The organism is Pseudomonas sp. SORGH_AS_0199 (assembly GCF_031453735.1).
GTDB classification, from domain to species: domain Bacteria; phylum Pseudomonadota; class Gammaproteobacteria; order Pseudomonadales; family Pseudomonadaceae; genus Chryseomonas; species Chryseomonas aestiva.
Genome location: NZ_JAVJAE010000001.1, coordinates 115,343 through 565,459 on the forward strand (window position 1 = coordinate 115,343; position 450,117 = coordinate 565,459).

General features: G+C 66.0%; 425 protein-coding genes, 3 tRNA genes and 8 pseudogenes (1 of these 436 running past the window's edge). 239 read left to right on the forward strand and 197 right to left on the reverse strand.

The window, feature by feature from the left end; genetic code table 11:
- The first annotated feature begins 40 nt into the window (after positions 1-40).
- Positions 41-232: a hypothetical protein gene (locus QE444_RS00530; protein WP_285389621.1), complete on the forward strand. Its 192-nt coding sequence runs from the start codon at positions 41-43 to the stop codon at positions 230-232.
- 200 nt (positions 233-432) lie between these two features.
- Complete coding sequence (locus tag QE444_RS00535; protein ID WP_133861932.1) at positions 433-1,692, forward strand: sodium:proton antiporter; 1,260 nt, start codon at positions 433-435, stop codon at positions 1,690-1,692.
- 54 nt (positions 1,693-1,746) lie between these two features.
- On the opposite strand, the gene speD is transcribed toward QE444_RS00535, so the two are convergent.
- Together speD and QE444_RS00545 are read right to left on the reverse strand one after the other, a co-directional pair.
- On the reverse strand, positions 1,747-2,541 hold the full coding sequence (gene speD / locus QE444_RS00540; RefSeq protein ID WP_007159721.1) for an adenosylmethionine decarboxylase: 795 nt from the start codon (positions 2,539-2,541) through the stop codon (positions 1,747-1,749).
- A gap of 265 nt (positions 2,542-2,806) precedes the next feature.
- Positions 2,807-3,229 (reverse strand): OsmC family protein, encoded by a 423-nt coding sequence (locus tag QE444_RS00545; RefSeq protein WP_158891526.1) that lies wholly within the window; start codon positions 3,227-3,229, stop codon positions 2,807-2,809.
- A 209-nt stretch (positions 3,230-3,438) separates the two neighbouring features.
- On the opposite strand from QE444_RS00545, the gene crp reads away from it, so the two are divergent.
- On the forward strand, positions 3,439-4,083 hold the full coding sequence (gene crp / locus QE444_RS00550; RefSeq protein WP_017640369.1) for a cAMP-activated global transcriptional regulator CRP: 645 nt from the start codon (positions 3,439-3,441) through the stop codon (positions 4,081-4,083).
- Positions 4,084-4,141: 58 nt separating this feature from the next.
- On the opposite strand, the gene QE444_RS00555 is transcribed toward crp, so the two are convergent.
- The 7 genes from QE444_RS00555 to rpe form a co-directional block, all read right to left on the reverse strand.
- Positions 4,142-5,923 carry a BCCT family transporter gene (locus tag QE444_RS00555; RefSeq protein ID WP_133861934.1) on the reverse strand — a complete coding sequence of 594 codons (1,782 nt, stop codon included), beginning with the start codon at positions 5,921-5,923 and terminating at the stop codon, positions 4,142-4,144.
- Positions 5,924-6,193: 270 nt separating this feature from the next.
- Positions 6,194-7,021: an indole-3-glycerol phosphate synthase TrpC gene (trpC, locus tag QE444_RS00560; protein WP_187980491.1), complete on the reverse strand. Its 828-nt coding sequence runs from the start codon at positions 7,019-7,021 to the stop codon at positions 6,194-6,196.
- On the reverse strand, positions 7,018-8,067 hold the full coding sequence (trpD, locus tag QE444_RS00565) for an anthranilate phosphoribosyltransferase (protein WP_017640366.1): 1,050 nt from the start codon (positions 8,065-8,067) through the stop codon (positions 7,018-7,020). Before trpD ends, trpC begins: the two co-directional genes overlap by 4 nt.
- Positions 8,068-8,661: an aminodeoxychorismate/anthranilate synthase component II gene (locus tag QE444_RS00570; protein ID WP_158891520.1), complete on the reverse strand. Its 594-nt coding sequence runs from the start codon at positions 8,659-8,661 to the stop codon at positions 8,068-8,070. It lies immediately after the preceding gene.
- A gap of 10 nt (positions 8,662-8,671) precedes the next feature.
- Positions 8,672-10,150: an anthranilate synthase component I gene (gene trpE, locus QE444_RS00575; RefSeq protein WP_273805779.1), complete on the reverse strand. Its 1,479-nt coding sequence runs from the start codon at positions 10,148-10,150 to the stop codon at positions 8,672-8,674.
- Positions 10,151-10,394: 244 nt separating this feature from the next.
- Positions 10,395-11,075 carry a phosphoglycolate phosphatase gene (locus tag QE444_RS00580; RefSeq protein ID WP_187980499.1) on the reverse strand — a complete coding sequence of 227 codons (681 nt, stop codon included), beginning with the start codon at positions 11,073-11,075 and terminating at the stop codon, positions 10,395-10,397.
- Positions 11,072-11,749, reverse strand: a complete 678-nt coding sequence (rpe, locus tag QE444_RS00585) for a ribulose-phosphate 3-epimerase (protein ID WP_187980500.1) — start codon at positions 11,747-11,749, stop codon at positions 11,072-11,074. Before rpe ends, QE444_RS00580 begins: the two co-directional genes overlap by 4 nt.
- Positions 11,750-11,886: 137 nt before the next feature.
- On the opposite strand from rpe, the gene QE444_RS00590 reads away from it, so the two are divergent.
- A complete protein-coding gene (locus tag QE444_RS00590) occupies positions 11,887-12,897 on the forward strand; it encodes a DUF3530 family protein (protein ID WP_280308411.1) in 1,011 nt (336 codons plus the stop codon).
- Here QE444_RS00590 and QE444_RS00595 read toward each other — a convergent pair.
- Genes QE444_RS00595 through QE444_RS00605 form a run of 3 tightly spaced genes read right to left on the reverse strand, consistent with a single transcriptional unit; the run spans position 12,872 to position 15,317 of the window.
- Positions 12,872-13,636 carry a DnaJ domain-containing protein gene (locus tag QE444_RS00595; RefSeq protein ID WP_273862366.1) on the reverse strand — a complete coding sequence of 255 codons (765 nt, stop codon included), beginning with the start codon at positions 13,634-13,636 and terminating at the stop codon, positions 12,872-12,874. The two genes, QE444_RS00590 and QE444_RS00595, sit on opposite strands and share 26 nt — an antisense overlap.
- On the reverse strand, positions 13,633-14,298 hold the full coding sequence (gene murU / locus QE444_RS00600) for an N-acetylmuramate alpha-1-phosphate uridylyltransferase MurU (RefSeq protein ID WP_285389636.1): 666 nt from the start codon (positions 14,296-14,298) through the stop codon (positions 13,633-13,635). Before murU ends, QE444_RS00595 begins: the two co-directional genes overlap by 4 nt.
- Entirely contained in the window at positions 14,295-15,317 is a 1,023-nt protein-coding gene (locus QE444_RS00605) for a phosphotransferase (protein ID WP_285389639.1), read from the reverse strand. The genes murU and QE444_RS00605 overlap by 4 nt, the downstream gene beginning before the upstream one ends.
- Before the next feature lie 119 nt (positions 15,318-15,436).
- Here QE444_RS00605 and QE444_RS00610 point away from each other — a divergent pair, with 119 nt between their 5' ends.
- The 11 genes from QE444_RS00610 (at position 15,437) to QE444_RS00660 (ending at position 29,559) form a co-directional block, all read left to right on the forward strand.
- Positions 15,437-18,241, forward strand: coding sequence for an LPS-assembly protein LptD (locus QE444_RS00610; protein WP_187980504.1), 2,805 nt, complete (start codon positions 15,437-15,439; stop codon positions 18,239-18,241).
- Positions 18,222-19,517 (forward strand): peptidylprolyl isomerase, encoded by a 1,296-nt coding sequence (locus QE444_RS00615; protein ID WP_187981267.1) that lies wholly within the window; start codon positions 18,222-18,224, stop codon positions 19,515-19,517. Before QE444_RS00610 ends, QE444_RS00615 begins: the two co-directional genes overlap by 20 nt.
- Before the next feature lie 50 nt (positions 19,518-19,567).
- Positions 19,568-20,563 (forward strand): 4-hydroxythreonine-4-phosphate dehydrogenase PdxA, encoded by a 996-nt coding sequence (pdxA, locus tag QE444_RS00620; protein WP_309737150.1) that lies wholly within the window; start codon positions 19,568-19,570, stop codon positions 20,561-20,563.
- A 278-nt stretch (positions 20,564-20,841) separates the two neighbouring features.
- Positions 20,842-21,633: a 16S rRNA (adenine(1518)-N(6)/adenine(1519)-N(6))-dimethyltransferase RsmA gene (rsmA, locus tag QE444_RS00625; protein ID WP_017640354.1), complete on the forward strand. Its 792-nt coding sequence runs from the start codon at positions 20,842-20,844 to the stop codon at positions 21,631-21,633.
- 34 nt (positions 21,634-21,667) lie between these two features.
- Complete coding sequence (apaG, locus tag QE444_RS00630; protein WP_280308395.1) at positions 21,668-22,054, forward strand: Co2+/Mg2+ efflux protein ApaG; 387 nt, start codon at positions 21,668-21,670, stop codon at positions 22,052-22,054.
- 8 nt (positions 22,055-22,062) lie between these two features.
- On the forward strand, positions 22,063-22,884 hold the full coding sequence (locus QE444_RS00635) for a symmetrical bis(5'-nucleosyl)-tetraphosphatase (RefSeq protein ID WP_280308393.1): 822 nt from the start codon (positions 22,063-22,065) through the stop codon (positions 22,882-22,884).
- Positions 22,881-23,210, forward strand: a complete 330-nt coding sequence (gene glpE / locus QE444_RS00640) for a thiosulfate sulfurtransferase GlpE (protein ID WP_187980508.1) — start codon at positions 22,881-22,883, stop codon at positions 23,208-23,210. Before QE444_RS00635 ends, glpE begins: the two co-directional genes overlap by 4 nt.
- Positions 23,211-23,570: 360 nt before the next feature.
- Complete coding sequence (locus QE444_RS00645) at positions 23,571-25,493, forward strand: PrkA family serine protein kinase (RefSeq protein WP_133861950.1); 1,923 nt, start codon at positions 23,571-23,573, stop codon at positions 25,491-25,493.
- A 76-nt stretch (positions 25,494-25,569) separates the two neighbouring features.
- Positions 25,570-26,841 carry a YeaH/YhbH family protein gene (locus QE444_RS00650; RefSeq protein WP_273862371.1) on the forward strand — a complete coding sequence of 424 codons (1,272 nt, stop codon included), beginning with the start codon at positions 25,570-25,572 and terminating at the stop codon, positions 26,839-26,841.
- Positions 26,838-28,379, forward strand: a complete 1,542-nt coding sequence (locus tag QE444_RS00655) for a SpoVR family protein (protein WP_133861952.1) — start codon at positions 26,838-26,840, stop codon at positions 28,377-28,379. Before QE444_RS00650 ends, QE444_RS00655 begins: the two co-directional genes overlap by 4 nt.
- Before the next feature lie 52 nt (positions 28,380-28,431).
- Positions 28,432-29,559, forward strand: coding sequence for a multifunctional CCA addition/repair protein (locus QE444_RS00660; RefSeq protein ID WP_280308385.1), 1,128 nt, complete (start codon positions 28,432-28,434; stop codon positions 29,557-29,559).
- A gap of 136 nt (positions 29,560-29,695) precedes the next feature.
- Here QE444_RS00660 and folK read toward each other — a convergent pair whose 3' ends face one another.
- Positions 29,696-30,229: a 2-amino-4-hydroxy-6-hydroxymethyldihydropteridine diphosphokinase gene (gene folK, locus QE444_RS00665; protein WP_187980510.1), complete on the reverse strand. Its 534-nt coding sequence runs from the start codon at positions 30,227-30,229 to the stop codon at positions 29,696-29,698.
- Positions 30,226-30,579 carry a dihydroneopterin aldolase gene (gene folB / locus QE444_RS00670; protein ID WP_187980511.1) on the reverse strand — a complete coding sequence of 118 codons (354 nt, stop codon included), beginning with the start codon at positions 30,577-30,579 and terminating at the stop codon, positions 30,226-30,228. Before folB ends, folK begins: the two co-directional genes overlap by 4 nt.
- Before the next feature lie 110 nt (positions 30,580-30,689).
- Here folB and plsY point away from each other — a divergent pair, with 110 nt between their 5' ends.
- Positions 30,690-31,259, forward strand: a complete 570-nt coding sequence (gene plsY / locus QE444_RS00675) for a glycerol-3-phosphate 1-O-acyltransferase PlsY (protein ID WP_309737151.1) — start codon at positions 30,690-30,692, stop codon at positions 31,257-31,259.
- Positions 31,260-31,304: 45 nt separating this feature from the next.
- Here plsY and tsaD read toward each other — a convergent pair whose 3' ends face one another.
- Positions 31,305-32,330, reverse strand: coding sequence for a tRNA (adenosine(37)-N6)-threonylcarbamoyltransferase complex transferase subunit TsaD (gene tsaD / locus QE444_RS00680; RefSeq protein WP_282286252.1), 1,026 nt, complete (start codon positions 32,328-32,330; stop codon positions 31,305-31,307).
- Between the two features lie 205 nt (positions 32,331-32,535).
- Here tsaD and rpsU point away from each other — a divergent pair, with 205 nt between their 5' ends.
- The 4 genes from rpsU (at position 32,536) to QE444_RS00700 (ending at position 37,084) form a co-directional block, all read left to right on the forward strand.
- Positions 32,536-32,751 (forward strand): 30S ribosomal protein S21, encoded by a 216-nt coding sequence (gene rpsU / locus QE444_RS00685; protein WP_007159750.1) that lies wholly within the window; start codon positions 32,536-32,538, stop codon positions 32,749-32,751.
- A gap of 313 nt (positions 32,752-33,064) precedes the next feature.
- Entirely contained in the window at positions 33,065-34,972 is a 1,908-nt protein-coding gene (gene dnaG / locus QE444_RS00690) for a DNA primase (protein WP_187980514.1), read from the forward strand.
- A 76-nt stretch (positions 34,973-35,048) separates the two neighbouring features.
- Positions 35,049-36,902 (forward strand): RNA polymerase sigma factor RpoD, encoded by a 1,854-nt coding sequence (gene rpoD / locus QE444_RS00695; RefSeq protein WP_309737152.1) that lies wholly within the window; start codon positions 35,049-35,051, stop codon positions 36,900-36,902.
- Positions 36,903-37,007: 105 nt separating this feature from the next.
- A tRNA-Ile gene (locus QE444_RS00700) sits at positions 37,008-37,084 on the forward strand.
- Positions 37,085-37,150: 66 nt separating this feature from the next.
- On the opposite strand, the gene QE444_RS00705 is transcribed toward QE444_RS00700, so the two are convergent.
- From QE444_RS00705 to QE444_RS00760, 12 genes are all read right to left on the reverse strand, one after another.
- The gene (locus tag QE444_RS00705) at positions 37,151-37,732 is read right to left on the reverse strand and encodes a DUF4337 domain-containing protein (protein WP_208693612.1); all 582 of its coding nucleotides are present in this window, start codon (positions 37,730-37,732) and stop codon (positions 37,151-37,153) included.
- A 64-nt stretch (positions 37,733-37,796) separates the two neighbouring features.
- The gene (locus QE444_RS00710) at positions 37,797-39,050 is read right to left on the reverse strand and encodes an acyltransferase (RefSeq protein ID WP_309737153.1); all 1,254 of its coding nucleotides are present in this window, start codon (positions 39,048-39,050) and stop codon (positions 37,797-37,799) included.
- Between the two features lie 161 nt (positions 39,051-39,211).
- On the reverse strand, positions 39,212-40,090 hold the full coding sequence (locus tag QE444_RS00715; RefSeq protein ID WP_309737154.1) for an SMP-30/gluconolactonase/LRE family protein: 879 nt from the start codon (positions 40,088-40,090) through the stop codon (positions 39,212-39,214).
- Between the two features lie 11 nt (positions 40,091-40,101).
- The gene (locus QE444_RS00720; RefSeq protein ID WP_309737156.1) at positions 40,102-40,920 is read right to left on the reverse strand and encodes an NAD(P)-dependent oxidoreductase; all 819 of its coding nucleotides are present in this window, start codon (positions 40,918-40,920) and stop codon (positions 40,102-40,104) included.
- Positions 40,921-41,016: 96 nt separating this feature from the next.
- Positions 41,017-42,213: a hybrid sensor histidine kinase/response regulator gene (locus tag QE444_RS00725; RefSeq protein ID WP_133861963.1), complete on the reverse strand. Its 1,197-nt coding sequence runs from the start codon at positions 42,211-42,213 to the stop codon at positions 41,017-41,019.
- Positions 42,206-42,793 (reverse strand): chemotaxis protein CheB, encoded by a 588-nt coding sequence (locus QE444_RS00730; RefSeq protein WP_187980521.1) that lies wholly within the window; start codon positions 42,791-42,793, stop codon positions 42,206-42,208. The genes QE444_RS00725 and QE444_RS00730 overlap by 8 nt, the downstream gene beginning before the upstream one ends.
- 1 nt (position 42,794) lies before the next feature.
- Positions 42,795-43,613 (reverse strand): protein-glutamate O-methyltransferase CheR, encoded by an 819-nt coding sequence (locus QE444_RS00735; RefSeq protein WP_133861965.1) that lies wholly within the window; start codon positions 43,611-43,613, stop codon positions 42,795-42,797.
- A 3-nt stretch (positions 43,614-43,616) separates the two neighbouring features.
- On the reverse strand, positions 43,617-47,153 hold the full coding sequence (locus QE444_RS00740) for a response regulator (RefSeq protein WP_187980522.1): 3,537 nt from the start codon (positions 47,151-47,153) through the stop codon (positions 43,617-43,619).
- A gap of 265 nt (positions 47,154-47,418) precedes the next feature.
- Positions 47,419-47,577, reverse strand: a complete 159-nt coding sequence (locus QE444_RS00745) for a YqaE/Pmp3 family membrane protein (protein ID WP_007159763.1) — start codon at positions 47,575-47,577, stop codon at positions 47,419-47,421.
- A gap of 359 nt (positions 47,578-47,936) precedes the next feature.
- A complete protein-coding gene (locus QE444_RS00750) occupies positions 47,937-49,706 on the reverse strand; it encodes an acyl-CoA dehydrogenase C-terminal domain-containing protein (RefSeq protein ID WP_187980523.1) in 1,770 nt (589 codons plus the stop codon).
- Between the two features lie 186 nt (positions 49,707-49,892).
- Positions 49,893-51,698, reverse strand: a complete 1,806-nt coding sequence (locus QE444_RS00755) for a phenylacyl-CoA dehydrogenase (RefSeq protein WP_285385619.1) — start codon at positions 51,696-51,698, stop codon at positions 49,893-49,895.
- Between the two features lie 145 nt (positions 51,699-51,843).
- Positions 51,844-52,167, reverse strand: coding sequence for a thioredoxin family protein (locus QE444_RS00760; RefSeq protein ID WP_285385621.1), 324 nt, complete (start codon positions 52,165-52,167; stop codon positions 51,844-51,846).
- A gap of 164 nt (positions 52,168-52,331) precedes the next feature.
- Between QE444_RS00760 and QE444_RS00765 the strand changes: the two genes are divergently transcribed.
- Both QE444_RS00765 and QE444_RS00770 read left to right on the forward strand, forming a co-directional pair.
- Positions 52,332-53,666 carry an MFS transporter gene (locus QE444_RS00765; RefSeq protein ID WP_158894358.1) on the forward strand — a complete coding sequence of 445 codons (1,335 nt, stop codon included), beginning with the start codon at positions 52,332-52,334 and terminating at the stop codon, positions 53,664-53,666.
- Positions 53,667-53,737: 71 nt separating this feature from the next.
- The gene (locus tag QE444_RS00770) at positions 53,738-54,160 is read left to right on the forward strand and encodes a DUF1810 domain-containing protein (RefSeq protein WP_285385623.1); all 423 of its coding nucleotides are present in this window, start codon (positions 53,738-53,740) and stop codon (positions 54,158-54,160) included.
- Here QE444_RS00770 and QE444_RS00775 read toward each other — a convergent pair.
- Together QE444_RS00775 and QE444_RS00780 are read right to left on the reverse strand one after the other, a co-directional pair.
- Positions 54,157-54,744 (reverse strand): cupin domain-containing protein, encoded by a 588-nt coding sequence (locus QE444_RS00775; protein WP_285385625.1) that lies wholly within the window; start codon positions 54,742-54,744, stop codon positions 54,157-54,159. The genes QE444_RS00770 and QE444_RS00775 overlap by 4 nt on opposite strands.
- A gap of 69 nt (positions 54,745-54,813) precedes the next feature.
- A complete protein-coding gene (locus tag QE444_RS00780; RefSeq protein ID WP_187980528.1) occupies positions 54,814-55,515 on the reverse strand; it encodes an alpha/beta fold hydrolase in 702 nt (233 codons plus the stop codon).
- A 112-nt stretch (positions 55,516-55,627) separates the two neighbouring features.
- Between QE444_RS00780 and QE444_RS00785 the strand changes: the two genes are divergently transcribed.
- The 5 genes from QE444_RS00785 to rarD all read left to right on the forward strand — a co-directional run bounded on the left by QE444_RS00785 (position 55,628) and on the right by rarD (position 61,081).
- Complete coding sequence (locus QE444_RS00785; RefSeq protein ID WP_133861974.1) at positions 55,628-55,924, forward strand: hypothetical protein; 297 nt, start codon at positions 55,628-55,630, stop codon at positions 55,922-55,924.
- A 58-nt stretch (positions 55,925-55,982) separates the two neighbouring features.
- Positions 55,983-56,720, forward strand: a complete 738-nt coding sequence (locus QE444_RS00790; RefSeq protein WP_285385626.1) for a ComF family protein — start codon at positions 55,983-55,985, stop codon at positions 56,718-56,720.
- 66 nt (positions 56,721-56,786) lie between these two features.
- On the forward strand, positions 56,787-58,676 hold the full coding sequence (locus tag QE444_RS00795) for a PhoX family phosphatase (RefSeq protein WP_285385628.1): 1,890 nt from the start codon (positions 56,787-56,789) through the stop codon (positions 58,674-58,676).
- A gap of 110 nt (positions 58,677-58,786) precedes the next feature.
- Complete coding sequence (locus QE444_RS00800) at positions 58,787-59,761, forward strand: serine/threonine protein kinase (protein WP_133861977.1); 975 nt, start codon at positions 58,787-58,789, stop codon at positions 59,759-59,761.
- 399 nt (positions 59,762-60,160) lie between these two features.
- The gene (gene rarD / locus QE444_RS00805; protein ID WP_273862391.1) at positions 60,161-61,081 is read left to right on the forward strand and encodes an EamA family transporter RarD; all 921 of its coding nucleotides are present in this window, start codon (positions 60,161-60,163) and stop codon (positions 61,079-61,081) included.
- A 75-nt stretch (positions 61,082-61,156) separates the two neighbouring features.
- Here rarD and secB read toward each other — a convergent pair whose 3' ends face one another.
- From secB to QE444_RS00820, 3 genes are read right to left on the reverse strand one after another with little or no spacing between them, the layout of a single operon-like run.
- Positions 61,157-61,621: a protein-export chaperone SecB gene (secB, locus tag QE444_RS00810; protein WP_007159775.1), complete on the reverse strand. Its 465-nt coding sequence runs from the start codon at positions 61,619-61,621 to the stop codon at positions 61,157-61,159.
- Positions 61,622-61,648: 27 nt separating this feature from the next.
- Complete coding sequence (grxC, locus tag QE444_RS00815; RefSeq protein WP_133861979.1) at positions 61,649-61,903, reverse strand: glutaredoxin 3; 255 nt, start codon at positions 61,901-61,903, stop codon at positions 61,649-61,651.
- 41 nt (positions 61,904-61,944) lie between these two features.
- Positions 61,945-62,364 carry a rhodanese-like domain-containing protein gene (locus QE444_RS00820; protein ID WP_133861980.1) on the reverse strand — a complete coding sequence of 140 codons (420 nt, stop codon included), beginning with the start codon at positions 62,362-62,364 and terminating at the stop codon, positions 61,945-61,947.
- Positions 62,365-62,546: 182 nt separating this feature from the next.
- Between QE444_RS00820 and QE444_RS00825 the strand changes: the two genes are divergently transcribed.
- The 4 genes from QE444_RS00825 to QE444_RS00840 all read left to right on the forward strand — a co-directional run bounded on the left by QE444_RS00825 (position 62,547) and on the right by QE444_RS00840 (position 66,706).
- The gene (locus QE444_RS00825) at positions 62,547-63,158 is read left to right on the forward strand and encodes an NAD(P)-dependent oxidoreductase (protein ID WP_187980532.1); all 612 of its coding nucleotides are present in this window, start codon (positions 62,547-62,549) and stop codon (positions 63,156-63,158) included.
- Positions 63,159-63,291: 133 nt separating this feature from the next.
- Entirely contained in the window at positions 63,292-64,575 is a 1,284-nt protein-coding gene (locus tag QE444_RS00830) for a murein hydrolase activator EnvC (protein ID WP_133861982.1), read from the forward strand.
- 29 nt (positions 64,576-64,604) lie between these two features.
- The gene (locus QE444_RS00835; protein WP_007159780.1) at positions 64,605-65,948 is read left to right on the forward strand and encodes a S41 family peptidase; all 1,344 of its coding nucleotides are present in this window, start codon (positions 64,605-64,607) and stop codon (positions 65,946-65,948) included.
- A complete protein-coding gene (locus QE444_RS00840; protein WP_133861984.1) occupies positions 65,945-66,706 on the forward strand; it encodes a divergent polysaccharide deacetylase family protein in 762 nt (253 codons plus the stop codon). Before QE444_RS00835 ends, QE444_RS00840 begins: the two co-directional genes overlap by 4 nt.
- Before the next feature lie 24 nt (positions 66,707-66,730).
- Here the strand turns inward: QE444_RS00840 and QE444_RS00845 are convergent, their stop codons facing one another.
- From QE444_RS00845 to QE444_RS00890, 10 genes are all read right to left on the reverse strand, one after another.
- Positions 66,731-67,492 (reverse strand): ABC transporter substrate-binding protein, encoded by a 762-nt coding sequence (locus tag QE444_RS00845; RefSeq protein WP_285385631.1) that lies wholly within the window; start codon positions 67,490-67,492, stop codon positions 66,731-66,733.
- Between the two features lie 225 nt (positions 67,493-67,717).
- Complete coding sequence (locus tag QE444_RS00850) at positions 67,718-68,479, reverse strand: ABC transporter substrate-binding protein (RefSeq protein WP_064306835.1); 762 nt, start codon at positions 68,477-68,479, stop codon at positions 67,718-67,720.
- Between the two features lie 49 nt (positions 68,480-68,528).
- Entirely contained in the window at positions 68,529-69,287 is a 759-nt protein-coding gene (locus QE444_RS00855) for an ABC transporter substrate-binding protein (protein WP_285385633.1), read from the reverse strand.
- 29 nt (positions 69,288-69,316) lie between these two features.
- Positions 69,317-70,099, reverse strand: a complete 783-nt coding sequence (gene hisF / locus QE444_RS00860) for an imidazole glycerol phosphate synthase subunit HisF (protein WP_007159785.1) — start codon at positions 70,097-70,099, stop codon at positions 69,317-69,319.
- A 21-nt stretch (positions 70,100-70,120) separates the two neighbouring features.
- Entirely contained in the window at positions 70,121-70,417 is a 297-nt protein-coding gene (locus tag QE444_RS00865; RefSeq protein WP_208693586.1) for a chorismate mutase, read from the reverse strand.
- A gap of 10 nt (positions 70,418-70,427) precedes the next feature.
- Positions 70,428-71,165 carry a 1-(5-phosphoribosyl)-5-[(5-phosphoribosylamino)methylideneamino]imidazole-4-carboxamide isomerase gene (gene hisA, locus QE444_RS00870; RefSeq protein WP_007159787.1) on the reverse strand — a complete coding sequence of 246 codons (738 nt, stop codon included), beginning with the start codon at positions 71,163-71,165 and terminating at the stop codon, positions 70,428-70,430.
- A 31-nt stretch (positions 71,166-71,196) separates the two neighbouring features.
- Positions 71,197-71,454 (reverse strand): DUF2164 domain-containing protein, encoded by a 258-nt coding sequence (locus QE444_RS00875; RefSeq protein ID WP_007159788.1) that lies wholly within the window; start codon positions 71,452-71,454, stop codon positions 71,197-71,199.
- Positions 71,454-72,092, reverse strand: a complete 639-nt coding sequence (hisH, locus tag QE444_RS00880) for an imidazole glycerol phosphate synthase subunit HisH (RefSeq protein WP_183632598.1) — start codon at positions 72,090-72,092, stop codon at positions 71,454-71,456. Before hisH ends, QE444_RS00875 begins: the two co-directional genes overlap by 1 nt.
- Complete coding sequence (gene hisB / locus QE444_RS00885; protein WP_058768514.1) at positions 72,092-72,685, reverse strand: imidazoleglycerol-phosphate dehydratase HisB; 594 nt, start codon at positions 72,683-72,685, stop codon at positions 72,092-72,094. The genes hisH and hisB overlap by 1 nt, the downstream gene beginning before the upstream one ends.
- 144 nt (positions 72,686-72,829) lie before the next feature.
- A complete protein-coding gene (locus QE444_RS00890; protein WP_133861991.1) occupies positions 72,830-74,494 on the reverse strand; it encodes an OFA family MFS transporter in 1,665 nt (554 codons plus the stop codon).
- A gap of 295 nt (positions 74,495-74,789) precedes the next feature.
- Between QE444_RS00890 and QE444_RS00895 the strand changes: the two genes are divergently transcribed.
- From QE444_RS00895 to QE444_RS00910, 4 genes are all read left to right on the forward strand, one after another.
- The gene (locus QE444_RS00895; protein ID WP_285385639.1) at positions 74,790-77,009 is read left to right on the forward strand and encodes an AsmA family protein; all 2,220 of its coding nucleotides are present in this window, start codon (positions 74,790-74,792) and stop codon (positions 77,007-77,009) included.
- On the forward strand, positions 77,006-78,070 hold the full coding sequence (gene mutY / locus QE444_RS00900; protein WP_133861993.1) for an A/G-specific adenine glycosylase: 1,065 nt from the start codon (positions 77,006-77,008) through the stop codon (positions 78,068-78,070). Before QE444_RS00895 ends, mutY begins: the two co-directional genes overlap by 4 nt.
- Complete coding sequence (locus QE444_RS00905; RefSeq protein WP_017639567.1) at positions 78,067-78,339, forward strand: oxidative damage protection protein; 273 nt, start codon at positions 78,067-78,069, stop codon at positions 78,337-78,339. The genes mutY and QE444_RS00905 overlap by 4 nt, the downstream gene beginning before the upstream one ends.
- Positions 78,340-78,426: 87 nt before the next feature.
- Positions 78,427-78,502, forward strand: a tRNA-Phe gene (locus QE444_RS00910).
- 184 nt (positions 78,503-78,686) lie between these two features.
- On the opposite strand, the gene QE444_RS00915 is transcribed toward QE444_RS00910, so the two are convergent.
- Positions 78,687-79,025, reverse strand: a complete 339-nt coding sequence (locus QE444_RS00915; RefSeq protein ID WP_187980536.1) for a cupin domain-containing protein — start codon at positions 79,023-79,025, stop codon at positions 78,687-78,689.
- Positions 79,026-79,332: 307 nt separating this feature from the next.
- Between QE444_RS00915 and QE444_RS00920 the strand changes: the two genes are divergently transcribed.
- Together QE444_RS00920 and QE444_RS00925 are read left to right on the forward strand one after the other, a co-directional pair.
- The gene (locus QE444_RS00920) at positions 79,333-79,545 is read left to right on the forward strand and encodes a hypothetical protein (RefSeq protein ID WP_133861995.1); all 213 of its coding nucleotides are present in this window, start codon (positions 79,333-79,335) and stop codon (positions 79,543-79,545) included.
- A gap of 212 nt (positions 79,546-79,757) precedes the next feature.
- Positions 79,758-80,093, forward strand: a complete 336-nt coding sequence (locus QE444_RS00925; protein ID WP_273862394.1) for a hypothetical protein — start codon at positions 79,758-79,760, stop codon at positions 80,091-80,093.
- A gap of 263 nt (positions 80,094-80,356) precedes the next feature.
- On the opposite strand, the gene sutA is transcribed toward QE444_RS00925, so the two are convergent.
- The 4 genes from sutA to glnK form a co-directional block, all read right to left on the reverse strand.
- Positions 80,357-80,689, reverse strand: a complete 333-nt coding sequence (sutA, locus tag QE444_RS00930) for a transcriptional regulator SutA (RefSeq protein ID WP_133861997.1) — start codon at positions 80,687-80,689, stop codon at positions 80,357-80,359.
- 71 nt (positions 80,690-80,760) lie between these two features.
- The gene (locus QE444_RS00935) at positions 80,761-81,180 is read right to left on the reverse strand and encodes a secondary thiamine-phosphate synthase enzyme YjbQ (protein WP_007159806.1); all 420 of its coding nucleotides are present in this window, start codon (positions 81,178-81,180) and stop codon (positions 80,761-80,763) included.
- 172 nt (positions 81,181-81,352) lie between these two features.
- Positions 81,353-82,693, reverse strand: a complete 1,341-nt coding sequence (locus QE444_RS00940; protein ID WP_285385640.1) for an ammonium transporter — start codon at positions 82,691-82,693, stop codon at positions 81,353-81,355.
- Positions 82,694-82,741: 48 nt separating this feature from the next.
- Entirely contained in the window at positions 82,742-83,080 is a 339-nt protein-coding gene (gene glnK / locus QE444_RS00945; protein ID WP_003096476.1) for a P-II family nitrogen regulator, read from the reverse strand.
- 394 nt (positions 83,081-83,474) lie between these two features.
- Between glnK and QE444_RS00950 the strand changes: the two genes are divergently transcribed.
- On the forward strand, positions 83,475-83,774 hold the full coding sequence (locus QE444_RS00950) for an accessory factor UbiK family protein (protein WP_285385643.1): 300 nt from the start codon (positions 83,475-83,477) through the stop codon (positions 83,772-83,774).
- A gap of 63 nt (positions 83,775-83,837) precedes the next feature.
- Positions 83,838-85,328 (forward strand): YifB family Mg chelatase-like AAA ATPase, encoded by a 1,491-nt coding sequence (locus QE444_RS00955; protein ID WP_285385644.1) that lies wholly within the window; start codon positions 83,838-83,840, stop codon positions 85,326-85,328.
- On the opposite strand, the gene QE444_RS00960 is transcribed toward QE444_RS00955, so the two are convergent.
- From QE444_RS00960 to QE444_RS00970, 3 genes are all read right to left on the reverse strand, one after another.
- Positions 85,325-85,516: a hypothetical protein gene (locus QE444_RS00960; protein WP_027597468.1), complete on the reverse strand. Its 192-nt coding sequence runs from the start codon at positions 85,514-85,516 to the stop codon at positions 85,325-85,327. The two genes, QE444_RS00955 and QE444_RS00960, sit on opposite strands and share 4 nt — an antisense overlap.
- 127 nt (positions 85,517-85,643) lie before the next feature.
- The gene (locus QE444_RS00965) at positions 85,644-87,614 is read right to left on the reverse strand and encodes a methyl-accepting chemotaxis protein (protein ID WP_285385646.1); all 1,971 of its coding nucleotides are present in this window, start codon (positions 87,612-87,614) and stop codon (positions 85,644-85,646) included.
- A gap of 160 nt (positions 87,615-87,774) precedes the next feature.
- Positions 87,775-88,704, reverse strand: a complete 930-nt coding sequence (locus QE444_RS00970; RefSeq protein WP_280308286.1) for a LysR substrate-binding domain-containing protein — start codon at positions 88,702-88,704, stop codon at positions 87,775-87,777.
- A 108-nt stretch (positions 88,705-88,812) separates the two neighbouring features.
- Here QE444_RS00970 and QE444_RS00975 point away from each other — a divergent pair, with 108 nt between their 5' ends.
- Positions 88,813-90,216 carry a NorM family multidrug efflux MATE transporter gene (locus tag QE444_RS00975; protein WP_285385648.1) on the forward strand — a complete coding sequence of 468 codons (1,404 nt, stop codon included), beginning with the start codon at positions 88,813-88,815 and terminating at the stop codon, positions 90,214-90,216.
- A gap of 118 nt (positions 90,217-90,334) precedes the next feature.
- Positions 90,335-90,976: a response regulator transcription factor gene (locus tag QE444_RS00980; RefSeq protein ID WP_133862003.1), complete on the forward strand. Its 642-nt coding sequence runs from the start codon at positions 90,335-90,337 to the stop codon at positions 90,974-90,976.
- On the opposite strand, the gene QE444_RS00985 is transcribed toward QE444_RS00980, so the two are convergent.
- Together QE444_RS00985 and QE444_RS00990 are read right to left on the reverse strand one after the other, a co-directional pair.
- A complete protein-coding gene (locus tag QE444_RS00985; protein ID WP_285385650.1) occupies positions 90,969-92,600 on the reverse strand; it encodes a hybrid sensor histidine kinase/response regulator in 1,632 nt (543 codons plus the stop codon). The two genes, QE444_RS00980 and QE444_RS00985, sit on opposite strands and share 8 nt — an antisense overlap.
- The gene (locus tag QE444_RS00990) at positions 92,597-93,274 is read right to left on the reverse strand and encodes a YoaK family protein (RefSeq protein WP_285385653.1); all 678 of its coding nucleotides are present in this window, start codon (positions 93,272-93,274) and stop codon (positions 92,597-92,599) included. The genes QE444_RS00985 and QE444_RS00990 overlap by 4 nt, the downstream gene beginning before the upstream one ends.
- Before the next feature lie 127 nt (positions 93,275-93,401).
- Here QE444_RS00990 and QE444_RS00995 point away from each other — a divergent pair, with 127 nt between their 5' ends.
- Both QE444_RS00995 and QE444_RS01000 read left to right on the forward strand, forming a co-directional pair.
- Positions 93,402-94,247, forward strand: a complete 846-nt coding sequence (locus QE444_RS00995; RefSeq protein WP_285385655.1) for an EamA family transporter — start codon at positions 93,402-93,404, stop codon at positions 94,245-94,247.
- A gap of 54 nt (positions 94,248-94,301) precedes the next feature.
- Entirely contained in the window at positions 94,302-95,351 is a 1,050-nt protein-coding gene (locus QE444_RS01000; RefSeq protein ID WP_273862402.1) for a serine endopeptidase, read from the forward strand.
- On the opposite strand, the gene QE444_RS01005 is transcribed toward QE444_RS01000, so the two are convergent.
- Together QE444_RS01005 and QE444_RS01010 are read right to left on the reverse strand one after the other, a co-directional pair.
- A complete protein-coding gene (locus QE444_RS01005) occupies positions 95,348-95,902 on the reverse strand; it encodes a GNAT family N-acetyltransferase (protein WP_273862403.1) in 555 nt (184 codons plus the stop codon). The genes QE444_RS01000 and QE444_RS01005 overlap by 4 nt on opposite strands.
- 42 nt (positions 95,903-95,944) lie before the next feature.
- The gene (locus QE444_RS01010) at positions 95,945-96,739 is read right to left on the reverse strand and encodes an OBAP family protein (RefSeq protein ID WP_285385657.1); all 795 of its coding nucleotides are present in this window, start codon (positions 96,737-96,739) and stop codon (positions 95,945-95,947) included.
- 231 nt (positions 96,740-96,970) lie between these two features.
- Between QE444_RS01010 and QE444_RS01015 the strand changes: the two genes are divergently transcribed.
- From QE444_RS01015 to QE444_RS01035, 5 genes are all read left to right on the forward strand, one after another.
- Entirely contained in the window at positions 96,971-97,729 is a 759-nt protein-coding gene (locus tag QE444_RS01015; protein WP_285386026.1) for a ParA family protein, read from the forward strand.
- A gap of 83 nt (positions 97,730-97,812) precedes the next feature.
- Positions 97,813-98,505, forward strand: coding sequence for an AzlC family ABC transporter permease (locus QE444_RS01020; RefSeq protein ID WP_273862405.1), 693 nt, complete (start codon positions 97,813-97,815; stop codon positions 98,503-98,505).
- The gene (locus QE444_RS01025) at positions 98,502-98,813 is read left to right on the forward strand and encodes an AzlD domain-containing protein (protein WP_133862009.1); all 312 of its coding nucleotides are present in this window, start codon (positions 98,502-98,504) and stop codon (positions 98,811-98,813) included. The genes QE444_RS01020 and QE444_RS01025 overlap by 4 nt, the downstream gene beginning before the upstream one ends.
- A gap of 36 nt (positions 98,814-98,849) precedes the next feature.
- Complete coding sequence (locus QE444_RS01030; protein WP_273862406.1) at positions 98,850-99,677, forward strand: AraC family transcriptional regulator; 828 nt, start codon at positions 98,850-98,852, stop codon at positions 99,675-99,677.
- A 174-nt stretch (positions 99,678-99,851) separates the two neighbouring features.
- On the forward strand, positions 99,852-100,076 hold the full coding sequence (locus QE444_RS01035; protein ID WP_007159825.1) for a DUF2934 domain-containing protein: 225 nt from the start codon (positions 99,852-99,854) through the stop codon (positions 100,074-100,076).
- Positions 100,077-100,088: 12 nt separating this feature from the next.
- Here QE444_RS01035 and QE444_RS01040 read toward each other — a convergent pair whose 3' ends face one another.
- The 3 genes from QE444_RS01040 to QE444_RS01050 form a co-directional block, all read right to left on the reverse strand.
- Positions 100,089-101,402, reverse strand: coding sequence for a PAS domain-containing methyl-accepting chemotaxis protein (locus QE444_RS01040; protein WP_285385658.1), 1,314 nt, complete (start codon positions 101,400-101,402; stop codon positions 100,089-100,091).
- Positions 101,403-101,530: 128 nt separating this feature from the next.
- Positions 101,531-102,472, reverse strand: a complete 942-nt coding sequence (locus tag QE444_RS01045; protein WP_187980550.1) for a GNAT family N-acetyltransferase — start codon at positions 102,470-102,472, stop codon at positions 101,531-101,533.
- A gap of 70 nt (positions 102,473-102,542) precedes the next feature.
- Positions 102,543-103,862, reverse strand: a complete 1,320-nt coding sequence (locus QE444_RS01050; protein WP_285386028.1) for a Na+/H+ antiporter NhaC family protein — start codon at positions 103,860-103,862, stop codon at positions 102,543-102,545.
- Between the two features lie 301 nt (positions 103,863-104,163).
- On the opposite strand from QE444_RS01050, the gene QE444_RS01055 reads away from it, so the two are divergent.
- On the forward strand, positions 104,164-104,448 hold the full coding sequence (locus QE444_RS01055) for a hypothetical protein (protein WP_133862013.1): 285 nt from the start codon (positions 104,164-104,166) through the stop codon (positions 104,446-104,448).
- Positions 104,449-104,780: 332 nt separating this feature from the next.
- Here the strand turns inward: QE444_RS01055 and QE444_RS01060 are convergent, their stop codons facing one another.
- From QE444_RS01060 to xylA, 4 genes are all read right to left on the reverse strand, one after another.
- A complete protein-coding gene (locus tag QE444_RS01060) occupies positions 104,781-105,917 on the reverse strand; it encodes a sugar ABC transporter permease (RefSeq protein ID WP_059313241.1) in 1,137 nt (378 codons plus the stop codon).
- Complete coding sequence (gene xylG, locus QE444_RS01065; RefSeq protein ID WP_133862014.1) at positions 105,917-107,473, reverse strand: D-xylose ABC transporter ATP-binding protein; 1,557 nt, start codon at positions 107,471-107,473, stop codon at positions 105,917-105,919. Before xylG ends, QE444_RS01060 begins: the two co-directional genes overlap by 1 nt.
- Positions 107,474-107,536: 63 nt before the next feature.
- Positions 107,537-108,538 carry a D-xylose ABC transporter substrate-binding protein gene (gene xylF / locus QE444_RS01070; RefSeq protein ID WP_059229005.1) on the reverse strand — a complete coding sequence of 334 codons (1,002 nt, stop codon included), beginning with the start codon at positions 108,536-108,538 and terminating at the stop codon, positions 107,537-107,539.
- A gap of 115 nt (positions 108,539-108,653) precedes the next feature.
- Positions 108,654-109,970 (reverse strand): xylose isomerase, encoded by a 1,317-nt coding sequence (gene xylA / locus QE444_RS01075; RefSeq protein ID WP_187980552.1) that lies wholly within the window; start codon positions 109,968-109,970, stop codon positions 108,654-108,656.
- 184 nt (positions 109,971-110,154) lie between these two features.
- Here xylA and QE444_RS01080 point away from each other — a divergent pair, with 184 nt between their 5' ends.
- Positions 110,155-111,408, forward strand: coding sequence for a DNA-binding transcriptional regulator (locus tag QE444_RS01080; protein ID WP_285385661.1), 1,254 nt, complete (start codon positions 110,155-110,157; stop codon positions 111,406-111,408).
- Here QE444_RS01080 and QE444_RS01085 read toward each other — a convergent pair.
- Complete coding sequence (locus QE444_RS01085) at positions 111,390-111,920, reverse strand: Dps family protein (RefSeq protein WP_059228999.1); 531 nt, start codon at positions 111,918-111,920, stop codon at positions 111,390-111,392. The genes QE444_RS01080 and QE444_RS01085 overlap by 19 nt on opposite strands.
- Before the next feature lie 373 nt (positions 111,921-112,293).
- On the opposite strand from QE444_RS01085, the gene QE444_RS01090 reads away from it, so the two are divergent.
- From QE444_RS01090 to QE444_RS01100, 3 genes are read left to right on the forward strand one after another with little or no spacing between them, the layout of a single operon-like run.
- Positions 112,294-113,007 carry a hypothetical protein gene (locus QE444_RS01090; RefSeq protein ID WP_285385664.1) on the forward strand — a complete coding sequence of 238 codons (714 nt, stop codon included), beginning with the start codon at positions 112,294-112,296 and terminating at the stop codon, positions 113,005-113,007.
- Positions 113,004-113,417, forward strand: coding sequence for a phage holin family protein (locus QE444_RS01095; RefSeq protein WP_133862017.1), 414 nt, complete (start codon positions 113,004-113,006; stop codon positions 113,415-113,417). The genes QE444_RS01090 and QE444_RS01095 overlap by 4 nt, the downstream gene beginning before the upstream one ends.
- Positions 113,414-114,388: a DUF3618 domain-containing protein gene (locus QE444_RS01100; protein WP_285385665.1), complete on the forward strand. Its 975-nt coding sequence runs from the start codon at positions 113,414-113,416 to the stop codon at positions 114,386-114,388. Before QE444_RS01095 ends, QE444_RS01100 begins: the two co-directional genes overlap by 4 nt.
- A gap of 94 nt (positions 114,389-114,482) precedes the next feature.
- On the opposite strand, the gene QE444_RS01105 is transcribed toward QE444_RS01100, so the two are convergent.
- Positions 114,483-114,635, reverse strand: coding sequence for a hypothetical protein (locus QE444_RS01105; protein WP_017639863.1), 153 nt, complete (start codon positions 114,633-114,635; stop codon positions 114,483-114,485).
- A gap of 69 nt (positions 114,636-114,704) precedes the next feature.
- Positions 114,705-115,685 (reverse strand): aldo/keto reductase, encoded by a 981-nt coding sequence (locus tag QE444_RS01110; protein WP_133862019.1) that lies wholly within the window; start codon positions 115,683-115,685, stop codon positions 114,705-114,707.
- 288 nt (positions 115,686-115,973) lie between these two features.
- Here QE444_RS01110 and QE444_RS01115 point away from each other — a divergent pair, with 288 nt between their 5' ends.
- From QE444_RS01115 to QE444_RS01140, 6 genes and pseudogenes are all read left to right on the forward strand, one after another.
- A complete protein-coding gene (locus QE444_RS01115; RefSeq protein ID WP_285385667.1) occupies positions 115,974-116,924 on the forward strand; it encodes a LysR family transcriptional regulator in 951 nt (316 codons plus the stop codon).
- A gap of 33 nt (positions 116,925-116,957) precedes the next feature.
- A complete protein-coding gene (locus tag QE444_RS01120) occupies positions 116,958-118,697 on the forward strand; it encodes an OPT family oligopeptide transporter (RefSeq protein ID WP_285385669.1) in 1,740 nt (579 codons plus the stop codon).
- 219 nt (positions 118,698-118,916) lie between these two features.
- Entirely contained in the window at positions 118,917-120,197 is a 1,281-nt protein-coding gene (locus QE444_RS01125) for an MFS transporter (protein ID WP_133862022.1), read from the forward strand.
- A gap of 136 nt (positions 120,198-120,333) precedes the next feature.
- A pseudogene (locus QE444_RS01130) lies at positions 120,334-121,393 on the forward strand (haloacid dehalogenase-like hydrolase).
- 59 nt (positions 121,394-121,452) lie between these two features.
- The gene (locus QE444_RS01135) at positions 121,453-121,977 is read left to right on the forward strand and encodes a glycine cleavage system protein R (RefSeq protein WP_133862024.1); all 525 of its coding nucleotides are present in this window, start codon (positions 121,453-121,455) and stop codon (positions 121,975-121,977) included.
- Positions 121,978-122,063: 86 nt separating this feature from the next.
- The gene (locus QE444_RS01140; protein WP_133862025.1) at positions 122,064-123,221 is read left to right on the forward strand and encodes an ATP-binding protein; all 1,158 of its coding nucleotides are present in this window, start codon (positions 122,064-122,066) and stop codon (positions 123,219-123,221) included.
- Positions 123,222-123,251: 30 nt separating this feature from the next.
- On the opposite strand, the gene QE444_RS01145 is transcribed toward QE444_RS01140, so the two are convergent.
- The 3 genes from QE444_RS01145 to QE444_RS01155 all read right to left on the reverse strand — a co-directional run bounded on the left by QE444_RS01145 (position 123,252) and on the right by QE444_RS01155 (position 126,408).
- Positions 123,252-123,740: a UPF0158 family protein gene (locus QE444_RS01145; RefSeq protein WP_285385674.1), complete on the reverse strand. Its 489-nt coding sequence runs from the start codon at positions 123,738-123,740 to the stop codon at positions 123,252-123,254.
- A gap of 78 nt (positions 123,741-123,818) precedes the next feature.
- A complete protein-coding gene (locus QE444_RS01150) occupies positions 123,819-125,222 on the reverse strand; it encodes a sugar porter family MFS transporter (RefSeq protein WP_309737164.1) in 1,404 nt (467 codons plus the stop codon).
- 202 nt (positions 125,223-125,424) lie between these two features.
- Positions 125,425-126,408, reverse strand: a complete 984-nt coding sequence (locus tag QE444_RS01155; protein WP_187980562.1) for a LysR family transcriptional regulator — start codon at positions 126,406-126,408, stop codon at positions 125,425-125,427.
- A 92-nt stretch (positions 126,409-126,500) separates the two neighbouring features.
- Between QE444_RS01155 and QE444_RS01160 the strand changes: the two genes are divergently transcribed.
- The 6 genes and pseudogenes from QE444_RS01160 (at position 126,501) to QE444_RS23460 (ending at position 130,992) form a co-directional block, all read left to right on the forward strand.
- Entirely contained in the window at positions 126,501-127,139 is a 639-nt protein-coding gene (locus QE444_RS01160) for an alanyl-tRNA editing protein (protein WP_187980563.1), read from the forward strand.
- 35 nt (positions 127,140-127,174) lie between these two features.
- Complete coding sequence (locus QE444_RS01165; RefSeq protein WP_187980564.1) at positions 127,175-127,945, forward strand: 2OG-Fe(II) oxygenase; 771 nt, start codon at positions 127,175-127,177, stop codon at positions 127,943-127,945.
- A gap of 1 nt (position 127,946) precedes the next feature.
- On the forward strand, positions 127,947-128,588 hold the full coding sequence (locus tag QE444_RS01170) for a LysE family translocator (RefSeq protein ID WP_158893854.1): 642 nt from the start codon (positions 127,947-127,949) through the stop codon (positions 128,586-128,588).
- Positions 128,589-128,617: 29 nt separating this feature from the next.
- On the forward strand, positions 128,618-128,947 hold the full coding sequence (locus QE444_RS01175; protein ID WP_285385676.1) for an Arc family DNA-binding protein: 330 nt from the start codon (positions 128,618-128,620) through the stop codon (positions 128,945-128,947).
- Positions 128,948-129,147: 200 nt separating this feature from the next.
- Positions 129,148-130,293, forward strand: a pseudogene (locus QE444_RS23455) (methyl-accepting chemotaxis protein); the annotation flags it as partial.
- Positions 130,267-130,992: a methyl-accepting chemotaxis protein gene (locus tag QE444_RS23460; RefSeq protein WP_405046453.1), complete on the forward strand. Its 726-nt coding sequence runs from the start codon at positions 130,267-130,269 to the stop codon at positions 130,990-130,992. The pseudogene QE444_RS23455 and the gene QE444_RS23460, both read left to right, overlap by 27 nt.
- Before the next feature lie 39 nt (positions 130,993-131,031).
- Here the strand turns inward: QE444_RS23460 and QE444_RS01185 are convergent, their stop codons facing one another.
- Positions 131,032-131,616 (reverse strand): flavin reductase family protein, encoded by a 585-nt coding sequence (locus QE444_RS01185; protein WP_285385679.1) that lies wholly within the window; start codon positions 131,614-131,616, stop codon positions 131,032-131,034.
- Between the two features lie 173 nt (positions 131,617-131,789).
- Here QE444_RS01185 and QE444_RS01190 point away from each other — a divergent pair, with 173 nt between their 5' ends.
- Positions 131,790-132,482, forward strand: coding sequence for a hypothetical protein (locus QE444_RS01190; protein WP_133862035.1), 693 nt, complete (start codon positions 131,790-131,792; stop codon positions 132,480-132,482).
- 59 nt (positions 132,483-132,541) lie between these two features.
- The gene (gene rep / locus QE444_RS01195; protein WP_285385681.1) at positions 132,542-134,554 is read left to right on the forward strand and encodes a DNA helicase Rep; all 2,013 of its coding nucleotides are present in this window, start codon (positions 132,542-132,544) and stop codon (positions 134,552-134,554) included.
- A 402-nt stretch (positions 134,555-134,956) separates the two neighbouring features.
- On the opposite strand, the gene QE444_RS01200 is transcribed toward rep, so the two are convergent.
- Complete coding sequence (locus QE444_RS01200; RefSeq protein WP_285385682.1) at positions 134,957-137,557, reverse strand: cellulase family glycosylhydrolase; 2,601 nt, start codon at positions 137,555-137,557, stop codon at positions 134,957-134,959.
- Positions 137,558-137,841: 284 nt separating this feature from the next.
- Complete coding sequence (locus QE444_RS01205; protein ID WP_285385683.1) at positions 137,842-138,819, reverse strand: hypothetical protein; 978 nt, start codon at positions 138,817-138,819, stop codon at positions 137,842-137,844.
- Positions 138,820-138,937: 118 nt separating this feature from the next.
- On the opposite strand from QE444_RS01205, the gene QE444_RS01210 reads away from it, so the two are divergent.
- On the forward strand, positions 138,938-139,519 hold the full coding sequence (locus tag QE444_RS01210; protein WP_285385685.1) for a DinB family protein: 582 nt from the start codon (positions 138,938-138,940) through the stop codon (positions 139,517-139,519).
- A gap of 227 nt (positions 139,520-139,746) precedes the next feature.
- On the opposite strand, the gene QE444_RS01215 is transcribed toward QE444_RS01210, so the two are convergent.
- The 4 genes from QE444_RS01215 to dadA all read right to left on the reverse strand — a co-directional run bounded on the left by QE444_RS01215 (position 139,747) and on the right by dadA (position 143,277).
- On the reverse strand, positions 139,747-140,301 hold the full coding sequence (locus QE444_RS01215) for a cupin domain-containing protein (protein ID WP_007159860.1): 555 nt from the start codon (positions 140,299-140,301) through the stop codon (positions 139,747-139,749).
- A 182-nt stretch (positions 140,302-140,483) separates the two neighbouring features.
- Positions 140,484-141,554: an alanine racemase gene (alr, locus tag QE444_RS01220; protein WP_187980571.1), complete on the reverse strand. Its 1,071-nt coding sequence runs from the start codon at positions 141,552-141,554 to the stop codon at positions 140,484-140,486.
- Positions 141,555-141,647: 93 nt separating this feature from the next.
- Positions 141,648-142,004: a RidA family protein gene (locus tag QE444_RS01225; RefSeq protein ID WP_285385687.1), complete on the reverse strand. Its 357-nt coding sequence runs from the start codon at positions 142,002-142,004 to the stop codon at positions 141,648-141,650.
- Positions 141,979-143,277, reverse strand: coding sequence for a D-amino acid dehydrogenase (gene dadA, locus QE444_RS01230; RefSeq protein WP_108581632.1), 1,299 nt, complete (start codon positions 143,275-143,277; stop codon positions 141,979-141,981). The genes QE444_RS01225 and dadA overlap by 26 nt, the downstream gene beginning before the upstream one ends.
- A 157-nt stretch (positions 143,278-143,434) precedes the next feature.
- Here dadA and QE444_RS01235 point away from each other — a divergent pair, with 157 nt between their 5' ends.
- The 11 genes from QE444_RS01235 (at position 143,435) to QE444_RS01285 (ending at position 153,980) form a co-directional block, all read left to right on the forward strand.
- Positions 143,435-143,923, forward strand: coding sequence for an Lrp/AsnC ligand binding domain-containing protein (locus tag QE444_RS01235; RefSeq protein WP_007159864.1), 489 nt, complete (start codon positions 143,435-143,437; stop codon positions 143,921-143,923).
- 72 nt (positions 143,924-143,995) lie between these two features.
- On the forward strand, positions 143,996-144,805 hold the full coding sequence (locus QE444_RS01240; RefSeq protein ID WP_285385691.1) for a class I SAM-dependent methyltransferase: 810 nt from the start codon (positions 143,996-143,998) through the stop codon (positions 144,803-144,805).
- Between the two features lie 34 nt (positions 144,806-144,839).
- Positions 144,840-146,120: an FAD-binding oxidoreductase gene (locus QE444_RS01245; RefSeq protein ID WP_273862425.1), complete on the forward strand. Its 1,281-nt coding sequence runs from the start codon at positions 144,840-144,842 to the stop codon at positions 146,118-146,120.
- On the forward strand, positions 146,117-147,667 hold the full coding sequence (locus tag QE444_RS01250) for a phospholipase D family protein (protein WP_285385693.1): 1,551 nt from the start codon (positions 146,117-146,119) through the stop codon (positions 147,665-147,667). Before QE444_RS01245 ends, QE444_RS01250 begins: the two co-directional genes overlap by 4 nt.
- A gap of 278 nt (positions 147,668-147,945) precedes the next feature.
- Entirely contained in the window at positions 147,946-148,995 is a 1,050-nt protein-coding gene (bioB, locus tag QE444_RS01255) for a biotin synthase BioB (RefSeq protein WP_133862046.1), read from the forward strand.
- Between the two features lie 82 nt (positions 148,996-149,077).
- Entirely contained in the window at positions 149,078-150,253 is a 1,176-nt protein-coding gene (gene bioF / locus QE444_RS01260; RefSeq protein ID WP_309737169.1) for an 8-amino-7-oxononanoate synthase, read from the forward strand.
- A gap of 7 nt (positions 150,254-150,260) precedes the next feature.
- A complete protein-coding gene (locus QE444_RS01265) occupies positions 150,261-150,986 on the forward strand; it encodes an alpha/beta fold hydrolase (RefSeq protein WP_285385695.1) in 726 nt (241 codons plus the stop codon).
- On the forward strand, positions 150,979-151,764 hold the full coding sequence (bioC, locus tag QE444_RS01270; protein ID WP_405046395.1) for a malonyl-ACP O-methyltransferase BioC: 786 nt from the start codon (positions 150,979-150,981) through the stop codon (positions 151,762-151,764). The genes QE444_RS01265 and bioC overlap by 8 nt, the downstream gene beginning before the upstream one ends.
- 5 nt (positions 151,765-151,769) lie before the next feature.
- Complete coding sequence (gene bioD, locus QE444_RS01275) at positions 151,770-152,441, forward strand: dethiobiotin synthase (protein WP_273862431.1); 672 nt, start codon at positions 151,770-151,772, stop codon at positions 152,439-152,441.
- 76 nt (positions 152,442-152,517) lie between these two features.
- Positions 152,518-153,624, forward strand: coding sequence for a hypothetical protein (locus tag QE444_RS01280; RefSeq protein WP_309737170.1), 1,107 nt, complete (start codon positions 152,518-152,520; stop codon positions 153,622-153,624).
- Positions 153,625-153,713: 89 nt separating this feature from the next.
- On the forward strand, positions 153,714-153,980 hold the full coding sequence (locus tag QE444_RS01285) for a hypothetical protein (RefSeq protein ID WP_058791715.1): 267 nt from the start codon (positions 153,714-153,716) through the stop codon (positions 153,978-153,980).
- 52 nt (positions 153,981-154,032) lie between these two features.
- Here the strand turns inward: QE444_RS01285 and QE444_RS01290 are convergent, their stop codons facing one another.
- Positions 154,033-156,090: a methyl-accepting chemotaxis protein gene (locus QE444_RS01290; protein ID WP_133862052.1), complete on the reverse strand. Its 2,058-nt coding sequence runs from the start codon at positions 156,088-156,090 to the stop codon at positions 154,033-154,035.
- A gap of 180 nt (positions 156,091-156,270) precedes the next feature.
- On the opposite strand from QE444_RS01290, the gene QE444_RS01295 reads away from it, so the two are divergent.
- Together QE444_RS01295 and QE444_RS01300 are read left to right on the forward strand one after the other, a co-directional pair.
- Entirely contained in the window at positions 156,271-156,843 is a 573-nt protein-coding gene (locus QE444_RS01295) for a xanthine phosphoribosyltransferase (RefSeq protein WP_007159876.1), read from the forward strand.
- A 3-nt stretch (positions 156,844-156,846) separates the two neighbouring features.
- Positions 156,847-157,251, forward strand: coding sequence for a YkgJ family cysteine cluster protein (locus QE444_RS01300; RefSeq protein ID WP_093255091.1), 405 nt, complete (start codon positions 156,847-156,849; stop codon positions 157,249-157,251).
- A gap of 149 nt (positions 157,252-157,400) precedes the next feature.
- Here QE444_RS01300 and QE444_RS01305 read toward each other — a convergent pair whose 3' ends face one another.
- Entirely contained in the window at positions 157,401-157,715 is a 315-nt protein-coding gene (locus QE444_RS01305) for a YkgJ family cysteine cluster protein (protein WP_133862053.1), read from the reverse strand.
- 129 nt (positions 157,716-157,844) lie between these two features.
- Here QE444_RS01305 and QE444_RS01310 point away from each other — a divergent pair, with 129 nt between their 5' ends.
- Complete coding sequence (locus tag QE444_RS01310; RefSeq protein ID WP_133862054.1) at positions 157,845-159,548, forward strand: penicillin-binding protein 2; 1,704 nt, start codon at positions 157,845-157,847, stop codon at positions 159,546-159,548.
- A gap of 62 nt (positions 159,549-159,610) precedes the next feature.
- On the opposite strand, the gene QE444_RS01315 is transcribed toward QE444_RS01310, so the two are convergent.
- The 4 genes from QE444_RS01315 to znuA all read right to left on the reverse strand — a co-directional run bounded on the left by QE444_RS01315 (position 159,611) and on the right by znuA (position 163,704).
- On the reverse strand, positions 159,611-160,063 hold the full coding sequence (locus QE444_RS01315; protein ID WP_133860001.1) for a thioesterase domain-containing protein: 453 nt from the start codon (positions 160,061-160,063) through the stop codon (positions 159,611-159,613).
- 61 nt (positions 160,064-160,124) lie between these two features.
- Positions 160,125-161,519, reverse strand: coding sequence for an ATP-binding protein (locus QE444_RS01320; protein ID WP_133860002.1), 1,395 nt, complete (start codon positions 161,517-161,519; stop codon positions 160,125-160,127).
- The gene (locus tag QE444_RS01325; protein ID WP_007159882.1) at positions 161,516-162,193 is read right to left on the reverse strand and encodes a response regulator transcription factor; all 678 of its coding nucleotides are present in this window, start codon (positions 162,191-162,193) and stop codon (positions 161,516-161,518) included. The genes QE444_RS01320 and QE444_RS01325 overlap by 4 nt, the downstream gene beginning before the upstream one ends.
- A 518-nt stretch (positions 162,194-162,711) precedes the next feature.
- Positions 162,712-163,704: a zinc ABC transporter substrate-binding protein ZnuA gene (gene znuA / locus QE444_RS01330; protein ID WP_309737172.1), complete on the reverse strand. Its 993-nt coding sequence runs from the start codon at positions 163,702-163,704 to the stop codon at positions 162,712-162,714.
- 65 nt (positions 163,705-163,769) lie between these two features.
- On the opposite strand from znuA, the gene QE444_RS01335 reads away from it, so the two are divergent.
- From QE444_RS01335 to znuB, 3 genes are read left to right on the forward strand one after another with little or no spacing between them, the layout of a single operon-like run.
- Complete coding sequence (locus QE444_RS01335; protein ID WP_133860004.1) at positions 163,770-164,255, forward strand: Fur family transcriptional regulator; 486 nt, start codon at positions 163,770-163,772, stop codon at positions 164,253-164,255.
- A complete protein-coding gene (gene znuC, locus QE444_RS01340) occupies positions 164,252-165,022 on the forward strand; it encodes a zinc ABC transporter ATP-binding protein ZnuC (protein ID WP_133860005.1) in 771 nt (256 codons plus the stop codon). The genes QE444_RS01335 and znuC overlap by 4 nt, the downstream gene beginning before the upstream one ends.
- A complete protein-coding gene (gene znuB / locus QE444_RS01345; protein WP_133860006.1) occupies positions 165,015-165,800 on the forward strand; it encodes a zinc ABC transporter permease subunit ZnuB in 786 nt (261 codons plus the stop codon). The genes znuC and znuB overlap by 8 nt, the downstream gene beginning before the upstream one ends.
- Positions 165,801-165,817: 17 nt before the next feature.
- On the opposite strand, the gene QE444_RS01350 is transcribed toward znuB, so the two are convergent.
- Positions 165,818-166,771 (reverse strand): sulfonate ABC transporter substrate-binding protein, encoded by a 954-nt coding sequence (locus tag QE444_RS01350; RefSeq protein ID WP_133860007.1) that lies wholly within the window; start codon positions 166,769-166,771, stop codon positions 165,818-165,820.
- A gap of 197 nt (positions 166,772-166,968) precedes the next feature.
- On the opposite strand from QE444_RS01350, the gene QE444_RS01355 reads away from it, so the two are divergent.
- On the forward strand, positions 166,969-167,265 hold the full coding sequence (locus tag QE444_RS01355) for a YciI family protein (RefSeq protein ID WP_007159888.1): 297 nt from the start codon (positions 166,969-166,971) through the stop codon (positions 167,263-167,265).
- A 303-nt stretch (positions 167,266-167,568) separates the two neighbouring features.
- Entirely contained in the window at positions 167,569-168,630 is a 1,062-nt protein-coding gene (locus QE444_RS01360) for an acyltransferase family protein (RefSeq protein ID WP_133860008.1), read from the forward strand.
- A 57-nt stretch (positions 168,631-168,687) separates the two neighbouring features.
- Here QE444_RS01360 and QE444_RS01365 read toward each other — a convergent pair whose 3' ends face one another.
- The gene (locus QE444_RS01365) at positions 168,688-169,704 is read right to left on the reverse strand and encodes a zinc-dependent alcohol dehydrogenase family protein (RefSeq protein WP_133860009.1); all 1,017 of its coding nucleotides are present in this window, start codon (positions 169,702-169,704) and stop codon (positions 168,688-168,690) included.
- Between the two features lie 149 nt (positions 169,705-169,853).
- Here QE444_RS01365 and QE444_RS01370 point away from each other — a divergent pair, with 149 nt between their 5' ends.
- From QE444_RS01370 to QE444_RS01415, 10 genes are all read left to right on the forward strand, one after another.
- Positions 169,854-170,774, forward strand: coding sequence for a LysR family transcriptional regulator (locus tag QE444_RS01370; protein WP_027597405.1), 921 nt, complete (start codon positions 169,854-169,856; stop codon positions 170,772-170,774).
- A 196-nt stretch (positions 170,775-170,970) separates the two neighbouring features.
- Entirely contained in the window at positions 170,971-172,188 is a 1,218-nt protein-coding gene (locus QE444_RS01375) for an efflux RND transporter periplasmic adaptor subunit (RefSeq protein WP_133860010.1), read from the forward strand.
- A 159-nt stretch (positions 172,189-172,347) separates the two neighbouring features.
- Complete coding sequence (locus QE444_RS01380; RefSeq protein WP_263258652.1) at positions 172,348-175,524, forward strand: efflux RND transporter permease subunit; 3,177 nt, start codon at positions 172,348-172,350, stop codon at positions 175,522-175,524.
- Positions 175,521-176,954: an efflux transporter outer membrane subunit gene (locus QE444_RS01385; protein ID WP_133860012.1), complete on the forward strand. Its 1,434-nt coding sequence runs from the start codon at positions 175,521-175,523 to the stop codon at positions 176,952-176,954. The genes QE444_RS01380 and QE444_RS01385 overlap by 4 nt, the downstream gene beginning before the upstream one ends.
- 431 nt (positions 176,955-177,385) lie before the next feature.
- Entirely contained in the window at positions 177,386-180,193 is a 2,808-nt protein-coding gene (locus QE444_RS01390) for a monovalent cation/H+ antiporter subunit A (protein WP_133860013.1), read from the forward strand.
- A gap of 1 nt (position 180,194) precedes the next feature.
- Positions 180,195-180,524: a Na+/H+ antiporter subunit C gene (locus QE444_RS01395; protein WP_017642337.1), complete on the forward strand. Its 330-nt coding sequence runs from the start codon at positions 180,195-180,197 to the stop codon at positions 180,522-180,524.
- On the forward strand, positions 180,521-182,020 hold the full coding sequence (locus QE444_RS01400; protein ID WP_309737174.1) for a monovalent cation/H+ antiporter subunit D: 1,500 nt from the start codon (positions 180,521-180,523) through the stop codon (positions 182,018-182,020). Before QE444_RS01395 ends, QE444_RS01400 begins: the two co-directional genes overlap by 4 nt.
- Entirely contained in the window at positions 182,017-182,520 is a 504-nt protein-coding gene (locus QE444_RS01405) for a Na+/H+ antiporter subunit E (protein WP_133860015.1), read from the forward strand. The genes QE444_RS01400 and QE444_RS01405 overlap by 4 nt, the downstream gene beginning before the upstream one ends.
- A complete protein-coding gene (locus QE444_RS01410) occupies positions 182,505-182,774 on the forward strand; it encodes a K+/H+ antiporter subunit F (protein WP_133860016.1) in 270 nt (89 codons plus the stop codon). Before QE444_RS01405 ends, QE444_RS01410 begins: the two co-directional genes overlap by 16 nt.
- A 171-nt stretch (positions 182,775-182,945) precedes the next feature.
- On the forward strand, positions 182,946-183,275 hold the full coding sequence (locus tag QE444_RS01415; protein WP_133860017.1) for a Na+/H+ antiporter subunit G: 330 nt from the start codon (positions 182,946-182,948) through the stop codon (positions 183,273-183,275).
- Between the two features lie 51 nt (positions 183,276-183,326).
- Here QE444_RS01415 and QE444_RS01420 read toward each other — a convergent pair whose 3' ends face one another.
- Entirely contained in the window at positions 183,327-184,904 is a 1,578-nt protein-coding gene (locus QE444_RS01420; protein WP_263258649.1) for an ABC transporter substrate-binding protein, read from the reverse strand.
- Between the two features lie 391 nt (positions 184,905-185,295).
- Here QE444_RS01420 and rpmB point away from each other — a divergent pair, with 391 nt between their 5' ends.
- On the forward strand, positions 185,296-185,532 hold the full coding sequence (rpmB, locus tag QE444_RS01425; RefSeq protein WP_007159903.1) for a 50S ribosomal protein L28: 237 nt from the start codon (positions 185,296-185,298) through the stop codon (positions 185,530-185,532).
- Positions 185,533-185,543: 11 nt separating this feature from the next.
- On the forward strand, positions 185,544-185,699 hold the full coding sequence (rpmG, locus tag QE444_RS01430) for a 50S ribosomal protein L33 (RefSeq protein ID WP_007159904.1): 156 nt from the start codon (positions 185,544-185,546) through the stop codon (positions 185,697-185,699).
- A gap of 95 nt (positions 185,700-185,794) precedes the next feature.
- Here the strand turns inward: rpmG and QE444_RS01435 are convergent, their stop codons facing one another.
- From QE444_RS01435 to QE444_RS01445, 3 genes are all read right to left on the reverse strand, one after another.
- Entirely contained in the window at positions 185,795-187,189 is a 1,395-nt protein-coding gene (locus tag QE444_RS01435) for an aminoacyl-tRNA deacylase and HDOD domain-containing protein (RefSeq protein WP_133860019.1), read from the reverse strand.
- Positions 187,190-187,264: 75 nt separating this feature from the next.
- Entirely contained in the window at positions 187,265-189,340 is a 2,076-nt protein-coding gene (gene recG, locus QE444_RS01440) for an ATP-dependent DNA helicase RecG (RefSeq protein ID WP_309737176.1), read from the reverse strand.
- Positions 189,337-190,269: a hydrogen peroxide-inducible genes activator gene (locus QE444_RS01445; protein ID WP_133860021.1), complete on the reverse strand. Its 933-nt coding sequence runs from the start codon at positions 190,267-190,269 to the stop codon at positions 189,337-189,339. Before QE444_RS01445 ends, recG begins: the two co-directional genes overlap by 4 nt.
- Before the next feature lie 151 nt (positions 190,270-190,420).
- On the opposite strand from QE444_RS01445, the gene QE444_RS01450 reads away from it, so the two are divergent.
- Positions 190,421-191,266, forward strand: a complete 846-nt coding sequence (locus QE444_RS01450) for an NAD-dependent epimerase/dehydratase family protein (RefSeq protein WP_133860022.1) — start codon at positions 190,421-190,423, stop codon at positions 191,264-191,266.
- Between the two features lie 51 nt (positions 191,267-191,317).
- Here QE444_RS01450 and gltP read toward each other — a convergent pair whose 3' ends face one another.
- From gltP to QE444_RS01475, 5 genes are all read right to left on the reverse strand, one after another.
- Entirely contained in the window at positions 191,318-192,667 is a 1,350-nt protein-coding gene (gltP, locus tag QE444_RS01455) for a glutamate/aspartate:proton symporter GltP (protein WP_133860023.1), read from the reverse strand.
- Positions 192,668-192,978: 311 nt separating this feature from the next.
- Positions 192,979-193,809, reverse strand: coding sequence for an aldo/keto reductase (locus tag QE444_RS01460; protein WP_133860024.1), 831 nt, complete (start codon positions 193,807-193,809; stop codon positions 192,979-192,981).
- A 67-nt stretch (positions 193,810-193,876) separates the two neighbouring features.
- A complete protein-coding gene (locus QE444_RS01465) occupies positions 193,877-194,239 on the reverse strand; it encodes a hypothetical protein (protein ID WP_133860025.1) in 363 nt (120 codons plus the stop codon).
- 143 nt (positions 194,240-194,382) lie between these two features.
- Positions 194,383-195,582 carry a formaldehyde dehydrogenase, glutathione-independent gene (fdhA, locus tag QE444_RS01470; RefSeq protein WP_133860026.1) on the reverse strand — a complete coding sequence of 400 codons (1,200 nt, stop codon included), beginning with the start codon at positions 195,580-195,582 and terminating at the stop codon, positions 194,383-194,385.
- Positions 195,583-195,749: 167 nt separating this feature from the next.
- Entirely contained in the window at positions 195,750-197,063 is a 1,314-nt protein-coding gene (locus tag QE444_RS01475) for an MFS transporter (RefSeq protein WP_133860027.1), read from the reverse strand.
- A gap of 480 nt (positions 197,064-197,543) precedes the next feature.
- Between QE444_RS01475 and QE444_RS01480 the strand changes: the two genes are divergently transcribed.
- On the forward strand, positions 197,544-197,945 hold the full coding sequence (locus QE444_RS01480; RefSeq protein WP_026083995.1) for an acyl-CoA thioesterase: 402 nt from the start codon (positions 197,544-197,546) through the stop codon (positions 197,943-197,945).
- Between the two features lie 8 nt (positions 197,946-197,953).
- On the opposite strand, the gene QE444_RS01485 is transcribed toward QE444_RS01480, so the two are convergent.
- Positions 197,954-199,162, reverse strand: coding sequence for an aldose 1-epimerase family protein (locus QE444_RS01485; RefSeq protein WP_309737178.1), 1,209 nt, complete (start codon positions 199,160-199,162; stop codon positions 197,954-197,956).
- Positions 199,163-199,394: 232 nt separating this feature from the next.
- Between QE444_RS01485 and QE444_RS01490 the strand changes: the two genes are divergently transcribed.
- Positions 199,395-199,832 carry a hypothetical protein gene (locus QE444_RS01490; protein ID WP_133860028.1) on the forward strand — a complete coding sequence of 146 codons (438 nt, stop codon included), beginning with the start codon at positions 199,395-199,397 and terminating at the stop codon, positions 199,830-199,832.
- 44 nt (positions 199,833-199,876) lie between these two features.
- Here the strand turns inward: QE444_RS01490 and QE444_RS01495 are convergent, their stop codons facing one another.
- The 7 genes from QE444_RS01495 to QE444_RS01525 all read right to left on the reverse strand — a co-directional run bounded on the left by QE444_RS01495 (position 199,877) and on the right by QE444_RS01525 (position 207,975).
- Positions 199,877-201,277, reverse strand: coding sequence for a sugar porter family MFS transporter (locus QE444_RS01495; protein WP_133860029.1), 1,401 nt, complete (start codon positions 201,275-201,277; stop codon positions 199,877-199,879).
- 109 nt (positions 201,278-201,386) lie between these two features.
- On the reverse strand, positions 201,387-202,439 hold the full coding sequence (locus QE444_RS01500) for an SMP-30/gluconolactonase/LRE family protein (RefSeq protein WP_133860030.1): 1,053 nt from the start codon (positions 202,437-202,439) through the stop codon (positions 201,387-201,389).
- A gap of 104 nt (positions 202,440-202,543) precedes the next feature.
- A complete protein-coding gene (locus tag QE444_RS01505) occupies positions 202,544-203,869 on the reverse strand; it encodes an MFS transporter (RefSeq protein ID WP_309737179.1) in 1,326 nt (441 codons plus the stop codon).
- A gap of 473 nt (positions 203,870-204,342) precedes the next feature.
- Positions 204,343-205,491, reverse strand: coding sequence for a galactonate dehydratase (dgoD, locus tag QE444_RS01510; protein WP_017642356.1), 1,149 nt, complete (start codon positions 205,489-205,491; stop codon positions 204,343-204,345).
- Positions 205,492-205,611: 120 nt separating this feature from the next.
- Complete coding sequence (locus QE444_RS01515) at positions 205,612-206,238, reverse strand: 2-dehydro-3-deoxy-6-phosphogalactonate aldolase (protein WP_309737181.1); 627 nt, start codon at positions 206,236-206,238, stop codon at positions 205,612-205,614.
- Positions 206,231-207,184 carry a 2-dehydro-3-deoxygalactonokinase gene (locus QE444_RS01520; protein ID WP_309737182.1) on the reverse strand — a complete coding sequence of 318 codons (954 nt, stop codon included), beginning with the start codon at positions 207,182-207,184 and terminating at the stop codon, positions 206,231-206,233. Before QE444_RS01520 ends, QE444_RS01515 begins: the two co-directional genes overlap by 8 nt.
- On the reverse strand, positions 207,181-207,975 hold the full coding sequence (locus QE444_RS01525; protein WP_309737184.1) for an IclR family transcriptional regulator: 795 nt from the start codon (positions 207,973-207,975) through the stop codon (positions 207,181-207,183). Before QE444_RS01525 ends, QE444_RS01520 begins: the two co-directional genes overlap by 4 nt.
- Positions 207,976-208,134: 159 nt before the next feature.
- On the opposite strand from QE444_RS01525, the gene phoB reads away from it, so the two are divergent.
- The 3 genes and pseudogenes from phoB to QE444_RS01540 all read left to right on the forward strand — a co-directional run bounded on the left by phoB (position 208,135) and on the right by QE444_RS01540 (position 211,964).
- Complete coding sequence (gene phoB, locus QE444_RS01530) at positions 208,135-208,824, forward strand: phosphate regulon transcriptional regulator PhoB (protein WP_133860036.1); 690 nt, start codon at positions 208,135-208,137, stop codon at positions 208,822-208,824.
- Positions 208,825-208,842: 18 nt separating this feature from the next.
- A pseudogene (phoR, locus tag QE444_RS01535) lies at positions 208,843-210,157 on the forward strand (phosphate regulon sensor histidine kinase PhoR).
- A 55-nt stretch (positions 210,158-210,212) separates the two neighbouring features.
- Positions 210,213-211,964, forward strand: coding sequence for an ATP-binding protein (locus tag QE444_RS01540; protein WP_309737185.1), 1,752 nt, complete (start codon positions 210,213-210,215; stop codon positions 211,962-211,964).
- Here QE444_RS01540 and QE444_RS01545 read toward each other — a convergent pair.
- Positions 211,961-212,182, reverse strand: a complete 222-nt coding sequence (locus tag QE444_RS01545; RefSeq protein WP_309737186.1) for a hypothetical protein — start codon at positions 212,180-212,182, stop codon at positions 211,961-211,963. The genes QE444_RS01540 and QE444_RS01545 overlap by 4 nt on opposite strands.
- A 131-nt stretch (positions 212,183-212,313) precedes the next feature.
- On the opposite strand from QE444_RS01545, the gene QE444_RS01550 reads away from it, so the two are divergent.
- The 10 genes from QE444_RS01550 (at position 212,314) to QE444_RS01595 (ending at position 221,967) form a co-directional block, all read left to right on the forward strand.
- Entirely contained in the window at positions 212,314-212,988 is a 675-nt protein-coding gene (locus QE444_RS01550) for a thermostable hemolysin (RefSeq protein WP_309737187.1), read from the forward strand.
- Entirely contained in the window at positions 212,978-214,456 is a 1,479-nt protein-coding gene (locus QE444_RS01555; RefSeq protein ID WP_309737188.1) for an AMP-binding protein, read from the forward strand. Before QE444_RS01550 ends, QE444_RS01555 begins: the two co-directional genes overlap by 11 nt.
- Positions 214,453-215,136, forward strand: coding sequence for a TenA family transcriptional regulator (locus tag QE444_RS01560; RefSeq protein ID WP_208693487.1), 684 nt, complete (start codon positions 214,453-214,455; stop codon positions 215,134-215,136). Before QE444_RS01555 ends, QE444_RS01560 begins: the two co-directional genes overlap by 4 nt.
- Positions 215,123-215,932, forward strand: a complete 810-nt coding sequence (locus QE444_RS01565) for an SDR family oxidoreductase (RefSeq protein ID WP_309737189.1) — start codon at positions 215,123-215,125, stop codon at positions 215,930-215,932. The genes QE444_RS01560 and QE444_RS01565 overlap by 14 nt, the downstream gene beginning before the upstream one ends.
- Entirely contained in the window at positions 215,929-216,576 is a 648-nt protein-coding gene (locus tag QE444_RS01570) for a tetratricopeptide repeat protein (protein WP_309737190.1), read from the forward strand. The genes QE444_RS01565 and QE444_RS01570 overlap by 4 nt, the downstream gene beginning before the upstream one ends.
- Before the next feature lie 10 nt (positions 216,577-216,586).
- Positions 216,587-217,246, forward strand: a complete 660-nt coding sequence (locus tag QE444_RS01575; RefSeq protein WP_309737191.1) for a response regulator transcription factor — start codon at positions 216,587-216,589, stop codon at positions 217,244-217,246.
- Positions 217,243-218,616, forward strand: a complete 1,374-nt coding sequence (locus QE444_RS01580; RefSeq protein WP_309737192.1) for an ATP-binding protein — start codon at positions 217,243-217,245, stop codon at positions 218,614-218,616. The genes QE444_RS01575 and QE444_RS01580 overlap by 4 nt, the downstream gene beginning before the upstream one ends.
- A gap of 64 nt (positions 218,617-218,680) precedes the next feature.
- Complete coding sequence (locus tag QE444_RS01585) at positions 218,681-220,006, forward strand: sigma-54 dependent transcriptional regulator (RefSeq protein ID WP_309737194.1); 1,326 nt, start codon at positions 218,681-218,683, stop codon at positions 220,004-220,006.
- 169 nt (positions 220,007-220,175) lie between these two features.
- Positions 220,176-221,483, forward strand: coding sequence for an MFS transporter (locus QE444_RS01590; protein WP_007159929.1), 1,308 nt, complete (start codon positions 220,176-220,178; stop codon positions 221,481-221,483).
- Between the two features lie 175 nt (positions 221,484-221,658).
- Positions 221,659-221,967: a hypothetical protein gene (locus tag QE444_RS01595; protein ID WP_158895215.1), complete on the forward strand. Its 309-nt coding sequence runs from the start codon at positions 221,659-221,661 to the stop codon at positions 221,965-221,967.
- A 188-nt stretch (positions 221,968-222,155) separates the two neighbouring features.
- On the opposite strand, the gene QE444_RS01600 is transcribed toward QE444_RS01595, so the two are convergent.
- Positions 222,156-224,114 carry a DNA topoisomerase III gene (locus tag QE444_RS01600; RefSeq protein ID WP_309737195.1) on the reverse strand — a complete coding sequence of 653 codons (1,959 nt, stop codon included), beginning with the start codon at positions 224,112-224,114 and terminating at the stop codon, positions 222,156-222,158.
- 243 nt (positions 224,115-224,357) lie between these two features.
- Here QE444_RS01600 and QE444_RS01605 point away from each other — a divergent pair, with 243 nt between their 5' ends.
- Positions 224,358-224,549 carry a hypothetical protein gene (locus tag QE444_RS01605; RefSeq protein ID WP_309737196.1) on the forward strand — a complete coding sequence of 64 codons (192 nt, stop codon included), beginning with the start codon at positions 224,358-224,360 and terminating at the stop codon, positions 224,547-224,549.
- Between the two features lie 18 nt (positions 224,550-224,567).
- Here QE444_RS01605 and QE444_RS01610 read toward each other — a convergent pair whose 3' ends face one another.
- Positions 224,568-225,473, reverse strand: coding sequence for a LysR substrate-binding domain-containing protein (locus QE444_RS01610; RefSeq protein WP_309737197.1), 906 nt, complete (start codon positions 225,471-225,473; stop codon positions 224,568-224,570).
- Between the two features lie 155 nt (positions 225,474-225,628).
- On the opposite strand from QE444_RS01610, the gene QE444_RS01615 reads away from it, so the two are divergent.
- Entirely contained in the window at positions 225,629-226,243 is a 615-nt protein-coding gene (locus tag QE444_RS01615; protein ID WP_309737198.1) for a glutathione S-transferase, read from the forward strand.
- 88 nt (positions 226,244-226,331) lie between these two features.
- On the opposite strand, the gene gcvT is transcribed toward QE444_RS01615, so the two are convergent.
- The 5 genes from gcvT to vapB form a co-directional block, all read right to left on the reverse strand.
- Positions 226,332-227,441: a glycine cleavage system aminomethyltransferase GcvT gene (gcvT, locus tag QE444_RS01620; RefSeq protein WP_309737199.1), complete on the reverse strand. Its 1,110-nt coding sequence runs from the start codon at positions 227,439-227,441 to the stop codon at positions 226,332-226,334.
- A 144-nt stretch (positions 227,442-227,585) separates the two neighbouring features.
- Positions 227,586-230,441 carry an aminomethyl-transferring glycine dehydrogenase gene (gene gcvP / locus QE444_RS01625; RefSeq protein ID WP_309737200.1) on the reverse strand — a complete coding sequence of 952 codons (2,856 nt, stop codon included), beginning with the start codon at positions 230,439-230,441 and terminating at the stop codon, positions 227,586-227,588.
- Positions 230,442-230,454: 13 nt separating this feature from the next.
- Positions 230,455-230,817, reverse strand: a complete 363-nt coding sequence (gcvH, locus tag QE444_RS01630; RefSeq protein ID WP_309737201.1) for a glycine cleavage system protein GcvH — start codon at positions 230,815-230,817, stop codon at positions 230,455-230,457.
- A 299-nt stretch (positions 230,818-231,116) separates the two neighbouring features.
- On the reverse strand, positions 231,117-231,530 hold the full coding sequence (gene vapC, locus QE444_RS01635) for a tRNA(fMet)-specific endonuclease VapC (protein ID WP_309737202.1): 414 nt from the start codon (positions 231,528-231,530) through the stop codon (positions 231,117-231,119).
- Positions 231,530-231,760: a type II toxin-antitoxin system VapB family antitoxin gene (gene vapB, locus QE444_RS01640; RefSeq protein ID WP_280308017.1), complete on the reverse strand. Its 231-nt coding sequence runs from the start codon at positions 231,758-231,760 to the stop codon at positions 231,530-231,532. Before vapB ends, vapC begins: the two co-directional genes overlap by 1 nt.
- Before the next feature lie 296 nt (positions 231,761-232,056).
- On the opposite strand from vapB, the gene poxB reads away from it, so the two are divergent.
- The gene (gene poxB, locus QE444_RS01645) at positions 232,057-233,781 is read left to right on the forward strand and encodes a ubiquinone-dependent pyruvate dehydrogenase (protein ID WP_309737203.1); all 1,725 of its coding nucleotides are present in this window, start codon (positions 232,057-232,059) and stop codon (positions 233,779-233,781) included.
- A gap of 18 nt (positions 233,782-233,799) precedes the next feature.
- Here the strand turns inward: poxB and QE444_RS01650 are convergent, their stop codons facing one another.
- Complete coding sequence (locus QE444_RS01650; protein ID WP_309737204.1) at positions 233,800-235,317, reverse strand: sigma-54-dependent transcriptional regulator; 1,518 nt, start codon at positions 235,315-235,317, stop codon at positions 233,800-233,802.
- Positions 235,318-235,405: 88 nt separating this feature from the next.
- Between QE444_RS01650 and QE444_RS01655 the strand changes: the two genes are divergently transcribed.
- From QE444_RS01655 to QE444_RS01665, 3 genes are all read left to right on the forward strand, one after another.
- Entirely contained in the window at positions 235,406-235,840 is a 435-nt protein-coding gene (locus QE444_RS01655; protein ID WP_309737205.1) for a MarR family transcriptional regulator, read from the forward strand.
- 150 nt (positions 235,841-235,990) lie between these two features.
- Positions 235,991-236,407 (forward strand): organic hydroperoxide resistance protein, encoded by a 417-nt coding sequence (locus QE444_RS01660; RefSeq protein ID WP_064309165.1) that lies wholly within the window; start codon positions 235,991-235,993, stop codon positions 236,405-236,407.
- A gap of 67 nt (positions 236,408-236,474) precedes the next feature.
- On the forward strand, positions 236,475-237,500 hold the full coding sequence (locus QE444_RS01665) for an alpha/beta hydrolase (RefSeq protein ID WP_309737206.1): 1,026 nt from the start codon (positions 236,475-236,477) through the stop codon (positions 237,498-237,500).
- Between the two features lie 57 nt (positions 237,501-237,557).
- Here QE444_RS01665 and QE444_RS01670 read toward each other — a convergent pair whose 3' ends face one another.
- Positions 237,558-238,466, reverse strand: a complete 909-nt coding sequence (locus tag QE444_RS01670; RefSeq protein WP_309737207.1) for a LysR substrate-binding domain-containing protein — start codon at positions 238,464-238,466, stop codon at positions 237,558-237,560.
- A 104-nt stretch (positions 238,467-238,570) separates the two neighbouring features.
- Between QE444_RS01670 and QE444_RS01675 the strand changes: the two genes are divergently transcribed.
- The 3 genes from QE444_RS01675 to nfsB are packed head-to-tail and all read left to right on the forward strand — an operon-like array spanning position 238,571 to position 241,392.
- A complete protein-coding gene (locus tag QE444_RS01675; protein WP_309737208.1) occupies positions 238,571-239,578 on the forward strand; it encodes a zinc-binding alcohol dehydrogenase family protein in 1,008 nt (335 codons plus the stop codon).
- The gene (locus QE444_RS01680; RefSeq protein WP_309737209.1) at positions 239,578-240,726 is read left to right on the forward strand and encodes an L-dopachrome tautomerase-related protein; all 1,149 of its coding nucleotides are present in this window, start codon (positions 239,578-239,580) and stop codon (positions 240,724-240,726) included. The genes QE444_RS01675 and QE444_RS01680 overlap by 1 nt, the downstream gene beginning before the upstream one ends.
- A gap of 18 nt (positions 240,727-240,744) precedes the next feature.
- Positions 240,745-241,392 (forward strand): oxygen-insensitive NAD(P)H nitroreductase, encoded by a 648-nt coding sequence (gene nfsB, locus QE444_RS01685; protein ID WP_309737210.1) that lies wholly within the window; start codon positions 240,745-240,747, stop codon positions 241,390-241,392.
- A 224-nt stretch (positions 241,393-241,616) separates the two neighbouring features.
- Here the strand turns inward: nfsB and QE444_RS01690 are convergent, their stop codons facing one another.
- Both QE444_RS01690 and QE444_RS01695 read right to left on the reverse strand, forming a co-directional pair.
- On the reverse strand, positions 241,617-242,618 hold the full coding sequence (locus tag QE444_RS01690) for an LLM class flavin-dependent oxidoreductase (protein ID WP_183632426.1): 1,002 nt from the start codon (positions 242,616-242,618) through the stop codon (positions 241,617-241,619).
- On the reverse strand, positions 242,602-243,012 hold the full coding sequence (locus QE444_RS01695) for a helix-turn-helix domain-containing protein (RefSeq protein ID WP_133860060.1): 411 nt from the start codon (positions 243,010-243,012) through the stop codon (positions 242,602-242,604). Before QE444_RS01695 ends, QE444_RS01690 begins: the two co-directional genes overlap by 17 nt.
- A gap of 195 nt (positions 243,013-243,207) precedes the next feature.
- Here QE444_RS01695 and betI point away from each other — a divergent pair, with 195 nt between their 5' ends.
- The 3 genes from betI to betA all read left to right on the forward strand — a co-directional run bounded on the left by betI (position 243,208) and on the right by betA (position 247,362).
- Positions 243,208-243,795, forward strand: coding sequence for a transcriptional regulator BetI (gene betI, locus QE444_RS01700; RefSeq protein ID WP_183632425.1), 588 nt, complete (start codon positions 243,208-243,210; stop codon positions 243,793-243,795).
- A 261-nt stretch (positions 243,796-244,056) separates the two neighbouring features.
- The gene (gene betB / locus QE444_RS01705; RefSeq protein ID WP_309737213.1) at positions 244,057-245,529 is read left to right on the forward strand and encodes a betaine-aldehyde dehydrogenase; all 1,473 of its coding nucleotides are present in this window, start codon (positions 244,057-244,059) and stop codon (positions 245,527-245,529) included.
- Between the two features lie 90 nt (positions 245,530-245,619).
- On the forward strand, positions 245,620-247,362 hold the full coding sequence (gene betA / locus QE444_RS01710) for a choline dehydrogenase (RefSeq protein ID WP_309737214.1): 1,743 nt from the start codon (positions 245,620-245,622) through the stop codon (positions 247,360-247,362).
- A gap of 141 nt (positions 247,363-247,503) precedes the next feature.
- Here the strand turns inward: betA and QE444_RS01715 are convergent, their stop codons facing one another.
- Positions 247,504-247,851: a hypothetical protein gene (locus QE444_RS01715; protein ID WP_208693460.1), complete on the reverse strand. Its 348-nt coding sequence runs from the start codon at positions 247,849-247,851 to the stop codon at positions 247,504-247,506.
- Positions 247,852-247,969: 118 nt separating this feature from the next.
- On the opposite strand from QE444_RS01715, the gene QE444_RS01720 reads away from it, so the two are divergent.
- The 3 genes from QE444_RS01720 (at position 247,970) to QE444_RS01730 (ending at position 249,119) form a co-directional block, all read left to right on the forward strand.
- Positions 247,970-248,045 (forward strand) — tRNA-Thr (locus QE444_RS01720).
- 247 nt (positions 248,046-248,292) lie between these two features.
- Positions 248,293-248,580: a hypothetical protein gene (locus QE444_RS01725; RefSeq protein ID WP_263258630.1), complete on the forward strand. Its 288-nt coding sequence runs from the start codon at positions 248,293-248,295 to the stop codon at positions 248,578-248,580.
- A gap of 167 nt (positions 248,581-248,747) precedes the next feature.
- Positions 248,748-249,119: a hypothetical protein gene (locus tag QE444_RS01730; protein WP_309737217.1), complete on the forward strand. Its 372-nt coding sequence runs from the start codon at positions 248,748-248,750 to the stop codon at positions 249,117-249,119.
- Positions 249,120-249,781: 662 nt separating this feature from the next.
- On the opposite strand, the gene QE444_RS01735 is transcribed toward QE444_RS01730, so the two are convergent.
- The 7 genes from QE444_RS01735 to QE444_RS01765 all read right to left on the reverse strand — a co-directional run bounded on the left by QE444_RS01735 (position 249,782) and on the right by QE444_RS01765 (position 256,760).
- Complete coding sequence (locus QE444_RS01735; RefSeq protein ID WP_309737218.1) at positions 249,782-249,943, reverse strand: hypothetical protein; 162 nt, start codon at positions 249,941-249,943, stop codon at positions 249,782-249,784.
- Positions 249,895-250,062 (reverse strand): hypothetical protein, encoded by a 168-nt coding sequence (locus QE444_RS01740; RefSeq protein ID WP_309742053.1) that lies wholly within the window; start codon positions 250,060-250,062, stop codon positions 249,895-249,897. Before QE444_RS01740 ends, QE444_RS01735 begins: the two co-directional genes overlap by 49 nt.
- 9 nt (positions 250,063-250,071) lie before the next feature.
- On the reverse strand, positions 250,072-250,353 hold the full coding sequence (locus tag QE444_RS01745) for a type II toxin-antitoxin system RelE/ParE family toxin (RefSeq protein WP_405046396.1): 282 nt from the start codon (positions 250,351-250,353) through the stop codon (positions 250,072-250,074).
- 404 nt (positions 250,354-250,757) lie between these two features.
- Positions 250,758-252,152: a TolC family outer membrane protein gene (locus tag QE444_RS01750; RefSeq protein ID WP_309737219.1), complete on the reverse strand. Its 1,395-nt coding sequence runs from the start codon at positions 252,150-252,152 to the stop codon at positions 250,758-250,760.
- A 4-nt stretch (positions 252,153-252,156) separates the two neighbouring features.
- On the reverse strand, positions 252,157-253,479 hold the full coding sequence (locus tag QE444_RS01755; protein ID WP_309737220.1) for an HlyD family type I secretion periplasmic adaptor subunit: 1,323 nt from the start codon (positions 253,477-253,479) through the stop codon (positions 252,157-252,159).
- Positions 253,479-255,242 (reverse strand): type I secretion system permease/ATPase, encoded by a 1,764-nt coding sequence (locus QE444_RS01760; RefSeq protein WP_309737221.1) that lies wholly within the window; start codon positions 255,240-255,242, stop codon positions 253,479-253,481. The genes QE444_RS01755 and QE444_RS01760 overlap by 1 nt, the downstream gene beginning before the upstream one ends.
- A 123-nt stretch (positions 255,243-255,365) precedes the next feature.
- The gene (locus QE444_RS01765) at positions 255,366-256,760 is read right to left on the reverse strand and encodes a glycosyltransferase family 1 protein (protein WP_309737222.1); all 1,395 of its coding nucleotides are present in this window, start codon (positions 256,758-256,760) and stop codon (positions 255,366-255,368) included.
- A gap of 377 nt (positions 256,761-257,137) precedes the next feature.
- Between QE444_RS01765 and QE444_RS01770 the strand changes: the two genes are divergently transcribed.
- A complete protein-coding gene (locus QE444_RS01770) occupies positions 257,138-258,313 on the forward strand; it encodes a glycosyltransferase family 1 protein (protein ID WP_309737223.1) in 1,176 nt (391 codons plus the stop codon).
- A gap of 16 nt (positions 258,314-258,329) precedes the next feature.
- Here the strand turns inward: QE444_RS01770 and QE444_RS01775 are convergent, their stop codons facing one another.
- Positions 258,330-259,277 carry a hypothetical protein gene (locus QE444_RS01775; protein WP_309737224.1) on the reverse strand — a complete coding sequence of 316 codons (948 nt, stop codon included), beginning with the start codon at positions 259,275-259,277 and terminating at the stop codon, positions 258,330-258,332.
- A gap of 45 nt (positions 259,278-259,322) precedes the next feature.
- Positions 259,323-260,714 (reverse strand): MBOAT family O-acyltransferase, encoded by a 1,392-nt coding sequence (locus QE444_RS01780; RefSeq protein WP_309737225.1) that lies wholly within the window; start codon positions 260,712-260,714, stop codon positions 259,323-259,325.
- Positions 260,715-260,871: 157 nt separating this feature from the next.
- Between QE444_RS01780 and QE444_RS01785 the strand changes: the two genes are divergently transcribed.
- Entirely contained in the window at positions 260,872-261,990 is a 1,119-nt protein-coding gene (locus QE444_RS01785; protein WP_309737226.1) for a glycosyltransferase, read from the forward strand.
- A 29-nt stretch (positions 261,991-262,019) separates the two neighbouring features.
- On the opposite strand, the gene QE444_RS01790 is transcribed toward QE444_RS01785, so the two are convergent.
- The 6 genes from QE444_RS01790 to QE444_RS01815 form a co-directional block, all read right to left on the reverse strand.
- A complete protein-coding gene (locus QE444_RS01790; protein WP_309737227.1) occupies positions 262,020-264,101 on the reverse strand; it encodes a DUF6311 domain-containing protein in 2,082 nt (693 codons plus the stop codon).
- Positions 264,102-264,407: 306 nt separating this feature from the next.
- Complete coding sequence (locus QE444_RS01795) at positions 264,408-264,746, reverse strand: hypothetical protein (RefSeq protein WP_064309143.1); 339 nt, start codon at positions 264,744-264,746, stop codon at positions 264,408-264,410.
- Positions 264,743-265,666 (reverse strand): glycosyltransferase family 2 protein, encoded by a 924-nt coding sequence (locus QE444_RS01800; RefSeq protein WP_183632408.1) that lies wholly within the window; start codon positions 265,664-265,666, stop codon positions 264,743-264,745. Before QE444_RS01800 ends, QE444_RS01795 begins: the two co-directional genes overlap by 4 nt.
- Positions 265,667-265,812: 146 nt before the next feature.
- Positions 265,813-267,462, reverse strand: a complete 1,650-nt coding sequence (locus QE444_RS01805; protein WP_309737228.1) for a DUF6311 domain-containing protein — start codon at positions 267,460-267,462, stop codon at positions 265,813-265,815.
- 42 nt (positions 267,463-267,504) lie between these two features.
- The gene (locus tag QE444_RS01810; RefSeq protein WP_309737229.1) at positions 267,505-270,096 is read right to left on the reverse strand and encodes a glycosyltransferase; all 2,592 of its coding nucleotides are present in this window, start codon (positions 270,094-270,096) and stop codon (positions 267,505-267,507) included.
- A 653-nt stretch (positions 270,097-270,749) separates the two neighbouring features.
- Positions 270,750-272,099, reverse strand: a complete 1,350-nt coding sequence (locus QE444_RS01815; RefSeq protein ID WP_309737230.1) for a methionine biosynthesis protein MetW — start codon at positions 272,097-272,099, stop codon at positions 270,750-270,752.
- A gap of 328 nt (positions 272,100-272,427) precedes the next feature.
- Between QE444_RS01815 and QE444_RS01820 the strand changes: the two genes are divergently transcribed.
- Entirely contained in the window at positions 272,428-273,918 is a 1,491-nt protein-coding gene (locus QE444_RS01820; RefSeq protein WP_309737231.1) for a cellulase family glycosylhydrolase, read from the forward strand.
- A 33-nt stretch (positions 273,919-273,951) separates the two neighbouring features.
- Here the strand turns inward: QE444_RS01820 and QE444_RS01825 are convergent, their stop codons facing one another.
- The 6 genes from QE444_RS01825 to QE444_RS01850 form a co-directional block, all read right to left on the reverse strand.
- Positions 273,952-275,292 (reverse strand): IS4 family transposase, encoded by a 1,341-nt coding sequence (locus QE444_RS01825; protein WP_263259874.1) that lies wholly within the window; start codon positions 275,290-275,292, stop codon positions 273,952-273,954.
- A 635-nt stretch (positions 275,293-275,927) separates the two neighbouring features.
- A complete protein-coding gene (locus tag QE444_RS01830; protein ID WP_309737232.1) occupies positions 275,928-277,565 on the reverse strand; it encodes a DUF4214 domain-containing protein in 1,638 nt (545 codons plus the stop codon).
- Positions 277,566-278,217: 652 nt separating this feature from the next.
- Positions 278,218-279,423, reverse strand: a complete 1,206-nt coding sequence (locus QE444_RS01835; RefSeq protein ID WP_309737233.1) for an ABC transporter ATP-binding protein — start codon at positions 279,421-279,423, stop codon at positions 278,218-278,220.
- A gap of 12 nt (positions 279,424-279,435) precedes the next feature.
- Positions 279,436-280,215 (reverse strand): ABC transporter permease, encoded by a 780-nt coding sequence (locus QE444_RS01840; protein ID WP_309737234.1) that lies wholly within the window; start codon positions 280,213-280,215, stop codon positions 279,436-279,438.
- A gap of 9 nt (positions 280,216-280,224) precedes the next feature.
- Positions 280,225-281,196: a GDP-mannose 4,6-dehydratase gene (locus tag QE444_RS01845; RefSeq protein ID WP_309737235.1), complete on the reverse strand. Its 972-nt coding sequence runs from the start codon at positions 281,194-281,196 to the stop codon at positions 280,225-280,227.
- Entirely contained in the window at positions 281,189-282,178 is a 990-nt protein-coding gene (locus QE444_RS01850) for a GDP-mannose 4,6-dehydratase (protein ID WP_017641611.1), read from the reverse strand. The genes QE444_RS01845 and QE444_RS01850 overlap by 8 nt, the downstream gene beginning before the upstream one ends.
- A gap of 222 nt (positions 282,179-282,400) precedes the next feature.
- Between QE444_RS01850 and QE444_RS01855 the strand changes: the two genes are divergently transcribed.
- From QE444_RS01855 to QE444_RS01865, 3 genes are all read left to right on the forward strand, one after another.
- Positions 282,401-283,732, forward strand: a complete 1,332-nt coding sequence (locus QE444_RS01855; RefSeq protein ID WP_309737236.1) for a DUF4214 domain-containing protein — start codon at positions 282,401-282,403, stop codon at positions 283,730-283,732.
- 223 nt (positions 283,733-283,955) lie between these two features.
- Positions 283,956-286,178, forward strand: a complete 2,223-nt coding sequence (locus QE444_RS01860; protein ID WP_309737237.1) for a DUF4214 domain-containing protein — start codon at positions 283,956-283,958, stop codon at positions 286,176-286,178.
- A gap of 2 nt (positions 286,179-286,180) precedes the next feature.
- Complete coding sequence (locus QE444_RS01865; RefSeq protein ID WP_309737238.1) at positions 286,181-286,618, forward strand: hypothetical protein; 438 nt, start codon at positions 286,181-286,183, stop codon at positions 286,616-286,618.
- Positions 286,619-287,595: 977 nt separating this feature from the next.
- Here the strand turns inward: QE444_RS01865 and QE444_RS01870 are convergent.
- The gene (locus QE444_RS01870) at positions 287,596-288,450 is read right to left on the reverse strand and encodes a helix-turn-helix transcriptional regulator (protein WP_309737239.1); all 855 of its coding nucleotides are present in this window, start codon (positions 288,448-288,450) and stop codon (positions 287,596-287,598) included.
- 153 nt (positions 288,451-288,603) lie between these two features.
- Between QE444_RS01870 and hemA the strand changes: the two genes are divergently transcribed.
- The 9 genes and pseudogenes from hemA to QE444_RS01915 all read left to right on the forward strand — a co-directional run bounded on the left by hemA (position 288,604) and on the right by QE444_RS01915 (position 298,168).
- Positions 288,604-289,836 (forward strand): 5-aminolevulinate synthase, encoded by a 1,233-nt coding sequence (gene hemA / locus QE444_RS01875; RefSeq protein ID WP_309737240.1) that lies wholly within the window; start codon positions 288,604-288,606, stop codon positions 289,834-289,836.
- Complete coding sequence (locus QE444_RS01880) at positions 289,836-290,336, forward strand: GNAT family N-acetyltransferase (protein WP_309737241.1); 501 nt, start codon at positions 289,836-289,838, stop codon at positions 290,334-290,336. Before hemA ends, QE444_RS01880 begins: the two co-directional genes overlap by 1 nt.
- Complete coding sequence (locus QE444_RS01885; RefSeq protein WP_309737242.1) at positions 290,333-291,403, forward strand: Gfo/Idh/MocA family oxidoreductase; 1,071 nt, start codon at positions 290,333-290,335, stop codon at positions 291,401-291,403. The genes QE444_RS01880 and QE444_RS01885 overlap by 4 nt, the downstream gene beginning before the upstream one ends.
- An 18-nt stretch (positions 291,404-291,421) precedes the next feature.
- Entirely contained in the window at positions 291,422-293,278 is a 1,857-nt protein-coding gene (asnB, locus tag QE444_RS01890; protein WP_309737244.1) for an asparagine synthase (glutamine-hydrolyzing), read from the forward strand.
- 69 nt (positions 293,279-293,347) lie between these two features.
- A complete protein-coding gene (locus tag QE444_RS01895; protein WP_309737245.1) occupies positions 293,348-294,547 on the forward strand; it encodes an MFS transporter in 1,200 nt (399 codons plus the stop codon).
- Positions 294,548-294,561: 14 nt separating this feature from the next.
- Positions 294,562-294,651, forward strand: a pseudogene (locus QE444_RS01900) (LysR family transcriptional regulator); the annotation flags it as partial.
- Positions 294,652-294,798: 147 nt separating this feature from the next.
- Positions 294,799-295,863, forward strand: a pseudogene (locus tag QE444_RS01905) (ParB family protein); the annotation flags it as partial.
- 533 nt (positions 295,864-296,396) lie between these two features.
- A complete protein-coding gene (locus QE444_RS01910; protein WP_042134775.1) occupies positions 296,397-296,948 on the forward strand; it encodes a DUF2857 domain-containing protein in 552 nt (183 codons plus the stop codon).
- A gap of 11 nt (positions 296,949-296,959) precedes the next feature.
- Entirely contained in the window at positions 296,960-298,168 is a 1,209-nt protein-coding gene (locus tag QE444_RS01915) for an STY4528 family pathogenicity island replication protein (RefSeq protein WP_309737247.1), read from the forward strand.
- Positions 298,169-298,400: 232 nt separating this feature from the next.
- On the opposite strand, the pseudogene QE444_RS01920 reads toward QE444_RS01915, so the two are convergent.
- Positions 298,401-298,708: pseudogene (locus QE444_RS01920) on the reverse strand (Txe/YoeB family addiction module toxin).
- Positions 298,683-298,958, reverse strand: coding sequence for a type II toxin-antitoxin system Phd/YefM family antitoxin (locus QE444_RS01925; RefSeq protein WP_007159983.1), 276 nt, complete (start codon positions 298,956-298,958; stop codon positions 298,683-298,685). The pseudogene QE444_RS01920 and the gene QE444_RS01925 overlap by 26 nt, the downstream one beginning before the upstream one ends.
- A gap of 608 nt (positions 298,959-299,566) precedes the next feature.
- Here QE444_RS01925 and QE444_RS01930 point away from each other — a divergent pair.
- From QE444_RS01930 to QE444_RS01960, 7 genes are all read left to right on the forward strand, one after another.
- The gene (locus QE444_RS01930) at positions 299,567-299,923 is read left to right on the forward strand and encodes a PilL N-terminal domain-containing protein (RefSeq protein ID WP_405046397.1); all 357 of its coding nucleotides are present in this window, start codon (positions 299,567-299,569) and stop codon (positions 299,921-299,923) included.
- Positions 299,924-299,970: 47 nt separating this feature from the next.
- Positions 299,971-300,591, forward strand: coding sequence for a hypothetical protein (locus QE444_RS01935; RefSeq protein WP_309737249.1), 621 nt, complete (start codon positions 299,971-299,973; stop codon positions 300,589-300,591).
- Complete coding sequence (locus tag QE444_RS01940) at positions 300,588-301,301, forward strand: TIGR03759 family integrating conjugative element protein (protein WP_309737250.1); 714 nt, start codon at positions 300,588-300,590, stop codon at positions 301,299-301,301. Before QE444_RS01935 ends, QE444_RS01940 begins: the two co-directional genes overlap by 4 nt.
- A complete protein-coding gene (locus QE444_RS01945) occupies positions 301,286-301,885 on the forward strand; it encodes a transglycosylase SLT domain-containing protein (RefSeq protein WP_309737251.1) in 600 nt (199 codons plus the stop codon). The genes QE444_RS01940 and QE444_RS01945 overlap by 16 nt, the downstream gene beginning before the upstream one ends.
- A 62-nt stretch (positions 301,886-301,947) precedes the next feature.
- The gene (locus tag QE444_RS01950; protein ID WP_309737252.1) at positions 301,948-302,406 is read left to right on the forward strand and encodes an integrating conjugative element protein; all 459 of its coding nucleotides are present in this window, start codon (positions 301,948-301,950) and stop codon (positions 302,404-302,406) included.
- Between the two features lie 8 nt (positions 302,407-302,414).
- Positions 302,415-304,472, forward strand: coding sequence for a type IV conjugative transfer system coupling protein TraD (traD, locus tag QE444_RS01955; RefSeq protein WP_309737253.1), 2,058 nt, complete (start codon positions 302,415-302,417; stop codon positions 304,470-304,472).
- A gap of 24 nt (positions 304,473-304,496) precedes the next feature.
- Entirely contained in the window at positions 304,497-305,219 is a 723-nt protein-coding gene (locus tag QE444_RS01960; protein ID WP_309737254.1) for a DUF4400 domain-containing protein, read from the forward strand.
- 259 nt (positions 305,220-305,478) lie between these two features.
- Here the strand turns inward: QE444_RS01960 and QE444_RS01965 are convergent, their stop codons facing one another.
- On the reverse strand, positions 305,479-305,922 hold the full coding sequence (locus QE444_RS01965; protein WP_309737255.1) for an Rrf2 family transcriptional regulator: 444 nt from the start codon (positions 305,920-305,922) through the stop codon (positions 305,479-305,481).
- Between the two features lie 118 nt (positions 305,923-306,040).
- Between QE444_RS01965 and QE444_RS01970 the strand changes: the two genes are divergently transcribed.
- A complete protein-coding gene (locus QE444_RS01970; RefSeq protein ID WP_309737256.1) occupies positions 306,041-306,928 on the forward strand; it encodes an NAD(P)/FAD-dependent oxidoreductase in 888 nt (295 codons plus the stop codon).
- 134 nt (positions 306,929-307,062) lie between these two features.
- Here QE444_RS01970 and QE444_RS01975 read toward each other — a convergent pair whose 3' ends face one another.
- A complete protein-coding gene (locus tag QE444_RS01975) occupies positions 307,063-307,320 on the reverse strand; it encodes a hypothetical protein (protein WP_309737257.1) in 258 nt (85 codons plus the stop codon).
- 1,322 nt (positions 307,321-308,642) lie between these two features.
- On the opposite strand from QE444_RS01975, the gene QE444_RS01980 reads away from it, so the two are divergent.
- From QE444_RS01980 to QE444_RS02020, 10 genes and pseudogenes are all read left to right on the forward strand, one after another.
- On the forward strand, positions 308,643-309,002 hold the full coding sequence (locus tag QE444_RS01980; RefSeq protein ID WP_309737258.1) for an RAQPRD family integrative conjugative element protein: 360 nt from the start codon (positions 308,643-308,645) through the stop codon (positions 309,000-309,002).
- Positions 308,999-309,238, forward strand: coding sequence for a TIGR03758 family integrating conjugative element protein (locus tag QE444_RS01985; protein ID WP_007160000.1), 240 nt, complete (start codon positions 308,999-309,001; stop codon positions 309,236-309,238). The genes QE444_RS01980 and QE444_RS01985 overlap by 4 nt, the downstream gene beginning before the upstream one ends.
- 12 nt (positions 309,239-309,250) lie before the next feature.
- Complete coding sequence (locus tag QE444_RS01990; RefSeq protein WP_374941196.1) at positions 309,251-309,622, forward strand: TIGR03745 family integrating conjugative element membrane protein; 372 nt, start codon at positions 309,251-309,253, stop codon at positions 309,620-309,622.
- 21 nt (positions 309,623-309,643) lie between these two features.
- A pseudogene (locus QE444_RS23465) lies at positions 309,644-309,752 on the forward strand (DUF3487 family protein); the annotation flags it as partial.
- On the forward strand, positions 309,725-310,063 hold the full coding sequence (locus QE444_RS01995) for a TIGR03750 family conjugal transfer protein (RefSeq protein WP_405046454.1): 339 nt from the start codon (positions 309,725-309,727) through the stop codon (positions 310,061-310,063). The pseudogene QE444_RS23465 and the gene QE444_RS01995, both read left to right, overlap by 28 nt.
- The gene (locus tag QE444_RS02000) at positions 310,060-310,728 is read left to right on the forward strand and encodes a PFL_4703 family integrating conjugative element protein (protein ID WP_309737260.1); all 669 of its coding nucleotides are present in this window, start codon (positions 310,060-310,062) and stop codon (positions 310,726-310,728) included. Before QE444_RS01995 ends, QE444_RS02000 begins: the two co-directional genes overlap by 4 nt.
- Entirely contained in the window at positions 310,725-311,615 is an 891-nt protein-coding gene (locus tag QE444_RS02005) for a TIGR03749 family integrating conjugative element protein (protein WP_309737261.1), read from the forward strand. The genes QE444_RS02000 and QE444_RS02005 overlap by 4 nt, the downstream gene beginning before the upstream one ends.
- Complete coding sequence (locus QE444_RS02010; RefSeq protein WP_309737262.1) at positions 311,602-312,996, forward strand: TIGR03752 family integrating conjugative element protein; 1,395 nt, start codon at positions 311,602-311,604, stop codon at positions 312,994-312,996. The genes QE444_RS02005 and QE444_RS02010 overlap by 14 nt, the downstream gene beginning before the upstream one ends.
- Complete coding sequence (locus tag QE444_RS02015; protein ID WP_133860114.1) at positions 312,977-313,405, forward strand: TIGR03751 family conjugal transfer lipoprotein; 429 nt, start codon at positions 312,977-312,979, stop codon at positions 313,403-313,405. The genes QE444_RS02010 and QE444_RS02015 overlap by 20 nt, the downstream gene beginning before the upstream one ends.
- Positions 313,405-316,254, forward strand: coding sequence for a conjugative transfer ATPase (locus QE444_RS02020; protein ID WP_309737263.1), 2,850 nt, complete (start codon positions 313,405-313,407; stop codon positions 316,252-316,254). Before QE444_RS02015 ends, QE444_RS02020 begins: the two co-directional genes overlap by 1 nt.
- Positions 316,255-316,541: 287 nt before the next feature.
- On the opposite strand, the gene QE444_RS02025 is transcribed toward QE444_RS02020, so the two are convergent.
- Positions 316,542-317,045: an RES family NAD+ phosphorylase gene (locus QE444_RS02025; RefSeq protein ID WP_133860116.1), complete on the reverse strand. Its 504-nt coding sequence runs from the start codon at positions 317,043-317,045 to the stop codon at positions 316,542-316,544.
- A complete protein-coding gene (locus QE444_RS02030) occupies positions 317,042-317,512 on the reverse strand; it encodes an antitoxin Xre/MbcA/ParS toxin-binding domain-containing protein (protein WP_166655875.1) in 471 nt (156 codons plus the stop codon). Before QE444_RS02030 ends, QE444_RS02025 begins: the two co-directional genes overlap by 4 nt.
- A gap of 333 nt (positions 317,513-317,845) precedes the next feature.
- Between QE444_RS02030 and QE444_RS02035 the strand changes: the two genes are divergently transcribed.
- The 6 genes from QE444_RS02035 (at position 317,846) to QE444_RS02060 (ending at position 323,296) form a co-directional block, all read left to right on the forward strand.
- A complete protein-coding gene (locus QE444_RS02035; RefSeq protein ID WP_133860118.1) occupies positions 317,846-318,268 on the forward strand; it encodes a TIGR03757 family integrating conjugative element protein in 423 nt (140 codons plus the stop codon).
- Complete coding sequence (locus QE444_RS02040; RefSeq protein ID WP_133860119.1) at positions 318,265-319,200, forward strand: TIGR03756 family integrating conjugative element protein; 936 nt, start codon at positions 318,265-318,267, stop codon at positions 319,198-319,200. The genes QE444_RS02035 and QE444_RS02040 overlap by 4 nt, the downstream gene beginning before the upstream one ends.
- 20 nt (positions 319,201-319,220) lie before the next feature.
- Positions 319,221-320,609 (forward strand): integrating conjugative element protein, encoded by a 1,389-nt coding sequence (locus QE444_RS02045; protein ID WP_405046398.1) that lies wholly within the window; start codon positions 319,221-319,223, stop codon positions 320,607-320,609.
- Between the two features lie 155 nt (positions 320,610-320,764).
- On the forward strand, positions 320,765-320,950 hold the full coding sequence (locus tag QE444_RS02050; protein ID WP_309737264.1) for a hypothetical protein: 186 nt from the start codon (positions 320,765-320,767) through the stop codon (positions 320,948-320,950).
- A gap of 15 nt (positions 320,951-320,965) precedes the next feature.
- Positions 320,966-322,483, forward strand: coding sequence for a conjugal transfer protein TraG N-terminal domain-containing protein (locus QE444_RS02055; protein ID WP_309737266.1), 1,518 nt, complete (start codon positions 320,966-320,968; stop codon positions 322,481-322,483).
- Between the two features lie 153 nt (positions 322,484-322,636).
- Positions 322,637-323,296, forward strand: a complete 660-nt coding sequence (locus QE444_RS02060; protein ID WP_309737267.1) for a TraI domain-containing protein — start codon at positions 322,637-322,639, stop codon at positions 323,294-323,296.
- Positions 323,297-323,503: 207 nt separating this feature from the next.
- Here the strand turns inward: QE444_RS02060 and QE444_RS02065 are convergent, their stop codons facing one another.
- The 4 genes from QE444_RS02065 to QE444_RS02080 all read right to left on the reverse strand — a co-directional run bounded on the left by QE444_RS02065 (position 323,504) and on the right by QE444_RS02080 (position 325,974).
- Positions 323,504-323,953, reverse strand: a complete 450-nt coding sequence (locus QE444_RS02065) for an Lrp/AsnC family transcriptional regulator (protein ID WP_280307753.1) — start codon at positions 323,951-323,953, stop codon at positions 323,504-323,506.
- A gap of 61 nt (positions 323,954-324,014) precedes the next feature.
- Complete coding sequence (locus tag QE444_RS02070; protein WP_309737268.1) at positions 324,015-325,346, reverse strand: VOC family protein; 1,332 nt, start codon at positions 325,344-325,346, stop codon at positions 324,015-324,017.
- Between the two features lie 108 nt (positions 325,347-325,454).
- Complete coding sequence (locus tag QE444_RS02075) at positions 325,455-325,703, reverse strand: hypothetical protein (protein ID WP_208693436.1); 249 nt, start codon at positions 325,701-325,703, stop codon at positions 325,455-325,457.
- 70 nt (positions 325,704-325,773) lie between these two features.
- Positions 325,774-325,974, reverse strand: a complete 201-nt coding sequence (locus tag QE444_RS02080; protein ID WP_187980662.1) for a hypothetical protein — start codon at positions 325,972-325,974, stop codon at positions 325,774-325,776.
- 199 nt (positions 325,975-326,173) lie between these two features.
- Here QE444_RS02080 and QE444_RS02085 point away from each other — a divergent pair, with 199 nt between their 5' ends.
- The 10 genes from QE444_RS02085 (at position 326,174) to QE444_RS02130 (ending at position 334,866) form a co-directional block, all read left to right on the forward strand.
- Positions 326,174-327,988 (forward strand): ATP-binding protein, encoded by a 1,815-nt coding sequence (locus QE444_RS02085; RefSeq protein WP_133860335.1) that lies wholly within the window; start codon positions 326,174-326,176, stop codon positions 327,986-327,988.
- 29 nt (positions 327,989-328,017) lie between these two features.
- A complete protein-coding gene (locus QE444_RS02090) occupies positions 328,018-329,454 on the forward strand; it encodes a sigma-54 dependent transcriptional regulator (protein ID WP_280310327.1) in 1,437 nt (478 codons plus the stop codon).
- 86 nt (positions 329,455-329,540) lie between these two features.
- Positions 329,541-330,551 carry an SIS domain-containing protein gene (locus QE444_RS02095; RefSeq protein WP_309741898.1) on the forward strand — a complete coding sequence of 337 codons (1,011 nt, stop codon included), beginning with the start codon at positions 329,541-329,543 and terminating at the stop codon, positions 330,549-330,551.
- A 227-nt stretch (positions 330,552-330,778) separates the two neighbouring features.
- Complete coding sequence (locus QE444_RS02100) at positions 330,779-331,399, forward strand: response regulator transcription factor (RefSeq protein ID WP_309737269.1); 621 nt, start codon at positions 330,779-330,781, stop codon at positions 331,397-331,399.
- A complete protein-coding gene (gene csgE / locus QE444_RS02105; RefSeq protein ID WP_133860331.1) occupies positions 331,396-331,779 on the forward strand; it encodes a curli production assembly/transport protein CsgE in 384 nt (127 codons plus the stop codon). The genes QE444_RS02100 and csgE overlap by 4 nt, the downstream gene beginning before the upstream one ends.
- Positions 331,776-332,183, forward strand: a complete 408-nt coding sequence (locus tag QE444_RS02110) for a curli assembly protein CsgF (RefSeq protein WP_208693433.1) — start codon at positions 331,776-331,778, stop codon at positions 332,181-332,183. The genes csgE and QE444_RS02110 overlap by 4 nt, the downstream gene beginning before the upstream one ends.
- Positions 332,184-332,198: 15 nt before the next feature.
- Positions 332,199-333,038, forward strand: a complete 840-nt coding sequence (locus QE444_RS02115; protein WP_017641598.1) for a CsgG/HfaB family protein — start codon at positions 332,199-332,201, stop codon at positions 333,036-333,038.
- Positions 333,039-333,146: 108 nt separating this feature from the next.
- Entirely contained in the window at positions 333,147-333,593 is a 447-nt protein-coding gene (locus QE444_RS02120; protein ID WP_252977224.1) for a curli fiber surface-exposed nucleator CsgB, read from the forward strand.
- A gap of 23 nt (positions 333,594-333,616) precedes the next feature.
- Entirely contained in the window at positions 333,617-334,537 is a 921-nt protein-coding gene (locus tag QE444_RS02125; RefSeq protein ID WP_309737272.1) for a hypothetical protein, read from the forward strand.
- Positions 334,534-334,866 (forward strand): hypothetical protein, encoded by a 333-nt coding sequence (locus QE444_RS02130; RefSeq protein ID WP_280310319.1) that lies wholly within the window; start codon positions 334,534-334,536, stop codon positions 334,864-334,866. Before QE444_RS02125 ends, QE444_RS02130 begins: the two co-directional genes overlap by 4 nt.
- A gap of 31 nt (positions 334,867-334,897) precedes the next feature.
- On the opposite strand, the gene QE444_RS02135 is transcribed toward QE444_RS02130, so the two are convergent.
- Positions 334,898-335,851 (reverse strand): homoserine kinase, encoded by a 954-nt coding sequence (locus tag QE444_RS02135; RefSeq protein WP_280310317.1) that lies wholly within the window; start codon positions 335,849-335,851, stop codon positions 334,898-334,900.
- 62 nt (positions 335,852-335,913) lie between these two features.
- On the reverse strand, positions 335,914-336,204 hold the full coding sequence (locus QE444_RS02140) for a DUF2782 domain-containing protein (protein ID WP_027597317.1): 291 nt from the start codon (positions 336,202-336,204) through the stop codon (positions 335,914-335,916).
- 111 nt (positions 336,205-336,315) lie between these two features.
- Between QE444_RS02140 and polA the strand changes: the two genes are divergently transcribed.
- Positions 336,316-339,063: a DNA polymerase I gene (polA, locus tag QE444_RS02145; protein WP_309737274.1), complete on the forward strand. Its 2,748-nt coding sequence runs from the start codon at positions 336,316-336,318 to the stop codon at positions 339,061-339,063.
- Between the two features lie 186 nt (positions 339,064-339,249).
- Here polA and QE444_RS02150 read toward each other — a convergent pair whose 3' ends face one another.
- From QE444_RS02150 to QE444_RS02190, 9 genes are all read right to left on the reverse strand, one after another.
- Positions 339,250-339,669: a type II toxin-antitoxin system VapC family toxin gene (locus tag QE444_RS02150; protein WP_280310310.1), complete on the reverse strand. Its 420-nt coding sequence runs from the start codon at positions 339,667-339,669 to the stop codon at positions 339,250-339,252.
- Entirely contained in the window at positions 339,666-339,920 is a 255-nt protein-coding gene (locus QE444_RS02155) for a FitA-like ribbon-helix-helix domain-containing protein (protein WP_280310309.1), read from the reverse strand. The genes QE444_RS02150 and QE444_RS02155 overlap by 4 nt, the downstream gene beginning before the upstream one ends.
- 190 nt (positions 339,921-340,110) lie before the next feature.
- Positions 340,111-340,884 (reverse strand): electron transfer flavoprotein subunit beta, encoded by a 774-nt coding sequence (locus QE444_RS02160; RefSeq protein ID WP_309741899.1) that lies wholly within the window; start codon positions 340,882-340,884, stop codon positions 340,111-340,113.
- Positions 340,885-340,900: 16 nt separating this feature from the next.
- Entirely contained in the window at positions 340,901-342,136 is a 1,236-nt protein-coding gene (locus QE444_RS02165) for an electron transfer flavoprotein subunit alpha/FixB family protein (RefSeq protein ID WP_282280827.1), read from the reverse strand.
- Positions 342,137-342,311: 175 nt separating this feature from the next.
- A complete protein-coding gene (gene dgcB / locus QE444_RS02170) occupies positions 342,312-344,303 on the reverse strand; it encodes a dimethylglycine demethylation protein DgcB (RefSeq protein ID WP_187980670.1) in 1,992 nt (663 codons plus the stop codon).
- Between the two features lie 184 nt (positions 344,304-344,487).
- Positions 344,488-346,548, reverse strand: a complete 2,061-nt coding sequence (gene dgcA / locus QE444_RS02175; protein WP_187980671.1) for a dimethylglycine demethylation protein DgcA — start codon at positions 346,546-346,548, stop codon at positions 344,488-344,490.
- A 105-nt stretch (positions 346,549-346,653) separates the two neighbouring features.
- Positions 346,654-347,184: a DUF5943 domain-containing protein gene (locus tag QE444_RS02180; RefSeq protein WP_007160248.1), complete on the reverse strand. Its 531-nt coding sequence runs from the start codon at positions 347,182-347,184 to the stop codon at positions 346,654-346,656.
- 188 nt (positions 347,185-347,372) lie between these two features.
- Positions 347,373-348,350, reverse strand: a complete 978-nt coding sequence (locus QE444_RS02185; RefSeq protein WP_017641587.1) for a dipeptidase — start codon at positions 348,348-348,350, stop codon at positions 347,373-347,375.
- A gap of 131 nt (positions 348,351-348,481) precedes the next feature.
- The gene (locus QE444_RS02190) at positions 348,482-349,468 is read right to left on the reverse strand and encodes a GlxA family transcriptional regulator (RefSeq protein WP_309737275.1); all 987 of its coding nucleotides are present in this window, start codon (positions 349,466-349,468) and stop codon (positions 348,482-348,484) included.
- Between the two features lie 155 nt (positions 349,469-349,623).
- On the opposite strand from QE444_RS02190, the gene choX reads away from it, so the two are divergent.
- From choX to QE444_RS02220, 6 genes and pseudogenes are all read left to right on the forward strand, one after another.
- On the forward strand, positions 349,624-350,556 hold the full coding sequence (gene choX / locus QE444_RS02195; protein ID WP_280310296.1) for a choline ABC transporter substrate-binding protein: 933 nt from the start codon (positions 349,624-349,626) through the stop codon (positions 350,554-350,556).
- A gap of 19 nt (positions 350,557-350,575) precedes the next feature.
- A complete protein-coding gene (locus QE444_RS02200) occupies positions 350,576-351,463 on the forward strand; it encodes a 3-keto-5-aminohexanoate cleavage protein (RefSeq protein ID WP_058791816.1) in 888 nt (295 codons plus the stop codon).
- Positions 351,460-352,404 carry an L-carnitine dehydrogenase gene (locus tag QE444_RS02205; protein WP_280310292.1) on the forward strand — a complete coding sequence of 315 codons (945 nt, stop codon included), beginning with the start codon at positions 351,460-351,462 and terminating at the stop codon, positions 352,402-352,404. The genes QE444_RS02200 and QE444_RS02205 overlap by 4 nt, the downstream gene beginning before the upstream one ends.
- An 8-nt stretch (positions 352,405-352,412) precedes the next feature.
- Positions 352,413-352,884 (forward strand): annotated as a pseudogene (locus QE444_RS02210) (thioesterase family protein).
- The gene (locus QE444_RS02215; RefSeq protein ID WP_405046399.1) at positions 352,881-353,870 is read left to right on the forward strand and encodes an alpha/beta hydrolase; all 990 of its coding nucleotides are present in this window, start codon (positions 352,881-352,883) and stop codon (positions 353,868-353,870) included. Before QE444_RS02210 ends, QE444_RS02215 begins: the two are co-directional and overlap by 4 nt.
- A gap of 267 nt (positions 353,871-354,137) precedes the next feature.
- Positions 354,138-354,389, forward strand: coding sequence for a hypothetical protein (locus QE444_RS02220; protein WP_064309107.1), 252 nt, complete (start codon positions 354,138-354,140; stop codon positions 354,387-354,389).
- Between the two features lie 6 nt (positions 354,390-354,395).
- On the opposite strand, the gene QE444_RS02225 is transcribed toward QE444_RS02220, so the two are convergent.
- The 3 genes from QE444_RS02225 to QE444_RS02235 all read right to left on the reverse strand — a co-directional run bounded on the left by QE444_RS02225 (position 354,396) and on the right by QE444_RS02235 (position 357,257).
- Complete coding sequence (locus QE444_RS02225; RefSeq protein WP_280310283.1) at positions 354,396-355,187, reverse strand: phosphatase PAP2 family protein; 792 nt, start codon at positions 355,185-355,187, stop codon at positions 354,396-354,398.
- A gap of 104 nt (positions 355,188-355,291) precedes the next feature.
- Positions 355,292-356,170, reverse strand: a complete 879-nt coding sequence (locus QE444_RS02230) for an alpha/beta fold hydrolase (protein ID WP_282280820.1) — start codon at positions 356,168-356,170, stop codon at positions 355,292-355,294.
- 1 nt (position 356,171) lies between these two features.
- On the reverse strand, positions 356,172-357,257 hold the full coding sequence (locus QE444_RS02235) for a tartrate dehydrogenase (protein WP_282280819.1): 1,086 nt from the start codon (positions 357,255-357,257) through the stop codon (positions 356,172-356,174).
- Positions 357,258-357,362: 105 nt separating this feature from the next.
- Here QE444_RS02235 and QE444_RS02240 point away from each other — a divergent pair, with 105 nt between their 5' ends.
- The 3 genes from QE444_RS02240 to QE444_RS02250 all read left to right on the forward strand — a co-directional run bounded on the left by QE444_RS02240 (position 357,363) and on the right by QE444_RS02250 (position 359,983).
- Positions 357,363-358,259: a LysR family transcriptional regulator gene (locus QE444_RS02240; RefSeq protein ID WP_263258534.1), complete on the forward strand. Its 897-nt coding sequence runs from the start codon at positions 357,363-357,365 to the stop codon at positions 358,257-358,259.
- A 252-nt stretch (positions 358,260-358,511) separates the two neighbouring features.
- On the forward strand, positions 358,512-359,351 hold the full coding sequence (locus QE444_RS02245; RefSeq protein ID WP_282280818.1) for an AraC family transcriptional regulator: 840 nt from the start codon (positions 358,512-358,514) through the stop codon (positions 359,349-359,351).
- A 47-nt stretch (positions 359,352-359,398) separates the two neighbouring features.
- Entirely contained in the window at positions 359,399-359,983 is a 585-nt protein-coding gene (locus tag QE444_RS02250; protein WP_309737276.1) for a LysE family translocator, read from the forward strand.
- On the opposite strand, the gene QE444_RS02255 is transcribed toward QE444_RS02250, so the two are convergent.
- Positions 359,980-360,888, reverse strand: coding sequence for a LysR family transcriptional regulator (locus QE444_RS02255; protein WP_282280817.1), 909 nt, complete (start codon positions 360,886-360,888; stop codon positions 359,980-359,982). The genes QE444_RS02250 and QE444_RS02255 overlap by 4 nt on opposite strands.
- 110 nt (positions 360,889-360,998) lie before the next feature.
- On the opposite strand from QE444_RS02255, the gene QE444_RS02260 reads away from it, so the two are divergent.
- Positions 360,999-361,601 carry an FMN-dependent NADH-azoreductase gene (locus QE444_RS02260; RefSeq protein WP_280310269.1) on the forward strand — a complete coding sequence of 201 codons (603 nt, stop codon included), beginning with the start codon at positions 360,999-361,001 and terminating at the stop codon, positions 361,599-361,601.
- A 218-nt stretch (positions 361,602-361,819) separates the two neighbouring features.
- Here the strand turns inward: QE444_RS02260 and QE444_RS02265 are convergent, their stop codons facing one another.
- On the reverse strand, positions 361,820-362,800 hold the full coding sequence (locus tag QE444_RS02265) for an aldo/keto reductase (RefSeq protein ID WP_208693412.1): 981 nt from the start codon (positions 362,798-362,800) through the stop codon (positions 361,820-361,822).
- A gap of 119 nt (positions 362,801-362,919) precedes the next feature.
- Here QE444_RS02265 and QE444_RS02270 point away from each other — a divergent pair, with 119 nt between their 5' ends.
- On the forward strand, positions 362,920-363,348 hold the full coding sequence (locus tag QE444_RS02270) for an OsmC family protein (protein ID WP_309737277.1): 429 nt from the start codon (positions 362,920-362,922) through the stop codon (positions 363,346-363,348).
- 116 nt (positions 363,349-363,464) lie between these two features.
- The gene (locus tag QE444_RS02275; RefSeq protein WP_260175707.1) at positions 363,465-363,593 is read left to right on the forward strand and encodes a hypothetical protein; all 129 of its coding nucleotides are present in this window, start codon (positions 363,465-363,467) and stop codon (positions 363,591-363,593) included.
- On the opposite strand, the gene QE444_RS02280 is transcribed toward QE444_RS02275, so the two are convergent.
- From QE444_RS02280 to QE444_RS02290, 3 genes are all read right to left on the reverse strand, one after another.
- Entirely contained in the window at positions 363,590-363,862 is a 273-nt protein-coding gene (locus QE444_RS02280) for a cupin (RefSeq protein ID WP_309737278.1), read from the reverse strand. The genes QE444_RS02275 and QE444_RS02280 overlap by 4 nt on opposite strands.
- Positions 363,863-364,021: 159 nt before the next feature.
- A complete protein-coding gene (locus QE444_RS02285; RefSeq protein WP_187980687.1) occupies positions 364,022-364,255 on the reverse strand; it encodes a hypothetical protein in 234 nt (77 codons plus the stop codon).
- A 65-nt stretch (positions 364,256-364,320) separates the two neighbouring features.
- Entirely contained in the window at positions 364,321-364,737 is a 417-nt protein-coding gene (locus tag QE444_RS02290; RefSeq protein WP_044341206.1) for a MarR family winged helix-turn-helix transcriptional regulator, read from the reverse strand.
- Positions 364,738-364,791: 54 nt separating this feature from the next.
- Here QE444_RS02290 and QE444_RS02295 point away from each other — a divergent pair, with 54 nt between their 5' ends.
- Together QE444_RS02295 and QE444_RS02300 are read left to right on the forward strand one after the other, a co-directional pair.
- The gene (locus QE444_RS02295; protein WP_309737281.1) at positions 364,792-365,586 is read left to right on the forward strand and encodes a siderophore-interacting protein; all 795 of its coding nucleotides are present in this window, start codon (positions 364,792-364,794) and stop codon (positions 365,584-365,586) included.
- Positions 365,583-366,929 (forward strand): MFS transporter, encoded by a 1,347-nt coding sequence (locus tag QE444_RS02300; protein WP_208693409.1) that lies wholly within the window; start codon positions 365,583-365,585, stop codon positions 366,927-366,929. The genes QE444_RS02295 and QE444_RS02300 overlap by 4 nt, the downstream gene beginning before the upstream one ends.
- Here the strand turns inward: QE444_RS02300 and QE444_RS02305 are convergent.
- Entirely contained in the window at positions 366,926-368,044 is a 1,119-nt protein-coding gene (locus QE444_RS02305) for an aminopeptidase (protein WP_309737282.1), read from the reverse strand. The two genes, QE444_RS02300 and QE444_RS02305, sit on opposite strands and share 4 nt — an antisense overlap.
- Here QE444_RS02305 and QE444_RS02310 point away from each other — a divergent pair.
- Both QE444_RS02310 and QE444_RS02315 read left to right on the forward strand, forming a co-directional pair.
- Positions 368,043-368,465, forward strand: coding sequence for a hypothetical protein (locus QE444_RS02310; protein ID WP_309737283.1), 423 nt, complete (start codon positions 368,043-368,045; stop codon positions 368,463-368,465). The genes QE444_RS02305 and QE444_RS02310 overlap by 2 nt on opposite strands.
- Positions 368,466-368,499: 34 nt before the next feature.
- Positions 368,500-368,934, forward strand: coding sequence for a hypothetical protein (locus QE444_RS02315; RefSeq protein ID WP_187980692.1), 435 nt, complete (start codon positions 368,500-368,502; stop codon positions 368,932-368,934).
- A 43-nt stretch (positions 368,935-368,977) separates the two neighbouring features.
- Here QE444_RS02315 and QE444_RS02320 read toward each other — a convergent pair whose 3' ends face one another.
- Positions 368,978-369,154: a hypothetical protein gene (locus QE444_RS02320; protein ID WP_166655878.1), complete on the reverse strand. Its 177-nt coding sequence runs from the start codon at positions 369,152-369,154 to the stop codon at positions 368,978-368,980.
- A 103-nt stretch (positions 369,155-369,257) separates the two neighbouring features.
- The gene (locus QE444_RS02325; RefSeq protein ID WP_133860294.1) at positions 369,258-369,488 is read right to left on the reverse strand and encodes a DUF1161 domain-containing protein; all 231 of its coding nucleotides are present in this window, start codon (positions 369,486-369,488) and stop codon (positions 369,258-369,260) included.
- A gap of 147 nt (positions 369,489-369,635) precedes the next feature.
- Between QE444_RS02325 and QE444_RS02330 the strand changes: the two genes are divergently transcribed.
- On the forward strand, positions 369,636-370,304 hold the full coding sequence (locus tag QE444_RS02330; RefSeq protein ID WP_133860293.1) for a hypothetical protein: 669 nt from the start codon (positions 369,636-369,638) through the stop codon (positions 370,302-370,304).
- Here the strand turns inward: QE444_RS02330 and QE444_RS02335 are convergent.
- Positions 370,286-371,515: a nucleoside recognition domain-containing protein gene (locus QE444_RS02335; RefSeq protein WP_208693405.1), complete on the reverse strand. Its 1,230-nt coding sequence runs from the start codon at positions 371,513-371,515 to the stop codon at positions 370,286-370,288. The genes QE444_RS02330 and QE444_RS02335 overlap by 19 nt on opposite strands.
- A 127-nt stretch (positions 371,516-371,642) precedes the next feature.
- Between QE444_RS02335 and QE444_RS02340 the strand changes: the two genes are divergently transcribed.
- From QE444_RS02340 to ubiA, 3 genes are all read left to right on the forward strand, one after another.
- Entirely contained in the window at positions 371,643-372,212 is a 570-nt protein-coding gene (locus QE444_RS02340) for a DUF2780 domain-containing protein (RefSeq protein WP_133860291.1), read from the forward strand.
- Entirely contained in the window at positions 372,196-372,753 is a 558-nt protein-coding gene (locus QE444_RS02345; protein ID WP_285385915.1) for a chorismate lyase, read from the forward strand. Before QE444_RS02340 ends, QE444_RS02345 begins: the two co-directional genes overlap by 17 nt.
- Before the next feature lie 75 nt (positions 372,754-372,828).
- On the forward strand, positions 372,829-373,776 hold the full coding sequence (gene ubiA / locus QE444_RS02350; RefSeq protein WP_273861034.1) for a 4-hydroxybenzoate octaprenyltransferase: 948 nt from the start codon (positions 372,829-372,831) through the stop codon (positions 373,774-373,776).
- Here the strand turns inward: ubiA and QE444_RS02355 are convergent.
- Both QE444_RS02355 and QE444_RS02360 read right to left on the reverse strand, forming a co-directional pair.
- Positions 373,761-374,750: a DMT family transporter gene (locus QE444_RS02355; protein WP_133860289.1), complete on the reverse strand. Its 990-nt coding sequence runs from the start codon at positions 374,748-374,750 to the stop codon at positions 373,761-373,763. The two genes, ubiA and QE444_RS02355, sit on opposite strands and share 16 nt — an antisense overlap.
- Positions 374,751-374,993: 243 nt before the next feature.
- Positions 374,994-375,947: a LysR family transcriptional regulator gene (locus QE444_RS02360; protein ID WP_133860288.1), complete on the reverse strand. Its 954-nt coding sequence runs from the start codon at positions 375,945-375,947 to the stop codon at positions 374,994-374,996.
- A 256-nt stretch (positions 375,948-376,203) separates the two neighbouring features.
- Between QE444_RS02360 and QE444_RS02365 the strand changes: the two genes are divergently transcribed.
- Genes QE444_RS02365 through QE444_RS02380 form a run of 4 tightly spaced genes read left to right on the forward strand, consistent with a single transcriptional unit; the run spans position 376,204 to position 380,959 of the window.
- On the forward strand, positions 376,204-377,706 hold the full coding sequence (locus QE444_RS02365; RefSeq protein WP_285385918.1) for an efflux transporter outer membrane subunit: 1,503 nt from the start codon (positions 376,204-376,206) through the stop codon (positions 377,704-377,706).
- Entirely contained in the window at positions 377,703-379,859 is a 2,157-nt protein-coding gene (locus tag QE444_RS02370) for an FUSC family protein (protein ID WP_282280811.1), read from the forward strand. Before QE444_RS02365 ends, QE444_RS02370 begins: the two co-directional genes overlap by 4 nt.
- Positions 379,849-380,049 (forward strand): DUF1656 domain-containing protein, encoded by a 201-nt coding sequence (locus QE444_RS02375; RefSeq protein WP_007160208.1) that lies wholly within the window; start codon positions 379,849-379,851, stop codon positions 380,047-380,049. Before QE444_RS02370 ends, QE444_RS02375 begins: the two co-directional genes overlap by 11 nt.
- 10 nt (positions 380,050-380,059) lie before the next feature.
- The gene (locus tag QE444_RS02380; RefSeq protein WP_309737284.1) at positions 380,060-380,959 is read left to right on the forward strand and encodes an HlyD family secretion protein; all 900 of its coding nucleotides are present in this window, start codon (positions 380,060-380,062) and stop codon (positions 380,957-380,959) included.
- Positions 380,960-381,275: 316 nt separating this feature from the next.
- Here QE444_RS02380 and QE444_RS02385 read toward each other — a convergent pair whose 3' ends face one another.
- The 3 genes from QE444_RS02385 to QE444_RS02395 are packed head-to-tail and all read right to left on the reverse strand — an operon-like array spanning position 381,276 to position 381,953.
- Positions 381,276-381,437 (reverse strand): DUF1328 domain-containing protein, encoded by a 162-nt coding sequence (locus tag QE444_RS02385; protein WP_007160206.1) that lies wholly within the window; start codon positions 381,435-381,437, stop codon positions 381,276-381,278.
- A gap of 29 nt (positions 381,438-381,466) precedes the next feature.
- Positions 381,467-381,679, reverse strand: coding sequence for a hypothetical protein (locus tag QE444_RS02390; RefSeq protein ID WP_309737285.1), 213 nt, complete (start codon positions 381,677-381,679; stop codon positions 381,467-381,469).
- A 19-nt stretch (positions 381,680-381,698) separates the two neighbouring features.
- Positions 381,699-381,953, reverse strand: coding sequence for a hypothetical protein (locus tag QE444_RS02395; protein ID WP_007160204.1), 255 nt, complete (start codon positions 381,951-381,953; stop codon positions 381,699-381,701).
- Between the two features lie 441 nt (positions 381,954-382,394).
- Here QE444_RS02395 and algB point away from each other — a divergent pair, with 441 nt between their 5' ends.
- Both algB and QE444_RS02405 read left to right on the forward strand, forming a co-directional pair.
- Positions 382,395-383,744 (forward strand): sigma-54-dependent response regulator transcription factor AlgB, encoded by a 1,350-nt coding sequence (gene algB, locus QE444_RS02400; RefSeq protein ID WP_309737286.1) that lies wholly within the window; start codon positions 382,395-382,397, stop codon positions 383,742-383,744.
- Complete coding sequence (locus tag QE444_RS02405; RefSeq protein ID WP_133860283.1) at positions 383,741-385,531, forward strand: ATP-binding protein; 1,791 nt, start codon at positions 383,741-383,743, stop codon at positions 385,529-385,531. Before algB ends, QE444_RS02405 begins: the two co-directional genes overlap by 4 nt.
- A gap of 266 nt (positions 385,532-385,797) precedes the next feature.
- Here the strand turns inward: QE444_RS02405 and QE444_RS02410 are convergent, their stop codons facing one another.
- From QE444_RS02410 to QE444_RS02420, 3 genes are read right to left on the reverse strand one after another with little or no spacing between them, the layout of a single operon-like run.
- Complete coding sequence (locus QE444_RS02410; protein ID WP_282280809.1) at positions 385,798-387,270, reverse strand: FGGY family carbohydrate kinase; 1,473 nt, start codon at positions 387,268-387,270, stop codon at positions 385,798-385,800.
- Positions 387,271-387,310: 40 nt separating this feature from the next.
- Positions 387,311-388,267, reverse strand: a complete 957-nt coding sequence (locus QE444_RS02415) for a transketolase family protein (protein ID WP_187980700.1) — start codon at positions 388,265-388,267, stop codon at positions 387,311-387,313.
- Positions 388,257-389,093, reverse strand: a complete 837-nt coding sequence (locus tag QE444_RS02420) for a transketolase (protein WP_133860280.1) — start codon at positions 389,091-389,093, stop codon at positions 388,257-388,259. Before QE444_RS02420 ends, QE444_RS02415 begins: the two co-directional genes overlap by 11 nt.
- 337 nt (positions 389,094-389,430) lie before the next feature.
- Between QE444_RS02420 and QE444_RS02425 the strand changes: the two genes are divergently transcribed.
- The 7 genes from QE444_RS02425 to QE444_RS02455 all read left to right on the forward strand — a co-directional run bounded on the left by QE444_RS02425 (position 389,431) and on the right by QE444_RS02455 (position 397,591).
- Positions 389,431-390,426 carry an ABC transporter permease gene (locus QE444_RS02425; RefSeq protein ID WP_133860279.1) on the forward strand — a complete coding sequence of 332 codons (996 nt, stop codon included), beginning with the start codon at positions 389,431-389,433 and terminating at the stop codon, positions 390,424-390,426.
- Positions 390,427-390,482: 56 nt separating this feature from the next.
- Positions 390,483-391,415, forward strand: a complete 933-nt coding sequence (locus tag QE444_RS02430) for a sugar ABC transporter substrate-binding protein (protein WP_027597270.1) — start codon at positions 390,483-390,485, stop codon at positions 391,413-391,415.
- Positions 391,416-391,634: 219 nt separating this feature from the next.
- Positions 391,635-393,140 carry a sugar ABC transporter ATP-binding protein gene (locus QE444_RS02435; protein WP_309737287.1) on the forward strand — a complete coding sequence of 502 codons (1,506 nt, stop codon included), beginning with the start codon at positions 391,635-391,637 and terminating at the stop codon, positions 393,138-393,140.
- A 14-nt stretch (positions 393,141-393,154) separates the two neighbouring features.
- On the forward strand, positions 393,155-393,919 hold the full coding sequence (locus QE444_RS02440; protein WP_133860277.1) for an SDR family oxidoreductase: 765 nt from the start codon (positions 393,155-393,157) through the stop codon (positions 393,917-393,919).
- Positions 393,920-393,972: 53 nt separating this feature from the next.
- Positions 393,973-394,773 carry an SDR family oxidoreductase gene (locus tag QE444_RS02445; RefSeq protein WP_280310225.1) on the forward strand — a complete coding sequence of 267 codons (801 nt, stop codon included), beginning with the start codon at positions 393,973-393,975 and terminating at the stop codon, positions 394,771-394,773.
- A gap of 309 nt (positions 394,774-395,082) precedes the next feature.
- A complete protein-coding gene (locus tag QE444_RS02450; protein ID WP_027600541.1) occupies positions 395,083-396,033 on the forward strand; it encodes a sugar-binding transcriptional regulator in 951 nt (316 codons plus the stop codon).
- A 139-nt stretch (positions 396,034-396,172) separates the two neighbouring features.
- Positions 396,173-397,591: an MFS transporter gene (locus QE444_RS02455; RefSeq protein ID WP_280310223.1), complete on the forward strand. Its 1,419-nt coding sequence runs from the start codon at positions 396,173-396,175 to the stop codon at positions 397,589-397,591.
- Positions 397,592-397,603: 12 nt separating this feature from the next.
- Here QE444_RS02455 and QE444_RS02460 read toward each other — a convergent pair whose 3' ends face one another.
- Positions 397,604-399,235, reverse strand: a complete 1,632-nt coding sequence (locus QE444_RS02460; RefSeq protein ID WP_309737290.1) for a methyl-accepting chemotaxis protein — start codon at positions 399,233-399,235, stop codon at positions 397,604-397,606.
- Positions 399,236-399,329: 94 nt separating this feature from the next.
- Positions 399,330-402,800: an acyl-[ACP]--phospholipid O-acyltransferase gene (locus QE444_RS02465; protein ID WP_285385946.1), complete on the reverse strand. Its 3,471-nt coding sequence runs from the start codon at positions 402,798-402,800 to the stop codon at positions 399,330-399,332.
- A gap of 268 nt (positions 402,801-403,068) precedes the next feature.
- Here QE444_RS02465 and QE444_RS02470 point away from each other — a divergent pair, with 268 nt between their 5' ends.
- Complete coding sequence (locus QE444_RS02470; protein WP_007160189.1) at positions 403,069-403,278, forward strand: cold-shock protein; 210 nt, start codon at positions 403,069-403,071, stop codon at positions 403,276-403,278.
- A gap of 404 nt (positions 403,279-403,682) precedes the next feature.
- Here QE444_RS02470 and pap read toward each other — a convergent pair whose 3' ends face one another.
- Complete coding sequence (gene pap, locus QE444_RS02475; protein WP_282280806.1) at positions 403,683-405,167, reverse strand: polyphosphate:AMP phosphotransferase; 1,485 nt, start codon at positions 405,165-405,167, stop codon at positions 403,683-403,685.
- Positions 405,168-405,363: 196 nt separating this feature from the next.
- Between pap and QE444_RS02480 the strand changes: the two genes are divergently transcribed.
- The 8 genes from QE444_RS02480 to QE444_RS02515 all read left to right on the forward strand — a co-directional run bounded on the left by QE444_RS02480 (position 405,364) and on the right by QE444_RS02515 (position 412,245).
- Positions 405,364-406,329, forward strand: a complete 966-nt coding sequence (locus QE444_RS02480; protein WP_282280805.1) for a CHAD domain-containing protein — start codon at positions 405,364-405,366, stop codon at positions 406,327-406,329.
- A 75-nt stretch (positions 406,330-406,404) separates the two neighbouring features.
- A complete protein-coding gene (locus tag QE444_RS02485; RefSeq protein WP_059313049.1) occupies positions 406,405-406,668 on the forward strand; it encodes a PepSY domain-containing protein in 264 nt (87 codons plus the stop codon).
- Positions 406,669-406,779: 111 nt separating this feature from the next.
- Positions 406,780-407,619: an STAS domain-containing protein gene (locus QE444_RS02490; protein WP_280310211.1), complete on the forward strand. Its 840-nt coding sequence runs from the start codon at positions 406,780-406,782 to the stop codon at positions 407,617-407,619.
- Positions 407,620-407,629: 10 nt separating this feature from the next.
- Positions 407,630-408,055, forward strand: a complete 426-nt coding sequence (locus QE444_RS02495) for an STAS domain-containing protein (RefSeq protein ID WP_133860268.1) — start codon at positions 407,630-407,632, stop codon at positions 408,053-408,055.
- A gap of 4 nt (positions 408,056-408,059) precedes the next feature.
- Complete coding sequence (locus QE444_RS02500) at positions 408,060-408,413, forward strand: ATP-binding protein (protein ID WP_007160183.1); 354 nt, start codon at positions 408,060-408,062, stop codon at positions 408,411-408,413.
- On the forward strand, positions 408,410-409,390 hold the full coding sequence (locus QE444_RS02505; RefSeq protein WP_309737291.1) for a SpoIIE family protein phosphatase: 981 nt from the start codon (positions 408,410-408,412) through the stop codon (positions 409,388-409,390). The genes QE444_RS02500 and QE444_RS02505 overlap by 4 nt, the downstream gene beginning before the upstream one ends.
- Complete coding sequence (locus tag QE444_RS02510) at positions 409,383-411,140, forward strand: ATP-binding protein (protein WP_309737292.1); 1,758 nt, start codon at positions 409,383-409,385, stop codon at positions 411,138-411,140. Before QE444_RS02505 ends, QE444_RS02510 begins: the two co-directional genes overlap by 8 nt.
- On the forward strand, positions 411,133-412,245 hold the full coding sequence (locus QE444_RS02515) for a response regulator (protein WP_309737293.1): 1,113 nt from the start codon (positions 411,133-411,135) through the stop codon (positions 412,243-412,245). Before QE444_RS02510 ends, QE444_RS02515 begins: the two co-directional genes overlap by 8 nt.
- 187 nt (positions 412,246-412,432) lie before the next feature.
- On the opposite strand, the gene QE444_RS02520 is transcribed toward QE444_RS02515, so the two are convergent.
- From QE444_RS02520 to QE444_RS02570, 11 genes are all read right to left on the reverse strand, one after another.
- A complete protein-coding gene (locus QE444_RS02520; protein ID WP_187980712.1) occupies positions 412,433-412,981 on the reverse strand; it encodes a DUF3299 domain-containing protein in 549 nt (182 codons plus the stop codon).
- Positions 412,982-413,151: 170 nt separating this feature from the next.
- A complete protein-coding gene (locus QE444_RS02525) occupies positions 413,152-413,400 on the reverse strand; it encodes a GlsB/YeaQ/YmgE family stress response membrane protein (protein WP_007160058.1) in 249 nt (82 codons plus the stop codon).
- A 128-nt stretch (positions 413,401-413,528) separates the two neighbouring features.
- Positions 413,529-414,611, reverse strand: a complete 1,083-nt coding sequence (locus tag QE444_RS02530) for a 5-(carboxyamino)imidazole ribonucleotide synthase (protein ID WP_208693383.1) — start codon at positions 414,609-414,611, stop codon at positions 413,529-413,531.
- Positions 414,608-415,102: a 5-(carboxyamino)imidazole ribonucleotide mutase gene (gene purE, locus QE444_RS02535; RefSeq protein ID WP_059316745.1), complete on the reverse strand. Its 495-nt coding sequence runs from the start codon at positions 415,100-415,102 to the stop codon at positions 414,608-414,610. Before purE ends, QE444_RS02530 begins: the two co-directional genes overlap by 4 nt.
- A 457-nt stretch (positions 415,103-415,559) precedes the next feature.
- The gene (locus tag QE444_RS02540; protein WP_187980714.1) at positions 415,560-416,480 is read right to left on the reverse strand and encodes a dihydrodipicolinate synthase family protein; all 921 of its coding nucleotides are present in this window, start codon (positions 416,478-416,480) and stop codon (positions 415,560-415,562) included.
- Positions 416,477-417,268: an AraC family transcriptional regulator gene (locus QE444_RS02545; protein ID WP_133860158.1), complete on the reverse strand. Its 792-nt coding sequence runs from the start codon at positions 417,266-417,268 to the stop codon at positions 416,477-416,479. Before QE444_RS02545 ends, QE444_RS02540 begins: the two co-directional genes overlap by 4 nt.
- Positions 417,265-418,500 (reverse strand): FAD/NAD(P)-binding oxidoreductase, encoded by a 1,236-nt coding sequence (locus tag QE444_RS02550; protein WP_309737294.1) that lies wholly within the window; start codon positions 418,498-418,500, stop codon positions 417,265-417,267. The genes QE444_RS02545 and QE444_RS02550 overlap by 4 nt, the downstream gene beginning before the upstream one ends.
- Positions 418,497-418,733, reverse strand: coding sequence for a (2Fe-2S)-binding protein (locus QE444_RS02555; protein ID WP_027600458.1), 237 nt, complete (start codon positions 418,731-418,733; stop codon positions 418,497-418,499). The genes QE444_RS02550 and QE444_RS02555 overlap by 4 nt, the downstream gene beginning before the upstream one ends.
- A complete protein-coding gene (locus tag QE444_RS02560) occupies positions 418,727-419,842 on the reverse strand; it encodes an FAD-binding oxidoreductase (protein WP_280310196.1) in 1,116 nt (371 codons plus the stop codon). Before QE444_RS02560 ends, QE444_RS02555 begins: the two co-directional genes overlap by 7 nt.
- A complete protein-coding gene (locus QE444_RS02565; protein ID WP_273861017.1) occupies positions 419,839-420,777 on the reverse strand; it encodes a 4-hydroxyproline epimerase in 939 nt (312 codons plus the stop codon). Before QE444_RS02565 ends, QE444_RS02560 begins: the two co-directional genes overlap by 4 nt.
- A gap of 106 nt (positions 420,778-420,883) precedes the next feature.
- Positions 420,884-421,789: a LysR substrate-binding domain-containing protein gene (locus tag QE444_RS02570; protein ID WP_187980717.1), complete on the reverse strand. Its 906-nt coding sequence runs from the start codon at positions 421,787-421,789 to the stop codon at positions 420,884-420,886.
- 154 nt (positions 421,790-421,943) lie between these two features.
- Between QE444_RS02570 and aspA the strand changes: the two genes are divergently transcribed.
- The 6 genes from aspA to QE444_RS02600 all read left to right on the forward strand — a co-directional run bounded on the left by aspA (position 421,944) and on the right by QE444_RS02600 (position 428,504).
- Complete coding sequence (gene aspA, locus QE444_RS02575; protein WP_133860164.1) at positions 421,944-423,377, forward strand: aspartate ammonia-lyase; 1,434 nt, start codon at positions 421,944-421,946, stop codon at positions 423,375-423,377.
- Between the two features lie 99 nt (positions 423,378-423,476).
- Complete coding sequence (locus tag QE444_RS02580) at positions 423,477-424,478, forward strand: AraC family transcriptional regulator (RefSeq protein WP_273861016.1); 1,002 nt, start codon at positions 423,477-423,479, stop codon at positions 424,476-424,478.
- A 46-nt stretch (positions 424,479-424,524) separates the two neighbouring features.
- Positions 424,525-424,884, forward strand: coding sequence for a cupin domain-containing protein (locus tag QE444_RS02585; RefSeq protein WP_285385965.1), 360 nt, complete (start codon positions 424,525-424,527; stop codon positions 424,882-424,884).
- A gap of 114 nt (positions 424,885-424,998) precedes the next feature.
- A complete protein-coding gene (locus QE444_RS02590; protein WP_309737295.1) occupies positions 424,999-426,030 on the forward strand; it encodes a histone deacetylase family protein in 1,032 nt (343 codons plus the stop codon).
- A gap of 23 nt (positions 426,031-426,053) precedes the next feature.
- A complete protein-coding gene (locus QE444_RS02595; protein ID WP_309737296.1) occupies positions 426,054-427,154 on the forward strand; it encodes a polyamine ABC transporter substrate-binding protein in 1,101 nt (366 codons plus the stop codon).
- A 144-nt stretch (positions 427,155-427,298) separates the two neighbouring features.
- A complete protein-coding gene (locus tag QE444_RS02600) occupies positions 427,299-428,504 on the forward strand; it encodes a GGDEF domain-containing protein (protein WP_309737297.1) in 1,206 nt (401 codons plus the stop codon).
- Here the strand turns inward: QE444_RS02600 and QE444_RS02605 are convergent.
- Entirely contained in the window at positions 428,501-429,289 is a 789-nt protein-coding gene (locus QE444_RS02605; RefSeq protein ID WP_183632252.1) for a helix-turn-helix transcriptional regulator, read from the reverse strand. The two genes, QE444_RS02600 and QE444_RS02605, sit on opposite strands and share 4 nt — an antisense overlap.
- Positions 429,290-429,560: 271 nt before the next feature.
- Between QE444_RS02605 and QE444_RS02610 the strand changes: the two genes are divergently transcribed.
- Both QE444_RS02610 and QE444_RS02615 read left to right on the forward strand, forming a co-directional pair.
- On the forward strand, positions 429,561-431,015 hold the full coding sequence (locus tag QE444_RS02610) for a sodium:alanine symporter family protein (protein ID WP_158890251.1): 1,455 nt from the start codon (positions 429,561-429,563) through the stop codon (positions 431,013-431,015).
- A gap of 87 nt (positions 431,016-431,102) precedes the next feature.
- Positions 431,103-432,086, forward strand: a complete 984-nt coding sequence (locus tag QE444_RS02615; protein ID WP_309737298.1) for an asparaginase — start codon at positions 431,103-431,105, stop codon at positions 432,084-432,086.
- A gap of 339 nt (positions 432,087-432,425) precedes the next feature.
- Here QE444_RS02615 and QE444_RS02620 read toward each other — a convergent pair whose 3' ends face one another.
- Complete coding sequence (locus tag QE444_RS02620) at positions 432,426-433,328, reverse strand: D-hexose-6-phosphate mutarotase (protein ID WP_309737299.1); 903 nt, start codon at positions 433,326-433,328, stop codon at positions 432,426-432,428.
- Positions 433,329-433,499: 171 nt separating this feature from the next.
- Here QE444_RS02620 and ampC point away from each other — a divergent pair, with 171 nt between their 5' ends.
- Positions 433,500-434,654, forward strand: a complete 1,155-nt coding sequence (gene ampC, locus QE444_RS02625; protein WP_309737300.1) for a class C beta-lactamase — start codon at positions 433,500-433,502, stop codon at positions 434,652-434,654.
- A gap of 301 nt (positions 434,655-434,955) precedes the next feature.
- Here ampC and QE444_RS02630 read toward each other — a convergent pair whose 3' ends face one another.
- The 4 genes from QE444_RS02630 to QE444_RS02645 form a co-directional block, all read right to left on the reverse strand.
- Positions 434,956-436,626, reverse strand: coding sequence for a Na/Pi cotransporter family protein (locus QE444_RS02630; protein WP_285385976.1), 1,671 nt, complete (start codon positions 436,624-436,626; stop codon positions 434,956-434,958).
- A 164-nt stretch (positions 436,627-436,790) separates the two neighbouring features.
- Positions 436,791-437,543, reverse strand: a complete 753-nt coding sequence (locus QE444_RS02635) for a TerC family protein (protein WP_133860176.1) — start codon at positions 437,541-437,543, stop codon at positions 436,791-436,793.
- Between the two features lie 116 nt (positions 437,544-437,659).
- Positions 437,660-438,994, reverse strand: a complete 1,335-nt coding sequence (locus QE444_RS02640; protein WP_273861008.1) for a CitMHS family transporter — start codon at positions 438,992-438,994, stop codon at positions 437,660-437,662.
- A 242-nt stretch (positions 438,995-439,236) separates the two neighbouring features.
- On the reverse strand, positions 439,237-440,166 hold the full coding sequence (locus QE444_RS02645) for a LysR family transcriptional regulator (RefSeq protein WP_285385978.1): 930 nt from the start codon (positions 440,164-440,166) through the stop codon (positions 439,237-439,239).
- A 100-nt stretch (positions 440,167-440,266) separates the two neighbouring features.
- Between QE444_RS02645 and QE444_RS02650 the strand changes: the two genes are divergently transcribed.
- The gene (locus tag QE444_RS02650) at positions 440,267-441,019 is read left to right on the forward strand and encodes an SDR family oxidoreductase (protein WP_133860179.1); all 753 of its coding nucleotides are present in this window, start codon (positions 440,267-440,269) and stop codon (positions 441,017-441,019) included.
- A gap of 77 nt (positions 441,020-441,096) precedes the next feature.
- On the opposite strand, the gene QE444_RS02655 is transcribed toward QE444_RS02650, so the two are convergent.
- The gene (locus tag QE444_RS02655) at positions 441,097-441,999 is read right to left on the reverse strand and encodes a homocysteine S-methyltransferase family protein (protein ID WP_309737302.1); all 903 of its coding nucleotides are present in this window, start codon (positions 441,997-441,999) and stop codon (positions 441,097-441,099) included.
- A gap of 99 nt (positions 442,000-442,098) precedes the next feature.
- Between QE444_RS02655 and QE444_RS02660 the strand changes: the two genes are divergently transcribed.
- From QE444_RS02660 to QE444_RS02680, 5 genes are all read left to right on the forward strand, one after another.
- Positions 442,099-442,920 carry a transporter substrate-binding domain-containing protein gene (locus QE444_RS02660; protein WP_309737303.1) on the forward strand — a complete coding sequence of 274 codons (822 nt, stop codon included), beginning with the start codon at positions 442,099-442,101 and terminating at the stop codon, positions 442,918-442,920.
- Positions 442,917-443,723 carry an amino acid ABC transporter permease gene (locus QE444_RS02665; RefSeq protein ID WP_017639191.1) on the forward strand — a complete coding sequence of 269 codons (807 nt, stop codon included), beginning with the start codon at positions 442,917-442,919 and terminating at the stop codon, positions 443,721-443,723. The genes QE444_RS02660 and QE444_RS02665 overlap by 4 nt, the downstream gene beginning before the upstream one ends.
- Before the next feature lie 136 nt (positions 443,724-443,859).
- Entirely contained in the window at positions 443,860-444,750 is an 891-nt protein-coding gene (locus QE444_RS02670) for an SH3 domain-containing protein (RefSeq protein ID WP_285385981.1), read from the forward strand.
- A gap of 12 nt (positions 444,751-444,762) precedes the next feature.
- Positions 444,763-446,586 (forward strand): hypothetical protein, encoded by a 1,824-nt coding sequence (locus QE444_RS02675; protein ID WP_285385982.1) that lies wholly within the window; start codon positions 444,763-444,765, stop codon positions 446,584-446,586.
- On the forward strand, positions 446,586-447,593 hold the full coding sequence (locus QE444_RS02680; RefSeq protein WP_187980731.1) for a hypothetical protein: 1,008 nt from the start codon (positions 446,586-446,588) through the stop codon (positions 447,591-447,593). The genes QE444_RS02675 and QE444_RS02680 overlap by 1 nt, the downstream gene beginning before the upstream one ends.
- 9 nt (positions 447,594-447,602) lie before the next feature.
- Here the strand turns inward: QE444_RS02680 and QE444_RS02685 are convergent, their stop codons facing one another.
- The gene (locus QE444_RS02685) at positions 447,603-449,018 is read right to left on the reverse strand and encodes a PLP-dependent aminotransferase family protein (RefSeq protein WP_187980732.1); all 1,416 of its coding nucleotides are present in this window, start codon (positions 449,016-449,018) and stop codon (positions 447,603-447,605) included.
- A 90-nt stretch (positions 449,019-449,108) separates the two neighbouring features.
- On the opposite strand from QE444_RS02685, the gene QE444_RS02690 reads away from it, so the two are divergent.
- Positions 449,109-449,741 carry an FMN-binding negative transcriptional regulator gene (locus QE444_RS02690; protein WP_273860998.1) on the forward strand — a complete coding sequence of 211 codons (633 nt, stop codon included), beginning with the start codon at positions 449,109-449,111 and terminating at the stop codon, positions 449,739-449,741.
- A 14-nt stretch (positions 449,742-449,755) separates the two neighbouring features.
- Positions 449,756-450,117 carry the 5' portion of a GNAT family N-acetyltransferase gene (locus QE444_RS02695; RefSeq protein ID WP_178083879.1) on the forward strand. 88 nt of this gene lie beyond the right edge of the window, so the window shows 362 of its 450 coding nt (coding positions 1-362); its start codon is at positions 449,756-449,758; the stop codon falls past the right edge of the window.

Consider the following 450,117-nt stretch of genomic DNA (forward strand, 5'->3'; position numbering starts at 1 on the left):
CTCGGGTTTCCACTTTCCGTCTGTCCCCGAGGGTACCAGCATGAAGATCGTGGTTCGTCCCCTGCGCAAGTCCACCACCAGTGCCTGGCAGGTCTGCATCGACAAGCAGGCCATCACCTTCCTCAGCGAAGCCGATGCCCGCAGCTACGTGGCCACGCTGGAGGCGCGCATCGCCGCCCCCCATCCGTTGCCGCTGCGCGAAGCGACCACGGCAATGACCGCGCCGCTCTAGGCCGGCAGCACCCTGACCGTTCGTCTTCTGGATCACCCTGGCGCCGCCCGTTCAGCGACGGCCCAGGGCGGTTCACGGCTGTTCTTCGGCGAACGATTGGCTAGCCAGCTATCGAAAATGTAACTTTTGCGGCGTACGCCCCATCCTACCCCTAGGCCCTGCGTTCGCAGGGGCTCGCTGTCTGATGGATCTGGAACGCCATGCTTGAACTCGCTGCTGCCTTCATCTGCTTCACCTCACTGCTCACCTACCTCAACTATCGCTTCGTCGGCCTGCCGCCCACCATCGGCGTCATGGTCATCGCGCTGATCTTCTCGGTCGGCCTGCAAAGTCTTTCCTGGCTCGGCTTTCCCGGCCTGGAACACCGCATCGGCGAATTGCTCGGGCAGATCGACTTCAACGACCTGCTGATGAACTGGATGCTCGGCTTCCTGCTGTTCGCCGGCGCCCTGCACGTCAATCTCAAGGACCTGCGCGACTACAAATGGGCCATCGGCGGCCTGGCGACCCTCGGGGTGATCATCTCGACGGTGCTGATCGGCTATCTCAGCCACTGGATCTTCGGCTGGCTGGGCTGGCACGTCGACATCCTCTACTGCCTGATCTTCGGTGCCCTGATCTCTCCGACCGATCCCATCGCCGTACTCGGCATCCTGCGCTCGGCCGGCGCGCCCAAGTCGCTGGAAACCACCATCGTCGGGGAGGCGCTGTTCAATGACGGCGTGGCCGTGGTGGTCTATTCGGTGCTGCTGGGGGTGATCCAGCTGGGCGAGGCGCCCACGGTCAACGCGGCGCTCTGGCTGTTTCTCGAAGAAGCCGGTGGCGGCATCCTGTTCGGCCTGCTGATCGGCTTCGCCTGCTACTGGCTGATGCTGAGTATCGAGCAGCATCAGATCGAGGTGATGCTGTCGCTGGCCCTGGTGATCGGCGGCTCGACGCTGGCCAGCCACCTGCACGTCTCGGGTCCCATCGCCATGGTGGTGGCCGGACTGATCATCGGCAACCTGGGACGAACCAAGGCAATGAGCGACTTCACCCGGCGTTACCTGGACGGCTTCTGGGAGTTGATCGACGAGATCCTCAACGCCCTGCTGTTCGCCCTGATCGGCATGGAGCTGCTGGTACTGCCGTTCAGCTGGGCTCACCTGGGCGCGGCGCTGCTGGTGACCCTGGCGATCCTCTTCGCCCGCTGGATCAGCGTGGCACCGGTGGTGCTGCTCAGCCCGCACTGGCGCAACATGACCCGTGGCACGGCGCGCATCCTCACCTGGGGCGCCCTGCGCGGCGGGGTCTCCGTGGCCCTGGCGCTGAGTCTGCCGGCCGGTCCGGAACGGGATCTGATCCTCGCCCTGACCTACATCGTGGTGCTGGTTTCCATCCTCGGCCAGGGCCTGACCATCGGCCGGGTGGTCAAGAGCGTCACCGGTGGCGCCCCGGTCGCGCGCGACGAGCATCACTGATCGCCGGAAACGAGAAACCCCCGCCATGGCGGGGGTTTCTGGGTACCCGAGCGATCAGCGCGGCAGGTTGCGGCCGGAGAATATCTCGCGCATCTCGTGCTTGAGGCGCTGGGTGATCTGCTGACGCTGTTCGGACGAGAGGCTGCGCGAGGCGTCGCCGAACAGATAGTTGTCCAGCTCGAATTCCTTGAGCAGCATCTTGGTGTGGAACAGGTTGTCCTGATACACGTTCACGTCGGTCATCTGGTAGGCCGCGCGAGTGTCCTCGGACAGGTAGTTCTGGATCGAATTGATCTCGTGGTCGATGAAGTGCTTGCGCCCTTCGATGTCGCGGGTGAAACCGCGCACCCGATAGTCCACGGTGACGATATCCGAGTCGAACTGGTGGATCAGGTAGTTCAGGGCCTTGAGCGGGGAGATCACGCCACAGGTGGAAACGTCGATGTCGACGCGGAAGGTGGCGATGCCGTCGTCCGGATGGATCTCCGGATAGGTGTGCACCGTGATGTGGCTCTTGTCCAGATGGCCGAGAATGGTCTCGCGCAGCGGACCGGGCGACTCCTCGATCTGGCTCTCGGTCGGCTCGACCGGTTGCTCGGAGATCAGGATGGTCACGCTGGCGCCCTGGGGATCGTAATCCTGGCGGGCGATATTGAGGATGTTGGCCCCGATGATATCGACCACGTCGGTCAGGATCTGGGTCAGACGCTCGGCGTCGTATTCCTCGTCGATGTACTGGACATAGGCCTGTTGATCTTCCGACGTCTCGGCGTAGCAGATGTCGTAGATGTTGAAGCTCAAGGTCTTGGTCAGGTTGTTGAAACCATGAAGCCTGAGTTTGCTTTTCACGGTGGTAAAGCTCCCGTCGTGCGGTCTCTGACCGCGGTCCTGAGTGCCCGTCAGTTGCGGATTGCGCAAGCTGCGTAGGGCGGCGAACACCTCTTCGCGATGGCGATTGGCTGTACTTGTCGGGGGCTTGCCCCTTAAGAGCGGCGCATTATGCAGATCGGCAGCGGCTGGGGCCAGAGTCTGCCGGGCCCAGGTGATGAATTGATGTCGGCGGGAAGGGGTGACGCGGAGGGCGACGCCTGGACGGGCGTCGCCTGCAAGAGCATCAGGCGAGTTCGACGAGTTCGTAGCTGTGCGTGATCTCGACGCCGGCCCGACCGAGCATGATGGACGCCGAGCAGTACTTTTCCGCCGACAGCTCGATGGCGCGCTTGACCTGGGCTTCCTTGAGACCACGGCCCTTGACCACGAACTTCAGGTGGATACGGGTGAACACCTTGGGCTCGGTGTCGGCGCGGTCGGCTTCGAGGAAGGCTTCGCAGCTTTCCACCGGTTGCCGCGCCTTGCGCAGGATGCTGACCACGTCGTAGCTGGCGCAGCCGCCCAGGCCGATCAGCACGGTTTCCATCGGCCGCACGCCGAGGTTGCGACCACCGCTTTCCGGCGGGCCGTCCATGACTACCACGTGGCCACTGCCGGATTCACCGAGGAACATGGCCTCGCCTGCCCACTGGATGCGCGCTTTCATCGCTTTCGTCCTACTTATATATGCAAATGGTGATCAGCTTAACATGCTGGATGGCGTAAACTGGGGCGCAGTGAAGGGTTATTCAGCTCGCATTTAAGCTGCGCATGTTCTTATCCGGTCTTTGGATTGGAACCGGCGCAGCCTGTGCATGCACCGGTTCGGACCTCGGTGCCCCCGACTCAGGTTAGCTTTCAACCTCAGGAATCAGCATGGCCGCTATCATCCCACCCGCGAAGTTACAGCACATCGACAAGCTGCTAGCGCACTGCTCGCGTCGCCGCTATACCGCAAAAACCACCATCATCTACGCTGGCGACAACAGCGAAAGCCTATTCTTCATCCTCAAGGGTTCGGTGACCATCCTCATCGAAGACGATGAAGGCCGCGAAATGATCATCGCCTATCTCAATGCCGGGGACTTCTTCGGCGAGATGGGGCTGTTCTCCAAGGAAGGCAGCGAGCCCGAGCGCAGTGCCTGGGTGCGTGCCCGTACCGAGTGCGAAGTCGCCGAGATCAGCTACGGTCAGTTCCGCGAACTGAGCCAGCACGATCCGGACATGCTGTTCTCCCTCGGTCGCCAGATGGCCGAGCGCCTGCGCCAGACTACCCGTAAGGTCGGCGACCTGGCCTTCCTCGACGTCACCGGTCGCGTGGCCCGTACCCTGCTTGACCTGTGCAAGCAGCCCGACGCCATGACCCACCCGGATGGCATGCAGATCAAGATCACCCGTCAGGAAATCGGCCGCATCGTCGGTTGCTCCCGCGAGATGGTCGGTCGCGTGTTGAAGTCCCTCGAAGAACAGGGTCTGGTCCACGTCAAGGGCAAGACCATGGTGGTGTTCGGCACCCGCTGAGCCCGCTTAGCGTGCCCCTGCCAGCAGGCGGGGGCCGCTCTCCCCGCCCATCCTGGCTTCAGTTCTCGACCTGCGGCTGGACCTTCGCGACCCGCACCGTGGCTTTCTCGTCGACGGTCTTCTCGTCATTACCCTTGGCTTTGGGCTCGCCCACGACGAAGTGGAATTCTTCGCCGTGCTTGACCGCGCCATAGAGCACCGCCTTCTCGATCAGCTCGGTACCGCGCAGATGCCGCAGCATCAGTGGATCGCAACGCAGATCGCGATAGAGCGCCAGGCACAGCAGCGCCATCACCACCACGAAGGGTAGCGCGACCACAATAGTCAGATTCTGCAGGCCGTTGAGCGCCGCACCCGGGTTGCCCGGGTCACCGATGGCCAGCATGATCGCCGCCACCGCGCCGGTGAGGGCGCCCCAGAAGATCACCGTTCGCCGCGAAGGCTCGGTAGTGCCACGCTCGGACAGGGTGCCCATCACCAGGGACGCGGCGTCGGCGCCGGACACGAAGAAGATCGCCACCAGCACCATCACCAGCACCGAGGTCACCGAGACCCAGGGATAGCTGGCCAGCAGGTCGTAGAGGGCGAAGTTGCTGTTCACCGCGCCGTCGACCAGGGTGAAGGCACCCAGGCGCATGGCGTCGATGGCCGCGCCGCCGAAGATGACGAACCAGACCACGCTGACCAGACTCGGCACCAGCAGCACGCCGGTGACGAACTGGCGGATGGTGCGACCGCGACTGATGCGGGCGATGAACATGCCGACAAAGGGCGTCCAGGAAATCCACCAGGCCCAGTAGAACACCGTCCAGCTGGACAGCCAGTTGCCCATGGCCTCGCCACCGCTTGCGCTGGTGCGCGCCATCATCTCCGGCAGGAGGTCGATGTAGTCGCCGATGGCGGTGGGCAGCAGATTGAGCATCAGCAGGGTCGGACCGGCGACGAAGACGAACAGCGCCAGGGCCACCGCCAGCACCATGTTGGTGTTGGACAGCCACTGGATGCCCTTCTCGACCCCGGACACCGCGGAGATGACGAAGGCCACCGTCAGCACCGTGATGATGCTGATGTAGAGCATTTTTCCGGGTTGCTCGATCCAGCCATTGTGTTCGAGTCCGCCGGCGATCTGCAGGGCGCCCAGACCGAGGGAGGCCGCCGAGCCGAACAGGGTGGCGAAGATCGCCATCATGTCGATGACGCGACCGACGGGGCCATTGGCGTGTTCGCCGATCAGGGGGCGAAAGGCCACCGAGATCAGCTGGCTGCGACCGCGCCGATAGGTGCCATAGGCGATGGCCAGTCCGACCACGGCATAGATGGCCCAGGGATGCAGGGTCCAGTGGAACAGCGTGGTCGCCATGGCCACCTGCAGGGCGGCGCTGCTCTGCCCCGCGGCGCCACCGGGCGGCGGATTGAGATAGTGCGACAGCGGTTCGGCGACGCCAAAGAACATCAGGCCGATCCCCATGCCGGCGCTGAACATCATCGCCACCCAGGAGAGGGTGCGGAATTCCGGCTGCTCGTCGTCGCGCCCCAGGGGGATCCGCCCATAGCGACTGGCGGCCAGCCAGATGACGAAGACCACGAAGCCGGTGGAAGTGAGCACGAACAGCCAGCCGAAGTGGGTGATCACCCAGCCCTGGGCGGTGGAGGCGCTGCTGGCCAGGCTGGCCTGGCTGACGAAGCCCCAGATCACGAAGGCCAGCGCGGCGATGCTGGTGACGCCGAAGACTACCCAGTCGGTGGTGCCGGCGAGTCGCCGATCCCGGCGCGACTCCTCGGTCCGGGAGGGATCGGTGACGCTGATATCAAGTGTTTCGCTTTTTTCTTCCGTTGCCATGGTGCTTGCTTGCCCTGGTTATGGATGGCCTGGTGCGGCGGAGCGCTGTCTTGTCCTGCGACAGCCAGCCGTCTCCGCGCCTCGCCACGGTTCAGCGAGTCGGAGGCCATTAACCGGGTTTATTCCGATGGAAACAAAGCCCTGCGTCGGCAGCGGGCACACGGAGGTCGTTCCCGCCACCCGGGGTGGGCGCGAGTCGACATGGATCACCCTGCGGAAAGAAAAAAGCCCCGGGGTTATCCCCGGGGCCTTGTGCGAACGACCGGCGCCTCAGGCGTCTCTGAGCGGGAACCGGCGATCCGGGAAGAACAGACGCTGCAGCTCCTGACCCGGCTCGTCGGCGCGCATGAAGGCTTCGCCGACCAGGAAGGCGCGTACCTCGTTGATCTCCATCAGCTCCACGTCGGCGCGATTGAGGATGCCGCTCTCGGTGATCACCAGGCGATCCTGGGGGATACGCGGCAAGAGATCGAGGGTGGCTTCCAGGCTGACCTCGAAGGTGTGCAGGTTGCGGTTGTTGACCCCCACCAGTGGGGTGTCCAGTACCGTCAGGGCGCGCTCCAGCTCGGCGCCGTCATGCACCTCGACCAGTACGTCCAGGCCGACGTCCTTGGCCGTGGCGGCCAGTTCGCCCATCAGGCCGTCGTCCAGCGCGGCGACGATCAGCAGGATGCAGTCGGCGCCGATGGCCCGGGCTTCCACCACCTGGATGGGGTCGACGAGGAAGTCCTTGCGGATCACCGGTAGCTGGCAGGCGGCGCGCGCCTGCTGCAGATAGGCGTTGCCACCCTGGAAGAAGTCCACGTCGGTGAGCACGCTCAGGCAGGTGGCCCCGCCCAGGGCGTAACTGTGGGCGATCTCGGCCGGCACGAAGTGTTCACGGATCACACCCTTGCTCGGCGAGGCCTTCTTCACCTCGGCGATGATCGCTGCCTCCTTGCGCGCCACCTGGGCCTGCAGGGCGCGGGCGAAGCCACGCGGGGCGTCGGCGGCACGGGCCTGGGCCTCGAGTTCGGCCAGGCTGGTCCGAGCCTTGAGCTGGGCGATCTCCTCGGCCTTGCGGGCCAGGATCTTCTGCAACACGGTTGGCACACTCACGGGCGACCCTCCTCGCGATAGACGGATGTGAAATGGGCGAGCTCGTCCAGCTTTTCCCGGGCCAGGCCGCTGTAGAGCGCGTCGTGGGCCAAGAGTACCCCTTCATGCAGGCTGTGGGCGAGATCCGCGGCGTAGAGCGCCGCGCCGGCGTTGAGCACGATCATGTCGGCGGCCTTTTGCCCGGCCTCGGTCTTGCGTCGGCCGAGGGCGTCACGGATCAGCGCCAGGGAGGCCTCGGGGCCGTCCACGGTGAGGCCGACCAGGGTCTGGCTCTTGATGCCCAGATCCTCCGGCAGCACCTGGTATTCGCTGATGCTGCCGTCCTTGAGTTCGGCGACCTGGGTCGCCGCGGCCAGGCTGAATTCGTCCAGGCCGTCGCGGGAATGCACCACCAGCACGTGGTGGCTGCCCAGGCGCTGCAGCACCTCGGCCAGCGGCCGGCACAGCGCGGCGCTGAACACCCCGACCACCTGGTGCCGGACACCGGCCGGATTGGTCAGGGGACCGAGCATGTTGAACAGGGTGCGCAGCCCCAGCGAGCGGCGCGGCCCGGCGGCGTGACGCATGGCGCTGTGGTGCGACTGGGCGAACATGAAGCCGACGCCCACCTGCTCGACGCAGCGGGCGATCTGCGCCGGAGTCAGCTCCAGGTAGATGCCGGCGGCCTCCAGCAGATCGGCGCTGCCGCTCTTGCCGGACACCGCGCGATTGCCGTGCTTGGCGACCTTGCCGCCCGCCGCCGCGACCACGAACACCGAGGCCGAGGAGACGTTGAAGATATTGGCGCCATCGCCACCGGTACCCACCACGTCGACCACGTGGTCGAGGCTCGGCAGCACCACCGGGGTGGCCAGCTCGCGCATCACGCTGACCGCGCCGCAGATCTCGTCGATGGTCTCGCTCTTGATGCGCATACCCATGAGGAAGGCACCGATTTGCGCCTCGTCGGCGCCACCGGTCATGATCTGGCGCATCACCGCCTGCATCTCGGCGACGTTGAGGTCGAGTTGTCCGCTGATGCGATTCAGGGCCTGCTTGATGTCCATCTAGCGCCGCCCTCCCTGCTGCTGGAGAAAGTTGGCCAGCAGATCATGGCCATGTTCGGTAAGGATGGATTCGGGATGGAACTGCACCCCCTCGATCATGAATTCGCGGTGCCGCAGGCCCATGATCTCGTCCATGCTGCCGTCCGGATGCTGGGTCCAGGCGGTGATCTCCAGGCACTCGGGCAGGGTCTCGCGCTTGACCACCAGCGAATGGTAGCGGGTCACGGTAACGGGATTGGGCAGGCCGGCGAAGACGCCTTCGCCGTTGTGGTAGACCGGGCTGGTCTTGCCGTGCATCGGCTCGCGGGCCCGGACCACCTCACCGCCAAAGGCCTGGCCCAGGCTCTGGTGCCCCAGGCAGACGCCCAGCACCGGCAACTTGCCGGCGAAGCGCTCCAGGGTGGCCAGGGAGATGCCCGCCTCGTTGGGCGTGCAGGGACCGGGAGAGACGACGATGCGCTCCGGCGCCAGGTCTTCGAGTGCCTCGACCGGCATCTCGTCGTTGCGCACCACCTTGACCTCGGCGCCCAGCTCGCCCAGGTACTGCACCAGGTTGTAGGTGAAGGAATCGTAGTTATCGAGCATCAGCAGCATGGCGGATTCCTCAGACGGACTGTTCGGCAAGGGTGACGGCGCGGAACATGGCGCGACGCTTGTTGAGGGTCTCTTCCCACTCCAGCGCCGGCACCGAGTCGGCGACGATCCCTGCCCCGGCCTGCACGTGCAGCTCGCCGTCCTTGATCACCGCGGTGCGGATGGCGATGGCGGTGTCCATGTTGCCGTTCCAGGCCAGGTAACCCACGGCGCCGCCGTAGATGCCCCGCTTGACCGGCTCCAGTTCGTCGATGATCTCCATGGCGCGGATCTTCGGCGCGCCGGACAGGGTGCCGGCCGGCAGGATGGCGCGCAGGGCGTCCATGGCGCTCAGCTCGGGCTTGAGCCGACCGGTCACGTTGCTGACGATGTGCATCACGTTGGAATAACGCTCGATGACCATCTTCTCGGTCAAGGTCACGCTGCCGGTGGTGGAGACCCGGCCCACGTCGTTGCGCCCCAGGTCGATCAGCATCAGGTGCTCGGCCAGCTCCTTGGCATCGGCCAGCAGATCGCGCTCCAAGGCCAGATCGGCTTCTTCGGTGGCGCCACGCGGACGGGTCCCGGCGATGGGACGCACGGTGATCTCGCCGTCCTCCACCCGCACCAGGACCTCGGGCGAACTGCCCACCACATGGAAGTCGCCGAAGTTGAAGAAATACATGTAGGGCGTGGGGTTGAAGCAGCGCAGCGCCCGATAGAGGTCGATGGGCGCCGCCTGGAAGGCGATGGACATGCGCTGCGAGGGCACCACCTGCATGCAGTCGCCGGCCAGGATGTAGTCCTTGATGCGCTGCACCGCGCCTTCGAAATCCTCGCGGCTGAAGCTGGAACGAAAGCTCGGCTCCGGACCGGCCGGGGCGGCGAGATCCAGGCCGCGGCGCGGCACGATGGGCTGGCGCAGGCGGTCGAGGATGTCGGCCAGACGCGCCTGGGCGGCGTCGAAGGCGTCGGCCTCGTCCGGATCGGCCAGCACGATCGCGTGGATCTTGCCCGCCAGGTTGTCGAACACCACCACGGCATCGGACACCATCAGCAGGATGTCGGGCGTACCCAGCGGATCGGGATTGGGGCAGGCCGCCAGGCGCCGCTCGACGTAGCGCACGCTGTCGTAGCCGAAGTAGCCCACCAGGCCACCGTTGAAGCGTGGCAGGCCGTCCAGCGTCGGCACGCGATAGCGCGCCTTGAAGGCTTCGACGAAGGCCAGGGGATCGTCGCAGTGCTCGATCACCTCGACCTCGCGACCGGCATCGCTGACCACCACGCGATGACCATGGACGCGCAGGACACGGCTGCACGGCAGGCCGATGATGGAGTAACGCCCCCATTTCTCGCCGCCCTGCACCGATTCCAGCAGATAGGAATTGGGGCCGTCGGCCAGCTTCAGGTAGATGGACAGCGGGGTGTCGAAGTCGGCCAGGGTTTCGAAGGCCAGGGGAATGCGGTTATAGCCTTGAGCGGCCAGGCGCAGGAAATCGTCGCGGGTCATGATCAGGCCTCGTGGCGAGGAAAACGAAAGGTCGGGTGCACAGCGCGCCGGTCAGATACCGGCCAGGACGAAATCAGGCGCGCCAGCGCCAACGGGCCAGGGCCTTGATGACTTTCATCCATGCTCGCGAAAAGCCTGTGCGGGTGACCACCACGATGCGATCTCTTGCTCTTGAGGCGGGGGGTTGAAGGGCCACGTTAGCCTAGCCGGCGCAGCATGGCAACCGGCCGGCCACCTCGGCGTGCTAGATGAACAGCTCGCGCAGATCGTCGACGACCAGATCCGGCTGCTCCAGGGCGATGGACTCGCCATGGTTGTAGCCATAGCTCAGGGCCACGCAGCGCACCCCCGCGGCACGGGCGGCGCGGATGTCGTTGCGCGAATCGCCGATGAACAGGGCCTGGCCGGCCACCACGCCGGCCTGCTGCATGACCCACAGCAAGCCGGCCGGGTCCGGCTTCTGCTGCGGCAGGGTATCGCCGCCGACGATCCAGTCGAAGTCACCCAGGCCCATGTCGGCCAGGAGCGGCGCGACGAAGCGCTCCGGCTTGTTGGTGATCACCGCCAGGCGCACGCCCAGGGTGCGCAGCAGCGCCAGGCTGTCCAGCACCCCCGGATAGACGCGGGTCAGGGCGTGGCTGCCGCCATAGAGCTCCATGAACAGCGCCAGGGCCTCGTCGGCGGCGGCAGCGTCCACGGCGTCGTGCTGCATGTCATCGGCCAGGGCGCGACGCACCAGCACCCGGGCGCCGTTGCCGATCCACAGCCGCACCTTGTCCAGCCCCGCCGGCGCGCGGTCCAGGCGTTCGAGCATGGCGTCCACCGCGGCGGCCAGGTCCGGTGCCGAATCCAGCAGGGTGCCGTCGAGGTCGAACATCACCAGGGCCGGCGGATGCCCGCCACCGAGCCGCACCAGGGCGCTCATACCGAGCGGGCCTTGGCCAGCTCGGCGCGCATCGCCTGGATCACCGCGGCGTAGTCCGCCTGGCCGAAGATGGCCGAGCCGGCGACGAAGGTGTCGGCACCCGCGCGCGCGATCTCGCCGATATTCTTGACGTTGACCCCGCCATCGATCTCGAGCCGGATCGGCCGGCCGGAGGCATCGATCAGGGCGCGCGCCTCGCGCAACTTGTCCAGGGTGCCGGGAATGAATTTCTGGCCGCCAAAGCCGGGGTTGACGCTCATCAGCAGCACCATGTCGATCTTGTCCATCACGTACTTGAGCACGTCCAGCGAGGTGGCCGGATTGAACACCAGGCCGGCCCGGCAGCCGCCATCCTTAATCAGCTGCAGCGAGCGATCGATGTGCTCGGAGGCCTCGGGATGGAAGGTGATGTCGGTGGCGCCGGCCTCGATGAAGTCGCCGATGATGCGATCCACCGGCTTGACCATCAGGTGCACGTCGATGGGCGCGGTGACCCCGTAGTTGCGCAACGCCTTGCAGACCATCGGGCCGATGGTGAGGTTGGGCACATAGTGGTTGTCCATCACGTCGAAATGGACCATGTCGGCACCGGCGGCGAGGACCTTGTCGACTTCCTCGCCCAGGCGGGCGAAATCGGCGGACAGGATCGAGGGGGCGATGGCGAAGGGTTGCATGGGATAGCCTCGGCGAAGGTTGAGGACGGCATTGTAACGGAGATCCGTGTGCGGCTCGGGCGTTCCCGCTGCCCCGACGGGGCGAACGGCGGTACGCTCGCCAGGGTCAACCGTGCCCCTGTCGAGGATTCCCGTCGATGTCGTCGCCCGCCCTGCTGCCGCTCTGCCTCCTTCTGCTTGGCCTCGCCGCCCCGGTGCGTGCCGAAGAAGCGCCCACCCCGGCGCCGGAACCGCCTGCGGCTCCCACAGCCCTGGCGCCAGCATTGACGCGAAGTCAGGAGCAGCAGCAGGCGCTGATGCGGCAGCTGCCCGCCGAGCAGCAGAAGACCCTGCAGGCCGGCGACGAGTCCTTTCTTGCCCTGCTGGTGCCCGCCGCCCGGGCCAAGGCCAGCGGGACGGTAGTGCTGGTGCCGGGCGACGGCGAATCGGCCGACTGGCCCAATGTGATAGCCCCCGTACGCCAGGAGCTACCCACTTACGGTTGGCAGACCATCAGCCTGAGCCTGCCCGACCCCTATGACCCGGTGGTGGCGATCGAACGCGATACCGCCCCGGCGGACACCGACGCCCAGGTCAACAGCGAGCAGACGGCACCGCCGGTGACCGGTGGCAGCGGCACGGCGCCCGCCGCCCCGACCCAGGCCGAAGCCGGCAGCGGCGAACCGGCCCAGGCGGCGGTCGCGCCGGTCGATCCCGAAGCCGCGGCCAATGCCCAGGCCACCCGGGTGCTGGCCCGCATAGCCGCTGGCATCGACCTGGCACTGCAACAGGGCGCCAACCCCATCGTACTGGTCGGCCACGGCACCGGCGCCTATTGGGCCGCGCGCTATCTGGCGGAAAAGGAACCGGCCGAGGTCAAGCAACTGGTGCTCATCGATGGTCGTGAGCCCCAGGGGCTGCCGCCGCGGCTGGACGCCACCATGGGCAAGACCGATCTGCAGATCGCCGACCTGGTACATGCACCCGGACCGGCCGCCCAACGGCGCAAGGAGCGCGCGGCGCAAAAGGCCAACAAGGGCTATCGGCAGATCGACCTGCCGGTGATTCCCGGCGACCGCGCCGCGGAGCAGGAGCAGACCGTTCGCCGGCTGCGCGCCTGGCTGGATCGCCTGCCACCGGCCGCTAGCGGAAGCCCCGCCGCCTCTTGATCAGCTGATAGGCGGCATGCAGCTCGGCGGTGCGCTGGGCAGCGGCATAGACCGCCGACTGGCCCGCTCCGGCACCGGCCTTCTTGTCGGGGTGGTGGCGGGAGAGCAGCCGCCGATAGGCCTGCTTGACCGTGGCGGCGTCGGCGTCATCGGTAACGCCGAGCAATTGCAGCGCCTTGCGATACCTCTCCTCGCTGCCGGGCTGGCGCGGCGCCGCCTGCACCGGTGGCTGCAGGGCCAGCACCTGGGCTTCGGCCAGACCCATCGCCTGCCCCCAACCGAGGATCTCGTCGCGGTCCCCAGGGCGCACGCTGCCGCTGATCCAGACCATGCGCCAGCAGGCGCGCAGGATGCCCTCGCTGCGCTCGCTGAGACGCTGCAGGTCGGCCGTCGACGGCAGGGTGCCGCCCTTGCCCTGCTCGAAGGCGGCGATGGCCTTCTTGCGGTCGTCGGCGCCGAGCCCCAGACGCTCGATCTCGCCTTCGGCCTGGCGGATGTGGGCCGTCAGCACCCGACCGCCGCGCTTGGCCAGACGACCGAGCATCTGGAATTGCGCCTGATGTTCGAAGCGCCCGGGGCGCCCCTGCCAGCGTGCCTTCCAGCCCGCCAGGGAAGTCAGCCCCAGCTGGCGTTCGCCGGCATGGGCGAGCAGCGCCACCAGCAGGGCGCCGGGAATGCTGGCCACGGCCCAGCCGGCCAGGAAGCCCAGCACCGTCAGCGGCCAGAACCAGACCTTCAAGAAGCCGTCCCGAACAGCCGCTCCGCTTCCGCCAGCCGCTCCAGGGTGCCCACGTCCACCCAGCGACCGTCCAGCCGCTGGCCCGAGACCTGTCCGGCGGCAATGGCGGGTCGCAACACGTCCACCAGCTTGAAGGCCCCGGCCGTGCGCTCGGCGAACAGCTGCGGATGCAGCACGGCGATGCCGCTGTAGGTGAGCTTTTCCGGGGCATCCAGGGTGATCCCCCCGTCCACCAGACCGAAGTCGCCGGCCGGGTGATGCGGCGGGTTGTCGACCAGCACCAGGTGCGCCAGGCGACCGGCTGGCAAGGCCAGGGTGCCGAAGGCGAAATCGGTGCGGATATCGCCGTTGACCAGCACGAAGGGCGCACTGCCCAGCAGCGGCAGCGCGCGGAAGATGCCGCCCCCGGTCTCCAGCGGCTCACCCTCGGCAGAGAAGCGGATGGTGACCCCTAGTTGGCTGCCATCGCCCAGGGCGGCTTCCAGCTGGGCGCCCAGCCAGGCGTGATTGATCACCAGCTCGGAAATGCCTGCCGCGGCCAGTGCCCGGATGTGATGCTCGATCAGCGGCCGGCCGTTCACCTCGATCAGCGGCTTGGGCAGGCTCAGCGTCAACGGTCGCATCCGCTCGCCCTTGCCCGCCGCCAGGATCATGGCCTTCATGCGTCGACCCGCGCGGCGTGCAGCTCGTCGAGCAAGGCGCCGAGATCGGCCAGCTCCTGTCGCCGCGCCACCACGGTACGGATGTAGGCGAGAAAGCGCGGGGTGTCGGCGACGTAGCGCGGCTTGCCGTCGCGATGCCAGATGCGGGCGAAGATGCCCATCACCTTGAGATGGCGCTGCACGCCCATCAGATCCGAGGCGCGCTGGAAGTCGGCGAAGTCGGGCTGCACCGGGATGCCGACGGCACGCGCCTGCTCCCAGTAGCCTAGCAGCCAGCGCTGCACCAGCGGCTCGGGCCAGCTGAGGAAGGCATCCTTGAACAGGCTGGTGATGTCATAGGTCACCGGCCCGATGACCGCATCCTGGAAGTCCAGCACGCCCGGATTGGGCGTGCTCAGCATCAGGTTGCGCGGCATGAAGTCCCGGTGGACCAGCACCTGGGGTTGCGCCAGGGCGCTGTCGATCAATCGGTCGCAGACGGCCTGCCAGCGTTCGAGCTGACTCGCGCTGAAGGTCATGTCCAGTTCGCGACCCACGTACCACTCTGGAAACAGACTCAACTCGCGGGCGAGCAGAGCCCTGTCGTAGAGCGGCAGGCTGCCGTTCGTCGGCTGCTTGCCCTGGAAAGCCAGCAGGGCATCGATGGCCGCCTGGAAATAATCGTCGGCATTGGCCGCATTGATCACCTCCAGATAGGTCAGGGTGCCGAGATCGCTCAGCAGCAGGAATCCCCGCTCCAGATCCTGAGCCAGGATGCGCGGTACATGGACCTCGGCCTCGGCCAGCAGCGCGGCCACCTGGACGAACGGACGGCAGTCCTCCTGCGGCGGCGGCGCATCCATCACGATCAGGCTGCGGCCCTCGCCCGCCCAGCGGAAATAACGGCGAAAACTGGCATCACTGCTGGCCGCGGTCAGGCTACCCTTGGGCACCTCGCCCCAGGCCTGTTCCCGGAAAATTTCCGGTAGAACGGTGGTCAGCCAGTCTTCTATCTGGTTTAAGCGAACATCTTCAGTCATTTACAGCGGATCCCTCGGCCCTAGCCGATGTGCAGGTCATGTTTTATTATCCGCTATCTTTTTGAGCCCATCGAGAGGCCGCGGCCCCTTAATGGCCGGCGTGCAGGACGACTTTAAGGATGGCCGTGAAAACCCCCGCGTTTCGCAGAAAATTTCCCCTCTTGGTAACCGGCAGCCTGCTCGCCATGCAGCCCGTCACCGCCCTTATCGCCGCCCCCGCCGAGCAGTTCAGCTGTAACGCCGGAGCCGGCGGCGGCTGGTCGTGCAACACCCAGGCACCCACCGCGGCCATTCCGCCCCGCCCTAGCAAGGGCGAGACCCAGGGCGTCGCGGCGGAGCCCGCCGCGCGCAAGGGCGATGCTGCCGTGCTGGTCACCGAGAGCAAGGGCCGCGCCCTCAAGTCCCGCAGCGCCGACTACAGCCACCTGGACTGGGTCCCGCGCGATCAGCTGACCCCGGCCCAGTTGGCCGAGACCGGTCCCTACTGCAGCGGTGCCTATGTCGAGCCGCAGCGTCCGGGCATGTACGACGACACCCCGACCGCCAAGGCCCCGACCTATATCTCCGCCAAGGCCTCGCGCTACGAGCAGGAACAGCAGGTCGCCACCCTGGCCGGTGACGTGGTGCTGCGCCAGGGCGGCATGCAGGTGGAATCCCAGGAAGCCAACCTGCACCAGCTGGAGAATCGCGGCGAGCTCAAGGGCAACGTCAAATTCCGCGACAACGGCCTGCTGATGGTCGGCGACAAGGCCGACATGCAGCTGGACAACGGCCAGGTCCAGGTCGACAACGCCGAATTCGTCATGCACCAGAGCCGCGCCCGTGGCAGCGCGCTCTACGCCAAGCGTGGCGACGACGCCATCATCCGCCTCAAGGATGGCACCTACACCACCTGCGAACCGGGCAGCAACGCCTGGCAGGTCAAGGGCAACACCGTCACCCTGAATCCGGCCACCGGCCTCGGCTACGCGACTAACGCCACGCTGCGAGTCAAGGACATTCCGGTCCTCTATACGCCCTTCATCTACTTCCCGATCGACGACCGTCGGCAGTCCGGTTTCCTGGCGCCCTCGATCAGCACTTCCAGCGACACCGGCTTCGCGATCACCACGCCTTACTACTTCAACCTGGCGCCCAACTATGACGCCACCCTCTATCCGCGCTACATGGCCAAGCACGGCCTGCAGACCGAGGGCGACTTCCGCTACCTGACCCGCAGCAGCGAAGGCGAGGTCTACGGCTCCTACCTCAAGGACACCGACCCGGAGCACGAGGGCGAACCGGAAGCCACCGACAACCGCTGGCTGTACGGCTGGAAGAATCGCAGTGGCCTGGATTCGCGCCTGATGGCCGAGGTGGACTACACCCGCATCAGCGATCCCTACTACTTCCAGGATCTGGACACCGACCTCGGCATCAACAAGCCGACCTACGTCAACCAGCAGGGTCGCCTGACCTACCGCGGCGACACCTTCGTCGCCGGCCTCAACGCCCAGGCCTACCAGCTGGCTACCGTCTCCGACGTGACGCCCTATAACCGCCTGCCGCAGCTGACCCTGAGCGGCGCCCTGCCCTACAACCCGGGCGGTCTGGACTTCACCTACGACACCGAGGCGGTGCGCTTCACCCGCAGCTTCGACGACAACACCTACTTCGACCTGGACGACAACGGCAACCGCACCAACGTGCGCAACCGCCCGGACGTCAACCTGTTCGGCCTGACCCGCGCCGAAGGCAATCGCTACCACGTCGAGCCGGGCATTGCCCGCCCGATGACCGCGTCCTGGGGCTTCCTGACGCCGTCGCTGCGCTATGCCTATACCCGCTACGACCTGGATCTGGACAGCACCGGCCAGAACGACCTGAACTCGCCGCTGGTTGGCGGTAGCCGTCGTGCCGCGGCCGGTTCCAGCGTGACCAGCTTCAACGACAGCCCGACCCGCTCGGTGCCGATCTTCAGCCTCGACAGCGGCCTCTATTTCGACCGCACCTCGAATCTGTTCGGCGAAGGCGGCAAGCAGACCCTGGAACCCCGCGCCAAGTACCTCTACGTACCCAACCGCGACCAGGACGATCTGCCGGTGTTCGATACCGGCGAATACACCTTCAGCTACAGCTCGCTGTGGCGCGACAACCGCTTCACCGGTCGCGACCGCATCGGCGACGCCAACCAGCTGGCCCTGGGTGCCACCAGCCGCTTCATCGAGCCCAACGGCTTCGAGCGCGCCAACGTGAGCTTCGGTCAGCTGTTCTACTTCCGCGACCGCGAAGTGCAGCTGCCCGGCCTGACCAAGGACGACCTGGCCTACGCCCGCAGCCTGGGGCAGAACATCGACAATCCCCAGGCCACCACCTCGCGCTCGCCCTATGCCCTGGCCGGCATGTATCGCTTCAATCGCGACTGGCGCGTGAATGGCGAATTCAACTGGGATCCGACCCTGCACCAGACGGACTCCGGCAGCGTCATGTTCCACTACCAGCCGGAAGCCGAGCCGGGCAAGATCCTCAACGTTGGCTATCGCTATCGTGACAACGTCCGGGTGTTCGATCCGAACTTCGGCCGCTTCACCTACAACAGCGACGACTACAAGGTCGACCAGCACGACATCTCCTTCATCTGGCCGATCGTGCCCCAGTGGTCCGCGATTGCCCGCTGGCAGTTCGACTACAACAAGAGCCGTACCCTCGAAGCCTTCGGTGGCTTCGAATACGACAACTGCTGCTGGAAGCTGCGCCTGATCAGCCGCTACTGGCTCAAGAGCGAAGACGACGTCTTCTACACCGCCCAGAGTTCCGAAGCCGATCGCGGGATCTTCCTGCAGATCGTGCTCAAGGGACTTGGCAACGTCTTCGGCGGCAAGACCGAAGGCTTCCTGGACAGAGGCATTCAAGGCTATCGTGAACGTGAAGACCAAGCTATGTAACGCCCTGCGCCCGCTCGCCCTGGGCGCGGCGCTCGCTCTCTCCCCTCTGGCTCAGGCTGCCGTGGTTCCGCTGGACAAGGTCGTGGCCATCGTCGACAACGACGTGGTCATGCAGAGCCAGCTCGATCAGCGACTCAACGAGGTCAAGCAGAACATCACCCGCCGCGGCGCCGCGGCGCCGCCGGAAAGCGAGCTGCGTCAGCAGGTGCTCGAACGGCTGATCCTGGAAGACATCCAGATGCAGCTGGCCGGGCGCATGGGCGTCAAGATCTCCGACGAGGAGCTCAACCAGGCCGTGGCCACCATCGCCCAGCGCAATGGCCTGAGCGTGGCCGACTTCCGCAAGGCCCTGGCCCGCGACGGTCTCTCCTACGACGCCGCCCGCGAGCAGGTCCGCCGCGAGATGATGATCAGCCGGGTGCGTCAGCGTCAGGTCGGTCAGCGCGTGCAGGTCACCCAGCAGGAGGTGCAGAACTTCCTCGCCTCGGACCTGGGCAAGCTGCAGCTGTCCGAAGAGTATCGCCTGGCCAACATCCTGATCCCGGCAGCGGACAACGCCGGCACCGCCGGTCTCGACGCCGCCGCGCGCCAGGCCCAGGACACCTACAACCAGCTGCGTCAGGGCGCCGACTTCAACCAGCTGGCCATCGCCCGCTCGGCCGGTGACAACGCCCTCGACGGCGGCGAGATCGGCTGGCGCAAGGCCGCCCAGTTGCCCCCGCCCTTCGATCGCCTGATCGGCAGTGTCGGCGTCGGCGGCATCACCCAGCCGGTGCGCGTGCCCGGCGGCTTCGTGATCCTCAAGGTGGAAGAGAAGCGCGGAGGCGAGGCCAGCATCGTCGACGAGGTGCACGTCCGGCACATCCTGCTCAAGCCCAATGCCGTGCGCAGCGATGCCGAGACCCAGCGCCTGGCGGCGCGCCTGCGCGAGCGCATCCAGAACGGCGAGAGCTTCGCCACCCTGGCCAAGAGCTTCTCGGAAGATCCGGGCTCGGCGCTCAATGGCGGCGACCTGGGCTGGATCAATCCGGAATCCCTGGTCCCGGAATTCCGCGAGGTGATGAACAACTCGCCGGTCAACCAGCTCTCGCAGCCGTTCCGCACCGCCTTCGGCTGGCACATTCTGGAAGTCCTGGGCCGTCGGGCCACCGACAACACCCAGCAGGCGCGCGAGCAACAGGCGTTGAATCTCCTGCGTAGCCGCAAGTACGACCAGGAACTGCAGACTTGGTTGCGCCAGATCCGCGACGAAGCCTACGTCGAGATCAAGCAGTAACCCCAAGGCCGCAGGCACTCCCTGCGGCCTTCTTGTTTCCGGAGCCCGCCATGGCCCTGCGCTTCGCCCTGACCCCCGGTGAGCCCGCCGGTATCGGTCCCGACCTCTGCCTGCTGCTGGCCCGCGTGGCCCAGCCCCACGCCCTGATCGCCATCGCCAGCCGCGACCTCCTGGCCGCTCGCGCGATCGAGCTGGGACTCGCCATCGAGCTCATCGAGGTCGCTCCCACGGCCTGGCCTGACCGCCCGGCACCCGCCGGTGCGCTCTATGTCTGGGATACCCCGCTGGGTGCCCCGGTGGTGACCGGCCAGCTCGATACCGCCAATGCCGCCTATGTCCTGGACACCCTGACCCGCGCCGGCCAGGGCTGTCTCGACGGCACCTTTGCCGGGATGATCACCGCGCCGGTGCACAAGGGCGTGATCAACGACGGCGGCGTGGCCTTTTCCGGCCACACCGAATTTCTCGCCGAGCTGACCCAAACCCCCCAGGTGGTGATGCTGCTGGCAACGGCCGGCCTGAGAGTGGCCCTGGTCACCACCCATCTGCCACTGCGCGAGGTGGCCGATGCCATCGATCGCCAGACACTGCTGGACGTGACCCGCATCCTGCATGGCGATCTGCAGCGCTATTTCGGTGTGGCGCGGCCGCGCATCCTGGTCTGCGGTCTCAATCCCCATGCCGGCGAAGGCGGTCACCTGGGCCGTGAGGAGATCGAGATCATCGAGCCGGCGCTGGACAGCCTGCGCGCCGAAGGCCTCGACCTCATCGGGCCGCTGCCCGCCGACACCCTCTTCACGCCCAAGCACCTCGAGCACTGCGATGCGGTCCTGGCCATGTATCACGACCAGGGCCTGCCGGTGCTCAAGCACAAGGGTTTCGGCGCCGCGGTCAACGTGACCCTGGGCCTGCCGATCATCCGCACCTCGGTCGACCATGGCACCGCCCTCGACCTGGCCGGCAGCGGACGCATCGATACCGGCAGTCTGAAGGTCGCCCTGGAGACCGCCTACAGCATGGCGGCGCATCACCGTTCGGTGACTTAAGAGGCTGTTCATAACCTCGCGAGTTAGAGACAAACAAGGCCTGGGCGGCCCCGCAAAAAGCCCTGAGGAAGCGGATCGGACTCGCGGGCGAGTTTACGAAGGGTAAAAGAGCATCTCCGACGGAGCTGGCCTTCCAGGGTCTTTTCAACGCAGTTTGGCCGACGCGCAGCAGGTTATGAACAGGCTCTGAGCGCTCCGGTGACGGTCAAGGGTCTGCTAAACTGGTGGGTCTTTGCCGTCTTGAAATCGCAGGCCCGCTGCCTGCGCCGGAGCACCTGATGACCGAGCTCTACCAACACCGCGCCCGCAAGAGGTTCGGCCAGAACTTCCTGCACGACGCCGGAGTGATCCATCGCATCCTGCGCGCCATCCACGGTCGACCCGGCGAACGCCTGCTGGAAATCGGCCCGGGCCAGGGCGCCCTCACCGAAGGCCTGCTCGGCAGTGGCGCCCGGCTCGACGTCATCGAGCTGGACCAGGACCTGATTCCCCTGCTCCGACTCAAGTTCGGCCTCAATCCGCTGTTCACCCTGCACCAGGGTGACGCCATGAAGTACGACCTCTCCAGCATCGCCGCCGGCGATCGGCTGCGGGTGGTGGGCAACCTGCCCTACAACATCTCCACACCGCTGATCTTCCACCTGCTCAGCTTCGCCGACATCATCGCCGACATGCACTTCATGCTGCAGAAAGAAGTGGTGGAACGGCTGGCCGCGGTGCCCGGCAACGGCGACTGGGGTCGGCTGTCGATCATGGTGCAGTACCACTGCCGTGTGGAACACCTGTTCAACGTCGGTCCGGGTGCCTTCAATCCGCCGCCCAAGGTGGATTCGGCCATCGTGCGCCTGGTGCCCCACACCGAGCGCCCCCACGTGGCGCGCGATCCGGTCCTTCTGGAGCGCGTCGTCCGCGAGGCCTTCGGCCAGCGGCGCAAGACCCTCAGGAACACCCTCAAGGGCACCCTGGACAGCGCCGCCATCGAAGCCGCTGATGTCGACCCGGGGCTGCGCCCCGAACAGCTGGACCTGGCCGCTTATGTACGCCTGGCCAACCAGCTGGCGTCCAGCTGAAGCCCCTCCATCCGTATCTGCCGAGAATCCTCTTGTGACCGAGCCCGATCCGCGCTACCTCATCACCGTGCAGGTCACCACCCGCTACCTGCCCGAACAATCCAGCGCCAGCCAGGAGCGCTACGCCTTCGCCTACGACGTGAGCATCCGCAATGACGGCCAGCTGCCGGCGCAGCTGCTCAGCCGCCACTGGATCATCACCGACGGCAATGGCGAGGCGCAGGAAGTGCGCGGCCCGGGCGTGGTGGGCGAGCAGCCGCTGATCGCGCCGGGCGAAACCCACAGCTATTCCAGCGGCACCCTGATGCCGACCCAGGTGGGCAGCATGAGGGGCAGCTACCAGATGGTCGCCAGCGATGGCCATACCTTCGAGGCCACCATCCCCACCTTCCGCCTGGCCGTACCCGGCTCGCTGCACTAGGAGTCCCGATGACGCTGTACGCCGTTGGCGACCTGCAAGGTTGCCTCGACCCGCTCAAATGCCTCCTCGACGAGGTCCGCTTCGATCCCGCGCAGGACCGTCTCTGGCTGGTGGGTGATCTGGTCAATCGCGGAACTCAATCTCTGGAAACCCTGAGATACCTGTACGGGATGCGCGATTCGCTGGTCAGCGTCCTGGGCAATCACGACCTGCACCTGCTGGCGGTGGCCCTTGGCGGCGCCAGGCTGAAGAAGCAGGACACCCTGAGCGACATCCTCGCCGCCCCCGACCGCGACGAGTTGCTGCATTGGCTGCGCCACCTGCCGCTGATGCAGCACGATGCCGGGCGCAACTGCGTGCTGGTCCACGCCGGTCTGCCGCCGCAATGGACGCTGGCCCAGGCCCTGAGCCTGGCCGGCGAAGTGGAAGCCGTATTGCGCGATGACCAGGCCCATGTGCCCTTTCTCGAGCAGATGTATGGCAACGAGCCGGCGCTCTGGCAAGATGAGCTGCAGGGCCAGGAGCGCCTGCGCCTGATCACCAACTACCTGACGCGGATGAGATTCTGCAGTCCGGAAGGTCGCCTGGAATTCAAGAGCAAGGAAGGCCTGGACAGCGCGCCGGCCGGTTTCGCCCCCTGGTTCAGCCACGATCACCGGCTGACCCGGGACGTGCGCATCCTGTTCGGCCACTGGGCCGCGCTCAAGGGTCGCTGCGCGGCGCCCAATGTCGAGGCGCTCGACAGCGGCTGTGTCTGGGGCGGCGACATGACCCTGCTCGACGTCGACGGCAACCGCCGTCATCTCTGCAGTTGCAAGGAGAAGAAATGAGCGAATTCACCTGTATCTCCCCGGAACGGGCGCTGGAACTGCGCAGCGAGGGCGCGCGGATCGTCGACATCCGTGACCCGCACAGCTATGCCACCCTGCACGTCGCCGGCGCCCAGCGTCTCGACAACCAGAACATCCACGACTTCATCGCGGCCGCCGATCTCGACGCGCCGCTGCTGGTGTTCTGCTACCACGGCCACTCCAGTCAGAGCGCGGCGGCCTTTCTGGCCGGCCAGGGCTTCAGCCAGGTCTACAGTGTCGACGGCGGCTTCGAAAACTGGCGTACCCGCTATCCCGAACAGACCGAAAGTGGCGAGGCCCTTTAACACAATGGCTTGACGCTGTGGTTACAAGAATAAACCGAATTGGCTCTTCCACATCTCGCAGATAGGACTATTCTGGAATCAGGCCCTCCGGAAACGGCGGGTTCGATAACCGGCTTTGGACCATCGGTGTAACCACTGGAGATTCGGGGGAATTCCAGGGGGACCGTCTCCATCGGTCTCCTTCGTGCGTCTCTCGAAACCCAACCCTACTTCTGCAGGCGGATCGATTAGGCAAGACGACAACGAAGGTATTAGGGACGTTATCTTTCGTCGCCCGGCATGACCGCTCCCCACCGGCAGCAAGGCAAGGCTCCAGGCATCGATTCCAAGCTGGTCCAGGGTATCCAGCGAGGAGACGTCATGAGCATTTTCAGTCACTTCCAGGGGCGTTTTGAAGCGACTCGCCAGGAAGAGTATTCCCTTCAGGAATACCTTGAGATCTGCAAGAAGGATCGTACCGCCTTTGCCAGTGCCGCCGAGCGCATGCTCATGGCCATCGGCGAACCCGAACTGGTGGACACCACCAGCGACTCACGCCTGTCCCGCATCTTTTCCAACAAGGTCATCCGCCGCTACCCTGCCTTTGCCGACTTCCATGGCATGGAAGACTGCATCGAGCAGATCGTGTCCTATTTCCGCCATGCGGCGCAGGGCCTGGAAGAGAAGAAGCAGATCCTCTATCTGCTCGGCCCGGTAGGTGGCGGTAAATCGTCCCTCGCGGAAAAACTCAAGCACCTGATCGAGAAGGTCCCCTTCTACGCCATCAAGGGCTCGCCGGTGTTCGAATCGCCCCTGGGGCTGTTCAATCCCGACGAGGACGGCCAGATCCTCGAAGAGGACTACGGCATTCCCCGCCACTACCTGCGCAGCATCATGTCGCCCTGGGCCGCCAAGCGGCTGCAGGAATTCGGCGGCGACATCAGCAAGTTCCGGGTGGTCAAGCTCTACCCCTCCATCCTCAATCAGATCGCCATCGCCAAGACCGAGCCGGGCGACGAGAACAACCAGGACATCTCCGCCCTGGTGGGCAAGGTGGACATTCGCAAGCTGGAAGAATACCCGCAGAACGATGCGGATGCCTACAGCTACTCCGGCGCCCTGTGCCGCGCCAACCAGGGCCTGATGGAATTCGTGGAGATGTTCAAGGCCCCGATCAAGGTCCTGCACCCCCTGCTGACCGCGACCCAGGAAGGCAACTACAACAGCACCGAGGGCCTCGGCGCGCTGCCCTACAGCGGCATCATCCTGGCCCACTCCAACGAATCCGAGTGGCACACCTTCCGCAACAACAAGAACAACGAGGCCTTCATCGACCGGATCTACATCGTCAAGGTGCCTTACTGCCTGCGCGTCTCCGACGAGATCCACATCTACGACAAGCTGCTGGTCAACAGCTCCCTGGCCAACGCCCATTGCGCGCCGGACACCCTGAAGATGCTGGCCCAGTTCTCGGTGCTCTCGCGCCTCAAGGAACCGGAAAATTCCAACATCTATTCGAAGATGCGCGTCTACGACGGCGAAAACCTCAAGGACACCGATCCCAAGGCCAAGTCGATCCAGGAATACCGCGACAGCGCCGGTGTCGACGAGGGCATGAACGGGCTCTCCACGCGCTTCGCCTTCAAGATCCTCTCGCGGGTGTTCAACTTCGACGCCAACGAGATCGCGGCCAACCCGGTGCACCTGCTTTATGTGCTGGAGCAGCAGATCGAAGCCGAGCAGTTCCCGGCCGAGACCCGCGAGCGCTACATGAGATTCATCAAGGAATACCTGGCGCCGCGCTACGTGGAATTCATCGGCAAGGAGATCCAGACCGCCTACCTCGAGTCCTACAGCGAATACGGCCAGAACATCTTCGACCGCTACGTGCTCTACGCGGATTTCTGGATCCAGGATCAGGAATACCGCGATCCGGAAACCGGCGAGATCCTCAACCGCGCCTCGCTCAACGAGGAATTGGAGAAGATCGAGAAACCGGCCGGCATCAGCAATCCGAAGGATTTCCGCAACGAAATCGTCAACTTCGTGTTGCGCGCCCGTGCCAACAATAACGGCAAGAATCCGAGCTGGCTGTCCTACGAGAAGCTGCGCGCGGTGATCGAGAAGAAGATGTTCTCCAACACCGAGGAGCTCCTGCCGGTCATCAGCTTCAATGCCAAGGCCAGCAAGGAAGACCAGCAGAAGCACAGCGACTTCGTGACCCGCATGGTAGAGCGCGGGTACACCGAGAAGCAGGTACGACTGTTGTCCGAGTGGTATTCACGGGTACGCAAGTCGCAGTAAGGCAGCCTGAGGCTGAGCCCGCGACGACGCGCCAGCCGCGTCGTCGTGGTGTCCTGCAATAGCCCGGAGGGCCTGTATGAGCTATGTCATCGACCGGCGTCTAAACGGCAAGAACAAAAGCACGGTGAACCGCACGCGTTTCCTGCGGCGTTATCGTGAGCACATCAAGAAGGCGGTCGAGGAAGCCGTGAGCCGGCGCTCCATCACCGACATGGAACACGGCGAGCAGATCAGCATTCCTGCCCGCGATATCGACGAACCCGCCCTCTATCAGGGCAAGGGCGGCCGCCAAACCATCGTCCACCCGGGCAACAAGGAATTCGTCAGCGGCGAACGCATCCCGCGCCCCCAGGGCGGCGGCGGCGGTCAGGGCCAGGGCAAGGCCAGCAACAGTGGCGAAGGCATGGACGAATTCGCCTTCCAGATCACCCAGGATGAATTCCTCGACTTCATGTTCGAGGACCTTGAACTGCCCAATCTGGTCAAGAAGCAGCTGACCGGCACCGACACCTTCAAGACGGTCCGCGCGGGCATCAGCAACGAGGGCAATCCTGCACGCATCAACATCATCCGCACCCTGCGCGCCTCCCATGCGCGGCGCATCGCCCTCTCCGGCGGCAGTCGCAACAAGCTGCGCGAAGCCAGGGCGGAGCTGGCGCGGCTGCGGGTGGAGGAACCCGACAACCTGGGCGACATCCAGGCGCTGGAGGCCGAGATCGAGCGGCTGCGCGCGCGCATCGACAAGGTGCCTTTCCTCGACACCTTCGACCTCAAGTACAACCTGCTGTCCAAGCAGCCCAGCCCCAGCTCCAAAGCGGTGATGTTCTGCCTGATGGACGTCTCCGGCTCCATGACCCAGGCCACCAAGGACATCGCCAAGCGCTTCTACATCCTGCTCTACCTGTTTCTCAAGCGGAACTACGAACGCATTGAGGTGGTGTTCATCCGGCACCACACCAGCGCCAAGGAAGTGGATGAGGAGGAATTCTTCTACTCCCGGGAAACCGGCGGCACCATCGTCTCCAGCGCCCTCAAGCTGATGCAGGAGGTCATGGCCGAGCGCTATCCGGTCAACGAGTGGAATCTCTATGCCGCCCAGGCCTCCGACGGCGACAACTGGAATGACGACTCGCCCATCTGCCGGGAGATCCTGACCAAGCAGATCCTGCCGTTCATGCAGTACTACACCTATGTGGAGATCACCCCGCGCGAGCACCAGGCGCTGTGGTACGAATACGAGAACGTTCGCGGCGCCTTCCCGGATTCCTTCTCGCAGCAGCAGATCGTCTCGGCGGGGGATATCTATCCCGTGTTCCGCGAACTGTTCCAGCGGAGACTCGTGTCATGAAACGTGAGCCCATCTCCACCGGCTCGGAATGGACCTTCGAGCTGATCCAGACCTACGACCGGGAGATCGCCCGGATCGCCAAGCGCTATGCGCTGGACACCTACCCCAACCAGATCGAGGTGATCACCGCCGAGCAGATGATGGATGCCTATGCCTCCGTCGGCATGCCCATCGGCTACAACCACTGGTCCTACGGCAAGCACTTTCTGCACACCGAGAAGCACTACAGCCGCGGCCAGATGGGCCTGGCCTACGAGATCGTGATCAATTCCGATCCCTGCATCGCCTACCTCATGGAAGAGAACACCATGACCATGCAGGCGCTGGTGATCGCCCATGCCTGTTATGGTCACAACAGCTTCTTCAAGGGCAACTACCTGTTCCGCACCTGGACCGACGCCAGCTCCATCATCGACTACCTGGTGTTCGCCAAGCAGTACATCACCCAGTGCGAGGAACGCCATGGCATCGATGCCGTGGAAGAACTGCTGGATTCCTGCCATGCGCTGATGAACTACGGGGTGGATCGCTACAAGCGGCCCTACCCCATCTCCGCCGCCGAAGAACGCCAGCGGCAGAAGGAGCGCGAAGAGCAGTTGCAGCGGCAGGTCAACGACCTCTGGCGGACCATTCCCAAGATGGCCGGCAAGGAGTCGCATGACGAAGGGGCGCGCTTCCCCAGCGAACCCCAGGAAAACATCCTCTATTTCGTGGAAAAGCACGCGCCGCTGCTGGAGCCCTGGCAGCGCGAGGTGATCCGCATCGTGCGCAAGATCGCCCAGTACTTCTATCCCCAGCGCCAGACCCAGGTGATGAACGAAGGCTGGGCCACCTTCTGGCACTACACCCTGCTCAACGATCTCTACGACGAGGGCCTGGTCACCGAAGGCTTCATGTTCGAATTCCTGCAATCCCACGCCGGGGTGATCTACCAGCCGGGCTTCGACAGTCCCTACTACAGTGGCATCAACCCCTACACCCTGGGGTTCGCCATGTTCCGCGACATCCGGCGCATCTGCGAGGACCCCACGGAGGAAGACCGCCGCTGGTTCCCCGACATCGCCGGCAGCGACTGGCTGGCAACCGTCACCTTCGCCATGAAGAGCTTCAAGGACGAAAGCTTCATCCTGCAGTACCTCTCGCCCAAGGTGATCCGCGACCTCAAGCTGTTCAGCATCCTCGATGACGACCAGCGCGACGAACTGGAGGTGGCGGCCATCCACGACGACGGCGGCTATCGTCTGATCCGCGAGCAACTCGCCGCCCAGTACAACCTGGGCAATCGCGAGCCCAATGTGCAGATCTGGAACGTGGACCGGCGTGGCGATCGTTCGCTCACCCTTCGCCACTTCCAGCATGACCGCAAGCCGCTGGGCAACTCCACGGACGAGGTGCTCAAGCACCTGCACCGGCTCTGGGGGTTCGACATCCGCCTGGAAAGCATGAGGGGCGAAGATGTCACCCATAGCTTCCAGGTTCCGCCCCGCCACGAGAGCCGCGACCATGACCGGCGTCTGGATCTGGCTTCGCCGATCTGAGCCGAGTCAGGCTTTCGGGCTATCCTAGACCTCCGCAAGGAGGTCTTTTTCTATGCAAATCTACAAGGTGGGCGGCGCCGTGCGCGATCGCCTGCTCGGCCGACCGGTGACCGAAGTCGACTGGGTCGTGGTGGGCGCCACTGCCGAAGCCCTCGCCGCCCAGGGTTATCGTCCCGTGGGCGCCGATTTCCCGGTGTTCCTGCATCCCCGGACCGGCGAGGAATACGCCCTCGCCCGCACCGAACGCAAGAGCGGGCGCGGCTATGGTGGCTTCACCTTCCACGCCGCACCTGACGTCACCCTGGAACAGGATCTGATCCGCCGCGACCTGACCGTCAATGCCATGGCCGAAGACGACGATGGCCAGGTCATCGACCCCTATGGCGGGCGCGCGGATCTTCAGGCGCGCCTGTTGCGTCACGTCTCGCCTGCCTTCGCCGAAGATCCATTGCGCGTGCTGCGCGTCGCCCGTTTCGCCGCCCGCTATTGCAGCCTGGGTTTCCAGGTGGCGCCCGAAACGCTGCTGCTGATGCAGGAGATGGTCGCCAGCGGCGAGCTGGATGCCCTGACCGCCGAGCGGTTGTGGAAGGAAATTTCGCGCGCCCTGCTCGAAGAGCGGCCCGATGTCTTCATCCGGGTGCTGCACGATTGCGGCGCCCTGACTGCGCTGTTGCCGGAGGTGGCTGCCGGGTTCGCTGGCGAGCAGCCCGAGCCGGGCGCCCGGGTCTCTGCCACCCTGCGCCAAAGCGCCGAGGTCCAGGCCTCGCTGAGCGTACGCTGGGCCTGCCTGTTGCTGGACGTACCGGAAGAGAAGCACGCGGCCATCAACGCCCGCCTCAAGGTCCCGCGTGATCCCGCCGAGCTGGCATTGCTGCTGGCACGTCATTGGCCCACGGCCCTGCGGGCCCGGCAGCTGACGCCGGAGGCCTGGTTCGAGCTGCTGCAGGGTTTCGATGTGCTGCGCCGCCCGGCGCGCTTCGAGGAATTCCTCCAGGCCTGTGCCTGTGCGGCGGCAGTCAGGACCGAAGAAGGCGAGCCACCGCTGGCCTTGCTGCGTCAAGCGGCCGAGGTGTTGCGTGGAGTCGAGGTCCAACCCCTGGTCGCCCAGGGCTTCAAGGGCGCGGCTCTGGGCGAGGCGCTCAAACAGGCCCGCATCGACGCCCTGGCCCAGCTTTCGTAGGTTGGGTTGAGCACAGCGAAGCCCAACACCCCAACCACGGAGCACCGTTGGGCTTCGACGATGGGGCTGTCTCAACCCAACCTACGGCAGTCCTCGTAGGTTGGGTTGAGCACAGCGAAGCCCAACGACCGCTGCGCTATACCCGATCGGCGCTCAGCAAGGCGTCGGGCGTCAACTCCAGCCCCTTCCAGCTGAAAGCCACCGGCCGCAGCACCTGGGTAGTCTGGCCGCGCATTTCTTGCCACAGCTCATCGAGCCGGCGGCCGTTGTCCGGATGCCGCCGCTCGCCGGCCAGCAGGGCCAGCGGCCAGAGCACGAAGGCGTTGCGCAGGATCTCGGCGCGCGGCAGGGTCTGGCCGGCGAACTCGCCGGCCAGGTCGCCATGCAGCAGGATGTCAATGTCCAGCGGCAGGCCCTGGCGATCCGGCGCATAGCGACCGCTGCGGGTTTCGATGGCCTTGAGTCTCTGACTCAGGGCCGCCGGGTCGAGCGCCGTGTCACCCGCCACCACCAGATTGAAGAAGGGCGCACTGCGGATACCCACCGCTTCGCTCTCGAACACCGGCGAGCACTGCATGGCGGTCAGCAGCGTCGCGAGCTCGTCCAGGGCCATGCCCAGATGCTGCTCGCGCTGGATATTGCTGCCCAGCCCCAGATAGACCCGGGTCACGCCTGCCCCCGCTCGATCTCCACGCCCACGCCGCGGGCGGTCGGCACCGCGCCGGGCTTGGTGATGCGCAGGCGCAGCCAGGGCAGCTTGAATTCCGCCTGCAACAGGGCAGCCAGACGCTCGGCAAAGGTCTCCACCAGCTCGAAGGTGGTCTCGTGGGCGAAGGCGGTGATGCGCTCGGCCACCGCCGCATAGTTCAGGGTGTGTTCGAGTTCGTCGTTCGCCGCCGCCGTGCGGATATCCCAGCCCATGGTGAGATCGATGCGCAGGCACTGGCGGATGTCACGCTCCCAGTCATACACCCCTATCACGGTGTCGACCTCGAGTCCCTCGATGAAAACCTTGTCCACTGCCTTTGCCTCGCACCTTTGCCGTGCTCTGTGTGATCGTCGCCGCCGGCCTATCGTCGGGCGGCGGGCTGTCGGTAGAATCGAGCCTTCTCCTGGCGCGGAACCCTACCATGTTCTGGCTGCTGCTCCTGCTGGCCTATCTGCTGGGCTCGCTGTCCTTCGCCGTGCTGCTCAGTCGCCTGTTCGGCACCCGCGACCCGCGTCACGACGGCTCCGGCAATCCCGGTGCCAGCAACATGCTGCGCCTGGCCGGGCGCAAGCTGGCGCTGCTGACCCTCGCCGGAGACCTGAGCAAGAGTCTGATTCCCGTGCTCATCGCCCAGCAGTTGGGACTGTCACCCCTGCAGCAGGCCTGGATCGGGCTGGCCGCCGTGGTCGGCCATCTCTATCCGCTGTACTTCCATTTCCGCGGTGGCAAGGGCGTCGCCACGGCGGCCGGGCTGCTGGTCGGCCTCTATCCGCCGGCGGCCCTGCTGGGGCTGGTGCTCTGGGCTGCGGTGTTCGCCAGCCTGCGGATCGCCTCCCTGGCATCGCTGGTCGCCGTGCTCGGCATCCTGCCGCTGTTCGCCTGGCAACGTGCGGATCTGCTGGCGCCCATGCTGCTGCTCGCCCTGCTCATCCTGATTCGCCACCGACACAATCTGCGCGCCCTGCGCCAGGGCACCGAGCGTCATTTTTGACCCTGGCGCCGCCCGGGGATTACCCGGCGACGCCCTCCGCCCGTCTCAGAGCGCCGCCAGCTGCTCCATGGGCCAGCGTGCCTTGACGGCGATGGCCGGACCTTCCTGCTGGCCGGCCAGCAGGCGCTGGCAACCGGCGTAGGCGATCATGGCGCCGTTGTCGGTGCAGAAGCGCGGCCGCGCATAGAAAACCTGGCCGCCCAGCTCGCCGAGCATCTGCTCCAGGTTCTGCCGCAGCGCCCGGTTGGCACTGACGCCACCGGCGATCACCAGCGACTTGAGCCCGGTCTGCTTCAGCGCGCGCTTGCACTTGATCGCCAGGGTCTCGACCACCGCCGTCTGGAAGGCCAGGGCGATGTCGCACCGGGTCTGCTCGCTGTCGTCACCGGCCGCCCGGCAGCGCTGCCAGGTGGTGAGGGTAAAGGTCTTGAGGCCGCTGAAGCTGAAGTCCAGACCAGGCCGATCGGTCATGGGCCGCGGAAAGACGAAACGCCCCACGACGCCACGCTCGGCCAGACGGGCGATCTCCGGTCCACCGGGATAGCTCAGGCCCAGCAGCTTGGCGGTCTTGTCGAAGGCCTCGCCGGCAGCATCGTCCAGAGACTCGCCCAGCACGCTGTAGCGGCCGATGCCATCGACCCGCACCAGCTGGGTATGGCCACCGGACACCAGCAGGGCGACGAAGGGAAATTGCGGCGGCTGCTCTTCGAGCATGGGCGCCAGCAGATGACCTTCCATATGGTGGACGCCCAGGGCAGGCACGCCCCAGGCCAGCGCCAGCGCCTGGGCGCAGGCCGCACCCACCAGCAGGGCGCCGACCAGGCCGGGGCCGGCGGTATAGGCGATGGCGTCCACATCGGCGGGACGGCTGCCCGCTTCTTCCAGCACTTCGCGGATCAGCGGCAGCATGCGCTTGACGTGATCGCGCGAGGCCAGCTCCGGTACCACGCCACCGTAGACGCGATGCAGATCGATCTGGCTGAACAGCGCATCGGCCAGCAGGCCGCGCTCGCTGTCGTAGAGGGCGACGCCGGTTTCATCGCAGGACGTTTCCAGTCCCAGAACACGCATGGAGATAAGCCTTCGAGGGTATAGAATGTCAGGCTGCGCATGATAAGCGCCGCTTCCAGCACCGGCCAGCGCTTTTCGTCCGCCGGGGGTTGGCAGCGGGGCAGTTGAAGCGTTACTATCCGCAACCCTTAAAAACCGACGCTTCCCGTGCCCTTTTGCCGCTAGCGTTGGATTAAACCTCGGTAAATTTGAAGGTACGACCTGGATGCCCAACGTCAAAGTCAAAGAAAACGAACCCTTCGACGTAGCGCTGCGTCGTTTCAAGCGTTCCTGCGAGAAGGCCGGTGTACTGGCCGAAGTTCGTAGCCGCGAGTTCTACGAAAAGCCCACCGCCGAGCGCAAGCGTAAAGCTGCCGCCGCGGTCAAGCGCCACGCCAAGAAAGTACAGCGCGAGCAGCGCCGTCGCGAGCGTCTGTACTGAGTTACAGCGCTTCTCTGGCGTCATCAAACAACCCGACCTCTGGTCGGGTTGTCTGTTTCTGGCCTTCCCGCTTCGCCCTGGCGTCCTCTGGCGCAGTGCGGTGCCTCAGAAGTTCGCGCAAGATTTGGCGAGTGATTTTTTGGCCTGGGCAAGGCGCTGCGACGAGTCATAGCAGGGCTATGGCGCGGAGTAGCAACGCCTTCCAGGACGAAAAAGCGCCGCCAAAATTGTGTAGATAACTTCTGAGGCACCGCACTAGACTGCCCTCCTCGCTTCACCCTCCGCTCTTCGCTCCTCTATCCAGACGCTGACCATGGCCGGACTCATCCCGCAAGGCTTCATCGACGACCTGCTCAACCGCACCGACATCGTCGAGGTGGTGGGCGCACGGGTGAAGCTCAAGAAGGCCGGCAAGAACTGGATGGCCTGTTGCCCCTTCCATAACGAGAAGACACCCTCCTTCAGCGTCAGCCCCGACAAGCAGTTCTACTACTGCTTCGGCTGCGGCGCCGGCGGCAACGCCCTGGGCTTCATCATGGACCACGACAACCTCGAATTTCCCGAGGCGGTCGAGGAACTGGCCAAGAAGGCCGGCGTGGACGTGCCACGCGAAGAGAGCGGCGGGCGGCGCAAGCCGCGGCAGCCCACCGACTCGCCGCTCTATCCGCTGCTGGCCGCGGCCGCCGAATTCTATCGCCTGGCGCTGCGCAACCATCCCAAGCGCCAGGCGGCGGTGGACTACCTGAAGAAGCGCGGCCTCACCGGCGAGATCGCCCGGGACTTCGGCCTGGGCTTCGCCCCGCCGGGCTGGGACAACCTGGGCAAGCACCTGGGTGGCGACGACCTGCAGCAGAAGGCCATGCTCGACGCCGGCCTGCTGGTGGAGAACGCCGAGAGCGGCAAGCGCTACGATCGTTTTCGCGACCGGGTGATCTTCCCGATCCGCGACAGCCGGGGCCGGGTGATCGCCTTTGGTGGTCGGGTGCTGGGCGACGACAAGCCCAAGTACCTCAACTCGCCGGAAACCCCGGTGTTCCACAAGGGCCAGGAGCTCTACGGCCTGTTCGAGGCACGCAAGCACAACCGCGACCTGGACGAGATCCTCGTCGTGGAAGGCTACATGGACGTCATCGCCCTGGCCCAGCAGGGCATCCGCAATGCCGTGGCCACCCTGGGCACCGCCACCAGCGAAGAGCACATCAAGCGGCTGTTCCGCATCGTGCCGAGCATCCTGTTCTGCTTCGACGGCGACCAGGCCGGCCGCAGCGCCGCCTGGCGCGCCCTGGAATCGGCCCTGCCAGTGCTCAAGGACGGCTTCCGGGTGCGCTTCCTGTTCCTGCCCGAAGGCGAGGACCCCGACACCCTGGTGCGCGCCGAGGGGGCGGATGCCTTCCAGGCGCGCTTCGTCCAGCAGGCCCAGCCCCTGGCCGAGTATTTCTTCCAGCAACTGATGATCGAAGCGGACCCGGCCACCCTGGAAGGCAAGGCGCACCTGGCCACCCTGGCGGCGCCGCTGATCGAGAAGATTCCCGGCAACAACCTGCGCCTGCTGATGCGCCAGCGCCTGAGCGAACTCACCGGTCTCGGCAACGACGCCCTGAGCCAGCTGGCACCGTCCGCACCGGCGCAGGATGCGCCACCCATGGACTATGGCGACTACGCCTACGCCCATGCCGAGGAAGCGCCGGCGCAGCAGCAGTGGACGCCACGCCGCGAGGGCAAGGGCGGGCGCGACGGCAAGGGCTGGAAAAAGGATTTCAACGGCAAGGGCGGCGGCGAGCGCATCCCGCGCCAGCCACCGGTCAAGGTGGAGACCCCGGTGCTGGCCGCGCTACGCAGCCTGCTGCATCACCCGACGCTGGCCCAGGCGGTGCAGGACGCCCGCGACCTGGCCGAGGAAAGCGATCAGTACGCCCAGCTGCTGGTCGCCCTGGTCGAGGCGCTGCAGAAGAAGCCGGGACAGAGCACCCTGGCGCTCATCGCCCGCTGGCATGGCACCGAACAGGGGCGACTGCTGCGCGCCCTGGCGGAAAAAGAGTGGCTGATTGCCGGCGACAACCTTGAACAACAGTTTTTCGACACCATAACGAGGTTAGCCGCCAGCCAGCGTGATCGCTCGCTGGAGCAACTCCTACGCAAGGCGCGACAGAGCGAACTGAGCTCCGAAGACAAGGACCGCCTACGCGAACTCCTCAGCCGTCCAGCGGGGTCCGTGACCTAACTGGCACGACCACCGTCTAACCGGCTATAATGTTCAGCTATTTTTGCCCGCCTAAGCCTTCAGTGGAAGGGTACCTATGTCCGGAAAAGCGCAACAGCAATCCCGTCTGAAAGAATTGATCGCCCGCGGTCGTGAGCAGGGTTACCTGACTTACGCGGAGGTCAATGACCACCTACCGGAGGATATTTCAGATCCGGAACAGGTGGAAGACATCATCCGCATGATCAATGACATGGGGATCAACGTATTCGAGACCGCGCCGGACGCTGATGCCCTGCTGCTGGCGGAAACCGATACCGACGAAGCCGCCGCCGAAGAAGCCGCCGCCGCCCTGGCCGCGGTGGAAAGCGATGTCGGCCGCACCACCGACCCGGTGCGCATGTACATGCGTGAAATGGGTACCGTGGAGCTGCTGACCCGCGAAGGCGAGATCGAGATCGCCAAGCGCATCGAGGAAGGCATCCGCGAAGTCATGGGCGCCATCGCCCAGTTCCCGGGTACCGTCGACTACATCCTCAGCGAATACACCCGCGTCACCACCGAAGGCGGTCGCCTGTCCGACGTCCTCGCCGGCTACATCGATCCCGACGACGGCGGCCTGCCGAACGAGAGCGAGGTCCTGCCCGTCCCGAACAAGGCCGCCGATGCCAAGGCCGTGGACGACGAGAAGGACGACGAGGAAGAGAGCGACGACGCCGACGAGGAAGAAGGCGACGGCGGTCCGGATCCGGAAGAGGCTCGCCTGCGTTTCGGCGCGGTCGCCGAGCAGCTGGAAAAGACCAAGAAGGTGCTGAAGAAGCACGGCCGCGACAACGACCACGCTGTGGAAGAATTCGTCGCCCTGGCTCTGCTGTTCTCGCCGATCAAGCTGGTGCCCAAGCAGTACGAAGCCCTGGTGATCCGCGTGCGCGAATCTCTGGAGCGGGTGCGTGGCCTCGAGCGCGCCATCATGCAGCTCGCCGTGCGCGATGCGCGCATGCCGCGTGCCGACTTCCTGCGCCACTTCCCCGGCAACGAGACCAACACCGAATGGACCGCCGGCCTGCTCAAGGGCAAGCCCAAGTACGCCGAAGGTCTCGAGCGCTTCCAGGCCGACATCAAGGCCAAGCAGGCCCAGCTGGCCGAGCTGGAGCGTGACTACGAGCTGAAAGTCTCGCAGATCAAGGACATCAACCGCGCCATGTCCATCGGCGAGGCCAAGGCCCGCCGCGCCAAGAAGGAAATGGTCGAGGCGAACCTGCGCCTGGTGATCTCCATCGCCAAGAAGTACACCAACCGTGGTCTGCAATTCCTCGATCTGATCCAGGAAGGCAACATCGGCCTGATGAAGGCGGTGGACAAGTTCGAATACCGCCGTGGCTACAAGTTCTCCACCTATGCCACCTGGTGGATTCGCCAGGCCATCACCCGCTCCATCGCCGACCAGGCGCGCACCATCCGGATTCCGGTGCACATGATCGAGACGATCAACAAGCTGAACCGGATCTCCCGCCAGATGCTGCAGGAGATGGGGCGTGAGCCGACCCCGGAAGAGCTGGGCGAGCGCATGGAGATGCCCGAGGACAAGATCCGCAAGGTGCTCAAGATCGCCAAGGAGCCGATCTCCATGGAGACGCCCATCGGCGACGACGAGGATTCGCACCTGGGCGATTTCATCGAGGACAGCTCCATGCAGTCCCCGATCGAAGTGGCTACCAGCGAAAGCCTCAAGGAAGCCACCCGCGACGTGCTCTCCGGTCTCACCGCCCGTGAAGCTAAGGTCCTGCGCATGCGTTTCGGCATCGACATGAACACCGACCACACCCTCGAGGAAGTGGGCAAGCAGTTCGACGTCACCCGCGAGCGTATCCGCCAGATCGAAGCCAAGGCCCTGCGCAAGCTGCGCCACCCGTCCCGCAGCGAGCACCTGCGCTCCTTCCTCGACGAGTAAGACGTAGCCGCTGCACCAGAAAACCGGAGCCCAGGCTCCGGTTTTTTTATGCCCGACAAGGGTTTGGCGATCCCCGCCACCCCCGGTATACTCCACCGCGCTATAGGGCCTATAGCTCAGTTGGTTAGAGCAGAGGACTCATAATCCTTTGGTCCACGGTTCGAGTCCGTGTGGGCCCACCAGCTTTCAGGAGCCGCGCGTTGCGCGGCTTTTTTGTGTCTGCAAATCGCTCTTCACGCTTTGGGCACTCAGACGTGCAAAAGCGCCAGTATCCCAACCGCCACCCCTCCCCCTGCCACCCCATACACCGCGGCCTGCAACCAGCGCCGTCGCGTCAGCAGGGTGATGGCGGCCAGGGAGATGGCGACCTGCATCAGCATGGTGGCCTGGGCCCAGCGGTGATGGCGGTGGAGCTGGGTTTCGCTCAGGGCTTCGTTGGCCATGACCTTTTCCTCCAGTGCTTCGGCCTTGGTACGGATCTCGGCCTTTTGCTGAGCGTAGCGCTGGCTGTCCTGGGTGAAGCGTTGGGCGGTGTCGGGGTTGGTCGCGAGGGCAGCGCCCAAGTCGGCGAGGTTCTGCTTTTCGCCCTTGGCCTGGTAGTAGCCCCACTGGTTGGCGGCTTCTGTCTTGGCGATGGCTTCTTCGTTCTTGTAGTAGAGCGCCAGGCTCTCGGCGTTGCCGCCCTGGTAGGCGCAGAGGGCGCCTAGCGTCGCCAGGATGGCGGTGGTGACGGCGATACGGCCGGTGAGGCTGTCGCGGCGATGGGCGCCGTGGGCGGCGTGTTCCACCTCGTGGTCGTGGGGGCCGTGGACTTCGTATTCGCTGGACAAGACTCAGCTCCGCTGCGGATTCCTGCGGCGAGGCTAGCCCAGTCGGCTTAAGGCCTTCTTAAGACTAGGGCAGCCGCGCCTGCAGCCAGCGGCGCAGCGGACCGGCCACCCAGCGCTGCATGGCCAGGCCGAGCAGGACGATGAGCACCAGGTGCAGCGGCAGCATCCAGCCGGGAATAGGGATAGGCAGCGCCAGCACCTCGCCGACGTCTTCGGCCAGGTCTTCGAGGCTGTCGCCGGCCAGGTGCATCCAGCCCAGCAGGGTGCGGGTCCAGGGTTCGAGCACGCCGATCAGCGGGGTGTGGACGGCGAAGATGCACAGCGAGGCCTCGCCGAGGCGCTGGGCCAGGCGGCGCACGCCGGCGCGACCGGGTTCGCCGAAGGTGGCGCAGGCCAGCAGCACCGCGGCCTGGAAGGGCGTCAGCAGGCCATTGTGCACCAGGTAGAACCAGCGGCGGCCATCGCCTTCCAGCAGCAGGGCGCCCAGCCACAGGCCGGTCAGGCCGAACAGCAGCAGCGGCACGCGCAGGCGCTGGGTCGTCTCGGCCACCCAGGGCTCCTGCACGGCGCGATAGAGCAGGATGCCGAGCAGGAATTCCGGCAGGCGGATCAGCGGATTGCGGTGGATGACGCCCACGGTGACGGTATCGAAGGCCTGAGCCCAGGTGGCCACCAGCGGGCCGAGCAGATAGAGCCCCCAGAGCACGACGGCAGCCAGGGCCCAGCGCCGCAGGCGCATCAGTCGCGGGCCGAGCAGCGGAAACAGCAGGTAGAAGAACAGCAGCGCCGAGATCGACCAAGCGGCGCCGTTGAGCCAGAGAAAGCGCGGTTCCCAGGATTGCAGCAGGAGCAGTTGCAGGAGCACGTGGGTAGTGGCGGCCAGCCAGGACAGCGGCAGCATCTCGTCCAGCGTGCTGCCCTCCTCCAGCTGCAGATAGGGGTGCTGGTTGTAGTAGACCGGCACCCCGTGTTCCAGCCAGGAATCCTGGGACAGCCAGTAGGACAGCCCTAGCGCGACCAGCAGGGTCAGCAGGTGGATGGGATAGAGGTTGCACAGCCGCCGCAGGACGAAGCCACGGGAGCTGCCCTTGAGCGCGCCCTGGCGATCCAGGCTGACGTGGGCCAGCAGGAAACCGGAGAGCAGGAAGAAGGTGCTGGTGGCGAAGAAGCCCATGCCGGCCAGGCGGCGGAAGGCATCCGGCAGATCGCTGTAGAGCCCGCCCAGGTGGTAGACGACCATGTACAGCGCCATGAGGAATCTCAGCCATTCCAGGCCGTAGTAACGGGCAGTGGGGCGGCTTGCGGTTGAAGAGGTCATGGCGGCGGTTTACGGCGAATAAGACCTGATTATAAGCCGCCTGGACGGGAGCCCTGCCGATGTTCATGACAAAAGCATGACAACCGATTTCCCAAGGTTGCCATGCACCGCTCAGGACGCCGCAGTTCGAAAGTCCTGCCGTGTCTTAAACCGGGACCGCTTCAGCCGGCGAAGGCAGGCTCCGGCAACCCCTGCACGCCGGGGTCCAGGGCGAACAGACCACCCGCCAGCGGCTGATCGCTCAGATCGCCACCCGGACGGATGGAGGTCACGAATAGGGTGTCCAGGTTGCGTCCGCCAAAGGCGCACATGGCCGGCTTCTTGACGGGCACGGCCAGGGAGCGATCGAGGCGGCCGTCGGGCGTGAAGCGATGGATCAGGCCGGCATCGTTGCCGCAGATCCAGTAGCAGCCGTCAACATCCACCGCGGCGCCATCGGGCCGGCCGGGATGGGCGTTCATGTCGACGAACAGCCGCTGGTTGCTGGGTGTGCCCGAGTCGGGATCGTAGTCGAACGCCCAGATCAGCTGGCGGCTGGGATGGGAGTCGGACAGGTAGAGGGTGCGACCATCGGGGCTCAGGGCCAGGCCGTTGGGCACGATGAGGTCGTCCAATAGCAGCCGGGCGCCGTCGCCGGCCGTATGGCTGTAGAGGCGCCCAGCCGGGGCGCCCTGCGCCATGTCCTGCACCATGGTGCCCACCAGGAAGCGGCCCTGGCGATCGCAGCGACCGTCGTTGCATCGCATCGCCGGCTGGGCATGGTCGAGAGCGATCAGGCGCTCGCCACTGAGTTGGCCGGACGCCTTGGCCTGCAGGGCGAAGAGGCCGCTTTCCAGGCCGGCGAGCCAGCCGCCGCCTGCACGGGCGGCGATGCAGGCGAGCATTTCCGGCGCGCTCCAGCTGTCCAGCACATCTGTCGGGGTCCAGCGATGCAGCCGTTTGGCCGGGATATCGACCCAGTAGAGCGCCTGATCGGCAACGTGCCAGACCGGGCACTCCCCTGTGGCGTTGCGGGCATCGACGAGCAATTCGGCAGTCATGGCGGCCCTCCTCAGTCGTCGAAGGGACCGGTGGCGACGAAGGCACCACCCTGGTAGACCATCGACGGATCGTCCGCCGCCGGCATGGGCTGGGCCTCGACCTTGGCGCGGAATTGCTCGGAGTTGTCCTTGGGCTGGAAGCCCAGATGCGCGGCCAGGCGGTTGTCCCACCAGCTGTCGCGGTTGTTGGAGGCGCCATAGACGATGGTGTGGCCGACGTCGGGGGTGGTCAGGCTGCGCAGGATGAGATCGGTCAGGTCTTCGTAGCTCAGCCAGGTGGCGAGCATGCGGCGATTCTGCGCCTCGGGGAAGGAGGAGCCGATGCGGATGCTCACCGTCTCGATGCCATAGCGATCGAAATAGAAGGTCGCCAGGTCTTCGCCGAAGGCCTTGGACAGGCCGTAGTAGCTGTCCGGACGCTGGGGCACGTTGGCGTCGATGCGCTGGTCCTGGCGATAGAAGCCGATGACATGGTTGGAGCTGGCGAAGACGATGCGCCTCACCCCATGGCGCCGCGCGGCCTCATAGAGATTGAAGGTGCCGCGGATATTGGCTTCGAGGATGGGCTCGAAGGCGTGCTCGGTGGAGATGCCGCCGAAATGCAGGATGGCATCGACGCCTTCCACCAGGGCATGGACGCCAGCCTTGTCCGCCAGGTCGCAGGTCACCACCTCTTCCGCTGGTCCCTGGGCCGCATCCATCGGCGCGATGTCGGACAGCCGCAGGATCTCGGCATGGGGCTTGAGCCGCTGGCGCAGCTCCTTGCCCAGGCCGCCGGCAGCGCCGGTCAGCAACAGACGGTGGAAAGGTGACGAGGAGACTTCGGACATGAGCGGGCGCCTTCTTATGGAGTTATCTGGCAAGAGGTACGACATCCCACCTCTTTTCGCGATTCTCGCGGGCGCCTGGGGTCCTGTCAATGCTGCCTAGGTCGGCAGGCAGGGCAGTCGCAGGCGGAAGGTCGCGCCCTGCCCGGCGATGCTTTCCACGTGCAGGCTGCCATGGTGCGCCTTGACGATCTGGTCGGCGATATAGAGGCCCAGGCCCAGGCCGGCGATGTTCTCGGTGCCGCTGGCGCGCTCGAACTGGCGGAAGATCAGCGCCTGGTGCTCCACCGGGATGCCGATGCCATGGTCCTTGACGCTCAACTCCACGTCGGCACCATCGCTGCGCAGGGAAATCTCCACCGGACGCCCGGCGCCGTATCTCATGGCGTTGGTCAGCAGGTTGGTGATCACCTGCTCGATGCGGAATTCATCCCAGTAGCCGGGCGCCGGGCCTTCCGCGTGCAGCTCAACCGGGCAACCGGCGGCGGCGAATTGCGAGGCGAAGCTGTCGACCACGGTGTTGACCAGGGCGGCGAGATCGCATTGCGAGGGGCGGATGGACAACTTGCCGGTGCGGATCCGCGAGATGTCGAGCATGTCGTCGATCAGGTGCACCAGGCGCTGGATCTGCCGCTCGTCGCGCTCGGCCATGCCGGCCAGCTTGTCGGGGGTGAAGGCCTCCAGCTTGCCCTTGTCCAGGTACATGCGGCGCAGCTGGGCTTCGAGCATCAGGGTGTTGAGCGGCGTCTTGAGTTCGTGGGAGACCATGGACATGAAGTCGTCACGGGTGCGCACCGCCTGCTGCAGCTCGACCTGGGTCTGGCGCAATTCGGCGAGCAGGATCTCCTGCTCCTGGCGACTCTGCTCCAGGGCCACCAATTGCTCGGCCAGGCGCTTGCGGTGCCAGTAGAGGTCGACAAAGACCCGGGTCTTGCTCTTGACCGCATGGACATCGAGGGGCTTGTGCAGGAAGTCCACCGCACCGCTCTCGTAGCCCTTGAAGGCGTAGTTGAGGTCGCGGCCGGCGGCGCTGACGAAGACGATGGGGATGTGCCGGGTCTTTTCCAGGCCGCGCATCATCTCCGCCAGTTCGAAGCCGTTCATGCCCGGCATCTGCACATCGAGGATCGCCAGGGCGAATTCGTGCATCAGCAGGAGCTCCAGCGCGGCCTCGGCGGAGCTGGCCTGGAAGATCTCCAGCGCCTCGCTGCGCAGCAGGGCTTCCAGTGCCAGGAGATTTTCCGGCAGGTCGTCTACGAGCAGGAGCTTCGCCTGTTCGACGGGTACTTCAGCCATGGTCGCGTTCCAGCTCGATGAGCAATAGATGGATGCCCGGCACATCCAGCACGAAATCCGGGTGGAATCTCTTCAGCGCCGCCTCGGGCATGGTCGGTACCTCGGCCGACTGCGGCGACTGGACGACGGTGACCGCTCCATTCTGAGCCAGGGCGTGCAGGCCGCTGGCGCCGTCTTGGTTGGCGCCGGTGAGCAGGATGCCGCAGACCTGCTCGCCCAGGGCATCGGCCGCGCTTTCGAACAAGACATCGATGGACGGCCGGGAAAACTGCACCGGCTCGTCGCGTGACAGCGACAGGGTGAAGTCGTCCTCCACCAGCAGGTGATAACCCGGCGGCGCGAAATACAGGCTGCCCGGCAGTATAGCGTCCTTGTCCTCGGCTTCGCGTACCCGCAAGGCCAGTCGCTGCTGAAACAGCTCGGCCAGGCGCGAATTGCGATCGTCCGGCAGATGGAGCACCACCGCCAGCGGCAGGCGAAAACTGGCCGGCAGGGTCGAAAGCAGGCGCAGCAGCACCTGCAGCCCGCCGGCAGAGGCTCCGATGACGATGAGGCGCAACGGCTTCAGGGGCGGGAACATGCTAGAGCCTGCGGAACAGCCGTTCCTGCTTCACCACCGGCTCGAAGTGGCTGGCGTAGGCGGAGAAGTCCAGCGACTCCTTGCTGCCCAGGCCGAGAAAGCCGCGGTGGCTCAGGGACTCGTGAAACAGGCCGAGCGCCCGATTCTGCAGATTCTTGTTGAAGTAGATGAGCACGTTGCGGCAGGACACCAGCTGCGTCTCGGAAAAGACGCTGTCGGTGGCCAGGCTGTGGTCGGCGAAGGTCACGTTGGCGATCAGCGACTTGTCGAACAGGGCGCCGTCGTAGGCCGCGGTGTAATAGTCGGAAAACGCTCGGGTGCCGCCGGCCTTCTGGTAGCTGGCGGTGTAGGCGCGCATCCGCTCCAGCGGAAAGATGCCCTGGCGGGCCTTTTCCATGGAGCGCGGATTGATGTCGGTGGCATAGAAGAGCGTACGGTCGAGCAGCCCTTCCTCTTGGAACAGGATGGCCATGGAGAAGACTTCCTCGCCGGTGCTGCAGCCGGCGATCCATACCTTGAGCGAGGGATAGGTACGCAAGACCGGCACCACCTGCTGGCGCAGGGCGAGGAAGTAGCCTGGATCGCGAAACATCTCGCTCACCGGGATGGTGATGAATTGCAGCAGCTCGGCGAACAGCGCCGGATCACGCAGGACCCGCTCCTGCAGCATAGAGATGCTCGGGCAGTCGAAGCGCGTCAGCGCCTGCAGCACCCGCCGCTTGAGCGAGGCCTTGGAGTAATTGCGGAAGTCGTGGCTGTATCTCAGGAAGATGCCTTCCAGCAGCAACCTCAGCTCGATGTCCTGCAGCCGTTCGCTCATGACCTACAGCCGCTCCAGCGACGGCATCCAGACACGGATCAGCGAGAACAGCCGGTCCAGGTCGATGGGCTTGGCCAGGTAGTCGCTGGCACCGGCGGCGAGGCAGCGCTCCTGGTCATCCTTCATGGCCTTGGCGGTGATGGCGATGATCGGCAGCTTCTTCATGTGCGGCCGCTTGCGGATCTCGCGCATGGCTTCGTAGCCGTCCATCATCGGCATCATGATGTCCATCAGCACCAGGTCGATGGTGTCGCTGTTGTCGAGCTTCTCCAGCGCTTCCAGGCCGTTGCGGGCGATCTCCACCTTGGCGCCCTTCTGCTCCAGGGCACTGGTGAGGGCGAAGATGTTGCGAACGTCGTCATCCACCAGCAGCAGGGTGCGGCCATCGAAGGCCTTTTCGCGGCTGCGGGCGCTTTCCAGCATGCGCTGGCGATCGAGCGGCATGTCGGCCTCGATCTTGTGCAGGAACAGGGTCACCTCGTCGAGCAGTCGCTCCGGCGAGCGCGCACCCTTGATGATGATGGAACGCGAATACTTGAGCAGCGCCGCTTCTTCGTCGCGGGTCAGGCTGCGACCGGTGTAGACGATCACCGGTGGGAAGGAGCAGATGTCTTCGCTGGCCATGCGCTGCAGCAGCTCACCCCCTTCCATGTCGGGCAGCTTGAGGTCGATGACCATGCAGTCGTAGACCTCGTCGCGCAGCAGTTCCAGGGCCTGGCTGCCCATCTCCACGGCGGTGATCTCCACATCCACGTCGCCGATCAGCTTGGCGATGCTGTCGCGCTGCAGGGCATCGTCTTCCACCAGCAGCACCCGCTTGATGCCGGCGGCGAACTTGGCTTCCAGCCGGGTGAAGGCCTCACGCAATTCGTCGCGAGTGGTGGGCTTGATGGCGTAGCCGACCGCGCCCATGTGCATGGCCGTCTCGATGCGATCCGAGGCTGAGACCACGTGCACCGGGATGTGCCGGGTCAGGGGATTTTCCTTGAGGCGCTCCAGCACCGTGAGGCCGGAATGATCCGGCAGTCCCATGTCCAGCAGGATGGCGTCGGGGCGGTACTCCAGCGCCGCGGCGAAGCCTTCCTCGGCGCGATGGGCGATCAGGCAGCTGTACTTCAGCTCGTGGGCCAGATCGAAGAGGATCTGCGCGAAGGGCACCTCGTCCTCGATCACCAGCACTCGACGATCCGGATAGGGCCAGCTGTCCCGATCGTCAGCGAAGGCAGCTGCCACAGGCGCCGCTGCCTCGGTGACCGGCGGCGCTGCGGGCGGACGCGGGGTAGCGGCCAGGGTGGCGAGAGGCGCAGGTGCTGCAACCGGCATGGTGGCCTGCGCCGGGGCCATGACCGGCGTCACCGGCAGACCGGGCGCGGCGGCTTCCTGATACTCCAGCGGCAGGCGCAGGGTGAAGGTACTACCCTCGCCCGGCTGGCTGATGACGCCCAGGGCGCCACCCAGCAGCAGCGCCAAGTCGCGGGAGATCGACAGCCCCAGGCCGGTGCCGCCGTAGCGACGGGTAATGGCGCCGTCCGCCTGGCGGAAGGCCTCGAAGATCAGCTCCTGCTGCTCGGCGGCGATGCCGATGCCGGTATCGCTCACGGCGAAGCTGGGCTGGCCGTCTTCCAGCGACAGGCGCAGGGTCACCTGGCCGTGCTCGGTGAACTTGAAGGCGTTGGACAGCAGGTTCTTGAGGATCTGCTCGACCCGCTGGCGATCGCTGAAGAAGGTCGACGGCATCTGCTCGTCCAGCTCCACCACGAAGGCGACGCCCTTGTTCTGGGCCACCGGCTCGAAGGCGGTCTTCAGGGCTTCCACCAGGCGGCGCACGGACATCTGCTCCGGGCGGATCTCCAGCATGCCGGCCTCGACCTTGGAGATGTCGAGGATGTCGTTGATCAGGGTGAGCAGGTCGTTGCCCGCCGAATAGATGGATTCGGCGTAGCGCACCTGCTCGGCACTCAGGTTGCCCACCGGGTTGTCCGCCAGCAGCTTGGACAGGATCAGCGAGCTGTTTAGCGGCGTACGCAATTCGTGGGACATGTTCGCCAGGAATTCGGACTTGTACTGGCTGGCGCGTTCCAGCTCGCGCGCCCGGTCTTCCAGCAGTTGCTGGGCTTCGTTGAGGCGATTGTTGCGGTCGTCCAGCACGTCGCGCTGCTGCAGCAGTTCCTGGGCCTGCTCGGAGAGTTGCTCGTTGGTCTGCTCCAGTTCGGCCTGCTGCTGCTCCAGATGAACCTGGGATTCCTTGAGCGCCTGGGACTGTTCTTCCAGCTCTTCGTTGGCGGTGCGCAGCTCTTCCTGCTGTACCTGGAGCTCTTCGTTGAGTTGCTGGGTTTCCGCCAGCACCTGCTGCAGCCGCTGGCGATAGCGCGCGGCTTCCACCGAGGAACCGATGGAGTCGGCGATCAGGGTCAGCAATTCTTCGTCCTGCGGACGCAGGGCGCGCAGGAAGCCCAGTTCGACCACACCATTCACCCGGCCATCGTTCTCGATGGGCACGATGAGCGCCGCGCTGGCCTGGCGCTCGCCCAGCGCCGAATTGACCTTGAGGTAGTCGAGGGGCAACTGGTCGAGCGCCATTAGGCGACCGTCCAGCACGGCTTGCCCGGCCAGACCCTCGCCCGGAGAAAGGCGCTGGCGCCGGCGACGACCCTCGTCGTCGAGGGCGTAGTCGGCGACGCGCTCCAGGCTGCCGTCGTCGAGCCGTACATAGAGGGCACCGGCCGCGGCACCGAGATAGCGCGCCAGGAATTGCAGGATGCTTTGCCCCAGCGGCGCCAGCGTCGCCTGACCGATGACCGCTTCCGACAGCTGATTCTGGCCGGAGCGGAACCAGCTCTGTCGCTCAAGATTATCGGTGTGCTCGGCCTGTTGATCGAGCAGCCGGGTGTAGGTCGCGGAAAGCCGCATGAGTTCGCGGCGACCAAAGAAGGCCATGATGCCCGACAGCAGCAGGCTGACGACGAGGAAGGCCGCCACGAACACCACCGTCATGCGGCTGGCCGTCGCGGTACGCTCGGCGCGCATCTGCTCTTCGTAGGCGATGAAGTCGGTGTAGTCGCGGCGGATGCTGTCGATGCGATTCTTGCCCTGGCCATCGCTCAGGGGGGTCTGGAAATCCCCCCCGGTGCGGCGCGCCTCGATCACCTGGCTGGCGTATTGGCGCCACTCTCGGTGTACCGCTTCGATCCGCTCCAGTCGGCGGATCTGCACGGCGCTGTCGCTGACCAGATTCTTCAACTCATCCAGTTGCGGCTCGACATTGGGCAGGGCGCGCTCATAGGGCTGCAGGAACGCGGTATTGCCGCTCAGCAGATAGCCGCGCATCCCGGTTTCCAGATCGACCACCAGGCGGAAGTTGGCGTTGGCCTCGCTGATGACACGGTCGGTGTGCTCGACCCACTGGGTGACCTTCAGCAGGTAATAGATGATGGCGATGAAGAAGATCGCGCTGAAGACACCGATGCTCAGCGGCAGGGAAAGATTGCGCTTGAGGATCTGGCTGAAGTGCTTCTGATCGAGGGGCGACTCGCGATTCATGGGGTCTGAAAGCCTTGTACGGGACAAAACGGTCGGCGACGGCAAAGCCTCGGCCTGCGGGGGGGTGTCGTCACTGACCGTGGCGCAACCGACGGTCGATCAAGGATATCGACACGGGCTGGCCGAAAGGCCTCGAACAGGACCATGGAAGGCGCATCCGCCTAGCACGGACGTCTTGCCCTCCGGCCCCTTTCGCTCCGGTCGGCGCTGACCCCTCGGGTCAACCAGGCGATCGCGGCATTCGGGTCTCGATCAGGCCGCTGGTTCAGCGACGGGCAATCACCCAGACGGCATGAATGATACCCGGAATGTAACCCAGCAGCGTCAGCAGGATGTTCAGCCAGAAGGCGCCGCCGAAGCCGACCTGGAGGAAGACGCCCACGGGCGGCAGGATGATGGCGAAGATAAGGCGGATGAGGTCCATTTCAGGCTCCAGTAGTGGGCAGGCAAGAAGATGCCTCTAAGACTGGCAGGGCCTGAATCAGGTTCCGGCAGGCAATAAAAAACCCCGCCGAAGCGGGGTTTCGCAGACTTAACCCGACATCCTTGTCAGGCCGCCAATCCTTGGCCATCTATCCCTGTAAGTCTCTGCCCGACATCCGTGCCGGGGGGCCATCCTGGCCATATTTCCTTGAAATCATCTGGAGCGCTGGGTACATCCTGCACCGCGATCCGATGGGTGTAGATTACGCAGCTATCAGAGACTAGGCGATGGCTTATCGCGGCGACGTGGTGTAAGCCAAAGCTTACACGACATGGCTTTTTACCTTGCTGGTCAACAGCTTAGAACGCCTCCTCGGCCAGGGCGTAGAGCGGCTGGGCGCCACTGCGCACGGCCGCAGCCAGGCTCAGGGTGCGCGGTAGCAGACGAGCGAAATAGAAACGCGCAGTGGCCAGCTTGGCTTCGGCGAAGGTCGCCTCCTGATCCGCCGCAGCGGCCGCCGCCCGGGCCCAGAGGTAACCATAGGCGACATAGCCGAACAGGTGCAGGTAGTCCACCGAGGCTGCCCCCAGTTCGTGGGGATCGCTGGCGCCGGCCTGCAGCAGCCATTCGGTCGCCCCGTCCAGCTGTTCCAGCGCTTGGCGCAGGGGTGCGGCGAATTCATTGTCCGCCGGCAGACCGCCCAGATAGCCATGGACCTCTTCGCTGAAGGGCCGATAGAGAGTACCGCGGCTGCCGGCCAGCTTGCGGCCGACCAAATCGAGGGCCTGGATGCCGTTGGTGCCTTCGTAGATCTGGGTGATGCGCACGTCGCGCACCAGCTGCTCCTGGCCCCATTCACGGATGTAGCCATGACCGCCGAACACCTGCTGACCGGCGACGCAGAGTTCCAGGCCGAGATCGGTGAGGAAGCCCTTGGCCACCGGGGTGAGCAGCGCCACCAGGGCCTCGGCGCGTTCGCGCTCGACGGGCTCAGGGCTGTACTTGGCGGTGTCGAGCTGCAGGGCGACATAGCTGGAGAACAACCGGCCGCCTTCGTTCAGGGCCTTCATGGTCAGCAGCATGCGCCGCACATCGGGATGGACGATGATGGGATCGGCGTTCTTGGCGGCCTGCTGGATGCCGGCCGGCGACCGACTCTGCAGGCGCTCGCGGGCGTAGGCCAGGGCATTCTGGTAGGAGCGCTCGCTCGAACCCAGGCCCTGGATGCCGACGCCCAGGCGCTCGTAGTTCATCATGGTGAACATGGCGGCCAGGCCCTTGTTGACCTCGCCCACCAGGTAGCCGACCGCGCCGTCGAAGTTCATCACGCAGGTGGCGGCACCCTTGATGCCCATCTTGTGTTCCAGCGAGCCACAGGCCACGGCGTTGCGCGCGCCCAGGGCACCCGCCTCGTCCACCAGGATCTTGGGCACCAGGAACAGCGAGATGCCCCGGGAGCCGGCCGGCGCATCGGGCAGCTTGGCCAGCACCAGATGGATGATGTTCTCGGTGAGGTCGTGCTCGCCGGCGGTGATGAAGATCTTGGTGCCGGTGACCCGGTAGCTGCCGTCGAACTGGGGCTCGGCGCGGGTGCGGATCAGCCCCAGGTCGGTACCGGCATGGGGCTCGGTCAGGCACATGGAGCCGGCCCACTGGCCGCTGTAGAGGTTGGGCAGATAGGCCTGCTTCAGTTCTGCGCTGCCATGGGCGTGCAGGGCCAGGCAGGCACCGGCGCTGAGCATCGGATAGAGGCCGAAGGCCAGGCAGCTGGCGTGCATCATTTCCTCGACCTGGGCAGTGAGCACCTTGGGCATGCCCATGCCGCCGTATTCGGGATCGCCACCGACCCCGACCCAGCCGCCTTCGGCAAAGGCCTGGTAAGCCTGGCGGAAGCCCTGGGGCGTGGTCACTTCGCCGTTTTGCCAGTGGCAGCCTTCCTCATCGGAATTGCGATTGAGGGGCGCCAGTTCCTGGGCGCACAGCTTGCCGGCTTCTTCGAGGATGGCATCGGCGGTCTCGCCGTCCACCACTTCGGCCAGGGCAGGCCACTGACTCCAGCGGTCCCTGACCTTGAGGACGGCATCCAGCACGAAACGGATATCGCGAAGCGGCGGGGTGTAGTCAGCCATGTCGAGTCTCCTCGGAAGGTGTTCTTGTCGGTATGACCCGAGTGTAAGACCGAACCGGAAGGGAGACATAGGTTCATGATCTGACCTGGCGGTCAGCCGATCGGAGGTTCGCGCTGCTGGCTTCTTCGCATGCGTGAAAAAGCGAAAACCCCGCCGGAGCGGGGTTTTCAGTAGAGCGGCGACGGCTTAGTAGCCGAGGGCGAAGTCTTCCTCGGCCAGGGCCATCAGGCTGCCGGCGCCGGCCAGCAGCGCCTCGGCGTGGGCGCGGGTACGGGGCAGCAGGCGCTCGTAGTAGAAGCGCGCGGTGGCCAGCTTGGCCTGGTAGAAGGCGGCCTCGTCGGTGCCGGCGGCCAGCTTCTCGGCCGCGACCCGGGCCATGTCGGCCCAGAAGTAGGCCAGGCAGACATAGCCGGAGTACATCAGGTAGTCGACGGCGGCGGCACCCACCTCCTCGCGATCCTTCATGGCGGCCATGCCGACCTTGAGGGTGAGTTCGCCCCACTCCTTGTTCAGCTTGGCCAGCGGCTCGACGAAGGCCTTGAGTTCGGCGTTTTCGGCGTTGGCCTGACAGAACTTGTGCACCACCTTGGTGAAGGCCTTGAGCGATTCACCCTGGGTCATCAGCACCTTACGACCCAGCAGGTCGATGGCCTGGATGCCGGTGGTGCCCTCGTAGAGCATGGCGATACGCGCATCGCGCAGGTTCTGCTCCATGCCCCACTCGGCGATGTAGCCGTGGCCGCCATAGATCTGCACGCCGTGGCTGGCCGCCTCGAAACCCACCTCGGTCATGAAGGCCTTGGCGATGGGGGTGAGGAAGGCCATCTGGGTCTCGACCTGCTGCTTCTGCTCCTCGTCCTGGCTGTACTTGAGGATATCCACCAGCTTGGCGGTGTAGTAGATCATCGCCCGGCTGCCCTCGGCGAAGGCCTTCATGGTCAGCAGCATGCGGCGCACGTCGGGGTGCACGATGATGGGATCGGCGGGCTTCTCGGGGGCCTTGGGACCGGTCAGGGATCTCATCTGCAGCCGCTCGCGGGCGTACTTCAGACCGCCCTGGAAGGCCACCTCGGCGTGGGCCAGGCCCTGCAGGGCGGTGCCGATGCGGGCGAAGTTCATGAAGGTGAACATGCAGTTCAGACCGCGATTCGGCGGGCCGATCAGGAAGCCGGTAGCGCCATCGAAGTTCATCACGCAGGTGGCGTTGCCGTGGATGCCCATCTTGTGTTCGAGGGAACCGCAGTGCACGGCGTTGCGCTCGCCGGCCGCGCCGCTGGCGACGGGCAGGCGCTTGGGCACGATGAACAGCGAGATGCCCTTGGTGCCGGCGGGGGCGTCGGGCAGGCGGGCCAGCACGATGTGGACGATGTTCTCGGCCATGTCGTGTTCACCGGCGGAGATGAAGATCTTGGTGCCGGTGATGGCGTAGCTGCCGTCCGCGCGCGGCTCGGCCTTGGTACGCAGCATGCCCAGGTCGGAACCGCAGTGGGGTTCGGTCAGGCACATGGTGCCGGTCCATTCGCCGGTCACCAGCTTTTCCAGGTAGGTGTGCTTCTGCTCGTCGGTGCCGTGCTGCTCCAGGGTGTTCATGGCGCCGTGGGACAGGCCGGGGTACATGCCCCAGGACCAGTTGGCCTGGCCGACCATTTCCGACAGGGAGATGCCGAGTGACTCGGGCAGGCCCTGGCCACCGTGGGCCGGGTTGTGCGCCAGGCTCGGCCAGCCGCCCTCGACGAACTGGGCATAGGCTTCCTTGAAGCCATCGGGGGTCTTCACCCCCTCTTCGCTCCAGGTGCAGCCCTGCTGGTCGCCGATGCGATTGAGCGGCGCCAGCACCTGTTCGCAGAACTTGGCACCTTCTTCGAGGATGGCGGAGACCATGTCGGGAGTGGCGTCGCCGCAACCGGGCAGGCTCTGGTAGTGCGCGTCATAGCCCAGGAGTTCGTCGCGAACGAAGCGGATGTCCCGCAGGGGGGCTTTGTAATCGGGCATGACTGTTACCTCTTTGCGAATGCTTGTTGTCGAGGGTGGCGGCAGCGTCGCTGCAGACCTTCCGCCAGGGCGTTTAAACAGTTGTTTGAAACTAATGTTCCAGGCCTGCCCTGTCAAGCGTGGCGAGGACGAGTGGAACGACCGGTCAGTCCGCTTCGGCCAGGGCTTCGCGCAGGGCTGCCGCCGCCGTCGGGCGCACCAGCCGCGCCAGTTCCTGGCCGTCCTTGAAGATGATCAGCGTAGGCCAGAGCTTGACGCGAAAGGAGCGTCCCAGGCGGCGGCCGGGGCCGTCCTCGATCTTGAGATGACGCACGCCGAGGTAGTCGGCGAGCGCCGTGGCCAGCAGCGGCTGGGCGGCACGACAGTGGCCGCACCAGGGTGCGCCGAACTCCAGCAGGGTGACACCCGGCAGGGCGTCGACATCGGTGCGGGCGGGCTCCTTTTCCGCATAGGTGGTCGTCATGGTCATGGCGGGGCTCCTGAAGTCGGTTCCAACGGTGGACAAGTCGCTGGCGGGACTGCTCGGTCACGGGAAAAGGATTAGGGTCGAAGCTGCGGTACGCCCCGATCTCTCGACAATAAAACAAGGCGCTCCATTTCTGCCTCCGTCTCCGCCCTTTCCCGAGGCCCGCCATGAGCCAGACAGCGACTTCCGTTTCACCCGCCACCCTGCGCAAGGTCATCTCCGCCGCGTCCATCGGCAATTTCGTCGAATGGTTCGATTTCGCCCTTTATGGCTTTCTCGCCACCCTGATCGCCGCGCACTTCTTCCCCAGTGGCGATGCCACCGCCGGGCTGCTTAAGACCTTTGCCGTCTTCGCCGTGGCCTTCGCCTTCCGGCCGCTGGGCGGTATCGTCTTCGGCCTGCTGGGTGACCGTATCGGCCGTAAACGGGTCCTGGCGCTGACCATCCTGATCATGGCCGGCGCCACGGCCCTGATCGGCATCCTGCCCAGCTACGCCACCATCGGCATCTGGGCACCCATCCTGCTGACGCTGATCCGTTGCGCTCAGGGCTTTTCCGCCGGCGGCGAATACGCGGGTGCCTGCGCCTACGTGATGGAGCATTCGCCGCGCGATAGACGCGGGCGCTATGGCAGCTTCGTGCCGGTCTCGACCTTTCTCGCCTTCGCCAGCGCGGCCCTGACCGCCTGGGGCCTGGAGCGGCTGCTGGGCGCCGCTACCATGGCCGACTGGGGCTGGCGCATTCCCTTCCTGGCCGCCGCGCCGCTGGGTCTGATTGGCCTCTACCTGCGGCTAAAGCTGGACGAGACCCCGGCCTTCCAGGCCCTGGAAGCCGACCATGAGGTCAGCCATTCGCCGCTGGGCGAGACGCTCAGGCTGCAGGGCCGTTCCATCCTGCGCCTGGGCGCCTTCATTTCGCTGACGGCGCTGTCCTTCTATATGTTCACTACCTACTTCTCCACCTACCTGCAGCTGGCTGGCGGCTTCGACCGGGCCGCGGCGCTGGCCATCAGCCTGATCACCCTGTTCGCCGCCGCAGCCGCCTGCCCGGTGCTGGGACGTGTCACCGACCGCATCGGTCGGCGCATGACCACGGTGCTGGCCAGCCTGGTCCTGGCGGTGGGCGTCTATCCGGCGCTGCTGCTGGCCAGCAGTGGCCAGTTCGGCAGCGCCCTGCTGGGTTCGCTGCTGCTGGGCGCCGGAGCGGTACTGTGCAACGTGGTGACGGCGCCGCTGCTCAGCGAGGTCTTCCCGACCCGCACGCGCTACACCGCCGGCGCCATCACCTACAACCTGGCCTACACCATCTTCGGCGGCACCGCCCCGCTGATGGCGACCTGGCTGATCGGCGCCACCGGCAGCAACCTCTCGCCAGCGCTCTACCTGATCCTGATCGCCCTGCTGGGCCTGGTCGGTGGCCTGAGCCTGCCGGAGACCTCCCGGATCGATTTGGACGACGTCAGCGAAGGCGGCGAGGTCAGCTATCGCGCGGTGCGCAGCTAGACCGCTCGTCTCGTGACCGGCACTTCCTCCGGGTCCGTCTGCCGATAGGCAAAAGGCCCGGAGTTTCCCCCATGCCCGCCACTCACGATCTGCAACGCTTCCTCGACGCCCAGGCCGACACCTATGCCACCGCCCTGGCGGAGATCCGCGCCGGGCGCAAGCGCAGCCACTGGATGTGGTTCATCTTTCCGCATATCCAGGGACTGGGTCGTAGCGAAACGGCACGCCACTACGCCATCGCCTCCCGCGACGAGGCCAGTGCCTACCTCGCACATCCGCTGCTGGGATCGCGCCTGCGGGAGATCACCGCGGCAGCGCTGGAGCATCCGGGGCTGTCCGCCACCGCGCTGTTCGGGCAGCCGGACGATCTCAAGTTCCACTCCAGCCTCACCCTCTTCGCTGCCGTGGCCGAAGATCCCGAACCCTTTCGCCAGGCGCTGAAGACCTTTTTCGCCGGTCAGCCCGACGAGGCCACCCTGACCCGCCTCTGCTAGCGCCAGAGTGCCGGCAGTGCGCCCTTGCGCCCGGTCACCGGATCGCTTGCCGGCAAGGGCACCCCGGCGATCAGTCCGACCGAGCGGGCGTGGGCGGCCGGATCGGCACGCTGGGTGATGAAGTCCTGCTGATCGGGCGGATAGGCGCCCACCACCAGGAAATTTGCACTGGACTGCAGGTTGCGGTGGCCGGTGCCCGCCGGTAGCACCACCACATCACCTGCAGTCACCTCCACATCCTGCCCCTGCTCGCCACCCAGGCGCAGGGTAGCCCGACCGCGCGCCACGCCCAGCACTTCATGGGCATTGGGATGATAGTGATGGTAGCTATAGACGCCGTAGCGCCATTGCGGCGGCCAGGCGTTGTCGGCGAACAGTCGCTCCAGCGCCGCCGCGCAGTCGGTCCCTTCCAGAGGAACCTGGCGATAGAGCAGCACGGGCAGGCGGCTATTGGGAATGACGCCGTCGTCGGCGAAATGCAGCTGCTCGGGCTGACCGGCCCCCACTGGCGCGGCCAGGGCCACGGTGGTGGGGGCGAGCCCCAGCACCAGGGAGAGGATGGACAGTGATGGGCGATGCGCCATGCGGGACTCCAGGGGGCTTTGCCAATGGAGGCCCGCCTGCCGCCGGGGTTCAGCGTCCGCGACGAGGGGTCAGGCCAGCCACTCCCGCAACAGTGCCGTGGTCCGTTCCGGCAGCTCCAGTGGCGGCAGGTGGCCGCAGTCGTCCAGCACCACCAGATGCGAGCCCTGGATGCCGGCCGCCATGAGTTCGGCTTCGGCAGGCGGGGTGAGTTGATCCTGGGCGCCGACCACGATGAGGGTGGGCACTTGGACCTGGGCCAGGGTCGGCCGCGAATCGGGGCGGTCGATGATCGACTGCTGCTGGCGCAGGAAGGCCTCCTTGCCCACCGCCTTGCCCATGGCCAGCACGGTATCGGCCACCGGCGTGCCCAGGCGCGAGGCATGGATCAGGCGTGGCAGCAGTTGCGGACTGATGCCGAGAAAGCGACCGCGCTCAGCCAGGTCGAGCATGGCGCGACGCTGGGTGGCACGCTCGGGGGTATCCGGGCTGGCCATGGTGTCGAACAACGCCAGTCGCACTACCCGCTCCGGCGCCTGGCGCAGGATCTCGAAGGCCACATAGCCGCCCATGGACAGGGCGCCCAGGGCGAAACGCGGTGGCGCCTCGGCCAGGACCCGGCGGGCCAGCGCGGCGATGCCAACGTCGCGTGTGAGGTCGGGGATGGACACCGGGCAGGTGTCGGCCAGGTCGGCAGCCTGGGTGGCCCAGAGGCGCTGGTCACAGAGCAGGCCGGGAAGCAGGATCAGGGGTAGCGCGTCGGTAGCTGTCATCACTAAGAACTTGAGAGACACTGCGGAAAACGCGCAGTGTAGCGCGGATCACCAGCGAACCCGGCGGGCTTCGCGGGTTCCAAGGGACATTGCCAAGGATCTGGAAACATCCATGCGTACTGAAGGCTTCTTCGACTGGCTCGGCGCGGCGCTCGGCCAAGTCATCCGTTTTATCATCGACCTGTTCGGCTCGGTCCTGGGCGGCATCGCCGATGCCGTGCACGACTTTCTCCATGGCATGGCGCGCTCCATCGGCATGGACGACTCCTATATCAGCTTCGTGGTCCTGGCCATCGGCCTGCTGCTGCTCTACGCCGCGGTACGGGCCTTCATGGCTCGCTCGATAGTGGGCGGCGTCATCTGGCTGATCCTGGGCCTGATGGTGATGGGCTGGCTGATTCGCGGCTGACTGGTGGCCAGGCCGGCGGCCTGGCACAGTAGGGCTCTCGCTCGGCACGGATGCCGTCATGACCCTACCGTTCTCCTCTGTATTAAAGCGCCACTGGCAACGCCTGCGGCCCGGGACCCACTGCGCCCTCTGCGCCACCTGGCTTCCGCCCGGAATGCCGCTGTGCGAAGGCTGCGACAACGAACTGCCCTGGCTCGGGCCACACTGCCAATGCTGCGCCTTGCCCCTACCGGTAGACGGCCTCCTTTGTGGCAGCTGCCTGGTCAGGCCGCCGGCCTTCGACCAGGTACTGGCGCCCTGGCGCTATGCCTTTCCGGTCGACACTCTGATCAACAGATTCAAGCACCGTGACCAGGGCAGTCTCGGTCGCCTGGCCGGGGCGCTGCTGGCGCGGCATCTGCAGCATCTGTTCGACGAAGGCCAGCCACGCCCGGACCTGCTGCTGCCGGTTCCCCTCTCACCCTTGCGCCTGCGCCAACGCGGCTTCAACCAGGCCGCCCTGCTGGCCAGCTGGCTCGGCAAGACGCTGCAACTGCCGGTGGATGGCAGGTTATTGCAGCGGGTACAGGAGCAACAGAGCCAGCAGGGTCTGAGCGCCAACCAGCGGCGGCGCAATCTCAAGCAGGCCTTCGCCCTGGTGAAGGACGCCCAGCTGCAAGGTCGCCACCTGGCCCTGGTGGACGATGTCCTCACCACCGGCGCCACCGCCGACAGCCTGGCGCGCTTGCTCAAGCGCGCCGGCGCCGGGCGGGTCGACGTCTATTGCCTGGCGCGGACGCCACCACCCGGCGACTAGCCGCTGTCACCAAAACGTCATTTAGTCTGACTAGCCTCGCCTGCACACCGTGAGGGAGCCATGAGCATGCACAACGACCAGACCGATCTCGAACGCCTCGTCCACTTCAGCCGCCGCCGCTTCATCGGCGCCGGCGCCCTGGCCAGCGCGGCCCTGTTCCTGGGCGGTGGCCTGCTCGGTCGCAGCGCCCTGGCCGACGCTGTCAGCGAGGCCACGGGCAATCCCCTGATCGGCTTCGCCAACATCCCGGCCTCCACCGCCGACACCCTGGTGGTGCCGCCCGGCTATCGCGCCAGCGTGCTCATCAGCTGGGGCCAGCCACTGCACACCGATGGCCCGGCCTTCCGCCCCGATGGCAGCCCCAGCGCCGCCGACCAGGCGGTGCAATTCGGCGACAACAACGACGGCATGGCCTTCTATCCCTTCCCGGACGATCCGGATCGGGCACTGATGGCGATCAACAACGAATACACCAACTACCGCTACCTGCTCAGCCACGGCACGCCGCCCAAGTCTCTGGAAGACACCCGCAAGGCTCAGGCCGCCGAGGGCGTCTCGGTGATCGAGGTGAAGCGCGTGGACGGCCAATGGCACTTCGTCCAGGGCTCGCCCTACAACCGCCGGGTACACGGCAACACGCCCATCGCCGTCAGCGGTCCGGCTGCCGGCCACGACCTGCTCAAGACCGCCGCCGACCCGGCCGGACGGGAGGTGCTGGGTACCTTCCAGAATTGCTCCAGCGGTGCCACGCCCTGGCATACCTACCTGACCTGCGAAGAGAACTTCACCGACGTCTTCGGCAGTCGCGACGCCAACCTGAAGTTCGATGCCGCCCAGAAGCGCTACAGCGTCAAGCATGTCGGTGTGGAGAACGACTGGCACCTGCACGACGACCGTTTCGACCTGGCGCAGAATCCCAACGAATTGAACCGCCACGGCTGGATCACCGAGATCGATCCCTTCGATCCCCAGGCCAAGCCGGTCAAGCGCACCGCCCTGGGTCGTTTCAAGCACGAGAACGCCGCCCTTACCCGCACCCGCGATGGCCGCGTAGTGGTCTACATGGGTGACGACGAGCGCGGCGAATTCATCTACAAGTTCGTCAGCCGCGATCGCCTGCAGGACGATCCCAAGGCCAATCGCGAGCTGCTCGATCATGGCACCCTCTATGTCGCCCGCTTCGACGAAGGCGACCGTGATCCGAACCGCCCCAAGGGCCGCGGCCAGTGGCTGCCGCTGGTGCATGGCGAGAACGGCCTCACCGCCGCCAACGGCTTCGCCAGCCAGGCCGAGGTGCTCATCCACGCCCGCCAGGCCGGCACCCAGGTCGGCGCCACGCGCATGGACCGTCCGGAGTGGATCGCCGTCAGCCCCAAGGACGGCCAGGTCTATTGCACCCTGACCAACAACACCAAGCGCGGTGAAGACGGCATGCCAGTGGGCGGCCCCAATCCCCGCGCCAACAACCTCTACGGCCAGATCGTGCGCTGGCGCGAGAGCGACGACGATGCCGCGGCCCTGAGCTTCGACTGGGATCTGTTCGTCATCGCCGGCAATCCCAAGGTACACCCGGGCAAGCCGGAAGCAGGCTCGCAGCAGATCAATGCCGAGAACATGTTCAACAGTCCCGACGGCCTGGGCTTCGACGCTGCCGGCCGTTTGTGGGTGCTCACCGACGGCAAGTACAGCAACAAAGGCGACTACGAGGGCATGGGCAACAACCAGATGCTCTGCGCCGATCCGCGCAGCGGCGAGATGCGCCGCTTCCTGGTCGGCCCGGTCGGTTGCGAGGTCACCGGCCTGGCCTTCTCGCCGGACTACCGGACGATGTTCGTCGGCATCCAGCACCCCGGCGAGGAAGGCGGCTCCCAATTCCCGGAGCAACAAGCGGATGGTCAGCCCCGTTCCTCGGTGATGGTCATCAGCCGCGAAGACGGCGGTGTGATCGGCGCCTGACCGGCGAGCGGATAGCGCTCGAGCCTTCGCCATGGGGCTCGGGCATGCGCTAGCATCTCCCGGATGCAGGGTGGCAATCGCCATCGTCCCCCGTGACCGAGGAGCGCGCCATGTCTCATCCGTTCGAAAATCTGAGTCCCGACCTGGTCATCGACGCCATCGAAAGCCTGGGCTATCTCAGCGATGCCCGGGTACTGGCGCTCAACAGCTACGAGAATCGCGTCTATCAGATCGGCATCGAAGCCGAGACCCCGCTGATCGCCAAGTTCTATCGGCCGGATCGCTGGACCGATGCGGCCATTCTGGAAGAGCACGCCTTTTCCGCCGAACTGGAAGAGCGCGAGGTGCCCGTGGTCGCACCCTTGCAGCGCGATGGCCAGACTTTGTTTACCCATGCCGGCTTTCGCTTCGCGCTCTTTCCTCGCCGTGGCGGTCGCGCGCCGGAGCCAGGCGATCTCAACCAGTTGCATCGCCTCGGCCAATTGCTCGGTCGCCTGCATGCGGTGGGCGCCAGCCGACCCTTCCAGCACCGCGAGACGCTGGACGTCCAGGGCTACGGCCATGCCTCTCTGGACACCCTGCTCACCGGCAATTTCATTCCCAAGAGCCTGCTGCCCGCCTATGAATCCGTGGCGCGCGACTTGCTCCTGCGCCTCGACGAACTCTTCGAGAGTGTCAGCTACGACGTCATCCGCCTGCACGGCGACTGCCATCCGGGCAACCTGCTCTGTCGCGATGACGCCTACCATATGGTCGACCTCGACGATTGCCGCCACGGCCCGGCCATGCAGGATCTCTGGATGCTGCTGGCCGGCGATCGCCAGGAGCGGCTGACGCAGTTGTCCGAGCTGATGGACGGCTACGAGGAATTCCACGACTTCCAGCCGCGCGAGCTGGCCCTGATCGAGGGACTGCGCACCCTGCGGCTGATGCACTACAGCGCCTGGCTGGCGCGCCGCTGGGACGATCCGGCCTTTCCCAAGAGCTTTCCCTGGTTTGGCAGCGAACGCTACTGGGGCGACCAGATCCTCACCCTGCGCGAACAGCGCGCTGCGCTGGACGAGGCGCCGTTGCGACTGTTCTAGCCTTTGTGAGACTCAGTGGAAAAGGCTGCGCCGTTTTCCACGCTACAGGCGCCAATGCTCCCTCTCCCCTTGGGAGAGGGCCGGGTGAGGGTAGGCCCTGCGATGAACTCTTCAATGGAAAAGACTGTGCCGTTTTCCAGGCTACAGCACTGATCGCGGCCATGGGCCGCTCCTACCGGAACCTGACCCCCAGGAGCGGCCGCATTGGCGGACCACCATGGCCGCGATCAGACAATGCCTGCGGCCTACGCAGCGGTGGCAGCGGCGCACTACCATGGCCGCGCGTGCGAGATGCCAGCCTGCCAGGGCTGACGACAGGAAGCCCCACCCATTCCGACATCCCGCAGCCCCTTGAGCTATCCTGCCCGGACAAGAAAGTTGCCTGCCTAAGGATCCCTCATGTCTGCCTTGCGCCAGGGTTACGCCCTGGGCCTTACCGCCTATGGGCTGTGGGGCTTGTTTCCGCTGTTCTTCAAACTGCTGGCGGCCCTGCCGGCGACCGAGATCCTGTTCCAGCGCATCCTCTGGTCCGCCCTGTTCAGCGCCCTCCTGCTGCTCGTCTGGCGCCATCGCGGCTGGTGGGCGGAGTTGCGCGCCCACCCGCGACGGCTGCTCTGGCTGGCGGTGTCCGGCGCGTTGGTGGCCTGCAACTGGCTGGTCTATATCTGGGCGGTCAACAACGCCCACGTGGTCGAGGCCAGCCTGGGCTACTACATCAACCCGCTGGTCAACATCCTGCTCGCCCTGGTGATTCTCGGCGAGCGCCTGCGCCCGCTGCAGTGGATCGCCGTGGGCCTGGCGGTGCTGGGCGTGGCCCAGCAGCTGTGGACCCTGGGGCAACTGCCCTGGGTCTCCCTGGCGCTGGCCCTGAGCTTCGCCTTCTATGGCTTGGTGCGGCGGCAGACGCCGGTGGCCGCCCTGCCGGGCATGGTGGTGGAGAGCTGGATGCTGGTGCCGATCGCCCTGGTCGCGCTGCCACTGCTGACCCCGGGGGTGAGCCTGGAGGCCGAGACCTGGCAGTCCTCGCTGGGCCTGCTGATCGTGCTGGCCGGTCCGGTCACCCTGATTCCCCTGCTGTGCTTCAACGCCGCGGCGCGCAAGCTGCCCTATTCGACGCTGGGCTTCCTGCAGTACCTGGCACCGACCCTGGTGCTGATCCAGGCGGTCTGGCTCTATGGCGAGCCCTTCCCGCGCGAGCGACTGTTCGCCTTCAGCTGCATCTGGACGGGCCTGGCCGTGTTCAGCTTCGATCTCTGGCGCGCCAGCCGCAAGCTCAGAGCGGGCGCAAAGGCGCGGGAGCCAGAGGCAGACAGGGCCTAGGCACTTCCCAAGAAAGCCGGGACCGGACAGCAGAACGCCCCTCGCAAGGGGCGTCCGGTACCGCAGCAGCGCCGATCAGGCTTCGCCAGCGGTCTGCATGCGGGCCAGTTCCTGGGCGTAGAGGGCGTCGAAATTCACCGGCTGCAGCATCAGCGCGGGGAAGGAGCCACGCACCACCATGTTGTCCAGCGCCTCACGGGCGTAGGGGAACAGGATGTTGGGGCAGAAGGCGCCCAGGGCATGGGCCATGGAGGCGGCGTCCAGGCCCTTGATCAGGAAGATGCCACCCTGCTGCACTTCGGCGATGAAGGCGGTCTCTTCGTTGTTCTTGACGGTGACGGTCAGGGTCAGCACCACTTCGTGGAAGTCGTCGCCCAGGGTCTTCTGGCGGGTGGCCAGGTCCAGGTTGACGTTGGGCTGCCAGTCCTGACGGAAGATCTCGGGGCTCTTGGGCGCCTCGAAGGACAGGTCGCGGATGTAGATGCGCTGCAGGGAGAACTGAGCGCCGTCTTCCTGGGCGCCATTGGCTTGGTCGGTCATGGTAGGGCCTTGAGTTGTGAGTGTTGGTCAGGCGGACAGCAGCGGATCGAGACGTCCGCTTCGGTCTAGGGCATAGAGCTCGTCGCAACCGCCGACGTGGGTGCTGCCGACCCAGATCTGCGGCACGCTGGTGCGACCGGCCTTGCGGGCCATCTCGCTGCGCAGCGCCGGCTGGCCGTCGACGGAGACTTCCCGGTAGGCCACGTTCTTGCGATCGAGCAGGTGCTTGGCTCGATGGCAATAGGGACACCAGGCACTGGTATAGATGACGACGTCAGACATGCGCGGTCTCCAGTGGCCGATGGGGCGGCCACGCTAGGGGTTCACTTCACCAGGGGCAGATTCTCTGCACGCCAGGTGGCGATGCCGCCGTTCAGCCGGGCGGCGGTGAAGCCGGCCTTCTGCAGATCGCCGCACACGGCGCCGGCTTGCTGGCCGGCGCTGTCCACCACGATCAGGGTTTTGGCCTTGTGCTTCTCCAGTAGAGACAGGCTGCTGGCGACTTTCTCCTGAGCGATGTTCAGCGCGCCGACGATATGCCCGGCGGCGAAGTCCTTGCTCGGACGGATATCGAGGACCACGCCCTGCTCGCGGTTGAGCAGGTTGGTGAGTTCGCCGGTGGACAGGCTGCGCCCGCCACGACGGGTCTCGTTGAACAGCATCAGGGCGACGATGGCGAGGAAGGCGGCGACGAGAAGCGGATGATGGGTGGCGAATTCAACCGCCCGACCGATAAATTCCATAATGAAAGAGCTATCCAAGGAGGGCTAAAAATGCTGGCCAGTATACACAGCCCCCCGATGGCGCCATACCCTCGCCGGGCCCGGGTTATCCGCAGGTAACCAGCTCATCTCGAACTGCCTCCTTGGCGGCTTCCGCGGCTCTGCCTAGGCTTGGCTTCCCTTCACTTCCGAGGAATCCAGCCATGACCTCCATCGCCCTGCTCGGCGCCACCGGCAACGTCGGCAGCCGCCTGCTCGACGAAGCCCTCTCCCGCGGCCACCGGGTCACCGCCCTGGTACGGAATCCCGCGCGCCTGGCGGCGCGGCCCGACCTGACGGTGGTCGCCGGTGATGTCACCGATCTGCAGGCCGCCCCGGCCCTGGCCGGTCATGAGGTGCTGATCAGCAGCCTGAGATTCGCCGACCTCGCGCCGAGCGCCCTGGTCGACTTCGCCCGCGCCACCGGCATTCCGCGGCTGCTGATCGTTGGCGGCGCCGCCAGCCTGAATCTGCCGGACGGCTCGCGGCTGTTCGATGCGCCGGCCTTTCCCGCTGAATACCGCAGCGAAGCCGGAGCCGGCATCGCCACCCTGGACACCTTGCGCACGGTGAGCGACCTCGACTGGGTCTTCGTCAGCCCGCAGATGGTCTTCGCGCCCGGCACCCGTACCGGGCGGTTCCGCCTGGACGACGATGCCCTGCTGTTCGACGCGGCCGGCGACAGTCATATCTCCTACGAGGACTTCGCCGTGGCCCTGCTGGACGAGGTCGAACGGCCCGCTCATCACCGCACCCGCTTCACCGTCGGCTATTGAAGTAGAAATGCCCTCTCGTTCGCAGCCTGGCCGCCTGGTCGGGCTGTGAACGCTGAACGGCGTACCTTGCCGTTTTTTTTGCCGGATGTGACGGGCATACTAGGCGCTTCGCCCTAGAAACGTACGACCTCGCATGCGCCGTGTTCTCGCCCTTCTCCTGCTTGCCAGCGTTCTCGCTCCCGCCCTGGCCGACGACCGCGCCGATACCCAGCGGCAGATCGAGCAGACCCGCCGGGAAATCCAGGAGATGCAGAAGGTCCTCAAGCAGGTGCAGGCCGAAAAGTCCGGCGTGCAGAAGCAGCTGCAGGGCACCGAGACCCAGATGGGCGAGCTGGAAAAGCAGGTCGACTCGCTGCAGAAGCAGCTGGAGAACGGCGAAAAAAAGCTGCAAGAGCTGGACGGGCGCAAGAAGAAGCTCGACCAGTCTCGCGCTGAGCAACAACAGCTGATCGCCGTGCAGGTGCGCGCCGCCTACCAGAGCGGCCGCCAGGAATACCTCAAGCTGCTGCTCAACCAGGAGCATCCGGAAAAGGTCAGCCGCACCCTCACCTACTACAACTACCTGAATCGCACCCGCCTGGATCAGCTCGCCAGCTTCAACGACACCCTGCGCGAGTTGCGCGAGGTGGAACAGGGCATCCAGCAGGAACAGGGCGACCTGGTCGCCCGCCGCGAAGACCTGGAAAAGCGGCAGGCGGAGCTCGCCGAGGTGCGCAAGGAGCGCCAGGCGGCGCTGGCCAAGATCAACGCGGACTACCGCGACAAGAGTCGCGAGATCGAGAATCGCGAGCAGGATCAGGCAGCGCTGAACAAGGTGCTCAAGACCATCGAGGAAACCCTCGCGCGCCAGGCCCGCGAAGCCGAGGAAGCCCGGCAGCGACAACTGGCCGAAGCCCGCGCCGCCCAGGCGCGGGAAGCGGCACGGCGCCAGGCGCAAAGCGAGCCGAAAGCCCCGCGCCCCTCGAACGCCCCGGAGCTGGCGGTGTCTAGTGCAGCACCTGCCTATGGCGGCGCCTTCGCCAATGCCCGCGGCAAGCTGCCCTGGCCGGTCGATGGCCGTCTGGTGGCCCGCTTCGGCAGTGCCCGCGGTGACGACCCCCGCGCGAAATGGGACGGTGTCCTGATCGCGGCCGGGGCCGGCACCCGGGTCAAGGCGGTGCACGACGGCCGAGTGGTCTTCGCCGACTGGCTAAGAGGCGCCGGCCAGCTGGTTATCATCGATCATGGGAATGGCTATCTCAGCCTGTACGGACATAATCAGAGCCTGCTCAAGTCTGCGGGTGACGTGGTCAAGGCCGGGGATGCCATCGCGACCGTCGGCGCCAGCGGCGGTCAGGAAGCCTCCGCCTTGTACTTCGCCATCCGCCAACAGGGCCGCCCGACGGACCCGGTCATCTGGTGCCGTGCTCAGGGATAGTGCGACACACCTCGGTTTAGGAGCTGCACATGCCGCATCGCTTTCGTCCCACCGTCCTGGTCCTCGCCCTGCTGTTCAGCGGCGTCGGAGTCGTCCAGGCGCAATCGCCGCAGAGCACGCCGGCTGCGGTGACGCCGGTCGCACCGGGCGCCGCGCCCGCGGCCCCGGCTAGCGCTCCGCTGCCGCTGGACGAGCTGCGCACCTTTGCCGAGGTGTTCGACCGCATCAAGGCGGCCTATGTGGAGCCGGTGTCGGACAAGGTCCTGCTGGAAAACGCCATCAAGGGCATGCTCAGCAACCTGGATCCGCATTCCGCCTATCTGGAACCCAAAGACTTCGCCGAACTGCAGGAAACTACCAGCGGTGAATTCGGCGGTCTGGGCCTGGAAGTCGGCCAGGAGAACGGCTTCATCAAGGTGGTCTCGCCCATCGACGACACCCCGGCGGCCAAGGCGCGCCTGCAACCGGGCGATCTGATCGTCAAGATCGACGGCCAGCCGACCAAGGGCCAGGCCATCAACGAAGCGGTCGACAAGATGCGCGGCAAGCCGGGCAGCCCCATCGTGCTGACCATCGTCCGCGGTGGCGGCCAGCCATTCGACGTCAAGCTGGCGCGGGCGGTGATCAAGGTCAACAGCGTCAAGAGCCAGCTGCTCGAATCCGGCTACGGCCTGCTGCGCATCTCGCAGTTCCAGGTGAATACCGGCGAAGAGACGGTCAAGGCTCTCGCCAAGCTGCGTCAGGAAAACAAGGGCAAGCTCAAGGGCCTGATCCTCGACCTGAGAAACAACCCGGGCGGGGTGCTGCAGTCGGCGGTCGAGGTGGCCGATGCCTTCATGACCCACGGCCTGATCGTCTACACCAAGGGCCGCCTGCCCAATTCCGAATTGCGCTTCTCGGCCGATGCCGCCGATCCCAGCGAGAAGGTGCCCCTGGTGGTGCTGATCAACGGCGGCAGCGCCTCGGCCGCCGAGATCGTCGCCGGCGCCCTGCAGGATTCCAAGCGCGGCATCCTCATGGGCACCGACAGCTTCGGCAAGGGTTCGGTGCAGACGGTGCTGCCGCTCAACAACGACCGGGCGCTCAAGCTCACCACGGCGCTCTACTACACGCCAAGCGGCCGCTCCATCCAGGCCCAGGGCATCACTCCGGACATCGCCGTGGCGCCGGCCAAGGTCACCCCGCAGAGCGGTGGCGACGAATACTTCCGCGAAGCCGATCTGGCCGGTCACCTGGGCAATGGCAATGGCGGCGCCGATCGGCCTACCGGCAGCAAGGCGCCGAACCAGAGTCCACGGCCGCAGGATGACGACTTCCAGCTCTCCCAGGCGCTGTCGCTGCTCAAGGGACTCAACGTCACCCATACCCCGTGAGGGCTGGACGCTGGCTACTGGCCGGGGCGCTCGCCCTGGTCGGCACGCTTGCCCAGGCCGCCACCGCGCAGCTGACCATCGTCATCGACGACCTCGGGCAGAATCCGGCCCGGGATCGTCAGGTCCTGGCACTGCCCGCGCCGGTGGTCCTGGCGATCATCCCCGAGACCCGCTACGCCGCCGAACTGGCCGCCGCCGCCCACCGTGCCGGACGCACCGTACTGCTGCACCTGCCCATGGACCCGGCCGGCGGTCCCTATGCCTGGCATCCGGAGATGTCTTCGGCCGAACGCCTGCAACGCCTGGACCGTGCGCTGGAGCGGGTACCCGAGGCGGATGGGGTGAACAATCACGAAGGCAGTCGCATGACCGCGGACCGACCGGCCATGGCCGAGTTGATGCAGGTCCTGCAGGAGCGTCACCTGCTGTTTCTCGACAGCCGCACCAGCGCTGCCACCGTGGCTGCGGCGGAAGCCCAGAAGATCGGCCTGGCCAGCGTCTCGCGCGATGTCTTTCTCGACAACGACGCCACTCCGGCGGCGGTGGCGGCCCAGCTGGCCGAAGGCGTGCGGCTGGCCCAGCGCCAGGGCAGCGCGGTGCTGATCGGCCATCCGCACCCGGCAACCCTGGCGGTGCTGGCCCAGCAGTTGCCCCTGCTCAAGGCCCAGGGCGTGGAAGTCATCGACCTGCCGCAGATGATCGCCCTGCGCGCCAACCAGGCCATGCCCGGGCACGGCCGCAGCGGTCGCTATCGCTAGCGACCGGCGGACGGCTTCCAGGCATCAGAGGTAGTTGTTGGTGATGCTGTCGATCACCCCTTCCCTGCGCATCTGTTCCAGGGCCGCCTTGAGGCGTGTCACCACTTCGTCAGGCGTGTCCTTGTTCAGCGCCAGATACTGATCCACCTCGTTGAAGCGAAGCAGCGTCTGCAAGCCGGTCACCCCCTGCTGCTTGGCGAGATAGCGGCCGACGGGATCGGCGGTAGCCCAGATATCGATCTGGCCTTTCACCAGTTTGTCGACGTTTTCCTGATCACGCAGGGCGTCGATGACCGGAATGCCCTGGGCGGTCAGCGTCTTGCTGATCACATCGTTGCGATAGGCACCGATGCGATAGCGGGCGGCGTCCTTGAGCGTCTTGATGTCCAGCTTGCTGCCCGGCAGCGCCTGCAGGGTCCAGCTCGAACGGCCGAAGGGTCCCACCCATTTGAACTGATCCTTGCGCGCCTCGGTGTAGGCGACGGAGAAGAGTCCGTAGTTGGGCGTCTCCTGGGTCAGCCGATAGATGCGATCCCAGGGGAAGCGCAGCGAAAGGCTGTACTTGATGCCCGCACGCCTGAACATCTCGCGGACGACATCGGTGGCGATACCGTCGATGGCGTCATCGCGGGCGAAGTTCTTGTCATCGACCGACATGTTGAAGGGAGGGTAATTCTCGGTCAGGAGCACGACCTGATAGTAATCCGGCAGCTCGGCACGGGCCTGGGTCAAGCCCAGCATGCAACCCAGCAGTACCCCTGCAAGACGCAACCACAGCTTTTGCATTACAACTCCCTGGCGACGCAAGGCCGCATTTTCGAGGTTTCGTTGAGTATCCCTTTACAACGTTCAGCGCTCACTGCGGCTGACCTCACCGCGATCCTCAAGGCTTCGCGGCCCCGTCCAGCTGCCGGGGCCATGCGGAATCCCTGGTACCTCGCGTCCAGACAGGACGCTGGCGAATGCTTACCTCCAGCGCAACTCGCCAGGCGCCCGCCACGCGGCGGCGCACTAGAGATAGTTGTTGGTGATGCTGTCGACCAGGCCTTCGCGGCGCATGGCATCCAGGGCCTGCTGCAGGCGGGTCACCACCTCGTCGGGGGTGTCCTTGTTCAGGGCCAGGTAGAGGTCGGATTCCTGGAAGCTGAGCAGGGTCTGCAGGTTGCTGACGCCCTGCTGCTTGGCCAGGTAGCGGGCGACCACGTCGGTGGTGGCCCAGACGTCGATCTCGCCCTTCTGCAACTTGGCGATGTTCTCCTGATCACGCAGGGCGTCGATGGGGACGATGCCCTTTTCCTGAATCATCAGGCTCACGGCGGAATTCTTGTAGGCACCGACGCGCAGCCGGGCTGCCGTGGCCAGGTCTGGCACCTTGAGGGTGCTGCCGGACAGCGCCATGAACACCTTGCGGGTCTTGCCCAACGGGCCGACCCACTTGAACAGCGGCAGCCTGGACTCGGTGCGCGACACGGAGAACAGCGCGTAGTTGGGGCTTTCCAGGGTCAGGTTGTAGATGCGATCCCAGGGAAAGCGCAGCGAGAGGTTGTAGTCGATCCCGGCGCGCTTGAACATCTCGCGCACCAGATCGGCGCTGATGCCGTCGATGGCGTCGTCACGCGCGAAGTTCTTGTCGTCCACCGCCATGTTGAAGGGCGGGAAGTTCTCGGTCAGCAGCACCACGCGATAGCCCGCTGGCAATTCCGCCCGGGCTGTCCCCAGGCCGAGGGTGCAACTCAATAGCACGGCGGCGATGGCCAACCAGGACTTGCGCATAGCTCTCTCCTCAGGCGACCGTCCGCGCCGATCGCTCGGCCCGCCGGGATCACAGGTATCGATTGAAGATGGTCTGAACCGCGCCGCTCTGGCGCATGTCGTCAAGGGCCTTCTGCAGCTTCTGTACCACCTCGTCGGGGGTCTGCTTGTTCAGCGCCAGGAACAGCTCGCCGCTGTTGAAGCGCAACAGCATCTTGAGTCCGGTCACGTCTTCCTGGCGGGCCAGGTAGCGACCGGCGGGATCACCGGTGGCCCAGACATCGATCTGTCCCTTGACCAGGCGCTGCACGTTTTCCTGATCGCGCAGCGCAAGATCCGGCTGGAAGTCCTGCTGGACGAGACTCTCGGCTATGGCGTCGCCCTTGTAGGCGCCGATCTTGAGCTGCTGCTTGCGGACGTCGTCGAGGCTGCGCAGCTGCAGGTGGCTGTCGGCGCGACCGAGCAGGACCCAGTCGTCCGGGCCGATGGGACCAACCCATTTGAACAGGCCCTCGCGCTCCGGCAGCCGGGCGGTGACGAAGACACCGTGGTCGGGCTGATCCAGGGCCATGCCGTAGATCCGCTCCCAGGGAAATCTCAGGGTGAGGTTGTAGGAGATGCCGGCCCGCTTGCACATCTCGCGGACCATGTCGACGGCGATGCCCTTGAGCTCGCCCTCGCGGGCGAAGTTCTTGCCATCGACGGAGAAGTTGTAGGGCGGGAAGTTTTCCGTCAGCAGCGTCAGCTGATAACCCGCCGGAAGCTCCGCCCTGACCGCGGTGGATACCAGCAGCAAACCGGCCAAGCAGGCCCAGATTCCCTTGCGCACGCCCCTCTCCCTGCCGGCACCGCCGGTGCTTAAGATTTTGTGGAGCGTATCACAATCCCTTTTTCGGCCAGGTACCGTTTAGCCTCGGGAATGGTGCATTCGCCGAAATGGAAGATGCTCGCGGCCAGCACCGCAGAGGCCTTGCCTTCGAGAATGCCGTCGGCCAGGTGCTGCAGATTGCCGACGCCGCCGGAGGCGATCACCGGGATGCCCACCGCCTCGCTGACGGCGCGGGTCACCCCCAGGTCGAAGCCGTTCTTCATGCCGTCCTGGTCCATGCTGGTGAGCAGGATCTCGCCGGCGCCCAGGCCTTCCATTTTCTGCGCCCAGGCCACGGCGTCGAGGCCGGTGGGCTTGCGCCCGCCATGGGTGAAGATCTCCCAGCGCGGGGTTTCGCCGGGGCCGCTGACGCGCTTGGCGTCGATGGCCACCACGATGCACTGGGAACCGAAGCGTGCCGCGGCTTCACCGACGAACTCCGGGGTGAAGACCGCCGCGGTGTTGATCGAGACCTTGTCGGCACCGGCGTTGAGCAGGTTGCGGATGTCCTGCACGGTACGCACGCCACCGCCCACGGTCAGCGGGATGAACACCTGGCTGGCCATGCGCTCCACGGTGTGCAGGGTGGTATCGCGGCCCTGGTGGCTGGCGGTGATGTCGAGAAAGGTGATCTCGTCGGCGCCCTGCTCGTTGTAGCGGCGGGCGATCTCCACCGGATCGCCGGCATCGCGGATGTTCTCGAACTTGACGCCCTTGACCACGCGGCCATTGTCCACGTCCAGGCAGGGGATGATGCGTTTGGCCAGCGCCATGTTTCTCTCCAGAAGACGAAGTCAGGTACGTTGCTGCAGGGTGGCGTGTTCCGCCAACTCAGCGTCGATGAATGCGGCGATCATCGCCCGATAGACCCGCTCGACCACGACAGGTGACGCGTCAGCCTCGACGGCCAGCGCCTTGACCTTGGCGATGACCTGCTCGACCCGTTGTGGCGCACGCACTGCAGCATCGTCCTTCTTGAAACGGGCGGCCTGGCTGACATAGGCGCCACGCGCCGCCAGCAGCTGAACGATCTGCTGATCGAGTCCGTCGATCGCGGCGCGGACCTCATCGAGAGAAGAGCATTCGATCACTGCCGAGTCCTCAGACCTTGAAGTTGTCGCACAGCGCCTGGGCTTCGGCGACGTCGAGGGTGCCCTCGTAGATCGCGCGGCCGGTGATGGCACCGATAATGCCCGGGCTGCGGGCGTCGAGCAGGTTCTGGATGTCACCCAGGTTGTGGATGCCGCCGGAGGCGATCACCGGGATGCTGGTGGCTTCGGCCAGGGCGCGGGTGGCCGGCACGTTGCAGCCCTGCATCATGCCGTCGCGGGCGATGTCGGTGTAGACGATGGCGCTGACGCCGTCGGCTTCGAAGCGACGGGCCAGGTCGGTGACCTGCAGCTCGCTGACCTCGGCCCAGCCGTCGGTGGCGACGAAGCCGTCCTTGGCATCCAGGCCGACGATGACCTTGCCGGGGAAGGCGCGGCAGGCTTCGGCGACGAATTCCGGCTGCTTGACCGCCTTGGTGCCGATGATCACGTAGCTGACGCCGGCACGCACATAGTGCTCGATGGTCTCCAGCGAGCGGATGCCGCCGCCGATCTGGATCGGCAGGCCGGGATAGCGCCTGGCGATGGCGGTGACCACCTCGCCATTGACCGGCTGGCCTTCGAAGGCGCCGTTGAGATCCACCAGGTGCAGCCGGCGGCAGCCGCCGTCGACCCACTGGGCGGCCATGGCCACGGGATCGTCGGAGAACACGGTGGAATCTTCCATGCGCCCCTGGCGCAGGCGGACACAGGCACCGTCCTTGAGGTCGATGGCGGGGATGATCAGCATGGCAATACCTTGGCTCGGGGGTGAGGGCGATCTAGGGCTTTTCCAGCGCCCAGATGTCGCTTTCCAGGCTGTCGACACGCTCCCTGAGCAGGGTCTGCACGTCGGCAACCGCCTTGTTGTAGTACAGCGGCCCGCACTCGCGGGCGAAGAAATCCAGCAATTCCTCGACTTCGAACCGTCCCAGGCGGACCTCGAAGCGATCGTCCAGCAGGGTCTGCAAGGCAGTGACCAGGCGCTGGCTCTGCTCGGGCTCGAGCGTCACCAGCGGCGCGGGCGGCTTGCGCGCCATTACCAGCGGCCGTCCCAGGCGAGGAAGTTGGCATAGAGCTGCAGACCGCAGTCGGCGCTCTTCTCGGGGTGGAACTGGGTGGCGAAGCGCGAGCCGTCGGCCAGCGCCGCGGCGAAGTCCAGGCCGTAATGGCCGCGACCGACCACCTGGCGCGGATTGCCGGCCTCGACATAGAAGCTGTGCACGAAATAGAAGCGGGCGCGATCAGGGATGCTGTGCCAGAGCGGATGGTCGAGCACATGGCTGACCTCGTTCCAGCCCATGTGCGGCACCTTGAGGGTCTCGCCCTCTTCCTGCATGCCGCCCGGGAAGCGGCGTACGGCGCCGGGGAACAGGCCGATGCAGTCCACGCCGCCGTTCTCTTCGCTGCGCTGCATCAGCGCCTGCATGCCGACGCAGACGCCGAGGAAGGGACGGTCCTGGCTGACTTCGCGTACCAGTTCATCGATGCCCTGGCGGCGGATCTCGGCCATGCAGTCGCGGATGGCGCCGACGCCGGGCAGCACGATGCGGTCCGCCTCGCGGATCACCGCGGGATCGCCGGTCACCAGCACCTGGTGGCTACCGGCGTGCTCCAGGGCCTTGGCCACGGAGTGCAGGTTGCCCATGCCATAGTCGATGACGGCTACCGTCTGCATCACAGGCACCCCTTGGTGGAGGGCATGACACCGGCCATGCGCGGATCTTCACTGAGGGCCATGCGCAGGGCGCGGCCAAAGGCCTTGAACACTGTCTCGATCTGGTGGTGGCTGTTGACGCCGCGCAGGTTGTCGACGTGCAGGGTCACCTGGGCGTGATTGGTGAAGCCCTGGAAGAATTCGAGGAACAAGTCGACGTCCATGCGCCCCACGGTGGCGCGGGTGAAGGGCACGTTCCAGTGCAGTCCGGGTCGGCCGGAGAAGTCGATGACCACCCGCGACAGGGCCTCGTCCAGGGGCACATAGGCATGGCCGTAGCGCTGGATGCCCTTCTTGTCGCCGACGGCCTTGGCGAAGGCCTGGCCGAGGGTGATGCCGATGTCTTCCACCGTGTGGTGGTCGTCGATGTGCAGGTCGCCGCGGCAGTGGATATCGAGGTCGATCAGCCCATGGCGGGCGATCTGGTCGAGCATGTGCTCGAGGAAGGGGACCCCGGTGTCGAAGCGCGCTGCGCCCGTGCCGTCCAGATCCAGGGATACCTTGACCTGGGTTTCCAGGGTGTTGCGCTCGACGGTTGCCTTGCGTTCGGCCATAGCCTGCTCCGCGAAAATCGGTGGGCGAAAGGGCCGATATTATAGGGGCGCGGGGGCTGGATCGAAAGCGCGGCGGGACGAGGCGTCCCGCCGCGAGGGGCGCCCGCCTGGGGACGCCCGGTTACCGTCCGGTTCGGCTGCGACTCAGCTGAACAGGGCGGCGGTCTTTTGCAGGGTGATCCAGATGCCCCAGGCCAGCGGGATGCCCACGGCCAGCCAAGCGGCGATGGCCAGCGGCTTGGTCTTGGGATCGGCGCTCCACTCCAGCACCTGAGCGCTGCCGGCGTTGCTGTCATGGCCATTGGCGCGCTCGACGGCGAGTTCGGCCTCGGTCATGAAGTGCTTGTCGGCGACCGGACGCACCAGCAGGTTGCAGATGAAGCCCAGCACCAGCAGACCGGCCAGGATGTACAGGGTGATGTCGTACACCTGGGCGCGGGGGATGCCCATGCTCAGCTGGTACTCGCGCAGGTAGTTGACCAGCACCGGACCGAAGACGCCGGCGGCAGCCCAGGCGGTGAGCAGGCGACCGTGAATGGCACCGACCATCTGGGTACCGAACAGGTCGGCCAGGTAGGCCGGCACGGTGGCGAAACCGCCGCCGTACATGGACAGGATCAGGCAGAAGGCGAAGACGAACAACGCCACGCTGCCCAGGTGACCGGTCCAGGGCACGATGGCATAGAGCACGAAGCCCAGGGTGAAGAAGACGAAATAGGTCATCTTGCGGCCGATGTAATCGGAGAAGGATGCCCAGAAGAAGCGACCGCCGATGTTGAACAGGCTCAGCAGGCCGGTGAAGCCGGCGGCGATGGCGGCGATCTGCTTGAGCTGATCGGCGCTGAGCTCACCGTAGGCCAGGCCATTGCCCAGCAGACGGCCACCGAAGACTTCCTGCAGCAGCGGCGAGGCCATGCCGATGATGCCGATGCCGGCGGTCACGTTCAGGCAGAGCACGGCCCAGACCAGCCAGAATTGCGGGATGCCCCAGATCTTGCTCACGTGGACGTGGCGATTGGTGATCATGTTGCTGCCGGCCTTCTTGGTGGACGGCGTCCAGCCCGCGGGCTTCCAGCCGGTCGGCGGTACGCGGTAGCCCAGGGCACCGCTCAGCATGAACACGAAGTAGATCACCGCCATGACCAGGAAGGTCTGCCAGACACCGATTTCGGTGGCCGACGCGAAGTGACGCATCAGGGCGTCGGCCAGGGGTGCACCCACCATGGCGCCGCCACCGAAGCCCATGATGGCCATGCCGGTCGCCATGCCGCGCTTGTCCGGGAACCACTTGATCAGGGTCGACACTGGCGAGATGTAGCCAAGGCCCAGACCGATACCGCCGATCACGCCCGAACCCAGCCACAGCATCCAGATCTGGTGGGTATAGATGCCCAGCGCGGAGATCAGCAGACCACCGCACCAGCACAGGGCCGAGACGACCCCGGCCTTGCGCGGACCGGCGTGTTCCAGCCAGCCACCGAACAGGGCGGCCGAGCAGCCGAGGAAGATGAAGAACAGGGTATAGATCCAGCCGAGCTGGGAGATCTTCCAGTCACAGGTGGCACTGAAGATCTGCTCGAAGAAGCCCATCTCGACCGGGCAGGCCACGGCGGCGGTGATGCCGATTGCCTTGGACAGCGGCAGCCAGAAGACCGAGAAGCCGTAGGCCATGCCGATGCACAGGTGGATGGCCAGGGCGGCCGGCGGGACCAGCCAGCGGTTGAAACCGGGCCGGGCGACGATGCGCTCCTTGGAAAGGAAAGCCGGACGTGCCGAAGCGACACCGCCAGCAGTGAGAGTAGTGCTCATGGGTTCAGCCCTTTTCTAGTGTATTGCGTCCAGGCCGGTGGACATTCCCTGCACGCTTCCCCGTAAACGAGTCAAAGAAACGGCGCCAACCGACCAGAGGTGCGCGACATTAAAGCGCACCCTAGCCAACTGCCAGCCCTGCTCATTTGCCAGGGTACGGGCGGCATCAGCCATCCGACGAAACGGGCGAGTACCACGGCTGTCACAGCGCCGACACCTCGATGTCATCGGGCGCGACCGAGCCCCTATACTGGCCAGTCGCGCCATCGCCCGTCGGAACAGGAATTTCCTCGTCATGAAAGCTTTCGCCAAAGTGCTGGGTATCGTCCTCGTCGGCCTGCTGCTCCTGCTGGTCGCCGTAGGCTTCGCCCTCACCCACCTGGTCGATCCCAACGACTACAAGGACGAGATCCGCCAGCTGGCGCGCGACAAGGCCAACGTCGACCTGCAGCTCAAGGGGGATATCGGCTGGAGTCTGTTCCCCTGGCTGGGCGTCGAACTGCACGATGCCACCCTGGCCAGCGTCGCCACCCCCGATCGCCAGCTGGCGCAGGTGCAGCGGCTGATCCTCTCGGTCCGCCTGCTGCCGCTGCTGCTGCGCCGCGACCTGGAGATGAGCGACATCAAGATCGACGGTCTGGACCTCACCGCCAGCCGCGATGACCAGGGTCGCACCAACTGGGCCGAGATCGGCCGCCCGGCGCCCAAGGCGGACCCGGGCGCCGCGCCGGCTGATACCGCCACGGGTACCTCGGGCGAGTCGACCACGGGACGCCAGCCGCTCAAGCTCAATGTCGAGAGCCTGACCGTGCGCAATTCCCGGATCGAATACAGCGATGCCCGCAACGGCGCCCGCTATGCCTTCGAGGGTATCGACCTGGAGACCGGGGCCATCTACGCCGGCACGCCCATTCCCATCAAGCTGGCCGGCACCGCCAGCACCACCCAGCCGCCGGTCAACGCCACCGTGCTGCTCAATGGCAAATTCCGCTTCGATCCGGCCAGCCAGCAGTACGCCCTGGATGATCTCCAGCTGACCGGCGACGCCAGTGGCGAGCCCTTCAACGGCAAGCTGGTCAACTATTCCGCCAGCGGCCAGCTGGCCGTCGACCGCCGCGCCCAGACCGCCGAGTGGACCAGCCTCAAGCTCACCGCCAACGACCTCAAGGCCCTCGGTGATCTCAAGCTGACCGGCCTGGAGAGCGATCCACAGCTGGCCGGGCGTGTCTCCATCGCCCGCCTGGACCTGCGCGCCTTCCTCGACAGTATCGGCGTCGAATTGCCGGCCATGGCCGATACCAAGACCCTGCAGCGCTTCGAGATGAATGCCCAGGTGCAGGCCAGCCGCAACGCCCTGGCGCTGGACGACTTCAACTTCCAGCTGGACGACAGCACCCTCAAGGGCCGCGTCGCCATCGCCGACATCGCCCGCCGCGCCTTGCGCATCCAGCTCAGCGGCGATCGCCTGGACCTGGATCGCTACCTGCCGGCCAAGGCCGCCGCGGCGCGCCAGGCCAATGGCGCGCGCCAGGAAGAGGTCGCCCAGGTCGATGCCATCGCCACCCAGGGCAACTCGCCGCTGCCCGAGGCGCCGACCCAGCACGCCTGGAGTCAGGAAACCCTGCTGCCGGTGGAGCGCCTGCGCAGCCTGGACGCCGAGGTCGACCTCGGCCTGCAGCACCTGATCCTCAATCGCCTGCCCTTCGAAGGCGCCAGTCTCAAGGCCAGGGCCGCTGACGGCCAACTGCAACTCAGTGCCCTGGAAGGCGAGCTGTTCGGCGGTCGCTTCGAAGCCAACGGCGCCCTCGACGTGCGCGGCGCCCAGCCGCAACTGACCGCCCGCGAGCGCATCAAGGGCGTACCGGTGGAGCGCATTCTCCAGGCCCAGGGCCAGAAGCCGCCGGTGGAAGGCCAGCTCGATCTGGACGCCGACCTGCGCAGCTCGGGCGCCAGCCAACGCACCCTGATCGACAACCTGGGCGGTACCGCGCGCTTCGCCCTGCGCAACGGCCAGCTGATCGACGCCAATGTCGAAAGCCAGCTGTGCCAGGGCATCGCCCTGCTCAACCGCAAGCCGCTGGAGCTGCCCCATGGCGGCCAGAACACCCCCTTCCGCCAGTTGAGCGGCAGCCTCAGCATCGTCAACGGCGTGGCCCGCAACCAGGACCTCAGCGTCAGCGTGCCCGGCCTTGCGGTGAAGGGCGCGGGCGACATCGACCTGCGCACCCTCGGCCTGGACTACCGGCTGGGCATCACCGTGCAGGGCGACACCAACGCCGCTTCCGACCCTGGCTGCCAAGTCGGCGAGCGCTATGCGGATATCGAGTGGCCCCTGCAGTGCCGCGGCCCCCTGGAGCTGGGCGCCAAGGCCTGCCGCCTGGATCGCGAGGCCATGGGCCAGATCGTCGCCCGCGCCGCCGGCAATCGTCTGAACGAAAAAATCGAAGAGAAGCTCGGTGATAAGATCAGCCCCGACATCCAGAATGCCATCCGAGGGCTGCTGCAACGTCGATGACTGATGACGACTTTGGTACCGCCGTGCTGGCCTGGTACGACCTGCACGGTCGCAAGGACCTGCCCTGGCAACAGGGCGTGACGCCCTATCGCGTCTGGGTCTCGGAGATCATGCTCCAGCAGACCCAGGTCGCCACCGTCCTGGGCTATTTCGATCGCTTCATGCAGGCGCTGCCCACCGTCGAGGCCCTGGCCGCGGCTGCGGAAGACGAGGTCCTGCATCTCTGGACCGGGCTCGGCTACTACAGCCGCGCGCGCAACCTGCACAAGGCCGCCAAGACCGTGGTGGAGCGTCATGGCGGCGAATTCCCCCGTAGCGTCGAAGCCCTGGCCGAATTGCCCGGCATCGGCCGCTCCACCGCCGGCGCCATCGCCAGTCTGAGCATGGACATCCGCGCCCCGATCCTCGACGGCAACGTCAAACGCGTCCTGGCCCGCTACACCGCCACCGCCGGCTATCCCGGCGAACCCGCCGTGGCCCGCCGCCTGTGGGAAGTGGCCGATCGCCTGATGCCCCACGAGCGGGTCGGCCCCTACACCCAGGCGATGATGGACCTGGGCGCCACCCTCTGCACCCGCAGCAAGCCCAGTTGCCTGCTGTGTCCGGTCAAGCCGGGCTGCCGCGCCCATCTGCTGGGCCAGGAAACCGCCTTTCCCACGCCCAAGCCGCGCAAGACCCTGCCACAACGACAGACGCTGATGCCGCTGTTCGTCAACGACGCCAATGCCGTGCTCCTGCAGCGTCGCCCCTCGACCGGTCTCTGGGGCGGTCTCTGGGGACCGCCGGAAGTGGCCGATGCGGCCGAGCTCGAAGCCCTCGCCGAACGCCAGGGCCTGGTCATCGACGAACGTCAGGCGCTGCCCGGCCTGGTGCACACCTTCAGCCACTTCCAGCTGGCCATCGAACCCTGGCTGGTACAGGTGGACCACCGCCAGCACCGCGTGGCCGAGGGCGACTGGCTTTGGTATAACCTCGCCTCCCCGCCGCGCCTGGGCCTTGCCGCCCCGGTGCAGAAACTGCTCAAGCGCGCCGAGCAGGCGCTCAAAGGAGAACCCGCATGACCCGCACCGTGATGTGCCGCAAGCACAAGCAGGAGCTGCCCGCCCTCGATCGCCCGCCCTATCCCGGCGCCAAGGGCGAAGACATCTATCAGCACGTCTCCAAGCAGGCCTGGGAAGAGTGGCAGAAGCACCAGACCATGCTCATCAACGAGCGCCGGCTGAACATGATGAACGCCGAGGATCGCAAGTTCCTGCAGGCCGAGATGGACAAGTTCCTGTCCGGTGAAGACTACGCCCAGGCCGAGGGTTACGTACCTCCCAGCGCCTGAGTCGACGGCTAAGCGCCCGAAAAATCTAAATATTTTTTGGGCTCACTGTTGACACAAGGTCGAGAAACGCTTTTAATGCGCCCCGTTGCCCAGGTAGCTCAGTTGGTAGAGCAGGGGATTGAAAATCCCCGTGTCGGCGGTTCGATTCCGTCCCTGGGCACCAAGACAAGCTTCCGGATCCTGCGGGATCCGGAAATCAGAGAAACCGGCCTAGCGCCGGTTTTTTTGTGTCTGCGATTCTTACCCGCTTGCATCCAAAGGCCGAGCGCGCCCTTCACCTGCCGCTCAGGACGCCTTTGCAGCGACCCGAGCCGTTGGTGCCTGGCCGGAAGAGTCCGAGTGTCGCTTCAGGTGGGTGCTGGAGCCCCGTCCACCGCACCGAGATGGATCGCCAGCCACACCGTAGCGATCGCGGGATCGGTGTAGGTCACCCAGTGCTCGGTATCAGCCGGGATAAACAACGTACTGCCCGGTTCGAGCACCACCTCCCGCCCCTCCAGGGCGATCCGTGCAGCGCCCTTCAGCAGCAGCACCCATTCCTCATGGGCCTGCCGCCAGGGCGCCTCCGCCGGCGTCGTCTGGCCCTGGGAGACGATCCGCTCGATGCGGCAGCCAGGTCGCTCCAGCAGGGAGGTGAACACCTCCGCCGCGGAGGCATCGGGCAGGTCGCGAAACAGATTGAGCATGAAGTTTTCTCGCTGGGCCTCGCGCCAGGGCGCGCTAAGGTCGTCCAGACTGCGCCGGTCCGATCAGGCGCTCAAGTCTCGCAGGGATCTGCGTCCCCCAGGAGTCGCCATCGTGGCCTCAGGTGCTCTGCCATTTGCGGTAAAGAGTGCGATCCGCCCGACCTTTTCACGAGGTCGTCCCCCGGCGGTAGAGGATTTCGGCGATGATCGAGCGCAGAAGTGGCAGCCTGTTCAGGACGCCGCTCGACCTTGGCTGGCCATCGGGCGCAGCCAGACCTCGCATAAGGCGCACGGAGGCGCTCACTGCATGCCCATCCCCTCGATTCCCCTTGTCGCTCCCACCCTGCCCGGCGTTCTCGCTCAGGAAGCCGTCGCTCAGCCCGGTCCGCTTGCCGTCGAGCCCACCGCACCCTTCTGGCTCAGACTCCTGAACGGCGTCAGCCTCTGGCTGAACCGGTTGTTTCTCGGCCTGGTCATGGCGCTCATCGGTTTTACCTTATGGCACTGGTGGCAGGGATGAAGCGGCGTCTGGATCAGCTGGAGCTGACCATCCTGATGTGCGGCATCGGTCTCTTGGCCATGGCACTCATCGTCGCCGTGGGCATGCAGGGCCTGGACTGGGCCTGAGCCGGGCGGGGCGGCCTTACCGGACCTTTACCTGGCCTGACGTCCGCTGACCGCCAAAGGTGTTTCATGGTGACGCGGCCTATCGAGCGCCGCGAGGAGAGCACCATGGCATCGCGAGCGTCGCTGATTCTGCTGTTGACCGCCACCCTGACCGCCAGCAGCCTGGCTGCCGCCTACGAAGGTCCTGACCAGGGGCAACCCTGGGCAAACCACCCCGCGGTGGTCGCCGAGGGCGGCGAATTCCTGCCGGCAGGCGAATTTCGACGGCATCACCGGCATCACCCCTATTACCGCAGGGATCGCTATCCCTACAGCTATTACCAGCCCTACCCACAACCGGGTTATGGCGCCCCCCACTGGCGACCGGTACCGCGGGGCTACTACCCCTACCAGCCGGCCTATGAACCCCGACCCTATTACGGTCCGCCCCGCCATTGGTGAACTGCTTGGCATCACGGCGGCGAGATGATGGCCTTTTGCGATGAGCCACACAGGGAGATGTTTGCCATAGGAGCAGAATGCCATCACCCATTAGGCTTTAGGGCGCTGCCAACATGTATGAGAGAGATGATGTAATCTGCATGGCTTGCCTTGCGACCATGGCTGCGGCCTTCACCGGCTTCATCATGGTGATGGTCCTGCTGTAATCGTCAGATAGACGAAACCCCGCCGAGGCGGGGTTTCGAAGGCGGTATGGCAAGGTCCTAGATAGGACGACTGCCATATTTGCTGTCAGGCTTCTTGGGCGGATCGGCGACTACATTGGCGTCGATCTCCTGAACCCTGCCACCACGGGCCAGGAAGTCCTGCATGGCCTTTTCCAACGCATCCCGCTCGCGCTGCTTGGCTTCCACCGAAGGCAGTTCCTCGGGCTCGACTTCACGCTTCTTCTTGGCCTTGCTCCCGGACGCGGGCGCTTCGCTTTCCCCGCTCTCCTCTTGCTCGGCGTCGTCGGTTGCGGCAGCGAAGTCTTCGTTATCGCCCTCTTCTTCCGCGCCTGTCTCCAGGTCGTCCTGCTCCATATCTTCGTCGCTCATAAACCGCCTCCACAGACTTTGGCAAAATCGGACCGCGCGTTTTGACGCGGCCTCCTAAAAAAAATTCCTGGCTATTCGCCTTGCAGTGTCGCGATCAGGCGCCGTGCGCCACCCTGGTCGCGATGCTCGCCCAGATAGATGCCCTGCCAGGTTCCCAAGGCCAGGCGCCCTGCCTGGACCGGTAGACTCAGGCTGCAGCCGAGCAGACTGCTCTTGAAATGCGCGGGCAGGTCGTCCGGCCCTTCGTAGTCGTGTTCATAACCGGCCTGCCCCTGGGGCACCAGCTGATTGAAGAACCGCTCGAAGTCGCGCCGCACCGCTCCATCGGCATTCTCATTGATGGTCAGCGAGGCCGAGGTGTGCTGCAGCCAGAGGTGCAGCAGGCCGATCCGGCACTCGCCAAGCTCGGGCAGTTGCTCCAGCACCTCAGCGGTGACGAGATGGAAACCACGCGCGCGCGCGCGCAGGGAAAAGCTCCGCTGCAGCCACATGAACAACCCCCGCCGACTGACTGGGCGCGCATTCTAGCGCGACGATCGGAAAAGCAAAGCGGTGATTGCACACCGCTGGCGTGCAGTCTAGACACAGCAGGATGGCGGTTGTTCCAGCCGTATGGCGGACATGAAAAAGGCGCCTCGCGGCGCCTTTTTCCAGAGCGGCGGCTTACAGGTTGTAGCCACGCTCGTTGTGCAGGGTGAGGTCCAGACCCACGGTTTCCTCTTCCTCGTTGACTCTCAGACCCATGACCACGTCCAGCACCTTGAGGATCACGAAGGTGACGATACCGGTGTAGACGATGGTGAAGGCCACGCCCTTGAACTGGATGAACAGCTGGGCGCCGATATCGGTGACGGTGCCGAAGCCACCCAGGGACGGGGCGGCGAAGACACCGGTCAGCAGGGCGCCGACGATGCCGCCGATGCCGTGCACGCCGAAGGCGTCCAGGGAGTCGTCGTAGCCAAGCTTGCGCTTGAGGCTGGTGGCGGTGAAGAAGCAGATCACGCCAGCGGCCAGGCCGATGATCAGGGCGCCCATGGGACCGGCGGTACCGGCGGCCGGGGTGATGGCGACCAGACCGGCGACCACGCCGGAGGCGATGCCCAGGGCGCTCGGCTTACCGTGGGTGATCCACTCGGCGAACATCCAGCCCAGGGCGGCAGCGGCGGTGGCGATCTGGGTGGTCAGCATGGCCATGCCGGCGGTGCCGTTGGCAGCGGCGGCGGAACCGGCATTGAAGCCGAACCAGCCGACCCACAGCATGGCGGCACCGACCAGGGTATAGCCCAGGTTGTGCGGAGCCATGGGAGTGGTGGGATAGCCCTTGCGCTTGCCCAGGACCAGGGCCGCGACCAGACCGGCCACACCGGCGTTGATGTGCACCACGGTGCCGCCAGCGAAGTCCAGTACGCCCCAGTCCCACATCAGGCCGCCGTCACCGCTCCAGACCATGTGGGCGATAGGCGCGTAGACGAAGGTGAACCACAGGCCGGTGAAGACCAGCATGGCGGAGAACTTCATGCGCTCGGCGAAGGCACCGACGATCAGCGCCGGGGTGATGATGGCGAAGGTCATCTGGAAGGTGACGAAGACGCTTTCCGGGAACAGGGCGGTGGCCGAGGTCACGGCATCATGCTGCAGATTGGACAGGAAGGCCTTGCCCAGACCGCCGATGAAGGAATTGAAGTTGGTGACGCCTTTCTCCATGCCGGTGGTGTCGAAGGCCAGGCTGTAGCCGTAGACCATCCACAGGATGCTGATGAGACCGGTGATGGCGAAGCACTGCATCATCACCGAGAGGACGTTCTTGGCACGCACCATGCCGCCATAGAACAGCGCGAGACCCGGGATGGTCATGAACAGCACCAGGGCTGTCGAGACCAGCATCCAGGCCGTATCCCCGCTGTTGATGGCTGGTGCCGCAGCCGCTTCCTGGGCCATGGCCAGGCCCGGCAGCGCTACGAAAGACATGAGGGCTCCTAGCCCTGCGTAGGTGCGCAGAGTCATCGTTGTTTCTCCTGGGGCTCGTGTGGGGTTGGGCGGTCGGTTAGCGCGTCAGATGGCGTCTGTGTCGGTTTCGCCGGTGCGGATGCGGATGGCCTGCTCGAGATTCACCACGAAGATCTTGCCGTCACCGATCTTGCCGGTGTTGGCGGCCTTGGTGATGGCCTCGATGACGCGGTCGAGCTGATCGTCGGCGATGGCGACGTCGATCTTGACCTTGGGCAGGAAGTCGACGACGTATTCGGCGCCGCGATAGAGCTCGGTGTGGCCCTTCTGACGGCCAAAGCCCTTGACCTCGGTAACGGTGATGCCTTGCACACCGATCTCGGACAGCGACTCACGCACGTCGTCGAGCTTGAACGGCTTGATGATGGCGGTGACTAGTTTCATGAACTTCTCCCGATTGAGTTGACTGGCCCCAGGAAAACAAACCCCGGCCCAAGTCTAGCGCAGTGACCGTCTGTTTAACCGTTGGCGTGGTAATCGCCGTGGTTACGGCAGAAGCGGCCAGAGCGCGCCTCTACCCCAGGCGCCCTCTGACGCCCGTCTCTGCATCGGCAGTAGCAGAAAGCTTGCCAGGTTTGTGAAGGCGTACGGATTTCGGGCGCCAGCCCGCCTGGCGCGCCTCCTGAAGGGGCAACGCTCGGCCCGGCGGGCAGGACTTTGCACCAACAGCGAACAGCTCTGGGACGGGTCTGGCACCAAAGCGGTGCAGAGGCACTTCCCAGGGTGGCACATCCCGCTGTGCTACACTCGCGCCTTGATCCATTGCAGGGGATAAACCATGTCCACGACCCGTTCGCTGTTCGATTCCCTGACTCAGCAGGCCAGCCGGCTGTTCGGTCAGGACTCGCCGCTACCCAAGGCCGAGATCGAGAGCCAGTTCAAGGCCCTGCTGCAAGGTGCTCTGAGCAAGCTCGATGTGGTCAGCCGTGATGAATTCGATGCCCAGATGGCCGTTCTGGCCCGCACCCGTGCGCGCCTGGAGGCCCTCGAGGCACGCCTGACCGAGCTGGAAAAGCCGCTGACCGCCGAGGTCAAGCCGCCGGTCACCCCGGCCACGGACGTCGCGCCCGCCGATTGATCCCCAAGGGCGCGCCAGGATGGTGCAGCCCTGAGTTTGGCGAATCACGATCAAGGAGAGATCATGTCGCTTGCCCTCGTTCATACCCGCGCCCAGGTGGGCGTGGAAGCGCCGCCGGTATTGGTCGAGGCGCACCTGGCCAATGGCCTGCCCGCCCTCACCCTGGTCGGCCTGCCGGAAACCGCCGTCCGCGAAGCCAAGGATCGGGTGCGCAGCGCCATCCTCAATGCCGGCTTCGAATTCCCCAGTCGCCGCATCACCCTCAATCTCGCGCCCGCCGACCTGCCCAAGGACGGCGGCCGCTTCGACCTCGCCCTGGCCATCGGCATCCTCGCCGCCAGCGGACAGCTACCGACGCCGGGCCTCGACGGCTATGAATGCCTGGGTGAGCTGGCCCTGTCGGGCGCGGTGCGGGCGGTGCGCGGCGTGCTGCCTGCAGCGCTGGCGGCCCGAGCCGCCGGCCGCATCCTGGTGGTGCCCCGCGCCAACGCCGAGGAAGCCTGCCTGGCCAGTGGCCTCAGGGTGCTGGCGGTCGATCACCTGCTGGAGTTCGCCGGTCACCTGAGTGGCCAGGCCGTGCTGGCCCCCTATCAGCCCAGCGGCCTGCTGCGGACCCCATTGCCCTATCCCGATCTCGCCGAGGTGCAGGGCCAGCAGGCGGCCAAGCGCGCCCTGGTGGTGGCCGCGGCGGGTGCCCACAATCTCCTGCTGGCCGGTCCACCGGGAACCGGCAAGACCCTGCTCGCCAGTCGCCTGCCAGGGCTGCTGCCGCCCCTGGATGAAGAAGAGGCGCTGCAGGTGGCCGCCATCCATTCGGTGGCCGGCCCCGAGCCGCTGGAACACTGGCCGCAGCGACCCTTTCGCCAGCCGCATCATTCGGCGTCCGGTCCGGCGCTGGTGGGCGGCGGCAGCCGACCCGGTCCAGGCGAGATCACCCTGGCCCACCGCGGCGTGCTGTTTCTCGACGAATTGCCGGAATTCGATCGCAAGGTGCTGGAGGTGCTGCGCGAGCCCCTGGAGAGCGGCGAAATCGTCATCGCCCGGGCGCGGGAACGGGTACGCTTTCCGGCCCGCTTCCAGCTGGTGGCGGCGATGAATCCCTGTCCCTGCGGCTACCTGGGTGACCCCAGCGGCCGCTGCCGCTGCAGCCCGGAGCAGATTCAGCGCTATCGCGGCAAGCTGTCCGGTCCGCTGCTGGACCGTATCGACCTGCACCTGACGGTAGCCCGCGAGCACCTGCGGCTGGGCGCCTCAGCGGCCAGTGAGCTCACCACGGCGGAGGCCGCGCGCCAGGTGGCCGACGCCCGGACCATTCAGCTGGCGCGCCAGGGGCGACCCAACGCCCTGCTCGGTCTCGATCAACTGCACCAGGTCTGCGCCCTGAGCGAGGCCGATCAGCGTTGGCTGGAGGGCGCGGGCGAACGCCTGAATCTGTCCCTGCGCGCCCTGCACCGGGTGGTCAAGGTGGCCCGCACCCTGGCCGATCTCGCCGGCCAGGCCGAAATCCAGCGGCCACAGCTGGCGGAAGCGCTGCAGTATCGGGCGAGTCACTAGGCGCCGGCAGGCGGGCCGTAGTGTCGCGGCGGCTCCTGCAGGCGATCTCGCAGCGCCTGGTTTTCCTGGGCCAGCTCGAAGCACATGGCCCGCCACTGGTGGGCCAGCTCGCGATAATCGTCCCGCTCCGCCCGCAGCGTGGTCAGCATGCGTTCGACGGCCTGCACTGCCTCGTTGGATACGCCCATGACACCCTCCTCTTGTACTGTATTTGCATACAGTAGTCAGAGTATTGCAGCCAGGCAAGGGCCAAGGTACGCAGGAATGAAAAAGGGAGGCCTGAGCCTCCCTTTCGCTGCTGCCGGAACGCGCCGGTCAGTTGAACCGACCGACCTCGGCACTCAGGTCTTCCGCCAGATGACGCAGCTCGCCAGCGGTACCGGCCAGCACCTCGGCGGCATCGCGCTGGGCGGCGTTGTCCACGGCGATCGCCTGGATGTTGCGACTCAGGGCGGTGGCGGTGGTGCTCTGCTCGGCGGTGGCCTGGGCGATGCCGGAGAATTGCTCCACCGCCTCGGCGACCTGCTGGTCGATGCTGCGCAGCGCCTGGGCCACGTCGGCGTTGCGCGCCAGGCCCTGTTCCATCAGGCGATTGCCTTCGTCGATGGCGCCCATGGCACGCTGGGTCTCGCCCTGCACCGCGCCGATCATCTGCGAGATCTCGCGGGTGGCCTCGCTGGTGCGACCGGCCAATTGCCGGACTTCATCGGCGACCACGGCGAAGCCGCGGCCCTGCTCGCCGGCCCGGGCCGCTTCGATGGCGGCGTTGAGCGCCAGCAGGTTGGTCTGCTCGGCGATCCCGCTGATGACGCCGATGATGCCGCCAATCTGCTGGGAGCGGTCGTCCAGGCCCTTGATGAGTTCGGCGGTGCTGGCCAGGGAATCGGCGATCTGCTCCAGGGCACCCGAGGCGCCCTGCATGGCCTGAGTCCCGGTGCGGGTCTGCTGGGCGTTTTCCTGCACCAGGCGTTCGGTGCGCTGCATGCCGTCGGCGATGTTCTGGGCGGTGGCGCTGAATTCCTCCACGGCGCTGGCCATGCTGTCGATCTGGCTGGACTGCTCGGCAGAGCGTCTCAGGGTCTGGTCGGAAAGCTGGCTCAGTTGCTGGGAACGCTCGGTGACCGCGCGCGAAGAGCCACGGACCTGCTCAACGGTGGAGGCCAAGGCATCGGCCATCTGGTTGAAGCTCTGGGCGAGTTCGCCGATCTCGTCCTGGCTGCGCGCCTCGACGCGCACGCTGAGCTGACCGCGACCCAGGGCCTGGGCCCGCTCCACCAGTTGGCCCAGCGGCTTCAGCTTGTGGCGCAGCAGGACGACCGAGGCGACCACCGCCAGCACCAGGGCGATCAGGCTGCCGATGGCCAGGCGCAGGCCGACGGCGTGCACCGGGGCGTCCAGCTCGGCCTTGGGCAGGGTGGCGACCACGGTCCAGCCTTCGCCGGCGACCGGCGCGCTGACGCTGAGGAAGTCTTCATTGCCGTCCTGCCAGGTGTGTTCGCGCTGCTTGGGGTCGCTCTTGAGCGCGGCGAGCAGTTCGTCATTCTTTTTCGCATTGGCCGGCGGCACCAGCCAGTTGCCCTGCTCGTCGAGCAGGGCCAGGGAGCCGGTCTCGCCGATGCGCAGCTGGGTCAGCTGGGCCAGCTGCTGGGCCTGGGCGTCGGTGTAGTCGAAGCCGACGAAGAGCACGGCGATGACCTTGCCGCCGCCGTCGCGGACCGGGGTGTACTGGGTCATGTAGGAGCGTCCGAACAGCTGGGCGCGCCCGACGTAGTTCTGACCCTGCAGCAATCCGGCATAGGCCGGGTGCTTGCGATCGAGCTGGGTACCGATGGCGCGGCTGCCGTCCTGCTTCTTCAGCGAGGTGGTGATACGGGTAAAGTCGTCGCCATCGCGGACGAAGATGGTGGCGACGCCACCGGTCAGCCGGGTGAAGTCGTCGACCTGGCTGAAGTCGCTGTTCAGCGCCTGACCGGCGAACAGCAGGGCGGGGGCCGTGGCGCTGCCCAGGGGCAGTCGCTCGCCGGCCAGGCTCAGGCCGCCATCGAAGCGGCGCTCGAACAGGTTGGCCAGCCGTTGGGTGCTGATCTTCAGGGTGCTGAGAAAGGTCTGCTGCTGATCGGAGAGCAGCCGGGCCTCGCTACCCAGGTGCTTGCGCTGGGTGCCTTCGATGGACACGCTCAAGGCATGCAGGGCGAACAGACAGCTGCCGGCGATCACGACAATCAGTACCAGACTGAGGGCCAAGGCAAGTTGTCGGGCGATACTACGACGCGGGGAAATGACCATAGGGGGCTCCAAAGCGCCTACATCCCTGTAGGGCAGTACGAATTTGAGGGCAAGGGCGGTATCAGGGACCGACCGCTCTAGGGCGGTCTTCTTGGCGGTTAACTTTTATTTTATCGGCAGAGGTACGATGAACTAAAGCGAATGACAGCAGTCTGGCGCCTTATTTATGGCGAACGACCTCTGGAAGGCTTTGGGATGCCACTTCCCGTTGCAGGAAATCAGCCAGCTGGCGAAGGCGCGCCTGCCCCCGGCGATTGCGCGGCCAGACCAGGTAATAGGCATCACCGCTGGCCACCGCCTCGGGCCAGGGCAAGGCAATGAGTCCGGCCGCCACGTCTTCGGCGAGCATCACCAGATCGCCGATGGAAACCCCGTAGCCACGCGCGGCAGCGGCCATGCCCAGCTCCAGGGTGTCGAACACCTGGCCACCACTCAGGGGCACCGCCTGGGTCAGGCCCATGGCCTGCAGCCAGCGGCGCCAGTCGCGGCGGTCGAAGGTGGGATGCAGCAGTTCTTCCCCCTGCAGCCGCGCCAGGTCCCAGGCGCCCTCCCGGGCGGCAGCCGGCGAGCAGACCGGCACCAGCCACTCCTCGAACAGCGGCACCACCTCCCAGTCCACCGGGAAGCGGCCGTCGCCGAGCAGTACCGCGCAATCGAAGGGCTCATGGACGAAGTCGACCCGGTCGCTGGCCATCCAGACGCTGGTGAGCTGGATGTCCAGTTGCGGACTGAGCTGGCGAAAGCGCGCCAGCCGCGCCAGCAGCCAGCGCAGCGACAGGGTGGTGGGCGCCTTGAGTCTCAGGGTGCCCTCGGCCACGGCAAGATTGCCACAGGCCCGCGCCAGCGCCTCGAAGCCCTCGCTCAGCCCCGGCAAGAGCAGCTTGCCGGGCTCGGTCAGCGCCAGCTGACGCCCGGCGCGCTCGAACAGGCGGCAGCCAAAGGTCTCTTCCAGCGTCCGCACATGGCGACTGACCGCACTCTGGGTCAGCGACAACTCCTGGGCCGCGCGGGTGAAGGAGCCGTGGCGAGCGGCGGCCTCGAAGGCGCGCAGGGCATACAGCGGCGGCAGACGCGAGGGGTGCTCGGGCATGACTCAGACTCATGGATGGCATGGTTATTTTCCAATTGTGGGCGGCGCGCCCGCATCCAACAATGAGTTCTTGTCAAACGTCGGCCACCTGCTCAGCGAGATCCACCCATGTCTCTGCCGCGTCTCGAACTGCTCGCGCTGTTGCGTCTCGCCCTGCCCCTGATCGGTGCGCAGCTGGCCTATGTGGCCATGGTCTTCACCGACACCCTGATGATGGGCCGCCTGGGCCCGGCAGCCCTGGCCGGTGGCGGCCTGGGAGCGGCGGTCTACTCCTTCGTCTCGGTGATCTGCGTGGGCGTGATCACCGCGGTGGCCAATCTGGCGGCACTGCGCCGGGGTGCGGGGGATACCGAAGGGGTGGCGGCGGTCACTGCGGCCGGGATCTGGATCGCCGGGGTGCTGGCGCTGCTGGCCGGTACCCTGCTGTGGCATATCGAACCCCTGCTGGCCCTGGCCGGCCAGCCCGAAGAGAGTCGTCAGGCGGCCGGCGTCTTCCTGCGCTGCCTGGCCTTCGCCCTGCCCGGCCATCTGCTGTTCATGACCCTGCGCGGCTTCACCAGTGCTCTGGACCGCCCCGGACCGGTGCTGACCATCGTGCTCGGCGCGGCGCTGCTCAATGCCCTGTTCAATCTGGCGCTGCTGCACGGCTGGGGCGGCCTGCCGCAACCCGGGCTGCCGGGCATCGGCGCGGTGACTGCGGTGGTGATGAATGGCGCGGCCCTGGGCTTGGCGTTGTATATCGCCCGCCATCCGGCCTATGCCGCCTATCCTCTGGGTCGCTATCTGCGCCGTCCGGATCGCCGTGCCCTCGCCGACACCCTCGGCCAGGGCCTGGCTATCAGTGGCACCTATGCGGTGGAAGCCTGCCTGTTCCTGTCGGCGGCGCTGTGCATGGGCGCCCTGGGCGCCACGGCGCTGGCGGCCCATCAGATCGCCAACCAGCTGGTGTACCTGGTGTTCATGTTGCCCGCCGGACTCTCCTATGCCACCAGCATCCGCATCGGCCAGCACCAGGGCGCCGGGCGGCCGCGCGAGGCCCTGCTGGTGGGGCGACTGGCCATCGGCGGCGGCGCCCTGGTGATGCTGGGCATCGCCCTGCTGTTCTGGAGCTTTCCCGGCTGGCTGGTGAGGCTGTTCCTGGCGGATACGCAGAGCCCGGTGGCGGAGCTGGCACGCCAGCTGGTGCTGATCGCGGCGGTGTTCGTCATCTTCGACGGTACCCAGAGCATCGCCCAGGGTGCGCTGCGGGGTATCCGCCAGGCACGCCTGGGCTTCTACGGCGGATTGCTCTGCTACTGCCTGATCGGCGCCAGCGGTGCCTGGCTGCTGGGCGTCCAGCTGGGTATCGGCCCCCATGGCGTCTGGTGGGGCCTGGCATTCGGACTGGCCTGTGCGGCGCTGCTGCTGACCGGCGCCTTCGAGTGGCTGATGCGGCGGCAGCTGGGCGCGGGCGCTGCGGAGGCTGCGCCGGAGCCGCTGGCCGCGCCGCGCGGCCTGGCGCAAAACGGCTGAGCGCCGCGGCGGCCCAAGCGTTTTACCAAGTGGTCCACTTCTGACCGCTGCGCTAGACTAAAGGCTTTGGGCCACCCCGGCGTTGCGACCGGTGTTCCGGGCCCCAGGATAGCCAGAGATGCAACGTTTCATCGTCGCCGACGACCATCCGCTGTTTCGTGAAGGCCTGGTGCGCATTCTGCGCCAGCTGCAGCCACAGGCGCAGGTGGATCAGGCCGACAGCCTGCAACAGGTCCTGGAACTGGCGCGCCAGGGTGAGCCGCCCAGCGGGCTGCTGCTGGACCTGCTCTATCCTGGCCAGGACCTGAGCTTTTCGCTGCGCGCCCTGCGCCAGGAATTCAAGCGCAGCACCCTGATCGTGGTCTCGATGCTGGAAGACGCCACGGTGATCGAACATATCCTGGCAGCCGGTGTGGACGGCTTCATCGGCAAGGCGCTACCGCCGGCGGCCATGGCCGAGGCGATCGCCGACTGCCTCGCCGGACAACCTGTGGTGCGCTATGCCATGCCGAGCCTGGCCCCGGTCAACCTGACGCCTGATAACCGGGTGCAGGCGCTGACGCCGCGGCAACTGGAGGTGCTCGGCCTGATCACCCAGGGCCTGAGCAACAAGGAGATCGCCCGGATCCTGGCCATCTCGCCCTTTACCGTGCGCATCCATGTCTCCGCTCTGCTGCGTACCCTGGGCGTCAGCAGCCGCGCAGCGGCGGCCGCCTTCGGCGCCAAGGCCGGCCTTGGCTCCCAGCGCTCACTCAGCTAGCCGCGACGCGAAAGGCCAGCAGCAGGGCGCGCAATTCCGCCGGTCGCACCGGCTTGGCCAGCACCGGGATCTCGGCGTCGCCCAGCGCCTGCTGGACCTGGGGAATGTCATGGCCGGTCACCACGATGGCCGGGATGCGCCGACCCTGCAGCCGATTGAGATAGGCGATGCAATCGGCACCCGAGGCGCTGCGATCCAGATCGAAATCGGTGATCACCAAGTCGCAACTCACGGCGCCGGAGGGAATGCTGGTGGCAGTGGTGACCTCGCAGCCCCAGCTGCGCAACAGGGTCGCGGTGGCCAGCAGCACGTTGGCGTCGTCTTCGATGAGCAGGATCCGCCAGCCGGCGAGCAGGTGCTGGGGGCCGCTCACCGGCCGTGGGCGCGCCTCCAGCGGCAGGGTGGCCAGCGGCAGGCCCTGGAGCGCGACCGCGGTACCGCGGCCGGGGTGCGAACGGATGGTCAGTCGCAACTCGAGCAGGGTGGCGATGCGTTGCACGATGGACAACCCCAAGCCGACGCCCTCGATGTCGCGATCGCGCGTCTCGCGCACCCGATAGAATTCCTCGCACAGGTGCGGCAGGTGCTCGGCGGCGATGCCCGGCCCCTGGTCGTAGACCACCAGGGCGAGCTGGCCCTGGTGGAGGCGCACCGCCAGCAGCAGGGGCTTGCCGGGCGCGTACTTGAGGGCGTTGGACAGCAGATTCTGCAGCGAGGTGAGCAGCAGCGCCGGGTCGCTGTAGACCTGCAGGCCACAGGCGCGCCAGCGGATCTCCACCCCGGCCCAGCGCGCCGCCTCCGCGTTCTGCCGCACCAGGTCGCCGAACAGGGTATCCAGATCGACCACCGTGCGTCGCGGACTGACCTGCTTCTGATCGAGGGTGTAGATGTCCAGCAGCGAACGGAACAGCTGCTCGACGCCGAGCAGCGAGCGGTCGATGTTGTCGACCAGCCGCTCCTGATCGGCGCTCAGCTGGCCATCGCGCAGGCAGGCGGTGAACAGGCCGATGGAGTGGATCGGCTGGCGCAGATCGTGGCTGGCCTGGGCCAGGAAGCGCGCCTTGGCCAGGTTGGCCGCCTGGGTCTCGTGCAGCGAATCCTGAATGCGGGTCAGCAGGAAATGCACGTAGCCGGGCACCAGCAGCGCGGTCACCAGCATCATCAGGGCCACCGTGGGATAGCGCTGCAGGAAGGGCATCCCGGCGATGATGGCGGTCAGGGCGGTCAGCGATAGCCCGGTGGCCAGCAGCAGGTAGCCGCGCCCATAGCGCAGGCCGTTGCCCACCGTGACCCAGAGCAGCACGCCGAACAGTGGCAGCAGGGCCTCGCCGCTGGTGATGGAGGAAAAGGTGATGGCGCTGAAGTCCAGGCTCATGGCCAGCAGGCGCCGCCAGGGCTTCACTCCCGGCCGCCGGCGGATCTCGAAGAACAGGCCGACGGCCAGCACGGCGAACAGGGCGTAGCACAGCAGGTTGGCCAGCAGGATGGCGGTATCGAACAGCCCCCAGGCCCAGGCGCCGGTGATGTAGGCCGAGGCCGGCAGGATGAAGGCCAAACGGACCTTGGCCTGGCCGAGTTCGGGATCGCGGGGGCGGACGCCCAGGGTCTGGGTCGCTGCGTTCATGAGGCCAGATAACCCAGTTGCCAGGCTCGCGGGATCAGGCGAAAGATCACCGCCAGGATGGCGGCCAGGGCCGCGCTGGCGTACCAGGCCGCCAGGCCCAGTCCCGCCTCCAGGGCAGCGCCCAGCACCCCGCCGAGCAGCATGCCCAGCCAGGGCACCAGCTGGATGCGCCAGCCGCGGCGGCGTTCGCCCAGCAGCCAGTGACCCAGGCCGCGTCCGAAACGCGACAGGGCGCCGGTGACATAGGTGAGGCCGATGGGCAGGCCGTAGACCTGCTCCACCACCGCATTGACCATGCCCATGGCGAACACCCCGGTCAGCAGCGCCAGGTGGCCCAGGGGCAGGCTGGCCGCCAGCGCCAGCAGCAGGGCCAGCAGGCCGAGCAGCAGGCAGGCGCGCTGGCGGGTCAGCCGCTGCAGCAGCACACCGCCGGCATTGCCCAACACGAAGGTGCCGATGGCCAGCGCCAGGTGCCCCGCGGCAGTCCAGCGGCCTGCCGCCACATCGGCAGCAAGACGGGTGGTATTGCCGCTCATGAAGGAGACGAAGTCGCCGGTGGCGAGAAAGCCGATGGCATCGGTCATGCCGGCCAGCAGCGACAGACCGGCGACCAGCGCCAGGCCGACCGCGCCATGCCGTGGTGTCACGGGCGGAAGAGAAGTAGAGGGATTCATGGCAGCCATCCTGGCGCGGCAGCGAAACACGGCTGCCAGTGTGGAACGTCCAGGGTTCCGGCGCCATGGGCGGCCTCTTGGAAGGCGCCCTGGGCTAGACTGATGGACCCGCCTGGCCGGAGGCCTCGTGACCACGCCCCTGTTCGCCCTGGTATTGCTCGCCGCCCTTTTGCACGCCGGCTGGAACGCCCTGCTCAAGATCGGCCTCGACCGCTTTCTCACCGCCAGTCTGATCCAGATCGGCGCCGGCCTTGCCGCGCTGCTGGCGCTGCCCTTCGTCGTCCTGCCGCCCGCGGCGGCCTGGCCCTGGATCGCCCTCTCCGCCCTGCTGCACATCGGCTACAACGCCTTTCTCGCCCGCGCCTATCGCTATGGCGATCTCGGCCAGGTCTATCCCCTCTCCCGCGGCAGCGCGCCGTTGCTGGTCAGCCTGGTGGCCTTTCTCGCCCTCGGCGAAAGGCTTTCGCCACCCGCCCTGCTCGGCCTCGGCCTGCTGGTGACCGGGCTCGCCCTGATGGCGCTGCTCGGCGCTCGGCGCGGCACGCCACCCAGCCTGGCGCTGCTGGTCTGCGCCTTCACCACCGGCAGCTTCATCGCCGCCTACACCCTGGCCGATGCCCTCGGCGCCCGCGCCAGTGGCAATGCCGTGGCCTATGCCCTCTGGCTGTTCGCGGTCAACGGCGTGGTGGCGGCGCTGGTCCTGCGGCTGAGCCGCGGCGCCGCGGCCTTCGCCGGGCTCGGTCCGCACTGGCGCGCCGGGCTGGCGGGCGGGGTCATGTCGATGCTGGCCTACAGCCTGGTGATCGTCGCCACCACCCAGGCGCCCATCGGCCTGGTCTCGGCGCTGCGAGAGACCAGCGTGCTGTTCGCCCTGCTGATCGGGGTCTTCTGGCTGCACGAAAGCCTGCCGCTGGGCCGCATCTGCGCCGGCCTGGCCATCTTCGCCGGGGTGGTGGCGATCAAGCTGGCCTGAACGGAGCGCCGCGGGAGCGGCTAAGCTGAGCCTTCTTTCGACCAGGACGGACCCATGGGCAAATCGCTGCGACTCTCGGAAAAATGGTTCAACCGCGGCCTCTGGCTGCTGGCGCTGGTATTCGCCGGCTTTCTCATCGGCCTGGGCGGCACCCTGGTCGGCGATCTGCCCCAGGTGGAGCAGCAGCAGCGTCTGGAAGACTTCATGGACCCCGCCGCCACCGCCGCGGCCCGGGAAGATCAGCGCCAGGCCCAGCTGGCCAGCCGTCAGGCCAGCGACGCCCTGGAACAGGCGCAATTGCGGCAGACCGCGGCCGCGAGCAGCTACCAGGCCAATCGCGAGACCTTCGACAACTGGCTGGCGACCCGTCAGACCACCCAGCGCCCCGAGCAGGATGCCGAACTGATCGCCCGCAGCCGCGTCCTGGACGAACTCAAGGCCGGCGAGCGGGTGGCGGAGCAGGAGGTGGAACGCCAGCAGCAGGCGCTGCTGGATGCCGAGCAGCGCGCCGACAATGCGCAGCGCAGCCTGGCCACCCTCGGTGAGTCGGCGCAGTCGGCCTGGCTGGAGGCGCGCCAGCAGGCCGAGCTGCGGGTCTTCCTCTATCGCCTGGCGCTGACCCTGCCCCTGCTGGCGGTGGCGGCCTGGCTGTTCGTCCGCCAGCGCAAGAGCACCTGGTGGCCCTTCGTCTGGGGCTTCATCTTCTTCGCGCTGTTCGCCTTCTTCGTCGAGCTGGTGCCCTATCTACCCAGCTATGGCGGCTATGTGCGCTATCTGGTGGGCATCCTGCTGACCGTCCTGGGCGGACGCTACGCCATCCGTGCCCTGCAGGACTATCGCGCCCGCCTGGCGCTCAAGGAAGCCCAGCCGGACACCGTCAGGCGCGAAGAGCTGCACTACGACACCGCCCTGGCGCGGCTGGCCAAGGGCGTCTGTCCCGGTTGCGAGCGGCCGGTGGACCTCAAGGACCCGGGGATCGACTTCTGCCCCCATTGCGGCATCGGCCTGCACGACCACTGCGGCGCCTGCCAGACCCGCAAGAGCGCCTTCGCGCATTTCTGCCACGCCTGTGGGACGGCGGCGCGTGGAGGGCCAGGCGCCTAATCCCGGTTCTTTTGCGTCAGCAACCAGGTCTCCCTACTCAGCTCCCACAACTCCGAGGGCAATTTGCCGCAAACATAGTCGGATTCCTCTTTTGCTATGAGGCGCATCCCCTCGCGGTGCGATAAACGCCGCGACCCGTCGTTTAAGGCTGCCTTGGGCACACGCATACACGGGCGCCGCAGGTCCTCGAACCAAAAGGTATTCACCGCAGCGCAGGCCTCGCTCATGAGCCCCTGTTGCCAAAAAGCTGGAGAAAGCCAGAAACCGCGGTTGTTATCTGGCTCGTCATGCAGGCTGATGACGCCGATCAGGACTTCTGGATCGCTACGTAGGCGCAGTGACCAGTGCCATTCAATACCCCGCGCCATGGCCGGCAAAGCGATGTCCTGCAAGAAACGCCGAGCGCCATCTTCCGGGTAAGGCCAGGGAATATGCGCGGTCATGTACCGCACGATCTCCCATTGCGGAAAGATCCGCTGGATCGCTTCTGCATCCTCTAGTTGCAAGGGGCGTAGCAGCAGGCGGGGCGTCTGCAGCATGGGCAACGGCATGGCGGACTCCGGTCAGGTTCCCGACCGGAGCCTAACCTACCTTCAGGGCTTGTTCGAACTGGCGTTGACGCCCTTCTCGGTGTGCTCGCCGGCGTGCTTGTGCAGCTGGCCGGTGGGGTCCTGCAGCTGGATGACCCTGCCCTGCTGCCAGGCATCGGCGCCGGGGACGACCGTGGGCGTGGGCAGATCGGCGCGGGCGGCCTTGGTCTCGGTGGAGGAGACGCCCAGGCGGCGGTCACGCTCGGCGAGCAGCTTGGGATCGAGCTGGCCATCGGCGGTGAAGCCCATCATCAGCTGGGGCACGCCCAGCGGCAGCTGCAGGTCCTGATCGGTATGCCAGGTGTGCCAGGTCTTGCCGTAGGTATGCACCAGCTTGTCCATCAGCCGGTGCTCGGCCACCTGGGGCACGCCGGGCGCGACCAGCTGACCCGACTTCACCTCGTGCACATGGCTGTGCCAGAGCGCCTGCTCGGCCGCGGGCAGGGTCTTGAACAGCCGCTCGCTGATGATGTACTCGACGCCCATCAGCTTGGCATCGGTGACATTGCCGTCGTAGATCACGCACTGGAACATCTCTTCGCCCAGGACGCTGCAATAGTGGTGAGCTTCCATCTGGCTAGCGGGGTGGCCGTTGTAGAAATGGAAGCCGTCCAGATAGGTGTTGAGGGCGGCGATGGGCGGCTTGCGCTGCAGCACGTCGGCGCCGGCTTCGAGCACTCGGGTATCGGTCTGGGCGGGGGTACCCGGCACCGGTACCGGCGACTGGGTATCATTGGCGGCCTGGGTCAGAGGGGCGCAGGCGAGCAGCAGCAAGGCAGGGAGTCGGCGGGTATTCATGGCGGATTCTCGACGGGAGCTTGCCGAGTTCGAAGGCCGGGCAGACGCCAAGGTTCCACCGCTGCGCTAGGCTCGTCATATGAATGTCATGCAACGGCCATAAATTCGTCATCGTCTGCGCCTGGCCTTTCGGTATAAGCGAAACGCCACCGCCACACCTTTGCACCTCTGGCCTCTTCTCTCTGTCGGGACGACTCAATGAACGCACACAGCTCTCCCTCTGGTCATGCCCTGCGCCGCGTGGTCTTCAACAAGAAGGGCGGTGTCGGCAAGTCCAGCATCGCCTGCAACCTGGCGGCCATCAGCGCCCACGAAGGCTATCGCACCCTGCTGGTGGATCTCGATCCCCAGGCCAACTCCAGCCAGTACCTCACCGGCCAGGTGGGCGACGACCTGCCCCACGGCATCGCCGACTTCTTCAAGCAGACCCTAAGCGGCGGCAAGAAGGCCCAGGCCAACATCCATGCCACCGCCTGGCCGAATCTGGATCTGATCGCCGCCTCGGGCGAGCTGAGCGAGCTGCAGTTCAAGCTCGAAGCCAAGTACAAGATCCAGAAGCTCGCCAAGTACCTCGACAAGCTTGGCGAAGACTATGACCGCATCTACCTGGATACCCCGCCGGCGCTGAACTTCTACAGCATCTCGGCGCTGATCGCCGCCGACCGCTGCCTGATCCCCTTCGACTGCGATGTCTTCGCCCAGCAGGCGCTGTACGACCTGATCGAAGAGCTGGAGGAGATCCGCGAGGACTACAACGAGAAGCTCGCGGTCGAGGGCATCATCATCAACCAGTACCACGCCCAGGCCAGCACCCCGCGCCAGCTGATCGAGGAGCTCCAGGCGCGTGATCTGCCGGTACTGGCGGCGCCGCTGATGTCGTCGGTGAAGATGCGCGAATCCCACCAGCAGCATCGCCCGCTGATCCACCTGGACCCAGGCCATAAGCTGACCCGGCAGTACCTGGAGCTGTTCGCCCTGCTGGAAGGCTGAGGGCGCCACAGCGCAAGAACGTTCAAGACGGCGGCGACGCGGTGCGGCACCCTGGGCATCCCCTGCCTTCCGGAGCCCTGCCGATGACCGCTTCCCGCCGCCGCGCCTTCCTCCAGGGTGCCTGGCAGATCATGCCGCTGTCGCTGGCCTGCGCGCCCTGGGGCATCCTGGTCGGCGCCCTGGCCATCGAAACCGGCCTCAGCGTGCTGGAAGGCCAGGCCTTTTCCCTGCTGGTGTTCGCCGGGGCGGCGCAACTGGTGGCCCTGGGCATGCTCAAGGCCGGCGCGGGCCTCGCCGCCATCCTGCTGACCACTTTGCTGCTGACCTCCCAGCACCTGCTCTATGGCCTGCACATGAGACGCGTCCTGGCGCCCCAGCCGCTGCCCTGGCGGCTGGGTTTCGGCTTTCTGCTCACCGACGAATTCTTCGCCCTGAACCATGCCGAGCAACCGGCCGGCTTCGACCGCTGGCGCGCCCTGGGCATGGGTCTGAGTTTCTATCTGCTGTGGAATCTCTTCACCCTGGCCGGGCTGCTGCTGGGGCGGGTGCTGCCCAATCTGGGCGCCCTGGGCCTGGACTTTTCCATCGCCGCCACCTTCATCGCCCTGGTGGTGCCCCTGGTACGCGACCTGGCCACCGTGGCCTGCGTGCTCACCGCGCTGCTGGTGTCGGTGTGGCTGCATCACCTGCAATGGCAGGGCGCCCTGGTGCTGGGCGGCCTGGCGGGGATGAGCGCGGGCTTCGGGGTGCGCCGCCTGCGGGAGCGCCTGCAATGATCCTTGCCACCGTGCTCGGCATGGCCGTCCTGGTCTTCTGCAATCGCTATCTCTTTCTCGAACCGCGCCTGCCGCTGCGCCTGGGACGCAATCTGCGCACCTTCCTGGAATTCGCCGTGCCCGGGATGCTCACCGCCATCTGCGGCCCCATCCTGTTCTCCGGCGAAAGGACGCTGGCCGCGACCCTGGTCGACCCTTACCTGCTGGCGGCCCTGACCGCGGTGGGGCTGATGCTCTGGACGCGGCGGGTGCTGACCACGGTGATCCTCAGCATGGGCGTGTTCTACCTGCTACGCTGGCTCCTCTAGCGCCAGGATGGAACCGATCGGTGCCACGAGAGAGCCATGAACGGACAACAGGAAAACGCCCGCCTCTGGTCGGCCCGCGGGCTGGGCGGCGTCGAGCTGCTGCACGCCCGCTATCGCCGCCAGCGCTTCGCCCCCCATGTGCACGAAGGCTATGTGCTCACCGTGATCGAGCGCGGCGCCCAGCGCTTTAGCCACCGCGGCGCCGAGCACCTGGCCGCGGCCGGCAGCATGGTGCTGATCAACCCGGACGAGTTGCACACCGGTGCGACAGCGGTCGAGGAAGGCTGGCAGTACCGCGGCTTCTATCCGACGCTGGCGCAGCTGATGCCGGTCTTCGCCGAACTGGGATGCCCGATGGACGCCACCCCGGCCTTCGCCACCAGCGTGCTGCACGATCCCCAGGTGAGTGCGGCCTTCAGCCAGCTGCATCGGTTGGCCGACCATGGCGCCGAGGCGCTGGAGCAGCAGACCGCCTGGCGTGAGGCGCTGCTGTTGCTGTTCGGCCGCCACGCCTGCCTGGGCACTATCCCGCAGCCGGGTCGAGAACCCCTGGCGGTGCAGCGCGCCCGCGAATTGCTCGGCCAGCGGTTGCAGCAACCGCCCAGCCTCGAAGAGCTGGCCCAGGCCGTGGGGCTGTCGCCCTTTCATTTCCTGCGGGTGTTCCGCCGGGCGACGGGCCTGCCGCCCCACGCCTGGCTCAAGCAGCAGCGCCTGACCCGCGCCCAGGGCCTGCTGCGGGCCGGCTGGGCGCCCCTGGACGTGGCCCTGCAACTGGGCTTCGCCGACCAGAGTCATCTCACTCGCCAGTTCAAGCAGGCCTACGGGGTGGCACCGGGCGCCTATCGCCGCGCCTGGCACGGCTAGCCGGACACCGACGAACGGTCCTGGCCGCTGAAGCGGCGTGCCAGAGCCCTGCAAGCGGTAACGAGGCCTGGCTGACCGGAGCGCCGGAGAAACTTTTCGTGGTCGCCTCGGGCCTAGTCAGGAAGGGCGCCGGAGCTGCCGGCCGCTCTCCCCTGCCCCTTTGGAGTTACCGGTATGACACTGGAAGAACGCATCCGCCAGCGCGCCTATGAAATCTGGGAACGCGAAGGTCGTCCCCATGGCCAGGATTTCGAGCACTGGTTTCAGGCCAACCGCGAACTGGAAGACCAGCCCGACGACAACCTGACTCAGGTCGGCGGCATCCAGAGCAGCGTCGCCCCGCCGGCACCCAAGCCGCGCAGCCGGTCGCGAAAGAAGGCGACCGCGGGCGACGCCTGAAGCCAGGCGCCCTTACTTGCGGATCATGTCGGCCGCCCGCTGGGTGGCCTCCGAGGTGCGCGTGGCCAGCTTGCGTACCTCGTCCGCCACCACGGCGAAGCCACGGCCGGCTTCACCGGCGCGGGCGGCCTCGATGGCGGCATTGAGCGCCAGCAGGTTGGTCTGGGCAGCGATGCCCTGGATGGAGCCGACGATCTCGGTCACCTTCTGCAGGTTCTCTTCCATGGTGCGGTGCTGGTCTTCCTGGTTGCCGCGCAAGGATTCCTGCTCGTGCAGGGCATGGACATCGGCCAGCGCGCCCACCACCCGCAACGGCGTGCCATCGGCGGTGCGCCGGGTCTGACCACGGGCGCGGAACCAGCGCACCTCGTTGTTCTTCAGCACCAGGCGATAGGTGATGTCGAAGCCGGTGCGGCCGCTGCGGTCATTGATGTGCGCACCGAAGGCCTCCAGTACCCGCTCGCGATCGTCCGGGTAGAGGCGCGAGGCCCAGCTGTCCAGCACATCGGGAAACTCCTGGACGGTCTCGTAACCGAGCAGGTGGCGAAATTGCGGCGACCACCAGAAGGGATTCCTGGGATTGAGCGGATCGCCGGCGATCACCTCCATGTCCCAGAGGCCGTCGTTGAGCATCTCCCGCGCCAACTCGAAACGGGTCAGGGTGACGTCCAGTTCCTGATCGCGCAGGCGCTGGTCATGGATGTCGCGCAGGGAGCCAGCCACCCGCAGCGGTACGCCGCGCTCGTCACGCAGGGTGGCGCCGGTGGCGCGCATCCAGCGGTATTCGCCGGACTTCAGGGCGATGCGATACTGGACATCGAAGGGGGTCTGACCGCTGCGATCCTTCATGTGGGCGGCGAAGGCGTCCAGCACCCAGGCGCTGTCTTCCGGATGCAGGCGCTTGGCCCAGCTGCCGAGTTCGCTGGGAAAATCGCGTTCATCGCGAAAGCCGAGCATGGCGCGGAACTGATCAGACCACCAGAAGGCGTTGCGCGGATTGACCGGATCGCCGGCCACCACCTCCATGTCCCAGAGGCCTTCGCTGGAACCCTGGCTGACCAGCTCGAAGCGGGTCCCCAGGCGCCTGGCCAGCGTCTCGCTTTCGGCCATGCGCGCCGTCAGGGTGGCATTGTCCTGACTCAGCGTCTGCACCTGCTGCTGCAATTCCCGCTGCTGTACCAGCAGCGCCTGCAGCCCCTTGGTCAGGCGTGCCAGGGCAGGATCGCCCTGGAAGCTGCCGCTCTCGGCCAGGGGGGTGACGGTCTCCGTCGCCGCGGCCAGGATATCCAGCGCGCGCATGATCGAGTAGTGCTTGAGCAAGGCCATGATCGAATCCTTAGAGGGAGCAGCCGCGGCAAGGGCTGCGCGCGATCCGAGTCCCTGTATCGGCCTCGCCGCTTCGCTCTTTAGCCCGTTCCAGAGCCTTTTTTCCCTGTCGCTGCTCTGCCGGTCGGCTAGCGCCAGTCGTCCAGCAGCCAGACCTCGGGATGATCGTAATGGGCTTCGCCCCGGTGCAGGGTGATGCCCAGGATCTCGCTGCGAAACCCTTCCGCCAGCAGCCAGCGGTAGGCCCCCAGGCGGGCGGTGTTGACGCCGGCCAGCAGGCGCTGCTGGCCATGGTCCCGGGCCAGGCCATCGCAGGCGGCGATCAGCCGGGCGAAGCGCGCCTCGGCCCCCGTACCGGGCAGGACCGCCGCGCACTTCACATAGCAGACCCCGGTGCCCGCCTCGCTGTGGGGCCCGAAATGGCAGACGGCGAAGCCCTCCGCCCGGCCCTGCGCGTCCTGCAGCAGCAGACTCTCGCCGAGTTGCTGTTCACGTACCGCGGCCATCTCGGCGGAGACGTCCAGCCCTGGCGCATTGGCCCGGCCCAGTTCGGCGCAGGACGCCAGCAGCCGGTCGGGCTCGGCCGCCAGGGAAAAGCGCAGCGCCGGCGGCGCCGCCTGTGTTTGCAGCGGACGCGCCATCACCGCGGTCAGGGTACGCGGCCAGAAGCCGAAGCCCTGGTAGAGCCCCAGGTGCCGCGGACTGTCGGGAAAGGTGAAGAGTCCGGCATGCACCAGCTGCCAGGCGTCGAGCTGCTCGACCGCGGCGCCCATCAGCGCCTTGGCCACCTTGGCGTCCCAGTAGTCCGGGTGCACCGCCAGCGGGCCGAGGATGCCGTGGCGCCCCCAGCGGGTGACGCAGACGGCGCCGACCAGGCGCTCGCCGTCGAGGGCCTTGAACCAAGCGGTGTGGGGCGCGGCGAAGCGACTGCGCACATAGTCGCGGTCATTCCAGAATTCGCCCGGCTCGGCGGCGCCCATCCAGGTGGCGAACGCCAGGCGCACCACTTCGGTGGTGGCCGGCAGGTCGGCGGCGGTGAGGGGTTCGACACTGAAGGTAGGGCTGGACATGGGGCGGCTCCTGGGCTGTAGGCCTTGGACCCGCCCAGCCGGGGCTTTGCGCCCGGCCGGCAATCGCCGGTTACAGCAGCAGCACCGCCGCCCAGCCGAACAGCAGCATCGGCAGGCTGAAATGCAGGAAGGACGGCACCACGGTGTCCCAGATATGGCTGTGCTGGCCGTCCACATTGAGACCCGAGGTGGGGCCCAGGGTGGAATCCGAGGCTGGCGAACCCGAGTCGCCCAGGGCGCCGGCGGTGCCGATCAGGCAGACGATGGCCAGCGGCGAAAAGCCCAGGTGCAGGCACAGCGGCCCCAGGATGGCGGCGAGGATGGGCACGCTGGAAAAGGACGAGCCGATGCCCAGGGTCACCAGCATGCCCAGCAGCAGGAGCAGCAGCGCGCCCAGGGCGCGGTTGTCACCGATCAGGCCGGCAGCGGTGGCGGCCAGGTCCTTGATCTGGCCGGTGGCGGTCAGCACCTCGGCGAAGCCGCCGGCGGTGAGCATGATGAAGCCGATCACCGCCATCATCTTCGCGCCCTCGCTGAACAGGTCGTCCGCCTCGCGCCAGCGCACCACGCCGGTGGCGGTGAAGACCACGAAGCCGACCAGCGCACCGAGGATCATGGAGTCCAGCCAGAGCTGCACACCAAAGGCGGCGATCACGGCGATCAGCGCCACCAGCAGGGTGCGGCCGTTGTAGGGGCGGTCGGCCCGCTCGGTGCGCGCCACCAGACTGAGGTCGTACTGTCGCGGCCGGCGATAGCTGACGAAGACAGCCAGCAGCAGGCCGACCACCATGCCCAGGGCCGGCAGCAGCATGGCGCGACTGGGGTCCACGCCGCTGACGTCCACGCCGGCGCGGGCCACGCTGGCCAGCAGGATGTCGTGCAGATAGAGGCTGCCGAAGCCCACCGGCAGGAACATGTAGGGGGCGATCAGGCCGAAGGTCATGACGCAGGACAGCCGCCGGCGATCCAGCTCCAGGCGCGTCAGCACATAGAGCAGCGGCGGCACCAGCAGCGGGATGAAGGCGATGTGGATGGGCAGGATGTTCTGCGAGGCGATGGATACCGCCAGCAGCAGACCGAGCAGCGCCCAGCGCAGCGAACGTCCGCCCTGGCTGGCCTGCCGCTCCATCAGCGCCAGGGCGCGATCAGCCAGCATGTGCGCCAGCCCGGACTGGCTGATGGCCACGGCGAAGGCGCCCAGCAACGCATAGGAGAGCGCCACCTTGGCGCCATTGCCCAGGCCGGCGTTGAAGGCCAGCAGGGTGCCTTCCAGGCCCAGGCCGCCGACCAGACCACCGGCCACCGCCCCGGCGATCATCGCCACCACCACATGCACCCGGGCCAGACTCAGCATCAGCATGAGTCCTACCGCCACCACCACCGCATTCATCGCCGACTCCGCACCACCAAAAGGGCGCGCACTCTGCCGCAGCCCGGCGCGGGCGTCAAAGGCGCGGGATGGATGGCGCGGCGTCCCGCGTGTCCACAGCAGCCGGGCCGGGCTGCGCATGGAACCCTCCCGGTGGGGACTGCCGGTCGCGGCCGAGGAACAGCCGGCAGGCGTTCCGCCGCCGAGCGATCCCGCGCGCAGGAAAGCTTCCTGCCCACGCCAGCGCTCTGGAATGAACCTTTCAGCGCCTGGGGGCGTCTGACGCGGACGCTTCCCCGGTCACGCCAAGGATGAACGGCCCATGCAAGACGCCATCGACATGTTGATCACCGCCTTCAGTCCGCACTCCTGCCTGGCCGTCCCGCGGCGCGCCGATCGCACCCTGCTGTTCACCGTCACCGACACGGCCCGCGCGGTCACGGTCACCAAGGCGATTCCCCTGTGCAGCCTGGAATGCACGGCCACCCTGGCCACGGTGATCAAGGATCTGCAGCGCGATCTCGACCGGGCGCTCGGCACCCTGAGCCCGGCAAGCCTCGCCGACCTGCGCCAGCGTGGTCCGCGGGTGCAGCGGTTCGAGAGCTGAGAGGAGTTGGCCGGGGGGATTGAGCGTTGGCTGAGTCGCCCTCACCCCAGCCCTCTCCCTGAGGGGGAGGGGGCGCTACGGCGTGAGAGGTAGCTCTACCGTAGGGTGGATGACGGCGCAGCCTCATCCACCGCAGATCCCGAGAGCCAGCCAGTGGAAAAGGCTTGGCGGTTTTCCACGCTACGGACGGAGCTTGCCGGAAAGCGTGAGTGTTGGTTGCGTGCCCTCACCCCGGCCCTCTCCCAGGGGGAGAGGGGGTCACTCGGAGTAAGGTGGGGGATCTGGCGCAGGGTGGATGACGGCGCAGCCTCATCCACCCCTGGCCATGCCGCTCAGCGCCGGCTGGTGCGGGTGCTGACGTCGACCCAGACCGCCAGGACCAGGATGCTGCCCTTGACGATCATCTGCCAGTAGCTGTCCACGTCGAGCATGGACATACCATTGTCCAGACTGGCGATCACCAGGGCGCCGAGCAGGGCGCCGTAGACGGTGCCCGAGCCGCCGCGCATGGAGGTGCCGCCGATGAAGCAGGCGGCGATGGCGTCCAGTTCGCCCATGGTGCCGGCCGAGGGCGAGCCGGCGGCCAGGCGGGCGGTGTTGACCAGACCGGCCAGGGCGCACATCACGCCCATCAGGCCGAAGATGCCGAGCTTGATCGCCTGGACGTTGATGCCCGACAGCCGCGTGGCTTCCAGGTTGCTGCCCACCGCATAGATGCGCCGGCCAAATACCGTCTGGCTGGTGATGTAGCTGAACACCCCGAGCAGCACCAGCAGGATCAGCACCGGCACCGGGATGCCGTCATAGCGGTTGAGGGTCTGGATGAAGGCCACCAGCACCACGCCGATCACCACCACCCGCAGCACGTCGCGCCACAGCGGCGCGAGGGCGAGGCCGAGGGTCTTGCGCTTGCTGCGCTGGCGCCAGGTCAGCACCACGGCCACCGCGAACAGCAGCACGCCCAGGACGCTGCCCACCACCGGCGGCAGATAGCCCTGGCCGAGGTAGACCAGTTCCGGCGACACCGGGGCGACGGTGACGCCGCCGGTGAGACCGAGCAGCACCCCGCGAAAGGCCAGCATGCCGCCGAGGCCGACGATGAACGACGGTATCCCCCGATAGGCGCTCAGGTAGCCGTTGATCAGGCCGATCAGCAGACCGCCGGCGGCCACCGCCAGCAGGGTGATCGGCAGGGGCACGTGGTAGGTGACGTCGAGTATCGCCGCCACCCCGCCGAGCAGGCCGAGTTGCGAGCCCACCGACAGGTCGATCTCGCCGGCGATGATCACCAGCACCATGCCGCAGGCGAGGATGCCGGTGATGGACATCTGCCGCAGCAGGTTCGAGAGGTTGCGCGGGGTAACGAAGCCGCCTTCGGTCTGCCAGCTGAAGAACAGCCAGATCAGGGCCACGGCGATCAGCAGGGCGAGCATCTTGTAACGGGTGAACAGCTGTTTCACGGCGTGCATCAGAAGTGCTCCCGGGCTTGGGCGACCGCCCGTTCGGTGGTACCCAGGGCCGCGGCCAGTACCCGCTCCTGGGTCAGATTCTCATTGGGGAAATCGCCGCGCAGCCGGCCTTCGCCGAGCACCAGTACCCGGTCGGAGACGCCGAGCACCTCGGCCAACTCCGAGGAGACCATGACGATGGCCACGCCCTCCGCCGCGAGCAGGCCGATCAGCCGGTAGATCTCGAACTTGGCGCCGACGTCGACGCCGCGGGTGGGCTCGTCGAGGATCAGCACCTTGGGCCGCGCCAGCAGCATCTTGGCGAGCACCGCCTTCTGCTGGTTGCCGCCGGAGAGGCCGGTGATGGGCAGGAAGGGGCTGCTGGTCTTTAGCTGTAGCCGGGCGATCTCGGTGTCGATGCAGGACAGTTCCGCCTCGCTGTCGATGCGACTCAGGTGGGCGAATCTGTCCAGCACCGTGAGGGTGATGTTCGAGCCCACGCCCAGGTCGGGAATGATGCCCTGGCGCTTGCGATCCTCCGGTACCAGGCAGAGGCCGGCGCGGATGGATTTCAGCGGGGTGCGGGTATCGATGCGCTGGCCATTGAGCCAGACCTCGCCTTCGTAACGGCCGTCGTAGGCACCGAAGATGGCCGAGACCAGTTCGGTGCGCCCGGCGCCCACCAGCCCGGCGATGCCGAGGATCTCGCCGGCGCGCACGGCGAAGGAGACGTCGTCGACGCGCTTGCGCTGGGGATTGTCGACGTCCAGGCAGGTGAAGTGACGCGCCTCGAAGATCACCTCGCCGATCTGGTGGGGGATCTGTGGATAGAGGTTGGTCATGGCGCGGCCGACCATCTGGGTGATGATGCGGTCGATGTCCATCTCGGCCATGGGCGTGGTGGCGATGTGCTTGCCGTCGCGGATCACCGTGATGGTGTCGCAGATGGCCGCCACCTCGTCGAGCTTGTGCGAGATGTAGACGCAGGCCACGCCCTGGGCCTTGAGGTCGCGGATGATGTCCAGCAGCACGGCGATCTCGGAGGTGGTGAGCGCCGAGGTCGGCTCGTCCAGGATCAACAGCCGGGCGTTCTTGTTCAGCGCCTTGGCGATCTCCACCAGTTGCTGCAGACCGCCGCCGTACTGGGACACCGGCAGGGCCACGTTCATGTCCGGCACCTTGAGCCGGCGCATCAGCTCGGCCGAGCGCTGCAGCATGGTCGGGTAGTCCAGCCGCCCGCCGAAGCGACGCGGCTCGTGGCCCATGAAGATGTTCTCGGCCACGGACAGATCGGGTACCAGGGTCAGTTCCTGGTGGATGATGACGATGCCGGCCGCCTCGGATTCGGCGATGGACTGGGCTTCCAGCGGACGCCCGTCCCAGCGGATCTCGCCTTCCCAGGTGCCGTGGGGATAGACCGCCGACAGGACCTTCATCAGGGTGGACTTGCCGGCGCCGTTCTCGCCGCACAGCCCTACGCATTCGCCCGGACGCACCTTGAGATCGATGCCGTCCAGCGCCCGCACCCCGCCAAAGCTCTTGGCGATGCCGTGCATTTCCAGCAGATAGTCGGCCATGGCCGCTCCTTGCCCAGGGGCCGTCCGACGCCAGGCGTCAGACGGCCAGCCGGTGGCCAGTGGTTATTTGCCGTCGATCTGGGCCTGGGTGTAGAAGCCGTCCTTGACCAGCAGGTCGACGTTGGCCTTGGTCAGCTCGGTGGGGGTGAGCAGCAGGGTGTCGACCTTCTTGGTGCCGTTGTCGTAGCTGGAGTTGAAGGCCGGCTTCTCGTTGCGCACCAGTTGCACCGACAGCTTGGCCGCCTCGGAGGCGATCAGCTTGAGCGGCTTGTAGACGGTCATGGTCTGGGTCCCGGCGATCACCCGCTTGATGGCGGCGAGGTCGGCGTCCTGACCGGACACGGCGACCTTGCCGGCCAGCTTCTGCGCGGCCAGGGCCTGGATGGCACCGCCGGCGGTGGCGTCGTTGGAGGCGACGATGCCGTCGATCTTGTTGTCGTTGGCGGTCAGGGCGTTCTCGACGATGGCCAGGGCCTCGGTCGGGTTCCACTCCTTGACCCACTGCTGGCCGACGATCTTGACGTCGCCCTTGTCGATGGCCGGCTGCAGGACCTTCATCTGGCCCTGGCGGAGGATCTTGGCGTTGTTGTCGGTGGGCGCGCCGCCGAGCAGGAAGAAGTTGCCCTTGGGCTGGGCCTTGAGCACGCCACCGGCCTGCATCTCGCCGACCTTCTCGTTATCGAAGGAGATGTAGGCGTCGATGTCGGCGTTGAGGATCAGACGATCATAGGAGATCACCTTGACCCCGGCCTTCTTGGCCTCGGCCACCACGTTGTTCAGCACCGTGGCGTTGAACGGCACGATGACGATGGCATCCACGCCGCGGGAGATCAGGTTCTCGATCTGCGACAGCTGGCGCTGCTCGTTGGCGTCGGCGGATTGCACATAGACCTTGGCGCCGAGTTGCTCGGCGGCGGCGACAAAGTAGTCGCGGTCACGGGCCCAGCGCTCCAGGCGCAGGTCGTCGATGGAGAAACCGATCTTGGGATGCTGGGCGTCGGCCTGGGCGAAACCGGTGGTGCACAGCGCGAGCAGACCGGCGAGCAGGGTCGTCTTGAAATTCATGGTGGCGTCCTTGGTTATTGTTGTTGTGGAGCGAGAGAACGGATTTGAGTGTAACGATTCAGCGCACTTGCACAAGCGGGTCAGGCAGGCTTTTCTGCCGACCCGCTCGCGATCGCTAGCGGTACAGGTAACGGTTGACCACGCCTTCGAGCAGCTCCTGGCGACCGCTCACCGGCTGGGGCGCGAGGCCCTGGCTGAAGGTGTGCTCGGCCAGTTGTTCCAGGCTCAGCTGGCCACCGAGGATGCGCTGACCGAGGGTCTGATCCCAGCCGGCATAACGCTCGGCCTTGAACTTGCCCAGGGGATCGTCCTGCAGGAGCGCCGCGGCGCGCTCCAGCGACAGCGCCAGGGTGTCCATGGCCGCCACGTGGCCATGGAACAGGTCGACGTCGTCCAGGCTCTGGCGCCGCACCTTGGCGTCGAAGTTGAAGCCGCCGCGGGTGAAGCCGCCGCCCTTGAGGATCTCGTAGATCGCCAGGGTCATTTCCTCGACGCTGTTGGGGAACTGGTCGGTGTCCCAGCCGTTCTGCGGATCGCCGCGGTTGGCGTCGATGCTGCCGAACACGCCGAGGGCCACGGCGCTGGCGATCTCGTGCTGGAAGCTGTGCCCGGCGAGGGTCGCGTGGTTGGCCTCGATGTTGACCTTGATCTCCTTCTCCAGCCCGAACTGCTGCAGGAAGCCGAAGACGGTGGCCACGTCATAGTCGTACTGGTGCTTGGTGGGCTCCTGGGGCTTGGGCTCGATCAGCAGATCGCCCTGGAAGCCGATGCGGTGCTTGTGCTCCACCACCATGCGCATGAAGCGGCCGAGTTGCTCGCGCTCGCGCTTAAGGTCGGTGTTGAGCAGGGTCTCGTAGCCTTCGCGGCCACCCCACAGCACATAGTTCTCGCCGCCCAGGCGGTGGGTGGCGTTCATCGCCGTGCAGACCTGGGTGGCGGCGCAGGCGAAGACTTCCGGATCGGGGTTGCTGGCGGCGCCGGCGGCATAGCGCGGGTGGCTGAAGCAGTTGGCGGTGCCCCACAGCAGCTTGAGGCCGGACTCGCTCTGGTGGCGCTCCAAATCGTCCACCAGGCGGGCGAAGTTCTCGCGGTACTCGGTGAAATTGGCGCCTTCGGGGGCGACGTCGGTGTCGTGGAAGCAGTAGTAGTCCACGCCCAGCTTGCTGAAGAATTCGAAGGCGGCGGTGGCCTTGGCGCGGGCCTGCTCCAGGGGCGAACCTGCTGCCTGCCAGGGCCGCTGGAAGGTGCCCTGACCGAAGACATCGCTACCCGGCCAGACAAAGGTGTGCCAGTAGCAGACCGCCATGCGCAGGTGCTCGCGCATGGGCTTGCCCATGACCAGGCGGTCGGCTTCGTAGTGGCGGAAGGCAAGCGGAGAATCGCTGTCGGGCCCGGCGTAGCGGACTTTCTCGACATTGGGGAAATAAGCCATGGCGTTGTCCTTGTTCTTATCTGTCGCACCCGATACGGCGTACCGGTTTGCGTCGATGGTAGCGCCGCCACCCGGGCTGCCTATTGTGAAAATCACCAGAGCCAGGTGCGATTTTGCCGCTTGAGAGGTGGGCTCGCCGGTCGTAGTCTGGAGCCCCGCCCGCGCCTCCTGCCGGAACCCCGCCATGCCCAGCCAGCCGCCCGTCCACCGCGTCGCCCTGCTGTTCAACGGCAGCAAGATCTACGACAGAGGCATCCTCACCGGCATCGGCAACTACCTGAGCGGCACCCGGGCGCGCTGGGATCTGTTCCTCGAAGAGGACTTCCTCTGCCGGCTCAAGGGCATCGAGCGCTGGCAGGGCGACGGCATCATCGCCGACTTCGACGACCCGGCGGTGAGCGCCGCCCTGGCCCACAGCGCGCTGCCGGTGGTGGCCGTCGGCGGCTCCTACGCGGCCCCGACCGACTACCCGCCCGGCATCCCCTACGTGGCCACCGACAATGCCGCCCTGGTGCGCCTGGCCTATGACCACCTGATCGAATCCGGGCTGACCCGCTTCGCCTGCTTCAGCCTGCCCGCCGCCGACACCAATCGCTGGGCCGGCGAGCGCGAGGCAGCCTTTGCCGCCCTGCTCCGCCGCGACGGCCTGCCGGTGGAGATCTATCGCGGTCTGGAGACCAGCGCACCGCTGTGGGATACGGCGGTGGAACAGCTGATCGCCTGGCTGGAAGCCCTACCCAAGCCAGTGGGCATCCTCGCCGTCACCGACGCCCGGGCGCGGCAACTCCTGCAGGCCTGTTTCACGGCCGGCATCCCGGTGCCGGAACAGGTGGCACTGGTAGGCATCGACAACGATCCGCTGGCGCGCACCCTGACCCGCGTGCCCCTGACCTCGGTGATCCAGGGGACCGAGGCCATCGGCCGGGAAGCGGCGCGACTCCTGCACCAGCGCCTGCACGGCGTCGAACTGGGGGCGCCAAGGGTGCTGATCCCGCCGGAGGGCATCAACGTCCAGGCCTCCAGTCGCCACCAGCCGGTGCGGCATCCCCAGGTGATGCGCGCCCTGCACTTCATCCGCCAGTACGCCTGCCAGGGCATCAAGACCGAGCAGGTGGCCAGCTATGTCGGCATCTCCCGCTCGGCCCTGGAGACGTCCTTTCGCCGCGAACTAGGGCGCAGCGTCCACGACGAGATTCTCGGCTTCAAGCTGGCCGCTGCGGCCGTGGCGCTGCAGGAAGAGGCCCCGAGTCTGGCCGAGGTCGCCCGGCGTTGCGGTTTCACCTCGGCGCAGTACCTGCACGCGGTGTTTCGCCGGGAGTTCGGCTGTACCCCGCGGCAGTACCAGTCGAATCCCAAACCCCTGGCGAGCGCCCATGAAAAAGCCCGTCCGGAGACGGGCTTTCAGGTAACTACCGCGGCTTATTTGCCGACGGTCTGACCCAGGAACCAGGCGCGTTCTTCGGCCTGGTCGATCCACTCTTCCAGCAGGCTGGTGGTGGAGACGTCATTGGCGTCGTCGGTCAGGGTGTGGGTGGTACGCATGTAGGCGGCCAGCGACTGGTTGTCGTCGTGCAGCTCGGTCAGCATCTGGTCCGCCGACAGATCGGTGGCATCGCTGCTGGCCAGGCGCTTGAGTTGCACCATCTGCTCCAGGGAGCGCACGGTGGGCTGGCCGATCTTGCGAGCGCGCTCGGCGATCAGGTCGGTTATGCCGTACAGCTGGGTAGCCTGCTCGTCCAGCAGCAGGTGGTAGTCGCGGAAGTGCGAGCCCTTCATGTGCCAGTGGTAGTTCTTGGTCTTGATGTACAGCGCGAAGACATCGGACAGCAGCACGGCCAGGGCTTCACCTACGGCCTGCTGGTTCTGCAGGGTGGCGTCTTCGCCCTGATGGGCCTTCTGCTTGACGCTGGAAACGGTCTTGAGTTCTTGCTTGGCATTGGCAACGGCCATGAGAGATCTCCTGTCAGGACGTGAAGAGAAAGAGGGGTTCGCCTGGTTGGCGCGAACATCAACGTCTGCAGAAATCGACCGCACCAGACGAAAAATCGTTCATCGAATTTGCATATCGCCACCATGGGCATGACGAATGGTTGCCCCTGTTGCGACTGCGTTTCATTGCCCGCCCCAGAGGCCTTCTCCTGCCACGGCCGTTGCGCTTGTAGCTACTTCTGTAGGTAAAACCGTTTGTCTACTTTGCCGCCAAACCGACGCCGCGCGAGAACTGCTGCTCATTGCGCCCGGTCACCTAAAAGGCAAGGCACACGAACGGTCGCCGAGAACTCTCTGCCGGCCACGACAAGGTTCTGCACACAGGTACCCGCGCATGACGACGCCCCTCAATCCCGCTCAGGGACAACCCTCGCAGACCAAGGACGGTGCTACGGCAGAGGCCCATCTGCACGACCTCAAGGAGGTCGCCCGAGACACGGTGCAGGATGCCAAACAGGAAGGTGCTGCCCAGTACGAACACTATCGGGACACCGCTGCCGACCAGCTCGGTGCCCTTGCGCAAAGCGCCCAGGCGGCCGCTGACGAACTGGAAGACAAGGATACCCTGGGCCTGGCGCACTATGTCAGCGACATGGCGCAAAGCCTGACCGGCCTGGCCGAGGATCTGCGTGGCAAGAGCGCCGAGCAGTTGCTGCACCAGGCCGGAACCCTGGCGCGCGACAATCCGGCACTGTTCCTGACCAGCAGCATCGCCATCGGCTTCGGCCTGTCGCGTTTTCTCAAGGCCTCCAGCCAGCGGGACACCGGCAGCAGTTCGCGCGTCAGCGGGCCGGACGAGGTGCCCTCGCTGACCACGCCCGCGGTCGCCGCAGAAAACGAACTGGTGGAGCCAGCGGCCGGTGCCGATGTCATCCACACCAACAACATTCCCAAGGGTCCCGACCTCCATGCGCCGACCACCACCGGCAGCGGCGACCCCCTCGGCGGTGCGGCGATCAATCCGGCGCGTACCGGCAGCAGCCTGAACAGCGGCACCTCATCCAGCCACCTGGATCGTCCCACCCTGAGCGGAGACAAGCAGCCATGATCAACGAGAATCCCACTCCGCGCTCCACCGAAGGCGATACCTCGGTCGTCGGCCTGGTCAAGCAGCTGGTCCACGAGGTACCGGCGCTGTTCACCAAGGAACTGGCACTGGCCAAGGCCGAGCTGGGCGAGTCGCTGCGCACCACCAAGGCCGGTGTGGCCGGGGTCGCGGCCGGCGCCATCGTGCTGCTGGCCGGCTTCATCGTGCTGCTCATGGGCATCGTCTACTTTCTCTCCCAGTACCTCACGCCCTGGGCCGCTGCCCTGCTGGTGGGCGCCGTGGTCATGGTGATCGGTTTCATCATGCTGCAGTCGGGCAAGAAGCAGTTCGAGCCGTCCCACTTCACCCCTGATCGCACCGTCAACAGCCTGCAGAAGGACAAGGACGCCGTACGGAGGGCCGCACAATGAGCATAACCGACCAGATCGATCAGGAATCAAGAAAGAATCCCGAGGAACTCGAACGCGAAATCGACCAGAAGCGCGGGCACATCGAGGACCTGGTGTGCGCGTTGGAAAGCCGCCTGTCCCCAGGCCAGCTGTTCGACCAGGCGCTGTCCTACACCAAGGGCCATGGCGGTGAATTCGCCCATAACCTGGGCAACACCCTCAAGGCCAATCCAGTGCCGGCCGTACTGACCTCGGTGGGTCTGCTGTGGCTGGCGCTGGGGCAGAATCGCACGCCGGCGCCGGCCACCACAGGCACCCCGCTCAAGGACAGGTTGTCCGGTGCGCTGGACTCGGTCGCCGACAGCGCAGGCCATACCCGTGATTCCCTGAACCGTGGCAGTCACGACGTGCGCGACAAGGTCACCGGGCTAGGCGAGAGCGTATCGGTCAAGGCGTCCGAGACCGGGGAGCGGCTGAGCGATAGCGCGGCTCACGCCAAGGACGCCCTGGCCGACCAGGCGCAACAGCTCAAGGGTACCTTCGAGACCCTGCTACGCGAACAGCCACTGGTGGTCGGTGCGCTGGGCATCGCCCTTGGCGCCCTGCTGGGGGCCTCGCTGCCGCGTACCGAGACCGAGGATCGCGCCCTGGGCAAGCATAGCGACAAGCTCACCACCAAGGCCAAGCAGGCGGCCACCAGTGGCTACGAGCAGGTCAAGGCGGCGGGACAGGACGTGGCGAAGGAAGCGCGCCAGGCCAGTCCTGACAGGCGCCAGCAAGGCGGTGCAGGGGTTTCGTCCAGCAACCTGGGTAACGATCCCGATGCGGGGGTCGAGTCGATGGCCGGCTCACCCGCCGCAGGCACTGGCAGTACCCTGGGGTCCACCCAGGCGACCGCAGGCATGAATGTCGGTCGTACCGCGGCCACAGGCAGCACCCCTGGAATGGTAGGCGACGAGAGCGGCATGGCAACCCCACCACGCAGCTTCTGACCGGCAAGACTGCCGGGGTCATCCGATGACCCCAGCCATAGACAGCAAAGGCGCCCGGGTCTGCACCCGGGCGCCTTTGCTTTTTGTGCCCCTGTCAGTAACCCGGATCCGGGTTTTCCTTGGGCTGCTCGGGGCGCTTGTCGTTCTGCGGGCGCTGTTCTTCACCGCCCTGATTGAGTTCCTTGTGGGTCTCGCCGACCTTGCCGGCGTTTTCCGGCTTGTGGTCGAGATCGTCGCGCTTGGCCATGATGCTCACCTCTTGTGGCTGAGTACATTGGGCAACGGGGCGGGGCCAGGGTGCCCCGCTCCCGGCAGATCAACGTAAGGGGGGCGCCATGAACTCCGGCCCCACCGGGTCCTTGACGTGCTCGGCGAGGATGGCGTCGATGGCGGTCAGGTCCTCGGCGGACAGCTGCCAACCGAAGGCTTCGTCAAGGCCCTGCAGTTGCTCAGGCTTACGCGCGCCCCAGAGGGCGATGGTCGGTCCCTGGTCGAGGATCCAGCGCACCGCCAGGGCCAGCATAGACTTGCCATGGCGCTCGCGGGCAAAGGCGGTCAGGGCCTCCACCGCGGCCAGATACTGGGCGAAGCGCGGGGCCTGGAACTTGGGATCGCCCTGGCGCAGGTCGTCGCCATCGAATTGCGTCTGGGCATTCATGCGCCCGGACAGCAGGCCGCGGCACAGCGCGCCATAGGCCAGCACCACCAGGCCATGGCGCTGGGCGTAGGGCAGCACGTCGGCCTCGATGGCGCGTTCGAAGAGGTTGTAGGGCGGCTGCACCGTGGAGGGGTTGGCGAACTGGCGGAAGGCCTCCAGTTGCTCGGGCGAATAATTGCTCACACCGATGGCGAGGATCTTGCCCGCCTGCCGCAGGCGCTCCAGTTCGCGCGCGGTTTCCTCGTGGGGGACCTGGGGATCGGGCCAGTGCACCTGGTAGAGATCGATGCGATCGGTACGCAGACGCCGCAGGGAGTCTTCCACCTCCTGGCGAATGCGCGCGGCGCTGGCGTTGCGGCGCACCTCTTCGTTGGGCCATTCCAGGGCCACCTTGGTGGCGATCACCGCCTGGTCACGGATGCCCTCCAGGGCCTTGCCGACGATTTCCTCGGAACGGCCAAAGCCGTACACCGGCGCGGTGTCGATTAGGTTGATGCCGCCCTGCACGGCGCCACGGATGGTCTCGATGGAGCGGGCTTCGTCGGTACCGCCCCACATCCAGCCACCGATGGCCCAGGTGCCGAGGGCGATGCGGGAAACGGGGGTATCGATACCCGGGATGCGTAGGGTTTCAGTCATGGGAAGCTCCAGGCGGGAACGCCAAGTCGGAAGGATCAGCCTTGTGAGGCTAATTCAAAAGGCGTTGAATAGGGCTCAACGAACGCTTGACCCTTAGAGCCTGTTCAAAGGCTCGCGAGCTAGAGACAAACAAGGCGAAAATGCCTGAGGAAGCGGATCGGACTCGCGTTCGAGTTTACGAATGGTAAATGAGCATTCCGACGGGGCTGGCCTTCCAGGGCATTTTCAACGCTGTTTGGCCGACGCGCAGCAGACTTTGAACAGGCTCTTATCGCGCGAGGATTGTACATGCCTACCCTGAATCGCGGCGAACTGGCCGATCTCAATGTCTTCGTCGCCCTGGTCCGGCGGCGCAGCTTCCGCCAGGCCGCCATCGAACTGGGCGTCACCACCTCGGCGCTGAGCCATGCCCTGCGCCAGCTGGAGACCCGGCTGGGGGTCAAGCTGCTCAATCGCACCAGTCGCTCGGTGGTGCCGACCCTGGCCGGCGCGGCGCTGGCGGAAAAGCTTGAACAGGGCTTCGCCCTCATCGGCGAGGCCCTGGGCGAGCTGGACCAGCACCGCGACGCCCCGGTCGGGCGCCTGCGCCTGAGCGTGCCGCGCGATGCGGCGCGGCTGCTGGTGACCCCGACCCTGCCCCGGCTGCTGGCCGCCTATCCGCAGTTGCAACTGGACATCAGCGTCGAGGATCGCCCGGTGGACATCGTTGCCGACGGCCTCGACGCCGGCATCCGCTATGGCGACACCGTGCCCCAGGACATGGTCGCCCTGCCGCTCACCGACGAGTTGCGCTGGATCGTGGTGGGCGCCCCCGCCTACCTCAACCGTCACGGCCGACCGCAGCAGCCGGAGGAGCTTGCCGAGCATCGCTGCGTGCGCCTGCGGCTGGGCAACGGCGCCCTCTATCGCTGGGAGCTGGGCGGAGGCGCCACCACGCGGACGATCGACGTGCCCGGCCCGCTTACGGTCAACGAGACCGAGACCTCGATCCAGGTCGCCCTCGACGGCCTGGCCCTGGCCTATTGCCTGGAGTGGCGGGTGGCCGACGAATTGCGCGACGGACGCCTGGAGCAGGTGCTGCCCGACTGGGCCTCGCCCGGCGCGCCGCTGTGCATCTACTACCCGAGTCGGCGCCAGCCGCCACCCGGCCTGCGCCAGTTGATCGAGGCCCTGCGCCAGACCTGGACCGGGCGCCACCCTGAGGGCGCGAACCAACCGCCGCGCCCTGGGGTCCCCTGACCACGCCCTGATCGCCTGACCGAGGAGGCCCTCTTGCCCACTGCCAACGCCGCCGCAACCGACCTGCCGCTGCCGCTGCCGGTGGAGCGTGAACTCAGCCCCCGGGCGCTGCTCACCGGGGCGTTGCTGGGCATCCTGCTGACCCCGGCCAATGTCTATGCCGGCCTCAAGATCGGCTGGTCGTTCAACATGTCGATCATCGCCCTGCTGGTGAGCTACGGCCTCTGGCACCGCCTGGGTCGCCGCCTGCAGCAACCGGGCTGGACGCTGCACGAGAGCAACATCAACCAGACCGTGGCCTCGGCGGCCGCCAGCATCGTCTCCGGCGGTCTGGTCGCGCCCATTCCGGCCTACACCCTGCTGACCGGCCAGCAATTGCCGACCCTGCCGCTGATGGGCTGGGTGTTCGCGGTGAGCTTTCTCGGCATCTGGGTGGCCTGGTATCTGCGGCCCCTGCTGCTGGCCGATGCCAGCCTGAAATTCCCCGAGGGCCTGGCCACCCTGGAAGCTCTGCGCCAGGTCTATGCCAGCGGTGCCGAAGCCCTGGCCCGGCTGCGGGTGCTGCTGGGCGCCCTGGCGCTCTCGGCGGCGGTCAAGCTGGTGGACAGCTTCGCCTGGACGCTGCCGCGAGTCGCGCCCTCGCCGGCCCTGGAACGCCTGACCTTCAGCTTCGATCCCTCGCTGCTGCTGCTCGGCTTTGGCGGCATCATCGGTCTGAGGGTCGGACTGTCACTGCTGCTCGGCACCCTGCTGGCCTGGGGCGGTGTCGCGCCCTGGCTGCTGGCCAGTGGTGTCGCCGCGCTGCCGGCGGAGGCCAGCGGTCCGCAATACGCCTTCCTGGTGCAATGGCTGCTCTGGCCCGGGGTGAGCCTGATGGTCAGCGCCACCCTGGCTGCGCTGGCCGTGCGGCTGATCACCCTGCCCCGCGCCGAACGCCGTCGCCAGGGCTGGCAACGGCCGCGCGCCTGGCCGCTGGCGCTGCTGCTGGTGGCGGCTCTGCTGGTGGTGCTGCTGCAGGTGCAGCTGTTCGGCATCGACCCCGGGCTGGCCCTGCTGGCCCTGCCCCTGGCGCTGTTTCTCGCCGCCATGGCCGCGCGGGTGGTCGGCGCCACCGGCATTCCGCCCATTGGCGCCATCGGCCAGCTGTCGCAGCTGACCTTCGGCCTGGCGGCCCCCGGGCAGGTCAACATCAACCTCATGGGCGCCAACACCGCGGGCGGCGCGGCGGGTCAGAGCACCGACCTGATGAACGACTTCAAGGTCGGCCAGGCCATCGGCGCCACCCCGGCCAAGCAGGTGGTCGCCCAGTGCCTGGGCATCGCCCTGGGCGCGGTGACCGGGGTGCTCACCTACCGCCTGCTGATTCCCGATCCCCAGGCACTGCTGCTCAGCGCCGCCTGGCCGGCACCGGCGGTGGCCCAGTGGAAGGCGGTGGCGGAGACCCTGACCCAGGGCCTGGGTGCCCTCGATGGCGCCATGCGCCTGGGTATCGTCCTGGGTGCCCTGGTCGGCTTGCTGCTGGGCCTGGCCGAAGCCCTGCTGCCCGACCGCCGCGCGCACTGGCTACCCAGCTCGGCGGCCCTGGGGCTGGCCTTCATCCTGCCGGCTTCGGTGGCGCTGATGATGACCCTGGGCGCCCTGCTCACCGCCCTGGTGCGCTGGCGGGCGCCGGGCCTGGCCGAGCGCTTCGCCCTGGCCGCCGCGGCCGGCCTCATCGCCGGGGAAAGTCTGGCCGGAGTCGGGGCGGCGTTCTGGCAAATGCTTGCCACCTGACTGCGACAACGTGTCAACTGGACAATAATTTCCAGACGTAATGTCGCGAAGCTTTCAATAACCTTTCAAACCCATGAAATTCGGGGGTTCCGGTCCGATTCAGCTTGCCAGCGCGCTTTTGCAACACATAAGGTTACAAATAGCGCGACCCACCCGCGAGAGGTCTGGGCGCCCTGCGCGAGCTGTCTCCTATAACAAACTCAATCCGAGCTAGCAGTCATGGCCACCACCTCGAAAGCCAAATCCGTCTTCCGCGTCGTCAGCGGAAACTTCCTCGAAATGTACGACTTCATGGTCTATGGCTTCTATGCCACGGCCATCGCCAAGACGTTCTTCCCCGGCGACAACGAACTCGCCTCCCTGATGCTGTCGCTGGCCACCTTCGGCGCCGGCTTCCTGATGCGCCCCCTGGGGGCCATCTTCCTCGGCGCCTACATCGACCGCCACGGGCGTCGCCACGGCCTGATCGTCACCCTGGCGCTGATGGCCCTGGGCACCCTGCTGATCGCCGTGGTGCCGGGCTACGCCACCCTGGGCGTCGCCGCACCGCTGCTGGTACTGCTCGGCCGCCTGCTGCAGGGCTTCTCCGCCGGCGTCGAACTGGGCGGCGTGTCCGTCTACCTGTCGGAAATCGCCACCCCCGGGCGCAAGGGCTTCTTCGTTTCCTGGCAGTCCGCCAGTCAGCAGGTCGCTGTGGTCTTCGCCGGCGTGCTGGGCGCCCTGCTGAACCACTGGCTGTCGCCCGCCGAAATGGGTGAGTGGGGCTGGCGCATTCCCTTCCTGATCGGCTGCCTGATCGTGCCCTTCCTGTTCATCATCCGTCGTTCCCTGGAAGAGAGCCCCGAGTTCGAGGCGCGCAAGCATCGGCCGACCTTCGGCGAGACCATGACCTCCATCGGCCAGAACTTCGGCGTGGTGCTGGCGGGCGTGGCCATGGTCTCCATGACCACCGCCTCCTTCTACCTGATCACTGCCTACACCCCGACCTTCGGCCGTCACGAGCTGCACCTGACCGATCTGGACAGTCTGATCGTCACGGCCTGCGTGGGCATCTCCAACTTCATCTGGCTGCCGGTGATGGGCGCCCTGAGCGATCGCGTCGGCCGTCGTCCGCTGCTGATCTTCGCCACCGTGCTGGCCATCCTCACCGCCTACCCGGCGATGATCTGGCTGACCCATGCCCCTGGCTTCTCGCGCCTGCTGATGGTCGAGCTGTGGCTGTCCTTCCTCTATGGCACCTACAACGGTGGCATGGTGGTGGCCCTGACCGAGGTGATGCCGGCCCATGTGCGCACCACCGGCTTCTCCCTGGCCTACAGCCTGGCCACCGCGACCTTCGGCGGTTTCACCCCAATGGTCTGCACCTGGCTGATCCAGGAGACTGGCAACAAGGCCGCCCCCGGCATGTGGCTGACCCTGGCCGCCGTGCTCGGCCTGGTCGCGACCCTGACCCTGTTCAAGGGCAACGCCCAGCCGCGCTTCAAGACCGTAACCGCCTGACAGGGCTGTCGCAGAGCGGCAGGCCCTGCCGCTCTCGCGCCCACCCAGGTCGCTCCGCGCATCGAACTGTCATGACCTTTTGCTATGGTCTAGACCAGATGACCGCATACCGCGGTCGCCGTGCCGGAGCCCGCCGATGCCCACCCTCCCCCGCCTTCTCGCCGGCCTGGCCGGCGGTCTGCTCAGCCTCACCGCTGCCGCCACCGAGCTGACCCACTGGCCGGCCGACGCCGCCCGCCAGCTCGACGCCCTGATCGCCGCCAATGCCAATCAGGGCAACTACGCGGTGTTCGACATGGACAACACCAGCTATCGCTACGACCTAGAAGAGGCCCTGCTGCCCTTCCTGGAGATGAAGGGCGTGCTGACCCGCGACACCCTGGATCCCTCGCTCAAGCTGATCCCCTTCAAGGACGTCGGTGGCCACAAGGAAAGCCTCAACAGCTACTACTACCGGCTGTGCGAGGTCGACGACCTGGTCTGCTACCCCTGGGTCGCCCAGGTGTTCTCCGGCTTCACCCTGCAGCAGCTCAAGGGCTACGTCGACGAACTGATGGCCTACGGCAAGCCGATCCCCGCCACCTACTACGGCAAGGACGACAAGGTGGAGACGGTGGAGATCAACCCGCCCAAGCCCTTCACCGGCCAGCAGGAGCTCTATCGCAAGCTGATGGAGAACGGCATCGAGGTCTATGTGATCAGCGCCGCCCACGAGGAGCTGGTGCGCATGGTGGCCGCCGACCCGCGCTATGGCTATGGCGTGAAACCGGAAAACGTCATCGGCGTCACCACCCTGCTCAAGGACCCGGCCACCGGCGCCCTGACCACCGCCCGCAAGCAGATCGCCGAAGGCAAGTACGATCCCCAGGCCAACCTGAAGCTGCAGGTCACGCCGTATCTCTGGACTCCGGCCACCTGGTTCGCCGGCAAGTACGCAGCCATCCTCACCTATATAGATCCCCTGGAAGAAACCCATCCTGGTCGGCGGCGACACCCCGGTCAGCGACGGCACCATGCTGTTCCAGGGCGTGGACGCCGCCAAGAACGGCATCCATCTGTGGATCGACCGCAAGTCCAAGTACCGCACCCAGATCGAGGCGATGATGAAGAGCAACGCCGAAGGCCAGGCCAAGGCCGGCGTGGCGGTGAACGCGGACCAGCACTGGGTGATCGTCAAACCCGAAGACATCCAGTAGGCCGGCGGCGATCGGGCGGGCTAGACTGGAGACTCCTTCTGCCCGCCCTGGAGCCCGCCATGGAACACCTGGTCCTGACCGTCATCGCCCCCGATCGCCCCGGTCTGGTGGAAGCCCTGGCCGACTGCGTGGCCGCCCAGGGCGGCAACTGGCTGGAGAGCCGCATGGCCCACCTGGCCGGCCAGTTCGCCGGCATCCTCTCGGTGGAAGTGGAGCCGGAATTGCGCAACGGCCTGGTGGAGACGTTGCAGCAGCTGGCCATTCCCGGCCTGCGCATCCTGGTCGGCGAACCCGGCCAGCCGGCTGCGGTGGGTGCGCCGCTGGTGCAGCTCGACCTGCTGGGCAACGACCGCGTCGGCATCGTCCGCGACATCACCCGGGCGCTGCATCAGGTAGGCGTCAACGTCGAGCGCCTGTCCACCGAGACCCGCCCGGCACCCATGAGCAGCGAGGCGCTGTTCCACGCCACCGCCCTGCTGGCGCTTCCGGCGGACCTCGAACTCGAGGCCCTGCAGGCCCACCTGGAAACCCTCACCGACGACCTGATGGTGGAGCTTAAGCTCTATCGGCACGGGCATGACTAGCGTTGCACAGACATCAGGGCGACGATCTATAAAGATCTATAAAGATCTATAATCGACTTTAATCGCCTTTAAATAGGGACTTGTCGATGTCTGAGCGCTTCTATCACCGCCACGCCATGGCCACTACCTATGCCGCCAAGATCATGGCAGACCCTCTGCATCCTGGTCTTTTTTTGGCGGCACCACGGCGCACCGGCAAGACCACCTTCATGCGTGAAGATCTGGCGCCGGCACTTCAGCTCGCAGGGGCCGAGGTGATCTACGTCGATCTCTGGTCGAATCGACAAGCTGATCCGGCTGAGTTGATCAACCAGGCGGTTCAGGTTGCCATCGAACGCAATCTTGGTCTGATCGCCAAGCTGACCAAGCAAAGTGGCGTGGTGAAACTCAAGGTGGGTGGGGTCGAGATAGATACCGGCAGCATCGGCAAAGCCAAGGGCGTCACCCTGGCCGCTGCGCTCGCCGCGCTTTCCGACAGCCTGGGCAAACCCATAGCCTTGATCATCGACGAAGCCCAGCATGCGGTAACCACAGCCGCCGGCAGCAATACGCTCTTCGCCCTCAAGGCTGCCCGCGACGAATTGAATGGCTCGCACCACCACGGCCTGAGACTCATCTGCACCGGCTCTAGCCGGGACAAGCTGGCCATGCTTAGAAACAGTCGCGACCAGGCTTTCTTCAATGCGCCCCTGGTCAACTTTCCCCATCTCGACAGAGGCTATGTGGACTGGTTCTGTGCGCAGTCCAAACTTGAATTCCCGCTGGATCCAGAAGTGGTCTGGAACAAGTTCGTCGCAGCGGGCTATCGCCCCGAGGCGCTGCAGGCAGCCCGTGAGGTGCTCGAGTACTCGATGATCGTCGATGCCACCGAGGGCAATGTCGCCTTCGCCCAGGCCGTCGACGAGCATGTGCGAGAAATGTCCGAGAGCGCCCTATCGGTGATTCGCAGCCTCACACCCATTCAGGCAGCGGTGTTGAAGGTCATGGCGATCCAGGGCAAGGATTACGCCCCTTTCGAATTGGCCACTCTCGGCAAATATGCCGAGATGCTGCAGTTGGCCGGCATGCCCGAAGCCCAGGCTCAGGAGGCAGCCTATGCGCAGAATGTGCAGCAGGCGTTGTCTGCCTTACAGGAGAAGGCCCTTATCTGGAAAGCTGAGCGCGGCGTCTATGCCATCGAAGAACAAGGACTGCCTGACCTCATGCGCAGTGCCAGCATGCTACCGACCGCCTTGGCGACCTGAAGCGATCAGCGAATTTAAGGATGATGGGCTTCAAGGCTCCCGCCCCTTCTCCAGTCGCCGCCGGATGCCCTCGGGGACATCGTCCGGCAGCGGCATCCGCCCATCCGCCGGCAGGGCTTCCAGACCGGCTTCGTCCAGCAGTACCAGCACTTCTTCCTTGAGACGACTCAGGGCAAAGGCCTGCCAGGCCTCGCGTACCGAGGGGAAGAGGTCCAGTTCGTAGTCGAAGGTCCGGATCGGCCGCCGGCTCTCCAGCGCGGCCCGCAAGAGCGGCTGGGCGTGGGGGTGGCGCAACTGGTGCAGAAAGGCTTCGCGCAGTTCCAGGCGATCGTCCTGGGTCAGGCGCGGCAGTGGCAGGTAGCGTTCGGGATCTTCCAGTTCCTCGCGCTCTTCCAGACTGAGGTCGTCCGGATCGAGCAGGCGCAGGGCGCCGCTGGCAAGGTCGAGGAAGTGGGTGCCTCGCTCCCGGCTGTCGAGGGCGGCAGCCAGCAGATCGAGGTCGAGGGTGAGGGGGCGCATGGCAGGACTCCGGCACAGGCGAACAGGAGCGGAGCTCTATCTCCGCTCCTGTTGCGACCCTGGCACCGGAGCTCGCGTTCAGCCCTTCCGCTGATAGGGAAAGAAGCGCCGCTCGCGCAGGTCGTGCTCGATCTGCTCCAGGCTCTTGCCCTTGGTCTCCGGCACCAGGCGCCAGATGAACAGCAGCGCCACCAGGGAAATCCCGGCATAGAGCCAGAAGGTGTGGGCGGCGCCCAGCTTGGTCACCAGACTCAGGGTGGTGAGGGTCACCAGCAGGTCGAAGCCCCAGTGGCTGAAGGCACCGACGCTGGCGCCCTTGCCGCGCACGAACAGCGGATAGACCTCGGCGTTGATCAGCCAGATGCAGACGCCGAAGCCGCCGCAGTTGAGCATCAGGTAGGCGGCCAGGCAGGCCACCACCGTCCAGCGCTCGACATCGGTCTGGGGACCGGCGCCCTGGAACAGGTAGCCCATGATCGCCAGGGCGACGATGGAGCCGGGAATCAGCGTCAGCAGATAGCGGCGGCGACCGATGCGATCCACCAGGAAGCTGCCGACCACAGTCATGATCACCACCAGGATGGTGCTGCAGCCGGTGGCCAGCACCGCGGTCTGATCGGAGAAGCCGGCCTGGGTGAGGATGGTCGGCGCATAGTAGATCAGCGCGTTGTTGCCGGTGATCTGCGAGAACATGGCGATGCCGGCGCCCACCAGCAGGGCCGGTCGGACCCACGGCGAGAACAGGTCGCTCCAGTTGCCTTCCGGCGCGTTGCTCACGGTCTTGATCTCGGCCAGTTCGGCCTCGGCCGCGGCCTTGCCGCCGCGGACCCGCTCCAGCACCGCCAGGGCGTCAGCCTCGCGGCCCTTGACCAGCAGCCAGCGCGGGCTTTCCGGCAGCACCGTCATGCCGGCCAGCAGGGGGATCAGCGCCGGCACCAGGCCGAGGCCGAACATCCAGCGCCAGTGCTCGTCCAGGGCGAAGCCGGTGAAGTAGGCCACTGTGATGCCGAACACCACCATGAACTGGAACAGCACCACCAGCTTGCCGCGGTGCTCCGGCGGCGCCACCTCGGCGATGTACACCGGAATGATCTGGGTGGAGCTGCCGGCCGACAGGCCGAGCAGGAAACGCGACAGGATCAGCAGGGTGACGTTGGGCGACAGTGCCGAAAGCACCGAGCCCAGGGCGAACACCAGGGCCACGCCGATGATGGTCTTGCGCCGGCCGAGGCGGTCGGAGATCGGGCCGGTACCGAGGCAGCCGAACAGAGCACCAAAGATGATGGCGCCGGTCACCAGCTGCTTGACGGTGTCGTCCATGGCGAATTCGCGGCCGAGGCCGAGCAGGGCGACGCCGATGATGCCGGTGTCGTAGCCGAACAGCAGGCCACCGAGGGCGGCGATCACGGCGATGAGCACGACCAGCCCCTTGCGCGGGGTGGCCGCCACGGGTGCGGCGAGCGAGGGTGAAGAAGCGAGCATGGGGGAAATCCTTTCTTGTTTTGCCAGGGCAAGGATCGCGGTGGCAACCCGATCCACCCGCGCAGGCGGGCCGTGGGGGAGCATGGCCCAGAGAAAAGCGCGATGCGGCAGGCAGAGAAACGTTAGGTGAATCGTTTCACCTAATGCTGCCAGTTGTAACAGGACTTGTGAAAAGCATCACGAAAGACGCATTGGCAGTGGCCTAGCTGCCAATGGTCAGTTCCTGGAAGCGCTGCTCGGGCAGCGCGGCGGCACCCTGGCCGGGACGCAGCGCCTGGTCGCCCAGGCGCTCGACCAGAAAGTCGATGAACACCTTGAGCTTGGGTGGCAGGTGGCGCGTCGCCGGATAGAGCAGCCAGGCGCCGCCGTGGTAATGCGGCAGAAAGGACCACTCCGGCAGCACCTGGACGATCTCGCCGCGGGCCAGGGCCGCCTGGGCGGTGAACAGTGGCAGGCTGCCGATGCCGATGTGGTTGAGCACCGCGTCCAGCCGCACCCCGGTGTGGTTGGCGGCATAGCGCCCACGCACGTTGACGTGGACCACCTTGGCGCCCTGGCGGAATTTCCAGCGCGAATCGGCCGGCTCTTCCGCCAGGTAGATGCAGCTGTGCCCGGCCAGATCGCGGGGATGGGCGGGCTGACCGTGCGCGGCCAGGTACTGCGGCGTGGCGCAGAGCAGGTGCTCGATGGTCAGCAACTGGCGGCCCACCAGTCCGGGCGGTGGCCGATCGGTGATGCGGATGGCCAGGTCGACGTTCTCGTCGATCAGATCGACATAGCGGTCCTCCAGCAGCAACTGCACGTCCACCGCCGGGTAGCGCCGCAGGAAATCGGCCATGTGCGGATGGATCACCGTGCTGCCTACCGCCTTGGGCACCGACAGCCGGACGATGCCGGCCGGCGCCTGGTTGAACTGGCCACTGACCTCCAGCACCGCCCGCGCGGCGCCGACCATGTCGCTGCAGCGCCGAAAGACCTCCTCCCCCGCCTCCGACAGCCGCAGCTTGCGCGTACTGCGATTGAGCAAGCGTGTGCCCAGGGCCTTCTCCAGGCGTGCCACGCTGCGACTGGTGGAAGACGGGGTCAGACCGAGCTGACGGGCCGCCGCAGAGAAGCTGCCGCTCTCCACCACCCGCACGAAAATGGCCATCTCGCTGAGCAGCGGCAGGGGAAGATTTATGCTCACAGCGCAAAATTCCTTTGGAGAGAGGGTGGATTATCACCCTTGCGTGCGATCTTTAGAATGAGGATGTTTCTCGTTTTCTAGGTAGTAGACGTATGACCGAGCGCCTGTATTTTCTGAGCGACAGCCTGATCGCCGAGGTCGAGGTCCACGCCTGTAGCGCCGCCGAGGACGGTTATATCGTCGAACTGCTGGCCACGCCCTTCCATCCCCAGGGCGGTGGGCAGCCCAGCGACACCGGCTGGATCGGTACCGCCGAGGTGACCCGGGTGGTCCAGGACGGCGACCGCATCCTGCACCACACCACCCGCCCCCTGGCGCCCGGTCGCGTGCTGGCCCGGGTCGACGAAGATCGGCGCCAGCTGCATTCGCGGCTGCATTCGGCCGGGCATCTGCTCGGCCACATCGGCGAGATCCATGGCTGGATACCGGTCAAGGCCCATCACTGGCCGGGCGAAGGCCGCATCGAATTCGTCCCCGGCGAGGATACCGTAGCCTTGGACGTTGAATCCTGGCAGGGCTTCTTCGACGCCCTGGTGGAAGAAGACCTGCCGCTGCACGTCGAGGTGCAGGCCGGTGGCCAGCGCCAGGTGCGCTTTGGCGAGGACGTGGCGCGCTATGCCTGCGGCGGGACCCACGTGCGCTCCCTGCGCGCGGTCGGCGCCCTGAGCGCCCTGGGCGTCAAGGAAAAGAAGGGACGCCTGCTGGTGAGCTACGACATGGCTGGCGCCTGATCAACCGCTCACCTCACCCGCAGAAAGGAAGCGCCATGCTGCTCGAACTCGACGCTCTCGACACCGAGAGCCTGCTCCGTCTCACCGAAGAACGCCTGCTGGCGGTGCGGGTGCGCCGCTTCGTGCCGCGCCCGCTGGCCGACGACCTCGGCCAGCAGATCCTCGGCAACGGCTTCGCCACCTACACCAATGCCCCCAGCATCGGCCGCATCGGCATGGCCTTCTACGAGGCGGAACACCAGCGCGCGCAGATGGACGACTATTTCGCCAGCGTCGCCAGCAACCTGGAAGAATTGCGCCGGCGCTGCCGCCCCTATCTCAATCCCATCGACCTGGTGCGCTGCACCCTCGACGAGGTCTGGCCCGCCGGCGCCCGCCTGCAGACCCTCTGGGGTCGCAAGATGTACGTCGGCCTGTCGCGGGTGGTGAAGCCCGGGGTGCGCTTTCTCGCCCACCACGACATCTTCGCCAAGGACGCGCCGGGCAGCGAGGAAGCCGAAAGCCTGGTCACCCAGCTGGCCTGCAACGTCTACCTGACCATGCCCAGCCGGGGCGGCGAACTGCAGCTCTGGTCACGCGAGCTGGCGCCGGAGGCCTTCGACGCCCTGCGCGGCGACAGCTACGGCATCGAGCCCGACCGGCTCGGTCCGCCCTGCCTGACCATCCGCCCGGAACCGGGCGACCTGATTCTCTTCAATTCCCGCCGCATGCACGCCGTGACGCCAGGCAACGACCAGCCACGGCTGTCGCTGTCGTGCTTCGTGGGCTATCGCGGGGCGGCCGAACCCCTCACGTACTGGAGCTGACATGTCCCCCTACCTGAGCGAATTCCTCGCCCTGGCGACCATCCACTTCCTCGCCGTGCTCGCGCCCGGCCCGGATTTCGCCGTGACCGTGCGGCAGAGCGTGAGATACGGGCGGCTGATCGGCCTGTGCACCGCCCTGGGCATCGGCGCCGGGATCTCGGTCCACGTGCTCTACACCCTGCTCGGCATCGGCGCCCTGATGCACGCCACGCCCTGGCTGCTGGGGGTCGCCAAGGTCGTCGGCGGCGCCTACATCCTCTGGCTGGGCTTCAACCTGATCCGCAGCAAGCCCACCGCCGCGCCGCTGGACGACAGCCAGTGGCAGCAGGCCGACCTGCAGCGGCAGTCGCCCGGCAAGGCCTTCCTCACCGGCTTCCTGACCAACGCCACCAACCCCAAGGCCACCCTGTTCTTCCTGGCCATCTTCACCACCGTGGTCAGCGGCAGTACGCCGCTGACCGTCCAGGGCCTCTATGGCCTGTGGATGTGCGCGGTCAACGCCGGCTGGTTCGCCCTGGTCAGCCTGCTGTTTTCCAGTCCGCGCGTTCGCCAGACCTTTCTGCGCCTGGGCCACTGGTTCGAGCGAACCATGGGCCTGGTGCTGGTTTTCTTCGCCGGTCGACTGCTGTTGTCGGCGCTTTGACGTCAGTCCATTCGTATTGGAGGTCCTCCATGCCCTACGTCCACCGCGCTCCCGCTGGTATTCCCACGGAAAAGTTCGTCGTCCGCCTGCCCGACGGGATGCGTGAACGCATCGCCGCCGTGGCCCGCTCCCATCGGCACAGCATGAACACCGAGATCGTCGCCTGGCTGGAGCGTAGCCTGGTACAGGACGGGGTGCTGGAGCAGCCGCAGGTCGAAGCGGACGACGAGCTGCTCAATGCCAGCGAGCAACTGCTGCTGCAGCGCTTTCGCCAGCTCAACGAGCGTCAGCAGAATGCGCTGATCTCGGTGCTGGAGCTGGAGTTGCCCGTTCCCATGCACAGCCGCGAAACCGCCTGAAGCCATCCGGCACCACCGCGGACGGCGCCCGCCGTCCGCGGCGGCCCTGACGTGCGGCTTTCAAGTATCGATCGGGACGGCCGATGAAGGGGGTCTTCGTACTTTCTTCCGGAATTCCCATGTCTGTATCCAAAGCCTCCTGGCTGAGCAATCTCGGCATTTCCAAGAAGCTGGCGCTGGGCTTCGGTGCCCTGCTGGTCATGGTGACGGTGGTGGCGCTGTTCGGCTATTTCACCGCCAACACCCTGCTCGAGCGCATCAACAAGACGCGCTACAGCGGTCAGCTCAAGGCCGACGTGCTCGACGTCAGGATCGACGAAAAGGCCTATCTGCTCGATCCCAGCGCCGCCAACGGCACCCGGCAACAGGCCACCCTGGCCAGGGTGACGGCAGACATCGGCAAGGGCCTCACCCTGCTGACCAACCCGGCCAACGTCGCCATCCTGGGCAGCATCCAGCAGGAGATGAAGACCTATCAGGAGCGCTTCGCTGCCCTGCAACAGGCCAACCAGACCAGCGCCGACGCGCAAAAGGAACTGACCCGGGTCTCCGACACCGTTACCGAGACCCTCGACCAGCTGTTCGAATTGGTCTTTGCTCCGGGTGGCAGCTACAGCACCGCCGACCTCAAGGCCTTGGCCGAGATGAAGGCGCAGATGGTCGGGGTGCGCCTGGCCATCCGCCGCTTCCTCGGCACCCCCGATGACAGCAAGTCCCAGGCGACCCTCAAGGTCATCGACGAGCTGCTCAAGACCCTGGCCAGCGCCCAGAAGCAGATCGACGGCGATACCGCCGCGCGCCTCTACAGCGCCACCCAGGACGTGACCCGCTATCGCGCCTTCTTCGAATCCATCGTCGCCCAGAATCGCCAGGCCCAGGCCGCCGTTGCCAGCCTCCAGGAGCAGGGCAACAAGCTGGTGCAGCTGCTGGACCAACTGGGCGAAGGCCAGCTCAAGTCCGCTGCGGCCGAGCGCCAGGCCGCCCTGCTCAAGCTGCTGCTGAGTAGCCTGATCGCCCTGCTGATCGGCATCGCCGCCGCCTGGCTGATCACCCGCCAGATCACCCAGCCGCTGGCGACCGCCATGGCCATGCTCAAGCGCGTCGCCGCCGGCGATCTGACCCAGCGCAGCGAGATCAATCGGCGTGACGAGCTGGGCGAATTGCAACGCACCACCCAGGCCATGGCCGATGACCTGCGCCAGCTGGTCGGTGGCATCGCCAGCGGCGTGGGACAGCTCAGCAGCGCGGCCGACGAACTCTCGGCCTTTGGCGTCCAGACCAGCCGTGGCGCCACCCAGCAGCGCGACGAGATGCATCAGGTGGCCACCGCCATGAACGAGATGGCGGCCACGGTGCATAACGTCGCGCAAAACACCGCCAACGCCTCCAGCGCCGCGCAGAACGCCGACAGCATGGCCCGCGAAGGCAGTCGCACGGTCAAGCGCGCGGCCCAGGAAATCACCCTGGCCGCCGAAGAGGTGCAGGGCCTGGGCGCTGCCATGGAGCGCCTGGACACCGCCAGCGGTCGCATCGGCAGCGTCATCGACGTGATCAAGGCGATCGCCGAGCAGACCAACCTGCTGGCGCTCAACGCCGCGATCGAAGCCGCCCGCGCCGGCGAACAGGGCCGTGGCTTTGCCGTGGTGGCCGACGAGGTCCGCTCCCTGGCCCAGCGGACCCAGGAGTCCACCCAGGAAATCGGCGAACTCATCGCCACCCTGCAGCAGGGCACCACCGAAGCCAGTGCACGGATGCAGGCCAGTCGCGACCGTACCCTGGGTACCGTGACCCTGGCCCAGGACGCCGAGCGCGCCCTGGAGGTCATCTACCAGGCGGTAGCGGAGATCCAAGGTCTCAACCAGCAGATCGCCACCGCGGTGGAGGAGCAGAGCCTGGTGGCCGAGGAGATCAACGGCAACGTGGTCAAGGTCAGCGGCCTGGCCGAGGAATCGGCCACTGCCAACGCCCACGCCGCGGCATCGGTCAACGAACTGGCCCGCCTGGGCGGCGATCTGCAGCAGATGGTCGCGCGCTTCCGCGTCTGACCCCGGCCGCGCCGGCGCCAGGCACTGGCGTCGGCGGTCTCAGGCTTTCGGCGTCAGCATCTGCCCCTGGATGCCGTCGCCGATCACTAGGAAGTGACCGCCGGCGACGTGGTGCAGGGTGCGCAGGCCATCCTGGCCGCGAAAATCCCAGCGGCCTTCGCGAAACACCCGGGTATCGGCCCGGGCGGCGAGCACCTCACCGAGAAACAGGTCGTAGCCCTGCTGGTTGTGTGCCTCGGGCAGCACACGGCATTCCAGCCAGGCCACGCAGTCGGCGATCAACGGCGCGCTGACCTGTTCGCCCGCCAGCGTCTCGATGCCGTAGGCGGCGAACTTGTCCAGCTCGCGACCGCTGGTGTTGCCTACCGTCTGCACCAGATCCACCTGGGCGGCGCAGGGCACGCTGAGCACGAAGCTGCCCTCGGCTTCCAGCAATTCGCGGGTCCAGGTCTGCTTGTCGAGCACCACCGCCACCTTGCCCGGCTCGAAATCCACCGCCATGGCCCAGGCCGCGGCCATGACGTTGCGCCGACCGGCGTGGGTGGCGCTGACCAGCACCGTGGGACCGTGGTTGAGCAGCCGATAGGCCTTGGCCAGGGGGACGGCGGCGAGGATCGAATGCATGGCTGGACTTCCGTGGGAAAAGCCCCAGGTTAACGCAGCCCTTGCCGTTCGGCGCCGCGCGGGTAAAAAATTGCCGCTTTGCGCCACGCTCGCCAAACGCCGGAGGACATCAGGGGTCTATCGCCCACTCCCGGTATGGGACCGACAAGAAACCTGCGTTAAGGATGACCTCTATGCCCACTCGCCTGGCTCTCTCCGCCCTGCTGTTCTGCGCCTGCTGTCTCGGCCTGCCGCTGGCCCAAGCACAGACCGCCAGCCCATCGCACGAGACTTCCGCTCCCCAGCCACTCCTCTCCAGCTCCATCAACGACTTCAGCAACGAAGACTGGGATCGTGGCGTCCTGCGCCGGGTGGCCGGCGTGACCATTCCGGCGACCCCGGCCAACGTCGAGGGCTTCATCAGCGGGCGGCAGGTCCAGCTGGGCGACGGCGAGTGGCGCGCCATCACCGAGGTCCAGCGGGTCGGCGACAACCTGGCCGTGTTCGTCGAGGGCAAGCCGCTGGATGCCGAGGCCGTGGGTTATCCCCGGCGCCTGGTGGTGGACGACGCCCCCGGTACCGGACGCCATCTGCAGCGCCTGCCGGGGCGCTTCAACACCCCGATCAACGACTTCACCAACCAGGACTGGCTCAAGGGCATCTACCGCAAGGCCGCCGGCATTTCCATCCCGGTGACCGAGCGCAATCGCGAGGAATTCAAGCCGGGCGCCATCGTCCGTCTGGCCGACGGCCAGGACTATGCCGTCACCCACGTCAGCGAATTCGGCCGCAGCATGGGCGTGTTCCTCGACAGTCCGGTACTGCCCGGCGAGAAGTACGGCTATCCGCGCCAGCTGACCTTCGTCGCGCCACCGCCCAAGCCCTGAGACCGGGGCTGACCGGCGCTGGTAGAATCCCCCGCCCAGCGTCGTCACCCCGGTCCGCCATGTCCAAGCTCAATCCCCGCCAGGCCGAAGCCGTGGCCTACATCAGCGGTCCCCTGCTGGTGCTGGCCGGTGCCGGCTCCGGCAAGACCAGCGTCATCACCCGCAAGATCGCCTACCTGGTGCAGCAGTGTGGCGTCCGCGCCCAGTACATCTGCGCCGTGACCTTTACCAACAAGGCGGCGCGCGAGATGAAGGCGCGGGTGGCCAGCCTGCTGAAAGCCGGCGAAGGCCGCGGCCTGACCGTCTCGACCTTCCACAACCTCGGGCTGAACATCATCCGCCGCGAGTACGTGCACCTGGGCTACAAGCCGGGCTTCTCGATCTTCGACGAGGGCGACATCAAGGCGCTGCTCACCGACATCATGCAGAAGGAATACCAGGGCGACGACGGCCTGGACGAGATCAAGAACTACATCGGCAACTGGAAGAACGACCTCATCCTGCCGGAGGAGGCCCTGGAAAAGGCGCGCACACCCAAGGAGCAGACCGCCGCGGTGGTCTACCTGCACTACCAGCGCACCCTCAAGGCCTATAACGCGGTCGACTTCGACGACCTCATCCTGATGCCGGTGAAGCTGTTCCAGGAGCATCCCGAGGTGCTGGAGCGCTGGCGCAACCGCATCCGCTACATGCTGGTGGACGAATACCAGGACACCAACACCAGCCAGTACCTGCTGGTAAAGATGCTGGTGCAGGAGCGCGCCCAGTTCACCGTGGTGGGCGACGACGACCAGTCTATCTACGCCTGGCGCGGCGCGCGACCGGAAAACCTGATGCAGCTCAAGGACGACTTTCCCTCGCTCAAGGTGGTGATGCTGGAGCAGAACTACCGCTCCACCAGCCGCATCCTCAGGTGCGCCAACGTGCTCATCGCCAACAACCCCCACGTGTTCGAGAAGCAGCTGTGGAGCGAGATGGGCCACGGCGATCCGATCCGGGTATTGCGCTGCAAGAACGAGGATGGCGAGGCCGAGCGCATCGCCCTGGAGATCCTCACACTGCACCTCAAGACCCAGCGGCCCTACGCGGATTTCGCCATTCTCTATCGCGGCAACCACCAGGCCAAGCTGATGGAGCTCAAGCTCCAGCACCACCAGATTCCCTACCGGCTCTCCGGCGGCACCAGCTTCTTCGCCCGCCAGGAGGTCAAGGACGTGATGTCCTATCTGCGCCTGCTGGTGAATCCGGACGACGACAACGCCTTCCTGCGGGTCATCAATGTGCCGCGCCGGGAGATCGGCTCCACCACCCTGGAAAAGCTCGGCAACTATGCCGGCAGCCGGGATCGCTCGATGTACGCCGCCGCCGACGAGATCGGCCTGGGCGAGCACCTGGACGCCCGCTTCACCGAGCGCCTGTCGCGCTTCAAGCGCTGGATGGACGGGGTCCGCAAGAACTGCGCGGGCGAGGATCCCATCGGCGCCCTGCGCAGCATGGTGATGGACATCGACTACGAGAACTGGATTCGCCAGAACGCCAGCTCCGACAAGGTCGCCGACTTCCGCATGGGCAACGTCTGGTTCCTACTGGATGCCTTGAAGAACATCCTAGAAAAGGATGAAGACGGCCAGATGACCATCGAGGATGCCATCGCCAAGCTGGTCCTGCGCGACATGCTCGAACGCCAGCAGGAAGAAGAGGAAGGTGCCGACGGGGTGCAGATGATGACCCTGCACGCCTCCAAGGGCCTGGAATTCCCCTATGTGTTCATCATGGGCATGGAAGAGGAAATCCTGCCGCACCGCTCCAGCATCGAGGCCGACACCATCGAGGAGGAGCGCCGCCTAGCCTACGTGGGCATCACCCGCGCGCGCCAGACCCTGGCCTTCACCTACGCCACCCGGCGCAAGCAGTACGGCGAGCTGATCGACTGCACCCCCAGTCGCTTCCTCGACGAACTGCCACCCGAGGACCTGCAGTGGGAAGGCCTGGAAGAAGCGCCCCAGGAACAGAAGGCCGCCCGCGGCAACGACGCCCTGGCGGCGATGCGGGCGATGCTGAAGAAGGGCTGAGGATCTCTGCCGGCGCTTACCCTCACCCCAACCCTCTCCCGGAGGGAGAGGGGGTATCCGAAGTCACCCCGGGATTCGCCCCACGCCGAGCAATCCCCTCTCCCCCAGGGAGAGGGTTAGGGTGAGGGCCCGCCCCACGCCAAGCTGACACCCTCACTCCAGCCCTCTCCCGGAGGGAGAGGAGGCTAATGCGTGCTGCTTCGAGCTTCGGCACGCTACCCCAGGCCCAGGCGCTACACCCAACTATTCCCAGCACTGGAGTAATCCCCTCTCCCCCTGGGAGAGGGTTAGGGTGAGGGCCGCACCACGCCGGACTGACACCCCCTCCTTTCCTCCCCCCAAAACGACACCGCCCCCGCTACCGGTCAGGCAGCGGGGACGGTGGTCTGGCCGCGCCGGGTCCTACTTGGCGAAGCTGGTCACCATGTCGAAGATCGGCTTGGGACGCTTGAGGTCATACATCATCCCGAAGTGGCGCTCGTGGACCACCGAGAGGGTCGGCTCGTCGAGCAGTTCGTAGACGTTGATCTCGGCCACCACGTCCCTGTAGCTGGTGTTGAGCACCGTGAGCATCTGCTTGACGCTGTCGTAGCAGGCCCGATCGCCGTCACGGCCGCCGTCAGTGTTGCCCTGGTAGACGTTGCCGCAGTTCATCTCGTTGAAGAACACCTTGGTCTTGTACTTGTTGGCCATGGCGCGTATCTGGCCCAGGTACATGTCCATCCAGTAGCCCTTGTCGTCGACATAGGGGTAGTAGTGGAAGCTGATGTAGTCGAAGTTGAAGCCCGACGCCTTGGCCTGGTCGAGGAACCACATGGCCCCATTGCGATCACCCGGGCAACGCGAGGTGGTGGTGCGATCATCCGAGTTGCACGCCATCACGTTGATGGTGGTCTTGAGGTTGGCGCCCAGCTCGTCCGAGGCCTGCTTGATGCCGCGATAGATGCCGACCAGGGTGTTGATGCGATCCTGCGCACCCGCCTTGGCGTAGTCCTGCTCGTTGCCGATCTCCCAGATCTTGATGTCGTTCGCGTAGCGCTTGGCCAGGGTATAGGCCTGCGCCTGGGTCAGCTTGTGGGTGATCACCGGCCGCAGGGTGATGTTGTACTTGCGGGCCAGGGACACCAGCCGATCCAGCTCGGGCAGGTTGGTCACCAGATACTCGCCGGAGCGATAGGTGCGCAGATTGCGCGCCGCCAGTAGCTGCAGGCGGGCCTCCATCTCGGCAGGCGGATAGGCGGCGCTGTTGTCGTGCCCGACCACCCCCAGGGGGATGTTCCTGTAGCCGGTCAACGGCGCCGAGGAGACGCTGCCACTGGCGACCGGCAGGACCACGTTCTGCACCGGTTGCACGCTGGCCGCGGGGGTCGGCGTGGTCGTGGTGGTGCCCTGGGCCAGCGCGGTGCTCACCTTCTTGTCGAAGGCGGTCTTGTCGTCGCCCGCAGCGCCACGCATGACCTCCAGTGGCAGGTTGGCGCGCGAGGTGACGCCGTTGGCCAGGCGACTGGTCCAGTAGGCGCTGCCGCTGCTGTCGGCGCTACGGCCATAGAGGTTCTGGTAGACCTGATTGACCAGGGCCGCACCGCTCAGCGAGCCATAGAGGGCGGTCGATTCGCCGTTGCCGGCGAAGTTGGCCGCCAGTTGCTCGACGCTCATGTCGCCGGCCAGGCGCGAGGCCCAGTAGTTGAGGCCGCCGGCATCGGCGGCCCGGCCATAGTAGGCCAGGTAGAGCTGCTCGACAGTGGTCAGCTTGGACGAGGTCGCGGTATTGGCGGTGGTGCCGGTGACGGCGCCAGCCATGGGCGTGCTGCCTGCGGTGGTGCCCGTGGTGCTGGTACCCGTCGCCGGCGCGGCGCCGGTGGTGGTGCCGGTGGTCGCTCCGGTCGTGCCGGTAGCCCCGGTCCCGCCGGTGGTGCCCGCGGTCGCGCCGCCCGTGGCGGTCTCGGTCTTGGCTGGCGTGGCGGCAGTCGGGGTCACCTGCGGACCGATACCGGCGCAGCTGTCCTTGTCCAGGTACTTGGCCAGCACCGCCCACTGCGGACGCTCCTTGCCATTGATCGGCTCGACCGCCTGGTTGTAGGTGCCCCAGCCCGGGCCGGCGGCCCAGTAGGTGGCCGGAATGCAGTTCTGCTTCAGATAGGCCAGCATGCCGTCGAGAATGGGCAACCAGCGCGCATCCGTGTCAGGTACGCCGAAGCCGCCGATGAAGCCGCGCTTGTTGTTGGCCTTGAGCCAGGTGACGAAGGGCTTGAGGCGCTCGACGCCATAGCTGGGCGAGAGGGTCGCCACGTTCAGGCTGGTGTCGAAGAAGGCCTGGGCCATGAAGATCAGGTTGTTGGCCGGGTCCTTGAGCTTGAGCAGCGTATCGTTCCACTGCGGCCAGCGGGTGGTGTCGGCCCAGCCGTTGCCTTCGATGAAGATCGGGTGGGTCGAATCGACCGCGCGCACGCCATCGATGCCGTACTGGGCAGCGGTCGGCCAGTTGCTCACGGCGTCGTGGGGCTCGTTCATGATGTCGTAGCCATAGAGCGCCGCATGGGTGCCCCAGCGCTGAGCGACACGAGTCATGAGATTCTGGAAGGCCTCGTAGGGGATTTCGCCCGCGCCGATGACCTTGCCCTGATAGCGGGCGTAGTTGTGCAGATCGAGGATGACCTTGACGCCGTACTTCTGGGCGTAGCCCAGGGTGCGATCGATCAGGCCGGCGTAGGTGGGATCGAGATTGGCCCCCATGGACGATTGCAGGCGCTCCCAGAGGATGGGGAAGCGCACCAGCTTCACGCCCTTGGCGCTCCACTGCTGGAAATGGCTCTCGGCCGGGAAGATGAAGTTGCGGTCGTTGACACCGGGCAGTACCTGGGCGGCGAAGGTGGCGCCGGAGAAGTTGAGACCGACCAGGTCAACGGCCTGGGCGGAGGTGGCAAGCGAAGCGGTGGCGAACAGGGCAGGCAAGAGCAGCGCCTGACGCGGCAGGCGGCGGGAGATGGAGCTAAGGATTGTCATCAAGAAGGAACCAGATAGGCCGAGGTGCGCGATTCGATCCGTGCATCCCACCTCGGTACAGCAGGAAAACTGCCGGGGAAGATCGTTTCCCTAGCACCTGCAAAGCCTAGTGCAAGCGCTAGACCAATAAGAACCCGTGCCATCACGAAGCAGGGGTAAACGCAGCGTTTTGCCAGATGTACGGTGCCGATGATGGCACTTTGTCTACCGTTCGTCGGTGACCGTTCGGTCACCCATGAGACCTGTTTTCGCGTTGAAGTCAGGTTTGTCCGCTTTCTGACGGCTCAGGGCTTGCCGGCATAGCGGCGGATCAGTTCCATGACCGGTTTTGGGCGGTCCAGGTCGTACATCAGCCCGAAGTGACGCTCATGGGCAATCGGATGGGTCGGCTCGTCGAGCAATTCGTAGACGTTGATCTCGCGAACGATGTCGCGATAGCGCCCATTGAGTTCGGAAAGGATGGCTTCGAGGCTGTCATGGCAGCCCTGATCGCCCGGCCGGCCGCCATCGGTGGCGCCCTGGTAGATCTCGCCGCAATTGACCTCGTTGAAGAAGATCCGCGTCCGGTACTTTTCCGCCATGGCGCGCATCTGCCCCAGGTAGAGATCCATCCAGCGGCCGCGGTCGCGGTAGTGCGGGTAGTAGTGGAAGCTGATGTGGTCGAATGCGAACCCGGCGGCCCGGGCCTGATCGAGAAACCACATGGACCCCAGGCGATCGCCCGGGCAACGGGCCTTGGGGCCCCGGTCGCCGGGGTTGCAGGACATCACGTTGATGGTGGTCTCGAGGCCGGCGTCCAGTTCGTCGGAGGCCCGGCGGATGCCGCGATAGATGTCCACCAGTCGACTGATGCGGATGCCGGCGCCGACTCGCGAATAGTCCTGCTCGTTGCCGATCTCCCAGATCTTGATGTCCTTGGCGTAGCGCTTGGCCAGGGCATAGGCCTGGGCCTGGGTCAGTTGCTGGGTGATCACCGGTCGCAGGGTGATGCGGTACTGGCGGGCCAGGGCCACCAGGCGATCCAGGCGGGGCAGATCCAGCAGCAGGAATTCACCCGAGCGATAGCTGCGCAGGTTGTAGCGGTCGAGCAACTGCAGGCGCCTTTCCATCTGCGCATCGGGATAGGCGGCGTTGTTGTCGTGGCCCACCACGCCCAGGGGGATGTAGGGCAGGTCGGGCAGGGCGACGGAGTCGGCGGCCCGGACCGGGGCACCCAGGCACAGGGCGGCGACCAGGCCGAACCAGGGCGAAATTCTAGGCATCAGGCGCATCCTTGCAGATAGAGAGCAGAGCCGCGGAGCATGGCAAAGTGCCGGCAGCGGCTCAATGCCAAGGGGGCCCAGGCTGCGACCTCCGCCACACCGCCGCAGGTTACAGTAGGTGTCCGCGCGCCGTGCCGAGGACCTGCCCATGACCACCACCCTGCTGCTGGCCCAGGCCTGCAACAATCGCTGGTCGAACCACCGCCTGCTGGCGGCCTGCGCCCTGCTGCCGGTCGCCGCCCTGCGGGCGCCCCAACCCGCCGCCTTCTTCGGCTCGCTCTGGGCCCTGCTCGGCCATCTGCTCGATGTCGATCGCTTCTATCTCGATGCCCTGCACGACCAGCCCCGGCCCTACCAGGATACCGCCTGGCCTGACCTGGCGACGCTGCGTGCGGCCCAGAGCGCCAGTGACCTGCGCCTCATCGCCCTGTGCCGCAACCTTGGTCCGCAGCAACTGACCCCGCTCATCACCCTGCCCCGCGCCAGCGGCCCGGTACGGGAACAGCGCCTGCGCACCCTGCAGCACCTCTTCGTGCACCAGCTGCACCACCGCGGCCAGGCCCACGCCCTGCTCCTGGCCAGCGGCGTGGCGCCGCCGCAACTGGACGAATTCTTTCTCGCCCAGGACGAACCGCTACGCCGGGCGGAGCTGGCGGCCCTGGGGATCGATGAAGGGGAGTTATGGGGGATTGGCTCGTAGGTTGGGTTGAGCGCAGCAAAGCCCAACAGGCCTTACCTCGGCGTGGCGGCGATGTTGGGCTTCGACGATGAAACTGTCTCAGCCCAACCTACGGTTTGCCCACGAATCTACCCGGCCAGCCCCCTCTCCCTCCGGGAGAGGGTTGGGGTGAGGGCCGCTCCCGCACCGGCCTCCAGGTGGAAAAGACTGCGCCGTTTTCCACCCTACAGCCGCCTTGCCGCGGGTGCTCAGAAATTCGCCGGCGTGGTCGCGCTGATCAGCCGGGCGGGGGCTTCGAAGGGATTGCGGAAGCGATGCGGGCGGCTGCTTTCGAAGTAATAGCTGTCGCCGGGTTCGAGGATGTGCACCTCGCCGCCCACGGTCAGCTCCAGGCGGCCTTCCACCACCAGGCCGGCCTCTTCGCCTTCATGGGCGTACATCTCTTCGCCGGTGTCGGCGCCGGGCGGATAGGTCTCGTCGAGAAAGGCCAGGGCGCGACTGGGATGGGCCCGACCGACCAGGCGCATGCGCACGGTGTGGGCGCCACTGGAGATGTCGATGAGCTCATTGGCGCGATAGACCACCTGGGTCGGCGTGTCCTGCTCCAGGTCCAGGGAAAAGAATTCCACCAGGGACATGGGGATGCCGGCCAGCACCTTTTTCAGCGAGCTGATGGAGGGACTGACGCTGTTCTTCTCGATCATCGAGATGGTGCTATTGGTCACCCCGGCACGCTTGGCGAGTTCGCGCTGGGAGAGGCCCTTGAGGGTACGGATGGTTTGCAGGCGGGCACCGACGTCCAAGGTGGGAAAGACTCCTCGAGCAGGCGGGTGAGACGTGGCCAGGCCACGCGCTGAAGGCGTGCCGCGGCACGGTGTTCGGCATCATGGCAACGCTGTTCGAGATTTACAACACCACGACGGACGTGCGGCCCCCGCAAGGCGTTCGCCTGGCGGCGGCAGCGCCCGGAGGCCCTGCCCAGGGCCTAGTCGCGATAGCTGCGCGCCACCCGCTTGAGATTGCACAGCAGCTGGTAGGGGATGGTGTCGCAGCGTTCCGCCAGGTCCGCCACCGACACCTGGCGGCCCCAGAATTCCACCTCGCTGCCCACCCCGGCCTGGGGATGATCGGTGAGGTCGACGGTGAGCATGTCCATGGATACCCGGCCGATCAGTTGGCCGGGACGGCCTTCGATGGCCACCGGGGTGCCATTGGGCGCGTGGCGCGGATAGCCGTCGGCATAGCCCAGGGCGACCACGCCGACCCGGGTGGGCCCGGCGGTAACGAAGCGCGCGCCATAGCCCACCGGCTCGCCGGCTGGCAGTTCGCGTACGGCGATCACCCGCGAGGTCAGGGTCATCACCGGTTGCAGTCGTTCGGCGGCAGCCTGGGGCGTAGCGAAGGGCGAGACGCCATAGAGCATCAGCCCCGGGCGCACCCAGTCACCGGCCGCCTGGGGCCAGCCCAGGGTCGCCGGCGAATTGCGCAGGCTGGTAGGTCCGGGCAGGCCCTCGGTGGCCGCGCGAAAGGTGGCGATCTGCGTCGCGGTGGCCGGGCTGTCCGGCTCGTCGGCGCGGGCGAAGTGGGTCAGCTTGACGATGCCGCTGACCTTGCCGCTGGCCAGCAGTCGCCGGTAGGCGGCGGCGTAGTCCTGGGGAAAGAAGCCGACCCGGTGCATGCCGGAATCCAGCTTCAGCCAGACCTGCAGCGGCCGCGCCAGGGTGGCCCGCTCCACCGCCTGGAGTTGCCAGTCGGCATGGATCACCGTCCAGAGCTCGTGCTCGGCAATCAGCGGCAATTCGTCGACGCCGAAGAAGCCTTCCAGCAACAGGATGGGCGCACGGATCCCGGCGGCGCGCAGCTCCAGGGCCTCCTCGATGCAAGCCACGGCGAAGCCGTCGGCTTCCTTGGCCAGGGCGCTGGCCACCGCCACGGCGCCATGGCCATAGGCATCGGCCTTGATCACCGCCAGGGCGCGGGCATCGGAGAGTTCAAGTGCCAGGCGATAGTTCTGGCGCAGGGCGGCAAGGTCGATGACGGCGCGGGCGGGACGCATGGGAGGTCTCGGCAAAGGAAGCGTGAGGGAAAGGAGGGCTGGACAGCGCCCTCACCCCGGCCCTCTCCCAGGGGGAGAGGGGGAACAGCGGTCTTAGGCCTTGACGGCGGCGATGACGTTCATTTCCACCAGGATGTCCGGCTTGGCCAGCTTGGCTTCGACGGTGGTGCGACCCGGGGTGGCGCCCTGGGCGGCCCATTCGTCCCAGGCGCGATTCATGCCCTCGAAGTGCAGGGCGATGTCGCGCAGGAAGATGGTCACCACCAAGATGTGCTGCTTGTCGCTGCCGGCCTCGGCGAGGAATTTGTCGATGTTGGCCAGGGTCTCGCGGGTCTGCTGGTAGATGTCGCCGGAAAGGTCGTCGGCCAGCTGGCCGGCCAGGTAGACGGTGCCGTTGTGGATATTGATTTCGCTGAGGCGGCGATCAGTGTGCAGACGCTGTACGGGCATTGCGCGGGGACTCCTGGGTAGCGGAATAACGGGAGATGTCGAGACCCTCGGCGCTGATCTGCGGCTGCTTGCGGGCGATCAGATCGGCCAGTAGGCGACCGGAGCCGCAGGCCATGGTCCAGCCCAGCGTCCCGTGCCCGGTATTGAGGAACAGGTTGCGATAGCGGGTGGCACCGACGATGGGGGTCCCGTCCGGGGTGGCGGGTCGCAGACCGGTCCAGAAGCTGGCCCGGGCGAGGTCGCCGCCGCGAGGATAGAGGTCGCCGGTGATCATTTCCAGGGTCGCGCGGCGGCGCGGATCCAGGTTCAGGTCGAAGCCGCAGATCTCGGCCATGCCGCCGACGCGGATGCGATCGTCGAAGCGGGTGATGGCGACCTTGTAGGTCTCGTCGAGGATGGTCGAGGTCGGCGCCATGGCGGCATCGACGATGGGCACCGTCAGCGAATAGCCCTTGAGCGGATAGACCGGCGCGCGAATGCCCAGGGGCGCCAGCAGCTGCGGCGAATAGCTGCCTAAGGCCAGGACGTAGTGATCGGCGGTGAGCAGTTCGCCATCGACCCTGACGCCGTCGATGCGATCGCCATTGGCGCTGAGTTGCTGGATCTCGGCGCCGAAGCGGAACTCCACGCCCAGGCGGCGGGCTTCCTCGGCCAGGCGATTGGTGAACAGGAAGCAGTCGCCGGTCTGGTCGTTGGGCAGGCGCAGGCCGCCGGCCAGCTTGTGCTTGACCGCCGCCAGCGCCGGTTCGACCCGGGCCACACCGTCGCGGTCGAGCAGCTCGAAGGGCACGCCGGAGCGCTCCAGCACGGCGATGTCCTTGGCCGCGGCCTCCACCTGCTGCTGGGTGCGGAAGATCTGGGTGGTGCCCAGCTGGCGGCCTTCGTAGGCAATGCCGGTGTCCTGGCGCAACTCGTCGAGGCAGTCGCGGCTGTATTCGGACAGCCGCACCATGCGTTCCTTGTTGACCGCATAGCGGGCCGCGGTGCAGTTGCGCAGCATCTGCGCCATCCACAGGTACTGGCTGCTGTCGCCGGTCAGGCGGATGGCCAGAGGCGCGTGCTTCTGGAACAGCCACTTCAGCGCCTTGAGCGGTACGCCGGGCGCGGCCCAGGGCGAGGCATAGCCAGGCGAGACCTGACCGGCGTTGGCATGGCTGGTCTCCAGCGCGGGACCGGCCTGGCGATCGACCACGACCACCTCGAAACCCTGACGGGCCAGATAGTAGGCGCTGGTCGTGCCGATGACGCCGCTACCCAAAACCAGTACACGCATCGCTAGCTCCTGGCCGGCGAGAGGATTTCGCCGGCTTTCGTCGGAATGAAGGCAGATACGGCAAGTATAGAAAGCCGCTCGCAGTGCTAATCACTGAAGAATTGCCTATATTCGGAGTAATTTTCCGGTAAAGACCCCTTTGGCAGAGACCCCCGCGATGCGTACCCATCACCAGGCCAGACGCGAGCTGGACAAGATCGACCGCAACATCCTGCGCATCCTCCAGGACGATGGCCGCATCTCCTTCACCGAGCTGGGCGAACGGGTGGGGCTGTCCACCACGCCCTGCACCGAGCGCGTCCGTCGCCTGGAGCGCGAGGGCATCATCCAGGGCTACAACGCCCGCCTCAATCCGCAGCACCTCAAGGCCGGGCTGCTGGTGTTCGTCGAGCTGAGCCTGGACTACAAGTCCGGCGACACCTTCGAGGAATTCCGCCGCGCCGTGCTCAAGCTGCCCCAGGTGCTGGAATGCCATCTGGTCTCCGGCGAATTCGACTACCTGGTCAAGGCGCGCATCTCCGAGATGGCCTCCTATCGCAAGCTGCTCGGCGACATCCTGCTCAAGCTGCCCCATGTGCGCGAATCCAAGAGCTACATCGTGATGGAAGAGATCAAGGAGACCCTGAGTCTGCCGGTGCCGGATTAGCGCGCGCTTGGCGATCCCGGCGCCGGGCGTCTAGGCTGCGCTCTTTCGTCAGATCGCCAAGCAGGCCACGCCATGGATCCCCGCCAACGCCAATTCATCACCGCCGCCAATCGCCAGGCCTGGGAGCTGTCGGCGCCGCTCCATGCCCGGGGCGAGGACTGGGAGACTCTGCTGAAACAGGTCCGGCAACCCGGCTTCTCGGTCCTGGATGACTGCCTGACCGCCACCCTCACCGCACTGGACATCCGCGGCCTGAGTTGCGCCCAGGTCGGCTGCAACAACGCCCGCGAATTGCTCTCCCTGGCCAGCCTTGGCGGCCGTCCCGCGCTGGGCATAGACCAGTCGCCGGCCTTTCTCGCCCAGGGCGAGCAGCTGGCCGCGGCGGCGGGCCTGGCGCCGCGACTGGTGGCGGCCGACATCTATGCCCTGCCCGCCGGGCTCGGCCAGCACGACCTGGTGCTGATCACCATTGGCGTATTGAACTGGATGCCGGACCTGCCGGCCTTCTTCGCCGCGGTGCAAGGCCTGCTGGCCCCGGGTGGGCGCCTGGTGATCTACGAGACCCATCCCTTCCTGGAAGTCTTCGAGCCCCAGGCGGACCAGCCGCTGGTGCCGCGCTACAGCTACTTCCGCCGCGAGCCGCTGGTGAGCGACCACCTCATCGCCTACGACGGCGTGGATCACGGCCAGGGCGCGCCGAGCTACTGGCACATCCACACCCTGGGCGCCATCGTCACCGCCTGCCTGGATGCCGGCCTAAGGTTGCAACGGCTGGAAGAGCATCCACACTCCAATCGCGAGGTCGACTACGACCTCTATCAAAACCAGGACGCCCAGTTGCCGATGAGTTTCACCTTGGTAGCCGGGCGCCCCGCGGCTTAGGATTGCGCCTTCGCCAGGTCAGCCAGACGTCGCCATGCAGCCCCACGCGCCTTCCTACTACGCCGCCACCGCCAATCTGGAACTGGACTTTCCGCCCCTGGAGGGCGAGGTCCAAACGGATGTCTGCGTGGTCGGCGGTGGCTTTTCCGGGCTCAATACCGCCCTGGAACTGGCCGAGCGCGGCGCCCGGGTGGTGCTGCTGGAAGCCCGCCGCATCGGCTGGGGCGCCAGCGGCCGCAACGGCGGCCAACTGATCCGCGGCGTCGGCCATGACGTCGAGCAATTCGAACCAGTCATCGGCACCGAGGGGGTGCGCGAACTCAAGCGCCTGGGCTTCGAGGCGGTGGACCTGGTGCGTCAGCGCATCGCCCGCCATGGCATCGACTGCGCTCTCACCTGGGGCTTCGCCGACCTGGCCAACAAGCCGCGCCACTGGCAGCACCTGCAGGAAGAGCATGCCGCGCTGCGGGCCCTGGGCTATCCCCATCCGCTGCGCCTGGTGCCCAAGGCCCGGCTGGCCGAGGTGGTCGGCTCCGACCGCTACCAGGGCGCTATGGTGGACGAGGGCTCCGGCCACCTGCATCCGCTCAATCTGGCTCTCGGCGAAGCTGCCGCGGCCCGGGCGCTGGGCGTGCAACTGCACGAAGACAGCCAGGTCACCCGCCTGGAATACGGCCCCCGGGTGCGCGTCCACACCGCCCGCGGCCGGGTCTCGGCCGATACCCTGGTGCTCTGCTGCAACGCCTATATCGACGACCTGCAACCCGATCTCGCCGCCCAGGTCCTGCCGGCCGGCAGCTATGTGATCGCCACCGAGCCGCTGTCCGCCGAACGCGCCGCGCGCCTGCTGCCAGGCAATCGCGCGGTCTGCGACCAGAACGTGGCGGTGGACTACTTCCGCCTTTCCGCCGACCGCCGCCTGCTGTTCGGCGGCGCCTGCCACTATTCCGGACGCGATCCCAGGGACATCGCCGGCTACATGCGGCCGAAGATGCTGGAGGTCTTCCCCGAACTCGCGGACGTGCGGGTGGACTACGCCTGGGGCGGCATGATCGGCATCGGCGCCAATCGCCTGCCGCAGATCGGCCGGCTGCGCGAGCACCCCAATGTCTTCCATGCCCAGGCCTATGCCGGTCATGGGGTCAACGCTACCCACCTGGCCGGTCACCTGCTGGCCGAGGCGATCCTCGCCCAGTCGGCCGGTTTCGACCTGTTCGCCCGGGTGCCCCATGCGCGCTTTCCCGGCGGTCGCCACCTGAGGTCGCCGCTGCTGGCCCTGGGCATGCTCTGGTATCGCCTCAAGGACAGCCTGTGATCCGCCTGGTCGTGCCCCTGCTGCTGGCGCTGCTGGCCGGCTGCGCCACGCCGATTCCGCGCCACGCCTCTCAGGTCCTGCCGGTCGCCGGCACCGCCCTGGACAGCCAGGTGCGCATGGCCGGCGCCACCCATCCGGGCCTGTCGGGTCTGCGTCTGCTGGAAACCAGCACCGACGCCTTCACCGCTCGCGCCGAGCTGATCCGCAAGGCTCAGCGCAGCCTGGACATCCAGTACTACATCGTCCACGACGGCCTGACCACGCGGCTGCTGGTCAACGAACTGCTCAAGGCGGCGGATCGCGGCGTGCGCATCCGCTTTCTCATCGACGACACCAGCAGCGACGGCAACGACTACCAGATCGCCGTGCTGGCGGCCCATCCCAATGTGCAGATCCGCGTCTTCAATCCGCTGCACCTGGGCCGCAGCACCGGTCCGACCCGGGCCCTGGGCCGCCTGGTGGATCTCAACCATCAGCACCGCCGCATGCACAACAAGCTGTGGCTGGCCGACGACAGCGTGGCCATCGTCGGCGGCCGCAACCTGGGCGACGAGTACTTCGATGCCCGCCCGGAGATGAACTTCACCGATCTCGACCTGCTCGCCGCCGGCCCGGTGGCACGCCAGCTGGGCACCAGCTTCGACCAGTACTGGAACAGTCCGCTGAGCCAGCCGGCCCGGCGGCTGCGCTGGTTCGTCCCCTCGCCCACCGCCCTGATGCGGCTGCGCGCGCGGCTGCATCACTACCTCGACAGCGAACGCACCCGCGACCTGGCGCTGTACAACCGCCTGCGCCGCTACGCCACCGCGCCCCAGCTCGACGGCTGGCTGCGGGAGCTGACCTGGGCCCACGCCCACGCGTTCTGGGATGCGCCGCGCAAGGTGCTGGCCGAGGACGAACCGGACTGGCAACTGCTGCTCACCCATCAGCTGCAACCGACCCTGGACGGCGCCCAGCGCGAACTGCTGCTGGTCTCCTCCTACTTCGTGCCGATGAATCAGGGGGTCGCCTACCTGGGTGGCCTGGCCGCCCGCGGCGTCGATGTCCGGGTGCTGACCAACGCCCTGGAAGCCACCGACGTACCCGCCGTGCACGCCGGCTATGCGCCCTATCGCGCGGCCCTGCTGGCCCAGGGGGTCAGGCTCTATGAGTTGCGCGCCCGCCCGGACCAGAAACGCTCCGCCCTGCCCTACAGCTTTGGCGAATCCGAATCCAGTCTGCACAGCAAGGCCATGGCCATCGACGGGCGCTGGTCCTTCATCGGCTCCTTCAATTTCGATCCGCGCTCGGTGCTGTGGAACACCGAGGTCGGCATCCTGGTGGACAGCCCGGCCCTCACCGGTCGCCTGCGCCAGCTGATGCTGCAGGGCATGGACCCGAGCGTCTCCTATGCGGTCAAGCGTGTCGAGGATCGCGGGCAGGTGCGGCTGGAGTGGGTCAGCGAGCGCGACGGCCAGCCCCGGGTGCTGCACCACGAACCGGGCAGCGCCTGGCGGCGCTTCAACGCCTGGGTGGTCAAGGCGGTGGGGCTGGAGCGGATGCTCTAGGCTTCGCCCTCACCCCAACCTTCGCCCAAAGGGAGAGGGGATTAGCGCGTAGGTTGGGTTGGGACAGCTGCACCGTCGAAGCCCAACAACCAGCACCGTGCCAGCCCTGTTGGGCTTCACTAGCGCTCAACCCAACCTACGACTCCATCAATCTCCCTGCAAAAAATCCGGCAATTGCTCATTTTATGAGCAGTAGTCAACCCGGACTTCCGCTAAGGTCGACCGCATTCATCGGCCCTGCTCCGGCACCTGGCCGCCCCCTGCATCGAGGATCTCCCATGAGCGCTACCGCCCTGCGTCACGACTGGACTCTCGCCGAAGTCCGCGCCCTGTTCCAGCAGCCCTTCAACGACCTGCTGTTCCAGGCCCAGGGCGTGCATCGCCAGCACTTCGATCCCAATCGCGTGCAGGTCTCCACCCTGCTGTCGATCAAGACCGGCGCCTGCCCGGAAGACTGCAAGTACTGCCCCCAGTCCGGCCACTACAACACCGGCCTGGAAAAGGAAAAGCTGATGGAGGTGCAGAAGGTGCTGGAGGCGGCCGCCGAGGCCAAGGCCATCGGCTCGACCCGCTTCTGCATGGGCGCTGCCTGGAAACACCCGTCCGCCAAGGACATGCCCTATGTCCTGCAGATGGTGCAAGGCGTCAAGGCGCTGGGCCTGGAGACCTGCATGACCCTCGGCCGCCTGGACCAGGAGCAGACCCGCGCCCTGGCCGACGCCGGCCTGGACTACTACAACCACAACCTGGACACCTCGCCGGAGTTCTACGGCAGCATCATCACCACCCGCACCTACGGCGAGCGCCTGCAGACCCTGGCCTACGTCCGCGAAGCCGGGATGAAGATCTGCTCCGGCGGCATCCTCGGCATGGGCGAGTCGGTGGACGACCGCGCCGGCCTGCTGATCCAGCTGGCCAACCTGCCTGAGCATCCCGAGTCGGTGCCGATCAACATGCTGGTCAAGGTCCAGGGCACCCCGCTGGCCGACGAGAAGGACGTCGATCCCTTCGACTTCATCCGCACCCTGGCGGTGGCACGCATCCTCATGCCCAAGTCCCATGTGCGCCTGTCCGCCGGTCGCGAGCAGATGAACGAGCAGATGCAGTCCCTGGCCTTCCTGGCCGGCGCCAACTCCATCTTCTACGGCGAAAAGCTGCTGACCACAGGCAACCCCCAGGCCGACAAGGACATGCAGCTGTTCGCCCGCCTGGGCATCCAGCCCGAAGCCCGCGAAGAGCACGCCGACGAGGTGCACCAGGCCGCCATCGAGCAGGCCCTGGTGGAACAGCGCAACGGCGAACTCTTCTACGACGCCGCCACTGCCTGACCCCGCGCTCCCTCCTGCTCTTCCCCCTCTCCCCCTGGGAGAGGGCTGGGGTGAGGGGCCTTGCCACCTGATCGAGAACCCCATGGCCTTCGACCTCGCCGCCCGCCTGGCCCAGCGTCACGCCGAGCACCTCTATCGGCGCCGCCCGCTGCTGGAAGCGCCCCAGGGCCCCGAGGTGGTGGTGGATGGCGAACACCTGCTGGCCTTCTGCAGCAATGACTACCTGGGCCTGGCCAATCACCCCCAGGTGATCGCCGCCCTGCGCGCGGGCGCCGAGCGCTGGGGGGTGGGGGGTGGCGCCTCGCACCTGGTGATCGGCCACAGCGGTCCGCACCACCAGGTCGAAGAGGCCCTGGCCGAACTCACCGGGCGGCCGCGCGCCCTGCTGTTCTCCACCGGCTACATGGCCAACCTGGCGGCGGTCACCGCCCTGGTCGGGCGTGGCGACACGGTGCTGGAGGACCGCCTCAACCACGCCTCCCTGCTCGATGCCGGCCTGCTCAGCGGCGCGCGATTCGGCCGCTATCTGCACAACGATCCCGCTAGCCTGGCCACGCGCCTGGCCAAGGCCGAAGGCGACACCCTGGTGGTCACCGACGGGGTCTTCAGCATGGATGGCGATCTGGCCGCCCTGCCCGAACTCTGCCAGGTCGCCCAGCGTCACGGCGCCTGGACCCTGGTGGACGATGCCCACGGCATCGGCACCCTGGGCGCCAGCGGTGGCGGCATCGTCGAGCATTTCGGCCTGGACCAGAGTCAGGTCCCGGTGCTGGTCGGCACGCTGGGCAAGGCCTGCGGCACCGCCGGGGCCTTTGTCGCCGGCAACGAAGCGCTGATCGAGACCCTGATCCAGTTCGCTCGGCCCTACATCTACACCACCAGCCAGCCGCCGGCGGTAGCCTGCGCCACCCTCGCCGCCCTGCAGCTCGTCCGTGAGGAAGGCTGGCGCCGTGAGCTTCTGCACACTTTGATCCAGAGATTCCGCAGGGGCGCGACGGCTCTCGGCCTGGACCTTATGCTCAGCGCCACGCCGATCCAGCCCATCCTGGTCGGCGACAGCGCGCGCGCCCTCGCACTCTCCGCCGCCCTGCGCCGACGCGGGATCCTGGTCACCGCCATCCGACCGCCCACCGTACCGGCCGGCAGTGCCCGCCTGCGGGTAACCCTGACGGCGGCCCATCGCGAAGCGCACGTGGACCTCTTGCTCGACGCTCTGGCCCAGGCCATGGCCGAATTACCGCCTGACGCGGATAAGTGACCGACCCATGCGCGATACCCTGATCTTGCTGCCCGGCTGGGGCCTGGGCAACGCTCCGCTGGAGCCCCTGCGTGACGAACTCGTCGAGCAGGCACCCTTTCTCGACGTGCTGATCGAACCGCTGCCGACCCTGACCGACACCCAGGCCTGGTTCACCGACCTGGAAGCCCGCATCGCCGAGGGCGGCTGGCTGGCCGGCTGGTCGCTGGGCGGCATGCTCGCCAGCGAATTCACCCTGCGCCGCCCCCAGGGCGTGCACGGCCTCATCACCCTGGCCAGCAATCCCTGCTTCGTCGCCCGCGCCGGCTGGCAGACCGCCATGGCGCGCAGCGTCTTCACCGATTTCTTCGAGGCCTGCTCGCTGGACGCCGACCAGACCCTCAGGCGTTTCACCCTGCTGGTGGCCCAGGGCGCGCGCGACAGCCGCACCCTTGCCCGCCAGTTGCAGGTGACCCTGCCCGAGATCGACCCCGAGGTGGTCATCGCCGGTCTGGAGCTGCTCGCGCGCCTGGACACCCGCGCCGCCCTGCAGGCCTTCAGCGGTCCCCAGCTGCACCTGTTCGGCGCCCATGACGCTCTGGTCCCGGCGACGGCTGCCCAGGCCCTGCGCGAAGAGCTGCCCAACGCCCAGGTCGAGGTCCTGGAGCACGCCAGCCATGGCCTGCCCCTGGAACGCCCGGACGAGGTGGCCAACCGTATCCGTGAATTCATCTATGCAGGACGCGATGGCTGACGTATTGCCCGACAAGCGCCAGGTGGCGCTGTCCTTTTCCCGCGCCGCCGCGCAGTACGACGGCGCCGCCCTGCTGCAACGCCGGGTCGCCGACGGCCTGCTCGCCCGGCTACCCGTTCTGCATCCGCAACGCTGGCTGGATCTGGGCAGTGGCACCGGCTATTGCAGCCGCGTCCTGGCCCAGCGCCATCCGCAGGCCCAAAGCCTGGCCCTGGACCTAGCGCCCGGCATGCTCCGCCATGCCCGTGCCCAGGGCGCCGGTGCCGGCCACTACCTGACCGCCGACGCCGAACGCCTGCCGCTGCGCGACGCCTGCTGCGATCTCGTCCTCTCCAGTCTGGCCCTGCAATGGTGCCCGGACCTGCCCGCCGTGCTCGCCGAGGCGCGCCGCATCCTGCGGCCAGGCGGTGTGCTGGCCTTCAGCAGCCTGGTCGCCGGCACCCTCGACGAACTGCGCCAGAGCTGGGCCCGGGTGGACGACCAGGTGCACGTCAATCGCTTCCGTCAGCAGGCGGCCTATGCCGCAGCCGCCCAGGCCAGCGGCCTGCAGGTGCTGACGCTGGAGGTCGCACCCGAGCGGCTGCACTTCCCCGATCTGCGCGCCCTGACCCAGCACCTCAAGGCCATCGGCGCCCACAACCTCAACCAGGGGCGCCCCCAGGGCCTCACCGGGCGCCAGCGCCTGGCCGCCTTCACCCAGGCTTACGAGGGCCTGCGCGAGCCCGCTGGCCTGCCCGCCACCTACCAAGTGATCCACGTCCTGCTGCGCAAGGAATGACCGCCATGCCCGCCTATTTCGTCACCGGCACCGACACCGAGATCGGCAAGACCACCATCGCCGCCGGGCTGCTGCACCGAGCCCGGCTGCAGGGCCTCGCCACCGCCGGGATCAAGCCGGTGGCCTCCGGGTGCGAGCGCACCGCCGAGGGACTGCGCAACGGCGATGCCCTGGCGCTGCTCGGCGAGACCTCGCTACCGCTCGGCTACAGCGACATCAATCCCATCGCCCTGGAACCCGCCATCGCCCCGCACCTGGCGGCCCGCGAAGCCGGCATCGACCTCAGCGTCGCCGCCCTGGCTGCACCGGTGCGGCGGATACTGGCGCTGCAGGCCGATTTCAGCCTGGTGGAAGGCGCCGGTGGCTGGCGCGTGCCCCTGGCCGGCCGCGAGTCCCTGTCCGATCTGGCCCGCGAGCTGGGTCTGCCGGTGATCCTGGTGGTGGGAGTACGCCTGGGCTGCATCAACCACGCCCTGCTCAGCGCCGAGGCCATCCTCGCCGACGGCCTGCCACTGGCCGGCTGGGTGGCCAATCTGGTGGCCCCGGCCACCCTGCGTCTGGACGACAACCTCGCCACCCTGCACGAACGCCTGCCGGCGCCCTGCCTGGGCACGGTGCCGCACCTGGCCGCGGCCACCCCTGCCGCAGTCGCCGCGCACCTGCGCCTGCCGGGCTGATATCAGTCTTTCGGGCGATGGCCGCAGGGCCAGGCCGGCGGCAGACTGCCCTGTCTACCGCTGCCGGATCGCCCCAGTGCCTACCTTCAAATTCCTGACCTGCCTGGGCCTGCTCGGCCTGACCAGCCATGCCTGGGCGCTGGACAACCAGACCCTCGTGGAGCAGCGCGGCGAGCGCCTCGGCGCCTTCCTGACCCAGGAACCCGATACCCGCCAGGGCACCCTGGAGGTCAGCCAGAGCGGTCGTGCCAGCCAGGCCTATCTCACCCAGAGCGCCTCCCAGGGCGACCGCACCCGCGTCGAGCAGGGCGGCGTCGGCAACTTCACCAATGTCACCCAGGCGGCCGGAGGTGCGCGCGAGGTCCTCATCGACCAGCGCGAGGCCAGCCAGAGCCACGCCTATGTCTATCAGGGCCATGGCCAGCGCAACACGGTGGACATCGTCCAGCGCGGCCTGCTCGACGAAGCCCTGGTACGCCAGGGCGGTGACGATCAGCGGCTGCGCATCGAGCAACAGGGCGAGCGCAACGAACTGAATCTGTTCCAGGATGGTCGCGACAGCGCCGCGCGACTCAGGCAGGTGGGCGACGATCATGTCCAGGACGTACTGAGCCTGGGCGCGCGCAACGAGGTCGAGCTGCTGCAGGGCGGCGGTGCCAATCGGGCGGTGGTCGAGCAGCGGGGTGACGACAACCGGGCGACGATTCGCCAGAGCACGCGACAGCAGGACGCGGAGCTGGTCCAGATCGGCCAGCGCAACAGCGCGGCGGTGCAGCAGAACAGCCGCGCCGATCGCCCCCAGAGCGTCAGCGTGCGCCAGCTGGGCGACGACAACGCGGTCCAGGCGAGCGTGACCGGCAATGGCAATCGCCTCGAACTGCAACAGCAGGGCCAGCGCAACAGCGCCGGCGTCCTGATCGGCGGTAACGATTCCCACCTGACCCTGGCTGCCCATGGCAACGACAACGAGATCAGTGCGGTCTGGGTCGGCGACAACGTCGAACTCGGCGTCGAGCAGGTGGGCGACGGCCATCTCCTGCAGGCGGGGCTGGCCAGCGATGCCCGGGTCAGCGCCAGCCAGCAGGGCGCTGGCCAGTACGCCTCGATCAGTCAGGCAAGCCCAGGCAACGGCCTCGATCTGCGCCAGAGCGGCCAGGGCAACCGGGCGACCATCCGGCAATAGCCGGACACAGGCGGCGACACGGACTGCTGGTTCTTTGGCGTCAAAGCTGCTTCAATAGCCCTTTGACATCACCGTCGAGGACCCTGTCCATGAACGTGACATCAAGCAATTCGCTCTATGCCGGGGTGCAGGCCTACCAGAACGGTAGCCGTACGGTCGAAAAGGCCGGTGCCGCCCTCGCCTCCCAGACGGCGCGCAACGAGCAGCAAGCCCTGGGCGCGACCACCAACAGCCAGGCCGATCTGGCCAGCGAACTGGTCAATCTGGATGTCGGCAAGTACCAGGCGCTGGCCGGTACCAAGGTCATGCAGGCCTCGCAGGAAACCCTGGGCCGGCTGCTCGATACCCGCGCCTGATCAGCCATTCCGTGAGTGGAAGGGGCGCCCTGAGAGGCGCCCCTTCTGCGCTCTAGCCCAGGCGGAAACGGGTGGTGTTGGCTGTCAGGGTGCGACTGCCCGCCTCCAGACCCACCGCCGTACTCTGCACCGTGCGCGCGTTGCCGAGCAGATCGGCCGCGGCCCCATCGACCTGCTGGATGTTGCCACTGACCTGATCGGCGGTGACCGCCTGCTGCTCGGCGGCGGTGGCTATCTGCACCAGGGTGTCGGAGACGCCCTGTACCGACTCGGCGATCTCTTCCAGTCGCCGTCCCAGCCCGGTGATCGACTGGGCGTCGCTGGCGGCCTGGCCACAGGCATCCTGCATCAGGGACACGGCCTGGGCCACGGTGCCGCTCAGGCTGCCGACGGTCCCGGCGATCTGCGCCGTGGAGGCCTGGGTACGCTGCGACAGCGAACGCACCTCGTCGGCGACCACTGCAAAACCCCTTCCCTGATCACCCGCCCGGGCCGCCTCGATGGCGGCGTTGAGCGCCAGCAGGTTGGTCTGTTCGGCGATGCCGCGGATGACGTCCACCACCTGCTGGATCTGCCCGGCCTGGGCATTGACCTGGGCCATGGCCCCAGCCGTCTCGTCCAGGCGCTGGTTGAGGCGCTGAATGTTGGCCGTGGTCTGGCGACTGTCGCTCTGGCTGGCCTCAGCGATGCCGCGCATCTGCTCGGCGCGGCCGGCGGCCTCTTCGCAACTCCGCGCCACGCCTTGGGCGGTCGCGGCCAGTTCGGTGGCCGCGGTGGCGATCTGGGTGATCTGCTGGCGTTGGGCTTCGACAGCGCCCAGCGCCGCCTCGGCCTGTTGACCCAGTTCGCCGGAAGCCGTGCCCACCTGGCGACTCTCCTGCTCGACCGCCTGCAGGCTGCCGCGCAGCTGCACCACGGCCAGGTCCAGAGCGCGCCCGATCTCGGCCAATTCGTCCTCGCCACTCACCTGCGCCGAGCGGGTCAGATCGCCATCGCGCAGGCCTTCGGCCAGGGTGGTGATGCGCCGCGCACTGCCGCGAATGGCAGCCTGCATGCACAGCAGCAGATAGCAGGTCACCACCAGCAGCAGACCGAAGCCGGCGGCGATGGCGCCAAAGCTGCGCACGGCATCGGCGCCATAGTATTGCAGCCGTTGATCCAGGTTCTTCAGGGTCTGCTGGCGGAAGGTCTGCAGACCCTGAAGAACCCCGTCCAGGGTGGCTTCGAACTGCTCCGGCTTGAGCGTGATCTCGCCGCCGAACACCCCCTGATCGAGGGTCTTGAGACTGGCGTCCAGCTGGCTGCTGACCTTCTGGTAGTCGTCCTTCCAGCCGGCCATGTCGGCGGGCAGCTTGTTGCCGAGCAAGACAGCGACCTTGGCCAGGCTCTCGCTGGAGTCACCGACACGCGCGCGCAGGTCGCGCAGCTGCAGGCGGCTCTGCAGGCTGAACTGGCCGGAGACCACGCTGGCCTGGCCGACGCTGGCCAGGCGGCCGAGGCGTTCGTACAACTCGACCGACTGGGTGGTGCCGATCTGCATCAGCAGATAGGTTTCCAGCCAGGGATCGAGGATGAGGCCACTGTCCAGGGCAATTTCCTCGCGCAGCGCCTGGACGGCGCCTAGGGCGGCGGTGAATCTGTCGTAGCCGTCCGGCCACCAGCCCAGGCCGCGCAGATCCGCGACCTCGAGCCCGGCGAGCGCCTGCTGTAGGGTTTTGAAGCGGGCCTGCACATCCGCGCCAGCCCCTTCGATCTCCAGTTGCTGTCCGAGCCGGGCGAGCCGCTCGCGACGACTATCGTTGCGACTCTCCAGGGCGGCGATGGCGGCCTGCACGGCCGGCGTCTCCTGGCGACTGGTGTCGATCGCCTTCCAGCGCGCGGTCAGGTTGCGCCGGAGGGTGAGTTCTTCTTCCACGGCGTCGAGCCGTTGCAGCAGCCGCACACCACTGTGCTCGCCACTGACGGTGGCCAGCTTGGCCTGGAAATCGGCGCCCAGCAGCCAGAGACTGACCGCCAGGGGCAGGATGAACAGCACGAGTAGCAGGGCGAACTTGCGGGCAAAGCCGAACTGGCTCAATACGCGAATCCCCGGTGACAACAAAACACCCATGTTCGACCACTCCTGTGCCAGCCACCGGCAAGCGTTCGCTATCCGTTGCGGATAGCTATAAGACGATTTGTCGGCAAACTAACGACTTTCTTGAAAGATAGGGCACAATCGCCGCCCTCCCGTATTCCCAGACCCGGTCCTGTACTCAGGCCCGGGCGTTGCCGTTAAAGGACCGTCCGCGTGGAACGCCTCAAAGCCAAGATTCGCAGCGAAGGCCAAGTACTCTCCGAGCAGGTGCTCAAGGTCGATGCCTTCCTCAACCACCAGATCGATCCGGCGCTGATGCGCGACATCGGTCAGGAGTTCGCCCGCCGCTTCGCCGACGCCGGCATCACCAAGATCGTGACCATCGAAGCCTCGGGGATCGCCCCGGCGGTGCTGACCGGACTGGAGCTGGGCGTGCCGGTGATCTTTGCCCGCAAGCACCAGTCACTGACCCTGACCGACAACCTGCTGGTGGCTAGCGTCTACTCCTTTACCAAGCAGACGGAAAGTACGATCGCCGTCTCTACCATGCACCTTTCGTCCGACGATCGGGTGCTGATCATCGACGACTTCCTCGCCAACGGCAAGGCGGCCAAGGCGCTGATCTCCATCATCGGTCAGGCCGGGGCCCAGGTCGTAGGTCTGGGCATCGTCATCGAGAAGTCCTTCCAAGTCGGTCGCGCCGAACTGGATGCCCAGGGCTATCGCGTCGAATCCCTAGCCCGTGTCGCCTCCCTGGCCGATGGTCAGGTCACCTTCGCCGAGTAAGCCATGGCTCAGATACTGCGCATTCTCGGTGCCGATCTCGATCGCACCGAAACCTGGATCCGTTACGACAAGGCCATGTGCCTGGACTGCGTGTCCAGCTGCTGCACCCTGCCGGTGGAAGCCCGCCTGTCCGATCTGATCCGCATGGGCGTGGTGGATGAGTTCGAGAAGGGCGAGCCGCTCAAGGACATCGCCAAGCGGCTCAAGAAGGACGGCGTGGTCGAACGCCTCAACGCCAAGACCGGGTTGTTCACCCTGGTGCGGTTGTCCAACAACGACTGCATCTATCTGCATCCCAAGACGCGGCTGTGCACCATATACGACCAGCGTCCGGAAACCTGCCGCAACCACCCAAGGGTCGGTCCGCGTCCGAACTATTGCGCCTACAAGCCGCAAAAGCTGCGTTGAGGCTCTGATCGCGGCCATGGGCCCACGATCAGCCCTGTAGCGTGGAAAACCGCGCAACGTTTTTTTCCACAGGCCGCTCGCCAATACCAAGTGGATAAGGCTGGCGCCGTTATCCACCCTGTACACACCTGATCACGGCCAGGGCGACGCTAGAATTCGCCGCTCTCCATCGCCCTTTTCATGTCCGCCCGTTCTTCCAGGCATTCCGGACCGGCCATGTCGAAGATCCGGCAGACCCAGGGGCGTACCTCGTAGATGCTGCAGTTCATCTGCTCACGATCCAGGGCCGCGCACCAGCCGTCGTCGAGACGCCTCATGCGGGTGCCGGTCCAGTCCTCCTCGATGTAGCGGGCAGGCACGCCGACATCGTCGAACAGCAGGACTTCCTGGCGGCAGCACCAGGCCTGACAGCTCTCGCAGGTCACAATAGGGGTGGAAAGGTCGTGCAGGGGGATGTCGCTCATGTACGCAGTGTACCGCCCTTGACCGCCCAGCGGTTTCCGGCCGATGGCTGGACCAGTTACCATGCGCGTCCCTGACGGTTGTAACCAGTTGTGACCATGCCCAAGCCCTCTTCTCGCGCAGGAGCCGCCATGACGGCCGCACCCCGCTATCGCTTCTATGTCGTGGTCGCCGTGCTGATCCTGCTGACCTGCGTGGTCGCCGGCCGCATCACCTACCTCAAGCTGATCGACGCCGCCTTCCTCGGCGACCAGGGCGACCGCCGCTCGGTGCGCCACATTCCCATTCCGGTCACCCGCGGCATGATCACCGACCGCAACGGTGCGCCTCTAGCGGTTTCCACCGAGGTGGTGACCATCTGGTGCAATCCAGCCGAGATGCAGGACAGCGCCGACCAGTTGGGTCGCCTGGCCCAGGCCATCCACAAGCCCGAAGCCGAGTTGCGCAACCTGATCCTCGGCCATCCGGAAAAGCACTTCCTCTACCTGGCCCGGGCGCTGTCGCCCATCGATGGCGAGAACATCATGGCCCTTGGCGTGCCCGGGGTACGCCAGATCAAGGAATACAAGCGCTATTACCCCAGCTCCGACCTGGTAGCCCAGGTGATCGGCATGGTCAACATCGACGGCCATGGCCAGGAGGGACTGGAACTCGGCTTCGAGGACTGGCTGGCTGGCAAGGGCGGCGTGCGCGAGGTGCTGATCAATCCGCGTGGCTCGGTGGTCAAGAACATCCGCGTAGTGCGCCAGCCGCAACCGAGCAAAGACGTCGCCCTGTCCATCGACCTACGCCTGCAATTCATTGCCTATCGCGCCCTGCAGACCGCGGTGGAGAAGTTCGGCGCCCAGTCCGGGTCGGCGGTGCTGGTCAATCCCAAGACCGGCCAGATCCTGGCGATGACCAACTTCCCCTCCTACAACCCCAACAACCGCGCAACCCTGCAGATCCCCAACATGCGCAACCGCACCCTGACCGACGCCTTCGAGCCCGGTTCGGTGATCAAGCCGTTCAGCATGTCGGTGGCCCTTGCCTCGGGCAAGTTCAACGAGAACAGCACCGTGGACGTGGCGCCGGGCTGGATGACCATCGACGGTCATACCATCCACGACGTGGCCAAGCGCGGCGTACTGACCATGACCGGCGTGCTGCTCAACTCCTCCAACATCGGCATGAGCAAGGTGGCCCTGCAGATCGGGCCGCTGCCCATCTACGAACAGCTCAGCCGGGTCGGCTTCGGCAACCCCCTGGCACTGGGCTTCCCGGGCGAGAACGCCGGCTACCTGCCCGGCCACACCAAGTGGTCGCAGATCGCCACGGCCAGTATGTCCTTTGGCTACAGCCTGGCGGTCAACGTCGCCGAACTGGCCCAGGCCTATTCGGTGATCGCCAACGACGGCCAGCTGACGCCCCTGACCCTGCTCAAGGACCAGAAGCAGCAGAGCGTCCAGGCCATGGACCCGACCATCGCCCGGCGCATTCGCATGATGCTCAACCATGTGGTGGAAGACGACGGTGGCGTGATCCGCGCCCGGGTGCCCGGCTATCACGTGGCCGGCAAGTCGGGTACCGCGCGTAAGGCCGGCTCCGGCAGCTACACCGAGCATGCCTATCGTTCGATGTTCGTCGGCATGGCACCGGCGGCCGATCCCAAGCTGGTGCTGGCGGTGATGCTGGATACCCCGACCAAGGAAGGCTACTTCGGCGGCCTGGTTTCGGCGCCGACCTTCAGCGAGATCATGTCCGGCGCCCTGCGGGCCCTGGCCGTGCCGCCGGACAACCTGCCCGACACCAATACCGCCCAGCAGGCGAAGTCCGAGCCGCACCCCCACGGCTAGTCGGGGAACGGCCACAAAAAAGGGCGACCCCAGGGTCGCCCTTTTGCATGCCGCGCCCGCTGTCAGCGGTGCAGCACGTACTGACCGATAAAGCGCACCCCATCCTCACCGCTCTCCGTGACGATGCGCGACTGCAGGGTGATGCGCGCGCGACCGCGGCGACGGAAGGTGGTCTCGAAGCGCTCCCAGGCGCGGGCTTCGGGCGGTTCGCCATAGGCCAGGGCGTCGGCGGTGATGGGCCGTGGATAGCTGATCTGGCCTTCCTGGATGAGGATGTGGCCTTCTTCGATGCCGGCTTCGCGCAGACGCAGGTACAGCCAGCCCCAGCCGGCCAGTACGGCCACGCAATAGAGACTGCCGCCGAACATGGTGCTGGCGTGGTTGATGTTGGCATCCAGCGGAGCATGCAGCTGCAGGCGCTGCTCGCTCCAGTCGCGGACTTCCAGGCCCAGGGCCTTGGTGATGGGAATATCGTGGTGCAACAGGGATTCGAGGTGACGGCAGTCGCGGCTCATGCCGGGGTCCTTACAGACAGAATTTCACTATCAGGAGCAGACGCAAGCCATGACCCATGGGTCACGTCCTGGCGCCATTGTGCACCAAGGAAGGCCGCTCCGGGGAAATCGCCGCCGGCAGGCGGAAGCGGATACGGGCGCCGCCCAGACTCGACTCGTCGATGGTCAGGCTGCTGCGATAGCCTTCGAGGATGTCCTGGACCACCGCCAGGCCGATACCCTGTCCCGGGTGCCGGCTGTCCATGCGCATGCCGCGGCGCAGCACGCTTTCGCGCCGTTCGGCTGGGATGCCCGGGCCGTCGTCCTCGATGTCGAGCACCCAGTGCTCGGTATGGCGGCGGGCGCTGACCCGCACCTGGGTCAGGCAGAGCCGATAGGCGTTTTCCAGGAGATTGCCGAACACCTCCAGCATGGCGGCTTCCTCGGCCTGCACCCGCAGATTCGGCGGCAGGTCCATTTCGGCCTGAACGCGTTTCTCGGCATAGACCTTGTCCAGGGTGCTGAACAGGGAGTCCAGCAGCGGCGCCAGTTCCAGCGGCCGGCTGAGCACCGCGCCGCCCTGGCGGGTGGCCCGCTGCAACTGGTACATCACCTGCTGGTTCATGCGCTCGATCTGGGTCTGCAGGGTGCCGACCTCCTGATCCAGCTGCGGCTGCCGGCGCAACTCTTCGGTCACCCCCTGCAACACCGCCAAGGGGGTCTTCAGGCTGTGGGCCAGATCACCCAGGGTGTCGCGGTAGCGCTCGCGTTGCAGCCGTTCGTGATCGAGCAGGCGGTTGAGCGAGCGGATCAGGCGGCTGATCTCGCTGGGCACGTTCTTTTCGTCGAGCAGCTCACGCTGGTCGGTTTCCACGGCGTCCAGCTGCTGGCTGAGGCGGCGCAGCGGTCTCAGGCTCCACTGCATGACCAGGGCCAGCAATACCAGCAGCGCACCCAGCACCCCGACCAGCCAGAGAATCACCTGATGCACGAAGGTCGCGCGCAGCCGTTCGTATTCCTCGGCCGGCTGCATGGTGACCACGCTGAAGCCGGCCACCGGCGGATTGCCCAGCAGCACCTCGCGATCGAAGACGAAGAAGCCCTGGCCCTGGTCATCGGTGGCCTTGACCAGCTTGACCCCGCCGCCGTCGAAGGTCGGCCGGTAGTTGGGCCGCTCCTTGATCGCCGAGCGCGAGCGCCAGAGCAGGCGACCGTTCTGGTCGTAGACATAGCCGAGGATCGGCGAACCGGGTCGGTCGAAGACCTCCTCGGCGATCATCTCCGGCATCGCCAGGCGCCCGTCGATGGCTCGCGCCGCGCCGATCAGGGTGTTGGCGTTGGCCTCCAGCCGCGCGGCGACGAAGTTTTCCACGGTACGGTCGAAGGCATTGCGGATCGCCGGCACGATCAGCGCCAGGCAGACGATCACCAGCAGCGCCGCGCTGAGCAGCAGCCGCACGCGAAAGGAACGGATCACTGGCAGCGCTCGGTGAACAGGTAGCCGCGGCCCCGGACCGTTTCGATGGGTTGCATCTGGCAGCTGGCTTCCAGCTTGCGCCGCAGGCGGCCGACCAGCACCTCGATGACGTTGCTGTCATGCTCGCCGTCATCGTCGTAGAGCTGCTCCATGAGCCGCTCCTTGGTGATCACCTGCTGGTGGTTGCGCATCAGGTATTCCAGCAGCCGGTATTCGTAGGCGGTCAGCTGCAGCGGCTGTTCTTCGTTGAAGGCCTGCTGGCGGCCCAGATCCAGCTTCAGCGAGCCGGCGCGGATGCTCGGCTGGACGAAACCCGCTGAGCGGCGCAGCAGCACATTGAGGCGCGCCTCCAGCTCTTCGAACTGGAAGGGCTTGACCACGTAGTCGTCCGCCCCGGCACCGAGGCCCTCGACCTTGTCCTGCCAGCTGCCGCGGGCCGTAAGGATGAGGATCGGCAGGGTGGCACCCTGGTTGCGCAGCTGACGGATCAGATCGAGGCCGCTCATGCCGGGCAGGCCCAGGTCGATGATGGCGAGATCGTGGTGGAATTCGCGGGCGCTGTAGAGCGCTTCTTCCGCATCGGCCACGGCATTGACGACATGACCGGCTTCACCCAGACGCACCTTGAGGTGGTGGCGCAGCAGGTTTTCGTCTTCGACGACGAGGATCTTCATGCAGACTCCTGAACAGCTAACGAGACTCTCTGTGGCTGCGACCGCACGTAGCTCACGCTGCGCGCAGCGACGCCCCGGCACCGATTATGGCGGCTTTGGCGGGCTGACGGCGAGCGCGGGGAATATATGGACGGCGTCACTCACTTTATTCCAGGCAAAAAAAACCTCTCCAGTTGGAGAGGTAAGGAGCACTTCATGGGGATCGGAAACTGCCGTTGGGGGACGGCTCCGTCGCGAGACGGCTACAGGGGACCAGAGCTGACTTGGTGACCCTGCAGTGGAGTTACAAGGATGAACATCGCCAGGTCGGGTCGAAGTGTCCAGACGATCTGCCGTAGCGGGAGCTGCGCTAGGGTGAACATGTCCGGGCGACCTCGGCGTTGCTGATCTGACAGTTGCAGATTAGGCCAATGGCCCTGAACGCTGCCTGAACTCGTCCTGAACGCAAGCTGAACGGCCGCGAAGTGGCCCGAGAGCGACGGATGGCAGCGGTTACCGATCCGTCGCCCGGCGGAGGGTCAGGGCAGCTTGCCCAGGCAGCCGCCCAGGGTGTCGGCCACGTTCTGCAGGACCTGGACATAGCCTTCAGCGCCGGCCGGAATGTGCGCGCCGAGGGGATCGAGCTCCACCAGGGTCACCGGCAGACCGCTGCTCAGAGTGGTGGCGATCTTTGGCTGCAGCGGCGGCTCGGTGAAGACGCAGGTCGGGCCGGCGGCCTTGAGTTCTTCGCGCATGGCGGCTACGTGACGGGCACCGGGCTGGACGTCGGCGCCCAAGGCGAAGACGCCGCGATGGCTCAGGCCATAGGCTTCCTCGAAATAGTCGAACGCCTCGTGAAAGACGAAATAGGGCTTGCCGGCCAGCGGCGCCAATTGGGTGCGCAAGCTCTGATCCTTGGCGGCCAGTGCGCTTTCGAAGGTCTTGAGGTTGGCTGCGTAGCGTTGCGCATTGGCCGGATCGGCCTGGCTCAGGTCGGCGGCCAGCCGGGTGGCGATCACCCGGGCATTGGCCGGGCTCAGCCAGAGATGGGCATCCAGGCTGCCCGGACGATGGTCGTGGTCGTGGGCGTATTCCGGTTCGCCGCCCTGTTCATCACCGTGCGCATGCCCGTGCTCGTGCTCGTGCTCGTGCTCATCGCCGTGATCGTCGTCATGGGCGTTCGCATGCTCTGCGCCGAAGCGGCGCAGATGCAGGCCGGGCAATTCCTGGATGGCCAGGCTGGGACCCTGGCGTTCCTTAAGCACCGCCGGCAGGAAGGTCTCCAGATCCGGGCCGATCCAGTAGACCAGGTTGGCCTCGCGCACCTGGCGCAGGTCCGAGGGCCGCAGGGCGTAATGGTGCGGCGAGGCGCCCGGTGGCAGCAGCACAGCCGGCTGACCGGCGCCGTCCTGGATGGCCGCGGCGATCAGTTGCAGGGGTTTGATGCTGGTCAGCACCTTCACCTCGGCCTGGGCGGGCAGCAGGGTGCAGGCGAGCAGCAGGGAGGCGACGAGGGGTAGGAGGCGCGGCACGTGAAAATCCCGATTCTTAAGAGAGGTGCAATATAATAACGTCCTGGCTCTCAAGGTACTGTTTCATGTCCGACGCCCCCCTGGCCTTTCGGCCCCACGATCATTCGCGCTGCGTCGCCCACGCGCTGGCCGAGGCCGACACACTCTGCAGCCGCGCCGGCGTGCGCCTCACCGACCTGCGCAAGCGGGTGCTGGAGCTGGTCTGGCAAAGCCACAAGCCGCTTGGCGCCTACGACATCCTGGCCGTGCTCAGCGAGCAGGACGGCCGCCGAGCCGCGCCACCCACCGTCTACCGGGCGCTGGATTTCCTGGTCGAGAACGGCCTGGTGCACCGCATCGCCTCGCTCAACGCCTTCGTCGGCTGCAACCATCCCGGCGAAGCCCACCAGGGCCAGTTCCTGATCTGCCGCAGCTGTCAGGTGAGCATCGAGCTGGAACAGCCGGCGGTGCACCAGGCCATCCTCGACGGCGCCAGCGCCGTGGGCTTCCAGGTGGAAGGCCAGACCGTGGAAGTGGTCGGTCAGTGCGCCGCCTGCCGGAAGCAGGCATGAGCGAGGCGCTGATCCGGCTGCAGGATGTCGGCGTGACCTTTGCCGGGCAGGCGGTGCTCGACCAGGTCAGCCTGACCCTGGACCCCGGCCGCATCGTCACCCTCATCGGCCCCAATGGCGCCGGCAAGACCACCCTAGTGCGCAGCGTGCTCGGCCTGCTCACGCCCGATCGCGGCAGTGTCTGGCGTCGCCCGCGGCTGCGCATTGGCTACATGCCGCAGAAGCTGCAGGTGGATGCCACCCTGCCACTGTCGGTGCTGCGTTTCCTGCGCCTGGTGCCGGGCGTGAATCGCGCCAGTGCCCTGGCCGCCCTGGGTGAGGTAGGCGCCGAGGGCGTCATCGACAGTCCCCTGCAGAGCATTTCCGGCGGCGAGCTGCAGCGGGTGCTGCTGGCCCGCGCGCTGCTTCGCCAGCCCGAACTGCTGGTGCTCGACGAGCCCGTGCAGGGCGTCGACATCAACGGCCAGAGCGAGCTGTACCGACTGATCGGCCAGTTGCGCGAGCGCCATGGCTGCGGCGTGCTGATGGTCTCCCACGACCTGCATCTGGTGATGGGCGCCACCGACCAGGTGATCTGCCTGAATCGCCACATTTGCTGCTCCGGCCATCCCGAGCAGGTCAGCGGCGATCCGGCCTATCAGGCGCTGTTCGGCCAGAGTGCGCGCAACCTCGCCGTCTATCACCATCACCACGATCACGCCCACGACCTGCATGGCAGCGTGGTCAAGACCCCGCATGTCCATGGAGCCCACTGCAAGCATGGCTGATTTCCTGCTGTATGCCCTGCTCGCTGGTCTCGCCCTCGCCCTCGTTGCCGGTCCCCTCGGCTCCTTCGTGGTCTGGCGGCGCATGGCCTATTTCGGCGACACCCTGTCCCACGCCGCCCTGCTCGGGGTCGCCGTGGGCTTCCTGCTGGATGTCAGTCCGACCCTGACCGTCACCGTCGGCTGCCTGGCATTGGCCGTGGTGCTGGTGGTGCTGCAGCGCCGCCGCGGCCTGGCCGCCGACACCCTGCTGGGCATCCTTGCCCACAGCACCTTGTCGCTGGGGCTGGTGGCGCTGTCGTTCATGCACGAGGTGCGCATCGACCTGATGAGCTACCTGTTCGGCGATCTGCTGGCGGTGGGCCCGGCCGATCTGCGCTGGATCCTTGGCGGCAGCGCCGTGGTGCTGGTGGCCCTGGCCTGCCTGTGGCGTCCGCTGCTGGCCATCACCGTGCACGAGGAGCTGGCCCAGGTCGAAGGCCTGCCGGTGACCTGGATCCGCCTGGCGCTGATGCTGCTGGTGGCCATCGTCATCGCCGTGGCCATGAAGATCGTCGGGGTGCTGCTGATCACCTCGCTGCTGATCATTCCCGCCGCCACCGCCCAGCGCCATGCCCGCAGCCCCGAGCAGATGGCCTGTGGCGCCAGCCTGCTGGGCATGGCCGCGGTCTGCCTGGGCCTGACCCTGTCCTGGTACCAGGACACGCCGGCCGGCCCCTCGGTGGTGGTGGCCGCCGCCGGGATGTTCCTGCTGGGCTACCTCCTGCCCCGCCGCGCCTAGAGACCACTCAAAGTCTGCTAGGGCGCCCGCCAAACCGCCTGGCTGACGTCCACCGCCCGGGGGATCAGCCCCTGGGCCTTGAAGATGTCGGCGGTCTGCTGCTGGGTGGCGATGATCTCCGGCGTCAGCGCCGTCGCGCCATAACCGGTACGCGCCTGCCAGGTGGCGATCACCGCTTCCGGCAGTCCGATCTGCTCGGCCAGGATGCGCGTCACCTCCGGCTTGTGGGCATTGGCCCAGGCGCCGGCCCTGGCCAGTTCCGCCAGCAGCAGGCGGATCGCCTCGGGATGGGCGTCGGCGAAGCGGCGCGACCCTTCATAGAAGCTGTTGGCATGCAACAGCCCTTTGTAGTCGGCCAGCACCCGCACCGGCTGGCTCTGCTGGATGGCCGCGAGATAAGGGTCCCAGACCACCCAGGCATCCACCGAGCCGTTGGCGAAGGCGGCGCGGGCATCGGCGGGCGGCAGATAGACCGGCTGGATGTCCTTGAAGCTCAGCCCGGCCTTTTCCAGGGCGGCGACCAGCAGGAAGTTGGCGCTCGAGCCCTTCTGCACCGCCACCTTCCTGCCTTTGAGCCCAGCCACGTCGCGGATCGGCGAGGCGGTCGGCACCAGGATGGCCTCAACCGCCTCGCTGGCCGGTTCCGCGCCCAGGTAGACTAGGTCGATCCCGGCCGCCTGGGCGAAGATCGGCGGCGGTGAACCGGTGTAGCCGACGTCGATGCTGCCGGCGTTGAGGGCCTCCAGCAACTGGGGGCCGGCCTGGAATTCGCGCCAGCTCACCTGATAGCCCTGGGCGCCCAGGGCCTGCTCCAGAGTGCCCTGGGCCTTGAGCACCGCCAGCAGACCGCCGCCCTTCTGATAGCCGATGCGCAGGACCTGGTCGGCGGCCTGGGCCGGGGCGAGCATCCCAAGTGCCAGTAGCAGAACGGCGCCCTGCGCCAGCCAGCGTCGGAGAGGGGAGCGAAACATGGCGACCTTCCTGATATTCCATTTGGAAAGGTAAGCCTGGCCTACCTAGACCAAGATGTTTAATACGTTTCTCTGCTAAGGCTATGCCCGGGCCGGGCAGGGAGAGCAGGCCAAGGTCCGATTGACGCTGACACTAGGATCGCGCCACCCTGCGCCAGCGGCGGCCACCGGGGCCGTCGACCCTATCGGAGCCTGCCATGCCTTTTCTGATCGAGACCTTCGACAAGCCGGACAGCCTGGCCCTGCGCCAGCAGCATCGCCCGGCCCACCTGGATTTCCTGCGCGAGAACGCCGCTGCCCTGCTGGCCTGCGGCGCCAAACTCAGTGACGATGGCGAGACCGCCAGCGGCAGCGTCTACATCGTCGATGTGGAAACCCGCGCCGAGGCGGAAGCCTTTATCGCCCGCGATCCCTTCACCAGCGCCGGTCTGCCGGGCGAGGTGCGCATCACCCGCTGGCGCAAGGCGATTCTGGACGGCAAGGCGTTCGTCTAGGTGCTCTCTAGGGCGGCCTGACCGGCCGCCTCCGCCCTACCGCGGATTGGCTTAAGAACAGCTTAAGCCTGGCACAATGCCACCTTAATCAACGCCGTTCGCAGCCGTTGCAAGTTCACACTTCCAGGAATCGATTCACAGAAAAGTGATGCAGCGCAAGAAAAGCCGGACTTTTCCCGTCCTTACCGCAAGGAAGCTAACGAACTAGCCTAAGCTCACCGGGCTCAGATGATCTGATGCGCCGACATCCTTTCCCACTCCCGTGGAAACGCTGTCTCGCTTAGCTAGTACAGAGGACTCAGCATGACCAAGACCACGCCTGAAAAGGATCTGCGCATCGAGACGATTCGCGGATTGGCGCTGTTTCTGATGGTAGCGGGCCATGTCATCGGCAGTTCGTCGACCCTGGGCATGAAGGTGCCGGACGAATCGGTGCTGCGCTATCTCTACGATTCCCTCGTCTATGTCCGGATGCCGCTGTTCACCGCCATCTCCGGCTACGTCTATGCGCTGCGCCCGGTGAATACCGGCAGCGATCTGTCTCGCTTCTACCAGGGCAAGTTCAAACGCATCGGCATTCCCCTGCTGGTGGTGTCCACGCTGTTCTTCGCCTTGCAGATGGCGGTGCCCAACACCAACTACAAGCCGCAGCTGACCGACATTTTCAGCATCTACTTCTTCAGCTACGCGCACTTCTGGTTCCTGCAGTCGATCTTCTGCATCTTCGTGGTGATCGCCCTGCTGGAGAAAGCCGGCCTGCTGCTGACCCTGCGCAACTTCGGCCTGGTGTTCGCCGTGGCCCTGGCGGCGTCCTTCGCCTGGGAGAGCTTCCCGGACCTGTTCAGCCTCTACAAGGCGGTGCAGCTGTTCCCCTTCTTCCTCTTGGGCCTGGGTCTCTACCGCTTCGGCGCGCAGCTCATCACCCAACGCAATGTCGTGACCATGGCCGTGGCCCTGGTGATCCTGGTGGCTATCGACCAGGCCTACCTGTTCGAGCTGGTCGATCTCGACGAAGGCGACATGGCCGTGGTGGGCACTGCCCTGGGGCTCGCCGCCATCAGCCTGCTGATCGCCCGCCGCTTCTATTTCAAGCCGCTGGCCTGGCTGGGGTACTTCTCCTTCGAGATCTACCTGTTCCACGTCTTCGGCACCGCGGGTGCGCGCATCGTGCTGAACAAGCTGCAGGTGCACGACGTCTGGGTGGTCTTTACCGTCAGCATGGTCATGGGCCTGTTCCTGCCGGTGGCGCTTAAACTGGTGCTGGAACGGATCAGTCCGCTGCACTTCCTCAGCGTGGCCTTCTTCGGCGCCAAGACGCGGGTCAACCGCGCCACGCCGCCGCTGCAGAAGAAAGCCGCCGCCTAGGCCGAGCGGCCATGAAAAAAACCCACGCCCAGGCGTGGGTTTTTTATTATCGGCACATCACTCGACGCTGAGGACGACGCGGCCCCGGGTGGGGCACTGCTCCATGCAGCGGTGGGCCTCGACGAACTGCTCGAAGGGAAACACCTGCTTGATCTGCGCCTTGAGCAGGCGATCGCGGGTCAGCTGGTCGATGTGCTGCAGGGCTTCGCGCACCGCAGCGCAATCGGCTTCCAGGCCCATCTCCGGCTGGCCGGTGAAGTCCTGCACGCAGTGGATGTAGAGCTTGAATTTCTTCTTGAAGGCCGCGCAGGCCGGCAGAGGGGTCTGGTTGCCCCCGTTGAGGCCGTAGAGCAGCAGCCGGCCGCGGGGCGCCATGGCCTCGCCGAGCAGCGCCAGTTGCGGACCGCCCAGGGCATCCAGGGCGACGTGCACGCCGACGCCGTCGGTGATGCTGGCGATACGGCTGACCAGATCCTCTTCCTCGGCGGCGATGACCCTTTCCGCACCCAGCTCCCGCAGGTAGTCACGGTCGCCGGCATCGTGGGTACTGGCGATGACCCGGGCACCCAGGGCCTTGGCCAGCTGGATGGACGCCGGGCCGCAGCAGCGACTGGCATCGGTGATCAGCACCCATTCGCCCGGTTGCAGCCGGGCCTGGTGCATCAGCGCGGTGTAGACGGTGAGCAGCGGGTTGTAGTGCACCGCGGCTTCCACCGGGCTGAGCACGTCCGGGTAGCGCACCAGGGAGGTGGCCGGATAGACCAGGTCGTCGCCATAGGCCGGGTAGCGATTGATGTCGTGCCCCAGGAAACTGGCCACGCGATCACCCACCGCCAGGTCGGCCACGCCCTCGCCCAGGGCGGTGACCACCCCGGCCAGCTCGCAGCCGAGACCGGCCGGCGGCACGGCCTGCTCGGGCGCCAGATTCTGCCGCCAGAGCACGTCGTACCAGCTCACGCCGATGGCTGCTACCCGCACCAGCACCTCGCCTGGACCCGCCACGGGCGTGGGCCGGTCGATGCAGGCGAGCACCTCCGGCGGGCCGAATTCGGTGAACTGGATCAGGCGGGACATGGCATTACCTCGCGTTGATGCCAACCCCGGGACGTTTGCCGAGGCGGACTGCTATGACTAGGACTCTAACCAGCCTTCCCTTAGGATTCTATGCATCCCCATCGATAATGGACATCGGGGGTATCGATCCACTCCCTGCCGGGGCCTGAATGAACCGTACCGATCTGCGTCGCGTCGACCTCAACCTGCTCATCGTGTTCGAGACCCTGATGCTCGAGCGCAGCGTCACCCGTGCCGCGGAAAAGCTGTTTCTCGGCCAGCCGGCGATCAGCGCGGCCCTGGCGCGGCTGCGCACCCTGTTCGACGATCCGCTGTTCGTCCGCACCGGGCGCAGCATGGAACCCACCCCGCGGGCCCAGGAGATCGCCGCCCTGCTGTCGCCGGCACTGGACCAGATCTCCAGCGCGGTGAGCCGCACCCAGAGTTTCGAGCCGGCCAGCGCCGACCGGGTGTTTCGCGTCGGCCTGTCCGACGACGTCGAATTCGCCCTGCTGCCGCCGCTGCTCAGGCGCATCCGCATCGAGGCACCCGGCACCACCCTGGTGGTGCGGCGGATGAACTACCTGACCGCCGCTGGCATGCTGGCCTCCGGCGAGATCACCGTGGCGGTGGGCTATACCGAGGAGTTGCCGGCCAATGCCAAGCGCCGGCCGGTACGCCGCTTCGGCTTCAAGGTGCTGCGCGCCGACAGCAAGCCCGGACGCCTGACCCTGGACGAATACTGCGCCCGCCCCCATGCCCTGGTGTCCTATGCCGGCGATCTCACCGGCTATATCGACGAGTTGCTCGACAAGCTCGGTCGCCAGCGCCGGGTGGTGCTGGCGGTGCCCCAGTTCAACGGCCTGGGTTCGCTGCTGGCGGAAACCGATCTGCTGGTGATGGTGCCGGACTACACCGCGCGCCTGCTGGCCAGCACCGGTGGCCTGAGGTACGAGGACCCGCCGGAAGAGCTGCGCGACGGCAGCCATGAATTGCCCATGGCCTGGAGCGGCGCCCAGGATCACGATCCCGGCGAACGCTGGCTGAGGTCGCGCATCCAGATGTTCATTGGCGATCCGGACAGTCTTTGAGGCACAGAGCCACCCCTGTTCCGGCAGAACGGCTCAACGACGGCCCTTTCCAGCAAGGGCCATCACCGCCAGCGATACCTTCAACAAAACCATCATCGCCATCGATAAATAAGTTCGAGCCCTTCGATTCGTCGCTGCCCGCGCGCGGCGGCAGACTCGCCTCCCTGACCTCTTTCCACCTCGGGCGGACTCGAACATGGATCTCTTCGCGAAAACCCTCGGCCCCCTGGCCCTGACTTCAACGCTGTTCCTGGCCGCCTGCGGCGATTCCCATCCCCAGGCCAGCGCCGCACCGCCCGCGCCCAAGGTGAGCGCCGCCGAGGTGCTGCGCCAGCCGGTGGTGGAATGGGACGAGGTGACCGGCCGCCTGGAAGCGCCCGAGTCCGTGGTGGTGCGTCCGCGCGTCTCCGGCTACGTCGACCGCGTGCTCTTCCACGAAGGTGCCCGGGTCAAGCGTGGCGACTTGCTGCTGCAGATCGATCCGCGCCCCTTCCAGGCCGAGGTCAAGCGCCTCGAAGCCGAGCTGCAACAGGCCCGCGCCAGCGCCAGTCGCACCGCCGACGAAGCTGCCCGCGGCGAACGTCTGCGCAGCAGCAACGCCATCTCCGCGGAAATCGTCGAGGCTCGCCGCAGCGCCGCCCAGGAAGCCAAGGCCAGCGTAGCCGCGGCCCAGGCACAACTGGATGCCGCGCGCCTGAATCTGGGCTTCACCGAGGTCCGCGCCGCCATCGACGGGCGCGTCGGCCGCGCCGAGGTGACCGCCGGCAACCTGGTCAACGCCGGCGACACCCGCCTCACCACCCTGGTCTCCACCGACAAGGTCTATGCCTATTTCGACGCCGACGAGCGTGTCTTCCTCAAGCAGCAGGCCCTGGCTCGCCAGGGTCAGCGCGGCACGGCCAGCCCGGTCTACATGGCGCTGTCCAACGAGGACGACTTTTCCCATGAAGGCCACATGGACTTCATGGACAACCAGCTCGATCCGCGCACCGGCACCATCCATGGTCGCGCCGTGTTCGACAACGCCGACGGTCGCTTCACCCCGGGGCTCTATGCCCGGCTGCGCCTGGTGGGCAGCGGCACCTACGACGGTACCCTGATCCAGGACGCCGCCGTGGGCACCGACCTGGGCAAGAAATTCGTGCTGGTGGTGGATGGCCAGAGCAAGACGGCCTATCGCACCGTCGACCTGGGTCCGCGCCTGGAAGGCCTGCGCATCGTGCGCAAGGGGCTGGAAGCCGGCGATCGCATCGTGGTCAACGGCCTGCAGCGGGTGCGCCCGGGCATGACCGTCGACGCCCAGTCGGTGCCCATGGCCGATGCCACCACCCTGGCTGCCCTCAAGCGTCAGCGCGACGCGGTCCTCGCCAGCCTGCCGGCGCCTACCCAGCCGCTCAAGGTAGGTAGTCGCTAGACCCCAGGCTCCACCCCGTCCCGTTTCAGACTTTCTCCCGTCCAGGCATCGCGGTATCGCGGTCATGGACCGCTCCTACGATGGCGTCCGTGCCGGTAGGAGCGGCCCATGGCCGGGATGGCTGCGCCTCTGCACGCCTTTCGCTCAAGGACTGCTCCGATGAACTTCTCCCAGTTCTTCATCCGCCGGCCGATCTTCGCCGCCGTGCTCTCGCTGATCATCCTGATCGGCGGGGCCATCTCGCTGTTCCAGTTGCCGATCAGCGAATACCCCGAGGTGGTCCCGCCCACCGTGGTGGTGCGCGCCACCTTCCCCGGCGCCAACCCCAAGGTGATCGGCGAGACCGTCGCCGCGCCCCTGGAGCAGGCCATGAACGGCGTGGAGCACATGCTCTACCTGTCGTCCCAGTCGACCGCCGACGGCAAGCTGACCCTGACCATCACCTTCGCCCTGGGCACCAACCTGGATACCGCCCAGGTGCAGGTGCAGAATCGCGTCACCCGCACCCTGCCCAAGCTGCCGGAAGAGGTGCAGCGCCTCGGCGTGACCGCCGACAAGGCCTCGCCGGACCTGGCGATGGTGGTGCACCTGACCTCGCCGGATCAGCGCTACGACATGCTCTATCTGTCCAACTACGCCCTGATCAACGTCAAGGACGAACTGGCGCGACTGGACGGCGTGGGCGATGTCCAGCTGTTCGGCATGGGCGACTATTCCCTGCGCGTCTGGCTCGATCCGGACAAGGTCGCCTCGCGCGGCCTGACCGCCAGCGACGTGGTCACCGCCATCCGCGAGCAGAATCGCCAGGTCGCCGCCGGTGCCCTCGGCGCGCCGCCGGCCCCCGGCAGCACCAGCTTCCAGCTGGCCATCAACACCCAGGGCCGCCTGGTGGATGAGGAGGAATTCGCCAACATCATCGTGCGCGCCGGCAGCGACGGCCAGATCACCCGGCTGCGCGACATCGCCCGCATCGAACTGGGCTCCAACCAGTACGCCCTGAGATCCCTGCTGAACAACCAGCCGGCGGTGGCCATCCCGATCTTCCAGCGCCCCGGCAGCAATGCCATCGACTTGTCCAACCAGGTGCGCGCCAAGATGGCCGAGCTCAAGCAGGGCTTCCCCCAGGGCATGGACTACGAGATCGTCTACGATCCGACCATCTTCGTGCGCGGCTCCATCGAGGCCGTGGTGCACACCCTGTTCGAAGCCATCATCCTGGTGGTACTGGTGGTGATCCTGTTCCTGCAGACCTGGCGCGCCTCGATCATTCCGCTGGCGGCGGTGCCGGTGTCGCTGATCGGCACCTTCGCGGTGATGCACGCCTTCGGCTTCTCGCTCAATGCGCTGTCGCTGTTCGGCCTGGTGCTGGCCATCGGCATCGTGGTGGACGACGCCATCGTGGTGGTGGAAAACGTCGAACGGAACATCGGCCTCGGCCTCGATCCGGTGGCCGCCACCCGGCGCGCCATGGGCGAGGTGACCGGGCCCATCATCGCCACCGCCCTGGTGCTCTGCGCGGTGTTCGTGCCGACCGCCTTCATCTCCGGTCTCACCGGGCAGTTCTATCGCCAGTTCGCCCTGACCATCGCCATCTCCACGGTGATCTCGGCCTTCAACTCCCTGACCCTGTCGCCGGCCCTGGCCGCGGTACTGCTCAAGGGCCACGACGCGCCCAAGGACCGCTTCTCGCGCCTGCTCGACCGGCTGTTCGGTGGCTGGCTGTTCGCCCCCTTCAACCGCTTCTTCGACAAGGCCAGCCACGGCTATGTCGGCGCCGTGCGCCGGGTGCTGCGCGGTGGCTCCATCGTGCTGGTGCTCTATGTGATCCTCCTGGGCCTGACCGGCCTGGGGCTGGTGAAGACGCCGACCGGCTTCGTGCCGCCCCAGGACAAGCAGTACCTGGTGGCCTTCGCCCAGCTGCCCGACGCCGCCACCCTGGATCGCAGCGAAGAGGTCATCCGCCGCATGTCGGCCATCGCCCTCAAGCACCCCGGCGTGGAAAGCACCGTAGCCTTCCCCGGCCTGTCCATCAACGGCTTCACCAACAGCCCCAACAGCGGCATCGTCTTCGTGACCCTCAAGCCCTTCGAGGAGCGCCGTGATCCCTCGCTGTCGGCTGGCGCCATCGCCGCCCAACTGAACGGCGAATTCGCCGCCATCCAGGAGTCCATCATCGCCATCTTCCCGCCGCCACCGGTGCAGGGGCTGGGCAGCATCGGCGGCTTCCGCCTGCAGGTGGAGGACCGCGGCAACCTGGGCTACGAGGAGCTCTACGCCCAGACCCAGAGCGTGCTGGCCAAGGCGCGGCAGCTGCCGGAACTGGCGCCGGAGTCGCTGTTCACCAGCTACCAGGTCAACGTGCCGCAGATCGATGCCCACATCGATCGCGAGAAGGCCAAGACCCACGGCGTGCCCATCGACGCCATCTTCGACACCCTGCAGGCCTACCTGGGCTCGGTCTACGCCAACGACTTCAACCGCTTCGGCCGTACCTTCCAGGTCAACGTCCAGGCCGACCAGCGCTTCCGCCTGGAGCCCGAGCAGATCGGCCAGCTCAAGGTGCGCAACGACCGCGGCGAGATGGTGCCCCTGTCCACCTTCGTCAAGATCAGCGACACCGCCGGCCCCGATCGGGTGATGCACTACAACGGCTTCCTGACCGCCGAGATCAACGGCGCGCCGGCCCCGGGCTACAGCTCCGGCCAGGCCCAGGCGGCCATCGAGGGGCTGCTCAAGCAGGAGCTGCCCAACGGCATGACCTTCGAATGGACCGAGCTGACCTACCAGCAGATCCTCTCCGGCAATACCGCCCTGCTGGTGTTCCCGCTCTGCGTGCTGCTGGCCTTCCTGGTGCTGGCCGCCCAGTACGAGAGCTGGAGTCTGCCGCTGGCGGTGATCCTGATCGTGCCCATGACCCTGCTCTCGGCCATCACCGGAGTGATCCTGGCCGGCAGCGACAACAACATCTTCACCCAGATCGGCCTGATCGTATTGGTGGGCCTGGCGTGCAAGAACGCCATCCTCATCGTCGAGTTCGCCAAGGACCAGCAGGCCACCGGCAAGGACCGCGTCGCCGCGGTGCTGGAGGCCTGCCGCCTGCGCCTGAGACCCATCCTGATGACCAGCTTCGCCTTCATCATGGGCGTGGTGCCCCTGGTGACCTCGACCGGTGCCGGCGCCGAGATGCGCCATGCCATGGGCGTCGCCGTGTTCTCCGGAATGCTCGGGGTGACCTTCTTCGGCCTGCTACTCACACCGCTGTTCTATGTGCTGGTACGCGCCTTCGTGGAGCGTCGCCAGGCCCGCTCCGCCGTTGCCCAGGAGGCCCAGGCATGAAGGCTTTCGCTCCCCTGCTGCTGGCGCTGGCGGTCTCCGCCTGCGCCGTCGGTCCGCACTACCAGGCGCCCGAGCAGGCGCCCGCGCAACTCCAGGCCAGCCAGCAGCCCGCCGTCTACGACCAGGGCCGCTTCGAGACACTCTGGTGGCGCCAGTTCGAGGACCCGGCCCTCAACGCCCTGGTCGCCAGTAGCCTAGATGGCAACCGCGAATTGCGCGCGGCCTTCGCTCGGCTGCGTGCCGCTCGCGCGCTGCGGGACGACGACGCCAATGATCTCTATCCTACGGTCACTAGCCGCGCCAGCAGCCAGCTCGGCAAGGCCCAGCAACCCGGCTTCACCGAGGAGCGGGTCAACAGCGACCGCTATGACCTGGGTCTGGACATGGCCTGGGAGCTGGATCTGTTCGGTCGCGTGCGCCATACCCTGGAAGCCAGCGACGCCCGCGCCGAAGCTGCAGCCTCCGACCTCGCCGGCCTACAGGTCAGCCTAATCGCCGAACTAGTGGACGCCTATGGCGACCTGCGCGGCGCCCAGCTGCGCGAACGCATTGCCCGCGACAACCTCGGCAACCAGCGCGAAGCGCGCCGTCTGACCGTGACCCTCAGAGATGAAGGCATGGGCAGCGACCTGGACGTGCAGCGCAGCGAAGCGCGCCTGGCCGCCACCGAAGCCAGCCTGCCGGAATTCCAGGCCCAGGCCACCCGCGCGCGCAACCGCATCGCCACGCTGCTCGGCCAGCGCCCGGATGCCCTCAGCGTGGATCTCGCACCCAAGGCCCTGCCGGCCATCGCCAAGCGCCTGCCCATCGGCGATCCCGGCGAGCTGCTGCGCCGCCGGCCGGACGTGGCGGCCGCCGAACGCCGGCTGGCCGCCGCCACCGCCGACGTTGGCGTGGCCACCGCCGACCTCTTCCCGCGGGTCAGTCTCTCGGGCTTTCTCGGCTTTACCGCCGGACGCGGCTCGCAGATCGGCAGCAGTGCCGCCCGCGCCTGGGGCCTTGGCCCGAGCATCAGCTGGGCGGCCTTCGACCTGGGCAGCGTCCGCGCCCGCTTGCGCGGCGCCCGCGCCGGCTCCGAAGAGGCCCTGGCCAACTACGAGCAGCAGGTGCTGACCGCCCTGGAAGAGAGTGCCAACGCCTTTAGCGACTATGGCCGTCGCCAGGAGCGCCTGCAGGCGCTGATCCGCCAGTCGGTGGCCAGCCGCGCCGCCGCCGACCAGGCCGAGATCCGCTACCGCGAGGGGGGTACCGACTTCCTGGTGCTGCTGGACGCCCAGCGCGAACGCCTGGCCGCCGAGGACCAGCAGGCCCAGGGCGAAATCGAGCTCTATCGCGGCATCGTCGCCCTCTACAAGGCCCTGGGTGGCGGCTGGGACGTGCAACCCACCCGTCTCGCCCAGGGCAACGCTTCCCCCGCGCCGGCGCGCTAACCGCCGGCGCTTACCCCCGACACGCGTGTTCTCTTGCTCCTTTGGCGTGTCGGGTTTTTTCTTCCGCTACCCGGTGCGGTGCCTTGGGCACCGCACCGGGTAGCCCTCCTCCGCGCAGATCTGAGCAAAATCCCGTCCCAGAGGTCTCAGTGAGACCCGAATAGCGCCCGTCGGGCGTTTGCGTCCTGTGCTGGACGCTGCCTGGCTGTTTCCTAATATTTTGTAAGGGAGACGGGGCTAGGATTTTGTGGTCTCTCTTTTATTATCACCTTAGGTTATTAAACCTTCTGTTCTTGTACGAAACTCGAACATCGATTTCTCCGCCTTTCGCCATTCTGGCGATCGCCGCGTGGAGGGATCGAATGCCGCTCGAGGTCTGAGGGAGCCCCATCTACCAACCGCCGTGAGGCGCTCAGCTAAAGGATGCAGGCATGGTATTGGCGCTGATCATCGCGTTGCCCTTCCTGGGAACACTGCTGTCGCTGGCGACCGATCGCTTCGGCCGGCGCGCCTGCGCCCTGGGCACCGCCGTGGCCCCGGCCCTGGCCCTGGCCCTGCTGGCGACGCAACTGCCCGCGGTCCTGGATGGCGCCGTGCTGCTGCAGCGGGTCGACTGGTTGCCGGCGCTGGGGCTGAACCTCAGCCTGCGCCTGGACGGCCTGGGGCTGATGTTCGCGTTGATGATCCTGGTCATGGGCCTGCTGGTGATCCTCTATGCCACCTATTACCTGAGCAAGGATGAAAAGGTCGGGCGCTTCTTCGCCTACCTGCTGCTGTTCATGGGCGCCATGCTGGGCGTGGTGCTGGCGGAGAATCTGCTGCTGTTGCTGGTGTTCTGGGAGCTGACCAGCCTGTCGTCCTTCCTCTTGATCGGCTTCTGGAGCCACAGCAAGGAAGCCCGCCAGGGCGCGCGCATGGCGCTGACCGTCACCGGCGGCGGCGGCCTGGCCCTGCTCGCCGGCATCCTCCTGCTCGGCCATATCGTCGGCAGCTTCGAGCTCACCGACGTCCTCGCCGCCGGCCCGCTGATCACCGGCCATGCCCTCTATCCGCTGGCGCTGATCCTGGTGCTGCTCGGCGTCTTCACCAAGTCCGCGCAATTCCCCTTCCATTTCTGGCTGCCCCAGGCCATGGCCGCGCCGACGCCGGTCTCGGCCTACCTGCACTCGGCGACCATGGTCAAGGCCGGAGTCTTCCTGCTGGCGCGGCTCTATCCGGCACTGGCCGATTCGGAATGGTGGTTCTACATCGTCACCCTCACCGGCCTCACCACCCTGGTGGTGGGCGCCATCCTGGCGCTGTTCCAGCACGACCTCAAAGGCCTGCTGGCCTACTCCACCATCAGCCACCTGGGCCTGATCACCCTGCTGTTCGGCCTCGACACCCAGCTGTCCACCGTGGCGGCGGTGTTTCACATCCTCAACCACGCCACCTTCAAGGCCTCGCTGTTCATGGCCGCCGGCATCATCGACCACGAGACCGGCAGCCGCGACATGCGCCGCCTGGCCGGACTCTGGCGCTACATGCCGCACACCGCGGTGCTGGCCATGGTCGCTGCCGCGGCCATGGGCGGGGTGCCGCTGCTCAACGGCTTCCTGAGCAAGGAGATGTTCTTCAACGAGACCCTCAACCACGGCCTGTTCGGCAGCTTCAGCTGGATCGTGCCGGCGGTGGCGGTGCTCTACGGGGTCTTCTCGGTGGCCTATTCGCTGCGCTTCATCCACGACGTCTTCTTCAACGGCGAACCGCGCGACCTGCCCCACTATCCGCCCCACGAGCCGCCGCGCTACATGAAGATCCCGGTGGAGATTCTGGTGCTGCTCTGCCTGCTGGTGGGCGTGGTGCCGGGCTACACCGTGGCGCCGCTGCTGGCCGCCGGGGCCAGCGCCGCCCTCGGCGGCAGCCTGCCCGACTACAGCCTGTCCATCTGGCACGGCTTCAACACCGCCCTGGTGATGAGCCTCGTCGCCATGGTCGGCGGCGTGCTGGTCTATGCCTTCCGCCAGCCGCTGTTCCGCTGGCAGCAGGGCCTGCCCGACATCGATGCCCTCCAGGTCTTCGAGAAGAGCATGAGTCGGCTGACTGGCTTCGCCCAGCGCCTGACCCTCGGCCTGGAAAGCGGCTCGCTGCAGGGCTATATCGCGCTGATGCTGGCTGCCACCCTGGTGCTGCTGGTGGCGGCGCTGTCCGGCCTGGACAGCCTTCACGGCCCGGTGGCCCTGTCGCCCTTCGATCCACTCACCGCCCTGGGCCTGGGCATCCTGATGCTGACCGCGGTGCTGACGGTGTTCTTCCACCGCAATAGACTCAAGGCGCTGATGACCCTGAGCACCGTGGGGCTGATCGTCTCGCTGCTGTTCGCCCGCTATTCGGCGCCCGACCTGGCGCTGACCCAGTTGTCGGTGGAGGTGGTGACCATCATCCTGCTGGTACTGGCGCTGTTCTTCATGCCCGATCGCACCCCCATCGAATCCAGCAGCCTGCGCGGCCTGCGCGACGTCCTGCTGGCCGGCGGCCTGGGGCTGCTGGTAGCGCTGCTGGCCTATGCCGTGCTCACCCGGCCCTATACCGGCATTGGCGACTTCTTCCTGGCCAACTCGGTGTCCGGTGGCGGTGGCTACAACGTGGTCAACGTCATCCTGGTGGACTTTCGCGGCTTCGACACCCTCGGCGAGATCACCGTGCTGGCCATCGCCGCGGCGGGCGTCTATGGCCTGCTCAAGCACCTGCACCTGCCGCATCCGCTGGTCGACCCCAAGGGCACGCCCTGGTCGCGCGACAGCCATCCGATGATCCTCAACAACGTGGCCCGGGTGCTCCTGCCGCTGGCGCTGCTGGTGTCGGCCTTCATCTTCGTGCGTGGCCACAACCTGCCCGGTGGCGGCTTCATCGCCGGCCTGATCACCGCCATCGCCCTGATCCTGCAATACGTGGCCCATGGCGTGACCTGGACCCAGCGGCGCCTGCCGATCAGCTACCACGCCCTCTGCGGCCTCGGGGTGCTGATCGCCGCCCTCACCGGGCTGGGCTCGCTGGCGTTCGGCCGGCCCTTCCTGACCACCGCCTTCGACTACTTCGCCATCCCCCTGATCGGCAAGACCGAACTGGCCACCGCGCTGATCTTCGATCTCGGGGTCTACCTCGCCGTCGTCGGCGCCACCCTCCTGATCCTCTCCAACCTGGGCCACGTCAGCCGGGACGAGAAGGACACGGACGGCTCCAGCCAGGAGGTGCTCTAGCATGGAGATCCTGTTCTGCACGGCCCTCGGGGTGCTCACCGCCAGCGGCGTGTACCTGCTGCTCAGGGCGCGCCTCTATCCGGTGGTGCTCGGCCTCACCCTGCTCTCCTACGCGGTCAACCTCTTCCTGTTCGCCATGGGCCGCTTGCGCACCGGCGTGCCGGCGGTGATCGGCAAGGCCGCCGAGCAGGCCGATCCGGTGCCCCAGGCGCTGGTGCTCACCGCCATCGTCATCGGCTTCGCCATGACCGCCTTCGTGGTCGCCCTGTCGCTGCGTGCCCTGGGCGAATTGCGCACCGACCACGTGGATGGCGAGGAGCCGCGCCGATGAAGCACCTGATCATCCTGCCGATCCTCGTGCCGCTGTTCATGGGCGCCCTCCTGCTCATGCGCCCGCGGCTGTCCGCCCGTACCGCGCGCCGGCTATCGCTGCTCGCCACCGCGACCCTGCTGCCACTGGCGCTGCTGCTCCTGCAGCGGGCCGGCAGCGGCCAACTGGAGGTCTATGCCCTCGGCGACTGGCCGGCGCCCTTCGGCATCGTCCTGCTGCTGGATCGCCTGGCCGCGCTGATGCTGGCTACCGTGGCCGTACTGGCCGCGGGCGCGGCGCTCTACGCCTGCCGCGGCGACGACGCGCGCGGTCCGGATTTCCACGCGCTGTTCCAGTTCCAGTTGCTGGGTATCAACGGCGCCTTCCTCACCGGCGACCTGTTCAATCTCTTCGTCTTCTTCGAGATCCTGCTGATCGCTTCCTATGCCCTGCTGGTGCACGGCGCCGGCCCCGCGCGGGTACGCGCCGGCCTGCACTACGTGGTGCTCAACCTGGTGGGCTCGGCGCTGTTCCTGATCGGCATCGGCCTGCTCTACGGCCTGCTCGGTACCCTGAACCTGGCCGACCTCGGCCTGAGGGTCGCCAGCGCCGACCCCGAGCGCGCGCCCCTGTTGGCCGCCGCGGGCTTCCTGCTGCTGGTGGTATTCGGCCTCAAGGGCGCCATCCTGCCGCTGTACTTCTGGCTGCCCAGCGCCTATTCGGCGGCCAGTGCGCCGGTCGCCGCCCTGTTCGCCATCATGACCAAGGTCGGGCTCTACGCCATCGTCCGCGTCTTCCTGCTGGTGTTCGGCGCGGCCGCCGGGCCCCTGGCCCACTACGTGCTGCCCTGGCTCTGGCCACTGGCGGCGATCACCCTGGCCGCCGGGGTATTCGGTGCCCTGGCCGCCCACCATCTCAAGGCCCTGCTCGGCTACCTGGTGGTCATCTCGGTGGGGATGCTGCTGACCGGCGTGGCCCTGGGCAGCGTCTCCGGCCTGGCCGCCACGCTGTTCTATCTGGTCCACAGCACCTGGATCGCCGGCGCCCTGTTCCTGCTGGCGGATCTCATCGCCCAGCAGCGTGGCGGGCAAGGCGACCTGCTCAAGAGCGGTCCGCCGTTGCGTCACCCACGGTTGCTCGGCGGCCTGTTCTTTCTCGGGGCGATCTCCGTTGCCGGCCTGCCGCCCTTCCCCGGCTTTCTCGGCAAGGTGATGCTTTTGCAGGCCACCGGTACCGCCTGGCCGGCACTGATCATCTGGCCGGTGGTGCTGCTCGGCGGGCTGGGCATGCTCATCGCCCTGTCTCGTGCCGGGACCACGCTGTTCTGGCGCGGCAAGGGCGCGACCCTGGAGGTGCGCCTCGATCCCGTCCAGCTCGCCGCCACCCTCGGCCTGCTGCTGGGCAGCCCGCTGCTGATGGCGCTGGCGTCGCCGCTGCATGGCTATGTCCTAGAGACCGCCCGGCAACTGCTGGACGTCGCACCCTACTTCGACATCGTCCGGGGGGTTGACCCATGAAGCGCTGGCGCCTGCTGCCACACCCGCTGCTCACCGTCCTGCTGACCCTGACCTGGCTGCTGCTCAACAACAGCCTGAGTCCCGGCCAGCTGCTGCTGGGCCTGCTGCTCGGCTGGGGCATCCCGTTGCTCTGCCAGGACTTCCTGCTGCACGCCCCTCGCTTGCGCCGTCCCCTGCTCCTGCTGCGCTACATGCTGATGGTGCTGTACGACATCATCGTCGCCAATCTGCACGTCGCGCGACTGGTGCTGGGCCGGACCGAGGCGCTCAAGCCGGCGTTCATCGAGGTCCCCATCGACATCGAGGACGAATTCCTGCTCACCCTGCTCGCCTGCGTGGTGTCCCTCACCCCCGGCACCGTTTCGTCCGGCCTCAGCGGCGATCGCAAGACCCTGCTGCTGCACGGTCTCGATGTCGCGGACAAGGACGAGGTGATCCGCCAGGTCAAGACGCGCTATGAAGCCCCGCTCAAGGAGATCTTCGAATGCTCACCTACGTGACCCTGCTGTGTATGGGGATGATGGGCGTAGCCGCCGTGCTCAACGTCTATCGCCTGGTGAAGGGACCGGACATCCCGGATCGGGTGCTGGCGCTGGATACGCTCTATATCAATGTCCTGGCGATCATCATCCTGTTCGGCATCTGGCTGGCCACCGACGTCTTCTTCGAAGCGGCGCTGCTCATCGCCGTGACCGGCTTCGTCGGCACCGTGGCGCTGGGCAAGCACATGCTGCATGGCGAAATCATCGACTGAGAACCTATCCCTGATCAGCTGCGCGTCGGCCAAGCGGCGTTGAAAAGACTTTCGGAATGCTCATTTACCATTCGTAAACTCGGGCGCGAGTCCGATCCGCTTCCTCAAGTCTTTTCGCCTTGCTTGGCTCTAGCTCGCAAGATCATGAACAGCTTCTAGAGAGGAAAATCCATGCCCTTCTGGCTCGAACTCCTGATCTGCGCCCTGCTGCTCATCGGCAGCAGCTTCGCCCTTATCGGCGCCATCGGCCTGTACCGGCTGCCGGACTTCTTCATGCGCCTGCACGGTCCGACCAAGGCCACCACCCTGGGCGTGGGCAGCACCATCGTCGCCTCGATGCTGTTCTTCAGCGTCCAGGGCGAGGGCCTCAGCCTGCACGAACTGCTGATCGCCCTGTTCATCTTCATCACCGCGCCGGTCAGCGCCCACATGCTGGCGCGCGCCGCCATCCAGCAGAAGGTCAGGCAGGTCGAGCGTACCGACGGCCGGCCCTGGCGCTAGGTCTGGCTACGGCCCGCTCATCGCGCCCGGGCGGTCGGGCTACAGGCGGTCCTAGCGACCGCCGCTGACCTTGCTGAAGTCCTGGCGGCCGAAGGGATTGGGCTGGTAGCCCTCGACGCCTTTATTCGCCAGTACCGTCACCGTCGGGTGCGCCAGCGGCAGCCACAGCGCCTGGTCGTGGATGATGCGCTGCGCCTGGTGATACACCGTGGCGCGTGCCATCTGGTCGGACAGGGTCTTGCCCTTGCTGATGGCGCCATCCAGGGTCTTGTCGCAATAACGGGCGAAATTCAGCCCCGACTGTACCGAGGCGCAGGAGAATTGCGGCGTCAGGTAGTTGTCCGGATCACCGTTGTCGCCGGCCCAGCCCATGAACAGCAGGTCGTGCTCGCCGGTCTTGGCGCGGCGGATCAGTTCACCCCACTCGATCACCTGGATCTGCGCATCGACGCCGATCTTCTTCAGGTCGGCTTGCAGCATCTGGGCACCCAGTTGCGGATTGGGATTGAGCAGGCTGCCGCTGGGGCGCGTCCAGATGGTGGTCTTGAAGCCGTCCTTGAGGCCCGCCTGGGCCAGCAGCGTCTTGGCCTTGGCCGGGTCATAGGGGTAGGCCGGCACGTCCTTGGCATAGCCCCAGGTGGTGGGCGGATAGACGTTGTCGGCGGCCACCGCGGTGTCCTGGAACACCGCCTTCAGATAGCTCTGCTTGTCGAACGCCAGGTTGATGGCCTGGCGCACCTTGATGTTGTCCAGCGGCGGATGGCTGGTGTTGATGCCGACGAAGGCGGTCATGAAGGCCGGCGTCTGCAGCACCTGCAGGCTCTTGTCCTCCTGGGCGCTCTGCAGATCCTGGGGCTTGGGCGACAGGGCGATCTGGCACTCGCCGCGCTTGAGTCGCTGCAGGCGCACCGCCGAATCCGGGGTGATGGCATAGATCAGCCCATCCAGCTTGGGCTTGCCGGCAAAGTAGTCCGGATTGGCCGCGTAGCGCACCGCGGCATCCTTCTGGTAGCGCTTGAAGACGAAGGGACCGGTGCCTATGGGTTCGTCATTGAGTTGGGCGGTCTTGCCGGCCTTGAGCAACTGCTCGGCGTATTCGGCGGAATAGATGGAGGCGAAGCCCATGCTCAGGGTCGGCAGGAAGGTGGCGTCCGGGCTGTTGAGCACGATGCGCACGCCAAGGTCACTGGTCTTTTCCACGCTCTTGATCAGCTTGGGCCACTGCATCGACTGGGCATGGGGATAGCCGCTCTTGGCCACCGCGTGCCAGGGGTGATCCTTGTCCAGCATGCGCTGGAAGCTGAACACCACGTCGTCGGCGGTCAGGGTACGGCTGGGGGTGAAGTAGTCGGTGTGGTGAAACTTCACGTCCGGCCGCAGGGCGAAATCATAGGTCAGGCCGTCGCTCGATACCGTCCAGCTCTGCGCCAGGCTCGGCACCAGCTTGGCTTCGCTGGCGTCGTATTCCACCAGGCGATTCATCAGCACGTCGGCCGAGGCATTGGTGGTGGTCAGGGAGTTGTACTGCACCACGTCGAATCCATCCGGACTGGCTTCGGTACAGACGCTGAGCGTGGCGGCCTGCGCCAGCAGGGGCGCGAAGAGCAGAGGCAAGGCGGCGAGACGCATAGAACGATTCCTTGTGGATCCGAAGTGGGCAGACGGCGCCCAGGTGGCTGGCAACGGCTGACGGGCGCCGCGGGCGGTCGTCTGACGGACGTGGATTGAAAATGGCAGTCGCTCTAAACTAGACCACCCGTCCGTCCGTCACAATGCTTCTGACCGACGAACGGTTGGCATTCCGGCCGGGCTCGCATAGCGCCCGGTGCGCGGGCATTTCATCCGTCGCCCTACCTTGTTATGCCAGAGTACTTCTGGTATAAAACAGCGCTCTTTTTTCGGGGTATGGCCGCTTCAGGTCCCCGGCATTTGCCGGCTCTCCCCGTCAAAACAGGAATCAATACAGTTACAAGCGGCCAACCCATGCCGGGTTTGGCATGAGGTTTATGAGGGCTGAGCCATGTCGAGAGTTTGCCAAGTAACCGGTAAGGGTCCGATTACTGGGAACAACGTTTCCCACGCTAACAACAAAACCCGTCGTCGTTTCCTGCCGAATCTGCAGCACCACCGTTTCTGGGTAGAATCCGAGAAGCGCTTCGTGCGTCTGCGCGTTTCTGCCAAGGGCATGCGTATCATCGACAAGCGCGGTATCGAAACCGTACTGTCCGAGCTGCGTAGCCGCGGCGAAAAATTCTAAGGGGATTCGTCATGCGTGAATTGATCCGTTTGATTTCCAGTGCCGGTACCGGCCACTTCTACACCACTGACAAGAACAAGCGCACCAAGCCCGAAAAGATCGAAATCAAGAAATTCGATCCGGTCGTGCGCAAGCATGTCATGTACAAGGAAGGCAAGATCAAGTAATTGATCGCCCCTTGAACAGGAAACCCGCCTCGGCGGGTTTTTTGTTGTCTGGCGTCTGGCCCGGCGGCGGGCGCCGCCGAGGCCCGATCAGCGGCTTACTTGAACTGGCCGGTCAGCTCGCGCAGGGCGGCTTCGGCGCCAAGGATCTTCTGCATGCATTCCCGCGCCTTGGTCGGATCGATGCTCAGGCGCGCATAGAGCTCGTCGGGAATCGGCTGGGCCGGGCCGTTGCCGATGCCCTCGGCACGCAGCAGCTGCACGGCGAGGAAGATCAGGTTGGGATAGACCGCCTGCTCGCCCTGGTAGCCCGGATCGCCCTGGAAGCGCAGCGCCGTCACCACCTCTTCGGGCATCTCCCAGCAGCGCATCAGGGCCGCGCCGATCTGCTCGCGGGTGATGCCCAGCAGGTGGTGCTCGACCACCTGGTGATCGAGCTGGCGGTTGGCCTCCAGATGGCGGCAGATCAGCGAGAAGTGCGGCGGAAAGACGTGGGCCAGCACCAGATAGCCGAAGTTGTGCAGCAGGCCGCCGAGATAGGCCAGGCCCATCTCCGGTCGCTCCGCACGCGGCATGGCGCGCGCCAGGCCCTCGATCAGGGCGGCGGTGTAGATGGCCTGCTTCCAGTAGGGCGTCTCGTTCTGTGCCTGGTCGCTGGGCAGGCTCAGGGTCTTGCCCAGGGCCAGGCCCAGGGCCAGGTTGATCACTAGGTCGAAGCCCAGCACCCGCACGATGGCATCTTCCACCGAGCGGATCTTGCCAGGCGCGGCATAGTAGGGCGAGGCGGCCCAGCTGATCACCTGGGCCGCCAGCGCCGGATCGGTCTCCACCACATTGGCCAGGTCGTCCACCGTGGCGTCGGGGTCGACCCGCAGCTTGATGACCTTTTCCGCGGTCTTGGACAGTGGCGGGATTTCCAGCGTCTCTTCCAGGCGCTGGCGGATGCGTCGCGCGGTGAAGGCGGTGGCGGCATGGAGAATTTCCGCCTCGTCGCGCTCCGGTTGCCGCAGATTGGGCTGGATACCGGCCGCCGGGATGCCGAAGCTGCCGGCGGTGGCCTGATTCAGCAGGCGCCTATAGTCAGATGTTTCAACTTCCAGTAGCAGCGAGCGCTCACCGGATTCCAGCAGCAGCCGGGGCGCATCCAGCAGGCGCTCGTCATACAGGCAGGGGGAATTGGTCAGCGACGGCAGCCCCGGCAGGACATCCAGTTCGTAGCGCTCGAGGGTGCGCATCAGCCGCTCCGGCGCCACCACCGCCAGCTGCCGCCCGGTGAATTCCACCAGCCGGCGCAGATCCAGCAACTGATCCTCGGGCAGCAGCACCAGCAGCATGCCGACGCTGTCGCTCAGGAGCACCGTATGCACCCGATTCGCCTGCGGCTGGCGCGTCGTCGCCGGGGTGGGTCGGTAGGCCAGGTTCAACTGGGCAAGCAACTGCTGGATCGAAGGGGGGACTTCAGGGAGGGGCGAAGCGAGCGCTACATCGGTCATGGCATTTTCTTCCTCACGTACACCCTGGAGTATAACCATTCGGCTCCGCAGGTAGCGTCGTCTGTATAAGCTTTGTCAAACCTGGCCGTATTGCTGCCCGTGGTGCAACCAGCGTTCCAGCAGCGGACCGGCATGACTCGGCCAGCGCGCCAGCAATTCCTGGGCGGCATCCCGGACCGCCGGCAGCCAGTGGGCGTCGCGCATCAGGTCGGCCACCTTGAACTGCAGCAGACCGGTCTGGCGGGTCCCCAGCATCTCGCCCGGGCCGCGCAATTCCAGGTCCTTCTCGGCGATAATGAAGCCGTCGTTGGTCTCGCGCATGATAGCCAGCCGCTCGCGACCGATCTGCGACAGCGGCGGATGGAACAGCAGCACGCAATAGCTCACGGCGCTACCCCGTCCGACGCGCCCGCGCAACTGGTGCAGCTGGGCCAGACCCAGGCGTTCGGGATTCTCGATGATCATCAGACTGGCATTGGGCACATCCACCCCGACCTCGATCACCGTGGTGGCCACCAGCAGTTGCAGATTGCCGGCCTTGAACTCGGCCATTACCGCGGCCTTTTCCGCCGGCTTCATGCGCCCGTGGATCAGCCCGACGTGCAATTCGGCCAGGGCCAGCTGCAATTCTTCGTAGGTGGTCTCGGCCGCCTGGCAGGTGAGTTCCTCGGATTCCTCGATCAGGGTGCAGACCCAGTAGGCCTGACGCCCTTCGTGACAGGCGGCGCGGACCCGCTCCACCACCTCCTCGCGACGGCTGTCGGTGACGCTCACGGTATTGACCGGCGTTCGTCCCGGCGGCAGTTCGTCCAGCACCGAGGTGTCCAGGTCGGCATAGGCGCTCATGGCCAGGGTGCGCGGGATGGGGGTGGCGGTCATGATCAGCTGGTGCGGCGCCAGGCGGCCGTCGACGCCCTTCTGGCGCAGGGCCAGGCGCTGCTGCACGCCGAAGCGGTGCTGTTCGTCGATCACCACCAGGGCCAGGCGGGCGAAGCGTACCTCGTCCTGGAACAGCGCATGGGTGCCCACCACCATGGGCGCCCCGGCGGCGATGCGCTCCAGGGAGCTGGCACGGGCCTTGCCCTTGAGCTTGCCGGCCAGCCAGGCCACCTCGATGTCCAGAGCGGCGAACCAGCGCTGGAAGTTGAGGAAGTGCTGCTCGGCGAGGATCTCGGTGGGCGCCATCAGCGCCACCTGGTAGCCGGCCTCTATAGCCTGCAGGGCGGCCAGTGCGGCGACCACCGTCTTGCCCGCGCCCACGTCGCCCTGCACCAGCCGCAGCATGGGCTCGGGCTGAGCCAGGTCATGGGCGATCTCGCGGCCGACGCGCTGCTGGGCACCGGTGGGGGTGAAGCCGAGGTTGTCCAGATACAGCTGCGGCAGCCGGCGAGCGGCCGGCAGGGGCACCGCGCGCTGGGCGCGCAGGGTTTCGCGCAGGCGCTGCAGGGACAGCTGGTGGGTCAGCAATTCTTCGAAGACCAACCGTTCCTGGGCCCAGTGGCGACCCTCGGCCAACTCTTCCAGGTCCGCATCCGGCGGCGGTCGGTGCAGATAGCGCAGGGCATCGGCCAGCGGTCCCAGGCGATAGTGCTCGGCCATCTCCGGCGGCAGCCAGTCGGGCAGGGATTCGGGCCCGAGCCGCTCCAGCGTCTGGGCGCTGAGCTGGCGCAGGCGCAGCTGGGTGAGGCCTTCGGTGGTCGGGTAGATGGGCGTCAGCGTCTGCTCGACCGGCGCCGGGGCGTTCTCGTCCTGGGCGCGGTATTCGGGGTGGTAGATCTCCAGGCCCGAGGCGCCGGGGCGCACCTCGCCATAGCAGCGCAGCAGGGTGCCGCGCTTGAGGCCGTCCTTTTGCGCCTGGCTGAAGTGGAAGAATCTCAGCGACAGGGTGCCGCTGCCGTCCTGCAAGCGCACCAGCAGGCTGCGCCGACGGCCCATGAGCACCTCGGCGGAGGCGACCATGCCCTCCACCACGGCGTCCTGGCCGGGCCGCAGGGCGCCGATGGGCACGATGCGGGTGCGGTCCTGGTAGCGCAGCGGCAGGTGGAAGAGCACGTCCTGCAGGGTTTCCAGGCCGACCCGCGCGAGTTTCTCCTGCAGAGCGGCGCCGACCCCCTTGAGGGCGGTGACCGGCGTCGCGGCCAGTTCACTCATGCTGGCTGCACGACGCCCTTGGCTTCAGGCCGTGCCACCGAGCACAGGCGGACCGAGTCGGCCAGCACCTCGATGGCCTTGGGCCGCGGAAAGCTGGCGCGCCAGGCGATGGCCACGGTGCGGTAGGGCACCGGCCGCTCGAAGGGCCGTACCTCGATGATCCCCGGCGCATAGTGATGACTCTCCACCGCCGAGAACGGCAACACCGAGACACCCAGGCCCGAGGCCACCATGTGGCGAATGGTTTCCAGCGAAGACGACTCCACCGTGGAATTCTTGTTTTCCTCGTGCTTGCGCACGGTCGGACAGGCTTCCAGGACCTGGTCGCGGAAGCAGTGGCCTTCGCCCAGCAGCAGCAGGCTCTTGTCGCTCAGCTGGTTCTGCGGAATGGTCTTGAGCTTGGTCCAGGGGTGCCGCGCCGGCATCATCACGTAGAAGGGCTCGTCGTACAGCGGCAGGGTCAGGACGTCCGGCTCGTTGAACGGCAGGGCGAGAATGACGGCATCCAGCTCACCGGTGCGCAGCTTGTCGCGCAGCAGGTGGGTGAAGTTTTCCTCGATGTACAGCGGCATCTCCGGCGCCACGCGGTTGAGCTGCGGGATGAGGTGCGGAAAGAGATAGGGCCCGATGGTATAGATGGCGCCGATCTTCAGCGGCGCGGTGAGCTGGTTCTTGCCGGCCTGGGCCAGTTCGCGGATACCCTGGGCCTGCTCCAGCACCTTCTGCGCCTGGGCGACGATGCCCTCGCCGGTGGGGGTGAGACGCACGGCACTCTTGCTGCGCTCGAAGATCAGAATGCCCAGCTCGTCCTCGAGCTTCTTGACGCCCACCGACAGCGTCGGCTGGCTGACGTGGCAACGCTCGGCAGCTCGGCCAAAGTGCTGTTCCTGGGCGAGCGTGACGATATAGCGCAGTTCAGTCAGGGTCATAGTCAAATTCCATGGGGTGCCGGCCAATCTTAGCGGCTGTCTCTATCAACGGCCAAGCGCGACGGGCAGCTGCCTGTTCTCCCGGGTTGGACCACAGCCGGGCGCAGGCTACCCTGGCCGTCTGTCCAGGCCTTTGCAGAAGGAAACACCGATGAGCACCATCCTGATCGCCGGTTGCGGCGATGTCGGCAGCCGTCTTGGTCTGCAACTGGTCGCCCAGGGCCATCGCGTCTTCGGCCTCAGACGCAACGTCGCCGCCCTCCCCGCCGAGTTGCTGCCGGTCGCGGGCGATCTGGCCTCCCCCACGCCACCGGCCGCCTGGCCGCGGGAGCCCCTTGACCAGGTGGTCTATGCCACCGCCGCGACCCACCATGACGAAGCCGGCTATCGCGCCGCCTATGTCGATGGCCTGCGCCACCTGCTGGGTTGGCTGGCCGCCTGCGACCAGCATCCGCAACGCCTGCTGTTCGTCTCCAGCAGCGGCGTCTATGCCCAGGGCGATGGCGCCTGGGTCGACGAGACCGCCCCCGCCGAACCCGAGCGCTTTTCCGGGCGCATCCTGCGCGAGGCGGAGGATTTGGCGCTGGGCAGCGGCCTGCCCGCCAGCGTGGTCCGCCTGACCGGCATTTATGGCCCGGGCCGCGAGGCGCTGCTGCGCCAGGTGCGCGAGGGCTCCCGGGTGACCCGCGAACCGCCGTTGTATGGCAATCGCATCCACGTCGAGGACGCCGCCGGCCTGCTGGCGCTGCTGCTGCAGCGGGATCGCGAAGGCGTCGCCCTGGACGCTCTCTATCTGGGCGTGGACGACGATCCGGCGCCGCTGGACGAGGTGGTGGACTGGCTGCGGGCGCGCCTGGGCATCACCTTCTGGTCCGACGAAGCCCAGCTGCGCCGCGCCGGCAGCAAGAGGTGCAGCAACGCCCGCGCCCGGGCGCTGGGCTGGACGCCCCGCTACCCCAGCTATCGCGAAGGCTACGCGGCCATTCTCGACCGCTGAAACGACGGAGCCCGGCACAAGGCCGGGCTCCGTTCTCAGCTAGCTAGCCACTCAATCACGCAGGGCTTCACCGCGGGTGGCCTGAGGACGCTCCTCGACCTTGGCGGTGCTCTTCAGGTGCGGCAGGGCTGCCCAGTAGGCGGCGCCCTTCTCGGCGTCGTAGAGGCCCTCCCACTTGGCGATGACCAGCGCAGCCAGGGCGTTGCCGATCACGTTCAGGGCGGTGCGCGCCATGTCCATGATTCGATCCACCCCGGCGATGAAGGCCAGGCCTTCCAGCGGGATGCCAACGCTGCCCAAGGTGGCCAGGAGCACCACGAAGGAGACGCCCGGTACGCCGGCGATGCCCTTGGAGGTGACCATCAGGGTCAGCACCAGCAGCAGTTGCTGGCTCAGCGACAGGTCGATGCCATAGAGCTGGGCGATGAACAGCGCCGCGATGCTCTGGTAGAGGGTGGAGCCGTCGAGGTTGAAGGAGTAGCCGGTGGGCACCACGAAGCTGGTGATGGCCTTGGGCGCGCCATAGGCCTCCATCTTCTCGATGATGCGCGGCAGCACGGTTTCCGAACTGGCGGTGGAATAGGCCAGGATCAGCTCGTCCTTGAGGATGCGGATGATGCGGAAGATCGAGAAGCCGAACAGCTTGGCCACCAGACCCAGCACGCCGAGGGCGAAGAAGCCGATGGCGACGTAGACCAGCACCACCAGCTTGGCCAGCGGCAGCAGGGAGGCGAAGCCGAAGTTGGCCACGGTCACCGCGATCAGTGCGAAGACGCCGATGGGGGCGTAGTTCATGATCATGTGGGTGACCTTGAACATGGCCTCGGAAATACCCTGGAAGACCCGCACCACCGGCTCGCGGGTGGCTTCCGGCAGGGCGCCCAGGCCCAGGCCGAACATCACCGCGAAGAAGATGATCGGCAGCATCTCGCCACGGGCGACGGCGGCGAAGACGTTGGACGGGATCAGGTTGAGGATGGTCGCGATGAAGGCGTGGTCATGCTGCACTTCCGCGGTGGTCTTCTGGTACTGAGAGATGTCGGTGGTGCCCAGGGTGCTCATGTCGATGCCGGCACCGGGTTGCACGCTGTCGGCGAAGAACAGGCCGACGACGATGGCCAGGGTGGTGACGATCTCGAAGTAGAGGATGGTCTTGAGGCCGATGCGACCGAGCTTCTTGGAGTCGCCGACGCCGGCGATGCCGACCACCAGGGTGGCGATGACGATGGGCACCACGATCATCTTGATCAGCCGGATGAAGATGTCGCCGGCCGGCTTGAGGACGTTCGAGATCCACCAGGCCTTCTCGGCGCTGAAGTGATTGAGCAGTGCGCCGACGGCGATCCCCAGCACGAGGCCGATAAGGATCTGCCACGCGAGGCTGAGTTTGGGCTTGGTCATGTACCGACACCTTTGTTCTATTTGGATGGAGTTCGGGACGAACGTCACCGTGCCGGGTCGTGATGCGCAAAGCGCATGCAACGCCAACGTGGAGGGTGCGTTCAGGCTGCGGAAACGGTGCTCGAAAAGGACGAGGAGCACCAAGGCGTCACACTTTTGCCAGAGGGTAACGGGGTATGTCTAATGCCGCTGTCGCCTGCCCTATGCCGATCCGGCATGAGGTGTCCCGAAAGGGCCGCGCAGCATACAGGCACTGGCGCCTTGCACGCCAGGCATACAGAGGCGCCGCTCATCGCGGCGCCCCAGGCACGTCAGCCGTTGAAGGTGGCGGGATCGGGACCGAGGCGCTTGTCCTGATTCAGCCCGGCGATCTGCCGCAGGTCCTCGTCGTCCAGGGTGAAGTCGAAGATCTGCATGTTCTCTTCGATGCGCTTGGGCGTCTTGGATTTGGGGAAGATGATATTGCCGAGCTGGATATGCCAGCGCAGCACCACCTGGGCCGGTGTCTTGCCGTGCTTGGCGGCCAGTTGCTGCAGCACCGGGCTGCCGAGCAGCTCGCCACCCTGGGCCAGCGGACTCCAGGCCTCGGTGGCGATGCCCTTGTAGGTGTTGAAGTCGCGCAACTCCTGCTGCTGCAGCAGCGGATGGCACTCGATCTGGTTGACCACCGGCACCACGCCGGTCTCGGTCAGCAGGGTCTCGATATCGGCCTGACGGAAGTTGGATACGCCGATGGACTTCACCCGACCCTGGTTGCGCAATTCGATCAGCGCCTTCCAGCTGTCGAGGAACAGGCCCTTTTCCGGCAGTGGCCAGTGGATCAGGTAGAGGTCGACATGCTCCAGGCCCAGCTTGGCCAGGCTGGTGTCGAAGGCGCGCAGGGCGCTGTCGTAGCCCTGGTCGGCATTCCACAGCTTGGTGGTGACGAACAGCTCGTCACGCGGCAGACCGGCCTGGGCGATGGCCTTGCCGACACCCTCTTCGTTGCCGTAGATGGCGGCGGTATCTATGTGTCGGTAGCCCAGGTCGAGGGCCGTCTTGACCACCTGGGCGGTCTCTTCGGCCGGGGTCTGCCAGACCCCCAGACCGAATTGCGGAATGTGGTGACCGTCGTTGAGCTGAAGACGGGTGATCGCGGACATGCGTCGCTCCTCTGGAATGAGTGGGATACCAGAGGTGTGACTGGTGGCGGTGGCCTTTTGCTCCCGATCAGTCGAGGCGCATGGCTTCGGGCACGCTGTAACTTTCCACCCAGCCCAGCACGGTACGGCCATCCTGCTGCAGCTCGATGCGCTTCCAGCGCTGGAAGGAGCGGGTCTCGATCACCCGCACCTGCGTATCGCCGTCCAGCCGTACCAGGGTGTTGCGCACGCGTTCACGGCTGCGGTCATAGACGAAGGGCCACTTGAGGACATCGACCGGGCCGCGCAGCATCCAGCCCTGCCCTTCTTCGGCAAAGCGAAAGGACACACCGCCCTCGGCACGGGCCAGGTTGCTGCCCAGCAGCAGCACGGACGCCACGAGCAGTGAGGGGAGGATACGGCGAAGGGTCGAAAGGACATGCGGGGTCATACTGGCCTCGTCTGTAGCACCAAAAAAACAGCGCCCGAATCGGACGCTGCGAGGGTAGACCCTTTGGTGTGGCAAACGACTGCAGGCTTTGCCCGAGAATGCCAAATGGCCAGCATTCCCGGACAAAACCCTCGGCGCGATGGTCAGGCCGCGCTGAACAGCTTGTGCGGATCGATGACGAATTTCTTCGGTACGCCCGCATCGAACTCGCTGTAGCCGCGCGGGGCCTCGTCCAGGGTGATCACCTGCACGCCGACGATGTCGGCGATCTTGATGCGATCCCACATGATGGCCTGCATCAGCTGGCGGTTGTACTTCATCACCGGGGTCTGGCCGGTGTGGAAGCTGTGGGACTTGGCCCAGCCCAGACCGAAGCGGATGCTCAGGGCACCCTGCTTGGCGGCGGCGTCGACCGCGCCCGGATCGTCGGTGACGTACAGACCGGGGATGCCGATCTTGCCGGCCACCCGCACGATGCCCATCAGCGAGTTCAGCACCGTGGCCGGAGCCTCGCTCTTGGCGCCTTCGTGACCATGGCCACGGGCTTCGAAGCCGACGGCATCCACGGCGCAATCCACTTCCGGCGTGCCCAGCAGCGCGGCGATCTGCTCGTGCAGCGGAGTATCCAGGGACAGGTCGGCGATCTCGAAGCCCTGGGCCTTGGCGTGAGCCAGGCGCACCGGATTGACGTCGCCGACGATGACGACGGCGGCGCCCAGCAGGCGGGCCGAGGCGGCAGCGGCCAGGCCCACGGGGCCGGCACCGGCCACATAGACACTGGTGCCCGGGCCGACGCCGGCGGTGACGGCGCCGTGGTAGCCGGTGGGCAGGATGTCGGACAGGCAGGTCAGGTCACGGATCTTTTCCATGGCCGCATCGCGATTCGGCAGCTTGAGCAGGTTGAAGTCGGCATAGGGGACCAGCACGTATTCGGCCTGGCCGCCGACCCAGCCGCCCATGTCGACGTAGCCATAGGCACCGCCGGCGCGCGAGGGATTGACGGTCAGGCAGACGCCGGTGTCCTGCTCCTTGCAGGTACGGCAGCGACCGCAGGCGACGTTGAAGGGCACCGAAACCAGATCGCCGACCTTGAGGGTCTCGACGTCACGGCCCGCTTCGATGACCTCACCGGTGATCTCGTGGCCGAGCACCAGGCCTTCGGGCGCGGTGGTCCGGCCACGCACCATGTGCTGGTCGGAACCACAGATATTGGTGGAGACCACGCGCAGGATGACGCCGTGGTCGATACGCTTGCCCTGCGGGGTTTCCATCTTCGGGTAGGGGATGGTCTGCACCTCGACCTTGCCCGCGCCCAGATAGACGACGCCACGATTACCGGACATGTTGCACCTCGCTGTTGTTGTTGGACTGGCTCTAGCGGTTCGAGCCTAGTCCTCGCGAAGCACGGCGTCTGTGGGGATGGCGTTTTTGGCCATGCCGAGGTCGCCCTGGCGGGTCGGCCTGGCGAACCCGTTCACGCCGCCGGTGCGGGCGGCGTGAACGGTCGGGGTCAGGCGGGCGCCAGGGCGGCGGCGCGGCGCTCGCGGCTGAGCAGGTAGCAGCCGATACCCACGCCCAGCAGGGCCAGCCCCATGACGTACCAGGCCGGGCCCAGCGGATGCTCCTTGAGCATCAGGGTGACGACCATGGGCGTCAGGCCGCCGAAGATGGCGTAGGCAACGTTGTAGGAGAACGACAGCCCCGAGAAGCGCACCTTGGGCGGAAAGGCCAGCACCATCACCCGCGGCACGCCGCCGATGACGCCGACCGCCGCACCGGCAAAGGCGTAGAGCGGGAACAGCCATTCCGGATGGACCTTCAGACCGGCATAGAGCGACCAGCTGGCCAGCGCCAGGATCAGGCCGCCGACGATGAACACCGGACCGCTGCCGAAGCGATCGGACAGGGCGCCGGAAACGATGCAGCCCAGGGTCAGGAAAACGATGGCCAGACTGTTGGCCTTGAGCGCCATGGCGGCGGAGAAGCCGTACTGGGTCTGCAGCAGGGTCGGGGTCATGAGGATGACCACCACGATGCCGGCGGTGAGCATCCAGGTCAGCAGCATGGACAGGATCACGCTGCTGCGATGGTCGCGCAGCACCGCCTTGAGCGGCACTTCCTCGGCCAGCGACTTGTGGATCGCCAGTTCGGCGAACACCGGCGTCTCGTGCAGCCAGCGGCGCAGGTAGACCGAGAACAGGCCGAAGACACCGCCGATGATGAAGGGGAAGCGCCAGGCGTAGTCGGTCACCTCCAGCGGAGTGAAGACGGTATTGATCAGGGTCGCCATCAGCGAGCCGAGCAGGATGCCGAAGGTGAGGCCGGCGGTCAGGGTGCCGCAGGCATAGCCGACGTGCTTGCCGGGGACGTGTTCGGAGACGAACACCCAGGCACCGGGCACCTCGCCGCCGATGGCCGCGCCCTGGATGATGCGCAGCACCAGCAGCAGGATCGGCGCGGCCACGCCGATCTGGGCGTAGGTGGGCATCAGGCCCATGCCCAGGGTCGGCAGCGCCATCATGAAGATGCTCAGGGTGAACATCTTCTTGCGCCCGAGCAGGTCACCGAAGTGGGCCATGATGATGCCGCCCAGCGGGCGTGCCAGGTAACCCGCGGCGAAGATGCCGAAGGTCTGCATCTGCCGCAGCCAGTCGGGCATGTCGGCGGGAAAGAACAGCTTCCCCACCACGGCGGCGAAGAAGACGAAGATGACGAAGTCGTAGAACTCCAGCGCACCGCCCAGGGCGGACAGCGAGAGGGTCTTATAGTCGTTGCGGCCCAGAGGGCGCGACGTGAGTGGCGCGGAGGCAGATTGCAGTTTCATCGAGGATCCCGGACAAGAGAGGAGCGCAAAGGAAATTCGGCCTCTGGCATCCCTCCGGGTGTAGCGGACAAGACGCGGCCCCGAGTGACCGTCCGCCTGGGCGGCTGGCAGGGATCGGGCGGGTCGCCGGATGGGCGCCGGACCTGCACCGCGCCGCCTGCGCTCTTGTGGAGCACGGCAGCAGCAGGTCTACCGATCATTACCTGATCATCGGACGTGCACGACCCTCTGGATTGCCTGGCCGTGCACGGTCTCCACGATAGCAAATCTGCAAGGAATTTCCGCTATTCATTCAGTGCCCATTCAGGGCTCATCTGCCGAGCTATGACTGTTCCATGCTGGTGCAAAAGCGGTCGAGCCGCCCTGCCCCAGGCGTTATACTGTAGCCCCCTAACGATCTCCCCAGAGAGATTGGCAGCATTCTTGCGTGCAGATGCTGAACGTTACCTACCTATCCGGGCTCCCGAGGGCCCTGTCATGATCGAAGAGCTCGAACAAGAAGATCCCATCCCCCAGGGCGACCTGGCCATGCAGATCACCGCTCTGCCCCGCGAGACCAACGGCTTCGGCGACATCTACGGCGGCTGGCTGGTGGCCCAGATGGACCTGGCCGGCAGCGCCATGGCCAGTCGCCTGGCGGCTGGCCGCGTGGCCACGGTGGCCATCGACCGCATGGCCTTCATGACGCCGGTGCCCGTGGGCGCACAGCTCTCCTTCTATACCAACACCCTGGAGGTGGGCCGTAGCTCCATCCAGATCCTCATCGAGGTCTGGAGCGATGATCCCCTGTCCAGCGAATGGAGCAAGGTGACCGAGGCGGTGTTCGTCTTTGTCGCCATTGATGGCAGCGGTCGCACCCGGCCGTTGCCCGCGCGGCGCTAGCCCGACCGCTAGGGCTCCTGAGCCAGCGGCGCCTCTCGGACCTTGGTCGGCCGTCCGTGGCGAATGCCTTCGACCTGCGCCAGCGCCTGCCGGACTTCGGCGGCGGTGGCCAGCAACCGATAATCGAGGGTGAAGTCACGTGTGCCGCCGGCTTCGATCCGCGGCACCAGCCCCAGCGCCCGCTGCTGGCTGCGGTTGTAGGAAAAGCTGGTGCCCGGTTCCAGGCCGGTGACATAGCCCTGGGCCTTGGCATCGGTGTTCTTCCACAGGGTGAAGACTGGCAGCTCCCGCACATTGAAGGCCAGCGCCACGCCCTGGTGGGCGCTGTGATCGTGCAGTACCGCCAGGCTGCGCCCCTGATCGTCGCCCCAGGGGTAGAGGTTGTAGACCGTCTCGCCATAGCCCGGCATAGGCGCGCGATAGGCCTGCCATTCCCCCAGCTCCTGGCGTGCCCGCGCATCGAAGGGTGACACCTCCCGCACCGGAGCGGCGAACCGGGAGCCCTCGCCGAGCAGCGGCGGACCGAAGTTGCTGTGATAGAGCACCTGGTACTCGGCGGTATGTGCCCCCTGGTTGGTCAGGCGGTCGTGCAGGGTGAAGCCGGTGGCCCCGGCCTGGGTCACCAGTTCGGTGTCGATGCGGAAGTTGGCCTGCTTGAAGGCCTCTTCGTGCAGCACGCCCCTGAGGCTGATGCGGTGTGGTGGCTGTTCGTCGATGGTCAGCACCACCTGGCTGGCCGGCAGGTAGCTGGCCCGGCCATGCAGGGTCAGCAGCTGCCCCCTGTCCATGCCCGGATGGCCGACCCACTCGAAGCCGGCGCGCGCCACCAGTTCGTTGAAGCCTTCCAGCCAGCCCAGACCATTGCGGCTTTCCAGGTTGACGAAGGCCGGATTGACCACCTCGCGTACCGGGGAATCCCAGCCCAGTCGCAGGGTGCCGGCCTGGGCGCGCAGGACGTTCATGCCGCGGGTCGCCACCACGGTGAGTTGCATAGCGCCGGTATCGATCTCGATCAGCACCGAGCCCTCCTGGCGCCCGCCACTCAGGCGGTGCACGCCGACGGCAAAGGCCAGGCCATCGCGCAGACCCAGGCGATCGCTGCTGATGCTCCAGTTCTGCACCGGCTTATCGGAAGCGATGAGGGTGTATTCCCAGGCCGAAGCGCTGGCACTGGCAAGGAACAGGAGACAGCCAGACAACAGACAAGCACGGATCATGGAGTCCCCTTGGCAGCGCGATCGCCTTGAGTCTAGACCAGACTGGGCCAGGCTGCAGACCCTGTTCCAGACACGTTCAGCGGCGCGAGACTTATTATTCCCGTATAGGTTTGTTCAAGGAAATCAAAGTAATGGGTAAAGACAACCTTTACCATTCAAACGATCGTTCGGTACTTGCCAGGGCAGCGATTTTTGCCGAGGATCGACTCGTCTCTACCACGGAGTGGACTCCATGAAACCTTCAGCCCTGTTCTTGTTGCTTGCCCTGGCGGGCGTTGCCCCAGCTTATGCGGGCAATACCGAAGCCGGACTCGGCGGCGCCGTAGGTGGTGTGCTCGGTACTCTGGTCGGCCAGCAGGTCGGCGGTAGCACCGGTGCGGCCATCGGTGCCGGCGTGGGAGGTGCAGCAGGTGGTGTACTGGGCGCGGACCGTCGCAATCGTACCGAGGCCGCCCTTGGCGGTGGCCTTGGCGCCGCTGGCGGTAACGTGATCGGCAATCGTGTCGGTGGCAGCACCGGCGGCCTGGTTGGCGCCGCCCTGGGTGGCGGTGCTGGCAGCGCCCTGGGCAACAACCTAGGCGACAGCGGCCGGGACGACCGCCGCTATCGCGACCATCCCGGCAGGGGCTGGAAGCATGCCAAGCACCGACATAGAGGTTGGGACCGCTAACTAAAACGCCCGGCATTGCCGGGCGTTTTCTTGTGCGCTCGAACCTACTGACCGAGATCGCGCAAGCGCTTGCCCTGCATCAGATTGCGCTCGATGCGCTCTAGGGTGACACCCTTGGTTTCCGGTACCAGCAGGAACACCAGGAAGATGAACACCACGTTCAGTCCGGCATAGATCCAGAAGGTAGTGCCCTGCCCCAAGGTGCCCAGCATGGTCAGGAAGGTGGCGCCGACGATCATGTTGGCGATCCAGTTGGTGAAGGTGGAGCAGCCGATACCGAAGTCGCGACCCTTGAGCGGCTGGACTTCCGAGCACAGGGTCCAGATCAGCGGACCGGCCGACATGGCGAAGCCGACGATGAAGATCAGCAGCATGATCACGGTAAAGGTCTGCTGACCATGGCTCAGGTTGCCCATGCCGAGCATGGTGCCGACCACGCCCAGACCCACGGCCATGACCACAAAGCCAGTGTAGAGGATGGGTTTGCGGCCCCACTTGTCGACCAGGAAGATGGCGATGAAGGTGGCCAGCACGTTGGTCAGACCTACCGCGGCGGTAAACCACATCTGGGCGGCGGTGTCGTAGCCCATGCCTTCGAAGATGCGCGGCGCGTAGTACATCACCACGTTCATGCCGGTGAACTGCTGCACCACCTGCAGGAGCACGCCCAGGCCCACCGAGCGGCGGAAGTTGGGATTCTCCTTGAACAGCGACCAGCCCTTTTGCGGGACCTTGAGCTGCTCTTCGATCTCGGCGACCTCTTGCTGGATGACCTTTTCGTCACCGCGCAGCCGGTGCAGGACCTTGATCGCTTCCTCGCGGCGACCCGCCATGATCAGCCAGCGCGGGCTGTCGGGCAGGGCGAAGACGCCGATCAGGAACAGCACCCCGGGGATGGCGATGATGCCGAGCATCCAGCGCCAGGCTTCGTAGTAGCTGAAGGCAGTGTTGGAGAGGAAAGCAATCAGGATGCCGGCGGTGATCATCAGCTGGTACAGCGAGATCATTGAGCCGCGGATGTTTTCCGGAGCGACCTCGGCCAGGTACAGCGGCGCGGTGAAGGACGCGATGCCGATGGCCAGGCCGAGTAGGAAGCGGGCGAAGATCAGCATGGTCGGCGAGGTGGCCAGACCACAGAGGATCGAGCCGATCACGAACAGCACGGCGCCGAGCATCAGCGACTTCTTGCGACCCAGCTTGGCCGACAGCGAGCCGGCACCGAGGGCGCCCAGGGCAGCACCGGCCATCATGCTGGACACGATCCATTCGATCACCTGATCGGAGATCTGGAATTCCTGCTGGATGAATTTGGTGGCGCCGGAAATGACGCCGATGTCGAGACCGAACATCAGACCAGCCAGGGCGGCCATCAGGCAGGCGAAGATCGCCTTAGGCTGGGCCTTTTCGGTGACGTGACCATCGGCGTTGGTAGTGGTGTTGCTCATGACAGAGGCTCCTCGCTCGCCTTGTGGGCGATCTTGTTGTCGCGGGTCGTTCCGTATCCGTTTGTTACAGACCTGTCTGACGACCCTTGGTTCGGCCGGTAAGAGGCCCTTACCAGAGCCGCGCGGGCTGGGCGTTCACATAGGTGGCATAGAGCGAACCGCCGCCGGTGATGAACAGGCGATTGCCCTTGAGGCCGCCGAATTCGACGTTGGAGACGGTTTCCGGCAGGTGCAGGGTGGCCAGCGGCTGACCGCTCGGATTGAAGACCCGCACGCTGTTCTGCTCGGCCGAACCGGCCCAACTGCACCAGAGATTGCCGTCGCTGTCGACGCGGAAACCGTCGATCACGCCCTGCTCCTTGGCGTCGATCAGCACCTCGCCACCACTCAGAGTGCCGTCATCCTTCAGCGTGAAGGCGCGCAGGTGGTTGGGCTTGCCGGGATTGCCGCCGCCAGCGGTGTCGCTGATATAGAGCCGCTTGCCATCAGGCGCGAAGGCCAGGCCGTTGGGGCGGCCGAAATCCCCCGCCGCCACCGTGGCCTTGCCCTGGGGATCGATGCGATAGACGTTGGTGGGCAGCTCGAATTCGGCCTTGTGGCCCTCGTAGGCGCCGAGGATGCCGTAGCCCGGATCGGTGAACCAGATGGCGCCATCGGCGCCGACCACCACGTCGTTGGGCGCGTTCAGTGGTTTGCCGTCGAAGCGGTCGAGCAGCACCGTGACGCTGCCGTTCAACTCGCGGCGGGTGACGCGGCGGCTGTCGTGCTCGCAGCTGATCAGCCGGCCCTCGCGATCACGGGTGTGGCCGTTGGCGTTGTGGGACTGGTCGTCATAGACGCTGACGTGACCGTCGTCGGCGCTCCAGCGCATCACCCGGGCATTGGGGATGTCGCTGAACAGCAGGCAGCGCCAGTCGGCCATCCACACCGGCCCTTCGGTCCAGAGGCCACCGGACCAGAGGCGCTCGACGAAGGCATTGCCCAGGCGGCCCTTGAAGGCCTGGTCGTGGATCTCCCAGGCGGGATCGGGCATGACGATGGGCGGCTTGCCTTCCCAGTTGCGGGTGAGACCAAACTTGTCGTCGGCCAGGGCGCGACTGGCGACCAGACCGGCCGAGGCGGCCAGGGACACGCCAAGAAAGGTGCGGCGGGCGAGAGGCATGAGGAGACTCCTTTGTTGTCGTTATGGGTCCGGCAAGGCCGGTGGCAGAGCGCCTCCGCATCCAGGACGGGAGGCGCCTCCTGCGAGCGCTTCTTTAGTCGCCCTTATTCGGGCAGACGTTCCACCTTGCCTACCACCAGGCCATAGCAGAGGGCACCGATCAGCGCGGTCACGCCGATGAAGGCGATGGCCGGGGCGAAACTGCCGTCCTTGACCAAGAAGCCGATGACGATGGGCACGCAGATGGCCGAGAGGTTGCCGATGAAGTTGAACATCCCGCCGGTGAGGCCGATCAGTCGCTCCGGCGCCATGGCCGAAACCATCGACCAAGTGATGGAGGCCAGGCCGTTACCAAAGAAGGCCAGCGCCAGACAGGCGATGATCAGGGCGGGCGAGTCGACGAAGTTGGCGCCGACGATGCTGGTGGAGATCAGCAGGCCGCCAATGATCGGCAGTTTGCGCGCCAGACCCACGGAGGTGCCGCGGCGGACCAACCAGTCCGACAGCAGGCCCGAGCAGATCACGCCGAGGAAGGCAGCCAGAAACGGCAGCGAGGCGAGAAAGCCGGCCTTGATGAAGTCCATACCGCGGTATTTCACCAGGTAGGTGGGGAACCAGGTCAGGAAGAACCAGAGGGTGGAGTTGAGGCAGAACTGGCCGATGTAGATGCCCCAGAGCTTGCGCTTGTTGAGCACGCTCCAGAGGTCACGCCATTGGAAGGCGGCGCGGCTGCGATTCTTCTGCTCCAGATCGACCAGACCGCCACCTTCCTGGATCAGCGTGACCTCGGCGGCGTTGGCGCCGCGGAAATCCTTGGGTTCGCGATAGATCCCGTACCAGATGACCGCCCAGAGGAGGCCGACGCCACCGGTGACGACGAAGACCATGTGCCAGCCAAAGGTCTGCTGCAGGTAGATCAGCACCGGGGTGAGGAAGGCCAGGCCGACGAACTGGCCGGAGGTGTAGAAGCCGATGGCGGTGGCCCGCTCGCGCTCGGGAAACCAGGTGGTGACCACCCGGTTGTTGATCGGATAGGCCGGTGCCTCCAGGGCGCCCACGGCGAGCCGCAGGATGATCAGGCCGATGAAGCTGCCGACGAAACCCAGGCCGATGGTGGCCAGCGACCAGAGCGCGATCGCCACCGGATAGAGGATGCGCGGGGCGATCTTGTCCACCAGCCAGCCGCCGGGGATCTGCATGGCGGCGTAGGTCCAGCCGAAGGCCGAGAGGATCAGCCCCATGTGCACCGGCTCGATGCCCAGGTCCTGGGCCAGGTGCGGGGCGGCGATGGAGAGGTTGCTGCGGTCGAGGTAGTTGATCACCACGGTGACGAACAGCAGCGTCATGATGAAGAAGCGCGCCCGGCTGGGCTTGGCCAGGGTCGGCGCGGCCGCGGCTGCCGCCGGGGAGGCCTGGGTAGGGGTTGGCATGGCTCGGGTCCTGTAATTGACGTTGTGGCGAGCGTTGTTGCGGTCTGGGGTTCAGGGCGCCGCGGCGGCCCTCACCCTGGCCCTCTCCCAAGGGGAAAGGGGATGGTCGGTGCGGAGATCGAGTCCCGCGCTCCTGCTCTTGCCCCCTCTCCCAGAGGGAGAGGGTTGGGGTGAGGGGCCAGTGGTATGTCTGGCCATTAACAGTGGCGTTGCTTTTCCCTCACCCTGGTCCTCTCCCAGAGGGAGAGGGGATGCGAGCGGCGGGGCCGTAGCTCCTGCTCTTGCCCCCTATCCCTTGGGGAGAGGGCTGGGGTGAGGGAGCAGCGGCGCCAATCTTCGAAAGCAACGCGTCGCGAGCGCAGGCGGAGCAAGGCGAAAGCCGGTGAGCAAGCGGAGTTCACATCGAGTGCATGAGCATTTCGAACCGGCTTTCAACGCCGCTCCGGCAAGCGCAGCAGCGTTGAATCGAAGATTTACCACTCGGCGAAACTGCCGTCCTTGTGCCGCCAGATCGGATTGCGCCAGCGATGGCCGATGGCGGCCTGTTCCTTGACGAATTCCTCGTTGACCTCGACGCCCAGCCCCGGTCCCTGGGGGATCTTCACGTGGCCATCGGCGTAGTCGAACACCTCGGGATTCTTGATGTAGTCCAGCAGGTCGTTGCCCTGGTTGTAGTGGATGCCCAGGCTCTGCTCCTGGATGAAGGCGTTGTAGCAGTTGGCATCCAGCTGCAGATTGACTGCCAGGGCGATGGGGCCGAGCGGGCAATGCAGGGCGATGGCCACGTCATAGGCCTCGGCCATGTTGGCGATCTTGCGTGTCTCGGTGATGCCGCCGGCATGGGACGGATCGGGCTGCAGGATGTCGACGTAGCCTTCCTGGAGGATGCGCTTGAAGTCCCAGCGCGAATACAGTCGCTCGCCCAGGGCGATGGGCGTGTTGCTCATCAGGGCGATCTCCTTGAGCGCCTCGTGATGCTCGCTGAGCACCGGCTCCTCGATGAACATCAGGCGGAACTGCTCCAGCTCCTTCACCAGCACCTTGGCCATGGGCTTGTGCACCCGGCCATGGAAGTCCACGCCGATGCCGAAGTGCGGTCCGCAGGCGTCGCGGATGGCGGCGACGTTGGCGATCACCTGGTCGACCTTGTCGTAGGTGTCGACGAACTGCATCTCTTCGCTGGCGTTCATCTTGATGGCGGTGAACCCCTTGGCCTGGCGCTCCAGGGCCTGGGCCGCGGTCTCCGCCGGGCGGTCGCCACCGATCCAGGAATAGACGCGGATGCTGTCGCGCACTTGGCCGCCGAGCAATTCGTGCACCGGGACGCCCAGGGCCTTGCCCTTGATGTCCCACAAGGCCTGGTCGATGCCGGCCAGGGCGCTCATGTGGATGCCGCCGCCGCGATAGAAGCCGCCGCGGTAGAGCACCGTCCAGTGGTCTTCGATGTTGCGCGGGTCCTTGCCGATCAGGTAGTCGGCCAGTTCCTCGACCGCCGCCGCCACGCTGTGGGCGCGGCCTTCCAGCACGGGTTCGCCCCAGCCGTGGATGCCCTCGTCGGTCTCGATCTTGAGAAAGCACCAGCGCGGCGGGACGACATAGGTGGTGAGTTTGGTGATCTTCATGGTGTGGGAATCTCGACAGTAATTATTGGAATCGAGGGATTGAGCAGCTCGCGGTCATGGCGGTTCGCCGCTGCGAACGCTCCTACAGGCTCTTGTAGGAGCGGTCCATGACCGCGAGCTTTAAGCGTTCTTTACCGCCCGCCACCCCGCCGCGAAGGCCTGGGCATTGGCGCCGACCTGAGCGGCGCTCAGGCCCGGCTTGTACAGCGCCGAGCCGAGGCCGAAGCCGTTGGCGCCGGCGGCCACGTAGGGGCCCATGTTGTCCGGGGTGATGCCGCCCACCGGCAAGAGCGCCAGCGCCTTGGGAAACACCGCGCGCCAGGCCTTGACCACCGCCGGGCCGAGTTGCTCGGCGGGAAACAGCTTGAGGCTGTCGGCGCCGGCGTCGAGGGCGGCGAAGCCTTCCGAGGGGGTGGCCACGCCGGGAGCACTGACCAGGCCGGCAGCCTTGCTGGCACGGATCACCGCCAGGTTGGCGTTGGGCGAGACGATCAGCCGGCCACCGGCGGCGTCCACCTCGGCCACCTGGGCCTCGGTGAGCACGGTGCCGGCGCCGATCAGGCAGCTTTCGCCCAGCTCCGCGGTCAGTCGGCGGATGCTCTCGAAGGGCTGCGGCGAGTTGAGCGGGATTTCGATGACGCGAAAGCCGGCGTCGTACAGGGCACGGCCGACCGCGACGATCTCGTCCGGGGTGACGCCGCGCAGGATGGCGATCAGCGGCAGGTCCTTGAGATAGGGTTCAAGCATGGGAGTCTCCATAGGTGGGGAGCAGGCCGGCGGCCTGGGCCAGGCGCCAGAGCCCGGCCCGGGTGGCCTGCTCCAGCAGGCGGACCTGGTGGATATCGAACAGCGCCAGGGCGTCGCGATAGCGCTGGCAGAGCGCCGCGTCGCCGATCAGCACCAGGGGTGGGCAGGGGGCGCCCTTGAGGGCGGCGACCTGGCTGCGCAGCTCTTCGCCGATCAGCAGGCCGGACAGGTAGTCGAGGCTGTGCGCCGCGCCCAGTTCGCCGGCCAGCACCCGGCTGCGAGCGGTGAAGAGGCGGCCGAACAGGCCCTCGGCCCCGGCATCGCGGGCCGTGGTGAGGCCCAGGCGGAAGGCTTCGGCGCTGGCCTCGGGACCGGCTTCGGCAGCCGGTCGCCCGAGGATGGAATGCTCGCGCAGGACGGCGAACAGCTCGCCGGTCATGTAGGTGGCGAAGTCGGTGAGGCGACCGTCACGCACCCGCACCCACTTGCTGTGGGTGCCGGGCAGCACCAGCAGGGCTTCGGCGGCCAGGTCCGGCTCCAGTTCGAGGGCGCCGAACACCTGGGTTTCCTCGCCGCGCAGGACGTTGGGCAAGGCGCCGCGCTGCATCACCCCGGGGACCAGATGAAGCTCGCCGCAACCGGTGTCCAGGCGCAGCAGGCCGGCGGCCAGGCTGTGGACGTCGGCCGGACAGTCGGCATAGGGCACCTCGCGCCAGCCACCGCGGCTGCCGACCATGCCACAGGCGATGGCGGGCAGGTCCGGCCGGGCCTCGCGCCAGTCGCCCACCAGGGTGCGATAGGCCGCGGCGAAGTCGCCATCCGGCACATGCATGATGCCCCAGGGGCGGCTGCGGGTTTCCAGCACGGCGCCCTGGGCGTCGAACAGCTGGGCCCGCAGGGACGAGGTGCCCCAGTCGAGGCCGATGAGGTGCGGGGTGGCGGTCATGCGGGACTCCAGCCGAGTTCGCGGGAAATGGCCCGGGCGCAGGCAGTGACCTCGGGCTGCAGTTCATGCAGCCGCGCCTCGGGCATGTAGGGGATGGCACTGGCCACGCTCAGGGCCGCGACGATGGCGCCGTCGGCGCCGCGGATGGGTGCGGCCACGCAGCGGATACCCAGTTCGTTCTCTTCCAGATCCAGGGCATAGCCCTCGGCGGCGTGGCGCCGCAGCCGCGCGCAATAGTCCGCCCAGGGCAGGAAATCCTCGCGCAGGCCGGGCTGGCCGTTCCGCCGGGCCACGCCTTCGCCGTAGAGGGCTTCCCACTCGTTTTCGGCGAGATCGAGCATCAGCGCCTTGCCGACTCCGGTCAGCGCCAGCGGCATGCGCAGGCCGACGCGGGATCTCATCTCCAGCCCCCGGCTGCCTGGCAGCTTGTCGAGATAGAGCACGTCGCCGCCTTCGCGCACGCCGAGATGCACGGTGTCGCCACATTGCTGGGCCAGGCGCTGCAGATGGGGCCGGGCCACACCGGTCAGCGGCAGTTGCTCGCGGGCCTGGTAGCCAAGGGCGATGAGATGGCTGCCCAGGATCAGCCGCCCGCCGTCATGGCGCAGATAGCCGGCCTGGGTCAGGGCGGCGACCAGCCGATGGGTGGTGCTGCGGGTGCAGCCGATGGCGGCGCCGACCTGGGCCAGGCTGTCGGCCCCGGCGGCCACGGCTTCAAGCACGGCCAGACCGCGAAACAGGGCCTGGGCCCCGCTGGGCGCTTCGCCCTTATTGGAATTATTGTCGTTCATGGCCTTCACTCTAGAAGCCTCGCAGGGAAATCTCAATATGTGATACGTAATCCCATATTGTGGGATAAAAGTTAGATATGACAGCCTTGTCACATAGCTGCAATATTGGCGCTATCTAATGCACGGCACATTGCAAGGACTCGAGAGGCAGAGCGCTCCATGACGGGTAAATCCATCCTGATCGTCGACGATGAGGCGCCCATTCGCGAGATGATCGCCGTGGCCCTGGAAATGGCGGGCTATGAATGCCTGGAGGCGGACAACAGCAAGGACGCCCACGCCCTGATCGTCGATCGCAAGCCCGATCTCATCCTGCTTGACTGGATGCTGCCCGGCACCTCCGGCCTGGAACTGGCCCGCCGCCTCAAGCGCGACGAGCTGACCGACGCCATCCCCATCATCATGCTCACGGCCAAGGGCGACGAGGACAATAAGGTTCAGGGCCTGGAAACCGGCGCCGACGACTACATCACCAAGCCCTTCTCGCCCCGCGAGCTGGTGGCGCGCCTGAAAGCCGTGCTGCGCCGCACTGGCCACATGGAGAGCGACGGTCCGCTGGAGGTCAATGGCCTGATCCTCGATCCGATCAGCCACCGGGTGACCATCGACGGCGCCCCCGCAGAGATGGGTCCCACCGAGTACCGGCTGCTGCAGTTCTTCATGACCCACCAGGAACGCGCCTACACCCGCGGCCAGTTGCTGGATCAGGTCTGGGGCGGCAACGTCTATGTCGAGGAGCGTACCGTGGACGTGCACATCCGCCGCCTGCGCAAGGCCCTCGGCGAAACCTACGAGAACCTGGTACAGACGGTGCGCGGCACCGGGTATCGCTTTTCCACCAAACTCTGACGCGGGATCACCGCCGCCGTGAACATCAACTGGCGCTCCCGTCTGGCCACCCAGCTGGCGACCGTGGTCGCCGGCTGCGCCCTGGCCGGCTGGCCCTTCGGCCATGTCGGCCTGGCGGTGGCCCTGGGACTGGCGGTCTATCTGGCGGTCACCCTCAGGCACCTGCTGCGCCTGCACGCCTGGCTGCTGAGCGAAGCCCCGGGCGCGCCGCCGGAAGCCGAGGGGCTATGGGGCGAGGTGCTCGACCGGCTCTATCGCCGCCAGCGCCACGAACAGCGTCAGCGCGAGGAATTGCTCGCCGTCATCGGCCGTGCCCAGGCCTCCACCGAGGCCCTGCGCGACGCCATCATCCTGGTGGATCGCCACGGCAACCTGGAGTGGTGGAATCGCGCCGCGGAAACCCTGCTCGGCCTGCGCCAGCCCCAGGACCTCGGCCAGCCCATCACCAACCTGGTGCGCCACCCGCGCTTTTCCGACTACTTTCTCGGTGGCGACTACGGCGAGCCGCTGGAACTGGCCTCGCCGCTCAACGACGATGAATACCTGCACATCCTGGTCACCCGCTTCGGCGAAGGCGATCGGCTGCTGCTGGTGCGCGACGTGACCCGCCTCCACCAGCTGGAACAGATGCGCAAGGATTTCGTCGCCAACGTCTCCCATGAATTGCGCACCCCGCTGACGGTCATCACCGGCTACCTGGAGACCCTGCTGGACAATGCCGACCACGCCACTCCGCGCTGGCGGCGGGCGCTGGGGCAGATGCAGCAGCAGGCCGGACGCATGCAGCACACCATCGACGACCTGCTGCTGCTGGCGCGCCTGGAAGCCACCGATTAATCCCGCCGACAACCGCCCGGTGGTGCTGGAGCCGCTGCTCGCCTCCATCCTGCAGGATGGCCGCGCCCTGTCCGGCGCCGTGGGCCACCGCCTGAGCCTGGAGTGCGAACCGGGCCTGGCGCTGCTGGGCAGCGAGACCGAATTGCGCAGCTGCTTTTCCAACCTGGTGTTCAATGCCGTCAAGTACAGCCCCGAAGGCGGCGAGGTGCGAGTGCGCGCCTGGCAGGACGCCGAGGGCGCCCACGTCGCGGTGCAGGACAACGGCCCCGGCATCGACGCCCGCCACCTGCCGCGCCTGACCGAGCGCTTCTATCGCCTCGACGCCAGCCGCGCCTCCAGTACCGGCGGGACGGGCCTGGGCCTGGCCATCGTCAAGCACGTGCTGATCCGCCATCGTGGCGGCCTGGACATCCACAGCGTGCCCGGCGAGGGCAGCTGCTTCACCTGCGATTTCCAGCCCGAACAGATCGCCCAGCGCACCGCCGCCTCGGCCTGAGCCGTCCCCTCCCCGCCGTGCTATCGTCCGGCCATCCCGGTCACGGTCCCCTGTCATGCCTCCAGCCCTGCGCCTGCTGCCGGTCCTGCTGCTCGCCCTGCTCGGCTGCCTGCTGCTGGGCAGCCAGGCCTGGCATCGCGCCGAACAGGCGAGCCTGGCCGAGGCCAGCCTGCTCGGCCAGGAACAGCTGCGCCTGCATGCCAGCGGCCTGCAAACCCTGATCGACCGCTTTCGCGCCCTGCCGACGGTGCTGGCCCAGGACCCGGAGCTGATCGCCGCGCTCACCACCCCGCCCGATGCCGCCGCCACCGAGCGCCTCAATCTCAAGCTGGAGCGCCTGAACACGGCCGCCCAGTCCTCGACCCTGGAGCTGCTGGATCGCAGCGGCCTGGCCATCGGCGCCAGCAACTACCGGCTGCCCACCAGCTATGTCGGCCACAACTACGGCTTCCGGCCCTATTTTCGCGAGACCCTCGCCGGCGGCAGCGGCCGCTTCTATGCCGTGGGGGTCACCACCGGCATTCCCGGCTATTTCCTCTCCCATGCGGTGCTGGACGCCCAGGGGCGCTTTCTCGGCGCGGTGGTGGTCAAGCTGGAATTCCCCGCCATCGAGGCCCGCTGGGGCGAGCATCCCGAGGTCCTGCTAGTAAGCGATGCGCGCGGCGTGGTCTTTGCCGCCAATCGCCCGGCCTGGCGCTATCGCCTGCTGCGCGAGCTGACCCCAGCCGAGCGCGCCGAACTGGCCACCACCCGCCAGTACGACAGGCGCACCCTGCAACCCCTGCCCTATCGCCAGCAGCTAGTGCTCGGCGAGCAGCGCCAGGTGGCCCACATCGAGGCTCCCGAAGGCAGCGCCGACTACCTCTGGGACAGCCTGCCGCTGCCCAGCGAAGGCTGGACCCTGCACCTGCTGCGGCCCACCCGCGACCTGCAGGGTGGCGGCCCGGGCGCGGCGCTGGCCGCCGCCTGCGCCTGGCTGCTGCTGGTCTGCGCCGGTCTCCTGTGGGCGCAACGGCGCCGCCTGCAGCGCCTGCGCCAGCGCAGTCGCCTGGAGCTGGAGCAACTGGTGGAGGCCCGCACCGCGGAACTCCGCACCGCCCAGGACGGCCTGGTGCAGGCCGCCAAGCTGGCCGCCCTGGGGCAGATGTCGGCGGCCCTGGTGCATGAACTCAACCAGCCGCTCACCGCCCAGCGCATGCACCTGGCGAGTCTGCGCCTGCTGCTGGATCACGGTCGGCTGGACGAAGCCCGCGCCGCCCTGGAACGCCTCGATGGCCTGCTGACCCGCATGAGCGGTCTCACCGGCCATCTCAAGACCTATGCGCGCAAGACCCCCGCCGGTCTGCGTGAACGGGTCGATCTGGCCCGGGTGGTGGACCAGGCGCTGGAATTGCTGGAGGCGCGCCGCGCCGAGCTGGCCGTGGAGCTGATCCTGGAGCTGCCGCGTCCGGCCTGGCTGCTGGGCGACCCCATCCGCCTGGAGCAGGTGCTGGTCAACCTGCTGCGCAACGCCCTGGACGCCGTGGCGGAACGACCCCGACCGCAGGTCCGGGTCAGCCTCGCGCAGGAGGGCGAACACTGGTTGCTGGAGGTGGCCGACAACGGCGGCGGCATCGCCGCCGAGCACCTCGACCAGGTGTTCGATCCCTTCTTTACCACCAAGCCGGTCGGCGAAGGCCTCGGTCTGGGCCTGGCGGTCTCCTCGGCCATCGTCCAGGCCCAGGGCGGCAGCCTGACGGCCAGCAACGCTGTGGAGGGTGCGGTCTTCGCCTTGCGGCTACCGGCCGCGCCGGCGTCAGCGGCCTAGCGCACGCAAAGCGTCACCAGCAGGGCGAAGCCCCAGCCGAGCAGCCCGGTCACCAGCAGGGTCGCCGCATCCCAGGGACCGCGGGTGGCATCCAGGAGCGGCAGGCCGACGCCACCCAGCAGGGCGCTGGCGAGGACGCCGGCGAGGATCCGGACCAGAGGCCAGTGGCTGTCGGCCGACTCCTCGGGAGCGGCAGCAAGGGTATCTTCTTCGGACATGGCAGGGCTCCGCCGGGGAATACAGAGCGCGACCCTAGCTGGGCAACCTGAAGCTGCGATGAAGCGGCGCTTCAGATTGCCTTCAGCTTGACCGCCAAGACTGCACCTCGCATTCCCCTGGAGAGGTCGCGATGCTCGACGTGACTTGGCAGTCCCCGCAAGGTTTTACCCTGGCCGATCGCAGCGGTTCGCTGCTGGCCCGCCTGGAGCCGCTCGAGGCGCCCGGTCGCCAGGCGACCGAGGCCTTCATCGGCACCCGTTTCGCCCTGGAGCATGGCGCCCGCATCAGCCACTTCCTGCCACTGCTGCTCGCCCTGCGCGATGCCGAAGGCGTGCTGCAGGCGGCGGTGGGCATCCGCCCCGCCCTCGACCAGCCGCTGTTTCTCGAACGCTATCTGCCGCAGCCGGTGGAGACCCACGTGGCGGCGGCGCTCGGCCGGCCGATCGATCGCGTGGAGGTGGTGGAGGTCGGCAATCTAGCGGCGCTGGGCCCTGGCCAGGCGCGCCTGCTGATCGTCGTCACCACCTGGCTGCTGGCCCGCAGCGGCCGGCGCTGGGTCACCTTCACCGGCCCCACCCGCCTGATCAACAGCTTTCATCGCCTCGGTCTGGCGCCCCAGGTACTGGGCGCGGCCGATCCGGCCTGCCTGGGCGCCGAACGCGAGAGCTGGGGCTCCTACTACGCCAACGATCCCCAGGTCTGCGCCGGCGACATCCACCAGGGCTATCACCAGCTGCTGCAGGCCGGCATCTTCGCCCGCCTGGGCCTTCCCACCCTTGGCGAGGAAGACTGCCATGTCGCCTGAAGCCCGCTCCGTCGTCGATTTCTTCACCACCCTGGAACGCCACGCCTGGCACGGCGACCGGCCGGCGCTGACCGGCAGTCACGAGACCTGGAGCTATGCCCGGCTGCTCCAGGAGGTCACCGCCCGCGCCGCCTGGCTGCGCGAGCACGAGATCCAGCGGCTGGCGCTGGACCTGCCCAACGGCCCCGAATTGCTGGCCTGGGACCTGGCCGCCCTGCGCGCCGGGCTGCCCTGCGTGACCCTGCCGGACTTCTTCAGTCCCGCGCAGCGCGCCCACGTCCTGCGCGACTGCGGCGCCGATCTCCTGCTGGGACGCCCCGAGCGCACCGCGGAATGGGCCGCGGCAGGCTTCACCGCGGGCGCCGGTGGCTGGCAGCGGCCTGCAGCGGCCCGCACTCCGTTGCCGGCAGACACCGCCAAGCTCACCTATACCTCCGGCACCACCGGCACGCCCAAGGGCGTCTGCCTCAAGGCCGGGCAACTGCTGCGGGTGGCCGCCAGCCTGGAAGCCGCCAGCCGGCCGCTGGCGCCCCAGCGCCATCAGGTGCTCCTGTCGCTGGGCATCCTGCTGGAAAATCTCGGGGTCTATGCCGCCTTGCTGGCCGGTGCCGAGGTGGTGGTGCTCAAGGGCAACGACCAGGGCGTCAGCGGTTCCGCCGGCATCGGCTGGGCACAGCTGGCCGCCTGCCTGCAGCAGCGCCAGCCGCACAGTCTGATCCTCATGCCGCAGCTGTTGCAGGGACTCGTGGAACTGGGCGAGCGCGGCCTGCTGCGCCTGGACCCGCTGCGCTTCGCCGCCGTGGGAGGGGCACCGCTGAGCGCGGCGCTGCTGACCCGTGCCAGCGCCCTGGGCCTGCCGGTGTTCCAGGGCTATGGCCTGTCGGAATGCGCCTCGGTGGTGGCCCTCAATCGCCCTGACGCCAACCGCCCGGGCAGCGTCGGCCAGCCCCTGCCCCACGTCCGCCTGCGCCTGGCCGTCGACGGCGAGGTGCTGGCCGCCGGCGTCGATTTCGCCGGCTATCTGGGCGAGCCCGGCAGCGCCACCAACGAGGTGGCCACCGGCGATCTCGGCGAATTCGACGCCGACGGCTACCTCTATCTGCGCGGGCGCAAGAAACACCAGTTCAGCCTGGCCTCGGGACGCAACGTCGACCCGGGCTGGATTGAGGCCGAACTCACCCAGTGCGGAGCCATCGCCCAGGCCTATGTCCAGGGCGAAGGCGCCCGGCACCTGGTAGCGCTGCTCTGGCCGCGCCAGCCGGACCTGCCCGACAGCCTTCTCGCCGATCAGGTCGCCTGCCTCAACCAGCGCCTGCCCGACTACGCCCGCATCGGTGCCTGGCGCCGCCTCGCCGAGCCCTTCACCCCCGCCAACGGCCTGCTCACCGCGACCGGACGCCTTCGCCGCGACGCCATCCAGGCGCACCACGCGGCCCTGCTCTCGGACCTTCTGGAGATACAAGCATGAGTTTCTTCGCCACCCTGCAAGCCGAAACCGCCGCGGAACGCCAGGCGTTGTTCGAGGTGCCCATCATCCGTGCCGCCCTGAGCGGTGACGTCGCCCTGGAGAGCTATATCGCCTTTCTCGGCCAGGCCTATCACCACGTCCGCCACACCGCGCCGCTGATGATGGCCTGCGGTGCCCGCCTGCCGGCGCGGCTGGAATGGCTGCGCGGCGCGGTCTGCGAATACATTGAGGAGGAATACGGCCACGACCAGTGGATCCTCAATGACATCGCCGCCTGCGGCGGCGACGCCGAGGCCGTGCGCGCCAGCCGCCCCGAATTATCCATCGAGCTGATGGTGGCCTATCTCTACGACTTCATCGCCCGCGACAACCCGGTCGGCCTGTTCGGCATGGTCAATGTGCTCGAAGGCACCAGCATCGCCCTGGCCACCCAGGCGGCCGGCGCCATCCGCGGCCAGTTGGGCCTGCCGGCCACCGCCTTCAGCTATCTGGATTCCCACGGCAGCCTCGACCAGGAACACATGGCGACCTATCGCCAGCTGATGGATCGCCTGGACGATCCGGCCGACCAGGCCGCGGTGATCCGCGTGTCCAAGGTGGTCTATCGCCTCTATGCCGACATGTTCCGCGCCCTGCCCGGCGCCGGGCAGCAACCGGAGCAGCGCCATGCAGCTGCCTGACTGCCGCATCCTGCTGACCGGGGCCAGCGGCGGCATCGGCCTACCGCTGGTGGAACAGCTCTGCGCCGGCGGCGCCCAGGTGCTGGCGGTGGCCCGTGACACCCGCGCCCTGCAACCCCTGGCCGAGCGCCTGGGCGCCCGACTGCGCCTGCTCGACGCCGACCTCACCCGCCGCGCCGATCGCCAGGCGGTGCTGGCCGAGGCCAGTCGCGGCCAGGGCGTCAACGTGCTGCTCAACGCCGCCGGCAGCAACAGCTTCGCCCTGCTCGAAGCCCTCGACGAAGATGCCATCGACAACCTGCTGGCGATCAACATCGGCGCGGCCATCCAGCTGACCCGTCTGCTGCTGCCGCTGCTGCGCCGCCAGCCACGGGCGGTGATCGCCCATGTCGGCTCCACCCTGGGTTCCATCGGCTATCCCGGCTATGCGCCCTATTGCGCCAGCAAGTTCGCCCTGCGCGGCTTCACCCAGGCCCTGCGCCGGGAGCTGGCCGATACCCGCATCCGTGTGCTCTACGTGGCGCCCCGCGCCACCCGCACGGCGATGAACAGTCCGGCGGCCATGGCCGTGAATCAGGCGCTCAAGAGCCAGGTTGACGAACCCGCCATGGTCGCCGGCGCGGTGATCCGCGCGCTGGTCGAGGATCGCCAGGAGCTTTATCTCGGCTGGCCGGAAAAGCTCTTCGTCCGTCTCAACGGCCTGCTGCCCGGCCTGGTGGATCGCGCCCTGCGCCGCCAGCTGCCGGTGATCCGCCGCTTCATCGATCCCGCCTTCGCTCCGGAGAAACACCCATGACATCCCCACGCAAGGCCCTCGGCCTGCTGCTCGCCGCCCTGCTTGCCAGCCCCTTCGCCCTGGCCGACGATGGCCAGCGCCTGGCGCAGATCCAGCAACGCTGGGCCGAGATCCAGTACCGCCTGCCCAGCACCGAAAAAGCCGCCGCCTTCGAACAGCTGGCCGGCGAGGCGCGCGCCTTCACCCAGGCCGCGCCCCAGTCGGCCCCGGCGCTGATCTGGCAGGGCATCGTGCTCAGTAGCTGGGCCGGCGCCCAGGGCGGACTGGGTGCGCTGAGCAAGGTCAAGGAAGCCCGCACCGACCTGGAACAGGCGCTCAAGCTCGATCCCACGGCGCTGCAGGGGTCCGCCTACACCAGTCTCGCCGCCCTCTACGATCGGGTTCCCGGCTGGCCGATCGCCTTCGGTGACGCCAGCGAAGCCGATCGTCTGCTGCAGCAGGCCCTCGCCCTCAACCCCAACGGTATCGATACCCTATACTTCTGGGGCGACCACCTGTATCGCCAGAAGCGCTATGCCGAAGCCCGCGCCGCCCTGCTCAAGGCGCAGCAGGCCGCACCCCGGCCCGGACGCGAACTGGCCGACCAGGGACGGCGGGGCGAGATCGCCGCGCTGCTCAAGGACGTCGACCAGAAGCTGAAGTGACGAGGCCCCCATGCGCGTGCTGCTGATCGAAGACGATCCCGACCTCGGCGAGGGCATCCGCACCAGTCTGCGGGAAGAGGGCTATACCCTGGACTGGCTCAAGGACGGCGAAAGCGCCGTCCACGCGCTGCGCGAAGAGGGCTTCGACCTGGTGGTGCTGGATCTCGGCCTGCCGCGCCTGGACGGCATCCAGGTGCTGCGTCAGAGCCGCGCCAACGGCCTGACCACCCCGGTGCTGATCCTCACCGCCCGCGACGACACCGAAGACCGGGTCGCCGGCCTCGACGCCGGCGCCGACGACTACCTGGTCAAGCCCTTCGACATCAAGGAACTCAAGGCCCGCCTGCGCGCCCTCCTGCGGCGGCGCAACGGCCCCTCGCAGATCCAGCTCGAAGGGGGCGGCATATCCCTCGACCCGGCCACCCGCCGGGTCACCTTCGACGGCCAGCCGGTCAACCTCACCCCGCGCGAATACCAGCTGCTGCACGAACTGCTGGCCAATCCGGGCAAGATCTTCAGTCGCGATCGCCTCATGGGGCTGCTCTACGGCTGGGACGAGGGGGTGGAAAGCAACACCCTGGAAGTCCATATCTACAACCTGCGCAAGAAGTTGCGCGCCGACCTGATCCGCACGGTCAGGGGCATCGGTTACCGCCTCGAGTGCCCATGACCTCCATCCGCCGCCGCACCGTCGGCCTGGTGCTTTCGCTGCTGCTGATCGGCACCCTGCTGATCGCCCTGACCAACGTCCACGACAGCCAGCGCGAGATCGGCGAGATCTACGATGCGCAGCTGGCCCAGAGCGCGCGCATCCTACAGGGCATGCTGCGCGCCGCACCCCGCGGCGAAGGCCGCCTGGCGCTGCACGCCAGTGTCACCCAGGCCCTGGCCGAAGCCACCGACAGCCCCTATGGCCACAGATACGAGGCCAAGATGGCCTTCCAGGCCTGGAACGCGCGCGGCGATCCCCTGATGCGCTCGCCCAGCGCGCCCATCTTCATCATGCCGACGACCCCGGGTTTCACCGAGCAGACCCTGGAGGGCGAGGCCTGGTATGGCTTTCTGCTGCCCGATCCCGAGCACGACCTGATGCTCTGGGTCGGCGAGCGCGAAGAGGTCCGCGCCGATCTGGTCCGCCGCATCCTGCGCCATACCCTCACGCCGCACCTGATCGGCCTGGTGCTGCTGTCGCCGCTGGCCTGGCTGGCCATCGGCTGGGGCCTGCGGCCGCTGCGGCGCATGGCCGGGCTGATCCGCCACCGCGATCCGGAATCCCTGCAACCGCTGCAGCTCGATCCGCTGCCGCGCGAACTGGAACCCATGCAGGCCGCGCTCAATCGCCTGCTGCTGCAGATCGAACAACTGCTGCAGCGCGAACGCCGCTTCATCGCCGACGCCGCCCACGAATTGCGCACGCCCCTGGCAGTGCTGCGCCTGCATGCGCAGAACGCCCTGTCCGCGCAGACCGCGGCGGCCCGCGACGAGGCGCTGAAATTCGTCGTCAGCGGCACCGATCGGCTGACCCGGGTGGTCAACCAGCTGCTGATCCTGGCCCGGCTGGAACCCCGGCCGAGCTGGAGCGCCGAGCAGCGCTTCGACCTTCGCACCGCCCTCAGCGCCACCCTGGAAGAACTGGGGCCCTGGATTCTCGACAAGGGCCTGGACCTCAGCCTCGACGCCGAGGCCAGCCAGGTACAGGTCCACGGCGACAGCGCCATGCTGGGCATCGCCCTGCAGAACCTGCTGACCAACGCGGTCAATGTCTCGCCCCCCGGCGGCGAGATCCGCGTCCGGCTGGAGGTCGCCGCCGGCTGGGCCGAGATCCAGGTCCTCGACCAGGGCCCCGGCATTCCCGTGGAGATCCTGCCGCGGCTGTTCGAACGCTTCTACAGCAGTGGGGCGGCCAATGGCGCCGGCCTGGGGCTGTCCATCGTCCAGACCGTCGCCCAGCACCTGGGCGGACGCATCGAGCTGGACAACCGTCCCGAAGGCGGGGCCTGCGCCCGTCTGGGTCTGCCGGTGCTGCCGGACCCCGGCTAGGGACTCGACCACTCGCCAGCCTTAAGGCAAGGTAGCGGCGCACCGGCCGCGAGAGGACGCCCCCATGCAAGCCCAGGTCTATCTGGTCGACGACGAAGCCAGCATCCGCGAAGCGGTGCGCCAGTGGCTGGAGCTGTCGGGGCATCAGGTGCGGCTGTTCGCCCGCGCCGAAGACTGCCTGGCGGCCGTGACGCCGGATTTCGCCGGCGTGGTGGTCAGCGACGTGCGCATGCCCGGCATGGACGGCCTGGCCCTGCTGGACCGGCTGCAGGCGCTGGATCCCGACCTGCCGGTGATCCTGCTCACCGCCCACGGCGACGTCGCCCTGGCGGTCAGCGCCATGCGTCAGGGCGCCTACGATTTCCTGGAAAAGCCCTTCAGCCCCGAGGCGCTGCTCGGCGATCTCGGCCGCGCCCTGGAAAAGCGCCGGCTGGTGCTGGAGAACCGCCAGCTGCACCGCCGGGTCGACGACCAGAGCGCCCTCGCCCGTCGGCTGCTCGGCGTCTCGCCCGGCATCGTCCGCCTGCGCCAGCAGATCCTCGACCTGGCACCGACCCCGGTCAACGTGCTCTTGCGCGGTGAGACCGGCAGCGGCAAGGAACTGGTCGCCCGTTGCCTGCACGATTTCGGTCCCCGGGCCGGCAAGGCCTTCGTCGCGCTCAATTGCGCGGCCATCCCCGAGCAGCTGTTCGAGAGCGAGTTGTTCGGCCACGAGAGCGGCGCCTTCACCGGTGCCCAGGGCAAGCGCATCGGCAAGCTGGAATACGCCAACGGCGGCACCCTGTTTCTCGACGAGATCGAGAGCATGCCCCTGGCGCAGCAGGTCAAGCTCTTGCGGGTGTTGCAGGAGCAGCGCCTGGAGCGCCTCGGCTCCAACCAGAGCATCGACCTGGATCTGCGCATCGTCGCCGCCACCAAGCCGGACCTGCTGGAAGAGGCGCGCGCCGGGCGCTTTCGCGAAGACCTGGCCTATCGCCTCAATGTCGCCGAACTGCACCTGCCGCCGCTGCGGGCGCGACGCGAAGACATCCCGCTGCTGTTCGATCACTTCCTCGCCGAGGCCGGCGCCCGCCTGGGGCGCCCGGTCACCCCGCCCGGTGCGGCGCGGCTGGCCCAGTTGCTGGGTCACGGCTGGCCGGGCAACGTCCGTGAACTGGCCAACGCCGCCGAACGCGAGGTGCTCGGCCTAGGCGCACCAGCCGCGGCCCAGGGCCATTCCCTGGCCGATCAGCTGGAAGCCTTCGAGGCCCAGTGCCTACGCGCCGCCCTGGCCCGCCACGGCGGCGAGATCAAGGCGGTGATGGACGAGTTGCAACTACCGCGGCGCACCCTCAACGAGAAGATGCAGCGGCACGGCCTGGTGCGCGCCGACTTCCGCGACGACGACTAAGGCGCCATCGGCGGAAATCCGCTCATTGCCCGTCGGCTTTCGGCGATCTTTCGCCGATCTGCCCCGGCGAAACCCAGTCAGGATGCGGCTTCGCAACCTGGCACGCGCCCTGCTACAGCCCTTGTCGACGCCCCGAGCGCCCTAATAACAACGACAAGAGGAACACCCTGTGGATAGCACCGCTACCCTCGCGGCCGGCCAGACCGCGCCCAAGACCACCTCGCAGCGCATCAAGTCCATCTTCAGCGGTTCCGTCGGCAACCTGGTCGAATGGTACGACTGGTACGTCTACGCCGCCTTCTCGCTGTATTTCGCCAAGGCCTTCTTTCCCAAGGGCGACCAGACCGCCCAGCTGCTCAACGTCGCCGCCATCTTTGCCGTAGGCTTTCTCATGCGCCCCATCGGCGGCTGGCTGATGGGCCTCTATGCCGACAAGGCCGGCCGTAAGTCCGCGCTGATGGTCTCGGTGATCATGATGTGCGCCGGCTCGCTGATCATCGCCCTCACCCCCAGCTACACCACCATCGGCGTCGCCGCCCCCATCATGCTGGTGCTGGCGCGGCTGCTGCAGGGCCTCTCGGTGGGCGGTGAATACGGCACCTCCGCCACCTACCTGAGCGAGATGGCGACCAAGGAAAGCCGTGGCTTCTACTCCAGCTTCCAGTACGTCACCCTGATCTCCGGCCAGCTGCTGGCGCTGGCCACCCTGATCGTGCTGCAGCAGACCCTGACCGTCGAACAGCTGGAGAGCTGGGGCTGGCGCATTCCCTTCCTGATCGGCGCCGCCTGCGCCGTGACCGCGCTCTACCTGCGCCGCGGCATGGAAGAGACCAGCTCCTTCAAGAAGGCGGAGAAACCCAAGGAATCGCTGATGCGCACCCTGGCGCGCCATCCCAAGGAGTTCTTGACCGTGGTCGGCCTGACCATGGGTGGCACCCTGGCCTTCTACACCTACACCACCTACATGCAGAAGTACCTGGTCAACTCGGTGGGCATGAGCAAGACCGACGCCACCTCCATCTCGGCGGCGACGCTGTTCCTGTTCATGCTGCTGCAACCCGTCGTCGGCGCCCTCTCCGACCGCGTTGGCCGGCGCCCGGTACTGATCGCCTTCGGCGTGCTCGGCACCCTGTTCACCTATCCGATCCTCACCGCCCTGGGTAGCGTCACCTCCTGGTGGGGCGCCTTCGGCCTGATCATGGTGGCGCTGGTGATCGTCAGCTTCTACACCTCGATCAACGCCGTGGTGAAGGCCGAGCTGTTCCCCACCGAGATCCGCGCCCTGGGCGTCGGCCTGCCCTATGCGCTGACCGTGTCCATCTTCGGCGGCACCGCCGAATACCTGGCGCTGTGGTTCAAGAGCATCGGCATGGAGAGCGGCTACTACTGGTACGTGACCGGCTGCATCGCCTGCTCGCTGCTGGTCTACGTCTTCATGAAGGACACCCGCGATCACTCGCGCATCGTCCACGAATAACCGCTCGTCCCTGGGTGCGGGCCTCTCGGTCATTAGATTTGGCCGTCCGGCCCGCACCCCTTTGCCTGGGCTTTGGGGCACGCCATCGTAGTGCCACCGGCAGCGCTCACAACGGTCATTTCGCTGGCCGCTGTGGCGAGTTCGCCCCCTCCTCCCAAGCCCCGGTTACACACTCATGGAAATCGACTACGGTCCCAGCTACGCCAAACTGGGTATCCAGTTTCAATACCAGTGGAGCAGCCTGCTGCGCGATGCCCTGAAGAAACACGGCATCACCGACGCCCAGGCCAAGGCCATCTGCGGCGACTTCGCCTTCGATCTCTCCAAGCTCATCGACGAAGCCGAAATCAAGGCCGACGGCCTCTCCTATCGCCCGGTGATCGCCTTCACCGAGGACGAGGAAACCCTGCTGGTACAGTCCGCTGAATTCGACTATCACGAAGCGGCCTATGCCACTGCGGCAGCAGCGTTCGAGAAGAAGTAAGACTTGCCGGGGGCCTCGTGCCCTCACCCCAACCCTCTCCCCCAGGGAGAGGGAGCGGTCTGGAGCAGTAGCGGGCTTCTTCTCCTGACATGAGCCTCAATGTGGTTTTAGTGTTGCTGCGATAGCGATTCGCGAAACCCGGGCTAAGGCAAGCTCCAGCGACTACACCTACTGATCCCACACCGCCCTCAGCCCGGCTTGACCTTGGGCTTGCGTGCGCGCGGCGGTGCGCCACTCGGCTTGGCTTTGGCTCTGGTCCCGCCCGTACGCCGCTTCTTCTTCCAGGGCGCGCCCTTACCCGCCGGCGGCGGACCGCTGATGGTCAGGGTTAGGCCAAGACAGCGCTCCACCTGCTTGCCCATCCAGGCCGACTGCTTGGTGACGAATTCGGCCAGGCTCAATTCGCCTTCCTGCACCCGATCCAGCGCCTGCTCCCAGAGCGCCGTGGTGCCCGGATCCGCGATGGCCCGGGGCACAGCGTCGATCAGGCCGAAGGCCGCAGGCGTCGCCGCCAGGGCCTTACCCTGCTTGACCAGGTAGCCACGGTCCAGCAGGCCCTGGATGATGCTGGCGCGGGTCGCCTCGGTGCCGATGCCGGTGGTGTCCTTGAGCTTTTGCTTGAGGGCCGGATCTTCCACCAGCTTGGCGACGTTCTTCATCGCCTTGATCAGATCACCCTCGGTGAAAGGCTTGGGCGGCTGGGTCAGTTGATCCTTGCAACGCACCTCCACCACCGGATAACGCTCACCCTCGCGTAGCTCGGGCAGCGCCTGGGGCGGCGGGGCCTCGCGGCCCTTGGGCGGCGTGAGCGACTCGGGTAAGGCGCGACGCCAGCCTGCTTCCACCAGCCGCTTGCCGGTGGCCCGCAGGCGTTCGCCGCCCGCCTCGAAGTCGGCCTGGGTACGATCGAATTCGTGCTGCGGCAGGAACTGCGCCAGGTAACGGGCGCGGATCAGGCCATAGACGTTACGCTCCTGCGGGCTCAGGCGTCCCAAGTCGCGGGTCACCTGGGTCGGGATGATGCCGTGGTGGGCGCTGACCTTCGCATCATTCCAGGCCCGTGAGCGGCGACTGGCGTCCAGATGGTCGCGCAGGGGTGCGAGGCTGCTATCGGCGCTCAGCAAGGCGGCCAATAGCGCTGGCGCCTCGGCATGCTGGGACAGCGGCAGAAAGCCGCAATCGCTGCGCGGATAGGTGATCATCTTGTACTTCTCGTAGAGCGCCTGGGCCACGTCCAGGGTCTGTTGGGCGCCGAGATTAAACCGTTTGGAGCAGACCTCCTGCAGGGTGCCCAGATCGAAGGGCAAGGGCGCTGCCTCACGAATACGTTCGGTCTTGAGCTTGACCAGTCGGGCCTGCCCAGCCGCCTCGATAGCCCGCGCCGCAGCCTGGGCCACTTCGGGCTTGAGGCAGCGGCCCTGGTCGTCACAGACATCCTCTGGCGGCTGCCACTGTGCTTGGAAGCGACTACCCGAGGCGTCCAGGGTCGCCTCCACGGTCCAGAAGGGCACCGGCACGAAGGCGGCGATAGTGCGATCGCGATCCACCACCAGGCGCAGGGTCGGCGTCTGCACCCGCCCGACCGAGAGTACGCCCTGATAACCGGAGCGACGCCCCAACAGGGTGAACAATCGGCTCATGTTCATGCCGATCAACCAGTCGGCGCGCGAGCGTCCCAGGGCGGACTGATAGAGCCCATAGGTTTCGGCACCGGGCTTGAGCGCGGCCAGGGCACGACGGATGGAGACGTCATCCAGCGCTGAAAGCCACAGCCGGCGAATCGGCCCCCGATAGCGGCAATGCTCCACCAGCTCGCGGGCGATCATCTCGCCTTCACGATCGGCATCGGTGGCAATCACCAGTTCGCTGGCCTCGCCCAGCAGGCGTTTGACCACCTTGAACTGGCTGCCGGTGGTCTTCTTGACCTGCAGCTTCCACTGCTCGGGAACAATGGGCAGGTCGTCCAGCGACCAGCGCTTGTAGCGGGCGTCATAGGCGTCCGGTGGCGCCGTTTCCAGCAGGTGGCCGATGCACCAGGTGACGGTCACACCCTGCCCCTGCAGGCAGCCCTCACCACGGCGGGTAGCGCCGAGGACACGGGCGATGTCCTTGGCCTGGGAGGGTTTTTCGCAGAGATACAGCTGCATGGTGGGCGTCGCACAAGGGGAATCGCCACAGGATGCAAAGGCCGCGCGAGCGGCGCAAGGCCTAATCTGTATATCCGTACAGAAAGCGGCGTTTGCGCAAATTCGCCCAGTGGGCCACAGCGCACTCAGGACGTGGATCACAGCTTGAACGGCGGCCGCCGCGGACGCGGAATCTTGCCGATGCTGGACAGTCCTTGGGCTACGGCACTTTCGCCGTTTTTAGCCGAGCTCTGGGAGGCGTCAATGAACACTGTAGCTATGGATCGCGCCACGGCCGAGAGCACCGACGCCGGAAACTTTGTCGACACCGCCAGCGGCCAGGCCCTGCGGGCCAGCATTTCGGCCATGCGCCGGACTACCAGCCAGGTGCAGCGCATCAACGATCAACTCTGGGAAGTCTGGCCGGACGGCCGTCGCAAGCTGCTGCTGCGCTAAGACCTCCCACCCGACGCCCTAGGCGGGCGTCGGTGTATCCAACGCGGCCAGATAGGTCGCGACCTCGGCCTGGATCCAGACGGTGAAGCGCTCCTGCTTTTCCGCCGATTCGGCGCGTTCCGGCCAGACCAGCCAGTAGGCATAGGGATAAGGCGCCACCACCGGACTGAGCTGAACCAGTCGACCTTCGTCCAACGCGGCCTGCACCAGGCTGCGCCGCTCCAGCGCCAACGTCTGTCCAAGGCGCAGCGCCTCCAGCACCACATTGGAGTCGTTCACGCTGATGCCGCGATTGGGCGCCGCTTCGCCCAGACCGGCCGTTTCGCCCCAGTGCTGCCAGGTTTCCTCCGTATGCAACAGCGGCTGCGCGAGGGCCTCGTCCAGGCCGCGCGGCAGTTGCCCACCGTTGTAACCAGGCGCCGCCACCAGCAGCACATCGTCCTGGAACAGCCGTAACGCCGTCAGACCATCCCACTGCCCCTCCCCCATGCGCACCCCGATATCGACCATGCCCTGGCGCAGATCCTGGAAATCCAGGCTGGTCTGGATGCGGATGTGGTACTCCGGATGCAGCGCACGAAAACGGGGCAACCGGGGCAGCAGCCAGTGGGTGGCGAAGGAGGGAAAGGTGGCGAACACCAGTTCGTTGCGACGCGGACGGGCCTGCAGCCGCCGCGTGGCTTCGCCCAGATCCTCGAGCAACTGGCGGACCTGCCCGGCATAGACCCGGCCGTCACCGGTGACCTCGATCCCACGCCCTTGCCGCTCGAACAGCACCATGCCCAGCTGATGCTCCAGGCCCTTCACCTGCTGACTCACCGCGGCATGGGTGAGGTGCAACTCGCTGGCGGCACGGGTCACGCTGCCGAGACGAGCTACCGCCTCGAAGCAACGCAGGGCATTCAGCGGCGGCACGCGCGACATGTAAGCTTTCCTTAACGATCCGGTTAGATTTTCTCGCTGGTAGCAGCTTCTCCGAATCCTTAATGTCTTGTCTAGAGCGGAACCCAGCGTGAAACATACGACACGGGTGACGTTCCACGTGAAACAGGATTCACTCTTTCTGACAGGACGCCCCCATGCAACTCATCGGCATGCTCGACTCCCCCTATGTGCGGCGAGTCGCGATCTCCCTTCGCCTGCTGGTACTGCCTTTCGAACTGCGCCAGGTGTCGCTGTTTCGCGAGGTCGAGCGCTTTCGCAGCTTCAATCCGGTGCTCAAGGCACCCACGCTGATCTGCCTGGACGGTCAGCGGCTGATGGATTCGTCGCTGATTCTGGACTATGCCCAGCACCTCGCCTGTGGCAGTCGGCAATTGCGGCCGAGCGGCCACGCGGCCCGGGCGACCGCCCTCAGTCGCAGCGGCTTGGCCCTGGCCCTGTCCGAGAAGGCGGTGCAGCTGGTGTACGAGCGTAACCTAAGGCCGGAAGAGAAGCGGCATGCGCCCTGGCAGCAACGCGTGGAGGGACAGTTGCGCGCGGCCTGTGGCGCTCTCGACAAGGCCTGGCTGGGCCCGCGTCCACCGCTGGGTGAAGACAGCATCGGCCAGGACGCCATCGACACGGCGGTGGCCTGGACCTTCCTGCACTTCGCCCTTCCCGGGCTGATTGAGCGGCGCAATTACCCAACGCTGGAGGCCCTAACCGCCGAAGCAGAGGCGCTGTCGGTGTTTCGGGATTATCCGGTGGCGTGAGGGGGGCGTTGGGCTTCGCTGGCGCTCAACCCAACCTACGGCACGCGCTCGTAGGTTGGGTTGATCAACGCGAAGCCCAACACTCAGATCAACCGCGGTAATACCGCTGCGGCACGAAGGGGGTCTTGGCGACCTTGACCGGCACCTGCTTGCCGCGCACCACGGCGAATAGCTCGGTATCCAGGGCAGCGAAGTCGCTGTCGACATACCCCATGGCCACCGGCGCCCCCAGGGTCGGGCCGAAGCCGCCACTGGTGACACGGCCGATGCTGGCGCCATTGGCATCGACCAGCTCCGCACCCTCGCGCACCGGCACCCGCTCCTGCACCAGCAGGCCGACGCGCTTGCGGCTCACGCCCTCACGCTGTTCGGTGAAGATACGCTCGGCACCGGGGAAACCGCCGGCGCGACCGTTGCCTTCACGACGCACCTTGGACAGCGCCCACCCCAGGTTGGCCATCACCGGCGTGGTGCCGCCGTCCATGTCATGGCCATAGAGGCACAGACCGGCTTCCAGGCGCAGGGAGTCGCGGGCGCCCAGGCCGATGGCCTCGACTTCCGGCTCGGCCAGCAGATGGCGCGCCAGGGCTTCGGCAGCGGCGCTGGGCACCGAGATCTCGTAGCCGTCTTCGCCCGTGTAGCCACTGCGGCTGACGATGCAGGGCTGGTCCAGCAGCTTGACGCGACGCACCTGCATGAAGGTCATTTCCGCCACCTCCGGCGCCAGGCGCGCGAGCACCGCGGCAGCGGCGGGACCTTGCAGGGCCAGCAGGGCGCGGTCGAATTGCGGCAGCACCTGGCAGCGATCGCCCAGGTGCTTTTCCAGGTGGGCGAGGTCGGCTTCCTTGCAGGCGGCGTTGACCACCAGATAGAGGCAGTCACCCAAGTTGGCGACCATGAGGTCGTCGAGGATGCCGCCGTTGTCGTCGGTCAGCAGGGCATAACGCTGCATGCCGCTGGGCAGGTCGATGATGTCGACCGGCACCAGGGTCTCCAGCGCCTCGGCGGCTTCTTCGCCTTCGAGCATGACCTGGCCCATGTGAGACACATCGAACAACCCGGCCTGGGCGCGGGTGTGCTGGTGCTCCTTGAGCACGCCGAGCGGGTATTGCACCGGCATCTCGTAGCCGGCGAAGGGCACCATGCGGGCGCCGAGTTCCAGGTGCAGGGCGTGCAGCGAAGTCTTGAGCAGGGACATGGTGGGGCTCCGTGTCGGGTGGCGGCTGTCGCGCCCCAGGCAAGGGGAACAGGACAGCGCTGGGCTATGAGGACGCGACGTGGGTGATCGGGTCAGCCCTCACCCCCGGCCCTCTTCCTGAGGGAGAGAGGCCGGGGGTGGGGGTCAGGCCTCGCCGTAGGCTTCGATCGGCGGGCAGGAGCAGACCAGGTTGCGATCGCCGTAAACGTTGTCGATGCGCGCCACCGGCGGCCAGTACTTGCCGTCCACCAGGCTCGGCAGCGGGAAGACCGCCTGCTCGCGGCTGTAGGGGTGGGTCCACTCACCCGCCAGTTCGCGCGCGGTGTGCGGCGCGTTCTTCAGCGGGTTGTCCTGGGGATCCAGGGTGCCGGTTTCCAGGGCGCGGATCTCTTCGCGGATGGCGATCATGGCGTCGCAGAAGCGATCCAGTTCCTGCTTGGACTCGCTCTCGGTGGGCTCGATCATCAGGGTACCGGCCACTGGGAAGGACATGGTCGGGGCATGGAAACCGAAATCGATCAGGCGCTTGGCCACGTCGTCCACGGTCACGCCGCTGCTGTCCTTGAGCGGACGCAGGTCGAGGATGCACTCGTGGGCCACCAGGCCACCGGTGCCGCTATAGAGCACCGGATAATGCTCTTCCAGCCGGCGGGCGATGTAGTTGGCGCTGAGGATGGCGATCTGCGAGGCGCGGGTCAGACCAGCGCTGCCCATCATCTTCAGGTACATCCAGGAGATCGGGAGGATGCTGGCGCTGCCGTAGGGCGCCGCGCAGACCGCGCCTTCCTTGCGTTCCAGCCGGGCATGGCCGGGCAGGAAGGGTGCCAGGTGCGCCTTGACGCCGATGGGGCCGACGCCCGGACCGCCGCCGCCGTGGGGGATGCAGAAGGTCTTGTGCAGGTTGAGGTGGGAGACGTCGCCGCCGAACTGGCCCGGGGCGCAGAGACCAACCATGGCGTTCATGTTGGCGCCATCGATATAGACCTGGCCGCCGTGGTCATGGACCACCTGGCAGATCTCGCGGATGGCTTCCTCGAACACCCCGTGGGTGGACGGATAGGTGATCATCAGCGCGGCCAGGCGCTCGCCATGCTGCTCGGCCTTGGCGCGCAGGTCGTCGAGGTCGACGTTGCCGCGCTTGTCGCAGGCGACCACCACCACGCGCATGTCAACCATGCTGGCGGTGGCCGGGTTGGTGCCGTGGGCCGACGCCGGGATCAGGCAGACGTCGCGCTCACTCTCACCACGGCTCGCGTGATAGGCACGGATGGCCAACAGGCCGGCGTACTCGCCCTGGGAACCGGCATTGGGCTGTAGGGAGACGGCGTCATAGCCGGTGGCGGCGCAGAGCATGGCTTCCAGCTCGGTGGTGAGCTGGGCATAGCCCTCGGCCTGGTCAGCCGGGGCGAAGGGGTGGATACCGCCGAATTCGGCCCAGGTGACCGGGATCATCTCGCTGGCGGCGTTGAGCTTCATGGTGCAGGAGCCCAGCGGGATCATGGTGCGATCCAGCGCCAGGTCCTTGTCCGCCAGCTTGCGCAGGTAGCGCATCAACTCGGTCTCGGACCTGTGGCTGGCGAACACCGGATGGGTCAGGAAGGCCGACTGGCGCTGCAGCGCTGCGGGCACTTCCACGCCCTGGGCATCGCCCAGCTCGGCGACCTGGGGCGCGGGCTTGCCGTCGGCCAGGATCTCCAGCAGCGCCTGGACATCGGCCAGGGTGGTGGTCTCGTCCAGGGATACGCTCAGGGCCTCGGCACTGACTTCGCGCAGGTTGTAGCCACGGGCACGGGCGGCCTCGTGCAGGGCGGCGGTGCGCGCGCCGAACACTAGGGTCAGGGTGTCGAAGGCGGTGTGCTGGGTCTCGTGGCCCAGGCGCTGCAGGCCGGCGGCCAGCAGGCTGGTCAGACGCTGCACCCGGGTGGCGATGCGGGTCAGGCCTTCGGGACCGTGGTAGACCGCGTACATGCTGGCGATGTTGGCCAGGAGCACCTGGGCGGTGCAGATGTTGCTGGTGGCCTTCTCGCGGCGGATGTGCTGCTCGCGGGTCTGCAGCGCCAGGCGATAGGCCGGGTTGCCGTGGCGGTCGATGGAGACGCCGACGACACGACCGGGCATGTCGCGCTTGTACTTGTCCTGCGTGGCGAAGTACGCCGCGTGCGGACCGCCGAAACCGAGCGGTACGCCAAAGCGCTGAGCGGTGCCGATGGCCACGTCCGCACCCAATTCGCCGGGCGGGGTGAGCAGGGTCAGGGCCAGCAGGTCGGCGGCCATGGCCACCAGGGCACCGGCGGCCTGGAAGGCCTGGATGCTCTCCCGGTAGTCACGGATCTCGCCGGTGGTCATGGGGTACTGGAACAGCGCGCCAAAGAAGCGGCCGTGGTCCTCGATCTCGGTTTCCACGCCCACCACCACCTCAATGCCCAGGGGCTCGGCGCGGGTACGCAGGACGTCCAGGGTCTGCGGATGGCAATGCACGGAGGCGAAGAAGGCGCTGGCCTTGTTTTTCGCCAGGCGTTTGCAGAAGGTCATGGCCTCGGCGGCGGCGGTGCCCTCGTCCAGCAGCGAGGCGTTGGCCACCGGCATGCCGGTGAGGTCGCCAATCAGCGTCTGGAAGTTGAGCAGCGCCTCTAGGCGACCCTGGGAGATCTCGGGCTGGTAGGGGGTGTAGGCGGTGTACCAGGCCGGACTTTCCAGCAGGTTGCGCAGGATCGGCGCCGGGGTGTGGGTGTTGTAGTAGCCCTGGCCGATCAGGCTCTTGAGCAGGCGATTCTTGCCGGCGATAGTGCGCAGCTCAGCCAGAGCGTTGGCTTCGGACAGCCCGGCGGGCAGGTCCAGTACGCTGGTGCCCTTGATGCTCTCGGGGATCACCTGGGCGGTCATAGCGTCCAGGGATTCGTAGCCGAGCAGGTTCAGCATGGCGATCTCGTCCAGCTCGCGCGGACCGATGTGGCGCGGGACGAATTCGTCGGCGGTGCTGAGGGTGTCGTGCAGCGACATGGCGGTCTTACCCCTAGATCAGTTGCTGATAGGCAGCTTCGTCGAGCAGCGCGGCGAAGGCTTCGGCATTGGCGGGCTGGAAACGAAAGAACCAGCCGGCGTTCAGCGGATCGCTGTTGATGGTCTCGGGCGCATCATTGAGCGCCTCGTTGACGGCCAGGACCTCGCCGTCCAGCGGCATGGTGATGTTGCTGGCGGCCTTGACCGACTCCAGCACCGCCACTTCATCGCCCTGGGCGTAGCTGCGCAGCTCCGGCAGTTGCACGAAGACCAGATCGCCCAGCGAGTCCTGAGCATAGTCGGTGATGCCGACGGTGATGCTGCCATCGGCTTCCTGACGCAGCCATTCGTGTTCTTCGGTATAGCGCAGACCCATTGCCAGACTCCTGCGGACCTTTGTCCTGATGGATAGATGGGGTCTGGCGGTGCAAGGGTGATGCCAGGAATAAAAGCCAGTATTTTCAGGGGTTTAGCTGGAGGCCCACAATTGCTCTGTAGTGAAATCATTACGGCTGGCGGTTTAATCGATCATAGCCGTATCGATTAGCAAACATCGTATCGAAATCGTTACGATGTTAGCCAGGCTCATGGGTCCGACAGCTGGGCTGTACGGTGGGGCACAGGCTGTTCCCTAGCCCGCTGATGGAGACAGAGACGGATCAAACCTCTCGCTCGCTAATTCCCTGTCGCGGTAACCCAGTCTTCGACGCGCAAGCCTGGTACCCGATCGAACTCGCGACGATTGTTAGTGACCACGATCAGGCCCAGAGAGCGCGCATGTCCCGCGATCATCTGGTCGTAGGGACCGATCTGCTGCCCCGCTCGGGCTAATTCGGCACGCAACTGCCCGGTGTGCGCCGCGGCTTCGGGACCGTACTTCAACACCTCCAGACGCGCGGCGAAGCCCTCGATCACCGCCAGGTTGCGCTCCGGGCTGGAAGATTTTTCTGCACCGTAGATCAGCTCCATCAGGGTGATCGCACTGATACACAACTGCCCCTGGTGCCGGTTGAAGGCCTCGCGAACCGACACCGGTCGGTTCTTGATGGTGTAAATGCAGGTGTTGGTGTCGAGCATGAACTTGAGCATCAGAAGCCCTCGCGTTCCTGCTCGGCAGGCTGATCACGTTCCGCCATGAAATCCGCCGTAACACACTCTCCCTCAAACCAGGAATCCCAGGATTCCCCGGCAGGGGTAATGATTCTGGTGCGGCCTAGGGCAACCACATCGACGCGCTTCACGTCTTCGGGCAGGGCAACCGCCTTTGGCAGTCTTACCGCCTGACTGCGATTGCTTTGAAATACGGCACCTTGATCCATGATCGACCTCCCGGGATATATCGGTTGTATATCCCATATTAGGGGCAAGGCTAGATCTGTCAATCGGCATGCTCCCGACACTACGCGATACAGCTGGCATAGCGCTCTTCTCGCGGATGGCATATGGCGAAGCCTGGGCGAGAACGCCGGAGCCGGGAATGTCACCGGAGCCTGAGACCAGATTCAGACAAAAGCACCAACGCGAACTTCCGCCCCGCTTCATCGGACCAACAAGGCACAACAAGACCTCTGCCAAGCGGCTTTGCCCTCTCCCATCCTTGTCTGGAGTCTTTGTCATGGCTGTGAAAACCGTTGCCGATCTGCTCGTCGCCACCCTCGAAGCTGCTGGTGTGGACACCATCTGGGGCCTGCCGGGCGATTCGCTCAACGGCCTCACCGAAAGCCTGCGCAAGCGCGACCGTATCCGCTGGCGCGGGGTGCGGCATGAAGAAGCCGCTGCCTTCGCCGCTAGTGCCGCGGCCGATACCAGCGGACGCCTGGCGGTCTGCGCCGGCTCCTGCGGTCCGGGCAACCTGCACCTGATCAACGGCCTGTTCGACGCCCAGCGCAGCGGCGCGCCGGTGCTGGCCATTGCCGCCCAGATTCCTTCCAGCGAGATCGGCCTGGGCTATTTCCAGGAGACCCATCCGGAGCGGCTGTTTCGCGACTGCAGCGACTTTTGCGAGGTGGTTTCCCATCCCGAGCAGCTGCCGCGCATCCTCGAGACCGCCATGCGCTCGGCCATCCTCAACCGTTCGGTGTCGGTGGTGGTGATTCCCGGCGACGTGGCCCTAGCCGAGGCGCCGATCAAGGAAGCCCAGTGGAGCGAACCGGTGCATCCGGTTGTTGTACCGCCGGAGGCCGAACTGGATGCCCTGGCCGAATTGCTGGCCGGGGAAAAGCGCATCACCCTGCTCTGCGGCGCCGGGTGCGCCGGTGCCCATGCCCAGGTGGTGGCCCTAGCCGAGCGGCTGCAGGCGCCGGTGGTGCATGCCCTGCGCGGCAAGGCCCATATCGAGTACTCGAACCCCTATGGCGTGGGCATGACCGGCCTGATCGGCTTTTCGTCCGGCTATCATGCGCTCAAGGAATGCGACCTGCTGCTGATGCTGGGCAGCAACTTCCCCTATCGCAACTTCTTCCCGGATCACGGTCGGGTGGTGCAGATCGACGTGCGCGGCGCCCACCTAGGCGTGCGTACCCCGCTGCTCAAGGGGCTGGTGGGCGACGTCCGTGCCACCCTCGACGCCCTGCTGCCGCGCCTCCAGCCCAACAGCCACAGCCGCTTCCTGGAAAAGGCCCAGCAGCACTACCGCAAGACCCGCGCCGAGCTGGACGAACTGGCCACCGCCACCGCCGATGGCGAGCCGCTGCATCCGCAGTACCTCACCACCCGCGTCAGTGAACTGGCCGCACCGGACGCCCTCTTCACCTGCGATGTCGGCACTCCCACGGTGTGGGCGGCGCGCTACCTGGCGATGAATTTCGAGCGCAAGCTGGCCGGCTCCTTCACCCACGGCTCCATGGCCAATGCCCTGCCCCAGGCCATGGGCCTGCAGGCGGCCTATCCTGATCGCCAGGTGGTGGCGCTGGCCGGCGACGGCGGGCTGTCCATGCTGCTGGGCGAACTGGCGACCCTGGCCAGCGAGAAGCTGCCGGTCAAGGTCATCGTCTACGACAACGCCACCCTGGGCTTCGTCGCCATGGAGATGAAGGCCGCCGGCATGATCGACGAGACCACGGATCTCGCCGCCGTCGACTTCGCCCAGGTAGCCGAAGCCTGCGGTGTGCGCGGCTGGAAGGTGGAATCGGCCAGCCTGCTCGACGCCACCCTGGAAGAGGCCTTCGCCCACCCCGGCCCGGCGCTGGTGGACGTGCGCATCGCCAAGCAGGAGCTGTCGCTGCCACCGAAGATCGAGGCCGCCCAGGCCAAGGGCTTCAGCCTCTACATGCTGCGCGCGGTGATGAGTGGCCGCGGCAGCGAGGTGGTGGACCTGGCCAAGACCAACGTGCTGCGCTGATCCGGACGCCTGCGGCCTCTAGCGCCGCGGGATGCCGTAACGCCGCAGGCGCATGGCGATGGCCGAGTGGGACGTCTGCAAGCGCGCGGCCAGCTGGCGACTAGATGGATACTGCGGATAGAGCCGCTCCAGCAGCGCCGCCTCGTAGCCCTGGACGGCGGCCTCCAGGGTGCTAACTTCGGTCTCGACCTGCCCCGCCACCGCCGTGCCGGCCAGGTCGAGGTCGTCGACATCGATCTGGCCGCTCTCGCTGATGGCGGCGGCGCGAAAAAGGATGTTCTGCAATTGCCGTACGTTGCCCGGCCAGGCGTTGCCCAGCAGCACGCCATAGGTGGCCGGGGCCAGGCGGCACGGTGGCCGGCCGATCTGGGCACAGGCCTGCTGCAGGAAATGGCGCGCCAGCAGCAGGATGTCCTGACCGCGCTCGCGCAGGGCCGGCACCTGCAGGCTGAGCACATTGAGGCGATAGAAAAGGTCCTCGCGAAAGGTACCGGCGGCGACCATGGCCTGCAGGTCGCGATGGGTGGCGGCGAGGATGCGCACATTGACCTTGGTTTCCTGGGCTCCGCCGACGCGGCGGAAGGTGCCATCCGAGAGGAATCTCAGCAGCTTGGCCTGCAGGTAGGGCGACATCTCCCCGACCTCGTCGAGAAACACCGTGCCCTGATCGGCCAGCTCCAGCAGGCCCGGCTTGCCGCCGCGCTGGGCGCCGGTGAAGGCCCCCGGGGCATACCCGAACAGTTCGCTCTCGGCCAGGCTCTCCGGCAGGGCCGCGCAATTCAGGGCCAGAAAGGGCGCCTCGCGCCGCGCACTGGCGGCGTGACAGGCGCGCGCCACCAACTCCTTGCCGGTACCGGTCTCGCCGAGGATCAGCAGTGGCGCTTCCAGGGCAGCCAGGCGCTGGGCGCGGGCCTTGAGGGTACGGATGGCCGCGCAGTCGCCGAGCAGCGAATCGAAGCCCTCGGGGGTGTCGTGGCGCAGCGCTGAGAGGCGGCCACCGATACGACTGGGTGCATAGAGGGTCAGCAGCCCGCCGGCCAGGCCGCCGACCGGCTCACCGATGGGGGTGGCGTCCAGCAGCAGCGCCTGGCCGCGCAGCACCACCTCGCGCAGGGGCAGACGAAAGCCTTGATCCAGCAATTCGGCGGGCAATTCGCTGTCGTTGAAGAGTTCGGCCAGGGTGTTGCCGGCGCCCTCCCCGGCTAGGGCGGCAAAGGCCGGATTGGCCAGCAGGATGCGGCCCTCGCCGTCCACCGCGAGCACCGGATCGGCCATGGCGGCGAGCAGGGCGTCGAGTTGCAGGGAGCGCCGCTGGCCCGGCAGGATATCCACCACCCGCACCGCCTCGACCCCTACCACGGTCAGCAGGGCGGCGCGCAATTCCTCCAGCACCTCTGCGCTCAAGGTCGGCGCATCGATGTAGACATTGGGCGGCACCATCTCCACGGCGTCCAGATTGAGATTGCGGGCACCGAGCAGCGCCAGGACTTCCTGGGTGATGCCGACACGATCGATGAACGACACATGGATACGCATGGAAACCCTGGGGTCTGAAAACTAAAGGGCTAATGCTACCCAAATGCTCGGGGTAGAATCACTTCTCATTTACCCAGGCGGGACCGCCATGACCAACAAAGACCCTCTTCTGCTCGATCAGCAGCTGTGCTTCGCGCTGTACTCCACCTCGCTGGCCATGACCAAGGTGTACAAGCCGTTGCTCGAAGAGGTGGGCCTGACCTACCCGCAGTACCTGATGATGCTTGTGCTCTGGGAAAACGACCGCCTGCCGCTTAAGGAGCTGGCGCGTCGGCTGCACCAGGACTCCGGGGCTCTGACCCCGGTGCTCAAGCGCCTGGAAGCCGAGGGCTATGTGACCCGGCAACGCAGTGCCGAGGACGAGCGCAATCTGTCCATCGAGCTGACCGAGTCTGGCCGAACCCTGCGCGAGCGGGCCCAGAAGATCAACGGCACCATCAGCGGCTACTGCGCGCTGGGTGACGCGGAGATGACCCGCCTGCGCGAAAATCTGATGACCCTGCGCGCCAAACTGGAACGTTGATCCTCGCCGACCGCTGCCATTGGTCGGCTGCCTCCGAAAATATATTTGCGCGATAACTAATATCGCGATAACTTAAATCCGTACTCGGGCCAGCCATCCCGGTAACGACCCGACCAAACAGTTATCGCGATACGCAAATTGGAGCACGCCATGAACATCCTCTATACCGCTTCCGCAACCAGCACCGGTGGCCGCGACGGCCGTTCTATCAGCAGCGACAAGGCCCTGGACGTGCAGCTGTCCACGCCCAAGGAGCTGGGCGGTGCCGGGGGTGCCGGAACCAACCCCGAGCAACTCTTTGCCGCAGGCTATTCCGCCTGCTTCATCGGCGCACTCAAGTTCGTCGGCGCTAAGGAAAAGATCGCCGTGCCGGCGGACGTCAGCGTGACCGCCCAGGTCGGCATCGGCCCGATCCCCACCGGTTTCGCCCTGGACGTCGAACTCGTCATCAGCCTGCCGGGCCTGGAGCGCGCCGTGGCCGAAGACCTGGTCGAGAAAGCCCACCAGGTCTGCCCCTACTCTAACGCTACCCGCGGCAACGTGGACGTGCGCCTGACCCTAGCCTAAGGGTCGCGGCACCCCAAGGCGCCTCAGCCGAGGTGCCCGGTCCTTCCTGCTCGAGGAGTAACCCGTCATGCGTACCGTCTCTCGTCTGCTTGGCCTTTCCGCGCTCACCCTGGCCCTGGGCAGCGCCTTCGCCGCACCCCAGCCCGATCCGCATCTGGAGCGCACCACTCAGGGCTTCGTCGACGCCCTGAACGGCAGCGGTGGCAAACCCCTGGAAACCCTGAGCCCCAAGGACGCCCGTGCGGTGCTGTCCGGCGCCCAGGCCGGCGTCAAGGTCGATCTCTCAGGGGTCAAGACCAGTGAAAAGACCATCCAGGTCGACGGCAAGCCGCTGCAGCTGACCATCGTCCGTCCGGCGAACGCCAAGGGGCAGACGCCGGCCTTCATGTTCTTCCATGGCGGCGGCTGGGTGCTGGGTGATTTTCCTACCCATCAGCGCCTGGTGCGTGACCTGGTGGTGGCGTCCGGCGCCACGGCGGTGTTCGTCAACTACACCCCGAGTCCGGAGGCCCACTTCCCGGTGGCCATCAACCAGGCCTATGCCGCGACCCAATGGGTCGCCGAGCATGGCAAGGAGATCAATGTCGACGGCAGTCGCCTGGCGGTGGCCGGCAACAGCGTCGGCGGCAACATGGCCGCGGTGGTCAGCCTGATGGCCAAGGACAAGGGCACGCCCAAGCTGCGTTACCAGGTGCTGTTCTGGCCAGTGACCGATGCCAGTTTCGACAACGGCTCCTACCAGACCTATGCCGAGGGCCGCTTCCTGACCCGCAACATGATGAAGTGGTTCTGGGACAACTACACCACCAGCGAGACCGAGCGCGCCAACGTCTACGCCTCGCCGTTGCGGGCCAGCGAGGCCCAGCTCAAGGGCCTGCCGCCAGCGCTGGTGCAGACCGCCGAGAACGACGTGCTGCGTGATGAAGGCGAGGCTTATGCCCGCAAGCTCAACGCGGCCGGCGTCGATGTCGTCCAGGTGCGCTACAACGGCATGATCCATGACTACGGCCTGCTCAACGTCCTGGCCAAGGTGCCCGAGGTCCAGGCTTCGCTGACCCAGGCCGGTCAGCTGCTCAAGCAGCACCTGCAGTAAGACTGGGCGTGGTACCCGAGGGGGTGGTTCCGTTCGCGGAGCCACCCCCTTTTCCTTTCAGGGCTGCTTGCCCAGGGCCGCGAAGCGTTCCGCCAGCCAGCCATGCAGCTGCCGCACGGCGGGCGAGAATTGCCGCCGGTGCGGGCAGAACAGTTGCAACGGCAGGACCTCGCCAGGCTGGTCGGGCAACACCCGCACCAGCCGTCCGGTCTCGAGATCGTCGCGCATGTCCAGCCAGGACTTGTAGACGATGCCCTCCCCGGCCACCGCCCAGCGCCGCACCACTTCGGCATCGTCGCTCTGCAAGGGTCCGCTGACGGCCACCTGGCGCAGGCCACCGTCGGCCTGTGGAAAGCTCCACTTGTCATAGGTGCGACCATGCAGCTGGTAGAGCAGGCAGGCGTGTCCGGACAGGTCGTCCAGGTTGCGCGGCGCACCCTGGCGGGCCAGATAGGTCGGCGCCGCCGCCAGCAGCCGGCGGTTGTCAGGGGCGAGCGGCAGGGCCACCAGGCTGTCATCCTGACTCCGGCCGTAGCGGATGGCGATGTCCACCGGATCGCGGTAGACGTCGGCCTGCTGGTCCGAGACGTAAAGCCTGAGCGTCAGGCCGGGATGGCGCTGACGAAACTCGGCCAGCCAGGGCAACAAGAGATTGCGCCCCAGATCCGAAGGCGCCGCCACCTGCAGCACCCCCCGCAATTCCGGACTCTCCCCCTGCAACCGCTCGCGCCCCTCGCGCAGGGTCTCAAGCACCTCACGGGCGTAGGGCAGATAGGCCTCGCCCTCGGCGGTCAGTCGCAGGCTGCGGGTCGAACGGGCGAACAGGCGGATGCCCAGTTCGCGTTCCAGCCGGCCGATGGCGGCGCTCACCTGACCCGGCAAGAGGTCTGCCTCGCGGGCCGCGCGGGAAAAGCTGCCCAGGGCGGCGGAACGCACGAAGAGGCCAAGGTCATCGAAGCGGATCATTTTCACTCCTGCAGTGAAGGTGCTATCCGATTCTGCCGCTTTTTCCGACCGACAATGAAGACGACCATGGCCTCATGTTTCTCATCGTACAAAGGAATCCGCCCATGAAAGCCATCATCCACGTCGACACCACCCTGCCCGCCAGCGATCCCCGTGCCCTGCAGGACGCGGTGCTGACCGATCCCACGCCCGAAGCCCATGATCTGCTGGTGGAAGTCCGCGCCGTGTCGGTCAATCCAGTCGACACCAAGGTGCGCCAGGGCCTGGTGCAGCGCGAGTCCAAGGTGCTGGGCTGGGACGTCTCCGGCGTGGTACGGCAGGTGGGCAGCGCCGTCAGCCGCTTCGTCGTGGGTGACGAGGTCTACTACGCCGGCGAGCTGTTCCGTCCCGGCTGCAACAGCGAGCTGCACCTGGTCGACGAACACCTGGCCGGCCACAAGCCGAAAAGCCTGGATCATGCCCAGGCCGCGGCCCTGCCGCTGACCGCCATCACCGCCTGGGAACTGCTGTTCGACCGTCTCGGCGCAAGCGAAGGCGGCGGCGCCGGCCAACAGCTGCTGGTGATGGGCGCGGCGGGCGGCGTCGGTTCCGTGCTGGTGCAGCTGGCCCGCCAGCTCACCGAGCTGACCGTGATCGGTACCGCCTCGCGCCAGGAAACCCAGGATTGGGTACGCCAGCTGGGTGCCCATCACGTCATCGATCATCACCAGCCACTACGGCCCCAGCTCGAGGCCCTGGGCCTGGACGGCGTGACCCTGGTCGCCAGCCTCACCCACACCGATGAGCACTTCACCCAGCTGGTGGATGTCCTGCGGCCCCAGGGCCGTCTCGGCGTCATCGACGATCCGGCGCAACTCGACGTGGTGCCGATGAAGGCTAAGTCGCTGTCGCTGCACTGGGAACTGATGTTCACCCGCTCGCTGTTCCAGACCCCGGACAAGGTGCGCCAGCACGAGATCCTCGAACGCGTCGCCGGGCTGATCGACCAGGGCACGCTCAAGACCACCCTCGGCGAGCACCTCGGCCGCATCGATGCCGCCAACCTGCGCCGCGCCCACGCCCAGCTGGAAAGCCACCAGGCTCGCGGCAAGCTCGTGCTGGAGGGTTTCTGATGCCTCGCTGCAGTGCCCTGACCCTCGCCGTCGCCCTGGCCGTGGGTAGCCTGACGGCCCAGGCCGCGCCGCTGCCCCAGGAGCGTACCCTGGGCCAGCTGGAGCAGGTGTTCGCCTTCCAGGACGCCATGCCCACCGGGGTCACCGTCAGCGAGACCGGTCGGATCTTCGTCAACTATCCGCGCTGGGGCGACGACGTGCCTTTCACCGTCGCCGAACTCAAGGACGGCAAGGCGGTGCCCTACCCGGATGCCGCGTTGAACGTGGAAACGCCCGGTCAGCCGGGCAAGGGTTTCATCAGCGTGCAGAGCGTGGTGGCCGATGGGCGCGGTCACCTCTGGGTGCTGGATACCGCCGCACCGGGCTTTGCCGCGCCCAAGGCCGGCGGCGTCAAGCTGGTGGCCATCGACCTCAAGACCAACAAGGTCGCCAGGACCCTGGTCTTCCCCGCGGCGGTGCTCGAACCCAACAGCTACGTCAACGACGTGCGCTTCGACTTTCGCGTCGGTCGCGCCGGGGTGGCCTATGTCACCGACTCGGCGCCGCCGGGCGGTCTGATCGTCCTCGACCTCGCCACCGGCCAGGCCCAGCGCCGCCTGACCGGCGCGCCCCAGGCCAACGTCGATCCCAGCTTCGTCCCGGTGGTGGAAGGCGAGCCGCTGCTGATGCAGCGTCCCGATGGCAGCAAGGTTCGGCCAGCCATCGCCAGCGACGGCATCGCTCTCTCGCCCGACGGCGGCACCCTCTACTTCAGCCCGCTATCCAGTCGCCATCTCTATGCCGTGCCCACCGCCCTGCTGCGTGATCCCAAGGCGAACGAGGCCCAGGTCCGCGCCGAAGTGCAGGATCTCGGCGAAAAGGGCGCCTCCGACGGCCTCGAAGCCGATGCCCGGGGCCGTGTCTATGCCGGCGACTACGAGCACAACGCCGTGCGCCAGCGCCAGGCCGACGGCAGCTGGAAGACCCTGGTCCACGATCCGCGCGTGCTGTGGCCCGATACCTTCAGCATCGGTCCGGACGGCTACCTCTACTTCACCGCTAACCAGCTCCATCGCCAGGCCCAGTTCCACGGCGGCCAGGACCTGCGCCAGAAGCCCTACAGCCTGTTCCGCGTCAAGATCGACGCCCAGCCGGCCCCTACCCACTGATCCGATCAGGAGTTATCCATGCAGCTGTCCCAGATCGCCCGTACCCGCTACACCACCAAGGCCTTCGACGGCTCCCGCAGCATCCCCGCCGAACAGGTCGAGGAACTGCTGGAGCTGCTCCGCCAGGCGCCCTCCTCGGTCAATTCCCAGCCGTGGCACTTCGTGGTTGCCGCCAGCGCCGAGGCCAAGGCGCGCGTCGCCCGTGGCATGCAGAGCCCCTACAACGAGCCCAAGGTGCTGCCGGCCTCCCACGTCATAGTGCTCTGCACCCGCCTGGAAATGACCGAGGGCCATCTGGCCCAGGTGCTGGAGCAGGAAGCCCGGGACGGCCGCTTCGCCAAGCCCGAGGCGCGCGCCACCCAGGACGGTACCCGTCGTCATTTCGTCGACCTGCATCGTTATGAGCGCAAGGATGTGCAGCACTGGATGGAGAAGCAGACCTACCTGGCCCTGGGCACCCTACTGCTGGGCGCCGCCGCCCTGGGCATCGATGCCACCCCCATGGAGGGCTTCGACGCCAACAGCCTGGACCAGGAGCTGGGTCTGCGCGAACAGGGCTACACGGCCCTGGTGGTGGTCGGCCTGGGCTATCGTGGCGAGAGCGACTTCAACGCCGCCCTGCCCAAGTCCCGCCTGACCCGCGAACAGGTCTTCACCTTCCTGTAAGACAGGCCTCCGTAGCGTGGACAACGGCGCAGTAGCCGCCAGTGGAAAACGCTGGCGCGGTTTTCCACGCTACGACGCGTAGGTTGGGTTGAGCGCAGCGAAGCCCAGCAAGGGCAGCAGGTGCCTTCCTGCGGACATGAAAAAGCCGACCGCTACAAAGGGTCGGCTTTTTCATTTGGGCCTGTCGGGCTGAGCGCAGCGTAGCCCAACAGGCCCAGCTCCCATCAGCCGCCCTTCAGATCCGCCAGGATCGAGAAGGCACGCAACCGATCCGCCTGCTCGTAGACGTCGCAGGTAAAGATCAGCTCGTCGGCATCGGTCTTCTCCAGCAACAGCTCCAGACGCTCGCGGACCTTGTCCGGGCCACCGATCACCGCCATGCCGAGGAAGCTCGACACCGACTCCTTCTCGTGGGGCAGCCAGACCCCTTCCATGCTACGCACCGGCGGCTGCAGACGCAGGCTGTCGCCGCGGAACAGGGCGAGGATGCGCTGGTAGACGGTGGTGGCCAGGTAATTGGCCTCGTCGTCGCTGTCGGCCGCTACCAGGGGTACCCCGAGCATCACGTAGGGACGATCGAGCACTTCGGACGGCTTGAAGTTTTCGCGATAGAGCCGGATTGCCTCATGTACATAGCGCGGTGCGAAATGTGAAGCGAAGGCGTAGGGCAGGCCCTTGGCCGCCGCCAGCTGGGCACTGAACAGGCTCGACCCCAGCAGCCAGATCGGCACCTCGGTGCCCACGCCGGGCATGGCGATCACGCCCTGCCCCGGCTGCTGCGGCCCGAAGTAGTGCTGCAGCTCTTCCACATCCCGCGGGAAGTCGTCGGAACTGCCCAGGCGGTCGCGCCGCAGGGCATAGGCGGTACGCTGATCCGAGCCCGGCGCGCGGCCCAGGCCAAGTTCGATGCGGCCCGGATACAGCGAGGCCAGGGTGCCGAACTGCTCGGCCACCACCAAGGGCGCATGGTTGGGCAGCATGATCCCGCCCGAACCCAAGCGCAGGGTGCTGGTGCCGGCGGCCAGATAGCCCAGCAACACGCTGGTCGCGGAGCTGGCGATACCATCCATGTTGTGGTGCTCCGCCACCCAGTAGCGGGAAAAGTCGAGCTGCTCGACATGGCGCGCCAGGGTCAGGGCATTGTGCAGCGCCTGGGTCGCATCACCGTCGTCGCGGATGGGGACGAGGTCGAGGACCGACAGGGCGGTCTTAGAGAGACGGGTCATCAGGATTCTCCTCGGCGACCTGATCGTAGGCCGCCCTGTGGCGCTGAATGAAAGGCTGCTTCGCGGAGGCCCAGGCGGCCAGGGCGCCTACCGGCACCATCAGACTCTGGCCCAGCTCGGTGAGGGCGTATTCCACCTGGGGCGGCTTGGTCGGCGTCACCGTGCGGGACACCAGGCCATCGCGCTCCAGCTGACGCAGGGTCACGCTGAGCATGCGTTGGGAAATGCCGTCGACCCGCCGGCGCAACTCGTTGAAGCGCAGCGGGCCCGGTTCCAGAGTAAAGAGCGTGAGCAAGGACCAAGCATCGCCGATCCGGTCCAGCACATCCCGAATGGGACAGGCATGGGCATGCAGGCGGCGACGGCTGGAGATACGACTGACCACGGCGTCCATGGCGATCCTCGAAGCAGAACTGGTTCCCAGCCTACGCCTTTCGGGCGGTTATTAAAAGTAACCACCTATCAGGACTGGTATTGCCGCTTTGCCCAGGGCACAATCCAGAAGGTCGTGACCGTTTTTATTGATTGAACGTTCAATAAAAAATAGTTACCCTCCGAGGCTCCTTCCGCTCTGTTCAGGAGATGCCTCGTGCCCAAGGTCGGGATGCAGCCCATCCGCCGTTCGCAGCTCATCGCCGCGACCCTCGAAGCCGTCGACGAAGTCGGCATGGGCGACGCCAGTATCGCCTTCATCGCCCGCAAGGCCGGCGTCTCCAACGGCATCATCAGCCACTATTTCCAAGACAAGAACGGCCTGCTCGAAGCCACCATGCGGCATTTGATGAATGCCCTGCGCCAGGCCGTGCGCGAACGTCGCGCCGCCCTACCCGGTGACGACCCCGCCGCCAACCTGCGTGCCATCATCCAGGGCAACTTCGACGATACCCAAGTCAGCGGCCCGGCCATGAAGACCTGGCTGGCCTTCTGGGCCACCAGCATGCACCAGCCCAATCTGCGCCGCCTGCAACGCATCAACGACCTGCGCCTCTACTCGAACCTCTGCTGGCAATTCCGCCGCCTCCTGCCCCATCAGCAGGCGCGCGCCTCGGCCCGCGGCCTGGCCGCTATCATCGACGGCCTCTGGCTGCGCGGCGCCCTCTCCGGCGACACCTTCAATACCCAGCAGGCCCTGCAGATCGCCTACGACTACCTGGACCTGCAACTGGCCAAGGCCTGACGCCTCCCTGATCGCTTAGACCCTGCCCGGCTTGCTCCGGTCAGGGCACTCCGTCCGCGTTCCCTCCCCCTCCCCGCTCCGACAGAACCGCTCTGGGCTGCCCATCGCCCCGTTTCGGCATGCCTGCGAATTTTTCATTGATTGAACGTTCAATAAAAATTAAGTAGACTGGATTCATCGCTGGCGCAGAGAGACCTTTCTATTGCGCCCCCTGTGTTCCTTGCGGGTGCCACGGCGCCCGCCCAGCCTGGGAGAACGTCCATGGCCCGTTTCGCCGAACAGCAGCTGTACATCGGTGGCCGTTATGTCGCCGCCACCGGTGGTGCCACCTTCGAAACCCTGAATCCCGCCACCGGCGAGGTGCTCGCCACGGTGCAGAGCGCCAGCCGCGCCGACGTGGACAAGGCGGTGGCCGCCGCCGCCGAAGGCCAGAAGGTCTGGGCCGCGATGACCGCCATGCAGCGCTCGCGCATCCTGCGCAAGGCCGTGGACATCCTCCGCGAGCGCAACGACGAGCTGGCGCTGCTAGAAACCCTCGACACCGGCAAGGCCCTGTCCGAGACCCAGGCCGTGGACATCGTCACCGGCGCCGACGTGCTCGAGTACTACGCCGGTCTCGTTCCGGCCCTTGAAGGCGAACAGATCCCGCTGCGCGAGACTTCCTTCGTCTATACCCGCCGCGAGCCACTGGGCGTGGTCGCCGGCATCGGCGCCTGGAACTACCCGATCCAGATCGCCCTGTGGAAATCCGCCCCGGCCCTGGCCGCCGGCAATGCCATGATCTTCAAGCCCAGCGAAGTCACCCCGCTGACCGCGCTGAAGCTGGCCGAGATCTACACCGAGGCCGGCCTGCCCGCTGGCGTCTTCAACGTGGTCAATGGCGTCGGCCCGGAGGTCGGCGTAGCGCTGACCGAGCATCCCGGCATCGAGAAGATCTCCTTCACCGGCGGCGTCGCCACCGGCAAGAAGGTCATGGCCAGCGCTGCCGGCTCGACCCTCAAGGAAGTCACCATGGAACTGGGCGGCAAGTCGCCGCTGATCGTCTGTGACGACGCCGACCTGGAGCGCGCCGCCGACATCGCCGTCATGGCCAACTTCTTCAGCTCCGGCCAGGTCTGCACCAACGGTACCCGGGTCTTCGTGCCCCAGGCACTCAAGGCCGACTTCGAGGCCAAGGTGGTGGAGCGGGTCAAGCGCATCAAGCTGGGCGATCCCCTGGCCGCCGAGACCAACTTCGGGCCGCTGGTCAGCACCCCGCACCTGGAAAAGGTGCTGGGCTACATCTCCCAGGGCCTGGCCGAAGGCGCCCGCCTGCTCACCGGTGGCGAGCGCGTCACCCAGGGCGAACTGGCCAAGGGCAACTTCGTCGCCCCCACCGTCTTCACCGATTGCCGTGACGACATGGCCATCGCCCGCGAAGAGATCTTCGGCCCGGTCATGAGCATCCTGGCCTATGCCGACGAGGACGAGGTGGTGCGCCGCGCCAACGACACCGAGTACGGCCTGGCGGCCGGCGTGGTCACCCGTGACCTGGCCCGCGCCCACCGCATGATCCATCGCCTGGAAGCCGGCATCTGCTGGATCAACACCTGGGGCGAATCCCCCGCCGAGATGCCGGTGGGTGGCTACAAGCACTCCGGCGTCGGTCGCGAGAACGGCCTCACCACCCTCGGCCACTACACCCGCATCAAGTCGGTGCAGGTCGAGCTGGGCGACTACGCCTCGATCTTCTAAGCCGCTTCCGTAGCGCTTTTCTCCCCTCTCCGCTGGAGAGGGCCCGGGGCTGGGGCCCGACCCCACCCGCCGTCAGGAGGAGACTTTTTCATGGCACACGAATTCGATTACATCGTCATAGGCGCCGGCTCGGCCGGCAACGTCCTGGCCACCCGGCTGACCGAAGACCAAGACGTCACCGTCCTGCTGCTGGAAGCCGGCGGCCCCGACTACCGCCTGGACTTCCGCACCCAGATGCCGGCCGCCCTCGCCTATCCGCTACAGGGCAAGCAGTACAACTGGGCCTACCAGACCGAGCCCGAGCCGCACATGGACAATCGCCGGATGGAATGCGGTCGCGGCAAGGGCCTGGGCGGCTCCTCGCTGATCAACGGCATGTGCTACATCCGCGGCAACGCCCTGGACTATGACAACTGGGCGCAACTCGACGGTCTGGACGACTGGACCTACCTCGACTGCCTGCCCTACTTCCGCAAGGCCGAGAAGCGCGATGCCGGTGGCAACGACTGGCACGGCGGCGACGGCCCGGTCTCGGTGACCACCGCCAAGCCGAACACCAATCCGCTGTTCGAAGCCATGGTCGAAGCCGGTGTCCAGGCGGGTTATCCGCGCACCGAAGACCTCAACGGCTATCAGCAGGAAGGCTTCGGTCCGATGGACCGCTTCGTCACCCCGAACGGCCGGCGCTCCAGCACCGCCCGCGGCTATCTGGACCAGGCCAAGGGTCGCCCGAATCTGACCATCGTCACCCACGCCACCACCGATCGCATCCTCTTCGAGGGCAAGCGCGCCAATGGCGTCGCCTACATGAAAGGCGATTCCCTGGAAGCCATCACCGTGCGCGCCCGCCGCGAGGTGCTGCTCTGCGCCGGCGCCATCGCCTCGCCGCAGATCCTGCAGCGCTCCGGCGTCGGCCCCGCGCCGCTGCTGCGTCGCTTCGACATCCCGCTGGTCCACGACCTGCCGGGTGTCGGCCAGAATCTGCAGGACCACCTGGAGATGTACCTGCAATACGAGTGCAAGCAGCCGGTCTCGCTGTACCCGGCGCTGAAGTGGTACAACCAGCCGCAGATCGGCCTGGAATGGATGCTCAAGGGCACCGGCCTGGGCGCCAGCAACCACTTCGAGGCGGGCGGTTTCATCCGCTCCAGCGAGGAGTTCCACTGGCCCAACATCCAGTACCACTTCCTGCCGATCGCCATCAATTACAACGGCACCAATGCCATCGAGGCCCATGGCTTCCAGGCCCACGTCGGCTCCATGCGCTCGCCCAGCCGCGGCCGCATCGAACTGACCTCGCGCGATCCGCGCCAGCACCCCAGCATCCTGTTCAACTACATGAGCACCGAACAGGACTGGCGTGAATTCCGCGACGGCATTCGCCTGACCCGCGAGATCATGCAGCAGCCGGCACTGGATCCCTATCGTGGCGAAGAGATCAACCCGGGCCGTGATTGCGTGACCGACGCCCAGCTGGACGCCTTCGTGCGCTCCCATGCCGAGACCGCCTATCACCCGTCCTGCTCCAACAAGATGGGCACCGACGACATGGCGGTGGTCGACGGCGCCGGTCGCGTGCACGGCCTGGAAGGCCTGCGCGTAGTGGACGCCTCCATCATGCCGATCATCGCGACGGGCAACCTCAATGCCCCGACCATCATGATCGCCGAAAAGATCGCCGACAAAATCCGTGGTCGCGCCCCGCTGCCGCGCAGCAACGCCGCCTACTACGTCGCCAACGGCGCCCCGGTACGGGGTACTCCCATGCGCGACGTCAATGGCCAGCGCGCCGCCGAGCCGGTACCGCAGCGCCGTAACCAACCGGCCGCCTGATCCCAGGCAGCGGAACGCAAGAAGGGCGCCCGAGGGCGCCCTTCTTGTATATGCCTTTCCAGGTGACGACGGGCAGTCCGCTCTTCCCCTCTCCCTCGGGGGAGAGAGCCAGGGTGAGGGCAGCCCGCCCAGCCGCTCACCTCACAGGCAATCCTTCACCGCCGTCAGAATGGTCCGCGGCCGCAGCGGATTGTTGGCCATCTGCTCACGCAGCTGGATCCGCGTACCGCGCGATGCCGACCCGATGTCGATGATGGCCGCCGTGGCGCCCGGCACCTTGCTGTCCACCAGCACGCGCTGCCCACTGCTGCCCTGCGGCTGGACCAGCACATGCCGACCGTCCTTCTCCAGGCCGGTCACCAGGCAGGTGCGATAGTCCTCGGCACTCTTGCCCGTGCGCAGCTCCATGGGCGGATTGCGCTCAAGATTCGCCTGGGTGGTACAACCCGCCAGGGCAGCGGCCAGGAAGGCCAGGGTCTTCGTTCTCATCAGTGGCTCCTTGCAAGCTCTTTGCCCTATTTTAGCCTCAGCTGGCTTACGCCAGCCTTAACCTACGCACATCCTTGGTTTACAAGGGCTTTTCCATGGCTATAATGGCCTCCCCCTTGCCGGTATAGCTCAGCTGGTAGAGCAACTGACTTGTAATCAGTAGGTCCCGGGTTCGACTCCTGGTGCCGGCACCATCTACTCCAAGTGTCACAGCGGCTTCGTGCTAGGTCATACCAGCAGCGACGTCACAAGCGACACCTTTGCCACCCCGGTTCAGCGCAGACCGATCTGATCCTCTGGCCTTTGGCGCGCGCTATCACTCATCCCCTAGACCGGTCGATGGCTATTCATCGGACTGATGGTGATAGTGGCCACTGAACGTAAGGTTAGGGATGACCTCCCATGCCTGAGGCCATTCTGGTCTCCTCGAGAGGTAGTCTGATGATCATCGAAATGCGTACTTGGGCCCGAGTAGGTTCGTCACGCGCAGGCCCCAGTACAAACGGCCCACTGTCAGTGCTGCAGAGCTCCATCAACAGCCTTCACTTGGCCAACCAGGCGCGCAAAGAGCAACTCAAGCCGTTATCGGAAGAGGCGGTTGAGCCCAATCCTATCGAACCGCCAAATCCCGACACGCTTGATGTTCCAGGAACGACGGATGCTGATAAAGAAGTCGATCCGGGAGAAGTCGATGACCAAGCCGGTGCTGGCGACCCTCTGAACCGTTGATGAGCGCGCCGGGACCCTTCTGAGGTCGTGTCTTTGCCGCTCCACTCGTAGTCGGCAAAGAAGCTTATCCAGCGCTACGAAGATACAACGGTCTATGCCTCCTCGGTGGTAGTGCGATGCCAAGAGCGGCAGTTATCTGACCCCTATCGGACATCCGAGGATAAAATATGTCCTTCTTCTTAAGTGGCATTGGTAACTTGCAGGTACTGCTGGACAATTGTCTGCAACGCGAGCGTGACTATTTTAGTCAGCCTGCAGGACACCGTTGCTGCCCTGACCCATTCGTCTTCGCGCGAGCCGCACTGATTTACCGCAAGCGGCAGGACACGGGTGCCGAACGGGCAATCTGCGAGCGGTGGGATCTTATTCTCCAGGATTTTGAGCGCCAGGCGCAGGCGCTAGAAGCGACTGTGCGTGATAACGCCCTGAGTCTGCAGCTGCGTAACCGCAAGCAGCTGCTAGAGCGGCGCGACGCGGCGCAGATGCGATTGCTGCCGAGGCGAAGCAAGCCTGATTGGACGCCTAGTTCTGAACGATAAATCCGAGCGGATAAAATCGCTGATGCGACAAGCTGAATTTCGCACAGAGCTTAACCTTCAGCGCTGACCAACGGATACCGCCGGAAGCGGGTCATCTCCTCCGCCAGCTAGTTATTGATCTAAGCAAGCCACGTCTGCAGCGGCTCCAGCACGTTGGCGGCATACGCCTCCATACCGCATGGCCGTTGAGCTCCGGTTTTCCACGTTTCAGTGGTGCTCTCGCGGGTATTTGCGGTAGCGGGCAAATACCGGCTGACTGGCATTGTTAGTCTCTAGAACATGCCTATTTGCGCCGGCTCAATCATTTCAGGCACCACCAGATGTCGCGCATCGAAATCACGCATAGTGGCTTTGCTTTATCCAGCGCTTCAACGTTGTGCAGCTTGGCTACTGAGGAGTGAACCGCCTCAGAAATGTCGATTTGTACTTACGCCTTGTGGTCATTGCAGATCTCCGCCAGCCTTCATCAGCTCCGCGCGCATCAATTTGCTCATCACTGAGCGTGGCGTAGGCCTTAGATGCTGATCCTGATGATTTGCCGGATCGCTACGTAATGGTAAACGGATAGCAGTGATCAGGAGCCTGGCCCAACCGACGTACCTGAATGGACATCATCTGTATGCCCCCAAGGGCTGGGACAACACAACTGCTAACGCAAGAGGTCAGGCTGCGGCGATACGCTCGACTTCGGGTTGATCAACCTGTTCGGCTTCCCACTGGTCGTAGGCCGACTGCATAGACAGCCAGAACTTCGCTATGGACAAACCCGCACGCTCTAGGCGGACGACAAGATCCGCTCGAATGGGTTTGCGGCAATTGACCATGCCGGACAGATAAACGCGACTGAAATGAAGCTTGCGCGCCGCTTCAGCAATTTTAATGGAGTTTCTTCAAACACCGTTTCCAGAACGACGCCAGGATGCGGGGGATTGTGCATGGCCATAGGACCTCCTTAGTGGTAGTCGAGGTAGTCAATGAGTTCGGTATCTGTGCCATCAAAACGGAAGATCACCCGCCAGTTACCACTGATGGAAAGGGACCCGTAACCGGTCAGCTTCCCTTTGGGTGGATGCAGGCGAAAGCCTGGCATGTCGATCTCATCAGAGCTGGTGGCTTGATCTAATACGCCCAGCACCAGGGTCAACCGTTTCGCATGCGCGGGTTGAATGCCCTTCGTACTTCCCGTCTTGAAAAGGTCTCCAGGCCCTTGTGCTTGAACGTCATGATGAGACATGTGTAATCAATCCGTTTACACCTTCAAGATCTACAGTCGGAAAAAAACGCTGCGGGTAAGTTCCTAGCCAGCCAACCGTGCCTAACCGTCTGCTGGAAGGGTGTTCAAAGACGCGCGTCTATCGCACCGCAGAACTCAGACCTTGAAACGCTGAGGCTGGGCTACTGGAGGCGCGTGGCACACGCCCAAATGGCCTGGGGCTGCTGCCTGACTCAGATGCCTGCGCGATTGGAAACCTAACGCTAACGAGCGCGCTACTTCCTTTTGCCATCAGGCAACAGCGCCAATCTATTCTCGACGGGGCAACAATCGCGCCCATACAACTCCGCAACAAAAATGCCAGTCAGCGTTGGTTGACTGGCATTAGCCCGATGACCGGTTTTCTGTAAATCTAGGTAAGCCGGTCAGCTTTTATCGGCGTCTTCCGGCTTGAGCCCAGTCTTACGGGTCTCGTCGGGCTTGGGCACAGTCAGCCAGGCATTGATGCGCTGGATATCCGCGTCTTTGAAATCACCGCTCCAACGCAGCAGGACCAGCTGGTTGGTGATGAAGTCGTATTGCGCGCGTAGGTAATCGCGCCGGGCGCTGTACTCCTGGCGCACCGCATTCAGCACGTCCACCGCGGTAGCCGCGCCGAAGGAGAAGGACTTCTCGCTCGCCTCGCGCGCCTTGACCGCCGAGTTCAGCGCATTGCGCGATGACTCGATCTTGCTCAGGCTGGCAAAGCTCTTCAGGTAGGCGGTCTTGGTTTCCTTGACCACCTGGCGCCGCACCGACTCGTAATCCTCCTCGGCCGACTCCTGAGACCCGTACAGGCTTCGCGTCCGGGCGCTCACCGAACCACCGCTGTAGATTGGAATCTGCAAATTGAGGCTGGCTGAGTAGGTATCAATGGCCTCAGACGCAATCACGTTCTCGTAGGCGAAGTCACTGCGTTGCGCCCCAAATTGCAGACTCAGAGTGGGCAGGTGACCGGCCTTGGCCTCGCTGACGGCGTACTCGGCCGAATTCAGGGCTTCCTGCTTGGCCTGCAAGGCCGGATTGTGATTAATGGCCGACTGCACCCAGTCGGTTTCCGTACCCGGCAACGCGGTGAAGAGGGTGCGGTCATCGATGCGCTTGAAGGGCTGGTAGATGTCCCGCCCGACCAGTTCGGCCAGCGCTTCGCGAGTCACCTGGATCTGGTTCTTGGCTTCGATTTCCGCGGTCTTCAGGCTGTCCACCCGGGCAGACAGCTGCAGCTTGTCGGTGATGGTCGCCAGCTGCCGGTCGAATAGCGCCGAGACGCTGTCGAGGTTGCGCTGGGTCGCCTGGCGCTCGGCGGTGGCCAGTTCCAGTTCATCCTCGGCCGCCAGGGCGGCGAAGTAGCGCTGGACCACATCCGCGGCGGACTGGATGCGGGTGTCTTCGGCCAGCGAGCGATACTGCTTGGTGAGCTCACTGTACTTCTTGAAGCCACGCCAGGCGGCCGGGTTGTAGATCGCCTGGGTCAGACTCAGGTTGTAGGTCTGGCCGTCGTAGAACAGCGTCTGGGGACCTTCGGTGCGCTTGATGCGACTGGTGGAGGCGCCGCCGCTCAGCTGCGGCAGCATCTGGCCGAAGGCACCGTCCTGCTGCCCCTGACTGGCCTTGACCTGGGCATCCGCGCCACCGATGCGGGGATCGGATTCCATGGTCTTCTGGTAAAGCTGCCACAGATCCAGGTAGGCCGCCGGCTCATGGGTGGCGACAGGCGCCGCCTGACCCAGCAGCGGCAGGGCCAGACCCAGGGCGAGAAGCAGTCGGGCGGGCTTGAACATCGCCTTACTCCTCGATCATCGAACGCGCCATGGCATTGCGCGCCGGCTTGAGCAGATAGTTGAGCAGGGTACGGGCGCCGGTGTTGATCAGCACCTCGGCAGGCATGCCCGGCACCAGCTCGCGACGGCCCAGGTCGGCGCGGCCCTTGTCGGTCAGGGTCACGCGTGCCAGGTAGTAGGGCGCACCGGTCCGCTCGTTGGTGAAGCGGTCGGCGGAGATATAGACGACTTCGCCTTCCAGGATGGGGGTGGTGGCATTCTTGAAGGCGCTGAAGCGCACCTCGGCCAGCTTGCCCAGTTCGATACGGTCAATATCGTTAGGCTGCACCTCGACCTCGACCAGCAGGTCGGCGCCGAGCGGCACGATGTCCAGCAGGTGGGTACCAGGCGCCACGACGCCACCGATGGTGTGTACCGCCAGGCCCATGACCATGCCGTCGACCGGCGCCTTTATCTGGGTACGATTGACAGTGTCTTGTAGGGCACCAACCCGTTCACGCAGCTCGTAGATGCGCGACTGGGTCTCGGCCAGCTTGTTGGCTACGTCGGATTTGAATTTCTGGGTGGTCTGCAGGATCTGCAGCTTGGTTTCCCCTATCTGCACCTTGGCGCGGGCGATGGCCGATTGCTGATCGGCAATCTCGGCCTGCAGGCGCGACAGGTTGCGCTCCTGATCACGCAGGCGCTCGTTGTTGACGTAGCCCTGCTTGAGCAGTTCGCTCAGGTCCTTGATCTCGCTGCCATAGGACTGCGAGAGACCCTGCTTGCTCTGGATGACCGCCGCGAAGCCGCGGATCTGCTGCTCGAGCTCGGCGCTCTTGTTCTTGAGGACGTCGATTTCTCCCAGACGCGCATTGCGCTGGGCCAGGAAAATCTGCCGTTCGCTGTTGCGGGCTTCCTGGACGCGCTTGTCATCCTCGGGGAAGTCGCTGGTGCCGAAGGTCACGTCGTTGCGATCGTCACGCTCGGCAATTAGCCGTGCTTCCAAAGCTTGTGAGGCAATCAGCTGGCTGCGCGCGGCCTCGAGTTGGGCACGGGCCTGAGTATCATTGAGACGCATCAATATGTCGCCGGCTTTGACGTGGTCGCCGTCATGGACCATCAGCTCTTTAACGATACCGCCCTCTAAGTGCTGTACAGTTTTGCGCGAGCTTTTAACCGTAACATAACCCTGGGCAAGCACTGCACTGTCGAGCGGCGCAAGGCCGGCCCAGAGGCCGCCCAATCCGAATACGACGATTAGGATGATAAAGCCCAGTCGACGGACCGGCTTGTCAGAAACCTTCAGGCCCTCGGCCTCGGCTTCAACAAGATATTGGGTATTCATCAGGCCATACCTCCCGATTGCTCGCCGGCATCATCGGTTTTAGGCAGAGATTCGGTTTCAGCTGCTGCTACTGGCGTTGCAGCATTGCGACCCTGCAATTGCGCTAGCACCTGATCACGCTGACCTGACATGACAATTTGCCCTTCATTCATCACGATAAGGTTATCAACATAGGCCAGGACGCTAACGCGATGGGTCACGATGAACAGCGTTGCACCAGTCTGCTTCAGGCGTAGCAAAGCACCACCCAACGCCTTCTCCCCAAGCTCATCAAGGTTGGAGTTGGGCTCATCCAAAACAACCAGCCGGGGGTTACCGTAGACGGCACGCGCCAGACCAATGCGCTGACGCTGACCACCGGAGAGGACGCCGCTGTTGGCGCCGATGATGGTGTCGTACCCCTGGGGCAGGCGCAGGATCATCTCGTGTACACCAGCCAGTTCAGCAGCCTCGACCACGGCCTTGGCATCCACCTGACCAAAGCGGGCGATGTTGTCGCTGATGCTGCCGTCGAACAATTCGATGTCCTGCGGCAGGTAGCCAATGTACGGGCCAAGTTCCTCGCGCTTCCATTGAGCGATATCGGCGCCGTCCAGGCGAACCTTGCCGCTTTGCGCCGGCCAAATGCCCAACAGCGCGCGCGCCAGGGTCGACTTACCGGCCGCGCTGGCACCGAGAATGCCGACTGAGGCTCCTGCGGTAACGTTGAATGAAATACCTTTGAGCACTGCCTGGAAGGCACCCGGCGGTGTCAGGATCAGCTGCTCGACAGAGATATTGCCCTTGGGCGCTGGTAGCGACATGCGTGGCGGCTCGGCCTGTACATGACGCATCATCTCGTTCAGACGGGCGTACTGGCCACGTGCCGCGATGAAGCCTTTCCAACTGCCGATCATCAGATCGATAGGCGCCAAGGCGCGGCCCAGCAGCAGGGAGCCGGCGGTCATCAGGCCGGGGGTGATCTGGTGGTCGATGACCAGCCAGGCACCCAGGCCGAGGATCAGCGACTGCAGCACCATGCGCAGGGTCTTGGACAGGTTGCTCAGGGCGCCGCCGTGCTCGCTGGCACGTGCCTGCAGGGCCAGGACATGGGTATTGCGCTTGCGCCACTGTTTGAACAGGTTGGGCATCATGCCCATCGAGGCCACCACCTCGGCATTGCGCAGATTCTTGCTGGTGAACTGGGTCGCCTGCGCGTTTTCCTGGTTGGCCTCGGCCAGCCGCTTGCCGGTCAGCTTCTCGTTGGCATAGGCCAGGAGGATCAGCAGGATGGCGCCCAGCACGGTGAGGGCACCGAACAGCGGGTGGAAGAAGTACATCACCGCGATGTAGATCGGCAGCCAGGGGGCGTCGAAGAAGGCGAACAGCCCTTGCCCGGTCAGGAATTGGCGCAGACCCGTCAGGTCATTGAGGGGTTGCGCCGAGGCCTGGGCGCCGCCGGTGTAAAGCGCCTGCTTGAAGCTGGCGTCATAGAGACGCTCGTTGAGCACCAGGTCCAGGCGGGTGGAAACCCGCACCAGGATGCGTGAGCGGATCCATTCCAGAGCGCCGTAGGTCGCCATCAGCAGCAGCATGATCAGGGTGAGCATGACCAGCGTGGTGATGCTGCTGCTGCTCAGGACACGGTCGTAGACCTGCAGCATGTAGAAGGAGGGAACGAGCAGCAGCAGGTTGATGAAGAGGCTGAAAAAGCCGACCGTTAGAAAGCTGCCCTTGCAGGCAATCAACGCCTGCTCGAGATCTGTCTTGGGTTTGGATTGCATGCAGATACCAGCGGGGACAAGAAGGAACAAAACCGCAGGGTGCGGACTCTATCACAGGTTTTTGAGGGGTGTTCCCCCTACCCGCGGAGCCCGCGATCCTACCCGATGACCGGGACCAGAGCCTTAAGACTGCCTTATATCCGGGGGCTCGACGGCATCGCTGGCAGGCAGATGGCGCTGCTGCAGGATGCCCTGACGGGCGCGCTCCACCAGTTGCAGCGAGGCCTCGCGCCAACCGACCCAGGCCCAGTCCTGCAGCGGACGTACGGACGGGAAGCTGCCTTCGGCTTCGTAGCGCTCCACCTGAGCGGCCAGGGACGCCGGATCCTGCAGCTGGAAATAGGCCATGAAATCCCCACCTACCTCGCGGAACACGGGGATGTCGCTGGCCATGGCCGGCAGGCCGCGCTGCATGGCTTCCACCAGCGGCAGACCAAAACCCTCCACAAAGGAGGGGAATACCAGGGCCCGGGCATTGGCATAGGCGTATTCCAGGCTGGTGTCGTTGGCGCCGTTGAACATGAACAGCCGGCGCTTGTATTCCGGATGGGTCTTGATGCGTTCGATCAGCGCCTCGGTCTTCCAGCCCACCTTGCCGATGATGCACAGGCGCACATTGGCGCCCCTGGCCCAGAGCAGGTCGAAGGCGTCGAGCAGATAGGCGTGGTTCTTGCGCGGCTCGATGGTGCTGACCATCAGGTACACCGGGGTCTTGCCGTCGAACAGACGCTTGACCTCCGGATCGCAGGCGGCGCCGCTGCCATTCAGGTCGAGTTCCGAGCCCAGCTGGAAGTAGCCGTGCCACTGGCGCTCAGCCGCAGCGCCGCGGCGCCGGCGCAGTTCCGCCTCGACTTCCTGGCTGATGGTCTGGGAAATGGCCATGAAGCCGTCCGCGGTGCGGGCGATCCAGTCGAACCACTCATCGAAGACCTTGACCAGGTGGTTGTCGCAGAACTGCGGATGGGTGAGCGGGATCAGGTCGTACATCACCGAGACGATGCCCACGCCACGCGCCTTGAGCGATTCGGCGAGCTTGAAGAAATCGGCATGCCAGGAGGAATCCAGCAGCACCAGCTGGTCACCGGGCTCGATGTCCAGAGGGGTGGCACGCTCGGGCTCTTCACCCGCCTGGTAGTCCTGCTCGCGCAGGATGTTCAGCGGCCACTGGATGACCTGGCTGGTCGCCCGGCACGGCCAGTACCACAGCCGGCGCAGCAGCAGGGAGCGGTCAGCGTACGGCAGCTTCTGCTCGACGCGGTCGTGCCAGCGCCAGAAGCGGTCCTGCAGGCGATCCAGGCGGCCGATCCACTGCCGGCGACGGATCCGGCCTTCGTCGACCTCCAGCGGCTCCAGGCTGTTCACCCGGTAGAGCTGATCGTGCTTCATCATGACCGGAATGCACTCGACCGAGGGCTCCAGGTGCGGCAGCTGCTTGATGACGTTACGCACCACCCGCTGGATACCGGAGTTGTCGGAAGGGTGTTCGTAGACGTAGGTGCATTCGATCAGTAGACGCATGGCAACTCGCAAATCCTCGCTAGACCCGGGCAGGCCTGCCAGAGAAGGGCCGATGGAAGGCCGAAATGAAGGAGCGCCAACCGGAAAACTGCGGGGGCCGGCGTCTGGATCCGTAGGGACAAAATTGGCGGGCGATTATAAGGCCCAGGGCACACAGCGCCCAGCCCGGTCGTCTCGGCAACGTCAGGGCCGGTCATAAAACTGCTACCAGACGTGGACTAATCGTGGTCAGCCCGGATAATGCGTGCCTTTGCGCCAGGGACGCGGCGATCGCGACGTCCCCGACGTATCCGGACCACCACGCCTCTGGCGGGCATTCCCTGACGACCCGCGTGCGTGTCTTTGACGGGTGCTTCAACCTCAGCTGTCGAGCGAACATGAAGGTCTTCGTTTCCATCAATGTGCTCAAGCCGCCGATGACCGGCATTGGGCGCTACACCCTCCATCTGCTGGAAGAGTTGCTGGCCGATCCGGCGGTGGAAGACGTGAAGGGCTTTGGCGACGAAGGTTTTCTGGATCGCGAGGCCTTGCGGCAGAAGGTAAGCGCGCTGGGGCAGGCACTGCCGCCCTCCTCCATGCATCGCGGCCTGGGGAAATTGCGGCGCTGGCTGGGGCACCGCCCCTGGCTGCGCCGCCTCTATCGTCATCGTCTCAACAGCCGCTTCCTGCAGGGCAAGGCACAGCTCGAGGGCTACGTCTACTGGGAGCCGGGCTATTACATGCTGCCGCTCAACGGGCCCAGCGTCGCCACGCTCTATGACCTGTCGCACATCCGTCACCCCGAGCTGCATCCGCCGGCGCGGATCGAGGAGATGCGCCGGCTCATCCCCGATACGCTGGCTCGCGCCACCCGCCTCATCACCATCTCGGACTTCACCCGCCGGGAGTTGCTTGCAGAACTGAAACCTACCCAGCCGATCGACCTGGTCAGCCCGGGCGTTTCGCGTGGCTATGCCGAGGTGTCCCCCGAGCAGCGCCAGGCCTGTCGCCAGGCCTACGACCTGCCGGAACACTTCACGCTCTCGGTCGCCACGCTCGAACCGCGCAAGAATCTGGCGGAGCTGCTGAAGGCATTCGCGCTGCTGCCCCAGTCGCTGCGCCAGCGGTTTCCCCTGGTACTGGCCGGTGCCCCCGGCTGGGACAGCGCGGAGTTGCAGCAGCTGATCGAACAGCTCAGCGCGGCCCATGAGCTTCGCTACCTGGGTTATGTGGATCAAAGGCACATGCCTGCGCTCTATGCCAATGCCACCGTGCTGGTCTATCCCTCGCTGTACGAGGGCTATGGCATGCCCGTGGCCGAAGCCATGGCCACCGGTTGCCCGGTGATCACCTCGAATGTCAGCTCCATGCCGGAGGTGGCGGGCGATGCCGCCCTGCTGATCGATCCGCGCGACCTCGGTGCTATCGCCGGCGCCTTGCAGCAGGTACTGGAATCCGCTGAGCTTCGCGCGCGCCTGGCAGCGGCCGGGCGCCAGCGCACCGCCGACATGCACTGGGCCGCACGAGCGGCAGCCCTGCGAGAGAGCCTGATCGCCGCACAACGGATGGCTTGAGTCCCGGAAAAAAACGCTAGCGCGGCGCCTGGCATCGCTCGAACAAGGCCGGACTCAGCAGACTGGCCAACCGCTGGGTATGCTCCAGTCGCGTCTCCGCGGTGAGATGGTAGTTGGTGTCGAAGAACGCCTCGGCCGGGTACATGAAGGCCAGGGGTTCGCCCACATAGATGAGGCCATGTCGAGCAGCGGCCTCGGGAAGCCCCTGGTAGAAGGTCCGCTCGACGGGATCCTGGTGATAGGACTCGCGGTCGAGCATGGCCGGCGGCACGAAGACAGCGCAGCCGCCAGCGGCATGGACTTCATTGGCGAAGGCCTGCCACAGCGCCCAGCTGCCGTTAAAGGCCCCGGCCTGGGCACCGTAGTGCTGCACGGCGGAATCCCGGGCACCGGCGAAAAGTGCCTCACTGCGCTGTTCGCGGGCGCTTACCAACTGGTCGCCGTTGGCATCCAGATGATGGGCACCGTACAGGCCAGCGACCTGGAAGCCGGCCGGCACCCCCCGGTAACCCTGCACGACGCGCAGCAGCGGCGTTTCCGCCAGCAGGCGCGCCAGCCTGAGCGGATTCAGGCCATAGGTCACCGGATGGCTCAGCCAGTATTCGAGAAAGACCTGATTGACCTCGAATCTGTCGTGGTACAGCGGATACTCCAGCGGCAGCAGCACCCAGTCCCCTGGCTTGACGGCCTGACGCGCATAGATCAGCAGGTAGGGACTGAGAATGCCAGCGTTCACCCCCAGATTGATCACCGGCCGCTGCAGGGCCTGCGCGAGAGTGGGCGAATGGATGCCGAACATGGCGCCAGAGCCGGCCACGACGACCACCTTGGGCTGTTTGATCGCCTCGGCCTGGGCCAGCTTCTGCCCATAGGCGCCCTCCACCCAGAGGTTGTTGACGAAGGGCTTGCCCAGTTGCCCGACGACCAGAGCGATCCAGCCCAGTGCAAACAGACAGGCTCCCACCAAGAGTCCAGTTAGAAAGCGTCCTGACTTTGAGCGCATGGGGACCTAGAAATTGAAGTAGAGGAACGCCCGATCCGGACGGGCCAACATGGCTTTCATGACCAGCAGCGCAAGCACGGCGGTCAGGACGCCACGCCAGAAAGGCGAAAGGCGCAGCACCAGCTTCAGGCTGTAGGGCAGCCAGGCGCACAGCGCCAGCAGCAGCGGAACCACCAGCCAGAGTCCCTGTTGCAGGTGCAACGAGGCCACTTCATGCAGCAGCGTATTGAAGCCTGGTAGCGCGGGAGCCTGCCAACTCCTCAGTTCGCCGAACATGCGCAGGGCGTGGCCGAGATCGACCGCGCGGAAGGGGATCCAGGCCAGCATCACCACCAGCAGCGTCAGCGCCCAGGCCAGCGGTGCGGGCAGCCGCCAAGAAGACAGGCGCAGCCAGCCGTGGTTGAGGCAGAGCAAGGCGCCGTGGATGCCGCCCCAGAGCACGAATTGCCAGCCGGCGCCGTGCCAGAGGCCACCCAGCAGCATGGTGATCAGCAGGTTGCCGTACTGGCGGAAGGCGCCGTGACGGCTGCCGCCCAGGGGGATGTAGAGATAGTCACGCAGAAAGCGGGACAGCGAGATGTGCCACCGGCGCCAGAAGTCGACGATGGACAGGCTGCGGTAGGGCGAGCGGAAGTTGATCGGCAGTCGGATACCGAACACCAGGCCCAGGCCGATCGCCATGTCCGCATAGCCGGAGAAATCGAAATAGAGCTGCAGGCCGTAGCCGAAGGCGGCAAGCAACACCTGGGGGGCGCTCAGGGACTCCTGCAGATAGAGCGCATCGACGCCCGGCGCCAGGCTGTCGGCCACCAGCACCTTCTTGGCCAGGCCGAAGACGAACAAGGTAAAACCCAGCTTCCAGGCCCAGGGACGTTCCGCGAAGCCCCGTTCGATCTGCGGAATTAGGCTGCTGGGGCGGCAGATGGGACCAGCGATCAGGTGCGGAAAGAAACTCACGCACAGCAGAAACGCCCGGAAGTCGCCTGGTCGCTGCAGTCGGCCGCGATAGAGATCGACCTGCCAGGCAATCTGCTGAAAGGTATAGAAGGAAATGGCCAGCGGCAGGATGAACTGGCCGGGCAGGCCGACGCCGAACATGCCGGCGAAGAAGCCCAGGTACTTGTAGTAGCCCAGGAGCCCCAGGTTGAACACCAGGGCCGCCGTCAGCCAGCCCTTGCTGCGCAGCCGCCATACCTGAAGGCCCAAGGCGTAGTTCGCGCCCATGGACAACCAGAGCAGCAGCAGAAAGCGCCAGTCCCAGACCGCGTAAAACACCCAGGACGCCAGACTCAGGAAGACCGCGGTGGTCGCCCAGTCGGCGCGCTTGCGCAGCACCCAGAAGCCCAGCAGGGTCAGCGGCAGAAACAGCAGCAGGAAGGCAAAGGAGCTGAAGATCATCGGCAAAAATACGCTGGATCGCTGAAAATGGCTGCCGCAGAGGCGCAGCCGCTGGATCTTTCGGCCGGCACTCTAGCACGAAGCCCGCGCCTTGCAGCCTCAAGCCCGCCTAGGGCCCATGCTAGAATCCCGACCTTTTGCAGGCCGCTCCCAGCCCATGCGTATCCTTCACGTATTCAAGACCTATCTGCCGGATACCCATGGCGGCATCGAGCAGGTGATACGCCAGATGTGCGGCGCGACGCGCACGCTGGGGGTGAGCAATCGGATCCTGACCCTGAGCGAACAGCCCTCCCCTGAATGCATCGAGGTCGAGGGCATTCCGGTGCAGCGGGTGCGCCAGGACGCCAATATCGCCTCTACCGGTCTGTCCCGCGCGGCCTTCGGCGCTTTCGCCCGGGCGGCGCGCGACAGCGACGTCATCCACTATCACTTCCCCTGGCCGTTCATGGACGTGCTGCAACTGGCGGTGCGGCCGGGCAAGCCCTATGTGGTCAGCTACCACTCGGATATCGTCAAGCAACGCCATCTGCTGCAACTCTATCGCCCCCTGCAACGCCACTTCCTGAGTCGCGCCAGCCGGATCATCGTGGCCACCGAGCCCTATAGACGCAGCAGCCAGGAGTTGCGCGGCCTGGAGGCGCACACCGAGGTCATTCCGTACGGTCTCGACGAAGCCAGCTATCCGGCGCCGTCTCAGCCTTGCCTCGCACAGTGGCGCCAGCGCCTGGGTCCGCGCTTCCTGCTCTTCGTCGGCGTGCTGCGCTACTACAAGGGTCTGCACCTGCTGCTCGACGCCCTGGCCGGCCTGGACCTGCCGCTGGCCATCGTCGGCGACGGACCGGAACGGGCCGCGCTGGAAGCCCAGGCCCACCGCCTCGGCCTGCGCAACTGCCACTTCCTCGGACGCCTGCCGGAAGAAGACGTGGCGGCGCTCTACAGCCTCGCCGAGACCTTTGTCTTTCCGTCGCACCTGCGTTCGGAAGCCTTCGGCATGGCCCTGCTGGAAGCGGCCATGTACGGCAAGCCGCTGATCAGCTGCGCCATCGGATCGGGCATGAGCGAGATCAACCGGCACGAGCAGACCGGCCTCGATGTGGCGCCCACCGCTGCAGCGATCCGGGAAGCCCTGCTGCGGCTCTGGCAGGCGCCGGAAGAGCGGGCACGTTTCGGCGCTGCCGCGCGTGCCCATTTCGAGCGGCACTTCCAGGCAAATCAGCTGGGTGAGCGGCTGTATGCCGTCTATCGCCAGCTGGCGCCTGGCACCGCTGGCTAGCGCGGTGCCGAGGCTGGCGAAGCACCCCTCTAGCGGCGTTCGCCAGTCTTGGGAACAGGCGCGCCCAGCGGCGCCCCGCCGGCGTTGATCCCCTGCTCGACCGCTCGCTCGATCTGCAGATCTTCCATGCCCATGCCCAGTACCCGACCATCGGTGCTCAGGCCCGCATCACGCGGCGAGAGGGCATCGGGCAACTCGATCGTCAGCGTCGTGGTTGCCTGACCCTCGGCCACCGGCCAGGACAGCGACACCTCGCCATTCTGTTGCGCCTGCACTTCCCTGATCGTCTGGCCGTCGGCTTTGAAGATCAGCCGCTGGGTCGGCACCTTCGGGGTCAGGAAAACCCGATAACGCAGCGTCGCCCGAGTAGTGGCGCCCTGGTTGTGCACCAGCAGGGTGGCCACCCGCCCATCATTCCAGATGCCGAAGTCTTCGGGCATCGACCAGCCGCTGATCAGCAGGTAACCGGCCTTGGACGCGGCCGCCGGCGCGAGCCGTTCGCAGCCCTGGCATCCCTTAAGACCAGGCGCCAGGACGTTCAGGCCATCGATCTTGAACAACTGGTCATTGGGCTTGGGCCGGACGAAGTCGAGGATGTCGCTCTTCAGGACGTACACCGTGTCGTCGTCATAGCGCGCGGACGACAAGGCTTGCAGCGTCTTGAGGTTCAGGCTGTCCTGCTTGCTCACGCTCGGGCGGGCCAGCATCGCGGAATCGGTCATCAGTCCCTGCCGACTCGCGACAAAGGCCAGGGCCAGGCGGTCAGCCGCATCGTTGGTGAAGGGCACATAGCGCAGCTTGGCGTAGTGACCGAGCTCGTGGCTCCAGAACTCGTTGCGCAGCGCCGCGGTGACATCCGGCGAATTGAAGAAGTAGAAATTCTCGCGCTTGAAGCCCTTGCTGATATCGCCCGCCTGAACGACCAGAGCGACCGCCAGAACCGCCAGGGCGACCGCTCTGGCGCGGTACCTGACCGTCAGATAAACCAGGCCGATCACGGCCAGATAGGTAAGCGGCCAATAGAAGCGCGACGAGCCACGGAAGGTGGACAAGGCATCCAGCAGTTTGCCGGGCAGCGGCACTATCAGATGATGATCGAACAACTGGATGTTGTTGGTCGTGGCAATCAGGAAAAAGGTTATCGCTGCGATCAGCACACTGAGCGAAGTGGCCGTAACGGTAAAACGTCCGAAGCTGCGATAGAGGCTCTTGAGATTGAACAGGACCAACAAGAGGACGCCTAATCCCCAGTAGTTGACGGTTTCGAAGTTGCCCAGCCCGAGATAGACGTGATCGAACACATAGGACCAGCCATCCGAAATCAGCGGTGACAGTAGATTCGCGTTGTAGGCGCCATAACCGCCGGCAACGGATACATCATCGACGGTGAAATAACCGGTGGTGTACATCAGTACATAGGCGCCAATCGCCGCAGCCAGGGCTTCCAGCACCGCGGGTCCATAGGCGGTTACCTTGGTCACGACGCGGGAGAATAGATTCGCGCCCCAGAGGATCATCACGATCATCGCCAGGTAGAAGTGCGTGAGGCAGGCGACCGCGATGAGCAGGCACCACTTCACGGCCAGATGACGCCGGTCGCGCAGCAAACAGAGATAGATGGCGAACAGGATCAGGAAGTGGCCCATCAGATTGATATGGCCGATCCGATGGATCCAGGCCGGATTCAGCAGCACCAGGGCCGCCGCTAGGGACCTGATCAGATAGCTGTCGGAGTAGAGCCCGACGATCTTCCAGGTTGCGACCGCACTGAGGATGCAGCAGGCCAGCAACCAGAGGCCGAAATACTGGAAACCCGCTGGCAGCAGCGGTGACAACAACTTGAACCCCAGGGCCAGCAGCGGATTGGAATCGGAAAAGACGATCGAGCTACTGATTTCCAGACCGTAGTAGGGATTCAGCCCCACGACGGGAAAGGTCCAGGGCGCCTTGCGGAAGAAGTCCCAGCCCAGGTAAGCCTGCAGAATATCGCCATGGCTCAACCACTCGACATGGGTCGGGTTGAGCATGTTCACGTCGAAGACGACAGCAAAGAAGATCACGCCGATCAGTATCGGAATGCCATAACTCGCTGCCCGTAGTTGCTTGTTCACTGATCCATTGCCCTTATTGCTCCACGTTGCGTCCTGAGACTTTGCCGGACCAGGCTTTCAGGCCTTGTCCAGTGGGCATTCGCAGAATGCCGGCCTGATGGGTAGCCGTGCATGATCCCTGAATACGAGACAGGGAGATACCGAGGCAATCACACGGGCAGCGCCTGCAAGACGCTATTGGCGACTAGCTATCTGTTAGCGGAAAAGAGGCAGGCCGTGCTTTTCGAGCGACCAGCGTCCTGTTATAGCGAGAGACGTTGCAGAGGGCTCGCCAAGCACCGGAAAGACCCGGTACCTGGCGCGTGGCTATTTGAGCAGCAGGAACATACCGCCAATGATCGCCAGCAGACCCAGACTCTTGGTCAGGGTGATCGGCTCGGCGAAGAACAGGTAGCCGACCATGTAGACCAGGATGAAGGTGCAGGCGGCCATGAAGGGCGCCACCACCGACAACTCATTGACCGCATAGATGCGTACGGTCAGGACGAAGCTGAGTCCGTAGAGTCCCACCGCCAGGATCAGCATGGGATTGAACACCTGCTGGATCAGCGAGGCCGGGACGCCTCCGCGCCCCGCCAGCTTGATGGAGAACTGGGCGCCGACGTTCAGCAGCACCGCCAGCGCGATCAAATAGGCCGCCTTCATGGCTCGCGGCGCCGTTGCGGCTTCTGGATGTAGATCGGCCGGGCCTTGATCTCGTGATAGATCTTGCTGACGTAGTGACCCATGATCCCAAGGCTGGTCATGATCGAGCCGCCCATCAGCACCAGCAGCACATTGACCGTGGTGAAGCCACCCTCGGCGGTGCCGGTGAATTTCTGCCAGAGGGTGACCAGCAGGAGCAAGAAGCCAATGCCCAGGGTCAGACAACCCAGCCAGGTCACGATCAGCAGGGGAGCGGTGGAAAAGGCGGTGACGTTGTTGATGGCGTAGCGCAGCAGGCTAAGCTTGTTCCAGCGGCTGCCTTCTCCCGCGCGCGGGGCGACCTCGAAGCCGATGGCAGTGCCTTCCATGCCCAGCCAGTTGATCAGGCCGCGGAAGAAGCGATAACGCTCTGGCAGCTTCAGATAGAGGTCGATGACTTCACGATCGATCAGCTTGAAGTCCGAATGCCCTTCGATGTCGAAGCCGGACAGCTTGCGGTAGAGCCGATAGAAGCTGCGTGCCAGCCAGGCATCCAAGGAGGAAGCGTCGTTGCGCTTGTGCTTGACCGCCTCGACGGCCAGGGCGCCATTACGCCAGGCTTCCACCATCTGCGGGATCAGCTGGGGCGGATGCTGCAGGTCGGCGTCCAGCACCACGGCAGCGGCGCCGCGGGCATTGTCCAGGCCGGCGTAGATCGCCGCTTCCTTGCCGAAGTTGCGGGTGAAGGCCACCAGGCGGACGCGCGGATCCATGGCGGCCAGCTCCTCGACCTGAGCGGCGCTGTCGTCCTTGGAGCCGTCATCCACCACGACGAGCTCGAGTTCGTGACCACAGGGTTCGGCGGCGGCCAGGATCTGTCGAAGGTTGGCGATGAGCTGACGACCTTCGTTGTAGGCGGGTACTACCAGACTGATAAGCACGAAATGTCCTGTCTTCAAAACGTGTCGTTTCGCGAACGCCTGCAATGGCACTCACGGGAAGACCGTATTATTGATGAAATGTCTTGTTTTTGAAAATAAAATCTGCATAGCCACTACCCATTTTGCAACAATACCCTATTCCAATCTCAGTCCTTGCCGGGATCAAAAAAGAGCACTCCCGCATACTTTGTCTCTTGACAATGGAAACCACTCGCCGCCTTACCCAGCCAGAGGCCGCACTGCCCCGCTGGTAAAAGATAGATATCTTCCTTTTGGAAATCGTGCGCTTCCATCTTGATCCTCAGCAATTCAGCTTGTCGCTCCTTGGCGGCAGGATCCACACGCGCAAACCAACCAAAATTCATATTTAGATCGTGCTGGGCAGCGAACTCACCAAACTGCATCCAGTAGGAAGTCATCTGATCAGGATATAGCGCGATCAAATTTCGCTTACCCATAACCGCTGCATCCCATGGATAGCCCGAAAACTCCTTGCGGTAGCTATTTTCCTGCGCAAAATGAGATACAAGAAAGCGTTGAAAAACTTGAACGTCATAGAACTGAATAACAAGTGCGCACAGGGCTATATAACGCGCACGCTTACCTGCCCACTTCCAGGCCAGCAGAAAGGCCATTAGGAAAATGACATAGTAGGCCACCCAGAAAAATCGTCCCGACGCCCTGAAGGTATTGGTCAGGGAAGATATCCACAATGGAAGGGAATATTCGAAAACGGACGTACCTGCCCATGAGACCGTATTGGACAAGGCATAGATGAAAATCCCCAGCAGCATCCAAGAAAGCGGTTCAAAAGCTGTACGCTTGAGCAACCCACCCACTTCGCGCCCCACTACGCTCGAAAATGCCGCGTAGCTGCATAGCAGCAACATTCCCAAACCGAGGTAGTTGAAGCCTTCGAGGTTATCAAGCGCGCCATTGTTGGGTCGTAAAAAGCGGGAAAACTCCTTGAAACCCGGATTCCACAAGGCAGCCAAATCCATTCGATAAATTCCAAATCCTCCTGCAGCCTGCCCTCCCTTTACTACAAAGTAGCCGATAGCCCACATGGCAAAGGCAACAGCAATGGCGGTCGCCAGCAGCGAAACAAGCAAGACGGTCCACTTTTGACGCTGCTTTAGTCCTGCATTCAAGAGTGCAGCGCCATAAATGGCAAATACCATAGCGAGCAAATATGCATGAATTGAAACGGCCAGCAGCGACACCAGCAGCCAGCGCAGAATACTGAAGATTCTATCGAAATAAAAATAAAGCGCAAGCAGGATAACCCACTGTCCAGCTAGTGCAAAGTGCCCAACCAAGCGGAAGATAAAAACAGGTGCAAAAGAAAAAAATGCACAGCATATCAACGCATAAATTGAATCCTGAGTCCAACGCAGCAATAGCTTATAGGAGACTACCGACTGAAGAATAAAACACAGGAAAATCCAGAACCCTGTGTACTGGGGTACTTCAGGAAAAACCACCGTCAGCAACTTTAGCGGAATAGCCAGAAGGGGTAGCGAATCGGTATAGACAATGGAGCTAGAAACCTCCATTCCGAAGGGATAATTCTTACCCAGCGGCCATTGCCAAAGAGGTGTATTGGAAAAAAATTGCCACCCGAGCCAGTGCTGCGCCGGATCACCGGCCATCAACCAGCTCGTATAGAGCGGATTAAGAATATGCCCCCCGGTAAAGACGAAAAAGGACACTATCCCTATCAGCACCGAACATATTCCGGCACCACGCCCCCCAGAGTGGGCCTTCAACTTTTCTAATGCGTTAGAAGAAAACATTGCCACGCCAAAAAAGATAAAAATAGTTAGATATTCTGTAGGTCATTGCGCCCCCTCGCGGCTCAACGCAGTGAAGAGACCTTTGACTCGCAGAGACACGGCCGGCCAGGCATGGCTGCGCAGCCACTCGCCCTGACGGGCGGGCCGCCCTGCGGCCAGATGCTCACGCAGCCCCTCGGCGATGGCCTGGGCATCGGTACCGGGTAGCCGGTAGACCGCCTCGTCGACGTCCTCGAAGATGTCCAGCGGCGTGCAGAGCACCGGCTTACCGGCCAGCAGGCCCCAGCGCACCGCGGCGCTGGAAGATTCCTGGGTGTGCTGATAGGGAAAGACCACCACCTCGGCCAGGCTCAGCCAGGCCAGGGATTCGCGGTCGTCCAGGAAGCGGTCGATCAGTTGCGCACGGCCTTCCAGGCCCAGCGCCGCGATCCGCTCGCGGCACTCGTCGGCCAGGGCCGCGCTTTCCGGTACCGGGTACTGGGCGTTGACGAGCAGCAGGTAGAGGGCGTCGTCCTCGGCGGCGACCTCGGCGAAGGCCTCAATCAATTGCAGGATGCCCTTGGGCGGCAGCAAGAAGCCGTAACTGGCGACGATGCGACGTCCGGTCAGGGCTTGCGCCTCGTCCGGCAGCTCCAGCGCCTGGGGCGGCGGCATCACCCCGTGGGGGAACAGCATCAGGTTGTCGGCCAGGCCGAAGTCCTTGAGGCGATTGAGGTCGTGGCTGCTGTGCACCAGCAGGCGACTGCTCTGGCGCAGCGCCAGGCGCAGTTGCCGCAGGCTGCGGTGATCGCCCGGCCGGTCGAGATCGGCGGTGGAATGGAACGTGACCAGGGTGCGGATACCGCGCCGATGCACCTCGTGCAGGAAGCGGGCGAAGGGCACCAGGCCGAAGAAGCCGAAGTTGAACTGGATCAGCAGGATGTCCACCGGCTGACGATCGAGGGCCTGCAGCAGATCGTCGAGCGAATCCTGGCCGCCCTGATCCCAGACCCGTTGTATCTCCTGCCCTTCCGGATTGATCAAGGCGACATGGCGATTGGCGAACACCTGGGTGGCCGCCAGGGGGCCGGCGATCAGTTGCTGGCTGTAGCCGGCGATACCGCAGGCGCTGTTCCAGGTGGTGACCGTGCCGACCCGGGGCTGCGGCTTGCAGGGCGGCAACGCCCTGACCCGGGCGATGGCGGCCTGGGTGCGGCGGGCAACCTGTTCCCAGGTGTAGTCCCGGCGGATCAGGCGGTCGGCCCGCAGCAGGCGCGAGCGCACCAGGGCCTGCCAGCGGCCTTCGCGGCGCGCGGCGGCGAAGTCGGCTAACAGCCGCGCCAGGTGATCGGTATCCGGCTCGGCCCACAGCGAGCCGATCAGCTGCATGTGGGTCTGGGCGCGGGTAAAGCGGTAATCGATGAGCCAGCTGGTCTCGGGCGTACAGAAATCCGTCTGGCCGCCATAGCCGGTGGTGACCACGGCGCACTCGTGCAGCATGGCCTCGGCCAGGGGCAGGCCGAAACCCTCGCCACGACTGGGCGCCACCAGCACATCGGCCCAGACGTAGAGGGCGCGTATCGCCGCCTCGGGCAGGTCGAGATTGAACAGCTCGACCGCCGGTGCCGCGGGATGCCGCGCACGCCAGGCCGCCAGGTCGGCGGCGATGTCGTGATGGGGATTGGGAAAGGTCTTGATGACCAGCACCACGTCGTCCGCCGCCGTGAAGGCGCGGGCATAGGCGTCGAGCAGGACATCGACGCCCTTGCGCGGAAAGCAGGACGAGATGTGCAGCAATTTCAGGGTCGTGGCACTGCCGGGCAGCGCGCGGCCGAGCAGCGCCGGCTCCGCCGGGGTGCGCAGGATATGATCGGCGCCAAGGCCGACGGTCACCACGGGCACGTCGACGCCATTGTCCTCCAGCACGCGGGTCACATAGGACGACATGCTGGTGACCAGCTGCAGATAGCGGTTGAAGCCGGCCACGGCCTCCACCGGCAGCAGGGATTCCTCCCAGCCATAGCAGGACAGCACCCGCACATCGCCCGCCATGTCGCTCACCCGGGGCGGATAGAGCAGGCGCAACACGGCGGCTGCCGGCTCCTCGGCGCGGGCGTGGGCGGCCGCGCTGGCCGGGTCGGCGGCGAGAAACTCGGCGGATACTGGGATGGGGCCGGGCCCCTCGGTCGCCCGCAGCGCCACGCTGGCGCCGATGGCGGCGAAGCCCCGGGCCAGTTCGCGGTTGACCACCGCCAGGCTGTAGCTGCTGTCGAACGGACCTTCCACACGGATATCGACTGCACTTCTGTAAGGTGGCGGCAGCACAACGTTGTGAACTGTCATCCACGTTAGAAGCCATTGGTAAAAGCCTTCCGCCGTCCAGCGCCGCGCCTGAGCGTCGCCACGGTGCTGGACCTCATAGCGCAATCCTGGATTGTCCATCAGGCGTTGCAGGACAGCGGCCGTGTGCGCTGGTGCGGTCGCCGCCAGCGGCCAATAGCCGTCGCCGAGGATTTCGCGCCCTGCCGCGCTCTGGGCATTGCCCACCAGCGGAATGCCCAGCGCCAGCAGGCGCAGCAGCCAGGCCGGATCGGGCGCGGGCTCCAAACTGAACGCCAGGTCCACCGCGGGCAGCGGTTCCTCGGCGCGCAGCACTGTTAGCTCAATATGATCCAACGCAGCGACACCAGCTAGAAAATCAGCGCGGTGCAAGGGTTGCTCATCGCCATAAACACACAGACGCCAGGACGCACCCAACGGTTGTGCCAATTGCAGCAGACCGTTGACCGCCTCCTCATGCTGCAACTCGGCGACGTGCACGAGGACAGTGAAGGGGCGCGGCCGGTCCAGATCTGCCGGCGGCGGAACGGGAGGCAACTGCCAGGAGGGATAATCGATGCGGGAAACAGGAACGGTGACATCTCGGGCATAGAGCGCTTCGAGCAAATGGGGCTCGCGACTCAGGAGCCCGCGGATCATAGGGCGCCGACGGATGAGCTCCGACAAGGCTGCGGGCTCCGCCTCGGGACCTGGCAAGAGCAGTACGTGGCCGTCGCAACGCGCCAAATGCCGTTCGTGCTCGGCCTGCGGTTGACCATGCACCAACAGAAGCTCGTCTGCCCCGCCTAGGGCGCAATCGGTAAGCGGTCGCACCTGCTCCTTCCATTGCTCGGGAGGTTCGTCGGCATAGAGATCGGCGACAAGTCCAGCACGGCGCGCGGTATCACGCAGTTCAAGCAGATATGCCCAACCGTAGACGCCCGTCAGCGGTCCCACGATCCACTGGTGGAAAGCAGTGACGGCCCGCTTCATGGCGTCTCAGCTCTAATGGCCGAAACTGCATAGTGCTGCCAGTTAAGCGGCGGAATTTGCGGGACGTCTTGTAACAGCGCGGCTTGTGCAGGGCGCTGAATGGCAACTTGGGCAAAACCCTTGTGGCGGCAGAGAAACTCCAGCAAGGGTGCCGGAGACGGCCGCTGTCGCGTTGGATCCAGCCAGAAAGCGCAAGCACTGGACGCATGGGCGGGATCAAGGGCCTGCAACAACAGTAGACCGCCAGGCGCGAGCGCGCGCAGTGCCTCGTCGAGCAAACTGGACAACTGCGCCAAGTCCAGACGATCCACCAGCTCGAACGCACACAGGGCGCCCAGACTGCCCGTCGGTTGCTCGCTCAACCACCTCAACGCATCGCCGTGTTCTATTGTGAGCCCCTTGGCGGACGCCTGGGCCACCAGCTCAGTGTCGGCCTCAACCCCACGCCGCTCGATCACCTGAGGCAGGCTGGCCAACCAGAGGCCATTGCCGCAGCCCAACTCGACCAGAGGCAATCCCTGGCCCAAGGCTGGGCATTCCTCGATTAGAGGCAGATAGAAACCCAGCAATCCACGCAGCGCCTCATCGTCCAAGGCAAAGTGCTCACGAAGCTTCCGCTCCAACGCCAGGGGTATGCCAAGGGCCGCACTCTGGGGCGCCAGGGGCGTTGCCGGGGCGGCTTCCAGCAGGCTTAGTCGTGTGCGCAGCTCCTGCTCACCACGGTCCAGCTGTCGCTGGGCCTGGACCAATTGTGCGTCCACCCGGACCAGTTCGCGCTCAAGCTCGCCCAGGCGCGGTTCGGGCGCCTGATCCTGCAGCACCTGCCAGCGCTGCTGATGCCACTCCAGTAGGTTGCTCTGCTGCTGCAGCAGGATCGCCTGCAAGGCCAGCTGGTTCTGCCAGCGGTAGTAGCGGGCATTGTCGCGCTGCTGCCGCCCCGGCAGACCGGCAACCTCCAGCATGAGCCCCAGCAGTCGGCCGATCACCGGCACCCGGCGCAGCTTGCGCTTGAGCAGCGCACGGCGCAGCCCCGGCGCGGCGGCGCCATGGCGTTGTCCTTCCGGGCTGAGGTGGATGGCCGCCAGCAGATCGAAACGATCCTCGCCGCCGCGCAGCCGGGTCAGGTAGTGGGACAGCCGCTCCGGCTCGATGGGATGCCCGGTCAGGTAGTGATAGGCCGCGCGCACCAGGGCCTCGTCGTCCAGCTCCTGCAGGGCCTCCCAGGTGGGCTCGGCCGGCGCCGCGGCCGGCTGCAGCGCCTGGGTGCGCTGGCGAATGTCGGCGATCAGGTTGGCGAGGTGATCGTCGAGACGGGAAAGATCCAGGTCGGGGCCAGGGGTAGACATCGCGGGGCGCTCGGTCGGACAGGAGGGAGGCGATGGCCAGGCCATCGCGAGAAAACGGCAAGGATACCCGCTCGAGCGCTCTGGATGAATGTCTCCGCCCGTTCCCAGCGCCGACACCTCGTCGGCTCCTTGGTGATCGGGGGTCAAGAAAAGCGGGGCCTGGCCGAATCAGCGAGGAGAGACGAATCGATTGAGCCCTGGCACAGGATTTGAAGCTGGGCCGGTAAGCGTCAAGAAAGCGCCAAATCTTGGCTGAGGACAGTCGCCAGAATTTTGTAGTTGGCAGGCCGGGCAGGAGCCCGGCGGCAGCACCTATCCCGGTACCCTCATGACCCTTCGCAAAACCCTGGCCGCTCTGGGCGGCATCCTGACCCTGGGCGCCCTGCTGGGCACCGCCGCCCCCGCGCGTGCCGTGGAGCTGGTCGGCCTCAACCTTTCCGGCGCCGGCTTCGCCAGCCAGGTGCTGCCGGGCCTGAACGAGCGCAATTACATCTTTCCGGTGGAGGCCTACTTCCAGCAGTGGAGCGCGCGCGGCGTCAAGCTGGTCCGCTTCCCGATCATCTGGGAACGCCTGCAACCCAGCCTGGGCGGCGCCTTCGATCCGACCTATGCCGGCCTGATTGATCGCACCTTCCTCTATGCGCAGAACCACGGCATCAAGATCATCCTGGATCTGCACAACTACATGAGATACCGCGGCACGGTAATTGGTACCGGCAGCGTCGGCTACAACCACTATCAGGATGTGCTGACCCGCATCGCCCAGCGCTGGAGCAGCCAGGCGTCGCTGTATGGCTACGACATCATGAACGAGCCCCACGACGCCACCGCCCAGTGGCCCGTGGCCGCCCAGTACGGCATCAACGGCGTGCGCAGCGTGGACAACGTGCGGCCGATCTTCATCGAGGGCAACGGCTGGGCCGAGGCCACCCGCTGGCCGCAGTGGAACGACTCCCTGCTCGCCCTGCGCGATCCGGCCAACAACCTGATCTTCGAAGCCCACACCTATTTCGACGGTGACGGCGGTGGCGGCAACTATTCCAACACCAGCGCCGCCGCCTATGCGGACGACTATGGCGTGCAGCGGGTTCGGCCCTTCGTGGAATGGCTGAAAAAGAACGGCAAGCGCGGCTTCATCGGCGAATTCGGCATACCGGATAGCGATCCGCGCTGGAACGTGATCATGGACAACATGCTCGCCTACCTGAAGCAGAACTGCATCCCTGCCACCTATTGGGCGGCCGGTCCGGGCTGGGCCAACTACAACATGTCGGTGGAGCCGGTGAACGGCCAGACCCGCCCGCAGTGGCCGACCCTGGCCAAGTACCTGGATGGCAGCAGCTGCAGCAATTTCGGTCCCAATGTGGGTGGCGGCACCAGCACTGGCGCGACCAATACACCCAATGGCGCTCCGGTCACCGTGACCAACGCTCATTTGCAGGCCATCCAGCAGCTGTATCTGGGCTACATGGGTCGAGCGGCCGATCAAGCGGGGCTCAACTATTGGTCCAACGCCATTGCCTCGGGCCGTGCCAGCGTGGAGGGTATCGCTGCCAGCTTTACCGAAAGCCAGGAATACCGGAGCCAGTACGAAGGGTTGCCGGCCGATGCACTGGTGAGCAAGATCTATCGCAACGTTCTCGGGCGCGAAGCCGAACCTGCAGGCAAGGCCTACTGGGTCAACGAACTGGTGTCGGGCAAGATTTCGCCGCGCACCATAGTGCTGGCGATGATCTATGGCATGAGCAGTGCTGACCGACAGAACTTTGCCAGCAAGACCACCGCAGCCTTCCGGCAGATTGGCATGAACAACCTCTAATACATTCGCTGCTGAAAAAGGGCGGCCAATGGCCTAATGCCGGTCAGTTAAGCTGACTGGCATTTTTTTTCTGGTCGGATACTTCGAGGGCTTGGCCTTGATGACTCTCGGATAGGCCCGGTAATCGCGCCTATGCGGTAGAACGAAGTGCGGTGCCAAGGCGTGCAGTTCGGCCATATCACGTGGGATGTTGCCAGGGCTATTCAACGAAAGGCTCAGCAGGAATTTCAGGATGGCCCAGCTGCAGGCGGAGAAGCTCATCTCGCAGGGATGAACTCCCGGGCACTGGCGACTCATCTGTACCATCTGATAACGCAGTAGGTTGTATCCCAGCAGTAGCCCCCATAGCTCCTGCGCCACCATGTCGGGCGTTTTGCTGCGTAGCGTGTAACGGCCATCGAGTAGACCCTGCTTGATCTCACGATAGCCGAGCTCGATTTCCCAGCGGTGGCTGTAGAGATCGACGATCTCATCGGAGACGAAACGCCCAGGGTCCGTCATGGAAGTAAGGATCTGGCGCCGCTTGCCCTTGACGGTCTTGCTCAGCAGTCGCGCCTGCAAGGTGTCCGGCAAGCCGGGCCATTGTCGGCGGGCCTGCGGCGAAGTTCGAAGGCTGACAATCGCATCCTGCTTGCCCAGTGAGCGTATCACCTCGTATTGGGCGTCTTTGCGCAGTGGCAATAGCCAGTGCCGTTCGTTACCGGTTCGCTGCCAGCGATGTAGCAGACCTAAAGAGTAAAAGCCCTTGTCGAACAACGTCAGCGAATGGTCGGGGGTGCCCTCGATCAATTGCTCGGCCAGCTTCATTTCATTGCTGGCATAAGCGTCGAAGGCGCTGCTTACCAGCAAATGGCTGGTCAGTTCCATCTGGCACACCATGCGGATCTGGGGAAATCCTCCATCACCGTACTGATTGATCGCCGAGCCGTAGCGCTCGCGATTTTCGAGCGTGTCCGGAGCGCGCCAGACCACGCCGTCCACACCGAGCAAGCGCAGCCCCTGCCAGCCTGGATGTTCGGCCGTCTCATGCCAGCGCTGTTGGGTCAGTTGAAACACCTCCCGTACAGCGTCGCTTCCCAATCGCTGACGGCCTTGCACCACCGCGCTGGGCGCTACCAATGGCTTCTGACCGGGCAGCATGATGTCCAGTTGGTTGACCACATCCCAGGCCGACAGGCGACGAAACAGGGCCAGGCCGATGACGCACCAGAGCATGGATTCCAGCGGCAGCCTGCGTTTGCGTAGGGTAGCGACTCCGGCCGTTTCCAGGGCGGTCTTGACCAGCTCAGGATCGAGCAGTTCGCCCAGGGCCTCCAGTGTCTGTGTGGCCGAAGAGAGCTCGCGAGTCATTTCCAAGGCTTGAGCAATACGCATAAAAAATCCGGTGCTTGAGGAATCAAGCACCGGATTCTGTGCGACGACAGTCAGGCGTCAAGGTGAAGCTCTTAACTGACTGGCATTAGCCAATGGCCGTCCTTTTTTATTGAAAGGCTCTTTGCTAGATCAGGAGCTCTGCTGCCACATCAAGGTCAGCGAACAAACACACAGTGAAGCGTTTGCCAGGTCAATGTAATCGGTACATTGATCACCACTAGACTAGGGATGCAAGGCCACAGGTCAGTCTACCAGTCGCTATGGATCCTTACCCCGGGGCGGATTAGCCGGACACGGAATAATTAGCGTATGAATCGGGATACCAATGTCGGTTGATTTGTACAGCAGACGTGGAAGCCGAAGGTGAATAGATACGCGACTTAAGGTAGACACTAGCTGCAACAGGACATGTGGCTTGGTAGCAGCGAAGACCGCTAAGGCTAGCCGGTGGCGGTGGCAGCACAGATTGCTTGTAAAGCCACAGCAATGACTAATCGACTGAAGCTCGCGATAGAAAAACGTAGAAAAGCAAACCGTAAAAACTATAAAACCAATAGCCAAAAGCCTTACAGGCACAAAATTTAAAGCAAAAAAACGGGAAGCCGAAGCTTCCCGTCTTATAACACTGACGCTTATTAGGCGAAGGCAGTGGCGGTCAGGCCAGTCACGCCAGTCAGTTCCACGACGCTGTCACCAACGCCGAAGGCACCAGCACTGGCTTTGTCGGCATACACATAGGTGTTGCCATTGAACTCGAAGTGGATGGTGTTCAGCTGAGCAGGAGTAGCACCGCCAGTCTGAGCATTGCTAGCGCTGTTCATCAGAGCAGCAGCAGCATCGAGCTTGGCAGCCAGGGTGGTAGCGTTATTGAAGGTAACCAGCTGAGCATTCGGGGTACCAGTGGTGCCCTGAGATACGTTGGCCAGATTGTAGTAGCTAGTAGCGGTAGCGCCGGTCGCAGCGTGGAAGATATCGCCTTCCGCAGCGTTGAAGCCGGAAACAGTTACCAGACCAGCGCTCAGCTGGCCAGCCTTGGCGGCATCGGAACCAGCGTAGTACTGGATGTTATTGCCAGTACCCAGGAACAGATCGTCTTGACCTGCACCCAGAGTAACCTGAGCGCCGTGGTTGCCAGCAGCCTGAGTGAAAGTAGCGAAGTTCAGGGTGACGTCATCATTGCCAGCGCCAACGTTGATCTGTACGGCTGCGTCCTTGACGGTAGCAGTCACAGCGTCGTTACCAGCACCGGTGTTAACAGCGATGGCCTTGGCTTGTACAGCAGGCGTGGTAACCACACCGTTGCTGGTAACGGCAGCAGTGTAGGTGCCAGTGGCAACAGTGATGGTGTCATCACCCGAACCAGTGGTGATGCTGGTCAGAGCGGTGGCAGTGGTAGCGTTGAAGGTCAGGTCAACGTTGCTACCGGAAGCGTCCAAAGTGGCCAGCTTGCTGGTAGTCGGAGCAGTCAGCGTCAGGGTGACGTTGTCGTTAGCTTCGTCAGTGGAGCTGGTGGTCAGGTTGAGTTTCAGGCTGGTCAGATTAGCTGCGTCAGCGAAGTCAACGGCTACAGCGGTCGATGCAGTGGTGCCATAGGCATGCGCAACGGTAGCGTCGGTCAGCTTGCTGCCGTTGATGTCCACGGCAGTCAGAGCGGCCTGAGTTGCCGGCACGGTCACGGTGGCACTGGCTTTGTCGAAGGCATTGAAGGTGATAGCGCCGCCAGTAGTGGCAGTGTAGCCCAGGTTGGCAGCAGCAGCGGTGAAAGCAGCCTGGTAAGAGGCGGAAGCTGCCGGCGGGTTAGCGCCTTGCTGCTCAGCAACGGCAACAGCCACTGCAGCAGTGTAAGGGGCCTTCAGATCAGCAAAGTTGGTGCCGGTAGCGGAACCGAAGGTGCTGGTCAGTTGATCAGCAAAAGCGGATTTCGCGTTGACGACCGCACGGTCGTTAGCCGAAGCAGCTTCCAGGAAAGCCTGGATCAGGTTTTCCTTGGGAGTGTTGGCGGAGGTGAAGGTCCAGTAGCCCACTTCGTCAGCGGAAGCGGTACGGCCGAACAGGTTCTGATAGATCTGGGTGACGGTAGCCTGACGATCCAGGCTGCCATAGACAGAGGTGTACTCGGTCTGTTGAGCGAAGCTGGCACGGATGTCGTTCAGGGTGACGGTGCTATTGGCGGCGTTGGAAGTGTTCAGCCAGTAGTTCAGACCAGCCTGGTCAGCCGGACGACCGAAGTAACCAATGTACAGCTCTTGAATCTGAGCAGAAGTAACAGCCATTTCCTTGCATCTCCTAAGATTTGTCGAATTCGACTTCAGGCCTTCCGTCAGTGGAAGGGTGCCCGTCGGCCCCGGCCTGTCGCCTCACCCCAACTGCTGGGGCGAAGCCCCCATGATGGGTTTCTGTTCGATGAGCACTTTGCAAAGAGGTTCACACACCAGGTGTGCAGCCTGTCTTGCAAGTGACGGCATCGGCGGCAATCGTACACAGAGATTTATGACAGTCACAAGGTTTTCTTCAGACCCGTTCACGCTTTGGAAATAGCTTTTCCTGATTGCGTGACCGCCGGGGTCGACAGATGGCAAAAAGCCTGTTCATGCTGGCTAAAGATTCAAACGTGCTGGTATATGGGTAGCAATTGTCTGTCATTGGTGACAAACGCCTGATATTTGTCAGGGTTTTGACACGCCACTGATCACTGATGAGGGTTTGACGCAGACCATTTGGTTCGTATTTTTGACCGTTAAGAATTCAGACGGTTATCCAACGGGCTCCAATGGTCGTACCAAGCAGCGGACGAACGGTCGCTTAACTTAAGGTCATCCGCTCGTAAAAGCCTCAATCTCGGGCAAAAGCTGGCAAAATGCCGCTATCAGCGCCTCTATGAGAGGCGCTGCTCAAAGATAGGATCTACAGGAAGGTAAGGCGGCGTCAGGCGCCTACGGGGTGCTGCAGGGGGACCAGCTTGGCTTCCAGGTCACACACGCCAGCAAAGGGCGAACCGAGGATGCCGGCCACCTCGAAGCTTAGGTAGTTGTCGCACCAGTGATAGCACTTCTCGGTGTGCTCCAGCCCGTCGTGGAGCGACAGGGAAAGGGTGTACTTGCCCGGCGAGAGATGCATGGGGAACTGGTAGCGAAAGGTACGGCGCTCACCGGCTTCGATGGTGAGGGGCACGTCGAGCAGGTAGCTATTTGTGCCATAGAGATCCTGGCCAAAGCGGTCGCGGATCATCATGCCCAGCGTGAAGTTGGCCAGGCTGCGATTGCCCAGGACCTCCACATCGAGAATGGCGGTATCGCCACTGGGCATGAGGGTGGTGAGAGAGCGCTGCCCCGTCAGACTGGCCGAGGCGATGCGGATCTCGCCGGTGCCATAGCCTTCCTTGGATTCCTCCAAGTCTTCATAGATCTCGTCTTCACTGGTGCCCAACAGCTGGTAGTAGCGGTTCACCGCCAGCTCGGGTATGTCGTCCGCTACGATATTGCCTTCGTGTAGTACCAGGCAGCGGTCGCAGAGCATCTTCATGGCATTGAGGTCATGGGAGACGAAGATGATGGAGCCACCCGAGGCGCGGAAGGCCTTGATGCGCCTCATGCATTTCTGCTGGAAGTGGCCATCGCCCACCGACAAGGCCTCATCGACCAGGAAGATGTCCGGATCGGCATGGATGGCGATGGAAAAGGCCAGGCGCATGACCATGCCGGAGGAATAGGTGCGGATGGGCTCATCGATGAAGCGGCCCAGCTCGGAGAACTCGACGATGGCGTCGCGCTTGGCTTCGATCTCTTCACGGGTCATGCCCAGCAGCAGGCCGTTGCCAAGGATGTTCTGCACCCCGGTAAGGTTACCGTCGAAGCCGGTACCCAGTTCGAGCAGGCCGGTCACTCTGCCTTCTATATGGATCTCGCCACCATCGGGCAGGAGCACCCCATTGAGGATCTTGAGCAGGGTCGACTTGCCGGCACCGTTGCGGCCGAGGATACCCAGCGTCTCGCCCTTGCGCACCTCGAAACTGATGTCGTGCAAGGCCACATGACGGGTGTGGTAGCTGCGGCGAAAAAGGATTTCCTTCAAGCGCAACGCAGGACGGCTGTAGAGCTTGAATTCCTTGCGGACATGGGCAACGCGGAGCATGACAAAGGCCTACTAGATGAAGTCGCGGATGTCGCGTTCGAGCTTGCGACCGAGCAGGATGCCGAGCACCAGTAGAAGGGCACTGACCAGGAGCAGCGTGCCGAGCGCCGTCAGATCCGGCCGGCTGGCCTGGATGAGTACGGCGCGGTAGGCCTCGACGATATAGTAGAAGGGATTGGCAGCGAACCAGGCATGCCAGCGCTCGGGCATGATGGTGATGACATAGACCACCGGGGTTAGCCAGAACCACAGCTGCATGACCACGCCGACGATCTGGCCGATGTCGCGCAGAAAGACGCTGAGGATGGCGAAGATCAGCCCGAGTGCATAGGCCAGAAGTTGCTGGCAGAGAAAGATCACCGGCCACCAGAGCACGGTGGCGGGGAAATGGAAGCCGATGATCGCCAGGAAGGCGACGAAGAAGCCCATGGAGATGGCATAGAGCACCGTCTCGCTGAGCAGGATGTACAGCGGCAGCGACCAGAGCGATAGCCGGACCTTGCCTAGCAGATGAGCCTTCTCGTGGAACACCTGGGTGATGCGGGTCAGGGTGTTGGAGAAGCAGTTCCAGGCGAGCAGCCCGGTAACCAGGTAAACGCTGTAGCTGTACTGGCCGAGGGACTGCATCCCCATGGCATCCAGCCGCATGCCCATGATGTTGGAGAACACCAGGGTGAAGATGAGGATGTTGACCAGCGGCAGGATGAAGGTCCAGGCCGCGCCGAGTACCGACGCGGAATGGCGATCGATCAGGTCCTGCCGGGTGAAGTTGAGGATCAGCGAGTAGTTCATGGGTAGAGATCAGGAACCGGATTGGCGCCAGTCCGCGAGGACCTGGGCGACGAGTGCAGAAGGCTCGATGCGCGGTTGCCAGCCGGTGAGGCGGCGGAGTTCGCCCGCATCGCCGACGGCACGGGCGATATCGCTCGGGCGCAGACGCGCGGGATCCTGCTCGACCTGGATCGGGCAGGCGGCCTGATCGATCAGGGCGTCGAGCAGTTCCTGGACGCGCAGCGGACGGCCGGAGGCGATGTTGAGCGCGGTGCCGCTGGGAATGTCTTCGCCGTGCCCCAGCAGCGCCACATAGGCGGCGACCACGTCCTGGACGGCGAGGAAGTCGCGCTGGGCGCTGAGATCGCCGACGCGCAGCACGGGAGGCTGCTCGCCGCGCTCGATGGCCGCGATCTGGCTGGCGAAGTCGGTGAGCACATAGCCCTTACCCTGACCCGCGCCGCTGTGGTTGAAGGGGCGTGCGCGGATCACCCGCACCCTGGAGGTGGCGGCGAACTGGGCGGCGGCGAGATCGGCAGCGGCCTTGCTCGCGGAATAGGGGTTGAGCGGATGCAGGGGCACCTGCTCGTCGACCTCGGCATGGCGCTTGAAGCTGGCGCCATACATGTCGCCGGAACCGATCTGCAGGAACACCGGGGGGTGTTCGAGGGCAGCGGCGGCGGTCAGCAGATTGAGGGTGCCGTGCAGGTTGATCTGCCAGCAGCGCTCGGGCTGGGCGAAGCTGCCGGAGACGCTGGCGAAGGCCGCCAGGTTGACGATGGCGGCCGGTTGCAGCTGTTGCACCAGTGCCAGGGTGGCAGCCGTATCGCTCAGGTCGAGGGCATGGCCGACGACCTGTGCCTGGCTTGGCAGCGAGCCGTCACGGCAGGTGCCGTGCAGCTCGGCGGCCGGAAAGGCGGCGGCCAGCGCCGGCAGCAGATGGCTGCCGACGAAGCCGCTGGCGCCGGTAACCAGGACCGGCTGACCGGCGAATTCATGCACGGGCGAGGGGCTTCAGGCGCGCCAGGTCGGCTTCCACCATCTCGGTGATCATCTCTTCGAGGGTGGTGGTGGCCTGCCAGCCCAGCTTGGCGCGGGCCTTGGAGGGATCGCCCAGCAGCACGTCGACCTCGGCGGGACGGAAGAAGGCCGGGTCGATGACCAGGTGCTTGTCCATGTCCATGCCGACCACGTCGAAGGCGATGCGGCACATGTCGCGCACGGTGGTGGTACGGCCGGTGGCGATGACGTAGTCGTCGGCGACGTCCTGCTGCAGCATCAGCCACATGGCCTGGACGTAGTCACGGGCATGGCCCCAGTCACGCTTGGCGTCGATGTTGCCCAGGCGCAGTTCGTCCTGCAGGCCGAGCTTGATGCGGGCGACGGCGTCGGTGACCTTGCGGGTCACGAATTCCAGGCCGCGCAGCGGGGACTCGTGGTTGAACAGGATGCCGCTGCAGGAGAACAGGTCGAAGCTCTCGCGGTAGTTGACGGTCATCCAGTGGGCGTAGAGCTTGGCGGCCGCATAGGGCGAGCGCGGGTAGAACGGCGTGGTCTCGCGCTGTTCCGGCTCCTGGATCAGGCCGTACATCTCGGAGGTGGAAGCCTGGTAGCAACGGGCGTCCGGCTTGATCAGACGGGCCGCTTCGAGCACGTTGACGGCGCCGATGCCACTGACCTGACCGGTCAGCAGCGGCTGGTTCCAGGAAGTCTTGACGAAGGACTGGGCGCCCAGGTTGAACACCTCGTCGGGCTGATATTGCTGGAACAGGCGGATCAGACCCGACAGGTCGAGCAGGTCGCCGTCGATCATCTCGACGTCCTTGGCGATACCCAACCACTCCAGACGTGCCAGGTTGACGTCGGAGGTGCTACGCCGGGGGTTGAGGCCTAGTACCTTGTATCCCTTGCCGAGCAGAAACTGCGCCAGGTAGGCGCCATCCTGGCCAGTGATACCAGTGATCAGAGCAGTTTTTTGGGCCATCGCGATACGGTTCCGAAAGTTATGAGACGAGGTGCGAGCGACTCACACAAAAAAGACCGGCGATGCTACCACAGAAGCACGACGAGAAAGCGTGCGCCGCTCGGCAAGGGTATCCGGCCAGGCAAGCTGCCGAGCGGTGGCGTAGACGCGACGAGCCCCGGCAATTTCAGCGATCCAGCGACTATTATGTAGGCTTTTAGATACAGGGAGAGGTATTCCCGCATGCCTGAGATCACCAGTAGAGCCGCTCCTTACAAAAGTATTGTCTACGTGCAGACCGTGTTTTCCGATGGCTATGCCATCCGCGGTTCGGGCGTCGTCGTAGGCAACAATGATGTGCTGACGGCCGAGCACATGGTCTACAGCGCCAGCCACGGGGGTTACGCGACCCAGGTCATGGTGGCGCCGGGCGCCTTCATCAACGCGGCCATCGGGACCTGGTCGGCGCCCGAGGGCACCTACATGGCGACGGACTGGTCAAGCCGAGTCGCCAACTGGGATGCCAACGGGGATGGCTATGTAGCGACCTCGGAAGCTCAGTACGACATGGCGCTGCTGGGCTTCAACGTCAACCTCGGCGCTTTGACCGGAATACTGCCTACCTCGAACCAATACGGCGGCTTTACCGGTACGGCTCTGGGCTACCCTGGCAAGGGTACCGGACTGATGGAAGGCACGGGTACCGCGACGCCTTATGGCAGTTATGGTGCCTATGATTTCTCTGTCGGTCTGGGCCAAGGCGCCTCAGGCGGACCGCTGCTTGATCCTAACGGCAACGTGCGTGGTGTGCTGTCTTCGGGTGACATCAATAACACTTACTCCACTTACACCAGCCTGGCGGATGCGAGTAACTGGAGCTGGTTGACACGAGCCCTGGCAGCCAACGATTACATGACTGCCGGTGTAACGGGCAGTCTCGGGTTGGGCGTCAATAGTGGTAGTGATTACCGCGAAGTTTTCTTGCAAAGCCGACTGTCTCTCAATGACAACCATCAAGGTAGTGTCTACGGCTATGGTGGCGGAGATACCCTGTTTCTCAATCAGGCTTCCACGGCTTACAAGTGGAGCGCCGGAAGCAACGCCGTCATGCTCACCAGCAATAGCGGCGATCTGTCTCTCGATCTGCACGATATCAATCTGCTCGACTTCAAAGATCGCGATCTGTATGTGCTGACTTCAGAGCAAGCGGGTATCGCCCGCCTATATAACGCGGCCTTCCATCGAACTCCCGATTTTGCCGGCCTGGATTATTGGATGAATTCGCACTCCAACGGCGTGACTACGAAGGCTATTGCGGAGTCCTTTGTCGCATCTACCGAGTTCAAAGGCCTGTTCGCCACGACCTCAGATCAAGCTTATGTCGCCAAGCTTTACGAAAACGTGCTTGGACGTGCAGGGGAAGCGGCAGGTGTTTCCTATTGGATAGATGCCATCCATGCAGGAGCTACCCGCGACAATATTCTCAACTCGTTTTCCGATTCGCCGGAAAACCAGGCCCTGACCACCGGTGCCAATGGCTTCATTCTGCTGGTGGGTCAGAACGAGTGGGCCTAGCCTGAATCTCCGGCGGTTGGGCTTCGACGATGAGGCCGTCTCAACCCAACCTGCAACGGCACTTAGGTTGGGCTGAGCGCAGCAAAACCCAACCGGGGTCAGGTCGCAGCTCCCGTCGCGTGGCTTCGACGAAGGGAAACAAAAGCCGCTCCGTCCCTGCAATCTTTCTGCAACACTCTGCCCGTTAGGCTCCGTCTCTCTTGTCATCAGACGGACCTGCGCCATGCCCACGACCCGTGAAACGATCAGCGCCTACTACCAGAGCATTCTCGGCCGCACTCCGGATGCTGCGGGACTCGATTACTGGACGGCGCAGGTTGACCAGGGCAATGCCAGTCTCGCGCAGGTAGCCACGGGTTTTTCGCTCTCGACCGAAGAGGCCTCCAGCAGGGTGCCTGTCGTCGCCCTCTACCTGAGCAGCTTTGGACGGCTGCCGGACACCGAAGGGCTGCAGTACTGGACCCAGGCGCTGCAGAACGGCACACCCCTGGAAGCCATCCAGCAGGCGTTTCTGCAATCGCCGGAGTTCGCCACGATGGCCGCGGGCTCGGCAACGGCCTTTCTGACCGCCGCCTACGAGAATGCTTTGGGGCGGCCCGCCGATGCGGACGGTCTGCAGTTCTGGACCCAGCAACTGGCGGCCGGCACCAGCCGGACCGAGGTGCTGGCGGCATTTGCGAATTCGCCGGAAGGTCAGCCCCATGCGCTGGCCAAGGCGCAACTGAGTCTCGCCTATCAGGGGGTCAGTGGCACGTCGCCGAGCCTGGCCGAGTTGAACGACCTCCTGGCGCAACAGGGGCAGCAGTCATTGATCGAGCTGGTCACCCGCACGACCGAGCGCCTGATCGACAATACCGCGCCCGCCCCTGCGCCTGCCGAGCCACAGCCAGCCGTCTTCACCTTCATGCCGGAGGCAGGCACCCAGGCCGGAGCATCGGATGCGTCCGGGGTCATTCGCTGGGGCCATTACCTCATCGTCGGCGATGACGAGGGCAATGTGCTCAGGGTTTACGATCAGCAGGGTGGCCAGGCGCTCGACGCATTCGACCACGGCAGTGTGCTGGGCCTGAGCGACGAATTGGATTTCGAGGCCATGACCTTTACCGGCAGCCTCGGCACGGAGGGGACCCTGTATCTCACCGGCTCGCACAGCAACAGCAAGAGCGGCAAGGAAGCGCCGGGACGCGAAGCCATCCTGGCCGTGAAGCTGACCACCGACGCCCAGGGCAAACCGGTGTTCGATACCGCTGGCATCCAGACCTACAAAGGCCTGGTCGCGGCGCTCGATGCCTGGGACGCCAGTGGCAGCAGTGGCAAGCCGGCCGGCTACTACGGTCTGAAGGTCTCTTCCGCTGCCGGCATCGCGCCCGAGCAGGTCAACGGCTTTTCCATCGAAGGCCTGACCACCTCTCCTGACGACAGCCAGCTCTGGCTGGGTTTTCGCGCGCCGCAGCTGGATACCGGATCGCGCGACAAGGCGCTGCTGATTGCCGTGACCAACTATCAGGCCGTGCTGGCCGACAACAGCCTCTCGCCTACCTTCGAGGCCATGGAGCTCAATCTCGGCGGGCGGGGTATCCGCTCCATCGACCGGGCCCTGGACGGCAGTGGCTACCTGATCCTCGCCGGTCCTGCCGGCAGTGCGTCCGCTGCGGTCACCCACGATTTCCGCCTGTTCACCTGGAGCGGTGACCCGGCCACCGCGCCCTTCGAACTCGACAACAACCTGGATGCGCTGCTGGCCGCCACCGGGGGCAGTTTCGAGTCCATTGCCTCCCCCGCCAGCGTCAAACCAGGTACCGAGATCCTGCTGCTGCAGGACAACGGCGATACCCTCTGGCAGGGGCAGACGCAGGTGTCCAAGGACCTCGACCCGGCGCGGCAGCACTTCCAAGGCAACCTGGTCACGCTGGGCACACCGGCTGTGGACCTTGCCGCTCCCCTTCTGGTGGCCAACAGTCCCGCGGTCGATGCGCGGGATGTCCCCACCGGCAGCCGCCTCAGTCTGACGTTCGATGAAGGCATCGCGCTGGGCAGCGGTAGCCTCCAGCTGGTGGACCAGGCCGGCACCGTGGTCCAGGTGTTCAAAGCCGGAGATCCGGGCGTTTCGGTCGACTTCAACGTCCTCAACCTGACGCCGACGGACAGGCTACAGGCGAGCAGCAGCTACCACCTGGAGATGCAGGCGGGCGCGGTCGTTGACCATGCGGGCAATGCCGTGGCCGCTATGGACATCAGCTTTGCGACTGCCGCCCGCCCTCACTACAGCCTGTTGATCACCGAGGTCAATTCCAACGCCAAGGGCGGGGATTTCTTCGAGCTGTACAACTACGGTTCGACCAGCATCGATCTCAGCGGCTGGCGCATGACAGACGAAGCCGGTCAGTTCTCCTCTGCGATCACGCTCGACGGCAATAGCGTTCTCGCCGCCGCGGTGCGACCCTAGTCGTGGCCGATGTGGCCGCGGCGAACCTGAGCGCGCTCAAGACGGCGTGGGGCTTGAGCGGTGCTAGCTCAGTGGTCAGCGTCGACGGGCCCGGCATCGGCAAGGAGGATGCCGTGGTGCTGTTCGACAAACTGGGCAACGTTGCGGCTGCCTTCAATTACGACCTGACTGCCGTACTTGCCAGTGATGGAACCCTGATCACGACGGCCTCCGCCAGCGGCGGCAAAACCTTTAGCGACGGTCAGCATGCGGGGGCGGCTTACGGCGCTGGTGCTGGCGCCTCGGCGGTGTGGGACGGTCTCTCGACGACCCAACCCACCTATGTCGGCGCAACGGTCGGCAAGGACGGGGCCTTCGCTCAGGCCGGCGATGCCGCTTCCATTGGCTCGCCCGGCGTCGTGCTGGTTGGACAGTCTACGCAGTCCATGGACACCCTCTAGTAAACCTAAAGAGACACACCTTCTGCGTTGAGTAAATGGTCGAGGTAGAAGGTGGGGCTCTATCAGCACCTAAGATCTCATGCGCTGGACGAACAAGGTGGAAAGGCCAAGCCATAGTAGACACTGCAGAAACGGGCGCGCGATCCGTGCCAACTATTTGCAGTCGCTGGGCCTAAACGTTAAATTTTACGGGTCACGGTCAATCCCGTGGCCGGGCGTGACAACCCGATGAACAAGGGCGCGGTAGCCAAATAGCCCACAGCCAATGCTAAGTATTCGGCTGCGTGCATTTTATGGCGGGCCGTGCGGGGCAGGTTTCGGCCTGGCCGGTTCCCTTGGTTCCCGGTTGTCACCCCCGTACGGTCCGCCTCCATACCGCGTGACAACGGTGGTGGCGGCTCCTTAACCGAACCAAGGAGCAGCATGAACATGCATCGTCTTCCTTTTAAGCTCGCGCCCCGCCCCTGTCCTAGCCCATTACGTTGTACCCCCATGGTGGAGGTGAACAATGGCTGAGACGAAAGGTGCGATCCTTCCCTTCCCCATCAGCCCAGCCTCGTTACGACAACCTGAGTTCACCCGGGAGTCGCCAGAGGCAGACGCGGATATACGGGCTTCAATGCTCAGCGACCTCTTGGATCGCCTAGCCAACGATCAGGGCAACGCGGATAGCCCAACAGACCTACGTCAGCGAATTTCGGCCTATATGGCTCGAGATTTACTCGATGAAATGGTGACGCTCTATCGCAGAGCGCTATCAGAGGCTCGTCACCCCTAGGCGAGGAGACAGCTGAGCGTCGCTCGTGTGGCGCTCAGCTGTCCATGAGGTTGTGACGGCTAGAAAAGCCTATGGGCTTTGGCGAGGGATTTCTCTAAGGCCGCTACCACCGCTTGTTCATCAGCGTAGGCTGCAAATCTGTAGTCGAGACGCGACCTGGCCATGGATACTCCGCAGCCAGGTCGTTTGGCTTCGTGACTTAAGCCTCTTTCTCCCCTTGCTTAAGCCAGCGCTCGAACGTCGCGCCCTGTGCACCATCCATTTGTGGAGCGTAGTAAACCAGCCGTAGATGTCGGTCCACATCTACTGTAAGCGTCGTGTGCTCAAACACCATCTGGCCTATTCCATCGAGTCGGAAGTATCGAATCCCTTGGCAGGGCCCATGGATATCCTGGCGATTCCACCAGTCACAGAATTCTGGAGCTACCCGCTCCAAGTCCTTTACCAGTCCCACGATGTCTGCGTCCTGGGTTCCCTGAACAAAATCGCGCCGGAAGCTCGAAAAGATCTGGACTGCTTGGCCCTCCCATGGGTCGAGAAGCTGGCGTAGCCGCTTGGACGTAAACAGCATCCAAAGCAAATTACGTCGCTCAGGGATCTGCTCCGAAAAGCCAAACAGTCGGTCGGCCGCGTCATTCCAAGCCAACACATCCCAGCGCAGGTTCAAAACGTAGGACGGGCGGGCATCCAAATCCTCTATCAACCGAATAATCAGGGGCGGAACTACGCACCACGTCCTGCCGGGCTCACACGGTGGCCGCTGTTGGGCGAGTAGATAGAGATGACGACGCTCTGTGGCATCGAGCTTGAGTGCACGGGATAGATTGTCCAAAAAAGTTGAGGACACGCTGATTTCTCGGCCCTGCTCGAGCCAGGTGTACCAACTGAGACCCACTCGTGCCAGCGTCGCTACCTCCTCACGCCGTAGCCCAGGTGTCCGCCGTCGCCCGCCGGAAGGCAACCCAACCTCTTCAGGGGTCAGCCGCTCCCGGCGACTTCTTAGAAACTCTGCAAGCTCAATCCGAGAACGTTCCAAAGACCGTGCCGCCGGCATGCCATTACTCCCAGTAACAGTATAAGCAACCAAATTGTAACAGGCTTAAAAGGGTGCGAAGAATAGCGCGTCCTGGCGACGAGTGCCTTATGTCAGGGCTGTCGCGCGAGGAGGAACAGACGCGCTTGCTATTACTGTCTAGGAGTCAAACGGATGTACAACACGCTCTTGCATCAGAAGTTGGAAGCCCTCAAACAGGCCAACCAGTACCGCACCTTTACAACCTTGGACCGCTTATGTGGCCGCTACCCTCTGGCTCGCCTGGCCGACGGCTCGCAATCACCAGTCGTGATGTGGTGCAGCAATGACTACCTGGGCATGTCCCAGCATTCCAAGGTACGGAGCGCCATGCACGAGGCCTTGGATGCCTACGGTGCAGGTTCGGGAGGTTCGCGCAACATTGGGGGCTCTCATGCGTTATACGGACAATTAGAACAAAGCTTGGCCGACTGGCACGGTAAGGAAGCGGCACTGGTGTTTCCTACCGGCTTCGGATCCAACGATGCCACCCTGCAGTGTCTACTGCGGGAGCTGCCCGATTGCGTGGTGATCAGTGATGAGCGTAACCATGCCTCGATCATCAACGGCATCCGCTCAACTTCGAATGAGCGCCATATCTTCCGGCACAACGATCTCGAGCACTTGGAGCAACTGCTACAAACCTACTCCCATGACCGACCCAAGATCATTGTCTTCGAGTCTATTTACTCCATGGACGGCGATGTCGCACCCGTTAGAGAAATTGTTGCGCTGGCCAAGCGATACAACGCTCTAAGCTACCTCGACGAAGTACATGCGGTAGGGATGTATGGGCCTAGGGGTGCCGGTGTTGCGGCTGAACTAGGCATTGCGGAGCAGGTAGACATTATCCAAGGCACTATGGCTAAAGCCATTGGTGTCATCGGTGGCTATATCGCCGCAAGCTCCGTCATCATCGATGCTGTACGTTCCTTCGCAACGGGCTTCATCTTCACCACGTCGCTGCCACCCGCGGTAACGGCAGGCTGCATCAAGAGTATCGAACACCTCAAGGACAGTGACGCAGAACGGCAGCGACTGCACGCGCATACCGCCAAGCTGCGCGGCAAGCTTCTGGAACAGGACATCCCCGTCATGCCCTGCTCTCGCACCCACATCTTGCCGGTACTAATCGGCGATGCCGAGCGTTGCAAAGCGGCTGCAGGACGCCTATTGCAAACCCATCACATCTATCTTCAGCCGATCAATTTTCCTTCGGTCGCCGTAGGCACGGAACGCTTCCGCGTTAACGCAACGCCCAACCATAGCGATGAGCAGATCGAGCAACTGGCCCTTGCCCTACGGGAAACCTTCGAGCATTTCGCCATTCCTTTTGCCTCCCAACGGATTGGTGCGGAGGTTGCCTGATGAGCATCTCTTACGACATCCGTCGTGCTACGCCTGACGACATTCCTGCTCTTATCGAGCTTAGAGCCCATCTACTCGATGCCGGCGGAGCGCCTTACGCCAGCCGTACATCTGCAGACATTGAGCGTTGGCGCAGCGCCTACCCGCTATGGCTGGGGACCCGTCTTGAAAGGTCAGATCGGGTACTCATCCTGTGCGCTGAACATAAGCACACCCAAGCCATACTTGGCTGCGCCACAGGCATCATTGATGACCGTGCTCCGGCTCCGGATTGTCTCAATGGCCGATCGGGTTGGGTTCAGTCGGTTGCCGTAACACCTGAGCTGCGCCGCTGCGGTATCGCAACGGCACTCATGCAGCGGCTCCTAGACTGGTTCAGGGCGCGCCATGTGAACTCAGTCGCTCTGCAAACTACTGCCGCTGCTACCTCGCTCTACCATAGGCTCGGCTTCGCCTCGACTGGCGAAGCCCTATTAGTGCGTGCGGAGGGGCGGCCATGAATATCCTCATCATCGGCCTGGGCTATGCCGGTCGCCGTTTTTGGCGTGCCTTTGAACACCTGTCCGTTAGTACTGGCATGCCCTTGCGCTTGGCGTATGTTGATCGGAAACCCAATGCATCAGAACTGCCATTCTTTCCTACGGTGGCGTTCGCGCTTCGTCACTTCGAGCCCGACATCGTCGTGGTCAGCGTCAACGATGAAAGTCATGCACGGATCTTGGCGGAGCTAAGCGGATATCGTGGCTTCGTGCTGTGCGAGAAACCACTCGTTACTCCCGCTGACGACCTGACACTTGTTGCCGAGCAGCTAAGTCAGGTGAGTGGTTTTGCCTTGGACTTGGTAGAACGGTACTCACCCGCCACACAATCTCTGCGTCGGCAGATCAGCGCACAGGGTTGGTCGCTGGTGAGGGCCAGCTTTCACTGGGGTAAGGACCGGCTCAATGACTACCGCCCTACCTGCGGTGTCACCAGTGAAGTCATCCATGCGCTGGATCTGGTGTCGTGGATCTGCTCCTCTGCTGATCCTTTGCAGATTCACGATGTGCTTGGAGTACGTTCGGACTTCTCGATTTCCGGACATTCCGTGCTAGATACCGTCTCTCTCACCGGAACGTTGGGCCAGGCCACACTCGCAGGCTATGCCAGCTTCGTGAACATCATGCGTCAGCGCACGGTGGACTTCAGCTTCATCGATCAAGAACAGCGAGTCATTCAGGCGCGCCTGGTCTTCGATACGCCGTCTTGGGATCAGGATCACCTGCGAATTTGGACGCGCAATGATCAAGGGCGGGAGCAACTGATCGATGAACAGTGTTTTAGCCCTGCCCAACCCGGACTCGAAACCCTACACAAGCTGAGTCGCCTCTGCCGTCAAGTAGTGCGATGGGTATCCCTTCGCGAGATGCCCTCACAGCCCTTTGCCGACCTGCAAACGGCTATCGCTCTACAGCACCAGCTTAACCTGATTGAGTCCTCAGCCCGCTGCCCTGCTCCGGCCTGCTATGTCCCTTACGGGAACCGCAGCCTGCTGCCGGAAACGAGTGACTTGGAAACTCTGGGCTGATTTCAAAGGAGACCGCCAATGTGTGGCATTACTGGCTGGCTGTCTTTCAGCCAAGATCTTAACTTCCAACGTTCTATCTTGGAGCGCATGACCGAAACGATGACGCGACGAGGACCTGACGCGGGCGGCCTATGGATTGATGGACCAATTGGACTCGGACATCGACGTCTCTCCATCATTGACCTCGAAGGCGGTCGCCAGCCAATGACGGCAGGCTTCGGCAACGACCCTGAAGCGGTAGTCATCACCTACAGCGGCGAGGTCTATAACTTCCAGGACCTCCGGCGTGATCTGCAAGCACTCGGACATCAGTTCGAAACTCGCAGCGACACCGAGGTAGTCCTGCACGCCTATCTGGAGTGGGGCTATGACTTCGTCGAACGACTCAATGGCATGTACGCCTTCGCGATCTGGAACAGACGCAAGCAAGAACTGCTACTGGTCCGTGACCGGATGGGGGTCAAGCCGCTTTATTACTTTCCAACTGCCGATGGCGTGATTTTTGGCTCCGAGCCCAAAGCCTTGCTGGCAAACCCTCTGGTACCTCGCAAGATTCAAGCAGACGGTCTGCGTGAAATTCTTGAGATGGTGAAAACCCCAGGGCAGGCCATCTTTGCTGGCATGCGCGAAGTGCTACCCGGCGAATGGATCAGGATTGCCCGCAGTGGTCTGCAACGGCAGCGTTACTGGAAGCTTGAAGCACGGGAGCACGAGCACTCGTTAGATCAGACCATCGGCCATACACGTGATCTACTTGAAGACATTGTTAAACGTCAGGTCGTTTCGGACGTGCCCTTGTGTAGTCTGCTTTCAGGCGGACTCGACTCTTCTATCATCACAGCGCTGGCATCGCGCAAGCTGCTTGCAGCGGGAAAAGAGAACATCCGTTCTTTCTCGTTGGATTTCGCTGATCATGGCCAGGGCTTCGCAAGCGATGCTGTTCGAGGCACGGCCGATGCACCCTTCGTGAAGGACTTAGTGCAGCAGATCCAGTCCCACCATGGTGAGGTCATCCTAGACAGTCGGGAACTTGCCGATCCGCAGCTGCGAGCGCAGGTTATCCGAGCGTTGGACCTACCCCCCGCCTTTTGGGGCGATATGTGGCCGTCGCTTTACCGACTCTTTGAAGAGGTCCGACGGCATTCTACTGTCGCCTTGTCCGGAGAAAGCGCAGACGAAGTGTTCGGCGGCTATCGCTGGTTCCACGATCCAGTTGCCATCCACGCGCGTACTTTTCCCTGGCTGACTTCCGTGACGGAGAAATATTTCGACGGCAAGACGTTGTTCGATCCAGGACTACTAAAACATCTGGATATGCACAGCTTCCTGCAGGACAGCTATTCGCAGGCTATTACTGAAGCGCCCGGCTTGCCGGGTGAGGCCGCCGGTGATCGCCGGATGCGGGAGATGAGCTACGTCAACCTGACCCGTTTTGTACAGACGCTACTAGATCGCAAGGACCGGATGAGCATGGCGGTTGGACTGGAAGTAAGGGTGCCATTCTGTGACCACCGCTTGGTCGAATATGCGTTCAACATCCCCTGGCAGATGAAGGCCTTCGACGGTAGAGAAAAGAGCATTCTGCGCGCGGCGACACGCGACCTTCTGCCAGCGTCCATCGTCGAGCGCGTGAAGAGCCCCTACCCCTCGACGCAAGATCCCGCTTACGAACAGGGGCTACGCAGAGCCCTAGCCGCTATCCGGGATGACTCGAATGCGCCCGTCCGCCCCTTCCTCGACTTCACCCGTGTAGAGGCAGCGTTAGAAAGGCCCCTTGGCGCCCACTCGCCTATGTATGACCGCATGGGTATGGAACTCGCGGTCGGGCTTGATACTTGGTTGCGCGAGTACGACGTCAGCGTCGAGCTTTTCTAGCTACTTGGGCGACCGCCGCGTCGCCCCTTCACTTCCTATTTACCGACTCACCTCCGTGAGGACTTTGTCATGCCTTCAAATCGTACGTCACCTACCTATCTCATCGCCCTGGGCGCCTTCGCCCTTGGGATGGCCTCCTATGTGACAGCAGGGCTCATCCCGCTCATCCAAAGCTCCCTCTCAGTGTCAGTTGCCATGGCGGCCCAACTGGTTACCGCCTTTACCCTTGCTTATGGCATCGGCTCGCCTGTGTTCGTCGCCCTTGTGCCGCCCAACCGGCAACGTGCTGGACTGTTACTCGCCCTACTGGTCTTCGTACTTGCGAACGCAGGAAGCGCCCTTTCTGATAGCTTTCTGACGCTTGTAGTTTGCCGCGCAATCGCCGGTATTGGTGCCGGTGTCTACCTCGCCATGGGCATTGCTGCCGCCGCATCGCTCTCTACTCCGGAGCGCCGCGGCAAAGGTATCGCCGTAATTTTGGGCGGCATGGCCAGCGGTGTGGTCCTTGGTGTACCGCTGAGTTTGCTATTGGCTGACCAATGGGGCTGGCAAGCAGCTCTATGGTTGATCACGCTCCTGGGCGCTGTGAGCTGGGCGGGCCTTTACCTGCGTCTGCCAGCGCTACCCAAGGCGACCGCCAGCTCCCTTGGCCAAAAACTCGCCATGCTCAGCGATGGCCGAGTCCTGACCATTTTGCTCGTGTCGTTGCTAGCGGCCGTATCCAGCCTCGGCATGTATACCTTCATCGCCCCTCTGCTGTCCGACCCTGCCTACGGTGGTATCCACTCTGTCACGCCCTACCTCTGGGTATGGGGTATCGGCGGTGTACTAGGAAGTTTCTTAATTGGCCCCCTGGTTGATCGCGTTCGTGGTGCGGTGCTGACCCTAGGGATCATGGTCGTTCTGGCACTGTCTCTGCTTTTTCTTCCTCAAACCGCACAGTGGAATCAGTGGCTTGTCATGCTACCCATTGCCGCTTGGGGCGCGGTCGGCTGGGCCCTGCAGGTACCGCAGAACAACGAGCTGATCCAGGCGCGCCAACACCATGGTGATGGCAACCTTGCCGTGGCCTTGAATGAATCAGCCTTGTACTTGGGGAGCGCTCTTGGTGCGGCTGCAGGCGGGTTCGTTCTACTTCTCGAACAACCGGTCGGTAATCTGGCGCTCTACGCTGCCGGCGTAGCCGCACTTGGCGCCTTTGCCCAACTGCTCCTACTACGCCAGAAAGGCACGGCATCCAATCACACCTATCTCGACTGTAAACACTGACTGAAGGAAAGGCTGTGGAACTGCGCCACTTACGCTGTTTCATTGCCGCGGCAAAAGAACGTCATTTCGCCCGGGCAGCGGCACGACTGCATATCGAGCAGTCGGTTTAGGGAGAGCGTCAGAAGCGCTTTAACCCTGGTATCTCCTCTTGGTCGTGCGCTATGAGGGCGTTTTCACCGACGGTGACACCGCTTGCAGGGGCCACGGAGACCGGACCTATTCACCCCTACTCAATTGACCTTACGTCTGCCATGCACACGTATCCTCATGAAGCCACCGGCTCTGACGAGCCGGTCAAACCTGACTCGCTTGACCCGCTGGCCCGATCAGTTTCCGGCGATGCCGAATCCCATTCGTCTCGACAGGGTGCTCCCGCTAAGGCTCAGCAAGCTGGCCAAGTAGAAGATTCTCGCCTGGAGCCCGAAACGTACAAGGCAGAAACGGCTTGCGAGTCGCTACGGGTTGTCACCCTCGACGAAGTGCGTCCCTTTGATCACAACCCCCGTACGCTGAGAAATCCGGCCTATGACGAGCTCAAGGCTTCGATCCGCGAGCGTGGTCTGGACAGCGTACCTGTCATCACGCGGCGTACTGGCGAGTCTCACTACATCATCTACAGCGGGGGTAATACGCGCCTGTCTATCCTGCGCGAGCTCTATGCCGAAACCGGCGAGGAGCGCTTTTTCCGGCTGACTTGCCGGTATCGTCCGTGGACCGAGCGTGGCGAGCTGGAGGCACTGACGGGCCACCTGGCCGAAAACGAACTCCGTGGCGGCCTGACCTTCATCGAACGCGCCAAGGCCATTCAACGGGCGCAAGCGCTTTACGAGCAAGAAGCCGGACGCACTCTCTCCCAATCCGAACTGGCGCGACGTCTCAACGCGGATGGCTATCCCGTTCGCCAATCTCACATCAGTCGCATGCAGGAAGCGTTGCGCTATCTGCTCCCTGCCATACCCACCGTGCTGTATGCCGGCCTTGGCCGGCATCAAGTAGAACGCCTTGCGATTCTAAGACGGGCTTGCGAACGCACCTGGCAGCGTCTGGCAAACCACCGCGAGCGCCGCACCTTTGCCGAATTGTTCCAACACGTATTGGCGCAGTTTGATTCCGCAGGCGATCACTTTTGCCCACGACGCGTACAGGACGAGCTGATCGCACAAATGGCCGCAGCGCTCGGGATGCATTACGAGGCGCTGGCACTGGACATCGATCAACAGGAAACGCGCCAACGTGCGCTCTCGCAAACGCCACCGCTCACCTCGCATGCGCCGGGACAGACATCCAATGAGACTGATCCGGGTACCACTCCACGGCTGATGGCCATTCAGCAATTGATTGCCCGCCATACCGGTGAGCCCTTCGCGCAGCCGGGAAACAAGTCCCACATGGCTCAACCTTCTCGGGGCAGGGATAAATCCAGTGACCACACGACGCCCCCTGAATCTGTGCGCACCCAACCTGAGCAACTGCGGGAGCAGATTGCACATCTTGCGCAGCAGCTGGCTCGAGACGCAGGTGTCGAGCCCTACGTGAGCGTCCAGACCAGTCATCTGGGCTTCTCCTGTACGTGGCCAACCGGTGCCCATGCCCTGCAGCCCGCAGCGCGTACCGTGTTGCTCCTGCTGCACACGCTCAACGGCACCGCTCAGACGCTACCCCTGGTCGACCGCGCAGCCCTTGCCGATGGACTCGGCGCGCTCTTGCAGGGTCAGGCGGGCGAGATCGCCCCACTAAGTGGACCTTCGCTCTCACTGCTATTCCGGCTCATCCGCCACACCCGTCGCCTCAACCGTCTAGAGGCCGGTTCTTTCTCTTGATCCTGTGCACTGTTCCGAGAACCTCTGTCATGCCGACCAGCCACCCTCTGAACCAAGCCGTACTGACCCAAGCCCTGCATCACTTACATCACGGCGAGCTTCGCCGCTGCCAAGCGATGGGATTTGACGAGGAGGAGCTGGCCGCCCTGAAGCAGCCAGACCTGGTCAGCCTTCTGGTAAACGCGCCAGTCTCATGGTGCACGGTGTCGATCAATCGCGACGTGATCAAACGTCTGCTTGGACAATCTGCCGATGTGAGTCAGGAAATCGCGCAGATTGATCGCATGCTGCGCCTGGGCAGTAGCAGCGAGATGGTCAGTCATCGCTTCGGGCTCACCCACCAAGAGGTTGCCTTACGCCGCAAGGTGCTGGGCTTACCCAAGCGCAAAGGCCGTTATCCCGCGCTGGACGATGCGCAGGACGCCGCACTCTGGCGGCAATGGAAAACCGAGGTAGCGCAGCGAGGGCTATCAACCGACGACGAGACCGCCATGCTTGAGCTGGCCATGGAGCTCGCTGAGGCGCATGAAGTACCGCTGGCCGTTCTATGGTCGTCGGTTCGTCGCTGGACCGGTCAATAGGGAGCGTAGGCATGGCCCACGAGGCGTTGCGGCGCGCGACTCCCGTGCCCCTGACAGCTGTCTTCAATGACGTCCTGCGCACCCTCAAACCATCCCCAAAGGCGGACGGCACGCCCCAGGATGGTTTCCTCTACAGCGGTAACCGCCACGACAGCCTACCGCGCGCGCTCCTGCTTGATCGGCGCCTGACGCCGCTAGAGCGCAACGCTTGGCAGGTTTTGCACCTGCTGCTGGATCGCAGCGGCCTGACAGCCTTTCCGACCTACGAGCGGCTCCGTCCGTATTTAGCGGTCATGCCTTGCGCCGCGCAAGCGTCTAATGAAACCGTCGCCCGCGCTCTGGCCCTCCTCCGACTGACGCGCTGGCTGAGCCTCGTCAGGCGACAACGTGATCCTCACACCGGCCGTATCCAGGGCAACCTCTATGTCCTGCACGATGAGCCTCTCACGCCGTTCGAAGCAATCCAGCTGGATCCGGACTATCTGAAGCTGGTGAGCCAAGCGCTGAGCCACGCGGCGAAGGCAGTGCAGGTGGTCGCGCGACAGGTGCTAAAGGAGGTAACTGAAGATCCGCAGGTCAACCAGCGGAGCCTTCCCACTCGCCTGCAGATTATTGCTCAACGTCTCGCTCAGCAGGGCTGGACGGACAAAGGCGTACTGGCGGTAACGGACCCTGAAATCCCGAAATCCGAAGACAGTACGCCCGCACCGTCTTCGGATTCCGAAGCAGGTGCAATTTCTGATTCTGACGACACCCTTCGGAATCCGAAGGCAGACCGTACTGTACGTAAAGTAGATAAAGAATTAGTACGTACGAAGATGACTGTGTCTAACGACCTCGTACTCCCCCCACGCTTTCTTGCTCTTGACCGTGAGCAACAGTCCGGCGCCCTGGCGGCCCTCAAGCCCGTGGAGCCTGCACAGCGACAGGCGATTATTGATGAATGGGCGGCCCGCTGCGAGCGCTCCGCGGTTCGCAATCCAGCGGGCTATCTGTTCGGCATCATCCAGAAAGCCCTGCGTGGCGAATTCAACCGCGCTGCAGCGTCCACCCCAACCCCACCACCGCTGCCGCCTGAGCCGACCCCGATCGTTCCTGCCGAATCGTCACCGGCACGCGCGCGCCAAACGTCACGAAATCCTGAGGTAGGTCGGGCTCACTTGGATCAACTGCGATCAGCGCTGCGTCTCCCTCCGCGGGACGCTATCCCCAGGGGATAGATTGGGCAGGTTAACCGGGTGCAACGTTGTTCAGCACCGCAGCGTTCACTCCTGAAAGCTATCCCCAGGGGATAGTTTGGAATCGGCTCATAGGGAGCAGCTTTTTGCTTAGCACGACAGCGCATTACAAATGAGCTATCCCCCGGGGATAGCTCGCTAAAAGCACGGTGGCCTGTCGAACTGTCGGGTAATAGCCGTCGCGCTTGGGTTGGCGATAGCGATCTTTAACAGATCAGTCGTAGTGAAAGCGGCATTGGATAATCGTCAATGTTCCGCCCTCGAAGAGATAGACCAAACGATCCACACGATTGATACGGCGAGACCAGAAACCAGAGAGATCGCCCTTGAGCGGCTCAGGTTTACCTGTTCCCTTGAACGGCGTACGCAAGCATTCACCGATAAGGGCGTTGACCGTGTTGAAGGTGTCAGCGTCCTTCTCTCGCCAATGACCGTAGTCTTCCCAACCTTCTGGCGTAAAAGAAACGCTGACGGTGTTGTGCGGGCTTTCTCTTTGTTACGTTGCTTCGCCTTCTGGCTCATCGATGGTCAACTCCTGGGTGAAGGCTTTGCCGGCCCGAAGCTGATCAATGGAAGCGCGAAGGCGCTTGGCGTTAGCCGACGATCCCAGGAGGTACATGGTTTCGCGCATACCGTTGTAATCATCTAAAGAGATCATCACGACGGGCTCGCCACGCTGACGCGTGATTACGGCGGGCTCATGGTCCCGGCAAACATCGTCCATTGTCTGCTTTAGGTCGGCGCGAGCCTGGCTAAAGGTCAGTACGTGCATTTCTTCAATTCCTTCTCAAGCACAGCTTGAGTCAGAGCCAACAGGCCCCTGGACACCGCCCAGGAGAATTAGCGCAGTCCAAGGACGGCGCACGGCAGAGATCCCTTTCTGCAAGCAAAGACATCTCTTCGCCTCTCAACATTGTACATAACGTTGTACATAAATCAAATACCTGGCAGGGTCATCTATGAGGCTCACATCGACCTTGCCCGGCGACCAGAAGAGCGTCGGGTCCTTCGTAGATCGGTACGGCAACCGCAAATATCCGCTAGATCGTCGTTGGACTTGGCGTCGAGCTATCCCCAGGGGATAGCTATCACATGGCTCGCAACCGACCCGCCCAGCTAGCGCCTACAAAAAGCTGGTAAGGCCCCAGTACGGCTTAATCGCAGCCTCAAGACGGCTCTGCATTGGACAGTAAGGACTCGCCTTCTCGGGAGTCTTCCATGCGCGCACCCTACGCCACCGCTTGCCTCATACCCGCCTGCGTCGGAGCGGCCCTAGGCCTACTGCTCCAAGGCTGCACTCCACTGCCATCCAACCCAGCAAGCGCGCTGCCCGACACCCCTCCTGTGCGCTCGCCAGCGCCCGTACCGGAACGGGATCTTTTGGTTGTCCGCCAGGGACGCTACACCCTGGTCGAGCAAGGACCTGAACTCGCTCAACGCAACCTGATGCGCCAGATTGTGGACGTTTCTATCCCCGCCGGTGCCGACCGTACCGTGGGCGAGGCCCTGCGCTATGTGCTGATCCGCTCCGGCTTTTCGCTGTGCGAGACGCAAGAGGCGGCTCGGCTCTATGCGCTGCCCTTGCCGGCCGCACACCTGCAGTTGGGGCCGCTGCCGCTGCGTGACGCCCTGCAGACCCTGGCAGGCCCCGCCTGGACGCTACAGGTTGATTCGCTCGCTCGGCGTGTGTGCTTTACACCTGCGCCCACCCATCCAACCGAGGGCCAACCATCGTGAGGGTGCGAGCGTCCTTTCTGGCCGTGCGTGCTGATTGTCTACAACGTTTGGGCGGCGCCGCCTGGTTACTCGCGATCAGCATCCTGATCGTGCATGACCACATGGGCCAGTCGCGCCTTCGTCAGCAACTAGCGCAACACGATGACCAGCCGGGCCTTTATGCACTGCAGGCAGACATGGCCGCCCTTACCGCCCGACTGGATGCCCTGCCAACGCCAGAGCACCTGGTCAGCCCGACCGAGCTAAGCGCGGTACGCGAGGACCTTAAAGCCAGCCTGGCTACCATTGTCCAGCGGCAGGAAAAGCATGCCCAGGCTGCGGACGTGCTGACCTTGCAACAACGCACTGACCGACTTGAGGCTCAGTTGCACGCCCTGATGCACCAGGCAACGGCATCTCATGAGAAAAGCCGAACACCGGCACGACCCGCGCCAAAGGCCAAGGCGTCCGAACCGCCCTTTCACCTACTCGGCGCAGAGCAACGTGGCGGCCACAGCTTTCTGTCCCTGTTACCGGCTCATCAGCAAGGGCTCAACGCCGTCACGCTGCTCCGCGTGGGCGAGTCCCTGGACCACTGGCAGCTCACCGGCTTGACCCAGAACACCGCGACATTTCGGGTGGATGGCCAGGTACGGGATCTCCCGCTGCCTGGAGGAGACACGCGATGACACACCGTTTACCCGCTACCGCGTTGCTCAGCCTGATCCTTGGCTCTCTTCAGGCTGTTCAGGCATCTCCTGCGTCCACCGCTCACGACCAGACACGTTGGAGCGAGACCCAACACAGCCGCCTCGTGCTGAGCGAGGACGCACAGGCCCAGGCCTGGGGTCTGCAGGCCAATGAATGGGCCCGCTATCGCGAGCTGATGCAGGGACCGCTGGGTATCTACGCGTCGCACCTGGACCCGTTGACTGCCCTGGGTATCGAGGCGCGCAGTGACGAAGAGCGTACGCGCTATGCGGAGTTGCAGGTCAGAGCTGAGGCCCGACGTGTCGAGAAACTGCTGACCTATCAGCGCGCCTACGACGCTGCCTGGCAGCGCCTTGCGCCTGACTTGCAGCGGGTCACGCTCGAGGATGACAAGGTGGCCGAGGAAGCGCGCCTTTCCGTGTTCGTCAAAGCGGACTGCCCGCCCTGTCTTGAACGTGTCCGGCAGTTGCAGGCACAGGGTCGGGCCTTCGACCTGTACCTGGTGGATAGTAAAGGCGATGACGCACGACTACGGCGTTGGGCGCGTCAGGCGCGCCTGGATCCCACACCGGTTCAGCAGCGGACCATCACCCTCAACCATGACAAGGGCCGCTTTCAGTCGCTAGGTCTTGCCGGCGAATTGCCCGTCGTCGCACAGCGGGTGAATGGACAATGGCAGCGACAGTAGCCACGCCAACAAGGCGCCGTCGAGCAGTCGCTGGCCTGGCGTTTTTGTTGTCGGCTTTGGTCAGCGTCGCCACCTGGGCGCAGGCTCAGCTGCCGCCTCCGGCCTATCAGCTTGCGGCCCAGCAAGCCGGCGTTCCCTCTCTGGTTCTGTACGCCATAGCACTGCAGGAAAGCGGGCGACGCTGGCAAGGACGGTCAGTGCCGTGGCCCTGGACCCTGAACGTGGCTGGCGAGGCCAAGCGGTTTGCCAATCGCCATACGGCATGCACCGGCCTGCTGCAGGCCATGGACACTACTCCAGGCCGCAAAATCGACGTGGGTCTCGGCCAGATCAACCTGGGTTACCACCGCCATCGCGTCACCCATCCGTGTGACTTGCTAGACCCCTATCAAAACCTTGCGATTGCCGCTGCAATCCTCGTCGAGCAGCGCGCAGCCGCTCCTGATTGGCCAGCCGCCATTGGCCGCTACCACCGCCCGGCCGGCGGCGCATTCGCCGCACGCTATCAGCGCCTCGTCCAGGCGCATCTGGATCGCCTACAGGGTCAGGTAGCCAGTGGACTGCCGGTGGGAGAGCTGCCGTGAGACCTGGGTTCGGAAGACGCTCGCTGTTCGTACTCGGTACGGGATGGCTATCCCTGCAGGCAATGGCGGACCCACTCATCGTGGTGGGTCACGAGGGAGGTGTTTCCACCCGGCCGTACTTCGAGCCGTTCAAACGAACAGCTCCACCACGCACGGCCACTGTGACCCTATTTCCTGCCGATGCTTACGAGGCTGAGACCGCAATGCTACCGGTGCGGTCGCAAAGACTGACTCCAGGCGAAGCTTCGACACGAGCGCTCCAAGCACCTGGGCTTAGCCCCCTGTTTCTCATCGGTGATGATGAGTACTCACGTCATTGGCTGAGCCAGAAGCAGCGGCAGCTGAAGGACCAGCAGGCTATTGGCCTGGTGGTAAATATCGACACTGCCGCGGCCTTGGCCGAACTTCGGCGCCTGGCCCCCGACCTCACTCTCATTCCAACCTCGGGGGATGACCTCGCCCAACGCCTGGGGCTGCACCACTACCCTGTGCTGCTCCTGCCAATAGCGGATGACTGGTAGCGCAGGCCATGTCCCATCCGACCGGCTATGAGCGCTGGCTTCGTCCAGCCGTGGAGTTGTACAGCGTTGTCACCTGCATGCTAGCGGCTGGCCTTGTTGCACTCATCCCCGAAACGTTCGGGCTCTCGGCCCCAATGGCCTCATTCGCCACAACGGCATTCCTATGCCTCGCCGCCGCACGGCTGTATCAGGCTCATCGCATACTGCGCTACCGACGCAATCTTCGGCGGCTGCCTGCCTACACCCTATCCAGCGATGCGATACCGGTCAGCACGCAAACGCTGTTCATCGGCCGTGGATTTCGCTGGGAGGCGCGGCATACCCAACGCTTGCTCGAGACCTATTTGCCGCAGTGCCGCCGCTATGTCGAGCCAAGCCGGTATGACCGCTTTATCCAACACCTTTTCAAACAGCCTTCGCGGCGCGCTCACCTGACTCAAGCCGCCATTGGCGGCCTGCCTCGCCTTCATGGCGTCGAGCCTGACGAGCAAGACGTCTGCCTACCCTTGAACGAGCGGGTGGGCCATACGCTGGTACTAGGTACCACGCGGGTCGGCAAGACGCGGCTGGCCGAGCTCTTCATCGCGCAGGACATCCGCCGTCGCAATGCGCAGGGCGAGTATGAAGTGGTGATCGTGTTCGATCCCAAAGGCGATGCAGATCTGCTCAAGCGGATGTACGCCGAAGCCAAACGCGCCGGCCGTGAGCAGGAGTTTTTGGTGTTCCACCTGGGCTGGCCCGACAGCTCGGCTCGGTACAACGCCGTCGGCCGTTTTGGTCGTATCTCCGAGGTGGCTACTCGTCTTGCCAGGCAACTCTCCGGTGAAGGCGATAGCGCCGCCTTTCGCGAGTTTGCCTGGCGCTTCGTCAACATCATCGCGCGCGCTCTAGTGGAGCTGGGTCAGCGCCCTGACTATCGGTTGATCCAGCGCTATGTCATCAACATCGATGCGCTGTTTATTCAGTACGCCGAACACTACTTCGCCACACGTGAGCCCGAGGCGTGGGAGGCGATCCTCAAGCTTGAGGCGGGATTGAACAACCGTAATCTGCCGCGGCACATGATTGGGCGGGAGATCCGAGTCGTTGCCCTCGAGCAGTACCTTTCCAGTACGCATCACTTCGATCCGGTGCTCGATGGCCTGCGCAGCGCCGTGCGCTACGAGCGCAGCTTTTTCGACAAGATTGTGGCTTCGCTCCTGCCCCTGCTGGAGAAGCTCACCACCGGCAAGATCGTCCAGTTGCTCTCGCCGGACTACGAGGACCTGCAGGATCCGCGGCCAATCTTCGACTGGATGCAAGTCGTTCGCCAACGCGCCATTGTTTATGTGGGCTTGGATGCCCTATCCGATGCCGAGGTCGCCGCAGCCGTAGGCAATTCCATGTTTGCGGATCTGGTTTCGGTGGCGGGACACCTCTACAAGTTCGGCGTCGACAGCGGATTACCCGGCGGCAAGCCAGGCACCAAGCCAACCATCAATCTGCACGCCGATGAGTTCAACGAACTGATGGGTGATGAGTTTATTCCCCTGGTCAACAAGGGCGGCGGCGCTGGCGTTCAGGTGACGGCCTATACCCAGACCCTGTCGGATATCGAGGCGCGGCTAGGTAATCGCGCCAAGGCGGGTCAGGTGATTGGCAACTTCAACAACCTGTTCATGCTGCGTGTACGCGAAACAGCCACGGCCGAGCTGCTGACCCGCCAACTCCCCCAGGTCGACGTCTATACACCCGCGCAATCCAGTAGCGTCACCGATACCTCTGATCCACAGGCCACCAGTGCCTTCACCTCCAGCACCCAAGATCAGCTCGTGGGCAGCCGCCGGTCTCTCATCGAGCCTGCCCACCTCGTCGCATTGCCCAAGGGGCAGTGCTTTGCGCTGCTTGAAGGCGGTGCGCTGTGGAAGGTGCGCATGCCCTTACCGCTACCAGACGCCGATGATGAGTTACCGGCTGATCTTCGCGCGTTGACCGCTGCCATGCGTCGGCGCCCGTTCGGACCCAAGACGGCTGAGCCATCTGGCGAACCAGACTTACCACTCCCGGCCGCCCAGAGCCACCGGTGACTTCGGCTACGGAGGCATCTGCTCATGAATAATGCCGTAGACACCCGGCCGCGTCGTTACGGAGGGTTTACGCAGCTTCTGTTACTGCCCTTTACGGTCCTGGGCCTGCTGTGCGCCGCGCTGCTCCTTCGGCTTTTACTGGAAGGCGTTGGCATGCTGTTCGTTTGGCCGGATAACCGCGATCTGCACGCGCAGATCCTTTACGATCAGGATCGACGCGATCTCACCCGCACGCCTTGGCCGGATCGATGGCAGTCGATTTCCCGTACGTGGCTAAATACCAAACGCTCAGTGCAGCTCATGGCGCTATCCAACCTGTGGATTGAGCTACAAGGCAGGCTTTCAACTGTATCCAGCATCCTTGGCCACAAGACGCCGCGTTTGCCTTGGGCAAAAGAACGTTCGGGGCTAAAAGAGGCTTTATCTGCAGCTCGGCACAGCGCGCTGAGCGTTGGCATACGAAGCCTACTGCTGCTTCAGGCGCTGCCTTTGCTGATACTGAGCGTGCTCGTTGGTATCGTAGACGGCTTGGTCCAACGGCACGTGCGCCGCTTGAACGTACTACGTGAATCGGGCTATCTCCATCACCGCGCGAAGGCCCTCTTCGTTCCACTGACACTGCTGCCAGGGTTCATGTACCTGGTACTGCCCATCAGCCTGTCTATTGCCAGCTTTGCGATTGTGAGTGCGATCCTGTCAGGCCTGATGGCCGCAATCGCCATTGGGACCTTCAAGAAGCATCTCTGACGAACAGCTTCGGCTATTCCATCTAGCAAGACATCTAGGGCAGTGATCGCCAGCCAGGCTACGACACGTTTCACGTGGAACCCTGCACTGTTTATTGATCGTGCGAGCCCAGATATAACCCTTAGCAGTTTTCCAGCTGTTCGCTCTTCGAGCCAAGCACGATAAACCACCCAATGAGCGGTCCTTTTACTTCATCACCTTAGGGATGGAAGCTGCTTCCAGACAGGGCTTAGGGATCAGCCTGAATCGCGTGAAGACGTTACGCTCTGGTCGTTTCGAGCAGCTCAGCGCGCTGTTCGAAATCATCCGCTAGCTGCTGCAGCGTGATACTTCGCAGGCGCGTCAGCAGCAAAGCCTGCGCGGCATCGAATGCCTCGGTCAGCGCATTGTTTACGGCTCGCTCAACCAGACATTCAGGATGATCGGTCGCCAAACCTATGGCGAAAATCGACGACGACCCGAGCGCCTGATGGATATCTAGCAGTGTGATCTCTGCAAGGGGCTTTGCCAGCATCCACCCTCCCCGATGACCCTTTTCAGAACGAACGTACCCCTGCTCCTTGAGCAGGGCCATCGTCCTGCGCACTACTACCGGATTGGTACTCAGCATCTGAGCCAAGGTGTCAGACGTCGCAGGCTGTTCATGGCGAGCCATGTGAATCAGCGTATGCAGCATCCGCGATAGGCGCGTGTCATTTCTCATAGCTCAAAAGCCTCATTCAAGCCAACCAGCATCTCCCGACACAGGAAAAGTTACAAGACCTAGACTTTCGCTCATCATGTAACTTATGTTGTTTCCTGAAATTCAAGAGGGAAATTCCATGATCTACGATGTGATCGTTGTAGGGGGTAGCTACGCCGGTGTGTCCGCTGCCATGCAACTGGCTAGGGCGCGCCGTTCTGTATTAGTGATTGATGCTGCGCAACGCCGTAATCGATTTGCTGCCATGTCTCATGGGGTCCTGGGGCAAGACGGCATCAGCCCAGATGCAATTGCTGACCAAGCGCGTCGGCAACTACTCGCCTACCCATCCGTCACCTGGCATGACGCGTCTGCGGTTGCAGCAGAGAAACAGGCCGATGTGATCTCTATCGCTACAAGCGATGGCCTCACCTTCAATGCCCGTCGGCTGATTCTGGCTTCCGGCGTCACCGATGAGCTGCCAGATATTCCTGGCTTGGCTGAGCGCTGGGGGCGACAGGTCTTCCACTGCCCTTACTGCCATGGGTATGAGCTGGACAAAGGAAACATCGGTGTCTTGGCCAGCTCACCACTCGCTATCCATCAGGCCCTGATGCTGCCTGATTGGGGACCAACAACCTTGTTCCTCAACGGCGCCTTCCAGCCCGATGCAGAGCAAAGCGAGAAGCTTGCACAGCGTGGCGTTTCGCTCGAGCAAGATCAGGTTGTTTCTATTGGTGGGGAGCGGTTGGAAGTGACACTGGCCAGTGGTCATGTGATTACGCTTGCAGGACTGTTCGTCCAACCACGCACGCATCTGAACAACCCCCTGATCAAGCAGCTGGGCCTTGCCGTTGAAAGCGGTCCCTTGGGCGACTTCCTCACAGTAGATCAGATGCGGGAAACCAGCGTGGCAGGCGTGTTCGCTTGTGGAGATGCGGCAGTGGCTGCCGGTAACGTGGCGATCGCGGTCGGCGACGGTGCTCGCACAGGTGGCGCAGCTCACCAGTCGTTGATCTTTCGCTGAGTGAAACAACTTCAGGCCGCCGGCTTTCTACTAAAGCGCTAGCGGGTATTAACCTGTCTTCTTAGCAAAGACAGTAGCGCACCTGCCAGCGCTACCTTATCTGACAGGTGCAGCGTCATCGCTTAAGAGCGTTGTTAATGTCGAGCTTCTGTCAGGGCTCGGCGATAGAGCACGACAACGTCGTCAAGCAGGTCGCGCATCATCGATGCGAGCAACTGCTGGCGAAGCTCTCCGTTTTCTACCGACTCAGACGCCAACTGATCTAGCAGATCGTTCAGCACTGACACGTGCAACTCCGCTTCGGCTTCCGGCGTATCTGACTCGAAGTCTGGCTGGCGCGCCCGAAGCAGAGGCGTTGGAAAAGGAACAATGGTGCTGGTGCGACTAGTCATGGCACACCTCCGTGCGAGAGGTAAAACACGTAGTTGGATGTGCCAGGCGGCGCCCGAGCTTAAAAGGAGGACGAGGCATTCTACTTATGCTCCCTGGTTTGATTAAGGAGCTGCCACCATCCGTTCTGACGCAGAAGTGGTGGCAGACCGTACGGGGGTCAGAAACCGGAAACCAAGGGAACCGGCCAGGCAATAGCCTGCCCCGCACGGCCTGCCATAGAAAAGCGGAACGGATCAAACGACCCATATTCGCCTGGCTATGACGCTGCCGCGCCCTGGTTTAACGGGTTCTGACGCCCGGTCGTGGGATTGACCACGACAGCCAAAATCTAACGCTCGATGCACCTAGTTGCAACCGACAAGCCACTTCGCCGGCTGTGTGCAAAGTACCTGAGAAGATGGCTCTACCCTCCAGGCTTACCTGGTTGCTCAACGGCTGGAGCAGACCCGGCGAAATGAGCACAAACGCAACGCTGAATTGATCGTCTCTGGTGGGTAAGACGAGCGCACCTGTCAGTCCTAAACGCCCAACAGGTGCAACGTCTTCACCTGAGGCTGTTGCTAGTGTCTTGCTTCTGTCAGAGCTCGGCGGTAGAGCACGACAACATCGTTAAGCAACTCTCGCATCATCGACGCAAGCAGTTGCTGACGAAGTTCTCCGTTCTCTACCGACTCAGACGCCAACTGATCTAGCAGATCGTTCAGCACTGAAATATGCAACTCAGCTTCGGCTTCCGGTGTATCTGGCTGGAAGTCGGGCTGGCGCGCTCGGAGCGAAGGCGTTGGAAAAGGGACTATGGTGCTAGTGCGACTAGTCATGGCACACCTCCATGCGAGAGGTAAGACACGTAGTCGGATGTGCCAGGTGGAGCCCGGGCTTAAAAGGCAGTCGGTGCATTCGGCATGCTCCTCGGACAGGTTGAAGAGCCACTCATACCGTTTCGACTCGGCAAGGGTGGCGAACCGTACGGGGGTCGAAATACCGGCGTCCGAGGGAACCGGCCAGGCAAAAGCCTGCCCCGCACGGTCCGCCATAGAATCGCAGTGTTCGATGCATCGCAAAGACCACTACGCTATGGCGCCTTTCCGCGCCCTCAGACAACTCGGGTTTCGACTCCCGGTCGTGGGATTGACCACGACAGTCAAAATCTAACGTCCGTGGTTATCGGTTGCAACTAACAAACCGGCTGGCATGCGCTCCGCTTTCTCGGTGAGGCCGCCGTCCACAGAAAACCGGGTACGCGCTGAATCGGATTTTCTGCAGCGTGACGCTCCCGTAAACGGCACCTTCGCGCCATCGAATCGCTCAGGACGCGAGCAAGATGGCAACGCGCAAAGGCTCTGCCCTACTTCACTGGCCACTCCTCCTCACATCGCTCTCGGTTGCCCTAAGTGCCCCCCAAGCACAGGCGGGCGACAGTGACGCTGAACGTGAGCAGCTAGCTGCCGTCATCCGGCAATTGACGATCACTGAACACCTGGCCGTTCAGACCGCTGCGCACGCAGCCCCTGCAGGCACCCGCTACCACTTCGACTATGCCCGCCTGCAGCAAGACCTGCAGCGCATCCGCCAGGGCATCCAACACTACCTGACACCGTCCCGTGCCCAGCCCAGGGATCTGCAGCCGCTGGCAGGTGACTACGCCCGCGAGGTCGATTCACATGAGGCGTCCTCGCCATGACCCTCTCCGCCGCACAGAGCGCAGCCTTTCAGGCCAGCGGTGGCTTCACCCCTGCCGCCGTCTCCACGGTGGTGCTGAGCCTGGTCTTTGCCGTCTTTCAGCTCTGGGGCGTGTGGGCCCTGCGCACGGCCTTCGTGAGCTGGGCCGAACACCGCATGACCCAACGCCAGCTGCTGGGCGTCGCGGTGCGTTTTTTCTTCCTGTACCTGGCCCTGATTTTTCTACTGCTCTCCTGACCCATGGAGGACCTGAACGTGTCTACGTCGTTGTTGCGTACCTGCCCTCGCCATCTTGCTCAACCCCTGACGGCCGTCAGCGGTATCGGGTTGATTGAAGGAGCCCACGCCGCTGGCCTGCCCAAGATGGAAGCGCCCACCCGGGGGCAGGGCACCGGCATCCTGCAAACCCTGCAGAACTATGGCTACGACATCGTCATGCTGGTCGCTCTGCTGGTTGTGGCGTCCATGTTTATCGGCGTGTGCTACCACGCCTATACCCGCTACTCCGAGATCCATACCGGCCGCGCCACCTGGGGGCAATTTGGTCTCACCGTAGCCGTAGGCGCCATGCTGTTGGTCGTGGGGATCTGGCTGCTGACCACCGCCATCGGTGTGCTCTGACACGCGGAGCTACCCCTCACCATGGAGACCGTACGCGCCGAAGACGGCCAGGTTCTGTTCCTGCCCCACCGACTCAATCGCCAACCGGCCGTTGTTCGAGGGCTGACCGCGGACGAGCTCTGGTTTGCCTCCACCCTGTTTGCGTTGATCGGGCTAGGGCTGAGTCTGCCGCTTGCGGTTGTGGTTGGGCAGCTGGCGGTGTTGCCCACCGGCATCCTCATCACCCTGGCGGTTGGGCTCTACCTGAGCAGCGGATTGCTGCAGACCCTCAAGCGCGGACGACCTGACACCTGGCTGCATCGGCACCTGCAATGGCAGGTAGCAACCCGCCTACCCCTCCTGGCCGCCTGGGTCGGCGGACAGGCGTTGATTCTGCGCTCAGGCACCTGGAGCACACGACGTTCCCGGGCGGTCCTGCGTGAAGGGGAGCGCTGGTCATGAGCCGCTTTCGCCACGAAATCGTGCATCTGCAGGCGCACATACGCACCCTTCGCCTGGCCGCCGGTGCCCTGGCCCTACTGGCATTGCTACTGGGCCTTGGCTGGTGGAGCGCACCGCGAGATTTGACCATCCACATCCCGCCTGACCTGCGTTCAGGCAGCACGCGAAGTTGGTGGGACGTACCGCCCGAAAACGTCTATGCCTTCGCCTTCTACATCTGGCAGCAGCTACAACGCTGGCCCAGCGATGGCGAGGCGGATTACCCGCGCAACCTCAAAACCCTCTCGGCCTACCTCACGCCCGCCTGCCAGGCCTTCCTCGAGCAGGACTATCAGCGTCGCCGCGCCAACGGCGAGCTGCGGTTACGCGTCCGGGGCGTCTACGAGATCCCAGGGCGCGGCTACGGCGAGGATCCCGCGCGCCGGGTCAAGGTGATCTCGGCTCGCGACTGGATCGTCACGCTGGATCTGACGGCGGACGAGTACTACAGCAGCGAGCAGATCAAGCGGGCGCTGGTGCGCTATCAGCTCAAGGTCGTACGGCTGGATCAAGATCCAGAGCACAACCCGTTCGGCCTTGCGCTGGACTGCTATGCCCAGCCGCCACAACGCATCGACACCCATCCGGACCTGATGCCTGCTCAAGCCCCAGGAGCCGCCACATGACTCGTCAGCCCCTATCCCTGCTCGCCGCGCTGTTCCTTGGGCTCGGTGTGGCAGCACCCGGTCATGCCACACAGATCCTGCACTGGAAACGCCTGCCTCTCGCAGTGCCGCTCACGGTAGGCCAGGAACGTGTCGTGTTCCTTGACCGCAAGGTGCGCGTTGGCGTCCCTACAGCCCTGAGTGATCGCTTGCGTATCCAAAGCACCGGCGGCGCGCTTTACCTGCGCGCCAGCACCGTGGTTCCGCCCACGCGGCTGCAGGTACAGGATGTGCAAACGGGCATGATCATCCTGCTCGACGTCGCCGCGGAGCCGGCAAAATCGGGGCAACCAGCGGCGGAGCCGATTCGCATCGTCCTGGATGCGCCAGACGAAGAGTTACCGCCCGCGCCGAATACACCTGAAGCCGGTACTGCTCAGAGCGTTCCGGACGCGGCCCTGGCGATGACCCTGACCCGCTATGCCGCGCAGCGTCTCTATGCACCCTTACGCACCCTTGAGCCGGTCGAGGGCATTCGCTCCGTCGCGGTGGAGAAAGCGCTGCCGCTGGACAGCCTGTTGCCGGGGCTACTGGTTAGGGCACACGCCCTTGCCGTCTGGCAACTGCAGCACCTGCGAGTCACCGCAGTTCGCCTGAGCAATCAAAGCGCACGTCCTATCGCGTTGGTACCCGAGGCACTACAGGGCGACTTTGTGGCCGCCACCTTCCAGCACCCCGACCTTGGCCCGTCCGGTCAGGCTACCGATACCACAGTGGTTTATCTCGTCACTCGCCACCAGGGACTGCGGGGCGCCTTGCTCCCCAGGATCACGCCCTTCCCAGACGTCACACCTCGCCCTCCTGTCTTGCCCGCGCTGCGCCACGGTAATGTCGATGAAGATCAGTAGCCTACTCAAATGGGCAGCCATTCCCCTGGCCGGAATGATGACTGCTATCGGCCTTACGCGATGCACCGGGTCATCCAGTACGTCTGATGTTGACCCCGAAACCGCTCATGCGCTGACCCGCGAGGAACGCGCCGCCCTGGGGATTGAAGGTGACTCCCCTCGGGATACCGTCGCGACCCTGGTGGCGCAGGTCAAGCAGCTGCGTCAGGAACTGGAGACTGCGACGCGCGATGTGCAGCACTCGCGTCAGGCGTCCGGCCGTCCTGAGGATGCAACCGCGCTGGTCGATCAGCGAATCGAACACGCCCTGCAGGCTGAGCGGGCGCAGCGGCAGCAGGCTCAGGAGCAGCTGGCGCGTGAACGGCAGCAGACCGAACGATTGCTCAACGACGTCAAGCAGCGCCTGCATTCCCCCGCACAGGACGATGCCACGGAGCTGCCGGTAGGGCTCGGCCTGGAACCCACCCAAGAAGCGGCGACTGAGGTGCCACTGCGCTGGATTGAGCCGAGCGATGTGCCGCCTGACGCTGCGTCCAGCAAGAGCCAGGCGCGGCCACTGCAACTGGGATTAGCCCCTGAGTCGCCACCTGGCCCAGCCCCTGACGACCGAATGAGCCACACACCTGATGCTCCGGCCAAACCGGTCTATACCTTGCCGGCCAATGCCACCCTGGTGGGCTCGGTCGCCATGACGGCCCTGATCGGCCGCGTCCCCGTCGACGGCACGGTGAATGACCCCTACCCCTTCAAGGTGCTGATCGGCCCGGACAACCTGACCGCCAACGGCATCGAATTACCCGACGTGGCCGGCGCCGTGGTTAGCGGAACGGCCTCCGGTGACTGGACTCTGTCCTGCGTCCGCGGACAGATCCGCAGCCTGACCTTTGTCTTTACCGACGGCACGATCCGCACCCTACCTGACGATGACCCGCCCAGCGGCCAGGCCCGACGCGGTGAGTCAGCGGACAACGCCTTGGGCTGGATCAGCGATGACCAGGGCATTCCCTGCGTAGCGGGGGAGCCGCGTAGCAATGCGGCCCAGTACCTGGGCTCGCAAGCCTTGATCACCGCCGCAGGTGCTGGCGCGGCATCGCTCCTGTCAGCCGACAAGGGCACGCATGCCGTCTTCAGCGGCGCCGGCACGTTCGGCACCACCAGCACGTCCGGACAGGGGGCGCTCAACCAAATCCTGGCCAGCGGTATGCAGGACCTGTCGCAGTGGGTCAATCGGTTCTATGGCCAAGCCTTCGCGGCGGTGTACGTGAAACCCGGCGCCCAGGTTGCGGTTCACCTGGAGCGGCCCGTCACGCTGGATTACGCCCCCCAGGGGCGACGCGTTCATCACCTGACAGGAGGCTTCCATGCAGCGCCCTTGGACTGACGTGACTTTCGCGCTTGCCACTCCGCTGCTGGCCCTAGCGCTGGCAGGCTGCGCCAGCAAGGACACGCTACTGCCGCCCGGTGATCACACCATGCTCGACCTCTGGCGTACCCACACGAGCAGTGTCCAGGGCGCCGAGGTTCGCCTGAACGAGGCCCGGCAGCAGGTGCGTCGTCCGTTGTCCGTCGGAGATGAGCACCCCTCCAGCAGCATGCGTGGGGACGTCCGTCAGCGCGCTCAGGCCCTCAACCAGCAATTTCCCCGCCTGCCCAACCCTGACCTGGTGATGTATGTCTTCCCGCATTTGGCCGGCGAGGAGTCGGTTCCGGTACCAGGCTACAGCACAGTATTTCCGCTCTATCGACACGTACCCTACGCCCTGCCCGGTGAGCGAGTGGAGGACTACTGATGCGCAGCGCTTGGCTCCGCTGGCCGCGCCTGCGCCAGACGACACCGGATCCTCAGTCATCGGATGCCTGGCAGGCCCATGTCATGCGGCTAGCCAAGCACGGGCTGGCCGCCCCGGGCGCCTGCCTGGACCCGTCCAAACGCCGGCCTGCCACCCAAGCGGATCAGGACAGGCTGTACGCCCAGGCGCCCTCGTTCGTCGATCTTTTGCCGTGGGTGGAATACCTGCCTGACGCGCAGTGCATGCTCTTGGACGATGGACGCTCGGTGGCGGCCTTCTTCGAGTTGCAACCACTGGCGACAGAAGGACGCGAGCCTGACTGGTTCGCGCAAGCGCGCGACGCCGTAGAAACCGCCCTGCAGGAAACACTTGATGAGCACGACGAGAGCCCCTGGGTCGTACAGTTCTATGCACAGGACGAGCCCACCTTCGAGGCCTACCTCAACACACTGTCCGACTACGTCCGCCCTCTCGCGCGTCACAGCGTCTTCACGGACTACTACCTGCGCCTGACCACCCGCTACCTGCAGGCGGTCAGCACGCCTGGCGGACTGTTCGACGACACCACCGTGACCCAGTTGCCCTGGCGTGGGCAGCACCGACGTACCCGGATGGTCGTCTACCGGCGCCTTCCCGCCACCGCGCGCCGCAGCTCTGTGTCAGCGCCTGAGCAGGATCTGAATGCAACCTGCGACCGCCTTACTGCGGCGCTTGCCAGCGCGGGTGTGTCCAGCACACGCCTGGACGCTGCCGCCATCCATGACTGGCTGCTGCGCTGGTTCAATCCCGATCCCACTCACCTGGGCCATACCGACGCCGATAAGGCACGCTTCTACGCCCTGACCCGCTATCCGGACACGACACCACCCGACGCCCTGGAATTGGCCAGCGGGACCGATTTTGCGCAACGCCTTTTCTTCACGCCACCTCGCTCAGACCGAACCACCGGGGTGTGGTACTTCGACGATCAACCTCATCGCGTTCTGGTGGTTGATCGACTGCGTCAGCCTCCGGAAGCAGGCCACCTGAGCGGTGAGATGCGGCATGGTGAGGCCCTCAATGCGGTAATGGATCAGCTGCCAGAGGGCACAGTGATGTGCCTGACGGTGGTCGCAACGCCACAGGATGGATTAGAAGCGCAGCTCAATACGCTGGCACGCAAGGCCGTGGGCGACACTTTGGCCTCCCTGCACACCCGCCAGGACGTCGAGCAGGCCCGCGCCCTGATTGGCGGACAGCACAAGCTGTATCGAGGAGCGTTGGCGTTCTATGTGCGCGCACCGGCGATGGAGAGTCTGCGCCAACGCTGCCACACACTTAACAACGTGCTGCTGACGGCAGGCCTGCAGGTGGTACGCGAAGACGCGGAGGTGGCGCCGCTTAACAGCTACCTTCGTTGGTTACCCGCAGTCTTTGATCCTGCGGCCGACCGCCGGCATTGGTATACCCAGTTGATGTTCGTGCAGCACACCGTGAACCTGGCACCGGTTTGGGGCCGTAGTACTGGAACGGGTCATCCCGGCATCACTTTCTTCAATCGAGGTGGGGGTCTGGTGACCTTCGATCCGCTGAGCCGCCTTGATCGCCAGATGAACGCCCACCTGTTTCTGTTCGGCCCAACCGGGTCGGGCAAGAGCGCGACCTTGAACTACCTGCTGCAGCAGGTGACCGCGCTGTACCGACCTCGATTATTCATCGTCGAGGCCGGTAACTCCTTTGGGCTGTTTGCCGACTTCGCCGCCCGCCTGGGGTTATCCGTTCACCGCGTAACCCTCACACCGGGCAGTGGCATCAGCCTGGCCCCCTTCGCCGATGCCTGGCGGCTGGTCACACCGACCTCCCCCAAAGCGCTCGACAATGCAGAGGGTGAGCAATCGGAGGCGTCGGATGAGCAGCGTGATGTCCTGGGCGAACTGGAGATCATTGCGCGCCTGATGATCACCGGCGGAGATCCACGCGAGGACGCACGCATGACCCGCTCAGACCGAAGCCTGCTGCGTCAGTGCCTATTGGCGACCGCCGAACGTTGTGTAGCGCAGGGACAGCCCGTGCTGACCCGCGATCTCTGCGCCACGTTACGCGAGCAGGCGCGCGACTACGCCCTTCCCGAACCTCGACGCGCCCGCCTCTTGGACATGGCCGAAGCCATGAGCCTGTTTTGTCAGGGCAGCGACGGCGAACTCTTTGATCGCCCTGGCACGCCGTGGCCTGAGGCTGACATCACCCTGGTGGATCTGGCGACCTTTGCCCGGGAGGGCTATGGCGCGCAGCTTGCCGTGGCCTACGTCAGCCTCATCACCGCCGTAAACAACCTGGCTGAGCGCGATCAGTTCCTGGGGCGTCCCTTGATCAACGTCACCGACGAAGGACACATCATCACCAAGAACCCACTGCTGGCACCCTATGTGGTCAAGATTACCAAGATGTGGCGAAAGCTCGGCGCCTGGTTCTGGCTGGCCACTCAGAATCTGGACGACTTGCCAGCAGCGGCCGAACCCATGCTCAACATGATCGAGTGGTGGATCTGCCTGTCGATGCCGCCCGATGAGGTCGAGAAGATCGCCCGCTTCCGCGAGCTGACGCCGGCACAGAAGGCCTTGATGCGCTCTGCGCGCAAGGAGGCGGGCAAGTTTAGCGAAGGGGTCATCCTGTCCAAGTCGATGGAAACGCTCTTTCGCGTGGTACCGCCTAGCCTCGTTCTGGCCTTGGCCATGACCGACCCGGAAGAAAAAGCTGAGCGCTACCGCTATATGCAGGACGGGCTCAGCGAGTTGGACGCAGCGTTCAAAATGGCAGAGGCGCTTGACCAGCAGCGTGGCATTACCACGGCCCTCCTTGACCCTCCTTGACCGCCGCCTAACTGAACAAGCGGCCGCTCAGGCAGACCTGTCGCTCATTATCCGCAGGGATGATCAGTCGCCGCACTGCCATAGGCTTTATAGAAAACGCATATCCTAATCTGCATGCTCCACCCAAGCGTAGCCAAATCGATTTATCCAAGCGAGGCGGTAATTTACCGTCAGCAGGAGCGGTGCTTCACATCCGTAAGGCTGGTTTCACGCTGGAAAATCCACCCGAAAGCATGCGAAACGCAAATCAGAGTTATGGGTTTGCGTTAGCAACGCTTTTGATCTTTCTACTCTTCGCTCACTTTTTTAAGCAATCTCGTATCGAGGCCAAACCGCTCCTGGCTTTCCAACCGGTATGAGCCTTCTGCCAAATCGCAGCTCATGAGCAGATTCCACGAGTGTCGAAATACCGTGGAGGGAATGAGGACAAACGGATGCTTATCTAACAGGTTGTCCCCGAACTGACACTGATTCGGGGAAGGCCGGGCACCTGTTAACCAATTGGGGTTAGGAACGTCCTCGGGTTGCACGACCTTGATCAGGTCTGGATCAAGCACAGTGAAGCAAGTCAGCACATGCGGGACGATGTCCAGCAGGTCAAACCCGGTGTGGACCGCGACTTCCAAGATCGCGGTAGCAGGATCCGCAGCCGCGTACACAACGTGGCGCCCCGGCGGATTCCATCGGCCACCCACCTTATGAGCTCCGATTCCTTTGTCCCATGTGTCCGCAAACTCAGCACGGTCGAGGCGCCAGGCATGCCACGCTCCCGACCAAGGCAAAGCATTCACTGATAGACCCCGTACTTAATCCGCTCTAGATAATCTTCGACCGCCTGAAACCCCATCGGGTTATGGATGACATCTAAAGGAATGTCTCCGTCGAGATACTTACAGGGCCGACTCAACCACTGCTCTGCAAGCTGCTGGTCACCGAACACATTGATCGCGTCCTCTAGCACCTTGGCGTACTGGAACGCGACAGCGCTTTGAAGAGCATCCAACCTTTCGGAACGGCCTGCGCTGTTCTGGCGTTGCAGCGTACGGATCGATTTGCCAATGATGCGGCTGGTGATCTTTTTGTGCGCCAGAGGCTGATATGCCGAAATCAATGCATCTACGTCGTGACGGTGAAAGCCCTCTGTAGTGCGTTTGTAGATGTCGTAATCACTAAGCTGGCCAGCATCAACATGGATGAGAAACCATGTCGGCTTGGCTAGGTTGTAGTCTTTGGTCGACCGGCTGGTGACAGTAGTCATGACAAAACCCTCTAGCGTCATTTGGCGTATACATTACTGCCATTTGGCGCATAATGCACTATACCTACGAGCGATTGCGCGCTGGCCTGGCGCTCATTTCAGCCTTACAACGCAGCATGGGGCAGTGAGGTCCAGACCCGCTGCCAGTTGAATTTTCGTTGAGCGTCGATCACTGCAGCTCACAAAGGGTGTTCTCCGGTGCTGGCCGCATGCGCGCTCAAGCAAAAACGTCGTTAAAAATCCGGTAAGGCCCGCTTCCCTATTCTTTCTGGTACTCGGCTTCGTCGTCTTTTGAACTAGGCATATCCCCTGTGCCTGGAGACGACTGCCGCCATGCCCCATCGTAATGCCCGGTATCGCCCTACTTGCCTGGGGCCCTTGGTCCTGGGGCTAGCCTGCCTTCGCGCAGAGGCTGTGGACGTTGTGGCCTATACGGACCGCCACCATCCACTTACTCAGACTCAGGGTGCCCGTGTCGTTCTGCTCGACGAGGCCTCGTGGCTGCAAGAAGCGCTTTCTCGAGACCTACCACCCGACCTTGCGACTGCTGAACAACGGGTTCGCCATCGCCTGGAACAGACGCCGGTCCTCACCCTGCAACTGACCCATGCCTACCAAGATCTCCTACAGGCCTGGCATCTGGGGCTTACCCACCTACCGGCGGTAGTGGTTGATCACCGCTACGTCGTCTATGGCGATACGAACGTGGCCCGGGCCGTGGCACGCATCGAACGCCAGCTGGGCCGCCGGCCATGAAGCGCTCTGCTCGCCTGCGTCCTTTGCTGCTGGCCGGCACCCTTGCCAGCACGACCGCGGCTTTGGCGCTGGATACCCCGGCGATCGTAGCTTCGGTGGCCTCACCCGACTGCCTGCAGTACCGCGTTGTCGGCATCTGTTACTGGCTTTACTGCACCTTAAGCGGCTGTAGCGTCCGCACCTCGCTCAAGGTCAGGCATTACGTTCCGGACGCCGTCGTTGCCAGCTATTCGAACACCGGTGAAAACCCGTGGCAGGCCCTGCGTGCACTGAGTCCGGCGACTGCCATGGCACGCTCAGGCGGCGCAGGAACCAGCGCCGAGGTGCATGAAAACAACCTTGCCCTATTCAAGAATGCGGATGTGATCGGTCATCCCGGCGCTGCCGCCCTGGGTCAGTATGCCGGCCAGTTTGGCTACACCTGCGGTGGCGCCGGGACACCGTTCAAACCCTATTTGCTCAGCACCCTCGATACCCTGGCCTGGCGATATGGCATACCCGAGCGCGCCTATCCTGAAGCGGTGTCACCCGGCCTACGGGAGATTGGCACCCGCGCGCAAGCCAACCTCTGGAGCACCGTCTATCCCCGGACCGGCTTTGTGCATCAAGCCGATGACTACAAGGGCGCTGCCGTCATTGCCCAGCGCGCAGGCGATATCGTCACACGCGAGGGACAGCCCCACGTCTACCAGCCGCTGCGGGCGCAGCCGCAACCGGGTTACTGGCCCGCCGGCCCGCTCAAAGAGGGCGATGCCCAAACCGGTAGGTGGCAGCCCTTGGCGCCTCGGCTTTCGTCCACCTGCGTGGTGTTCCCACATGACCAAGCAGGGCCACAGGCCATGCAGGGCGACTACGCCTGGGCGTTGTGGCGCCCCTATGCCTGCTGTGAGCGCCAGGGCCAGGTGCTACTGGGCAGCCAGGACTTTATGTAGCGATCTCAGCAGGTATCTCCATGACCCCTCCTCATCGAATGGGCCTCTGGCGGGCCCTGCACCTCGCCGCAGGCATGCTGCTGCTCACCAGCAGTGGCGCGCAATCACTCCGCCTGGACAGCACAGGCATCAACCTTAGCGGTCCGGTCTTCAGTGACGAGGTGTTCTACAGCATTGGCGGCGGCCGGGCGGTGTCCATGAGCCCGGCGGGCAACATGGAGAGCTTGGGTGTGGGCGTTGGCTGGAACAGCAACCTGGTCTGTGGCGACATGAGCCTGTCGACCACGGTGCAAAATCAGCTCAATGGCGTCACCAACGGCTTTCACAGCCTGATGAACAACGTCATCCAGAACGCCACCAGTGCAGTGGCCTCACTGCCCGCGCTCATCATCCAACGGGCAGATCCTGCCCTGTATAACCTCCTCACCAACGGCATCCTGCAGGCGCGCCTGGACTTTGATCGCTCCAAGGCCAGTTGCCGCGCCCTGGCCGGTCGCATGGCAGATCTCGCAGGCGGAAGCGCCGGATGGGATCAGCTAGCCGAAGGCATGGCGCTCAAGCAAACCCTTGCCAGTCGCGACGGAGTGTCCGCGGTCGAGCAGGCTGAAACGCGCGGGGGTCAGCAGGGCGTGCCGTGGGTGGCCGGCGCGCCAGCAGGAGGACGTGATCAGCCCCCAATTCGCCTGATCAGCGATGTGACCCGGGCAGGCTACAACCTGCTCAACGGGCGAAGTGCTCAAGAGACCACCGACCTGGACCCCGCGCAGTGCCACGACCGGTTGATCTGTCAGGTCTGGCCGTCGCCCCACGCCGCGACAGCCTGGGCCAATCGAGTCTTAGGAGAGCGCGAACTTAGAACCTGTACGCAGTGCACCAAGACCCAAACCACACCCGGCGTAGGCCTGACGCCGCTGATCCAGGAGGAGTACGACAAGGTCCTGCGCGCGCTGCGCGACCTCGTGGCAGGCACCACGCCCACCACCTCCGAGCAGCTTGCCGCTGCGGGTAGCCGCGCATTGCCCGTCACCCGAGGTGTCATCGAGGCCTTACGCGATGAGCCGGACCGAGATGTACTAAGCGAGCGTCTTGCCTCCGAGGTGGCCTTGTCACGCGTCGTGGAGCAAGCGCTGTTGCTCCAGCGGTTGCTGCTGACCGGTCTCAAGGAGCCCAACGTCGCCGCAAATGAGATCGCCACGCGCACCCTTCGTACCGAGCAGGAAACCCTGACCCAGGAGGTCGGTAACCTGAAGACCGAGCTGGAGCTGCGCAGGACGCTGACGACCAATGCGGCGTCGCGTGTGGTCGATCGCCAACGCGAACGCGCCGCTCGCTCAAGCGGCATCTTCCAGGGTGATGCCGCGCCCCGCCGCCTGGATGTGATTCAGGCCCCTCAGGAGGATGCGCCATGAGGCAACTTATTTGGCGTGCGGTCCGCAAACAATGCCTGCGGCGTCGCTCACTGGCCGCGCTGGTGCTCCTGGTGGTGCTCCTCCTGGCACCGCAATTCGGCCAACCTTCCCTAGACCGACTACAGGTCTGGACCGCTTGGGTGGAGGCGCACGCGATGCTCCTGTTGTTGTGGCGGCTGTGCCTGTATGGCCTCACGGTGTGGGGCTGGTATGGGCTGCACCAACGGGGACGCGCCCGCGAAGGGTCATCACGCGGCGTGATACGTCTGTACCTGCTGGAAGGCCTGGCCCTGTCGACACTGGCGGTTGCGGAATGGCGCCTTTGGGCCCACGCCGTGTAGTGAGGACACCTTGTCATGACGCTCTACACCACGGACTACCTTGAGTACTACCTCACCCTGGTCGGCTGGCTTATCCATAACGGCATCTGGAATCTCTTGCTGGCCAGCGGTCTCTTTGCGCTGCCCTTTCTGCTGATCGTGGCCCAGGAATGGCTACACGCTCGTACAGTCAGTGCGGATGAAAGCCAGCAGAGCCTACTGTCCAGCCGGCGCATCGAAAGCCGCATGCTCCTGGCGATCGGCATCATCGCCTTTGCAGCGATTCCCATGATCCCGGTATCGCTGAACACCCTTCAGTTTGATACGACCCGATCCCGCCAATGCCAAGTCGATGTTGCGGCCCCTGCCAAGACCGGCTGGGCCCTGAGCTATACCCAGCTCAATGGACAGCAGGCCCTGATACCGGTCTGGTGGTTCTTTGTGCACGCGCTGTCAAAGGCTGTGACCGGTGCGGCCATCGCGGCCATTCCCTGCGGCACGGACTTGCGACAGATCCGTATGGAGCTCGATGCCACACGCATTGCCGATCCACTGCTCGCACAGGAAGTAGCCGACTTCACCCTTGAGTGCTACGGCCCTTCGCGCGCCCGGCTGTTCATGCAGCGCCCTGGCCTGGCTGCGGATCAGCGTTATGACGTTACCTGGATCGGCTCTCGCTACTTTCTCAACTCACCCGGCTTTTATGACATCGACCGGGCGCGTACCCCACGCGCCGCCTGGCCTTACGAAGCGACGCGTGATGCAGGCCTGGCACCGGGTCCCAACGGCGCAGGCTATCCAACCTGTCGCCAATGGTGGTCCGATCCAGGACGGGGGCTGCGCGAGCGATTGCTGACACAGGTTGATGCCGGCCTGCTGAACCGTCTGGCGCAGTGGGCAGGCTTTGTCTCCCGGCAGACCGTAGACGATGCGGTCATACGCGCTGTCGTCGCGCCGCGCCAGCAGAAGCTGAATCAGGGTCAGGTCTACACCGACTATGGCGGCCAGGTGGATATGTCGCTGCCTAACATGGCCGCCCGTTTGGCCGGAGACATGGGATTGGCCTTGGGATCCCTGGGGTTCTTTCCCGCTATGGACGTCGTGCGTCAGGCACTGCCGATGGTGCTGTCGCTGCTAAAAATGGCGCTGGTGATTGGCCTTCCCTTGCTGCTGGTCATAGGCACCTACGACCTCAAGACCACGCTGACGCTCAGCACCGTGCAGTTCGCGCTCTTCTTCGTGGAGTTCTGGTTTCAGTTGGCCCGTTGGCTCGACAGCACCATCCTGGATGCCCTCTATGGTTGGGGCTTTGGCGCCGGACGTCCCTACCGCAACTTCGATCCGCTGATTGGCCTGAACAACGCCTTCGGTGACCTGTTGTTGAATTTCGTCATGGCCACGATGTTTATCGCCTTTCCAACGTTCTGGATAACGGCTCTGACCTGGGCAGGCCTACGGGCCGGTGCGGCCCTTCAGGCACTGGCGAGCGGTACCCAGGATGCGCGCCGCGCTGGCGCCAGAGGGACGGACGCCGTTCGGCAGGGGATGCGCTGATGGCCATTGGACCTGCCACTACGTCACACAGACTCCGCAAGTAAGCGGCTCAGATCTATTACACCCCAGGAGCGCTCACCATGTTTATGCGTTGGCGTCGCCACTTCCATGCGGCCGTATCGTCGGCCTCTAATACTTCAGCCTTAGCGAGTAATGGCTTGCATCACCCTCTACCCGGCGCGCGAATTACTGGAGCGCCCCGAACGCCAGACGTTGATGGACCAGATCTGGCAGCGAACCGCCGTATCCCGTGAGCAATTTGATCGCTTGTACCGGACGCCACTGCAGCGCTACGCCGAGTTGGTCCAGGCCTTTCCGGTATCCCTGGACGGGCCGTACCGCTATGCAGGCGGCATGCTCGACCACGCCCTGCAACGGGTCTGCTATGCGCTGCGTCTGCGTCAGGCTTGCCTGCTACCAATCGGTGCGCCGCCCGAGGAGCAGGCAGCGCAAGCTGAAGCCTGGACGGCGGGCGTTGCCTATGCAGCGCTCCTGCAGGACCTTGGCAAGCTGGTGGTCGATCTGTGCGTGGAACAGGACGACGGTTCACTGTGGTACCCCTGGCAAGGTCCGCTGCGTCGGCCTTACTGCTACCACTACCTGCCTGAACAGCCTTATCGCCTTCACAGCGCTGCCACTGCCCTGATGTACAGCCACGTCCTGGATGCAGACCTGCTCGCCTGGCTCCGTGGCTATGAGACGCTGTGGACGAACCTGCTTTTCATGATTAGCGGTCAGGAAGCGCAGGCCGGGATCCTGGGCGACCTGACCTTCCAGGCCTCCCAAGCGGTCATGGACCAAGCCACCTGTTGAATCGGACGCTAATTGGCGCGCAAGCTTCACGATTCGGACAGGTGGCCTTGGGCACCATAATCTAGCGTTCACTGGGCGCTAGATGCCTACAGGAAAAACACCGCAGATACCAGCAGTGAACTGTCGTAGTACACCTAAATGAGCTGACACCAAACCAGACCGTCCGCGAACTACCGATATCATTCCCACCTGATTATGAAAAGGTCGTTAAGTGCCACTGCGCCGGTCGATCTTCCGATTCAGGATGATCGACGTCTGGGTCTGCTTGACCCCCTCCAGATTACCGATGCGGTCGAGCAGTTCGTCGAGTTTTTCGTGGGTGGTGCAGCGCAGGAAGGCCAGGTAGTCGAACTGGCCGCTGACCGAGGAGACTTCCTCGACCTCGACCATCTTTTCCAGGGCGCGGATGACGCCGGCGGTGCTGCGCGGCAGGACGCTGATGGCGCAGTAGGCGCGCACGGCGGCCTGTTCCAGTTCGGAGCCCAGGCGCAGGCCGTAGCCCTGGATGATGCCATCGCGCTCCAGGCGCGCCAGGCGGGTGACCACGGTGGTGCGCGCCAGGCCCAGCTGGCGGGCCAGGGTGGCGTTGGAGGCGCGGGCGTTCTGCTGCAGCAGGTGGATAAGCTGCCAGTCGGTCGGATCAAGTTTGGTGAACATCGTGGCTGCCTGCCGGGGGCGGGCGTCGGGGCCGGGGGCCGCCGACGCGGGAGCCGTCATTCTAGGCGGGGCGGCCGAGGGCAGCCAGGGCGGTGTCCAGGGATTCCTGCTGCTGGCGTTCGTACAGCGCCATCTCGTCGAGCACCGGCGCACCCAGGGCGGCTTCGAAGGCGGCGCGATTGCCGCCGCTCTGGTACTCCTGCTGGCTGCCGGCCCCCAGGTTGGACTGGAAGATGCCCGCGGCGCTGACGGGCAGGAAGTCTTCGTAGGTGATGGGATCGGCGAGGAGCTGGCCGGCGGCGATCAGGGCCTCGGGATCGCGGCTATCGCTAGCCGCTTGGCTGCCGGCCACGGCGCGATAGCGGAACCAGGCCAGGCCCTGGCGGCGCAGCTCGTCCCAGTTGTCGGGCAGCGCCTGGAACACCTCGGCCAAGACCGTTGCGTAGTCACTGCCGGCCACCTTGCTGCGCTGGCGGACCTCCTGCAGCAGTTCATCGTAGCGCTGGCGACCGGCCGGGGTGAGGGCGATGCCGCGCTGCTCGATCTCGCCGAAGCGCGCCGTGTGCGAACCCTGGACCTCGCCCTGGAACAGGATGGGTTCTTCCAGCGCCTTGAAGCTGGTCTGGCGCAGCAGGATGGGGCACTGGCGGCGGGGCGGGCCTTCGATGGTTTCCTTGGGTGCGATGCCACGGGCGGGCATCCGCGCCTGGACGGCGTCGATGTCGAGGGTTCGCGGGGTCAGGTGGTTGATGTGCGGGCCCTTGAAACAGACCACGTCGGCGATCAGTCGATGGGCGTCGTGCAGGCGCTGATAGAGGCTGGCGTCGACATTGGCCTCGCGGTGCCAGCGAAAGGTCTCCAGGGCTTCCTGGACAAAGGCATCGGCTTCGGCATCCGTGAGCCCGCCCTGGGCCTCGGCGCGCTCGATCAGCTCCAGCGCGCCCGGGGCGAAAATACGGCGCTCGTTCAGGACCCTTTCGGCCAGCTGGCGCAGCTCGGCGTCTTCGATCAGCTCCAGACGCAGCAGCGAGGTGAAGACGCGAAACGGATTGATCTGCAGGGCGGCCGGCTTGACCGGACGGAAGGCGGTGGAATGCACTGGCACCCCGGCCACGCTGAGGTCGTAGTAGCCGACCGGCCGCATGCCCATCACGGCGAACAGACGACGCAGGGTGGCCAGTTCGGCCGCGGTGCCGACGCGGATGGCACCGTGGCGCTCCAGGTCCAGGCGCTCCGCGGAGTCTCCGGCGAAGCCCGGTTGTCCGGCGTTCACCTCGGCGACCAGTTCCAGCAGGGTGCCGTACTGGGGCACCTCCTGGCGGTACATCGCCGACATGGCCTGGGAAAAGCGGGTGCGGATCAGATCCGGGGAAAGCAGCGACGCGGCGGTCATGGGAGCGGCTCCTGGCTCAGGCTAGAAGCCGATTTCGACATGCCCGCGCGGGCTGCTCAAGCGATCTTTGCTCATTGGATCATTCCCCGGGGGAATGGGCGGACTGCCCTAGTGATCCTTGTGCTGGGTCTTGGGCTTCTTCACATGATCGGCGCCGGTATTGCTGCCCGAACCGCCGCTGGAGCCGTTGTCGGCCGCGCCGACGCCGGTGCTGGGCGCTTTCTCCATGCCATGGGTGCTGGTGGGATCGGGCCGCGCGGGGGTGGCCGGGGGATTGGTCGGGCTGGTCTGGGCCAGGGCGGCGCCGGACAGGCCGAGGCCCAGGATCAGGGCGGGAAGCAGGGGAAGCGTGCGCATGGGAGGACTCCTCTGGACGGATTCACTCCCCTTTAGGCACCTCCCGCGCAGGGAGGTGCCGCACCGCGGATCAGCTACCGCTGGTGCTGGTCTTGTGGACCTTCTTGTGCGCCACCTTCTTGTGGTGGGTGGTGGCCTGCTTGCCGGTCTTGGCCGGGCTGCTGCTGGTCGCGGCAGGCGGCGTGGCCGGATCGGCGGGCGCCGTCTGGGCGAAGGCGGCAGAGGTGGCCAGCAGGCCGGCGAGGGTCAGGCAGAGGGTGGTGCTTTTCATGGAAGTCACTCCTTCGGTGGCTGATTGCAGGTTCAGTTAGCCGCCTTTCGCCCGGCAAATCCGTGTCCTCGTCCACAGCCGGGGCCATTGGTAACAAGATATTTCAATCGACTGCTAAGGCGTTAACAGTCTGACGACCTCTTCGCCAGGGTCCCGGCTTGGGCATAATGCCGGGACGCCCCCCTGATCGTAGCCGCGCATGCCCAAGAGTCCTCACCTTCCCAAGCGCCCCCGCTGGAGCAGCCTGCTGCTGCTGGCCCTGGGTCTGACGCTGCTGCTGATTCCGCTGCGCTATGCGGCCCAGCACTATTACGAGGCGCAACTGGGCGAGCAGAACGGCCAGACCCTGGATCTCTATGTCGCCAACCTGCTGGGCACGCTGCGGCGCTACGAGGTGCTGCCGGACCTGCTGGGCGATCTGCCGGTGCTGCGCCATGCCCTGGAAGGCCAGGGCGACAGCACGGCCCAGGACGCCGCCAGCCAGATGCTGGAAGACATCCGCCAGCGCACCGGGGCGGACGTCATCTACCTGATGCAGGACGACGGCACCTGCCTGGCCAGTTCCAACTATCGCCAGGCGGACAGCTTCGTCGGTCGCGACTTCTCCTTCCGGCCCTATTACAAGGCGGCCATGCAGGGCCAGCCGGGGCGCTTCTTCGGTCTTGGCACCACCTCCAGCAAGCGCGGCTACTATTTCGCCGCCGCCGTGCGCGATGGCACGCGGGCCATTGGCGTGGTGGTGGTCAAGGTCGACCTGGACAGCGCGGAAAAGCTCTGGGGCAATGCGCCCGAGCAACTGCTGGTCACCGACGACCTGGGCGTGGTCATCCTCACCTCCCATGACGCCTGGCGCTTTCGCGCCACCCATCCGCTGGACGAACGCCAGCGCGAGCAGGTCAATGCCAACCGGCCCTACCCCACCACCAATCCGGCGCCCCTGACCCTGGTGCCCGGCGACTGGCTGACCCAGACCCGCAATCTCGACGAGGTCGGCTGGAACGCGCAGATCCTGGCGCCGCGGGAGATGGTCGAGCGCCAGGTGCGCAGTGCCCTCTATGTCGGCGCGGCGACCCTGCTGGCGCTGCTGCTGTTGCTGGTGGTCATGACCCTGAGACGGCGCCACTTCATCGAGCGCCTGGCGCTGGATGCCCGGGCCAAGCGTGACCTGGAGCTGAACGTGGAGGAGCGCACCCGCGACCTGCAGACGCTCAACGCGCGGCTGCAGCAGGAGGTGCACGACCGCGAGCAGGCCCAGCGCGAACTCATGCGCGCCCAGGACGAAGCCGTGCAGGCCGGCAAGCTGTCGGCGCTGGGGACCATGTCGGCCAGCATCAGCCACGAACTCAACCAGCCGCTGGCGGCCATCCGCAGCTACACGGAAAACGCCGTCGTATTGCTCGACCACGATCGGCTGGACGATGCCCGCGGCAATCTCAAGCTGATCGGCGAGCTGACCACGCGGATGGCCAACATCATCGCCCACCTCAAGGCCTATGCCCGTGGCGCCCGCCGTGCGCCGGAGAGCGTGGTGCTGCAGGGCGCCCTGGAAGACGCCCTGGCGCTGGTCGCCGCGCGGCGCCGGGCCATGCAGGTGGAGCTGATTCGCGACCTGCCCGATGCGCCGCTGTGGGTGCAGGCCGGCGAAACCCGCCTGCGGCAGATCATCAGCAACCTGCTGAGCAATGCCCTCGACGCCCTCGCGGAAAAGACCAGCACCCGCCGGCTGTGGCTGACCACCAGCATCGACGAGCGCGGCGTGACCCTGATCCTGAGAGACAACGGTCCGGGCTTTTCCAGCGAGGCCCTGGCCCGCGCCCACGAACCCTTCTTCACCACCAAGGCCACCGCCCAGGGCCTCGGCCTGGGCCTGGCGATCTGCGATAACCTGTTGCGGACCCTCGGTGGCCACCTGCACCTGTCCAACCATGGCGACGGTGGCGCCGAGGTACGTCTCTATCTGCTGCACGGCAAGCCGGGGGTCGCCTCGGTGCCCCAGGAAGAAGTCCGCGGTTGACCGTCAGCCCTCTACCTTAGGTCCCAGTCATGAGTGCCCTGCCCCCCTTCGATCCCGCCAGCCAGATCCTGCTGATCGACGACGACGCCCACCTGCGCCTGGCGCTGAGCCAGACCCTGGACCTGGCCGGTTTCAAGGTGACGACCCTGGCCGACGCCCGCGAGCTGGAGCTGGCGGCCGTGCGCGACTGGCCCGGCGTGGTGGTCAGCGACATCCGCATGCCCGGCATCGATGGCCTGGAGTTGCTGGCCCAGCTGCACCAGCGTGACGCCGAATTGCCGGTGGTGCTGATCACCGGCCACGGCGACGTGCCCCTGGCGGTGCAGGCCATGCGCGCCGGCGCCTATGACTTCCTGGAAAAGCCCTTCGCCAACGACGCCCTGATCGACAGCGTGCGCCGCGCCCTGGGCGCCCGCCACCTGGTGCTGGAGAACCGCAGCCTGCGCTTGGCCCTCGCCGAGCGCCATGAACTCCAGACCCGGCTGATCGGCCAGACTCCGGCCATGGCCCGGCTGCGCGACCAGATCGGCGCCCTTGCCGCGACCCAGGCCGATGTGCTCATTCATGGCGAGACGGGCGCCGGCAAGGAGGTGGTGGCCCGCGCCCTGCACGACCTGTCGAATCGTCGCGACGGCCCCTTCGTCGCCATCAACGCCGGCGCCCTGGCCGAATCCGTGGTGGAGAGCGAACTCTTCGGCCATGAACAGGGCGCCTTCACCGGCGCCCAGAAAAGACGCATCGGCAAGTTCGAATACGCCAGCGGCGGCACCCTCTTTCTCGACGAGATCGAGAGCATGAGCCTGGATGTCCAGGTCAAGCTGCTGCGCCTGCTGCAGGAGCGCAAGGTCGAGCGCCTCGGCTCCAATCAGCAGATCCCGCTGGATATCCGGGTGGTCGCCGCCACCAAGGAAGACCTGCGCCAGGCCGCCGACCAGGGTCGCTTTCGCGCCGACCTCTACTACCGGCTCAATGTCGCCACCCTGCGCATTCCCGCCCTGCGCGAGCGCAGCGAAGACATCCTGCCGCTGTTCCGCCACTTCGCCCTGGCCGCCGCCCAGCGCCATGGCACCCCGCTGCGCGAAGCCGATGCCGAGCAGCGCGCGGCCCTTATCGCCCACAGCTGGCCGGGCAACGTGCGCGAATTGCAGAACGCCGCCGAGCGCTTCGCCCTGGGGCTGGAGCTGGCGCTGGACAACAGCGCCTATGCGCCCCTGGCGCCCATGACGGCGCCGCCCGTGGCCGCGGCCCCGGTGCTGGCGGCGCCCGCCGCGGCAGCCCTGGCCGCCGGACTGGGCGAGCAGGTCGAGGCCTTCGAGCGCGAACTCATCCAGCGCGAACTGGCCCGACCCCACGCCTCCCTGCGCAGCCTGGCCGAAGCCCTCGGCCTGCCGCGCAAGACGCTCTCCGACAAGCTGCGCAAGCACGACCTGCAATTCACCGGCGGTGCGGCGGACGAAGGCGACTAGGCCAAGGTCGGCTGGTCGCGCCTGTCCAGGAGTGGCAGAGTGCGAGACTTAGGCGTACGCCCAAGGAGACCCTCTTGACCTCGCTCATGCTCGCAGAAGCTGCCGCCAGTGGCGCGGCGGTCGCCCGCCAACTGGCGACCATCGACCAGGCCCTGGCGGCCCTGGCCGACGACCTCAGGGCCAATCCGCCACAGCTGGCGCTGACCGTGGCGCGTGGCAGCTCGGACCATGCGGCCAGTTATTTTGCCTACCTGGCGATGGCCCACCTGGGGCTGCCGGTGCTGTCCCTGCCGCCCTCGCTGGTGACCCTGCGCCAGGCGCCGCTGCGCGTCGAAGGCCAGCTCGCCCTGGGCTTTTCCCAGTCCGGACGCAGTCCCGATCTGATCGAGACGCTGTCCGCCCTGGATCGCTACGGCGCCCGTACCGCGGCCCTGGTCAACGAGATCGACTCGCCGCTGGCCCTGGCCTGCCGCCATGCCATCGGCGTGCAGGCCGGTCCCGAACACAGCGTCGCCGCCACCAAGAGCTTCATCGCCACCCTGGCCGCCGCCGCCCGGCTGATCGCCCACTGGCAGAAGGACGAGACCCTGCTTGCCGCTGGAGTCGCCTTGCCCGAGGCCCTGGATCGCGCCGCCGAACTGAGCTGGGCGCCGGCGCTGACCGTCCTGCGCGACGCCGAGCGCTGCATGGTGGTCGGCCGCGGGCCGGGCTTCGCCATCGCCCAGGAGGCCGCGCTCAAGCTCAAGGAAACCTCGGCGCTGCAGGGCGAGGCCTTCAGCGGCGCGGAATTGCAGCACGGTCCCCTGGCGCTGGTGGAGCGTGGCTATCCGCTGCTGATCTTTGCCCTGCGCGGCCCCGAACAGGCCGGTCTGCTGCAACTGGCGCGGGACCTGCGCGCACGCGGTGCGCGGGTGCTGCTGGCCGCGCCGGACGAGATCGCCGAGCGCGACCTGCCCCTCGCCGTCGCCGGTCATCCGGACCTGGACGGCCTGCTGGCGATCCAGAGCTTCTATCGCCTGGCCGCACTGCTGGCCGAGGCCAGGGGCCAGGACCCGGACCAGCCGCGCCACCTGCGCAAGGTCACCCTCACCCGCTGAGGCGGCGATCGCTCGTCCAGGCGCTGCCGCTTGCAGAGCGCCTGGATTACCCGCTCCATCCAAAGAGCTAAGTCTTTGGAGCTAGCCGCCGACGGCTGGTCGACGGGTAATCTGCCAAGCGGTCCACAGAGCCGGTAAGTCGCTGGAAATCGGTCAGTTTTTTCTTGTCGCCCCCGGCGATTTGTCTCAGCGTTCGCGCAACGGATGATGAGACAGCCCATATGGACATGCGCGCGATACCTGCGAGCAAGGTCTGCCTGACGACGAGAAACGTCCTCCTGGCAGAACTGCTCAAACCCTTTCTCGAAGAACGCCACGGCATCGAGCTCAGCTGCGCCCGCGAGCTGGAAGCGGCCGGCGAGACCAGCCTGGTGCTGGTCGATCTCGGCAGCGTGCCCGAGGCGCCACTGGAGCGCTGGCTGGAAAGCCTGGCGCCGGCGGTCACCGTGGCCTTTCTCAACGCCAACCTCGAACAGGCCCTGCCCTGGGTCGAGCGCTTTCCCGCCATCCAGGGCGTGTTCGCCCCCCAGGCCAGTCGCGACCAGCTGCTGCAGGGGCTGGGCGCACTGCTGGCCGGCGAGGACTGGCTGCCCCGCGCCATCCTCGCCCACCTGCTGCGGCGTTCCCGCGAGCGCCCCAGCATCGCCGCCGACGGCCTGACCCGGCGCGAGCGGGAGATCCTCCGGCTGGTCGGGCGCGGGCTGTCCAACGCCGCCATCGGCGAGGCGCTGTGCCTGAGCACCCACACGGTCAAGAGCCACATGCACAACCTGCTGCGCAAGACCGGCGCGGCCAATCGCGCCGAGGCGGCGCTGCGCTTCCATGCCGGGCAGGACCTGCCGGGATGAAGGCAGCCTGGCTGCTGCTCGGCCTGCTGCTGGCCGGACCGCTGCGGGCCGAGGGCGAGCTGATCCAGGGACTGCTGGTGGACAACACCATCTCCCGCTTCGGCCACGACTTCTATCGCCACTTCGCCGACCGCCTGACCGATACCACCGACCTGGACTTCAACCTGGTGGTGCGCGAACGGCCTTCGGCGCGCTGGGGCAGCCTGGTCTGGGTCGAGTACGAGCAGCGGCTGCTCTACCGGCAGTTCATTCCGCCGAACAACAGCGAACTCAAGGATGCCGCCTACGCCGCGGCGGACCAGGTCCACGAGGGCATCACCCGCCGGCGCCTGGAAAATCTGCTGCAGGACACTTTCGACATGGATAAGGACGAGTTATGAACGCGCACGCCTGGAAGGCCCTGCCCCTGCTCTGCACTCTGGGCGTCGCCCCGGCCATGGCGACCGAGCTGGTCTACTCGCCGGTGAATCCGTCCTTTGGCGGCAATCCGCTCAATGGCACCTACCTGCTGAACAACGCCACCGCCCAGGATCGCCACAAGGATCCCGACCTGCGCAGCAGCGCCAGCAGCCAGTCGCCCCTGGAACGCTTCACCAGCCAGCTGGAATCGCGGCTGCTGTCCCAGGTGCTGACCGACATCAAGGACGGCAACTCGGGCACGCTGTCCACCGACCAGTTCATCGTCAACATCGTCGACGATTCCGGCAACCTGACCGTGCAGATCACCGACCGCGGGACCGGGGAGATTTCGGAAATCTCCGTCAACGGCTTCAACCAACCCTGAGCACGGATGCCTGCCATGAACGCCTTTTCCCTGGCGGCGGCCCTGACCGCCGCCCTCGTCCTGACCGGCTGCGTGCGCGACCCCATGCCCGCCGAACAGAACGCCGCCCCGACCCTGACGCCGCGCGCCTCCACCTACTATGACCTGCTGGCGCTGCCGCCACCCAAGGGTCCGCTGGTGGCCGCCGTCTACGGCTTCCGCGACCAGACCGGGCAGTACAAGCCCAATCCGGCCAGCTCCTTTTCCACCGCCGTGACCCAGGGCGCCGGCAGCATGCTGGTGGACGCCCTGCAGGCCAGTGGCTGGTTCGTGGTGCTCGAACGCGAGGGCCTGCAGAATCTGCTGACCGAACGCAAGATCATCCGTGCCACCCAGAACAAGCCGGACCTGCCGGAGAATCTGCAGCAGGCGCTGCCGTCGCTGCAGGCGGCCAACCTGCTGCTCGAAGGCGGCGTGGTGGCCTACGACACCAACGTCCGCAGCGGCGGCGAAGGAGCCCGCTACCTGGGCATTGGCCTGTCCGAGGAGTACCGGGTGGATCAGGTCACGGTCAATCTGCGTGCCATCGATACCCGCAGCGGTCGGGTGCTGGCCAATGTCATGACCTCTAAGACCATCTATTCCATCGGGCGCCAGGCCGGGGTCTTCAAATTCATCGAATTCAAGAAGCTGCTCGAAGCCGAGTCCGGCTACACCACCAACGAGCCGGCGCAGCTGTGCGTGCTCTCGGCCATCGAGGCGGCGGTCGCCCATCTGGTCGCCCAGGGCGTGGAGCGGCGCCTGTGGCTGGTGGCCGACGGTCGCGATCCGCGGGATCCGGCGCTGACCAAGTACCTGGAGCCGACCCGGCGCTAGGGATTAAGCCGCCGGCCCCGCGGGATTCGCTCCCTGGAGCGATAGCGATGGGCCAGGCGGCTCCGGACAATGCCAGGCGGAGAATCTTAGGCAATGACGGTGACAGAGATGCGCAGCCCAACCCGCGGCCTGGCCGTGGTCCTCGCCCTGGCACTCGGCCTGGACACCCTGGCGTCGGCCGCCGATCTCATGGAGACCGGCGACCTGGGTCAGGCCCCAGCGGCCGGGCGCGACGCCGTCATCCGCCAGCTCGGCGTAGGCAACCAGGCGCTCATCGACCAGCGCGGCACCGCGCTGCGCGCCCAGGTGGCCCAGAGCGGCGCCGCCCAGGAAGCCCGCATCCTGCAGGATGGAACGGAACTGAGCGCGGTCATCCTCCAGGGCGGCTACGGCAACGTCGCACGCATCGAGCAGGTCGGCAGCGGCAACCAGGCCGACATCCTGCAACTCGGCGTCCAGGGCAACGCCCGCATCGAACAGCACGGCTCGGGCCTGTCCAGCCGCATCGTCCAGTACGGAAGCAACCAGAACACGGTGGTACGTCAGTACCGCTGATGGCACTCATGGAGATCAGACAGATGTTTCTACTCAGGCCCCTGGCCGCCCTGACGCTGGCCCTCGTGGCCACCAACGCCCTCGCCCAGAACAGCACCGCCCTCGTCCAGCAGGACGGCAACAGCGGCACCCTCACCCTGGACCAGAGCGGTGCCGGCAATAGCGCGTCCCTCTATCAGCTGCAGGGCGAAGGCAATGCGATCAGCGTGGTCCAGACCGGCGCCAGCAGCGCCACCATCACCCAGGGTGGCGACATCTACGGCTATGCCCAGGGCAATGTGGCGACCCTGCGCCAGGAAGGCGGCAGCAGCGTCCATAGCCTGGCCCAGGACGGCTTCGGCAACCAGGCCACCATCAGCTCCGTGGGCAGCAACAGCGGCACCCTGGTCCAGTCAGCCTCCAGCGCCCAGCTGACCCTGGAGCAGAACGGCGACAACAACCAGGTGCGCGTCGACCAGAGCGGCGATGCCGTGACGGCGACCCTCGCCCAGTCCGGCACCGACAACCGCATCGACTTGACCCAGCAGGGCTACTCGGTCGACACCGTGGAGCTGACCCAGCGTGGCCAGGCCAATGTCGCCACGGTGCTCTCCTCCGGCAAGTTCAACGAACTGACCTTTACCCAGGACGGCAATCGCAACACCCTGAACGTCGACCAGGCCGGCCGCGGCAATCGCTTCAGCGGCAGCTCCACCGGCGACGACAACCTGGCCAGCGTCACCGTCCAGGGCGACAGCAACCAGACCAGCATCGTCCAGAGCGGCAACGGCAACGAGGCGCGTGTCGACGTCACCAGCGCCATCAGCACGGCCAGCGTCAGCCAGGTCGGCGACAGCAACCGCGCGAGCATCCTGCAGACCTCGGCCAACTTCAACGGCTTCAACGACAGCGCGCGGATCTCGCAGAGCGGCTTCGGCAACAGCGCCACCATCAACCAGCGGTGACGCGCGCCGCCTGGCTGCTCGCGGCCCTCCTGCCCCTGGCAGGCGGGGCCGCGGCCAGCGCCCGCCTGGAGTTGCAGCCGCAACCGGCGGGCGCTCAGGTACAGCTGTGCTTTACCGGCGAAGACGCGCCCCTGAGCTACGAACTCGTCATCGAATTGCACGGACCGGGTGGTGTCGCCCGCACCCGTCAGGCCGGCGCGGCCAGGGGTGACGGCTGCCCGGTCACCACGCGCCTGGGCACCGCACCGGGCAGTCTGATCGAGGCGACGCTGAGTTGGCAGCGGCAGGGACAGGCGCAGCCCACCATCGAGCGACGCTTGCAGCTGTAGCTCAGCGGAGAGGTTCCACGTGGAACCTGGGCTACAGGGTCAGCGGCAATTCCAGCGAGGTCTGCTGCCGCGCCGCCAGGCGCTGCTGGAATTCGGCCGGGTCGTGAATCAGCACGTCCTGGCCGGCAAAGGCCTGGGCGGCGATCAGTCGTGACAGCCAGAAGCGCACACAGGCGACGCGCAGGAGCACCGGCCACAGCTCGGCTTCGCGCGGCGTGAAGTGGCGATCGGCGGCATAGGCCGCCAGCAGCGCCCGAGCGCGCGGCAGGTCCAGCGCGCCGCCCTCGGTGGAGCACCAGTCGTTCACCGTAATGGCGAGGTCATAGAGCATCCAGCCGGAACTGGCATTGTAGAAGTCGATGACGCCCGACAGCCGGGGGCCGTCGAACATCACGTTGTCGCGGAACAGGTCGCCGTGCAGATTGGCCTCGGGCAACGGTGGCTGCTCGCTCAGCAGCTCGCGAATTTCCCCCAGGGTGCGCTCCAGCAGCGGCCGGGCCGTGGCGTCCAGGCCCGGCGCCAGGCGCTCGCCTTCGGCCAGCATCCAGGCCAGGCCGCGATCACTGGCGCGCTCGATGCGGCGCTCGCCGGCGGTGGCCCGGTGCAGATGGCCCAGCAGGTGGCCGACTTCGCCGCAATGATGGGGATTGGGCGCACGCTCGTGGCGGCCGGCCAGGCGCGGTTGCAGCAGCGCCGGCTTGCCGGCCAGCTGGCGCAGGGCCTGGCCATCCTGGGTGCGCACCGCATAGGGCACCGGCAGGTCGGCGTCGTGGAGGACGTCGAGCAGTTCGATGAAGAACGGCATCTCCGCCACCGGGCCGCGCTCCACCAGGGTCAGGACGAATTCGCCGCCTTCCAGGCTGATGAAGTAGTTGGTGTTTTCCGAGCCCTCGGCGATGCCCCGGAAATCCCGCAGCCGGCCCAGGCCATAGGGCGCGAGAAAGGCTTCGAGGGTGGGACGATCGAGGGGCGTGAAGACGGACATGACAGGGCCTGGCGGAGGAATGTGCGAGCGGCGCGCAGTTTACCGGTCCGGGCGCCTTGCGCCTACCAGCTGAACAGGCGCCAGCTGGGGACGTGCAGGGTCGGCTTATCGTTGGCGGCGGTGCTGCTGCCATCGGCGGGCACCAGCTCGTAGGGCGCGCCATGCTTGGGGATGACCCGGGTGGATTGCAGCACCCCGCGGATGCGCGTCTCCTCGATGGTCTGGTCGCCAGCCTGGTAGCGGATCACCTTGATCTCGTCAGGCAGGGGCTTTTCCCCCGGTGGCAGCGGTTCCGCGGCCTGGACCAGCGGCGCCAGCAGCAACGCGGCGAAGAGGAAGCGACGAGCACCCATGGTAACCTTTGACCTTTTGAACGGAGCGAGTGGTCGATTCTAGAACCCGGCCCAGTTGTCGTCGAGACTGGCCGGACAGACGCCGCACACGCCACGACAAAGGTTTAGACCATGAGCCACGCCCCTCTCGTCCTGGTGGACGGTTCCTCCTATCTCTATCGCGCCTTCCATGCCCTGCCGCCGCTGATGACCTCCACCGGCAAGCCGACCGGCGCGGTGAAGGGCGTGCTCAACATGCTGCTTTCGCTGCGCCGCCAGTATCCGGACAGCCTCTTCGCGGTGGTCTTCGACGCCAAGGGCCCGACCTTCCGCGACGAACTCTTCGCCGACTACAAGGCCCAGCGCCCGGCCATGCCCGACGACCTGCGCGGCCAGGTCGAGCCGCTGCACGCCTGCATCCGCGCCCTGGGCCTGCCGCTGCTGGCCGTCGAAGGGGTCGAAGCCGACGACGTCATCGGCACCCTCGCTCGTCATTGCGCCAGCGCCGAGCGCCCGGTGGTGATCTCCACCGGCGACAAGGACATGGCCCAGCTGGTCTGCCCCTATGTCACCCTGGTCAACACCATGAGCGGCAGCGTACTGGACGTGGAAGGGGTCAGGACCAAGTTCGGCGTCGGCCCCGAGCTGATCATCGACTACCTGGCGCTGATGGGCGACAAGATCGACAACATCCCCGGGGTACCCGGGGTGGGCGAGAAGACCGCCGCCGGCTTGCTCAACGGCATCGGCGGTGGCCTGGATACCCTCTACGCCAACCTCGACGCGGTAGCCGCCCTGCCCCTGCGCGGCGCCAAGTCGCTGGCTGCTAAGCTGGACCAGCATCGCGAGCAGGCCTACCTGTCCTACCAGCTGGCGACCATCAAGCTGGACGTGCCGCTGGAGCTGACCTTCGACGAGCTCAAAGTCGGCGAGCCCCATGTGGAAGCCCTGATGGCGCTCTATCAGGAACTGGAATTCAAGTCCTGGCTGGATGACCTGATCCGCGACACCAAGCGCCAGGGCGCTCCCCTGCCGCTGGCCGAGGACGCCGCCACCACCCAGGTGGAAACCCACTACGACACGGTGCTGGAACAGGCCGACTTCGACGCCTGGCTGGCGCGCCTGCAGGCCGCCGACCGCTTCGCCTTCGACACCGAGACCACCAGCATCGATGCCCAGCGCGCCGAGCTGGTGGGGCTGTCCTTTGCCGTGGCGCCGGGCCAGGCCGCCTATGTGCCGCTGGCCCACAGCTACATGGGCGCGCCGACCCAGCTCGCGCTGGAGCCGGTGCTGGCCGCGCTGAAGCCACTGCTGGAGGACCCGGCCAAGCTCAAGGTCATGCAGCACGGCAAGTACGACCTCAATGTGCTGACCCGCTACGGCATCACGATCCAGGGCATCGCCTTCGACACCATGCTCGAATCCTATGTGCTGGACGCCACGGCCACCCGTCACGACATGGACAGCCTGGCGCTCAAGTACCTGGGCCACAGCACCATCCGCTTCGAGGACATCGCCGGCAAGGGCGCCAAGCAGCTGACCTTCGACCAGATCGCCATCGAGCAGGCCGGGCCCTATGCCGCCGAGGATGCCGACGTCACCCTGCGCCTGCACGAGACGCTCTGGCCTAGGCTGGAAGCCATCCCCGGCCTGGCTGGGGTCCTGTGCGACATCGAGATGCCGCTGGTGCCGCCGCTGGCGCGCATCGAGCGCAACGGCGCCCTGGTGGATTCGGCGCTGCTCGGGGTGCAGAGCCGCGAGCTGGGCGAGAAGATGATCGCCCTGGAAAAGCAGGCCTATGAACTGGCCGGCCAGGAATTCAACCTGGGTTCGCCCAAGCAGCTGGGCGAGATCCTCTTCGTCAAGCTGGGCCTGCCGGTGGTCAGCAAGACCGCCTCCGGCCAACCTTCCACCGCCGAGGCGGTGCTGCAGGAACTGGCCGACCAGGACTTCCCGCTGCCCAAGGTGCTGATGCAGTACCGGCAGATGAGCAAGCTCAAGAGCACCTACACCGACAAGCTGCCGCAGCAGATCAATCCGCGTACCGGCCGTATCCATACCAGCTACCACCAGGCGGTGACGGCGACCGGCCGGCTGTCTTCCAGCGACCCGAATCTGCAGAACATCCCGATCCGCACCGCCGAGGGCCGGCGCATCCGCCAGGCCTTCGTCGCGCCGAAAGGCTATCGCCTGCTGGCGGCGGACTATTCGCAGATCGAGCTGCGCATCATGGCTCACCTGGCCCAGGACGAAGGCCTGCTGCACGCCTTCCAGAACGACCTGGACGTGCACCGCGCCACTGCCGCCGAGGTGATAGGTGTGCCGCTGGAAGAGGTCAGCAACGAGGATCGCCGCCGCGCCAAGGCCATCAACTTCGGCCTGATCTACGGCATGAGCGCCTTCGGCCTGGCCAAGCAGATCGGCGTCGGCCGGGCCGAGGCCCAGGCCTATATCGATCGCTATTTCCAGCGTTATCCCGGCGTGCTGGCCTACATGGAGCGTACCCGCGCCCAAGTGGTGGACCAGGGCTACGTGGAGACCCTCTATGGCCGCCGGCTGTACCTGCCGGACATCCACTCCAAGAACCAGGGCCTGCGTCGCGCCGCCGAGCGGGCGGCGATCAACGCGCCCATGCAGGGCACCGCGGCGGACATCATCAAGCGCGCCATGATCGCCGTGGATGGCTGGCTGCAGTTGACCCCGGAGCTGGACGCCCGGGTGATCCTGCAGGTACACGACGAACTGGTGCTGGAGGTCCGCGAAGACCAGGTGGAGCGTCTGCGCGAGGGCCTGCTACCGCTGATGAGCGGTGCCGGCGAGCTGGACGTGCCGCTGCTGGTGGAATCGGGGGTAGGTGGTAACTGGGACGAGGCGCACTGACGGGCGCTGGAGGTTGGATCGTTGGGCTTCGCAGGCTCAGCCCAACCTACGGGTCCTGCCACCCTCGGTCGCGTGGAAAACGGCGTAGCCTTTTCCACTGTCCTGCTGGACTCCTGAGTCTCGACGCCCAGGGTCTCGCTGCGAGACGCTTATGGCTTACTGTCACTTGCCTTCAACAGCGAGGCGTTATGCCGCGTTCCAGGGATTGACGATGCTGAGACCCGCGGCGAGGTAAGGCGCTTCGTCGCGAGTGGCGACCTTGAATTTGCTGACCGCTGCAATCGCGCCTATGTAGGAATCAGGCAAGGGAAAGCCACGGCCACGCTGGCGAGCTTGCGCGGCCAAATCGGCATAGCGGCGGGCAGCAGCCAGATCGAAACTCAGAATCCGGCCCTCATAGAGCTGGATCAAGGCGTCTACCCCTTGCTGCAACAGGTCGCGCCGTCGGCTATTGGGCAGGCAGGCGATACCATATTGCAATTCGGCAACGGTGATCGTCGAGAGATACAGGGTGGTCGGTGCCTGGCGATCCAACCAAGCGATGACCTGGGGCGAGGGAGTTGGCCTCATCGTCTCGGAAACGACGTTGGTATCGAGCAGAATCATTTGAATGACATTGGCTCATGGGGGCGACGATCACGCGTACCCTCGAGGAAAGCCTGCTCTTCGTCAGTGATCCCGGATTGGCGCCAGATAGCGGCCATGGCTTCTCCCATTGGCGTCTCGGTTGGCAAAATCAAGGCTTGGCGAAGGATGAGTCTGACCTCGGCCTCCATACTCCGCCCGTGTCGAGCCGCCTGAGCGCGAAGCGCGCGATCGACTTCTTCCGGTAGTCCGCGGATGGTCAACTGAGCCATTGCATGCACTCCACAATTTTGCCTGCATAGCACTCATGCTAGTTCGCCGCCTGCCCGAGCGCAAGGTCGTCAGCAGCTTGGCGTGCCAAACGGCCTAGCCTTTTCTACTGGGAAACTGGTTGCCAAAGGCGCCCTCACTCCAGCCCTCTCCCTGAGGGAGAGGGGGTTGGTTTCGGAGTGTGCTGAAGCCTCAGCGCACCACGCCTTCCTCGCGCAATACCTTGAAGATGGCGGCGGCTGCCGCTTCCGGGGTCAGGTCCTTGAGGACCTGGCCGCCGTCGCCGGAGGCCTTGGCCGTGGCGGCCTTGAAGCGGTCGGCGGCGGTCTTGGCCTTGATCACCTTGAGGCGCTTGGGACGCACCTTTGCGGGCTGCAATTCGCCGTTGTCGAACAGGCTGTCCTGCACGATCTCGGTGGTCTCCACCTGCAGCTCGCCTCGCCGGGCCGGGCCGAAGGCGCTTTGCCGCGGCGCCGAGGCGGCGCTGTCGACGCTGGCGACGAAGGGCAGCCGTACCCGCAGCCGCCGGCGCTGACCGCGCGGCAGGGCCTGGAGCACCGTGGCCTGGCCACCTTCCACGGCTTCCACCGCAGCGAGGCCGACCACCAGCGGCCAGCCGAGGGTCTCGGCCAGCAGATAGGGCAGCAGACCCGAACCTTCGCCGGTTTCCGCCTGGCTGCCGGTCAGTACCAGGCCGGCACCGACCTCGCGCAGGGTCTCACCGAGGGCTGGCAAGGCATCGGCACCCGCCGGTTGTTCCAGTACGTGCAGGGCCGGCACGCCCATGCCCAGATAACCGCGCAGGGCCTCTTCGGCGGGATCACCGGCGTGCAGGACGCGCAGCTTGTCGCCCACCAGGCGCAGGCCCAGTTCGACGGCGCGGGCATCCTGTTCCGCCCGCCGGGCACGCCCGGAAGTGGGATGGGCGCCAACGGACACCAGGGCCACGACCTTGACGCCGTCCAGCGACGGCAGCTTCTGCTCAGGCGACATCCTGCAACTCCCCTGCCCGCTGTTGTTCGACCAGCCGCGCCAGGGCGGCCAGGATGGCGTCACCGTTGCCGATCACCGAAAGATCGGCACGCTTGACCATGTCGCAGCCCGGATTGGTGTTGATGGCGATGACCTTGTCGCAACTGGCGATGCCCTGCAGGTGCTGCACGGCGCCGGAGATGCCCACGGCCAGATAGACCCGGGCGGTGACCCAGGTGCCCGTGGCGCCGACTTGGCGGTTGCGCGGCATATGGCCGTCGTCCACCGCCACCCGCGAGGCGCCCTCGGTGGCGCCCAGCAGCGCGGCGGTGCTGTGGAAGAGATCCCAGTCGCGGATGCCGTTGCCACCGGAGAGGATGAATTCGGCCTCGGCCAGGGGAATCTGCATGGGGTCGACAGCGACCGGACCGAGGTCCTCGATACGCGGCAGGTGGCGGGCGATGTTGCCGCTCAGGGTTACCGGCAGGACCTCGTGGCGGGTCTCGCCGACCGGCTCCGCGCATTCCGGCAGAGTCAGGACCAGCCGCGGCAGCGGCTGCTGCAGATCCTGGCGACCGGCCCCGGCACGGCCAATGACCAGGCTGTCCTTGACCTGCCAGACGCGGGTGGCGGGGCGCTCGTGCAGAGCAGCGCCCAGGCGCCGACCCAGTTCGCCGCCACCACTGCGGCTGTCGGGCAGCAGCCAGTGACGCGGCTGCAGTTCATTGTTCACCGCACGCAGCGCCAGCACCCGCTGTTCGGGGGCATAGCCCTGGAATTGCTCGCCTTCCAGATGCAGCAGGCGATCCACCCCGGCGGTATCGAAGGCCGTTTCCTTGACCTCGCCAAAGACCACGGCCAGCACGGCGCCCTCGGCGCCGGCCAGTTGCCGGGCCAGGCCCAGCAGGTCACGGTCATGGGCGGTCAGGCGACCACTGACCAGATCCGGCACCACGGCGATGTAGAAGGCCGGTTCGGCGATCCGGTGCAGCGGCAGCTGTTCTTCCACCGCCTGGGCGGCGCCACGACGGCCGCCGCCCTGCTGGGCGCCGCTGCGGTCGATACGCTTGACGCCCTGGGGGCCGACGAAACCGACGGCCGCGGCGTGGGGATTCTTGCGGACCAGGCCGTTGGGCCCCATCCAGCGGCTTTCGGCATCGGCGCTGCTGGCGATGCTCGCATGCAGCGGGTGCAGGCGGTTGCGCGCGATCCACTCGCGGCGCGGGTCGCGACGAATGATGCTCATGCTGGGCGCTCCGTTTGAAAATGGCAGGTGAGGTGCGCGGTGGGCCCCTCACCCCAGCCCTCTCCCCTGAGGGGAGAGGGGGTAAAAGCGGTGAACACCGGGACTTGTCTGGCACACCTGATCGTCCCCTCTCCCCTCAGGGAGAGGGCTAGGGTGAGGGGGCTACCAAACCCACTCACGACAGCGCCTCCGCGACCGGCCGCCGTGCGGCGGCCGGCTTGCTGTCCACCGGTGCCTCGACGATGGCCTCGGCCACCAGCTCGGCGATGTCCTTGATCTCCGGGCGCGGGGCGACCACGCCTTCCAGCATCAGGGTGCACTGGGGGCAGCCCACGGCCACCAGCTCGGCGCCGGTTTCCTGGATGTCGGCCATGCGCATGTCGGGAATCCGCTGCTTGCCGGGGATGTCGGTGATCGGCGCGCCGCCGCCACCGCCGCAGCAGCGCGAACGGAAGCCGGAACGCTCCATCTCCTTAACCGCGATGCCCAACGCCTTGAGCACCGCGCGCGGCGCCTCGTACTCGCCGTTGTAGCGGCCCAGGTAGCAGGGATCGTGATAGGTGATGGTGGCGCCCTGCTCGGCCAGGGCGTGCTGGCCCAGGTGCAGGGTGCCGCGGCTGAGCAGGGTCTCGATGAAGGTGCTGTGGTGCTGCACCTGGTAGTGGCCACCCAGTTCGCCGTATTCGTTCTTGAGCATGTGGAAGCTGTGGGGATCGCAGGAGACGATGGTCTGGAAGCGATACTTGCCTAGGGTCTCGATGTTGCGCCTGGCCAGTTGCTGGAAGGTCGCCTCGTCGCCCAGACGGCGGGCCACGTCACCGCTGTCGCGTTCTTCCAGACCGAGCACGGCGAAGTCCACCTTGGCCGCCTTGAGCACCTTGACGAAGGCGCGCAGGGTGCGCTGGTTGCGCATGTCGAAGGCGCCGTCGCCGACCCAGAACAGCACCTCGGCCTGGCCCTTGTCCTGCATCAGCGGCAGGTCCAGGTCGGCGGCCCAGTTCAGGCGGCCACCAGGGGCGAAGCCGCCGGGGTTGTCGGTGGCGATGAGATTTTCCAGCACCTCGGCGCCCTTGTTCGGCGTCTCGCCGCGTTCCAGGGTCAGGTGCCGGCGCATGTCAACGATGGCATCGACGTGCTCGATCATCATCGGGCACTCCTCGACGCAGGCACGGCAGGTGGTGCAGGACCAGAGGGTCTCGGCGTCCACCAGGGCCTTGCCCTGACGGGCGACGATGGGCAGGTGCGGACCGCCGGCGTGCTCGCCGACCGGCTGGCCGGGATAGGGCGAGCCGAAGTAGCGGGCATCGCTGCCGCCCTTGAGGCCGACCACCATGTCCTGGATCAGCTTCTTGGGGTTGAGCGGCTGGCCGGCGGCGAAGGCCGGGCACATGGCCTCGCAGCGACCGCACTGGACGCAGGCGTCGAAGCCGAGCAGCTGGTTCCAGGTGAAGTCGGCGGGCTTTTCCACGCCCAGCGGCGCCTTGGGATCGTGCAGGTCCAGCGCCTTGAGGCCGCTGGAGCGGGCGGCGCTGGCGTTGTGCGGGGTGCTGAAGCGCTCGGCGCGGCGGTGCCAGGCCAGGTGCAGGGCGCCGGCGAAGGCGTGCTTGATGGGACCGCCCCAGGTCATGCCGAGGAACAGCTCGGACACGCCCCAGGCCACACCGACCGCCAGCACCGCGGCCAGAATCCAGCCACCGAAGTCCGGCGGCAGGATGCCGGCGACCGGCAGGGTGGCGATGAAGAAGCTCGCGGCAAAGGCCAGCAGGCTCTTGGGCAGGCGCATCCAGGGGCCCTTGGACAGCCGCGCCGGCGGGTTGCGGCGACGCTTGGCGACGAACAGGGCACCGGTGAACATGCAGGCGGTGGCGGCCAGCAGCGCCCAGCCGAGGATGCGGCTGTGCAGGCCGAAGCCGTGCACCAGGATGGCCAAGAGCGCCGCCAGGACGAAACCGCCCGCGGTGGCCACGTGGGTCTTGGAGATGTACTTGTCGCGGTCGACCACGTGGTGCAGATCCACCAGGTAGCGCCGTGGCATCTTCAGCAGCCCGCCGAGCCAGTCGACCTCGGCCGGACGCCCTTGCCGCCAGAGGCTGAAGCGGCGCACGGCGCCGATCACGGTGAGGGCCAGGGCGGCGAAGAGCAGGATGGGGAGGATGGTACTGAGCATTGCGGGTCTCCCTACGGGACCTCGGGTGGCAGCGGATCACCCCCTCTCCCTAGGGAGAAAGCCGAGAGGGGGAGGCCACGTTCACGCCAAGGCGTCAGCGAGGCCCCTCACCCCCCGCCCTCTCCCTCAGGGAGAGGGGGCAGTCCGTGCCGACCGGACGTTGCGAACCCTCACGGGGCGTGTCTTAGAAGTCCTTGCACAGGCGCAGGGCGTCGTAGATGGCGGCGTGGGTGTTGCGCTGGGCCACGCAGTCGCCGATCCGGTAGAGCAGGTAGCCGTTGCCGGTCTCGCCGAGTGCCGGCTGCGGTTCGATGGCGAACAGCGCCTCGATGTCCATCTGGCCCTTGTTGCGCGAATCTTCCTTGAGGGCGTAGTAGAGGCCCTCGTCCGGGCGCACGCCGTTCTCGATGACGACCTGGTCGACCACGCGCTCTTCGCGGGCGCCGGTGTATTCGTTCTCCAGTACCGCGATCTTCTTGTCGCCCTCGGCGTAGACCTTTTCCAGCATCAGGTCGCCGGTCATGATCACTTCCTTGGGATAGAGGCTGCGGTAGTAGGTCGGGAAGGTGGTACCGCCGATGGCCACGCCCGGCTTGATGTCGTCGGTGACGATCTCGACCTGGGCGCCCTTGTCGGCCAGGTAGTCGGCCACCGACATCCCGGTGAATTCGCAGATGGTGTCGTACACCAGCACGTTCTTGCCCGGCTCGACCTTGCCCGAGAGGATGTCCCAGCTGCTGACGACCAGGCCGTCGGCGGCGTGCCAGTGGTCGACCTGCTCCAGGAAGGGATGGCCGCCGTTGGCCAGGATGACGATGTCCGGGCGCAGATCGAGGATGGTCGCCGGATCGGCAGCGGTGCCCAGACGCAGGTCGATGCCCAGACGCGTCAGCTCCAGCTGGTACCAGCGGGTGATGCCGGCGATCTGGTCGCGCTGCGGCGCGCGGGAGGCCAGGGTGATCTGGCCGCCGAGTTGCTCCTGCTTCTCGAACAGGGTGACGTCATGGCCACGCTCGGCGGAGACGCGCGCGGCCTCCATGCCGGCCGGACCGCCGCCGACGATGACCACCTTGCGCTTGGGTCCGGTGGACTTCTCGATGATGTGCGGCAGGCCCATGTATTCGCGGCTGGTGGCGGCGTTCTGGATGCACAGCACGTCCAGGCCGTTGTACTGGCGGTCGATGCAGTAGTTGGCGCCGACGCACTGACGGATCTGGTCGATCTGGCCCATCTTGATCTTGGTGATCAGGTGCGGATCGGCGATGTGGGCGCGGGTCATGCCGACCATGTCGACGTAGCCGCCCTCCAGGATGCGGGTGGCCTGGTTCGGGTCCTTGATGTTCTGGGCGTGCAGCACCGGCACGTTGACCACTTCCTTGATGCCCGCCGCCAGGTGCAGGAAGGGCTCCGGCGGATAGGTCATGTTGGGGATGACGTTGGCCAGGGTGTTGTGGGTGTCGCAACCCGAGCCGACCACGCCGATGAAGTCGAGCATGCCGGTGTCGCTGTAGTACTTGGCGATCTGCTTCATGTCGTCGTGGGACAGACCGTCCGGGTGGAATTCGTCGCCGGTGATGCGCATACCGACGCAGAAGTCGTCACCGACCTCGGCGCGCACGGCCTTGAGCACCTCCATGCCGAATCTCATGCGGTTCTCGAAGCTGCCGCCCCATTCGTCGGTGCGCTTGTTGACCCGCGGCGACCAGAACTGGTCGATCATGTGCTGGTGCACGGCGGACAGCTCGACGCCGTCCAGGCCGCCGGCCTTGGCCCGGCGCGCGGCCTGGGCGAAGTTGCCGATCACCCGCCAGATCTCTTCCGGCTCGATGGTCTTGCAGGTGGCGCGGTGCACGGGCTCGCGGATGCCCGACGGCGACATCAGGGTCGGCCAGTGGCCGCCGTCCCAGCGCGAACGACGCCCCATGTGGGTGATCTGGATCATGATCTTAGCGCCGTGCTTGTGCATGGCGTCGGCCAGATTCTGGAAGTGCGGAATGATGCGGTCGGTGGAGAGGTTGACCGAACTCCACCAGTGCTGCGGGCTGTCGATGGCGACCACCGAGGAACCCCCGCAGATGGCCAGGCCGATGCCGCCCTTGGCCTTCTCTTCGTAATACTTGACGTAGCGCTCGGTGGTCATGCCGCCGTCGGTGGCATAGACCTCGGCATGGGCCGTGGAGAGTACGCGGTTGCGGATGGTGAGCTTGCCGATCTGGATCGGCTGGAACATTGCTTCGAAGGCCATGACCTTCTCCTCGATCGGCTGGTGCGCGGTCTTGAGCCGCGCTCTTGCTCTGGGGTGTCGCTGGGGTGGCGGCGAGCGGGTCGGCGGCCACCCGGGGGCGCGGCGTTACTTCGGCCGGGTGACGAACAGGCCGTCGTCGTGGCCTTCTTCGGAACCGCTGTATTCCTGGACGGTGACGGTGCGGATGGCACTGCCCTTGGCGGCCAGGATCTGGTCGATGGCGCCGGAGAACCAGCCGGTGAACATGTAGTCCACCTTGCGATTGACCTTGCCGTAGACGTAGACGAAGGCGGAATGCTTGAGCTTGACCTCGGCGTAGCCGGTGTCCAGGTCGAGCTTCTGGGTCTCGAACAGGCCCCAACCGCGCTGCGACAGGCGCTTCATGTAGTGCTCGAACACCGCGGCGCCATGGATGCCATGGCATTCGGCTTCCTTCTCGCACCAGTGCCAGGCGGACTTGTAGCCGGCCTTGTAGAGGATCTCGGCGTACTTGTCGGCGCCCAGGACTTCTTCGATGCCCATGTGGTTGTTGACGAAGAAGTGCCGGGGTACGTACAGCATCGGCAGGGCGTCGGTGGTCCAGACGCCGGTTTCGTCGTCGACCTGGATGGGCATTTCGGGGGCGTGGCTGGCCATGTGTGGAGCTCCGATTCGCTAATACGTATCTAAAAAAAGGTGTGGGTGAAGGCCTGTGGAGCCGTAGCGAGCGCGCCGCTGGCAAGGAGCCCCGCAGCGCCAGGTGAGAGCAGTACCGAGGTACGGCGAACCGGGCGCGAGGACGCGACGCCGCTAGCGGTGTGCGCAGTAGGCTCCAGAGGTATTCACTACTCGCCCCAGACTTCGCCGAGGATGCGCATCCAGTTCTCGCCCATGACCTTGCGCACGGTGCGCTCGGGCATGCCGCGCTTGAGCAGGGTCTCGGTCAGGTTGGGAAATTCGCCCACGGTGCGGATGCCCAGCGGGTTGACGATCTTGCCGAAGCTGGTCAGGCGACGGGCGTAGCCCTTGTCGTGGGTCAGCCACTCGAAGAAGTCATGGCCATGGCCCTGGGTGAAGTCGGTGCCGATGCCGATGGCGTCTTCGCCCACCAGGTTCATCACGTACTCGATGGCCTCGGCGTAGTCGTCGATGGTCGAGTCGATGCCCTTGGCCAGGAAGGGGGCGAACATGGTCACGCCGACGAAGCCGCCGTGGTCGGCGATGAACTTGAGTTCCGCGTCCGACTTGTTGCGCGGATGCTCTTTCAGGCCGGACGGCAGGCAGTGGGAGTAGCAGACCGGCTTCTTGGATTCGAGGATGACTTCCTCGCTGGTCTTGGAGCCGACGTGGGAGAGGTCGCACATGATGCCGACGCGGTTCATCTCGGCGACGATCTCGCGGCCGAAGCCGGACAGACCGCCGTCGCGCTCGTAGCAGCCGGTGCCCACCAGGTTCTGGGTGTTGTAGCACATCTGCACGATGCCCACGCCGAGCTGCTTGAAGATCTCGACGTAGCCGATCTGGTCTTCGAAGGCATGGGCGTTCTGGAAGCCGAACAGGATGCCGGTCTTGCCCTGGGCCTTGGCCTGGCGGATCTCGGCGGTGGTGCGTACCTGGACCACCAGATCGCTGCACTCGCGGATCAGCTTCTGGCTCGCCGCGATGTTGTTGACCGTCGCCTGGAAGCCCTCCCATACCGAGACGGTGCAGTTGGCGGCGGTCAGGCCACCCTTGCGCATGTCTTCGAAGAGTTCGCGGTTCCACTTGGCGATGATCAGCCCGTCGATGACGATGCTGTCGGCGTGGAGTTCGGTGGCATTCATGACAGGCTCCGGCGTTGGTCTCGCGCCGGAACGGGTGCCGGCGATTCGAGGCCAGCATAGCCCCGGGGTCCTGGCCGACCGGATGCAAAAACGACAGGGGTATCACCAGAAGCGTCAGTGACCGGATCGGCCTACCCCGGCGGCAGGCCCGCGACCGCCGCCGCGGACTCCGGCGCCGACGACCGGTGCGGCCGGTCTTCCCGCGGACTCAGGCCGAAGCGCTGGCGGTAGCAGCGGGAGAAATAGGACGCGGACTCGAAGCCGCAGGCCAGGGCGACGTCCAGCACACTGGCCTCGCCCTGCTGCAGCAGCTGGCGCGCCCGGTCCAGGCGCAGCTGCAGATAGAAGGTGGAGGGGGTCGTCTGCAGATGGAGGCGGAACAGCCGCTCCAGCTGGCGGCGGGTCACCTGGATGCCGGCGGCCAGTTCCAGGGTGCCCAGGGGTGTCTCGGTATGGCGCTCCATGCGCTCCACCACCCGGATCAGCTTGCGGTTGGCGATGCCGTAGCGCTGCGCCACCTGCAGCCGCTGGTGCTCGCGCGGCGGGCGGATGCGCCCGAGCACGAATTGCTCGGAGACCTGCACCGCCAGTGCGCTGCCGTGGCTGCGGCCGATCAGCTCCAGCAGCAGGTCGAGACTGGCCGTGCCGCCGGCGCAGGTGATGCGACCGCGGTCGATCTCGAACAGCTCGCCGGTCACTTCCAGTTGCGGCCAGGCTTCGCGAAAGGCCGCCACCGCCTCCCAGTGCAGGGTGATCCGGTGCCCGTCCAGCAGTCCGGCGCGGGCCAGCACCAGGGCACCGGTGTCGATGCCGCCCAGGGGATGGCCGTGGCGGGCGACCTGGCGCAGCCAGCCGGCGAGGCCGTCGTCGTAATGGGCCAGAGGCTCGAAACCGGCCACCACGAACAGGGTGGTGCCCGCTTCCAGGGCGTCGAGGCCGCCGTCGACATTGACCGACATGCCGTTGCTGGCGGTCACCGCCGCGCCCTCGCGACCGAGGATGCGCCAGCCATAGCTGCCCGGACGAAAGCGGTTGGCCACCCGCAGGGGTTCCAGGGTGGCGATGAAGCCCAGGGCGGAAAAGCCGGGCAGCAGGAGAAAGGCAAAGGACTGCGGCATGGGTGGGGCGTCCTAGGTAACGATTGGCTTGGGCAAGCAAGAAGGTCGCCAGGGTGCAAATTCCGGTCGTCGGGCTGCACATGGCGGCCGGGCGAGGCGCCTAGGGTAGAAGGCAACCGGCAGTCATCCCCGCCCGCCGCCCCAGGGAGTTCGCCATGCCCAACAAGACCCTCAGCACCACCCTCCTCGCCTGCGGCCTGCTGGCCGCCACCCTCGGCAGCGCTCGTGCCGCCGATCCCGACAGCTGCCAGACGGTGCGGATGGGCATCGTCGGCTGGACCGACGTGGTCGCCACCAGTGCCCTGGCCGAGGTCATGCTCGAAGGCCTCGGCTACGGCGTGAAGCCGACCACTGCCTCCCAGCAGATCATCATGGCGGCCATGGGTGACAAGAATCTGGACGTGTTCCTCGGCTACTGGCAGCCGACCATGCAGCCGGTGGTGCAGCCCTTCGTCGACAAGGGCCAGGTCAAGGTGCTGACCCCGCCGCTGCTGGCCGATGCCCAGTCCACCTTCGCGGTGCCCGAGTACGTCTACGAGGGCGGCCTGAAGACCTTTGCCGACATCGCCCGCTTCAAGGACAAGCTCGGCGGCAAGATCTACGGCATCGAGCCGGGCAGCGGCGCCAACCGTGGCACCGCCGAGATGATCAAGACCGACCGCTTCGGCCTCAAGGACTTCCAGCTGGTGGAGTCCAGCGAGGCGGGCATGCTCACCGCCGTGCGCCGCGCCGAGAAGCGCAAGGAATGGATCGTCTTCTTCGGCTGGAAGCCGCACCCGATGAACCTGCAGATCAAGATGCGCTACCTGACCGGCAGCGAAGACGTCTTCGGCCCCAACGAAGGCCAGGCCACGGTCTCGGTGGTTACCACCGCCGACTATCCGCAGCGCTGCGCCAACGTCCAGCGCCTGCTCAGCAATCTGCACATGGACAGCGCAGAGGTCAGTGCCGTGATGGCGCCCATCCTGGAGCGCATCGCGCCCAAGGACGCCGCCCGCGCCTGGCTCAAGAACAACCCGCAACGCCTCGACGCCTTTCTCCAGGGCGTGACCACCCGTACCGGCCAGCCCGCCGCTCTCAAGCTCTGATCGCCCAAGGACAGACCCCATGAACACCGATGTCATCGTCACCTGCGCCCTGACCGGCGCCGGTGATACCGTAGGCCGCAATCCCCATGTCCCCGTTACCCCGGCGCAGATCGCCGCCGCCGCCCTGGAAGCGGCCCGCGCCGGCGCCACCGTGGTGCACGCCCATGTGCGCGATCCCGCCACCGGCAAGCCGAGTCGCGACGTGGCCCTCTATCGCGAGGTGGTCGAGCGCATCCGCGAGGCGGACGCCGAGATCGTCATCAACCTCACCGCCGGCATGGGCGGCGACCTGGAGATCGGCCCGGGCGAGACGCCCACCGACTTCGGCCCCGGCTCGGACCTGGTCGGTCCCCTCACCCGCCTGCTGCATGTCGAGGAATTGCGTCCGGACATCTGCACCCTGGATTGCGGCACCCTCAACTTCGGCGACGGCGACTTCATCTATGTCTCTACCCCCGCGCAACTGCGCGCCGGGGCCAGGCGCATCACCGAACTGGGGGTGAAGGCCGAGCTGGAGATCTTCGACACCGGCCACCTCTGGTTCGCCAAGCAGCTGCTCAAGGAGGGGCTGCTGAAGGATCCGCTGTTCCAGCTGTGCCTGGGCATTCCCTGGGGCGCCCCGGCCGATACCACCACCATGAAGGCCATGGTCGACAACCTGCCGGCGGGCGCCTGCTGGGCCGGCTTCGGCATCGGCCGGATGCAGATGCCCATGGCTGCCCAGGCCATGCTGCTGGGTGGCAACGTCCGCGTCGGCCTGGAAGACAATCTCTGGCTGGACCGTGGCGTCCACGCCACCAACGGCAGTCTGGTGGAGCGGGTCATCCAGATCATCGAACGCCTGGGCGGTCGCGCCCTGAGCCCCGCCGAAGGGCGCGACCGCATGCAACTGGGAGGTGCCCGATGAGCGCCGTCTTCGCCGCCCTCGGCACCGGCGTGATCGGCGCCGGCTGGATCGCCCGCGCCCTGGCCCGCGGCCTGGATGTCCGTGCCTGGGATCCGGCGCCCGGCGCCGAAGCCGCCCTGCGCACCCGCCTGGCCAATGCCTGGCCGGCCCTGCAAGCCCAGGGCCTGGCAGCCGGTGCCAGCCTGGAGCGCCTGAGTTTCCATACCGACCTGGACGCCGCGGTGGCCGATGCCGACGTCATCCAGGAAAGCGCCCCCGAACGCCTGGAGCTGAAGCGCGAACTGCATGCCCGGGTCAGCCGGGCGGCACGACCCGATGCCCTGATCTGCTCCAGCACCTCGGGCCTGCTGCCCAGCGACTTCTATGCCGAGGCGCTGCACCCCGAGCGCTGCCTAGTGGGCCATCCGTTCAATCCGGTCTATCTCCTGCCGCTGGTGGAGGTGGTGGGTGGCCGCCAGACCTCGGCGGCCAACCTGGAGCGCGCCGAGGCCTTCTATCGCGAGTTGGGCATGCGACCGCTGCGGGTGCGCAAGGAGGTGCCCGGCTTCATCGCCGATCGCCTGCTCGAAGCGCTCTGGCGCGAAGCCCTGCATCTGGTCAACGACGGCGTCGCCACCACTGGCGAGATCGACGACGCCATCCGCTACGGCGCCGGCCTGCGCTGGTCGTTCATGGGCACCTTCCTGACCTACACCCTGGCCGGCGGCCCGGCCGGCATGCGCCACTTCATGCAGCAATTCGGCCCGGCGCTGAAGCTGCCCTGGACCTACCTGGAAGCCCCGGAGCTGACCGATGGCCTGATCGACGCCGTGGTCGAGGGGACCCAGGCCCAGCAGGGCGATCTGGAACTGGCGGCGCTGGAGCGCTATCGCGATGACTGCCTGCTGGCGGTGCAGGCGGCCATCGCCGACTGCAAGACGCGCCACGGGATTCGGGACTAGGAGCGGCCATGATCATCCATCGCACCACGGTCGCGCCCGAGTGGGTCGACTACAACGGCCATCTGCGCGACGCCTACTACCTGCTGATCTTCAGCCACGCCAGCGACGCCCTGATGGACGCCATGGGCCTGGACGCCGCCGGCCGCGCCGCCAGCGGGCACTCGCTGTTCACCCTGGAGTGCCACCTCAATTTCCTCCACGAGGTGAAGGCGGATGCCCGGCTGGAGGTGCGGGTGAGATTCCTGGCGCTGGACGCCAAGCGGGCTGCACCTGCACTTCGGCCTCCATCACCAGGGCCAGGCCGACCTGCTGGCCGCCTCCGAGCAACTGCTGCTGCACGTCCACCTGGACGGCCCCCGCTCCGCGCCCTTCGCGCCACGGGTCCACGACTGGCTGGCGACCCGGCTGGCGGCGCAGCGGGACGAGCCCTGGCCGGAGCATGTCGGGCGGGTCATCGGCCTGCCCCCGCCCCGCCTATGAAGGCGCCGCCGCTGTCGGCGGACATGGCCGCCTTCGTCGCGGCCAGCCAGGCCTTCGCCACCATCGATCCGGACCTCCAGGCACAGCGCCAGGCCTATGCGCGACTCTGCGCCGCCCTGGCGCCGGCCGACTACAAGGGCCTGGCGGTCAGCGATCACCACGCCGGCGCCGTACCAGTGCGGTTGGTGGCGCCGCGGGAGTCCGCTGCTGGCCGCCCCGCCCTGCTCTATCTGCACGGCGGCGGCTGGATGCTCGGCGACCTGGATTCCCATGGCTTTCTCGCGGCACGGCTGGCGCGACGACTGGGATTGGCGGTGCTGCTGGTGGACTACCGCCTGGCGCCCGAACACCCCTATCCCGCCGCCCTGGACGATGCCTGCCAGGCCTGGGACTGGTTGCAGCAGCAAGCCTTGACCCTGGGGCTGGACCCGACCCGGTTGGCGGTGGCCGGCGACAGTGCCGGCGGCACTCTCGCTGCCGCCCTGTGCCTGGCGCTGCGGCAGCAGAGGCGTGCCCAGCCGCGGGCCCAGGCATTGATCTATCCCGCGCTGACCGCACGGATGCTGCCCAGCGAACGCCGGCAAGCCCAGGCTCCATTGCTGAGCGCCGTCGACTGGCGGGCGTGTCTGGACAACTATCTGCCCCACCCGGCGGAGCGCCGCGAGCCTCTCGCCCTGCCGTTGCAGGCTGGCGATTTCAGCGGGTTGGCGCCGGCCCTGGTCGCCGTGGCCCAGCGCGATCCCCTGGCCGACCACGGCCGCGCCTATGCCGCTGCCCTGCGTGGCGGCCGGACGCCCTGTCGCCTGTGGCAAGGTGCCGGTCTGTTGCATGGCGCCCTGCGCGCGCGGGGCCGGCGGGCCGAGGCCCTGCGCGAGGCCCTGGAGCGCTTTCTCGCTGGCGAATTGGCCACCCTGCCCGCCGCTGACCTGGCAAAAGACAAAAAAAAACCTCAACCGCTGGAGACGGAAGAGGTTCAAACGCCCTGATGGGCCTCAGTGTGTAACCGGGGGTTGCTCGACTCTGGTGGCGAACAACCGGAAAATGTCGTTGATAGGCACCATTCTAACGGCGAACCTCACTCTTGACCCTGCGGCAGATTGTCCGGGCAGGGCGTCGTAATAAATCTACATTGCCTGGGCGGGGGGCGAGGCGCTTTCCAAAAACGACATCCGGCTATGCGGCGACGCCAGCCCGGCTTGCCGTCTGCGACACCAGTGGGAGAATCCAGGCATTCCACCGGAGAGGGCAGCACCATGATGATCGCCGACTTGATCGACCAGGACGACTTCCGCGACCGCCTGCGTGCGCTGGGTTTCAATGTGACGCCCGCGGCGACCGCGGACGAGGCCTGTCGCCAGGCGGTGACGGGCCTCAACCAGGAACGCGCCCAGGTCTTGCGGCAACTGATCCAGGAATTGCTATCGGGCAGCGCGGCGCTGCTGCCGGCGGTGCGCCAGGCCATCGACCAGCAATTGCTGCCGGCCCTGGCCCCGACGCGTGCCTAGCGAACCCTAGGGCCGCAGCAGACTCAGCCGGCCCAGCAGCGGCAACCGTCCCAGGCCCCGCAACGGAGGTGTCAGCAGGCGCTCACCCTGACGAGCGAAGACGGCCGCCAGCGGCGTGTGCAGGCCCAGGCTGATGACGGCCAGGGCCAGCGCCAGACCGCCGATATAGTCATCCGAGCCCCAGTGGGCGCCGGCCACCAGCCGCGGCAGCATGAACAGCACGGCCAGCGCGGCCACTACCAGGCGGCGTCCGCCGCGGGTGAAATGCGCCATGAACAGCGCCCAGAGCAGCAGCACCGAGGCGTGGTCGCCGGGAAAGCTGGCGCCGGATCTGTCCTTCAACTCCCAGCCGTGCTCCAGCCTGGGAAAGCGATCGCTGAGCAGATAAGCATCGGCGAGCACATCGGACGGGCTGGAATGCTGCAAACCCCAGGCTTCGATGCCCTTGGTCAGCAGGGTGCGCACGATCAGCAGGATCACCAGCAGACCGACGAAGGCCGCCAGCGCTGGCCGTACCTGCCGGGCCGGATAGGCCCAGTCGCCCCGGACCAGCAGCGCCAGCAGGATCAGGCCGACCAGGGCATCCACTGGTCGCAGGCTGAAAAAGGTCCAGAGATAGAGCCAGGCGCTGGACTGCGCCAGCGGGGCATTGAGGGCGTGGAACAACCCGGCGTCGAAGGCCAGCAACTGACTCCGAACGTCAGGGATCAGCCAGAGCAGCAGCAGGCCCAGAGCCAGCCCCTGGCATAGCGCCAGGCGGCGCCACTGCCAGGTGGAAGGGAAGAGTGGAGCGTTCATCGAGGTCTCTTTTCACGAAAACTTCACGAATAGACCCACTTGACCTCGATAACGTCACACTTTGTTACAGCCAGGTGACGCAACAGTCCTTTGCATCCGCTGACTCAACCCAGGAAGGCCAGGGCCTCGTCTGCGACCAGCTCCGGTAATTCTTCCGCCAGGTAATGGCCACCCGGCAAGGCGCGCCCGCTGACCTGGGTGGCCACCTGGCGCCATTCGGCCAGCGGATCGAAGCAGCGCCCCACGGTGCCTTCGGCGCCCCAGAGCACCCGCAGCGGCAATTCCAGCCGGCGCCCGGCATCCAGGTCGGCCTGGTCATGCGCCAGGTCGATCCCGGCGCTGGCGCGGTAGTCCTCGCAGATGCCACGGGCGGTGCCGGGCAGGCTCAGGCAGCGCAGGTATTCGGCCAGCACCTCCGGGGGAAAGGGCGCCAGGCCGGCGCTGCGGGTACCCATCACGCCCTTGAGATAGCCTTCCGGATCGGCTTCGATCAACCGCTCGGGCAACGGCGCCGGGCGGATCAGGAAGAACCAGTGCCAATAGGCCCGGGCGAAGGCCTCGTCGGTCTGCCGATACATGGCCAGGGTCGGCGCGATATCCAGCAGCATCAGCCGCTCCACCGCCGCGGGATGATCCAGTGCCAGGCGATGGGCGACCCGGGCGCCGCGGTCGTGGGCCAGCACGGCGAAGCGCTCGTGGCCCAGCAGCCGCATCAGCGCGACGTTATCCCGCGCCAGGGTACGCTTGCTGTACGCCTCGGTGCCCGCTTCGGGCTTGGCGCTGTCGCCATAGCCGCGCAGGTCGGCGGCCACCAGGGTGAAGCGCTCGGCCAGCCGCGGTGCCACCTTGTGCCACATGACCAGTGTCTGCGGATGGCCGTGGAGCAGGAGCAGCGCCGGGCCCTGGCCGCCGACGCGGCAATTGAGCTCGACGCCGTCTACATCCAGCCGCCGCTGTTCGAAGCCCGCAAAGAAGCCGTCCATCTCAGGCCAGGGCCGCGGCGATGGCCTGGCCCAGGCTTTCGGTGGTGCCCTGGCCGCCGAGGTCGCGGGTCAGGGGCGCCTGCTCGGGCCCCTGGCGCAGTACCGCCTCGACGGCCGCCACCACGGCGGCGCCGGCCTCGGCATGGCCGAGGTGCTCCAGCATCATGGCGCCGCACCAGATCTGGCCGATGGGATTGGCGATGCCCCGCCCGGCGATGTCCGGCGCCGAACCGTGCACCGGCTCGAACAGGCTGGGGAAGGTGCGCTCCGGATTGATGTTGGCCGAGGGCGCGATGCCGATGGTGCCGGTGCAGGCCGGGCCCAGGTCGGAGAGGATGTCGCCGAACAGGTTGCTGGCCACCACCACATCGAACCAGTCCGGATGCAGGACGAAGTTGGCGGTGAGGATGTCGATGTGGAACTTGTCCACCGCCACGTCCGGATAGGCCTTGCCCATCTCCTCCACGCGCCTGTCCCACCAAGGCATGGTGATGGCGATGCCATTGGACTTGGTAGCCGAGGTCAGCTTCTTGCGTGGCCGCTGCTGGGCCAGGTCGAAGGCGAACTTGAGGATGCGGTCGGTGCCGTGACGGGTCATCACCGTTTCCTGGATCACCACCTCGCGCTCGGTGCCTTCGAACATGATGCCGCCGACGCTGGAATACTCGCCCTCGGTGTTCTCGCGCACCACATAGAAGTCGATGTCGCCGGGCTGGCGATTGGCCAGGGGCGCCTTGACCCCGGGCATCAACCGGCAGGGGCGCAGGTTGACGTACTGGTCGAAGCGGCGGCGGAATTGCAGTAGCGAACCCCAGAGGGAAATGTGGTCGGGCACCACGTCCGGCCAGCCGACGGCGCCGAAGTAGAGGGCATCGTAACCCTTGAGCGTTTCGAACCAGTCGTCCGGCAGCATCTTGCCATGGGCCTGGTAGTACTCGGCGCTGGCGAAGTCGAAGTGATCCCACTGCAGTTCGATGCCGAAGCGGCGGGCGGCGGCGTCCAGCACGCGGATGCCCTCGGGCATGACTTCCTTGCCGATGCCGTCGCCGGCGATGACCGCGATCTTGTGGGGCTTGGACGCTTGCATGGGCTTTCTCCGGCAGTCTGGATGGGATGGACCCAGTGTAGTCTCGTGCCGGAGGCGTACAATCCCGCTCCAGGGAAAGCCATTCTTAACCTGGGATCAAGAATCTTGTCCACCGATGACCTTGCCTTCTTCGTCCGCCTGGCTGGCCATCCCAGCCTGACCGCCGCCGCCCGGGAACTGGGTCTGTCGCTGGCGGCGGTGAGCAAGAGACTCACCGCCCTGGAGCGCCGGCTGGGCGTGCAGCTAATCCGCCGCACCACGCGGCGCCTGGACCTGACCCCGGAAGGCCTGCGCTATCTGGAAGGCGCACGCCCGCTGCTGACCCAGCTGGAAGACCTGGAAGCCGCGGTCGGCCGACCCGATGCGCCTCTCGCCGGGGTGCTCAATCTCAACGCCACCTTCGGCTTCGGCCGCCGGCACCTGGCGCCGCTGCTGTCGGACTTCGCCCGCCGCCATCCCGAACTTGAGCTCAACCTGTACCTCTCCAGCCATCCGGTGAATCTGCTGGACGGTCCCTTCGACCTGGACATCCGCGTCGGCGAACCGCCGGACGCCCGGGTCATCGCCCATCGCCTGCTGGACAACCGCCGCCTGCTCTGCGCTGCCCCCGCCTACCTGGCCCGGGCCGGCGTGCCGGAAAGCGTGGCCGACCTGGCGCGGCACAACTGCCTGGTGCTGCGCCAGGACGCGGGCGACTACGCCGTCTGGCGCTTCACCCGGGACGGCGAGCATTTCGCCCAGAAGGTCCGCGGCAGCCTGAGCAGCAACGATGGTGAGGTGGTGGTGCGCCTGGCGCTGGAGGGCCACGGGCTGATCCTGAGATCGGAATGGGACGTGGCCGAGCTGATCGCCAGCGGCGCCCTGGTGCCGCTGCTGACCGATCATGAGGCCTCGGCGGCGGCCATCTATGCGGTGCACCGCCAGCAGCGCCACGTGCCGCGCCGACTGTCCGAACTGATCCGCCATCTGGCGCAGGAGCTGCCCGCGCGGCTGGGACGCTAGTGTGGTGTTTCAGAAGTCAACTGCACAATTTTGGCGGCGCTTTTTCGGCTTGAGCGGCGTTGCCACTCCTCGCCATAGCCCTGCTATGACTCGTCGCGTCGCCTAGCCCAAGTCGGAACGCCGAACCGCAAAAAAATCACTCGCCAATTCTTGCGCGAACTTCTGAAACACCCCACTAGGCTGCACGAATCTTCCAGACCGACCTCAGGTCAGTGACTAGACTGAAAGGCCCGAAAGCCCCCTTCTCTCGCCATGGCCGACGATCACTGGATCCAGCTGCAGCAGGACGCCGAGACCGGCATCGAGACCCTGCGCGCTCATTTCGAGGGCCATGCCTATGACCCGCACTGGCACGACGCCTATCTGGTGGGCTACACCGAGCAGGGCCTGCAGCAATTCCACTGCCGTGGTCAGCGCCACCTGAGCACCCCCGGCCAGGTCTTCCTGCTGGAGCCCGGTGAATTGCACGACGGCCAGGCGCCGGAGGCCGAGGGCTTCACCTATTCCATGCTCTATCTCGATCCCCAGTGGCTGGCGCGCGAGCTGCAGGGGCTGCATGGCGACGGCCGCCCCCTGGGCGAACCCGGCTTCGCCCGGACCCTGGTGGCGCAGGCCGAGCTGCATCGCGCCGTGGCCTGGGCCCATGAGGTCCTGAGTCGTCCGGAATTGCGCATCGTCCGCCAAAGCGCCCTCGATGCCCTGCTGCTGCGCCTCCTGCCGCAGCTGCAATGGCGGGCGCCCCAGGCCGGTGATCCACGGCTGCCCCAGGTGGCCCTGCGCGCCCGCGACTTCCTGCAGGCCCATCACCACGAGGACATCGGTCTGGAGGAACTGGCCCAGGCCGCTGGCGTCGACAGATTCCGCCTGACCCGCGCCTTCAAGGCGGCCTTTGGGCTGGCGCCCCATGCCTATCTGGTGCAGCTGCGCCTGTCGCGGGCGCGCCGCCTGCTGGCCGACGGCCTGTCGCCGGCGGAGACCGCCGCCGCCCTGGGCTTCGCCGACCAAAGTCACCTGGGTCGCTGGTTCCGCCGCGCCTATGGCCTGACCCCGGCGGCCTATCGCGCGCGCTGCTCGAATCTTCCAGACCGCTAGCGGCAAGGCTTGCGACCCTGGTGGCTCAGTCCTTCCAGGAGTCTCCCATGTCCCTGTTGCCCTTCCTGCTGTTCGCCCTGGTCGCCTCCATCACCCCCGGACCGACCAATGTGCTCATCCTCGGCCACAGCGCCCGCCACGGTGCCCGGGCCAGCTTGCCGCTGGTGCTGGGCGGCAGCCTGGGCGCGGTGGCCCTGGTGCTGGTGGTGGGCTTCGGTCTCGGCCAGACCCTGGCGCACCATCCGGACTGGCAGCGCGGCCTGGCCTGGGCCGGAGTGCTCTGGCTGAGCTGGCTGGCCTGGCAACTGGCCCGCGCCGGCGCGCCCGCGGTGGCGGATGACGGTGCCCGCCTGGGCTTTGGGGGTACCGCCGGGCTGCAGGTGCTCAACCCCAAGAGCTGGAGCATGGCGCTGGCGGTGGTGACCGTCTACGCCGAACCCGGTGCCGATCTCTGGCGGCAGGTGCTGGTGCTGGCCCTGGTGTTCCTGCTGGTGTCCGTACCCTGCCTGGGCCTCTGGGCGCTGCTTGGCCGGGTCGCGGCGCATGGCCTGAAATCGACCCGCGCCTGGCGCGGCTTCAACCTGGGGATGGCGGTGCTGCTGCTCGCCTCGGCCTGGGCGACGGTGATCTAGACCGGCATCCCGCCCTGATCGCGAAAGCTGTCCTCCAGGTGCTCCAGCCAGGCGCGTACCGCCGGCAACTGGCCGCGCCTGTGGGCATAGGCGGCCTGCAGGTGGCCGCCGGGCAGCGACCAGTCCGGCAGCAGGCGCTGCAGGCGACCCTCGGCCAGTTCGGTCTCGCAATAGAGTAGCGGCAGCATCGTGTAGCCAAGGCCCGCCAGGGCGGCGGTCTTGCGTACGCTGAAGTCGTCGATGCCCAGTCGGGCTTCCAGCACCAGTTCGCGGCGCTGGCCGGCGGGACCGACCATACGCAGGTGCACCCGGCGATCCAGCTCCAGGGCGCCGAGCAGCGGGACCCCCAGCAGGGCTTCCGGCGCATCCAGCTGGCGACCGACGAGAAAGGCGGGGGCGGCCACCAGCACCCCGGAGGCCTGGCGCAGGCGGCGCACGATCAGCCCCGGCTCCACGTCGTCGACGTCCCTTACCCGCAGGGCCACGTCGAGGCCCTCGTTGACCACGTCCACCCGCCGATTGACCAGCACCAGCTCCAGCTGCACCAGGGGATAGCGCTGCAGGAAGCGGGTGACGACGTCGGGCAGGTAGTCCTGGGCCAGGGCCACCGGGCAGGATACCCGCAGCGGTCCACGGGGTTCGCTGGACAGACTGGCCGCCGTTTCGGCAGCGCTCTCCGCCTCGCGCAGCAGCGCCTGGCAGTGCACCAGGTAGCGCTCGCCGAGAGTGGTCAGGGTCAGGGTACGGGTGGTGCGCTGCAGCAGCCGCGCCCCCAGGCGGGTCTCCAGTTCGGCGATGCGCCGGGACAGCCGCGACTTGGGAACGCCCAGCAGGCGCCCGGCGGCAGCGAAACCCCCGGCTTCCACCACCTTGGCGAAGTAGGCGAGATCATTGAGGTCTTGCATGGGCGATTGTCCTATCCATGGGACGAAGCATCGCATTCTAGGCGACTAATCAGCCGATCGTCTTATCGGTAGTCTGGGCTCATCGCGTCGAACCCCATAGGACTACCGCCATGAAACTCTTGCACATCGATTCCAGCATCCTGGGTGATCATTCCGCCTCCCGGGCCCTGACTGCCAAGGTCGTCGGTGCCCTCAAGGCCGCTACGCCAGGCCTCGAGGTCAGCTACCATGACCTCGCCCACGATTCCCTGGGTCACTTCTCCGCCGCCAGTCTGGCTGCCGGTGCGACCCCGGCCGAACAGCGCAGCGCCGAGCAACGTGACGAAGCCGAGCGCAATGCCCGCGCCCTGCAGGAATTCCTTGCCGCCGACGTACTGGTACTGGGTGCGCCCATGTACAACTTCACCATCCCGACCCAGCTCAAGGCCTGGATCGACCGCATCACCGTGGCCGGCACCACCTTCCGCTATGGTGAAGCCGGTCCGGAAGGCCTGTGTGGCGACAAGAAGGCGATCATCGTCGCCACCGCGGGCGGCATCCATGCCGGCAAGCCCACCGGTATCGCCCACGAAGACTATCTGAAGCTGCTGCTGGGCTTCCTCGGCATCACCGATGTCCAGATCGTCCGCGCCGAAGGCCTGGCCTATGGCGACGAAGCCAAGAGCGCGGCCCTGGCCAGCGCCGAACGCCAGATCGCCGACCAGTACGCCTGAGTCCGGACGCCCTCAACCCCGGCCCCTCTCCCTCAGGGAGAGGGAAGCAGAGCGGCCCTCGTCTTTGTAAGGTGAGATTCGGGTACGCCTGAAAACTCCTCACTTCAAAGATCGCGGCAAGCTCTGGAGGCCTGGGGCACCAGCGCTCATCCAACCGCACCGATGCGCTTTTCCCCCTCTCCCTACGGGAGCGGGCCGGGGTAAAGGCAGGCCCCGCCTCAGCTGAATCCCACCACCGGATGCGGCACATAGGGCGCTTCCAGGGCACTGATCTCTTCCTCGCTCAGCTGCAGTTCCAGCGCCGCCACTGCATCCTCCAGATGCTGCGGCTTGGATGCGCCGACGATGGGCGCGTCGATGCCCGGCTTCTGCAGCAGCCAGGCCAGGGCCACCTGGGCACGCGGCACGCCGCGGGCTTCGGCGATGCGCGCCACGGCGGCGACGATCTGCCGATCGGATTCCTCGCTGGCGGTATAGAGCGTCTTGCCGAAGGCATCGCTTTCAGTGCGCGCGGTGCTGGCGTCCCAGTCACGGGTCAGGCGGCCACGGGCCAGCGGACTCCAGGGGATCACGCCGATGCCGGCATCGCGACACAGCGGCAGCATCTCCCGCTCCTCTTCGCGAGCGAGCAGATTGACGTGGTTCTGCATGGTAGCGAATCTCGTCCAGCCATGGCGCTCGGCGGTGTGCAGCGCCTTGGCGAATTGCCAGGCGTACATGCTGCTGGCCCCGATGTGCAGCGCCTTGCCGGCCTTGACCACGTCATGCAGGGCTTCCAGGGTCTCCTCGATGGGCGTGTGATAGTCCCAGCGATGGATCTGGTAAAGATCGACATAGTCGGTGCCCAGGCGCTGCAGGCTGGCGTCGATGGCGGCGAAGATGGCCTTGCGCGACAGGCCGCCGACATTAGGCTTGTCGCGCAGCGGGAAGTACACCTTGGTCGCCAGCACGATTTCCTCGCGCACGGCATTGGCCTTGAGGAAGCGGCCGACGATCTCTTCGCTGGTGCCGTCGGAGTAGCTGTTGGCGGTGTCGAAGAAGTTGATGCCGAGATCCAGCGCCTTCTTCAGCAGCGGCTGGCTCTGGTCTTCCGGCAGGGTCCAGGGGTGATTGCCGCGCTCGGGGACGCCGTAGGTCATGCAGCCGAGGCAGAGGGGCGATATCTTCAGACCGGTACGGCCTAGATTGCGGTAGTTCATGGGGGCCTCCAGGGGTGGTCGAAAAGAGTTGACCATGGCGGTCCCGGATCGACTGCAACGAACTTACCGGCTGCTGGCTTGTTCTAGATGGATTCGTACCTAACAACTGGAGATGCTCCATGAAGAAATATGCTTCCGCGGTCTGGCAAGGCGGTCTGAAGGATGGCAAAGGCCATATCTCCACCGAGAGCGGCGCGCTCAAGGACAATGCCTACGGCTTCAACACCCGTTTCGAAGGCACGCCAGGCACTAACCCCGAAGAATTGATCGGCGCGGCCCATGCTGGCTGCTTCTCCATGGCCTTCTCCATGCTGCTGGGCCAGAACGGTCTGACCCCCGAGCGGATCGAGACCAAGGCCGATGTGACCCTGGACAAGGTCGGCGACGGCTTCGAGATCACCACCATCGATCTGACCATGAAGGCCAAGATCCCCGGTGCCACCCAGGAGCAGTTCACCGCCATCGCCAATCAGGCGAAGGAAGGCTGCCCGGTGTCCAAGGTGCTCAAGGGTGCCAAGATCAACCTGAACGCCACGCTCGAAGGTTAAGGGTCACAGGTGGCTGCCGGTGCCGCCCAGGCATCGGCAACACCCTGTTCCAGAGCTCGTTCGCCGGGAACTTCGCGACTCGCTAGACTGCTCCGACCCCGCTTTCGGAGAGCACGATGAACGACTCCATCTTCATGACCCTGTTTTCCATCCTCGCCCTGTTGCTGCTGGGCGGCGGTGTCTACGGTTGCGTGATCCTCAACCGCCAGCGCAAGGATATCGAGAAGAACGACAGCGAAGGCTAGGCCGGTCGCCGACCCGCCAGATAGCGCACGCCCTGGGCGCCGAAGACTTCTGAGTGAGGCTCATGGGCGGCCAGGTGAAAGACCTCCCCTGCCGCATAACAACGCTCGCCCGTTGCCGTGCGAATGCGCAGTTCGCCTTCGATAACCAGCGCCTTCGCTTCGAAGGGATGCGCATGGGCTTCCAGGCTGCCCAGGGCTTCGCGCTCGACCAGCACCGGTGGCTGAAAGCCCTCGCGGGCGAGTTGCTCGATGAAGGTGGCCTGGTCCAAGAGCGCTCCTTGAATTGATGACGATCAACGCCCAGATTAGGAATCCAGTCCAACAGGGGCCAGTGCAATATCGCTATGACAGGGCATGGCTGCCGCTATGGCCGACCGCGCCTGCCGAGCCGATGGAAACCTCGGCGACCCGAGGTTCCACGTGGAGCATCAGCGCTCCAGCTTGCGCTCGACCTCGGCGGTCTTGCGCTTGAGCGCTTCGGCTTCCTGCTCCTTGGTCTTGATGTCGGTCGGCGTGATGACCTTGTCGATGGCATCGGTCGGCGTCGATTCCGGCTGCTCCATGTCCTTTTTCACCACATCCACCGGACGGCCCGCCTCATCGAGAGCGGGTTCGTTGGGCGGGGTCTTGCCCAGGTGGGCATCGGAACGCTGGTCAGTCATGGCAGGCTCTCCTCAATAGGGTGTCTCTTTCGAGCGCAACGACCGACAGGGAGTTCGCCCGCGACTCAATTGCGGATGCGAACCCGCTCCAGATAGGCCAGCAACTGCGCCTGCTCGCTGGCATCCAGCGGCGCGAAGACCGCTTCCAGCGCCTGGGTACGCGGCACCTGGGCCTGGTCCAGCGCCTGGCGACCCTGCTCGGTCAGATGGACCAGCAGCGCCCGGCGGTCCTGGGGATGGGGTTCGCGACGGACCAGGCCGTCGCGCTCCAGGGCGTCGAAGGCATCGGTCAGGGTACGGGGCGCATGGCGCAGCTGTTCGGCGACCTCGCCCGGACGGCAGGGTCCCAGGCGCTCCAGCACCTTGAGCACCTTATAGCGGGCGAAGGAGAGTCCGGAGGCCTTGAGGGTCTCATCCAGTTGTTGGCGCATCTGCCGTTTCAGATCCATCAGGGCTTCGGCAATGGCGGCGGCGGTTGACATGAAAGCTGCTTACCTCGAATATAGTGAGGAACCTCAATGAATGGTACCTCTGCAATGGCGACATCTTTTCACAGCCGCGAGGGCGATGCCAGTGCCCCTCACCTTTTCCAGCGTGTGCGCTTCGACCTCAAGCGACGTTGGGCGACCGTCGTCCGCCGCGAAGACCTGGGTGGCGACCTGCTGCGCCTGACCTTTGGTGGCAGCGACCTGGCCGATTTCCAGAGCGCGGCCTTCGACGAGCACGTGAAGCTGTTCGTCCCCGCCGACACCACCCCGATCCGCGCCGCCAGCGCCGAGCAGCTGGTGGGTCGACACTACACGCCGCGCCACTACGATGCCGCCCATGGCGAACTGGCCATCGACTTCTATCTGCATGAAGCCGGGGTGCTGACCACCTGGGCGCGTCAGGCGCAGCCCGGTGCCGAGCTGATCATCGGCGGCCCCAAGGGCGCCCTGGTGCCGCCCGAGGACTTCGACTGGTACCTGCTGGCCGGCGACGAGACTGCCCTGCCCGCCATCGCCCGCCGCCTGGAGCAGCTGGCCGCCGGCGTCCGGGTCCAGGTCGTCGCCGAAGTGGCGCGTCCGGGCCTGGAGATCGCCCTGTCGACGGCCGCCGCCGCCGAGATCCGCTGGGTCTATCGCGAAACCGGGGCCAATGCCCTGGTGCAGGCCCTGGAGCAGCTGGAGCTGCCCGCGGGCGAAGGCTATGCCTGGATCGCCGGTGAAGCCACGCAAGCCCGTGCCGCGCGCCAGGCGCTGCTGGCCAAGGGATTGCCGCGGGACTGGGTCAAGGCGGCCGGCTACTGGAAGCTTGGCGAAAGCGACCAGCACGTGAAGGTCGAGGATTGAGTACCACCGCCGCCGTCACCGACGGCCTGCCCCCGCCACGCCGCTATCGCGCCGTCGCCGCCCTGCTACTGGCCATCAGCATGACGGTGCTGGACAGCGGCATCGCCAACCTGGCGCTGCCCAGCATCGCCGAGGCCCTGGACGTCTCGGCCGCCGCGGCGGTCTGGATCGTCAGCGCCTATCAGCTAAGTCTGGTCGCCCTGCTGTTTCCCCTGGCCGCAGTGGCCGAGCGTCTTGGCCTGCGCCCGGTCTTCACGGCCGGGGTCGGAATCTTCGGCCTGGCCTCCCTGGGCTGCGCCCTGGCGCCGGATCTCGCCAGCCTGGTGGCTGCACGGGCGCTGCAGGGGGTGGGCGCCGCCGCCATCATGTGCGTCAGCGCCGGTATCGTCCGACTCTCCTATCCGCGCGACCGGCTGGGTCGTGGCATCGCCATCAATGCCCTCTGCGTGGCTCTGGGATCGGCTGCTGCGCCCAGCCTGGGGGCGGCCATCCTGGCGCTGGGTGGCTGGCCCTGGCTGTTCGCCGTCAATGTGCCCGTGGCGATGCTGATCGCACTGCTGGTGCACAACCTGCCCGACAGTCCCCGTGCGCAGCGCCGCCTCGATCCGTTCAGCGTGCTGCTCAACGCCCTGCTGTTCTGCGCCGGCATCGGCGGTCTCGAACGCCTCGGCGCCGCGCCGTTGCAGGGCGTAGGCCTGCTGCTGCTGGCCGCGGCCAGTCTGCTGTTGCTGGTACGCCGCGAGCGCGGTCTGCCGGCGCCCCTGCTGCCGGTGGACCTGCTGGGACTGCCAGCCATGCGTCACTCGGTGCTGGCTTCGGTCTGTTCCTTTGCCGCGCAGATGCTCTGCTTTCTCGCCCTGCCCTTCTATCTGCAACACCAGCTCGGGCTGGTGCCCTTGCAGGTCGCCCTGCTGATGCTGGCCTGGCCGCTCACCGTGGCTGTATCGGCGCAGGTGGCCGGGCGCCTGGCCGACCGCCATCCGCCGCAGCGGCTGTGCATGCTCGGCGGTCTGGGCATCGCCCTGGGGCTGGCGGCGGCAGCGGTGATGCCGCTGGAGCGCTCGACCGCCCTGCTGATCCCCTGCCTGATCCTCGGCGGCATCGGCTTCGGCTTCTTCCAGGTACCCAACAACAGGATCATGCTCACCGCCGCCCCGGCCGGGCGCAACGGCGCCACCGGCGGCGTCCAGGCCACTGCGCGGCAGACCGGCATGGCCCTGGGCGCCGCGGCCCTGGCGCTGCTGCTGCATCTGGACAACAGCCTGGCCCCGCGGCTGGGGCTGGCCCTGGCGGCAACGCTGGGTCTGGTCGCCGCCTGGTCCAACTGGCGGGCACCGCGCTAGGGCTGCGGTGTCGCCTGGTCGAGCAGCGCCTTGAGCGCCTGCTCACGCTCGGCCGCCGGCCGCTCGCCCAATAGCCGTACCCGCTGGAAGAACGCCGGCCAGTTGCCCGGGTGCTGTCGATAGAGGGCGGCAAAGGCCGGCACCCACTGTTCGTACAGACCATAGGGCACCAGCCGCGCGTTGTTGAGCGGCTGGCTCATCCAGCCATCGAAGCGGCGATCGTCACGCCAGGCCGGGGTGGCGCGCAGCCGCTGGTAATCGCTGCGCAGCTGCGCGAAGCGCCGGGCCTTGGCCGCGCGCTTGGCCGCGGTCGTCAATGGCTGGGCATAGAGCCTGGCCAGGTCTGCGCGAGTGGTCAGCAGCAGCGCGCGGAATTGCTGATAGCGGGCTTCGCGCCCCGTATCGGGTGGCAGGCCGCGACTGGCGCGCCATTGCCGCAGGCCTTCGCCCTCGACGAAGGTGGCATAGGACTCGTTGAAGGCGGTATCGCCGGGCAGATAGAAACGCTGGTGCGCCAGCTCGTGGAAGATCGTGGCCGCCACCTGGTCGTCGTCCCAGCGCAGCATGCTGCTGAGCAGCGGATCGCTGAACCAGCCCAGCGTCGAATAGGCCGGCACGCCACCGACATAGGTGTCCTGGCCCTGCGCCTGCAGCCGCTGCGCCTCGGCTCGGGCCTTGGCTTCCCGGTAGTAGCCGCGATAGGCCACGCAACCGGCGATGGGAAAGCAGTGGGTGGTGGGCTGGGTGGAAAATTCGGCGGTGGCGAAGACATTCCACAGCACGAAGGGCCGCTTGAGTTCGACGAAACTGCGATAGCTGGCGTTGTCCGGCAGGGCCAGTTCGGCACTGGCGAAGCGGCGGGCCGCCGCCGCGGCGGCGAGGCGTTCGCGCAGGACAGCGGGGCGCGCCGGATCTGCGACGACCGTCGCAATGGGCTCGCGATCACGGATCAGCGCCCACTGGCCCTGTACCATCTGGCCGTAGTACCCGACCGAGGTACAACCGCTCAGTCCGATCACGAGGGACAGCAGCGCCAGCCAGCGGCTCGTGCGTTGCGCAGGCAGGGTGCCTGGCTGGGTGGCGCGCCCTTCCCTGCCCGGAGTTGTAGCCGTCATGCGTAGACTGTGCCTGCTGTTGCCTGTGCTGTTCCTAGGTGGCTGTTCCCTGTGGCCCTTGCCCAAGCCCGATCCGGCACAGGCCTGGATCGATCTGGACAGCGATGGCAAGGCCAGGCTGGAAGCCCTGCGCGCCGATCGCAAGGATCTCGAAGACAAACGCTACTTCCAGGTCTGGCCAGGGAGCCATGATCTGCAGGTACGCTACCAGTTCGAGGTGCAGCCCACCAACATCGGCGCCCAGGTGGCCGATCCGCTGGCGCGCACCTGCCTGGTGACCCTCAACTACAAGGCCTTCGCCGCGGGCGAGCGCTATCGCCTGGAAGCCGGCCAGACCGGCTGGCGGCCCTGGGCGCGCCTCTATGACGAGCGCAACCAGGAAGTGGCGCGCAGCACTGCCAGTCGTTGCGGCGACGTGTAGACTCGGCTGATCTCCCTGCCGCGAGTCGCCGTCCATGCGTCTGCGCCTGCTGGTCCCTCTGCTGCTACTGCTGGGCGGCTGCACCACGCCGCTGCCCCCTGTGGATCCCCATCAGGCATGGGTCGATCTGGTGCTGCGCGAATCCGCGGTAGGCGCTTCGCTGCTGGCCGAGTCCCAGGACGGCAGGCGTCTCGACGATGGCCGCTATTTCCAGCTCACCCCCGGCAGCCACAGCCTCAAGGTGAGCTATCGCTACGAACTCTATGGCGGCGGTGGCTTCGGTTCGCGCTTCGGCTGGCGGGAACCGCTGCAGATCCAGTGCTATCTGGAACTGGACTACGCGGACTTCCAGGCCGGCCGGCGCTATCGCCTGGAAGCCGAGAACACCTTCGGTCAGGGCGAGATCACCCTCTACGACGGCCCGCGCGAACTGGTGAGTTCCGAACGAGGCATCTGCTCGCCCTTCTGACCCGCGACTGGCCAGGCGGCCAGCACGGTCAGGCAATGGACCGCTAGGCGGGCACGCTGAGCCAGTCGTCCTGGCTGCGGTCCTGGGTGCGGACCACGGGCGGACGACTCTTCTGCTCGCGCAGCTGGCGACTCATGCGCAGGAAATCCTCGCGTTCCATCCAGCGCGGTGCGGGCTGGGCAAGGGACAGAGCTTGGCGAATCCGGGCGAACGGCGACATGGCATTACCCTCTTGGCTAAATACTGTATGCGCAAACAGTACTAAGCCAGGCGGAACTGTACAAGTATCCAGCGGATGAACGGTCTGTCCCCCGGGTCGGGGATCAGTCGTTGCGCTGATAGAGGATCTTGTAGGTCCCGTTGGCGCAACTGCCCACCACCATGTTGGGATCGCGCACCTCGGCATTGGGGACCGCTTCGAGGGTATAGGCGGTCACCCCGGCCGACTGGATCTTGACCTCGATGTCGGCCTTGAGCTGGTCGCAGGACAGGGGTTCGGCCCGCACGGCGGTGCTCAGCAGGGCGGCGCAGCAGAGTAGCGATAGACGCAGCATGGCGATTTTCCTTGGCGTGATGACCTCTCAGGCTTGGACGCCCGAGCTGTGGCGATGTTCTCAGCGCTGCCCTTTGCTCAGCGAAGCGGTGGAACCTGGAGCCCGAACGGTATTTCCGATGGTCACTCCTTCCAGCGAAGTGCCCCCATGTTCCAGTGGTTGAAAGACAATTCCCAAGTCCTCACGCTCTTCGCCCAGTGCTGCACCCTGGGCGTCTGGGTGCTCTATGCGCAGCTCCTGCTCAACAACTACAAGCGCCAGCGCCAGCCGCGGCTGATCATCAACCGCGGCGCCGGTAAGGGCGTGGGTGCCCTCTGCCTGCTGTCCAACATGAGCGCCGAGCCGGTGTTCATCAACCAGCTCACGGTGATCCTCAAGACCAATCGCGAGACGCTCTACACCGATGTCACCGACATCCGCGAGAGCGGCCAGGATGACTTCGACCCCGATCTGGTGCTGGGCGAGGCGACCCACCAGGGTCCGCTCAACACCGGTGACTTCACCCACATCGGTACCTTCCAGGGTCTGATCCGCCGCGCCGCCGAGCACAACGGCCTGACCCTGGAAAACCACCGGCCGCCCGAGGGCTGGGTATTCGAGGGCCTGGAGATCCGCGCGGTCGCCTTCTATGGTTCGGATCACGATCCCATTGGAGTACGCCGGCGCTTTCGCCTGGGCCAGCACGACGGCCACTACTGCGCACTGATCGCCGAAGACTGGCAGACCCAGCAACTGACCTCGCGCCGCCAGCGGCGCATGGTGCAGGACGACTGGATGGTCGACCTGGAACCCAAGGCTCAGCCAAAGAACCAGTAGCAGATCAGGATCGACGCCGTGACCCCGGTGAACTCCGCCAGCAGGGCGCAGCCCACCGCGTGGCGGGCGCGCTGGATGCCCACCGCGCCGAAGTACACCGCCAGCACATAGAAGGTGGTCTCGGTACTGCCCTGGATGGTCGCCGCCACCAGCGCCGGAAAGCTGTCCACGCCATGGGTCTGCATGGTCTCGATCAGCAGCGCGCGGGCGGCGCTGCCGGAGAAGGGCTTGACCAGCGCGGTGGGCAGCGCCTCGACGAAGCGGGTGTCCCAGCCAAAGAAGGTCACCGCATGGCGAACGCCTTCGAGGATGGCTTCCAGGGCGCCGGAGGCGCGTAGCACGCCCACCGCGCAGAGCATGGCGACCAGATAGGGCAACAGCGACTTGGCGACGTCGAAGCCTTCCTTGGCGCCTTCGACGAAGGCTTCGTAGACCGGCACCTTGCGCAGGGCGCCAAGGATCATGAACGCCAGGATGATGCCGAACAGGGTCAGGTTGCCGAGCAGCGACGACAACCCGGCCAGCGCAGTGGCGGTCAGGGTGAAGAGAAAGGCGACGAAGGCGCCGAAGGCCAGGGCGCCCCCGCCGATCCAGGCCAGCACCACCGGATCCCAGAGTTTCAGCCGCTGCATGAAGGCCACCGAGAACAGCCCGACCAGGTTGGCGCAGGTATGGGCGAGCAGGATCGGCAGGAATACCAGGGTCGGATCAGTGGCGCCCTGCTGGGCGCGGTACATGAACACCGTTACCGGCAGCAGTGTCAGCGAGGAGGCGTTGAGCACCAGGAAGAGGATCTGCGCATTGCTCGCCGTGGTGCTGCTGGGATTGAGCTCCTGCAGGGCACGCATGGCCTTGAGGCCGATGGGCGTGGCGGCGTTGTCCAGGCCCAGGCCGTTGGCGGCGAAGTTGAGGGTGATCAGCCCCAGCGCCGGATGGCCGCGCGGCACCTCGGGCATCAGCCGGGCGAACAGCGGCCCGAGCAATCGCGCCAGGGCGTCCACCAGCCCGGCCTTCTCGGCGATGCGCAGGATGCCGAGCCAGAGGGTCAGGGTGCCGAACAGCAGCACCATGACCTCCACCGACAGCTTGGCCATGGCGAACAGGCTCTCCACCATGGCGGCGAACACCCCGGTGTTGCCGGCCACCAGCCACTGGCCGAAGGCGCTGATCCCGGCAACGATGAAGAAGCCCAGCCACAACCCGTTGAGCATCGCGGTTCTCCCGGCAAAACGGCGATGATAACCGCAGCGTCCGCTCCCTGCAGGGACGCCGTTCAGTCTGTGGTCATCGCCGTCGGGTTATCCTCTGACCTTTCACGCAACCCGCTGGAGTCCGCCCATGCGTCTGTCCGTTCTCGCCCTGCCGCTGGTGCTCGCCGCCAGTCCGGTCTTCGCCTTCAACCTCAACGACGCCGTCAACGCCTACAACGGCGCCAACGGCAACAACAACGCCAAGGCCACCGCCGCCGCGGCGGCCACGCCCCAGGCCCAGGGCCTGCTGCAGGCGCTGACCAGCCAGCTCAACGTCACCCCGCAGCAGGCGGTGGGCGGCACCGGCGCCCTGCTCGGCCTGGCCAAGAATCAGCTGGTGGGCAACGACTATCGCCAGCTGGCCAAGGCCGTGCCAGGCCTGGATCAGCTGGCCGGCGCCAATGCCACTGGCGGCCTGGCGCAACTGGGCGGCCTGGGCAGTCTGCTCGGTGGCGGCGGTCAGGATGCCAAGCAGAGTCCGCTGGGCAGCCTGCTGGGCAATGTCGACAGCCGCCAGGACGTCGACAAGACCTTCAACGCCCTGGGCATGAACAGTGGCATGACCAGCCAGTTCGCCCAGGTGATCCTCGGCTATCTCGGCAAGCAAGGCACCCAGCCCTCCCTGCTGAGCACCCTGGGCAATGTCTGGGGCCTGTGACGGCGGCCCGCGCTGGCTGACCTACGCAGCGGCCGGCGCCGAGCCGGACTACGCCGAGGCGCCGCTCGGCTGGCTCTATGCGGACCGTGGTTCCCTCACCGAACGGCTGACCGCCCTCAGCGATGGACGCTTCGCCGTCGAGGTGATCGCCCAGGGCTGGCAACCGCTGCGCCCGGACGAGTGCCAGGCGCTTGAAGTGCCGCCGGCCAGCCCCGGCTGGGTGCGCGAGGTCTGGCTGCGCGGCAATGGCGAAGCCTGGGTCTTCGCCCGCAGCGTGGCGGCGCGCACGGCCCTGGAAGCGGCGGATTTCGACCTGGCGGCGCTGGGCGAGCGGCCGCTCGGGCACTGGCTGTTCCAGGCACCGGCCTTTGTCCGCGGGCCGCTGCAAGCCTGCCGCTATCCACTGGCCTGGCTGCCCGCAGGGGCGGCAACCGCGCCCTGCTGGGCCCGGCGCTCGGTGTTCCGGCGCGGTCCCCTGGCGATCCTGGTGGGCGAGGTCTTTCTGCCGGCCTTCTGGCCTCACGCCGGGCGCGAGGGCTAGGCGGAGCATCACGACGGCAGCGGCGACGCCCCGGGGCCCCTATAATCGCCAGGCCCTTCACCATGCAGCCGTCCGATGAAAAAGAACGCCTCCCGTCCCCGTGATCGCCGTCCTGCCGCGCCCCGCGGCCCCGAGCCCAGCGCCCGGGTGATCGCCACGCGTCCGCGCCGCGAGCGCATCCGCGACTTTGTCCAACTGACCCGGCTGGACCGACCCATCGGTATCTATCTGCTGCTCTGGCCCACCCTCTGGGCGCTGTGGATCGCTGCCGAGGGCGTGCCGAGTCTGAAGAATCTGCTGATCTTCGTGCTCGGCGTGGTGCTGATGCGCTCGGCCGGCTGCGTGATCAACGACTTCGCCGACCGCAACTTCGACGGCCATGTCGCCCGCACCAAGAATCGTCCCCTGGCCACCGGGCGCATCTCGCCCAAGGAAGCCCTGCTGTTCTTTGCCGTGCTGGTGCTGCTCAGCTTCGGCCTGGTGCTCTGCACCAATGCCACCACCGTCTGGCTGTCCTTTGGCGCCCTTGGCGTGGCGGCGCTCTATCCCTTCATGAAGAGATATACCTACTACCCTCAGGCGGTACTGGGTGCGGCCTTTTCCTGGGGCATGCCCATGGCCTTCACCGCCGAGACCGGCGAGTTGCCGGCGGCGGCCTGGCTGCTGTTCGTCGCCAACGTGATCTGGACGGTGGGTTACGACACCTATTACGCCATGGCCGACCGCGAAGACGATCTCAAGATCGGGGTGAAATCCACCGCCATCCTGTTCGGCGACGCCGACCGGGTGATAATCGCCACCCTGCAGGGCCTGACGCTGTTCTGCCTGGCGCTGGCCGGCGGCCGCTTCGGCCTGGGCCTGCCCTTCTACCTGGGCCTGCTGGTGGCAGCCGGCTGCTTCGCCTGGGAATTCCACGTCACCCGCGACCGTGACCCGCTGGTGTGCTTCAGGGCCTTCCTGCACAACCACTGGGCGGGTCTGGCGATCCTCATCGGGATCATCGCCGATTACGGACTGCGCTGAGCCGGAGCGCCCGCGGCGGCATCGGCCACCACCTCCGGCAGCGCCTCGGGTTGCGCCGCCGGCACCGCCCGGGCCTTCTTGGCCCTGGAGGCCTTGCGGCTCTGCTGCCAGGCCACCGCCAGGCCGCTGGCGCAGATGATGAGGATGCCGATCAGCGCGCCGCTGTCCGGCACATGGCCGAAGACGAGGTAGCCGATGATGCCGGCGGTGACGATCTGGCCGTAGCTGAAGGGCGCCAGCAGCGCCGGCGGCGCATAACGGAAGGCCTGGGTCAGCAGCAGGTGGCCGGACATGCCGAAGAGGCCGAGCAGCGCCAGCATGAAGCCGTGGGTCAGGGTCGGGATCTCCCAGAAGAAGGGCACCACGCTGCTCAGCACCAGGGTATTGATGATGCCGGTGAGAAAGTTGCTGGTGGTGGGGCTGTCGATGCCGCTGAGCAGGCGCGTCAGCAGCTGGTAGAGCCCGAAGCACACCGCCGAGCAGACCGGCAGCAGCACCGCCGGGGTGAACAGCTGGCCGCCCGGCCGCACGATGACCAGCACCCCGATGAAGCCGGCCAGCACCGCCGCCCACTGGCTGCGGGTCACGCTCTCCTTGAGCAGCGGCACCGACAGTGCCGTCACCATCAGCGGGGCGAGAAAGTTGACCGCGGTGGCCTCGGCCATCGGCAGATAGCGCAGCCCGGTGGTGAAGAACAGACTGCAGCCGATCAGGCACAGCGCCCTGAGCACCTGCAACCCCGGCCGCTTGGTGCGGATCACCGCCAGCCCCGAGCGCGGGATGAAGATGCCCATCATCAGCAGGGTGTGGGAGAGGTAGCGGGCCCAGACCACCATGACCACCGGATAGAAGCCGGACAGGTACTTGGAGAGGGCATCGTGGGAAGCGAACAGCCAGACCGCGAGGCAGATCAGGGCGATGCCCTTGAGCGGCTGGTCGGCGAATCTCAAAGTGGGTCCTGCGGTAGCGCTCATTGGACTCCCGTGGTACTGACGGCGGTCCCTGACCGCCTGCATGATCCGGCCGTCCTGCACGGCGGTCCGTCGGCGTGACCACCGACTCGGGACATGGACCTCGACGCCACCGGAGCGTGCCGTCGAGCAGCCGTCCTGTCGCCCTCAGGACCGCGATACCGGGCGATATTTCAATAGCTTACTAACTGTGACCCGGCGTGCAGCCCGGTCTCCCCCGAGCTTAGTCCAAGCGCCCCGCCGATCTCAATGCGCTTGGCCGACGACTTCGCTGACGGCCCGCACGAAGGCCTCGTCCGCCTCCAGCGCCCCGGGAATCTGCTCGCGCAGATAGGCCACCCAGGTGCGGATCTTGGCATCCAGGTACTGCCGCGAGGCATAGAGGGCATAGACGTTGAGGCGCTGCAGGCGATAGGCCGGCAGCACCCGCACCAGGCTGCCGTCGCGCAGGCCGTCCACCGCCGAATAGAGCGGCAGCACGCCAATCCCCAGCCCCTGGCGCAGGGCCTCGGTCATGGCGTCGCCGACGTTGACCTGGAAGGGGGTCTCGCCGATGCGATAGGTTTCCGGTCCATTGGGGCCGTCGAAGTGCCAGCGGTCGAAGGACACCACCGGACTGATGAATCTCAGGCAGGCGTGATTGGCCAGCTCCGCCGGCGTCTGCGGCTGGCCATGCTCCTGCAGATAGGCCGGCGAGGCGCAGAGTATGCTGTAGGTGTGGCCGATCTGCTGGGAGACGAAGCCGGAGTCGGGCAGCTCCACGGCTACCACGATGGCGAGATCAAAGCCCTCCTCCAGCAGATCGGGGATGCGGTTGGCCATGGTCAGGTCGAAGCGCACCTCGGGGTGCAGGGCGCGATAGCCGGCGATGGCGCGGATCACGTAATGCTGACCGATGCCGGTCATGCTGTGCACCCGCAGCCGCCCTTCGGGCCGCGCCTGGGCGTGCCCGGCCTCGGCTTCGGCCTCCTCGACATAGGCGAGGATCTGCTCGCAGCGCGCCAGGTAGCGCTGGCCGGCTTCGGTCAGGGCGATGCGTCTCGTCGTGCGGTGCAGCAGGCGGGTGCGCAGATGGGTTTCCAGATGGGCCACCGCCCGGGAGACGTGGGCCGTGGTGGTCTGCAGCGTCTGGGCCGCGCCGGTGAAGCTGCCGCTTTCCACCACGGCGACGAAAACGCGCATGTTGTGCAGGGTGTCCATGCCGCCTCGACAGTCGGGAAAAGCGTCATTCTCCATATTATTTCAGTATGTGAAACAAAGATTCGCGGGTTGACGCGCTAATCGACCACCCCGGAATTTTATAGAATCGTTAGCAGCCTAATGGTAACGTCCGCTGACCTCGCGGTTTACGTCCGTCCTCTACAGGCGTCCTCTTCAGTTCCAGCTCATCTCGCCAACCTCGCTGCGCTGCCTCATGCCAGACGCAGGTTTGGCCCTGTTGCCAACGGACCTCCACGTGTCGCCTTCCTCTAGCAGAGTCTGGCCTGCGCTCTCGGTGGTCGCCCTCGCGACCCTGCTGGCCGGCTGTATCGGTACCGGTCACAACGCGCCCCAGGCGCAGCGTCTCGACGACCAGGCGCTGGCCACCGACGGTGCCATCCAGGCCGCCGCCAGCCAGGCCGCCTGGCCCGAGCGCCAGTGGTGGCGCGCCTATGGCGATCCCCAGCTGGATGCCTGGATCAGCGGCGCCCTGGCGGACAACCCGCGCCTGGCCACGGCTGCCGCCCGGGTGCGCCGCGCCGAGTCCCTGGCCGGCCTGGCCGAATCCCGCGAAGCCCTGCAGGTCGAGGGCAAGGGCGCCTTCAAGCGCTACAGCTGGCCCACCGACGGCTTCTATGGCCCGGGCGAGCTGGCCGATCGCACCACCTGGAACAACAATGCCGAACTGGGTCTGAGCTATGCCCTGGACTTCTGGGGCCGCGAACGCGACGCCAGCGCCCAGGCCCTGGACCAGGCCCACCAGGCCGCCGCCGAGGTGCGCGCGGCCGAGCTGGAGCTGACCGGCAACATCGTCCGCAGCTATATCGGCTTCGCCCTGCACCACGACCAGCGCGACATCCTCGCCGCCACCCTGGAGCAGCAGCGGCACCTGGCCGACCTCGCCCAGCGCCAGCTGGACGGTGGCCTCGGCACCCAGTTCGAGGTCAGCCAGGCGCGCGCCCTGCTGCCCGAGACCGAACGCCAGCTGGAAGCCCTGGACGAGACCCTGGCGCTGGATCGCAACCAGCTCGCCGCCCTGGCCGGCAAGGGCCCGGGTACCGGCGCCCGCCTGCAACGCCCGCGCCTGACCCTGGGCGCGGCACCGCGCCTGCCCAGCGCCCTGCCGCTGGAACTGGTCGGCAAGCGCCCCGACGTGGTGGCGCGTCGCTGGCAGATCGCCGCGGCGGCGAAGGGCGTGGACGTCGCCCGCGCCAGCTTCTATCCCAACATCGACCTGGTGGCCAACGTCGGCCAGTTCCTGACCCTGGGTCGCCTCAGCGAGATGCTGACCCACGCCAAGACCGGCTCCTTCATAGGTCCCGCCTTTTCCTTGCCGATCTATGACGGTGGCGCCCTGCGCGGTCGCCTCGGCGCGGAGTCGGCGGCCTACGACGTGGCCGTCAGCGCCTACAACCAGACCCTCGTCGACGCCCTCAAGGACATCTCCGACGCCCTGATCAAGGCCGATTCGGCAGCCCGGCAGGCCACCCTCGCCGACCAGGCCAGCCAGGAGGCCCAGCGCACCTACGACATCGCCCGCGAGGCCTTTCGCCGCGGCCTGACCGACTACCTGCACGTGCTCGACGCCCAGACCCGGCTGTTCGCCCAGCAACGCGTCACCGCCCAGGTGCACGCCCTGCGCCTGGCGGCCCAGGCCGCGGCCCTGGTCGCCCTCGGTGGCGGCGCGGACCTCGAACGCGGCCCGGGCGACCACGACCTGGTGCCGGCGCGCGTCGCCGTCGAGCGAGCCCCCCGATGACTGCCGGCACCGCCACCGGTGCGCCGCTGCGCCAGGCCCTCGGCGCCTGGGCCCGCAGCGATGGCAGCCTCTGGCTGTACCAGGCCAAGGTGCTGCTCGCCGCCAGCCTGACCCTGTGGCTGGCCATGCGCCTGCAACTGCCGCATCCCAGCTCGGCGGTGATCACCGTGTTCATCGTCATGCAGCCGCAGAGTGGCCAGGTGCTGGCCAAGAGCTTCTATCGGGTGATGGGCACCCTGCTGGGACTGGCGGTGATGCTGGTGCTGATCGCCCTGTTCGCCCAGGAACGGGTGCCCTTCCTAATCTTCCTGGCGCTGTGGATCGGCCTCTGCGTGGCCGGCTCGGCGCGCTACCGGGACTTTCGCAGCTACGCCTGCATGCTGGCCGGCTACACCGCCGCGCTGATCGGCATCCCTGCCGCGCTCAATGCCGACACCGCCTTCATGTCGGCGGTGATGCGGGTGCTGGCCATCACCCTGGGCGTGCTCTGCAGCGGCGCGGTGAGCGCGGCGGTCTTTCCGCAGACCAGCGCCACGGCCATGCGCGCGACTCTCTATCGGCGCATGGGCGGCTTCGCCGGACTGGCCGCCGACGTCCTGCGCGGTCGTCTCGACCGTGCCTCCCTGGAGGCTGCCGGAATACGCCTGGCCGCCGAGGCGGTGGGGCTGGAAAGCCTGCGCAGCGCCTCGGCCTTCGAAGACCCGCACATGCGCATGCGCAGCGGGCGCCTGGCCCGGCTGAACGCCGAATTCATGGGCCTGACTACCCGCCTGCATGCCCTCAGCCGCCTGCTGATGCGCCTGCGCGAGCGCGACGCCCAGTTGCCGCTGGCAGCCCTCGAACGCCTCTGGGCGCCGCTGCTGGAGGTGTTCGAGGAATGGCGTGGCCAGGCCCTTACCGAACGCGCGGCCCTGGTGGCGGCGGCGCGTCTGGAGCAGCTGCACCAGGTTCTGCGGCCGCGCATTCGCGCCCTGCGTGCCGAGTTGCCGCCCCTGAGCGAAGCTGACCGGCGGGACTTCGAGACCGCCGTGGAGCTGCTCTTTCGCTTCACTGGCGAATGGCACGGCTATCTGCAGACCCATGCCTCCCTGGCGGCGCCACGCCACAGTCGCGAACAGTGGAAGCCGCGCTTCGTGGCCAAGGCCAATGCCCTGGGCGCGGCGGTCACCGGCCTCCGCAGCGCCTTTCTGGTGCTGGTGCTGGGCGCCTTCTGGATCGCCAGCGCCTATCCCAGCGGCGGCATGCTGGCGCTCAACGCCGCGGCCGTCTCGGCGTTGGCCTCGGCCTCGCCCGATCCCAAGCGCACCGCCCTGCAGATGGCGGTCGGCGCCAGTGGCGGCGTGGTGCTGGGCTTCTTCCTGACCTTCTTCGTCTTTCCCTGGATCAGCGGCCTGCCGCTGCTGCTGCTGACCCTGGCGCCGGTGTTCATGCTGGGCACCTGGATTTCCCTGCGCCCGGGCTGGATGGGCTATGGCCTGGGTTGCCTGGTGTTCTTCTGCTTCACCTCGATTCCCGACAATCCGCCGGTCTACGACGCCTACGTCTTCATCAACAACGGCATCGCCGTGGTCCTGTCGATGGTGATCACCGCGGCGGTCTCGGCGGTGCTGCTGCCACCCAACAGCCCCTGGCTGTGGCGCCGCCTGGAGCGTGACCTGCGCCAGCAGCTGGTGCGGGCGGTGAGCGCGCCGTTGCCGCACCTGGCGCCGACCTTCGAAGGCCAGACCCGCGACCTGCTCAACCAAGCCTATGGCGTCAGCGCCGGACGCGGTGAAGCGCAGCGGCGCCTGATCGGCTGGGCCTTCGTGGTGCTGGAGATCGGTCATGCGGTGATCGAACTGCGCCAGTTGCAGGCCCGCCTGCCCGCGACCCCGCGCTATGCCGAGGGCAGCGCCTGGCGCCAGGCCATCCGCGTGCTCGGGCGCGCCCTGGTGCGCCTCTTCCTCAAGCCCGGCGCGGAACATCTGCGGCGGGCGCTGGTGGCAGTGGACGCGGCCCTGCTTGCCGTGGCGACCGTGACCGAACCGCCGGAACTGCCCTATGACGAGTCGCCCCTGCGCCAGGTGCAGAGCGACCTGCATTTCATCCGCAGTGCCCTGCTCGATCCCCAGGGGCCCCTGGCCCGCTATCACGAGATTCCCCATGCCCCGTGAAATCGCCTTCCACGGCCTCTACCTGCCCACCGTGACGGTGCTGTTCCTGGTCGCCGCCCTGCTCGCCTGGGCGCTGGACCGGGTGCTTGCCGCGGTCGGCCTCTACCACGTCGTCTGGCATCCGGCGCTGCTGCGCCTGGCCCTGTTCATCTGCCTCTACTGCGCCCTGGCGCTGTGCGTCTATCGCTAGGACTCCTGCCATGATCCTCAAGAAACTCTTCGGCGTGCTCTTTACCCTGCTGGTGGTCTGCCTGGCGCTGATCCTCGGGCGGCTGCTCTGGGTGCACTACATGAACGATCCCTGGACCCGCGATGGCCGGGTGCGCGCCGAGGTCATCACCATCGCGCCCGACGTGGCGGGTCTGGTGACCGAGATCGCCGTGCGCGACAACCAGTGGGTCAACAAGGGCGACCTGCTGCTGCAGATCGATCCGGAGCACTACGAGATCGCCGTGCATCAGGCCGAGGCCACGGTCGCCGCGCGCAAGGCCACCCTCGCCATGCGCCAGCAGAACGCCCGCCGCCGTGCCGACATCGACAGCCTGGTGGTTTCCCGCGAGAACCGCGAAGACGCCAGCAGCGCCGCCCTGGCCGCCGAGGCCGATCTGCGCCAGGCCCAGGCCCAGCTGGAATCGGCGCGCCTCAATCTCAAGCGCACCCGGGTACTGGCGCCGGTCGACGGCTACGTCACCAACCTTTCGGTGTTCAAGGGCGATTACGCCGCCGCGGGCGCGCCCAAGCTGGCCGTCATCGACGCCCATTCGTTCTGGGTCTATGGCTACTTCGAAGAAACCAAGCTGCCCCACGTGCAGGTGGGAGCGGCAGCCGAGATGCGCCTGATGAGCGGCCAGACGTTGCGCGGACATGTGGAAAGCATCGCCCGCGGCATCTATGACCGGGACAATCCCCAGAGTCGTGAACTCACCGCCGACGTGAATCCCACCTTCAACTGGGTTCGCCTGGCCCAGCGGGTACCGGTGCGCATCGCCCTGGATCCGCTGCCCGAGGGGCTGCTGCTGGCGGCTGGCACCACCTGCACGGTAGTACTGGAAGACGTTCGCGGCGAACGCTCCTGGTGGGAAGCCTTCTGGCAGGGCTGAGCCCGCCCCGGGCACCCGCCTTTTCACTGCGCCAAAACGACAACACCCCTGACACCGGCAGGTTTCGCTTGAGACGAAACCGGTCGAATTCAGGGGTGTGGTCGTATCCAGCCCAGTCCGCCGCGAGTGCGAAAGTACTCCCTGTACTCTTGGAACCCTCCCTTACTGCAGAGCGTCCCGACCTTGTGGCCCTTGCGTCTCGGATCAGGAGACGACTTCGAGGTTGTCCATTGAATCGGCTTAAAGCTGCAATTCAATGACAGCGCCTCGGCTGCCGGTCGTCACGACCGACAGCCTGTCTTTCATGAGGCTGGCGTCAGGGACGACGACGGCCCATGAAGAACGACACCACGAACAGCACCAGGAACAGCACGAACAGGATCTTGGCGATACTGGTGGCAGTACCGGCGATGCCACCGAAACCCAGGACGCCTGCGATGATCGCGATGATCAGGAAAGTGATAGCCCAGCTCAGCATGGTGTTTCTCCTATGTATTACAAGTGCACTCAGCGGACGACAGCACCTGTCCAGCGAGCAGTGGTTTTATTAGCGAAATCCTGGGTATCCAGACTCGCCATCCGTGGTTCCACAGCGGTCAGATCGAGATCCAGACCGTTGAGGTTGTGCGTCTGATTGAGCGCACGACCCATTATCAAAGCGCTGAGCAACATCCCGATCACAACCGCCGCTCCAGCGAACAACACAATCACCAGCAGCATCCACATCATCGTCATGACCTCAGAATACCCAGCGGGTCTGCTTTACCAGACGGTCACCGTTGGACTGTGCCGGGATGGCTTTGAGTTCCCCACGACCTTGACTTGCCAGCGGCTTGGCTGCGGGCACCATGGCCTGGGCAGCAATGCGGGTGGAGGCGATGAGGGCCTGTTCGCGGCTGACGTCCTGGCCCTGAGGGGCAGCGACGGCGGCGCTGGCGAAGCAAGCGAAGAGCGCAGTACCTACCAAGTGCTTGCGAAGGGTCTGGCTGATCATCGGGTCTCTCCTGCAGTCCGTTGGCCCTAAGGCCGGCTTGCCAAGGAGATTGCAGACTACGTGCCAGCTTTTCGAAAACCTTTTTTACCTTATAAATCAAAAACTTACAGTTTTCACTGGTAGCCGCCACACATGCACCTTGCAAGGTGCAACGCCTGAAGCATTGCGTTTTGCATGATGGCCAGGGGTTGCTTGGATGGTCCCGGTCCGGTCGGCTGCCAGGCGCAACGGCAAATGACCGGATAAAAGTCTTCCCGAGCACCGGGAAAACCGTCTTTTCCCCGTTTTCGCCCCTCCGGGTTGCGATCTGCACGATGCTCGCAGAGGGACGGTCGATAGCCCGATGGTCCTGTGGATTGCAACTTGCACGATGTATCATGGACTAACTGCCAGCCCTGTCCTTTAGCGCGTTTCGGCCCTTTGGCCTGGAGTTTTGCCGTCATGGAACAAACCAGCGGTCGCATCCTGCTCGTGGACGACGAAGCCGCCATCCTGCGTACCTTCCGCTTCTGTCTGGAAGACGCCGGCTACAGCGTCGCCACGGCCAACAGCGCGGCCCAGGCCGAAGCCCTGCTGCTACGTCAGGTCTACGACCTCTGCTTTCTCGATCTACGCCTGGGCGCGGACAACGGTCTGGACGTCCTGCAGCAGATGCGCATCCAGGCACCCTGGATGCGGGTGGTGATCGTTACCGCCCACTCGGCCATCGACACCGCGGTGGACGCCATGCAGGCCGGCGCCGCCGACTATCTGGTGAAACCCTGCAGTCCCGACCAGTTGCGCATGGCCGCGGCCAAGCAGCTGGAGTTCCGCCAGCTCTCGGCGCGCCTGGAGGCGCTCGAAGGCGAGGTGCGCAAATCCAGCGCCGGTCTCGATTCGCGCAGTCCGACGATGATGAGCATCCTGGAGACCGCCCGACAGGTCGCCACCACCGATGCCAACGTGCTGATCCTCGGCGAGTCCGGTTCCGGCAAGGGCGAACTGGCTCGCGCCATCCACGCCTGGAGTCGTCGCGCGAAAAAGACCTTCGTCACCATCAACTGCCCCTCGCTGTCCGCCGATCTGATGGAAAGCGAGATGTTCGGCCATACCCGCGGCGCCTTTACCGGGGCCAGCGAGAGCACCCTCGGCCGCGTCAGCCAGGCCGACGGCGGCACCCTCTTCCTCGACGAGATCGGCGACTTCCCCCTGGCCCTGCAGCCCAAGCTGCTGCGCTTCATCCAGGACAGGGAATACGAACGCGTCGGCGATCCGGTGACCCGCCGCGCCGACGTGCGCATCCTCGCCGCCACCAACCGCAACCTGGAACAGATGGTGGCGGAAAACGAATTCCGCGAAGACCTGCTCTATCGCCTCAACGTCATCGTGCTCAACCTGCCGCCGCTGCGCGAGCGCAAGGAAGACATCGTCGATCTCGCCGAGCGTTTCCTCGCCCGCTTCGTCAAGGACTACAACAGACCCGCCCACGGCTTCAGCGAGGCGGCCCTGGACGCCCTGCGCAACTACGGCTGGCCGGGCAACGTCCGCGAACTGCGCAACGTCATCGAACGCGCGAGCATCATCTGCGGCCAGGACCTGGTGGACGTCAATCACCTGGGCCTGGGTGACAGCCCGGCCACCGGCGGCGCCGCCAGCGCACCGCGGGTCGGCGAGGCGCTGAGTCTGGAAGCCCTGGAGCGCGCCCACATCGCCGCGGTGATGGCCACCAGCGAAACCCTCGACCAGGCTGCCAAGACCCTGGGCATCGACGCCTCCACGCTCTATCGAAAACGCAAGCAGTACGGGCTATGAAGCTGCCGATCAAGTTGCACACCCGCCTCTTTCTCAGCATCTCCGCCCTGATCGCCGTAGCCCTCATCGGGCTGCTGGTCGGCCTGGTCAGCGTGCTGCACCTGGCCCGCGAGCAGAGCGTCCAGACCCGCAGCAACCTGGACTTCATCAACCTGACGCTGAACATGCGCCAGGAGCTGAGCAACAGCCTGTTCCAGATGCTCGACGGGGCACCCGATCCGCAGTCACTGGTGGCGGCCCAGCAGCGTTTCCAGGAGTACCTGCAACGGGTCGAAGGGCAGATGCGCAATCCCGAGCAGCTGGCCATCCTGGAAGACGTCAAGCAGCGCTACCAGCGCTTCGCCGACTACCTGCGCTCACCGCCGGCAGGCTATGGCGAGTTGCGCGCCGATCGCGGCTTCCAGCAAACCCTCAATGCGCTGCGCACGCGCATTTACGACCTGCAGCGCAGCTACGTGGTGACCCTGGAGCGCATGCAGGACGAGGCCCATGACCGCGCGGTGATCATCGCCCTGCTGCTGGCGCTGATCGGCGTGGCCATCCTGGTCACCGGGGTGGTGACCGCCAACGGCATCGCCCGGCGCTTCACCGGCCCCATCGATGGCCTGGCCAAGGCCGCCGAGCGCATCAGCCAGGGCAACTTCGACGTCCAGCTGCCGACCTCGCAGATCGCCGAATTCACCCTGCTCAGCCGCCGCTTCGGCAACATGGCCCAGGCCCTGCACCGCCTCAGCCAGACCAATGTCGAGGCGCTGGTGGCCGGGCAGCGGCGCCTGCAGGCAGTGCTCGACAGCATCGACTACGGCCTGGTGATCCTCGATCCCCAGGGCAACATCGAACACGCCAATCCGGTGGCCTGCCGCCAGCTGGGCTGGAACGAGAATCACCTGGGTGAATCCCTGATCGCGGCGCTGGAACGTCCGGAAATCGAGGCCAGCGTGCAGCGCGTCCTGGCCGGCGGTGCCCTGGATGCGGCGCCCGAAGACCTGGAGATTCGCGTCGACGACGAGGTGCGGCTGCTGGCCTGGAGTCTGACCCCGGTCAACCACGCCGACGGGCGCAGCGTGGGCGCGCTGATGGTGCTGCGCGATGTCACCGAGCAGCGCGCTTTCGACCGGGTGCGCAACGAATTCGTCCTGCGCGCCTCCCACGAATTGCGCACCCCGGTCACCGGCATGCACATGGCCTTCGGTCTGTTGCGCGAACGCCTCAAGGTGGCGCCGGAATCCCGCGAGGCCTTTCTGCTGCAGACGGTGGACGAGGAAACCCATCGCCTGGTGCAGCTGATCAACGACCTGCTGGACTATTCCCGTCACCAGAGCGGTCTGCAGCGTCCGGAAAAATTGCCGAGCGAGATCGGCGATCTGCTGGAGGCGGCCCGTGCCCGCCACGCCGACGAGGCCCGCGAGCGCGATGTCGAGCTGGCCGTCGAGTTGCTGCACACGCCGCTGCCACGCGTCAGCCTGGATCCCAAGCAACTGGGCCGGGTGTTCGACAACCTGCTGAGCAATGCCCTGCGCCATACCCCGGCGGGCGGCCGTATCGTCATCCAGGCCATGCGCCAGAACGAGCAGCTGCTGATGGCGGTGCAGGACAATGGCGAGGGCATCGCCTACGCCCAGCAGGGCCGGGTGTTCGAGCCCTTCGTGCAGATCGGCAGCCAGAAGGGCGGCGCCGGCCTGGGCCTGGCCCTGTGCAAGGAAATCATCCGCCAGCATGGGGGGCGCATCGGCGTGGTCTCCCGCCCCGGTCAGGGCACCCAGATCTTCATGACCCTGCCGACCTGAGCCAGGTCGGCCTCCGCCCACGAGTAGGGTCGCGCCAGTCGGCCCGATCCTGCCAGGACGGATGAAAACGAACGCCCGCTCGGACAGCCCATCACGACGTCACAGTGGAAAAGGCTGCGCCGTTTTCCACGCTACCGGGCTGGCCCCTCTCCTTTCGGGAGAGCCGCCGCAGGTTGGGTTGAGCGCAGCGCAGCCCAACGGTGCCCAGATCGAATCCGCGTTGCTGGGCTGCGGCGATGGAGCCGTTTCAACCCAACCTAGGGGCGCTACAGCAGCGTCCGCTCCAGCGCCTGGCGCCAGCCGGCATAGAGTTCGGGCACGGCATTGGCGCGGGGTTCGTAACGGCGGCGGGGCCGTTCGAGATCGGCCAGGGCCGCGGCGTCCTGCCACCAGCCCAGGGCATGGCCGGCCAAGTGGGCGGCGCCCAGCGCCGAGACCTCCGGCGACAGGCTGCAGATCACCGGGCGCTGCAGGAGATCGGCCTGGAATTGCAGCAGCCATTCGTTGCGCGTGGCGCCGCCATCCACCCAGAGTTCGTCCAAGGGCGTCGGACTGTCCTGCTGCATGGCGTCGAAGACGTCGCGAATCTGGTAGGCGATGGCTTCCAGGGCCGCGCGCATCAGGTGCGCCCGCCCGCAATTCTCCGCCAGGCCGCAGAACAGTCCGCGCGCCTCGGCCCGCCAGTGCGGCGCACCGAGGCCACCCAACGCCGGGACGAAGTAGACGCCGCCGTTGTCCGGCAGCGCCGCGGCTTCGGCGGCCAGGGCCTCCAGCTCTCCGGCGCCGCCCAGCAGCCGCGCCGTCCAGCCCACGGCGGCGCCGGTGTGGACGATGTTGCCTTCCAGGGCAAAGGTCGGGGTCTCGCCCAGGCGCCAGGCCAGGGTGGTGGCCAGGCCATGGGCGGAGACCACGGGTTCGGCGATGGGGGTCATCAGCGAGGAGCCGGTACCCAGGGTGGCCTTGACCTTGCCCGGGACGAAACCGCCCTGGCCGAACAGCGCCGCATGGGAATCGCCGATCATCGCCAGGATCGGCAGACCGGCCGGCAGCGGGCCCTGGGCACGGGTCTCGCCGAAGCAGCCGGCACTGGAGCGGATCTCCGGCAGCGCCGCCCGGGGAATGCCGAACAGACCCAGCAGCTGCGGATCCCAGTCACCACCGCGCAGGTCGAGCAACTGGGTACGGGCCGCATTGGCCGCGTCGATGAGAAAGCTCGTGCCACCGCTGAGTTGCCAAAGCAGCCAGCTGTCCACGGTGCCCAGGCAGATCTCGCCGGCGGCGGCGCGGGCCGTGCCGTCGGGAATCTGATCGAGCAGCCAGCGCCACTTGCCGGCGGAAAACATCGGGTCCAGCGCCAGGCCACTGCGCTGCAGGATCAACTCGCCGTGACCGGCGGCGTGCAAGGCTTCGCACTGCGGCTGGGATCTCTTGCACTGCCAGCTCACCAGCGGGCCGAGCAACTGGCCGCTGCTGCGCTCCCAGGCCAGGGCGGATTCACGCTGGTTGCTGATGGCGATGGCCGCCAGGGGGGCGTCCGTCTGGGCCAGGCAATCGCCGATGGCGCCCTGCAGGGCCTGCCAGATGGCCAGGGGATCCTGCTCGGCATAGCCCGCCTGCGGATGCTGGACGGTGAGCGGCCGAGAACCGCGGGCCACGACCCGACCGGCGCGATCCACCAGGATCGCCTTGGCATTGGTGGTGCCCTCGTCGAGGGCGAGGATCAGCGGTTCGGCGGCCATGGCAGCTCCTGTTGTTCTTGTCGTGGCAGACGCCTGAGCCTCAGCGCAGGCGCTGCACCGCAGCAACGATGCCGGCGGCATCGATACCGTGCTTGGCGCGGGTCGGCCCGCGGCCACCGGCGGCAGCATACTCGCCATCGGCGATGCCCAGGCGGATCAGCGGCACGCCCAGCGCGGCTTCGGCCATGACCTCGGCGACCAGGCTGCCCACCCCGCCGTTGACGTTGTGCTCTTCCACCGTGACCACCCCGCCGCGAGCGGCGCAAAGGGCTTCCAGCAGCGCCTCGCGCTGCAGCGGACGGATTGACGACAGATTGATCACCTGGGCGCTGATGCCCTGCTCGGCCAGCGACCGCGCGGCCTCCACCGCCTCGTGGACCACCGAGCCCAGGGCCACCAGGCTGACGTCGTGACCCTGGCGCAGCACATCGACCTGACCGGGGACGAAACGGTAGTCGGACCCATGCAGATCGGGCAGCGCCTTGCCGTCCAGGCGGATATAGACCGGACCGTCATGGGCCAGGGCGTGCTCGACGATCTGCCGGCACTCGCGGCCATCGGCCGGCGCATAGATCTCCACGTTACCGAAGCCGCGCATCACGGCGATGTCGTCGAGGCTGTGGTGGGTACTGGCCAGGGGACCATAGCTGGCCCCGGCGTTGAGCCCGAACATCTTGACGTTGGACCTGTTGTAGCAGACGTCCACCTTGACCTGTTCGTTGGCGCGGGAGATCAGAAAGGGCGCGGCGTTGCAGGTCACCGCCACCTTGCCGGCGAGGCCCAGGCCGGCGGCCACCCCGACCAGGGTCTGTTCGGCGATGCCGACGTTGACCAGGCGCTCCGGGAAGCGTTTGACGAAGGGGCCGATCTTGGCCGTGGAGGTGGAGTCGCTGACCACCGGCACCAGGTCGACGCCGGCGTCCACCGCGGCGATGAAGGCCTCGACCATGACGCTGGCGAGATGGGCTTCACCCGGGGTCTGGGTATCAGTGGCCATGGTCGAGTTCCTCCAGTGCAGCGGCGATCTCGTCGCCCTTGGGCACCCGGTGGTGCCATTCAGGTTTGCCTTCGATGAAGGAAACCCCCTTGCCTTTGACGGTATTGGCGATCAGCACCTGGGGCTGGCCGCGGTGTTCGCGCAGGGCTTCCAGGGTCTCCACCAGCTGGGCCACGTCGTTGCCATCGCACTCGACCACATGGAAGCCGAAGGCGCGCCACTTCTCGGCCAGGGGCTCCAGCGGCAGGATCTCGGCGGTGGGACCGGCCAGTTGCAGGCGGTTGTGGTCGACGATCACCGTGAGGTTGTCCAGCCGGTACTTGGCGGCGGTCAGCGCCGACTCCCAGTTGGAGCCCTCGCCCAGTTCGCCGTCACCGGTCAGCACATAGACGCGGCGCGGACTGCCATCGCGTTGGGCGGCCAGGGCGATCCCGGTGGCGACCGGCAGGCCGTGGCCGAGGGCGCCGGTGTTGAGCTCGATGCCAGGGGTCTTCTGCCGCACCGGATGACCCGGCAGGTGGGAGTCGAAATGCTGGTAGGTGTCGAGCCATTCCGGCGGGAAGTATCCGGCCTCGGCCAGGCAGCAGTAGAGGCCGCCGACGCCATGGCCCTTGCTCTGGATGTAGATGTCGCGCTGGGGATCGGCGAGGCGTTCCGGGGCGACGTCGAGCAGGCGGAAATAGAGGGTGGCGAGGATGTCGGTCTCCGACAGATCCGCCCCGGTATGGCCGCCGGCAGGCGAGCCGGCATTGAGCTGGATGACGCGCCGGCGGATCAGCCGGGCCTTTTCGCGAATCTGCGCGACGTCGTACTGGAACGGATTCATCAGGCGACCCCCTCGGGTATCCGAAGCTGCGATGGAGCAGACGCCTGCCGAGGTTTCAGTGGGCGTCTTATGAATATTTATTCGTCACTGAAAATATATTTATCATTTAGACCCCAATCCGTGGGGCCGTCAATAGCCAGGAAAGGCCATTGGCGATCTGGCGAGCGGATAGAATGCGGGGCGGGATGCGGGATTGCCGAAGCCATCGTGTTCGGCACGCAGCGATGAAAAGGCGCTTGACTTCCATCCGGAACAGGCGGAGTCTGAATTAAAAATCAGGCACGCATAAATATTCAGGCGAGCCGGACACAAGAACAATAACCCCTAGGAGAAGTGCGTGGACGCCAAAGCCCCGACCGCCTCGCCACCCGCCAAGCCCCTCGCTCGCCTGGCACTGCGCCTGCCACGCAACGTCGGCGGCCCGCTGATCGGCCTGGCGCTGCTGATCGCCGTGTTCTCCTTTGCCTCGGAGTACTTCTTCTCCGTGCGCAACGCCCTCAACATCCTCGACCAGGTGACCGTGCTCGGCATCCTGGCCATCGGCATGACCCTGGTCATCGTCATCGGCGGCATCGATCTGTCGGTGGGCTCGGTGCTGGCCTTCTCCATGATGCTGCTGGGCTGGCTCTACCAAGACATCGGCTGGTCGCTGGGCCTGGCGATTCCTGCCGCCATCCTCGGTGGCCTGGTCTGCGGCCTGGTCTCGGGGCTGCTCATCGCCCGGGCCCGGCTGCCCGCCTTCATCGCCACCCTGACCATGATGTCGGTGGCCCGCGGCCTGGCCAACATCCTCACCGACGGGCGCCAGATCGTCGGCTTTCCGGACTGGTTCACCAACCTGGCCACGGTGCGGCACTTCGGCTTCCTCTCGGTCACCGTCGGGCTGTTCCTGCTGATGCTGCTGGTGGCCTGGGTGTTCCTGCGCTTTCGCGCGGGTGGCCGCAACCTCTATGCCATGGGCGGCAGCGCCGAGGTGGCACGGTTGTCGGGCATCAAGGTGCGCACCATCACCATCTGGATCTATGCCCTGAGTGGCGCCCTGGCGGGCCTGGCCGCGGTGGCCATGGCGGCGCGCCTGGACTCGTCCCAGCCCAGCGCCGGCCTGTCCATGGAGCTGGATGCCATCGCCGCGGTGGTGATCGGCGGCGCCAGCCTCAGCGGCGGCGTCGGCAGCGTCGGTGGCACCCTGGTCGGGGTGCTGATCATCGGCGTGCTGCGCAACGGCCTGAATCTGCTGGGGGTCTCGCCCTTCGTGCAGCAGGTGGTCATCGGCATCGTCATCGCCCTGGCCGTCACCCTGGACACCCTGCGCCGCCGTAACGGGCAGCGCTAGGTCAGATCTGCTTCGTCTCGTCACCGCAGTACAACAATAACAACGGAGTGCCATCCATGCTGACCCCCAAGAAGCTGTTGCTCAGTACCCTGTTCGCCGCCATCACCTGCACCGGCGCCCTCAATGCCCAGGCCAAGGAACTCACCGTGGGCCTGGCCGTGGCCAACCTGCAGGCCGACTTCTTCAATCAGATCAAGCAGGCCGTCGAGGCCGAAGGCAAGGCCAAGGGCATCAAGGTGATCACCGTGGACGCCCAGGGCAACTCGGCGACCCAGGTCAACCAGATCCAGGACCTGATCACCCGCCAGGTCGACGCCCTGATCTACATCCCGGCCGGCGCCACCGCCGCCGGTGTCCCGGTCAAGGCGGCCAAGGCCGCCGGCATCCCGGTGGTGGCGGTGGACCGCAACGCCCCCGACGCCCCGGGTGACACCTTCATCGCCAGCGACAGCGTCGCCGCCGCCCGCACCCTCGCCGAATACGTCGGCAAGGTCACCAACGGCAAGGGCCGCGTCGCCATCCTCCAGGGCCAGATCGGCACCACGCCGGAAAACGATCGCGCCAAGGGCTTTGCCGAAGGCCTGGCCAAGTTTCCCGAGCTGAAGGTGGTCGCCCAGCAGCCCGCCGAGTGGGCCCAGGACAAGGGCTTCGCCGTGGCCCAGGACATGCTCCAGCGCGATCCCAACATCAGCGTCTTCTTCGGCCGGGCCGACGCCATGGCCCTGGGTGCCGCCCAGGCGGTCAAGGTCGCCAACCTCGACCATCCGGTGACCATCGTCGGCTTCGACGGCGACGTGGCCGGCCTCAAGGCCGTGGCCGCCGGCACCCTGTCCGCCACCATGACCCAGCAGACCCGCAAGATGGGGCGCATGGCCCTGGAATCGGCGGTGGCGCTCAAGGAAGGCAAGCAGGTACCCAAGGAGCAGCTGCAGGAAGCGATCCTGACCACCAAGGATAATGTCGCCCCCTTCATCGAGAACCATCCGTAACCACGATCTGCTGCGCGTCGGCCAACCTGCGTTGAATACAGTCTGGAGCGCCAGCCCGGTCGGACTGCTCATTTACCACGCGTAAATCCGAGCACACACCTGGTTGAGATCCCCCAGCCGCATTCAACTGGGTTGGCTCTAGCTCGCGAGATCGTGTTGGCTCCTGCCCCAGGTGCCTCCCAAGGGAGGCACCGTTTCAGCTCCCCCTTCGGAGGCCCCATGTCCGCCGTCATGCCCCTGGAACAGCCCGCCGCTCTCAGCCTGAGAAACATCGGCAAGAAATACGCCGGCATCGAGGTGCTGGCCGGGGTGGACGTCGACATCCAGCCGGGTGAGGTCCTGGCCCTGCTCGGCGAGAACGGCGCCGGCAAGTCCACGCTGTCGTCGATCATCGCCGGCCTGGTACCCCCCGAGGCCGGTGGGCGCATGACCTGGCTGGGTCGCGACTACGTCCCGGATTCCCCCGGCGCCGCGCTGGCCGCCGGCATCGGCCTGATCCACCAGGAGATCCGCCTGCTGCCGGAGCTGACCATCGCCGAAAACATGTTCGTCGGCCGCCTGCCCATGCGCGGCGGGCGCATCGATCGCGCCTTCATGGCAACCGAGGCCCAGCGCCAGCTGGATCGCCTGGGCCTGAAGGTACCCGCCACACGCACCGTGGCCGGCCTCAGCGTGGCTGCCCAGCAACTGGTGGAGATCGCCAAGGCGCTGACCCTCAAGGCACGCCTGCTGATCCTCGACGAGCCCACCGCGGCCCTGGGTGGCGAAGAAACCGAGTTGCTGTTCGCCCAGGTCGAGCGGCTCAAGGCCGAGGGCGTGTCCTTCATCTATATCAGCCATCGTCTGGAAGAGATCGCGCGCATCGCCGACCGGGTGCTGGTCTTGCGCGACGGCCGCCAGATCGCCCTGCACGCCACCGCCCAGGTGCCGGTGCGGCAACTGGTGGAAGAGATGGTCGGGCGCAGCGTGGAACGCATCTTCCCGACCATGGCCGCGCCCGGTACGCAGGAGGTGCTGCGGGTCAAGGATCTCAGCTGCCGCGAGATGCCGCTCAAGCACATCGATTTCGCGGTGCGCGCCGGCGAGGTGTTCGGCGTCGCCGGGGTGGTCGGTGCCGGCCGTACCGAACTGGTCCGCGCCATCGCCGGCGCGGCCGAACAGGTCACCGGCACCCTGGTGCTGGAAGGCCGGACCTGCCGCTTCGCCAGCCCGTGCGAAGCCATCCAGGCCGGCATCGTGCTGGTGCCCGAGGATCGCAAGCAACAGGGCGTGGTGGTCGACCACGCCATCGAGGAAAACCTCATCTATGGCAACACCGATCTGCTCGCCGCCGGTGGCTGGGTGTTGCCCGGCAAGCTGCGCGCCTTCGCCCGCAAGGCGGTGGCGCGGCTCGGCGTGAAGGGCCAGCCGGAGCAGGCCATCGCCGCCCTCTCGGGTGGCAACCAGCAGAAGGTGATCATCGCCAAGTGGCTGGCGCGCAATCCCAAGGTCTTCATCCTCGACGAGCCCACCCGCGGCATCGACGTCGGCGCCCGCGCCGCCATCTACCAGGTGATCGCCGAACTGGCGGCCACCGGCATGGCGGTGATCGTGGTCAGCTCGGACCTCGACGAGGTCCTCGGCCTCTCGCACCGGGTCATGGTGATGAGCCGTGGCCAGCAGATGGGCATTCTCGAACGTGAACAGGCCACCCCGGTGGCCGTGATGGAATTGGCTACCGCCTGACTAGGAGTTTTCCCATGCGTCTCTTCGATCTCGGCGGCCAGACCGCCTTCGTCACCGGTGCCGGCAGCGGCATCGGCCAGGCCATCGCCATCGGTCTCGCCGAGGCCGGGGCCCAGGTGGCCTGCTTCGACCTGCCCGGCAGTCGCGACCTGGCCGGTACCGTCGAGCGTATCCAGGCCCACGGCCGCCGTGCCCTGGCCCTGGAAGGCTCGGTGACCAGCGCTGCCGATCTCGAGGCCGCCGTGGCCCGTACCGAAGCCGAACTCGGCCCGCTGAGCCTCGCCGTCAACAGCGCCGGCATCGCCAACGCCCAGCCGGCCGAGGAACTGGAATTGGAGCGCTGGCAGCGCATGCTCGACATCAACCTCACCGGGGTGATGCTCAGCTGCCAGGCCCAGGCGCGGGTGATGCTGCCGCGCGGCAAGGGAGCCATCGTCAACATCGCCTCCATGTCCGGCAGCATCGTCAACCGCGGCCTGCTGCAGGCCCACTACAACACCTCCAAGGCCGGCGTCATCCACCTGACCAAGAGCCTAGCGATGGAGTGGGCCGAGCGCGGCATCCGGGTCAACTGCATCAGCCCCGGCTACACCGCCACGCCGATGAACACCCGTCCCGAGGTGGCCGACCAGGTCAGGATCTTCGAGCAGACCACCCCGCTGGGCCGCATGGCCGAGGTGGAGGAAATGGTCGGCCCGGCGATTTTCCTCTGCAGCCCGGCGGCGTCCTTCTGCACCGGCGTCGATCTGATCGTCGATGGTGGTTTCGTCTGCTGGTAACAACCGCTGGCGATCACGCGCGCCGGATCGCCAACCGCCCTAGGAGGTTTCACGTGGAACGTCGCTTCGCTGGTCAAACCGTGGTCATCACCGGCGGTTGCCGTGGCATCGGTGAGGGTATCGCCGAGCGCTTCGGTCGTGAGGGCGCCAACCTGGTGCTGGTTTCCAACGCCGAGCGGGTACACGACACCGCTGCGCGGCTGGCCGCCGAGACCGGTGCCGAGGTGCTGCCGCTGGTGGTGGACATCACCGACGAGGCGGCGGTGGCCGACCTCTATGCCCAGGCCGAGGCCCGCTTCGGTCGCATCGACGTCTCGGTGCAGAACGCCGGGATCATTACCATCGACGCCTTCGACCGCATGCCACGCGAGGACTTCGATCGCATCCTGCAGGTCAACACCACCGGCGTCTGGCTGTGCTGCCGCGAGGCGGCCAAGCGCATGGTCGCCGCCGGGCGTGGCGGACGCCTGATCAACACCAGCTCCGGCCAGGGTCGCCAGGGCTTCATCTACACGCCGCACTATGCGGCGAGCAAGATGGGCGTCATCGGCATCACCCAGAGTCTGGCCCACGAACTGGCGCGCCATGGCATCACGGTCAACGCCTTCTGCCCGGGCATCATCGAAAGCGAGATGTGGGACTACAACGACCGGGTCTGGGGCGAGATCCTTTCCACCCCGGAAAAGCGCTATGGCCAGGGCGAACTGATGACCGAGTGGGTCGGCAACATTCCCATGAAGCGCGCCGGCACCCCCGCCGACGTGGCCGGCCTGGTGGCCTTCCTCGCCTCGGCGGACGCCGCCTACATCACCGGCCAGGCGATCAATGTGGACGGTGGCCTGATCATGTCCTGAGAAGCTGCTCATCGGCCACACGGCGTTGAAAAGCCCTTCGGAATGCTCATTTACCATTCGTAAACTCGGCTTCCTCAGGGCTTTTCGCCTTGCCTGACGCTAGCTCGCGCGCTGATGAGCCGCCTCGGGCCAGGACGCCAGGCCGCAAAAGCCTTGGCGTCCGATGGGAGGCTGAGGGAAAATAGCTGAAAAATGCGCCTTTCTAACAGGTACGTGCCTGCTTTTCGGTAGTTCGTCGCGGCCAGGGGACTTTCCCGGTCCGGGCTGGCGGCCGCGAGCGCGGCGTATCCGCTGGTACCGGGAATCTGGATGAGTAACCTCGAAGAACAACGCCTGCTGACCAAGATCGCCTCCCTCTACTACGAAGAGGGACTCAAGCAGTCGCAGATCTCCGAACAGCTCGACCTGTCGCAATCCTTCGTCAGCCGCGCCCTGAGCCGAGCGCTCAAGGAAGGCATCGTGCGCATCTCGGTGCAGCGCCCGCGCAACTTCCATCTGGAACTGGAGCGTCAGCTGCAGCAACGCTACGGCATCCGCCAGGCCATCGTGGTGGAACCCACCGGCGACGACGAAGAGGCCATCAAGCAGGCCATCGGCTCGGCGGCCGCCCACTACCTGGAAACCAGCGTCACCGAGAAGGACCACATCGGCATCTCCTCCTGGAGCTCCACCATCCGCGCCATGGTCGGCCACATGCACCGGGGCAGCAGTCGCCAGGGCGCGACCGAGGTGGTGCAGCTGCTCGGCGGGGTCGGCAACAAGGGCGCCTTCGAGGCCACCCTGCTGACCCAGCAACTGGCCAACCTGCTGGGTTGCCCGGCCTATCTGCTGCCGTCCCAGAGCATCGAGCAGTCACCGGAAAGTCGCCAGCGCATCCTGCAGCTGGACGAGGTGCGCGAGGTGACCGAACGCTTCGCCCGGCTCACCGTGGCGCTGGTCGGCATCGGCGAACTGGAGCCGTCGCAGCTACTGCGCAACAGCGGCAACTACCATGGCGAGGCCATGCTGGAGGTGCTCGCCGCCCGCGGCGCGGTGGGCGACATCTGCCTGAGGTACTTCGATGCCCAGGGCCGGCCGGTGCTGGACGACAGCGAAGAGACGGTAGTCGCGGTGGATCTGCCGCAACTGCTGAAGATCGACCGCGTGGTGGGTCTGGCCGGCGGCCTGCGCAAGGTCAACGCCATCCGCGGCGCGCTACAGGGTGGTTATCTGGATGTCCTGGTGGTCGATCTGCGCACCGCTCTGGCGCTGGTTCCCTGACCGACGCAAGGCGCTGCCAGAAACCGGCTCGAAAACGCGATTTCCTGCCAAACCGTACGTTGCACTTGGAAATCTTTGGCAACATTCGGCACGGGCTGATCCGTAAGCTGTAGGACGACTGTTCTCTGGATAGCGTCCCATGACCTCTGCGTCTTCGGCTTCGGCCACTGCCCTGCCCCCCTCCCAGCGCGCCGCCGCCCTGTCGGCGCGTCTCGATCGCCTGCCAGCCACCCGCAGCCTGTGGCGCCTGGTGGCGCTGCTGTCCATCGGCGGCTTCTTCGAACTCTACGACCTGTTCCAGACCGCCTACATCAGCCCCGGTCTGTTGCGCGATGGCGTCTTCCAGACCGGCGCGGCCGGGGTGTTCGGCGTCTCCGACCAGGCCGCCTTCGCCGCGGCCACCTTTCTCGGCCTGTTCGTCGGCGCCAGCCTGCTCAGCCCCATCGCCGACCGCTTCGGCCGCCGGGCGATCTTTACCTGGGCGCTGGTCGGCTACACCCTGGCGACCCTGGCCATGGGCCTGCAGACCACCGCCCTGGGGCTGATCGCCCTGCGCTTCGTGGTGGGCATCGGCCTGGGCCTGGAGCTGGTGACCATCGACGCCTATCTGTCGGAACTGGTGCCCAAGGCCATGCGCACCTCGGCGTTCGCCTTCGCCTTCGCCCTCCAGTTCCTCTCGGTGCCGGCGGTGGCGTTGCTGTCCTGGTGGCTGGTGCCCCAGGCGCCGCTGGGGATCTCCGGCTGGCGCTGGGTGGTGCTGTCCAGTGCCGTCTTCGCCCTGTTCATCTGGTGGCTGCGCCAGCGCCTGCCCGAATCACCGCGCTGGCTGGCCCAGCAGGGCCGGCTGGACGAAGCCGAACAGGGCGTGGAACGCCTGGAAGCCGCCTGCCAGGCCGACAGCGGCCAGCCGCTGCCGCCGCCAGCGGCAGTGGTGGAAGAACCTGCGGTAAGCGCGCGCTTCGCGGCGCTGTGGCAATCACCCTATCGGCGCCGGGTGATCATGCTGATCGTCTTCAACCTGTTCCAGGCCATCGGCTTCTTCGGTTTCGGCAACTGGCTGCCGGCGCTGCTCTCCGGCCAGGGCGTGAGCCTGACCCACAGCCTGGGCTATGCCTTCGTCATCACCCTCGCCTATCCGCTGGGGCCGCTGCTGTTCGTGCGCATCGCCAATCGCTTCGAGAACAAGTGGCAGATCGTCGGCTCCGCCCTGGGGACGGTGGGCTTCGGCAGCCTGTTCGCCCTGCAGCAGGGCGCCCTCGGTCTGATCCTCTGTGGCATCGGCATCACCTTCTGCAACGCCTGGCTGACCTTCGCCTTCCACTCCTACCAGGCCGAGCTGTTTCCCACCGCCATCCGCGCCCGGGCGGTGGGCTTCTGCTATTCCTTCAGCCGGCTGTCCACGGTGTTCAGCAGCCTGCTGATCGGCACCCTGCTGGAGCGCCTGGGCACCCCGGGCGTGCTCGCCTTCATCGTCGCCAGCATGCTGATCGTGGTGCTGACCATCGGCCTGTTCGGCCCGCGCACCCGCAACCGGGCGCTGGAGGACATCGCCCGCTGAAGGATTCCGGGTTCAGAGCCGGAACTGCCGCACCGCACCGCTCAGGTCACCGGCCAGGCGCGCCAGGTCGGTGCTGGCGGCCGCGGTCTGCCCGGCCCCGGCGGCGTTCTGGGTGGACAGGTCGCGAATGCTGGTGAGGTTGCGATCCACCTCGCGGGCCACCTGGGCCTGCTCCTCGGTGGCGGCGGAGATGCTCAGGTTGCGCTCGGTGATCTGCCCGATGTGGCGACCGATCTCGGCCAGGGCCTCGCCGGCGGCCGCGGCCACCTCCAGGCAGACACCAGCCTGCTGATTGCTGGTGGCCATGGCGTCCACCGCCTTGCCGGCGCCGCCCTGGATGGCGCCGATCATGTCTTCGATCTCGCCGGTGGACTGCTGGGTACGGGCCGCCAGGGCGCGCACCTCGTCGGCCACCACGGCAAAGCCGCGACCCGCCTCACCGGCACGCGCGGCTTCGATGGCGGCGTTGAGCGCCAGCAGATTGGTCTGCTCGGCGATGCCGCGGATGACGTCGAGCACCCCGCTAATGCGTTGCACCTGGGCGGCCAGGCCATCGATCTCGCCACTGCTGGAGGTCACGGCGCCATGCAGGGCGTGGATGGTGGTGAGGGTCTCCTCGACCCGGCGCTGACCGAGGTCGGCCGAGGTGCGCGAATCCTGGGCGGCGGCGCTGGCGGCGGCGGCGTTGCGCGCGACCTCCTCCACCGCGGCGGTCATCTGGTTGACGGCGGTGGCCGCCTGGGCCAGTTCATCGTTCTGCCGCTGAATGCCGCGCAGCCCGGTATCGGTGACCGTCGACAGCTCTTCGGAGGTGGATGCCAGGGTGGTGGACGACAGGGTCAGCCGCTCCAGGGTGCCGCGCAGGTTGTCCTGCATCCGCGCCATGGCCGCCAGCAACCGGCCGGGTTCGTCGCGCCCGTCCGGCTCGACGGTCCGGCTGAGGTCGTTGGCGGCGATGCGCTCGGCCACCGCCAAGGCCTTTTCCAGCGGCCCGGTGAGGCTGCGGGTAAAGCGCCAGGCCAGCAGCAGGGTACCGGCCAGGGCCGCCACCATCACCGCCACGGTGATGGCGATGGCGTTGTGGTAGCTGGCCATGGAAGCAGCGGCCAGCCGCGTGACCTTGCCGTCGACCACCCCGGCGAGTTCATTGACGGTAGCGCTCAGGGCATTGCCACTGTGGGCCATCTCGCCGTCCTGCCCGGCCAGCTTGAGCAGCTCGGCGTCGTTCTGGTCGTCCAGCGCCTTGAGATAGCGATTCTGGTTGTTCAGGTAGGTGGCCAGCTGGCCGGTCATCCGGGTGTAGACCTCCCGCCCGGTGTCGGTGAGCAACAGGGCGTCGAACTGGCGCACATGCTGTTCCAGGCTGGCCTTGGCCGCCTCGATGGCCTTGTGCACCGCCTGGGTCTCGGCGTCGGAGCTGGCCAGCATCAGGCCCTGGTTGTGCATGCGCAGACTCAGCAGATCGGCGCGGATCTCGCCGATGGTCTGGACGCTGGGGATGACATTGCCGACGATCTGCTCCTCGCCCTCCTTGATGACGCGATTCTGGCCCAGGGAAAACAGCCCGAGGCCGATCACCAGCAGGGCGAAGAAACCAAAGGCAACCAGGGCCCGCGGGGCGATGTTGAGGGAGCGTAGCTTCACCGGGAAGACCTCGAAAAAATGATTAGCCCCCTCATGATCGGCCAAACGGCGCCAGGCTTTAGGGTTCGCTGGCGCCGGATGAATGTTTTATCGCCTAGGCCTCCCCCGCCTCGCTCAAGCGCGTCTGCGCCAGCCGTTTCGCGCCGGCCACGTCGGCCTTGCCGGTCCCCAGTTTCGGCAGGCTGTCCACCGCCAGCCAGGCCGAAGGCAGCAGCAGTCCGCTCACCCCCTGGGCCAGCAGGGTCTTTTCCACCGCGGCGCCGTCCAGGGTGCCGGTATGCAGCACCACGATGCGCTCGCCCTTCCTGGCATCCGGCAGATTGACCGCCTGCAGCTCGATCTCCGGATCGGCCACCGCCTTGGCCAGGGCCTGCTCCACGGCGCCCAGGCTGACCATCTCGCCGCCGATCTTGGCGAAGCGCGAATAGCGGTCGACGATGGTGAGAAAGCCGTCCTCGTCCAGCCGACCCTGGTCGCCGGTCACGTACCAGCGCTCGCCGTCGATCTCGCGGATCGCCTTGGCGGTGCGCTCGGGATCGTTCAGGTAGCCCTGCATCAGTTGCGGCCCGCCGATCAGCACCATGCCGGCCTCGCCGGTGGGCAATTCGGCAAGGGTCTGGGGGTCGACGATCTTGAAGCCGGTCCCCGGCAGCGGCATGCCCACGGTGCCGAGCTTGCCGCCGCGCTGCACCTGCAGGTAGCTCATGTCCAGGGCATCGGGCAGGTTGACCGAGGCCACCGGCGCGGTCTCGGTGGCGCCGTAGCCCTCGTAGATGTCCTGGTTGAACTTGAGCTTGAAGGCCTCGCGCACCGCCGGATCCAGGCGCTCGGCGCCGGCCACCACGATGCGCAGACTCTCCAGCATCAGCGGATGCACCTTGGTGTTGCGCACGAACAGCCGCAGGAAGGTCGAGGTGCCGCAGAGCACCGTGGCGCGGTGGGTCGCCACCGCCTTGGCGATGCCAGCCACGTCGGTGGGATCGGCCTGGCAGACCACCGGCACCCCCTCGATCAGCGGCAGGAACTGGGTCACGGTGAGGCCGAAGGCGTGGAACAGCGGCAGCGAGGCCATGAAGACGTCGTCGTCCTGGGTGTTGAGCACGTCCGAGGTCTGCTTGAGATTGGCCATGAGGTTGCTGTGGCTGAGCATCACCCCCTTGGGCGTGCCCTCGCTGCCACTGGAGAAGAGGATCGCGGCGGTGGCCTCGGGATCGTGGGCGCGACTCACCAGCACCTGCAGCATGGCGGTGGGCAACAGCCAGACCGCCAGCCAGTTGGCCAGTAGCTCGGCCTTGCCGATGCCGGCGCGCAACTCCTCCAGATCCACCACCTCGCGTCCGGCCAGCAACTCGTCCACCGGCAGGCCGCGCTTGCGCAGGCGGTCGAGGAAGCGCGTCGAGGTGTAGACGGTACGGATACCGGCCTGGTCCAGGCCGGATGCCAGCGCCTCGGGCGTGGCCGTGTAGTTGAGATTGACCAGGGTCTTGCCGGCCAGCAGCACCGCCATGTTGGCCAGCATGCCGCCGCTGCTGGTGGGCAGCAGCAGGCCGAGATTGGCCTCGGGCCGCTTGCGCATCCGCCGCGCCAGGCAGGCGGCGCCGGTAAGCGCCTGGGCGGCCTTGAGCGGAGCGCCCAGGTCGTCGATCAGCGCCAGGCCATTGGGCCGGCGCTTGACGCTGGCGACCCAGGCATCGGCCAGCGACGGCAGGCCCTGCATGTAGCGCTCCCAGGAGCGGATCGACAACTCGAAGATCCGCCGCTTGAGCACATCGGCCGGAGTGTCCTTGGGCAACGCCTTGCCGAAGGCCACCACCACCTCGCGGTGCAGCGGGCTGTCACGCAGCTCCTTGAGCTTGCTGGAAGAGCGCGAGAACTGGCTGCCCCAGAGGCCGCGCAGGTAGAAGGGCACGATCTGCACCTCGGGACCGACCCGCTCGCAGGCCTTTTCGTAGCCGCGGCGGAATTCGCCGAGCTGACCGGTGCGGCTGATCGCCCCCTCCGGAAACAGGCAGACCACCTCGCCGGCGCTCAGCAGCCCGGCCACCTGCTCCAGCGCCGCGCCGGCGCCGGTACCCTGGGCGATGGGCAGGCAGCCCATGGCCTTGAGGAAGGGCTTCAGGTACCAGCGCTCGTAGATGGCGCGCAGCATCACGAAGCGTACCGGGCGCGGACTGGCGATCTGCACCATGGCCCAGTCCACCCAGCTGATGTGATTGCCCAGCAGCAGCACCCCGCCCTGGGCCGGCAGGTTCTGCAGGCCCTGCACCTGGATGCGGTAGTGCCGGGTGACCATCAGGCCGAGCAGGAAACGCACCAGGCTCTGGGGCAGCTTCCATACCGTGTAGGCGCCGCCGATCAGCGCCACGGCGGCGATCAGCAGCAACAGCCAGCGACTGTCCAGACCGAGCAGGGCGATCACCGCGGTGAGCACCAGAAAGCTCAGCATGGCGACGTTCTGCACCCAGTTGTTGGCCGCCAGCACCGTACCGAGCTGATCCTCGCGGGCATGGAACTGGATCAGGGCGTTGAGCGGGACGATGAACAGCCCGCCCATCAGGCCGATGAAGATGAAGTTGAGCGCATGCACCCAGGCCGAACTGGGCGCCGGCAGCCACCACAGGCCGAGGGCGATGCCCAAGGCGCCCACCGGGATCAGCCCGGTCTCGATGCGCCCGCGGGAGGCCCGACTGGCCAGCGCCGAGCCGATGGCGATGCCGATGCCGGCGCAGGCCAGGATGCCCTGCAACAGCAGCACGTTGTCGATGCCCAGATGATCCTTGGCATAGGCCGGAAAGCTCGCCAGCAGCACCTGGCCCACCGACCAGAACACCGCCAGGCCGATGATCGACAGGCGGATCACCGGATTCTCGCCGATCACCGCCAGGTTGCGTCGGGCGGTCTGCAGCCGCAGATAGGCATGCCAGTCGAAGGGCTCGCGCGGCCTGGGCTCTTCCAGCAGCGGCAGGCGATAGAGCAGCGCCACCTCGGCCAGGCTGCAGAGCACCAGCAGCCAGCCCAGCGGGGCGATGTCCTGCAGGATCGCATGGGGCGTGGCATGGCCCTCGCCCAGGTGCAGCTGGAAGAAGGCGGTGAAGACCACGGTGCCGGCGAGAATGGCGATGATGGAATTGGCCTGCACCAGGCCATTGCCCTCGGCCAGCCGCTGCTTGCCGAACAGCGCCTTGATGTAGCCGTACTTGGCCGGCGAATAGAAGGTCGCCTGGATGGCCAGCAGGAGCGTCATGGCGAAGGCCAGTTCGAACAGCCCGGCATAGTAGGCCAGGGTGATGCCCAGGGTGATGGCCACCGCCGCCCAGCCGCCAAGGCGCAGCACCCGGACCTTGGCGAAGCGATCGGCCACATGGCCGGAAGGACTGAACAGCAGGATGAAGGGCAACAGCATCATGCCGTTGACCAGGGCGGTCAGCACCACCTGAGTGGAACCGTCATAGACCTTGAACACGGTGTTCTGGATGACGATCTTGTGGCCAAGATCGACGAAGGCGTTGAGAAAGACGGCGATCAGGTAGGGCCAGGCCCCCTTGATCCGGTGCAGCTTGTCCATGCGGAGTCTCTTTCGAGCAGGGGAATCCGTAGCCTGAGTGAGACACTCTGGCAGCGCAAGCAGCGCCATTGGTCAACAAATATGCGAATCAGGGCTATACAAGCTCGTGAAAGCGAGTATGGTGTGGGCACTGCTACTGCAATAGTTACTCGATACCTGCTTGATGTTGCTTCATTTTCATCTCCTGGCTCGTCTCACTCTCGCATTACAGTCCCGCTAGCGAATGTCTCGCTAACGTGGTTGTTCCCCCTACACCCTGGAGATACTCATGTCCAATCGTGAAAATGGCACCGTCAAGTGGTTCAACGATGAGAAAGGCTACGGCTTCATCACCCCGGAAAGCGGCGCCGACCTGTTCGTGCACTACCGCTCCATCGAAAGCGCCGGCTTCAAGAGCCTGAGCGAAGGCCAGAAGGTCACTTTCGTGGCTGTCAAAGGCCAGAAGGGTATGCAAGCTGACCAGGTTCAAGTCGTCTAACGACTGATCCGGTTGCAGAAAGGCCCCACTTCGGTGGGGCTTTTTCGTTTCTGGGATTTGGGTTTTGCGGAATCGTCCATCTCCGTCACAAAGACGCTGGCTGCCTAAACCACCCAAAGCCTCAGGCGCGCCCAATGCCCCTCCCAGTAGGGCGAACGCAATCGTTGCGTAAGGGGTCGAGCGGCATGGATGCCGCGAGAGTCGCGAGGGCCAGGGAAGGCCCTTCGCGGCGGGCCCCTGGAGCGACGATGGAGAGAACGGACCCCGGCGCAGCCGGGGCCGGATGGCGGGGCAAGCGTTTTTGGTTACTTTTGCCGCGACTGGCAAAAGTGACTCGCCCGGCGGGGGCGAAACAAGAGGTAGCCGCAAACCTCGATAGTCAGCCAAACAGCCCTGGCATTGGCTTACCCCTTGTCATACGCCCGCTCCAACGCCTCGTTGAGCGTCCGCAACACCTTCACCCGCGCGAACCTCTTGTCGTTGGCCTCCACCAGCGTCCAGGGCGCGATGGCGGTGCTGGTCTGCACCACCATGTCGTTGACCGCCTGGCTGTAGAGGTCCCACTTGTCCCGGTTGCGCCAGTCGTCCTCGGTGATCTTGAATCGCTTGAAGGGCGTTTCCTCGCGGGCGCGGAAGCGCTCCAGCTGGGTGTCCTGGTCGATGGCCAGCCAGAACTTGGCCAGCACGAGGCCGGCGTCGTGGAGCTGTTCCTCGAAGTCGTTGATCTCGCCATAGGCACGCTGCCAGTCGGCGGCGGGGGTCAGCCCCTCGACCCGCTCCACCAGTACCCGGCCGTACCAGGAGCGATCGAAGATGGTGAAATTGCCCTGCCGCGGGATATGCCGCCAGAAGCGCCAGAGATAGGGCTGGGCCAGTTCTTCGTCGCTGGGCGCGGCAACCGGGACGATGCGGTACTGCCGGGGATCCAGGGCGCCGGTGACGCGGCGGATGGCGCTGCCCTTGCCAGCGGCGTCGTTGCCCTCGAAGGCCGCCACCAGGGCATGGCGGCGATACTTCTTGTCGCGCAGCCGCCGCGCCAGCCGGGCCTGCTCGGCGAGCAGCTGGTCGTCGTAATCGGCCTTGTCCAGGCGCTGACTCAGGTCCATGGCCTCCAGCACGCCGCGGCCATCGACCGGCGGCGGCAGCACCGCGGCGGCTCTGCGCTGCCTGCGCGGCTTGTTGGCCAGGGCGCGCTGCAGCGCCTTGAGCAGCACGGTGCCGACGGTCAGGCTGCGAAAGCGCTCGTCGAAACCGGGCACCACGTGCCAGGGGGCATAGTCCTGATGGGTTCGCCGCACCACGCGCTCGCCCTCCTTGACGAAGCGGTCGTAAACCTTGGCCTGGCGCCAGTCCAGCGGACTGAGCTTCCAGCCCAGGCGGGGATCGTTCTTGAGGTGCTTCAGGCGCTGCTTGAGCTGGGGCTTGGAGAGGTGGAACCAGAACTTGAGGATCAGCGCGCCTTCGTCGGCGAGCATGCGCTCGAAACGTTCCGCCTGGCCGATGGCGGCATCCAGCTCGACACGACTGAGTTCCTTGTTGACCCGGCCGTGCAGCATCTGGCTGTACCAGTTGCCAAAGAACACGCCGATCCGCCCCTTGCCCGGCAGGCGCTGCCAGTAGCGCCACGCCGGCGGATGCTGGCGTTCCTCGTGGCTGGGCTGCAGAAAGGTCTCGACACGGATCAGGCGCGGATCCATCCACTCGTTGAGCAGCTTGACGGTCTCGCCCTTGCCCGCCCCCTCGATGCCATTGATCAGCACGATCACCGGGAAGCGGCCTTGGGTCTTGAGTTCGTACTGGGCGGCCAGCAGCGCCTCGCGCAGCTTGGGCAGCTTGGCGTCGTAGGTGGCCTCGTCGAGCAGGTGTTCGTTTTCGGCGGCTTCGAACATCCGGATCTCCTTGCGCGGGTGGTCGGGCAACTATAGCCCTTCTGACCGACCCGGCGGCAGGCGGTGCCCGAGCCGACATCCATGACCGAAATATGACGATTAAATGAAATTTGGCATCTCCCGCTGTTGTAGCGGTCTTCCCACCGTTAGGCTCCCGCGCAGAGCGGGTCTGCAGTCCACCCATAAGGAGAGTTCGATGGCCTTTCGTTTCGATGCGCGGCAACCGGCTGACGAGGAAGTCCGCCGCGTGGTGACGGATCGTCTGGTACAGGCTGAGGCGTCCCTGTCCAGCGGTACCCCCAAAGGCGTGCACGAGACGCGCAAGCGCCTCAAGGAATTGCGCGCCCTCCTGCGGCTGCTGCACGGCGCCCTGGGCAAGCGCGCCTTCGCCAGTCGCAATCGGCGCCTGCGCGACCTCGGGCGCGAGCTGTCCTCGCTGCGTGACAGCGCCGCCCTGGTGGAAAGCTGGGACAAGCTGGGCGAGTCCGATCGCAAGAGATTCGCCTCGCCGGCCATGAAGCGCGTGCGCCAGCGCCTACAGGAGCGCGCTGACCAGCAGATCGCCGCGGCCAGCGGCCATCCCGCGTTGCTCGAGGCGCTGACCACCCTGCGTGAGGAGGTGGCCGGCTGGAAACTCGCCGGCAAGGGCTTCGCCCTCTTCGCCCGCGGCCTGGAAGACAACTACAAGGCCGGGCGCCAGGCGCTCAAGACCGCACGCGACAAGCCCACCGACGATACCCTGCACGACTGGCGCAAGCGGGTGAAGGATCACTGGTATCACACCCAGTTGCTTGCCGCGGCCTGGCCGGCGGAGTTCAAGACGCGGCAGAAGAGCCTCAAGCGTCTTTCGGAATACCTGGGCGACGATCACGACCTGGCGGTGATGCAGCAGCTGTTGGTGGATGAGCCGACCCTGTTCGGCGCCAGCAACACCCGCCTGGCCATCGGCGAAAGCCTGGCCCAGCAGCGCGAGCGGCTGCAGGCGAAGGCCTTTTCCCTGGGCCTGCGCCTCTATCTGGACAAGCCCACCGCCCTTGCCGAGCGCTGGCGCGATCTCTGGCGCCTGGCCAGTCGCCCCTATGTGCCGCGCAAGGTCAAGGGTAGGCCCAAGTCGGCACCAGTCGGGCTGTTGCCGCACTTGGTCGAAGAATCGTCAGTCTAACGCCTGGGCCAGAGGGGATCTGTAGCGTCTGGTGGTGGTCCAACCCTGGGCATACCACCACGACGAGGTCTCGCGATGAAATCCAAGCTGCTCGCTTCCCTGTTTGCCTGTTCCGTCCTGGCCAGCACCGCGGCCCTGGCTGACCAGCCCGGTGCCGACTGGATGCCCATGAACGACGTCAAGTCCAAGCTCATGGAGCAGGGCTACACCTCGATCAGCAAGATCGAAGCCGATGACGGTCAGTGGGAAGGCGAAGGCATGAAGAAAGATGGTATGAAGTACGACTTCCATGCCGACGCCAAGACCGGCAAGATCACCAAGGAAAAGATGGACATGTGATCCCCCGGGGATCCGATCGCGCGGTCGGATCCCTCTCTGCACCTGCCTCTTCCCACGCTTTCCGCCCGGTCGGCCCGTCCTGAGCCGTCTTCTCGTCACCTAGGAACCTTCATGTACAGTACCGCTTTGGTCGAGCTGCTGCGCACCCATGAGCGGCCGCTGCTCGATGCCTGGATCGGCGCCCAGCGCGCGGCCGGCATGCGCATCGACCTGCTCAACGAAACCACCATCCTGGCCAATTCCGCCGAGTTGCTGCGGCGGATCACCGTGGCCGCCGCCCAGGGCCTGGGCAATCTGCGCGAGCCGCACTGGCAGCCGGTACGGGCGCTGCTGGAGCGCTTCTCCTTCGACCAGAGCCGTGCGGGCCTGACGCCCGCGCAGACGGCGACCTTCGTCTTCTCGCTCAAGGAACCGCTGTTCAAGCTGATCCAGAACGAGTGCGACGACCCGCTCGCCGAGATCTGGGCCGCCACCCGGCTGATCGACGATCTCGGTCTGTACAGCATGGAAAGCTACATGAGCGGCCGCGAGACGGTGATCCGCGAGCAGCAGGAAAGCATGCTGGAACTGTCCACCCCGGTGGTGGAACTGTGGGATGGCATCCTCGCCATCCCGCTGATCGGCGCGCTGGACAGCAACCGCACCCAGGTGGTGATGGAGTCGCTGCTGGAAAAGATCGTCCAGACCGAATCGGACATCGCCATCATCGATATCACCGGCGTGCCCACGGTGGACACCATGGTCGCCCAGCACCTGCTCAAGACGGTGACCGCCGCCCGCCTGATGGGTGCCCAGTGCATCATCAGCGGCATCCGTCCGCAGATCGCCGCCACCATCGTCCACCTGGGCGTGGACCTGGGCGATGTGATCACCAAGGCGTCCCTGGCCGATGCCTTCCGCCTGGCCCTGCGCCAGCAGGGCGTGCGCCTGGCCGCCCCGGTAAGGGTCTGAGGAACGCGCCATGATCGAGCGGATTCCGATCCTCAAGCTGGGCCCCTTCCTGCTGCTGAGCATCCAGGTCGACATGCACGATCAGCTGGCGCTGGACCTGCAGGAAGACCTCACCGAGCAGATCGTGCGGCACAAGGCCAAGGGCGTGCTCATCGACATCTCGGCGCTGGAAATCGTCGACTCCTTCATTGGCCGGATGCTGTCCCATATCGCCCAAGTCTCGCGCATCCTCGATGCCAAGGTGATCGTGGTCGGCATGCAGCCGGCAGTCGCCATCACCCTGGTGGAGCTGGGGCTGTCGCTGGACGGCATCGCCACGGCGCTGAACATGGAAAAGGGCATGCGCCGACTGGAAGCCATGGTCGCCGCGGACGAATCGCTGGAGGAGTCAGAGGGTGGCGAAGACACAGACGCTTCCACTCCGCCAGGAGACTGACATCGTGCTGATCCGTCAGCAGGTGCGCAAGGTCGCCGAAGCCATCCGCCTGGGCCTGATCTCCCAGACCAAGATCGTCACCGCGGCCAGCGAAATCGCGCGCAACGGCCTGGTCTACGGGCTGGGGGGCGAATGCCTGATCGAGGAGACGCTGCGCGCCGGCAAGCCGGCGATCCGCCTGGTGATCCGTGACCAGGGTCCGGGCATCGCCGATCTCGACCGCGCCATGGTCGACGGCTACACCTCGGGCAAGGGCCTGGGCCTCGGCCTGTCCGGCTCGCGACGGCTGGTGGACGACTTCCACATCGACAGCCAGCCCGGCCAGGGCACCACCGTCGAACTCTGGAAGTGGCGATGAGCGACCAGCCGTGCAGCCTGGTGCTGCCGGTGACTACCACGGTCCACGTCGATGCCGCCCGGCGCGCCCTGGTCCGACTGGCCGCCAGCGTCACCACCGATGAAACCCTGCTCGGGCGCCTGACCATCGTCGCCCAGGAGCTGGGCTACAACCTGGTTCGCCATGCCGGGCATGGCGAGCTCCTGGCCACCCTGAGCGGCGAAGGCGTGCTGGATGTCCTGGCGGTGGATCGCGGCCCGGGCATGCATGATGTCGCCCGCTGCCTGAGCGATCACTACAGCACGGCGGCCACCCTGGGTGCCGGTCTGGGGGCGATCCGCCGGCAGTCCGATGTCTTCGACATCCATTCGCGACCGGGCCAGGGTACGGTGGTGCTGGCGCGCTTCCATCTGGCCGGAGTGCCCGGTACCCGGTTGCAGCATGGCGCCCTGTGCACGCCGCACCCCGAGGAACAGGTCTGCGGTGACACCTGGGCGGTCAGCGGACGGCGCCTGCTGGTGTGCGACGGCCTGGGGCATGGCCAGCAGGCCGCCATGGCCAGTCGCCGGGCGCGGGAGGTGTTCCTGCGCCATGGCGCGCACCTGCCGCTGCAGCGGCTGATGGAGAATCTGCACCAGGCGCTGATGGACACCCGCGGCGCCGCCCTGGCGCTGGCCGAGCTGGACCCGGATCAGGGCCAGGTGAGCTTTTGCGGCATCGGCAACATCGCCGGACGCCTGCTCGGCAACACCTCGCGCAGCCTGGTGTCCAACAACGGCACCCTGGGCTACCGGATCGGCCGGATCCAGACCTATACCTACCCCTGGACACCCGGCACCCTGCTGGTGCTGAACTCCGATGGACTGACGTCCAAGGTGGGACTGGGCGAGCACTCCGGGCTCGGGGCGCGGCATCCGGCCTTGATCGCCGCCCTCCTGCACCGTGACTTCCGGCGCTCCGCCGACGATGCCACCGTTTTGGTACTCAAGCATGTCTGACGTCTTGCCCCTGCTGACCCTCGCCCTGCGCAGCGAGCAGGACATCGTGCACTGCCGCCAGGCCGCCAAGCGCCTGGCCGCGGCCCTGGACTGGCCGGTGCTGGAGCAGATCCGCCTGGCCACCGCGGTCTCCGAACTGGCGCGCAACATCCATCAGTACGCCGGCAGCGGTCAGTTCGACTTCGCCCTGCTGCGTGACGAAGGCCAGCGCCTGCGCGGCCTGGAGGTGCGGGCGGTCGACCAGGGCCCGGGCATCGCCGAGATGGAGGCCATCCGCGCGGGCAGCTATCGTTCCAGCACCGGCATGGGCATCGGCCTGCGCGGCGCCCAGCGGCTCTTCGATGACTTCGACATCCACACCTCCCCTGCCGGCACGCGCATCACTGCCCGCAAGTACCAGGCGCCACGCGCCTTTCCCGAGGCGGCGCTGCTGCAGGCGCTGACGGCTGAATTGCAGGGCAGTCCGCCAGCGGATCCCTATCAGCAGATCCGCCTGCAGAGCGAAGAGCTGCTGCTGACCAACACCGAACTGCAACTGCGCCAGTCGGAACTGGAGGTCACCAACAAGGAACTGGAAAACACCAACCAGGGCGTGGTGGCGCTCTATTCCGAATTGGAAAAGGCCACCCAGGAACTCAAGGAGGCCAGCGAGGCGAAGACGCGCTTCTTCTCCAACATGACCCATGAATTCCGCACCCCGATCAACATCATCGAGAATGTCGCCAAGCTGCTCGCCAGCGGCGTGGACGGGGCGCTCAATGCCGAACAGCAGCGCCAGGTGCGCTTCATCAGCGACGCGGCGCTGGAACTGGCCAACCTGGTCAGCGAGCTGCTGGCCCTGGCCGAGGTGCAGTCCGGACGACTGACCGTCGTGCCCCAGCCCTTTGCCCTGGCGCCCTTCATCGATCGCCTGGAACAGTTCGCTGCGGCCCTGGCGCCGCGCTATCCCCAGGTCAGTTTCAGCGTCGCCCCGCCGCCTGCCGAAGTGCTGCTGGATACCGACGAAAGTCGGCTGTTCCAGGTGCTGCGCAACCTGATCTCCAACGCCTTCAAGTACACCCCCCGGGGCCAGGTGCGCATCCAGGTATTCCAGCCGGACGACGCCAGCCTGGAATTCTTGGTGGAAGACAGCGGCATCGGCATCGCCGCCGCGGATCAGCAGAAGATCTTCGAGGAATTCGAGCGCATCCGCTCGCCGCACCTGACCCACATCGAGGGTACCGGCCTGGGCCTGCCCCTCGCCCAGCGTCTGGCCGTGCTGCTTGGTGGCGAGCTGTCCCTCGACAGCGCGATCGGGCGCGGCAGTCGCTTCACCCTGCGTTTGCCACGTCACTACGCCAGCCACCGGGCTGCCGCGCCGGAACCCGATCTCAGCGGCCTCACGGTGCTGGTGATCGAGGACAACGAAGGGGATCGCTATCTGGTCCGCCGCACCCTCGAACGCCTCAATCCGGTCCTGCTGGAGGCCGACAGCGCTCGCAGCAGCCTGGATCGCCTCAATGCCGTGCGCCCGGACATCATCATCCTCGACCTCGACCTGCCCGACATCAACGGCGAGGACCTGCTCGCCAGCATGGACTGGAGCATGCACCGGCGGGTGCTGATCAATACCGCCCAGCCGCTGGACGAGGCGGGTTGCCAGCGGCTGCAGGACTATTGCCACGCCATCCTGTTCAAGCATGCCCCCGATCACGCCGAGCGGCTGCTGGCCGAGGTCTGCGCCCTGGCGCGGAGCCTGTCCGATGACTAGCGCCCTGCGCCGCATCGTCATCATCGACGACACCGAAGCCAATCGCTATGTGCTGCGCAAGATCCTCGTCAGCCAGCGCCACTATGAGGTCCTGGAAGCGGCCAGCGGCGCCGGCGGCCTGGCGCTGATCGACGAATCCGTCGAACTGGTGATCATCGACGTCAATCTGCCGGACACCACCGGCTTCGAGCTGATCCAGGCCATCGAGCGCAAGTGCGGCTGGGGCCGGTTGCCGGCCATCATCAACATCTCGGCCACCTTCGTCTCCGGCAAGGACAAGGCCCAGGGCTTCAACACCGGGGCCCAGGCCTACCTGACCCACCCGATCAATCCGGAAGAGGTGCTGGCCACCGTTGGCGCCCTGCTCAAGGCCAGCTCCCGGGTCGGGCACATGGAGCAGCAGCGCAATTCAGCCATCGCCCGCAGCGAGAACCTGCAGGCGGAAAAGGTCATGCTCGAACGCTTCATGAGATCGCTCAATCACGACCTGCGCTCGCCGCTCACCGCCGCCACCATGGTGGTCAACCTGATGCAGCGCAGTCCGGCGCGGCGTACCGACGATCTGCTGCAGACCCTGCACGACAACCTGCAGCGCATGAACCAGATGATCACCGATGTGCTCGACATCAGTCACATGAGCCTGGGTGGTGGTGTCCGCCTCAGCGGCGATCCGCTGGTGCTGGGTCCGCTGCTGAACGAGGCCGCGGCCAATCTGCAGCTGCAATTCAGCAACCCCCTCGACCTGCAGTTGGAGACGCCGGAGCTGGAGGTGCTATGGGACAGATACGCCTTTCTGCGCATCTTCGACAACCTGGTGCTCAACGCCGCCAAGCACGGCGAGGCGGGGACGCCGATCCGGGTCCGCCAGTGGCTGGCGGATGACCAAGTCATGCTGGAGCTGCGCAACCTTGGGCAGTTTCCCGACGAAGTCCTGGCCAACCTCGCCACGCCCTATTTCATCTCCACCCGCAGCGACAAGCGCGGCTGGGGCCTGGGCCTGCCCATCGTCAAGGCGCTCAGCGAAAGCTTCGGCGGCGAGGTGCGCTTCGCCAACGGCGCGGGCGAGGTGGTCATCACCCTGCACCTGCCGCTGCGGCTGGCCTAGCGACTTTCAGGGTAACGCGCTGTGATAATCCTGGCGCCGGTAGCGTGGAAAACCGCGCAGCGTGTTCCACTGGGGTAAGACGAGGGCCTCGGAGACGTGGACAAGGCTGCGTCGTTGTCCACGCTACGGTGCCACCTCTGGCTGTTGGGCTGCGACGGTGGAGCTGTCTTAGCCCAACCTACGATCGTTAGAGATCGCTTTCTTCGACCTTGCGGACCTTGCTGGCGTCCAGGGTGTAGGACGCCTCGGCCAGGGCGTTGTCGACCGCCTCGGTGTGCAGGGTGCCGATGACCCAGTAGGGCTCGTAGATGTCGGGAAGCGGCACGCCCTTGGGGTAGCGCACCAGCACGATCTGGTTGGGCGGCGGCGGCGGGACGTGGATGCAGGCGCCCGGATAGGGCACCAGGAAGAATTCGCGGAAATTGCCCTTGGCGTCGGTCTCAAGGGGTACCGGAAACCCTCCCAGGCGCACGTTCCTGCCATTCAGGGCAGCCACGGTGCGGGTGGAGTGCATCACCTCGGGCAAGCCACTGTCCTTCTGCTTGAGTCCGCCGGGCGAGCCGAAACCACCAGGGGCCTCGGGGCTGTTGTGGCTGATCTCGGGCATGGTTTCCAGGGCGTGACGATCCTCTGCGGTGAGCAGGTCGAGCCAGTTGGTTTCCGGCGGTTCGCCCTTGGCGGCGTGGGTCAGCAACGGCAGGCTGGCGAGCAGCAGGGTGATGAGCAGTCTGGGCATGGTCGACGGGTCGGACACAAAAGTCCGAGTGTGCGGCGCGCCAGGTCAGGGGTCCAGCCCCAGGGCCGCAAAGCGGGGCCTCGCCCATGAAAAAGCCCCTGGGTCGACGGGCGACACCAGGGGCAGAAACGCGGTGCTGCGAAGCGGCGTCTTAGAACCTGTTCACGATCTTAGCGACGCTTGGTCACCATGCCGTAGATGAACAGCACGATGATGGCGCCGACCACGGCACCAATGAAGCCTGCGCCTTCACCGGCGCGGTAGATGCCCAGTGCCTGGCCCAGGTAGGTGGCGACCACGGAGCCGACGATGCCCAGGATGATGGTCATGATCCAGCCCATGCTGTCGTCGCCCGGCTTCAGGAAGCGGGCAACCAGGCCGACGATGAGACCGATGATGATGGTTGCGATGATGCCCATGTGAAGAATCCCCTGTTTAAGTGCTGGTAAGACAACGCCGGTCAGCAGGCGTCGTTGTACTCTCCGACCACCGGTGATCCTTCGAGGTTCAGGGAAAAACGGCTTCCGTGTGCGGAAGCCGTCTGGCATCAGTCCTGGATCAGGGCTTCCAGGGCAGCGATGCGGGTCTGCAGGGTTGCCGCATCGGCGCTGCGCAGGGTGGCGTGACCGACCTTGCGCCCGGCCTTGAAGGCCTTGCCGTAGTGGTGCAGGTGGCAGTCTTCCAGGGCGGTGACGGCGGCCACCGGCGGTACCGAGCCGATGAAGTTGACCATGGCGCTTTCACCGACCTTGGCGGTGGAGCCCAGCGGCAGGCCGGCCACGGCGCGCAGGTGGTTCTCGAACTGGCTGCACTCGGCGCCTTCGATGGTCCAGTGCCCGGAGTTGTGCACGCGTGGGGCGATCTCGTTGGCCTTGAGGCCACCCTCGACCTCGAAGAATTCGAAGGCCAGCACGCCGACGTAATCGAGCTGTTCCAGCACGCGGCGGGCATAGTCTTCGGCCAGGGCCTGCAGCGGGTGGTCGGAACTGGCCACCGACAGGCGCAGGATGCCGCTCTCGTGGGTGTTGTGCACCAGCGGATAGCAGGCCACCTCGCCATCACGCCCGCGCACGGTCACCAGGGAGACCTCGCCGGTGAAGGGCACGAAGCCTTCCAGCAGCAGGGGGACGCTGCCCAGTTCGGCGAAGGCGCCGGTGACGTCTTCCGGCTGGCGCAGGACCTTCTGGCCCTTGCCGTCATAGCCCAGGGTGCGGGTCTTGAGTACCGCCGGCAGGCCGATACGGGCCACGGCGGCATCCAGGTCGGCCTGGGAGAGGATGTCGGCGAACGCCGGCGTGGGGATGCCCAGGTCGCGGAACATCGACTTCTCGAACAGGCGATCCCGAGCGATGCGCAGGGCTTCGGCGGACGGATAGACCGGCACGAACTGCGCGAGGAAGGCCACGGTCTCCGCCGGGACGCTCTCGAATTCGAAGGTCACCAGATCGACCTCGTCGGCCAGCTGGCGCAGGTGGTCCGGGTCGCCGTAGTCGGCGCGCAGGTGTTCGCCCAGGGCGGCGGCGCAGGCATCCGGCGCCGGGTCGAGAAAGGCGAAGTTCATGCCCAGCGGCGTGCCGGCCAGGGCGAGCATGCGGCCCAGCTGGCCGCCACCGATGACGCCGATCTTCATGCCTGCTCCCTCGGATCGGGATTGTCCAGCACGGTGCGGGTCTGCTCGTCGCGGAAGGCGTTCAGCCGCTCGTGGTACTCGGGATGCTTGCCGCCGAGGATGCTGGCGGACAGCAGCGCGGCGTTGATGGCGCCGGCCTTGCCGATGGCCAGGGTGGCGACCGGCACACCGGCGGGCATCTGCACGATGGACAGCAGGGAGTCGACGCCCGAGAGCATGGACGACTGCACCGGCACGCCGAGCACCGGCAGGTGGGTCTTGGCGGCGCACATGCCCGGCAGGTGGGCGGCGCCACCGGCGCCGGCGATGATCACCTCGATACCGCGCCCGGCAGCCTCTTCGGCGTACTGGAACAGCAGGTCGGGGGTGCGGTGGGCGGAGACCACCTTCACTTCGTGGGGAATGCCCAACTTGTCCAGCATGTCGGCGGTGTGGCTCAGGGTGGACCAGTCGGACTTGGAGCCCATGATCACGCCTACGAGTGCGCTCATCGTCGTGCCTCTGAAATGAAGAAGCCACGCGGTGGACGTGGCTTGGGAAATGAGCGGGACAGTATAGACGAAAGCGGGGCGGAGCGTGCCCCTGCGCCGGGTATCGCCTGTCGCGTGCAGGACAGGCCATGGCGCCCTTGGGATGGGGGGTGGTGTGGGGTGAAAGGTACGGACCAGAGGGCTGGATGATTCGGGTGGGATCGCCTTGAAGAGCGCCCTCACCCCAGCCCTCTCCCGCAAGCGGGAGAGGGGGCGGATTAGCGTAGCTTGAGAGCTCGGGTGTTCCGGTTCCCTGCGGCGACAAGTCATGCTGAAGCGTTGTGTTTATCGCGGCCATGGGCCGCTCCTACAGGTTCAGACACGACTGTAGGAGCGGTCGCTACGGCGCACCGGCATGGCCGCGATTAAGGCAGAGCGGTCGCAGCGGCGAACCACCATAGCCGCGATAAGCCCAGCCTCAGATCCCCACGTCCGACAGTTGCGGGCGGGTTTCCAGGGCCTTGGCCATCAGCCGTTCGACGAAGGCGCGGTCCGCGTCGGGCAGGGCCAGGCGTGGCGGGCGGGTCAGGGCGCTGCCGCGGCCGGCGAGTTCTTCGCAGAGCTTGATGCACTGCACCAGGTCCGGGCGGGCATCCAGGTGCAGCAGCGGCATGAACCATTCGTAGAGCGGCATGGCCTCGGCGAAGCGGCCGGCCTTGGCCAGGCGGAAGATGGTTTCACCTTCGGTGGGGAAGATGTTGGACATGCCCGAGACCCAGCCCTCGGCGCCTACGGCGATGCTTTCCAGCACCACGTCGTCGAGACCGGCGAAGAGCACGAAGCGGTCACCCACCTCGTTGCGCACGTCGATGAAGCGGCGGGTATCGCCGGAGGAATCCTTGAAGCAGACGATGTTGTCGACGTCGGCCAGGGAGATGAGAATGTCCGGGGTGACATCGTTCTTGTAGATCGGCGGGTTGTTGTAGACCATCAGCGGCAGGTCGAGGGCGCTGGCCACGCTGCGGAAGTGCGCGGCGGTCTCGTGGGGCTTGGCCGAGTAGACCAGGGCCGGCATGAGCATGATGCCGTCGGCGCCGGCGCGCCCTACCGCCTGGGCGGTGCGGGTGGCATTGAGGCTGGTGAATTCGGCCACGCCGCAGATCACCGGCACGCGACCGCCGGCAGCGTCCTTGGCGACCTCCACCAGGGAGATCTTTTCTTCCAGGGTCAGGGAGGTGTTCTCGCCCACGGTGCCGCACATCACCAGACCGGAGACGCCATCGCGCACCAGATTGCTGATCACGCCATGGGTCTTTTCCAGGTTGACGGAGAAGTCGTCGTTGAATTGGGTGGTGACGGCGGGAAAGACGCCGCTCCAGTTGACGCGGGGAGTGCTCATGCGGGGGTTTCCTCCAGACGGGAACGGGGCTTGAGAGAGTCGCGGTATTGCCGGGGCGACAGGCCGGTGAGACGGCGGAACTGACGGCTGAAGGCGCTGTGGTCGGTATAGCCACAGGCCAGGGCCACTTCGGTGACGGGCAGATCGCGGGCCAGCAGGCGCGAGGCGGCGTCGAGCCGGGCCTTGTGTAGCAACTGCTGGGGCGTGAGGCGCAGGATGCGCTTGCACTGGCGTTCGAGCTGGGAGACCGACAGGCCGACTCTCTGACTCAGTTCGCCCACCGAGAGCGGCTGGGCATAGTGCTCGCGCAGATAGCGATCGACCTCGGCCACCTTGGCGTGGGCCGGATGATCGGCGGCGGGCGCCTGCAGATCGTGGGAGATGCCGGCCATGCCCATCAGCTGGCCCTGGGCGTCGTGCAGCGGCAGCTTGCGGGTCAGGCACCAGCCCGGGGTACGCCCGGCATAGAGGTGCAATTCCAGCTGGTCATCCAGCGCCAGGCCTTCGCGCAGCACGCGACGATCCTGTTCGGCGTAGGCGCCACCCAGGGGCGCCGGGAAGACTTCCTCGGCGGTCTTGCCGAGCAATTCGCTGACGTCCTCGTAGCCGCAGCGCTGGGCCAGGGTCAGGTTGACCAGCACATAGCGCGCGTCCAGGTCCTTGACGAAGAACACCACGCCGGGGATGGCATCGAGCAGCGGCGCCACCAGACTCAGGCTGGCCAGCAGCGCGGGCAGGTCGGCGGGCCGGGCGCGGCTCAGGGCGTCCAGGTGGGCGGCGGCATTCATCTCTCGTCCTCGGTCAGGGCCAGCAGGCTGTCGATACGGGTGGGTTGCAGGGGAAAGCGCGGCGCCGGGGGCGTCCAGCCCAGCAACATGCGGGTAGCCTGGCCACAGATGCGGCCCTGGCAGGCGCCCATGCCGCAGCGGCTGCGCAGCTTGGCCTGGGTCCAGTCGGCATGGCCGACCAGGGCGCCGAGGGCGACGTCCTCGCAACGGCAGACCAGGGTATCCGGCTGGGCGAGCCGGGTAATGGCCGGATTCAGGGCGAAGGTGCGCGCCAGCTGGGCGGCGAAGCGGCGCCAGGCACGGGCCTCGGTCTGCACGCCAGCGATGGCGTCGAGCTGGTCACTGGCGACCAGGCCGGCGATACGGCCGGTGGCCTGGGCCAGTTCATTGCCGCCGATGCCGGTGCATTCACCGGCGGCCAGGATGTGCGGCTGGCTGGTGCGCTGATGGTCATCCACCGCCACGGCGCCATCCAGGGTAGCGCAGCCCAGGCTCTGCGCCAGTTCGACATTGGGTACCAGGCCGTAGCCACAGGCCAGGCGGTCGCAGGCGACCTCCCAGCGACGGTCGCCCTGGCGCAGGCGCACGGCTTCGAGACGCTCGCTGCCGAGTGCTGCCTCGACCCAGGTGCCGGGGCTATAGCGAGGAGTGGCCAGGGTCAGCGCCTGGCGCAACTTGTTCGGCCAGCGCCAGAGCTGCAGGCCGAATTCGACTAGGGCACGGCGCGCGGCCTGCTCGGCGACCAGGGCGACCCGGGCACCCGCCTGGCGCGCGGTAGCGGCGCTGGCCAGCAGCAGCGGACCGGTGCCGGCGACGACGAGGCGCTCAGCGGCCACTTCCACGCCCCCCTTGATCAGCGCCTGCAAGCCACCGGCACCGGTCACCCCGGGCAGGGTCCAGCCGGGGAACGGCAGCAGCAGTTCGCGGGCGCCGGTGCAGAGGATGAGGGTGTCGAACGTCAGGGTCCGGCTGCCGTGGGCGTCTTCCAGCAGCAGCTGGTGTGGTCCCAGGACCGCGGCGACGCGGGTCTGGGTGAGCAGGGTGACGTCCGCCGGCAACTGACCGACTTCGGCGGCCACCTGGCCCGCCCGGGCGCGCCAGATCTGGCCGCCGGGCAAGGGATTGTCGTCCAGCAGCACCAGGTTCAGGCCGCGGCCACTGGCGGCGCGGGCGGCGGCGAGACCGGCCGGGCCGGCGCCGATGATGAGCAGGTCGCAGCTCGCGCTATTCATGACAGGCGCTCCACCTGCATGCCGTCCTGGCACGGCGTCTGGCAGGCCAGGCGGCGTACGCCGTCGACCTGTACCCGGCACTCCTGGCAGATGCCCATGCCGCAGAACGGTGCCCGGGCTTCTCCGCCTACCGAACGGCGCGCGGCGGGATTGCCGCTCTTGGCCAGCGCGGCGGTGAGCAGGCTGCCAGGGCGAATCTCCAGGCGCTCGCCATCGATGAACAGGGTCAACATGCCTGGCTCCTCGGCACGGTGGTGAAACGCGCCGGTGCGAAGGGTTCCACGTGGAACGTCGAAGGCTCGCCGAATAGCCCGTTGGCGATGGCTTCGGCAGTGGCCGGGGCAGTAGTGACGCCCAGGCCTTCGTGACCGACCGCCAGCCACAGACCGAGCTGTTCGGGATGGGCGCCGATCAGCGGCAGGCCATCGGGACTGGCGGCGCGCTGGCCGGTCCAGCCACGGATCAGCGAGGTATGGGTCAGGCCGGGCAGATAGTCCAGGGCACGGCGCAGCAGCTGGCCAACCACCGCAGGCTCCACCGCCATGTCCGGACGCTCGAATTGCCGCGACGAGCCGATCAGCAGTTGCCCGGTAGGTCGCGGCTGGACATTGAAAGCCACCGAGGCACCGCTGCTGGCGTGGGCGCTGGCGCCATAGCCAATCTCCACCAGCTGGTGGCGGACCTGCTCGGGATAGCGATCGGTGATCAGCAGATGGCCCTTCTTGGGCACCAGCGGCAGGTCCGGGCAGAGACTGGCGGCTTGCAGGCCGGCGGCGAGCACCACGGCATCGGCGGTCAGCCAGCGACCGTCGTCCAGGCGGACGCGCCGGCTCTCGACCGCCGTCACCCGGGCACGCTGGAATTCGATCAGCGGCGAGCGCTGCAGCAGCCAGGCGGCCACCACCGGCGCATAGAGCAGGCCATCGCCGGGCACCTCCAGACTGCCAGCCAGGGTGGTCAGCGCCGGCTCGGCAGCGGCGGTGGCGGCCGCATTCAAGGGCTGGTTGGCGACGCCCTGGGCGTCCAGACGCTGGCGCTTCGCGTCGATCAGATCCAGCTCGGCTGCGTCGCGCGCCAGCCAGAGGGTGCCGCAGTTGCGGTAGTCGGCGGCGCTCGGCAGCTGGGGCACCAGCTCACGCCAGAGCGCCAGGGAGCGCGCGCTCAGGGTCAATTCGGCGGGGTCGTCGTCCATCACCACCAGGTGGCCCATGCCGGCGGCGGAGGCGCCAGGCAGGCCGGCATCCAGCACCCGCACCCGGCAGCCGCGCGCGGCCAGGGCCGCGGCGCAGCTGGCGCCGATGATGCCGGCGCCGACGACGAGGACCTCCGCCACGGACTTCACCCCGGGATACCCCAGGCGAAGGGATCGTCGGCGGCCAGCAGCAGGGTCGCCTCGGCCATGACATGGGCGCGGCCGCGGATCACCGGCAGGATGCGACCCTCGTCGCCGGGCTGATAGTGCGCCTCGAAACGACTGCCGATGACACTGGCCTGCTGCCAGACGGCTCCGGGCGCCAGGTCACCGTCGGCCGCCAGGCACGCCAGCTTGGCGCTGGTGCCGGTGCCGCAGGGCGAACGGTCATAGGCACGCCCCGGGCAGAGCACATAGCTGCGACTGTCGGCGCCGTCCGGATCCTCGGCGAAGAGTTCGATATGGTCGATATGGCCGCCCTGGTCGCCAGTGATACCGGCGGCCTCCAGCGCGCCCCGCAGGGCCAGGCTGAAGGTGAGCAGGCCGTCGAGGTTGTCGGCGGCGATGCGCTGGCCGTGATCGGCACAGAGGAAGAACCAGTTGCCACCCCAGGCGATGTCGCCGCTGACCGGGCCATGGCCGGGAATCTCCACCTGGACGGCCTGGCGATGGCGATAGGCCGGGACGTTGCGCACGCTGACGCTGCCGTCGTCATGCAGGGTGGCGGTGACATCGCCGACCGGGGTCTCGATCAGGTGATCGCCAGGGCCGATCCGGCCGAGATGAGCCAGGGACACCACCAGGCCGATGGTGCCGTGGCCGCACATCCCGAGGTAGCCGACCTCGTTGAAGAACACCACGCCAGCGCTGGCGGCAGGAGATACCGGCTCACAGAGCAGGGCGCCGACCAGCACCTCGTTGCCGCGCGGTTCGCGCATGCAGGCTCGCCGAAAGGCGTCATGCTCGCCGGCCAGCAGGGTGCGGCGCTCGGCCATGCTGCCCTGGCCGAGCTCGGGAAAACCATCGAGAACCAGGCGGGTGGGTTCGCCGCCGGTATGGGAGTCGATGACGCGGATGCGCTGCATGGCTGACCTCCGTGAGAGAGGTGCCAGTGTCGCGCAGACAGGCGCAAAAGGCTTGCAGGACGTCGGCTAACTAAAAGCCGATATCAGCATAGTTGACTACCGTCGATCAGCCGCCGTGGCTTTGACTTTCGAGATGTCGCCAGACCTGCTGCACCAGTCGCTTGCGCAACAGGGCACAGCGGTAGAGGCGGATTTCCAGGCCGACCTGCCAGGCGGCATCGCCACACACGGCCAGTTCGCCGCGGGCCAGTTCCGCCGCCACCGACAGCTGCGGCACCCAGGCCACGCCCAGGCCCTGTAGCGCCATGGTCTTGAGGCTGTCGGCCATGGCGGTTTCGTAGAGGGTGACGGCGCGCAGCTTGCGCTGGCGCAGGAGCAGATTCACCGAGCGACCGAGGAACGCACCGGCGCTGTAGGCCAGCAGGGGAACGCTGCTCTGCCCGTCCAGCTGGAACATCGGTCGGCCTTCACCATCGGTGGCGCAGACCGGCAGCATGGCGGTATGCGCCAGGTGCAGCGACGGAAACAGCTCCGGGTCCATCTGCAGCGCGGCGTCGGGATCGTGGAAGGCCAGCATCAGGTCACAGGCGCCGTCGCGCAGGGCGTGGATGGCGTCGCCGACGTTGGTGGCCACCAGCCGGCTGGCCAGCGCCAGGCCCTGGCCACGCAGCCCGGCGATCCACTGCGGAAAGAAGCCCAGGGCCAGGGAGTGGGCGGCAGCGAATTGCAGCACCTCGCCCTGCCCGCCTTCCAGGTGATGCAGATGGCGCACCGTCTCGCCCAGTTGCTCCACCACGCTGCGCGCCGTGACCAGAAACAGCTGACCGGCCTCGGTAAGGCTGATCGGAGTATGGGATCGGTCCACCAGGGTCAGGCCGACGCTTTCCTCCAGCGCGCGGATGCGCCGGCTGAAGGCGGGCTGAGTGACGAAACGCTTTTCGGCGGCCTGGGAAAAACTGTGGGTGGCCGCCAGGGCCACGAAGTCTTCCAGCCATTTGAATTCGATGTTCATGGCACCCATACGTCGTCTGATCTCGCGAGGTCACAACCAGAGTTATGCCGATCCGGCATGAGGCTTGGCGGATCGGCATTGGCGGCGATCGGCTGGCAGGCCTAGATTCTAAGGCATCGCGGCGCCTGCCGCTCGATCGAAGCCCAACGCTATCATGTCCGACTCTGCATCATCCGTCCGCCTCGAAAAAGATCTTCTCGGTACCCTCGACGTCCCCGCCGATGCCTACTACGGCATCCAGACCCTGCGCGCCGTGCAGAACTTCCGCCTCTCCGGCGTGCCCCTCGGTCACTACCCCAAGCTGGTGGTGGCCCTGGCCATGGTCAAGCAGGCGGCGGCGGACGCCAACCACCGGCTCGGCCACCTGCCGACCGAAAAGCACCAGGCGATCGTTGATGCCTGCTCGCGCATCATTCGCGGCGAATTCCACGACCAGTTCGTGGTGGACATGATCCAGGGCGGGGCCGGCACCTCGACCAACATGAACGCCAACGAGGTGATCGCCAACGTCGCCCTGGAGCTGCTCGGCCACGCCAAGGGCGAGTATCGCCACCTGCACCCGAACAACGACGTCAACATGGCGCAGTCGACCAACGACGCCTACCCCACCGCCATCCGCCTGGGTCTGCTGCTCGGCCATGACGCCCTGCTCGCCAGCCTGGACAGCCTGATCACCGCCTTCGCCGCCAAGGGCGTGGAATTCGCCGAGGTGCTGAAGATGGGTCGCACCCAGCTGCAGGACGCGGTGCCCATGACCCTCGGCCAGGAATTCCACGCCTTCGCCACCACCCTGGGCGAAGACCTGGCGCGCCTCAAGACCCTGGCGCCGGAGCTGCTCACCGAGGTCAACCTGGGCGGTACCGCCATCGGCACCGGCATCAACGCCGACCCCGGCTACCAGCTGCTGGCCGTGCAGCGCCTGGCGGACATCAGCGGTCAGCCGCTCAAGCCCGCCGCCGACCTGATCGAAGCCACCTCGGACATGGGCGCCTTCGTGCTGTTTTCCGGCATGCTCAAGCGCACCGCGGTGAAGCTGTCGAAGATCTGCAACGACCTGCGCCTGCTCTCCAGCGGTCCGCGTACCGGCATCAACGAGATCAACCTGCCGCCGCGTCAGCCGGGCAGCTCGATCATGCCGGGCAAGGTCAATCCGGTGATCCCCGAGGCGGTCAACCAGGTGGCCTTCGAGATCATCGGCAACGACCTGGCGCTGACCCTGGCGGCCGAGGGCGGCCAGCTGCAGCTCAACGTCATGGAGCCGCTGATCGCCTACAAGATCTTCGACTCCATCCGCCTGCTGCAGCGCGCCATGGACATGCTGCGCGAGCACTGCATCACCGGCATCACCGCCAACGTCGAGCACTGCCGCCGTCAGGTGGAGCATTCCATCGGCCTGGTCACCGCGCTCAACCCCTACCTGGGCTACGAGACCTCCACCCGCATCGCCAAGACGGCGCTGGAAACCGGTCGCGGCGTGCTGGAGCTGGTGCGCGAGGAAAATCTGCTGGACGAGGCGACCCTGGACGACATCCTGCGCCCGGAAAACATGATCGCCCCGCGGCTCGTACCGCTGAAGGCCAAGGTCTGAGTCCCGCACGCCAGACCTGAGCGGTAACCGACGGCAACTCCCCGCGGGCGCGGTATCCTTCTTGCCTGGAAGGCTGCCACCGCCCCGGGGAGTTTGCCCATGCGTCAGTCCGGTCTGATCAATCTCAACCTGGTGTCCCTGGTGCTCCAGCAACTGGCGGCCGACACGCCCGCCCGGGCGGCGCCGTTACTGGCCGGCAGTGGCCTGCGGCTGGACGATCTCGAACAGCCCCATCGGCTCATCACCCTGGCCCAGGAACAGCGGGTCATCGCCAACGCCCTGCCGGTCGCCCCGCCCGAACTGGGGCTGCTGCTGGGCTGGCGGCTGCGCGTCTCCGGCTACGGCCTGCTCGGCTATGCCCTGCTCAGCGCCCCGACCCTGGGCGCGGCGCTGCAGGCAGCCCTGGCCCACCAGGGGCTGCTGGGCGCCTATTTCACCCTGCGCCTGGAGCGCCACGGTGAGCTGGCCTGGCTCAGGGCCGACGACCATCCCTTCGCGCCGGAACTGGAGCGCTGCAACGCCGAGTGCTGCCTGGCCTCGCTCCTGGCGATCTGCTGCGACCTCCTGGGGACGCCCCTACCGTTGGTGCAGGTGGCCTTTCGGCACGCCGAGCCGGCCTATCGCGCGCGCTATGGCGACTGCTTCGGCGCCACACCCCTGGCCTTCAACGCGCCCTATAACGGCCTGGCCTTTCCCGCTGCCTGGCTTGAGCGCGGGCTGCCCCTGGCCGATCCGGTGACCCATCGCGACGCCCTGGAGCAGTGCGGTCGCCTGGCCCCCGAGCAGGATCGCCAGCGCGCCCTGCTCGCCCGCATCCGCACCCTGCTGGGCGCCGACCTGGCGGCCCCGCCCTCCTTCGCGGCCCTGGCCGGCCACCTCGGCATGGCCCCGCGCAGCCTGCGCCGCCATCTGCAGGCGGGCGGCAGCGGCTATCAGCAACTGCTCGACGAGTTGCGCTTCGAACGGGCGCGCGACCTGCTGGCCCAGGAGCGGCTGCCCATCTATCGCATCGCCGAGGTGATGGGCTTCAGCGAGACCGCCAGCTTCCGCCATGCCTTCCGCCGCTGGAGCGGACAATCGCCGCGGGGGTATCGGCTCTAGCGGCCGGCGTATGCTGAGCGCTTCCCGTCCCCAAGGAGGATTTTCCATGCCCTCGCTGAAACTGCTCGAAGCGCGCGGCCAACCCACCCAGCAATACCGCCTGCCGGCGGAGAAGTTGCTGGCCGGCGATCCACTGCAGAGCCTCTGGCTCGACTACGAGGATGGCAGCGGTGTCTTCGCCGTTGGCCACTGGCACAGCGATGTGGGCGCCTGGCGGGTGAACTACACCGAGGAGGAGTACTGCCAGATCCTCGAAGGGGTGAGTCTGGTCACCGATGACCAGGGCCACGCCACCCGGCTCGGTCCCGGCAGCAGCTTCGTCGTGCCGCGCGGCTTCCAGGGCACCTGGGAGGTGCTGGAGCCGACCCTGAAGCGCTTCGTGGTCTACGAAGCCAAGGGCGGTTGATGGTCGACGCCGGGCGCAATCTGGCCGGATCTATCCCCTTTTGGCCGCTGCGCCTCTCGTCGCGGGTCGCCGGGCTGGCAAGAATCAGGGGAGAGCCCGCCGCCCGGAGTCGCCATGCGCATCCACCACAGTCCCGATCACGCCCTGCACCACGGTCGTTGCGAATTGATCGATGGCCAGTTGCAGCCCTGTTTCGAAAAACCCCAGCGCGTCGAATTCATCCTCGCCGAGTGTCACCGCCGGCAGCTCGGCGAGGTAGTGGCGCCGAGGGACTTCGGCCGGGCGCCGCTGGCACGCGTCCATAGCGCGGCCTATCTCGACTTTCTCGCCGGCGCCTGGGACGAATGGGCAGCCCGCGGCGAGACCGTGGATCTGCTGCCCTATACCTGGCCGGCGCGTACCCTGCGCCAGGTGCTGCCGCCCACCAGCCTGCACGGACGCCTCGGTTACTACAGCTTCGACGGCGGCGCGCCCATCACCGCCGGCACCTGGCAGGCCGCCTACAGCGCCGCCCAGGTGGCCCTGAGTGCCGGGGCCGAGGTCGCCGCGGGCGCGCGCAGCGCCTTCGCCCTCTGCCGCCCGCCGGGCCACCACGCCGCGGCCGATGTCATGGGTGGCTACTGCTATCTGAACAACGCCGCCATCGCCGCCCAGGCCGCCCTCGACGGCGGCGCCCGGCGGGTGGCCATCCTCGATGTCGACTACCACCACGGCAACGGCACCCAGGACATCTTCTATGCGCGCGACGATGTGCTGTTCCTCTCGCTGCACGGCGATCCGGGTTTCGAATTCCCCTTCTTCCTCGGCTATGCCGACGAGACCGGCAGCGGCGCGGGCCAGGGCTTCAACCTCAATCTGCCGCTGCCCGCCGGCAGCGCCTGGGACAGCTGGAGCGCCGCCCTGGAAACAGCGCTGACGCGCGTGCAGGACTATGCCCCGGACCTGCTGCTGGTCTCCCTGGGCGTGGATACCTTCAAGGCCGATCCCATTTCCCAGTTCAAGCTGGAGAGCGACGACTACCTGCGCCTGGGCGAACGCCTGGCGCGGCTCGGCCTGCCGACCCTGTTCGTCATGGAAGGCGGTTACGCCGTGGCGGAGATCGGCATCAACACGGTGAACGTCCTGGCCGCCTTCGACGGCGCCTGATCCCTATCGCGAGGAATCCGACCATGCACAGCCTCCTGCGTCCGCTCACCACCCTGCTCGGTGGCGCCCTGCTCGCCACCGCCGTCCAGGCCGCCGATCCCGGCGAACTGCGGGTCTACAACTGGGCCGACTACATCCTGCCCGAGACGCCCAAGGACTTCGCCAAGCAGACCGGCATCCGCGTCACCTGGGACACCTTCGACAGCAACGAGTCGCTGGAGGCCAAGCTGCTCACCGGGCGCTCCGGCTATGACCTGGTGATTCCCTCCAACCAGTTCCTGGAAACCCAGATCAAGGCCGGGGTCTTCCAGAAGCTGGACAAGCGCAAGCTGCCCAACTGGCAGAATCTCGATCCGGAGTTGCTCAAGCTGCTGGAGGTCAACGACCCGGGCAACCAGTACGGCGTGCCCTACATGTACGGCACCATCCTCATCGGCTTCAACCCGGCCAAGGTCAAGGCGGCGCTGGGGGCGGACGCACCGGTGGACAGCTGGGACCTGGTGTTCAAGCCGGAGAACATGGCCAAGCTCAAGAGCTGTGGCGTGGCCATGCTGGACTCGCCCTCGGACATCCTGCCGGTGGTGCTGCACTACCTGGGCCTGGACCCCAACAGCGCCAACGCCAAGGACTACGAGAAGGCCACGGCGCTGATGCTGAAGATCCGCCCCTACATGGCCTACTTCAATTCCACCAAGTACATGACCGATATCGCCAACGGCGACATCTGCGTGGCGGTGGGCTATTCGGGCAGCTTCTATCAGTTCGGCAACCGGGCCAAGGAAGCCGGCAACGGCGTGGTGGTGGACTGGCGGCTGCCGCGCGAGGGCGCGCCCATCTGGTTCGACACCTGGGCCATTCCGGCCAGCGCCGCCAACGTCGACCAGGCCCATGCCTTCATCAATTACCTGCTCGAACCCAAGGTGATCGCCGGGATCAGCGACTATCTCGGCTACCCCAACGCCAACAAGCCGGGCATGCCGCTGGTGACCACCGCCATCCGCGACAACCACGACCTGGTGCCCACTCCGGACATGCTCAAGAAGCTCTATGTGGTGCAGCCGCTGCCGCAGCCCATCGAGCGGGTGCGGACGCGCGTCTGGAGTCGCATCAAGGCCGGCAACTAGCGACCGCGGCGTTCACGGCCTCCCGAATGGTAGCCAATGGCTACCATTCGGCGGTTACATTCCCGCGTCCGGGAACCCTCTATCGTGCTAAGGGACTTATTGTGCTGAAGTGATCCTCGGATTTTCCTGCCAGGTACGGCATCCATGTCCCTCAGTCTCGCCCTCGCCCGAGCGCTGGCTCGCCCTTTCTGGGCCCTGCGCTTCGAACCGGTATTGGAACGGCATTATCAGCGCGACATCGCCCGTTCGCGCCGGCGGCACCTGCGCATCAGCCTGACCGTGGCCATCCTCGCCTATGCCAGCTTCTCGATCTGGGACTGGATCCTGATGACCGATGCCTTCTGGCTCATCAGCCTGCTCAGCGCACTGGTGGTGGTTGGCGGCGGTCTGGTCTTGCTGGCGCTCAGGCTGATGCCAGCCGAGCATCCGGCACGCGAGTGGGTGGGTATCCTGCCCTGTCTGCTGGCCTATGCGCCGCCGCTGCTGGACGTCGAGGCCACCGATGCCGCGCATCGCGCCCTCTGGCTGGCAACTATGCCGTTGATGACCCTCTTCACCAACAGCTGCATCGCCCCGCCCCTGCGCCAGGCCGCGGTACACAGCCTGGTCGCCCTGCTGGCCATCGGCCTGGCCACCCAGATGCACGCCCTGCCTGCCCTGGAGGCGTCGCTGGTCATGACCCTGGCGTTCGCCACCGCGAGCTTCACCCTGCTCAACAACTTCTGGATGGAGCGCGCGCGTCGTCAGGGCTATCTGCTGATCCTGCGCGACCGCCTGCGCAACGAAGAGCTGACCGCATCCAATCGCTTCCTGGCACAGCAGTCCGCCACCGACCCCCTGACCGGCGTGGCCAATCGCCGGGCGCTGATGCAGGCCCTGGCCAACGCCCTGGCACATCCCCCGCCCCGCCCGCTGCTCCTGCTGATGATCGACGTCGATCACTTCAAGGCCTTCAACGATCGCTACGGGCATCCGGCCGGCGATCGCTGCCTGCAACAGGTCGCCACCGCCCTGGCCGACGAGTTGCGCGCCGGTGACTGCCTGGCCCGCTACGGCGGCGAGGAATTCGCCATCCTCTGCACGCCTTCGCGCGAGGAGGATGCCGGCAAGCTGGCACAGCGCCTGCTAGACGCGGTAAGGCGCCTGGAGATCCCCCATCTCGGGCCCCATGCCGGTCCGCGCGTGACGGTGAGTATCGGCGGCGCCTGCGCCCGGCCGGATCACGACTGCGCCGAAACCTTCATCGAAGCCGCCGATCGCCAGCTCTACTGGGCCAAGCAGGCCGGGCGCGACCGCGCCATCCTCGAAGACTGCGATCGCTGCCACCCAGCGATCGAGGAAACCCTCTAGCCCAGGCGATAGACCCGATCGACCAGGGCCACGCTGGCCAAGCGCTGGCGCAGATCCTCGTCCAGGCCAGGGTCCTGCCAGTCGTAGAGGCCGATGCGGGCATAGGCCCGACCCCGAGGTGGCCGCGTGCCAAGGTACTCCCAGACCACCCGGGTGCAGGCCGGCTCGCGCCGGTCGGAGGCGCTGACGCCGAGCTTGAGTCCGTTCAGGCGATCGATGCGGTTGCGCGCGCTGGGCAGCAGCACCGTCTGCGACAACTCGTTGCCGGTGAGGGATTCGTAGTCGGTAAAGAACAGCCGGCTCTCCAGACTCATGGCCAGGCCCAGGTAGCGAAAGCGCGCCTGGCTGGTGGCTTCGTCGCGCCGCCGCAGGCGCTCGAAACGCACGTAGCGGAAGACGCCCGCTTCCGCGAACAGCCAGACCAGTCCGCAGAGCACCACACCCGGCGTGGACAGCGACGGATAGTATTCGTGGTAATAGCCCTGGTAGCGCGCCAGGCCCTCCTGACGCTCGCCGAACAGGGCCAGAGCCTGCCCCGCCCAGCCCGTCTCCTGACCAACCGGCGCGCCCAGGCGCGCCGCGAATTGCCGCTGCGGCAGCTGCAGATCGCCCACCGGCAGCCCGAAGAACTCCGCCAGGCGCTGCAGGTTGTAAGGCGACGGACGGCTCTGCCCGTTGAGGTAACGATTGAACTGGGCACGGTTGATGCCGACGGCGCGACAGACGGCGGCAATCGAGCGGTGGCGCTGGCAGAGCAGCTGCAAATTGGCGGAAAAGTCGCTCATGAATCCGGCCCGAGCTTGACAGACGGCCAGAAAACTAGCATCAAGTCGCGCCATTTTGAAGCGAGGCGCGGAATTGTTCACGCCGGTGGGATAGCCGAATCTAGGCGCCCGGTCCGTCTTACTGCCCGTTCCACCCGGACCGACCCGTTCCAGAGCCTGTTGCCGTCGTCTCCCCACGCCGGGAGCAGGCCCTGGCGGGATATTCCACAATAATAGCCCCAAGGCTTGCGAGCCGGCCTTGGAGCATCACTAGCATGCTCGAGGATTCTTCATGCACTACCTAGAAATGCTCAACGACTTCCTGTCCGGCCATGTGCTCATCGTGCTGATCGTCGGCCTGGGCAGCTATTTCACCCTGCGCTCGCGATTCGTGCAGGTGCGCCATTTCCCGCACATGTTCACCGTCTTCAAGGACTCCCTGCGCAACAGCGGTGACGGCCTGAGTTCCTTCCAGGCGCTGATGCTCAGCCTGGCCGGTCGCGTCGGTGCCGGCAACATCGCCGGTGTGGGCCTGGCCGTGACCCTGGGTGGCCCCGGTGCGGTGTTCTGGATGTGGGTGACCGCCCTGGTCGGCATGGCCAGCAGCTTCTTCGAGTGCACCCTGGCGCAGGTCTACAAGCGCGCCGACGGCGACGGCCTCTACATCGGTGGTCCGGCCTATTACATCCAGCACGGCCTCAACAAGCGCTGGATGGCCCTGATCTTCTCGGGCCTGTTGCTGGTGACCTACGGCTTCGCCTTCGTCGGTCTGCAGTCCTTCACCGTGACCCACTCGCTGGAAAACGCCTTCGGCCTGCCGGTGCAGTACACCGGGATCGCCCTGGCCATCCTGCTGGGCCTGGTGTTCATCGGCGGCATCAAGCGTATCGCCGCGGTCTCCGACATCCTGGTGCCGGTCAAGACCCTGGCCTACATCGCCGTCACCCTCTATGTGATCATCACCCAGATCGACCTGGTCCCCGGTACCCTGCTGACCATCGTCAAGAGCGCCTTCGGCCTGGAGCCGGCCTTTGCCGGTCTGCTCGGCGCCGCCATCACCATGGGCGTCAAGCGTGGCGTCTTCGCCAACGAAGCCGGCCTGGGCGCCGCACCCAACGTCGCCGCGGTGGCCGCGGTCAAGCACCCGGCCGCCCAGGGCGTGGTGCAGGCCTTCAGCGTCTTTCTCGACACCTTCGTCATCTGCACCTGTACCGCGCTGCTGATCCTGCTCTCGGGTTTCTACACCCCGGGCTTCGAAGGTGACGGCATCGTCCTGACCCAGAACTCCCTGGCTGCGGTGGTCGGTGACTGGGGCCGCATCTTCATCAGCGTCGCCCTGTCGCTGTTCGTCTTCACCTGCATCCTCTACAACATCTACCTGGGCGAGAACGGCCTGCGCTACCTGCTCGGCCGCGGCAAGGCCGTGCTGCTCGGCTATCGCGGCCTGGTGCTGGTGCTGATCTGCTGGGGCTCGATGCAGAATCTGACCACGGTGTTCGCCTTTGCCGACATCACCATGACCTGCCTGGCCTTCGTCAACCTGATCGCCCTGGCCATGCTGATCAAGGTCGGCATGCGCATCCTCAACGACTACGACGCCCAGCGCCGTGCCGGGGTGGATCAGCCGGTGTTCGATGCCGACCAGTTCCGCGACCTGGACCTGGATCGCCAGGCCTGGCCGGCGCTGGAGCGTCTGGAAGAGACCGTCGCCGAAGCCCGCGCCGCCCAGCCGCGCCAGGCGCACTGACCGCCGCCACCGGGTCGCGCTGACCCGGACCGCGACCGCTTTCCTGCCCCCACTTCGTGTGGGGGCAGTCCTATCAGGAAGTCCCTCATGAGCTCACCCTACCTGCACATCCTCTACACCGGCGGCACCATCGGCATGCAGGCGACCGCCGCCGGCCTGGCCCCCGCCGCTGGTTTCGAGGCGCGCATCGACGCCCTGTTGGCCAGCCGTCCGGAGCTGGACAATCCGGCCTGGCGGCTGCAGGAGCTGCTGCCGCTGATCGACAGCGCCAACATGACCCCCGCCGCCTGGGAGCGCATGGCCCAGGCGATCCTGGCGGCAGCCACCGACCCCGCCTGCCGCGGCGTGCTGGTGCTGCACGGCACCGACACCCTGGCCTACAGCGCCGCCGCCCTGGCCTTCCGGCTGCTGGGCCTGGCCATTCCGGTGCTGCTGACCGGCTCCATGCTGCCGGCCGGCGTGCCGGACAGCGATGCCGACGGCAACCTGGCCGACAGCTTCGCCGCCTTCGCCAGCGGACTGATGCCGGGGGTGCAGGTGCAATTCCATGGCGAACGCCTGCCGGCGGCGCGCTGCACCAAGCAGGCCAGCAGCGGCTGGAAGGCCTTCGTGGAAAGCGCCCGGCCGCGCAGCGGTGACGCCCTGGTGGCCACGCCGGCCGCCTTACGCTTCGACCAACCGCGTCAGCCAGCGCGGGTAGCGGTGCTGCCGCTGTTTCCGGGGATCGACGGTGCCACCCTGCGCGGTCTGGCGGGCAGTGGGGTGCAGGGGCTGGTGCTGGAGTGCTATGGCAGCGGCACGGGTCCGGCGGATGACGCCGACTTCCTCGCCGCCCTCGCCGAATGGCGCGCTGCCGGCGTCCCCGTGGTCGCCCTCAGCCAGGGCGCTCGCGGGACGGTGGAGTTGGGTACCTACGCCGCCGGCAGCGGCCTGGCCGATGCCGGGGTGATCTCCGGCCGCGGCATGACTCGTGAAGCCGCCCTAGGCAAGCTGCACAGCCTGCTCGGCTGCGGCCTGGAGCGCGCGGCAGTGGCCGAGTGGATCGGGCGGAATCTGTGCGAGGAGTTGTGATCTTCGGCTAGGTGCCGGCGGCTTCCTCACCCCGGGCCTCTCCCAGGGGGAGAGGGGGCGTTTGGGTAGACACCGCAGCAAGGCAGTGACTCTGCCAAACCAGGAGTGAGTCCTGCGCACGCTCCAATATCCAACACGCCAAAGCCTATCGGAGCCTCCCCTCTCCCTCTGGGAGAGGGCCAGGGTGAGGGTGCGCTTGAAGCCTGACAGCCCCAAGTCCTGCGCATCAAACTCCCCTGAGCGCCCCAAGTCCTAACGCACCAAACTCTCCCCTGAGCCCCCCCCTCTCCCTCCGGGAGAGGGCCGGGGTGAGGGCAAGCCCGGACGCCTGAGCAGCCCCTACAGCGCCTCGCGCCACAGGCTCACCGCCATCTCGGCCGAGGCGCCCGGCGCCACGGTGAGGACGTCGTCCATCACCCGGGCGGTCTCGATGCAGAGCATGCCGGTCCAGGCGTTGTTGGCGAACTGGCTCAGGCGCGCGGCCTTGTCGATCCAGGGATTCCACAGCACCGCCGAATGGCTGTTGCGGGTCTCCACGAACAGCCGGCGCTGCCACTGGGGATCGCGGATCGCCAGGCGTGCCGGCAGGCCGACATAGACCCGGTCGGTCTCGGCGGTGATGGTCGGCTCGCCGTTCTGCCGCTTGCGGGTCCAGCCGTCCAGGCAGTCGTAGTAGTCGGCGTTGGCCAGGCCTTCGATGCCCACCTCACGGACGTCGCTCACGGCGAAATAGGTGTGCAGCGCCTGGCTCAGCACCAGCGGGTGATCTTCCAGATTGCGCACGCTCAGGGTCAGCTCCAGGCGTTCGCCCACACTTAGGCTGAGGGTCAGCTCGGTGGCATGGGGCCAGCCCGGGGTGGTCTCGGCGGAGGTGCGGTGGTGGAAGTCCAGGCGCACCCGATCGGTGTCCACCTCGACGCCGCCGGCCTGCCAGGCGACCTGGCGCGCCAGGCCGTGGGCCGGGGCGTCCGCAGTGGTGGTGCACATGGCCTGGACCGCGGCCGGATTCTTCAGCAGGTCGCCGAACCAGGGCCAGCAGACCGGGATGCCGCCACGGATCGGGGTACCGGGCTCGAACACGGCTTCCGGATTGCCCCAGACGATGTCCGGCTCGCCGTCGAAGCCGTAGCGCAGCACATGGGCGCCCTGGCAGGCCACCAGGGCTTCGGCCTGGCCGACGCGGATGCGCCAGACGGGCAATTGGCCCAGTTGGATCTGTTCGACGAGGGGGGCAGCGGACATGGGATGACTCCTGAAAAAGGTGAGAGGCGACTGTAGTCCAGTCGAGGACCGGGCTCCAGCCAGCCATGGACAGCGCCGGCGGCAAAATCTTCCAACGCTGGCCGCGTCTCATACCGCTGTGGCAACGCTCGGCTAGACTCCTGGCCTCCCTTCCTCAGGAATAGCTCCCGCATGTCGGCTTTCCCGCGTCTTTCCCTGCTGCTCGGCCTGGGCCTGACCCTGCCGCTCCTGGCCAACGCCGCCAATCCCCTCGACGACGAGATCCGCGCCGCCGCCCGCGCGGTGATGGCCGAGCAGGACATTCCGGGCCTGGCCGTGGGTGTCACGGCCCCGGGCCTGCGCCGGCTCTACTACTTCGGCACCGCCGATCGCCGCAGTGGCCAGGCGGTGGACGCGGCCACCCTGTTCGAGATCGGCTCCCTGAGCAAGACCTACAGCGCCGCCCTGGGTGGCTACGCGGCAGCGACCGGTCGCCTGCGGCTGGACGAGTCCGCCGCTCAGGTCCGCCCGGCTCTGGCCGGCAGCGCCATCGGCCAGGCCAGCCTGCTGCAGCTGGCCACCTACAGCGCCGGCGGCCTGCCGCTGCAATTTCCCGACAGCGTCACCCGCGACGATCAGACGACGGCCTTCTACCGCGCCTTCCAGCCGCCCTTCCCCGCCGGCAGCCACCGCCTCTACTCCAATCCCAGCATCGGCCTGTTCGGCGCCCTGGCGGCCCAGCGGCTCGACGAGCCCTTCGCCACGGCCCTGCAGCGGCACGTGCTCAAGCCCCTGGGGCTCGACCATACCTATCTGCAGGTGCCGGCGGCCGAGCAGGCCCACTACGCCTGGGGCCATGGCAGGAACGACCAGCCGCTGCGGGTCAATCCGGGCGCCTATGCCGAAGAGGCCTATGGCATCAAGACCACCGCGGGCGATCTGCTCGCCTTCGTCGAGGCGAATCTGCATCCCGGCCGGTTGCCGGCGCCCCTGGCCAAGGCGCTCGACGCCACCCAGCAGGGCTACTATCGCAGCGGCCCCATGACTCAGGGTCTGGCCTGGGAGGCCTACGCCTATCCGCTGCCCAAGGCCCAGCTGCTGGCCGGCAACACCCCGGCGATGGCCCTGCAGCCGCAACCGCTGGACTGGCAGCATCCGCCACTGCCGGCGAGCGGCGCCCGGCTGTTGAACAAGACCGGCTCCACCAATGGCTTTGGCGCCTATGCGCTGTTCATCCCCGAGCGCCAGCTCGGCCTGGTGATCCTGGCCAACCGCAACTACCCGAATGCCGCGCGGATCGAGACGGCCTGGCGGATCCTGCAGCAGCTCGATAGTCGGGCGCAATGAGGTACCCCAATCGCGGCCATGGGCCGCTCCTACAGGGTGTGATGCTTCTGTAGGAGCGGCCGCAGCGGCGGACCGCCATGGCCGCGATAAGGCTTAGGCGCACAGTGCCATGGCGTGGAAAACGGCACAGCCTTTTCCACTGGGAGTTCGCAGCAGGGGGGCGCCCTCACCCCAGCCCTCTCCCCAGGGGAGAGGGGGCCATCCGAAGTGGAGCTCAACTTCATTGGCGCTGACAAGATCAGATCAGTAGCGTGGATGACGGCGCAGCCTCATCCACGAACCCCTGCGTCAAACCGCGACCTCAAACCCCGCCTGACTCCTCGCGCCCCTCCACCGGCAGCTCGTGCTCGGTGGCGTAGCCGGCATCGGCTGCCTCCAGCACGCCGTGGGCGATGCTGCAGAACAGCGAATTGACCCGGCGCATGTCGCTGAGCAGGCCCAGATGCAGGGAGCTGGTCTCGAAGCTCTCCACCACCTGCTGGTGCAGCCGCTCGACGTGGGCATGGGCATAGCGTCGCTCCAGCAGGCGGAAGCGCTGCTTGAGCCGACGCAGGCGGCGCGCCGCGTCCAGGTCGCCGGAGAGATAGACCGACAGGCACAGCTTGAGGCTGTCGACCAGCAGCCGGTGCAAGGCGGAGAGTTCGTCCACCCCGGAAGCCGAGAACGAGCGCCGGGCAGCGATCTTCTTGCTGTCGACGTCGCTGGCCATGCGCTCGATCAGATCGCCGGCCTGCTCCAGGTTGATCGCCAGTTCGATGGTCTCGGCCCAGCGCCGGCTGTCGCGCTCGTCCAGGTCGTCGCGCGGCATGCGCGCCAGGTACAGCTTGATCGCCGTGTAGAGGGCGTCGACGTCATCGTCGAGACGGCGCACCTCGCGGGCCAGCTGCTTGTCGCCGGCATTGATCAGCACCAGCAGGTGCTGCAGCATCTGCTCGATGACATCGCCCATGCGCAGGAGCTCGCGCGATGCATTGGTCAACGCCAGGGCCGGGGTGTCCAGGGCCGCGGTGTCCAGGTGGCGCGGTCGCAGGATGGTCTCGACGCTGTCCTTGGCCGGCAGCATGGCGGTGCAGAAGCGCGCCAGGGGTCCGGTCAGCGGCAGGAACAGCAGGCAGCGCACCAGGTTGTAGGCGACGTGGAAACCGATCACCACCTCGGCGTCGTTGAAGTCGTAGCCCTGCAGCCAGTCGGCCAGCAGGCCGATCCAGGGCAGCACCAGGATGCAGCCGGCGAGCTTGAACAGCAGGCTGCCCACCGCCACCCGCCGCGCCTCCACGCCCTGCTTGGCCGCGCCCATCAGCGCCAACACGCCGCTGCCCAGGTTGGCCCCCACCACCAGGCACAGCGCCACCTTGAGCGAGATGACCCCGGAGCCGGCCAGGGTGGCGGTCAGCAGCACCGCCGCCAGGCTGGAATAGGAGACCATGGCGAACACCGCGCCGGTCAGGGCGTCGAGCAGCTGGTCACCGGTCAGTGAAGAGAACAGCACCTTGACCCCGGCCGCATGGGTCATGGGCGAGGCCGCCTCGACGATCAGCTGCAGCGCCAGGATGATCAGCCCCAGGCCGATGGCGACCCGGCCGAGCTGGCCGGCGCGGGTCTGCTTGCGGCCGAGAAAGAACACCACGCCGAGAAAGATCAGCAGCGGCGACAGCCAGGACAGGTCGAAGGTCAGCACCCGCGCCATCAGCGCGGTACCCACGTCGGCGCCGAGCATGATGGCCAGCGCCGGGGTCAGCGGCACCAGGCCCTGGGCGACAAAGGAGGTCACCAGCAGCGCGGTGGCGTTGCTGCTCTGCACCAGGGCGGTGACGGCGATGCCGGAAAGAAAGGCCAGCGGCATGCGCTGCATGCTGCGGCTGAGCACCCGGCGCAGGCTGGCGCCGTATACCCGCAGGATACCGGTGCGCACGATATGGGTGCCCCACACCAGCAGGGCAACGGCGGATAGCAGATTGAGCAGTGTCAGCATCGTGGCGCCCTCCCGGCGCGTGTCCAAGAACTCCTGGCGAGCTTGTCACAAAATCGTAATGACCGTTCTGCACAGACGCACGAGCCCGAAGGCAGGGCACCTTCGGGCTCGTGGGGACTTGCTGGTTTAGGCGGCGGAGAGCCGGGTCGGTTCCGCCGCCGCGATCAGATCTGCTCCTTGCGCAGCTTGACCGCTTCGCGCGCCTTGGCCTTGCCGCGCAGGCGGATGTTGATGGCTTCCACCGCCAGCGAGAAGGCCATGGCGAAGTAGACGTAGCCCTTGGGCACATGGACTTCGAAGGCTTCGGCGATGAGCACGGTACCGACCACGATCAGGAACGACAGCGCCAGCATCTTCAGGCTCGGGTGCTTGTCGATGAAATTGCTGATGGCGCCGGCCGCCAGCATCATCACCAGCACGGCGACGATGATCGCCGCGACCATCACCGGCACGTGGCTGACCATGCCCACCGCGGTGATCACCGAGTCCAGCGAGAAGACGATGTCGATGATGGCGATCTGGATGATGGTGCCGATGAAGCCGCCACCCTTCTTCTGGGGGGCGTCCTCGTCGTGCTCATCCTCGCCTTCCAGGCCTTCGTAGATCTCGGCACTGCTCTTCCACAGCAGGAACAGGCCGCCGAAGAAGAGGATGAGGTCACGCCCGGAGATGCCCTGGCCGAAGACGAAGAACAGGTCGGCGGTGAGGCGCATCACCCAGGTGATGGACAGCAGCAGCAGGATGCGGGTGACCATGGCCAGGGCCAGACCGAAGAAACGGGTCCGCGCCTGCATGTGCTTGGGCATGCGGCTGACCAGGATGGAGATCATGATGATGTTGTCGATGCCCAGAACGATTTCCAGGGCCGTCAGGGTAAAGAAGGCGACCCAGATTTCCGGGTTGGTCAGCCAGTCCATTGCAAATCCTCTTTTAGCTGAGACGCGCTCGGGCGCGCGCTCCAATGGAAAAGGCGCGTCAGGCGACGCGCCATTTTCGAACAGCCGGCAAGGCTAGTCGTACAAATGGTAAAACTCTAGCGGCTGTACAGCGGAAACACACCCAGTAACAAAGCACCGCCCAGCAGGAACATGCAGGTCACGGTCGCCCATTTCAGGGTGAAGCGCTGGTGGTCGCCGAACTCCACCTTGGCCAGGCCCACCAGCAGGTAGGTCGAGGGCACCAGGGGGCTGAGCAGGTGCACGGGCTGACCGACGATGGAGGCCCGGGCGATCTCCACCGGACTGATGCCATAGGCCGCGGCGGCCTCGGCCAGCACCGGCAGCACGCCGAAGTAGAAGGCGTCGTTGGAGATGAAGAAGGTGAACGGCAGGCTGACCAGGGCGGTGATCACCGCCATGTACGGACCCAGGGCGTCCGGGATCACCGCCAGCAGGCCCTTGGACATGGCGTCGACCATGCCGGTACCCGAGAGGATGCCGGTGAAGATGCCCGCGGCGAAGATCAGCGAGACCACCGCCAGGACGTTTTCGGCATGGGCGGCGATGCGCTGCTTCTGCATGTTCAGGCAGCGGTAGTTGACGGTCATGGCGATGCCGAAGGCGATCATGAACAGCACCGGCATCGGCAGGATGCCGACGACCAGCGCGGCCATCAGCGCCAGGGTCAGCAGGCCGTTGAACCAGCGCAGGTGCGGGCGGCGGGCCTCGGCGCACTGGGAGACGGTGACGTCGGCGCCTTCGGTCTCGCCGATCTGCAGGATGCCCAGGCGCGCGCGCTCGCTGCGGCCATAGAGGTAGGCCAGGAAGAACAGCCAGGCGATGGCCAGCAGCATGGGCGCGATCATGGGCACGAAGACGTCGGCCGGGTCCACGTGCAGGGCACTGGCGGCGCGGGCGGTCGGACCGCCCCAGGGGGTCAGGTTCATCACGCCACTGGAGAGCAGCATCAGGCAGGTCATGATCAGCGGATTCATGCCCAGGCGCTTGTACAGCGGGAACATGGCCGCCACGCAGATCATGTAGGTGGTCGAGCCGTCACCGTCCAGGGAGACCACCAGGGTCAGGAAGACGGTGCCCATGGCCACCTTGAGCGGATCGCCCTTGACCAGCTTGAGGATCCAGCGCACCGCCGGGTCGAACAGGCCGGTGTCGATCATCACGGCGAAGTAGAGGATCGCGAACAGCAGCATCACGCCGGTGGGCGCCAGCTTGCGGATGCCGTCGAGCATCATCGGGCCGAGGGCGTCGAGCTTGACGCTGCCGAGGCTGGCGAATTCGCTGGACAGCGCCCAGGCCAGCACGGCGAAGGCGATCGGCACCATGGTCAGGGCGATCAGCGGAGACAGGCGCTTGGTCATGATCAGGTACATGAAGGTCATGACCATGGCGAAGCCGAGGAAAGTCAGCATGGGAATACCTCTGGATTTTCGCGAAGAGAAGGAGGGTTCAGCCGCGGCGCAGCGGCGCGGAGAGGGCGAAAATCCAGGGGAGACGGGCGCGCGAGGACGCCTGGAAGGACAGATACGACATGGCAAGAATCCTGGTTATTTTTGTAGGCACGTCGCCCGCTCACGGGGGCGGGTCTTGAGCGGATCCTAAGAGGTCAACCTTTCGCCAGCCTTGCGTGGCGAAAGGTGGATGTTGCGGGATGTCACGAAGCGGACGGAGGGCTCGCCTGCCAGCCGGGACTGCTCAGATGCTCGACGAAGAAATCGAGCAGCACCTGGATCTTGGTCGGGCGACTGCGCGCCGAGGGGGTCACGAAATAGAGGCCGCCACGGGTCAGCTGCCAGTCCGGCAGCAGCGGCACCAGCCGGCCATCGGCCAGGTAGTCGGCGGCGATGAAGTCCGGCAACTCGGCGATGGCCAGGCCTTCCAGCAGCACCGGCAGCAGGGCTTCGGAATTGGTGACGCGCAGGGGACCACGCGGCAGCACGCTTGCCTCGCGACCGTCGTCCCCGCTGAAGCGCCACACCTGGCTGCGCGCCCGGTAGGCGTAGCTCAGGCAGGCATGTTCGCTCAGCTCCTGCGGATGGTGGGGATGGCCATGGCGCTCGACGTAGGCCGGCGCCGCCACCAGCAGCTGGCTGACCGCGCAGAGCCGCCGGGCGACCAGCGAGGAGTCGGGCAAGGCGGCGATGCGCAGGGCGGCGTCGAAGCCCTCCGCCACCAGATCCACAGTGGCATCGGACAGGTGCAGATCCACCGTCAGCTGGGGATAGCGACGCAGCAGCTCGGGCAGCAGCGGCGCCACCCAGCGCAGGCCGAAGGCCATGGGCACCGCCAGCCGCACCTGGCCGCGGGGCTGCACGGCGCGCGCCTGGGCAGCGCTTTCGGTCGCCTCCGCCTGGCGATAGAGATCACCGGCCTGGGCGGCCAGCTCGCGGCCGAATTCGGTCAACGCCAACTGCCGCGAGGTGCGATTGAACAGCCGCCCGCCGAGGCGCTCCTCCAGGCGCGTCACCGCCCGCGAGACAGTGGCCACCGACACGCCCAGCACCCGCGCCGCGGCGGCGAAGGAGCCCTCCTCGGCGACCCTGGCGAACATCGCCAAGCCTTCGAAATCCGGCAATCTGCTCATTTCATTTCTGCAACGATGACTTGCCAATCATTCTATTTTGCAAGGAAGCCAGGGTCGATAGGCTGACTCCACCTGATCACAACCACTCGGAGATTCAGCCATGACCCTCAAGCTCGCCGACAAGATCGCCCTCGTCACCGGCGCCACCAGCGGCATCGGCCTGGCCGCCGCCAAACTCTTCGCCCAGCAGGGCGCCCATGTCATCCTCACTGGCCGGCGGCAGGCGGAACTGGACGCCGCGGTCGCCCAGGTCGGCAACGCCACCGGCATCGCCGTGGACTCCTCGCGCCTGGACCAGCTCGATGCCCTCTATGCGCGCATCCGCCGCGAACACGGACGCCTCGACGTGCTCTACGTCAACGCCGGGGGTGGCAGCATGCTGCCCCTCGCCGAGGTGACCGAAGCCCACTACGACGACACCTTCGATCGCAACGTGAAGGGGGTGCTGTTCACCGTGCAAAAGGCCCTGCCGCTGCTGGCGGACCATGCCTCGGTGATCCTGGCCGGCTCCACCGCCGCCAGTACCGGCACCCCGGCCTTCAGCGTCTACGGCGCATCCAAGGCCGCCGTACGCGCCTTCGCCCGCAACTGGATCCTGGAGCTGCAGGGCCGCGGCATCCGCATCAACACCCTGAGCCCGGGTGCCACCCGCACCCCGGGGTTGGTGGAACTGGCCGGTCCGGATGCCGCCCAGCAGCAGGGTCTGCTGGACCACCTGGCCAGCCAGATCCCCCTGGGTCGCGTCGGCGAGCCGGAGGAAATCGCCAGGGTTGCCCTGTTCCTGGCCTCCAGCGATTCCAGCTTCGTCAACGGCGCCGAACTCTTCGCCGATGGTGGCCAGGCGCAGGTCTGAACGGCGTCTGGCGGCAAGAAAAAAGCGGACAGCGCCCTGAGCACTGTCCGCTTTTTTTTGCCGACCGAATGCGGGCGTCAGCCACGCAGTCGCGTGTTGAGCACGGCGATATGCTCCGGGCCGATGCCGCAGCAGCCGCCGATCAGGCTCGCGCCACGCGCCTGCCAGTCCTGGGCGAAGCTCAGGTAGCCGGGCGGATCCAGGTCCGGACGCAGGGGGTCGAGGCCATCATTGGCGGTGGCCTCTTCCGGCTGGGGCGGGAAGGCGTTGGCATAGGCGCCAAAGGGAATCTCGATCCCCGCCGCGGCAAAGGTCGCCCGCCCGGTATCCAGCGCCGCGGCCATCACCTCGGGCTGGCTGCAATTGAATAGCAGCGCTCCGGCGCCCAGTTCCACCGCCAGCTGCGCGGCCGCGGCCACCGGCTCGCCGGATCTCAGCCGTGGGATCTCGTCGACGTCTTCGTCCTTCAGGGTGAAGGACAGCCACAGCGGCTTGCCATCCCCGGGCAGCCCGGCGGCGATGGCACGCACCTCGGCCAGGGAACTCTGGGTTTCCGCCAGCCAGAGATCGACATGGGGCGCCAGGCCGCGGATCAGCGGCTGCAGCACCTCGTCCACCCGCGCCGGCTCGAACAGATCGGGGCGATAGGAGCCGAACAGCGGCGGCAGCGAACCCGCCACCCGCACCGGCTGACCACTGGCCAACACCGCCTGCCGCGCCAGCTGACCGGCCCGCGCAGCCAGGGCCTCGCCTTCGGCGGCGAAGCGCGCCTCGCCGATATGGAAGGGCACTACCGCATAGCTGTTGCTGGTGATCACCTGGGCACCGGCCTCGATATAGGCCCGATGCACCGCCTCCACCTGCTCCGGCGCCTCGCTCAGGGCCAGGGCCGACCACTCCGGCTGACGAAAGGGCGCGCCACGGCGCTGCAGTTCGCGGCCCATGCCACCGTCGAGCAGAACTAGATTCATGTTGGCCATATAGCTATTTCACTTTTCCTTATAACCAAAACAGAGTTCAATATCGGTTCTCATATCTCTCTAATACCAGGCCCTCTTTCCCTTTGCAAAGGACGCCCCATGAGAACCGCTCTGCTATCGGCCCTCGGCCTGACTCTGGCGTTGGTCGCCACCTCGGCCTCGGCCGGTACCACCCTGGACCGCATCAAGGCCAAGGGCGAGCTGGTCAACGTGCTCATGGAGAGCTATCCGCCCTTCTCCCAGCTCAATGCCCAGAACCAGCTGGAAGGCTTCGACGTGGACGTGGCCAAGGCGGTGGCCGACAAGCTCGGCGTCAAGCTGCGCCTGGAAACCCCTTCCTGGGACGTGATCGCCGCCGGTCGCTGGAGCGGTCGCTACGACGTCTGCATCTGCTCCATGACGCCGAGCCAGGCGCGCGCCCAGGTGTTCGATTTCCCGGTCAACTACTACGCCTCGCCAGCGGTGATCGTGGTCAACGCCAGTGACGACCGCATCCACGGTGCCAAGGACCTCTCCGGCAAGAAGGTCGGCGTCACCAGCGCCTCCTCCTACGAAAGCTATCTGAACAAGGACCTGACCATCGAAGGCCAGGAAGACCAGCCGCTGAGCTACCCCTTCGACCAGGTGCAGGTGGTGCCCTTCCCCGACGACAACGTCGCCTTCCAGGACCTGGGCCTGGGCGCCGGCAAACGCCTGGACGCGGTGCTGACCAACCTGGTGACCGCCCAGCCGCGCCTGGCCCAGGACAGCAAGTTCAAGCTGGCGGGTGCACCGCTCTATGCCGAGCCCAACGCCGTGGCCATCGAGAAGGGTGATGCGGAATTCGCCGCCAAGCTGCGCGAGATCATCGAGGGGCTGCGCCAGGACGGCACCCTTAAGCGGATCTCCGACAAGTGGATCGGTGCCGACATCAGCCAATGAGTCAGTTACCGCCCCCGGTCGAATCGCGTCCGCTGCTGAGCTTTCGTACCCGTGTCTGGCTGACCTGGCTGGCGCTGCTGGCCGGGGGCGTGGTCTTCGTGCTCGGCTTCGACCTCAAGTTCGCCAGCGTCTGGCCGCGCCTGCCCAACCTGGTGGGCTGGCGCCTGGGCCCCAACGGCTTCCTGCAGGGCGCGGCCCTGACGCTGTTCCTCAGCCTCAGCTCCATCCTGGTGTCGGTGCTGCTGGGCTTCGCCGCGGCCCTGGGGCGACTGTCGTCCAGCGCCCTGGCCTATGGCGTGGCGACCTTCTACGCCTCCTTCTTTCGCGGCACCCCGCTGCTGATCCAGATCCTGCTGATCTACCTGGGCCTGCCGCAGATCGGCGTGGTGCCCGGCGCCATCAGCGCCGGCATCCTCGCCCTGTCGCTGAACTACGGCGCCTACCTCAGCGAGATCTTCCGCGCCGGCCTGCTCGGCGTCCCCGCCGGTCAGCGCGAGGCGGCCCGGGCGCTGGGCCTGTCGCCGCGGGTGATCTTCTGGCGCGTCACCCTGCCCCAGGCCATGCGCAGCATCATCCCGCCCACCACCAGCCAGTTCATCTCCATGCTCAAGGACTCCTCCCTGGTCTCGGTAATGGGTGTCTGGGAGGTGATGTTCCTCGCCCAGTCCTATGGCCGCTCCAGCTACCGCTATCTGGAAATGCTGACCACCGCGGCGGTGCTCTACTGGCTGATGTCCCTGGCCATGGAATTCATGCAGTCGCGCCTGGAGCGGCACTACGGGAAGGCGTATCGGGGGCGTTAGCGCCTTTCGCTGCGCCTTCTAGGCCATGCTAGCCCTTTGATGCCAAACCCGCTTTCAGTGAATCAGGTCACAACGTCTCTGGAGCAAGCCTCTACCATTCCCTCCTCCTAAATTTTCGCTTCGGAAAGGACTCGTTATGAAGCCTCGTCATCGCCTTGCCGTTCTCTGCCTGGGTGGCAGCCTCGCCGTCACGGGCTGCTCCAACATGTCGCAGAACGAATGGCTCAATCAGGAAAACGTCGGCACCGTGGTCGGGGCGGCGGCCGGCATCCTCATCGGCAGCCAGATCGGTGGTGGCAGTGGCCGTACCGCTGCCATGCTGGCCGGCGCCCTCGCCGGTGGCGCCTTGGGCAAGACCCTTGGGGCCAAGCTCGACCAGCGTGATCGCGAGGCTCTGGCCGTGCAGACGCAAAAGGCGCTGGAGCACGCCCAGGATGGTCAGGTGACCACCTGGACCTCCGACCACAGTGGCGCCACTGCCCGCATCGTGCCGGTGGCGACCGAGACCGAAGCCCGCCAGGTGGCGGTCAAGCGCACGCCCAAGGTGCAGAAGGTCGAGCAGCTGACCCTGCTCAACAAGCCCTATCAGTCGATCAAGTCGGCCAATCTGCGCGCCGCGCCCAACGACAATGCCGCCAAGGTCGGCGGGCTGCCCACGGGTACGCGCTTCACCGCCCTGGGCCGTACCGGCAACGACTGGATCGCGGTGGGCCGCAAGGGCGTGACCATCGGCTATGTCTACGCGCCCCTGGTGACTCCGGCGACCACTGCCACGCTGGCGACCGCTGGCAAGACCAAGGCTCAACCGGCACCTGCGGTGGATCTGGACACCCTGGACGTGGCCAGCGCCAAGCAGCAGGGCGTGGACCTCGATGCGGCCGATCTCGATGCCGCGCCGGTGCAGGACAAGGTCGCCGCCAAGACCACCTGCCGCACCCTGAACTACAGCCTGAGCCAGGACGGTCAGCAGGATCAGCAGACCACCAAGGCCTGCCAGGCCGCTGACGGTGCCTGGGAACTGATCTAAGGAAGGATGACCATGAAACCCACCCTGCTGGCCCTGACGCTGCTGGCCACGGCCACGGCTGCCCAGGCCGAAAGCACTCGCCTCGCCTATTCCAAGGCCGAAGACGTCGAGGTCTTCGTCGATCACCCTGCAACCGCCTGGTGCGCCCCCGACCTGGCGCTGCGCTTCGTCTATGGCAAGCCTGCCGAGGCCGTGGCCATCGAACGCCTGATGCCCAAGATCGGCGCATTGCTCGGCAAGCAGTGCGACCAGGCCGAACGCCTGACTTGGACGGCGACCGGTACCACCGACGCCCGGCTGAACGGCACGGCCACCAAGGCCACGGCCTGGACGGCGCAAGTACAGAATCCGGCTGCCGTCGCCGCAGCTCCTGCTCCGGCCGCCGTCGAGCCGCCCAAGGCGGCGCCTGAGACGGCAAGGCCCGCCACTCCCCCGGTAGTCCCAGAGGCACCGGCACCCGCAGCTCCGCCGGCCCCGGTTGCTGAGTCGGCACCTGCCGCGCCGGCCAAGGTCGAGCCTGCACCTGCGGCAGCCAAGGCGCCTGTCGGCCAGATCGCCACCGATTTCGATGTCGCCGGCTGGCGCCCGGGCGATGGCGAAGCCGAACTCGCCAAGAGCGACTTCATCACTACCCTCAAGGACAGCCAGGGTTGCGCCTTCCGCGTTCCCTTCAAGGCCGAGGAAGACAGCCGCTACCTGCAGGTTCGCTCCAGTGGTATCCGTTGCGAGAACGGCCTGGCCCAGGGCGAGGGTGAACTCGCCCTGGAGCGGAGCGACGGCAAGCAATTGCAGCACTGGAAGGGTTTCTTCCTCAACGGACTGCCGCTGGACAAGCCCCTGCCGCCGCTGCGCTTTGTCGGCTTCGATAGCCAAAAGCAGGCGCTGTTCCTGCTGGCCAGCGATCCGGCGACCGCCAGCTACAGCCTGCTGCGCCTTGGTCACAGCTATCGCGGCCAGTGGTCGACCAGCGCACCGGATGTGCTGTTCGTGACCGGGAACAGCGAGCAATTCCGGCAGCTCGACCAGATCCGCCCCATCATCGCGAAGACCCAGCAACAGCTCGACGCGCTGGACACGCTGATTCCGCACTTCACCTTCCTGGCCGTGCGCGACTTCACCAAGGGCATCTTTCCCCGCCCCTGGAACAGCAACGAATCCAGTCAGGACTTCTGGCTGTATCGCGTCAATGTCGACCGCAACTGGCGCAGCAAGGCCTGGCAGTTCAATCCCGAGCAGGCCACCAACTACCTGTTCATGTGGGACGAGAAGCAGGCGCGCCAGCGCGAGCAGGCCGAGCGCGAGCGTGAACGCGAAGCCCGGCAGGCACGGATGCAGCAGGCGTTCCGTGCCCGTGAGCAGCTCGCCACCTTCGAACGCCTGACCCAGGAAGCGCGCAGCAATCCCCAGGCGCTGCTGGCTCGCCAGGTCAACGACGTGCGCTATACCGCAGGCGGCGGAGGTGGCTATGCCGCCCTGGTCGGCGGCGAGACCCGACCGGTACGCCTGATCGCCAGGGTCACCAAGACGAATAGCGACGGCTGGAGCCTCGACTATCCCTATCCGATCCAGGCGCAGGTACCGGCCGGCATCCCGGCCAAGACCGGCTGGTATGTCCTGAGCGGCACCCTGCAGCTCGATCCGAAGGCGCGTGACGCCGACGACCTGCCCCTGACGCACCTGACGGCCAAGGTCGTGCAGCCCTGTACCAGCGAAGGCTGCAGCGACCTGCGCGATCCTCTGGCGCTGGCACGGGTGCAATTCGAAGATCCCGCCTGGACCCCCGAGGCGGCCCGCCAACAGCTCAAGGATGCCGGTCTCGGCGAGGAGCGCTTCTGATGAAACGGACTCTCAACGTCAAACTCCTGGCCGGTGCGGCGCTGGTCGTGGTGGTCGGTGGCTATTTCGGTCTCAAGGCCTACGCTGCTCATGTCGCCGACGGACGTCTGCGCGACTGGCTGTTCGAACACCACCTGCAGGACCGGATCAGCTGGCAGTCGCTGTCCTCCTCACCGCTGGGTGGCACGATCAAGCTGCACGAGGTGCGCATCAGCGATGGGCCGAGCATCGCCCAGCTGACCCTCTCCGACCTCAAGGACGAACCCGCCCACCGCCGGGCTGATGTCCAGTTCGAAGGCGTGGCCTTTCCGCCCGACGCCAAGGGGCGCTCGACGGCGCTGCACCTGCCTTTGGTTGGCGGTCTGTTGCTCGCCAGCGGACGCGCCGAACTGGCGCCCTTCTCCGGCCGACTGAAATGGAACGTCGAGGATGAGCTGGCCGACATCGGCCTGACCCTGGACCTGCCGGAGCTGTTGGACGTGGACGCGAGCCTGTCGCTGAGCCAGGTCCGCCGCCTGGCCGAAGACCTGAGCGAACTCGCCGACAGTGGCCAGGAGGAGAACCGGCGCGGTCTGCTGTCGCCCTTCGCTCTGCTGGGCGGGCTGCAGCAGGGCGCGCAACGTGCCGAGCTCAAGGGCTTGCAGGTGGACGTCAGGGATCAAGGCTATTTCAAGCGCAGTCTGGCCCTGACCCGCCGCTATCTGCCGCTCGACCCTACCGCGGGCGACTTCGACAAGCAGCGTGACCGGGCGCTGGCCGCGGTGCACCAGCAGCAGCGCAATGACTGCCTGCAGGACTTCAAGAACCTGGGTGCGCGCGGCAGGGACCTCTGCAAGAGCCTGGTCGATCTGGCCGCCGGCGAGGAAGACGGTCTGCGGGTGAGTCTTGCGCCCAAGGAACGCGTGCGTCTGGGCGATACCCTGGCCGTGGCGCTGACCGCGGCCCTGGATCCCGCTGGCGCCTCCGGTCTGCTGGACCGTCTCAATCTGGAGTCGAAAAGTCTCTGACGGCAGCGCTCAGGCCCAGGCTTCCCGCAGCCTGGCCAGCGCCTCGACGATCCGCGTCTCCGGCACCGCCGCGAAGCCCAGCACCAGTCCGGCGCGGGCGTCGGGCGGGGTCGGGCCCTCGGCCAGCCAGTAGCGCGACAGCGCATTGAGTTCCACCCCGACCGCGGCCGCCCGGGTCACCAGCTCGGCTTCGCGGGCCAGGTGGGTGACCGGCAGGCACAGATGCAGGCCGGCCACCGGGACGCCCGGCGGGGCGCAGCCGGCAACCGCTGGCCAGCCGGCCAGCAGGGCATCGCGGCGATTGCGCGCGGCCCGTCGCATGCGGCGGATGTGGCGCTGGAAGTGGCCCTGTTCGATGAAATCGGCCATGACCGTCTGGGTGGCGCTGTCGAGATGGCGGATGCCGGCCCGTTGCAGCTCCAGCAGCGCCGGCAGCAGCGCGGGCGGGGCCACCAGATAGCCCAGGCGCAGGCCGGGAAAGGCGATCTTGGAAAAGGTGCCGACATAGAGCACCCGACCGTGGCGATCCAAGGCGGCCAGGGGCGCCAGCGGCGCGCCCTGGTAGCGGTACTCGCCGTCGTAGTCGTCCTCGACGATCCAGCCGTCGGCCTGCCGCGCCCAGTCCAGCAGCGCCAGGCGGCGCGGCAGGGACAGTACCGCGCCGGTGGGATACTGGTGCGACGGGGTGACATAGACCAGCTGGCAGTCCGGCAGTCCTGCCAGCTGCTCCACCATCAGCCCGGCCCCATCCACCGCAACGCCCTGCAACCGCGCCCCGCCACTCTGCAAGGCCAGACCCGCGGCGCGATAGCCGGGATCCTCCATGGCCGCCCGGGCTCCGGGCGCCAGCAGCAACCGGGCGCAGAGTTCGATGGCCTGCTGGGCGCCGCTGGTGATGAGGATCTGCTCGGGTGCGCAGACCAGGCCCCGCGCCTGGCGCAGGTAGGCACAGAGCAGGCGGCGCAGCCGCGGTTCGCCGCCGGGTTCGCGATAGCCCAGCAGCGCCGGCTCCGGCTGGCGCCAGAAACGCTGTTGCAGCCGCGCCCAGGTGGCGAAGGGAAACAGATCCACCGCCGGCAGGCCGACCCGAAAGGCGCACGGTGCGCCGGGCGGCACACTGGCCGGGGGCACGGGTGTCGTCCTGGCCGTTGCTTCGGGAGCGGCCAGCGCCCGGGTGACGGGCGCGACATAGGTACCGTCACCCAGGCGACTGTCGAGAAAACCCTCGGCCAGGAGCTGCTCGTAGGCGGCGGTCACGGTATTGCGCGAGATCCCCAGCAACCGCGCCAGTTCACGACTGGCCGGCAGCCGTACCCCGGCGGCCAGCTCACCGGCCAGGATGCGCTCGCGCAGGCCCTGGTAGAGCTGGCGCGCCAGGCCCTGACCCGGCTCCAGCAACAGCCCCGACGGCTCGAATCCCAGCATGGATTGGCACCCTGAAAGTCATGGAAATTGGCTCTTACAGGGAGCCAAAGTCGACCTTAGCATGGCTGGACGTCGCTGGAGTTCCTGCCCATGTATCCCAATCCCGCCTTCTGTCTCGACGACCTGCCCAGGCTGCACCAGCACCTGCGCGATCACGCCCTGGCGCTGCTCATCAGCCAGACCGACGCCGGTCCGCTGGTCAGCCATCTGCCGCTCTGGCTGGCGCCCGACGAGGGTCCCTGTGGCACCCTCTACGGCCATCTGGCGCGCAGCAATCCCCAGGCCCAGGCGCTGGTCGAGGCAGGTCAGGTGCTGGCGGTGTTTCAGGGCCCCCAGGCCTACGTCAGCCCGGCCTTCTATCCCGGCAAGGCCGAACATGGCCGGGTGGTGCCGACCTGGAACTACCAGGCCGTGCACGCCCGCGGCAGCGTCGAGGTGTTCGATGACCCCGAGCGACTGCTACAGCTGCTGGAACGCCTCACCGACCAGCACGAAGCCGGGCGTGTCCGCCCCTGGCAGGTCGCGGATGCGCCCGCGGATTATGTCCAGGGCATGCTGCGCGCCATCCGCGGCCTGCGCCTGCCGCTGGACAGTCTCCAGGGCATCGCCAAGCTCAGCCAGAATCGCAACGCCGCCGATCGCGAAGGCGTCCGCCAGGGACTGGCCGCCAGCCTGGTACCCGGCGACCAGGCGCTGGCCGTCCTGATCCCCTCTCTCGCCTGACCCTGGAGCCACCCATGACCATCCGCCCCCTGAGCGAAGCCGATCACGCCGTCTGGCACGCGTTGTGGCAGGCCTACCTGGCCTTCTACGAGACCCGGCTGCCGGAAACCACCTATGCCCGCACCTGGCAACGGCTGCTTGACCCCGCCCAGCCCCTGCACGGCGCCCTGGCCTGGGACGGCGAGCGCCCCCTGGGCCTGGTGCACTTCATCTATCACCCGTCCTGCTGGACCGAAACCGACTACTGCTACCTGCAGGATCTCTATGTCGCCGAGGATCACCGCGGCGGCGGCCTGGGCCGCGCCCTGATCGAGCACGTCTATGCCCGCGCCGCAGCGGACGGCTGCGACCGGGTGCACTGGCTGACCCAGGAGAC

Bases quoted from the DNA above. Each gene is read 5' to 3' on its own strand.
- QE444_RS00530 (WP_285389621.1), top strand. From the start codon at position 41: ATGAAGATCGTGGTTCGTCCCCTGCGCAAGTCCACCACCAGTGCCTGG.
- QE444_RS00535 (WP_133861932.1), top strand. From the start codon at position 433: ATGCTTGAACTCGCTGCTGCCTTCATCTGCTTCACCTCACTGCTCACC.
- QE444_RS00545 (WP_158891526.1), bottom strand. From the start codon at position 3,229: ATGAAAGCGCGCATCCAGTGGGCAGGCGAGGCCATGTTCCTCGGTGAA.
- crp (WP_017640369.1), top strand. From the start codon at position 3,439: ATGGCCGCTATCATCCCACCCGCGAAGTTACAGCACATCGACAAGCTG.
- QE444_RS00555 (WP_133861934.1), bottom strand. From the start codon at position 5,923: ATGGCAACGGAAGAAAAAAGCGAAACACTTGATATCAGCGTCACCGAT.
- trpD (WP_017640366.1), bottom strand. From the start codon at position 8,067: ATGGACATCAAGCAGGCCCTGAATCGCATCAGCGGACAACTCGACCTC.
- QE444_RS00570 (WP_158891520.1), bottom strand. From the start codon at position 8,661: ATGCTGCTGATGCTCGATAACTACGATTCCTTCACCTACAACCTGGTG.
- trpE (WP_273805779.1), bottom strand. From the start codon at position 10,150: ATGACCCGCGACGATTTCCTGCGCCTGGCCGCTCAAGGCTATAACCGC.
- QE444_RS00580 (WP_187980499.1), bottom strand. From the start codon at position 11,075: ATGAGCGCCCTGGTGCGGCTCGGTGGCGGGCATCCGCCGGCCCTGGTG.
- rpe (WP_187980500.1), bottom strand. From the start codon at position 11,749: ATGCAACCCTTCGCCATCGCCCCCTCGATCCTGTCCGCCGATTTCGCC.
- QE444_RS00590 (WP_280308411.1), top strand. From the start codon at position 11,887: ATGTCGTCGCCCGCCCTGCTGCCGCTCTGCCTCCTTCTGCTTGGCCTC.
- murU (WP_285389636.1), bottom strand. From the start codon at position 14,298: ATGAAGGCCATGATCCTGGCGGCGGGCAAGGGCGAGCGGATGCGACCG.
- QE444_RS00605 (WP_285389639.1), bottom strand. From the start codon at position 15,317: ATGACTGAAGATGTTCGCTTAAACCAGATAGAAGACTGGCTGACCACC.
- QE444_RS00610 (WP_187980504.1), top strand. From the start codon at position 15,437: ATGGCCGTGAAAACCCCCGCGTTTCGCAGAAAATTTCCCCTCTTGGTA.
- pdxA (WP_309737150.1), top strand. From the start codon at position 19,568: ATGGCCCTGCGCTTCGCCCTGACCCCCGGTGAGCCCGCCGGTATCGGT.
- rsmA (WP_017640354.1), top strand. From the start codon at position 20,842: ATGACCGAGCTCTACCAACACCGCGCCCGCAAGAGGTTCGGCCAGAAC.
- QE444_RS00635 (WP_280308393.1), top strand. From the start codon at position 22,063: ATGACGCTGTACGCCGTTGGCGACCTGCAAGGTTGCCTCGACCCGCTC.
- glpE (WP_187980508.1), top strand. From the start codon at position 22,881: ATGAGCGAATTCACCTGTATCTCCCCGGAACGGGCGCTGGAACTGCGC.
- QE444_RS00645 (WP_133861950.1), top strand. From the start codon at position 23,571: ATGAGCATTTTCAGTCACTTCCAGGGGCGTTTTGAAGCGACTCGCCAG.
- QE444_RS00650 (WP_273862371.1), top strand. From the start codon at position 25,570: ATGAGCTATGTCATCGACCGGCGTCTAAACGGCAAGAACAAAAGCACG.
- QE444_RS00655 (WP_133861952.1), top strand. From the start codon at position 26,838: ATGAAACGTGAGCCCATCTCCACCGGCTCGGAATGGACCTTCGAGCTG.
- QE444_RS00660 (WP_280308385.1), top strand. From the start codon at position 28,432: ATGCAAATCTACAAGGTGGGCGGCGCCGTGCGCGATCGCCTGCTCGGC.
- plsY (WP_309737151.1), top strand. From the start codon at position 30,690: ATGTTCTGGCTGCTGCTCCTGCTGGCCTATCTGCTGGGCTCGCTGTCC.
- tsaD (WP_282286252.1), bottom strand. From the start codon at position 32,330: ATGCGTGTTCTGGGACTGGAAACGTCCTGCGATGAAACCGGCGTCGCC.
- rpsU (WP_007159750.1), top strand. From the start codon at position 32,536: ATGCCCAACGTCAAAGTCAAAGAAAACGAACCCTTCGACGTAGCGCTG.
- dnaG (WP_187980514.1), top strand. From the start codon at position 33,065: ATGGCCGGACTCATCCCGCAAGGCTTCATCGACGACCTGCTCAACCGC.
- rpoD (WP_309737152.1), top strand. From the start codon at position 35,049: ATGTCCGGAAAAGCGCAACAGCAATCCCGTCTGAAAGAATTGATCGCC.
- QE444_RS00710 (WP_309737153.1), bottom strand. From the start codon at position 39,050: ATGACCTCTTCAACCGCAAGCCGCCCCACTGCCCGTTACTACGGCCTG.
- QE444_RS00715 (WP_309737154.1), bottom strand. From the start codon at position 40,090: ATGACTGCCGAATTGCTCGTCGATGCCCGCAACGCCACAGGGGAGTGC.
- QE444_RS00720 (WP_309737156.1), bottom strand. From the start codon at position 40,920: ATGTCCGAAGTCTCCTCGTCACCTTTCCACCGTCTGTTGCTGACCGGC.
- QE444_RS00725 (WP_133861963.1), bottom strand. From the start codon at position 42,213: ATGGCTGAAGTACCCGTCGAACAGGCGAAGCTCCTGCTCGTAGACGAC.
- QE444_RS00730 (WP_187980521.1), bottom strand. From the start codon at position 42,793: ATGTTCCCGCCCCTGAAGCCGTTGCGCCTCATCGTCATCGGAGCCTCT.
- QE444_RS00735 (WP_133861965.1), bottom strand. From the start codon at position 43,613: ATGAGCGAACGGCTGCAGGACATCGAGCTGAGGTTGCTGCTGGAAGGC.
- QE444_RS00740 (WP_187980522.1), bottom strand. From the start codon at position 47,153: ATGAATCGCGAGTCGCCCCTCGATCAGAAGCACTTCAGCCAGATCCTC.
- QE444_RS00745 (WP_007159763.1), bottom strand. From the start codon at position 47,577: ATGGACCTCATCCGCCTTATCTTCGCCATCATCCTGCCGCCCGTGGGC.
- QE444_RS00750 (WP_187980523.1), bottom strand. From the start codon at position 49,706: ATGGCTGACTACACCCCGCCGCTTCGCGATATCCGTTTCGTGCTGGAT.
- QE444_RS00755 (WP_285385619.1), bottom strand. From the start codon at position 51,698: ATGCCCGATTACAAAGCCCCCCTGCGGGACATCCGCTTCGTTCGCGAC.
- QE444_RS00760 (WP_285385621.1), bottom strand. From the start codon at position 52,167: ATGACCATGACGACCACCTATGCGGAAAAGGAGCCCGCCCGCACCGAT.
- QE444_RS00765 (WP_158894358.1), top strand. From the start codon at position 52,332: ATGAGCCAGACAGCGACTTCCGTTTCACCCGCCACCCTGCGCAAGGTC.
- QE444_RS00770 (WP_285385623.1), top strand. From the start codon at position 53,738: ATGCCCGCCACTCACGATCTGCAACGCTTCCTCGACGCCCAGGCCGAC.
- QE444_RS00775 (WP_285385625.1), bottom strand. From the start codon at position 54,744: ATGGCGCATCGCCCATCACTGTCCATCCTCTCCCTGGTGCTGGGGCTC.
- QE444_RS00780 (WP_187980528.1), bottom strand. From the start codon at position 55,515: ATGACAGCTACCGACGCGCTACCCCTGATCCTGCTTCCCGGCCTGCTC.
- QE444_RS00785 (WP_133861974.1), top strand. From the start codon at position 55,628: ATGCGTACTGAAGGCTTCTTCGACTGGCTCGGCGCGGCGCTCGGCCAA.
- QE444_RS00790 (WP_285385626.1), top strand. From the start codon at position 55,983: ATGACCCTACCGTTCTCCTCTGTATTAAAGCGCCACTGGCAACGCCTG.
- QE444_RS00795 (WP_285385628.1), top strand. From the start codon at position 56,787: ATGCACAACGACCAGACCGATCTCGAACGCCTCGTCCACTTCAGCCGC.
- QE444_RS00800 (WP_133861977.1), top strand. From the start codon at position 58,787: ATGTCTCATCCGTTCGAAAATCTGAGTCCCGACCTGGTCATCGACGCC.
- rarD (WP_273862391.1), top strand. From the start codon at position 60,161: ATGTCTGCCTTGCGCCAGGGTTACGCCCTGGGCCTTACCGCCTATGGG.
- secB (WP_007159775.1), bottom strand. From the start codon at position 61,621: ATGACCGACCAAGCCAATGGCGCCCAGGAAGACGGCGCTCAGTTCTCC.
- grxC (WP_133861979.1), bottom strand. From the start codon at position 61,903: ATGTCTGACGTCGTCATCTATACCAGTGCCTGGTGTCCCTATTGCCAT.
- QE444_RS00820 (WP_133861980.1), bottom strand. From the start codon at position 62,364: ATGGAATTTATCGGTCGGGCGGTTGAATTCGCCACCCATCATCCGCTT.
- QE444_RS00825 (WP_187980532.1), top strand. From the start codon at position 62,547: ATGACCTCCATCGCCCTGCTCGGCGCCACCGGCAACGTCGGCAGCCGC.
- QE444_RS00830 (WP_133861982.1), top strand. From the start codon at position 63,292: ATGCGCCGTGTTCTCGCCCTTCTCCTGCTTGCCAGCGTTCTCGCTCCC.
- QE444_RS00835 (WP_007159780.1), top strand. From the start codon at position 64,605: ATGCCGCATCGCTTTCGTCCCACCGTCCTGGTCCTCGCCCTGCTGTTC.
- QE444_RS00845 (WP_285385631.1), bottom strand. From the start codon at position 67,492: ATGCAAAAGCTGTGGTTGCGTCTTGCAGGGGTACTGCTGGGTTGCATG.
- QE444_RS00850 (WP_064306835.1), bottom strand. From the start codon at position 68,479: ATGCGCAAGTCCTGGTTGGCCATCGCCGCCGTGCTATTGAGTTGCACC.
- hisF (WP_007159785.1), bottom strand. From the start codon at position 70,099: ATGGCGCTGGCCAAACGCATCATCCCCTGCCTGGACGTGGACAATGGC.
- hisA (WP_007159787.1), bottom strand. From the start codon at position 71,165: ATGCTGATCATCCCCGCCATCGACCTCAAGGACGGTGCCTGTGTCCGC.
- QE444_RS00875 (WP_007159788.1), bottom strand. From the start codon at position 71,454: ATGGCGCGCAAGCCGCCCGCGCCGCTGGTGACGCTCGAGCCCGAGCAG.
- hisH (WP_183632598.1), bottom strand. From the start codon at position 72,092: ATGCAGACGGTAGCCGTCATCGACTATGGCATGGGCAACCTGCACTCC.
- hisB (WP_058768514.1), bottom strand. From the start codon at position 72,685: ATGGCCGAACGCAAGGCAACCGTCGAGCGCAACACCCTGGAAACCCAG.
- QE444_RS00890 (WP_133861991.1), bottom strand. From the start codon at position 74,494: ATGAGCACTACTCTCACTGCTGGCGGTGTCGCTTCGGCACGTCCGGCT.
- QE444_RS00895 (WP_285385639.1), top strand. From the start codon at position 74,790: ATGAAAGCTTTCGCCAAAGTGCTGGGTATCGTCCTCGTCGGCCTGCTG.
- mutY (WP_133861993.1), top strand. From the start codon at position 77,006: ATGACTGATGACGACTTTGGTACCGCCGTGCTGGCCTGGTACGACCTG.
- QE444_RS00905 (WP_017639567.1), top strand. From the start codon at position 78,067: ATGACCCGCACCGTGATGTGCCGCAAGCACAAGCAGGAGCTGCCCGCC.
- QE444_RS00915 (WP_187980536.1), bottom strand. From the start codon at position 79,025: ATGCTCAATCTGTTTCGCGACCTGCCCGATGCCTCCGCGGCGGAGGTG.
- QE444_RS00920 (WP_133861995.1), top strand. From the start codon at position 79,333: ATGCCCATCCCCTCGATTCCCCTTGTCGCTCCCACCCTGCCCGGCGTT.
- QE444_RS00925 (WP_273862394.1), top strand. From the start codon at position 79,758: ATGGCATCGCGAGCGTCGCTGATTCTGCTGTTGACCGCCACCCTGACC.
- sutA (WP_133861997.1), bottom strand. From the start codon at position 80,689: ATGAGCGACGAAGATATGGAGCAGGACGACCTGGAGACAGGCGCGGAA.
- QE444_RS00935 (WP_007159806.1), bottom strand. From the start codon at position 81,180: ATGTGGCTGCAGCGGAGCTTTTCCCTGCGCGCGCGCGCGCGTGGTTTC.
- QE444_RS00940 (WP_285385640.1), bottom strand. From the start codon at position 82,693: ATGACTCTGCGCACCTACGCAGGGCTAGGAGCCCTCATGTCTTTCGTA.
- glnK (WP_003096476.1), bottom strand. From the start codon at position 83,080: ATGAAACTAGTCACCGCCATCATCAAGCCGTTCAAGCTCGACGACGTG.
- QE444_RS00950 (WP_285385643.1), top strand. From the start codon at position 83,475: ATGTCCACGACCCGTTCGCTGTTCGATTCCCTGACTCAGCAGGCCAGC.
- QE444_RS00955 (WP_285385644.1), top strand. From the start codon at position 83,838: ATGTCGCTTGCCCTCGTTCATACCCGCGCCCAGGTGGGCGTGGAAGCG.
- QE444_RS00960 (WP_027597468.1), bottom strand. From the start codon at position 85,516: ATGGGCGTATCCAACGAGGCAGTGCAGGCCGTCGAACGCATGCTGACC.
- QE444_RS00965 (WP_285385646.1), bottom strand. From the start codon at position 87,614: ATGGTCATTTCCCCGCGTCGTAGTATCGCCCGACAACTTGCCTTGGCC.
- QE444_RS00970 (WP_280308286.1), bottom strand. From the start codon at position 88,704: ATGCCCGAGCACCCCTCGCGTCTGCCGCCGCTGTATGCCCTGCGCGCC.
- QE444_RS00975 (WP_285385648.1), top strand. From the start codon at position 88,813: ATGTCTCTGCCGCGTCTCGAACTGCTCGCGCTGTTGCGTCTCGCCCTG.
- QE444_RS00980 (WP_133862003.1), top strand. From the start codon at position 90,335: ATGCAACGTTTCATCGTCGCCGACGACCATCCGCTGTTTCGTGAAGGC.
- QE444_RS00985 (WP_285385650.1), bottom strand. From the start codon at position 92,600: ATGAACGCAGCGACCCAGACCCTGGGCGTCCGCCCCCGCGATCCCGAA.
- QE444_RS00990 (WP_285385653.1), bottom strand. From the start codon at position 93,274: ATGAATCCCTCTACTTCTCTTCCGCCCGTGACACCACGGCATGGCGCG.
- QE444_RS01000 (WP_273862402.1), top strand. From the start codon at position 94,302: ATGGGCAAATCGCTGCGACTCTCGGAAAAATGGTTCAACCGCGGCCTC.
- QE444_RS01005 (WP_273862403.1), bottom strand. From the start codon at position 95,902: ATGCCGTTGCCCATGCTGCAGACGCCCCGCCTGCTGCTACGCCCCTTG.
- QE444_RS01010 (WP_285385657.1), bottom strand. From the start codon at position 96,739: ATGAATACCCGCCGACTCCCTGCCTTGCTGCTGCTCGCCTGCGCCCCT.
- QE444_RS01020 (WP_273862405.1), top strand. From the start codon at position 97,813: ATGACCGCTTCCCGCCGCCGCGCCTTCCTCCAGGGTGCCTGGCAGATC.
- QE444_RS01025 (WP_133862009.1), top strand. From the start codon at position 98,502: ATGATCCTTGCCACCGTGCTCGGCATGGCCGTCCTGGTCTTCTGCAAT.
- QE444_RS01030 (WP_273862406.1), top strand. From the start codon at position 98,850: ATGAACGGACAACAGGAAAACGCCCGCCTCTGGTCGGCCCGCGGGCTG.
- QE444_RS01035 (WP_007159825.1), top strand. From the start codon at position 99,852: ATGACACTGGAAGAACGCATCCGCCAGCGCGCCTATGAAATCTGGGAA.
- QE444_RS01040 (WP_285385658.1), bottom strand. From the start codon at position 101,402: ATGGCCTTGCTCAAGCACTACTCGATCATGCGCGCGCTGGATATCCTG.
- QE444_RS01045 (WP_187980550.1), bottom strand. From the start codon at position 102,472: ATGTCCAGCCCTACCTTCAGTGTCGAACCCCTCACCGCCGCCGACCTG.
- QE444_RS01050 (WP_285386028.1), bottom strand. From the start codon at position 103,862: ATGAATGCGGTGGTGGTGGCGGTAGGACTCATGCTGATGCTGAGTCTG.
- QE444_RS01055 (WP_133862013.1), top strand. From the start codon at position 104,164: ATGCAAGACGCCATCGACATGTTGATCACCGCCTTCAGTCCGCACTCC.
- QE444_RS01060 (WP_059313241.1), bottom strand. From the start codon at position 105,917: ATGCACGCCGTGAAACAGCTGTTCACCCGTTACAAGATGCTCGCCCTG.
- xylG (WP_133862014.1), bottom strand. From the start codon at position 107,473: ATGGCCGACTATCTGCTGGAAATGCACGGCATCGCCAAGAGCTTTGGC.
- xylF (WP_059229005.1), bottom strand. From the start codon at position 108,538: ATGAATTTCAAGACGACCCTGCTCGCCGGTCTGCTCGCGCTGTGCACC.
- xylA (WP_187980552.1), bottom strand. From the start codon at position 109,970: ATGGCTTATTTCCCCAATGTCGAGAAAGTCCGCTACGCCGGGCCCGAC.
- QE444_RS01080 (WP_285385661.1), top strand. From the start codon at position 110,155: ATGCCCAGCCAGCCGCCCGTCCACCGCGTCGCCCTGCTGTTCAACGGC.
- QE444_RS01085 (WP_059228999.1), bottom strand. From the start codon at position 111,920: ATGGCCGTTGCCAATGCCAAGCAAGAACTCAAGACCGTTTCCAGCGTC.
- QE444_RS01090 (WP_285385664.1), top strand. From the start codon at position 112,294: ATGACGACGCCCCTCAATCCCGCTCAGGGACAACCCTCGCAGACCAAG.
- QE444_RS01095 (WP_133862017.1), top strand. From the start codon at position 113,004: ATGATCAACGAGAATCCCACTCCGCGCTCCACCGAAGGCGATACCTCG.
- QE444_RS01100 (WP_285385665.1), top strand. From the start codon at position 113,414: ATGAGCATAACCGACCAGATCGATCAGGAATCAAGAAAGAATCCCGAG.
- QE444_RS01105 (WP_017639863.1), bottom strand. From the start codon at position 114,635: ATGGCCAAGCGCGACGATCTCGACCACAAGCCGGAAAACGCCGGCAAG.
- QE444_RS01110 (WP_133862019.1), bottom strand. From the start codon at position 115,685: ATGACTGAAACCCTACGCATCCCGGGTATCGATACCCCCGTTTCCCGC.
- QE444_RS01115 (WP_285385667.1), top strand. From the start codon at position 115,974: ATGCCTACCCTGAATCGCGGCGAACTGGCCGATCTCAATGTCTTCGTC.
- QE444_RS01125 (WP_133862022.1), top strand. From the start codon at position 118,917: ATGGCCACCACCTCGAAAGCCAAATCCGTCTTCCGCGTCGTCAGCGGA.
- QE444_RS01135 (WP_133862024.1), top strand. From the start codon at position 121,453: ATGGAACACCTGGTCCTGACCGTCATCGCCCCCGATCGCCCCGGTCTG.
- QE444_RS01140 (WP_133862025.1), top strand. From the start codon at position 122,064: ATGTCTGAGCGCTTCTATCACCGCCACGCCATGGCCACTACCTATGCC.
- QE444_RS01145 (WP_285385674.1), bottom strand. From the start codon at position 123,740: ATGCGCCCCCTCACCCTCGACCTCGATCTGCTGGCTGCCGCCCTCGAC.
- QE444_RS01150 (WP_309737164.1), bottom strand. From the start codon at position 125,222: ATGCTCGCTTCTTCACCCTCGCTCGCCGCACCCGTGGCGGCCACCCCG.
- QE444_RS01160 (WP_187980563.1), top strand. From the start codon at position 126,501: ATGACCGAGCGCCTGTATTTTCTGAGCGACAGCCTGATCGCCGAGGTC.
- QE444_RS01165 (WP_187980564.1), top strand. From the start codon at position 127,175: ATGCTGCTCGAACTCGACGCTCTCGACACCGAGAGCCTGCTCCGTCTC.
- QE444_RS01170 (WP_158893854.1), top strand. From the start codon at position 127,947: ATGTCCCCCTACCTGAGCGAATTCCTCGCCCTGGCGACCATCCACTTC.
- QE444_RS01175 (WP_285385676.1), top strand. From the start codon at position 128,618: ATGCCCTACGTCCACCGCGCTCCCGCTGGTATTCCCACGGAAAAGTTC.
- QE444_RS01185 (WP_285385679.1), bottom strand. From the start codon at position 131,616: ATGCATTCGATCCTCGCCGCCGTCCCCCTGGCCAAGGCCTATCGGCTG.
- QE444_RS01190 (WP_133862035.1), top strand. From the start codon at position 131,790: ATGCCCACTCGCCTGGCTCTCTCCGCCCTGCTGTTCTGCGCCTGCTGT.
- rep (WP_285385681.1), top strand. From the start codon at position 132,542: ATGTCCAAGCTCAATCCCCGCCAGGCCGAAGCCGTGGCCTACATCAGC.
- QE444_RS01200 (WP_285385682.1), bottom strand. From the start codon at position 137,557: ATGACAATCCTTAGCTCCATCTCCCGCCGCCTGCCGCGTCAGGCGCTG.
- QE444_RS01205 (WP_285385683.1), bottom strand. From the start codon at position 138,819: ATGCCTAGAATTTCGCCCTGGTTCGGCCTGGTCGCCGCCCTGTGCCTG.
- alr (WP_187980571.1), bottom strand. From the start codon at position 141,554: ATGCGTCCCGCCCGCGCCGTCATCGACCTTGCCGCCCTGCGCCAGAAC.
- QE444_RS01225 (WP_285385687.1), bottom strand. From the start codon at position 142,004: ATGCCCGTACAGCGTCTGCACACTGATCGCCGCCTCAGCGAAATCAAT.
- dadA (WP_108581632.1), bottom strand. From the start codon at position 143,277: ATGCGTGTACTGGTTTTGGGTAGCGGCGTCATCGGCACGACCAGCGCC.
- QE444_RS01235 (WP_007159864.1), top strand. From the start codon at position 143,435: ATGCGTACCCATCACCAGGCCAGACGCGAGCTGGACAAGATCGACCGC.
- QE444_RS01240 (WP_285385691.1), top strand. From the start codon at position 143,996: ATGGATCCCCGCCAACGCCAATTCATCACCGCCGCCAATCGCCAGGCC.
- QE444_RS01245 (WP_273862425.1), top strand. From the start codon at position 144,840: ATGCAGCCCCACGCGCCTTCCTACTACGCCGCCACCGCCAATCTGGAA.
- bioB (WP_133862046.1), top strand. From the start codon at position 147,946: ATGAGCGCTACCGCCCTGCGTCACGACTGGACTCTCGCCGAAGTCCGC.
- bioF (WP_309737169.1), top strand. From the start codon at position 149,078: ATGGCCTTCGACCTCGCCGCCCGCCTGGCCCAGCGTCACGCCGAGCAC.
- QE444_RS01265 (WP_285385695.1), top strand. From the start codon at position 150,261: ATGCGCGATACCCTGATCTTGCTGCCCGGCTGGGGCCTGGGCAACGCT.
- bioC (WP_405046395.1), top strand. From the start codon at position 150,979: ATGGCTGACGTATTGCCCGACAAGCGCCAGGTGGCGCTGTCCTTTTCC.
- bioD (WP_273862431.1), top strand. From the start codon at position 151,770: ATGCCCGCCTATTTCGTCACCGGCACCGACACCGAGATCGGCAAGACC.
- QE444_RS01285 (WP_058791715.1), top strand. From the start codon at position 153,714: ATGAACGTGACATCAAGCAATTCGCTCTATGCCGGGGTGCAGGCCTAC.
- QE444_RS01290 (WP_133862052.1), bottom strand. From the start codon at position 156,090: ATGGGTGTTTTGTTGTCACCGGGGATTCGCGTATTGAGCCAGTTCGGC.
- QE444_RS01300 (WP_093255091.1), top strand. From the start codon at position 156,847: ATGGCTCAGATACTGCGCATTCTCGGTGCCGATCTCGATCGCACCGAA.
- QE444_RS01305 (WP_133862053.1), bottom strand. From the start codon at position 157,715: ATGAGCGACATCCCCCTGCACGACCTTTCCACCCCTATTGTGACCTGC.
- QE444_RS01310 (WP_133862054.1), top strand. From the start codon at position 157,845: ATGACGGCCGCACCCCGCTATCGCTTCTATGTCGTGGTCGCCGTGCTG.
- QE444_RS01315 (WP_133860001.1), bottom strand. From the start codon at position 160,063: ATGAGCCGCGACTGCCGTCACCTCGAATCCCTGTTGCACCACGATATT.
- QE444_RS01325 (WP_007159882.1), bottom strand. From the start codon at position 162,193: ATGAAGATCCTCGTCGTCGAAGACGAAAACCTGCTGCGCCACCACCTC.
- QE444_RS01335 (WP_133860004.1), top strand. From the start codon at position 163,770: ATGTCCGACGCCCCCCTGGCCTTTCGGCCCCACGATCATTCGCGCTGC.
- znuC (WP_133860005.1), top strand. From the start codon at position 164,252: ATGAGCGAGGCGCTGATCCGGCTGCAGGATGTCGGCGTGACCTTTGCC.
- znuB (WP_133860006.1), top strand. From the start codon at position 165,015: ATGGCTGATTTCCTGCTGTATGCCCTGCTCGCTGGTCTCGCCCTCGCC.
- QE444_RS01350 (WP_133860007.1), bottom strand. From the start codon at position 166,771: ATGTTTCGCTCCCCTCTCCGACGCTGGCTGGCGCAGGGCGCCGTTCTG.
- QE444_RS01355 (WP_007159888.1), top strand. From the start codon at position 166,969: ATGCCTTTTCTGATCGAGACCTTCGACAAGCCGGACAGCCTGGCCCTG.
- QE444_RS01360 (WP_133860008.1), top strand. From the start codon at position 167,569: ATGACCAAGACCACGCCTGAAAAGGATCTGCGCATCGAGACGATTCGC.
- QE444_RS01365 (WP_133860009.1), bottom strand. From the start codon at position 169,704: ATGTCCCGCCTGATCCAGTTCACCGAATTCGGCCCGCCGGAGGTGCTC.
- QE444_RS01370 (WP_027597405.1), top strand. From the start codon at position 169,854: ATGAACCGTACCGATCTGCGTCGCGTCGACCTCAACCTGCTCATCGTG.
- QE444_RS01375 (WP_133860010.1), top strand. From the start codon at position 170,971: ATGGATCTCTTCGCGAAAACCCTCGGCCCCCTGGCCCTGACTTCAACG.
- QE444_RS01380 (WP_263258652.1), top strand. From the start codon at position 172,348: ATGAACTTCTCCCAGTTCTTCATCCGCCGGCCGATCTTCGCCGCCGTG.
- QE444_RS01385 (WP_133860012.1), top strand. From the start codon at position 175,521: ATGAAGGCTTTCGCTCCCCTGCTGCTGGCGCTGGCGGTCTCCGCCTGC.
- QE444_RS01390 (WP_133860013.1), top strand. From the start codon at position 177,386: ATGGTATTGGCGCTGATCATCGCGTTGCCCTTCCTGGGAACACTGCTG.
- QE444_RS01395 (WP_017642337.1), top strand. From the start codon at position 180,195: ATGGAGATCCTGTTCTGCACGGCCCTCGGGGTGCTCACCGCCAGCGGC.
- QE444_RS01400 (WP_309737174.1), top strand. From the start codon at position 180,521: ATGAAGCACCTGATCATCCTGCCGATCCTCGTGCCGCTGTTCATGGGC.
- QE444_RS01405 (WP_133860015.1), top strand. From the start codon at position 182,017: ATGAAGCGCTGGCGCCTGCTGCCACACCCGCTGCTCACCGTCCTGCTG.
- QE444_RS01410 (WP_133860016.1), top strand. From the start codon at position 182,505: ATGCTCACCTACGTGACCCTGCTGTGTATGGGGATGATGGGCGTAGCC.
- QE444_RS01415 (WP_133860017.1), top strand. From the start codon at position 182,946: ATGCCCTTCTGGCTCGAACTCCTGATCTGCGCCCTGCTGCTCATCGGC.
- QE444_RS01420 (WP_263258649.1), bottom strand. From the start codon at position 184,904: ATGCGTCTCGCCGCCTTGCCTCTGCTCTTCGCGCCCCTGCTGGCGCAG.
- rpmB (WP_007159903.1), top strand. From the start codon at position 185,296: ATGTCGAGAGTTTGCCAAGTAACCGGTAAGGGTCCGATTACTGGGAAC.
- rpmG (WP_007159904.1), top strand. From the start codon at position 185,544: ATGCGTGAATTGATCCGTTTGATTTCCAGTGCCGGTACCGGCCACTTC.
- QE444_RS01435 (WP_133860019.1), bottom strand. From the start codon at position 187,189: ATGACCGATGTAGCGCTCGCTTCGCCCCTCCCTGAAGTCCCCCCTTCG.
- recG (WP_309737176.1), bottom strand. From the start codon at position 189,340: ATGAGTGAACTGGCCGCGACGCCGGTCACCGCCCTCAAGGGGGTCGGC.
- QE444_RS01445 (WP_133860021.1), bottom strand. From the start codon at position 190,269: ATGACCCTGACTGAACTGCGCTATATCGTCACGCTCGCCCAGGAACAG.
- QE444_RS01450 (WP_133860022.1), top strand. From the start codon at position 190,421: ATGAGCACCATCCTGATCGCCGGTTGCGGCGATGTCGGCAGCCGTCTT.
- gltP (WP_133860023.1), bottom strand. From the start codon at position 192,667: ATGACCAAGCCCAAACTCAGCCTCGCGTGGCAGATCCTTATCGGCCTC.
- QE444_RS01460 (WP_133860024.1), bottom strand. From the start codon at position 193,809: ATGTCCGCGATCACCCGTCTTCAGCTCAACGACGGTCACCACATTCCG.
- QE444_RS01465 (WP_133860025.1), bottom strand. From the start codon at position 194,239: ATGACCCCGCATGTCCTTTCGACCCTTCGCCGTATCCTCCCCTCACTG.
- fdhA (WP_133860026.1), bottom strand. From the start codon at position 195,582: ATGTCCGGTAATCGTGGCGTCGTCTATCTGGGCGCGGGCAAGGTCGAG.
- QE444_RS01475 (WP_133860027.1), bottom strand. From the start codon at position 197,063: ATGAAACTGCAATCTGCCTCCGCGCCACTCACGTCGCGCCCTCTGGGC.
- QE444_RS01485 (WP_309737178.1), bottom strand. From the start codon at position 199,162: ATGATCCGTGCTTGTCTGTTGTCTGGCTGTCTCCTGTTCCTTGCCAGT.
- QE444_RS01490 (WP_133860028.1), top strand. From the start codon at position 199,395: ATGAAACCTTCAGCCCTGTTCTTGTTGCTTGCCCTGGCGGGCGTTGCC.
- QE444_RS01495 (WP_133860029.1), bottom strand. From the start codon at position 201,277: ATGAGCAACACCACTACCAACGCCGATGGTCACGTCACCGAAAAGGCC.
- QE444_RS01500 (WP_133860030.1), bottom strand. From the start codon at position 202,439: ATGCCTCTCGCCCGCCGCACCTTTCTTGGCGTGTCCCTGGCCGCCTCG.
- QE444_RS01505 (WP_309737179.1), bottom strand. From the start codon at position 203,869: ATGCCAACCCCTACCCAGGCCTCCCCGGCGGCAGCCGCGGCCGCGCCG.
- dgoD (WP_017642356.1), bottom strand. From the start codon at position 205,491: ATGAAGATCACCAAACTCACCACCTATGTCGTCCCGCCGCGCTGGTGC.
- QE444_RS01515 (WP_309737181.1), bottom strand. From the start codon at position 206,238: ATGCTTGAACCCTATCTCAAGGACCTGCCGCTGATCGCCATCCTGCGC.
- QE444_RS01520 (WP_309737182.1), bottom strand. From the start codon at position 207,184: ATGACCGCCACCCCGCACCTCATCGGCCTCGACTGGGGCACCTCGTCC.
- QE444_RS01525 (WP_309737184.1), bottom strand. From the start codon at position 207,975: ATGAACGACAATAATTCCAATAAGGGCGAAGCGCCCAGCGGGGCCCAG.
- phoB (WP_133860036.1), top strand. From the start codon at position 208,135: ATGACGGGTAAATCCATCCTGATCGTCGACGATGAGGCGCCCATTCGC.
- QE444_RS01540 (WP_309737185.1), top strand. From the start codon at position 210,213: ATGCCTCCAGCCCTGCGCCTGCTGCCGGTCCTGCTGCTCGCCCTGCTC.
- QE444_RS01545 (WP_309737186.1), bottom strand. From the start codon at position 212,182: ATGTCCGAAGAAGATACCCTTGCTGCCGCTCCCGAGGAGTCGGCCGAC.
- QE444_RS01550 (WP_309737187.1), top strand. From the start codon at position 212,314: ATGCTCGACGTGACTTGGCAGTCCCCGCAAGGTTTTACCCTGGCCGAT.
- QE444_RS01555 (WP_309737188.1), top strand. From the start codon at position 212,978: ATGTCGCCTGAAGCCCGCTCCGTCGTCGATTTCTTCACCACCCTGGAA.
- QE444_RS01560 (WP_208693487.1), top strand. From the start codon at position 214,453: ATGAGTTTCTTCGCCACCCTGCAAGCCGAAACCGCCGCGGAACGCCAG.
- QE444_RS01565 (WP_309737189.1), top strand. From the start codon at position 215,123: ATGCAGCTGCCTGACTGCCGCATCCTGCTGACCGGGGCCAGCGGCGGC.
- QE444_RS01570 (WP_309737190.1), top strand. From the start codon at position 215,929: ATGACATCCCCACGCAAGGCCCTCGGCCTGCTGCTCGCCGCCCTGCTT.
- QE444_RS01575 (WP_309737191.1), top strand. From the start codon at position 216,587: ATGCGCGTGCTGCTGATCGAAGACGATCCCGACCTCGGCGAGGGCATC.
- QE444_RS01580 (WP_309737192.1), top strand. From the start codon at position 217,243: ATGACCTCCATCCGCCGCCGCACCGTCGGCCTGGTGCTTTCGCTGCTG.
- QE444_RS01585 (WP_309737194.1), top strand. From the start codon at position 218,681: ATGCAAGCCCAGGTCTATCTGGTCGACGACGAAGCCAGCATCCGCGAA.
- QE444_RS01595 (WP_158895215.1), top strand. From the start codon at position 221,659: ATGGAAATCGACTACGGTCCCAGCTACGCCAAACTGGGTATCCAGTTT.
- QE444_RS01600 (WP_309737195.1), bottom strand. From the start codon at position 224,114: ATGCAGCTGTATCTCTGCGAAAAACCCTCCCAGGCCAAGGACATCGCC.
- QE444_RS01605 (WP_309737196.1), top strand. From the start codon at position 224,358: ATGAACACTGTAGCTATGGATCGCGCCACGGCCGAGAGCACCGACGCC.
- QE444_RS01610 (WP_309737197.1), bottom strand. From the start codon at position 225,473: ATGTCGCGCGTGCCGCCGCTGAATGCCCTGCGTTGCTTCGAGGCGGTA.
- QE444_RS01615 (WP_309737198.1), top strand. From the start codon at position 225,629: ATGCAACTCATCGGCATGCTCGACTCCCCCTATGTGCGGCGAGTCGCG.
- gcvT (WP_309737199.1), bottom strand. From the start codon at position 227,441: ATGTCCCTGCTCAAGACTTCGCTGCACGCCCTGCACCTGGAACTCGGC.
- gcvP (WP_309737200.1), bottom strand. From the start codon at position 230,441: ATGTCGCTGCACGACACCCTCAGCACCGCCGACGAATTCGTCCCGCGC.
- gcvH (WP_309737201.1), bottom strand. From the start codon at position 230,817: ATGGGTCTGCGCTATACCGAAGAACACGAATGGCTGCGTCAGGAAGCC.
- vapC (WP_309737202.1), bottom strand. From the start codon at position 231,530: ATGCTCAAGTTCATGCTCGACACCAACACCTGCATTTACACCATCAAG.
- vapB (WP_280308017.1), bottom strand. From the start codon at position 231,760: ATGGATCAAGGTGCCGTATTTCAAAGCAATCGCAGTCAGGCGGTAAGA.
- poxB (WP_309737203.1), top strand. From the start codon at position 232,057: ATGGCTGTGAAAACCGTTGCCGATCTGCTCGTCGCCACCCTCGAAGCT.
- QE444_RS01650 (WP_309737204.1), bottom strand. From the start codon at position 235,317: ATGCGTATCCATGTGTCGTTCATCGATCGTGTCGGCATCACCCAGGAA.
- QE444_RS01655 (WP_309737205.1), top strand. From the start codon at position 235,406: ATGACCAACAAAGACCCTCTTCTGCTCGATCAGCAGCTGTGCTTCGCG.
- QE444_RS01660 (WP_064309165.1), top strand. From the start codon at position 235,991: ATGAACATCCTCTATACCGCTTCCGCAACCAGCACCGGTGGCCGCGAC.
- QE444_RS01665 (WP_309737206.1), top strand. From the start codon at position 236,475: ATGCGTACCGTCTCTCGTCTGCTTGGCCTTTCCGCGCTCACCCTGGCC.
- QE444_RS01670 (WP_309737207.1), bottom strand. From the start codon at position 238,466: ATGATCCGCTTCGATGACCTTGGCCTCTTCGTGCGTTCCGCCGCCCTG.
- QE444_RS01675 (WP_309737208.1), top strand. From the start codon at position 238,571: ATGAAAGCCATCATCCACGTCGACACCACCCTGCCCGCCAGCGATCCC.
- QE444_RS01680 (WP_309737209.1), top strand. From the start codon at position 239,578: ATGCCTCGCTGCAGTGCCCTGACCCTCGCCGTCGCCCTGGCCGTGGGT.
- nfsB (WP_309737210.1), top strand. From the start codon at position 240,745: ATGCAGCTGTCCCAGATCGCCCGTACCCGCTACACCACCAAGGCCTTC.
- QE444_RS01690 (WP_183632426.1), bottom strand. From the start codon at position 242,618: ATGACCCGTCTCTCTAAGACCGCCCTGTCGGTCCTCGACCTCGTCCCC.
- QE444_RS01695 (WP_133860060.1), bottom strand. From the start codon at position 243,012: ATGGACGCCGTGGTCAGTCGTATCTCCAGCCGTCGCCGCCTGCATGCC.
- betB (WP_309737213.1), top strand. From the start codon at position 244,057: ATGGCCCGTTTCGCCGAACAGCAGCTGTACATCGGTGGCCGTTATGTC.
- betA (WP_309737214.1), top strand. From the start codon at position 245,620: ATGGCACACGAATTCGATTACATCGTCATAGGCGCCGGCTCGGCCGGC.
- QE444_RS01715 (WP_208693460.1), bottom strand. From the start codon at position 247,851: ATGAGAACGAAGACCCTGGCCTTCCTGGCCGCTGCCCTGGCGGGTTGT.
- QE444_RS01725 (WP_263258630.1), top strand. From the start codon at position 248,293: ATGATCATCGAAATGCGTACTTGGGCCCGAGTAGGTTCGTCACGCGCA.
- QE444_RS01730 (WP_309737217.1), top strand. From the start codon at position 248,748: ATGTCCTTCTTCTTAAGTGGCATTGGTAACTTGCAGGTACTGCTGGAC.
- QE444_RS01735 (WP_309737218.1), bottom strand. From the start codon at position 249,943: ATGGTCAATTGCCGCAAACCCATTCGAGCGGATCTTGTCGTCCGCCTA.
- QE444_RS01740 (WP_309742053.1), bottom strand. From the start codon at position 250,062: ATGGCCATGCACAATCCCCCGCATCCTGGCGTCGTTCTGGAAACGGTG.
- QE444_RS01745 (WP_405046396.1), bottom strand. From the start codon at position 250,353: ATGTCTCATCATGACGTTCAAGCACAAGGGCCTGGAGACCTTTTCAAG.
- QE444_RS01750 (WP_309737219.1), bottom strand. From the start codon at position 252,152: ATGTTCAAGCCCGCCCGACTGCTTCTCGCCCTGGGTCTGGCCCTGCCG.
- QE444_RS01755 (WP_309737220.1), bottom strand. From the start codon at position 253,479: ATGAATACCCAATATCTTGTTGAAGCCGAGGCCGAGGGCCTGAAGGTT.
- QE444_RS01760 (WP_309737221.1), bottom strand. From the start codon at position 255,242: ATGCAATCCAAACCCAAGACAGATCTCGAGCAGGCGTTGATTGCCTGC.
- QE444_RS01765 (WP_309737222.1), bottom strand. From the start codon at position 256,760: ATGCGTCTACTGATCGAATGCACCTACGTCTACGAACACCCTTCCGAC.
- QE444_RS01770 (WP_309737223.1), top strand. From the start codon at position 257,138: ATGAAGGTCTTCGTTTCCATCAATGTGCTCAAGCCGCCGATGACCGGC.
- QE444_RS01780 (WP_309737225.1), bottom strand. From the start codon at position 260,714: ATGATCTTCAGCTCCTTTGCCTTCCTGCTGCTGTTTCTGCCGCTGACC.
- QE444_RS01785 (WP_309737226.1), top strand. From the start codon at position 260,872: ATGCGTATCCTTCACGTATTCAAGACCTATCTGCCGGATACCCATGGC.
- QE444_RS01795 (WP_064309143.1), bottom strand. From the start codon at position 264,746: ATGAAGGCGGCCTATTTGATCGCGCTGGCGGTGCTGCTGAACGTCGGC.
- QE444_RS01805 (WP_309737228.1), bottom strand. From the start codon at position 267,462: ATGTTTTCTTCTAACGCATTAGAAAAGTTGAAGGCCCACTCTGGGGGG.
- QE444_RS01815 (WP_309737230.1), bottom strand. From the start codon at position 272,099: ATGTCTACCCCTGGCCCCGACCTGGATCTTTCCCGTCTCGACGATCAC.
- QE444_RS01820 (WP_309737231.1), top strand. From the start codon at position 272,428: ATGACCCTTCGCAAAACCCTGGCCGCTCTGGGCGGCATCCTGACCCTG.
- QE444_RS01825 (WP_263259874.1), bottom strand. From the start codon at position 275,292: ATGCGTATTGCTCAAGCCTTGGAAATGACTCGCGAGCTCTCTTCGGCC.
- QE444_RS01830 (WP_309737232.1), bottom strand. From the start codon at position 277,565: ATGGCTGTTACTTCTGCTCAGATTCAAGAGCTGTACATTGGTTACTTC.
- QE444_RS01835 (WP_309737233.1), bottom strand. From the start codon at position 279,423: ATGCTCCGCGTTGCCCATGTCCGCAAGGAATTCAAGCTCTACAGCCGT.
- QE444_RS01840 (WP_309737234.1), bottom strand. From the start codon at position 280,215: ATGAACTACTCGCTGATCCTCAACTTCACCCGGCAGGACCTGATCGAT.
- QE444_RS01850 (WP_017641611.1), bottom strand. From the start codon at position 282,178: ATGGCCCAAAAAACTGCTCTGATCACTGGTATCACTGGCCAGGATGGC.
- QE444_RS01855 (WP_309737236.1), top strand. From the start codon at position 282,401: ATGCCTGAGATCACCAGTAGAGCCGCTCCTTACAAAAGTATTGTCTAC.
- QE444_RS01860 (WP_309737237.1), top strand. From the start codon at position 283,956: ATGCCCACGACCCGTGAAACGATCAGCGCCTACTACCAGAGCATTCTC.
- QE444_RS01870 (WP_309737239.1), bottom strand. From the start codon at position 288,450: ATGCCGGCGGCACGGTCTTTGGAACGTTCTCGGATTGAGCTTGCAGAG.
- hemA (WP_309737240.1), top strand. From the start codon at position 288,604: ATGTACAACACGCTCTTGCATCAGAAGTTGGAAGCCCTCAAACAGGCC.
- QE444_RS01880 (WP_309737241.1), top strand. From the start codon at position 289,836: ATGAGCATCTCTTACGACATCCGTCGTGCTACGCCTGACGACATTCCT.
- QE444_RS01885 (WP_309737242.1), top strand. From the start codon at position 290,333: ATGAATATCCTCATCATCGGCCTGGGCTATGCCGGTCGCCGTTTTTGG.
- asnB (WP_309737244.1), top strand. From the start codon at position 291,422: ATGTGTGGCATTACTGGCTGGCTGTCTTTCAGCCAAGATCTTAACTTC.
- QE444_RS01895 (WP_309737245.1), top strand. From the start codon at position 293,348: ATGCCTTCAAATCGTACGTCACCTACCTATCTCATCGCCCTGGGCGCC.
- QE444_RS01910 (WP_042134775.1), top strand. From the start codon at position 296,397: ATGCCGACCAGCCACCCTCTGAACCAAGCCGTACTGACCCAAGCCCTG.
- QE444_RS01915 (WP_309737247.1), top strand. From the start codon at position 296,960: ATGGCCCACGAGGCGTTGCGGCGCGCGACTCCCGTGCCCCTGACAGCT.
- QE444_RS01925 (WP_007159983.1), bottom strand. From the start codon at position 298,958: ATGCACGTACTGACCTTTAGCCAGGCTCGCGCCGACCTAAAGCAGACA.
- QE444_RS01940 (WP_309737250.1), top strand. From the start codon at position 300,588: ATGACACACCGTTTACCCGCTACCGCGTTGCTCAGCCTGATCCTTGGC.
- QE444_RS01945 (WP_309737251.1), top strand. From the start codon at position 301,286: ATGGCAGCGACAGTAGCCACGCCAACAAGGCGCCGTCGAGCAGTCGCT.
- QE444_RS01950 (WP_309737252.1), top strand. From the start codon at position 301,948: ATGGCGGACCCACTCATCGTGGTGGGTCACGAGGGAGGTGTTTCCACC.
- traD (WP_309737253.1), top strand. From the start codon at position 302,415: ATGTCCCATCCGACCGGCTATGAGCGCTGGCTTCGTCCAGCCGTGGAG.
- QE444_RS01960 (WP_309737254.1), top strand. From the start codon at position 304,497: ATGAATAATGCCGTAGACACCCGGCCGCGTCGTTACGGAGGGTTTACG.
- QE444_RS01965 (WP_309737255.1), bottom strand. From the start codon at position 305,922: ATGAGAAATGACACGCGCCTATCGCGGATGCTGCATACGCTGATTCAC.
- QE444_RS01970 (WP_309737256.1), top strand. From the start codon at position 306,041: ATGATCTACGATGTGATCGTTGTAGGGGGTAGCTACGCCGGTGTGTCC.
- QE444_RS01975 (WP_309737257.1), bottom strand. From the start codon at position 307,320: ATGACTAGTCGCACCAGCACCATTGTTCCTTTTCCAACGCCTCTGCTT.
- QE444_RS01980 (WP_309737258.1), top strand. From the start codon at position 308,643: ATGGCAACGCGCAAAGGCTCTGCCCTACTTCACTGGCCACTCCTCCTC.
- QE444_RS01985 (WP_007160000.1), top strand. From the start codon at position 308,999: ATGACCCTCTCCGCCGCACAGAGCGCAGCCTTTCAGGCCAGCGGTGGC.
- QE444_RS02000 (WP_309737260.1), top strand. From the start codon at position 310,060: ATGAGCCGCTTTCGCCACGAAATCGTGCATCTGCAGGCGCACATACGC.
- QE444_RS02005 (WP_309737261.1), top strand. From the start codon at position 310,725: ATGACTCGTCAGCCCCTATCCCTGCTCGCCGCGCTGTTCCTTGGGCTC.
- QE444_RS02010 (WP_309737262.1), top strand. From the start codon at position 311,602: ATGAAGATCAGTAGCCTACTCAAATGGGCAGCCATTCCCCTGGCCGGA.
- QE444_RS02015 (WP_133860114.1), top strand. From the start codon at position 312,977: ATGCAGCGCCCTTGGACTGACGTGACTTTCGCGCTTGCCACTCCGCTG.
- QE444_RS02020 (WP_309737263.1), top strand. From the start codon at position 313,405: ATGCGCAGCGCTTGGCTCCGCTGGCCGCGCCTGCGCCAGACGACACCG.
- QE444_RS02030 (WP_166655875.1), bottom strand. From the start codon at position 317,512: ATGACTACTGTCACCAGCCGGTCGACCAAAGACTACAACCTAGCCAAG.
- QE444_RS02035 (WP_133860118.1), top strand. From the start codon at position 317,846: ATGCCCCATCGTAATGCCCGGTATCGCCCTACTTGCCTGGGGCCCTTG.
- QE444_RS02040 (WP_133860119.1), top strand. From the start codon at position 318,265: ATGAAGCGCTCTGCTCGCCTGCGTCCTTTGCTGCTGGCCGGCACCCTT.
- QE444_RS02045 (WP_405046398.1), top strand. From the start codon at position 319,221: ATGACCCCTCCTCATCGAATGGGCCTCTGGCGGGCCCTGCACCTCGCC.
- QE444_RS02050 (WP_309737264.1), top strand. From the start codon at position 320,765: ATGCTCCTGTTGTTGTGGCGGCTGTGCCTGTATGGCCTCACGGTGTGG.
- QE444_RS02055 (WP_309737266.1), top strand. From the start codon at position 320,966: ATGACGCTCTACACCACGGACTACCTTGAGTACTACCTCACCCTGGTC.
- QE444_RS02060 (WP_309737267.1), top strand. From the start codon at position 322,637: ATGGCTTGCATCACCCTCTACCCGGCGCGCGAATTACTGGAGCGCCCC.
- QE444_RS02065 (WP_280307753.1), bottom strand. From the start codon at position 323,953: ATGTTCACCAAACTTGATCCGACCGACTGGCAGCTTATCCACCTGCTG.
- QE444_RS02070 (WP_309737268.1), bottom strand. From the start codon at position 325,346: ATGACCGCCGCGTCGCTGCTTTCCCCGGATCTGATCCGCACCCGCTTT.
- QE444_RS02075 (WP_208693436.1), bottom strand. From the start codon at position 325,703: ATGCGCACGCTTCCCCTGCTTCCCGCCCTGATCCTGGGCCTCGGCCTG.
- QE444_RS02080 (WP_187980662.1), bottom strand. From the start codon at position 325,974: ATGAAAAGCACCACCCTCTGCCTGACCCTCGCCGGCCTGCTGGCCACC.
- QE444_RS02085 (WP_133860335.1), top strand. From the start codon at position 326,174: ATGCCCAAGAGTCCTCACCTTCCCAAGCGCCCCCGCTGGAGCAGCCTG.
- QE444_RS02090 (WP_280310327.1), top strand. From the start codon at position 328,018: ATGAGTGCCCTGCCCCCCTTCGATCCCGCCAGCCAGATCCTGCTGATC.
- QE444_RS02095 (WP_309741898.1), top strand. From the start codon at position 329,541: ATGCTCGCAGAAGCTGCCGCCAGTGGCGCGGCGGTCGCCCGCCAACTG.
- QE444_RS02100 (WP_309737269.1), top strand. From the start codon at position 330,779: ATGCGCGCGATACCTGCGAGCAAGGTCTGCCTGACGACGAGAAACGTC.
- csgE (WP_133860331.1), top strand. From the start codon at position 331,396: ATGAAGGCAGCCTGGCTGCTGCTCGGCCTGCTGCTGGCCGGACCGCTG.
- QE444_RS02110 (WP_208693433.1), top strand. From the start codon at position 331,776: ATGAACGCGCACGCCTGGAAGGCCCTGCCCCTGCTCTGCACTCTGGGC.
- QE444_RS02115 (WP_017641598.1), top strand. From the start codon at position 332,199: ATGAACGCCTTTTCCCTGGCGGCGGCCCTGACCGCCGCCCTCGTCCTG.
- QE444_RS02120 (WP_252977224.1), top strand. From the start codon at position 333,147: ATGCGCAGCCCAACCCGCGGCCTGGCCGTGGTCCTCGCCCTGGCACTC.
- QE444_RS02125 (WP_309737272.1), top strand. From the start codon at position 333,617: ATGTTTCTACTCAGGCCCCTGGCCGCCCTGACGCTGGCCCTCGTGGCC.
- QE444_RS02135 (WP_280310317.1), bottom strand. From the start codon at position 335,851: ATGTCCGTCTTCACGCCCCTCGATCGTCCCACCCTCGAAGCCTTTCTC.
- QE444_RS02140 (WP_027597317.1), bottom strand. From the start codon at position 336,204: ATGGGTGCTCGTCGCTTCCTCTTCGCCGCGTTGCTGCTGGCGCCGCTG.
- polA (WP_309737274.1), top strand. From the start codon at position 336,316: ATGAGCCACGCCCCTCTCGTCCTGGTGGACGGTTCCTCCTATCTCTAT.
- QE444_RS02150 (WP_280310310.1), bottom strand. From the start codon at position 339,669: ATGATTCTGCTCGATACCAACGTCGTTTCCGAGACGATGAGGCCAACT.
- QE444_RS02155 (WP_280310309.1), bottom strand. From the start codon at position 339,920: ATGGCTCAGTTGACCATCCGCGGACTACCGGAAGAAGTCGATCGCGCG.
- QE444_RS02165 (WP_282280827.1), bottom strand. From the start codon at position 342,136: ATGAGCATCATTCGTCGCGACCCGCGCCGCGAGTGGATCGCGCGCAAC.
- dgcB (WP_187980670.1), bottom strand. From the start codon at position 344,303: ATGCTCAGTACCATCCTCCCCATCCTGCTCTTCGCCGCCCTGGCCCTC.
- dgcA (WP_187980671.1), bottom strand. From the start codon at position 346,548: ATGGCCTTCGAAGCAATGTTCCAGCCGATCCAGATCGGCAAGCTCACC.
- QE444_RS02180 (WP_007160248.1), bottom strand. From the start codon at position 347,184: ATGGCCAGCCACGCCCCCGAAATGCCCATCCAGGTCGACGACGAAACC.
- QE444_RS02185 (WP_017641587.1), bottom strand. From the start codon at position 348,350: ATGAATGCCACCGAACTCCACGCCGACAGCATCGTCATCGACGGGCTG.
- QE444_RS02190 (WP_309737275.1), bottom strand. From the start codon at position 349,468: ATGCCGCAGTCCTTTGCCTTTCTCCTGCTGCCCGGCTTTTCCGCCCTG.
- choX (WP_280310296.1), top strand. From the start codon at position 349,624: ATGCCCAACAAGACCCTCAGCACCACCCTCCTCGCCTGCGGCCTGCTG.
- QE444_RS02200 (WP_058791816.1), top strand. From the start codon at position 350,576: ATGAACACCGATGTCATCGTCACCTGCGCCCTGACCGGCGCCGGTGAT.
- QE444_RS02205 (WP_280310292.1), top strand. From the start codon at position 351,460: ATGAGCGCCGTCTTCGCCGCCCTCGGCACCGGCGTGATCGGCGCCGGC.
- QE444_RS02215 (WP_405046399.1), top strand. From the start codon at position 352,881: ATGAAGGCGCCGCCGCTGTCGGCGGACATGGCCGCCTTCGTCGCGGCC.
- QE444_RS02220 (WP_064309107.1), top strand. From the start codon at position 354,138: ATGATGATCGCCGACTTGATCGACCAGGACGACTTCCGCGACCGCCTG.
- QE444_RS02225 (WP_280310283.1), bottom strand. From the start codon at position 355,187: ATGAACGCTCCACTCTTCCCTTCCACCTGGCAGTGGCGCCGCCTGGCG.
- QE444_RS02230 (WP_282280820.1), bottom strand. From the start codon at position 356,170: ATGGACGGCTTCTTTGCGGGCTTCGAACAGCGGCGGCTGGATGTAGAC.
- QE444_RS02235 (WP_282280819.1), bottom strand. From the start codon at position 357,257: ATGCAAGCGTCCAAGCCCCACAAGATCGCGGTCATCGCCGGCGACGGC.
- QE444_RS02245 (WP_282280818.1), top strand. From the start codon at position 358,512: ATGGCCGACGATCACTGGATCCAGCTGCAGCAGGACGCCGAGACCGGC.
- QE444_RS02250 (WP_309737276.1), top strand. From the start codon at position 359,399: ATGTCCCTGTTGCCCTTCCTGCTGTTCGCCCTGGTCGCCTCCATCACC.
- QE444_RS02255 (WP_282280817.1), bottom strand. From the start codon at position 360,888: ATGCAAGACCTCAATGATCTCGCCTACTTCGCCAAGGTGGTGGAAGCC.
- QE444_RS02260 (WP_280310269.1), top strand. From the start codon at position 360,999: ATGAAACTCTTGCACATCGATTCCAGCATCCTGGGTGATCATTCCGCC.
- QE444_RS02265 (WP_208693412.1), bottom strand. From the start codon at position 362,800: ATGAACTACCGCAATCTAGGCCGTACCGGTCTGAAGATATCGCCCCTC.
- QE444_RS02270 (WP_309737277.1), top strand. From the start codon at position 362,920: ATGAAGAAATATGCTTCCGCGGTCTGGCAAGGCGGTCTGAAGGATGGC.
- QE444_RS02275 (WP_260175707.1), top strand. From the start codon at position 363,465: ATGAACGACTCCATCTTCATGACCCTGTTTTCCATCCTCGCCCTGTTG.
- QE444_RS02285 (WP_187980687.1), bottom strand. From the start codon at position 364,255: ATGACTGACCAGCGTTCCGATGCCCACCTGGGCAAGACCCCGCCCAAC.
- QE444_RS02290 (WP_044341206.1), bottom strand. From the start codon at position 364,737: ATGTCAACCGCCGCCGCCATTGCCGAAGCCCTGATGGATCTGAAACGG.
- QE444_RS02295 (WP_309737281.1), top strand. From the start codon at position 364,792: ATGGCGACATCTTTTCACAGCCGCGAGGGCGATGCCAGTGCCCCTCAC.
- QE444_RS02310 (WP_309737283.1), top strand. From the start codon at position 368,043: ATGCGTAGACTGTGCCTGCTGTTGCCTGTGCTGTTCCTAGGTGGCTGT.
- QE444_RS02305 (WP_309737282.1), bottom strand. From the start codon at position 368,044: ATGACGGCTACAACTCCGGGCAGGGAAGGGCGCGCCACCCAGCCAGGC.
- QE444_RS02315 (WP_187980692.1), top strand. From the start codon at position 368,500: ATGCGTCTGCGCCTGCTGGTCCCTCTGCTGCTACTGCTGGGCGGCTGC.
- QE444_RS02320 (WP_166655878.1), bottom strand. From the start codon at position 369,154: ATGTCGCCGTTCGCCCGGATTCGCCAAGCTCTGTCCCTTGCCCAGCCC.
- QE444_RS02325 (WP_133860294.1), bottom strand. From the start codon at position 369,488: ATGCTGCGTCTATCGCTACTCTGCTGCGCCGCCCTGCTGAGCACCGCC.
- QE444_RS02330 (WP_133860293.1), top strand. From the start codon at position 369,636: ATGTTCCAGTGGTTGAAAGACAATTCCCAAGTCCTCACGCTCTTCGCC.
- QE444_RS02335 (WP_208693405.1), bottom strand. From the start codon at position 371,515: ATGCTCAACGGGTTGTGGCTGGGCTTCTTCATCGTTGCCGGGATCAGC.
- QE444_RS02340 (WP_133860291.1), top strand. From the start codon at position 371,643: ATGCGTCTGTCCGTTCTCGCCCTGCCGCTGGTGCTCGCCGCCAGTCCG.
- QE444_RS02345 (WP_285385915.1), top strand. From the start codon at position 372,196: ATGTCTGGGGCCTGTGACGGCGGCCCGCGCTGGCTGACCTACGCAGCG.
- ubiA (WP_273861034.1), top strand. From the start codon at position 372,829: ATGAAAAAGAACGCCTCCCGTCCCCGTGATCGCCGTCCTGCCGCGCCC.
- QE444_RS02355 (WP_133860289.1), bottom strand. From the start codon at position 374,750: ATGAGCGCTACCGCAGGACCCACTTTGAGATTCGCCGACCAGCCGCTC.
- QE444_RS02360 (WP_133860288.1), bottom strand. From the start codon at position 375,947: ATGGACACCCTGCACAACATGCGCGTTTTCGTCGCCGTGGTGGAAAGC.
- QE444_RS02370 (WP_282280811.1), top strand. From the start codon at position 377,703: ATGACTGCCGGCACCGCCACCGGTGCGCCGCTGCGCCAGGCCCTCGGC.
- QE444_RS02375 (WP_007160208.1), top strand. From the start codon at position 379,849: ATGCCCCGTGAAATCGCCTTCCACGGCCTCTACCTGCCCACCGTGACG.
- QE444_RS02380 (WP_309737284.1), top strand. From the start codon at position 380,060: ATGATCCTCAAGAAACTCTTCGGCGTGCTCTTTACCCTGCTGGTGGTC.
- QE444_RS02385 (WP_007160206.1), bottom strand. From the start codon at position 381,437: ATGCTGAGCTGGGCTATCACTTTCCTGATCATCGCGATCATCGCAGGC.
- QE444_RS02390 (WP_309737285.1), bottom strand. From the start codon at position 381,679: ATGCTGCTGGTGATTGTGTTGTTCGCTGGAGCGGCGGTTGTGATCGGG.
- QE444_RS02395 (WP_007160204.1), bottom strand. From the start codon at position 381,953: ATGATCAGCCAGACCCTTCGCAAGCACTTGGTAGGTACTGCGCTCTTC.
- algB (WP_309737286.1), top strand. From the start codon at position 382,395: ATGGAACAAACCAGCGGTCGCATCCTGCTCGTGGACGACGAAGCCGCC.
- QE444_RS02405 (WP_133860283.1), top strand. From the start codon at position 383,741: ATGAAGCTGCCGATCAAGTTGCACACCCGCCTCTTTCTCAGCATCTCC.
- QE444_RS02410 (WP_282280809.1), bottom strand. From the start codon at position 387,270: ATGGCCGCCGAACCGCTGATCCTCGCCCTCGACGAGGGCACCACCAAT.
- QE444_RS02415 (WP_187980700.1), bottom strand. From the start codon at position 388,267: ATGGCCACTGATACCCAGACCCCGGGTGAAGCCCATCTCGCCAGCGTC.
- QE444_RS02420 (WP_133860280.1), bottom strand. From the start codon at position 389,093: ATGAATCCGTTCCAGTACGACGTCGCGCAGATTCGCGAAAAGGCCCGG.
- QE444_RS02430 (WP_027597270.1), top strand. From the start codon at position 390,483: ATGCTGACCCCCAAGAAGCTGTTGCTCAGTACCCTGTTCGCCGCCATC.
- QE444_RS02435 (WP_309737287.1), top strand. From the start codon at position 391,635: ATGTCCGCCGTCATGCCCCTGGAACAGCCCGCCGCTCTCAGCCTGAGA.
- QE444_RS02440 (WP_133860277.1), top strand. From the start codon at position 393,155: ATGCGTCTCTTCGATCTCGGCGGCCAGACCGCCTTCGTCACCGGTGCC.
- QE444_RS02450 (WP_027600541.1), top strand. From the start codon at position 395,083: ATGAGTAACCTCGAAGAACAACGCCTGCTGACCAAGATCGCCTCCCTC.
- QE444_RS02455 (WP_280310223.1), top strand. From the start codon at position 396,173: ATGACCTCTGCGTCTTCGGCTTCGGCCACTGCCCTGCCCCCCTCCCAG.
- QE444_RS02465 (WP_285385946.1), bottom strand. From the start codon at position 402,800: ATGGACAAGCTGCACCGGATCAAGGGGGCCTGGCCCTACCTGATCGCC.
- QE444_RS02470 (WP_007160189.1), top strand. From the start codon at position 403,069: ATGTCCAATCGTGAAAATGGCACCGTCAAGTGGTTCAACGATGAGAAA.
- pap (WP_282280806.1), bottom strand. From the start codon at position 405,167: ATGTTCGAAGCCGCCGAAAACGAACACCTGCTCGACGAGGCCACCTAC.
- QE444_RS02480 (WP_282280805.1), top strand. From the start codon at position 405,364: ATGGCCTTTCGTTTCGATGCGCGGCAACCGGCTGACGAGGAAGTCCGC.
- QE444_RS02485 (WP_059313049.1), top strand. From the start codon at position 406,405: ATGAAATCCAAGCTGCTCGCTTCCCTGTTTGCCTGTTCCGTCCTGGCC.
- QE444_RS02490 (WP_280310211.1), top strand. From the start codon at position 406,780: ATGTACAGTACCGCTTTGGTCGAGCTGCTGCGCACCCATGAGCGGCCG.
- QE444_RS02495 (WP_133860268.1), top strand. From the start codon at position 407,630: ATGATCGAGCGGATTCCGATCCTCAAGCTGGGCCCCTTCCTGCTGCTG.
- QE444_RS02505 (WP_309737291.1), top strand. From the start codon at position 408,410: ATGAGCGACCAGCCGTGCAGCCTGGTGCTGCCGGTGACTACCACGGTC.
- QE444_RS02510 (WP_309737292.1), top strand. From the start codon at position 409,383: ATGTCTGACGTCTTGCCCCTGCTGACCCTCGCCCTGCGCAGCGAGCAG.
- QE444_RS02515 (WP_309737293.1), top strand. From the start codon at position 411,133: ATGACTAGCGCCCTGCGCCGCATCGTCATCATCGACGACACCGAAGCC.
- QE444_RS02520 (WP_187980712.1), bottom strand. From the start codon at position 412,981: ATGCCCAGACTGCTCATCACCCTGCTGCTCGCCAGCCTGCCGTTGCTG.
- QE444_RS02525 (WP_007160058.1), bottom strand. From the start codon at position 413,400: ATGGGCATCATCGCAACCATCATCATCGGTCTCATCGTCGGCCTGGTT.
- QE444_RS02530 (WP_208693383.1), bottom strand. From the start codon at position 414,611: ATGAAGATCGGCGTCATCGGTGGCGGCCAGCTGGGCCGCATGCTCGCC.
- purE (WP_059316745.1), bottom strand. From the start codon at position 415,102: ATGAGCGCACTCGTAGGCGTGATCATGGGCTCCAAGTCCGACTGGTCC.
- QE444_RS02540 (WP_187980714.1), bottom strand. From the start codon at position 416,480: ATGAGCACTCCCCGCGTCAACTGGAGCGGCGTCTTTCCCGCCGTCACC.
- QE444_RS02545 (WP_133860158.1), bottom strand. From the start codon at position 417,268: ATGAATGCCGCCGCCCACCTGGACGCCCTGAGCCGCGCCCGGCCCGCC.
- QE444_RS02550 (WP_309737294.1), bottom strand. From the start codon at position 418,500: ATGAATAGCGCGAGCTGCGACCTGCTCATCATCGGCGCCGGCCCGGCC.
- QE444_RS02555 (WP_027600458.1), bottom strand. From the start codon at position 418,733: ATGTTGACCCTGTTCATCGATGGCGAGCGCCTGGAGATTCGCCCTGGC.
- QE444_RS02565 (WP_273861017.1), bottom strand. From the start codon at position 420,777: ATGCAGCGCATCCGCGTCATCGACTCCCATACCGGCGGCGAACCCACC.
- QE444_RS02570 (WP_187980717.1), bottom strand. From the start codon at position 421,789: ATGAACATCGAATTCAAATGGCTGGAAGACTTCGTGGCCCTGGCGGCC.
- aspA (WP_133860164.1), top strand. From the start codon at position 421,944: ATGTCCGACTCTGCATCATCCGTCCGCCTCGAAAAAGATCTTCTCGGT.
- QE444_RS02580 (WP_273861016.1), top strand. From the start codon at position 423,477: ATGCGTCAGTCCGGTCTGATCAATCTCAACCTGGTGTCCCTGGTGCTC.
- QE444_RS02585 (WP_285385965.1), top strand. From the start codon at position 424,525: ATGCCCTCGCTGAAACTGCTCGAAGCGCGCGGCCAACCCACCCAGCAA.
- QE444_RS02590 (WP_309737295.1), top strand. From the start codon at position 424,999: ATGCGCATCCACCACAGTCCCGATCACGCCCTGCACCACGGTCGTTGC.
- QE444_RS02595 (WP_309737296.1), top strand. From the start codon at position 426,054: ATGCACAGCCTCCTGCGTCCGCTCACCACCCTGCTCGGTGGCGCCCTG.
- QE444_RS02600 (WP_309737297.1), top strand. From the start codon at position 427,299: ATGTCCCTCAGTCTCGCCCTCGCCCGAGCGCTGGCTCGCCCTTTCTGG.
- QE444_RS02605 (WP_183632252.1), bottom strand. From the start codon at position 429,289: ATGAGCGACTTTTCCGCCAATTTGCAGCTGCTCTGCCAGCGCCACCGC.
- QE444_RS02610 (WP_158890251.1), top strand. From the start codon at position 429,561: ATGCACTACCTAGAAATGCTCAACGACTTCCTGTCCGGCCATGTGCTC.
- QE444_RS02615 (WP_309737298.1), top strand. From the start codon at position 431,103: ATGAGCTCACCCTACCTGCACATCCTCTACACCGGCGGCACCATCGGC.
- QE444_RS02620 (WP_309737299.1), bottom strand. From the start codon at position 433,328: ATGTCCGCTGCCCCCCTCGTCGAACAGATCCAACTGGGCCAATTGCCC.
- ampC (WP_309737300.1), top strand. From the start codon at position 433,500: ATGTCGGCTTTCCCGCGTCTTTCCCTGCTGCTCGGCCTGGGCCTGACC.
- QE444_RS02630 (WP_285385976.1), bottom strand. From the start codon at position 436,626: ATGCTGACACTGCTCAATCTGCTATCCGCCGTTGCCCTGCTGGTGTGG.
- QE444_RS02635 (WP_133860176.1), bottom strand. From the start codon at position 437,543: ATGGACTGGCTGACCAACCCGGAAATCTGGGTCGCCTTCTTTACCCTG.
- QE444_RS02640 (WP_273861008.1), bottom strand. From the start codon at position 438,994: ATGCTGACTTTCCTCGGCTTCGCCATGGTCATGACCTTCATGTACCTG.
- QE444_RS02645 (WP_285385978.1), bottom strand. From the start codon at position 440,166: ATGAGCAGATTGCCGGATTTCGAAGGCTTGGCGATGTTCGCCAGGGTC.
- QE444_RS02650 (WP_133860179.1), top strand. From the start codon at position 440,267: ATGACCCTCAAGCTCGCCGACAAGATCGCCCTCGTCACCGGCGCCACC.
- QE444_RS02655 (WP_309737302.1), bottom strand. From the start codon at position 441,999: ATGGCCAACATGAATCTAGTTCTGCTCGACGGTGGCATGGGCCGCGAA.
- QE444_RS02660 (WP_309737303.1), top strand. From the start codon at position 442,099: ATGAGAACCGCTCTGCTATCGGCCCTCGGCCTGACTCTGGCGTTGGTC.
- QE444_RS02665 (WP_017639191.1), top strand. From the start codon at position 442,917: ATGAGTCAGTTACCGCCCCCGGTCGAATCGCGTCCGCTGCTGAGCTTT.
- QE444_RS02670 (WP_285385981.1), top strand. From the start codon at position 443,860: ATGAAGCCTCGTCATCGCCTTGCCGTTCTCTGCCTGGGTGGCAGCCTC.
- QE444_RS02675 (WP_285385982.1), top strand. From the start codon at position 444,763: ATGAAACCCACCCTGCTGGCCCTGACGCTGCTGGCCACGGCCACGGCT.
- QE444_RS02680 (WP_187980731.1), top strand. From the start codon at position 446,586: ATGAAACGGACTCTCAACGTCAAACTCCTGGCCGGTGCGGCGCTGGTC.
- QE444_RS02685 (WP_187980732.1), bottom strand. From the start codon at position 449,018: ATGCTGGGATTCGAGCCGTCGGGGCTGTTGCTGGAGCCGGGTCAGGGC.
- QE444_RS02690 (WP_273860998.1), top strand. From the start codon at position 449,109: ATGTATCCCAATCCCGCCTTCTGTCTCGACGACCTGCCCAGGCTGCAC.